Genomic DNA, 453829 nt, shown 5'->3' with positions numbered 1-453829 from the left:
GGCCCCCAGGCAGCGGCTCCAGCAAGCCATCGCCCACCAGCATGCCGATGCGGTTGCCGTTCAGAGGGCGGCCCTTCAGAGCGGCGTAGCGCGCCGGATCTATGCCCTCGGCGAGCCGCAGGCCCATCATCAGGAACTCGTCGGCCTGATCGGCGGGGGACAAGCTCTCGGTCTCCACGATGCCGTGGCCGTCGCGTTCGACCCGGGCGCGCCAGGCCTCCGGCGAGCGCTCCGTGACGGTGCCGATCCGGCCCTCGTTCGTGACGAGCCGTCCATGGGCGCCGGGGCCGATGCCGGCATATTCGCCGTAGCGCCAGTAGAGCAGGTTGTGGCGCGATTCCGCGCCCGGCCGGGCATGGTTGGAGATCTCGTAGGCCGGCAGCCCCGCGCGCGCGCAGAGATCCTGGGTCACGTCGTAGAGGGCCCGACCGGTCTCGTCGTCCGGCGTCACCAGCTTGCCGGAGGCGGCGAGGCCGTGGAACGGCGTCCCGGGCTCGATGGTGAGCTGGTAGAGGGAGAGGTGCTCGGCGGCCAGCGCCAGTGCCTCGCCCAGCTCGGCCCGCCACATCGCGGGGGTCTGGCCCGGCCGGGCATAGATCAGGTCGAAGGAGGTGCGCGCGTAGACGGATTGCGCGACACGGATCGCGTCCAGCGCCTGCGCGACGTCGTGGAGCCGGCCGAGCGTCCTCAGGGACGCGTCGTCGAGCGCCTGCACGCCCAGCGATACACGGTTGACCCCGGCGGCGCGGTAGCCGTGGAAGCGGCCGGCCTCAACGCTTGACGGGTTGGCCTCAAGGGTAATCTCCGCATCCGGTGCCACCGCCCAATGGGACGCCACGGCGTCGAGCAGGCCCGCGACCGTCGCGGGCTGCATCAGCGACGGCGTCCCGCCGCCGAGAAAGATGCTGGTGACCGTGCGGCCCGGGGTGCGCGCGGCGTTGTGGCCGATCTCGGCCCGGAAGGCATCGAGGAAGCGCGGCTCATCCACGCCCGCGTGCCGGACGTGGCTGTTGAAGTCGCAATAGGGGCACTTCGCCGCGCAGAAGGGCCAGTGCAGGTAGATCCCGAAACCCGCATCGCGGGTCGGATGGTCCGGGCCGTTCGAGGTCATGATGGCCGGGATGTGAGCGCGGGTGCCCGGTTTGGCAATCAGGAACGGGCCGCGAGGCAAGCGCGGCTGAGGTCCACGAAGGCCTGGGCGCGGTGCGACAATCCCTGCCCCCGCTGCCAGTCGACGCCGTGCTTCTCCTCGGCGGTCATCTCGCCGAAGGTGCGCTCGTGGCCGTCTGGCCGGAAGATCGGGTCGTAGCCGAAGCCGGCCGAGCCGCGCGGCTCCACGAGATCGCCGAAGACCCGGCCCTCGAACAGCTCCGTGTGTCCGTCCGGCCAGGCAAGCACCAGCGCCGAGACGAAATGCGCCCGGCGGCTCTCGGCGCCGCGCCGGTTCAGCTCGGAGAAGATCCGCGCCATGGCGCCGGAGAAATCCTTGTTGGGTCCCGCCCAGCGGGCCGAGAAGATGCCCGGCGCGCCGTCCAGCGCGTCCACGCACAAGCCGGAATCGTCGGCGAAGGCCGGAAGCCCGGTAGCCCCGGCGGCGGCCTTCGCCTTGAGGGCGGCATTCTCAGCGAACATGGTTCCGGTTTCCTCGGGCTCGGGCAGCCCGAGTTCGCCGGCCGAAACCGCCTCGACGCCGAAGGGTGCTAGCAGCTCGCGCATCTCCACGAGCTTGCCGGAATTGTGGGTGGCGATCACCACCTTGCCCATCAGCCTGCGGCTCACGCGATCGCCTCCTTCTGCAGGGCGACCAGCCGGTCCGTTCCGGCGCGGGCGAGCTGCAGCAATTCGAGGAGCTGCGCCTCCGAGAACGGCTCCATCTCGGCAGTGCCCTGCACCTCGACGATTCCGCCCCGGCCGGTGAGCACGAAGTTCGCGTCGGTTTCGGCCGCAGAATCCTCGGCGTAGTCGAGGTCGAGCACCGGGCTGCCCATGTATAGGCCGCAGGAGACCGCCGCGACGTGATCGCGCAGCGGGTCGACCGAGATGATCGAGCGCGCTCGCATCCAGGCGAAGCAATCGTGCAGCGCCACCCAGGCGCCGGTGATCGCGGCGGTCCGCGTGCCACCGTCGGCCTGGATCACGTCACAATCGACCGTGATCTGGCGCTCGCCCATGGCGGGCAGGTTAGTGACGGCCCGGAGAGACCGGCCAATCAGGCGCTGGATCTCCTGCGTACGCCCGGACGGCTTGCCGGAACCGACCTCGCGCCGGGTGCGTTCGTGCGTCGCACGCGGCAGCATGGCGTACTCGGCCGTGACCCAGCCCTTGCCCGAACCGCGTAGCCACGGAGGACCTCGCTCCTCCAGCGAGGCGGTGCAGAGCACGCGGGTGTTGCCGAAGCTGACGAGGCATGAGCCTTCGGCGTAGCGCGATACCGCGCGCTCCAGGCTGACGGGCCGCAACTCGTCGGCGGCACGCTTGGAAGGCCGCATCGCGGGCCCCTTCTGGTGAGAGAACAGAGGGCCGGGCTCTTAGGCCGCCGCGCCACCGCGGGCAAGCATCGCCGTACGGATTGATCCGGGCGGGGCGGGCGGACATGATCGGACGACAGGATGATCGCGTGACAGACCCGAACCCCCGATTTCTGAACGACCCACCGATGCAGGCTCTAGCCGCACTCAACGAGCGTGCTCGCGAGATCTTCCGGCAGATCGTCGAGAGCTATCTCACGACGGGCGAGCCGGTCGGATCACGCAACCTGGCGCGGATCCTCCCGATGACGCTGTCGCCTGCGTCGATCCGCAACGTGATGGCCGACCTGGAGCATTCCGGCCTGATCTTCGCGCCCCATACCTCGGCCGGCCGCCTGCCGACGGAGCTCGGCCTACGATTCTTCGTCGACGCGATGCTCGAACTCGGCGACGTCAGCCAAGACGAGCAGAACCGGATCGAGGCGCAGATGCGGGCCGCGGCCTCGGGTCACACGTTCGAATCGGCGCTGGCCGAAGCCTCGACCATGCTGTCGGGCGTCTCGCGCGGAGCCGGGGTGGTGCTGACTACCAAGGCCAATGTGAACCTCAAGCACATTGAGTTCGTTCGCCTCGACCCGGCTCGGGCCCTCGTCATCCTGGTCTCGGATGACGGCTCCGTGGAGAACCGGCTCGTAGAGCTGCCCCCGGGGCTGCCGGCGGGCGCGCTGCAGGAGGCCACGAACTTCCTCAACGCCCGGCTCCAGGGCCGCACCCTCGGATCGCTGCGCGCCGAGATCGAGGCCGGGCGCAAGGCGATGAAGCGCGAGCTCGATGCACTGACCGAGCGCCTGGTGGATGCCGGGCTCGCCACCTCGGTCGGTCCTACGGAGGCGCGTCAGCTGATCGTGCGCGGGCAGGCCAACCTGCTCGACGACCTGCGCGCCGCCGAGGATCTCGAACGCATCCGCCTGCTGTTCAACGACCTTGAGACGCAAAAGGACGTGATCGACCTGCTGGCTCGTGCCGAGGGCGGCGAGGGCGTGCGGATCTTCATCGGCTCGGAGAACAAGCTGTTCTCGCTCTCGGGCTCGTCGCTGATCGCGGCGCCGTTCCGGGATGGGTCTCAGAAGATCGTCGGCGTCGTCGGCGTCATCGGCCCGACCCGGCTGAACTACGCCCGCATCGTGCCGATGGTCGACTACACGGCCCGCGTCGTCTCCAAGCTCCTCGACGGTGGACGATGAGGCCGCGCCGGGCAGGAAAGACCCCGCCCGGTGCCCGTGACTCGAACCGCCGGACCGGTCAGGCCGGGATCACGTCCACGATTTCGTAGGTGTCGGGATCGACGATCACGATATCGTCGCGAACCAGGATGAACTCGTAGCCCTCGTAGGCCGGCACGAGCGTGATGATCGCCGGCGGTAGCCGGTGCAGGGTGACCGAGCGCGGGATCGCGGTACCCACCGTCACAGCGAAGGAAACATCGCGGACCGGCGAGACCCCCAGATGCGTGATCGAGCTGCGGAACTCGGTGCGCTGCCGGGTATCGAGTCGGCTCACCGCGCCGCGTGCCGAGCCGCCGTGGTGGGCACCTTCTCGCCCACCCCGTTCACCTGCCGCCCCCTTTTCACCGCCACGGCCTGGACCGGCTGCATCGTGGTTCCCGCGTTCACCGGCTGGACCGGCGTCGCGGCCGCCCTTTTCGGCTCCGCCCCGTTTCTCTTTCTCTCCTGCACCCGTCTTCTCTCCTGCACCCGTCCGATCGCCGGCGCCGTTGCGATCGCCGCTGGCACCCCCGGCTCGGCCGGGGCCTTCGGCTCCGCGCTGCGGGGCTCCGCCGGGCTCTGCGCCGCGCGCTCCACCCTCGGCGCCCCCTCCGGGTCCGCGCACGCCACCGCCTTCGGCTCCGCCTCGCGCGCCGCCTCCGGCCCCCCCCGAACCGGCGCCACCAGCGGCGGGACCGGCTCCACCGCCTGTAGCACTGCCGCCGGCGGCGCCCCCTGCTGCGCCGCCACCAGCTCCGCCGCCAGGACCGCCCTGGGCGAAGGCCGTCGCCGCGCCGGCGACGACGATCACGGCCGCAACCGTGTACCTCAGAATCCGCTTCATGGCCTCTCCTTCTGCCGATGTCGGAGCGCCCTCGACGCCCGCGTGGGCTCGCAACGGAGCCCCGGGCGAAACCGTTCCGCAGCGCCCACGGCGGAAGGTGCGCACCGGATGACACTTGCGGACGCTGTGCGCCTCTTGAGGCCGATCACGGACTTGCGATCACGGCCATCACCTGTAACGTCGCTTCACACGAAGAAGAGACCGGCTGTTGCCGGCCGATAGAGTGATCGACGGAGACGCCATGTCCGCCTCGAGAGACGATACGATCGGTATCGCACCGGGCGCCCACGATGCTGCCGACCGGAAGCGCCGTATCTGGGCCATCGTCGGGTCGTCCTCGGGCAACCTCGTCGAATGGTACGACTTCTACTGCTACGCCTTCTTTGCCCTCTACTTCGCGCCGGCCTTCTTCCCGAAGGGCGATTCCACGAGTCAGCTCCTTCAGACCGCCGGCATCTTCGCGGTGGGCTTCTTCATGCGGCCGATCGGCGGCTGGCTGTTCGGCCGCATCGCCGACCGGGTCGGGCGCCGGACCTCGATGGTCATCTCGGTCCTGATGATGTGCTTCGGCTCGCTGCTGATCGGCGTCTTGCCGACCTACGAGCATGTCGGAACCCTGGCGCCGGTGCTGCTGCTCCTCGCACGCATGCTGCAGGGGCTGTCGGTCGGCGGCGAATACGGCACCTCGGCGACCTACATGAGCGAGGTGGCGATCAAGGGTCGACGCGGCTTCTTCGCCTCATTCCAGTATGTCACGCTGATCGGCGGCCAGCTCCTCGCTTCGCTGGTCCTCGTCCTGCTCCAGACGGTAATGACCGGCCCGGAACTCACGGCGTGGGGCTGGCGCATTCCGTTCTTCATCGGCGCCGGCTTGGCCGTCGTGGCACTGTACCTCCGGCGCTCGCTCGCGGAGACCAAGGACAGCAGCGACAAGGAAACGGCCGGCACGTTCGCCGAGCTGTTCAAGCACTGGCGGGCATTCTGCGTCGTGGTGGCCTACACGGCCGGCGGCTCCCTGAGCTTCTACACCTTCACGACCTACATGCAGAAATACCTCGTCAACACCGCCGGGATGCCGAAGACCTCGGCCTCGCAGGTGATGACCGTGGTGCTGTTCGTCTACATGGCGATCCAGCCGATTTTCGGCGCGCTGTCCGATAAGATCGGCCGCAAGGCCAACATGCTGCTCTACAGCGGCCTCGGCACGCTCATGGTCGTGCCGCTGATGACCGCGCTCGGCACCAACAAGGACCCCTACCTTGCCTTCGCGCTGATCACGCTGGGGCTTGCTGTGGTGTCGTTCTACACAGGCATCAGCGGCATCGTGAAAGCGGAGCTCTTCCCCACCAACGTCCGCGCCCTCGGGGTCGGCCTGTCCTACGCGGTGGCCAACGCCACTTTCGGTGGCACCGCCGAGTTCGTGGCCCTGTGGTTCAAGGACAACGGCATGGAGAGCACGTTCTTCTGGTACGTGACCGTGCTGATGGCGATCGCCTTCGTGGCCTCACTGATCATGCCGAACCCCAAGGTGCACGGCTATCTGGACGGCGACGGCACCGTCGAGGAGGCACTCGGCAAGAAACCGCGCTTCGCCCACGCCTGATCGGGCAGGCCGGCTGGACCGGTGCGGGTTTTCCCGCTGATATGCCTCCCGCCGGACGCGCCAGACGTCCGCGGGAGGACACCATGCTCAAGATCGCTGCCGCGGGCGCCCTGACCGCGCTTTGTCTCGCGGCCGGGTCGCCGGCCCGAGCGGCCGACGCCGGGCCGTTCAAGCCGAGGCAGACCAACGGCTACTTCTTCGTCGGCGGCCACTATGAGACCGCCAAGGGGAAGACCACTGCCGCCGGGCAGATGTTCGTGGAATATCGCGCCCCCGAGCGGATCACGCAGCCTTATCCCATCGTCCTTGTGCACGGCACCGCACAGACGGGGACCAACTTCCTCGGGACGCCCGACGGACGGCCGGGCTGGGCGGATCGCTTCGCCGCGAAGGGCTTCGCCGTCTACGTCGTCGATCAGGTCGGGCGGGGGCGTTCGGGCGGGGACCCGGAAAGCTACGGCCCCTATGCCCGGCTCCCGGTCGAGGATCTCGAGACGGTGTTCACCGGGCAGGAGCGCTCCGCACTCTACCCGCAGGCCAAGCTGCACACGCAGTGGCCGGGCGGCCCGGGCGTGCGCGGTAACGCCGCCTTCGACCAGTTCTACCTCTCCCAGGTGCCCTACATCGCGAGCGCCCTGAAGAGCGAGGAGTTGGTCGATCCGGCGCTGATCGCGTTGCTCGAGAAGATCGGGCCCGCCATCCTTCTGACGCACTCGCAGGCCGGCGTGTTCGGCTGGGCGGTATCGGACCAGCGGCCCGACCTCGTGAAGGCGCATGTTGCCGTGGAGCCGAACGGGCCGACCTTCTATGATATCCGATTTAAGGGCGGCGCCGACTGGTACGAGCGCGTGGGCGAGGCGCGGGCGCGGCCCTACGGCATCACGCGGGTGCCACTCCATTTCGAGCCGCCAGTGAGCGGGCCAGCCGACCTCACGGTAGTCCAGGCGGAGAGTGCAGCCGGGCCGGAGCGGATCCGGTGCTGGCTGCAAGCAGAGCCTGCCCGCACTCTGCCGAACCTCGCCAAGGTACCGGCCGTGATCGTGACCGGCGAAGCCTCGTTCCGCGCCACGATGGACGACTGTACCGCTTCCTTTCTCGCGCAGGCGGGTGCCAAGCCGGACCGTCTGGCGCTGGCGGAGCACGACATTCACGGCAACGGTCACATGATGATGCTGGAATCGAACAGCAATCAGGTGGCCGATGCCATCATCGCGTGGATCGAGACCCGGACCCGCAAACAGCCCGAGAAAGCCAGTCCTTAACCTGCCGCTTACCCTACCCCGGCGAGGGTGCCCCCGTCATCCGACGAGGGAATGCATGACCGACATGACCGACACCGTGGGCGTCGCGGGCGACCGCATCCGCTCGATCATCGAGCGCATCGAGCGGCTTGAGGAGGAGATCAAGGACCTCATGGAGGCCAAAAAGGAGATCTTCGCCGAGGCCAAGGGCGAGGGTCTGGACGTGAAGGTGCTCAAGGAGATCCTGAAGATCCGCAAGCAGGATAAGGACGAGCGCGACGAGCAGGAGACGCTGCTCGACGTGTACCTGCGCGCCATGGAGGCGCCCTCTCCGGCCGCGATCGCCGAAGCCGCCTGAGACGGGATACGGGGCGGCGCTCTACGCGCCGCCCCTCCCCTCAGTGACGCGGATCGATCCCGAGATAGGCGGCGATGTTACGCCGGATGCGGGCGAGCGGATCCTCGGCCGGATCCGGGAGCACGAAGCGCGCGCCCGTGATCGTCTCGTAGGCACGGATGTAGACCGCGGCCGTCTCTAGAACGACCTCGGCAGGGATCTCGGGGATCGGGTCCTTGTACGGGTCGCAGCGGGCCACGACCCAGTTGCGCACGAAATCCTTGTCGAAGCTCTCCGGCGCCGACCCCGCGGCGAAGCGCTCGGGGTAGCTCTGGGCGAACCAGTAGCGGCTGCTATCCGGCGTGTGGATCTCGTCGGCCAGGACGATGCGGCCCTCCGGATCAGTGCCGAATTCGTACTTCGTATCCGCCAAGATGAGCCCTCGCTCGGCCGCCAGCGCCTGACCGCGGGCGAACAGCGCCAGCGCCGCCTCGGATACCGTCCGCCACTGCTCCGGCGTCAGGAGCTCCTTCTCCAGGATCTCGCTCTCGGTCAGAGGCTCATCGTGGCCGCCGTCGAAGGCCTTGGTGGTGGGTGTGATCACCGCCTCCGGCAGGCGTTCGTTGGGCCGCATCCCGTCGGGGAAGCGGTGCCCGTACATCTCCCGCTCGCCCGCCCGGTAGCGCGTCAGGATCGACGTCGACGTGGTGCCCGCGAGGTAGCCTCGGACCACGATCTCCACCGGCAAGATGTCCAGGCGGCGACCGACCACGACGTTCGGGTCCGGATAGGCGAGCACGTGGTTCGGGCAGATGTCGGCCGTGCGCTCGAACCAGTAGCGTGCGGTCTGCGTCAGGACCTGCCCCTTGAACGGGATCGCGGCGAGCGCCCGGTCGAAGGCGCTGATCCGGTCGGAGGTGATGAGGATGCGGCGCCCGTCCGGCAGGTCGTAATTGTCCCGGACCTTGCCGCGGTAATGATTCGGCAACTCGGGCAGGGTCGCGTCGCGCAGGACTTGGTGCGCGTGCGGGGCGAGGTCTGCCGTGTTCATCGAGGCCTTCCGTCAGGCTGCGCGGCGATTCCGCCGCCGTGCCTGTGTGCGCGGACGAGACGGAGATTTCCAGTCCCGCCGCGGGCGCGCCGCCCATGCGACCGGCTCGCCGCAACGGATGATCGGCCGCCGCGCCACGGCCCTTGGGCGGCCGGCAGCCAGGCCGGCAGCAGGCCGACTCCCGAACGTTAACGGAGCGCCGGATGCGATCGCGGCCGCCGCGCCCTGGCCGGGTCCGGTCATGGGCGCTATCCTGAGGCATTGGACAGGGAAGTGGGCGCTGGTGGCGGCGAGGCCAAGCGGTCCCGCCGGGCGACCGAGGCGCGATGACCGGATCATTCCACCAGGCGAGCAGGCATCCATTCCTGCGCAAGATCGACAGCATCGCGCTCTTCAGGCCCTCTCAGGAGGAGCGGGCCGCTCTCCTGGCCATGCCGATGCAGATGGCGCAGATCGAGGCCTATCAGGACATCGTGCGGGAAGGCGATCGGCCGTCGCGGAGCTTCGCCCTGCTGGAAGGCGTGGCCTGCACGTACAAGACGACCCGGGCCGGCAAGCGGCAGGTCATGGGCTACCATGTGCCGGGCGATATGCCCGACTTTCAGAGCCTCTACCTGGAGGTCCTCGATATCAGCATTGCGACGGTCAGTCCGTGTCGCGTCGGGTTCGTGCCGCACGAGGCAGTGCGAACGCTCCTGCGTGCACATCCGCGGCTCAACGAAATCTTCTGGCGCGCGACGCTGATCGACGCCGCCATCGTGCGGGAGTGGATGCTCAACGCCGGGCGACGCGATGCCTTCGCCCGCATGGCCCATCTGTTCTGCGAGCTCGTGACGCGGCTGGGCGCGGTCGGGCTGGCCCCGGATCAATCCTGCGAATTACCCATGACGCAGCCCGAACTGGCGGATGCGCTGGGCATCACGCCGGTCCACGTCAACCGGACGATCCGGGATCTGAAAAGCGCTGGTCTGATCTCCCTGCGCAGCCGTCGCCTTACGGTCCTCGACTGGGAGGGCCTGAAGACCGCGGCGGAATTCGATCCGACCTATCTGCACCTGCGCGAACACGACGCCGCCTGAAGCCGCCCGGGCAGGAGGCGCCGCCCGCTGAGAACCGCAGCTGTTCGCTGCTCGCGCCGGGGACTTGAGCCGTCGATCTGCAGCCTTGCCGGTGCGGCATGACCTCTTGGGCGCTCCGGGGTTGCCGTCGTGGAAGACGGACGCGCGGAGCCGATGATCAGCGATCCCCAATCCACCGACATCGAAGTCGAGGCCAACCAGGGCTTCGAGGTCGCCTGGAATCGGGCTCAGGTCGTGCTCCAAGTGCTGATCGACCTTGTGGTCTGCGCCGGGATCATCGGAGCCGTTCTCGCCGCCTGCACGCTGGCTGGCCTGCACACCCTGTTGTCCCATGCCGAGCGGGCCTGGCCGGTCGTCGGCATGATCACCGAGGGAACCCCGTCGTGGTCTTCGCGAACGGCGATCGGGACCGGGTCGCGATGCGGCTCATGCGCGTCGATCCGCGGGACGTGATGGCCGAGATGCGCCAGCAGGGCATCTCGCGCCTCGACGACGTTGAGTCGGCCAGCGTCGAGCACAGCGGCGTCATCACCCTGGTGCCGAAACACCGCGGCGGCTCGTGCGTGATGCGAAATATGGGAAACCGGCTTTCCGAAAAACATCATGCGATCACAATGACCTAGCGCACCCCGCCAAGGTGATGGCCGGCCACGTGCGAGCGGGGTGTCAGATCAGAGGGTCCTGCGCCCTGTCGGAGGCGGCCGGGATCCGGTCAAAGCGGCTGCCGGCGCCGCGAGGAGGATCGCATGGAAATCGGTGAAGCCGTATTTGGCGCAACGGGCCATCTGGCGTGGTGGCAGGAATGCCTGCGGGCCCTCCTCATCTTCGGCTACGGCCTCGCCCTCGTTCGCGTAGCGGGACGGCGGGTCTTCGGCAAATGGGCTGCCCTGGACATCATTGTCTCGATCATCGTCGGCTCCAATCTGAGCCGCGCGATTACCGGCGGCGCCCCACTGGCCGGCACCCTGCTGGCCACGGCGCTCCTCACGGGGCTGCACTGGATCCTGGCGCACGGGGCCGCGCGGTTCAGGCCGGTCTCGCGCATCCTCGAAGGCAAGCCGATCGCCCTCGCCGCGGGCGGGACCCTTGATGCGACCAAGCTGCGCCGCGACGGGATCAGCACGGCCGACCTGAATGAGGCGTTGCGGAAAGTCAGCATCGAACAGGTGGAGCAGACCCGGCTGATCATGCTCGAGCCGAGCGGGAAGATCACCGTTCTGAAGGTACAGTGACCACGCCGGATCTGTTGTTGCGCGCACGAACTCTGCCGATCCCAGACCGGGCAGAACCGACCCAGAGACGCGCGCAGGCAGACCTGGGGCCCGTGCCCGTCAGCGGTTCAGCGCCACTGATGATTGACGCCGCGGATAGGAGAGGGATGTGTTCGGGTCAGACGCTCAGCGAGCGGATGGTGCCCAGGGGCGGAATCGAACCACCGACACTGCGATTTTCAGTCGCATGCTCTACCAACTGAGCTACCTGGGCGTTGCCCGCGCCGCTGTGGGCCTCGGACGCCGCGGGGTATAGTCAGTGCTTGGCGGCCTGTCCAGCCTCGCCGTGACATCGGCGTGAGGGAAATGCTGGAAAAATTCAGGCCTCCGGATTCGGCTCGCGCGGCGGCTCGTCGGATTCGATCTCCTCGGGGATGGCGTAGCGCTCGTTGAGCCAGCGCCCCAGGTCCGCGTCGGCACAGCGCTGCGAGCAGAACGGCCGGTACTCCGGCGCGGACGGCAGTCGGCAGATCGGGCAGTGCGGGCGGCGTTCCCGGCTCACGCCAAGCTGCCCCAGGCGGCCCGGACGGGGAAGCCCTCGCCGTCGAGCAGACCCATCGTCTCATAGAGCGGCAGCCCGACCACCGCACTGTAAGAGCCGACGAGCTTCACCACGAAGGCGCCCGCCAACCCCTGTATGGCGTAACCGCCCGCCTTTCCGCGCCATTCCCCAGAGGCCACGTAGCCCTGGATGTCGCGACCCGAGAGCCGCTTGAACCGCACGCGAGTCTCCACGATCCGCTCCCGCCGTCCGCGCGGCGAGAGCACGCAGATCGCCGTGAACACCCGGTGCTGGCGCCCGGACAGGAGGCGCAGGCAATCCGCCGCCTCGTCTGGCACTTCGGCCTTGGGCAGGACGCGCCGGCCCACGGCGACAACCGTGTCTGCCGACAGCAGCCAAGTCGGAGTCTTGGTGTCCTCCAAGTGGAGCGCCGCCTCGGCGGTGGCGAGCTTGGTGCGGGCGAGGCGGCGGGCCAATTCCCGAGGCGGCTCGGCCTTGCGCGGAGTCTCGTCGATCTCGGCCGGCAACAACGCATCCGGCTCGATGCCGATCTGCTGCAAAAGCGCGAGACGACGTGGTGAGGCGGAGGCGAGCACGAGCCGCGCCGCCGGTCTCTGCGTCGTGCTGAGCGCTTCAGGTGTGGCGTCCATGGTGTTCCATTCGCACGTTCGGCCGAGAGCGACGCGGCTCCTGCGCACGGCATCCGCATCTTGCCGGGACAGCCTCGATCCGCCTGCCTGATAAGGGATGGGGTCGGGCTTGTGAACCGGATCAGACTTCGCCGGCGATGTCGACGGGCGGTCTCAAAATCGAAATTCTCCGAAAATCAGACGGGTAAATTTACGGGGTGCGGCATGTTGCTCGACGATGTTCAATCTCGATCGAGAACAAACTTGAGTCCCGATCGACCTGCACCGGAAGATAAACGAAAGATCTGCCGCCCCTTCGTAACCGAACGTTAACTACGATCGGCTAAGATGGACGGCATCGGAATGAGATCGAACCCGATGCTGAACGCTGACCCGCTCCTCCAGCGCCCGAAGCTCGTCAATGCGGCGCTGCTCGCCCGCACTCTCGACGGCCTGAGGCCGAAGGCGAGTTCGTCGGTGGAGATGTGGCAGATGCTCACCGACCAATATGTGGTCGATCTCGACGCGGTCGCGGCCCTTCTGCCGGTCGGCGAGCCCGAGACGCACTGGCTTCCGACGCGCGACTGAGTCGTCGAGCCCGAAGCGACCGGTCGGTTGCCGAACAACTGGCATGTCACGTGCTTTCGATCAAAAGCAACCGGAGGAAACACCCAGGCAACGACAACGCGGCGGCTCGCACGCCAGAGCACCCCGCCGACCTTCCGATCGCTCGAAGACGAGGTCCGTCATGTCGGAATTGCTCTCTGTTGCCCTGGTCTGTGCCGGTACGCTGCTGGCTCAGGATTGCTCCCGCGACACCGCGCTCGACGTGATCGTAGCGCCGGCGCACACGCCGATGGAATGCCTGATGCATGCCCAGACCATGGCGGCTCAGGCGGGCCTCCCCGGCGGTAGAGACCGATATCTCAAGATTGCCTGCGAGCACCGCCGCAGCGGCGGCGAACCCAGCCCCGTGATCCGGCGAGCCTCGTAAGGGCGGCAGAATCCTGTCGGGTCCCGAAGCGCCGGGCAAGCGATCCGAAGTCAGCGCTCAGGATCATAGCCATCGACCCGTGTATCGGCTCGTCTCACCAGTCAGACGATCACAGGTCGGTCGCGATCCCGGCCAACCAGCCGAATGGTGCATCAAAGCCACGTCAGTATAATTCTTAGTGGTCTTAGCCTTTCGGGCAGTTGCGGGTCCTGGTGACCGGACCCATCCTGCACGGCCACGCTGATGCAGTTCAGATCCGGCATCCGCTAACATTGCCGCCCCGAAGGCCCACGTGCCGGGCAGGGCTCCAGCGAGTGCCCGCCCGATGTTGTACGACGCATTCGACCTTCAAACCGATCTCGCTGCACAGACGAGAGCCTGGGGCCGGCTTCTGCACGACGTCTGGTCGCCCTGGACCGGCTTCGGCGAGCCGATCACGTGGATGTCGGCGAGCGCCCGGATGATGATGCGCGCCGGCCTGACCTTCGCGAGGCCGGCTTACGGCATCGAAACGGTGATGGTCGGGAACCGGAGCGTCCCGGTCGCCGAGGAGCCGGTCGAGGTGACGCCGTTTGGGACCCTGCTGCACTTCAGGAAGGACATCCACACCGAGCAGCCCAAGGTGCTGATGGTGGCGCCGATGTCCGGCCATTTCGCGACGCTGCTGCGCGCCACAGTGCGCACGATGTTGCCGGACCACGACGTCTACATCACCGACTGGCACAACGCCCGTGATGTTCCGCTCGCGGAGGGCCGATTCGGCTTCGACGACTATGTCGGCCATCTCGTTCACTTCTTGCGTACGATGGGCGAGGGCTCGCATATGGTTGCGGTCTGCCAGCCGGCGGTGCAGGCGCTGGTCGCCGCCGCGGTGATGGCGCAGGCGAAGGATCCGGCCGCCCCGCGCAGCATGACCCTGATGGCCGGACCGGTGGATTGCCGGATCAACCCCACCGGCGTGAACGAGCTCGCGACCTCGAAGCCGATCGGCTGGTTCGAGAAGAACCTGATCGCCACCGTCCCCACCCGGCACAAGGGCGCCGGCCGCAAGGTGTATCCGGGCTTCGTGCAAGTCTCGGCGTTCATGGCTATGAACGCCAAGCGGCACGTCCAGGGACATGCCGACCTGTTCTGGCACATGGCCAACGGCGAGGCCGAGAAGGCGGAGGCGATCGAGACCTTCTACGACGAATATTTCGCAGTGCTCGATCTCGCGGCCGAGTTCTACCTGGAAACGGTCAAGACCGTGTTCCAGGACTACGCTCTGGCCAAGAACGAGGCGACCTATCGCGGCGAGCCGATCGACCTGCGGTCGGTCCGCCGGACGGCCCTGATGACGGTCGAGGGCGAGCGGGACGATATCTGCGCGGTCGGCCAGACCATGGCGGCCCACGATCTCTGCACGAGCCTGCCACCCTACATGCGATCCCATCACCTCCAGGCCGGGGTGGGCCATTACGGCGTCTTCGCGGGACGGCGGTGGGAGTCGCAGATCTACCCGCAGGTCCGCAACTTCATCCAGGCTCATAATTGAGTGCGGCGCCGGGCGCCGTCGCGCCGATTTGACCCGCCGACCGCCGCGGCCCACCATGATACGCTTAAGCGATTGGGGCCGGGATTCCGTCCGGCTCCGTGGGTGTGAGGCGGAACGGTCGGCGTGATCGACAGGGACGGCTTCGGCAGCAATTCCGGCAAGACGAGCCTCGGACCGGGTCGGACGGCATCGGCCGTGCGGCTCGATCGGCTCGTCGCCCAGGCACGCGCGGCCGCTCTGTGGGAGCAGGCATGGCCGGTCCTCTGGCGCGGGCTCGGGGTCGGGCTCCTGTTCCTGGCCCTGTCGTGGTCCGGCCTCTGGCTCGACCTCCCGCCGCTCTGGCGACAAATCGGTGTCGGCCTTCTGACCGTCCTGCTGATCGCCGCGCTTCTCCCCCTCGCTCACCTCGCCCGCCCGGACCGGCGCCTGGCACTCGCCCGGATCGACCGCGAGGCCGCCTCGCGTGATCCGTCTCTGCGCCACGGCCCCGCTTCTGCGGCGCAGGATACCCTCGCGGTGGGCGCCGACGACGCAGGGAGCCGGGCGCTCTGGGACCTTCACCAGCGGCGAGCGGCGCGCGCCGTGGCGGCCCTTCGGGTCGGCCTGCCCTGCCCGGGTATGGTCCGGCGTGATCCCTTCGCCCTGCGCGCCGGATTGATTGTTGCCGCCGTCGCCAGCCTGTTCGCGGCGGGTCCGGAATGGCGCGAGCGAATCGGCGCGGCTTTCGACTGGCAGGAGCCCGCCGCGCCGGGGCCGAACTTCCGCGTGGACGGCTGGATCGACCCGCCGCTTTACACCCGCCTGCCGCCACTGCTGATCGCCATGGACGGAAGCGATCAGCACCTTCGTGCGCCGGTCAACGCGCAGCTCATCGTGCGCATCGCCGGTCAGGGCAAAGCGGCGGAGAATACCACTCTCACCCCTAATGCTGGGCTCGTCCCCGTGCCGGGCCAGGAGGCACGTCCGGACCTGTGCGAGGAACGTTACCGCATCGTCGGTGGCGCGGAATTGGTCATCGTCACGCCGGCCGGGCGGCAGCGCCTGACTGTGGATGCGATCCCGGACCGACCGCCGGAAGTGACCGCCGTCGGCGGTCCCGAGGTCAACGGGCGCGGCACCTTCAATCTCACCTATCGCGCCAAAGACGATTACGGGATCAGCTCCGCCGAGGCCGTGATCGAGCCGCTGAAATCCGGTCGCTCGCTCGTCCCCGTGCCGCGTATCAGCCTCGCGCTGCCGGGCGACGCCACCGGCGAGACCGACACCAAGACCCTTGTCGACCTCACCGAGAGCCCATGGTCGGGCGCGCGGGTGCGCTCCCACATCGTCGTGAAGGACGAGGCCGGCCAGGAGGGTCGCACGCCCGATACCGAGATTACGCTGCCGGCGCGCCCATTCCGCGATCCCCTGGCACGGGCGCTCGCCGAGGAGCGGCGTCGCCTCGTCACGGCGCCCGATACCGACCGCCGGTGGGTCCAGGGTGCGCTGGACGCGCTGCTCGTCGCCCCCGAGTCGTTCACGCCGCAGCCCGCAATCTTTCTCGGCCTTCGGACGGCGACGGAGCGTCTGCGCAGCGCCAAATCCGATCCCGATCTGGTCGATGTCGCCGACCTCCTCTGGGAGATGGCGCTGAAGATCGAGGACGGCGACCTCTCGGATGCCGAGAAGCAGTTGCGCCAGGCCCAGGACCGGCTGAAGGAGGCAATCGAGCGCAATGCGCCCGACGACGAGATCAAGCGCCTGACCCAGGACTTGAAGCAGGCCCTGGACAAGTTCCTCTCCGAGATGGCCCAGAAGCAGAGCCGCGAGCCCCGCGATCAGAGCGAGCGCAGCCAGGGCAACCAGCAGTCGAAGACCGTGACGCCCCAGGATCTCGACAAGATGATCCAGGACATGGCCGAGGCGATGAAACGCGGCGATACCGCCGAGGCGCAGCGCCTCATGGAGCAGTTGCGCAACATCCTGGAGAACCTCCAGACCGCCGAGCGCGGCGGCCGTTCGGATCAGGCGGCCCGCGAGATGCAGAAGCAGATGCGCGACCTCGACGCCATGGCGAAGGAGCAGCAGGGTCTGCGCGACGAGACCTTCAAGGACGGCCAAGAGCAGCGCGGCGGTCAGCGCCCGCAGAACCGCGGGCAGCAGCAGGGTCAGCGCGGACAGCAGGGCAGCCAGGGCCAGCAGGGACAGAAGCAGCAGGGCCAAGGCCAGCACGGCCAGCAAGGTCAGGGCCAACAGGGCAATGTCGGCGAGCGGCAGCAGGCCCTCCGCCAGCGGCTGGAGGAGCTTGAGCAGCGCATGAAGGAGAACGGCATGCGCGGCGAGCAGGGACTCTCCGATGCCGAGGACGCCATGCGCGAGGCCGAGAACGCTCTGAAGCAGGGCGATTCCGGCGAGGCGGTCGATGCCCAGGGGCGGGCACTCGATGGTCTCAAGCGTGGCGCCGAGGGTATGGCGCAGCAGATGCAGGAGATGGCCGAAGGCCAGGGCGAGGGACAGCAGGAGGGCGGCCAGCAACCAGGTCAGCAGGGTCAGGCCGGCGCCCGCGACGACGATCCGCTCGGTCGTCCAACGCGCGGTCGCGACATGAGCGACGGCCGGGTGCGCGTGCCCACGGCCGACGAATCGGCGGTTCAGCGCGCCCGCCGCATCATGGAGGAGCTGCGGCGCAAACTGGGTGACCCGACGCGGCCGCGTGAGGAACTCGACTATTTCGAGCGTCTGCTCCGCCGGAACTGAGTTACTCTGACCCCCCACACAGCGACGCGGTGCCCGCTCAACGCACCCGTCGAGCCCGGATCCTCGCCGACATGTCCTCCAACACCCTCGTCCTCATCGCCTGTCTGGCTGTCGCCCTGGTCCTGTTCCTCGGGTTGGCCAACATGATGCGGGGCGGAAGCGCCAATCTCTCGCAGAAACTGATGCGCCTCAGGGTCCTGCTTCAGTTCGTAGCAATTCTGATCATAATGGGTGTCGTCTGGTGGCGCTCGGCCTGAGCACAGCAACAGGTGTGACTGCGCCGCCGCACCCGATGCCTTTCGCCGCGGCGGCGGATGAATTGGCCGCATGAGCTCGCGGCCCTCATGCTACGCTCGGTAGAATCGAACTGCCAAGCCTTCCTGGCCGAGACCGCATGACCGCCCCCTACCATACCTGCCTCATCGGCCTCCTCACCGGTGCGGCGATCCTGCCCGTCTCGGCGGCGGACGCGCCGCCACTGCCGGCGGCCTACGCGGCTCCGGCCCAGCCGCTCAGCATCGTCTCGGAAGTCCGGATCGGCGGCGCGGTGCAGGATCCCGGCAGCGCCGAGGGCAAGCTCCCGGGCTTCAGCAAGGCCAACGTCAACGGCGAGGTCCTGTTCGCCAAGCCGTTGATCAGCGCTGACCCGTTCTGGCAAGCCTTCGTCCCGCGGCCAACGGTGGGCGGCAGCTACAACACCGGCGGCCGGACCAGTTACGCCTATCTCGGCGCCACTTGGACTCTCGAAGTCTTCCCCGAGACCTTCAACCGCCGGATCTTCATCGATGGATTCTTCGGAGGCGTGGCCCATAACGGCTATACTGGGCCGAAGGCGCTGACACCCTACGGGTTCAACACGCTCGGTTGCTCACCCATGTTCCGTGAGGCCGCTGCGTTGGGCTACCGCCTGACCGAGCACTGGAGCATCATGGCCACCGTCGAGCACATGTCGAATGCTGGCCTCTGCGCGAACAACCGCGGGCTGACGAATTTCGGCGGCAAGATCGGCTATACGTTCTGAGGCACCAAGTCCCTTGGTCAAGCTCAACCGCATCTACACCCGCACCGGCGACAAGGGCACCACTGCGCTCGCCGACGGGCAGCGCCGCTCGAAGGCGGACCTGCGGGTTGAGACCTACGGCACCGTCGACGAGACCAACGCCTGCATCGGAATGGCGCGCCTGCACACGCAGGGACGTCTCGACGCGATGCTGGGCGCGATCCAGAACGACTTGTTCGACCTTGGCGCGGACCTCGCGACCCCTCCGAGCCCAGAGCCCCTCCCCTACGAACCGCTGCGGATCGTCGCGAGTCAGGTGAAGCGTTTGGAGCGCGACATCGACACCCTGAACGAGGTCATCCCGCCGCTGAAATCCTTCGTCCTGCCGGGGGGCTCTGCTGCGGCAGCGGCGCTTCACCTCGCGCGCACGGTCTGCCGCCGTGCCGAGCGCCTGGCCGTCAGCCTCGCATCCCGAGAAGACGAGACCGTCTCGCCCGAGGCACTCCGCTACCTGAACCGTCTGTCAGATTTTCTGTTCGTCGCGAGCCGGGCGGCCAACGCCGACGGCGCCGACGACGTGCTCTGGGTGCCGGGCGCCAACCGCTGATCCGGCTTCCATTCTTTTCCCGCACCCTGCGAGGCGCCGCGTTGACAAGGCGGAAATGTGGCCGTTACGGTCCGCGCGCCTTGCGTGCCCCCGCCACGCTGCGCCTCGAGCGCCCGTGGGAGTGGGCTGCACGCCGACAAGAATCCTCCGGGGAAGGATCGTAACCGCCATGAAGGTGCTGGTGCCCGTCAAGCGGGTTGTAGACTACAACGTCAAGATCCGGGTGAAGGCGGACGGCTCCGGGGTCGAGCTGGCGAACGTCAAAATGTCGATGAACCCCTTCGACGAGATCGCCGTCGAGGAGGCGATCCGTCTCAAGGAGAAGGGCAAGGTCACCGAGATCGTCGCCGTCTCGATCGGCCCGCAGCAGGCGCAGGAGACTCTGCGCACTGCGCTGGCCATGGGCGCCGATCGCGCCATCCTGGTCAAGACGGACGTCAACTGCGAGCCGCTCGCGGTGGCCAAGCTCCTCAAGACCGTGGTCGAGAGGGAGGCGCCTCAGCTCGTCATCCTCGGCAAGCAGGCGATCGACGACGACTCGAACCAGACCGGCCAGATGCTCGGCGCGCTGCTGGGCTGGCCGCAGGGCACCTTCGCCTACAAGATCGAAGTCGGCGAGGACAGCCTCGACGTCACCCGCGAGGTCGACGGTGGCCTGCAGACGGTGGGCCTGAAGCTGCCGGCGATCGTCACCACGGACCTGCGCCTGAACGAGCCGCGCTACGCGTCGCTGCCGAACATCATGAAGGCCAAGAAGAAGCCGCTCGAGGAGCTGAATCCGGAGGGCCTCGGCGTCGACGTGACCCCCAAGCTCAAGGTGCTCAAGACCGCCGAGCCGCCGGGCCGCTCCGCCGGCGTCAAGGTCGGCTCCGCGGCCGAGCTGGTGCAGAAACTCAAGGTCGAAGCCGGCGTCATCTGATCCGCAAGCGAGGCTCCCGGCTCCGGTCGAGCCTCGCGCTCCCACCCTCAAGGGCTCTGAAAAGACCATGACGACACTCCTCTATGTCGAGCACGGCAACGGCCAAATCAAGGACGGAACGCTGAAGGCGCTCAGTGCGGCCAAGGAAATCGGCGCGCCGATCCACGCCCTCGTGCTCGGCAGCGGCGCTCGTCCGGCGGCTGAGGTGGCGGCCAAGCTCGACGGCGTCGAGAAGGTGCTGCTCGCGGAGGACGGCGTCTACGATCACGATCTTGCCGAGCCGGTCTCGGCACTGATCGCGTCGATCGCCGGGCCCTACGGTGTGATCATCGCGGCGGCCTCCACAACCGGCAAGAACATTCTGCCGCGGGTGGCGGCTCTGCTCGACGTCGCACAGGTCTCGGACATCATAAAGGTGATCTCGCCCGATACGTTCGAGCGGCCGATCTACGCCGGCAACGCGATCCAGACCGTCCAGGCTCCCGGGGGCAAGACGGTGATCACGGTGCGCACGGCGGCGTTCAAGGCCGCTTCCGAAAGCGGTTCGGCCGCTCCCGTCGAGGCTGTCCCAGCGGCCATGCCCAGCGCCGGCGGTTCGACATTCAAGGGCGAGGAGATCGCCAAGTCGGATCGGCCGGAGCTGGCCTCGGCCCGGATCATCGTGTCTGGCGGCCGGTCGCTCGGCTCGGCGGACAAGTTCCACGAGCTGATCGAGCCGCTGGCGGATTCCCTCGGCGCCGCGGTCGGCGCGTCCCGCGCCGCGGTGGACGCGGGCTACGCGCCGAACGACTGGCAGGTAGGCCAGACAGGCAAGGTGGTGGCGCCGGACCTCTACGTCGCCGTGGGCATTTCGGGGGCGATCCAGCACTTGGCCGGCATGAAGGACTCGAAGGTCATCGTCGCCATCAACAAGGACGAGGACGCGCCGATCTTCCAGGTCGCCGATTACGGTCTGGTCGGGGATCTGTTCCAGGTCGTGCCGGAGCTGCAATCTGAGATCGCGAAGGCGAAGGGTCAGTAGCGGTCAGGTCTTCGCATTGACCGCGCGCGGCGGCCATTGTTGCAGCGCGCGGCGTCGCGGGTTCCTTCCGCGACGGAGATTGGTCTAGAAGGCTTCGACGGCAGGGTTTTGCGCGAGCCGTCGCGTTGGCGCAGTCCGTCGAACCGGGCGGCCGTGCAGCAGCATCCGCATCGGGGGCACAGGTCGGCAGATGGACATGGAGATCAAGCGAGTCGGCATCATCGGCGCGGGCCAGATGGGAAGCGGCATCGCGCAGGTCTGCGCTACGGCCGGTCTGGACGTCCTGCTGAACGATCGCGACCCGGCCCGTCTGGAGAACGGCCTGAGCACGATCGAGAGCGGTCTCGCCCGGCTGGTCTCCAAAGGAAGCATGACCGAGGTTGACAGCCGGAACGCCCGGGCGCGCATCGTGCAGGCCCGGGATTTCACGGCGCTCGGCCCCTCCGATCTGGTGATTGAGGCTGCGACCGAGAATGAGGCGACAAAGCGCGAGATCTTCTCGACGCTCTGCGGGTCACTCCGTCCCGAAGCGCTGATCGCAACCAACACGTCGTCAATCTCGATCACCCGTCTGGCAGCGGCGACGGACCGGCCCGAGAAATTCATCGGGATTCATTTTATGAACCCGGTGCCGGTGATGCAGCTCGTCGAGCTGATCCGCGGTATCGCCACCGAGGATGCCACCTACGAATCGGCCAAGGCGTTCATCGCCAAGCTCGGCAAGACATCGACGATGTCGGAAGACTTCCCGGCCTTTATCGTCAACCGGATCCTGCTGCCGATGATCAACGAGGCGATCTACACGCTCTACGAGGGTGTGGGATCGGTCGAGTCCATCGACACCGCGATGAGGCTCGGGGCGAACCATCCGATGGGTCCGCTTCAGCTGGCGGACTTCATCGGCCTCGATACCTGCCTGTCGGTCATGCAGGTGCTCTACGAAGGGCTGGCGGATTCGAAGTACCGCCCCTGTCCGCTCCTGGTGAAGTACGTCGAGGCCGGATGGCTCGGCCGCAAAGCCAGGCGCGGTTTCTACGATTACCGCGGCCCGACCCCGATCCCGACACGCTGACGGATCAGCGTGATCAAAGACCGCCTAGGGCCGTCGAGACGGCGGGGGAGCGGGACGTTGCTATCCGCCGCCCCGCACGTGTGATCACTTCGCCGTGTTACCGTTGGCGTTCGGCTGAGCCGGCTGCGGATAGGACGGGTTGCCACCCGGAACCGCGGTGCTGTTCGAGTTGCTCGGTGTCGAGGATCCATTCACCGAGCCGGTGACCTCCCGGCGGGACGCGTCCTGGCTCTGGCTCGGATAATCCTTCGGCGAAGTCGCGCCGTTCCAGGTCAGAAGTCCCACGGTGGCGATCGCCAGAAGGACGAGGCTCGCCACCAACACCCAGAGCACGGGCTTGCCCCGCTCGCCCTGCCGGCTCTCCTGCTGGTTCAATTGTTCGGCCATCTGCAAAACCTCATCGGCAGGACGCAACACGCTCGAAGGCGGTCTGCGACACGATCTCGTTACCGGCCGCCAACGCAGCGCCGATGAGGCGGGTTCCTGCCTTTCGGTACCGTCAGCGTCCTGTCGTGAGCAGGATCTTGCCGAGATGGGCGCTCGATTCCATCAGCTCGTGCGCTTCCCGAGCCTGCTCGAGCGGGAAGGTGGCATGGGTGACGGACCGGATCCGCCCGGCGTCGAGTTCGGGCCAGATGTCCTTGCGCAGGCCATCGGCAATCTGGGCTTTGTCGGCCTTCGAACGCGGGCGGAGCGTCGAACCGGTGAAGGTCAGGCGGTTGCGCATGATCGGGGTGATATTCAGGCCGTCCACCTTGTAGCCACCCATCAGCGCGATCATGACCAACCGCCCATCCGGCGCGAGCGACTTGATGTTCCGGGCGAGGTAGCTCGCGCCGATCATGTCGAGGATCACGTCGACGCCCCGACCTTCGGTCAGGCGCTTTATCTCCTCGGCGAAGTCAGCCTGCTTGTAGTCGATCGCCGCATCTGCCCCGAGATTCTCACAGAAGCGGCACTTCTCGGCCGAACCCGCGGTCGCGAAGACCCGGGCGCCGACATGCTTGGCCATCTGGATCGCCGTCGCGCCGATGCCGCTCGAGCCGCCGTGTACCAGGAACGTCTCGCCGCGCGTCAGGCGGCCGCGCTGCACGACGTTGGAGTAGACCGTGAAGAAGGTCTCGGGCAGCCCCGCTGCATCGACCAGGGAGAGGGCCTTCGGCTTCGGCAGGCAATGGGCGGCCTCGGCCACCGCGAACTCGGCATAACCACCGCTGATGACCAGGGCGCAGATCTCGTCGCCCAGACCAAGGCCGGTTACGCCTTCGCCGAGCCGGACGACGCGACCCGCGACTTCAAGGCCCGGAACCTCGGTGGCGCCGGGCGGCGGCGGATACACGCCCGCGCGCTGCGCCACGTCGGGCCGGTTGACCCCTGCGGCGACCACTTCGATCAACACCTGACCCGGTCCCGGGCTCGGCAGAGGCGCGGTTTCGATGGTGATCACCTCCGGCCCGCCCGAGCCCGCAAAACGGATCTGGCGCATGGTGTCGGGCAGGTCGGCACTGGCCATCGAAAAATCCTCTCCACGCGCATGGTTTCAGCCGGGCCACGATTGCGCGGCCCGGCTCTACTTGCGGCAACGGATGCGCTTGGCAAGCCGCAGCGCCGTCAGGATCCATTCTCGCTCGGAAAGAGGCCTAGCGCCCGGCGGCCTTCACGGCTGCCGGCAGCACGATCTGTCCCTGCGCGAGGCTCTTCGGCCAGATCGCGACCTGCTTGCCGTCCTGCCATTGGGCCATCAGGCCCGTGACGTAGCCCGGCCCGTACTTGATCGAGTGCGTGAAGTCGTCGTCCTTGCCGTAGAATTGCGTCCGGCCGACCGTGCCCTCCCAGTCGGTCTTCTCCAGGGCGTCCACCAGCTTGTCGGAATCCGTGGAACCGGCGCGCTTCACGGCATCGGCCACGTAATAGACCTGATCATAGGCCATGTAGCCCGCGTAGGAGGGGTCGCTTGCGAACCGCTTCTTGAACGCGTCGGTGAAGGCGAGCGACTTGCCCGTGATCGCAGCGCCCGGCACCGCGATGCTCTGGAAGATCACGCCCTGCGTGGCCCCGTTGGTGTTCGCCCAGAAGGTCGAGGACGTCGCCTGCGAGTTCATGCCGGTCATGGCGAGCGGCACTTGCTGGTTCTGCCACTGCACGGTCGGCTGCACCCCGACATGCGAGATGCCGGTGACGATCAGGTCCGGCTTGGCCGCCTCGATCTTGTTGTAGATCGGCGTGAAGTCGCCCGTGTCCGGCGAGAAGCGGATGTGATCAACGACCTTCACGCCGATCTCGGGCAGGCATTTCTCGTAACCGACGTCGAGCGGGCGGGTCCAGGCCGCGTCCTCGCTCATGATCGCCGCGGTTTTCACCTTCATGAGATCGATGAGCATATCTTTTGTGGAGTCGCAGATTGACTGCGCCAGCGCCGCGGACGTCAGGTAGCCGTGGAAGGTGTACTTGTTGCGGGCGTAGTCCTTGTGGACGGCGAGGCTGATCTCGTTGGAGGCGGCGCCGGGCGTGATCATCGGCGTCTTGAGCCGGGCGGCCCAGGGCATCAGGGCCAGCACCACCTCGGAGATGTAGCTGGCGATGACGAGGTTGACCTTGTCCTCGGAGACCGCCCGCTGGAAGGCCCGGACCGCGTCGGAGGCCGAACTCTTGTCGTCGTAGGTGACGACCTGGATCTGTCGCCCGTCGACGCCACCCTTGGCGTTGATCTCATCGGCGGCGAGCTGCACCGCCTGCGGGATCGAGGCCCCGACCACCGACTGCGCCTCGGCGATCACCCCGATCTTGATCGGGTCGGCAGCTCGCGCCGGCCCCGTTCCCAACAGCCCCGCCACTGCGAGCAGGGCGACGGCCCGGCTCGAAACACTGCGATCCATCGCCATGGGTTTCCTCCTGCGGACCGTGCGGCTTTTGCCGCCGCATCGGCTCAACGGCAGGACTGTGTAGCATTCAGCCCCTTGAATACAATGTGCAAACGCCCCGATGGGCGACAAACGACCGTTCATCCCCCGACGCGCAGATAGATCAGGCTCAGATTGTTGGCCGGCATGGCGACCCGCCGGGAGAGCGCAAGACCATGCTTCGCCGCCTCCGCCGAAACGGATTCGAGATCCCGCACGCCCCATTGCGGGTCGCGGTCGCGCAGAGATTCGTCGAAAATGGCGTTGCTCGGCGCGGTATGCCGACCGCCCTCGCGAAACGGCCCATAGAGAAACAGCACGCCGCCTTCCGTGAGCGTCCGCTCGGCACCCGCCATCAGCCCCTGAGTGGCAGACCAGGGCGCGATGTGGATCATGTTGATGCAGACGATGGCCGCGGCACGTGTCACCGGCCATTGCGCGGCGGCCGCGTCGAGATCGAGGGGCGGCAGGATGTTCGTCGCTTTCGACCGGGCCGTGTGAGCCGCAACGCTGCGCCGCGCGGTCGGATCCGGGTCGCTCGGCAGCCAGGTCAGGCCGGGAAGCGCCGAAGCGACGTGCACCGCGTGCTCGCCGGACCCGCTGGCGATCTCCAGAACTGTGCCGCTGCGGGGCAGCACTCCGCGGAGAACATCAAGGATCGCGTCACGATTGCGGGCGACGGCGGGCGCAGTCAGGGCATCGCCGTCTATGTCCCAACCCAGCATCGCGCTCTCCCCGTAACCGCCCGGATGTCACGATTTCGTCGGTCCGCAACCTGTCGTCGGGTGCAGGTAGCCAACGCATATTGCGCTCGCGACGGCGTTGCCATACCGGGTCCCGGGGGACTGCCGCCTGCCCTGCGTGCCACTCGGCACCTCTGCGGGCTCAACACCGCGCAGGTCAACCCAACGGAGCGAAGGCTCCCGCGGGATCTCTTCGAGCCCCCGTTTCCATCGAGACGTCTAGGACATCGATCATCGTGCCTGCCCTGCAAGCCGTACAGACGTTGCCCAAGGCCCCGACGGGTATCGAAGGCTTCGATGACCTGACCTTCGGCGGACTCCCGGTCGGCCGACCGTCGCTGATCTGCGGCGCCGCGGGCTGCGGCAAGACCCTGTTCGCCACCACCTTCCTGGTCAACGGCGCGACCCGGTACGATGAGCCGGGCGTCTTCATGAGCTTCGAGGAACGCGCCGAGGACCTCGCGGCAAACGTCGCCTCCCTCGGCTACGACCTCGACGGGCTCGTGGCATCGGGCAAGCTCGCCATCGACCACGTGCGCGTCGAGCGCAGCGAGATCGAGGAGACCGGTGAGTACGACCTCGAAGGCCTGTTCATCCGCCTCGGCTTCGCGGTGGACAGCGTCGGCGCCAAGCGCGTGGTGCTCGACACGATCGAGACCCTGTTCGCCGGCTTCACCGACCCGTCGCTCCTTCGGGCGGAGCTGCGCCGCTTGTTCGGTTGGATCAAGGATCGCGGCCTGACGGCGATCATCACCGGCGAGCGCGGCGAGGGACAGCTCACCCGTCAGGGTCTGGAGGAGTACGTCTCCGACTGCGTGGTGCTGCTCGACAATCGGGTCGAGGACCAGATCACCACAAGGCGCCTGCGGGTGGTGAAGTACCGCGGCTCGGCGCACGGCACGAACGAGTACCCGTTCCTGATCGATCACGCCGGCATCAGCGTCCTGCCGGTGACCTCGGCCGACCTCGATTATGCGCTGCCCTCCGGCGTGATCTCGACGGGCATCGCAGGTCTGGACGCCATGCTGGGACCGGGCGGCTTCTACCGTGGTTCGAGCATCCTGATCTCCGGCGAGGCAGGTACTGGCAAGACCATGCTGGGCGCCTCCATCCTCGATGCGGCCTGCCGCCGCGGCGAGCGCTGCCTGGCCTTTGTATTCGAGGAGAGCGGCGCGCAGATTATCCGCAACGCCAGTTCCATCGGCCTCGACCTCGGCCGACACGTCGCGAGCGGGATGCTGCGCTTCGAGGCGGCTCGGCCCAGCCTGTTCGGCCTGGAGACGCATCTTGCGCGGATGCACCGCGATCTCGACCAATTCCGGCCGGACCTGGTGGTGATCGACCCGGTCTCAGCCCTGCGGGGGTCGACGAACGAATTGCAGGCGACGCTCCTGCGGATGATCGATCTGATCAAGACCCGCGGGATCACAGCCGTCTTCACCACCCTGCGCGGAGACGGCTCCCTCGTCCAAAACGACGATCTCGGCGTTTCCTCACTGATGGACGCCTGGATCAAGCTTCAGAACATGGAGGCGAATGGCGAACGGACCCGCACCCTCTACGTCATCAAGGCGCGGGGCATGAGCCACTCCAACCAGATTCGTGAGTTTCTCATGTCGTCCGGCGGTATCAGGCTGGTGGATGCCTATATCGGCCCCGCAGGCGTGCTGACCGGGACGGCCCGCTTGGTCCAAGAGGCCCAAGAGAAGGCGGCGACCCAGCTTCGCCTGCACGAGACCGAGCGGCGCCTCCGAGAGGTGGCACGACGGCGCTCGGCGCTGGAGCGCCAGATCGAGGAACTTCAGGCCGGTCTGGAAGCGGCCGAGGACGAAGAGGAACGTCTCCGCATCGAGGAGAGATTGCGGGAGGCGCAGCTTGAGAAAGAGCAGCGGGAGCTGATCGCGCGACGGAGTGCTGCGGAATGAGCGATACCACCTCCGAAGACCCGGCACCGGACACGGATCCCGACCGAGATTCAGGCCATTACCACCTGCGCCTCTACGTCGCCGGACAGACCGCGAAGTCCCTCGCCGCGATGTCTAACCTTAAGCGCTTCTGCGAGGAACACTTGGCGGGCCGCTACGACATCGAAGTCATCGACCTCCTGAAGAACCCGCAGCTCGCCGCTGGCGATCAAATCCTGGCCATCCCGACCCTCGTGCGCCGGCTCCCCTCTCCGCTGAAGCGGATCATCGGCGACCTGTCGAACACCGAGAAGGTTCTGGTCGGTCTCGACATCCGTCCGAAGGCAGACCAACCTTGAACGCGGCCCCGCAGCCCGCAGGCGTCGCGGATATCTATCGGCTCAGGCTGTTCGTGGCGGGAACAGCCCCGCGTTCTCTGCGCGCGGTCGAATCCCTGCGTCGGATCTGCGAGACCCATATTCCGGGTCGGTACGAGCTGGAGATCATCGACATCTATCAGCAGCCCGAACTGGCCGAGCGCGACGGGATCCTCGCCGCTCCGACCCTCCTGAAGGTCGCCCCGCAGCCGGAACGCCGGATCTCGGGCGACCTCCTGGACGCGCGCCGCATCCTGCGCGGCCTTGAGATCGAACCCGCGGCGGAGTCGCGGTGATGGGCGTCGATGCGCTGCTGCCGGATGACGAACCGGGGCTGGACGCCTACCGGGCGCATATCCGTGAACTCGAAGCGCGCCTGGAGGAAAGCGAGGAAACCCTCGCAGCGATCCGCCGGGGGGATTTCGACGCCGTTGTCGTCGAGGGGCCGAACCATGAACGCTTGGTCTACACCCTGGAGAATGCCGATCGGCCCTACCGGGTGCTGATCGAGCAGATCCAGGAAGGCGCGTTCACCCTCGGATTGGACGGCACGCTGCTCTACTGCAATCGGCGGCTGTCCGACATGTTGGGCGAGGCGCAAGAGCGGCTGATCGGCCGCTCCCTGGGCCATTTCCTGGGACCGGATACCGATCTCGCACGCCTCCTGCAGAAGGCGATGACGAGCCCGGTGCGCGAGGAGATCGAGCTCGCCACCCCGGGAGGTTCGGAGCGTGCGACCTTCCTGTCGCTCAGCCGCTTCGAGCGTCAGGACGATCATCCCCTTCTCTGCGGGATCCTGACCGATCTCACCGAGCAGAGGCGCAACATGCGCGCCCTCGCCGAGGCGAACGCACGCCTCCAAGCCGAGAGCGTCGAGCGCGAGCGCGTCGAGGAAGCGCTGCGCCAGTCGCAGAAGCTGGAGGCGGTGGGCCAGCTGACCGGCGGCGTGGCGCACGACTTCAACAACCTGCTGACGGTCATCAAGTCGTCCACCGACCTGCTGAAGCGACCCGACCTGCCCGACGAGCGGCGACGTCGCTATGTCGAAGCGATCTCCGACACGGTGGACCGGGCCGCCAAGCTCACCGGGCAGCTCCTCGCCTTCGCGCGCCGCCAAGCGCTGAGACCCGAGATCTTCGAAGTGGGCGCCTCCCTGCGCGCCGTGGCGGAGATGCTCGACTCGGTGACTGGTGCGCGTATCACCGTCGACGCCCAGATCCCGGATGAGCCCTGCTACATCCGGGCGGACCTCAGCCAGTTCGAGACGGCGCTTATCAATATGGCCGTCAACGCGCGCGACGCGATGGGCGGCGAAGGCACGCTGACCCTGCGGCTCCTGGGCGCCCGGCCGATGCCGGCGATCCGCGGCCATGCAGGCTCGCGGAGCACATTCGCGGCGGTGTCGCTGTCCGATACCGGCGCCGGCATCGCATCCGAGGTGTTGCCGCGCATCTTCGAGCCGTTCTTCACCACCAAGGAGATCGGCAAAGGCACCGGGCTCGGACTCTCCCAGGTCTTCGGGTTCGCCAAGCAGTCCGGCGGGGATGTGGATGTCTCAAGCACCCCCGGAGAGGGTACGACCTTCACCCTCTACCTGCCACAGGTGGAGGGTGGCCCGGAGAAGCAGGATGAGGAGCCGCGCGAAGAGCGCACCTCCGAGGGCGCGAGCCTGTGCGTTCTCGTGGTGGAGGATAATGTCGAGGTCGGCCGCTTCGCCACGCAGATCCTCGAGGATCTCGGCCATCGAACGGTCTGGGCGACCAATGCCGAGGAGGCGCTCGAAGTGATCGAGAAGGTCCCGCTCCGTTTCGACGCCGTGTTCTCCGATGTCGTGATGCCCGGAATGGGCGGGATCGCGCTCGCCCGCGAATTGCAGCGCCGCTTGCCCGAGCTGCCCGTCGTCCTCACCTCCGGATACAGCCACGTCCTTGCGCAGGAGGGCGTCCACGGCTTCGACCTGATCCAGAAGCCTTATTCGGTGGAGCAGCTCTCCCGGGTGCTTCGGAAAGTGGTCGGGAAGCGCACCGGCGGGACGCGGGCAACGCCGAGCTAGGGCATGAAGCGGAAAGGCGGAATTCGTTTCTCCGAAAGCATCACGCGGTAACGGAAGCTTCGAACGCACCCCGCCGGAGCGGACGCCGATTCGGCGCCGGTGCCGGCGTTGAATCCGGGATCGCGGGTCGCGCCGGCTACCGTGTCCCGTACATCCGGTCACCGGCATCACCGAGACCCGGAACGATGTAGCCATGGTCGTTCAGGTGGGAGTCGATGGCGGCGGTCCAGACCGGCACGTCGGGATGGGCCGCCTGAAACTTGGCGAGACCTTCCGGAGCCGCCAGAAGGCAGACGAAGCGCAGGTCCGAGGCGCCCCGCGCCTTCAATCGATCGAGGGCTGCGATGGCCGAGTTTGCGGTGGCGAGCATCGGGTCCAGGACCAAGACGGTCCGGTCGGCGAGATCCGAGGGTGCCTTGAAGTAATACTCCACGGCCTTCAACGTATCCGGGTCCCGGTAGAGCCCGACATGGGCGACCCGCGCCGAGGGGACCAACGACAGCATCCCGTCAAGGAAGCCCACACCCGCCCGGAGAATCGGCGCCAGGACCAGCTTCTTGCCCTGAATCTGACGCCCCTCCATCGGCTGGAGCGGCGTTTCGATGGTCACGGGCTCCAACGGAAGGTCCCGAGTCACCTCATAGGCCAAGAGCATGCCGATCTCGTTCAGGAGCTGACGGAAGCCCTTGGTCGAGCGATTCTTGTCGCGCAGGTGCGTCAGCTTGTGCTGCACCAGCGGGTGATCCACCACCGTGACCCGACCCGTCGGCATTGCCAGCCCCTCCCGCTCCGGACGCCCGAGCAATGCCGGAGGCTGAGCCCTGGCGCAATGTGCGACGCGCGACCGTTCAATCGCCGCTTCGAGAATCGACCCGACTTGGAGCGGCGCTCCACGTGTCTGACGAACCCAGTGTCCGGCGGCCGGTCCGCGGATGCGGATCCTGCGCGAGGCATATCCACCCACGAAGCCTCAGGGGGTCCGGCACCATGCCCAGCGTAGACACTGACAATGATGGCTCATGAAGAGGTCATTTGAGCCCATTCGGCCGCATTGAGGCAATGATTGCCTCCCTCCCAACGATCAGGATCACTACGCTACCCCGCACCCTGCTTCACCTCCATATTCATCGCCTATTTTTATATACATCCCGATATATATCAGATAATGTTTGATTAAATATGCATGCCTTACATTCTAGATAGGCAACAAAACTATATTTTCATCTGCATTTTGTCGTATTGCATCCCCAAAAATTACCTATGCGGCCCATAGCTCTGACTTGTCGATTGTGATTTTCAAATTAGTTAGGACAGGGTCCACCATCTTGCCTGAGGCAAGGTCCTGCCCCCCTGTTTTCAACCACGACGAGCCATGCGTCCAACACTTTCGCTCAAAGCAACATTGGCGACACTCTTCGGACTGCTCGCGCTGATCTCAGCGGTTCAGGGCAGCCTGTCCGTCCACGAAGCGGCCGGCATCCGAGAATCCGTGGCGGCTCTCGCGACGAACTGGATTCCTTCGGTCGAAAAGGTCAACGAGATCGAAGCGGCCGTCTCCGAGGTCCGGATCAAGCAATATCGCCTGATCTTATTGTCGGACACGCCGGAGCACCGCTCGGCGAACGAGGCCAATCTTGCGTCCACCCATGCGAAGCTGTCAGAGGCGAGACGTGTCTACGAGCCGTTCATCACCACCGTAGAAGAGCGAAACCTCTATGACGCGTTCGGGAGTTCGTGGAGCAAGTTCGAGCAGGCCGATGGCGACGTGCGGCGATTGATAAACGCCGGGCGGCAGCAGGAGGCCTTGGCAATGCTGAGCGAACCCGAGGTCGTCGCGCTTTACGATGGCGCACGCGCGACGCTGTCGCGCCTCGTCGCCTGGGACGAGCAGGCTGCGCGCAGCGACGCGGATGCCGCGATGGGTCGCGTGAACACGGCGGTCATCGCCGGCTATACGGGCGTCGGTCTCGCCATCGCCGCAGCGCTGGGTGCTGCGATCCTCGGCCTGTTCCGCGTCTCGCGCCCGATCCAGGCGATGACGAAGGCGATGTCCGTTCTCGCCGGTGGCGATACCGGACTGGAGGTGCCATTCCGGAGCCGACGCGACGAGATCGGCGCGATGGCGCGGGCCGTTCAGGTGTTCAAGGACAACATGATCCGCACCCGGCAACTCGAGGCCGAGGCAGAAGAGGCGCGGCAAGCCGCGGAAGCGGAGCGCAAGGCGGGCATGCGGCAGATGGCCGACCGGTTTGCAGAAGTTGTCGGGAGCATCGTCGGCCAGGTCTCGACCTCTGCGACCGAGCTGCAGGCCACCGCCCGGACCATGGCCGTCACGGCTGCGGAGACGGCCGGCCAGTCCACGACCGTGGCCGCCGCGGCCGAGCAGGCCGCCTCCAACGTCAACACCGTTGCGGTCGCCGCCGAGGAGCTCGGCTCGTCGGTCCAGGAGATCGGCCGCCAGGTCGACGGCTCGGCCGAACTCGCCAGGGTCGCCGCCGGAGAGGCGGATCAGACGGCTGCGCTGGTCCAGGAGCTGAGCGGGGCGGTGGCGCGCATCGGCGACGTCATCGGGCTGATCTCGTCGATCGCCAGTCAGACCAACCTGCTGGCGCTCAACGCCACGATCGAGGCGGCCCGCGCCGGTGTGGCCGGGCGCGGCTTCGCGGTTGTGGCCTCCGAGGTGAAGGCGCTCGCCGAGCAGACCGCCCGGGCCACCGACGAGATCTCCGGTCAGATCGCCCGGGTTCAGGGGGTGACGGCCGAGGCGGTCGGCGCCATCGGCACGATCACGGCGCGCATCCGCGAGATCAACGGGGTGGCGACCTCGATCGCCGCGGCGGTCGAGGAGCAGGGCGCGGCCACCCAGGAGATCGTGCGCAATGTCGGCCAAGCGGCGGAAGGCACCGGCGAAGTGACCAGCAATATCGTGAGTGTCGCCGGCGCGGCCGAAGAGACTGGAAAGGCCGCCGATCAGGTTTTGGCCGAGGCTTCGAGGCTTTCGGAGCAGTCTGAGTACCTCACCGCCGAGGTCGAGCGGTTTTTGGAGACGGTCCGGGCCGCCTGAGCCGCAACCGGCAGCAGGGCTGGGGGTCCCGGTCTCGAGCGCCGGAAAGTAGACCAAGTCCGGGCCGACCAGCCCGGACCCGGAAAGCGGCCTTTCTCACGCCGACTGAGTCTCGCCACCCTCAGCCCGGCGCCTCGCCATGAAGGCATCGAACTGCTCGCGGTCCTTTGCACGCTTCAGTTCCTCCAGGAATGCCGCGAAGGCGCGGCTCTCCTCCTCAAGGGCGCGGCGCTGGGCTTCAAGCCGGTCAAGCTCGGCCCGGCGGTACGCGTCGAAGGCCGCGTTGCCGCTGCCGTCGCGGCGATTGGCGGCTTCGAAGGCGCGCGCGAAACGAGAGACGGGCCGCGCACCGTCGAAATCGGCGAAGGTCCGGCGGAGATTTTCACGAAGCTCGGCGAAGGCTGGGTATCCTGCCAGTTTCCAGGCAACCAACGCGAGACCCACCGGCCACCAGTAGATGAAGCCGAGGACGATCGCGCCGATCTCCAAGGAACGGCGCGGGAACGGGCCGGACCGGCAGAGCCTGCCGGTCGCCCAGGGGGAGGAGGATTGAGAGTTCACGGCTGTGCTCCGCTGTTCATGTGAACGCGGTTAACATGCGGGCGGCGGAAACGCCTTTCAAGGCCGCCCCGAGCCGCCATCGCGCTCACCCGGCCGCGCCGCACCATGAACGAGGGCGAGGACGCCGGCGCGCAGGAGCTCGTATTTGTCGGGGAAGCCCGAGCCTCGCGGCAGGTGCCCGGCGGCCGACAGGGTCGCGAGGCCGTGCGCTAAGGCCCAAACCTCCAGGGCGATGAACCGGGGCGCCACGCCCCCGAACCCGTCCGCGAAGGTTGCCTGCAGTGCCTCCACCAAGAGATCGAAGGGGCTCGGCCGGCCGGCCGAGCCTTCTCCGGAGGGCGCGTCGAGGTCGGCGGCCCCGGTCTGCAGCCCACGGGTTTCGAAGATCGCCGCGTAGTAGGCGGGCTCCTCCTCGGCGAAGGCGAGGTAAGTCTCGCCCATGCGGGTGAACCGCTCCAGCGGCGTGCCGCGCGAGGTCAGCGCCCGCGCCAGGCGGCCAGCGAGTTCCGCGAAGCCGCGTCCGGCAAGTTCCTCCAAGAGGGCCTCGCGGCCGCGGAAGTGGCGGTACAGGGCCGCCGGCGTCACGCCGACGAGGCGTGCGGCATCGACCAGTGTGAAGCCGCCGATCCCGCGCTCGGCGATGAACCGTCGCGCGGCCTCGATGAGGGCTTCCTTCAGGTTGCCGTGGTGATAGCTCCGCCGGTCGCTCGGTCCGTCCCGCCAGGGTCGCAAGATCTCACATCCTCTGCGCGCTCAGATGCACCTCGCAAAACGCCGGCCGCGGTGTCGAGTCGGAATTGTCCCGCGATCGGCAATTTCGTGAGGTGCCCGCAGGCATTACCGTCGAGACGGGTGTTTGTTGCGGCCGCGATTTCAGACCCCCGCGCTTGACAGCCCGCTTGCGTGCAACACGATTACATCTTCGTGTGTAATGAGGGCCGGTCGGCATGGCACGGCCGGATCGGCGCGAGTTGCGCCCAGGGGAAAGTGCATCCGGCATGGCCTTCGTGAGTCTCAGGGCGTGGCGCGCCCGCTCGGCGGAACGCGCCGCGATCGCGGTGCAGCTGAAGCAAGAGTTGATCGCAGCCCTTGGACTCGGCACGTCCGATGCGCTGGCGTTGAACGAGGTCGCCTGCCCCGATCCCGGCTGCCCCGACGTGGAAACCGTCGTGCTGGTGATGCGCGCAGGCGCGCCGACGCGAGCGTTGAGGATCCGCCGTCCGATGGACGCGGTGGACGCGACGGATATCGCGGCGCTGGTCGAGGATGATCGGCGGGGCGCGGCATCCCGATGATCTGACCTGCCGGACCCGCGTTCGGGTGCCCTGCGGTTTTCGGTCCGACCCTCTTTCCCACCGGGTTGTGTAACATTCGTTCGGGCAGCGCTCCGACAGAGGGATGATGCGCCCCGGGGGAAACGTACCATGACAACCCGTCGCCACATCCTCACGCTGGCCGGTCTCGCCCTGGCTGCGGGCGTCTCACCCACATGTGCGGGTCAGACGATGCCGTTCTCGGATGCAGCCTTCGAGGCCGCGCAGAAGAGCGGCAAGCCGATCCTGGTCGCGGTCAGCGCACCGTGGTGTCCGATCTGCAAGACGCAGAAGCCGATCCTCGCCAACCTGGCCGCCGAGCCCCGCTTCAAGGATCTTCAGATCTTCGACATCGACTTCGACAGCCAGAAGGACCTGCTGAAGCGCCTGAACGTGCGCATGCAGAGCACGCTCATCGCCTATAAGGGTGCGACTGAGGTCGGTCGTTCCGTGGGCGAGACACAGCCGGAATGGATTGAGGGCCTGCTGGAGAAGACGCTCTGATCGACAGCATGATCCTTTCGGATCCGTTCAGGCAGACCCCGGCATATGCCGTGACGGTTCAAGCTGAACGGGCCCGACGGAGATTGTACCGGTGACGAGCGCCAGCCCATCAAACGCCAAGATCCCCGATGCGATCGTGGCGGTGCCCGTCCGCAACGAGGAGGAGCGCATCGCAGCCTGCCTTCGGGCCATCGATGGACAGGAAGGGCTTGCTCCCGGAAGTCTCGGCCTGGTGCTGTTCCTGAACAATTGCACGGATCGGACGGAGACCATCGTCGCCGGGCTGGTGCCGAGCCTGTCGATACCGGTGCAGGTCCTGACCGAATTATTCTCCGGCGCGCATGCCGGCTGGGCGCGGCGCCGGGCCATGGATGCCGCCGCCGCGTGGCTGGGCGATGCGGGGAATGCGGGGAATGCGGGGATTATCCTGTCCACCGACGCCGACAGTCGCGTGCCGCCGAATTGGGTCGCCCGCAACCGGGCGGGGATCCTGGCGGGCGCCGACGCGGTCGCCGGACGGGTCGAGCTCGATGCCGCGGAAGCGGCGTTGCTGCCGCCGTCGCTGCCGGCCCGCGGACGGCTGGAGGACATCTACGATGCCCTGATCACCGAGGCCGAGGCGCGCATCGACCCCGACCCGCACGATCCGTGGCCGTGCCACAGGACTGCCATCGGGGCGACCCTCGCCGTGACGCGTGAGGCGTATCTTCAGGTCGGCGGCATGCCTGAGATCCCTCTCGGCGAGGACGGCGCCTTCATCGCGCGACTCATGGAACACGGCTTACGGGTGCGGCACGCCACAGACGTGTGCGTGACCATCTCGGCGCGCCTTGCCGGCCGCGCACCAGGGGGCGTTGCGGATACGATCCGCTCGCGCTGCGAGGAACCGGATGCCCTCTGCGATGCCCGCATGGAGACATTCCCGAGGGCCGTTCTGCGCTACCTGTGGCGGCGCCGGTTCCGAAGGCTTCACGAGCGGGACCAACTGAGCCGCGATCTCGCCTGGGCTCGCAATACCGGCATCGACCCCGCCGAGGCGAGGCGGATCGCGGGTCTTCCCCTGGGGCAGGCTATCGCCGAAGCCGAACGTGCGAGTCCCCGCCTCGCCTATCATCCGATCGGCCCGCGTCAGCTTCCCGGCCAGATCCGGATCGCACGGATCGGCGTAGCGGCGATCCGCCTCGGCCTGGGACTTTCCAAGTTCGTCCGGACAATCGCGGGTGCGGCAACGCCCAGCGCGCGGCCCCTACCCGATCCGCGCGGCAGCCGGATCTGACCCGGGCCAGCGGCGATCGCGACGCGGCGGTGAGCCGTTCAGTGCTCCGTCGCGGCGGCGCGCGCATCGGCGAAGCGCAGCACGACGGCACGGCCCTCCGGCGGCGGCGCCGGCAGGCTCGCGCGGAAGCGGGCCGTTTCGGACGAGGCCAGCACCGCCCGCGGCGCCGGAACCGAGAAACTCCGCAGCGCACGCCCCGCGGCGTCGCGGATCTCGACCTTCAGCGGCGCAACCGGAACGTCGGACCGGGCGACCCCCACGAGGTCACCCTCGACGACGAGCTCCGCGGGGCGCCCCTCCTCGGCGGGGTTGCTGAACGCCACCACGTCGCGGATCTCGATGCCGCGCACGTTTACCGGAAGCCCGATCCGCGCGAACAGGGATGCGGTCTGGGGAACCGCGCGGACCACGTTCGTGCGGGCGAGACAGACCAACGGAATTGCCGCTAGGAGCGCCAGCCCGAAGGCCAGCGATGGCGAGAGGCCGGGGGGGACCGCGCGCCGGGCCCGTCCTGGGCCGGACGCGCGCCTGATTCGCCGGGAAACGGTCGGGGTCGCGGCATCGGCGGCTGCCCGGACCGAGGCGGACGCCTCCTGCCATGCCGCGTCCACGAGCGGATCGGCCACCGCTTCGGTCTTGGCTTCAAGCTCTGCCTCGTGCCCGGCGAGCACGTCGGCCGGTGTGATGAACCAGGTCTCGCGACAGGCCGCACACCGCACGGAGCGACCGTCCATGCCGACCTTGTCGGAATCGATCCGGTATTCGCTCGCGCAGCTCGGGCAGACGATCAGCATACGCACCATACTCGCCACGACCGGCCGCGCCGCGGCCGGAAAGTGAATTCGCTTGAGAAAGTGTGACTGAACAGGGTTAAGCGCGTGTGAAACCCCCGAGGCCTTGAAAACGCCCGCCCGTCCGGCGATTCCCGGGCGATGGATAGACGAGACCCGGCACGGCATTGAACCTACAGGCGAGCATGAAGAGCCTCCTGCCCGGTGCGGAGCGGCCGGTGGTGCAGTTTGAGAACGTCGGCATGCGCTACGGCCTCGGGCCGGAGGTGCTGTCCGACGTGAGCTTTCGCATCGCGCCGCGCTCCTTCCAGTTCCTCACCGGGCCCTCGGGCGCCGGCAAGACGACGCTGCTGCGCCTGATCCTGCTCTCGGTGCGGCCGACCCGCGGACTGGTCTCGATCTTCGGCGAGGAGGTGAGCGGCATCTCACCCAAGGCGCTCACCGGTCTGCGGCGACGCATGGGCGTGGTGTTCCAGGATTTCCGCCTGCTCGACCATCTCACCACCTACGAGAACGTGGCTCTGCCGCTGCGCGTGCAAGGCCGGGCCGAGGCGAGCTACCGGGCCGAGGTGGTGGAGTTGCTGCGCTGGGTCGGTCTCGGCGAGCGGATGCATGCGCTGCCGCCGCTCCTGTCGGGCGGAGAGAAGCAGCGCGCCGCCATCGCCCGGGCGCTGATCGCCCGGCCGGACCTGCTGCTTGCCGACGAGCCCACCGGCAACGTCGATCCCGGGCTCGGCCGGCGGCTGCTGCGGCTGTTCCTGGAGCTGAACAAGCTCGGAACCTCGGTCATCATCGCCACCCACGATTTCGGCATCATGGACGCCGTCGATGCCCGCCGGATGGTGCTGGGCGAAGGCCGGCTGCGGATCGAGGAATGAGCACACAGGCCATCCCGCGCGCCAAGCCGGAGCAGTCGGCCGGCGCCTCGGACCCGACAGCGCCGGCAAACCTGCGCCGCAACGCACCGCTGGTCCCCACCGACACGGCGGCCGGGCGCTCGCTGGCGGCCGTCATCGCGATCCTGACGTTTCTGGCGGGACTCTGCGCTGGCGCGGCCGAGATGGTCGCGGCCAACGCGGCCCAGTGGCAGGGCGACGTGGCGCAGGAAGTCACGATCCAGATCCGGCCGGGGCCCGGGCGCGACGTCGAGGCCGACGTCGCCCGCGCCGACGGCATCGCCAAGGCGGAGCCCGGGATCGCCGAGACGCGAGTCTTCTCCAAGGCCGAGGCCGAACGCCTGCTCGAGCCGTGGCTCGGCAGCGGCCTCGACCTCTCGGACCTGCCGGTGCCGCGCCTGATCGCCCTCAGACTGTCCAACAACTCCGGCACAGACCTGAAGCGCCTGCGGGTCCGGCTCCTCGAAGCGCTGCCAGGCGTCGCGAGTCTCGACGACCACGCTCTCTGGCTTCAGCGACTGTCCACCGCCGCCAATGCGTTCGTGGGGGTCGGTATCGGGCTGGTGCTGCTGGTTCTGATTGCCACCGGGCTCGCGGTGACCTTCGCCACCCGGGGGGCCATGGCGAGCAACCGCGAGGTGGTCGAAGTGCTTCATTTCGTGGGCGCCGACGACGATTACATCGCCCGCGCGTTCCAGCGGCGGTTCTTCGGTCTGGGCCTCCGCGGGGGCGCGATCGGGGCTGCGCTGGCGATCCTCGCCTTCGTGATTGCCGGGCTGCTCGCACGGGCGGCGCGGTCGGGGCCGGCGGGTCAGGAAGTCGAGGCGCTGTTCGGCGCCTTCCATGTCGGGCTGCGCGGCTATGCCAGCGTCATCCTGATCGGCGTGATCGCATCGCTCGTCACAGGTGTCGTCTCGCGCGTCACCGTGCGGCGCTTCCTGGCGTAAAAGACGTGTGATTTGTGAAGTTGAGGAAATAGTGACTCTTGGCAGGTCGTTTACGATCTGGAAACTTTATCCTTGCGGTGTGGAAGCGGCCGATCGCGCTGCCTCTGGGCCGCCGCATTCGGCGCCGATCCTCCGGAGGATGAGCACGCGTATGCTGCGCGCATCGGATCCGTACCCGCCCGACGTTCTCGGCTGGGCTTGGCACGAGTGGGCTCTCCCCCGCCGTACCGAAGCGATGCCGAACCCGAGCAGCCGGGGCCGGATCGCGCTCTGGACCTGCGGCCTCGGCGCTTGTCTCAGCACCCTTGCCCTGTTTGCCGGGTTCCTCGTCTTCGTCAGCACCCTGGCCCGTCATGAGCGGGCTCCCACCGATCGAGCGGACGGGATCGTCGCCCTCACGGGCGGCGCGCAGCGGATCGGCGACGCGATTGACCTCCTGGCCGGTGGCTACGGTCGGCGCCTGCTCATCACCGGCGTCAACGAGCGCACCAGCCGCGACGAGATCGCCCGACTGAACCCGACCCAGCGCGCGCTGATCGCCTGCTGCGTCGACCTCGATTATCGGGCGCGCAACACGATCGGCAACGCCATCGAGACCCGTCGCTGGATGCGGGCGCATCGGTTCAGCACCGTCGCGGTGGTCACCTCGAACTACCACATGCCGCGGACCCTGATCGAGCTGGACCACGCTCTCCAAGACAGCGACCGCGTCCTACCACACCCGGTGGTCACCGAATCCTTCGACGCTGGCCGGTGGTGGCAGAATCCACCCGCCGCGAAGCTCCTGGCCTCCGAGTACGTAAAGTTCCTGGCGAGTTGGGTGCGCACCCGCTTCGAGGCAGATCCGGAGCGCTCCCGGGCGGCGATCCTGATCAGCCGCGGCAAGCCGGTGAAGATGGTGGCAGAGCCGCTGATGCTGCGCGGGGTCGACTGAGGAGTCCTACAGTCCCCGGCAGCGCGCCTTGATGGCCGCCGAGAATTCGCGGTCGGAATCCTGGACCTGGGCGAGGCGCTCGCTGCGCTCGGAACCCGAGAGGCAGCGTCCGTAGACGCTCGCGACCCGGCGCATGGTCTCCACATGGCGGCGCCAGACCCGGCAATTCTTGGCGTCGTCGCCGTCCGCCTGCTCCAGCTGGTCGAGGGCCTGCCGCTGCATGGACTGCGCCACCAGCACATCGCGGGCACAGGTGGTCTCGCCTTGCGCCCGGGCAGCCCCGGCCACGCCAACGGCGAGTGCGAGAGAGGCGGCAAGTCGAACCATCGGCATCAGGCGGCCTGCGGCGCCGTCGAGCGAGTCAGGAGGGCATAGAGCGCGCCCGCATCCCGGGCCGCGCGAATATGGGCCAGCATGCCGGGCTCCCGCAGAATGCGGGCGACCTGTGCGAGGGCCTTCAGGTGGTCGGCCCCAGCCCCTTCGGGCGCGAGAAGCAGGAAGGCGATATCCACGGGCTGACCGTCGAGCGCCTCGAAATCCACCGGCCGGTCGAACCGGGCGAACAGCCCGAACAGCCTGTCGAGGCCTGGCAGTTTCCCGTGCGGGATCGCCACGCCCTCACCGATACCCGTCGACCCGAGCCGCTCCCGCTGGAGCAGCGTGTCGAAGACGGGCCGCTCACCGAGCGCCGGCAGGCGCCGCGCCGCATGTGCGGCGAGGTCCTGAAGCACCTGCTTCTTGGCTCTCGCGCGCAGGGACGGCACGACCGACTCGGGGTCGAGAAATTCCAGAACTGGCATCGAACGACCGTTGCCCCGTCGCCCGTCCACGAGGAAGCGGGCCTCGCCGCAGGGGCGTCGATGACCGGTCTGGTCACGCCCCTGCCTGTCAATCGGCCGGGAAACAAGCCGGTTCCGGCTCCGTTCCTCCCGACCCGCAGCGTCACTCGACGGCGTTCGGCGGGTCCACCCAGCCGATTGCGCCGTCGCTGCGCCGATATACGACGTTGACGCGGCCGGTGCCAGCATGGACGAAGACGACGACTGGGGATCCTGTCATGTCGAGAGCGGTGACGGCCTCGCCGATGGTCCGGCGCTGGAGGGTCTTGGTGCTCTCGGCGACGATCGGTGGATGGGCGTCGCCGGCGACCGCATCGTCGTCGTCCTCGTCCGGGGGAGCGAAGACCGCGTAGGCGGCCTCGATCGCCGCGTCGTCGCCGGGACCCGTCGCGTGCTGCTTCAGCCGGTGCTTGTAGCGGCGCAGACGCGTCTCCAGCCGCTCCGCGGTCTGCTCGAAGCTCGACCGCGCATCGTGCGAGAAGCCGTTCGCCTCGATGGTGAGGCCCGACACGAGATGCAGCACGCAATCCGTTCGGAAAGCTGTTCCGTCCCGCCGAAGCGTGACATGGCCGGAGCAGGAACCGTTCATGTGCGAGTCGAGGTATTTGGCCTGGATCGCCGACATCCGCTCCTCGACGCGGCTGCGCAGACTCTCTCCGAGATCTACGCCGTGGCCCGTCACTCGCAACGATCCCATGCTGCCTCCCCCGCTTCGATGCAGTCGGTCGAATTAGAGAGCCGGCTCGCGTTAAGTCAACAAAGACACTGAAGGTTCGGCCCGCCGCTTAACCCCGGGTTCAGCCGGGCTGTCCGTATACAGGCGCCCCCCGACATGTGAGACGAACCCCTGCATGACGACCGACGCCGCATTCCCCGCTGCCCCGACCCGCCGTGCCGTCCTGGCCGGGGCGCTGGGTGCTGCCGCGGGATGGCTACCGGCAGCCCCGCAAGCGGCCGAGCCGGGCAAGGTGCCGGCTCTCCCGGCTCCAGGCGACGCATTCGGGGCGGACACGCTCGCCGATCTTGCCCGGGCCCGGGCCGCCGCCCCCTATGTCGCTCCGAAGACCAGCGATGTGCCGGCGGCCCTGAAAAATTTGCCCCGGGAGGCGTACGAGGTGATCCGTCCTGCCGAGGGCCGGGCGATCTGGGCCGGGCGGGACATCGGCTACGAGTTGGAGCCGCTGCTGCGCGGCTCGATCTTCGATACGCCGGTGTCGCTGTACCTGGTGGAGAACGGGCTTGTGCAACCGGTCTCCTACGACAAAACAGCCTTCGTGGCCGCGGGGGTCGAGCTTCCGGACTTCGAGGCCGACGCAGCCTTCTCGGGCTTCCGTCTGCGCGCCCGCTTCGCCGACGGGACTGAGCCGACGAACTTCGCGCTGTTTCAGGGCGCCTCGTTCTTCCGCCTCGTGGCGCAGGGGCAGGATTTCGGCATCAACGCACGGGCGCTCGCCCTCCGGCCGGCCGATTCCCGCGGCGAGGAATTTCCGCTGTTCCGGGCCCTGTTCGTCGAGACACCCGCGCCGGGGCAGCCGATCGTGGTTCATGCCCTGGTCGAGTCCGAGTCGGCTACGGCAGCCTTCCGCCTGACCCTGATGCCTGGCCAAGAGGCCTCCACGGCCGGGATCGACGGCACTGTTTTCGCCCGGGCCGAGCTCGACCACATCGGAATGGGCGGCATGCAGGGCAGCTACCTGTTCGGACCGCTGGACCGGCAGCGCGTGGACGACCTGCGTTCCGCCGCCTTCTCGGTGGAGGGCCTTGCGATCCGCAACGGCTACGGCGAGCCGATCTGGCGCCCCGTGCACAATCCCGAGGCGCTGCAGGTCTCGGCCTTCGTAGACCGGGGCCCGAAGGGCTTCGGCCTGATGCAGCGCGCGCGCACCTACGACGATTTCGAGGACGACAAGCGGCACTGGGAGCAGCGCCCGTCGCTGTGGCTGGAGCCGCAGGACGATTGGAGCGAGGGTGCGGTGACGCTGCTCGAGATCCCGAGCGATTCCGAGCTGAACGAGAACGTGTTCGCCTATTGGCGCCCGAAGGCGAAGCTCGCCAAGGGCAAGGAGATGCGCTTCCTCTGTCGCCAGCACTGGTCGAAAGGCTGGCCCGATCCGCTGCCGCCTGAGATCGCGCGCGTGCGCGACAGCCGCTGCGGCCATGGCAGCACTGGCAATCGCCGCCTCTTCGCCGTCGATTTCCAGGGCGAGGCGCTGTTTCAGCCCGGAGAGATCGACGTCGACCTCAGTGCTTCGGCAGGAACCATTACCCGGCAGGATCGCTTCCGGTATCCCGAGCGCAAGACCCTGCGGATCCTGTTCGAACTTGATCCGGGCAGCGAGCGCGCGAGCGAGCTCCGCTTGGCACTCCGAAGGGGTCAAGCCCGGGCCAGTGAAACCTGGCTGTTCCGCTGGACGCCGTAATCCCGCCTGCCCTCCAACCCCGAGGATCAGCCTGCGCCGTGCGCCTGGACGAGACGATCACCCGACCCGAGACCTCCCCTGCCACGCCGCAGGTGGATCCCCGCCCGGCCCCGCCCGTCGCCGACTGCGGCATGCCGCCCGAAGCTCCGCTTGCGATGCCGGTTCAGGATCTGGCGCGCTGGGAGCGGGGATCCGCCCATTGGCCCTCGCATCCTGTACGGGGTCCTTGGCTCGCGCGTCTCCTCGTCTTCGGCGGCGCGCTGGCGCTGACCGCCTATGGCGGTTGGCAGATGGTGAAGACTGTGTCGGTCTCGGGCAGCCCGACCGCCCTTCAGACCGTCCTTGTCGTCCTGTTCTGCCTGACCTTCTCGTGGATCGCGCTGGCCTTCACCAGCGCGGTGCTCGGCTTCGCCGTTCTGCTGCGTCGCTCGCCACCGACAGCGATTCCGGCGACCCTTTCGACCCGCACTGCCGTGCTGATGCCGGTCTACAACGAGGCGACCGCCCGCACCTTCGCGGGCGTCGAGGCCATGCGCGAGGCCGTGGAGGCCACCGGCCTCGGCGGGCATTTCGACTGGTTCGTGCTCTCGGATTCGACGCAAGCTGACGCCTGGATCGCCGAGGAGCGCGCCTTCCTCGACCTGCGCGGCCGTCTCGGCCCGGGGGCCCGCCTCTATTATCGCCATCGGCCGAAGAACCATCACCGCAAGGCCGGCAACATCGGCGATTTCGTCACCCGCTGGGGTGGGCATTACGACCATATGCTCGTTCTCGATGCCGACAGCCTGATGAGCGGGCCCGCGGTGGTGGCGCTTGCCGCCGCCATGGAAGCCGATCCCGATGCCGGCATCATCCAGACGCTGCCGCTGATCATCAACCGGAACACGCTGTTTGCCCGGCTCCAGCAATTCGCCGCCCGGATCTACGGGCCAGTGATCGCCGCTGGCCTCGCCGCATGGTCGGGCCGGGACGGTAACTACTGGGGTCACAACGCCATCATTCGGACCCGCGCCTTCGCGCAATCCTGCGGCCTGCCGGACCTGCCGGGAAAGCCGCCCTTCGGGGGGCACATCCTGTCCCACGATTTCGTCGAAGCGGCGCTGATCCGCCGGGCCGGCTGGGCAGTCTACATGCTCCATCGCCTGCCGGGCTCCTACGAAGAGAGCCCTCCCTCGCTCATCGATGTCGCGGTCCGCGACCGGCGCTGGGCACAGGGCAACCTGCAGCACGCGCGGATCATCGGCGCGGCCGGGCTGCATCCGGCCACGCGCCAGCACTTCGCCACCGGGATCGCGGGTTACCTCGCCTCTCCGCTCTGGCTCCTCCAGCTGGTGGTCGGCATCCTGCTGGTGCTGCAGACCGCCACGGAGCGGCCGGACTATTTCGGCGGCGCCGGCTTCTCGCCAGTCTTCCCGCGCTTCGACCCGGTCCGCGCCCTCCAACTCTTCGGGCTGACCATGGCCGTCCTCCTAGCCCCCAAGTTCCTGGGCCTGATCCTGGCCCTTCTTGACGGGCCGGTCCGACGCGCCTGTGGGGGTGCCGGGCGGCTCGTCCTGTCGAGTCTGGTGGAGATCCTGCTGTCGGCCCTCGTGGCGCCGGTGGCGATGGTGATCCAGTCTGGGTCGGTCATGGGCATCCTGCTCGGACGCGACACGGGCTGGAACCCGCAGCGGCGGGACGACGGCTCGATCCCGCTCCGCGACATCGTCCGCCGGCATCGGTGGCACACGGCGCTCGGGCTCGTCGCGGGGATCGCGGCCTTCGCGATCGCGACCTCGCTGTTCCTCTGGATGAGCCCCACCATCCTGGGCTTGGTTCTGGCGATCCCGATCTCCTGGGCGAGCGGCCAGCTCGGTCTCGGTCTGGCGCTCAAGCGCCGTGGCCTGCTCGCCACACCGGAGGAGGCCGCGCCCCCCGAGATCGCGGTCCGCGCGGGCGCTCTGGCCGCCCGCAACGCCGACCGGGGCTTGGATGAGACCGATGCGCTGACGGCAATCCACGCTGATCCCGAACTCGCGCAGGCCCATGCCCGGATGCTGCCCACCGGGCGACCGAGACCGCGCGGCGTCATCGATCCGGACCAGACGCTCGCCACCGCCAAGATCTGCGAGGCCGAGACCGTCGCCGAGGCCCAGGCCTGGCTCTCGTCGCGCGAGCGGATGGCGCTGCTGCACGACCGGGCGCTCGTCGACCGGCTGGTCCGCCTCGATTGATCGCGGGTCTCCGGTGGATCGCGGATCCAGAGACGCAGGAACCGTGCGGCCAGCTTCCGTCGATGCTTGTGGTGGGAGAGAACGGGACCCGGCCCGCATTGAGGCGGTCATCCGGCGCCGCTGCGCGATGCAAAGGGATCCGTCAGAAGCGATTAACCATTCGGAACCTAGATTCGGCCAACCTCGATCGGAGTTGGCCATGACCTTGTTGCTCGCGTTGCTGCTCCCGCCCCTCGCGGTCGCCATCGTACTGGCCCGCGGCGAGCCGATCCGAACCATCAGCTGCCTCGGGGCAATGGGCGTCGGCTGCGTGATCGCCTGCTGGAGCTTGATGGGCCTGCTTCGCCAGCGGGCCTGAAAGGCGCTGCACCGCTGTCTGTGCCGGGCTTGGTTCGCTACAGGAATCCAACTTGGCGCGGACCGCCCGCGAGGCTGCGCCCTGCCCGCGCCACCAATTGCGAGAAGGCCAGCGCAGCCGCCGTCGCCTGTGCCCGCGACGGAAAGCTGCGGCGCGATTCGAGGATTGCTTCCGCACTCTCGTTGACAAGAATCCACGACCAGAGTGATCGGCTGCTCTCGCGTATCTCGAACTGCACGGGGCGCCTGCCTTTCCGGGCCATGCAGCATGCAGTCGTGCATGGACCCGTGACATCCCGATGACATCGTCGGATGCTCGTCAAGACGACGCCCCGACGATGAAATCCGAGCGGATATCTTCGATCCGCCGGTCACCGCCCAGGACAATTTCGGCTGATCTTGTTCCCACCGCCTTCGATGCCCGAGGAGGGGGGATTTGGCCCCCTCCAGCGAAGCTCAAAGCGGCATCGGCGAAGGCCTCTTTTCCCCAAGATCCAGATGCGGCGCCCCGGCGCGCGACCTGCCCCATGGGCCAACGGCGACGCCTTGTTTCCGGCGGCTTGACGGCTCAGGCAGGCTCTTACCCGCCCGCCGCTACGCCTCACCTGCCGGAGAGTCCATGAAAGCCGTGAACGCGCTCATCGCCGAAGAGCTCGGTGTCCAGGAGGCGCAAGTCGCCGCCGCGGTGTCGCTCCTCGATGGTGGGGCCACCGTTCCGTTCATCGCACGCTACCGGAAGGAGAACACCGGCGCGCTCGACGACACGCAGCTGCGCAGGCTCGAGGAGCGGCTGTCATACCTGCGCGACCTCAACGACCGGCGCGCCGCCATCGTCGAGAGCATCGAAGCCCAGGGGAAGATGACGCCGGCGCTGGCAGCGGCCCTCGGTGCCGCCGACACTAAGGCACGCCTCGAAGACCTCTATCTGCCCTTTCGACCCAAGCGGCGATCGAAAGCCCAGACCGCCCGGGAAGCCGGGCTCGAACCGCTGGCTCGGACTCTGTTGACGCGACCCGAACTCAGCCCTTCGAGCGCCGCCGCGGCATTCGTTTCGACCGAGCGGGGCGTGGCGGATGCGGAGGCGGCCCTGGAGGGAGCACGGGCGATCCTGATCGAACATTTTGCCGAGGATGCCGATCTCGTCGGCCGCCTGCGCGCGGATTACTGGCGCGGCGGCCAGCTCGTCTCGCAGGTGCGCAAGGGTAAGGCGAGCGAGGGCGCGAAGTTCGCGGATTATTTCGCCTGGAGCGAGCGGCTCGAACGGATGCCCTCGCACCGGATCCTGGCGATCTTCCGCGGCGAGCGCGAGGAGGTGCTCGACGTCGCCTTCGCGGCCGAAGGGGAAGAATCACAGCCCGGCGCCCCAGGCCCCTTCGAGATCGCGATCTGCCGCCGGTTCGGCATCGCCGCGAAAGGCCGTCCGGGCGATGCGTGGCTCCTCGATACCGTGCGCACCGCCTGGCGCACGAAGATCCGGACCGGGATCAAGCAGGATCTACGCACGCGGCTGTTCGAGCGCGCGGAGGACGAGGCCGTGAAGGTCTTCGCCGGAAACCTGAAGGATCTGCTGCTGGCCGCTCCCGCGGGCGGGCGTGCCACGATGGGGCTCGATCCGGGATACCGGAACGGCGTGAAGGTCGCGGTGGCGGATCGCACCGGGCGGATCGTTGCGGTGGAGACGACCTATCCGCATGAGCCGCAGCGCCGGTGGCGAGAGGCCGTCACGACGCTCGGGCGGCTCTGCCGCCTGCATGGCGTCGAACTGATCGCGATCGGCAACGGCACGGCCTCCCGCGAGACCGAGCGACTCGCCGCCGAGATCGTCGCCGCGAACCCTGATCTGAAACTCGCGAAGGTCACCGTCTCGGAGGCCGGGGCCTCCGTCTACTCGGCCTCGGAGATCGCCGCACGCGAGCTGCCCGACCTCGATGTCTCTCATCGCGGTGCCGCGTCGATCGCGCGTCGCCTCCAGGATCCCCTCGCCGAACTGGTGAAGATCGACCCGAAGTCGATCGGCGTCGGCCAGTACCAGCACGACGTGAGTGAAGCGAAGCTGTCGCGGTCGCTCTCGGCGGTGGTGGAAGACGCCGTGAACGCGGTCGGAGTGGACGTGAACACCGCCTCCCCTGCCCTGCTGGCGCAGGTCTCCGGCCTCGGCGGATCTCTGGCGACCCGGATCGTCACGCATCGGGATGCGAACGGCCCGTTCCGCACGCGTTCGGCGCTCAAGGCCGTGCCTGGGCTCGGCCCGAAGACTTTCGAGCTGGCGGCGGGCTTCCTGCGGATCCAGGGGGGCGACGATCCGCTGGACGCATCCGGCGTCCACCCGGAAGCCTATCCGGTGGTGCGCCGCATCCTGCAGGCGACGAAGAGCGATATCCGGGTGCTGCTCGGCAACACGGCGGCGTTGGGGCGATTGACGCCGGAGACCTTCGTCGATGCGCGCTTCGGTGTGCCAACCGTGCGCGACATCATCGCCGAGCTGGAGAAGCCCGGGCGTGACCCGCGCCCCGCGTTCAGGACGGCGAGCTTCCAGGAGGGTGTGGAGACGATCGGTGACCTGCGGCCCGGCATGCAGCTGGAAGGCGTCGTCACCAACGTGGCCGCCTTCGGCGCCTTCGTGGATATCGGGGTGCATCAGGACGGGCTGGTCCACATCTCGGCCATGGCGCGTCGGCGCATCGCGTCGCCGGCCGAGGTGGTGCGGATCGGCGAGGTGGTGCGGGTGCTGGTGCTCAGCGTCGATGTCCCGCGCAAACGGATCGCGCTGTCGATGCGGCTCGACGACCCGATCGAGCCGGCTGCGCCGGAGCGGCGCCCGCGGGATATTCCGCCCGAAGCCCGCCGAAGCCGGTCCGGTTCACCCTCGGACGCGGCGCCGACCGGCCCCCTCGCCGAAGCGCTCCGGCGCGCGACCGCGTCGCCGACGCGTCGCAGCTGAGCGGCGCCGGGCCGGAAGCCTGAAGGCCAAAAAGAAGACGGCCGGGGCGATGCCCCGGCCGTCTCCATTTCCGAAGATGCTGACCCTTAGCGGAGCAGCTGCAGGATGCCCTGCTGGGCCTGGTTGGCCAGCGACAGGGCCGAGATGCCCAGCGACTGCCGGGTCGACAGGGCCTGCGAGTTGGCCGCCTCCTGGTTGAGATCGGCCGCCGTAAGGTTGGACGAACCGGTGTCCAGGATGTTGATCAGGTTCTTGCTGAAATCCTGACGGTTCTGCACCACCGAGAGGTTCGAACCGAAGGTCGACGCATCGGTGCGCAGCTGGCTCGACGCGGTCGTCAGCTTGCCCAACGTCGAGTTGATGTCGGCGTTGAGCAGGAAGTTGCCCTGACCAGTCTTCGAGCTGCTCGTTGACTTGTCGGTGATCGCCGACAGACCGAGACCGTTTGAGGTCTCGTCCGTCGCAGTGACGGTGAGGTTCGAGTTGCCCTTCGGGTTGAAGTTGATCGTCAGGTTGTTGTTCGTGCCCTTGCCGGCGATCAGGTTCGTGCCGTTGAAGCTCGAGTCCTGAGCGAGCTGATCGATCTGGGTCAGCAGGCTGTTGTACTGCGTTGCCAGCGTGGCGCGGGCCGACACGCCCGAGACGGTCAGGTCCGAACTCTGGCTGGCCATGGTGGACAGGGTGCTCGACCCGTAGGTAGGACCAGAACCGTCCGTACCGGCGGCGAAGCCGAGCGCCGTTTGGTCAGCCCCAGTCGCAAACTCGACGTCGGCCTGGGCGTTCATGACAATCTTCTTGCCGTCGGTGCTCTTCGTGAAGCTACCGGCGCCGACTGCTTTATTGAGATTTTTGACAACGTCGTCGATTGTATCGGTTGCAGTGAGCGCGACACTGGTCGCCTCTCCATTCACGGAGAGGTTCACCGTGGTCGCGGATGCCGTGAAATCGGTCGAAGCGGTGCCGGTGGTGGTGATCTGGGTAGACAGCGCTTGGTTGGCGACGGACTTGGCCTGATCGACGAGCTTCTGGATCGAGGTGATGCCCTGGTTGGCCGCCTGGATCGCCTGGACGCCGTTGGAGATGCCGTCGAGCAGGTTCCCGAGATCGCCGGACCGCTGGCTGAGCGACTGGGAGGTGAAGAAGCTCACCGGGTTGTCGAGGGCCGAGGAGACCTTCAGGCCAGTGGCGAGGCGGTTCTGCGTGGTCGCAGTCAGCTGCGCCGTATCCTGCAGCGAGAGCAGGTTCTGGCGAGTGGCGGCGGTAAGGGTAACGCTGGAGGTCATCGGGTCGATCCTTTTGATCGCGAAGCCGTCTTATTGGCGGCCCTCGCGATGTACCCCTCAACGACTTGCCGGGTTCTTAATTCGATTGCCCAGAAATTGTTTCCGTCAAGGATCGTTAACAGGCGGTATTCAGGAAGCAGGCCCGACCGATCCGGGCGTGATCCGCTAGTCGACCGAGAGGGTTCGGTTCTTCGACCGCAAGAGGCATCGCCGAAGGCTGCATGCCTGGCATCAACGTTCGGTGCGCCGGTCGTCCTGAATATTCAGACTGCGCCGCCTACCGCGCTCGCGGCGGGCGCAGCGCCATCGAATCACGCCGACGCGCTTACAGGCCGATCCAAAAACCGCTCCATGGCCGCCGTGCGGCGAACCTCAGCCCTGGCCCTCAAGGATCCAACCTCGCCACATCGCCCGAAACGCATCGCCGACATCCGCGGCTAGGCTGGCGTGATCCATGAGCGAGCTGGCGTGCAGCCGTTCCCTCAGCCCCTCCCGGATTGCCCGCAGGCGGTCGCGATCACAGGCGAGATCCCGCGCGATTGTCACGTAGGCGTCCTGGCTGTCGGCGATCAGCTCCGGAAGGCCGACGGCAGTGAGCACCGAAACGCCCGTGCGCGCCGCCGCGTGGCCGCCCTGCAGGGTCACGAACGGGACTCCCATCGACAAGGTGTCGTAGCTCGTCGTGCCGCCGTTATACGGGTACGGGTCCAGGGCTATGTCTACGCGGTGGTAGAGCTCATGGTAGCCGGAATTGACGCGCGGCTGGAAGATCACCCGGTCGAGCGGCATGCCGCGGCCAGCCAGGCGTTGCTCGACGGCCGCGCGAACCTCCGGGTTGGTGATATCGCCGACCACCATGAACAGCCGCGCATTTGGGACGGCGGTCAAGATTCGTGCCCAGGTCTCAAGCACGGCATCGGAGACCTTGGTCAGGCGGTTGAAGCACCCGAAGGTTACGTAACCTGCGTCCTCGAAGGGCGCCCGTACCCGGACCGGGGGCAGGTCATCGATGCTCATGTACGTCGCCGAGACCCTCGGAAGACGCCAGAGCCGCTCCGCATGCAGGGGCTCGGCGCGCCCCGGCGGATCGGTGATCGGATCTGTGAGACGGTAGTCGATGGCGGTGAGACCGGTGGTGCCGGGATGCCCGATCCAGGTCACCTGGACTGGGGCAGGCTTACGGGCCAACATCAGCAGGCGGTTGCCGGCGCTGTGTCCCGACAGGTCGACAAGGATGTCAACGGCGTCGCGCTCGATCAGGTCCGCCGCTTCGTCGTCGTCATAGGATGCGATGTTGTGCCAGCCGTCGAACAAGGGGCGCAGCCGCTCGGACACGCTGTCCTCGCTCGCATGCGTCATGTAGGCGAGCACCGTGAAGCGCTCCCGATCGACGGCCCGTAAGTACGGTTCGAAGAATCGGACTAAAGCGTGGTTGCAGAAATCCCCCGATACGAAGCCCACGCGCAGGGGGCGATCGGGATCCCGATCATTGGCGAACGGCCGATTGCGCAGGAGTGGATCCGCGAACCGGCGGCCGTAGGCGAGTGCGTCGGCAGCATATTCCTCGGGTGGGACGTCGGCGGCGTAGAGTTTGGCGAACAGGCGGTTCGAGGCGACGAACAACTTCGACGGGTCAAGCGCGAGGGCTTGGTCATAAGCGGCCACCGCCTCGCCCAGACGCCCGAGGGCCAGCAGGGCACTGCCGCGGTTGCTATGAGCGCCGGCATTGGCCGGCTCGAGCGCGATCGCCCGCTCGGCGTGCCGCAGCGCGTCGCCGTATCTGAACCGGCGCTGGTAGACTCCGGCGATATTGGCGTGCGCCATCGGGAGGTCCGGATCGATCTCGAGCGCCTTTTCCAGGGCCGAGATGGCGCCGTCATGATCCCCACGGTTGGTGAGCACGGTGCTCAGGCCGCTGAAGAACAGCGGGTTCTTCGGCTCGCGGTAGATCGCGATGCTGATCAGGTCGAAGGCGAGTTCGGGCCGGTTCGTCCGGGAGGCGATCGCACCGGCCAGGTAGGTGGCGTGAGCATGCTGATCGTCAAGCAGGATGATCAGGTCGAGGAGCGCCTCCGCGTCCTTGAACCTGCCCATGTCGTAGCGGCCCTGTGCCGCCGTGAAGGTGCGGTCGATGAAGGCCTGCGTAAGGGCCCGCGCTTCGGGGCCGAAGCTCTGCGCCTTGAAGCGCTCGAGGATCGCGCGCGCGTCAGTCAGCCGCTCGGCGGCCAGCAGGGCGGAGGCCAGCGCGATCCAGTGTGCCGGCTTCTCGGGCGCGCCCCTGAGAGCCGTGACGAAGTGCGTGACGGCTTTCGCGGGCGCGGTGGCAGCCAGGAGTTGGCCCAGTTCGTAATGCGCCTCAGGGTGGTTCGGTTCTGCGCTGAGAACGCGGCTCAGGCTGTCGCAGGCGCGATCGTGGCGCCCGGCCGCCCGGTGGTCGCGCGCCTTCGCGAGAAAGCGGCCGGCCGCGCCGTCTTGTCCGGACCGACCTGCCCTCACACCGTACTGATCGAGCATGCCTGAGCCCTCCCGCCGCCGGGAGGGTCGCAAAGTGAGGGTTAAGGGCGGGTAAATTCAGCTCTTCCAGGGCGTTAACGCACTGATCTCCTGATAGGGCGAGCGAGCCACGGCGCGGCTCCCGGCGTCGCGTCGATGCATTCATCGCCCAGCCCACACGTCGTCATCGACGCGATGGAGCGCGCCGCCGAGGCACCGCCGTACCTACGGGGCCTTGATGCGTCGACCGCCGCCAGCAGACGCGCTCTCGCCTACCTCTTCCGGAAAAAGCGGCGTCCTGGCTGCTTAAGGCAGTCTCGGGTGAACCGACTCGCGCAGACGTGACGTCTGCTACGCCGGAGTCCCTTGGCGAGCAGCGCAACCGCTTCGGCTACCGGCTTTGCAAGCCTGCCTCATTTCGCGCCCAGCTATTGCACCCAGTCCGGCTGCAGGCCGGCGGAGGAGCGGCATCCGCCCGACGCGGCCAGTCCGGAGCATCGCTAACGGACGGGGACAATTAGCGGCCATCCGGGCAACGGGGTTGCAAAGCTTAACCATATGGGAGAGCCTGTACGTAAGTAATGCGTCCCGATCCGCACCATCCAGGAGCGCCAATGCTGGTTAATCACGAGCGCCGCCTTCTCAATAAAGCAGCCGAGGCCCGGGACTTCCGGATCTCGGTCCGGAGAAAGCCCGACGACTCCTGGCCCAGCGATCACAGCCGACTCACCGCTCTTGAGAGCACCGGGCATCTCGAGCGGATCGGACGCGACGACATGCCCGATGATGCGCTCGCGATCTGGCAGATCACGGCATCCGGCCTGACCCAGCTCCAGGCTCTCACCCTGGGAGCCGAGTGATGGCCTCGATCAAGATCCGTGCGACGGACGACGGCAATTTCGCAGTCTATCACAACGGCGCGGCCGTCGTATCCGGGTTGACCCGCGACCAAGCCGAGCGGTGTGCGACGGTTCTGGGCTGGATTGCGCGGGCGTCCTGACAGCGAACGGGTTTGTGCAGACGAAGCAAGAGCGCCGGGGAAGATACCTTCCGACCTGAGGCGCTATTCCGGATGGATGCGCGTCCGCCGCCTTACCTGTGGAGTCGCCCGGCCGCCCCCAGCTTAGGTGCGGTTGCTGACGGCAGGACGCACATGCGCACTGGCTTCGCCGAGACCGCGCGCATGCGACGAAAGCGTGGTCAGGACCTGCGCCGCCAAGCGATCCGTGCTGCCGAAAGGACGGCCTCAGTTACCCCGCCGCCTTCCTGACCGTATCCTGGCGACCGACCTCCAGCCGCACCCTGTCGAGGACCCGCTGACGTGCGTGCGGCTCTGTGAGGCCGTTCCACAAGCGAAAGAGCTCGACGGTCATGGCAGCCTCATGATCATTGTTCCGAGGCAGATAAAATGCTTCGATGGAACATCCCACGATCGCCGCAATCTCGCGCAAGCGCGCAGCCGCGCGATCCTCGGAGGCCATCTGAGATCCTCTTCCCGTTCCCGATGCAGGAAGGGTTAACACCCCAGCTCCGAGCCGGACAAGCGAACATTTTATACCAAGAACGGTGCCGTTATACTATGCGCTTTACGGTCCCCGAATTCGGCAAGCGGTGTTTGATGCTCCGGTCGTGGAGCAACTCCGCACGACGCACAGGCATGGAACCGCAGCTTTCTGGTCAAATCCGTTAGCCCTCATAAAGGACCGCAGCCCGGAACTGTCGGAATGGCCCTGACCCGACACCGGGTCCCCGACGTCGATCGCCTGCACCGTCCCTGCGGGATCCGCGCCAACCGCCCGATACGGCCGCGCCCAGACCGCGCCGCGCCCTATCGCAAACCAGACGTGCCACCAGCATCCTTGCCCAAGGTGAAAATGCGCTCCTGACCATCGCTCAGGAAGGCGCCACGTCCAGTCAAGTTCGGATAGCTCGATTCAAGACTGCTTTACCGTCAAAAGCTAATGCCTTTTCGGCGGCGAAAGCTGATCGTTAACCATTCGTTAAGGAATTCGGACTAGCGGTTGGTCAGCGGGCAGCTGGTGGGCTTCGCCGCGCAGATCGGGCGAGGCTCCGATGATCGTCTTGATAGCGGCAGCACTTGTCGGCGGTCTCTTGGCAGCCGTAATCCTTGTTCCCGTCAGCGCGCTGGCCGCACTGATCATCACACCTCTGGTTGCAAGCGCGTCCGCCATCCTCGCCTGCTGTCTTATCGCGTGGCGCGCTACGCGGATTGATCGGAAACCCTCGACGCTCGACACTCAAACCGACGCGATGGTGGCCGCGCTCCGCGAGGTGGCACAGCAGTCGGCGATTGCGTCTCCCGCACCCAAGGTCTCGGCAGGCCGCCATCGGGCCGCATAGCACGACGCCCTACGAAGTCGCGGCGCGCTCACGGGTCGTAAATGCTGATCTGAAATCCCGCACGCGGCAGTTCGGCGCTCAGGTGACATCCTTCTCCAGCGTGTCTTCCAGGCCTTCAGCCTGAGGCTGCCACATCTGCTCGAACAGGCCGTCCGCCTGGCGCAATGCTCGAATGGATACGTCTTCGACGATCCGACCCTGGTTGATGACCAAAATCCGATCGAAGGCCGTCAGCGTCGAGGGGCGGTGGTCCGCGGCGATGACCGTGTGGTCGCGCATCATCTGCACCACGGCGGCGCGGATCGCCATCTCGGTCTCAGTATCGAGGGCCGAGGTCGCCTCCTCGAGAAGGCGAATCGGCGCCCGCTACAGCAACGCCCGAGCGATACCGATGCGCTTGCGCTGCGCTCCCGAGAATCGAGTCCCGCGCTCGCCACGATCGTGTGGTAGCCGTCCGGCAGCCCGCGCACGAAGCCGCCGCAGGCCGCCGCCCGCGCCGCGGTGAAGGCAGCCTCGTCGGCCGCCTCGGAGCGCTCAAAGCAGATATTATCGATCACCGATCGGTGCAGGAGTCCGATCTCCTGCGGCACCACTGCTAGGGCATCCCGGAGCGAGTCCTGCCGCACGGCCGTGATCGACTGCCCGTCGACCCGGATCTCGCCGACGTCGACGTCGTGGAGTCTCTGGAGGAGATGCACGAGGGTCGACGTGCCGGCCCCGGACGGTCCGACGCTGCCGACCTTCTGCCCGGCGGGGATGGTCAGCGTGACATCTGCAAGGGCCGGCCGGCCCGGCCCGTACGCGAAGGTGACGTTGATCAGCTCGACCGATCCGCGCGGCGAGTGACGTCGCGCCGGGGGCGTCCCGCACCGTGGACGGGCCTGGCGATGCCCGCGAGCGTCTCGTCGATGAAGCCGAAATGCTGGGCGGCATCAACCAGGGAGAGCGCCATGTCCCGCGAGGAGTGCAGGATTCGGAGCCAGGCTCGCCACGAGCACGACGCTCCTGGCGCTGGCCGCTCCCAGGCTCCAGAGACGCAGCGTCCAGCACAGGATGACGGCGGCGAGTACCCAGACCGCAACATCGTGGATAAGGCGCGCCTTCTCGAGGGTACAGCCAGTTGCGCCGCTGAGCCGCCGCCTCGATGCGGAAGCCGTCGCCGAGCCGCTCGCGCGCCGCGAAGGCCCTCACGGTGCACAGGGACCGCCCTAACGCTGATGCACCATCTCGGCGCGGGCGGCGCGATGTGGGTCTATGCGGACCTGAACGCGCTCGCCTTCCTGTTCGCCTGGCGCTACCGCTCCGAACTCAAGGGTTGGAGCCTTGAGGAAGTCGAAAATGCGCTCCGGCAGGACCATTTCACGCCGCAGCATTTCGCGACCGAGCCGACCCGCTGCCAGGAGGTCCGCGCGACCGCCTGAAGCGGTTACCAACATCCTCGCGCCCGCTTCGGTGTCGGAGAGCGCGCAGAGATGGGCATTCCCTGCGCGTCATGACCGCTCGTCAGCTTACGGCTCTGACCGGCGGCGACCCTCTTTGAACTGCGTCTGCCGCTTCGTTTCGGAAGTCCGGCGAGGGACAGAAAACCGCGCGGAGAGCAGGGGCCAGGTCGGCGGCAGGGCTTCGGGTACAAGCTGCCGACTGGCTTCAGTCGTTCTCGTACGCGGCCATGCCCTTCTTCACGAGCTTGGCGGCCGCCTTCGCGTCGACCCGCGCGGCGACGCGAAACACCTTGCCATGCAATTTGTTGTAGCGCTCGAAGAAGTTCTCGATCTCGCTGAGCAGCCGCGGGTCGAGATCGCGCAAGTCCTTCACTGTCTCGAATGCGTGCCCCTGCGCCGGCACGGCGAGGAGACGGTCGTTGCGCTCCCACTCGCCATCCTCCTCTCGTTCCTCAGCCTCGATTGCACCGATGAGGCGAGACCTCACCTTCGTGCCGGCCGACAACGTCTCGTCAAGCAACACGATGGCGTCGAGCGGGTCTCCGTCGGCTCCGAGGGTTGAGGGCACGAAGCCGAAATCGACCGGAAAGGTCATATCCTCCGGAAGAACGAACTTGAGTTCGAACGTGCCGCTGTCGGGATCATACGCGTATTTGCTGCGGCTACCTTTAGGGGTCTCCGTGATGATCGTGAGGTTGTCCTTCTTGTCGTAAGTCTCCAGACGCTCGAGCGATGGACGGCTCTTGGACATACGGCGCTCCCCATGAAGCGTTGCGGCTTCAATCAACCCGTCCGAAGTCCATCAGTTCGGCTCGGGATTGCCGCCGCTTGGTGGTTCTCCCGCGTTTCGCGCGGGCCGGTCGCGGCGGAGCGCGCGGCCCGATACCAGGGCCGGTCGCCCTGTCCCCAACTCGCCTGAGGACCGGATCGCACGCCGGTCCGCCGCGTCCGGTATCCGTCAAGCGGCGCGGCTGTGCACGGCAACGGAGGTGCCGAGGTGCGCGTCGAAGGCCGCGGCGACGTTTCGCACGAAGGTCCTGGCGTCCGCTGGGATCGCCAAGAGGTCGCCGTTCCGTCGCACGAGGCCGTGGGCCGTAAGCGCCGGGAGCCGCGTCAGAGTCGCGAGGAACGCCTCCGGGTCGCGACCGTGGGCGCGGCACACCCGCCCGACATCGACGGCGAAGTCGCACATGATCCGCTCGATCAGGTGCGCCCGCAACCGGTCCTCCGGCGTCAAGGCGTACCCCCTCATCGTAGCGAGCTCACCCCGGCCGATACGCTCCGCATAGGCGCGCAGCCCCGTCGCGTTCTGGACGTAGCCCTGCGGGAGCCGTCCGATGGCCGAGGCGCCCAACCCGATCAGCGTGTCGCAGGAGTCCGTCGTATAGCCCTGGAAATTCCGTCGTAGGCGGCCTTCCACTTCGCCGATCTCCAATGAGTCGTCCGGCAGGGCATAGTGGTCGAGGCCGATCCGCCGGTATCCGGCCTCGACGAGGGTCCCCGCGACGGCCTCCGCCTGGGCGCGGCGCGCGCGCCCGTCCGGCAGCGTAGCCTCGTCGATGTGGCGCTGGTGCTTCTTGAAGGCGGGCACGTGGGCGTAGCCAAAGACCGCAAGGCGGTCGGGACGCAGCTCCAGGCACTGCCGCACCGTATCCACGCAAGAGGCCACCGTCTGATGCGGGAGGCCGTAGATCAGGTCGAGGTTGATCCCCCGGATTCCCGCAGCCCTGAGGCCGGCAACGGCCGAAGCGGTCACGTCGAGGCCCTGCCGACGGCGGATCGCGTCCTGGACCACGGGGTCGAAGCTCTGGACGCCGAGGCTCGCGCGGCGCACGCCGGCGCGACCGAGCGCGTCCGTCATTTCAGGGGTCAAGGTTCGCGGGTCGATCTCGACGGCGATCTCGGCCTCCGGGTCGAAGGGAAAGCGGGCGCGCAGGGCCGCGACGAGGCCGACGAACGCCTTCGGGCTCATGACGGTCGGTGTGCCGCCCCCGAAATGGACATGCCGCACCAGCGGCACGTGTTCGAGATGCGCGGCGACCAAGTCGATCTCCCTCCGGAGAAGCGCGACGTAGTCGGCTATCGGACCGTCGTGGCGAGTGATGCTGGTATGGCAGCCGCAATACCAGCACATCGCGCGGCAGAACGGGACGTGCAGGTAGATCGAGGCCGTCGCGAGCGGCGGGAGCGTGCATAACCAGCCGGAATAGGTTCCGGCGCCGGCTGCGGGAGTGAAATGGGGGCTGGTCGGGTAGCTCGTGTAGCGGGGCAGCCGCTCCTCCCCATAGAGCGTCTCCAGATCCTCCCGCATGCAAGCGTCTCCACCCGTCACGCCTGCCCGCCCAGGCGTTTCCCGCATCTCGATGCGCGGTAGGCTTCCATGGGGTGCTGCGCCTTGATGTGGCTCAATCACGTCTGTCACCGCGCTGTCCGTGTTGATCCAGCGCGAGGATCCGGACGCGCCCGCGTGAGGCCGTCCAGCAGAGACCGCCGACATCGCACCGGGCTCAGCCAGGGAGAACCGCGACGCCGAGGAGCATCCGCACCCGCGTCCTGTCGTCGGCGTCAGGCCGCTTGAAAACAGCGCTGCGGCTTCGCCGGCCCTCGCAACAGTGCGGCCGTCGGGCAAGTCACCGGTTGATTCAAATCAAGGCCCAGGCTCGGCGGTCCCAGTATCGCAGCCAGACGCGATTATGCGCGAAACGACGCGAACGAGCCATGACTATTATATCATCGTCCAAGTATATGACCGAGGGCGAAACTGGCCTGAGCCTGGCTCTCATCGCTGGCACGTTCCTTTGCGCCGTGGCCTCCTCACATGCGGTCGATGCGCCATTCTCCTTCCACATGGGCCTATTCGCCATCGCCGGGCTCGGCGGCGTCGCGGCCATCCTGAAGCGCTATGCGGGCCGGTCGGTCGAGGCCGCCCCGCAGGAGATCGACGGCAAGCCGAACTACAATCTCGGCCCGGTCAAGTTCGCGGCCGTCGCCGCGATGGGCTGGGGCATCGCCGGCTTCTTGGTCGGCTGCATCATCGCCTTCCAGCTCTGGGCGCCCTCACTGAACTTCGGCCTCGAATACACGAGCTTCGGCCGGCTGAGGCCGCTGCACACGTCGGCGGTGATCTTCGCCTTCGGCGGCAACGTCCTGATCGGCACCTCGCTCTACGTCGTCCAGCGCACCTGCAGGGCCCGACTCGCGGGCGACCTCGCACCGTGGTTCGTGGTGCTCGGCTACAACCTGTTCATCGTCGTCGCCGGGACCGGCTACCTGATGGGCGTGACCCAATCCAAGGAATACGCCGAACCAGAGTGGTACGCTGATCTCTGGCTGACCATCGTCTGGGTCACCTACCTCGTCGTGTTCCTCGCGACCCTCTGGAAGCGCAAAGAACCGCACATCTTCGTCGCGAACTGGTTTTATCTCGCCTTCATCGTGACCATCGCGATGTTGCACGTGGTCAACAACCTGGCACTCCCGGTGACGGTGCTGGGCTCCAAGTCCTACCCGATCTTCTCGGGCGTGCAGGATGCCCTGATCCAGTGGTGGTACGGACACAACGCAGTCGGCTTCTTCCTCACCGCCGGCTTTCTGGCAATCATGTACTACTTCGTCCCGAAGCGGGCCCAGCGGCCGATCTACTCCTACCGGCTGTCGATCATTCACTTCTGGGCGCTAATCTTCATGTACATCTGGGCCGGCCCGCACCACCTGCATTACACGGCGCTGCCGGACTGGGCGCAGACCCTCGGGATGACCTTCTCGATCATGCTGTGGATGCCCTCGTGGGGCGGCATGATCAACGGCCTCATGACGCTGTCGGGAGCCTGGGACAAGCTGCGGACCGATCCGATCCTGCGGTTCATGGTCGTCTCGCTGGCCTTCTACGGCATGGCGACATTCGAGGGCCCCATGATGTCGATCAAGGCCGTCAACTCCCTCTCGCACTACACTGACTGGACCATCGGCCACGTGCATTCGGGCGCGCTCGGATGGGTCGCCTACATCTCCTTCGGCGCGCTCTACTGCCTCGTGCCTTGGCTGTGGAACCGCCGGGACGTCTACTCCTTGAAACTGGTCGAGTGGCACTTCTGGGTCTCGACCCTCGGCATCGTCCTGTACATTACCTCGATGTGGGTGGCGGGCATCATGCAAGGCCTGATGTGGCGCGCCTATAACAGCCTCGGGTTCCTCGAATACTCTTTCGTCGAGACCGTCGAGGCGATGCAGCCTTACTACCTGGTCCGGGCGCTCGGCGGGGTCCTGTTCCTGATCGGCGGGCTGATCATGGCCTACAACCTGGCCATGACCATCGCGGGCAGGACCGCCGCCGAGGGCGGCTCCCAGCCGGCGGCCGAGGCGCTCCCCGGAAGCGTCGGTCTCGCCGCGGCGGAGTGAACCGAGCCTCGGGACCGCCCGGCTCGGCGGCCCCGAATACCTACTGCATCACGGAAACTGCTCGATGGCCACCGCCCAACCCGGCCTCTGGAAGAGGCACGAGATCTTCGAGAAGAACTCGATCGTCCTGCTCATTGGCGCGCTCATTGTCGTGGCCATCGGCGGCCTCGTCGAGATCACGCCCCTGTTCTACCTCAAGAGCACCGTCGAGAAGGTCGAGGGCGTCCGCCCTTACACGCCGCTCGAGCTCGCCGGCCGCAACATCTACATCCGCGAGGGCTGCTATCTCTGCCACAGCCAGATGATCCGGCCGATGCGCGACGAGATCGAGCGCTACGGCCACTTCTCGCTCGCCGCCGAGAGCATGTACGACCACCCCTTCCAGTGGGGCTCGAAGCGGACCGGCCCGGATCTCGCCCGCGTCGGCGGCAAGTATTCGGATCAGTGGCATCGCGAGCACCTGAAGGACCCGCGCGCCGTGGTGCCGGCCTCGATCATGCCGGCCTACGCCTTCCTCGACCGGCCGCTCGACGCCGACGCCGTCGCGGACGATCTCAGAGCCAACCGGGCGCTAGGCGTTCCCTACACCGACGAGATGATCGCCCTGGCTCGCAGCGACCTGAAGGCGCAGCTCGATCCAGACGGACCGGGAGCTGCCGACTTGCAGCGCCGCTATCCCGGCGTGAATGTCCGTGACTTCGGCGGCGACAAGGTTAAGGCCGCCGAGATCGACGCACTGGTCGCCTATCTGCAGGTGCTCGGCACCATGGTCGACTTCAAGATCTACGAAGACAAGAAAAACCTGAGGTGAGCGCCGTGACCTACGAAAGCGCGGCCGCCTTCGCGCAGACCAGCGGCCTCCTCTACTTCGTCGGCATCTTCGCCGTCGTCTGTTTGTACGCTTTTTGGCCGCGCAACCGTGCCCGGTTCGACGCGGCCGCCCACCTTCCCCTGAGCGAGGATTGAGCCGTGGCCGACACCGCGAATCTCAGCGAGACGCCCGCGGGCCCGCAGACCACCGGGCATGAATGGGACGGGATTGCCGAGTACAACAACCCGCTGCCCCGCTGGTGGCTCTACGGCCTCTACGCCACCATCGTCTGGGCATTCGGCTACTGGATCGCCTACCCGGCCTGGCCGCTGGTGAGCGGCTACACCGGCGGCCTGCTCGGCTACTCGCAGCGCGCGGCCGTACTTGGGGAGGTCGAGGCGGTGCGCCGGGAACGCGACGACCGCGGCCGGGCGCAGCTTGCCAGCGCGTCCGTGAGCGAGATCCGGGCTGACCCGGCCCTGCTGCGCCTCGCGCTCGCCACCGGGAAGGCGGCCTTTGGCGACAACTGCGCGGCCTGCCACGGCAGCGCCGCCACCGGCGGCCCCGGCTACCCGAACCTTCAGGACGACGACTGGCTCTGGGGCGGGAACCCCGAGGAGATCGAGCGCACGATCCGTTACGGCGCGCGCTCGGGCCATGGCGAGGCCCATCTCGGCGACATGCCGGCCTTCGGCCGAGACGGCACGCTCAAGCGCGACGAGGTCGCGGCGGTGGCCAGCTACGTGCTCGCGCTCTCCGGCAAGCCGGGCGTGGCCGGTGCGAGCGCGGAGAAGGGCGCCGAGGTGTTCGCCAACACCTGCGCCGGCTGCCACGGCGAGAACGCCACGGGCAATCCGGAGATGGGCGCGCCGAACCTGACCGACCCGATCTGGCTCTACGGATCGTCGCCCGAGCAGGTCGTCGCCACGGTTACGAACGGACGCAAGGGCGTGATGCCCGCCTGGGAGGGCCGGCTCGACCCCGCGACGATCAAGTCGCTCGCCGTCTACGTGCACGCATTGGGCGGCGGCAAGTAGTCGGGACGTCGGCCCGGGTCGATCCGGAGGGGGGCTGCCCTGTGCCGACGAACCGCGAACCCTGTCCGGTGCGAACAGCCCTGGACAGGGCTCAAATTCCGGCTTGAGCGAGATCAAGGCCGCCGTCGCAGGCGCCCCGTAGGACATCGAGGCCGGCCTGATCGCGCCGGACGGAACGCCGCACCGATGCCTCCCGCCGAACCGACCGAGACAGCCCTCGCACCGGGCAGCACCCGCCGCGCCAAGGAGTTCGGCCGGCGTGCGACCCGCACGGCCGTCCCGGCGGTGAACGGGTCCCTTTACGCCGCGCGGACGAAGATCCAGCCGCAGGCGGTCCGCGGCACCTTCCGGCGTATCAAGTGGGCGCTGCTCGCGATCACTCTCGGGATCTACTACGCCGTTCCCTTCATCCGCTGGGACCGGGGCCCGGGCGAGCCAACCCAGGCGGTCCTGCTGGACCTCGACAAGGGCCGGTTCCACTTCTTCTCGGTCGAGCTCTGGCCGCAGGACGTAACCTACATCATGGGTCTCCTGATCCTGGCGGCCCTGATCCTGTTCCTCATGAATGCCGTCGCGGGTCGCGTCTGGTGCGGCTACCTCTGCCCACAGACCGTCTGGACCGACCTGTTCCTCGCCGTGGAGCGTATGATCGAGGGCGACCGGCGCGAGCGGATGAAGCTCGACGCCGCGCCCTGGTCGATGGAGAAGCTCGCCCTGCGGACGATGAAGCATTCCATCTGGCTCCTCATCGCCTGGTGGACCGGAGGCGCCTGGGTCCTTTACTTCGCGGATGCACCGACCCTGGTGGTCCAGCTCGCCACATTCCAGGCGCCGGCGCCCGCCTACGTGGCCATCCTGACGCTGACGGCGACCACCTACGGGCTCGCGGGCCATATGCGTGAGCAGGTCTGCACGTACATGTGCCCGTGGCCGCGCATCCAGGCCTCACTCACCGACGAGCACGCCCTCAACATCCTCTACAGGGCCGACCGGGGCGAGCCCCGCAACTCCGCGAAGCGGGCGGCGGCGCTGCGCGCCGCGGGCCAGCCGGCCGGCGACTGCGTCGACTGCTTCGCCTGCGTCACCGCCTGCCCGGCCGGCATCGACATCCGCGACGGCCTGCAGATGGACTGCATCCAGTGCGGCCTCTGCGTCGACGCCTGCGACGCTGTGATGGACAGGTTGGGGCGGCCTGCGGGCCTGATCGGCTACGACACCGAGGCGAACTGCCGGAGCCGGGCCGCCGGCAAGGGCCCCGTCAGCCACATCGTCCGTCCGCGCACGATCCTGTACGCAGCTCTCGCCGCGGGCATCGGCAGCTTCATGCTCTACAGCCTCGTCACACGCAGCTTCACCGCGCTGAGCGTGCTGCACGACCGCAACCCGCTCTACGTGACCCTGTCGGACGGCTCGATCCGCAACGGCTACACCGTCCGGCTCAGCAACAAGCGGCCCGGGGAGCGGCGCTACACCCTTGCGGTTGAGGGCCTTCCCGGGGCGCGGGTCGAGGTCGTCGGCGGCACACCGGGTGACCTGCCGGTCCCGTCCGACTCCACGCAGGAATATCGCGTCCTCGTGTTCGCGGCCGCGGCCGCGCGGCCGGATGCGAACGTGCCCCTCGCGTTCCGCGTCACCGATCCAACGACGGGCGAGACCGCCCGGGCGCAGGATACCTTCAAGGCACCCGCCCCATGATCGCCCTCGCGCCACCGCCCTCGCCCGCCCCCGGCCGCCTGACCGGGCGCAAGGTCCTGGCGATCCTCCTCGCCTTCTTCGGCACCGTTGCGGCCGCCGACGCGGTCCTATTCGTCTCGGCGACGCGGACATGGTCCGGCCTGGAGGTCGCCTCCCCCTACAGGGCCGGCCAGCTCTACAACGAGGAACTGCGCCACGCGCGCGAGCAGGACGCCCTCGGCTGGCGTCTCGATCTCTCGGCGGTCCGCCTCCCGAGCGCGGCCGAGGCTGCGACGGTGACGGTGATTCTGGCCGATGACGGCGGGAAGCCGCTGCGGGGCAAGGCGCTGCACGCCCGCTTCGAGCGCCCGACCGACAAGAGGAGGGACGTGGATGTCGATCTTGTCGAGGTGAGCGCCGGAACCTACGCAGCCCGCGCCGAACCGGTCTCGCGCGGGCAATGGGATCTCGTCGTCGAGGTCGCCGGCTCGGACCGCACGACCCTGCGGCGCAAGCGCCGCGTCGTGCTGGACTGACCGGCTGGGACATCCGCGCATGTGCTGCACCGACATGGCCCTTGCCTACATCGAGGCTCACGCCTCCTGGAGCGAGGCGAACACCAAGCCCTCCCTCGCCCGGGACTATGGCGCCTTCCTGTCGCGTCGCGCGGACGGCACGACACGCGCGGAGTTCGCGGTCGAGGGCGTGCGCTGTGCCGCGTGCATGGACGCCATCGAGCGTGGGCTGGCCCCCTTGCCGGGCATCGCATCCGCCCACCTGAATTTCTCGGACCGTCGGCTCGCGGTGACTTGGAAGGCGGAGGCAGTGGCCGACGTTACCGCAGTGCTGGCGGCGCTCGACGCGCTGGGCTTCAGGGCCCAGCCCTTCGATCCCGGCCGCCTTGCCGACGCGGAGGCAGCCGAGTCACGGCGCCTGATCCGCGCCTTGGCGGTCGCGGCCTTCGCGTCGATGAACGTGATGCTGCTCGCCGTCTCGGTCTGGGCCGGCAACGTCTCGGACATGACGCCCGAGAACCGGGACCTCTTCCACTGGATCCAGGCGGTCATCGCGCTACCGGCCGCAGCCTATGCCGGGCGGCCGTTCTACGAGGGCGCGTTCCGAGGCCTGCGAGCGGGTCGGGTAACGATGGACTTCCCGATCACGCTCGGCGTCGTCCTCACTCTGGTGATGTCCGTGGCCGAGACGCTTCAGGGTGCCCAGCACGCCTATTTCGACGGCGCCGTAATGCTGCTGTTCTTCCTGCTCATCGGGCGCGCCCTGGACCAGACCATGCGCCGACGCACGCGCGCCTTCGCGGAGAATCTCGCCGCCCTGCGCAGCGAGCGTGCGACCCGCGTCGCCGCGGACGGGAGCCTGCACGACGTGCCGCTCGCCGAGCTGGCGCCGGGCGCGCGGATTCTCGTCCGGCCGGGTGAGCGGGTGCCGGCCGACGGCGTCGTCGAGCACGGCATCTCCGAACTAGACCAGAGCTTGGTGACTGGGGAAACCACCGCGATCGTCGTGCGCGGCGGCGACAGGGTCTTCGCGGGCGCGCTCAACGGCGACGGCGCCCTGACCGTCACGGTCACGGCCGCGGCCGGCGCCAGTCTGCTCGACGAGGTGGAGGCCCTGATGCGACGCGCGCTGGAGGCCCGCTCGCGCGCCCTGGTTCTCGCCGACAAGGCGACGCGCCTGTACGTGCCGCTGGTCCACGCCGCGGCCGCGCTGACGCTCGTCGGCTGGCTCGCCGGAGGGGCCGGCTGGCACGCCGCACTCCTCGACGCTGTCGCCGTCCTGATCGTCACCTGCCCTTGCGCGCTCGGCCTCGCCATCCCGGCCGTGCAGGTCGTGGCGACCGGTGCCCTGTTCCGAGAGGGCGTGCTGCTCAACGACGGCACCGCCCTGGAGCGCTTCGCCGAGGTCGACACGGTCGTCTTCGACAAGACGGGCACGCTGACCCTGCCGGAGCCGGCCTTGTCGGACGGAACCTTCGAGCCCGTGGCGTTGGAGGCCGCGGCGCGGCTGGCTCTGTCGAGCCGGCACCCCCTGGCGGCGGCCCTCGCGGCGGCCGCCGGAGGCGCGGAGCCGTTCCCGGGTGCGCAGGAGGTGGCGGGACTCGGCGTGCGCGCCGTCGTCGACGGGGTCGAGCTGCGCCTCGGCTCGGCCCGATTCTGCGGCGCCGAGGCTCAGGCCGAAGCGATGCTCGAATCCGACCCGGAGGCCTCCGTCATCTGCTTCCGGATGGGATCCGGGACCCCGGTAGCGTTTCCCGTACGCCAGGCCTTGCGGCCCGACGCCTGCGGCGTCGTCGCAGCGCTCGCGAGGACAGGCCACCGCGTCGTGATCCTGTCGGGGGACCGCGCTCCCGCCGTGGAGGCGGTCGCCCGCCGGCTCGGAGTCACCGCATGGGAGGCCGGCCTGACTCCCCAGGACAAGATCGCCCGCATCGAAACCCTACGGGCCGCCGGCCGCCGTGTGCTGATGGTCGGCGACGGCCTCAACGACGCGCCCGCGCTCGCCGCCGCGCACGCCTCACTCTCGCCGGTAACCGCCGCCCATGTCAGCCAGGCCGCAGCCGACGCGCTGTTCCTGGGCCGAGGTCTCGCTCCGGTGCTGGCGGTCCTCGCCACCGGACGGCGGGCGCGGCGTCTTATGCTGCAGAACCTCTGGTTCTCGGCAGCCTACAACGGGCTGGCGGTTCCGCTGGCGGCCGCCGGGCTCCTGACGCCGCTGATCGCGGCGCTCGCGATGTCAGGTTCGTCCGTCGTGGTCACGGCGAACGCCCTGCGCGCCCGCCTCGGGACGGCGGCCCCCGCGGCGCCGGTCGCGAGCCGACCGGCCGCGGCTGGCGCCGTCGCCAGAGCAGCGTGAGGCCGCGATGAACGTTCTCCTCCTCGTCATCCCGATCGCCCTCGGGCTCGGTACGCTCGGCCTGGCCGCTTTCCTCTGGGCGCTGCGCACCGGGCAGTACGACGACATCGAAGGCGCCGAGTACCGCGCGCTCCGCGATGACTGACAGCGCGTCCGTATCGGCGGGACGGATCATCAGCCCGAACCCGCACCAGGCCTGGGACGTGGCGGGGCCGGGCGGCCGCTGAGGCCTGCGATTGCCAGATCTTGCCTGAATATCGGAGATCTCCGGGCAAGTCTGGGAGCGCTTCATGAACATCGATCCGCTGATCGCGGCGGGTGTGGTCGCCGCCACCGCCATCACCGATGCCGCGTACGTCTTCTTCAACGCCGCCGTGGCTGCCCGTCGGCGGATCCCGGCCGCGAACTGGAGCGCGTGTTGGTACCTGCTGTCCGCCTTCGCGGTCATCAACTACACGGAAAACGCCGTGTACGTGGCCTTTGCGGCGCTCGGCTCCTGGCTGGGCGCCTACGCGTCCGTCACGTGGCTCGTGCGTCCCGCGGCTCCGCGATAACGTGCCCGCGGGTGCTAGTACGCCGTTTGGTGTGCGGTAGTGGCCTGTACGCAACTGCGCACGGCCTGCCACATTGTGTAAGCACAGCCGTTCGGCATCCTAAGGCTCCTCATGCTCCTGCTCACATCTGTGGTGGCGGGCACTTTCGTGCTCGCCGGATCGTTCTCGCTCATCGCTCTACTGGCCGATTAAGGCAGACAGCTTTCAACGACGTTCACGGTTCCCAGTCTTCGTTCACTCCCGGTGCAGCAGGTCGACCTGCCTGCTGCAACCGGCCTGTGCCGGCATTTTGGCTCGGCGGGCCATCCAGGAACGCGCGGAGCTGATCCGCCCAATGATCGGCGTCAAAGACGCCGACGTGCCCTCAGCCGCCCGGCAGCAGTGTGAACTTGTCTGAGGCGAGGTGCTCCACGGTCTCGCGGGTGATAGGCAGCTGCGCCGAGTTAGCTTGGTCATCCATGAAGTTGACCGACGGCATCGGCGCATTGATGCGGCTCACGTCAGGCCCGGGGTCGTAGTCGACCGAAATTCTGGAGTCGTACAGCGCGTTCCCGATACTGCGCCGTCAGTTCGTGCTCATAGGCCAGCGTTCTGGCCGGGTCCGCCCGGCGACCTAAGAGCAAGCCGGCGTGTTCGACCCGGGGGTGTCGGCCAAGGCGCTGGAAAGCGCCGTTCGACAGATCGGGCAGCGGCCCTGGCACCTGCAGTTCTACTCCCGGTTGTCGGTTATCACCCCCCCTGAAGCAGCAGTTGTCCGCCTTGGCGGTCCCGGTGGTGTTCGACCATGTCGCCGGCGCGCCGGCAGCTCTCGGGCCCAATCAGCCGGGCTTCGGCGATGTGCTCGACCGCGTGCGCAGCGGAAAGGCCTGGGTGAAGCCGCCGGGCGCCTATCGTGCCTCGAGCAAGGCGCTCGACTATCCCGACATGTTGCCGCTGGCAGGCGCACTCGTCGCTGCGAACCCGGAGCGGCTTGTCTGGGGCAGCGACTGGCCGCACCCGGACAGCACGCTGCGACCCGACCGCAAGCCGACGGATCTCACACCAGCCCAGAACGTCTACGACGTTCGCTTGCTGGATCTGCTCGCCGCGTGGGTGCCAGACCGTGCGACGCGGGATAGGATCCTCGTAGAGAATCCTAAACGGCTCTACGACTTCTGAGCAGATGGCGCGTCGCGTGGCCGCTCAGTCTGCCGCGCCCGCGACGTCTGCCGCGCCCGCGACGCGCGCGGGAGGGCGGGCACTGTTAATCCGGGAGGTCTGAACGGCTCGGTCGAGCTGCGCTCGAGCCATACCGCCGGCGAGCGCTATGAGACCGGCGAGTATGAGCCCAATCAAGGCTCGAGGGCGTTGAACGGCCGGTAGTCGATCCGGTCGTTGATCGCCGGCGTGTCGGCCAGGAAGATCGCGTCGAGCTTGCCCCGCTCGGCGACGCGGGCGACGCGCGAAATGGTCGGTATCGATGAACGCGTCCGGCCGGCTGTCCGGCAACCGCCACGCGGACGGGTAGACGCCGGAATGCAGCAGGTTGACGTTGAGATGCAGCGTGCGTCCGCGCATCGGGATCTCCCGGAGCGCTCCCCGCCGGAATGGACACCGGTTCGACGTCAGAGAGCGCGTTCAACAAGGCTGAGAGCCGCTCCGACCGCGAATCGGTCGGAACGGCGTGAAGATCAGCGGACGCGCGGCAGAACCTGCTCGGCGAAACGGCGCATCTCGGCCTCGAAGGGCTGGAACTGCAGCATGAACAGCTCGATACCGGCCGCGTGGAACGCGCGGATCCGCTCCGCCACGGTGGCGTAGCTGCCCACCAGCCCGGCCGCCGTGCCGCCGTTCGTGCCGACATGCCGGCTGGAGGCCGCGTCGGTCTTGGCGAACATCACGCTCGCCGCATCGGTGCGGGCGCGGGTGTCGGCGCGGAGCGCCGCGTCGCGCTGCGCCAGGGCGAGGAGCCGTGCGTGCTCGGCCTGCGCTTCCGCGTCGGTGGCCCGGGCGATCACGAAGGCCGAGAGGCCGTAGCGTAGCGGACCGTTGGCCGCCGGGCGCCGGGCGACGTCGGCGATCAGCGCCGCGACAGCGTCGAGCGGCTGGCCGTTGATGAACCAGACATCCGCATGGTCGGCGGCCAGCGCCCGGGCCGGCTCCGACTCGCCACCGAGGTAGATAGTCGGCCGCGGCCGGAACGTGTCGGCGGGGCGGAGCTGGTAATCCTCGACCCGAAAATGCGCCCCGCGAAGGTGACGCGCTCGCCGCGCATCAGTCGCTCCACGAGGCCGATCCACTCGCGGCCGTAGGCGTAGCGGTCGTCGTGAGCCGGGAACGGCAGGCCGGCCTGCTCGAACTCCGCCCTGTTCCAGGCATTCACGAGGTTAAGGGCGAAGCGGCCGCCGCTGATGTGCTCGATCTGGAGCGCCATCTTGGCGAGCACCACCGGATGGTAGAGCCCCGGCTTGATCGCCGCGATGATCTCGATGCGGCGGGTGAGCGCCGCGAGCGCCGACGCCCCCGTCCAGGCCTCGAGTTGGTCGCGCGCGGCGTCGTAGGGATTCATGGTGTGCTGGGCGACGAGCACCGAGTCGAAGCCCAGGGCCTCCGCCTCCAGCACTAGGGCGCGGTTGCGCTCCCAGCTGGCATCGTCCGGCTCGTCGGGATCGTGATGGGAGGCCCGGGAGCCGTGCACGGCGGCCCAGACACCGAAGCGTAGCGCGTTGATCGGTCCGGCCATGGCCTCAGCCCCGCCCCACGGGCGCCTGCCAGATCGACACGTCGGTGGCGTCGATCCGGCGGGGGATGAGCTTGGCCTCGTAGAACACGTCGGCGATGGCCTGCTGCTCGCCGAGCTGGGCGCGCTCCACGGGCTCCACCGCGTAGGTCCGGCGGCTGTTGGCAGCGGCCACGACCGCGGGGGGCAGGTCGCCCCAGATCGGGGCGAGGAGCGCCACCGCCGCCTCCGGGTTTGCCCGCATCCAGGCGCCCGCCTCGACCAGCGCCCGGTAGACCGCAGCGACGACCTCCGGCTGCGCGGCGACGAAGCTGTCGTTGACGAGGTAGTAGCGGTGGTAGCTCGTCAGCCCGGCGGCGTCGGCGATGACCCGCACGGGCCGCTTGGCCTCCGCGAAGGCGAGGAACGGGTCCCAGATCGACCAGGCGTCGAGACTGCCCTGCTCGAAAGCGGCCGCGCCTTCCGGCGCCTGAAGATAGGCGGGCTTGATGTCGGCGAAGCTGAGGCCCGCGCGCTTCAGCGCTGCGGCGAGCACGTAATGACTGCCCGAGCCCCGGGACACCCCGACCGTGCGGCCCTTGAGGTCGGCGACCGTGCGGATCGGCGAATCCGCGGGGACGATGATCGCCTCGGCGGCCGGCGCGCCGCGCTCGCGGGCGTAGAAGGTCAGCGGCGCCCTGGCGGCCTGCGTGAAGATCGGCACCGCGTCGGCGACGTCGGCGTGGATGTCCACGGCGCCCGCCGTCATGGGCTCGATCACGCTGGTAAAGAGGTGCCAGCTCGGCGTGAAGCCCAGGGGCGCCAAGCGCTCGGCGAGCGTTCCCTTCATCTTCAGGACGGTGAACAGCACCGAGGAACGCTGCATGCTGATCTTCACCTCGCGGGGGCCCGCGTGCACCGCCGGAGCGCCCAGGGCCACGGCGGCGGCCCCGCCGAGCCCGACGCGCAGGAGCGCGCGACGGGACGGGCTAAACCGGCACAGGGAGTCGTCAATCATCACGCGCTCGCGGATCGAATGGCCTGTTGGGAATGAGCGTCGGAGACGCGGAGGCCGCCAGATCCTTCGAGGATCCGCGCCGCATCTCGACCATTCCTATTGAAATCCAGCATTGATCGTCGGATCAATGGAACAGTTTCCCTATTTTGAAGATGAATGTGGAAGCACGTTTCCGAATAACCACAACGATAGAAAGTTTGCTACTCTATGCTGCAGCAATCCTGGGCGCGCATCCGCATCGCGCCTCCGACTTGCGGCGATGATGGTCGTAATAGCGTCGTTCCGGAACATCGATCACTCATACACGCGCACCGGGGTCGCAATGACCGACCTGTGGAACAGTCTTTCTACCCATGACACGTTTGAACAACGAAAGTTCTTGCCAACCGCGCGTAGCGAGACGAGGCTTCTAAAAGGTCAATGGCGATCGGATTCAGCTTGAGATTGGACGACAACTCATTGATTCCATGAACATACCCCTCGGGGCGATCATCTGAGTCGGGAATACGAAGCCATGTCGCACACGGATGCGGGCTGGGGCGCGGGCCCGAGCGGGCGTTACGAGACGCTGGCGGACCGGTTTCGCCCGGTCTTCGCCGAGATCCGCGCCACCGCGGTAGAGCGGGATCGCACGCGCGGCCTACCCCATGCCGAGATCGGCTGGCTGCGTGAGGCCAGATTCACCACCCTGCGGCTCGCCCCGGAGGATGGCGGCCACGGCGCCAGCCTGCCCGAGCTGTTCGCGCTCCTGATCGAGCTGTCACAGGCGGATTCGAACGTCACCAACGCGTTGCGGGCGCATTTCGGCTTCACCGAGGACGCGCTCTGCGCATCCTCCATCGACTGGCGTGCCTCCTGGATCGCTCGGATCGGCGCCGGCGAGACGGTCGGCAGCGGCGTCTCGGAGATCGGGCCAGCCAAGGTCGGCGCATTCGACACGGTGGTCCGGCGCCGGGACGGCGAGCTCGTTGTCGATGGCCAGAAATACTACACCACCGGCTCACTGTTCGCGGACTACATCCATCTCTCCGCCGAGGACGAAGCGGGCCGCGCGGTGACCGCGGCAGTGCCGGTCCGGGCGCCGGGCGTGACCATCGTCGACGATTGGGACGGGTTCGGGCAGGCGCTGACCGCCAGCGGCACCGCGACCTTCGACGGCGTAGCGCTCGACCCAGGCCTCATCAAGCCCGATCCGGCCCGCTTTCCCTACGCCATGGCGTTCTTCCAGCTCGTGCATCTGGCGACGCTCGCAGGCATCGGCCGGGCGGCGGCCGAGGACGTGGCGCGGCTGGTGGCCGAGCGCACCCGGGTCTACAGCCACGGCACTGCCGGGCGCGCGGCGGACGATCCGCAGGTCCAGGCTGTGGTGGGCCGGGTCCGGGGGAGCGCCTACGCGGCCGGCGCCGTGGTGCTGAAGAGCGCCGAAGCGCTTCAGCGGGCCTGCGCGGCGCATCTGGCCGGCGACGAGCCGGCGGCGGACCGGGCGACGACGCTCGCCGATGTCGAGGTCCACCAGGCGGTGAGTGTGGTGACGGACCTCGTGCTGCAGGCGACGACGACGTTGTTCGACGCGCTCGGAGCCTCAGCGGTGAAGGCGGACCTCGGCCTCGACCGCTACTGGCGCAACGCCCGAACGATCACGTCTCACAACCCGCGAATCTACCGGGACCGGATCGTCGGGGCCTTCGCCATCACAGGCGCGCCGCCGCCGCGGCAGTACCGCGTCGGGTCGTCGTGAGGCGACGATGCCGCGCCACGGCCGTATGCGCCTCGGCGCCTTCCTGTGTCCCGGCGGCCACCACGTCGCCGCCTGGCGGCAGCCCGGCCGCTTCTTCGAGCCGGACAGGCTTCGACTCCTCTCCCACGAGGGCGAGCATTGTTCGATCTGCGGCTCGCTCAAGATCCCGCGCCCGCCGTAGGAGCATCCGGCGGGTGGTGCAGGCCGGCTCGTCGGAGGCCGAAGGCGCTCGCCGCCCGCACCGCGGAGGTGATCTTCACGGTCCAGCAGACCCAGGACGACGCAGTGGCATTCTACGCTGACGTGAAAAGCCGGATGAGCCGCCACAACCTTGACCCGGGCCGCCTCAAGATCATGCCCTGCGCCTTGCCGGTGGTCGGCCGGAGCGAAGCGGAGGCGCCGGACAAGTTCGCCGTCCTGCGGGAGTTGATCCACCCCGTCGTCGGCCCCTCGCTCCTGGAACAGCTCACCGGCGCCGACCTGTCGGCCTATACGGATGATGCGCCCGTGCCCGAGCTGCCGGAGACCAACGGCGGCAAGGGCCGTCAGGAGCTCTTCCTCCGGGTCGCGCGGCGCTAGCGCCTGACCAGCCGCGAACTGTAACTGCGTGCGGCCAGCGCCCGCGGCCACTGGGTTGATCGTCGGGACGCCCGGGCAGATCGCCGACGCTCTGCAGGATCGCTTTGACGCCTCCGGCGCAGGCGGCTTCAACATCATGCCCCTGACGCTCCCCGGCGGGCTCGACGATCTCGCCGCGCCCGTGATCCCGGAATTGCAGCGCAGGGGGCTGTTCCGGCAGGACTACGAAGGGCGTACGCTGCGGGAGAATCTCGGCCTGCCCCGGCCCGCGGACCGCTTCTCCGCGCCGATTGGGGCTGGCTCCGGACGGTGCCTCGCATGATGCGGGGCTCGGTCAGGCTAGCGGGACGAGGCTGGAGGGCGATGCGATGAGCCACGATGATGAACCGCCGGCTCGCCGGCGCTTCCTCATGCAGGGCGCGGCGGCCGCAGCGGGCGTCCTGGCGGGGGGACGCGCGCGAGCGAAGGAAGCGGCGCCCCCGGGCATTCCAGAATGGATGAAGGTCCCGGGCGCGGATGTCGGCAGCCAGACCTACGGTCTGCCCTCGCGCTTCGAAGGCGGCGTGATCCGCAACGTGCCGAAGGGCCTTACGCAGTACACCTCCGCGTCGAGTCGCACGCCGCTGCAGGATCTCGACGGCATCCTCACGCCCAACGGCCTGTTCTACGAGCGCCACCACGGCGGCATCCCGGACATCGACCCCGCCCGGCATCGGCTGATGATCCACGGCCTCGTCGAGACGCCCCTGATCCTCACCCTGGACGACATCCGCCGCTTTCCGTCCGAATCCCACATCTACTTCCTCGAATGTTCGGGCAATCCGGGATTCGAGGCCATCAAGGGTCGGACTGCGTCGGATCTCGTCGGCTTGGTCAGCTGCGCGGAGTGGACCGGCGTCCGGCTCGCGACGATCCTTGCGGAGGCCGGGCTCAAACCGGAGGCGAAGTGGGTCGTGGCGGAGGGGGCGGATTCCGCCGCGATGACCCGCAGCATCCCGATTGCGAAGTGCCTCGACGACGCCCTGCTGGTCTATAGCCAGAACGGTGAGCGGCTACGCCCGCAGCAGGGCTATCCGCTTCGGGTGTTCCTACCCGGTTTCGAGGGCAACATGAGCGTGAAGTGGCTGCGCCGCCTCAACGTGACAGCGGAGCCGGCTTATTCCCGCGAGGAGACATCGAAGTACACCGACCTGATGCCCGACGGCACCGCGCGGCAATTCACCTTCGTCATGGAGGCGAAATCGATCATCACGCGGCCCTCCGGGACACAGCGGATCGAGCCCGGCTTCCACGAGATCACGGGCATCGCCTGGACCGGGCGCGGGCGGATTCACGGCGTGCAGGTCTCGACCGATGCGGGGCGGACTTGGCAGGACGCGGCTCTGCAGGAGCCGGTCCTGACCCGGGCGCTGACCCGTTTTCGCCTGCCCTGGACCTGGGATGGGACGCCGACAACCATCGCGAGCCGGGCGATCGACGAGACCGCCTACGTCCAGCCGAGCTTCGACGACCTGACGACGGTGCGTGGCCTCAAATCCTTCTACCACAACAACGCGGTAGTGCCCTGGCGCATCGCTGCGGACGGCGAGGTCATCAATGGCTACGCGTAACACCCGCGCGTTCGCTGCCGCGTTCCTCCTGCTCGGTCTCGCCGAGGCGGCGCAAGCCGCGGAGCGCTTCGGGATCGGCCGGCCGGCGACCGAGGCCGAGATCGCCGCCTGGAACATCGACATCGACCGCGACGGACGGAAGCTGCCGCCGGGTCGCGGCAGCGTCGCCCAGGGTCGCGCGGTGTTCGACGCGCAATGCGCGTCCTGTCACGGCGGCCGGGGGGAAGGCGGGACCGGGGAACGGCTCGTCGGCGGGCAGGGTACGCTCGCCTCGGCGAAGCCGGTCAAGACCGTCGGCAGCTTCTGGCCCTACGCGCCGACCCTGTTTGACTACATCCGGCGGGCGATGCCGATGAACGCCCCACAATCGCTCAGCGATGACGATGTCTACGCGGTCTCGGGCTACGTCCTTCACCTGAACGGGCTCGTCCCGGAGGGGGCCGTTCTCGATGCGGCCACTCTGGCGGCCGTCCGCATGCCGAACCGCGACGGGTTCGTCCCGGATCCCAGGCCGGATGTGAAACCCTGACGGGAGCGAAGGGGAACTCTCGGCGAGCGCGATGGGGTTGAACTCGGGGCTGTAGGGCGGGAGGAAGAGCAGCCGGGCTCCGGTTGCCTTGATGGCAGCGTGCACGGCTGCTCCCTTGTGGCTGTCCAGATTGCCCATGTCCACGATGGCTCCAGGGGCGAGTTCCGGCACCAGCACATGATCGACGTAGGCCTGGAAAGTCTTACGGTTGATTGGTCCGACCAGCACGAACGGCGCGGCCATCCCGGACAGGCGTAGACCCGCCACGAACGTCGTAATCTGCCAACGGCCCTGCGACACGGCGGAGCGTGGGCACTCGCCTCGGGCACAGCGCCCGCGCGTGCGGGTCATGTCGGTGGCCGTTCATGGCTCGTCGATGAACACCGGCCGCGCCGGGTCGAGATCGGGCTGCGCCTCGAAACACGCCTGGCGCGCCGCCCCCACATCCGGGCGGTCCTTTTTAGCGGTTGAGATCGCGCGCCTTGAGACAGCGCAAACACGTGCCAAACCCCACCGTCAGATCTGATCCTCGCGAAGGCCGGTGCGCATCTCTTCGAGGATAATGACCTCCCGTTCTGCGATCCACTCGCGCAGGAGAGCCTCATGCGGGTCGAGCTTCGGGCGGCGCGGTCGGCGCTGCGGGCGAGCCGCCCAATGCCCGGACGGACCATGCCGCGGACGAACAGGCGATAGTAGTTCCAGCGTCTGAGGTTTGGTAATTAATGCGGCCGCGGCATGGGGCACCAGAGATAGGAGAGGCCGATGCTTGGACTGTCACTCGTCACGGCCCTGTCGCTCAATCACATGGCTCACTCTTGGTATCCGCAGGAGTGTTGTTCCGATAGAGATTGCGCCCCGGTTGAGGACGTCGAAGTCGTCGAGGGCGGCTACCGAACACAGGGATTGTTCGTTCCGAGTGGCCGTGCTCGTCCCAGCCTCGATGCTCGCTACCACCTTTGCCGATACCACAACTACGTGATCTGCTTCTTTGTCCCTCTGAATGGTTGAAGCCGGCCGGTGCAAGACCAGGCTGCCGGGAGCAGAGCGGACTTTGCGCCTTTGCCGTGAGTGTCCCTCAAAGATGCACCTGTACCGCTGCGTATGAATTCGGGCACTCGCCGAAGCCGCTCGAAGCTTATTTAGAAGGCCTCCCCGGATTGAGGAAGAGGCAGGGAACTTCGTGTGCTGGCGCCTGCGGAACAGCGACGTCATCACTTCCTGTCGCATCCTCGCCGACCTGCTGAGTGAGCTGTCCGGTGAGTCGGACTCGATTGCAATGGACCTCTTCGTTGGCAACAGGTCTGCAATCGAGGACGCCGCGCGAGAGCGCTACGGCACCCCTGTTCCGAGTGCAGGACGGTAAGACGGCCGAGTTCATCAAGGCGTGGAACAAGCTGCCGATGTGGGAGCAGTGCGACTGGCCGGTCGAGAAGTGCCTGACGGGCACATAGGAGTCTGGCGCGCTGCTGACATGCCGCGGCAGACTGTCCGGCCCGACACGATTCCTGGACCGCCATGATGCCAGCGATGACGGCTACTTTGCCTACGCGGTCAAGACGATTACCTTCGTCTTGACCGGCGTTCGTGCGTATAGGTGGATCATGTCCTGACTGAGCAAACCGACACAGCCGCTCGTAATACCCGTGCCGATCGATTCGGGATCGCTGCTCGCGTAGATCGTATAGAGCGTATAGGCGCCGTTCTTGTAAAGATGAAGGGTCCGGGCGCCGAGCGGGTTGTCGAGGCCGCCCGGCATACCGTGGGCATATTTGGCGGCCTCGGGCTGACGCCGGATCATCTCCTTGGGCGGCGTCCAAGTCGCCCATTCGGACTTGCGGCCGACATAAGCGTCACCGTTCCATAAAAATCCGTCACGGCCAACATTGGCGCCGTAGCGGGTCGCCGACCCGTCGCCCTCGATACGGTAAACATAAAATTTGCTGGGATCGACGATGATCGTGCCCGGCGCTTCCTTGGACTCGTAACGAACCGTCCGGCGATAATACTTTGGATCGACCTTGCTGATGTCGACTGCCGGGATCGGAAATTTCTCGTCTGGCATCGGCCCATAGATCTTCGCCGCCTCGGCAAGGATCAAGCCGTCGGATGTCGCACAACCGCCAAGTCCGAGGGCGCCGACACCGAGAGCCGAGCCGACTAGAAACGACCTGCGGTCGAGAAGCCGTGCACGCTGGTTGAGCTTAGCGGTCTCGCCCACCGCACTGGTATCGGCATTCGCAACGTCGCTTATCATGGTTCTGGACTTCCCATGTCCTGCAGCGCGATGTGAGGACGCTCCGGTCTAGAACCGTTGCGCGTACTGCTAAGCTGGGATTGCCCGTACCCGGCGCGACTGGCAAGCTCGGCTTTGCCACATCGAGAGCAGGCGGATTGCGTCGAGAGTGTGACCGATACCGCTTTGTGTCCGAGATTGTTCTCGGGAAGCTTGTTTTGGGTGCTCCCGTAGAGGAGGACCATCCTCGAACCGCGCATCAACTTGTCCTTACGGAGCGATGCAGAGTTTCTTCGCCTCCGCGTCGGCCTTCGAGATTCAGTCGCGTTGGACTCCACCGCGGCAACAGGCGTGAGGCAATTGGCTCGGATCGGGCCGGGAGCTGCCGGTCCGCTTCGGGGCGGGCAAGGCGGTGGACGGGGAAAGGGCGAAGGTCGCCAGGGGGCTGGCCGTGGTCGCCGAGCATGTGCGGGATCTGCGCAGGATCGGCTGGGGGACCGCCTCGGCCGCGCTGCTGGTCTTCGGTAGAATCATCCTGGCGAATGTCGGGCTGTCGACGCGCTGAACGGGTATTTCGGACATCGGCCACCACTCAACGTGCGGGTCGACTCAAGCCGAGATCTTCGTCTCCATCGGACACGCAAGTGTAACGCCGTTGTGACCAGCGGGCGACGCGCGGCTGGCATTCTGTGCCACCCGTGCGGCCGTAGAGCGAAGCTGGCGAAGGGATCGCTCCTGCATTCCCCCGAAGCAGACCCACCTCAGCTCGCCCGGTTCGCTGCGGCGAGCCGTTTTGTTCGCCGGGACCGCTGGCAATGCGATCGAAGGGCTTAGTACCGGACGGCGCGGAAGGCACTGCCGCCGCGGCCCACGACACTCTGGATCACGTCCTTGGTCGACGGACTGAGACCACCATCGCCGCGCAGGCGGCGTCCATCCGCCCGTTCGAGGCGCGCAACGTCGTCGGAGCAGCGATCGAGCGCATCGTGGACTCGGGATGACAGGGGCAGGCCCCGTTGGGCCGCGGTGCCGCCCATCTCGAATCGCAGGCAGGACGCCAGGTAGCCTTTCAGGTCGTCGAAGGCGGCGGCTTGGGCGCTCGACGTGAGAAGGACGAGCAGCAACGCGGATCGGGCGAGCATCGGGCGCTCCAGGCAAGATCGGACCATGCAGCCAACGCGCCACGTCTGCGAGCAGTTCAGCGCCGACGCATTCCGGCACGGCTGGTCGGCAATCGAGCCGTTTGGCGGCTATCAAAACGGGGGACCCTGCGTTTGGATTATTGCGGCGCCCTGATAATCCACCGGACGCTGGCACGCGGCGTCGAGGGCACCGCGTGCTGTTCGATCAAACCTCCGTCTAGCGCAACCGACAAGGTCAGGAATGGGGCAGTCCGATCCGGGGCCTCGCTGCGACGGTCCGCCGACGCGCGCCGCTCACTGAGCATGCCCTTACGGCGTTGATTGAACTATCGGCGCCAGCCACGGGTCAGCCGTCTTGGCTCGCCGCAGGACTGAACGTTTTACCTCCGGGAGCTGTATTCTGGTCGTTCGCTCGCAAATTTGCGCAAGCGCTCAGCCTAATCTGGATGAGCAGTCCACATATCGGATCGGATATAAGAAAAAGATGCCTGCCTCGATGCAAACAGCTGCACATCATCGGCGCCCTCGATACGGTCTCTCCAACACGACAGCAGACGCTGCTCGATGCGAGCGAACTCCTGGATTTCGTAGTTGAGGCAAAATTCTCCTACAAAGCGGGACGATAATTCAGAGACCGCAAAGCGTATTAGATGAACGTCCGGCGATTGGATGACGCCAGCGCCCCAGAATCCATGCATATTCCAAAAGCGAATCAGCTCACAATCGATGTAATCGTAAGACCGTTTGGTAACACGCGCACTTTCGCTGGAGAGATCAAGGTCGAGCATGTCAGCCGCAAACTGGATCGTCACGTCTGGAATCTGATCAAATAAGAAAATCCGGATGGCCTCCCTACCGAAATACTTCGCCCAGGCACCGAGCAACACATCCGGAATGAGCAAATGCAAATGCTGCGGCATCAGGATGCAATCGAGTACGAACTCTAAGAACGACTGCGTGCTTCCATGTTTTATTTTCTCCTGCCACCAGGGATGCAGCAACGTCAGGACATTCCTCTGGTAGAAGACAATGGAAATATCGGCTTGCGGAAGAGCATCTCGAATGCTCGCCAAGGCCCCCTCACCCAGATAACAGAGCTCTTCGCTCGACAGTACGCACGTTTTGTCCGCCCGTTTCAAGTCTAAGAGCATCTCTTTGAAGGCCGGATGCCGCGGTTCGCCCGCCATCTGCGCAAACGTGTGCTGCCCGGTCTCATTGTGATTAGTGAATGGATAAATGAATTTTGCGTCTTCAACTCTAGACTCGCAGTACAACATTTTCTGAATAGACGTCGTTCCAGTTTTATGCGGGCCAATATGCAATATGAATTTTGCAGCCATCGTCGAACTGATATTTTTATGATTCGATCTGTTCTAGCAACGCAGACCAGGGATTGTGGCCTCAAGCGCGTTAGTGGGTAACACATCGACTGAGTGAGCGATCGGCATGCTGAGGCGCATCAACGCGTCGATCAGCGGCCGTGCGGTGGTCGCGACGGCCTGCCCTGCTGTCGCGAGTGTCAGATCCGGCTGAAGCGGCGCTTCGTCGGGAGCCGAGATGCCGGTGAAATTCGGGATCGCGCCCGACCGCGCGCGACCGTAGAGGCCCTTGGGGTCGCGTGCCTCACAGATCCTGAGCGGCGTGTCGACGAAGACCTCGAGAAACGGAATGTCGCCTGCGGTGGCCCGGGCCGCTTCCCGCTCTGCGCGGGATGGAGAGATGAGTGAGACGATCGTAACAAGACCGGCATCCGCCATGAGCTTGCCGGTTTCAGCTGCACGGCGGACATTCTCGGCCCGGTCACGGTCGGTGAAACGCAGATCGCTGTTGAGGCCGTAGCGCAGGTTGTCGCCGCCCAGGACCATGGTGGCGCGGCCGGCCCGGGTCAGCGCACGATCCACCTCGCTCGCAATGGTGGATTTTCCCGCTCCGGAAAGGCCAGTCAGCCATGCAATGACAGGCCGTTGGCCAAGCACGCGCCAGCGATGCTCGCGCGGTTGCAGTGACTGCCAAGTCAGATTGCGGTGTGCGAATGGGTTTGGCCGCCGGCCCAAGTCCCACCCTCCGGTTGTGTCCGGAAATGCAATGACACGAAACCGTGATCGTTTGTGTGGCTACAACGTCACGTTGAGCACCGCATGCTGCACGGGCGGCCCCATGAAGGGCGCGACCGAGTAGAACAGAGCATAAATGGGACCTGTCGAACTCGGAGTGCGCGGCGCGGGCCCGCTAAAACGGCCAAGCCTCTTCCGGCAACTCGGGCGCAATTCGCTCTCCCGGCGCCACAAGCTCCACGATTTCGTCGAGCGGCTGCGTCACCCGAATGGTGCGCCCCGCTGCCGTGATGAAGGTCTCGTTGCGCATCAGGTCCGTGTCGCTGAGCGCCTGAACGCTGGTCACACGTAGAAGGTGCCGACAGCCGTCGCCATCCTGCACCTGCAAGAAGTTCCCGACCCGCCGAACGGCAGACATCTCACCTCCTCCACGCGATGGTGAATTCTGGCCTACGCACCCTGCAGGCTCTCGACAAAGTCGTCCGGTCTCTCGCTCCAGCCGGCGAGGATCGTCGCGCCCTCGAGCACGCCGGCCTCATCGTCGGCCAATGCCTTCGACACGGCCGCGCCGGGCATCCGCTCCTCCAAGTTCTCGACCTTCTTGACCGCCCCCCGCTGTATCTGCGCCGGCTCCCACCGGGCCGGGAGCAGCTGCTTCCGGTGTACCTCGAACGGTTGCACCACGAATTCCATTTTCATCGTCACTGCCATGCCTCGTTCGACCCGGTTCGGCGGAAGGTTCTTCACCGTCCGCGCCTGCCTTCTAAGACCGCGCCGCGATTGGCGTTTTCGAGACCAGTTCACATGAGCCCTCCGACGCGGAAGTAGCACCTTGCCCGCGCATTGCATCGACCCGCGCATCGGCTTTGTTCCGCTTTTGTTCTAACATGGCGAAGCCGCGGGTGCATCTCAAGCGGATCAACGCACTGCTCGTTCGGAGGGCTGAACCGTCGGCGTGCCGGTGAGCGGGAAGGCCCGTACGCCGGCTGCCCCTCTCCGGTCGTCGACTTCCTAGAGGGCGCGCGGGAGCTGCCGCGCTGGCTCGTGCCGAACCCGCCCGTCACCGTCCTATGGCGCGTCGCCGGCCCATCTATGGAGGGCGCCAGCATCTACGGTTGCGACCCCGCCCGCGTCGACCGCAGCCTCAAGCTCGGCCGTCAGCATCGTGGCGGCGGTGCTCGACGGTCAGATAAGCCGCAAGCGCGTGATGCTCGAGGGCGACGTCGCGCGCCTCGCCTTCTGCAACCTAGACCTGCCGGCGTTTCGTTCGGCGTCGACGAGCCTGGTGAGGGCGTGATCTGGGGGCTAGCATGCACGGTCGGACGTCGTGGCGCGACCGAGCGCCGCTCCGTAGCGACCTCAACGCCATCTCTCATCCATGCAAGCCAGCACGTAGACCGTGCGCATGCAGCGCTCTCGGGCTGCCTGAGAGTTCGCGTTGCCCATACACGCCCTCATTCCGGAGGACAGCAGCAAGCGATCAACGTCTTGGGCGCGTGCGCAGGTGAAAACCGGCTGGAAGCCCTCGAACAGGCTCACCTGCCAGAAGATCGCAATGACCAGCAGGAGGCAGAAGCCGCCGACCAAGATCCGATTGTCGTAGAACCAGTGCTTGGGGTCGGCGGGTATGGTGGAGCGCCCGCTCATCTTTTCACCGGATGTGCCAGTAGGAGCGTGGTGCGAACCCTATTGCGCTGCGAAGCCGCCTTATCGGTCTCGAGCGCCTCAGCTGTGCGGGCGTTCGTGCGGATCGTCTCCAACAGGTCGCACATCCAACCTTTCGCGAGCAGACGCGATCCGGTGGCGCCGTCAGCGAGCACCGCTTGGATTGCAGCATCGATTTTCTGTTGATGGCCTCGGCAGCCTTGAGCAGCACGGAGACGGTCGGGTTGGTGGCCATCGGTTGCCATTCACCGGTGGCGTCAAGAGCCGCCCGATTCAGATTCCCCTTTCTAAACAAAGGGCGCTGGCGGAAGGGGTGGGATTCGAACCCACGGTGGAGTTGCCCCCACGGCGGTTTTCAAGACCGCTGCCTTAAACCACTCGGCCACCCTTCCCAGCCGTGCCGTGTCGCCACGGTTACGGCCGCAGCTGATGCCGCGTCAACCGTAGAAGGGCGGTTGACCTGTCGAAGCATTCCGCATATCTGACCGCCCACGCCCGGGCCGCCTGCTGCGGCGCGGAGAGAGATCGGCCTTCTGTGTTTCACATGGGCCGGAAGTCTCGCCTGATTGGGGGATAGTTTAACGGTAGAACGGTGGACTCTGACTCCTCTAGTCCTGGTTCGAATCCAGGTCCCCCAGCCACCGAATTTAGCCCGCTAGGTCAGTGACTTAACGGGTTTTTCGTTGCCGGAAACGTGTTCGCTAAGGATTGCGACGCGCTGCAACACGGGTAGTGTTTTTACAATGAGTTACGGCCCGGCCTAGGCTACTCCGCGCAACACGGGCGGAACGGAAGCCGCGTCTGCACATCACAATTTGAATTTCATAGTTCTGCCCGGCCGCGGATGGATAAGGACGAGACTGTGGGATGCGTCCCGCCTCCGCAGGCCCCGGGACACTGGCTAGGGGATTTTCGGTACCCACAAGCAGCGAGTATCCAACCCCTGCTGACACGGCCGCGGGAACCGCGAATCCTGGCACGTCGCCGTGCATCCGGCCCGTCGCCATTGCGCCGCAAGCTCTCGATGAGGGCGCTCAGCCGGGGATCAGCCGGTGTCACGCGTGCCCGTTGTCCGGCGTAGGCGAGCGCAATCGCGAAATCTCCAGCGTTACGGCTGACGTTGATCAAGTCCGACAGCGTGGCGCGATTGTTCGGGTGGCGTGACAGGGTGTCCTTCAGGACCGCTAACGCCTCACTGGCCTGCCCGGCGGAATGCAGGCCCACGGCATAGACATAGGCATAGCGGAGCTGGTCAGGGGCAAGCTCGGCAGCGCGGCGCAGATCACCGAGCGCGTCCTCGTGCTGCTTCCCAAAGTGCTCGAGGCGCGCGTCGTTGAAGTCGCCGAGCACGGTTCGGTCGCTTGCATGCTGCATGGCGCGCGCGTGCTGCGAGGTGCGCCACAGCTCCACCTCGTCCGCGCGGCAGCCAGCACAGGCCGCGCTGCCAACAAAGGTGCCAGCACGGCCGGCCTCCGGGCCTGCGCGCATCGCATGGGAAATGCCATGCAGAAGATGGGATACGGCTCCGCCCAAGATCGCAGTCAGGGCCGCAATCGGGGGGCAAGCCACAGCTTGAATTGCTCTGGACCACCGCGAATTGCCAGTTGCCCTGTCATGTGTGCCGCCGCAGCAGGCCTTCTTCGCGTGTGGCGTTTCGCGCGCAATCTCACTTGGTTCCCTGTTAAGGCGGCGCATCTCCGTACGGCGGATGATGCGACGAGCCGCAACGAGGTGGCCTGACGATGGGCCGCAAAGTGCTGCAGCTGATCTCAGGCTTGATGCACCGCACGCGCAGGCGAGGCGGGATCCCGCTTAGCTACCCGGGCACTGTGGCCATTATTGTGCACCTTCAATTTGAGATCTTCACCGCGGAGGCACAGAGATGGATGGTTCAAATGCCGTTCGCCGGTCTCGCGAGAAGCTGGTCCGGTAGTGCTTGGCAAGTCGGCAGATGGGACTGTCCTACGCGAGGCGCAGGACACTCTCGCACCGACGCTGACGGCGACAGGCCTGCCGTCCGCTGAGCAGGCAGCGTCGTCTAAGCGAGGACACCGCGGCGGGCGCGGATTGGCTTGGGCGCTGGCTCATCGATCGATTGGAGAAGATCGATCTCGATGGTACGTGTTATCGCGAGCATCGGCAGCGCGTGTGGGCTGTCTGCGAACGGATCCTCTAAATCCAACCCGATCTCGTCCAGGGCCAGGAACAGAAATCCGACTACGGTCGAGCCCAGCGGGGTGATCCAACCCAGTTCCTGCACCATGGACAGCGGCAGCAACAGGCAGAACGCCCGGACCAGGACGCCCGGCACGGCCGAGAACTGGATGGCCAGGGGGGTGTTGCGGATGCGCTCAAGCCCACCTTGCGCATTGGCAATGTCGGACAGGATGCGATCGACTGAAGCGAGCAGCGCAGGGTGAACCGCGCGCTTCTCGGCCAAGTATCGCAACCGGCCTTCGATTGCGTGCAGGATCGCGTTGGGTACATTTCGGCGCCCCTGGATGCTGGCGGCCAAGTCTGGTGTGAGAAGCCGCTCAAGCTCCGCCGTAACGTCATTCCCGCGCAGGGCACCGCGCAGCGCGTGGCCATAGGCCACCATGGCTCGGGTGAGGTCGGGTGCGCCGCCGAACAGCGTCTCCATCTCGCGCGAGAACGAGCGGGCGTTGTTGGTCACCGCTCCCCACAGGGTGCGCGCCTCCCACCACCGGGCATAAGCGGCGTTGTTGCGTACGCTGAGGAACAGCACGAGCGCGGAGCCGATCAGCGAGGTTGGCAGGCTGGGCTGGTCCATCCAGGGCCGGTGCGCCATCTGGAAGACGACGACGACAAGCACATCCCAGGCAAAGAGGAGGAGGAGCGCTCGCAGGCCCTCGCGGAGCAGCTGGATCAGCCCAGTACGTCGATCAATGATCATGGCCGTTGCGTGAGCCAGTCGACGGGAGACAGCCAAACTAGCAAATTTTGCCGCATCGACAGCGTCACCTAGAGAGATGGGTCGTCGGTTGTGTAAGATTGAAAGTGGATCATCAGCGCATCGCTAGGCCCGCTCCATGATCCGCCCGGATCCGAGAACGTACTGCACGGGATTTGGCCCGCCGCCCCTCGGCAGCCCTTCGACGGTTCCGTACCCAGAACCCGAGCGGCGCCGAGAACCATGAACGGCCAGGAATCGTCTCTCCTCGGCAATATTCAGCGGCTGTCTGACGGATCGTCTGGTGTATTCCCTAGTTGTAGCCAGGGGCGCCCTCTCAGATCGGAGTTGATCGTCATGACACGCCTTGCATTGGCATCGACTGCGCTGCTTGCCGCTCTGGCCTTCGCGCCGACTGGCGCAGATGCGCGCGGCTTCGGCGGCGGCGGCTTCGGTGGTGGGTTCCGTGGCGCTGGTTTCCACGGGGGCTATGGCGGCTTCCGAGGCGGATACGGCGGCTTTCGGGGCGGGCATGGCCGGTTCGGGTATGGCTACGGGCGCGGCTATTACGGGCGCGGCTGGGGTGGCTATGGCTACGGCGCCGGTCTCGGCCTGCTCACGGGCGCGGCGATCGGCTATGGTCTGGCGGGCGGGTATTACGGCTACGGGCCATACGGGTACGATTATGCGCCGGCAGCCTACGACTACTGTGACCCCTACGGTTACGGATACGGACCTTACGGCGGCTGTGGATATTACGGCTACTGAGGTCGCGTAACGAACGCCCGCTCGGACAGAAAGGAGCCTGCCCGATTTGCGCCGGGCATCGCTTTTTGCGCTTTTTGCTGAGGATCAAACTTCTCGGACTTGCAAGGCTCACCTGCTCCCGAGACCGAAGCTTCGATCCTTCCGATGGTGCACTCTCGCCGCCTCCGGGATGTCGGGTTGGAAACCGAGCCGCCGGCGACGCGCCCCGACACCGGAGGATTGCCGCGTTGAGGTCCGCCTCGACGACCGGCGCGCCTCATCAGGTCATCTGAATGCGGCTGAGGGAAGGACTACCCCGTGAGGCGCTTGAAGCTGCTTGGCCAACGCACGCTGGTGGCGGTCCTCGGTCTCGTGACGGTCTGGCTGATCCTGGTGCTGTTTTACGACGTCGCCGATCGCCGCCTTCCGCTCGTCCTGGCGCTGGCGTCCACCTACGCAGCCAGCGCCTACTTGATCCTGCCTCGCGCGATCCGGCTCGGTGCGCGCATCCTCAACCGAAACTCTATCCCCACCTACACGCTGACTGGCGATGGCCTGCCCGGCGATCCTGTGAACCTGGCCTTGATCGGCACCTCCAACGAGCTGCGCCGCGCCTTCGTTCAAGCCGGGTGGACGCAGGCCGATCCGCTCGGGATCAGCAGCTCGTGGAAAATGGCGTGCGCCTTCGTCCTGAACCGGCCTTATTCAAGCGCCCCGTTCAGCACGCTCTACCTGTTCGGCCGGGGACAGGACGTTGGCTTCCAGCGATCAATCGATAACAGCCCGCGCAAGCGCCATCACGTCCGCTTCTGGGGCATCTCGATCGAACGCGCGGAAGCGACTCTCGGCACCGTAGCCTTCTGGCTCGCCTCGAGCCGGCCGGCCGACACTGAGCGCGCCTTGTGGATTGGTGCTGCGACCAAGGACATTGGGTTATCCTTGACGCGCCTCAGCTTCCAGATCACCCACGCGACCGATGCTGACACCAACGCCGAGCGCGAGTTCCTTGTCCGAGAGCTGAGAGAGCACGGAGCGATCGGGCAGGTCCGCCACCACATGCCTGGCGAGCGGCTGTCAATTGGCACGGTCAATCGCTACCTCAGCGACGGCTTGGTGGCCGTGGCGGAGCTGAGCGCGCGGCCCCGCTGATGCGTTTGGTTTGGGCGGCTTTCTGTATCAATCGGAGAGCCCGGGCGGGCGCTGCAAAGAGCTGCATTGGAGCACTGAGGCCGTCACCTAAGCTGCACCAACTAATCCTGCGTCGTGACCTTCTCCGGCCCGCCGGATAGCTCAATCACGCTGTCGAGCGACTCGAAGTGGGAGCCGGTGATCTTACGCATCGGCAGAGCCTCCTCGGACCGCAGCTTCGATCCGGGCGATGTCGATCTTGCGCATGGTCATCATCGCCTCGAACGCGCGCCGGGCCGCGGCTCTGTCGGGATTGCTGTTGGCGCGCAGGAGCGCGCGCGGCGTGATCTGCCAGGAGAAGCCCCAGCGGTCCTTACACCAGCCGCACTCGCTTTCCTCACCGCCGTTGCCCACGATGGCCTCCCAGTAGCGGTCGGTTTCCGCCTGATCATCGGTCAGCACCATGAAGCTGACCGCCTGATTAGCCTTGAAGTTGGGTCCGCCATTCAAGCCGACGAACGGGCGGCCGAGTACGGTGAACTGGACGACGAGTTCCGCGCCCTCAGGTCCGCCGGGGAAATCGGACGGGGCATACATGGCCGCGGCGACACTGCTGTCTGGGAAGGTTTTGGCATAGAACTCCGCAGCCTTGCGGGCTTGACCGTGGTCGAACCACAGGCAAGTCGTCAACTTCTCGCTCGTCATCGCTCATCTCCCTTCACGCAGCTTGGCGCGGGCCGGCAAGGCCGAGCCTGTTGCCCGCCGGATCAGCAATGTTGGCCGAGTAGCTGCCACCAGGGATCGGATCGGGCCCCTGGAGCACCGTGCCGCCCCTCTCCCGGGCCGTGGCGAGCGCGGCATCGATATCGGCTACATGGACGTACCAATTCCAACGGGCCGGCGCGCCGGTGGCTGCACTCGACATCACCGCACCAGGGCGCAGGTCGCCCCGGCCGATGAAGGCGTACTCGCCCCGCCCGTTCATCGGCATGGCCCCGAGTTTCTCCCAGCCGAACAGCGCCCCGTAGAACGCGAAGGCAGCCTCGGGATCGGGGGTTGCGAGCTCGATCCATACGCCGTGGCCGAGGGTTTGCTCCGTCCCGAGGGGCACCGGCCCAAAGGCCCGGCTCTCGCTGGGGCTCGTCGCACCCATCAGGGCGAACACCACATCCTGCCGGTCGCTGACCATCGCGAAACGGCCCACATGGGGAATGTCGACAGGCCCGAACCGGATCCTGCCGCCGAGGTCCACCACTCGGGATGCCATGGCGTCGACGTCGCGGGTCGCGAGGTAGACGGCCCAGCCCGGAAGGCCGGGGGCTTCGGGCATCGACCGCCGGATTCCGGCCACGGGCGTCCCACTAGCCTCCGCGACTCGGTAGCCGCCGTGCTCGGGCATCGGCGATGGCGCGACGCGCCAGCCGGCGACAGCCTCGTAGAAGGCTTGCGCCGCGTCTTGGTCGGTCGCGTTCAGCTCGAACCAGATGGGTTTACCCTCGACAATTGGCATCGGGCGCATTCCTCCGTGACAACAGGCGTGTCGACCGCATCGCGGCGCCGCATACGGCCCCGCTTTGCCCAGGCTGCCATCATCAGTTATACAAAGCAACCATGCAGTCAGAAAAAATAACTAAAGCGGCATCGCTGACGCGAGAGCGTCGCTACGACGACGCGTGCGGCACTGCCCTCGCCCTGGAATTCATTGGCGAGCGTTGGTCGCTGCTGATCATGCGCGAACTGGTCTTCGGCCCCCGCCGCTTCGGCGAGATTCGGGCAAACCTTCCGGGCATCAGCGCCAACGTGCTGACACAGCGCCTGGAAAGCTTGGAAGATTCAGGCATCGTTTGCCGCTTCCGGCTGCCGTCGCCGGCCAACGTGCAGGTCTACGATCTGACGGAGTGGGGCCGTGAGGCCGCGCCGCTGATGCGCGACCTGGGTCGCTGGGCGGCGCGCTCGCCGCGGCACGATCCGAGCCTGTTCATGTCGGCGGCTTCAGCCATGATGTCGCTCCAGGCCCTTGTCGACCGAAAGCGCGCCGCGGAATTGCCTGTGTCAGTTGCGTTTCATTTCCCCGGCGAGGACTTTATCGCGACAGTGACTGGCGGCGAGATCTGCGTGAGCCGTGGTATCATGGAGGCGCCCGACCTCGCTTTCACCGGAAATACGATGGCGATGCGCCGCACGATCTATGGCAAGGCGCCTTTGGTCAGAGACGGTGCGGGCGGAACGCTCGCCTTCGCTGGCGAGGCCGATCTCGCGCAATCCTTTGTCGATCTCTTCTCTCTGCCCGCCAAAACCGCCTGAGGAGCGTCTTAGCGGTCAGGTCGGAATCTGGCGCTGCGCTGGATTGCGGAGCAACCTGAGCGATGGCAGTCCAGAACACACCTTCGCGGAAGCGGAGGTATTGCTGCCTGCCGCAAGGCCGAAGAGTGTCGGATGGTAAGATCCAGCCGGCTCAAAGACCGTCAGCTTTTCCGGCAAATCTTCTCCGAAGCGGATGGCTGACTGCGTTGATATTACCAGCCCGCGTTGAAGCGCCACCCGGTCGATTGCCGTATCTCGCCTCAGCCCTAACCTTCCCCGGCCGATTTATCACCGCATGTTGGCGGCGGTCCGGAGGAGCGACGCTCAATCAGCTCGATCGGCATCTCCGTGCGGCTGCCCCGGGGGTCGCCTCGCAGACGGGCAAGCAGATGCTCGGCGACCTCCCGCCCGAGCTCGGCCGTCGGCAGATGAACGGTCGTCAGAGACGGCGCGATATGGCTTGCGATCTCAAGGTTGTCGATGCCGACGACCGATAGATCGCGGGGGATGACAAGGCCACGTTGCTCGGCCTCGAGGAGGACGCCGACGGCAAGGAGATCGTTTCCGCACACCACGGCCGTCGGGGGCTCGGCAAGCCCCAGGAGTTGCAAGAGGCCGGCCCGACCGCCGGCGAGAGAGAATGGCTGCTGCGAAATCCGGGCATTCGGGAGATCGAGACCCTCTGCCGCGAGCGCCCGCCTCACACCTGCGATGCGAAGACGGGCGCGGTCGTTAGCCTGGGTGAAGCCCGAAACCATGCCGAACCGTCGATGACCCATTGCGAGCAGATGCCTGGCCGCGAGATAGCCCGCCTGAGCATTGTCGAAGCCGATCGAATCCAGCCGGTCGTCGAATGACCAGGTCAGCACCACCGGTATCGGCGCCTCGATCATAAGGGCCCATGTTTCAGGGAGATGATCCGCGCCGACCACAATCAGAGCGTCGACTCCACGTCCGAGCATGGATCGCACTTGGGCAGCCTCCTCTGCGGCCGCGTATTCATGGGCTGCGAGCAGGAGCTGGTAGCCGTTTCGGGCCAAGGTTGTCTGCAGGGCCTGGACCGCGCGCGCAAAAATCGAGTGGTCGAGCGTCGGGATGATGGCGCCAATCGTGTGCGTTCGGCCCGACGCCAGGGCCTGCGCGGGGCCGCCGGGCAGGTAGCCCAGGGACTCGGCAGCCGCGCGCACCCGCCGGATTGTATCAGGATGGACGATCGGCGCTCCGGCCATCGCGCGTGAAGCGGTTGCCGGCGAGACGCCCGCCTGAAGGGCAACCGCTCGCAAGGTTGCGCGCTGCTGACGTTTCACGGCCTGCACTCTCGATCGGCTCCCCAGTACACAGAGTGATGAATGCGCATTCAAAAAAACGCAACAGCTTCAGTGAAGTGACCCGCTCGCAGTCGGGTGTTCGATGATCCGGCCAAATTCTCGCCCGTGCACTTATTGACAAACCAGACGAGTGCGCGCTCAATGAAAGCGCATTCATTGAATGCACATGCAGCGAGGCGCGACAAGACGGCCGCTGCAGCGAGAGGAAATGCCGTGAAGTTCAGCCGCCGCATGCTCGTCGGCATGGCGACGCTCGTCGCCATTGCCGTCCTATGGTACGCCGCGACCACCGGGCTCGGCCTGATCTCAGCCGGGCGCTTCCCGGCACCGGCCGACGTTGAGACGGCGGCGATCCAGGCTCTCGTTCGCGGCTATCCGGACGCGACGCTCTTCACCCACATCCTGCATTCGCTGCGCTTGGTTGCTCTCGGGTTCGTCGTCTCGGTGGCTTTCGGCGTTCCCCTTGGCCTGCTGATGGGCTGGAGCCGGACGGCCGAAGCCCTGATCAATCCCGTCTTCCTGCTGCTGCGCCCAATCCCGCCGCTCGCCTGGATCCCGCTCGCCATTCTGTGGCTCGGTCTCGGCGACGAAGCGAAGGTGATGGTGATCGTCATCGCGGCGTTGCCGCCCGCGGTGATCAGTACCCATGCGGGCGTACGCTCCGTCTCGCCGCACCTCGTCGAGGCGGCACAGATGCTGGGCACGCCGCGGCTGCGCTTCGTTCTTGAGGTGCTCGCACCGGCAGCGGCGCCGATGATCTTCACCGGCCTCCGCCTCGCGCTGCAGGCGAGCTGGACCACCCTCGTCGCTGCCGAACTGGTCGGCTCGCTCGCGGGCCTCGGCTACGTCCTCAACGTTGCGCAGCAGGATCTCTATCCGGGGATGATCCTGGTCGGCATGGCGGCTGTCGGGATCCTAGGTGCCGGCAGCACCGCGCTCCTCGGGATAGCCGAGCGACGTGCCGTCGTGTGGGCAGAGATGCGCGGGGCGCCGGCATGATCGCGTATCGCCAGCCCCTGCCGCTTCGCCGCAGTCTCGCCCTCGGAGCGATCGGTACCGTGACGTTCCTGGGTCTCTGGGCCGCGCTATCCCGGTCCGGTCTGGTATCGTCCGTGTTCCTGCCGGGACCGGTCGCTGTCATCGAACGGTTCGCGACCCTGATGACGACGCCGTTCGCGGGCGGCACACTTCTCGCGCACGTCGCTTCGAGCCTCCAGCGCTTCCTGGCCGGTTACTTGCTCGCTGTCGCCGTCGGCGTCCCCCTCGGCCTGATGATGGGCTGGTCGCGGCTCCTCGACGACATCGTCACGCCGATCTTCGACGGGCTGCGCTTCATCGCCCCGATTGCGTGGGTGCCCTTCGCGGCCCTGTGGTTCGGCACCGGGGTCGGTGGCCCGATCCTCATCATCTTCGCCGGCGCGTTCCCACCCTGCCTGATCAACGCCTATCGCGGGGCCCGATACGTGGATCCGCGCCTCATGGAGGCGGCCGCGATGCTCGGCACGCCGGGCCACCGGACAATCACCGAGGTGCTGCTGCCGGCGGCACTACCTTCCATCGTCGCGGGCCTGCGCATCAGCGCAGGGCTCGGCTGGCAATCCCTTGTGGGCGCCGAGCTGATCGTGGCCTCGACGGGCGTCGGCTACATGATGGTGCAGGCGCAGGGTGCGGTGTCGACCACGACCGTAATGGTCGGGATGGTCGCCATCGGCTTGATCGGCGTGATCATCGACGTCTGCCTTCGGCTGCTCGAGATCCGCATCCGCTCGCATCTCGAACAGGCCTGAGGTGACGCGATGAGTTCCATCCGATTCGAGCAGGTTGACAAGAGCTTCGGTGGCGGCGCGGTGAAGGCCCTCGAGCGGGTCGATCTCACCGTAGCCGACCGCGAATTCGTCGCGATCGTCGGCGCCTCAGGCTGCGGCAAGACGACGTGCCTTCGCCTCGTTGCGGGTTTCGAGGCGCCGACCAGCGGCCGGATCGTGGTCGGCGGCAAGCCCGTCACCGAACCCGGGCCGGACCGCGCCGTGGTGTTCCAGCAATTCGCGCTGTTCCCTTGGAAGACGGTCGCGCAGAACATCGCCTTCGGCCTGCGCAACAAGGGCTTGCCGGCAGCCGAGCGCGACGCGCGAGTCGCGGCTGCGATCAGCATGATCGGCCTATCCACCCATGCCAACGCCTATCCGCACCAGCTCTCGGGTGGGATGCAGCAGCGCGTCGCCATCGCGCGCGCCTACGTCCTGGAACCCGAGGTGCTTCTCATGGACGAGCCTTTCGGCGCTCTCGATGCACAGACCCGCGTGGTGATGCAGGAGGAACTCGTCCGCCTCGCGCGCAGGAATCCGCGGACCGTCCTGTTCATCACCCATGGCGTCGAGGAGGCGGTCTACCTCGCCGACCGGGTCGCGGTCATGACCCGGCGCCCCGGGCGCATCAAGGAGATCATCGACGTCAAGGCGATCCGCGAGGCGGAGCGCTGGGAAGATCACGCCAGGATCGAGGACGTGATGGACCTCGAATCGTTCGTCCATCTGCGGACGCACATCTGGAAATCGTTGCGCGAAGAGAAGAGCGAGGCCGGCCACTGAGGGGCCGATCAGCAATCTGAGGGAGGACGAAACATGGTCGAGAACCGGATAAGCAGGAATCCCGCAGGCCGGGGGTTGGCATACCTGCTCGCGGGTGCCCTCGCGCTGATGCCACAGGCCCTATCGGCGCCTCAGGCCCAGGCTGCGGACCTTGAGCGGATCGGCGTCTCCTATCAGCCCTCGCTCTACTGGGCGCTCCCCTTCTACATCGCGACACAGAAGGGATGGTGGAAGGAGGTCGGCTTCGAGCCGAACTTCGCTGTGTTCCCAGCCGGCGCACCCCAGGTCGCCGCTGCCCAGGCGGGATCTTGGGATGTTGGCGGCGCCGGCTCCGTTCCAGCTATCCTCGGTGCGGCGCGCTTCGGATTGCTGACGATCGGCCTCACCAACGACGAGTCGAAGACCAACGTGCTGATGGTGCGCGGCGAGCGCTACGATGCGATCGTCAAGGATCCGAAGCAGCTCGCTGGCCAGAAACTTCTCGTCACCACCAACTCCACCGCAGACTTTGCCGCGCGAGCGTGTCTCAAGAAGTGGGGGCTCGGCCCGCGCGACATGCGCTTCGTCAATCTCGGGCAGGCGCAGATTATCTCGGCGATGATGGCCAACGCCGGTGAGGTGGTCGGCGTCTGGGCGCCCAATACCTACACGTTGGAGGAGAAGGCGGGCGCGCGGCTCCTGTGCAGCGGGGCAGATGCCGAAGCGATGGTGCCGGGCGCCCTGATTGCCCGTGCCGACTTCGCAAAGGCGCATCCGGATGAGGTCGCCAAGTTCCTAGCGGTCTACCTGCGTGGCTGGGGATGGGCGAAGGCCCATCCCGATGAGGCCCGGGCGATGGCCAAACGCTTCTACGCCGAAGGTGGCGTCGAGGTGTCCGACCGAGCGATCGACCAGGAATTCGCGTTGCGGCCGACCTATTCCCTCGATGCGCAGCTCAAGGCGATGGCGCGGACGAGCGGCCCCTCGCAGGTCGATGGCTGGTTCTCGCAGATCGGCGCGTTCATGGCCGATAGCGGCACCATCCCGCAGGCTCCCGACCCCAAGGGCTACATCGACGACAGCTTCATGAAGCGCGTCGCGGCGGATCCGAAGCTCAAGGCCTTCGCCACAGAGTTCGACGCGGCAGCCTCTCAACGCTGAGCGCGGCGGTTCGCAAGCGCACGGCAATCCTCCCAGGCACCGGGAAAAGGCAAGTCCCATGACGATCGAATATGTAAAGCGCGCGACCAAAACGCCGGAGACCGAGACCGACACGGCCCGCCAGGTCGTGACCGAGATGCTCGCCGCTATCGAGGCACGGGGCGAGGACGCGGTGCGGGACTACGCCCGATCGCTCGACAAGTGGACCGGCGAGATTATCGTGACGCCGGAGGAAATCGCCCGGCGCACGCGGGACATCCCCGAGAGCGTCAAGGAGGACATCGTCTTCGCCGCGGGACAGGTGCGCCGCTTTGCGGAGGCCCAGCGCGACAGCGTCCGCGACTTCGCCGTCGAGCTGGTTCCGGGGCTGACCACGGGGCAGAAACTCGTCCCCTGCAACGTCGCCGGCTGCTACGTGCCGACGGGACGTTACGCCCACATCGCCTCGGCATACATGTCGGTCGCGACCGCCAAGGCGGCCGGCGTGCCGACCGTGGTTGCCTGCTCGACCCCCTACCGCGGCGAGGGCATCCACCCTTACGTTCTCTATGCGATGCAGGTCGCGGGCGCCGACGTAGTCATGACCCTCGGTGGGGTGCAGGCGATCGCCGCGATGGCTTTCGGACTGTTCACCGGCAAGCCCGCCGACATCATCGTCGGGCCGGGCAACAAGTTCGTCGCCGAGGCCAAGCGCATGCTGTTCGGTCGCGTCGGCATCGACGTCTTCGCTGGCCCCTCCGAAGTAGGCATCATCGCCGACGAGACGGCCGACCCGGCGATCGTCGCGTCCGACCTCGTCGGCCAGGCTGAGCACGGACATGAGAGTCCGGCTTGGCTGTTCACGACCTCCCGGGCGCTCGCCGATGACGTGATGGCCCGGATGCCCGGCCTGATCGACGCGCTGCCCCCAACTGCGCGGGACGCGGCCGGCGCAGCCTGGCGCGACTACGGCGAGGTGATCGTCTGCGGCACCCGCGCGGAAGTCGTCACGGTCTCGGACCGCTACGCGAGCGAGCATCTGGAGGTCCACGCCGCCGACCTTGACTGGTGGCTCGGCGCACTCAGCAATTACGGCTCGCTGTTCCTCGGCGAGGAGACGACGGTCGCCTTCGGCGACAAGACCTCAGGTCCGAACCACATTCTCCCGACCAAGTACGCCGCCCGCTACTCGGCTGGCCTCTCCGTGCACAAGTTCCTGCGACCCCTGACCTGGCAGCGCATGGACCGGGAAGCATGCAAGACCATCGCCCAGGCTACTGCACGGATCTCCCGCCTGGAAGGCATGGAAGCACATGCCCGCACGGCCGACGACCGACTCGCAAAGTATTTCCCGGGTCACAACTTCGATCTCGGTGTCGCGGTGAGGGCATGAGCTCCCGCCTCGCACCGCTGTTCGACCTGACCGGCCGCACGGCGCTCGTCACCGGCGGGAATTCCGGGATCGGCCTCGCACTCGCGCGCGCCCTCGGACTCGCAGGGGCCGGCCTGATCCTGACCGCCCGCCGGGAGACCGACCTCGCGGCGGCGGCCGCGGGACTGCGCGCGGAAGCGATCGCCTGCGAGGGCTTTCCGGCCGACCTCGCGGACGCCGGGGCCGTCAGGAACCTCGTCGCGCGCCTCGGCAGCCAGCCCGTCGACATCATCGTCAATGCCGCCGGGGTGAACCTGCGCCAACCCTTCGAGGCGGTGACGGCGGAAGCGTTCGATCTGCACATGGCTCTGCATGTGCGTGCGCCCTTTCTCCTGACCCAGGCCCTGGCGCCGGCTATGGCCGCCCGCGGATTCGGGCGGATCGTCAACATCGCGTCATTGCAATCCTACCGGGCCTTCCCCAATTCCGCGCCCTACGGCGCCGCGAAGGGGGCAGTGGTGCAACTCACCCGCGCCATCGCGGAGGCGTGGTCGGCGCGCGGCGTGACGTGCAACGCGATCGCGCCCGGGTTCTTCCCGACCCCCCTGACCCGTGCGGTCTTCGACGATCCCGATCGAACGGCACGCTATGCCGCCCAGACCGCCTGCGGTCGCAACGGCGAACTCGCCGATCTCTACGGCGCGGTGATCTTTCTCGCGTCAGGAGCCTCCGCCTACGTCACCGGACAGACCCTGGCGGTCGACGGCGGCTTCACCGCCAAGTGAGAGCTCGCGCGCATCTTGAGGAACCTGCAATGAAAGCGCTCGTGTATAATGGCCCGCACGCGCTCGCCCTGCAGGAAGTGCCGATCCCTGTGCCCGAGGCCGGCGAGGTGCTGGTGCGTGTCGAGGCGGTGGGCATCTGTGGCTCGGACATGCATGCTTACCACGGCCACGACGCGCGCCGCCCGGCCCCCCTCATCCTCGGACACGAGGCGTCCGGCCGGATCGCAGACGGGCCACGAGCTGGCGAACGCGTGACCATCAACCCGCTGGTCACGTGCGGACGCTGCCCGGCCTGCGAGGCCGGACGCTCGCATCTCTGCCCGAACCGTCAGATCCTCTCGATGCCGCCGCGTCAGGGCGCCTTCGCCGAATTTGTCCGGGTCCCCGAGCGTAACCTCGTGCCGATCCCGGATACGCTCTCGGCCACCGGCGCCGCCCTCGCCGAACCGCTCGCCGTCGCCTACCACGCCGTCAATCAGGGGGCACGACTGCTAGCCCGTCCTCTCGCGGGTGTGCGTTGCGCGGTCCTCGGCGGCGGCGCGATCGGATTCGGGGCGGCACTGGTCCTCGCCATGCAGGGAGCAGCCGAGATCGTCCTCGTCGAGCCGAATGCCGAGCGGCGCGCGACCGCCGCACGCAGCATCCCGACCGTCCGGTGCCATGCGCCCGGCGATGCCGGAGGTCCGCATCCCGACAGCACCGACCTGATCCTCGACGCCGTCGGCAGTCGCGCGACGCGGGCGGAAGCGAGCCGGCTCGCCCGGCCGGGGGCGGTCATCGTGCATATCGGGCTCCTGCCCGGAGAGGAGGGGCTCGACATCCGCAAGATCACGCTGCAGGAGATCGTGGTGTCGGGCAGCTATTGCTACACGATGCAGGAGTTCCGCGACGTGGTCGACGCCCTCGTCGGTGGCCGGCTCGGCCCTCTCGACTGGGTCGAGGAGCGGTCATTGGCAGCGGGAGCAAGCGCCTTCGCCGATATTGACGGCAACCATGTTGCTGCGCCGAAGCTCATTCTCGTGCCGGAGCGGATGCTCTGATCGCCGCAAGTCGCAGTCATCCGAGGCAATAAGCGCGGCAGCGCTAATGAAAGCCGAAGCAAGCAGATATTGAAAGCGGTTTCGATTATACTTGAATCCCGCAGTTTTCTGCTGTTTCGTCAATCAATCTGTAGAATGCGCATTCGACATTTCCGGCATTGGCGGCGAGCTCGAGCGGGCTTGGTCGGGCTCGATCGCCAGAGGCCGCTTTCGCGCGGGCTGCACCTCGAAAGCGAGACACCGCTCTCGGCGACACATGGCCCCTCGATCCACGGTCGGATGTCTGCACTGGGCGGCGACTAACCGGCTGGCTCGGTCCAACTGCTCGGTCGTACTGCCGCGCAGGCATCAGAACCGAAGCCCGATCTGCGGGTTGAACGCATCCTATGCGCGTCCTGCTGATCTACTGCCATCCCCTCGCGGAGAGTTTTGCCGCTGCGTTGCGCGACGCGGCCATTCAGGGACTGCGCTCCGCTGGGCACGAGGTCGAGGTGCGCGACCTCTATGCGGAAGGGTTCAACCCGGTCCTCAGCGCACATGAGCGACGCAACTACTACGAACAGGAAACCGCTACCGGGGCGACAGCCCACCACGTCGCCGCCCTCCGCGACGCGGACGCTCTCGTTTTTGTCTATCCGACGTGGTGGTTCGGTATGCCGGCCATGCTGAAGGGCTGGATCGACCGGATCTGGCTGCCCGGTATCGCGTTCAAGCTCAATGGCCCGGGTGTGCTGCAGCCTCTGCTCACGAACATCGGCCGCATCACGGTGGTCACCACCTATGGCTCGCCACGCTGGCTGCTCTGGTTGGTCGGCTGGCCGGATTGGCGCCTGTTCCGACGTGGCATCCGAACCTTGTGCGCGCCGCGCTGCCGCCTGGACTGGTTGGTTCTGACCAACATGGACGCCTGTACGGCGGATGCGCGGCAGCGCTTCCTTGCCAGAGTGCGTCGGCGCCTGGCCTCGCACCGCTGAAGCGAGGTCGTCGTCGGCAAGGACCGCGCTTTCATGCTTTCAGTCGTTCGCGACGGTAAGGGCCTCCTCGATGCCGTCCGTCTTGGTAGGGCGCGATCCGGCGGGTCTTCTCGATGGAGAGCTGCGAGCCGTACCGGTAGGCGCTCTTCGTGCGGCCGTAGACCGGCACGCCGAGCTCGTCGATGCCGTCGACGATCTCGGTCTCGTCGAGGATGTGGTGCTGCGCCTGCACCGTGCCGGTCTTGCCGAACATCTCGTGGAGCGAGAGCACCGCGTCGTCAGCCGGGTGGTGGCAGTGATCGGCCGCAGACGAATGTTGAAGACTGATCGCGACCGGAGCTGATCGCGACCGGAGACGGACACTCTGAATTTCAAATCCGAAGTGAGAAGGCGGACGTCTGTGGTCAGCCGCGACGCTCGCGTGGCTTGTGCCCACCACATCCAGGTACGAGCCGGCTCCGACTCGGGAGGGGCTCGATCGCGCGCAAGGTGTGCCTCCGTTGCCAGCAGTCTTGTAAATGATATATGATGCCCTTGGATCCGTCGCGGCTTGCGAGAAGGCGCTTGGGCATCAGAGCGCATTCTGCCGAGATCTGCGCTTTTCGATGGAAGGGCGTGCTGTGAAATCGAGATTGGGCGCTGCTTCCGGTTTTCCCGACTTGGTTGGGCCGTACGTCGCAGAACTTGAACGCGGAGCAGCCGTCCAGGCCGGTGGAGTGGCAGCCAGAACGACGCTCCGGATTGCTGCGACATAGACCAAAGCACGACACGATCGTGAACGGCCGCGGCCTGATCCGCGGCGCCAGGGAGGATGGATGGACACGGGTCAGCCTCTGCTGGAGGTGGACGGCGTCACGCTTCGCTACAAGACGCCCGAGCACCTCGTCACGGCCACCTATCGGGTGAGCTTCCGGGTCTGGCCCGGGGACCGGTTCGTCCTGCTCGGCCCGTCGGGCTGCGGGAAGTCGACCCTGCTCAAGGCGGTGGGCGGCTACATGGCCGCCACCGAGGGCGAGATCCGGCTGAAAGGCCGGCCGGTCACCGAGCCCGGCCCCGACCGGATGATGGTGTTCCAGGAATTCGACCAGCTTTTGCCGTGGAAGACCGTCCGGCAGAACGTGGTCTTCGCCCTGGAAGCCTCGGGCCGGCTCAGGGGCCGGGAGGCGCTGGACCGGGCCAACCTGTACATCGACAAGGTCAACCTGACGAAGTTCGCCGACAGCTACCCGCACACCCTGTCGGGCGGGATGAAGCAGCGCGTGGCCATCGCCCGCGGCATGGCGATGGAGCCCGACATCCTGCTGATGGACGAGCCCTTCGCGGCGCTCGACGCGCTCACGCGCCGGCGCATGCAGGACGAGCTGCTGGCGCTGTGGGAGGGCACGCGCTTCACCGTGCTGTTTGTCACCCACTCGATCCCCGAGGCGATCAAGGTCGGCTCGCGCATCCTGCTGCTCTCGCCCCATCCCGGCGAGGTCAAGGCCGAACTCAACAGCGCCGAGACGCCCGAGGCGGCGCTGCGGCTGGAGAGCCGCATCCAGCAGATGCTGTTCTCGGAAGAGATCCAGGAGGCCGAGAATGTCTAGCGCCCAGGCCCTGACCGGTACGCCTCTGACCGGCACCCCGCCCCTGACCGGCCTCGCCCCGCCGCGCCCGGCCGCCGCGGCAGCGGCGCGCCCCGAGATCGTGCGCGACACGGGTCAGGCCCACGCCGCCCCGGTGGTTGAGAAGCCGCTCTCGGTCGCCGAGCGGCTCTACAACCAGGCCTGGCTGCGCAAGGCCGTGATCCTGCTCGTGCTGGCGGCGGTCTGGGAGGCCTACGGGCGCTACCTCGACAACGACCTGCTGTTCCCGACCTTCTCGGCCACCGTGACGGCGTTCGTGCACGGCCTGGCGGACGGCACGCTGCCGGCGCGCGCCTGGTCCTCGCTGAAGGTGCTGCTGATGGGCTACGCCGCCGGCGTGGCGCTGGCAGCCCTGCTCACCGGCATCGCGATCGCGTCGCGGATCGGCACCGACTTCCTCGAGACGCTGACCTCGATGTTCAACCCGCTGCCGGCGATCGCGCTGCTGCCGCTGGCGCTGATCTGGTTCGGCCTGGGCAACGGCAGCCTGATCTTCGTGCTGGTGCACTCGGTGACCTGGGCGATCGCGCTCAACACCCATTCGGGCTTCCTGTCGGTGAGCCGGACGCTGAAGATGGTCGGGCGCAATTACGGGCTGTCCGGGCCCGGGCTGATCGGCCGGATCCTGATCCCGGCGGCGTTTCCCGCGATCCTGACGGGCCTGAAGGTCGGCTGGGCGTTTGCGTGGCGCACCCTGATCGCGGCCGAGCTGGTCTTCGGCGTCTCCTCGGGCTCGGGCGGGCTGGGCTGGTTCATCTTCGAGAACAAGAACATGCTCGACATCCCGAACGTGTTCGCCGGCCTGCTCACCGTCATCCTGATCGGCCTCGTCGTCGAGAACCTGATCTTCCAGACCATCGAACGCCGCACCATCCGGCGCTGGGGCATGCAAACCTGACCCTCCCATCGGCAGGGGGATCGATTGGGGTGGATTCTCCCGCCATCTGCCTGAGTCCTGACCGTTGCGGCACGCATCCCGGGTCATCCCGATGCCGACCGTTCCGAGCAACGCGGCGGCGCCGCGTCCGCCGCTGCCCCGCCCGCGGGGAGTAAGTCATATATATGACATATGAGTGTTGACAGACTTTCGCCGGGGCGTATCCTTCGATTCGACGCTGACGCACTCGCGAGAGGCAAGATCGGCGCGGAAAAAGGGGAGGAACGCCATGACGGCACGGGGCATCATCCGGCTGGTCGGGACGGTCGCGGCCCTGTGGGGGGCTCTCGGCGCGGCGCACGCCGAGGTCTCGACCGTGCGGCTCGCCAAGCAGTTCGGGATCTCCTACCTGCCGCTGACCGTGATGGAGGAGGAGGGCCTGCTGGAGAAGCAGGCCAAGCAGCGCGGTCTCGACGTCAAGGCCGAGTGGCTGCGCTTCACCGGCGGCTCGGGGATGAACGAGGCCCTGCTTTCCGGAAACCTCGATCTCGCCTCCGGCGGCGTCGGCCCGTTCCTGACAATTTGGGGCCGGACGCAGGGCAACATCAAGGTCAAGGGCGTGGCGGCGCTGAACGCGATGCCGCTCTGGCTGGTGACCACCAACCCCGCAGTCAAGTCGATCAAGGATTTCGGGCCGCAGGACAAGATCGCCCTGCCGACCGCCAAGACCTCGATACAGGCGATCACGCTGCAGATGGCCGCCGAGAAGGCATTCGGGCCCGGCCAGCAGGCCAAGCTCGATCCGCTCACCGTCTCGATGGGGCACCCGGATGCGCAGACCGCCATGATGGGCGGCCGCTCGGAGATCACGGCGCATTTCGGCTCCCCGCCCTTTCAGGAGATGGAGCTGAAGGACCCGCGGGCCCACAAGGTGCTCGACAGCTACGACGTGATGGGCGGTCCCCATACCTTCAACCTCGTCTGGGCCTCGTCGCGCTTCGTCACGGCTAATCCCAAGGTTACCGCGTCCTTCCTGGCAGCCCTGGAGGAGAGCCTCAAGCTGATCCGGGACGATCCGGCGCGGGCCGCGGCGCTCTGGATCAAGGCGGAAGGCGCGAAGATCTCGCCTGAGGAGGCGGAAGCCCTCATCCGCGCGCCGCAGAACGCCTGGACCACCAAGCCCGAACGTATGCTCGACTATCTCAGCTATATGAACCGCGCCGGGCTGGTCTCCGCCACGGCCTCAAGCGACAGCGAACTGTTCTTCCCCGCGCCCCCGGCGGCCGGTGACGCCCCGAAGGAGGTCGCCCGGTGACAGCCCCCGTGGATCACACCGTTGTCGGACATGGCGCGACCGAGGCGCTGCAGGTGCGCATCCGACGAGGCGAGACCCTCGCGGATTTCGTGGTGCCGCGCCGCGCCAACCAGACGGTGCTCGATGTCGTCACCGAGATCCAGCGCGATCAGGATCCAACGCTCGCCTACCGCTTCGCCTGCCGGGTCGGCATGTGTGGCTCCTGCGGCATGACCGTGAACGGGCGCCCGCGCTGGACCTGCCGCACCCGGGTGGCCGCCGTCGCGCCGGACGGAGTGCTGACCCTGGAGCCCCTGCGCAATCTGCCGGTGGTGAAGGATCTCGCCGTCGACATGGAGCCCTTCTTCGAGAAATGGCGCGACGCCCACGGCTATTTCGAGCCCGGCGAGAATCCGCCCGAGGATTTCGCGGTCGTGCGGCCGGACTCTGCCGAGCGCCGGGAGGTTGATGCGGGCATCGAGTGCATCAATTGCGGCGTCTGCTACGCCGCCTGCGATGTCGTGACCTGGAACCCCGACTATCTCGGGCCGGCAGCCCTCAACCGGGCCTGGACGCTCATCAACGACGTGCGCGACCAAGACCGGGACGGCCGCCTCGCGGCGGTGGCGGGCGATGCCGGCTGCCATTCCTGCCACAGCCACATGAGCTGCACCGAGCACTGTCCGAAGGCGCTGAGCCCGACCTTCGCCATCGCCGGGCTGAAGCGCGAAACTGGCAAGGCGGCGCTCCGCCGGCTGTGGAGACGCGGATGAGCCCCCTCCTGTACCTCGCCCAGCGCGGCACCGCCGCGATCCTGGCGGTCGCCGTCGCGGTCCATCTCGCCACGATCCTCTACGCGGTGCGCGGCGGTCTCACGGCAGGCGAGATCCTCGGCCGAACGCAGGGCAATCTCGGCTTTCTGCTCTTCTACGCGGTCTTCGTCCTGGCCGCCGCAATCCACGCACCGATCGGCCTGCGCAGCGTCCTGCGCGAGTGGACCGGCTGGCGCGGCCGCTCCCTCGATGTCGCGATGCTCGTCTTCTCGGCCCTGCTGGCCGGGCTTGGTCTGCGCGCAGCATTCGCGGTCTATTGGGCATGAGCACGCTGGGACTCAGCATGACCCGCGATCTCCGCCGCCGGCCGGGTTTCGCCGCCGCCCTGATCCATCGCCTCTCGGGCATCGCCCTGGCGCTGTTCCTGCCGATGCACTTCATCGCGCTCGGCACTGCGCTCCAGGGCGCCGACCGGCTCGAGAGCTTCCTCGGCCTCACCCATAACGGCTTCGTCCGCACCGCCGAGTGGGGTCTCGTCTGCGCGCTCGCCGTCCACATGGCGCTCGGGCTGCGGGTGCTCGCCATCGAGTGGCTGCGCTACCGCGAGCGCACCGCCATCGTCGTCTCCGGCTGCCTCGCGACCTCCTTCGCGGTCGGCCTCCTGTTCCTCCTCAGCGGGGCCTAAGCCCTGCCTCTCGCCAGCGGAGACCCGCCATGGATCTCGACATCCGCGAATTCGAGGAGGTCTGCCGCGACCTCTATGTCCGCGCCCTGAAGATCCTGCCGCCCGACATCAAGGCGGGCTTCGCCGAGCTGCAGCGGTCCGAGACCAGCGCCACCGGGCGCGCCATCCTCGACACGATGGTGGAGAACGTCGCGGTTGCCGAGCGCACGAAGAACATTCTCTGCCAGGATACGGGCATCCCGATCTACAACGTCGTCATCGGCCGCGACGTCGGCTTCGACGGCGCAGCGCTGAAGGAGGCGATCCGGCGCGGCTGCGAGCGGGCGACGAAGGAATTCTCCCTGCGCTCCTCCGTGGTCCACCCGGTCACCCGCAAGAACGAGCAGACCTCCTGCGGCATCCGCGTGCCGATCATCCACGTCGATTTCGACGCCCGGCCCGAGACGGTCACGGTCGAGATGATCCCGAAGGGCTCGGGCTCGGAGAATGGCTCCTTCCTGCAGATGCTGCTGCCCTCGGATGGGATCGGGGCGGCCAAGCGCTTCGTCATCGATCGGGTGATCGAGCTCGGCGGCCGAGTCTGCCCACCGACCATCGTGGGCGTCGGGCTCGGGGGCACCTCGGACCTCTGCATGCACCTCGCCAAGGTGGCGGCGACCCGGCCGCTGCGCTCCGTCTGCGCCGATCCGGAGGGCGCCCGGATCGAGGCGGAGCTGTCGCGGGCGGTCAACGAGCTCGGCATCGGCCCGCAGGGGCTCGGCGGGCGATCCACGAGCTTCGCCGTCCACGTGGAGCTCGCCGCGACCCACATCACTCAGAACCCGGTCGCCGTGAACATCCAGTGCCACTCGGCCCGCCGCGCCCGCGCGACGATCACGCCGGGCGGCATCGCCTTCGATTGAGGAGCACCCCGTGGCCCACCACGTCCTCGACATGCCGGCCGGCGAGGCCGAGATCCGCGCCCTGCGGATCGGCGACACCGTCACCCTGCGACGCTGGCTGTTCGGCATCCGCGACGCGACCCTGATCCACATGTTCGACCGGGATCGCCGCACCCGGCTCGACCTCAACGGCCACGCGGTGATCCACACCGCGCCGAACGTCCACCGCGTCCCGGTCTCGAACGAGGCGCCGGTCGGCTACGCGCCGTTCTGCATCGGCACCACCACGTCAATGCGCATGGAGCGCTTCACCGACGACCTCATGGACCGCGAGGGCGTGCGCCTGATCGTCGGCAAGGGCGGCATGGGACCGGCGACCCTCGACGCCTTCGCGCGGCGCGGCGGCGCCTACCTGGCGATCGTCGGCGGCGCGGCGGCGCTGGAGACCACCTGGATCGAGCGGATCGTAGACGTCGATCTCGACGACCTCCACCCGGAGAGCCTGTGGCAGTTCGCGATCCGCGATTTCGGGCCGCTGCTGGTCGGCATGGATTCGCACGGCGGCTCACTCTTCGCCGACGTGCAGCGCGACGTGGCCGCCCGGCGCGACGCGGTGCTGGCCTCCCTGGAGGACGCCCGATGAGTCCCGAACAGATCGAGACCGACATCCTGATCCTCGGCTCCGGTGGGGCGGGCCTGTTCGCCGCGCTCCACGCCAAGAAGACCGCGCCCGAGCTCGACGTCACGGTCGCCGTGAAGGGGCTGCTCGGCAAATGCGGCTGCACCCGCATGGTCCAGGGCGGCTACAACGTGGCGCTGGCGCCGGGCGACTCGGTCGAGCGGCACTTCATGGACACGATCGAGGGCGGCAAGTGGCTGAACGACCAGGCGCTCGCCTGGACGCTCGTCACCGAGGCGCAGGTGCGGATCCGCGAGCTGGAGACCGAGCTCGGCTGCTTCTTCGACCGCAACCCGGACGGCAGTGTCCACCAGAAGGCGTTTGCCGGCCAGACCTTCGACCGGACGGTGCACAAGGGCGACCTCACCGGCATCGAGATCATCAACCGCCTGTCCGAGCAGGTCTGGCGCCGGGACGTGCGCCGCCTGGAGGACCACCGCGCCCTGGAGCTGATCCCGGCCCGGGACGGGTCGGGACTGGCCGGCGTGCTGATGCTCGACATGCGCACCGGCGAGCCGAAGCTGGTGCGGGCCAAGGCCGTGTTGCTCGCCACCGGCGGCGGCCCGACCATGTACAAATACCACACGCCCTCGGGCGACAAGTCCTGCGACGGGCTCGCCATGGCTCTGCGCGCCGGGCTCCCCTTGCGCGACATGGAGATGGTGCAGTTCCACCCGACAGGGCTGCTCGCCGGCGCGGGCACCCGCATGACCGGGACGGTGCTGGAGGAGGGCTTGCGCGGGGCGGGCGGCTGGCTCCTCGATTCCACCGGCCAGCGCTTCATGGAGGCCTACGATCCGCGCGGCGAGCGCGCGACCCGGGACGTCGTCAGCCGCTCGATCATGCGGCGCATCCGCGAGGGCTTCGCCACGCCGAGCGGGGGCGTCCATATCCAGATGAGCCATCTCGGGCCCGAGGACGTGCGCCGCCGGTTCAAAGGCATGGTCGAGCGCTGCGCCGATTGCGGTTTCGACCTCGCGGGCGGCCTCGTGGAGGTCATCCCCACCGCCCACTACATGATGGGTGGCGTCCAATTTGCGGTCGACTGCACCACCGCGCTGCCGCGCCTCTACGCGGCAGGCGAGGATACGGGCGGCGTTCACGGAGCGAATCGGCTGGGCGGGAACGGGGTGGCGAATTCGACGGTGTTCGGCGGTCTCGCCGGCCAGTCCATGGCCCGGGCCGTGCAGCGCGAGGCATCCCTCGCCGAGCCTGACGCGGCCGCCGTCGAGGCGGGCCTCGCCCGCGCCTACGGCCCCCTCGGCCGACCCACCACCGCGCTGCCGGAGATCCGCGAGGCGCTCTACGAGACGATGTGGGCCGATGTCGGCATCCTACGGGACGAGACTGGCCTGACCAGGGCGCTCGCCACCCTCGACGGGCTCTCCGACGCGGTCGCCCGGGCCGGCGCCCCGGACGGCGACCGCCGCTACGCGCTGACCTGGATGGACCGGCTGAACCTCGAGAACCTCGTGCTGGTCTCGCAGGCCATCGCCCGGGCGGCACTCGCCCGCACCGACAGCCGCGGCGCCCATTTCCGCGAGGATTTCCCGGACGCCTCGGATCTCGCGACCTCGCACTACACCGTGGTGCGCCAGCGCGGCGGGACGCTCGACCTCGCGATGGAGCCGGTCCACTTCACCCATGTCCGGCCGGGGGGCTCTCTCCTCGACGCCGCCGCCTGACGGAGACCGGCCGATGCAGACCCTGCGCGGCGCCGACATTGTCGCCCGGACCCTGGAGGCGCTCGGCGTCACCCGGATCTTCACCCTGTCGGGCAACCACATCATGCCGGTCTTCGACGCGCTGCTCGAGACCAGGATCGCCATCGTACACGCCCGCCACGAAGCCGCCTGCGTCCACATGGCCGATGCCTGGGGCCGGCTGACCGGGCAGGTCGGCGTCGCGCTGGTCACGGGCGGGCAGGGGCACACCAACGGCGCGGCGGCGCTCACCACCGCGCTGGCGGCGGAATCGCCGGTGCTGCTGCTCTCCGGCCATGCCGGTCTTTCCGAGCTCGGGCGCGGCGCCTTCCAGGAACTGGCCCAGGCCGACATCGCCCGCCCGATGACCAAGGCCGCCTGGACCGCCGGCTCGATCGCGGCCCTCGGCCCCGACCTTGCCCGGGCCTTCCGGATCGCCCGGGAGGGCCGGCCCGGCCCGGTCCATATCAGCCTGCCAGTTGACCTACTGGAGCGGGCAGTCCCCGCCGCCACCGTGCGGATTCTCGGCCCGGACAGCGCCGTACCCCACCCGGCCGCGCCCGCACCGGACCTGATCGCCGACCTGCTCGCCTGCCTCGAAGACGCGGAGCGCCCGCTCGTCGCCTGCGGCCCGGCCCTGTGCGACGCCTCCGGCCGGGCCGCGATGGCGGCGCTCGAGGAGACCCTCGGCCTGCCGGTCGTCGGTATGGAGAGCCCGCGCGGGATCAACGATCCGGCGCTGGGCGCCTTCGCGGAGATCCTGGCCCGGACCGACCTCCTCGTCCTCCTCGGCAAGCCTCTGGACTTCACACTGCGCTTCGGCGCCGCGCCCGTCCTCGCGCCCGACGCCCGCTTCGCGGTGATCGACCCGGACCCGGAGCTGCTGGCCCGGGCACCGGCGGAGCGCCTCGCCGTCTCGGGCCTGGCCGATCCGCGGTCGGTGCTGGAGGCGCTGACGGCTCGCGGGACCGCCCTCCCCCGCCGCGACGCCTGGCACCGGGAGGCACGGGCGGCCCTCGCCCACCGCCCCCCCGACTGGGCGGAGCTGCGCGGGCGCGAAGGACGCCTGCACCCAGTGGAGCTGTGCCAGGCAGTCGCCGCCTTCCTGGCCGACCACCCGGACGGCACCCTGATCTGCGACGGCGGCGAGATCGGGCAATGGCCGCAGGCCCTGGTCGGCGCCGGGCGCCGGCTGATCAACGGCGTCTCGGGCACGATCGGCGCATCGATCCCCTTCGCAATCGCGGCGGCGCTGGAGCGCCCTGGCGCCCCCGTGGTCGCGATCCTGGGCGACGGAACCTTCGGCTTCCACATGGCCGAGTTCGACACGGCCGTGCGCTACGGTGTCCCGTTCATCGCGGTGGTCGGCAACGATTCGCGTTGGAATGCCGAGCACCAGATCCAACTGCGCAGCTACGGCCCCGAGCGGACGCGCCACTGCGACCTGCTTCCGACGCGCTACGACGCGGTGGTCCAGGCGCTCGGCGGCTTCGGTGCGCTGGTGACCGAGGCCGCCGCTCTCCCGGCAGCGCTGGAGGCGGCCCGGGCCAGCGGCCTGCCCGCCTGCATCAACGTGATGATCGAGAGCGTGCCGGCGCCGGCGATCCGCCGGCCCGGCTGAGAAGTCCACACGCTTCGGGGGGAATGGTCATGCGCAGACGCGACGTTCTGGCAGGTGCCGCAGCAGTCCTGGCGAGCCCTGTCCCGCTGCGGGCCGAGGAGGTCGGCGCGGTGGCGATCGCTCGCCAGCCGAGCCTCGGCCACCTGCCGCTGATGCTGATGGAGGAACAGGGCCTGCTGCAGAAGGCTGCGGCCGCCCGCGGCGTGGCGGGTCTCCAGGCCCGCTACCTTACCCTAGCGGGCGGGGCCGCGATGAACGACGCCCTGCTCTCCGGGCAGATCCAGTTCGCGGCCGGCGGCGTGCCGCCCCTCGTGCTGCTCTGGTCGAAGACAGAGGGCACCGCGATGGCCGTGAAGGGCGTGGCGGCGATGAACAGCATGCCGCTCCTGATGAACACCAACAACCCGAAGGTGCGCACGCTCGCGGACTTCACCGACCAGGATAAGATCGCCCTGCCCGCCGTGAAGGTCTCGGTCCAGGCGATGTTCCTTCAGATGGCGGCCGAGAAGGAGCTCGGGGCGGCCCGCCGCAACGACCTCGACCGGCTCACCGTCACCCTGTCTCATCCCGACGGGATGGCGGCGCTCCTCGGGGGCAGCGCGGTGACGGCGCATTTCACCGCCGCGCCAATCCAGGAGCTGGAGCTGCGCCGGTCCGGCATCCGCACTGTGCTGAACAGCTTCGACGTGCTGGGCGAGCCCTCGACCTTCAACGTCGTCTGGGCCTCCGCGGCCTTCGCGAACGCGAACCCCCGGGTCTTCGAGGCGTTCGGCGCCGCCCTGGATGAGGCGCTCGCCGCGATCGCGGCCGACAGGGCGGAGGCCGCGCGCGCCTATGTGCGGCTCGCCCGCGACACGAGCGATGTCGGCCTCATCACCGAGATCCTGAACGATCCGCAGGTGTCCTTCACCGCGACGCCTCGGGCGGTCGGCAAGGTCGCGGATTTCATGGCCCGCACCGGCGCGATCCGCCACCGGCCGGAGAGCTGGAAGGACCTGTTTTTCGCGGGCGTCCACGCCAAGGCGGGGAGCTGACGCGCTGAAACCGGAATCCCACCTCTGCCCTCATCATGAGGCGCCGGAGCGCAGCAGAGGCCTCGAAGGAGGGCTCATCGAGGCCCGCTGGCGCGGGCACCTCACGATGAGGTCGAGATCGGGGCTTGCGACGGAAAGTGCCACCTGACCGGCCGGCTGCGCTCAGCCCTGCAGCAGGCCGGGCAGCGCCAGCGCCGTGGTGGTCAGGCCGATCGCAGCGAGCAGCGCGAGGACGAGGGCGCGGAAGCGGCGCTGGTCAATCCGGGTGAACAGCGCGAGCCCGCCGAGCACGGTCACCAGCACAACCGGCAGCGCCAGGGCAAGATCGCCGAGGAGCTCGGGCGGAAGCGGATCGAGATAGGCGAGGATCGACAGAGCCCAGACCTGCATCACCAGGGTGAACAACTGATAGACCGCCCGCTGGGTACGCGGATCCCAGCCGCGCACGAGGCTCCAGGCCGTCGGCAGCGCGCCGCTCAGCCCCGCGATCCCGCCCAGCACGCCGCCCAGGAACCCGATCACGCCGTCGCTCCAGGGATTGCCGAAGCCCACCCGGTAATCCGCGCGCAGCAGGGCAACGACGCCGCTGTACAGGATCAGGAACGTGCCGATCGCGACCTTGACGAATCTCGGATCGAGGTCGTGCAGCAGGTGGATGCCGATCGGCGCCCCGATGAGACCCGGTAGGATCATCGCGAAGGCGGTGCCGCGCGGTGGCCAGGTCCGCAGGCGCAGGATCGAGATCCCCTGCGAGAGGATGCTGCAGACGAGCACGAGGGCGGTCGCCTCGACGGGCGTGCGGATCGAGAGCAGCGTGCCGGAGGCGATCAGCGCGAAGGCGAACCCCGTAAGGCCCGAGATCAGGCCGGCGCAGCCGACGCAGAGGAGGAGGACGAACGTCTCGTTCACCGCGGGCACTCGGCCCGGCCGGCGGTTCTCATCGGCATCTTGCGTCCCCCGTTTGCGCCTGCACAATCCCGCAGGCCGCCCTTTGTATGTATCTTATATAAGACTCGGCTCAGTGCAAGGCGGCGACCGCCGCGCCAGGATGCTCGCCGAAGCCCGGCGACCCCGGTGTTGCTGGACGGCCGACCGCGTCCGCCCCAAGGAGAGGTCGGATGCGCGGACCGGTGCCGCACCTCGCATTCTTCCCGGCGCTGCTGCCCTCGTCGGGTCGGCTCGAGCAAGTCTTCAACCGCGCAGCACCGAAAACAGCCCCAATGGCCAATCAGGCATTGACGCCCGGTAAGTTATAGGTCTTATATAAGACCAGTCGCCGCCAAGAAGCCGACGACAGCCATCAGGAGGACCGCATGAGCAGCCACGCCGCGTCCGGCGAGAGGCGCCGCAAGCCGCATCTTCTCGCCCATTCCCCCCAGGACAACGTCGCCGTCGCGGTGATCGAGGGCCTGAGCGCCAACACGGACGCTTTCGGGGTGATCACCGAGAACGACACCACCTTCTCGGTGCATGTCCGCCACGACATCCCGATCGGCCATAAGGTCGCGCTCACCGATCTGAAGGCGGGCGACACGGCCATCAAGTACGGCCAGGACATCGGCAAGGTTATCAAGGACGTCGCCAAGGGCGAGCATGTCCACGTCCACAACGTCAAGACGAAGCGCTGGTGAGGTGACGATGTTCAAGGAAGCCGCTCAGCTCGAACACGAGATCGCCACGCCCTTCGTCGGCGGCGCGCCCGATCAATTCGCCACGAAGGCGCTCTCGACCGACCGCGCCTCGAAAGATTACAAGTCCGCCACCTTCATGGGCTGGCGCCGGGAGAACGGCCGGGTCGGCGTGCGCAACCACGTCGTGCTCCTGCCCCTCGACGATCTCTCCAATGCCGCCTGCGAGTCGGTCGCCAACAACGTGAAGGGCACGATGGCGCTGCCCCACGCCTACGGCCGGCTCCAGTTCGGCGAGGATCTGGACCTTCATTTCCGGACCCTCATCGGAATCGGCTCGAATCCGAATGTCGCGGCCGTCGTGGTGATCGGCATCGAAGACCAGTGGACCAATCGCGTGGTCGAGGGCATCGCCAAGACCGGCAAGCCCGTCATCGGCTTCGGCATCGAGGGCCACGGCGACATCGCCACCGTCGCGAAGGCGAGCTACCAAGCCAAGCGCTTCGTGCAGTGGGCCACCGAGCTCCAGCGCGAGGAATGCCCGATCGCCGAACTCTGGGTCTCGACGAAGTGCGGCGAGTCCGACACGACCACCGGCCTCGCCTCTTGCCCTACCGTCGGCAACATGTACGACAAGCTGATCCCGCACGGGATCTACGGCGTCTTCGGCGAGACTTCGGAGATTACTGGCGCCGAGCACCTCTGTCGCGAGCGGGCGGCCAGCCCCGAAATCGCCGACAAGTGGTACACTATGTGGAAGGCCTACCAGGACGACGTGATCGAGGCCCACAAGACCGACGATCTCTCGGACTCGCAGCCGACCAAGGGCAACATCGCGGGCGGCCTCACGACGATCGAGGAGAAGGCGCTCGGCAACCTCGAGAAGATCGGCCACGAGTGCCGGTTCATCGACGCGCTACAGCCCGCGGAGGCGCCCGCCAAAGGGCCCGGCCTCTACTTCATGGACACGTCCTCGGCGGCGGCCGAGTGCGTCACCCTGATGGCGGCGGCCGGCTACGTGGTCCACACCTTCCCGACCGGCCAGGGCAACGTGATCGGCAACCCGATCGTCCCGGTGATCAAGATCAGCGGCAACCCCCGGACCGTGCGCACCATGGGTGAGCATATCGACGTCGACGTGTCGGGCGTGCTCAGCCGCGAGATGACCATCCCGCAGGCTGGCGACGCGCTGATCGACATGGTGGTGCGCACCGCCAACGGCCGGCTCACGGCGGCCGAGTCCCTCGGCCACCGGGAATTCGTGATGACGAAGCTCTACCGCAGCGCCTGAGGCGCTTGTCCGGCGCCCGCGGATCGGTTTCCGCGGGCGCCGCCCCGACGCCACGGGGTCCGGACCACGAGGGGAGCACGACCGCGGGATACATCGCGGCGGCCTCCGTCCCGTCACAGTGGAGGAACGTATGAGGTTGCTGCGGTCGATCTACGGCCAGGTTCTGCTCGGCATCGCGCTCGGTGTCGCCGTCGGCGTGGTTGCCCCCGAATTCGCCGTCGGCTGCAAAGTCCTCGGCGATATGTTCATCAACCTGATCAAGATGATCGTGGCCCCCGTCATCTTCTGCACGGTCGTGGTCGGCATCGCGCATGTCGGCGACATGAAGACCGTCGGGCGGATGGGCTTGAAGACCATCGTGTATTTCGAGATCGCCACGACGGTTGCGCTCGGGGCGGGCCTTCTGTTCGTCAACCTGCTGCGGCCGGGCGACGGGGTGAATGCCACCGTCGACAGCCTCGACGCGAAGCTCGTGGCCGGCATCGCCGGCAAGGCGCACGCGCAGGGCCCGATGGAGATCATCGCCAACATCATCCCGCACAGCGCGGTCGACGCCTTCGCCAAGGGCGACCTGATCCAGGTGATGTTCTTCTCGGTGCTCGTCGGCATGGGTCTGGCGATGCTGGGCAAGAAGGGCGAGTTCCCGCTGAAGGTGGTCCATGCCTTCGGGGACGTGCTGATGAAGGTCGTCGGCCTGATCATGCACTTCGCGCCGTTCGGCGCCTTCGGGGCGATGGCCTTCACCATCGGCAAGTTCGGGCTCGGCATCCTGGCCCAGTACGGGCTTCTGATCGTCTCGCTCTACCTGACCTTCTTCGTGTTCATAGCGGTCTTCCTCGGTGGGGTGATGCGCTTCTACGTCGGCCTGAGCCTGTGGAAGCTGTTCCGCTACGCCCGCGAGGAGCTGTTCATCCTGCTGGGCACGACGAGCACGGAATCGGTCCTGCCGCGGATCATGGCCAAGCTGAACGGGCTCGGCGTCGACAAGAGCGTCACCGGCTTGGTGATGCCGGCCGGACTCTCCTTTAACATGGACGGTTCGTGCATCTACCTGACCATGGCGATCGGCTTCATCGCCCAGGCCCTTAATGTGCCGCTGACCTGGGAGCAGGAACTCGGCATCCTGGCCATCGCGCTCGTCACCTCGAAGGGCGTCGCGGGCGTGGCCGGCGCCATCCTGTTCGTGCTGGCCGCGACGCTGCAGGCCTCACAGCTCCTCCCGGTGGCGGGCATCGCCCTGATCATCGGCGTGGACCGCATCCTGAACGAGCTGCGCTGCGTCACGAACGCGATCGGCAACATGGTGGCGACCCTCGTGATCGCCCGCTGGGAGGGCAAGATCGATCTCGCCCATGCCCGCGCGGTGCTCGACGGCCGCATCACGCCGAACCTGGACACCCTGGACGACGAGGAGACCGCGGGCGAGATCCCGGCCCGCGAGCCCGCTGCGGCACTCCACCGTCCCCTGCCGGCCGCCGTGCCGGCGACCTGAAGAAGGACCTCCACCATGCCCAAGGTCGTCATCAGCGAGTTCATGGACGAGGCGGCGATCGCGGCCGAACTCGCCGGCTTCGACACGCTGTACGATCCCGGCCTCGTGGACCGGCCCGAGGCGCTGGCCGCCGCCGTGGCGGAGGCCGACGCCCTGATCGTGCGCAACCGGACTCAGGTGCGCGGCGGCCTGCTCGCCGCCGCCCGGGACCTCAAGGTGGTCGGACGCCTGGGCGTCGGCCTCGACAACATCGACGTCGCGGCCTGCGCCGCGCGCGGCATCGCGGTCTATCCGGCCACGGGCGCCAATGACTCTGCGGTCGCCGAGTATGTCGTGGCCACCGCGATGCTGCTGCTGCGCGGCGCCTACGGGGCGACCGCCAGCGTCGCCGCCGGCACGTGGCCGCGCAACGCGCTGATGGGCCGCGAGATCGGCGGCAAGCGCCTCGGCCTCGTGGGCTTCGGCGCGATCGCCCGCGAGACCGCCCGCCGGGCGGCCGCCCTCGGGATGACGATCGCCGCCCACGACCCCTTCGTGGCGCCCGCGGATCCCGCCTGGAACCCGCCCGAGGGCCCGGTCCGGAACCGAGACCTCGACGCGCTGATCGCCGAGAGCGACGTGCTCTCCCTGCACGTGCCGCTCACCGATCAGACCCGCGGCCTGATCGACGCGGCCGCCCTCGCCCGGATGCCCCGCGGGGCGATCCTGATCAACGCGGCCCGGGGCGGTGTCGTGGACGAGGCGGCGGTCGCGGCCGCCCTGCGCGCGGGCCATCTCGGCGGCGCGGCGCTCGACGTCTTCGACCGCGAGCCCCTCGACGCGGAAGCCGGCGCCCGGTTCGCGGACGCGCCGAACCTGATCCTGACGCCGCACATCGCCGGGGTGACCCAGGAATCGAACGTGCGCGTCTCGGCCGTCACGGCGCGGGCCGTGCGCCGTCACCTTACGGAGCGCTGATCCGATGCCGAACCTCACCCTCTCGGAAGCCGAAACCCTCGCCGAGGAAGCCCTCATCCGCTGCGGCACGGCTGAGACCGCCGCGCGCAGCGTCGCCCGCGCCCTGGTCGGGGCCGAGGCGGACGGCCTGAAGGGCCACGGCCTCTCGCGGGTGGCGCCCTACGGAGCGCAGGTGCGCGCCGGCAAGGTCCTGGGCGACGCGGTCCCGCGGGCGGAGCGCCCGCGGCCGGGCCTGCTCGCGATCGACGCCGCTCACGGCTTCGCCTACCCGGCGATCGATCTCGCCCTGGAGGCGCTGCCCGGGCTCACCCGCCAGCAGGGCGTGGCGGCGGCCGGCATCCGCCGCTCGCACCATTGCGGCGCGGCGGGACGGCCGGTCGAGGCCCTGGCCGAGCAGGGCTGCGTCGCGCTGCTCTTCGCCAACACGCCCGCCGCCATGGCGCCCTGGGGTGGTCACCGCGCGGTGTTCGGCACCAACCCGCTGGCCTTCGCCTGCCCGCTGCCGGGCCGGGCGCCGATCGTGGTCGACCTCGCCCTCTCGAAGGTGGCCCGCGCCAACATCGTCGGGGCCGCCAAGCGCGGCGAGTCGATCCCCGAGGGCTGGGCCCTCGACGCCGAGGGGCGCCCGACCACGGATGCCAAGGCCGCCCTCGACGGCACGATGGTGCCGCTGGGCGACGCCAAGGGCACGGCCCTCGCCCTGATGGTCGAGCTGCTCGCCGCCGGGCTCGTCGGCGCGCGCTTCGCCGGGGAGGCCTCCTCCTTCCTCGATGCCGCGGGCGACCCGCCGGGGACCGGGCAGCTGATCCTGGCCCTCGACGCCGCCGCGCTCAGCCCGGACGCGCCGGAGCGCTTCGCGGCCCTCGCCGCGGCGATCGAGTCGCAGGACGGCGCCCGGCTCCCGGGCAGCCGCCGGCTGGCACTCCGCCACCGGGCCGCCGAGGCCGGCCTCGCCCTGCCGGACGCCCTCGTCGCCGAGATCCGGGCGCTGTGACGCGGATCGCCTGTGCGGAGAAGAAACCTGTGATTGCCCCGGTCGGCCGGGCGACGTAAGCGAGAGGAGGGAGAGGTGCTGGACACATCCTTCGACGCTCTACCCACGGCTGGGACTCAGCGTCGTCAGACAATGGAACGGTCAGGGGACGGGCAGGCAGGTTCGGGACGCGTCGTCGGCGTCGGCTTCCGACCGCTCTATCGGCAGGTCTACGACACGCTGCTGAAGCGCCTCGCCGACGCGGTCTGGCAGCCCGGCCAGATGCTGCCGAGCGAGGGGCAGCTCGCCGTCGAGCTCGGGGTCAGCCAGGGGACGGTGCGCAAGGCGCTTGACGCGCTCACCGCCGACAGTCTGCTGGTGCGCCGCCAGGGCCGCGGCACCTTCGTGGCCGACCACGACGACAAGCAGAGCGTCTTCCGCTTCCTGAAGCTGCGTCCGGACAATGACGGGGTCGGCATGCCGACCAGTCAGGTGACGGCGATCGCGGAGGCCACCGCCAGCGCCGACGAGCGCGGGCGCCTCGACCTCGTGCGCGCCGCCCGGGTGGTGCGGATCGAGCGCGTGCGCGCCGTCGACGCGAAGCTGTGCGTGGCCGAGACGATCAGCGTGCCCGCCAGCCTGTTCCCCGGCATCGCCGGGATCGAGCTGCCCAACACCCTCTACAGCCTCTACGCCACCCGCTTCGGCATCACGATCGCCACCGCCAACGAGCGCCTGAAGGCCGTGGCGATCGGGACCCGCGAGGCGGAGCTGCTCCAGGTGCCTGTCGGGACCCCGGCCCTCGAGATCGACCGCGTCGCCATCGATCTGGAGGAGCGGCCGGTCGAGTGGCGCCTCTCGACCTGCCTGACGCAGGACATCCACTACCTCTCGGTCCTGCGCTGACCGGGACCTTCTCCGGCGAGACGCCAGCCCGGCGGGGCTGCGGCGCGCCGCAACGGAATTCGGCTGCGACAGCCAGGATGGGAGTGCTCGATGACCGATCGCGGAAAACGGGACTTCATGCGGTTGACCGCGCTCGGCGCCCTGGCCGCGCTCGGGGGCGTGCCGCGCGCCCGGGCGGGCGACGCCGCGACGCTTCCGTTTGGGAACGGCGAGCGGCCGCTGGTGGCCTATCCGGGCAAGCGGCCGCTGCTGCAGATGACCGCCCGCCCGCCGCAGCTGGAGACGCCGTTCTCGGTCTTCGACGAAGGCGCCCTCACCCCCAACGACGCCTTCTTCGTCCGCTACCACCTCGCCGACATCCCCACCCAGATCGACCCCGACACCTTCCGCCTCGCCGTCCAGGGCCAGGTCGAGCGCCCGCTCTCCCTGGCGCTCGCCGACCTCAAGGCCCTGCCCCAGACCGAGATCGTCGCCGTCAACCAGTGCTCGGGCAATTCCCGCGGCTTCTTCGAGCCGCGCATCGCCGGCGGCCAGCTCGCCAACGGCGCCATGGGCTGCGCCCGCTTCACCGGCGTGCCGCTCAAAAGCGTGCTCGACCGGGCCGGCGTGAAGGCCGGCGCCGTCCAGGTCGCCTTCGAGGGCCTCGACGGGCCGGTCCTGCCCGAGACCCCCGACTTCGCCAAGGCGCTGGCCCTCGACCACGCCCGCGACGGCCAGGTGATGCTCGCCCTGACCATGAACGGCGAGCCCCTGCCCTGGCTCAACGGCTTCCCGCTGCGCCTCGTCGTGCCCGGCTACTACGGCACCTACTGGGTCAAGCACCTCAACAGCATCACCGTCCTCGATCACCCCTTCGAGGGCTTCTGGATGAAGAGCGCCTACCGCATCCCCGACAACGCCTGCGCCTGCACCGAGCCCGGCAAGGCGCCCGACAAGACCGTGCCGATCGGCCGCTTCAACGTCCGCTCGTTCATCACCAACCTCGCCGACGGCGCGCAGGTGAAGGCCGGGCGCCTGCCCGTGCGCGGCATCGCCTTCGACGGCGGCTCGGGCATCAAGGCGGTGGAGGTCTCGGCCGATGACGGCCAGAGCTGGAGCCCGGCCCGGCTCGGCCAGGATCTCGGCCGGTTCGCCTTCCGGCCCTGGAGCGCGGAGCTCGAGCTGGCGCCGGGCGCGCACGCCCTGCGGGTGCGCGCCACCGGCAACGACGGCGGCACCCAGCCGATGGAGCCGCGCTGGAACCCGGCCGGGTACATGCGCAACGTCGTCGAGACCACCCGCGTGCAGGCGGCCTGAGGGAGATGGCCATGCTCAGGTCCACCGGACGGTCCGCCGCCCTCGCGCTCGTGGCCGCCGCCGCGCTCGTGGCCGCCCTGGCCGGGCCGGCCGCGCGGGCCGCGCCCGACACCTACGCGCTGCCCGAGCCGACGGCGCAGTTCAAGCCGCCGCCGGAGGCCGCCCAGGCGGCCGGCTTCCAGGCCGCGCAGGAGAACTGCCTGACCTGCCACTCGGCCGACTACGTCGCCATGCAGCCGCCGAAGAAGGGCCCGGCGTTCTGGGAGGCGGAGGTGACCAAGATGATCAAGGTCTACCGCGCGCCGATCGCGGCCGAGCAGGCCAAGGCCATCGCCGCCTATCTCGGCGCCACCTACTGAGCGCCCGACAGGAGGCCGCGCCATGAGCGCCAGGACCGCCGCCACGGCGACGACCGCCATGAGTGCCACGACGGCGACAAGCACGCCGCCGGCCCGGTCGGGGGCCGCCGGCCGGGGCCGGGCCGCCGCCTGGGCGGGGACGGCCGGCTCGCTGCTGCCGGGCCTGCTGCTCTGCGCGGCCCTCACCGCCGTGGCGCAGGCGCTGCAGGCGGGCGAGGAGCACCTGACTGGCCACCCTTACGTCGAGGCGCTGGTGCTCGCCATCCTGCTCGGCACGGCCCTGCGCACCGTGTGGGTGCCGGGCGCGCGCTTCAAGGCCGGGATCGCCTTCTCGGCCAAGCAGGTGCTGGAGGTGGCGGTCACGCTGCTCGGCGCCTCCGTGAGCCTGGGCGCCATCGTCGCCTCCGGCCCGGCGCTGCTGGCCGGCATCGTCGGGGCGGTGGCGCTCACGATCCTGGCGAGCTGCGCGATCTGCCGCGGCCTCGGGCTGCCGGTGCGCATGGCGCTGCTGATCGCCTGCGGCAACGCCATCTGCGGCAACTCGGCGATCGCCGCGGTGGCGCCGGTGATCGGGGCCGACGGCCGGGACGTGGCGGCGGCGATCGCGTTCACGGCCGTGCTGGGCGTGCTGATGGTGCTGGGCCTGCCCTTGTTCGTGCCGCTGGCCGGCTTCAGCGAGCACCAGTACGGGGTTCTGGCGGGGCTGACCGTCTACGCGGTGCCGCAGGTGCTGGCCGCGACCGTTCCGGTGAGCGCGCTGGCCACGCAGGTCGGCACGCTGGTCAAGCTGGTGCGGGTGCTGATGCTCGGGCCGGTGGTGCTGGCGCTGTCGCTGATCGCCCCGCGCCTGCCGGCAGCGGGAGCGACCGGCCAGGCGGCCCCGGGCCGGCTCGGGTTCTTCAAGCTGGTGCCGTGGTTCATCCTGGGCTTTCTGGCTCTGGCCACCCTGCGCTCACTCGGGCTGATCCCGGACGCCGGGATCGCGCCGGTCTCCCGGCTTGCCGGCTTCCTCACGATCGTGTCGATGGCCGCGCTGGGCCTCGGCGTGGACGTGCGCGTGCTGGCCCGGGTCGGCGGCCGGGTGACCCTGGCGGTCACCGCCTCCCTCCTCGTGCTCCTCGCCATCGCCGTCCTCCTCATCCGAGGCCTCGGAATCGGCTGAGCCCGCCGGTTGCCAGATGCTGCGGGGATCTCTCCCCCGCTGTCGTTCACGATGCCTCTGCTCGAGAAGGGACTTTGAGTCCCTCCTCGTGATGTTCGCTTCCAGTCTGCCGCCGCTTCGGCGCATGAACCGTCGCTGGGTTGCCGCGCGAAAGCCGACATTCAGCTTTGCGCCCTCTGCCGCTATTCGGCCGAAGCCGGCAGCATCTCGAAAGCGGAGGCTACTACGGAATCGATTTCGGGTCCGGACCGCATCAGTAGCAGGGCAGGCATCTGCGCCGCACGGACAGGTCCAGAAGCGGCGCTGTCCTGAAGTCTAGGCTTATGGACGAGAACAGCGCCCGCACCCCAAAGATCTGTCGCCAGCTTGATCGCTGTGCAGATCAATTTCGGCTACGAAGGCGAAGCGACCGGGCGCCAGCCGAGCCCAAGCGAGATCCATTGGGGACACGAACAGCGCCGTCCATACAGTGGCCTGCAAGGCACCTTGTCGGTCGGGAGAGCTAGCGAGGCGACCGAGTCCGTGGCTCCCGGAAGCGCCTGTTCGAGGCCGAGGAGATCCGACACTGCCGCGTCGAGCACCGCCCGGGCCTCGGGTCAGCAGCGCGTCCGCGGACCGGCCAGCCTCCACCTGCTGAAGAACGTGCTCGCCGGAAGGGACGCTCTCTCGAAAAGAGCGGCTGCCTGATTGAACAGGACCCCCAATTCTATTCGGAGTTCGGTCCCGGCACCGGTATGCCCCCCCGAAAAGCCTCGCCCCCCGGTAATGACCAAGAGGAGCGGAACGTGAGAGGCTCACGGAAGACGTCAACGATGGTCGAATCAATCTATTTCACGCCCCGATTGCCATTCTCTGAGAATTCGTCAACGGCGTTCCTGACCTTAATGCTGCGAGACGATACTACGACAAGGCGCTGAACTGCCGCGTCAGCGCCAGACATCGCCTAGACGCCGCGACCAGAGGACGTGTCCATTGGCGTCGGTCACGTAGATCACGTTCGCGTCCAGGCCGATCATGTCGACGTGTGTGCCTCTGGCGACCTCGATCGCCTCGGCCGCACTCGTGGCCGTGATCGTCTCCTCGCGCACTGGTGCATCGAGGACTCCGCCCGAGCGGCGCAGAGCTACACAGAAGCGAAAGTCCAGCATCGTACAGCCCACAGTACAGAGTGCTTATGCCCGCAGTAGTCAATTTGCCCGAATTCACGACGAGCACGCGCGGAACTAGTGAAGTTTGAGAACGTAACGATAAATAAATAGCTCAATCGAACCTGACGTATTTGACATTCGGAGGTCGCGATAGCGTTCGGTTGGCTTGCACGCGATCAGCGGTCACCTGTGGTATCGGGTGCGGACGGGCGTCTGCCAAGCGGCTGAAGACGGCGAGAATGTCCAGGAACGAGAAGAGGAGGAGGACGACACCGAGGATACCGGTGACACGTTCCGCGTGCCGTTCCAGCCTTTGGATCAGGACTCCGCCAGCTGTGAATATGGTTGCCAGAGCAAGCGGCACGATGAGAGATAAGGGCATCAGCCCTGTCCTCCGGTTCTCCTGTTTTCGTTTCTGGGAAACCGCGGCGGCTGCCGAAGCGCTGCGTTCATCAGACGTCAAGCAGTACGATCACGGACTACTTGTGCAGCGCTCTGCTTCGCATCTCACCCAGGCCGGTATCTTTCGGATGCGTCGTTGCACCTTTGGCTGCCGGATGCCGAGTGAATGTGGCGTCGTGAGCCTGCGGTATAAGACCGGTACGATGTCGTACCAACAAAAAATCAGAACTAGATCACTCTCCGATTTTTCTGCCTCAGGCACACGGGGTAATCAGGAACAGAAACGATATCGTGGCGATTTTAATTCTGAAATCTGTCGCGGATTGCCAGTTTTTACTATACGCGGTCGCCAATGCTTCGGCCAAACTTCATTGCCAAGCCGTTTCGCGTTAGAGCGTGGATAGCGCTCGACGCGCGCAACCAGCGACTGCCCACGTGCGCGCCGCCGTCGAGCTTCGCTTCGCGAGCGCGCGTTCGGCTGAGCCGAAGGCTGTCACACATGGCTGTACGACGGTGACGCATCAACCCAGGGATCGTTGGCCGGGTCCCTAGCACGGCATCGTCGGCTGGCTGCTTAGCATACAGATTAGTAAAATAAGTGTTGAGCAAACATCCCCCGGCAGGAGCAGTCCGCATTCCAGTGACCGATTGCTTCTGTGGGCCGCGTTGAACTAGAAAAAGGATCGCCCATGATTCACGAGAGCACCAACGATAGGCGGCCAACCGTCGTTGTAACCGGCGCGAGCGCCGGCGTCGGACGCGCCATTGCACACGAGTTCGCCCGGCACGGCTGGAACGTCTCGGTTCTCGCGCGCGGCGAAGCTGGGCTGAAGGGGACCGTGCAGGACATCGAGCGGGCGGGTGGGCGCGCTATGGCTCACCGAGTTGACGTGGCCGACGCCGACGCTGTCATGCGAGCCGCCGACGAGACCGAAAGAGAATTCGGAGCCATCGACGTCTGGATCAACGTCGCGATGGTCACAATCTACTCGCCGGTTCAGCAGACGAAACCCGAGGAGTACCAACGCGTGACCGAGGTCACGTATCTCGGTCAGGTCTACGGCACGCTCGCCGCACTCAAGCATATGACCGAACGCGACGCCGGCAGCATCATCTGCATCGGCTCAGCCCTGACCTACCGCTCGATTCCGCTGCAGTCGAGCTACTGCGCCGCCAAGGCCGCGGTGCGCGGCTTCCTCGATAGCTTGCGCAGCGAACTCCTGCACGACGGCAGCCGCGTGCGTTTGACGATGGTGCAGCTTCCCGCGGTCAACACGCCGCAATTCGACTGGGCGCGCTCGCGCATGCCGCGGCGCCTGGAGCCGGTGCCGCCAATCTACCAGCCGGAGGCGATCGCCCGCCACGTCTACCGCGTCGCGCACGACATGCCGCGAGAATTGTGGATCGGCTTCCCGACGTGGAAGGCGATACTGGGCAATATGATCATGCCGGGCTGGATCGACGGCTACCTTGCCCGGAACGGCTATCGCGGCGAGATGACGAGCCAAGCTGCGATAGAGAACCGCCCGGACAACCTCTACGACGCGGTCGATACGGACCCCGGCGCACATGGCCGCTTCGATCGCCGGGCACTTCCTACTGTCCCGGCAGTAGATCCACGCTGGCTGAAGCTCGGCATCGCCACGACGCTCGGCGCCCTCGCCGTCGGGGCTCTCGCCGCGGCACGGATGGCCGACACCCCCCGGCGCCTGCAGGGCCGCTGAAGCGGATGTGCGCCGGCCCATGACGCCCTCTGCGCGTCGGGGCCGGCTACATCATGCGCATGCGTTGGTTGAACAGAACGATGAGGCTGCCGCCCACCATCACGGCGATGATCAGCGTCGAGAACAGGATCAGTTGGAGGTCATCGCGAGCCGACTGCTTCAGATCGATGTGCAGGAAGCAGCGGAAATGCACGATCGCTTGGACCAGCGCCAAGGCGAAGATGATGCCCGGTGCGATCGTGCTGGTCGCCCAATGCCAGTGGACGAGGGCGAAGGCCGCACAGGTCAGCAGCAAGGCCAAGACATAGCCGACGCCGTATGTGATGAGATCGCCGCGCTTCGCGTTCGAACCGTCGTCGCTGGGCTCGCGGCTGCGGTGCGCGTCGCGCCGAGGCTGCCCGTCGGGCTCCCCATCGCCGCCGAACAGGAGCCTGGAGGTGCCGAGCACGGCGACGGCCCCCGCAGCCTTCAGCAGGACGCTCGCCCGCGAATGACCCTGCCCACGCATCAGAGTTTCCCCTGCAGGTAAACCACGGAGAAGATTGCGATCCAGACGATATCGAGGAAGTGCCAGAACAGACCGAGTTTCAGCAGGTTTAGCTTGACTCGGGCATCCGTACCGAAGACCGCGATTTGCACGAGCATCACGATGATCCAGATGCAGCCGGCCGTGACGTGAAGGCCGTGCGTCGGCACCAGGGCGAAGAAGACGGACAGGAAGCCACTACGGTCCGGCGATGCGTTATCGGACACCATGGTGGCGAAATCGTTGAACTCGAAGCCAAGGAAGGCCATCCCGAGGGCCAGCGTCAGGCAGAGCAGCACGACGAGCCTCATGCGGCCGCGGTCGTACTTCATCGCGATCGAGGCCAGCCCGAAGGTCAGGCTGCTCGTGAGCAGGACCAGTGTCTCGATGAAAGCGCTGCCAAGCTTGAACTCGGCCTGCGGCCCCGGCGCACCCGCGGTGGCCGAAACCTGCGTGCCGTAAACCGCGAACAGCAGCGCGAACAGCACTGCGTCGCTCATCAGGAAGATCCAGAACCCGTAGAGGCCCACCTCGGCCTCGCCCGGTTCGAGTTCGTCGCAACTCTGGAGGTTGAGGCCGATGTGCCGGAGCTGCGGTCCGGTCATGCCGCCACCTCCGCCGGGATGATCTTCGCGAGCCCGCGATTGGCCTGACTCTCTTCGAGTCGGCGGGGCACGGGTCGCGTGGCGTGAGCGAGGTCGAGCCAGCGGCGGTCCTCGGCCTCGACTTCTGACGCCGGAATCCACCGGTGGGTCTCGCGCACGAAGCTGCGCGCAATCACGGAGAGCCAGGTCGCCGCGAATCCGAAGAGCGCCATCCACCAGATGTGCCACACGAGGCCGAAGGTGCAGATCGCGCTTCCCAATCCGAAGAGTGGTCCAACCCAGCTATTCTTCGGCATCTCGATGCCGCGGTAATGGTCGGCCAGCTTGTAGGCGCCCTCGTGCGCCTTACGCAGATAAAATGTGTCGCGGCCGCTGACCTGTGGGATCGTCGCGAAGTTGTACTCCGGCGGCGGCGCCGCAACCGACCATTCGAGGCTGCGCGCATCCCAGGGATCGCCGACCGGAACACGACTGCTCTCACGGTCCCGCACGCTGACCCAAAGCTGCACGAATAGCGTCACGAGGCCGGCGAGCAGGATGAGGGCTCCGAACTCAGCGACGATGAGCCAGGGTCGGTAGTCAGGCTCGAACAGCTCTTGGCTGCGGCGCGGCATGCCGCCGAGACCGAGCACGTAGAGCGGCATGAAGGCGAGGTAGAATCCGACGACCCAGCAGACGAAGGAGATCTTGCCCCAGCCTTCCGACAGCCGGAACCCGAACGCCTTCGGGAACCAGTACTGGTAGCCGGCAATCAGGCCATAGAGCGTGCCGGGGATGAGCACGTTGTGGAAGTGTGCGACCAGGAAAACGGTGTTGTGGACCATGAAGTCCACGGGCGGGATCGCGAGCAGGATGCCGGAGAGGCCGCCGAGCACGAAGGTGATGATGAAGGCGACCGAGAATAGCATCGGCGTCGTGAACCGCAGCTCGCCACGAAACATCGTCCAAATCCAGTCATAGACCTTCACGCCGGTGGGCACGCCGATCGTCATCGTAGCGATCCCGAAGAAAGAATTTATATTCGCGTTCTGGCCCATTGTGAAGAAATGATGCAACCAAACCGTGAAAGATAGCACTCCGATCGCCATGGTTGCGATGACCAGAGACGTATAGCCATACAGCTCTTTAGACGAAAAGGCTGACACGACCTCCGAGTAGATGCCAAATGCCGGGAGTATGACGATGTAGACCTCTGGATGGCCGAAAAGCCAGAAGAGGTTCACATAGTTCATCATATTTCCGCCGAGATCGTTCGTGAAGAAGTGGTAGCCGAGGTAGCGATCAAGAGCGAGCAGGGCGGTCGCGACGGTCAGCGGGGGCATCGCGAAGATCATCAAGATCGCGGTGCACAGCGACGTCCAGCAAAAGAGCGGCATGCGCATGAGATGCATGCCGGGGCAACGCTTTTTATAGATCGTCGTCGCGAAGTTGAGGCCTGAAAGGGTCGTGCCAATCGACGACAGAGTGATAGCCCAGATCCAGTAATCGGGGCCGACGCCGGGCTGATACGCGAGTTCGGTGTAAGGCGGATAGCCCGACCAGCCGCCGGTGGAGAATTTACCAATTGCGAGTGAGATCATCACCAAGCCAGCCCCACCCCCCGTCAGCATCAAGCTGATCGAGTTCAGCAGCGGGAAAGCCACGTCGCGTGCGCCGATCTGGAGCGGCACCACATAGTTGATGAGACCCGTCAGGAACGGCATCGCCATGAAGAAGATCATGATGCTGCCGTGAGTGCTGAACAGCTGAGCGAAGTGCTCGGGCGCAACGATGCCAGGCGCATTCACGGCGAGCGACTGCTGCGTCCGCATCAGCACCGCCTCGATCAAGGCGCGCGAGAACATCACGCCGGCAAGCACGATGTACATGATGCCGATCTTCTTGTGATCGAGGCTGGTCAGCCAGTCGAGGAACAGCGGCCGCCACCAGCGTTTCCGAGTCAGCAGCACCACGAGGGCGACCGCACCGATCACGACCAGCGCACCCGCGAAGGCGCCGATGATCTCGCTCACGTTGGGGTCATCCCATGCGCGCACGAATGGGAATGACCTGGCGTCGAGCCGCCCGAACAGAGCGTGCCAGAGGGTGACGCCGCTCATCGAGGCTCCCCCTCCTGGGCGGAATGGATGCCAGGATGGTTCTGGGCGAGAATCGACTTGAAGAGGCCGGGCGTCACCGATCCAAACAGCATCGGAGTGGCCTGGGCCGAAGGCGTGGACAGCGCCTGGAAGGCGTTGTTGTCGAGAGTCTTTCCACTGGACCGCGCACGGGCCAGCCAAGCAGCGTAGTCGTCAGGGGATTGCGCCAGGACGAGGAATTTCTGGTTCTGGAACCCCGCCCCGTTGAATTGCGTGTTCTCGCCGCGAAAGCGGCCCGGCTCGCTTGCGGCAAAGTTCAGCTGCGTGGTCATGCCGGCCATCGCGTAGATCTGGCCGGCCAACTTGGGCACAAAAAACGACTGCATGACCGTATCGCTGGTCAAGCTGAGATGGACCGGCCGGTCCACCGGGAACGCAAGTTCGTTCACGCTCGCGACCCCCTGCCCGGGATAGATGAACAACCATTTCCAATCGAGCGCCACCACCTGCACCTCGATTGGTGGATCGGGAGAGGCCAGCGGCTTGTAGGGATCGAGCGCGTGCGTGTCGCGCCACAGAAATACTGCGAGCACGATCACGATGATGATGGGCGGGATCCAGATCAAGCCTTCGAGAGGCCAGTTGAAGCCCCATCGTGGCCTGTAGGCGCTTTCGGAGTTCGAGAGCCGGTAGTGCCACGCGACGATCGGCGTCAGTAGCAGGACTGGCCCGGCGACGAAGAGGAGGATGAAACAGACGAGGAAGAACAGACCGCGTGTGCGGTCGGCGACCGGCCCTGCGGCGCTCAGAAAACCGTGATTGAGCACACCACAGCCGCCGAGTTCGATCAGCGTCGCGCCAGCGAAGAGCCGAGCTAGATTGGCTGCGGCCATGCGGAGTAACCGGTCATGTCCGTCATGTCCGCGCATCCGGATTGGATCAGCCACATCGATCCCCGAGATTGCTGGCTGTTGTTGCAATGCGATCGGCCGCACGCTGTACGAGGGTTCAGACGGTGAGGGACCGATTCGCGTCCAGATCTAACAACCGATTGACCGACTTTACTAGTAAATAACTTTGTGCTTCATTTGAGTTATAATGATTTTGCTTGTTATCAGGGCTGTGAATCTCAAAATTAGAAATCGGCTTGCGATTGCCATGAAAATCACTTGAACTATATTGACATGCATATTCATTTATTAGCGACGCTATAGACGATTTTACCGGAAATTCGGGCTTTTGCGCCGAAAAACTGTCACTGCGTGTTCATGCCGGCGTATCGGCACTCGAAAGACCAACGGCGAAATTGGTGGAGACCGTCGGCCTTTCAAGGCGCACCCTCGCGCTGCATGTGCCTGTTTCGGTACTCTAGCGTACAGGTCGGTCCTGTTCTGCGGAGTGACTGTTTTCGGGATTCTTGAACGACTTGTGTCGGCGTTGCGGTTTGGCCAGTCGGAGTCAGCGCAGCTGATCGGGCAGCGAAGCTTCGCAGGGACATCTCTCCAGACCCGTGGCGATAACGCGAGCGCTGTGCGGTCGGATCGTGGTGCGTTGGCGCCTCCAGCTCTCGATGAAGATTTGCGAGAAGCTCTGGTGAAACGCCCGCTGTGCTGACGTGGGCAGCGGGCGTCTCACGAGGTGCTCTTTGCCGACGGAGTCGACAGCCGGGATGTGATCCCATCCGCGGCAGGTCTCGTCAATCTGGCCGCGGGACAGTGCTAGCGCAGATATCGGATCGACGCGGTAGACGCTCCGGTGGTCGAGTTCGGGCTCGGCGAGTGCACCCTGCTTGGGCAGCGTGAGCCCGTAGCTCGGGTCGGTGAACCAGAGCGCGCCGTCAGCGGCGCAGACGACGTCGTCCGGCGAATTGAAACGCCGTCCCCGGTAGGTCCCGACCAGAGGCTCGTAGTGTCCGTCAGGCGTCGTGCGCGACAGGCGCCGATTCCCGTGTTCGCAGTGCACGAGATTGCTCGCATGGTCGACCGTGTGGCCGCTGATGAACGGCGTGGCATCGACGACCACCTCGACGCACCTATCCTCGCGCCAGCCGAGCACGCGCGGGCCCTCGACATCCGACCAAACCAGCATGCGGCGGACAGGCCACCAGACCGGCCCCTCACTGAAGATCGCATCGTCGTAGAGCGAGACGAGTCGCGCGCCATGCGGCACGACCTCGGCAAAACGGGGATCCTGAGCCCGAGGTGGATCGACGTGGGGAACCGGATGCGGCGATCCCGCCCGGCGAACGATATCCGGCATTATGGACCTCCGAGCGCTCGGAGTCGCGCCAACCTGAGCACCCACCAACGGCGGGATTTGCTGTCTGCAATGCTCAGATAGATCGGCGTTCTGCGACCCCAGGTTACCAGGAGGAGCGGCACCGCTCAGCCGCCACCGAAGCAGAGCTAGGGGCTGATAAGCCAAGCGGAGCGGCACCAGCACAAACAGAATTCATGAAGCACACATGGTATACGGCACAGCTATCTCTTGCTGTCTGAGACTGATTTCTGCTCAAGAGCATGGTTTGCTTTGCTGACATGATCCAAACACGATTTTTCGTTATTCTTCATGTCTTCTTCCCGCGCGAGACGCAGTTCCGCAGACGCCATTTCGGCGGGGCCGGCGTTGACCTGTGACGGCATTCTCGTCTGCACCTTATCGATTTCCGGGCCGCAACGGGAGGTGCCGGCCCAAGCAGCCGTCTGGCCGAGCGATGTGCATAAAAGAGCAGCCATCGCCGCACAGGGCAGGAAAGCAGTTTTCAAAAGACGACGCATAGAACCTCCGATATTGTGCGTGGTTGCTGGGAAAACTATTTCGCCGCGGCGCCGTTTCACTCCGTAGGGCAAAGTGCGTTTGAATCAGTACGGATGCGTACCAATTGCTGCGTGGGACCGCCGCTGGGGCGCAGCTCATCCGATCGGTGGCCGTACGGAACGGTTGGATGTTGACGGGGCAACACGGCCGTGGCCACGCCCCTGTCCGTCGATCTGCGCCAGCGCGTGACGTCCGCGGTGTCAGCAGGAGCAAGCTGCCGGCGAGTCACCGGGCGCTTCGGTGCGAGCCGGGCCAGCGCTCCCGTCACAGCGAGCCTCGTGCCGACCTCATCCAGCCGACCTGCCGGGCTCGCCCGCAGATCCTCCGCGCACGTTGCGCGAAGCTCCGCTTTCAAGTTCAAGCTTGGAAGAGCGCAAACCACGGCGGCGAATTGTATGGGCTCACATTCCCGCCGTCTGCCGGTTGGCGCTCTACGCTGCCAAATCGATCGCGAGCAGAAAGGTGGTGGCAGCAATGAAAAGGCGGCGCATGCCAACCCCGCCGAAGGCGCAGTTCGAGGGCGTGGCGGGCGTGGGGAAGAAGCCAAGCCTGACGCCATCGGTTGCATAGACGTGAATACCGTCGCCGGCGGTGGTCCATATCCAGCCGCGCCGGTCAACAGCGAAGCCGTCCGGGTAACCATAGTCGGTCCGGCAGAACAGGCGCCTGTTCGTGAGCGCTCCATCTGTCCCGACATCGAATACCTGAATCTCGTGGGTGTCCCGCTGGTGACCGCCGATGATCTCGCCCAGCGAGCGCGCCGTGTCGGAGACGTAGAGCGTGCGACCGTCAGGAGAGAAGAACAGGCCGTTCGGTTGCTCGAAATCCGCCATGCGGTCGAGGGCTCCGCTGCGCGGATCGAACCGATAGACGCTGCGATGGTCGAGCGCCGGGTCAACGAGGCTGCCCTGGTTGGGCATCAGAATCCCGAAGGTCGGGTCCGTGAACCAGATCGCGCCGTCAGCCGCCACGGTGACGTCGTTTGGCGAGTTCAGGCGCTTGCCTTCGTAATGCGTGACGATCGGCTCAGGATCGCGGTCGTCGACGGAGCGGCTGATGCAACGTCGGCCATGCTCGCAGTGGACGAGGCAACTCTCGCCGTGCAGAGCATTGCCGTTTATGAACTGCGTGTTGTCGATGGCCACCTCGACACGGCCATCGGTGTACCAGGCGAGCAACCGTCGGTTGGGTACGTCGGACCAGACCAAGCGGTTGCGCGGCGTATCCCACACTGTGCCCTCACCATGCAGCGTGAACTGGTGCAGGATCAGCAACTCGGCGCCTGTCGACAGGACGCCTTCCATGCGCGCGTTATGCACCTCCACGCCGCTGAAGCCTCGGACCGGCTCGGGAGGACCCGGTCGCCGCAGAAGGCGCCCCGGAAGCAAGGATGGATCATCCGACATTCAGGCCTCCTTTCACGCACAACTCTTCAGACCAGTGGTACAAATCCGACGCTCGCAACCGCTCCGGTTGCAGAGACATCAATGCTTTGCCAGGCCGGCAAACGGGCCAACATGTTCGGTTTAGGCCGCCAGACCCGAAAGGCCGGCAGAAGTGCTCGGGCGCTTTGCTCGAAACGCCGCGGGACGGACGGATCAGTACCCCGGGGGTGCGATGGCTCATGGGTGGCCGCCGAACGGGTGAGTGGAGCCTAAGGGTTGGTGCACGAACGCTTCCAGGCCGGTGCCGTTCGGGCCCACGGCCAGCAGAAGGAAACCGGCGCCGAGCGAGAGGTTCTTGAGAAAATCCCAGAACAAGGTCCGCCCCTTCCCGTTCGGATCCGACCAGAAATCGCCGGCCGCCCAGAACCGCTTGAAGAGGATCGCGGTGGCAGCGCAGTAGCCCGCGATCACGACCGCGCAGGCCCTGTCGGCCACCCCGGTCACCACGCCGAATGAACAGAAGACCTCAACAGCCAACCCGGTCAGCAGAACCGCCGCTGCGAGGGCCCGGGCCCGGAACACGGTCTCGGCCTGCTTCAGCGCATTGCCGAAATTGACCACCTTATCGAGCGCGCTGAAGGGCAGGAACACGAGAACCATGCCACATCGCACTAGGAGGGCGATGAAAGCTGGCCCGCTCACAACCGTTCCTTCAAGATGTCGGCGACTCGTAACGCATTGGCGATGATGGTGAGTGTGGGATTGACCGCACCGATGGACGGAAAGAAGCTGGCATCCGTCACGTAGAGATTTTCGATCTCGTGGGCGCGGCAGTCTAGATTGAGCACGGAGGTCTTCGGATCGGTTCCGAACCGGCAAGTACCGGCCTGATGAGCCGTTCCGGACAAGGGAATGTTCTTGCCGAGGTAAAGGGATCGTTCGAGCAGAACAGCTGGCCAGCCGATCTTGGTGAGCACCTCCTCCAGCTTCGCCTTCAGGCGCCTCAACGCTTCCGGATTCGTTTCGACAAGATCGAGATGAACCTTGCCGTCCTTGTAGTAGACGCGATTGTCGGGGCTTGGCAGGTCCTCACTCTGGAGCCAGAAGTCCATCGAATGGCTCGCAAGCTTGTCGAAAGGCATGTCGGGCAACCATTCGAGCGAGGTCGACAGGGCCTCGCCCTTTATCTGGCTGGCATGGCTTGTCGCGCACATCTGGACCAGACCGAGCGGGTAATCCCAGTCATCGCTGCCGAAGTAGAAGTCGCTGAAGGCGAGCGTCTTCTGAAAGACGGTCTCGTTTGCTTCCTTCATTACGGCCATCACGACTGACATGTCGTGACGCATGTAGTTGCGGCCGACCTGATCCGAGCCGTTGGCAAGGCCGTTCGGGTGCTTCGCGTTGGCGGAGCGAAGCAGGAGCAGCGCCGAGGACAGCGATCCGCAAGCCACCACCACGGTCCCGGCCCTGTAGATCTCCTCTTGTCCGTGGCGCGTGACGTGAACCGCTTCTACCCGCCGTCCGCTGGCATCGGTCTCGAGGCGGGAAACATACGCCTCGGCCAGGAGAGTGACGTTGTCGTGCACGGCCAGCATCGGATCGATGCACATGACCTGCGCATCCGCCTTGCCGTTCAGCAGACAGGGAAAGCCGTCGAAGTAGGAGCACCTCATGCACACGCTGGTTGGCGTCGCGAAACCGTCTTCCTTCTGATCGAGACGGATACCGAGCGGCAGGTGAAAGGGATGAAGACCGATCCCGGTGAGCCGATCCGACAGCTCCTGGATCTTGGGCTCGTGCTTCACTGGCGCAAACGGATACGGTGAGGCCATCGGCGGCTCGAGCGGATCCTCACCACGACGGCCGTGGACGTGGAAGAGCGCCTCGGCTTGGTCGTAGTAGGGCGCGAACGCGTCGTATTTCAGCGGCCAGGCCGGCGAGATGCCGGCCTTGTGAACGACCTCGTCGAAGTCGCGTTCTCGCAGGCGGAACAGTGCGGCTCCGTAAACCTTCGAGTTGCCGCCGACGTAATAGTGGAGCGCTGGGCTGAAGGTTTGGCCGTTTCTGCTCGTCCATGTCTCGTGAGCCTGGTAGCGCCCGTCCACGAAGACGGCCTCGGCGCTCCAGTTTGCTTCTTCGCGCGGAAGGTAGCCGCCGCGTTCCAAGATCAGGATCTGCTTGCCGGTCGGGGCCAAGCGGTGTGCCAGCGAGGCTCCGCCGGGTCCGCTCCCGATCACGATCAGATCGTATGTTTCAGCCATCTCGCCATCCGGCATCACTACACGCACAGAAAGCGGAACCCTGCGGGCAAGTTCACGAGTGCAAGTCGAGGATCTGTACGCGAACGGACCATCCAAACGACCGTCCCGTGACCGCCGTGTCGGTGCCCGTCGAACGGCGCGAGCCGATGCCGCCCGGAGGCTCTGGCCCACCGTCAAGCCGGCTCGGCCCGCGTAGGGCCCACTCGCGCTGTGCGCCTTTTTCGGGCGCCCAGCGCACACGATCCTGTTAATGCTGCGGATTCAACGGTCGCACGGACCGTCGACTTCGGTTCCGCCGCGTCTCCACACCGATCCCGAAAGATGAAGGGCGGTCTGGACCAGGGCGAGATGGCTCAACGCCTGCGGGAAATTGCCCGAGAGATGGCGACCCGGGACGTTGTACTCCTCGGCCAGCAGACCGAGATCGTTCCGGACCGACAGCACGCGCTCGAACGTGTAGCGCGCCGCTTCACGTCTCCCTTGCATCAGTTGGCAGTCTGCAAGCCAGCAGCTACAGGCGAGAAACGTCCCCTCCGGGTCGGGCCCGCGGGCCTTCCAACGCCTGACCAGTCCCTCCTCGACGAGTTCCCGCTCGATCGCCGCGATGGTGCGGGCGATCCGCTCGTCGTCGACCGGCAGAAAGCCCACAAGCGGTAGAAGGAGAAGGCTCGCGTCGAGCTCCTGGCCGCCGAAGTAGTCGACGAAAGTCCCAAGACCGGCATCGTAGCCGGCGTGGCAGATCTCCGCGTGCATGCTGTCGCGCAAGTCTGCCATGCGCGCCAGCATCGTCGGATTGGCGTTGGCCATCTGGGTTCGGCTGTCGACAAAGCGGTCAACGGCGACCCAGCACATGACCTTCGAGTACACGTAGTGCCGGGGTTCACCGCGTGCCTCCCACAGACCCTGATCGGGATCACGCCAGGCAGCCGCGACATGGCGCACGATGGCGTCTTCGACTTTCAATCCGTGGTCCGGCCGCTCCATGCCGGCTTTGGCGGCGAGGTGGAGCGTGTCGAGCACCTCCCCGTAGATGTCGAGCTGGCGCTGACCGGCCGCCGCGTTCCCAACGCGAACAGGGGCGGCCCAGCGGTAGCCTGACAGCCACGGAACGGTCCATTCCTCCAGGCGGCGGCTGCCGTCGATGCGGTACATGATCCGCATCTTGTCCGGATCGCCCGCGACCGCGCGCAGAAGCCAGTCGCGCCAGGCCTCTGCCTCCTGCTCAAAGCCGGCGTTGAGCAGGGCCGACAAGGTGAAGGTGGAGTCCCGGAGCCAGCTGAAGCGGTAATCCCAGTTCAGCGCACCTGCGGGCGCCTCGGGAAGCGAGGTCGTCGGAGCAGCGACGATGCCGCCGGTCGGCTGATAGATCAGCGCCTTCAGCGTCAGGAGCGAGCGGCGCACCGCCTCCGACCAGGAGGTCGGCCTCTCGAACCGACCGATCCAGTCGCGCCAGTAGGTCTGTGTCCTGGTCAGCGCTGCGTGAACATCGATGTTGGCCGGAGCGGGCTCGGCGGAGGCGCCGTACATCAGCACGAACGGGAGTTCGTCGCCCGCGCTCACCTCGAACTCCGCCTCGATCACCGGATCGCTGCCACCGAGTGGCACCGGCGCGTGAAGGACGACGAGATCCGGCCCAACCCGGGCCAGCGCGCGCCTGCCCTGTCGTTCGAGCCAGGGGGAGAGCGAGCCGAAATCGAAGCGCAGGTTCAGGGTGGTCCGCAGCCGCACCGTTCCGCGCAGGCCGGTGACGAGCCGGACCAAGACGGATGCACCATCGCGAATCGGCATGAAATCTGTAACCCGGACAGCGCCGTCTTCCGTGTGGAAGTCAGTTTCCAGTACGAGGGTGTCAGTCTGGTACCGGCGCTGGACCTGCGCCGTTCCACAAGGGCCGAGCTTCCAGCAGCCATGCTCGCTTCTTCCGAGGAGAGCCGCAAAGCAGGCATCCGAGTCGAAGCGTGGCCAGCACAGCCAATCGACCGAGCCGTCCCGGGCGACGAGTGCTGCTGTCTCGCCATCGCCGATCAGGCCATAATCCTCAATGGGCTTACTCATGCGACGGCTCGCCTGGGCTGGGTGGTCGACAGGCCGGAGAGATCCCCACGATTGGCCATTGCGCGGATGCGATCCGCCGTTCGCAGGGCGATAATGGGATTTTGGTAAGAAGGCGGGTGGGCCGGCCTCCCCGCTCTTCCGAACTCGAAGAGGTTATTTCCGCCTGATGGCGTCACTTGCGGCCTCAAGTCGGGTGACCCGCTTAGAGCCGTTCCCGATCGCGTTGCCATCGCAAGCGGCTCTAAGGTGTTGATCTGACGCGCTCGCCTGCGCCGAACCGGCGTCCGCTTTGGCGACGTGCGCTCCAATGATCGGTACCTGACTGCGAACTGGAGCTGTTAGGCTTACCTGCGCCAGATCCCGTCGCCCCGGTCGTGTTGACATCGCCTGGCCAAACAGCCTCGATCATGTCGAAGCCGCCGGGCCCGATCGTCATGACGACGGGGTCACCGCTTTTCATCTTCGCCTTCACGAAGGCGTCGTTCAAGATTGCCACGTCGGTGAAGCCGGCGTTCTGGAGATCTTGCTTCAACTTCTGAACCGGCACAAGGGAATGCTGCCGGCCAGCCGAGCTGGCACTCGACTGCTGGCTCGGCGCCGCTGCCTGCGTCTGATCGTTGGGCGCAAAGGAAGGTCCTGAACAGATCAGGCCGAGTATTAAGTCAGGCAATATAGCGTACCGCATTTTGCTCTCCAGAGTTCTGACATTACAATCATTCCGGTTAAATGCGCGCGTTTTTCAACACAATTGTACACCATAGAGTCTACTAAGAACATGATTTTCAAACAGATCACGACGTCAGACACCATGTTATTGGACAAATTTATATGAAGGTATAGGCTTTCTAGAGGGAGCTGCTTGGGATGTGTACGTGCGCGTACCAAATACGGCCCTCTGCACGTCGTGACCCTTCGCCCCCGGGGTTTGTCCCGGCTAGTACTGCTGGGAGGTAGTCCCGGATCGGTGTTCGGTAGCTCAGATCCAGTCTGACGTGCAGTCAGCCACGCTCGCTCCGCCGTAGACGTGGTCGCGCGTCCACGGTCGAGGGGCGGGACTCGCGGCAACCGGCCTGTAAGCGACAGTCTGCGCAACCGAATACCAGCCGCGGTCGAACGCGTAGCCCATCCCCGCCATGTAGATTCTCCAGATCCGGTAGTTCTCCTCGCCGGCTGCAGCCTCCGCGGCCGCGGCCACTCGTTCAAGACGCTGGCCCCAGAGCCGCAGGGTCCGCGCATAGTGAGGGCGGAGGTCCTCGATGTCGGCCACCTCCAACCCGGCAGCCGCAATTTCCTGAATCGCCCGCGCAAGATGAGGCACCTCGCCCCCGGGAAAAACGTAGCGCTCGATGAAGTCTCCGCCGGCCAGCCCTCCGGCTCCGCCGACCGGGTCACCGTTGGTGATGCCGTGATTCAGGAACAATCCGCCGGGTTTCAGCAGCCGCTGAACCGTTCCGAAGTAGGTGCGCAACTGCCCCAGGCCCACATGCTCGTACATGCCGACCGAGACCACCTTGTCGAACCCCTCCGGCTCGTCGAGGTCGCGGTAGTCGATCTGCCGGATCTCGATGCTGTCGGACAGCCTCTCGGCCGCGATCCGCGCCCGCGCATAACCATATTGGCGGCGACTGAGCGTGATGCCGACGCCGCCGACGCCGTAGTGTTTGGCCGCGTGACGCAGGAGCCCACCCCAGCCGCAACCGATGTCGAGGAGGCGCTCACCCGGCTTGAGACGCAGCTTGCGGCAGATGTGGTCGAGCTTCTGCCTCTGCGCAGTGTCGATGTCCTCTCCGCCGTCGACGAAGTAGGCGCAAGAGTAGATCATCTCGCGATCGAGCCAGAGCGCGTAGAAGTCGTTCGAGACGTCATAGTGGTAACTGATCGCGACCGCGTCGCGTCGGCGCGTGTGCCGGCCGGGCAGACGCGCAAGCAGCGGGGCGAGTCGTGCCAGCGTCGAGGAACGCCCGATCCGATCAGCGAGCGCCACCCCGACGCTGATGATGTCGCGCGCCGTGCCATCGACGCGGATGCCGCCTCGCACGTAGGCATCTCCGAGACGGCTCATATTGCCCGTGGCGAGATGCCGGATCACCTGCGGCATCGCGATGGTCAGGGTGACGGCCGGGTTCTGGGCGAAATCAAAGCGGTCTCCATCCCAGAACACGAGGCGCAGGGATGGTGGCGCCTCTTGGAAGCGCTGACGCAAATGGAGCAGGATCCGGTGCCGCAGCCTCATGGCAGCCCCCCTTTCCAAGAGAAGGCGCGGAACCGCTTGGCTGCCATTTCGACACCCCTGAGCCACGCAAGCTCCGGCACAGACTTCGGGTCCCTCGGCTTCGAAGATGACGGCCTCGCAGCCTGCGGCCCGGCCCGCCCGGGCAGCGGATGGGCGCGTATCGGCGCGTGACTTGCACTGACACGGTGACGCAGGGCGAATAGGTAAACCAGCGTGAGACCCGAGAGCGAGGCGGGAAGCTCGAACCCGTGCGGCCAGGGTACCCTGCCCCCGACCCACTCGATCACCCTCCCGCCGACGACTATCACGGCGAGCAGAACGACTATTACGTGAGCGAGCGTGAGTGCGCGAACGGGCGGCATCGCTCGCCTGTTTGCCTGCCGGGATCGCGGTACCTCATGCGTCGAGCTACCCAGATCCGCTGAAGCTACACGGCCCTGTTCGCCATCCTGCGAGTCTTTACCTAACGTGCCCTTGACGTAGAGTTTGCGGACCGCCGTGAACAGCGCCACCACCATGGGTGCGGCCAGGATCACACCAAGAACCCCGAACAGAAGCCCGAACGCCGTCATACCGAGCAGCATCAGCGCCGGCGGCACGCTCACCAGCCAGCGCTGGAGCAGCGGCATCAATACATTGCCCTCAAACAGGTGAATGGCGAGATAACTGCCAAGTGTCCAAAGCACCAATCCTGGTCCCTGTGAGACGGCCGCAAGGAGTGCGGGAACGGCGGCTACGATCGGGCCGAGATAGGGCACGAACTCGGTGATGCCGGCGATCAGCCCGAGTGCGAGCGGCGTCGGAAGCCCGATCAGCCAAGTCGCGCCGGCTGTGAGGGCACCGATGATGGCCATCTCGATCAGCTGGCCGACGAGCCAAAGTCGAACAGCGTGGCCGACACATTCGAGAGTTTCGGCCGCCTGATGCCGGTGCCGGTGCGGGACCAGAAGGAGAGTGCCGTCGCGATACAGAGCTGGCTGTGCGGCGAGATAGGCGGCCGAGAACCCGATCACCACGATCGCCTCCAGTGCTGAGATACCGCTGGCGAGAGCTTCTTGGACCATGGCGCCCATCATGCTGGCGGCGTGATCGAACTGAGCGAGGAGCGCGCGGCCGATGCCGCTGCCGCTCAAGTGTTCCCGGATGGCCTCACTGCCCTGCTGGATACGGCTCAGAAGCGTGTCGAACTCGCTCCAGGCCTGGGTTCCAAACAGGAACACTGTCCAGGCCAGCAACGCGAGGATCAGCATCCCGGCGAGCGCGAGGCAGAGGCTGTAGGCCAGCGGCGTGAACCGGTCGAGCGGACGCGCCAAGAGGCGCAGCAGCATCGCCAGAAGCACCGCGGCAAAAGCCAAAAGCACCGCCACGTGCAAGCACCAGACGAGGTAAGCAGACGCGGCTATACCGAGTGTCGCGCCGATCCGGGCTGCGAGGACGGCCTGACGCGCCAATGGGCGTCGTTGCTTGGCTGAAGTCATGCTCCGCCCTCCTCGCTGTACCAAGCCGCAAGCACGATCTTGATCGCAGAGGCGACCGGCACGGCGAGCAGAACCCCCAACACGCCGAATAGAGTTGCCCCGGTCAGGAAGGCGAAGATGATCACAACCGGGTGCAGAGTGACGGCTTTGCCCAGAAGGAGCGGCCCGACGAGCTCGTCGATGGACACGCGCAGGGCGATCGCGAACAGGCCCAGCCCGATGATGTGCCAGAGCCCATGCCCGTGCAGGAGCGCCGCTCCCCCGAGGAGGCTCATCGATGCCGCGGGCCCGATGACAGGCACCAGTTCAAGCACACCGACGATGAAGGCGAGGATGAAGGCGTAAGGAATCGCGAAGACAAAGTTGAGGCAGAGCCAGGCGACCAGTGCGGTGTAGGCCACCACAAGGAGAACACCGACGACGTAGCGGCGCAGGACCGGGTCTACACGTCGGGCAAGATCGCGGATGTCGGGTCGGTAGCGCGGCGGCGCCAACCAGAGCACCCCTTCGGCAAGCTGGCGGCCCGATTTGAGGAAGTAGAACAGCACCACCAACGTCAGAACGAGGGTGGTCGGGACCGCAATGACGAGGCTCCCAGCGAGCACTGCGTGACTTGGTTCGGCCAGAATGCCGGCAAGGTTCTCGATCGCCCGCTGGCCAACCTCACGGGACGGGAAGGTCTCACCGAAGAGATGGATCGTGGGGCCGGCCCACAGCTCGACAAGGAGGCCGATCCGACCAGGAAGGGCCTGGGCCGCATGGATCAGCCGATCGGCGAGGGTCGTGACCATCCAGTAGCAGACGACAGCGACGAGCCCGAGGATGGTGATGTAGACCACCAGCACGGCCGCGAGCCGCGGCAGGTGCACATGGCGATTCAACAGAACAATTACCGGGCTGACGGCGTAGGCGACGACCGCGGCGGCCGCGAGCGGTAACAGCGCGTACCGCAGCTGATAGGTGAGCAGCAGGACCACCACGAGGATGGCCAGGACGTAGCGGTTGGTCAGGGTCTGCCTGCGACGCTCCGAGTTGGTGGCCCGCTCAGGCATGCGTGCGTTCCGCCGTGCTGCCGCGGGAAATCGGCTCCGACGACACCGCGTCGGATGCGCGGCTTGCCGGATAGCACCTGCCTTTCCACGAGGCGCCACCATACCGAACGACACGAGCGCCGTTCAGGGCGAGCAACAGGCATGCAGCATAGCCGGCAGGAAACGAGAACGCGTAGCCGAACGGGATGCCGAAGTGACGCGTGCCGGCCGCATGCAGTCCGAGAAGTGCCAGGAATCCCGCGACACTGGAGCCGCCCGCGAGGGCGCTCACGACCGATGCATGATTCAACCAGGCATAGAGCGCGAGTCCGGTGCAGACGGGAATTGCGGTTGTGAGTGCGAGCCCTGCCGCCGCAATGCCCACCGTGGTGGCTGCTCCCCCGCCAAGCTCGCTTACATTCTTCGACAGCCCCGACCACAGCGCACGCGCGTCGCGGTACATGCGCACGCGGATCAGGCGTTCGGCACCGAGCAGCGCAAACCGCAAGCCGTGATGCTTGGCGCGCCGGGCGAGTGCGGTGTCCTCGCAGATCTCGCCCCGCACAGCGGCGTGACCGCCGATTGCGCAATAGGCCCCCGTTCGGAACAGCAGGAACTGGCCGTTGGCTGAGGCCTCCGGACGCTCCGGTGTATTGAAACAGTCGATGTCCTGAGAGGCCGCGATCAGAAAGAAGCCGCACGGCATGACAAGCCGCTCGGCCCAGCTTCCGAGCACCTGCGCGGGTCCGAGTGAGAGCATATCGATCCGCTGCATCCGCGCGTGCGCGACCGCGGCCCGCAGGAGCTCTGGCTCAGCCGCGGTATCGGCATCAACGAAGCAGAGATAGTCGGGCCGGGCTCCCCACGCGGCCAGCTGGTCAAAGCCCGTGGCGAGGGCGTGCGCCTTTCCCGTCCAGCCCGCCGGCAGCGGCCCCGCTGAGACGATCCGAAAGCGCGGATCCTCGGCGGCTGCGGCCCGCGCGAGATCGGGCGTTCCGTCCTGGGAGCCGTCATCGACCACGACGAGGCGAAGCCGCTCGGCCGGATAGGTCTGGTCGAGCAGCCCGCGCACGCAGGCACCGACCGAAGCTGCTTCGTCGCGCGCGGGTACGATCACCGCGATGGTCGGCCAATCGCTCCAGTCAGGACCGACATTTGTCGGATCGAGTGAACGGTAGCGCTTGGCCTGGAGCAGCATTCGGGTGATCACGACGGCGAGAACGACGTCGAGCAGGCACGCGATCCCGAACAGCAGCATCCGCTTTAACTCGCCGGATAGCGCGTGAGTAGATCCTCGCGTGAGATCCAGACCGGCCGGCGGACCCGGCGAAATTTTCGGCGGCACAGGGCATGCGGGTTGTGCGCCCAGACAAGGGCCGCAATGAGCAGATTCTCGCAGGCGTCGTGAATTTGCATGCCGATCGTGGGCAGCCCCTCGTCGACATCGTGAAACCCGCAGCGCTCGATGAGGCGGGTGATGCTCTCCGTTGGGCAGCCTGGTCCGGCAAAGTTGGTCCGCGCCCGACAGGCGACCACGCCACGATAGTGCGGATCGCTCCGGACCGCGTCCGCGAGCAAGCTCATTGAGAGGTCGAGCCGGCCGCAGAGTTCACGACCCCAGACCAAGTTGGGGCCGGACGCGGGAAGTGGCGGGATGTGCTCATTCCAGAGGTGCAGTTCGATAATCTGACTTGCGCGGGCGGCCGAAATTCCGTCCGGCAGCAGCAAGGCGCAAGGAGCTCTCGCCAACGCAGCCCGGAACAAACACTGGGGATCTGTTGAAAATGATCGAATTCCAATACGATTACTAAGGTGTTCGTCCAGGCACACGATCAATGTTCTGGTCAAACCCAGAGCATAAGTCGGGTAAACACGTGCGATTAAGCCTTCCTCTGTGACAAATCTGCGCAAAATCCCGGAGCGGACCGCGCGCGCTCGGTCCAGAAATGCTCCCATCGCACGACATCTGAGCGCACGACTGCCGGAGAGATAGATTTGCACAGAAATCAACCAAGTTTATAGATCAAGAGCAACATATAGCTCAGCTATAGAAGCTCTAGAAACCAGCCACTAAGACCAGATATGGGTATCGATCATCGGCACCAGGAGCTGTTGGGCATTCTCAGTACGCTGACAGACCGGTTTCTGCCTGGGGCCGATTGTACTTTTCATCTTCGCTCGCGATCGACGAGAGCTTCGATACCGGACGATCGTTACACACAATTGTAGATTCCCGACCTTTGTAGAAGGCGAGGACAAGTGCGCGAACGGAAAATCTCTATCACTACCGAGTCGAGCGCCGGCGGGGAGCACTCAAGAGCAGGTATCTCGCCCTCCGCCCGCGTTGACATGGTACGACGCCCTGACGGTCGCGCCGGCACCGTTGTCGGAGTCATCGCTTTCGGCGAGGCTTATCAGATAGCTATCAGCGGTACGCCCGAGATCTGGGCCGCCGATGACCTAGACGATCTTGTGGACTGGCTTGGGTGAGAGGCGGTAAAATGGCGGCGGCGAGGATAGCCGGAAGGCCAAATACAGGAAGGTGGCTGGCGCCGGTGGCTGGTATTCTGGCGATCAGTGCGGGCGGACATGGTCGTCGATGATCTGCCGAAGGCCGTTCTCGGGTTGCGCCTCCTTCGGCGAGCAGAAATTTTCCTGTTTTGGGCGTTCGTCACGAATGCTTGCCGTCAATGCGCTCGAAGCTCGCGTTCTCGCATGGCGATCCCTTATCGGTGGAGCGGATCCGCGCGGAGATGGAAGCATCCACGCTTTGCGTGACAGGTTGGGATCGGCCGGGCGGCAGCCTGAACCGTCAGGGTGGGGCCGGCCTGCGGGCAGTTGGACCAGTCCCCGACGCAGCGCCTCATGCTGGGGCTTCCATCGCGGAGAGCATGACGCTGTCGCTACCAACTTCGTTACCGTCATAGCCCAGCATCCGCGCGAGTTGCGCGCGGGCGCGCCAGATCCTGCTTTTCACCGTACCCACCCGGCAGTTCATCCGAGCAGCGATCTCCTCGTAGCTTAGGTCCTCAATCGTCACGAGTATCAGCGCCTCGCGCATCGGCGCCGAGAGTTGCGCCAGCGCGGCCTGCAGGTCGGCCAGATCCAAGCGTCCGTTCTGCTCGGGCAAAGCGGGCAGGCGCGCAGCCTGTGCACCATCCTCGTCCAGAAATTCACGTAGCTTGCTCTGGGCTGTGTAGAAGCGGTTGCGCAGGATCGTGAAGGTCCACCCTTCGAAATTGGTGCCGATCTGGAAGCGCGAGCGTCCCCGCCAGGCCCGCATCAACGTATCCTGCACGAGGTCGTCAGCGGCGTCGCGATCATGGGTCAGCGAGAGGGCGTATCGGCGCAGAGCCGGGACCACGGCAAGCAGATTGGCCTGGAACTCTGCCGCATCGCGGCGTTCCGCCTCGTCCAACGTGTCTTCAAGCTTCCCTAGGAGATCAGCAAAGCGAACGAGCGCACTCGGCGCGGTGCTCGCTCGTTCGTAGGTTGAAGCAAGCAGGCGGCCGAGATGCTGACGAATGGCATCGGAAAGGGTGGGTTGCCCTTCCTCAAGCTCAGCGGCGGAACGCGGCGACCTTCGTGCTCCCATGCTCACGCTCGATCCTCAGAGTCTGTCGCGTCCGTTGTACCTTGTTCACCGGACGGGCGGTTTACTGGCGTTTCTGCCGGCATGTCTCTGCCAGGCAGCTAACGCGGTGACACGGCTCGGATCACCACCAAGATTAGTCCGCCAGCGAACAATTGATCTGGGAATCGGCTCAAACGTACATCCCAGAGGCGATTGCAACTCTGCACCGCAGCCATGGGCAGACCCGACATCGGACGAGGCGGCAGACGCAGGGAGTAGCCTGATGTCTTCGGCGGACGGCTAAGCCACCCCTGACATTATAGACCCGCTCATGAATCGGCAGGCTTGGTCGAGAGAGCCTGTGGTCACCAAATTCAGTTGCAAGCGCTGTACCGGCACGTTCGTGACCGGTCTCCGCGAATCCCGCCGAGCATTGCTCACGAAAACCCGATGCTATGGGAGTGGTGCTTGCGCGGATCGCAAGCCTCCTGAGCGTCGCGGAGGCGTCACCGCCCGCATCGAAGTGATCGCGGCCGCGATATCGAAGGCAGGCGTTCCGTTCTGATCGCTATTACCGCCATCGATGCCGTGACATGATGCAGACGGCGATGGAGTTGCTGCGTGCAGAATAGACGGCAGCGATGCGACGACCGCAACCACTGATTGAGCCTTCATCGCGAGACGCGGCAGGGCGTCCACTTCTAGATCTGCTGCAACCTGCGGTACTCCGCCCAGACCAGCCGGTGGCACTCACACGCACCCTGCTCTAACCCGGCGCGGTCCCGGACCGTGATGCAGGCAAACTTCTGGCTCACAAGGCCAGCCTGCTCCAGCTTCTTGACGTGCTCACTGACGCTGGGCCGCCGCATCCCGAGGTGACCGGCAATTGTGGCGTGGCTGACGCAAATCTCGTCTTCATCCAGCAGGTTCTGGGCCAGCAGCAACCAACGCCTGACCCGGTGCTCCACTGGGTGGTGGGCGTTGCACAGTCCCACATGCGCGGCATGGATCATACGCACCTGCACATAGCTCAGCGCTAGGCGCCGTATTGCGGTGTCCCTGCTGAAGAGTGCCTCAGCATCTACGGCCTTCAGCCGGTACGCCTCGCCCGCCGTTTGAACGATAACGCGCAAGGGTGATCGCTTGGGTCCGAGCACGAGCGGCAGGCCGGTCATTCCGAAGCGGCCGAGGAGCCCTATGCCGTGCGCACCGTCGGCTTGCGTTCGCGCCTGTACGGCCGCAAGGCCGCGCTCAACGAAATAGACGTGCTGGATGTCTGTGCGGGGCTCCTCCAGTACCTGTCGCCGTCGCAGAGGAACACGCTCCAGCAGAGGTTCAAGCTCGGCCCAGTCCTCGGAGGATAGGGAGGACAGAAGCAGATTGTGAGGAGGAACCAAATGACACGCCGATTCTGGTTGTTCATTTAACCAAGATTAGTCTTTTGCAACCTCAAGCGGCTACGGCACCAACATGGGTTGGCCGAACTCAGCAAAATTAGACCTTATTGTACTAAAGTAGCATAATAGACAGCTCCGTCCAGCGGCAGCACGCCGATGACCGGTCTGCCGCGTTGCTCTATCTCAGCGTCTTGAAGATCATGAACGTCAGGCGTGATGCGAAACCGGGACAGCTGGCAGGAACCGCGTGATTCACGGGATCCGGCCTCTGATGATCGCGGGGATGTCAGAAAGGCTGCCGCGTTTGCGGCGTTTCCTGCATCGGCCGTGTCGCTCGCTGGTCTTGTCGGAGTTCCCACGTCCTCGCGAGTCCCTCGCATCTGGATCGCTCCGCTTGTTCGCTTCTATGTCCCAAGCACGGCGGCCTCTGGCAGATCATCATGGTCTGCGCCCGCGGGGCCTCCGTCTCCTGGGCGCTGCGGCAGGTCGAGATCTGCCGCAAGCTCGGCATGGGCTACCACGTGCCCGTCGCGTTCTCGTTCGCGATCTTCGCCTACGCGTCGCTGAACGTGGTCCGGCCGATCCTGCTGGGCGCCTGGGGCTACAGCTTTCCCTACGGCATCATGAGCTACCTCGATTGGGTGTCGAACGTCGGCTACCAGCACCTCCACTTCCACTACAATCCCGCGCACATGATCGCGGTGACGTGCTTCTTCACCACCACGTTTGCGCTCGGCCTGCACGCGGGTGAGATCCTGGCGGCGGCCAATCCCGGCAAGGGCAAGCCGGTGAAGTTCGATGAGTACGAGAGCGCCTACTTCCGCGACACGATCCTGTACTCGATCGGCGAGATCGGCATCCACCGGCTCGGCTACTTCCTCGCCCTCAACGCAGGCCTCTGGAGCGCGGTCTGCATCCTCATCTCCGGGCCGTTCTGGACCCAGGGCTGGCCCTACTGGTGGGACTGGTACCTCAACCTGCCGATTTGGAGCACCGGCGGCAAACTCTAGCCGCGCCGGACCTCCCGTCGCGACCGACCGCACGACTTCCCCTCGGAGACCATCCGGATGCCGCAGTTCCACACCTTGTGGACGCATATCGAGCTACGCGGCCCCGATGAGGCCGGGCCCGAACTGCAGATCGGCTCGCCCGGCCGGATCGGGACGCCCTTCCACTCGCAATGGCTCGGGCGCATCGGCGAGATGCAGGTCCTGCCCACCCATCTCGGCCCGAGCGGTGTAGCGTCGCTGCTGTGCGGCTTCATCGCCATCGAGATCATCGGCCTGAACATGCTGGCCTCGGTGGACTGGAACCCGGTGCGCTTCATCCGCCTGCTACCGTTCCTGTCTCTCGATCCGCCCCCCGCCAAGTACGGCCTCGACCCGTTCCCGCCGCTGCGCGAGGGCGGCTGGTGGCTGATGGCCGGCTTCTTCCTTACCGCCTCGATCCTGCTGTGGTGGGTGAGGATGTACCGCCGGGCCCGGGCGCTCGGCATGGGCACGCATATCCCCTGGTGCTTCGCCAGCGCCATCTGGCTCTACCTGGTCCTCGGCTTCCTGCGCCCGATCGCCATGGGCTCCTGGTCGGAGGCGGTGCCGTTCGGAATCATCCCGCACCTCAATTGGACCGCGACCTTCTCGGTCCGATACGGCAACATCTTCTACAACCCGTTCCACATGCTCTCGATCACGTTCCTCTACGGATCGACGATGCTGTTCGCGATGCATGCCGGGACGATCCTGGCGGTGACGCCACTGGGCGGCGAGCGCGAGACCCACCAGATCACCGATCGCGGCACGGCGGCGGAGCGGGCGGCCCTGTTCTGGCGCTGGACCATGGGATTCAACGCGACTTACGAGTCGATCCATCGCTGGCTGTACTGGTTCGCCACCCTGGTCACGCTGACCGGCGGCATCGGGATCCTGGCCACCGGGACTCTCGTCGACAACTGGTACCTCTGGGGTCCTCCGCCTCCCGGTTGCTTGAGACACCCCGTTAGCGGACGGTCTCCGCGACAGGGGTGAGGACGATGAGCTCGGATACGAAGGCAGATGCAGGCGCAGTCGGTCCTGGTCGCGGCGGGCGCATGTCCCGGCAGCGCAAGCGGGATGCGGTGCTGCGGCTGCTGCGCGGCGAGGACCTGGAGAGCGTCTCGCGCAGCTTAGGCGTGACGGCCGCGACCTTGTCGGGCTGGCGCGACGCCTTCCTGACGGCGGGCGAGGCCAGTCTCTCCACCCGGTCCCTTGATGCGGACGCGCTGGAGAGCGGGCGACTGAAGGCCAAGCTCGGCGAGATGCTGATCGAGCGCGAGTTGCTGGAGGCCAAGATCGCTGCCCTGGAGGCGCGCGGCCCCGGCCCTTTGGCCCGCAGGAGGTCGCGGCTATGAGCCGGGCCGTCTCGCCTGCCAGCGGCAAAGCTTACGGACTGGCCCGGGTGTGCCGGATCTGGCGCGTGTCGCGCGCCACCGTCCACCGGCACCTCTCACCCGCCCGGCCCGAGCCGTCGCGCCGTCCCGGCCCGGTCGGGCCGATGCCGGATGCGGCGCTACTCACGCAGATCCGCGCCACCCTCACGGACAGCCCCTTTCACGGCGAGGGTCACCGCAAGGTCTGGGCGCGGCTGCGCCACAAGGGCGTGCGCACCTCCAAACGCCGCGTGCTGCGCCTGATGCGCGCCCATGATCTGCTCGCCCCCTCTCGCGTCGGCACACCGCGCGGCCCGCGCAACCACGACGGCACCATCGTCCCGGAGAGGGTGGACACGATGTGGGGCACTGATCTGACCACCACCTGGACGGCTGAGGGGCAGGTCGCGGTGTTCGTGGCCGTCGACCACTGCTCGGCCGAATGCGTGGGCCTCCATGCGGCGCGCCGGGCCACGCGCTTTGAGGCGCTGGAGCCGATCCGCCAGGGTGTGCGGCAGCGCTTCGGCGGCTTTACGGCCGAGATCGCCTCCGGCCTGAGTGTCCGGCACGATCACGGCAGCCAGTACATGTCGGACGATTTCCAGGCGGAGCTGGCGTTCCTGGGTATCGCAAGTTCGCCCGCCTTCGTGCGAGCGCCGGAAGGAAATGGCTGCGCCGAGCGCTTCATCCGCACGCTCAAGGAGAACCTGCTGTGGGTGAAGCACTTCGACACGGTCGAGGACCTGCGCCGCGCGCTGCTGGCGTTTCGCGACCTCTACAATAAGACGTGGCTGATCGAGCGGCACGGGTTCCGACCACCAGCCGCCATTCGCACCGCGCAGCTTCCACCCGCGGCCTTGGCCGCATAGGCTTCAGATCGGTGTCTCACAATCCGCGGGCGGTACAGGGGCATCAAGAACGGCCTCGCGCCCCAGTATCGGCCCGCTCCGGACCTGCCCGCCGCGCCGCCGCCCGAAGCCTTCAAGCGCATGCTTGACAAGGTGCAAGGCCGATGAGGATCGGCCCTCCCCTTCTCGCCGTCGGCCTCGTCTGCGCCGGCCTCTTCACCCTGTTCGTGCCCACCTGGAACTTGCCCGTGGCGGGCACGCAGGTCGGGCCGAACGGCCCGTCTCTGGTCCAGTACGCGCCGACTAGCAGCCCGCTGTTCCAGACTCGCAACGGTCCGCCACCCGCGAACCCGCCGCTCGTTGAGGATGCGCGCCCCGTCACGGACGCCTTCAAGAACGTCACCGTCCTCACCGACCTGAATGCCGGCCAGTTCATGCAGCTGCAGCAGGCGATCACAAACTGGGTTGCCCCGCAGCAGGGCTGCACCTTCTGCCATTCGGGCAGTGATTTCGCCTCGGACGAGAAGCCCACCAAGGCGGCCGCGCGCGACATGATGCGCATGGTCCGCCACGTCAACGCGGACTGGACAAAGCATGTCGGCCAAGCCGGCGTGACCTGCTGGTCCTGCCACCGTGGTCAGCCGGTCCCGGCCGAGATCTGGTTCACCCGTCCGCCCCATCCGCAGGGGGCCCAAATGGACAAGCCGGAGAACTGGAACGAGGCCGGCGACAGCGTGCGCCAGTTCTTTCCCAATGCCGGCTAGGAACTTTACATCCTGCAGGACACGCCCGGTCTCGCTCAATCCTACACGGCGCCTCCCAACGGCCCAGTCGCCGATCAGGTCGTGGTCAAGTGCCTCTACGAGTATATGATGCAGATGTCGGCTGGGCTCGGGGTTAACTGCACCTACTGCCACAACTCGCGCGCCTTCTACGATTGGGGCCAGAGCCTGCCCGCCCGCTGGACCGGTTATTCCGGCATCCAGATCTGTGCCTGCGAAGGCTGTTTGGTCGGAGGCGGACGGCGTGATGAGACCAGGACATCGTCGGGCCAGAGTGGATGGAACAGGCGAGCCGCGTCCCGTCGGCTTCCGCCTGGAGCCGGGCGAGCGGATGTTGTGGCAGGGCCATCCCGAGATGCCAGCCCTGCGCCGCCATCTCCTCAAGGTGCGCTGGCTCGCGGCCTATTTCGCCGGATTGCTGGCCTGGAAGCTGGTCCTGATCGCCTGTGTCAGGGGAGCGCAGCCGCCGGAGGTGTTCGACGCCGCAGCGCTGCTGGTGCAGGGCACCGTCCTGATGGGCATTGTCACCTATTTTGCGTGGGTGCTGGCGCGGAGCACCACCTATACGCTGACCGACCTGCGCCTCGTCATCTGCCACGGCATCGCGTTGCCGGCCACGGTCGACATTCCCCTGCGGGCCGTGCGCAGCGTCGCGGTGCGCATTCGGACCGACGGCACGGGCGGCGTGGCCCTGGCCGTGCAGGACGGTGCCGGGATCGGTTACAGCAAACTCTGGCCACACGTGCAGGGGCTGAGTCTGTCCTGCCCAGTGCCAATGCTCAGGGGCCTGCGGGACGCCGCAGTGCTGAGCACGCGCTTGGCGCGGCAACTCGACACAAAGCTGCCGCTGCCGATCCATCAGGATCCGGGCGCGGGCGACGGAAGCTTAGACACTGGCGGGCGGACACGGAACGACGGATCCATTCGAGGCTGCGCTGACCGCGCTGTTCCCAGCTCTGGTCGGGGCAGTCTTGATCGGCTTTGGTGAGCCGCCGCTGCTGCCCAGCCGCGGTCCGGCGAGCCTAAGGCAGGCCTAGCTTCACGACCTGGCGAGCGCTTGGCCTTGGAACATCGCAGTCGGCCGATTGTACGGGGCCGTCTGCGGGTTCGCTGCCGTCTCCGTGGTCGGCGCTGCGACGGATCCGAGCTTCGGCGGCGCCCATCCGCCGCTGACCAGCGGGATCGGTGCGAAGATACTCGCATCGATTGCGGCCCTGCTACCGCAGGCGCTGCTCCGCGCGATCAAACCTGTCGGCAGCGCTACAGCCCTGATCGTCCCGCCGGGTTCCGAAACCGCCGATACGAATTCATCCACCGAGCATCCTCGCCGGCGGTACGCCCACGGACAGCTTTGCTACCGTTCGCCTTTACGGCTCCAAGAACAACGTGCTTGGGTGTTTCAGAAGGATCTGACATCCTGTAACGGAGACGCCTCATGGCACAGCAAATGCCGCTTCCGGCCGAATTCTGGGCCGAACTTGAGCGCAACGTTTCCTCAAGGGTAGGCGCTGCTCTGAACGCGGATCATGTTCCCAGGGATCTAGTGATTTCTTACCTGCGCGACCTAGAGATAATGGCACGCACCGCATGTGATCGTCGCCAGACCATCCAGATCATCGCCTCGGCCCGAAGCGTTCTAGGAGATCGGACAACTCTGGGACCGGCCGATGGCCCATTTGCGCATGCGCTCGCGTGACGGGACCGGGTGTTAGGTAGGCACTCGCCGACGGGCGCCTTGCGCAATGAGATTCTGAACCTGGATACAGAACTCTCGCAAAGCTCAATGGCCTGGATCCGGAGGCCTACCTGCGCGACGTGCTCACCCGCCTCGCCGATCATCCGGCCAAACGCCTGGCCGAACTCCTGCCCTGGAACTGGTCGCCGGTCGCCGCTGGTGCTCAGGCCGCCTGATCAACCGGGCCGCTCGCCAAGCGCTTACGCCCGGACATCGACATGTGACGGAGCTCCCACTCCGCTCCGTATGTCGCCTTCACACCGCCTGCCGGAAAGTGCCGTCCAGACAGCGCTTACGATAAGTCAAAGACGTGCCGCATCTCAGTTTACGGCACGCTACTTGCCACATCCAGTCCTGCCGAGTCGAGAGCATCAAAATATGACAGGTTGCGTTGGGTCATGAAATCCATTTAAGAACTCTAATTACACCCATGTCAGCCGAACGGCGATGGGCGGATACGCCGTGCCGCACCGCGATCTCGGAACGGTTGGTTGCGTAATACCGGTAAGCGGACAAAAGCATATCCCGGTTTGTAAGAGTCGGACTCCAGCCCAGGGCGGCCTTTATCCGCCGGGTGTCAAAGACAAAATTGCTGCCGATCATCCGATAATGATAGGGGCCGAGAGGGGATATCCTGAGGGTATGGGCGACCCGCATCGCGAAGAGAGCTGGCCGCAGTGGCATGCAGGCAGTTCTTGCACCAGTCCCCGCACGAGCGATAACATGCTCGAACGTTTCACGCATTGTTCCGACGTCATCGGCCCCGATACCAAACGTCCCGGTAGCACCACGGCGCCAAGCCATTAGCATCGCCTCAATCAAGTCTTGCGCATAGACAAACTGGTAGCGGTTCGTTCCTTGCCCTACCATCCAGACGCGCCGACCCTCCGCGATAAACTCGAACAAAATAGCCAGGAGCCCAAGCCGACCCTCGTCGACGATCGTGGGCGAGCGCAATATCACAACCTCCAAGTCTTTGGCATAATCGGACAGTACTTTTTCGCACTCCCATTTGCTTGCACCGTAAATTTCGCACGGAGCAGGCGGATCATCCTCGCGGACGGGTCGATCAAAACCGTGTCCCCAAAGACAATTACTAGAGATATAGACCAGTTTAGGAACACCTGCCGCCACAGTTTCCTGGGCCAGCGCTCGTGTTCCGTCAACGTTGTTCGACCACAGCTCGGCAGGCTTGAGTGAGCCATGAGCAAGCAGCGCTGCGCAATGGAATACGGTATCGATCCCCGGCAATAGCAAGCTAAGTCTCGAACGATCACGGATGTCGCCCACCACAGCACGCAAATTTGGGTGCTCGGCGTTGCTTGGTAGCAGGTCGATGCTAGTGACAGTGTGTCCGTCACCTAATAGGCGACGCACTAGGAGTGAACCTAGGAACCCTGAGCCGCCGGTGACGAGGAAATGTGCCATCAAACGAAACCTTGGCTAAGAAGAAGTGCGCACGTAGGCAGCAAGAGGCCGTATAGCGGGGGTGCGGCCGAACGATTTCTGGCGATCTAGCATGCGTAACGACTGTGTGATCAGCGCCAATGGCACGATGACACATAAGATTGGAAGCTGGAGGACGAAGAGAACTGGCGCAAAAGGGGCTAGGATCCAAGTACCCACCGTAAACGGATCCGCTTGAACCTCGCCATCGAGAACAACCGTTGTCATCGCCGGCGCAATAAGGGCAAGATCATAGTGGGATGCATAAGGCTGCATCGCCAGAGCTCCAAGAAGTATCACGAGAAGCGTCTTAGATGTTTGCGGCTCGCAACGCGCTGCTTTTACGGCGGCAAAAAGCGCGATGGATGCCACGGCCGCCTGTATGCACCAGGCGAGCCAAGCAGGTAAATTGCAAAGACGCGCCCCGAAATAAGATGAAAATGATGTCGAAATCATCCCAGCCTTGAAATCCGTTATGAACGAACTCTGGAGCGGCATTGTGATCTCAACGAATTTCAACCAGATCTCTGAGCCGAACAAAAGAACCGATAAACCAAACAGCATCGCGGTGACGATTGCAGCCCAGCCCAGGCAGCGCCACTGGCCGGACAGGAGTAGAATTAAACCTAGAGCGCCCGCGTACTGCGGCTTGATCGTGAGACATGCAAGGCAGAAACCTGCGAGCCGCGGACGTGAATTCGCTGCCATGATCGTCACAGTCGAGCATAGCGCCAATAATCCTGCCATATGACCGTACATGATCATGGCTACCGAAGGCGGCGACAGACACACCGCCATCACAAGCACCGGACACAATCTTCCTTGGATTAACCGCAGCGTAACAATCAGGGCCGCCAAATTTATGGACGTCCACATCGAAACCGCAACGGCGAACGGAAGTTGCGCAATCGCTACGAGGAATAATAACGAGTGAGGCGGATAAACAAACAGCAATCCCGGATCGTGATTGAGGCTGAACAAAATTTTTATTAAGTTATTATATGCGGGGATATCCACCAACGTAGCAGCCGAACCCGTTATTGCGAGCCGAGGTGCCATCCAGAAATTTACGTAGTCTCGTCCGAAGGGAGCTCCGATCATGAAGCGGTGTATGTCCCACGGCCTGACTGCAAGCCACGAAGCCGCCGAAACAATTGCGCCGAGCGCGACGATGGCGAACTGCCTCCTCTGCAGGGTCAATGTCGGCATGCCGCTCGCTCCAGTGCCATAGCAACTCTGAGAAGGCTTAACTGAGAAGTGGTTAACCGAGATCACGTTGCCGCTCATGGTACGGGCTCGATTACCGTTCCTGCAGTTCACGAGAGTGCGGGATCAAACACCCCGAAGCAGCGGCAATCGCCGACCTCAATTGGCTAGCCGGAACTCTCTGCGGCCCGAGGAGGCGCGCGGCCTGGGCAAATAGCGCCCCAGGTACGATCAGGCCCAGGACGGGCAGATCAAGGAAGTAAAAGATGCGCACAAGTGGGACAAGGAGCCAAGCGGCTAAAAGCAACGGAGATGATGCGGTGGACAAGGCTATAAAAGTGAAGGCTGGCGCTGCGATTGCTAGATCGTAGTGGGCAACATACGGCTGCGCCACCAGCGCGGCGAGAAGCACAATGAGAAGCTGGGCGAGCCCGTCTGCAGCACGCCGCAGCACGAGCACCCCCGTAAGCAGAGCGAGGATGCTGACACTGCCCTGGATTGCCCAAACTAATCCCACGGGTATATCCAACAACCGCAGAGAGAAGTACGGCGAAACGGAGGGGTGGATCGCCCCTGCGCGAAATTCGGTAACGAAGGCGCTCTGCATCGGCATTGTCACGGCTACAAATTGTCTCCAAGCCTCAACACCAAAGACTGCAGCGGATACACAAACGAGGACTGCGGTGCCAAGCGCCGCAGCCGGAAGCCAGCGCCACCGCCCGGCGCAGATGAGGATCAGTCCTAAGGCGAGGGCGAACTGAGGTTTCACCGAAAGGAGCGCCAGGCACAGACCGGCGCACCAGGGACGACGGCGGCTCTCGACGACCGCGACCGTTGCCGCGATAGCTAGGAAGCCGCCGAAGTGGCCGTAAATTACCATTGCTGCGGCCGGCGGGCTCAAGCAGACGGCTGCGATTATCCACCCCCGCATGCCACAAAGACGCGCCACAAACCACAAAGATAGGATGTTTGCGATAGTCCATGCCACAATCGCGATGACGAATGGTAAACACGCGAACGGGATCAGCAATAATGCCGCATGCGGCGGGTATACGAATACGAATCCCGGGTCGTGCGACAGATGGAACGTGGCGCGGACCTCGCTTGCGTAAGCCGGCAGGTCGACCAGAATGTTCCCGCGGCCTGCGATTAGAAGCCGGGGCGCCATCCAAAAATTGATAAAATCGTGCCCAAATGGCGCTCCGACCAGCCAACCTTTTGTATCCCAAGGACGGCAAAACAGCCAAGACACCAGCGAGATTATCAAGCCGATGGCGAGCGGCAGGCGCGGGATACGTTGTGTCGTTGTGGTCATGCAAGGTGCTCCATGGCGAAAGCTTAGCTGAGTCACCCTCTCGGAAGTTTAATATGGCGTACTAACCCTGAGCAGGCTCAGGAGCGGCGCGGCAGCTGGCTGAGGCAGCCGCCGCCTCCCTTCTCAGCAGTTCGGAGACTGGATGACGGCCTTGCAGCGGATGACTGCGCCGGACTGTCATTACGACCGAAGATTTGGAACTAACGCGAAACCACATTGGCGAATGATTCTATAATTTAGGTTCTCGTCAACGCAGTTGTGGCACGAGGCAGCCGATTGCATACAGCAAAGTAGTCCGTGTTCATACAAATTAACGATGCCGAAGTGCCGCGAGCGACAGGGCGCTTCGACCTATTGGAAGGCACGCGCGGCATCGCCTCAGTTCTTGTCGTTTGGCTTGATGTTATTTACAGCTGAAGGACCTTCTATGTTCCGTCGAATGCTTTTTTCGCGGTGGATTTCTTCTTTTGTCGCTCCGGACTTATAATTGCTCATTCATATGCAGGACGAACGGGACAGGATCGCCACGTCTGGCGCTTCATGAGCCGGCGTGCAGTCCGGCTGATGCCTCTCGCGGTGTTCGGCGCCGTGCTTGGTGTTGTCCTACCTGTCCCGGCATTGACGATCGGCGACATAACTCTCAGCGCCGCGTTGCTGACCACCGTGCTCAATACTCGCTGCTACCCTCAGGGTCGCCGCTAACGGCCTATCCAGAAGCGTCTGGCGCCAATCCGCCGCTTTGGTCCCTAGTGCAGGAGATGCTCGTAAGCCTCGCTCTCGCTCTTGGCCTCGCGGCTGCGCACCCCCGGACTCATCGTCCTGATTGGCACTGCAGCTTACATCACGATCTGAGCTGGATTGACGACGCGCACTCTTGATGGCGGGTCGATGCAGATAGGAGTGCGGTTCGGTCCGATTCGTGCGTTTTATCCGTTCGCATGCGAAGTCCTGATTCAGCGTCTGCCGATCATCTCGAACCGCGACGGTGTTCTCGTCGCTCCGATCTTGGCTGTCAACGGGCACCGAAGTCTCCGCAATTATGGGCATCGAAAATTCCCTGATCGGCGGGTTTGGTGGTCGACGGTGATCAGCCGGCGCTGTGATCGAGGGTCGCGCTCTTTGGTGGCCGGCCACGGCGGCGTGGAGGGGGCGGTGGGGTGATGAGTGCCTTCGAGCGGACGTGCTCGGGCACAAGTTCGCCATGCTGGCGCAGCCGGTAGCTCGCTCCTTCGATCTGAACGACGACGGCGTGATGAAGCAGGCGGTCCAGCAGAGCCGTGGCCACCACGGGATCGCCAAATACCTCTCCCCATTCGGCAAAGCCGCGGTTCGAGGTCAGGATCATCGCGCCCTTCTCGTAGCGCGCGTTGACGAGCTGGAAGAACAGGTTGCCCCCACCCGGAACGACGGGAAGGTACCCGATCTCGTCCACCACCAAGAGGGAGGCCCGACTGAGGTAGCGGATCCGCTCGCGCAACGCGCCGTCGCGCTCAGCTTTGGCCAGCGAAGCGATCAGATCAGCCAGCGTCGAGAACACGACGCTGCGCCCGGCCTTTACCGCCTCGACGGCAAGCGCCGTGGCGAGATGGCTCTTGCCGGTGCCGGGCGGGCCGAGGAGATGGACGACCTCGGCCCGATCGATGAAGGTCAGTTCCGCCAGCGCCATGATCCGCTCCCGGTCGAGGGAGGGCTGGAAAGCGAAGTCGAAGCCCGACAGCGTCTTGATCGTGGTCAGGCGTGCCACGAGCAGGGCGGTCTTCACCCGGCGGTTCTCGCGCAACGTCAGTTCTTCGGTCAGGATCTCGTCGAGGGCAGAGATGCCGTCGATCTCACCCTGTTCGATGCGCCGGATCGCGGCGTCGAGGACTTCCAGGGCGCGCGGCATGCGCAGGCCGACCAAGCTGCGCTTGATGCTGTCCAGGGTCGTGGTGGCATGGGAGGGGGCGGCGCGGGTCATGACCGGCCCTCGATCCCGGCGGCGAGCCGCTCGCCGACGGCCTGGTAGACCGACAGCGAGCGCCGGGCGACGTGATCGCCCCGGCAACCGATCGTCAGGCTGTCGGGATGGCCGTGCCGCATGGCCCGAGCGGCCGCGCCTTGTCGATGGTCGGGATCGACGCGGTACTGTCGCCGGCCCTCCAGGATCGGGTGGCTCGCCACGAGCCGGCCGCCGTCGAGGATACGGATCGTGTCGGGCAGCTGGTGCACCTCGACGACCCGCCGCGTCCGGTCCGGCACGCTGTAGTAGTTGCCGCCGATCGAGACGAGGCCGTCATGGCTGACGCGCCGTTCCAGCTTGAGCAGGGCATTGAAGGGCACGGCCGGCAGCGGCTGCAACTCGGGCTTCTCGGCGGCGAAGGCCTCCGAGACGATCCGCTGCGTGGTGCCGTGCAGGCGAACGTTGGCGACGGTGTCGAGCCAGACCTTGAGCTGGAGGTTCAGGTCGTCAAGGTTGCGGAATGAGCGGGCCAGGAAGAAGTCCTGGCGGATGTAGGAGAACGGCCGCTCGACCTTACCCTTGGTTTTGGCCCTGTAGGGGCGGCAGGCACGCGGCAGGAAGCCGTAGTGTTTGGCCAGCGCCAGCAGGGATCGGTTGTAGACGATGTGGCCGTCCGCTTCCTCGCCGGTGACCGCGGTCTTCATGCGGTCGTAGAGGATCTCGATCGGCACGCCGCCCATCGCGGCAAACGCCTGGATGTGACAGCGCAGCAGGGTCTGCAGGTCCTGATGCAGGACAAAGCGTGCCTCGATATGCCGGGAATGGCCGAGCACGAGCGAGAACAGCCAGACGATGCAGGTCGCGCCCGGTGTGTCCGTGAAGGAGACCTCGAAGCGGGCGAAGTCGACCTGCGCCTGCTGGCCGGCGGGCGTCTCGAAGCGAACCTCGTAGGGCTGGGCCTCGGGCGGCCGGATCGCGGCCACGAACCGCTTTACGGCGGTGTAGTCCCCCGTATAGCCGCGCTCCCGCAGCTCGCGGGTCAGGCGCACGGCGCTGAGATCAGGAAAGGCGGCGACGCGCTCGCGCAGATAGACGAGGTAGGGGGCGAGCTTGCTCGGGCGTCCGGCTTGGCGTGGACCGTAGGCGGGCGGTTCGAGGCCGCGCGCGATGTACTTGCGGACGGTCTTTGGATCGCGCCCGGTCCGGCGGGCGATGGCGGTGATCGACAGACCCTGGCGGTGCAGGTCGAGGATCATGAGGAGTTCTCCCAGCAGGACCATCCTCGTCGCTCCCGGCCGATACGCATCGGCGGGCATGATGGCGGAGGATGGATAAGCCCGGGGACGCGGGGTGCCCGCCGCGCACTCAGGCCAGGGCACCAACCAGGGAATTTTCGGTCCCCACAATCAGGGAGTATTCAACGCCCACTGACACTTGGCTGCGCTGCTTGCGTGGTCGATCAGGAAGGTCGGCATTCAGCTCAAGGCGGCAATTTATCTATTGCCACTGATTGTCTATGTCGGGGCTGGCGCTCGGATCGGCCCACTTCTGATCCCTATGTGCCGCAAACCGGGAGCCATTAGCTATCCAATTTATATCGTAAACTATTCGACTAACAGGTGCACAGCCATAGCTACCTGCCACCTACGCCAGTGGACGCCAACATAGCGGCGGTTATTGCTTTTGTGGCTTCTTTGCTGGCTGGATCGATACCTTGCGAGTAGTCGAGCCTTTGCTCCGGCGGTGGTTAAGCGATAGGGTTGCTGGCATACAGGTTGGCACTATGCCTCGGAGCTTGCCGGACGACAGACAATTTATTGTGGAAGGGTAGGTACTGCGTCGCGATCCGAAGGCGGGTAGTCGCGCTTGGGACTGCCCACGCGCAGGGGTGGCGTTATGAAAGGCGGCGCGCGGCCGGAACTTGGCCGCGGACTGCGCCGGCGGCCTGTTCATGAGAAGCGCATCGTGCAGTTTGAGCGGCCCGGCCGCTCGTCCGCTCAGTCGCGAAACGCGTCCTCGTCGGCAATGAAAGATTAATGCGAGGTGGATAGTGTGGCGGCGCAATGGGCGCATAGGGTTGGCGCATGGAAGCTCATAACGCAGCTAACAAATTGCGAGGTGGGCACATTAATGCGACCGAGCTATTTTTCTTAGCTTCGGTAACCGCACTTTGCGTCCTTCCTAAGTTAGCGCCTCTGGAGCGACCTTGGGATGGTGATCGACCATATCGACCAGAGCCCGCTTTCGGTCGCGATGCGCGCTGATCGTTCAAGATCGAGTGGCGGCGCGTGGCCTCTGATCTTTGCCACCGCAATTGCGACCGCCTTGTGGATGAAAATTGCTGGGCTGAACTTCGCGTGGAAGGGCGCCGGCTTGACCTCCTGTGCGTGTGTAGGCCTTGAGACGCTAGCGTTCTTCTACCGGACGCGGCGACCCGAGCCGCGTATCGCTGCCACACTCCGCGCTTTGGCGCAGATCATTGCATACGGTGCCTGCGCAGCACCTTTGTCTTACGCGGTTGCCAGCACTGCCGGCCCCTTATGGGACACGACATTTTACGCTTGGGATCAGGCACTTGGACTCGATTGGCGGGCTTACCTAGTCTTCGTCAACGACCATCCGCAGCTAGGGTTCGCTTATACCCTCGCCTACAGGAGCCTGATGCTACAGATAATGCTAGTCGTTACGCTGCTCGGCTTCAGCGGACGACTAGTCGCGCTGCGAAAATTCGTGCTGGCTTTTGTCGTATCAGGCACAATCACAGTATTAATTTCCGCTCTGATGCCAGCTATGGACAATTTTGTTTATCTACATCTTACTCCAAAGGATTTTCAAAATCTGCAGCCAGCCGCTTCATACGTTCACGTTGCGCATTTGACGGGCTTGCGCGACGGCACTTTGAAAATCATTTCTTTGGATGAAATTGAGGGCATCATCACATTCCCAAGTTTCCACGGCACTTTAGGCGCTCTTTTTCTGTGGGCTTTCTGGAAAGTGAGCGTAGCTAGGGTGCCGGCTCTTGTCTTGAACACCCTTCTCGTAGCGTCTACGCCGATCGACGGCGGGCATTATTTCGTCGACGTTATCGCCGGATTAGCTATTGCGATTTTGTCGATATGTGTGGCGCATCGTCTTGCCGCGAGTTCAGCAGAGACTCAGACAGACAGACAGATGTTTGAACCAGGTCCGAATCCGCGGCAGGCGTGAAGCGCGATTCGCGAGCGCTATGCACCGTGTAGCATCGCAGAGATCCTAGCATCGTAAAGATCCGCGGCGCTCATTTTGCGGCACGATTGCAGTAAGTTTTGGCCGTAGTTCGGCACTCAGATCGGTTGGCTGCCCGGTCATGCGAGCGGATCCGTGCGACCTTCTCCCCGTCACCGGATGACTGTGAAGCGGCGTCTTGGGCTACGTCCTTACAAATTGGCGACTGATCTTGGTTCGTCCTATAACCGCTCAGCTTACAATGGCATGTCCCCTGTCTGTGTTCCAGGGGCGGCGATCCTCAAAGGCAGGATCGTGTTCTGACTGTCCCATCGCTTATCTCTCAACGGGCCCATGCCAGCAGGCCGATGAAGGGCGCGACGCGCGCCAAGTGTAGCGACTGGCCGATGATCGAGGATCCGCTCCATGCAGGCGGGTTCGGAAGGTAAGCATGCTCTTACCGCCCCTTGCCGGACGCTCGACGCGTCCGCCGCGCGTTGTCTCCAGCCACCCCCATGACGGCTTACGCCTCCTCCGCCTCCCGGTTGCTTGAGACACCCCGTTAGCGGACGGTCTCCGCGACAGGGGTGAGGACGATGAGCTCGGATACGAAGGCAGATGCAGGCGCAGTCGGTCCTGGTCGCGGCGGGCGCATGTCCCGGCAGCGCAAGCGGGATGCGGTGCTGCGGCTGCTGCGCGGCGAGGACCTGGAGAGCGTCTCGCGCAGCTTAGGCGTGACGGCCGCGACCTTGTCGGGCTGGCGCGACGCCTTCCTGACGGCGGGCGAGGCCAGTCTCTCCACCCGGTCCCTTGATGCGGACGCGCTGGAGAGCGGGCGACTGAAGGCCAAGCTCGGCGAGATGCTGATCGAGCGCGAGTTGCTGGAGGCCAAGATCGCTGCCCTGGAGGCGCGCGGCCCCGGCCCTTTGGCCCGCAGGAGGTCGCGGCTATGAGCCGGGCCGTCTCGCCTGCCAGCGGCAAAGCTTACGGACTGGCCCGGGTGTGCCGGATCTGGCGCGTGTCGCGCGCCACCGTCCACCGGCACCTCTCACCCGCCCGGCCCGAGCCGTCGCGCCGTCCCGGCCCGGTCGGGCCGATGCCGGATGCGGCGCTACTCACGCAGATCCGCGCCACCCTCACGGACAGCCCCTTTCACGGCGAGGGTCACCGCAAGGTCTGGGCGCGGCTGCGCCACAAGGGCGTGCGCACCTCCAAACGCCGCGTGCTGCGCCTGATGCGCGCCCATGATCTGCTCGCCCCCTCTCGCGTCGGCACACCGCGCGGCCCGCGCAACCACGACGGCACCATCGTCCCGGAGAGGGTGGACACGATGTGGGGCACTGATCTGACCACCACCTGGACGGCTGAGGGGCAGGTCGCGGTGTTCGTGGCCGTCGACCACTGCTCGGCCGAATGCGTGGGCCTCCATGCGGCGCGCCGGGCCACGCGCTTTGAGGCGCTGGAGCCGATCCGCCAGGGTGTGCGGCAGCGCTTCGGCGGCTTTACGGCCGAGATCGCCTCCGGCCTGAGTGTCCGGCACGATCACGGCAGCCAGTACATGTCGGACGATTTCCAGGCGGAGCTGGCGTTCCTGGGTATCGCAAGTTCGCCCGCCTTCGTGCGAGCGCCGGAAGGAAATGGCTGCGCCGAGCGCTTCATCCGCACGCTCAAGGAGAACCTGCTGTGGGTGAAGCACTTCGACACGGTCGAGGACCTGCGCCGCGCGCTGCTGGCGTTTCGCGACCTCTACAATAAGACGTGGCTGATCGAGCGGCACGGGTTCCGACCACCAGCCGCCATTCGCACCGCGCAGCTTCCACCCGCGGCCTTGGCCGCATAGGCTTCAGATCGGTGTCTCACAATCCGCGGGCGGTACACGCCCGATGTCGTGAGTTCCACGATCGAGCCCATAGCCTCTGCCCATAGCCTCTGAAAGCGCGCGATCATGGCTGACCACGAGGGCGCCGCCGCGCCAATCGGCGAGCAATTCCACCACCGCGTCCCGAGCCTCCCCCGTCGACGAAGCGGCCGAATCCCCAACCGCCGGTGTGACGACCGCAATCTCTTTTCCGGACTCTCGGGCCCGTGAGCAAACCGTCTTGCTGGTCCGCACGGCTTGCTGCGAGTACAACAAGCGCGGGCTGCCGAGTTCTCAACCATGCCTATCGCCGCGGGCCGCAATGGACATTTGGAGCGCGCACTGCTCGACAACATCCCCGACATGGCGTGGCTGAAGGATCGCGAATCGCGCTACCTTGCAGTGAGCGCCACCTATCTCGATGTTCTCGGCGTGAGCGAAGCCGAGGTGGTCGGACGACGTCCCGAGGAGATCTGGCCAGCGGATATCGCCGAAATCTATCTCAGGACCGACCGCGCCGTACTGCGCAGCGGCAAGCGCCGGCGCTACGAGGAAGCGCGGCGCGGCCCAGACGGAACGCTGCGCTGGTACGACACCATCAAGTCGCCGATCCGGGACGCGCGCAGCCACATCGTCGGCACTGTCGGAATTTCGCGTGACATCACGAAACGTAAGGCGGCAGAGGCCGAGTTGATCGCCTCACGCGAGCAGCTCCGGAAGCTTTCGGAATTCGAGCAGCGGGCGCGTGAGCAGGAGCGCGCCCGCATCGCCCGCGAACTCCACGATGAACTCGGCCAGACGCTGACCGCGATCAAGATGGACTTGGCTTGGATGAGGGACAGGCTGAACGAACCTGCCCTGGTATCGACCCGGATCGAGCGCCTCATCGCCATTGCCGATCGATCCGTAATCGATCTGCGTCGCATCGCCACCGAGTTGAGACCTCTGATCCTGGACGAACTCGGTTTGCGTGCGGCCATCGAATGGCTGACTCAGACCATGGCGGAGCGCAGTGGACTTCCGATCACGCTCCTGTTCGACGAGGAGACGATCTACCAGCCGGATGTCAGCACCGCCGCCTTTCGGATCGTTCAAGAGGCCCTGACCAACGTCCTGCGCCACGGCGCGGCCACAGCTATCGAGGTGCGTGCGCGCAACCACGGCAGTGCCTTGCTCATCGAAGTCTCGGATAATGGGCGTGGGATCGACCGGTCCGCCTCCACCAGCGGGCGGCTCGGTTTGGCTGGGATGCGGGAGCGAGCACGCCTCCTCGGCGGCAGACTCGCCATTGACAGCAAGGCCGGCGCGGGCACTACGATTCGCGTTCGCCTGCCGCTCGAACGCGAAAATCGACGGAAGGCCGCGCGATGATTCGTCTGTTCATTGCTGACGATCATGCGATCTTTCGCGAGGGGCTGAAGCAGATCCTCGCCGAGCAGGCCGATTTCGAGATCGTCGGCGAGGCCACGACGGGCGATGGCCTCGTCGAACGGCTCGGAGCTCTCAGCTGCGACGTCGTTCTACTCGACCTCTCGATGCCCGGTCGCAGCGGCATCGCACTCGTACGCGACGTCGCTGCTGCCGGATCCATGCGCGTCGTCGTGCTGAGCATGCACGATGAGCGACAATACGTGATCGAGGCCCTGAAGGCAGGAGCCGCAGGCTACGTCACCAAGGCCAGTGCCTCGGACCAACTGATCGAAACGATCCGCAAGGCAGCGGCCGGCGAACGCGTCGTCAGCCCCAGCGCCTCCCAGGCGCTAATCCGGCAGATGCTCGAACCGGAGCTGCCGCATACGGCCCTGACGCCGCGCGAGCGCCAAATCTTCGATCGACTCGTCGCCGGCCTTTCCGTCTCGACAATTGCGCGTGAGCTCGACCTGAGCATCAAGACCGTGAGCACGCACAAGAGCAATCTGCTGATCAAGCTTGATGCAGGGACCACGGCCGATCTTGTGCGCTATGCCCTGGCCCGCGGCCTCGCCTGATGCTGCGCTGCAGCTCGGATTAATCCGAGCCCGAACCCGGAAATCGCCGATTGTTCCCATGCTGCTCGGCAGTCATGGTGCAACTCGGAAGTGATCCGCACCGGTCAGCGAGGCGGATAAGCTACGGGGCGAGGCGCGCCATGGATATCGTCATACGCCGGGTCCGCATCGATGACGAAAGGCCCCTCGTCGACATCGGCATTGAGGCTGGCCGTATCGTCGAGATTGCGGAAAAGATCCCGGAGACGGCTGACCAGGAGATCGACGCCGCTGGCCGCGCCGCCTTACCCGGCTTTGTTGAGCCCCACCTGCATCTCGACAAGGCTTTCCTGCACCGGCGTCTGCCCGCCCGCACAGGCACTCTTGAGGAGGCGATCCGCGTCACGGGTATCCTGAAGGCAAAGCAGGAGCGCGACGATGTTTTGGAGCGCTCGCGCCGCGTGCTCGACATGGCGATCCGCAACGGCACGACCCTGATCCGAGCGCATCCCGACGTTGATCCGATCCAGGGCCTGATCGGTGTCGAAACCGCCCTGGAACTCCGCGAGGAATACCGTGATCTGATCGACCTGCAGATCGTCGCCTTTCCGCAGGAGGGCATTCTTAAGACGCCAGGAGTGGTCGAACTGATGGAGCAGGCGCTTGATGCTGGCGCCGATGTCGTCGGGGGGTGCCCCTATAACGAGCTCACGCCCGAAGATACGCGCAGTCATATCGACCGCGTCTTTGACATCGCGATGAAGCGCGACTTGCCTATCGATATGCACGTCGACTTTGCCGATGACACCCGCGACGCCCGGTTCGCCACCGCCCGCTACATCGCCGAGAAGACCATCGCCACGGGCTACCAGGGCCGCGTCGCCCTCGGCCATGTTACGAGCATGGGTGCGCTGGATCCGGAGGAGGCAAAGCCCGTCGTCGACGCCCTCCGGGAAGCCGATATTCATATCATCACCCTGCCGGCGACCGATGTCTATCTCGGCGGCCGCAAGGATGAGGCGAAACCGCGACGAGGGCTCACTCCGGTACGAACTCTCCATGCGGCGGGCGTCAACGTCGCCTATTCTTCAAATAATATCCGAAACGCCTTCACACCCTTCGGCAAGGCGGATCCTCTCCAGATCGGCAATTTGCTCGCCCATCTCGTTCAGTTCGGTACGCCTGAGCACCAGGCCGAGATCCTCAAGATGGGCACGGTCAACGCCGCGCGCGCCGTCGGCATCTCGGAAACTTACGGTCTCGCCGTCGGCAAGCGCGCCGACATCGTGGTCCTCGACACACTCAGTGTCGCCGACGCCTTGCTCGACCTACCGGCGCGATCCTGGGTGCTGAAGAATGGTCGCGTCACCCTGGTGACGACGGTCGAGAGCCGCATCTGCCGGAGCTGCGGACACTCCCACGCAATGGGGAGCAAATCACATCCATCCTGAACGGACGAGGCCCGGCAAACGGGTCCGATACTGGGAGACTACGCCATGAGAAAGCCACCAGCCGAAATCGTCGCCTCCGCGCTTGCCGTGACGACCCTGTTTCTTCCCTATCATCTGCCGCCGTGGGCGATCTTCATAGGCTGGGCCGGCACCTTCGCCGCTGGCGGCCCCAAACCCGCGGTCCTGAGGCGGATCTGGCCGACCATGGCGCTCGGCAATTGCGTCGCCTGCCTGATCGTGCTCGGCTTTGGCTTTGCCGCGCAGCATCTTTCCGGCGCGGCGCTGACCCTCGCGCAATGCGCCATCCTGTTTAGCCTCAACGGCACGATGATGGCGCTCGGCCGGTTCGAGCCGCTGAGCTTTGTGCCCGGCATGTTCTTCGGTTTTGCCTGTTACTTCGCGACATATTTCGGCGGCTTCGGCCCGGTTCCGAAGGACCCGCTGGTGGCATTGGCCGCAGTGCTGGCGATGAATGCGCTCGGACCTGTCTATGCCTGGCTCACCGCGACGCTCGGCACGCACCACCCGGGACGCCCTGAGACCAACCTGTCCGAACCTGCGACGCAGCACTAGCGCGCGTGCACTCGGCCTGACGCTGCGAGGCGTCAGGCCTTCTCAGACTTGGAAACCGTGATGACATTCCCTGCTCCTAAAACGGGCCTCCCAGCTGCGGGCACGCCCGGCTCGGTCCTGGCGCGTTCGAACCGTGGCATGGTCACGAGTCCCCACACGCTCGCAAGCCAAGCTGGCCTGAAGGTGCTGCGCGACGGTGGAGACGCCATCGAGGCTGCGATCGCCATGGGCGGCGTCATCGCGGTAGCCTACCCGCATTTTTGTGGCATCGGCGGCGATGCCATCTGGATCATTGCCGACCGGGAGGGCCGATCCACTACGCTCACCGGAATCGGGCAGGCCGCAGCGACTTCGCCCGACTATCATGGCACGATCCCGACGCGGGGCGCGCTCTCGACCCTCACCTCGGCGTGTGTCGTCGATACTTGGCGCCTCGCGCACGACTTCTCGCGCCGCCACTGGGGAGGTCGGCACAGCTTCGCCAGCCTTCTCGACCCAGCGATCGGCTATGCCGAAGACGGCTTCCCCCTCTCGGCCTCCCAGGCGTTCTGGACCGAGTTCCGTCGTACGGATCTGCCCGCTTGGCCCGGATTCGTCCGCACCTTCCTGCACGAGGGCCGCATCCCGCGCGTCGGCGAGCCTTTCCTGCAGAAGGCGCTCGCGCGGAGTCTCCGGCTGATCGCCGAGAACGGCCCTCGCGACTTCTACGAGGGCGAACTGGCTGCCTCGCTCGCGAAGGGCCTTGCCGCGGTCGGATCACCCCTCGCGGCAGAAGACCTCCGCAAGACGTATGCGCGGGAGGAGGCTCCCGTCACGCTCAACTACCGCGGGCTGACGCTGTTGGCCCCGCCGCCGCCGACACAGGGTGTGACGACGCTGGCCATCATGGGCGTCTTGGAACGCCTTGGTCTACCTTGCGTGGAGGAAGGCAGCGCAGACTACTTCCACCGTTGCATCGAAGCGGTGAAGCAGGCCTTTCTCGACCGCAACGCGATCGGGGACCCGGCCTTCGTCGCCCCGGCTTCTGACCTCTGGACCGGCGAAGATCGACTCGCCGCGAAGGCGGCCGCCGTCGATATGAACAGAGCTCTCGACTGGCCTCAGACGTTTCGAACCGGCGACACCGTCTTCTTCGGCGTAACCGATCCGCAGGGACACAGCGTCAGCGTCCTCCAGAGCACCTATTTCGATTGGGGCAGCGGCGTCGTCGTCGGCGACACCGGCGTGCTCTGGCATAACCGTGGTGCCGCTTTCAGCCTCGACCCGGAGAGCCCTAACAGGCTCGCGCCCGGCAAGCGGCCCTTCTATACGCTCAATCCGGGGATGGCCCTGAAGGATGGACGTCCGCACATTCTGTACGGAACGCAAGGCGCAGACGGGCAGCCTCAGACCTTGTCGGTCTTGCTGACGCGCCTGATTGATTACGCACTCAATCCAGCAGAAGCTTTGGCGCGACCACGTTTTCTTCTGGGTCGCACCTTCTCAGATGATCGTGACAGCGTGAAGCTAGAAAGCAGTGTCGATCCCGACGTCGTAATGTCATTGTGTGAGCGCGGGCACAAGATCAGCATGATCGACGCTCTAAGCCCACTGGCGGGGCAGGCCGGTGCCATCGTGATCGGTGGCGATGGGCACATCGAGGGTGCACATGACCCACGGAGCGATGGTGTAGCACTTGGACTTTGACTGCGGACCAAGGCTGCAATGGGCGATACCGCGCGCTTTTCTACGACGAGGTTAAGGGCCACCAAGTATGTCGTCCATAGGGCACGCGGAACGACCGATCTCTGACAACAACCCTGGTCCGGTGACGGCGCGACCCGGCCCGGAGATCTTGGGGGCCTAAGCGTCCACATCCGAGAGGCCATCGGGCACGTTTGAGCGCCAAGCGGACACGGCCGTTACCCGTTCCACGCCGGATTTCTGCCCGTCTGTCGCTGATCTCAGAAGCCTGCTGTTCGCAGTTCTACTCCGAACGGTATGGGCTTTAGATGCGTCCGAAAGGGTTCGAACCTCTGACCCTTCTCAGACTTGTGGGCTGTCGCACGAGCTGTGCTCTGTTCTGTAGCGTTGCCAGCTTCCAAGCGAGGCCGCGCTGAGCACGAAGGCGCGCGCAGGAATGGTCTGGCATCGCCGGCGTCTCCCACGAGCCAGCTTGCATCACCTTGAGCAACTCGAACCCGGCCGCGAGCATGTCTTGCGTCACCCCGACCCGAGTCGAGTGCCCAGAGGGTTAGACGCGCCACCGTCAGCCAGGGCGTTATCTGGGGGCGTGCGGCCATGCCCGTACCGGGCTGCGCGTGGCACCGAAGTCAAGCTTGCACTAAGCTCCGGCTGTCAATCGCCGGCTCAGGTCGCGTGCCGGCGGCTCGGCCAGCGCGGCAGTGGCCGAGGGCGGCAGGTCTGGCGCGGTGATCGGATGAGAAGGCGGACGATAATCGCTGGGTTCCCCTGTGCGCTGGCCGGGTGGTCCCTGGCTGCGCAGGCGCAGACCCAGGCTCACTTGGCGGCACTCTGGCCGTTCTCAGACGCCAGCGTCGAAGGTCATACCCTCTCGGCGGCCTTTCAGGCTGCGCTGCGCGAGCACGGGCACACGGACCTGCGTGTCGACGACCGCTGGGGCGGCGCAGATCGGGAGCGCACGGGCGCGCTGGCCGCAGACCTGGTCGGCGCAGCGCCGCAGGTGATCTTCGCCTACCTGAATGCCCAGCTCGCCGCCGTGTCCCGGCTGACCCACACGATCCCGATCGTCTTCGTCGGAGCATCCGATCCGGTCGGGTCGGGCTATGTCGCCAGCCTGCAGCAGCCGGGGGGTAACATAACGGGATTTACCCTGTACGAACCGTCCTTGGGCGGAAAGTGGCTCGCAGCCCTCAAGGAGGCGGCGCCCACGATCCGGCACGTCACCCTCCTGTCAAACCGGAGCACGGAGGTGAAGCGCGGCAACTTCTATTCCGAGCCCTTCGAGAGCACAGCGGCCGCCCTCGGCATCGAGCCCACCATCGTGATGGCGGAGGCGACCGGCGACATCGATCCCGTGATCGCGGGACTCGGCCGGCAGAGCCATGCCGGGCTGATCGTGGCACCGGGGACGTTCAGCGAGGCCAACGGGGACCGCATCGTCGCCCTCACCGCCGAGCACCGCGTTCCCACCGTCTTCGCCATCCGGCGGTTCGCCCATCGCGGCGGTCTGATGTCGTACGGCCCCGATCCGGTCGAAGCGATCCACCGGGCGGCAGCCTACGTGAACCGGATCCTCCACGGCGACAATCCCGCCACCCTGCCGATCCAGGCACCCACGAAGTTCGATTTCATCGTGAACCTCAAGACCGCGCGGGCCTTCGGGCTGGAGGTTCCGTCGGCACTGCTCGCTCAAGCCGACGAGATCGTCGAATGACGCGGCCCGGCGCATCCGCGGTCCCGGCCGAGCCGATCATCCCAGCGAGGCGGTTCCGCCTTCCGCTCTCGGCGAAGTTCGCGGTGGCCTTCGTCGGGCTCGTCACCCTGGTGCTGCTCATCAACGGTGTCGTCGACCTGACCCTGAACTATCAGGACGCGAAGCGGACGGCGATTGAGGTGCAGCGCGAGAAGGCGCGCGCGGCCGCAGAGCGCGTCGAGGCCTTTCTCTCGGAGATCGAGAGTCAGATCGGCTGGACGACACGCGCCGAGTGGCGGCGCGTCGCCCCGGAGCAGCAGCGCTACGACTTCATCCGGCTCCTGCGTCAGACGCCGGCCATCACCGAGGTCGCGTATCTCGATCCGAACGGCAAGGAGCAATTGCGGGTCTCGCGCCTGGAGCCGGACGTGGTCGGCAGCGGCAAAGACTTCTCCACGTCGCCCCGCTTCACCGAGGCGCTCAAGGAAAAGACCTGGTTCGGACCGGTCTATTTCCGGCGCGGTTCCGAACCGTACATGACCGTGTCGGTGGCGCATGCCGGGCGCGATCCGGGTGTGACCGTCGCGGAGGTCAACCTGAAGCTGATCTGGGATGTGGTCAGCGCGATCCGTATCGGGGAAAACGGCTATGCCTTCGTCACCACGTCGACGGGCCGCCTGATCGCGCACCCGGACCTCAGCCTCGTCCTGCGCGATACCGACCTGTCCAGCCTTCCGGAGGTGGCGGGGGCGCTGCCCGGCGCGAAGGCGAACGCGCAGGATTACGAGATCACCACCGGGCTGGACGGCGGTTGGGTTCTGGCGGCCCATGCCACCATACCGCGGGTCGACTGGATCGTGTTCGTGCAGCTTTCGCTGCGGGAAGCGATGGAACCGCTCACCGAATCCGTGCTTCAGACGATCTCGCTCATGGGGCTCGGCCTGCTGATGGCGACGGTCGCGGGGACATTCCTCGCCCGGCGCATGGTGGTGCCGATCCGCCAACTCGAGGACGGTGCAGAGCGGTTTGGCGCCGGGGACCTATCGGAACGCATCGTGCTTCAAACCGGCGATGAGATCGAAACGCTCGCGCAGCGGTTCAACCTCATGGCGAGCCGGGTGCAGGATTCCTACGAGACTCTGGAGGCCAAGGTCGAGGAGCGCACGCGCGATCTCAACCAGTCGCTCGATGACCTTCAGAAGGCGCAGAGCCGCTTGGTCCAGTCCGAGAAACTCGCCTCCTTGGGGCAGCTCACGGCGGGCATCGCCCACGAGATCAAAAATCCGCTGAACTTCGTGAACAACTTCGCGTCGCTCTCGAAGGAGCTGGTGGACGAGCTGAGAGACGTGCTCGAGCCCGCGCCGCTCGAGCCGGAAACCCGCCGGGAGGCCGACGAGATCGCCGACCTCCTGAAAGGCAACCTCGAGAAGGTCGTCCAGCACGGCAAGCGCGCCGACTCGATCGTCAAGAACATGCTGCTGCACTCGCGCACGGGATCCAGCGAGCACCGCCCTGTCGAGATCAACGCCCTCGTGGAGGAGAGCCTGAACCTCGCCTATCACGGCGCCCGCGCCGCCAAATCCACCTTCAACGTGACCCTTGTGCGCGACTTCGACCCGGCGGCCGGGGTCGCGGATATCTACCCGCAGGAGATCACGCGCGTCCTCCTGAACCTCATGTCGAACGGGTTCTACGCCACCGAGAAGAGGGCCGACGATGCTGGACCGGACTACGAGCCCACCCTCGCGGTTACGACCCGTGACCGCGGCGACAGCGTCGAGATCCGCGTGCGGGACAACGGCACCGGCATCCCGGACAGCGTGAAGGCCAAGATGTTCGATCCGTTCTTCACCACCAAGCCGGCGGGAGAGGGTACGGGGCTCGGATTGTCCCTGAGCCACGATATTCTGGTGAAACAGCACGGAGGCACGGTCGACGTCGCCACGGAACCGGGCCAGTTCACCGAATTCACGATCCTCCTGCCACGCCACGGCGCCGAGGTGGCCAATCCTGTGACCGCACCCGCGAGCCAGCCATGAACGTCCTTATCCTCGTCGTAGACGACGAACCCGACGTCACCGACCTGTTCCGCCAGCAGTTCCGCCGCGAGCTGCGCGCCGGCCGCTTCGAGATGGCCTTTGCGCACTCAGCCCCGGAGGCGCTGGCCTGCATCAACACCTCCAATGGTCCGAGCCTGATCCTGATGTTCTCCGACATCAACATGCCGGGCATGACCGGGCTGGAACTCCTGCCCCTGGTGCGCGCGGCGCGGCCCGACGTGCCGGTCATCATGATCACGGCCTACGGAGACGCGGAGACGCGCGACAGGGTCCTGGCCGCCGGCGCCGTGGGCCTGATCACCAAGCCCATCGACTTCACCCTGCTGAAGGCGGAGATCGACCGCCGGCTGGCCTCAATCGCGGGGACGGAATGATCCCCGGCATGGCCAGCGCCAAGATCCTCGTGGTCGACGACGAACCGGACCTCGAGGCGTTGATCACCCAGAAGTTTCGCCGGCAAATCCGCCAGGGCTTGGTGACGTTCCTGTTCGCGCATGACGGGCAGGAAGCGTTGGAGAGCCTGTCGGAGAACCGCGATGTCGACCTAGTGGTGTCCGACATCAACATGCCGCGCATGGACGGTCTGACCCTGCTCGCCAAGGTGCAGGAACTGACCGATCGACCCTCGACCATCATCGTCTCCGCTTACGGTGACATGGCGAACATCCGGACGGCGATGAACCGCGGCGCCTTCGACTTCCTGACGAAGCCGATCGACTTCGCGGATCTGGAGACCACGATCGAGCGGACGCTGCGGCATGTGGAGGCGCTGCGCGAGGGGCGTCGCCGGCAATCGCTGGCCGAGCGGGCGCACGCTTCGCTGGCGCGCTACTTCTCGCCGAACCTCGCCGAGCAGCTGGCCGGGGACGCGTCGGGTCTGGAGCTCGGCGGCCACCGTCGTGACGTGGCCTCCCTCTTCACCGACATCGCCGGCTTCACCAGCTTGGTGGAGAGTCTCGACCCCACCCAGCTCGCCGAAATCCTGAACGGCTACTTCGCCGAGATGACCGATGTGGTGTTCGCGCATGAGGGGACGGTCGCCAAGATCGTCGGTGACGCGCTCCACGTCCTGTTCGGTGCACCTGGGGACCAGCCGGACCACGCCGCCCGGGCGGTCGGCTGCGCGCTGGCCCTCGACCAGGCGGCGGAAGCCTTCCGGGCCCGCTGGCGTGAGCGGGGCATCGAGATCGGCGCAACCCGGATCGGCGTCCATGCCGGACCGGCGATCGTCGGGAATTTCGGCGGCGGCCGGTATTTCGACTACACGGCCTACGGCGACACCATCAACACCGCCGCCCGCTTGGAGAACGCCAACAAAGCATTCGGAACCAGGATCTGCGTGAGCGAGAGCGTGGTGATACGGGCGGGGCAGTTCCGCGGCCGGCCTCTCGGCGATCTCCTCCTACGCGGCAAGCAGGAATCGCTGCGCGCCTTCGAACCCCTGACCGAGACCTTCTACGACGCGGCGTCGCTGAGCCGTTATCAGGAGGCGTTCGCCAAGCTGGAAGCCGGTGAGGCCGGGGCGCTGGCGGCCTTCGCGGCCCTGGTAGGTTTGCGCCCCGACGATGGGGTCGCGGCGTTTCACTTGAAGCGCCTGCTCAACGGTGCGAATGGGACCCGCATCGAGGTCCGCTGAGACCGAAACTAGCGCCACCCTCGACCCGCCGCCCACGATAGCCGACACTTGAGCCTGGGAATGCAACCCTGGGCGAGCGCGGGTCGGGTCGTCCGTTCGCGGGCAGCCGACGCGCCGGCCGGGATTTCCGCGTGCGGGAGACCAGCGGATGAGACGGCGCGACGTCATCGCGGGCCTGGGCGGCGCAGCCGCGTGGCCGGCGACCGGCCGGGCTCAGGCCAGAGGGCAGCGCCGGCTTGGCATCCTGCTCGTCTACGGTGAGACGCATCCCGACATCCCCATCATCATCGATACCTTGAAGGAGAGTCTGCAGCGGGACGGCTGGATCTGGGGCCAGAACCTCGCGGTGGATCTGCATTTCGGCAGCGGCGATTCCGGTAAGATGCGCCGTCAGGCTGACGAGATCCTGGCGCGTAAGCCCGACGTGGTGCTGGCCCAGGGCATCGTCGGCACGACCGCCCTCCAGCAGGCGACGACCGCCACGCCGGTCGTGTTCATGATGCTCCAGGACCCTGTGGGCGGCGGGTTCGTGAAGAGCCTGTCGCGACCGGGCGGCAATCTCACCGGCTTCACGAATTTTGACTTCACCCTGGTCGGCAAGTGGCTGCAGCTCCTCAAGGAGCTCAGTCCCGGCGTCACCCGCGCGCTCGCTCTGATCAACCCCGACTACCCGGCGCGGCTCGCGGGCTATTCGGCCGAAATCGCCCGCATCGGTCCCGGGCTGGGTGTCGATGCACGGATCGCCGGCGTACACGACGCCGCGGAGATCGAGCAGGCGATCACGCTCTTCGACAAGGGTGGGCAAGGCGGCCTGATCGTGCTGCCGGACGCGGTCACGGGCGTTTACAGCCGGCAGATCATCGATCTGGCCGCTGCGTACCGGCTGCCGGCGGTGTACGCCTACGCGGCACAGGTGCGGCTCGGGGGTCTCGCCGCCTACACAACCAGCGTCACGCAGGACGTACAGCGCGCGGCCGGCTACATCGACCGCGTCCTGCGCGGCGCCGTGGTCGGCAATCTGCCTGTGCAGGCCAACGAGCGATTCCTCACGCTGATCAACCTCAAAACGGCTGCCACTCTCGGGCTTATGATCGCGCCGTCCCTGCTGGCATCGGCCGACGAGCTGATCGAATAGGAGCCTGTCGTCGCGGCGGCACGGTTCCGGTGCCGCCACGACGGTTCGTTGCAGGGCCACTCAACCGAAGGACGGAAGGCGTCCGTCCGGCGAGTACCGATCGACTGCCGAGGGCAGATCTCGCGACAGGCGCGCCAGCAGCTCGCTCTTGCTCAGCCCGGTCCGCTGCTCCAGGGCAGCCAGGGTTTCGGGGCCGATCGCGCGCTCCAGGTCGGAGGCCGGCATGTCGCGGTTCGGCCCATGATTGATCCAGGATTGCGCCGTGTCGGCATGGCCGCCCTTGGTGAAGTGCTCGACGAGTTCACCGAGGCCGCTCGCGATCAATCCGCCCACGCCGGCGGAGCCCACGCCGCCGAGCACGCGTTCCAGGTTCGCCGGGATCGACGCGCTGGATCCGGAGGGGGCGGTCGGAACCTGCGGCACGGGTGAGTGGGCCGTGTCCTTGGCGTGGCCGCCAAGCCACTCGGCGATCTTCTCGCGATTCTGGTAGCCGGCCACGGCCAAGAGACCCAGCAGGGCCGTCATGGAGGGGTATCCCTTGCTCATCGAATCGTCCTCTTCGTTGATCGGGCTTCCAGGCCCGGGTGACACGGCGGTTGGCCGCCGCAGCTCTCTCACTCCGCCGCAGAGGCGGTGTCCGTGGGGATGATCCTCCCGATCAGCGCCGAAGCGTCCTCGGCCTGTCGGTCGGCCGCGATCGCGCGCTTGACGGTCGAGCGGGCCGCGTCGATGGCGATGGAAGCGGCCGACATGGTCCGGGCCTGGGTGGGCCGTTCGAGGGCGTGCTTGGCGATGTCCCCGGCGAGGTCGTCGATCTCCCGCGCCAGGATCTCGAGGCGCCCCGGATCGCCCGTACGCTGCGCCTCCTGCCGGATCTCCAGGAGGCGGTCGGTAGCCTCCTCGACGCGCTCGCGCCGCAGCCGCGACAGGCGCTGGCCGATCCAGGCCACCGCCGAGCCGATGCCGCCACCCAGGAAGGCGACGAGGTAGATCCAGGTCTCGTAGCGTTCGACGAAGCTCTGCTGCTCGCGCTCGAAATAATCGACCGCGCCCGGATGGATCGGGAGCCGCGCACTCGTCGCGCCCACCGTGCTGTCATAGGCGGGGGCCTGGACGTAATCCGCGGCGGGCGTGACGTTCGCCATGCCGCTGCGGAGTTCGAACAGGTGCTGGGTCACGTCGGCGGCCACCGAACGCGACAGGCTCGACCGGGCCATGAGGCGGTACGAAGCTCCGACGGTTCGGACTTCCTCGCCGGGCACCTTCGGACTTCCCCCGAAGGTCTCGGCCGGCATGGTCACCACTTGAAGCCGCGGCATGCGGGCGACGAAGGCCTCGGCATTCTCGACGTCGACGAAGGAAACCTTTCGGTTTCGGCTCGCCGCCTGGACGATCCCGACGATGCGCTGCGCCGCCGGCGCGGTCGGTGCGATGACCGAGAGCACGGCATCGACACGCTTGCGCGCGAGCGCGACGGCGAGATCGGGCTCGGTCACTTCGACCAGGGCGACGTGGCGGGCCGGCACGGGGCCCTCCGGCTCGGCCGGAAGCAGCGTCAGCCCGTAATGGGCGAGCATCGCTCGGATGAGCGCCTCGTCGGCGTCACGGTGCGACAGGATGGCCAGGCGCTTGCGATCGAGATCCGGGAACCGGTCGATCCCGGACGCATCCGGCGCGGCGATGATCATCGCCTGATCCCGCAGGATGGCGAGCGTCAGGCCATTGTCGGGAAGGTCCACATCCGGGCGCACGACGGCGAGGTCGGCTTGGCCGTCGCGCAAGGCGGCGGCGCTGTCCCGCACGTCATCGAACGGCAGGATCCGGAGACGGATCTGCTTGTGCCGCCTCGCCAGCGCCTCCGCATAGGCCTGGATCAGGGCGGGCTCGGTGCCGTCGCGAGGGGCGACCGCGACCGTCAGTACCGTCGCCCGCGATGCCCAGTAGGCCACGGCCGCGCCCGCCCCCAGCAGAATGGCGAGCGCCAGGAACACGATCTCCGGTCGTAGGGATAGCTTGGCGCGTGGCTTCATCGGCCGGAGCCCCCGCTGGTCGCGGTCCAAGAACCTTCAGTAGGTCCGGTCGTTCCTGCCCCGGTTCCCGTATCGGCGGCCGAGATAGGCGACGAGCCTCGGAACGATGAACGCCGTCAGCAGCTTGCGGAGCATGGCTTGGATCCTTGGTCTCAGCGGGCGCGCCGGACCAGCCACCCGGCCGCGAAGGCGAGCGCGGCGATGCCGAGGACGGTGTTGGCGCGGTGGCCCTCGGCGTAGCGGAGCGCTTGGCGGCCGTAGGTCGCACCACGGCGGCGCGTCTCGTAGGCCAGATGACGACCGTCATCGGCGAGATCCTCGGCCCGCTGCCGGGCCCGGCCGTAGGCGTACTGCGCGCCGCCGGCCACTTGGTTCACGGCGCCGCGCACCTGTCGGGCCGGGTCACCGGTGATGCCGCCGAGGGCAGTCTGTGCCCTCCCCTTCAGGTGACGGGATGCGCCCTGGATGCGGTCGCGATTCATGATGTTCTCCTGTTTTCGGTTTGGCATCGAAGGCGGGGCCGGCCCGACCGGCCCCGCCTGCACGTCACTTCTTACCGATGACCTTGTCGGCGAGGTTCTTGGCGCCGTCCTTGACGTCGCCCGCCGTCTTCTGCGCCTCGCCTTTCAGTTCCTGCGCCTTACCCTCGGCCACGAGCTTGTCGTTGCCGGTGACCTTGCCGGCCGCCTGCTTGACGTTGCCGACCGCCTCGTTGGCGAGGCCCTTGATCTTGTCGGTGGTGCTGCTCATCGCATGCTCTCCTTGAGGTGGATTTGGCCGGCCCTTCGCCGGTGATCGGCAGCCCCCGCGGTTCAGCGGGGGCCGGTGGGGATCAGACGCGCCGGGTCTCGTAGGCGCCTAGCAGGGTCGCGGGCTTCGGGGCGCCCAGGCGGCCGCCGAAGAAGGCGGCGAGCGCACCGAGCGCCAGGGCGACGGCCGCGTAGAACGCGCCCTGCGTGGCCGCGGACTTGGCCGTCGCGGCCGCAGCCTCAGCCTTCTGCTTGGCGGTTGCGACAGCCTGGTCGTACTGCTTCTCGTAGTCCTGAACCTGCTGGCGCGCTTGATCGGCCGGGATGTTCTGCGCCTTGGCCAGAGCATCCGCGGCGCGGGCCTCGGCCTGCGCCTTCTGGGCCGGGTCGCCGGTGAACAGGGCCTTGATCGCGGCCACGGCGGCGTCGCGGGCAGCTTGGGGATCCTGGCCGGCCGCCTGCTGGCGGACCTTCTCCTCGATGCCGTCGAGCGGGTTCGAGATCTTCGAAAGCGAAGGCGCCGCGGCCTGCGCGGCCGTCTGCGCGGTGCCGCCGACGAGGTTACCGGCGCCGCCAAGCGCGCCCGAGACGGTGCTCAGCGTGCCGCCGACCAGGCCGGTCGCCGCGGAGGTCAGGAGGTAGAGGACGACCAGCGTCGTCACCGCCCAGGAGACGAGGCCGTGGAGCGCAGCCGCGCCCGGCAGGGTCTTGCCCGAGAGCCGGCCCGCTATGGCGCCGCCGGCGAGCGAGGCGAGGATGCCCGAGGCGACGAACCACACGCCGGCACCCATCGACACGGTGGACGCGGCCGGGTTGTCGCCGGCATTGCTTCCCACGGAAGCCAGCCCGACCCCGACGCCGACGAGGTTCAGAATGACCTGGGTGACCAGCGCGGTCGCGGCGCCGGCGAAGATGGCGCCCCAGGAGACTTGGTTGAGCAGGAGCGCGCGCGTGTCGGCGTGCGCCTCTGTGCCGAGCGGCGTTGAAACGGTCTGGATGGTGGTCACGCTGTCACTCCGGGTATTTGGTCGTCGAAGGTCGAAGGATGGCGGCTCAGTCGCGGCCAGCATTGACGAGCAGGCCGAGGCCGAAGCCGACGAGTCCCGCGATGACGAGAGAGGCGAGCGGGTACTCGGCCACTTGGTGCCGCACCTCGTGGGTGCCGCGGCGCAGGTAGTGACCTCCGCGCTCGTAGGCGTCCTCGGCGTAGTCGTAAGCCTCTTCGGCGACGTTCCGGACCGTGTCCTTTGTCTGACCGTAGAGGTTCTCGGCCTGACCGCTCGCCTCGCGGATGCGGCCTTCCACCGAGTCCCGCTTCGAGCCGGTGAGGTCGCCGACCGCGCTCTGCACCTTCCCGCCGAGTTCCTTGGCGGCACCGGTGATCCTGTCTGTATCGATCATGTTCCTCTCCTTCTTTGCATTTTCAGTCGAGCGGCTCACCGGAGCCGCCAGATGGCGTTTGGCGATCAGCCTTTGCGAGACCCAGCCCCTGACGGCCGCCAAGCCTCCTTCTGACGCCGGCCTTCGGCTTCGACCCGGGTGTCGCCGGTGAGCTTGCCGATGGCCTCCTTCACCGAACCTTTGAGGTGTTCGGCCGAAGTTCGTTGCGCATGTCCACTCATGAGCGGCCGTCTTTCCTGGACAGCTTCGACCTCATCTCAGATGTTGGCCGCCCGCTCGTGTTCAATAGTGCAAATGTACTAGTAGATTTAACTTTAAATAACTGGCGACTGGAGCGGGAAACCGTTCTCACGTCCCCAAACGACGGCCTCGGTCCGTCGATGAACGCCGAGCTTGCGATAGAGCGCCGCGCCGTGATTGCGCACCGTGTTGCGCGACAGGCCGAGCTTCCTGGCAATGGCATCGTCGCCGAGGCCGGAACAGATCAGGTTGAGGATCTGGCGCTCGCGCAACGTCAAGTTCGGTGCCGAGCCGTCCGTGTTCTCGCGGCCGGGCTTCCGGAGATTGGCGAGCTTCTCGATCAGCCCGCGGCTGAACCAGGAGGTATCGGCCATCACGGTCTCGATAGCGTCGAACAACTCGCGCTCGGTGTGCTTGCGCTCGGTGATGTCCTGCAGGACGAGAAGCACGAACTCGGCATCGTTGATCGTCACGCGCTCGGCCGAGATCATGCAGTCGAGATTCGTGCCGTTCTCGTGCCGCAGGCACGCTTCGACGCCCAGCACGTAGCCGCTCCGGGCGAGCGCCGCCTCGAAGGCTTCGCGCTGGGTATCGTTCACCCACAAGTCGGCCTCGACCAGGGTGCGTCCGACGATCCGGTCCTCGCCAAGGCCGAAGACGCGGCCGAAGGCCTCGTTGACACTGGTGACGTGAAAATCTTCGGCCCGGACCAGCACCGTCGGGATCGGCGTCGGCCGGAACGCCTTGGCAAAACGCTCCTCGCTCTGCCGCAGGGCGGCCTCGGCCTTCCGGCGCAGCTCCAGATCCGCGAAAGTGAAGAGCATGCAGGGCTCATCGCCCATCTCGATGGGCTGGCCGGCCACGATGACGAAGCGCCGGCCGCCGTCGGGCAGATCGAGGCAGGCCTCCATCTGCGGGATCGTGCCGCCCTCGTTGAGGCGCGAGATCGCCAGATCGCGATTGCGTGCGCCGGCCAGGACGTCGAGCTCGTAGACACTGCGCCCGATCACCGCGTCCCGGGTGTGGCCGGTCATCTCCAGGAAGCCGTGGTTCACCTTCACGTGGCGCAGGTCGGACAGCCGCGTGATCACCGCGGGCGCCGGGTTGGCATTGAAGGTCCGCTCGAAGCGCTCCTCGGCCTCGAACTGGTCCGAGACGTCCTTGAGGATGAGCGCCAGGCAGCTCGGGCAACCGTCGCGGTCGGTGGCGACGAGGCTCCGCAGCGAATGGACGAAATCGACGCCGGGCTGGTCGGTCCGCAAGACCTCGACCACGACATCGTGGAAGGTCTCACCGGCGACGACACGCTCGATCGGGTAATTCTCCGGCGTGCGATGGTTGCGATAGCGCAGCGAGAAGCGCTCGCGGTAGGCGTCGACGGTCGACCCGAGCTCGTCGAGGCTTTCGGCGCCGTGCATGGCCAGAGCCGCCTCGTTGGCATAGGCGATCGTCTGGTCAGGCTCGACCAGGATCACGCCCTCGCTGAGGCCGGCGATGATCTGCCGGAGTTCATGCCTGTCAACGCCCGTCGTCACGACCCGTCCGGTCCTCGTCTTCGCATCACTGCCCGTTCGGCAGCGCGGCACAAACGGGTTGCGCGCAAGCAGGTTCCGCCGCGTCCGCGATTTTCACTGGTATACTTGCATCAATGACGCCATCGTTATCGACCAGGGATAAATCACAGGCTCTCCAACCGGGCGCATCAACTCTCTGCCAGACGCCCGACCTCAATCGAGATGAGTTATCTCCCGTGCAGACCGCCAACAAACAGCGGGAACCGGCCGAAGCGTCGGGCCCAGCCACTTCCCACGTCCATGACCAGCTGGGTTTGCGGCAGCGGAAATACTATCCAGAAGTTGCAGCGATCGAAGCGGGCTCCCGCGTCGGTGCGGTGCTGGTACGCCTCTCCGCTGCCCTCGATGCCGCCGAGGCGGACCGGCACGTGCCGGGCGCCCTCCAAGACGACCTGATCACGATGGTGGCGCGTCTACGGCGCGACGCCTACGCGAGCCATGCGGCGAGCGAGCTGTTCGTCCTCCATCTCACGGCCGGCGCCGAGGCGCGGCCGGCGCGGAATGAAGTACGAACCCAGGAGGTCCATCCATGACGGGCCGATCCCGGCTGCCTCGGTTCATCATCCCGATATTCGTCCTCCGGTCGGCGACGGCGTGGAGACCCGAAGCGTCCGCTGCCGGGCGCTTCGATGGTGCTTGGTCGGTTACAGCTACGGCGAAAACCGGCACCTGCACGGGTGCTTTTTGATACCCGATCCTCATCCGCGACGGAGTCGTAGGGGATGGCGGCAACCGGGGCATCGATGCCTCAGGTCGCGCCGGCGCGGATGGCCTCATCAGAGGCGAGATCGGGACCGCCTCGTCCCGGATCTCCGTCACCGGAAAGCTCCGTGACGCCTCAACCCTGGGGCGACGGACGCTCGCCGGACTGGCAGCCTGCTCGGGCCGCTGGACTGCCCGGCGTATAAGCTGAGCCATCCGGCATGCGGTGCGAAGCCGGCCCGGAAAGAGCCGACCCCGCGCAAGACCGCCCGCCGTTGGACGTGGACAGAACCGAGAGGCCCGGCGATGCCGGGCGGGGCGCACGAGGTCCGCCCCGGCCAACGACGATCACGAATTTCGCGCCCGAATTGTGCCATGAACCCGCTGTCATCTGAACAGACATCGCCGCCTTGAAGAGCATACCGGTAGACGAGGACTGGACCCTTAGCCCGGCGCAGTATTGAGAGCACCAACACCTCGTCATCCTTTGCTGCGGCCTGACGGGATCCGGGCGTGACCGCTCCGGGCACCAGAACGAACCGTGCGACACAGGGAGTGACAGCGTGAACAGCGACGACATCCCCTTCTCGAAAGCGATCCTCACAAGCGCCGCTTCGGGTCTCCCATCAAGGCTGCGCACAGTTCAGGAGGCCTTGGCCGCCGTCGAGACAGCCCGTCTGCCGATGCGGCGTTCCGGGCCCGCCTGGCTGGAGGTTCACAAGCGCTTGGCCACCGCGCGGGCAGACGGGGCTTGCGAGCATGCGGAGCGCGCAAGGCGGGCGCTTGCCATCACTCTCGATGCTGAGGATGGCGGAACTCGCTGTATCCAGTGGCCATGAGGCTCCTTCCGGCGCGGCCGCCCCCTGCACGCTCATCGCTAATGCCTGGTCGGGACTCCTGGCCGGGCCGGTTCCGGGTCAGGGATGCGGTTTGACGAAGCCGAGCAGTGCATACAGGGCCCACGCCGCCAGCATTAAAGCGGATACCCCGAGCGAGATCAGGAGCCAGCGGTCGAACGTTCTCGCGTCACGGTCGGCCTGGGCTGCTGCGCACGGCACGCAATACACCGTTCCGCTGCGGATCGTACGGCCGCAGGAACGACACGTGCTGAGCGGGGCGGGCATAGGTTGCGTGCTCTGCGCCGGTAATTTGTGACGTTGCCGTTTCTCGGATCGAACTCTTAACGCACCGGTGTAAACCAGACCTCAAAACAACAACGCGCGGCGTCCGAACTCGCCCCCCTGCACGAGCAACGGGATGTTCGGACCAGTATTCCCCCCCACCCCGGTTCAGGTGTAGCGCCCGGTTTCGCGAGGCCGCTTCAGCCCCCCGATCCGACAAAGCCCGCGGGCGAAGCTGCGGGCGGGGCATCTCCGAGGCGGCAAGCCGGCTACCGGCGAAGCTAGCACCCGTCGGCGGCAGGGCGCGCTCCCAGCGACCGATGTGAACGCCGCGGGCCCCGGGGGAACTCGGGCTTTCTCTCAACGTCGCCAAAACCGCAGAGGCCGGAGCCCCCTGGAATGTTGGCGATGAATCACCGAGGCCCGTACAGGGTCCAGGTCGATCGAAAGCCCGTGCCGGTCTGCGAGCACGTCCAGGATGCGGTCGTGCCGATGACGCGCACCTGGATCTGCGGCTCCGACCTGCACCTCTACCACGGGCCCGTGCCGGACACCCGGGTCGGCATGACCTTCGGCCACGACTTCATTGGCGTCGTGGTTCCGGTCGATCGGCCATATTCGCGGAGCTGAGGCGGCGATAGCGGCCTGACTGCCTCGGAGTTGCTGTGCTACGGGCAGCCATGGCTCACGTTCGGTCCAGCTCAGGCCTCCCTCAGGTTGGCTCCCCTTCCGCAGCAGGCGCGTACGCGTTGCTGACGCTCACGAGCCTGATTTGGGCCGGCAATGCCGTCGCCGGCAAATGGGCTGTCGGTCAGGTCTCGCCCTTCGCGCTCACAAGCCTGCGTTGGCTGGTCGCCTGCGCGGCACTCGTCCCGCTCGCAGGCCGGCAAGTCGCGCGTGAATGGCGCCTGCTGCTGCCGGGCTGGCGCCGGATCCTGCTCATGGGCAGCTGCGGCTACACGGCGTTCAACGCTCTCTTCTACGTCGCAGGCACTCATACCACCGCGGCCAATCTCGCCCTGATCCAAGGCGCCATCCCGGTCATCGTTCTGGTTATGAGCTTTCTTGTGTACCGCGCGCCGGTCGGGCTGATGCAAGCCGTAGGCGTGCTGGTGACTCTCTTCGGAGTCGCCATAGCCGCCACCCATGGTGACCTGCAGGTTCTTCGTACGTTCGCCTTCAACAGGGGCGATGTCTTCATGCTCATCGCCAGCCTGCTGTATGCCGGCTACACCGTGGCCCTGCGTTCCCGACCGGCCGTGTCCGGACTGGCCTTCTTCGCCGCAATGGCGGCGGCCGCGCTTCTGAGTTCCTTACCGCTCCTGGCAATTGAGTGGGCGAACGGTGGGCTCGTCTGGCCCACTTGGGAGGGTTGGGCGATCGTGGTCTATGTTGGGCTGGGTCCATCACTCGTCTCTCAGCTCTTCTTTATGCGAGGCGTGGAGCTGATTGGCCCGAACCGAGCAGGCATGTTCGTGAACTTGCTTCCGGTGTTCGGCGCATTCTTGGCCGTGGCTTTAGTCGGCGAGCCATTCCGTTCAGATACGGCCGCCGCGCTCGCCCTTGTTCTTGGCGGGATCTTCGTCGCAGAGCGGCTGGGCAGACGCCGGCAGACGACCTGACCGGCCGGCGAAACCCTTGGCGCGCTCGCGACGCTGCGTCTGGGTCGAGGAACAGACATGCTGCTTTGCGTCAGGGGCCGGCACCGGCTCAGCGACCAGGGCCGAAACCTCGCAAGTGCAACCCTCCCGAACACACCTCAGCCGCTCTCGGAAGGCGGCATCGGCAACCAAGGTCGAACTGGTGACAGCTCCATCTCAGTTTTTATGGCCAGGACATCATATCCCGCCGCCCACATGCCTCGATCAGCCGGAAGAGTACGGCTGAAACACAGGCTCTAGCCCCACTAATCGCCGAATAACAATCAATCGGAAAAAGATAGCGTCATGGATCGTTCGGAAAAGCAAAGCAGATTCAGGTACGTCATATTCTCATCGATCGTCGTCATTGCGATGATCAACTACATCGACCGTGGCGCGATCTCCTACGCCGCAGCCGACATCACGGCTGAGTACAGCCTGGATCGCGCGGCCTGGGGCGCTGTCCTCGGCTATTTCGGATACGGCTATATGTTTGGCGCCCTGATTGGCGGCGCCCTGGGAGATCGCTTTGGCGCCAAGCTGGTCTGGCTGGTGGCCGGCGTTGCCTGGTCGCTGTTCGAGATCGCGACCGCCTATGCGGGCGATTTTGGGATTGCCGCGCTGGGCGGTTCGGCCCTGGCGGGCTTCGCTGTCGTGCGCGTCCTGTTCGGGTTCTCGGAGGGTCCCGCCTATTCCATCATCAACAAGACCGTCGGCAACTGGGCCACACCGCGTGAGCGCGGCTTCGCGGTGTCGATTGGGCTGCTCAGCACACCTTTAGGTGCACTCCTGACGGCACCGATGTCGGTCGGCCTGCTTCTGCTCACCGGCAGCTGGCGCGCCATGTTCTGGATCCTCGGCCTCTCCGGGCTGATCGCGCTTCTCGCGTTCATGCGTATTTTCACCAATCGCCCCGAGGAGAACCCGCGTGTAAGCGCGGCGGAACTCGCCGAAATCCGAAGTGGTGTCCTCGACCGCAACGCACCGTCGTCCGCGATCGTCAGGGACGAGCCCGACGTTCCGTGGTGGATGTTCTTCACCAGCCGCACCATGGTCTTCAACACGATCGGCTACTTTGCCTTCATCTACGTCAACTTCATGCTCCTAACCTGGACACCGAAATACCTACAGGATCAGTTCCACTTCAACCTGGCTTCGCTCTGGTATCTGGGCATGATTCCGTGGACCGGACCGTGTGTTACGGTTCTGCTGGGCGGCCGCTTCTCCGACTGGCTCCTCAGACGTACGGGGAGCCTGCGCATCGCTCGCAGCTGGTTTGCCGCGCTCACGCTGCTCTTGACGACAATCGTCTTTCTCGGCGTGTCACAGGCCACGAGCCCTGCGGCCGTGATCGCCCTGATGACCCTGGGCAACAGCCTGAATGCGCTCGTCAATACCGTGTACTGGACCGTGGTGATCGACACGGCTCCTCGGGAGCGCCTCGGGGCCTGGAGCGGCTTCATGCATTTCTTTGCCAATATCGGCTCGGTGCTGGCGCCGACGCTCGCCGGAATTTTGGCGACTGCCTACGGCTACCAAGCGATGTTCATCGCTACGGCTGTCGCCACCGGAGTGGGCATGGCCGCGATGCTGCTGGTCAGTCCTGGGGTGTTGCCGACGCGCCGCAGCCCAGTCCTGAGGAGAGCCGCAGACTGACCTCACGACTGCCGGCAAGGCAGAAGTTGAGGAATTAAGCAGCGCGGAGCGTCCGCTTCTGGCTTTCAGGCCGGAAGCGGACCGATTGGCATCGGCCGGTTCGCGAAGCGCCCGGCCGCAACCCTGAGCGGCTGGATTGAGTGGGCGCGGAAGTCCGAGCATCACGGGATGGACGTTCGGCTTGAGGGCCGAAGCAGCCGATTCCTCTGCTCGAATAATCCATTGAGATGGAAGGCTTCGAGACACCATTATCGGTTTCGCGGCCGCGCCCCTGACGAGGTGCTCAGGTGCTGTAGTGGATGAGCCCGGCAAACCCCTCGTCCATGTGGTCCTGATGATGGCAGTGGAAGAAGGTCGCGCCAGGGTCATCCGCTACGAAGTCGATCTCCGCCTTCGAGAAGCGTGGCATGCTGATCGTGTCCTTCATCAGCCCCGACATGGGCTGTTCGCCGACTTTGGTCACCTCGAACGTATGCCGGTGGATGTGCACCGGGTGCTCGTCGCCGCTATGATTGTCCATGATCAAGCGGTAGCGCTTGCCCCGCTGCACCGTGAACAGGGGATTGGTGTCAGGCCAGGACTTGCCGTTGATCGTCCAGCGGTTGTAGCCGCCGCGGCCCCCGGGGATCTTCTCGAATTTCAGGTTGATGGTCTGGTCCGGTTTCGGCGCGGCTTCGGTCCGGGCGAAGGCGGCATAGCGCCAATCGTCCCGCTGGGGCTTGACCCATTGCGGCTCGCCCTGATGGTTCGCGTATTCGACCACCACGCCCATGCCCATCTGGCGGTCGTCATCCTTGGTCGAGCCGAGCACCCACACGCCGGGATTGTTCATCTCCACGATGACGTCGGCCCGCTCCGCCACGTCGAGCTTCAGCACCTCGACGGCGGCTTGCACCGGCACCGGGTTGCCGTCGAGCGCGATGACTTGGAAGCGGTGACCCGGCAGGGACAGCGCGATGCCCATGCTGGCGTTGGCGTTGAGGAAGCGAAAGAGCACCCGCTCCCCCTCGCGGACGCGCACAGGCTCCCCGTGTCCCAGCATCCGGTCGCCCAGGGTCGCGGCGCGGAACATCGCCTCCAGACCGTTGTCCGGGGGTGGGCCCTTCTTGATGTCCTGCATGCTGACCCAATGGCCATCCCAGGTGTGGGAGGCCAGAAGCACCTCGCGGTCGTAGCGGCCCGGGTCGCCAGCCGCCGGCTCCACGATCAGGAAGCCGAACTCGCCCGAATAAGTGCTCCTGGTCAGGTCCTCCATGGCCATGGCGTGGCTATGGTACCAGCGCGTGCCCGCGGGCTTCGGCGTGAACGCATAGACCAGCGACTGGCCCGGCACGATGATGGGCGACCCCTCCTCGGTCGCGCCGTCCTGCTCGGGCGGGATATACAACCCGTGCCAGTGGATGAGGTTGGGATAGCCGCTGTCGTTGACGACGTTGATGCGGACGGGCTTGCCCTCCTGCAGGCGCAGGGCCGGACCCGGAACCGTGCCATTGTAGGCCGTCGTCTTGATGACCTTGCCGGGCGCGATCTCATGCGAGACCGGGGCGATCCGGACCGTGTGGTCCGCTTGCGACTCCGACGCGCGGGCCGGGACCGGTGGGAACGCGAGGCCGAGCGCGGCGGTGCCACCGGCACGCAGGAACTGACGACGGTCTGGGTGGGGCAGGCGGATGGGCATCGTGGCGTCCGGGTCGCGACAGGGGCGGGACCGACCTGCGAGCGGGCCTTGTTCCAACCCCTCGCTCCCGATATCGAAAGGCGATACCGTAGGATGGCGCTCCGATCCAGACCGGTGCGATCGTGTGCCGAAGCAGAGCTCCGCGGCGGCCCTGCGCCGAAAGGCCATCCTCTCAAGGATGTGACCGGATGAGTTTGTGGCGCGCCCTGCTGCGGACCAACGAGACCGAATGGGTCATCCTGGTGCGCCTGCCGGTGGGCCTCGTGGTGTTCTTTCCGGAAGGGCTGCAGAAGCTGCTCTTCCCCGAGGTGTCGGGAGCCGAACGCTGGTCTCCCGATGCCTTCCTGGCCGGCTCCCGTCCGACACGCCCAGATCGAGGTCGCCCATGACTTACGCGCCGTCGACCACCGAGCCAGGGCGGGCCGACACGGCTTCCACAGGCTCGTCCGGCTCCGTCGGCGAGGTGTTCCTCGCCTTCCTCAAGCTCGGATTAACCTCGTTCGGCGGCCCGATCGCGCATCTCGGCTATTTCCGCGATGAGTTGATCACGCGTCGCCGATGGCTGGACGAACGCGGCTATGCCGATCTGGTGGCGCTGTGCCAGTTCCTGCCTGGGCCGGCGTCTAGTCAGGTCGGCTTCTCACTCGGCGTACTGCGGGGCGGCGGTCTTCTCGGCGGGCTCGCCGCCTGGACCGCCTTCACGCTCCCATCGGCCCTGCTGCTGGTGGCCTTCGCCTACGGCGCCAGCACCCTTTCGGGCCCGGTGGCCGAGGGTGTGATCCACGGCCTGAAACTTGTGGCCGTCGCTGTGGTGGCTCAGGCGGTCTGGGGCATGGCCCGCTCTTTGGCACCGGACCGGCCGCGCGCCGGCATCGCGGTGGCGGCGCTGTTCCTCACCGTGTTCGTCGCAGGGTCAGTCGGGCAGCTCGGTTCCATCGTCCTCGGCGCCCTCGCCGGTCTCGTGCTCTGCCGGACGCCGCCGCAGGAGCAAGACGGGCAGCTTGTCTTCCCGGTCTCCCGGCGGGCCGGCGCGGCGGCCCTAGTCGCCTTCGCCCTGCTCCTCATCATCCCTCGACTGCTGGCCGCTGGCCTGCAATCCCAGGCCCTCGCGCTGTTTGATGCCTTCTACCGCTCCGGGGCCTTGGTCTTCGGAGGCGGTCACGTGGTGCTGCCGCTGCTGCAGGCGGAGGTGGTCGCCCCGGGCTGGGTCAATTCCGGCACCTTCCTAGCCGGCTATGGTGCCGCCCAGGCCGTCCCCGGACCGCTGTTCACGTTCGCGGCCTATCTCGGGGCCGTCGCTGGACCGGCACCCCATGGGTTGGCCGGGTCGGCCATCGCGCTGGTCGCGATCTTCCTGCCGGGGGTGCTGCTGGTCTACGGGATGCTGCCTTACTGGGACGCCTTCCGGACTCGTCCGCTTGCCCAGGCGGCCATGCGCGGAACCAACGCGGCCGTAGTCGGCATCCTCGGTTCCGCGCTCTACAATCCCGTCTGGGCCAGCGCGGTCGGCAACCCGCGCGATTTCGCGGTGGCCGTGCTGGCCTTCGTGCTCCTCACGGTTGGCCGGGTGCCGCCGTGGATCGTCGTGGCACTCACGGCCGTGGGCGGTGTCGTCCTGGCCCTGCTCTGACCGGACCCAACCGCCATGCGCCGGTCAGCCCTGCTCGATCCGGCCTCTCTCGACCCGTCCTGGCTGGTGCTCGATGCCCGCGGCGCGGGGGATTACGAACAAGGTCACTGGCCCAGGGCGGTGCGCGTGCCGGTCTCGGGCTGAGAGGCGGCCGCCAGGCAGGCGGACACGGATCTGGTGCAGGACCAGCACTGGCGCACGCTGATCGGCAATCCTGGGGCCGATGGTCGGCAGCCGGTGGCGGTCTACGACGACGGGCGTATGACCGAGGCCGCCCGCGCCTGGTTCATCCTGCAGCATTCCGGCGTCTCCGCCGTGGTGCTCGACGGGGGCTGCCCCATCGTGAGAGACGGCGACGATCACTGATCGGGAGGGCTGCCTCGGTCGGGCTCCTCGCGCGGCAGAACCTCGTGGAACAATTCGCGCATCCGCTCACGCGCCACAGCCAGGGCGTCGCAGCCCAACGGCGTCGCGCGATAGATCCTCCGCTGACTGCGGCCGGCCCGCTCTGTCCGTGAGGTCAGGTACCCGCGGCGTTCCATGGCGTGCAGCATCGGGTAGAGCGTCCCGGCGCTGAGCTTATAGCCGTGCCGGCCCAACTCCGCGATCATCCACTGGCCGTACAGGTCGCCATCGGCCGCGTGATGGAGGATGTGGAGCCTGACGAAGCCGGACAGAAGGTCTTGGTGTTCCATACGTCTTTGTTTTGGTGCATATCCGGGCGCCGCAAAAGCGAAAACCGCGCGCGGAACGGATCGAGGCTGAGGCCCCCGAACGACGCAGAAGTCTCGACCAGCAGCCACAGCGAAGGTCTTGCCTCTCATCGGCTCCGGTGGTCGAGAGGTTGAAGCTCAAAGGTCTGCGTGACGCCGGTTACTCCCTATTTGCATTTTCGTCTTGGTTGCCCGGAAGCAAGCCGGCGGCTTTTGGTCCACCTCGACCCTTGCTCCGGGCGGGCGTGAATGTCTCAGACGCACGGCAAGCTGCGGACAGTCGGAACCGCGAGCCTTGAGCGTGCCCTCGGTCACCGAACTCCCGGTCGAAATGGCCGGCCTCGAAGCCGCGCATGAGGCCACGGCTTGGCCCTGCGCCGCATGCATCGAGGCGAGCGGTGCCTCAAGGCGGCAGATCAGGCCGCTTGTCGCAAAGATGAGCTCGACCTCACCGCCGACCTCCGCGGCGAAGCTGCGCTCGATCAGCCGTGAGCCAAACCCCCGCCCCCGTGGCGGCGCCCCGATCGTGGTCCCGTTCTGGCTGCCGCGAGCCAAGCGGCCCGCGTCCGGTCCCGGTGCTCGAACTGGATGACGCTCATCCAATTCCGCGCGCCGGTCTCGCCGGGGGCAGGCCGGTATAGTCGGCCCAGTAAGCGTTGCAGCAGGTGATGTTCCCCTCCGCGTCGGCGAACCAGACGATTTGGGGCTGACCTCCACGAGGGAGCGGTAGCGCAACTCGCTGGCCTCAAGTGCAGCATCGGCCTCGCGCCGCTCGGTGCGGTCGCGCAGGATCTTGGGGAAGCCCACGAGCGCGCCATCCTCGGACTTCAGCGGCATCATCTCGCCGCTGGCCCAGAATTGGCTGCCGTCCTTGCACAGGTGCCAGCGCTCGTCAGGGGCACGCCCACCGTCACGGGTCAGCAAGGCACCGGCGTAGAAGCGTAGGCCAGGCTCTCCCGCGACAAAGGGGGTTCCCCGCGAAGCGCGGATCGTGGGTCGCGTCCCGCACGTAAAGGACATCATGCTGCAGGATCACTTGCCGCCAGAACGAGGTGTCGAGTGGCGTCTACCGGACACCGAGGTCGACCTCGGCTTTGAGGAATTGCCGCTCGTCTCCGTTCAGGTTGACCACAGCAATCGGCGCCTCGCACAGCTCGGCGGCGGCCTTCGCGATGTCGTCGAAGTCCTGCTTACGCGGCGTGTCGAGCAAGCGATACCAGTCGTGGAGGCGCAGGTGCGCGGCTTCATCCTCGCTTGTGCAGGGGAAGATCCATCGAGAAACAGGCTTGAGCGATCCGGATGGTGCTCTGAAATGAGGTGGCGGGCGGCGAAAAAGGCCAGCCCCGATGTTTGCCTCAACGGCGCCGGCTCCCTGCGCTCTGGGGATTCGGCTCGAAATCAAGCTTCGTCGGTTCACGTCGCCGCACGCGGGACGCAATCGGTCCGCAAGGCCCTAGCTGCCGTGGAGGAACATCCGGTCCCGCGACGGTTCATCGTACGATCGCGTCGGCACGACAGGTGATACGGCAGGCATGCCCGGCAGGACCTTACTTCGCTCGAATCACCCGCAGCATGCGAGGCGTGCCGATGTCGCCTTCGCACCCTCAATGGGATCGGCAGGCGCGGCCTGGGTCGGACCTTGCCTGGACGGGCTGTCGAGCCGCGACTGTCGTGGCTGACACATTCCAGTTTCTACCGCCTGGGGGGCGGACCGGCGAGGAGATCCGCGCCCACGACTGGTCGGCCACCCTCGGCCCGGCCGATACCTGGCCGCCGGCGCTGCGTAGCGCGCTGTCCCTGATGCTGTCCTGCCCGACCGCGATGTTCCTCGCCTGGGGCCCGGACCTGCTCTGCTTCTTCAACGATGCCTACCGGCCCGTCCTCGGCTATCGCCTCGACACCGCGCTGGGCCGTCCGTTCCGAGAGGTCTGGGCCAGTATCTGGGACGAGATCGCGCCGTTGGTGGAAGCCACCCTCTCCGGCGAGAGCCAGACGCTCACCGACGTCGTGCTCGACCTCTCGCGGGACGGGAGCCCTGAGCAGGGATGGTGGTCCTTCACCTATTCGCCCGTGCTGGACGACGCCGGCGCGGTCAACGGCCTGTTCTGTGTCACCGCGGAGACCACAGCGCGCGTCCTCGGCGAAGCACGCCTGCGGGAGAGCGAAGATCACTTCCGCAATACGGTCGAGCTCAACCCGCAGGTACCCTGGACCTGCGATCCGCAAGGCAACATCACCTCCTACTCGAATCGTTGGCTCGAACTGACTGGGCAGGCACCCGGCGAGCCGGACGGCACCGGCTGGGCCAAAGCCTTGCATCCGGACGACCTGCCCTGGACCATGACGGTGTTCACACGTTGCCTTGCCTCGGGCGAGCCGGTGGATGTGGACTACCGCATCCGCGTCGCGCGCACCGGCGCGTACCGCTGGATGCGCGCGCGCGCCTACCCGCGGCGCAACGCGGGCGGCGGTATCGTCCGCTGGTACGGCGTGGTCGAGGACATCCACGATCGCAAGCTCGCTGAGGAGCAACTGCGCGAGATGAACACGACGCTGGAGCGGCGCGTCGAGGAGGCGCTCGCCCAGCGCAAGCTCTGGGCGGACGTATTTGAGACCACTGACGCGCTCGTCGGCGCGCTGGACGCCGAATACTGCTTCCTCGCCGTGAATCGCGCTTACGCGGCCGAGTTCGAGATCATCTACGGCATGCGTCCCGAGGCGGGCGACAACCTCCTCGAGCTGCTATCGGCCCATCCGGAGCAGCGAGCCGCCGCGCAGGCCGTTTGGTCGCGCGCGCTCGCCGGAGAAGAGTTCACCGTCGTCGAGGAGTTTGGCGAACCTGGGCGCAGGCGGCCTTACTACGAACTGAAGTTCACGGCGCTGCGGGATGCGCGAGGCCGGCGGATCGGCGCCTTCCAATACGCCCAGGACGTCACCGAGCGCCTGCGAAACCAGGAGCAACTCGCACGGGCCGAGGAAGCGTTGCGCCACGCCCAGCGGATGGAGGCGGTCGGTCAGCTCACCGGTGGCGTGGCGCACGACTTCAACAACCTGCTCACCATCATCCGCTCGTCCGTTGAATTTCTGCGCCGGCCGAACCTCGCCGAGGAACGGCGTACCCGCTACCTGGAGGCGGTCTCCGACACGGTCGACCGCGCCGCCAAGTTGACGAGCCAGCTCCTCGCCTTCGCCCGCCGCCAGCCGCTCGCGCCGGAGGTGCTCGACGTCGGCGCGCGCCTGCGCGGCGTGGCCGATATGCTCAACGCCGTGACGGGGGCGCGCATCCGGGTCGTCACGGAGATTCGGGACACGCGCTGCCACGTGCGGGCCGACCCGAGTCAATTCGAGACGGCCCTGGTCAACCTGGCGGTGAACGCGCGCGACGCCATGAATGGCGAGGGTACGTTGACGCTCCGGCTCGCATGCGGCGCGGCCCTGCCGCCGATTCGCGGGCACGCGGGCGCGCCAGGCCCATTCGCGGCCGTCTCGGTCATGGACGAGGGCCCGGGCGTCGCGCCGGAACTCCTCGGACGCATCTTCGAGCCCTTCTTCACCACCAAGGAAGTCGGCAAGGGCACCGGGCTTGGCCTCTCGCAGGTCATTGGCTTCACGAAGCAGTCGGGCGGCGACGTGGACGTCGTGAGCGAAAGCGGCCGTGGGGCCACCTTCACGCTCTATCTGCCCGAGGTTCCTGCGCCCATTCTGGCAGAGGATGACGATGCCGGACGGGACGAGGCGCCGGCGGAGGAGCGCGCGCTCTGCGTCCTGGTGGTGGAAGACAACCCCGATGTCGGGCGCTTCTGCACGCAACTCTTGGAGGATCTCGGCCACTCCACCGTCTGGGCCCACAATGCGGAAGCGGCGCTGTCCGAGATGGAGAAGGTCCCCTTCCGGTTCGACGCCGTGTTCTCGGACGTGGTGATGCCGGGGATGGGCGGCGTCGAGTTCGCCCGCAGATTGCGGGTGAGCCATCCGGAGCTCCCGGTTATCCTGACGACCGGCTACAGCGACGCGCTGGCCCGCGACAACGCGCACGGGTTCGAGTTGGTGCGCAAACCCTATTCGGCCGAGCAGGTCGCGCGCGCTCTTCGCGAGGTCCTGGCCAGGCGGCGGTCGTCGGGGTAACCCGGCGTTCAAGCCGGGCGATCGAGCGTGGAGAGGCGGCGAGCGGCGTCCTCGTGCTGCTGCACCGGCACGCCCGCGCAGGGCGAGGCTGCCCGTCCTTCCCTACGCGTGTGGTCGAGGGAACGGCCATCAACCTGGGTCGCGATGAACGGCTCAACGAACGGGCGCACCTGCGCCAGTCGGTGAGCGCGGCGGATCTCGGCGCGGCTGTGCGGCAGACCGGTATCGGCAGACGCGATGACGGAGCCGCCGTGACCCTGGGGCCGAGCGGCAACATCACCGTTTGAAGGCCGGGTCGCTCACTTCACGCGCAGACCGAGTTGGGCCTTGTCGGTAAGCCGGTCGTTGCGGAACGTCAGTGTGATGTTGGCACCATAGGTGCCACGCCCGGGCCAGGAATACGTCGCGCGCCGGATTCGGCCGATCGTCAGATGTGAAACCGGCCGGCCGTCGCAGCCAAGAAGGGACCGCACCCGCCGGTACCTCATTCCCCGCTTGAGGGCGTCGTACTGCGCACGGTCAACACGGCAGCCTGTCTTCGACGTGGCCGGTGCGGACAAGACGGTCGGCGTGGAGATGAGCACCAGCACGAGGGCGATCGGGAAGGGCCGCATCGCACGGTCACCCCGGCTCGCCCACCTTGCGCCCGCCCGCATCCGCCGCCGGCGGCTTCGCCGGACCGTCGGCATCCGCAGACCGGATCTCCACCTTGAGATCCTGGCGCATATCCTGAAGATGGTCCGTCACTACCCGCTCGCCGGGTTTGAGCCCGGCCAGGATCGCGGTGTCCTCACCGAAGGTGTCACCCGTCGTCACCGGCTTCTGGCGCACGACGCCCTGCTCGTCGACGACGTAGACGATCTGCTGGGCGAGCTTCGCCGAGAGGGCGATCGTCGGGACGAGGAGTTTCTCCTCGGTGCCGGTTTTCACCCGGGCGCGAACGAACTGTCCGGGGAGGAACCGCTCATCGGAGTTCGGCAGCAGGGCGCGCACGAGACGCCGGGCGGTCCGGGGATCGAAGCGGTTGTCGAGCTGGTAGATCTTCGCTTCGCGGACGGGCTTCCCGGCCTCATCCAGCACCTCGACGGTCACAGGACCGTTCTGCATCGCCTCGCGCACGGCCTCGGAATCCTCTGAGGAGAGCGCCATCTGCACGTCGATTGGGTCGAGCTGGACTACCGACACGAGCTGCGTCTGGTTCTCGATGACGAGGTCGCCGGGATTGATGATCGACAGACTGGCCCGTCCGTCGAAGGGCGCGTTCACCACCGCATAGTCGAGATTGAGGTTCTGCCGCGCGATCGCGGCCTCGGCACTCTGGACCTGGGCGGCGGCGCCCGCCTCGTTCGACTGAAGCTGCTGAAGACGCTGCTCGGAGGCGTAGCCCTTGTCGGCCAGGGTGTCGGTGCGGCTGACCTCAGCTTGCGCGAACTGAAGCTGCGCCTTGGCCTGCGCCTCCTGAGCCTTGGCCTGCGCCAAGGCGACCTGAAAGGGCCGCGGATCGATGCGGAACAGCACCTGCCCCTTCCTCACGTGGCCGCCCGGCTCGAAGGGCCGCTCGGTCACGCTGCCGGTCACCCGCGCCCGCAGGGCGGCGTCTTGCTGGGCGATGATCGTGCCCGTGTAGGTGAAGCTGATCGGTACCGGCCGCCGCCGGACCGACGCGGTGGTCACGGCAATCGGCGGCTCGGCGGTAGTGGCTTCGGCTTCGGTCTCCGTCCACGGCAGCGAGGCCATGATGGCGGACGGCTCCGGCCGCCCCGCCACGAACCAACCGCCCGCTCCTAGAATCAGAACCGCACCGGCTGCGATCAGCCCGTATCTCACCCCCGCCCGCACGCCGACTGCCCCCCTGTTGCGGCGCCACCGCCCCGAACCGGACAGGGAACACGCAAAACGCGATCGCGTTGCATGCCGGGTCCTCGCGGCCACACCTGCTCGGCGAGGTTCCATGTTCGCCCGATTTGTCGACCGTCCCATCCTCGCCGGCGTGATTTCGGTGCTGATCACCCTCATCGGTGCCGTGGCGGGCCTGACCCTGCCGATCGCGCAGTTCCCGGAGATCGCGCCCCCGATCATCAACATCCAGGCGACCTACCCCGGCGCGAGCGCACAACAGGCCTACGACGCGGTCACGACTCCCCTGGAGCAGGAGATCAACGGCGCGCAGCACCTGCTCTACATCACCTCGACCAGCAATACCGACGGCAGCGTCAATCTCGACGCCACCTTTGAGATCGGCTCGGACCTCGACGCAGCCGCCGCCGAGGTGCTGACCCGTGCCAACCGCGCCGAGGCGAAGCTGCCGGCCTCCGTGCGCGCCCAGGGGCTGGAGATTCAGAAAAGCACCCGACAGCAGCTCGGAAACATCGTGCTCTATGCCGAACCGGGCTCGCCCTACGACGAGCTGTTCCTGGCCAACTGGGCCGAGACGCAGGTGATCAAACCCCTGCGCCGGGTCGACGGGATGGGTCGGATCCAGAATTTTTCCCAGAAGCGCTATGCCATGCGCCTGTGGCTGGATCCGGTGAAGATGGAGGCGCTGGCGATCAGCCCCGACGCGGTCACTCGCGCAGTGAGCCAGCAGAACGAGCAGATCACCACCGGGTCGCTCGGCAAGCCACCGACGGACGGCAGCCCGACGGCGTTCGAGTTGCAGATCGTGACGCAGGGTCGGCTGAGCCAGCCGCAGGAATTCGCCAACATCCTGCTGCGGGCCAATCCGGACGGCTCGGTGGTGCGGGTCCGCGACGTCGCGCGGGTCGAGCTCGGCTCCGAGCAGTACGGTGTGCGCTCCAGTTTCGATGGGCAGCCCTCGGCCACCCTCGGCCTCTATCAGACGCCCGGTGCCAACGCCGTCCACGTCATGGACGGCGTGAAGAGCACCATGGAAGAGCTCGCCAGGCGCTTTCCTCCAGGGCTCAAGTACAGGATCGCCCTCGATCGCACCGAGTTCGTCCGTGAGGCGATCCGCGAGGTCGTACACACGCTCTTCGAGGCGCTGATCCTCGTCGTGGTCGTCACCTACATTTTCCTGCAGAACTGGCGGGCGACGCTGATCCCCTCGATCGCCGTGCCGGTGGCGCTGGTCGGGACCTTCGGCCCGATGGCGCTGCTCGGCTTTTCCTTCAACACGCTCAGCCTGCTCGGCATGGTGCTGGCGGTCGGTCTCGTGGTGGACGACGCGATCATCGTCGTGGAGAACACCGAACGGCTGATGGATGAGGGGATGGAGCCGCGCCCCGCCGCCCAGGAGGCGGTGAACGAGGTCGCCGGCCCGGTGATCGCCACCACCTTGGTGCTCGCCGCCCTGTTCGTCCCGGTGGCCTTCATTCCCGGTCTGACCGGCCAGCTCTATAACCAGTTTGCCCTGACCATCGCGATCTCCGTGATGATCTCCGCCTTGGTCTCTCTGACCCTGACCCCGGCGCTGTGCGGACTGATCCTGAAGCACCGGCCAGAGGGGGCCGAGGCGCGGCAGAGCCGGTGGAAGGCGCCCCTGCGCTGGTTCAACCGCGTCCTGGAGCGGGCGGCCAACGTGCTTACCGCGATGATCGGCCGGCTGAGCCGTCACCTCGTCCTCGTCGGCCTCGCCTTCGCGGCCTTCGCCGCCCTGACCGTCTTCATGGTGATGCAGCGCCCAACCGGGTTCGTCCCGAATGAAGATCAGGGTTATTTCTTCGCGGACGTCGCCCTGCCCAAGGGCGCCTCGGTGGCGCGCACCGATCGGATGGTGGAACGTCTCGGCAGGACCCTGCGGGAGATGCCGGAGGTCGATCACACGATCGGCGTCGTCGGGCGCAGCATCCTCGCCGACGCGGTCGCGCCGTTCTACGGGTTTGAGGTCCCGGTCCTGAAACCCTGGGGTGAGCGGGCGGCCTCGGCCGACGACGTCATCGCGCGGGTGCAGAACAAGTTCCGGCACGATCCGGACGGGCAGGTTCGGGTCGTCAATCCGTCGCCGCTGCCAGGTCTCGGCACCCGCAGCGGCCTTACCCTGGAGATCCAGGACCGCAGCGGGACCGGGGGCATCAAGCTCGCTCAGGCGGCGCAGCGCTTCATCGAGGAGCTCACAAAGAGCCCCAACGTTGCCCAGGCTCTCCCGACCACGAGCTACGGCGTGCCGCAGATCCGTCTGGAGATCGACCGGGCCAAGGCCGAGCAGCTCGGGGTGCCGCTCCAGAACCTTTTCGACGCGCTGGGGACCTATGTCGGGTCAAGCTTCGTCAACCTCTTCAATCGCTTCGGCTTCGTCTACCAAGTCTACGTGCAAAGCGAGGCGGCGGGCCGGCGCACAATCCAGGATCTGGAAGCCCTGCCGGTACTGAACGGACGCGGAGAGCCGGTGCGCATCGGCTCCCTGGTGCGGGCGGAGTTTACCACCGGTCCCACCGCCGTCCTGTCCTACAATACCTACCCCGCCATCGAGGTCGCGATCGAGGTGGCGTCGAGCGCAAGCTCCGGCACGGTGCTCAAGGAGGTCGAATCGCTCGCCAAGAGCCGGCTGCCCACCGACTATGCCGTGGAATGGACCGACGTGGCCTATCAGGAGAAGGTTGCGGGCGGCTACGCCATGCTGATCTTCGGTCTGGGTGTCCTGATGATCTTCCTGCTGCTCGCCGGGCAGTACGAGTCGCTGCGGCTTCCTTTCGTGATCCTGCTCGCGACGCCGATCGCGATCTTCGGCGCGGTCGGGTTCCTGGCCGTGCGCGGACTGGAACTCGACATCTTCGGCCAGATCGGGCTCCTGCTCCTGGTCGGCTTGGCCGCCAAGAATTCGATCCTGCTCGTCGCCTTCGCGGAAGATTTGCGCCGCCAGGGCGAGGACGTCCTGAAGGCGGCCCAGGACGCGGCACGCCTGCGCATGCGCCCAATCCTCATGACCTCCTTCGCCTTTATCACCGGCTCGATCCCGCTCGCCATCGCCAGTGGCGCGGGGGCCCATGCCCGTGTCTCGATGGGAACCGTTGTGATCGGCGGCCTGGTCGTGGCGACCTTCGTCACCCTGTTCATCACGCCGACCTTCTATGTCGCCTTCGAGCGGCTGCTCGGGCGCCGCGACGCGGCTGCGGCCACGCAGTCCGAGGTCGGCGGCGCGGCTCAGCCGGCCGAATAGCACCTTGTGGTCTGTCGGAGGCCGTCGTGTCACCTGACTCTGGCCCCCAGGAGTCTCCGCGTTCTGAAACCAGGGTCCGTTCGGCGGCAAGGGGTTGTCGAACACGCGCCGGCTGAAGGCGACTGACGAGGAGAACGCAAGTTCAGGAAGCTCTCGGCGGAGGCGATGCTCGACGTCGCCATGCCACGTGAGGCTTTGGGGAGAAATCCTTGATGCCCGGCGAACGGCGGCCGGCCGGGTCAAAGGAGAAGGGCTACGCGCCGTGTCGCGCCTGTGCAGCCTAGCTGATGCGTGCCGCCGGCGAGTGATGCCTCCGCTCCTGGCAATGCAAACTGCAAACGCGGGCGTAATGAAGTCCGTCCTCGAATAGCTCGAGCGGGCGCTGAGGCAGATTGATCTCACCTTCGTCCGAACCCAATCGCTCACCCGTAAGGGCTGCCGAGCAGGTCGCCCAGTGCTGAGAGATTATCTTAATGGGTTATTAACCACGTTCGTTAACATCCCGCGAGGGCTTAAATTTCGACGGACCGACATGCTGGATACGATTTTCTCGCTCGCGGTAATCGTCGCAAGCCTTTGCGGTGTTTTCATCATTTGCCTTGGTCTTTATGATGAATGGGCCAGCGAGACTCTATGCTCCAAAATCGAAGCTGACGAAACACTGCCTGCGTAGCTAAGATCAGACCAGCGAATTAGTAAAGTCCCAGTGCACTCGGTCGGTATGGCGGGGGCAGTGCCGCGCACACGGTGAAGGAAGCGCAGCAGTGTGCTCTGAAGCCGCACCCGGGCACCAGAAATCGCCTGTTCGCGTTCTCGGCGATTTCGATGGCGCATCTGGTGAGGAGATGAGCGAGGGGTACGATCAGATCCTCGACGCGGCTACCACGCTTCGGGTCTGCGGCCACACCGTCGATCCGGATGATGCGTCTAAGCGCTGGCTGATCGACGGCGGCCTTTGGCTCACAGACGCGGAGTTGCTGGCAACGGCAGTGCGCGTCGGCTTGATGGAAGGCCCTAGACGGCCTCGTTAGCCATGGCGAACGGCAGGGAGCGCTTCAGCCGTCCCTGGCCGCGAGCTCCCAGACCGGAATGCCCCACTGCTGACCGGGCGGGTTCCGGTAGGCTGAGGCTCGATCAAACGGCACCCGGGTCGGCTCGCCCCCCGATGCTGGCGCAGCGGCAGCCATCGGCACGCCGCAGCAGTCGCCCCGAACCGTGCCGTGGACCGGATGCACGCCGAACAGCTGCGGCGCGGCCCGGCCCTGCCGGTACGCCTCGGCGCCAAACCGGTCGATGAAGGTGAGCGCGTTCTCGCGCATCGCCACCCACTTGATCGGCGGCCGATACCGGCAGGGCGAGGTGTGCGGGGACAGACGCTCGACTTGGTCACGCCAGGAAGTGACGGCGCGTGGGAGATCGGACATGCGGGCCGCGGTACGGCCGAACGGTTGCTGAAATGGGGAAAAACCGTCGGGCGGCATCGCGGCGCTGACCGGCCCCGTGTTCTTACGGTGGATTAGAGCGGCCGGCCCCACGCCGCTTTAAGGTCGGCGGCGCTTCAGGAGCGGAGTCGAGCCATGCGCACGTTCCTCGTCACCTTTCACAAGGTCGTTCCAGATGGTCGCGGCCACGACCGGCGCATCCTGCAGCGGCAGACCCTCGTTTCCGCCTGCTCCGGGGAGGCCGCTACTGAAGCCGCCAAAGCGCTGTTCTGCGAGGCCGCTGGCATCGTCGACTGGCGGCTACGAGCCGATACATGCGAGGTCGTCGGGCTGGCCGATCTGGCCGCCTGAGAGCGTAAAGAAGCCCTCCGCGGCGGATCGGGTGGTCTGATACCAACGGCGGCCGGGCGTGACTCCTTTTTGAATGACGGACTGGGTTTGGCGTGACTCTGTGCGTCCTGCTGAGTGGCGGGAGCGGTACGATGACACTTGCGATCACACGCCTGGATCTGACGGCCGAGGATCTTCGGCGTGCGGCGCGGTCGAGCCGGAGTGTTGCCCAAGCCCGTCGCTGTCTTGCGATTGCGTCCGTCCTGGATGGCCAATCGCGTACGGCGGCAGCGGAGAGCGCCGGGATGCAGAGACAAACCCTGCGGGACTGGGTGCACCGCTACAATGTGGACGGCGTTGCAGGGCTGATGGATCGGCCGCGTCCAGCACGTCCCGGCCTGCTGAGTGCGGCGCAACGGGCGGAGTTCGACCGGATCGTCGAGGCGGGTCCAGACGTGGCGGCGGACGGGGTGGTGCGCTGGCGCCGCCGCGATCTCAAGCGGGTGGTAGAGGCTCGCTTCGGCGTGGTCATGGCCGAGCGCACGATCGGGGATCTGCTGCACGCCCGCGGCTTCCGCCACGTTTCGGTGCGGCCGCGTCACCCGAACTGTGACGCGGCGGCCCAGGCGGATATTAAAAAACCTTCGCCGCGCGGGTCGCGCAGGTGATCCCCGAGGAAGCCCGCGGCCAGCCGCTTGAGATCTGGTTCCAGGACGAGGCCCGGATCGGCCAGAAGGGCACGCTGGCCTACGTCTGGGCGCGCCGAGGCACGCGCCCGCGCGCCGTGCAGGACACGCGCTACGCCTCGGCCTACCTGTTCGGTGCCGTCTGTCCGCAGCGCGGCGTCGGCGCGGGCCTGGTGATGCCGCGCGCCGACACCGAAGGTCTCAACGCGCACTTGGCCGAACTCGCTCGAACCGTGGCGCCGGGGGCCCACGCCGTTCTCGTCCTGGACGGTGCTGGCTGGCACAAGAGCACTGATCTCGTCGTTCCCAGCAACATCTCGCTCCTGATGCTGCCGCCATACGCACCTGAACTCAATCCGGTCGAAAACATCTGGCAATACTTACGCCGCAACAAACTCGCCCATCGCCTCTACGACAGCTACGAGGCCATTGTCGAAGCGTGCTGCGACGCCTGGAACTGGCTCATTGCCGCGCCAGACACCATCACCGCCATCGCAAACCGGACATGGGCAAACGTGTCAGCATAACCCGCCGCTGGTATGAGATCTACCGGGGCTCGCAGCCGATGCAGATCCCCTGCAGGATGGCGGCGTCTCTTCGGTTCTGATCCGCGAGCTTGCCCCCAAAGTGTCGTCGGACGCGGTGATGGTGCCTATGGGAAGCCGGACTGAGCCTATGGGCAGAAGGCCTGTGGGCGGCTTGGACGCCTGACGCGTTGGGCAACCCGAAGGTGAGCAGGGCAACGGTGAGCATCACGGTGCGCACTGGGGTCATAGGGGCCTTTCCGTTTCGGGCGACCCTAGGAATTCACGAACGCGCCGGACGGTGCCCGCGGCGTATTGGCCGATGCGGCTCGCCGTGCGCATGAGACTGGCCGAGGGGGCGCTCCGGGCGCGCCTCATCCGGGATGGGCGGCCGTTTCGGCGAGACCCTATCGGGCGGCGGTACGCACGCCCGCCACAATGATCGTCATCAGCTTTCCGCTGATCGGGTCAAAACCGCTTACGGTCGCGGTATCAACTCGTGCGGCGGGCTCTTGTAAGTAGAACGCAGCCAATGTCGTTCCAAGGAGGCTAAGCGCCCAGTAAATAAAGGTAATGTCAGCTGTGGGTTAAACGGCTAGTTTGCTATGAGCATCCAATCGATTTCGTCCAGGGTATCGCGCCGAGCCTGATCAAGGCGCGTTCGCAGAGCCCCAACCTGACAACCCGTCCGGCACGCCTCCTCGATCTCGCGACAGACACGAGCCAACTCTCCGAAACCGAAAAGTCCGGCAGACGAGGTCATCGCGTGCGCGTCGAAGGCAAGGTCCTCCGGCGCCTCCGATCGGAAGCGCTGCCCAAGATCTCGGGCGAAGTCGGACAGGAGGCCGAACGTTCGTTCCGTGCCGATTAGGGCGCGGACCTCGTTGAAGACGGAGTAGTTCACGAGCTCGCGGGTAGACGCCACCGGTTAACGGTTCGTTAACTCACCTAGTTGCCGATCGTGTCTCTCAGCGCGCATCCGCTCCGGCACGAAACGGTCGCCCGGATCAAGCACGCCCACCGCGACTAACATCTCCCTACTGCAATCAGTGCGAGAACAAAGTAAGTGGCTCAGAGCAGGGCTTCTGTGGTGAAGCAGGAGTGGTGACGGCTCAGCCGCTCCTTGTAGCCGCCAACCACGGGCAGGCGGGAACCAGCACTCTGCTCAAGGGGGCGGTCGGGGCGCTTTGGACGCCCCAGCTTCGCCCTCAGTAACCTTCGTAGCAGGGCCGGCGAGCGTGATGGCCGTAAGGCCATGGTACGCTGGATAGGGATAGTAGTAGCGCAGTAGCGCGGCGCAGCAGAGGCCGCGACGGCGCCGCCGATAACCTGAGGGCGGCACCCGCCGCCAGAGCGCCACCGATGCCAGGATGACGACGGTAAACGTAGTAGCGGCCGGAGTATCCGCGTTAGCTGGGACGCGCCTCGGCAGCTGGCGCGACAGGCACCGAGCCGACGAAGGCGGCCGCGAGTGTCGACAGGATGGTCTTCTTCATGAGGCCTCCTGGCGCCCGCGTTGTGAGTGCGCAGGCTGGCCGATGATCGACCGAGTATTCGATCGAACAATGGCCAAGCTTGGAAGGCGCAGGCTCACTGGCTGTTGAAATACCCGTGAGGCTGCACGCACCCTTCCCGGTAGCAGACATAGGTGCCGGCGCTGGTGAGCATCCAACACGGCCGCTTCGGCGGATTGTTGAGAGCGGCTTCCCTGTCAAGGAACCACTTGGCCACAAAGGCCCTCGTGCCGTCTTTAATCGGCACGGCCTAACCGTCAGCCGAGATCGCTGCCGAGCCGACGGCGATGAGCAACGCAGAAGCGGCGGCGCGGCGCATCCCGACAGGATAACCGCCGGGATCATGGTGTCGAGTTACGAGCGGCCTGTTCTGGCCTCAGTAAAACTTCGGCTCCGCGGCAGGACGGGTTGCTCGGCCCCGCGCTGGCTCCCGCCACTGGTGAACCGGATGGACAGCCTCCGAGCGATGGGACGGGGGCGTGAAGCGAAGGCTACGGTGTTGATCAAGGTGCCGGCCGTGCCGGCGGTGACGCCAGTGATGCCGGTGGTGATGATGCCGGTGCCAGTGATGATGCCGATGACGATGGTGCCAGTGGCGATGGTGCCGATGATGCCAGCGCCGATGGTGGCGGTGATGCCGCCTATGATAGCGCACCTCGACGATACCGGCGTCAAGCTGCCCGGTCAGTCCAACGGCCGTGCCGAAGTTGGCAGCCGCCGCGGGCTCCGGGCTCCGCACGAACAGCCCGAGGCATAATGCCAGCCCGACCATGACTCGCTTGAGCACATCAACCTCCCAGGCCATTGGGTCTTCACCCCATGAACCCAGAACACCCGGCCAGGATCTTCGTTTCCCTGCGCCTTCGAGCAGCTCGGTGCAGGGTAAACCTGATCGGGCAGAGCGGTTTGCTGGGTCGAGGTCAGCCCACCCGATCCTTGCCACGCACGTCCGTCGGCAGGACCGGCTTGATCGCTACCCTACCCCGCATCTGCCAGGTCAACCCACGCCATCCAGAACCCTCCGTTTCCAGAAGGCCAACGATGCCGCCGCTCACCTGTGCCAAACCGTAACGGTGCGCGACCTCGGTCGTGCTTAACGCAGATGAACCCTCCCGCGTGGCCCGATGGCGATCAGCTCGCGCGGGGATGGGAACCGAACGATCTGCGTCGCTATCCCGCACCTTCGTTATACTGGCTGCCCGGCCATTCCGCGGCCGTGATGCTGCGGCGCAGTATCGGGAACGTCGCGTGGGTCGAAACGCAAAACCCCGCCGACCATGAGGCGGCGGGGTCATGTCAGCACGAGATCCGAGCATCGGGTGCGGAGATTCGATCAGGCGGCGTCGAGGCCGTCCGAAGCGTTAGCAGCCAGAGCGCCTGGGCGGCCGAGGCCGATCGCCTTGGCGAGGGCGGAGCGCTGTGCTGCGTAGCTCGGGGCGACCATCGGGTAGTCGGCTGGCAGGCCGTAGCGCTCGCGGTAGCTGCGCGGGTCGAGCCCGTTGCTGGTCAGGTGGCGCTTGAGGGTCTTGTAGCTCTTGCCGTCGATGAAGCTCACAATCCCGTCGGGCCGGACCGATTTGCGGATCTCAGCGGGCGTCGGCCTGTCGATCTCGGGAGCGGATTCGCCCGGGACGCTACCTGAGGCCAGCCCAGAGATCGCGCTGTGAACGCTTTGGATCAGGCTCGGAAGCTCGGAGGCCGGTATGGAGTTGTTCGAGACATAGGCAGCGACGATCTCGCCGGCCTGCTTGATCACGTTCGGGCTCAGCCCGATGCTTTCTTCTGACACTTTATATGTTCCTGATGCGCACCCTCATGCATAATTGAAGTATGATTTCCGTGCGCTTTCCGCAAGTTACATTCTCGTGCGCGAGGCTCGTCGACGCAATTCCGTTCTCCGACTATGCTCCTAATCCGAAACCTACCTCATATCTGCGGCCGAAAGCTGCTAGGCATTGATTCCATCCTGCCATGCGGCAGCCGAATATGAGGGCAGCAGGAGCAGCAAGATGAAACACCTCGCCGATCCATTGGCGACAGCAGGATTGTTGAAGACCTTGAGAAGGGTGTCTGGCACCACGTGCGACCAAAGCTACCGATCGCCTGGTCGCACGTTCGCGCTCAGACCGCGATATCGGACGCCGGTCGTTTGTTGGGTCGATCGTTGAGAGGTGGTGCCGAAGCCGGCGCCCAGAGTTTGCTCATCGCCATCCCGGCAGCACGACGATGTCGGATCCGGGGTGTTCTCTCCATGGTTGCTCGCATGCGGGAGAGGGCGAGATGGAGAGTGGTCATGCCCTATGTCCGAGCCAGCGACCTCGCGCGCGAGGCAGAGGCGATGTTACGGGCCGATCTGCAGACCTGCACGGCCAGTACCCTTGAGGGCTTGAGGGTCACGGCAGTCGCGGCACTGGAGAGCGTCTACCCAGTAACACAGGTGGTCACCGCACGTCGGGCAGACCCCGACAGCGATTGCGTGTCGATCCGCATCGAGGGCCCGGACTTTCTGGGTGAGATCTCGGTGTCGGCGCCCGGGTGTCACTGACTCATGAACGCCCACCAGCGGGACGAGAAGGCGGGAGCGCGCCATCCGTCCATCGCGAGCGTGCCTATGCCTGCTCGGCACCTAGCGACCCAAAGCTCGGCCATAATGTGTTCGGCTGCTGTGGCGTGGTGGCTGCCCACAAACGCACACAGGCCCCCGATCACCTGAGCGACCGGGGGCTCCGTGACCGCACGATGCAACGCGGCGGCCGCAGCCTTCTTCGGATTGCGAGCCTTGGTCGGCTTCGCAGTCTTCCCGACCGTGGGCCTTGAGCGCCTCGGTCACGGCTTCCGCGACCTGTGCAGTCTGCGCAGCCGCCTTGCCACGCTGCTTGCCGAACCCATTGCTCCGGGCGAACTCGGCGCGCATCGCCGAATAGCTGGTGGCCGTGGATGGGTAGTCCCGCGCCAGCTTGTAGCGGGCGCGGACGTCGCACAGCTGCGATCCTCGGGAAAACTCCTGCAGGAGCGGGCGCGGATCAAGCGCCAGACCCTCATAGATCGCCGCTTGCGCCAGCACGCGCAGGCTGCCTAACCGAGCAGCCCAGGTCGACCAGAGCCTCCGTTCCTGAGCGTCCCAACCCATCTCAAATCATCTGACGACGGACGCCTCACCCGTCCGCCCCAGCATTGGCAAAGCGGATGCCAATCAGGCGGCAGGGCGTCCCGAGCAGGACGGCGAGCACAGGCGCGCCCGGCGGGCACTGGTCGCTCAGGCCTTAAGCGCACTACCAAGCATCGCGCCAGCCAGCGCGCCGCACAGGAACACGGCAGTCCAGTTGAGGCACATCAAGTCGAGGCTTCAAGATCCGGCCTAAGCGGAGGAGATCAGGCATCAGGTGCTGTCATGGCAAAGCAAACAAGGCCGGTACTGGCCGCCGACGACCATGAAGCCGTCCGCCATTCTTTGCAGTTCGCGTTTGAGCTCGAAGGCCTCAATATACGTCCCTACCAGCGCCGGGCGACCTCATCAGCGACGCGGCGCTGCCCCAGACGGGATGCCTCGTCGTGGATAACTGGATGCCCGACATGAGCGGATTTCAGCTCGTCGGCCGGCCGCGGAAACGCAACATCGGCCTGCCGGCCATCCTGATCACCGGGCGCCGCTCGGACGATCTGCACCACCGCGCCGAGGCGGCCGGCTTTCGCTGCGTCGTCGCGAAGCCGTTCGAGGAAAGCTCACTTCTGGAGAGCATCCAAGGCGCGCTGACCGCCGGTGCCCGCGTGAGGCTCGGAGGCCTCCGTAAATTCAATCAAGAACACATTCCGGAGCCCCGAGCGACCATCGGTGAACTGTGGATATGGACCCACGATGCACCCCCCGCCCGCTCCCCTGCACACCGCTCTCGCCCCGAGGGACAGCGCATCCGGACCGGCGCGAACCGATAGGGAGGCTACGGATGACAACCCTGCACCTCACGCACGTGGCCGCACTCGCCCACTTGGGGCCGCCCTGGCATCCCGAGCGCGCCGACCGCATCAGAGCCGTCGAGCGCTGCCTGGAACAGGAACGCTTCGCCGGCCTCGTGCGCGAGCAAGCACACGTCGCCTCCGAGATCGCGCTGGGTCGCGCGCACGAGGAGGCTTACGTGAAGGCCACGATAGAGGGCCTGAGGAACGGAACCCTGGCGCTGGAGGACGAGGATACTCACGTCGCGGCCGGCACGTTCGAGGCCGTGTTGCGCAGCGCCGGTGCCGCGGTGCAGGCCGTCGACGAGGTGATGACGGGAGCGGTCCGCAACGCTTTCTCGGCCATGCGGCCACCCGGACACCATGCCGGCCGGGCGCGAGCTGCAGGCTTCTGCTTCTTCAACAACATCGCCGTCGCGGCTCGCCATGCTCAAGCGGTGCACGGCGCGGAGCGCGTCGCGATACTGGATTGGGACGCCCACCACGGAGATGGAACTCAGGAGATATTCTGGAGCGATCCGAGCGTGCTCTTCTGCTCGACCCATCAGTGGCCGTTCTATCCCGGCACCGGCGCGGCCTCCGAGCGTGGCGAGTACGATACGGTCGTGAACATGCCGCTCCCCGCCGGCGCCGACGGGGCCATATTCCGCGAGGCTCTCCGCACGACGGCACTCCCCCGCATCGCGGATTTCCGGCCCGATCTCATCTTGATCTCGGCCGGCTTCGACGCACATTGGCGCGACCCGATGAGCAACCTCGCGCTCACGGAATCGGATTTCCGGTGGGCGACGGAGCGTGTCGTGGATCTCGCTGATCGGGAGTGCGGCGGGCGTATCGTCTCGCTGCTGGAGGGCGGCTACGACCTGATCGGGCTGGCACGCTCGGTGGAAGCACACGTCACGGCCCTGCTCGAATCGGTCAACTGCCGCATACAAGGCGCGGCCGGCCGCGCTCCGGAGTTCCTTGCTGCGGCCTGCACGCCTCAAATTCCTAGTGCCGGACCCATTCTCGCTTCAGACGAAGCTTCAGCGCCTCCGGCTTTCGTGCCTGAAACGACCTAACGCACATGACAAGCGCTGGCCGAGTGCAAGAACCGGCAGCTCATCCCTCAGCCTACCCGCTCCCATAGTGCACAAATTAGTTGTGCAATAGAATATAATATCAAATCTAATCGGTTTCGAAGCGCAAACTGAAGTCCCAACTTCGGGAACCAGGCTTTCTTCCGCTACGTTTCAGAGCTGAGCAAAAAGAGCCGGAGAGCGGTCTTGCACCTGATCCGTGGCGTTGCTGTTGCGTCCGTGCTCGCGGCCTCGGTTCTTGAGCCGGCGCACGGTGAATCTCCGGCATCTCCCCCGGATACGATGGCCGAGCGCGTGCTGGCCTGTGCTCCCTGCCACGGTGCGCAAGGCGAGGGAACGCGCGACCCTTATTTTCCGCGTCTCGCAGGCAAGCCCGCAGGCTACCTCTTCAATCAGCTCGTGGCATTCCGGAACGGCCGTCGGCACTACCCGCCCATGAACTACCTTCTGGCGTACCTGCCAGAGGCCTACCTCCAGGATATGGCCGAGTACTTGGCCAGCTTGAACCCACCCCTCCCGCCTCCGGCCGTACCAGCCGTCGGGGAAGAGGTGCTGGCAACAGGAAGGAAGCTGGTCACCCAGGGTGACGCCGCGCGTAACATCCCGGCCTGCACCAGCTGTCACGGTCCCAATCTGACCGGTATGGAGCCGGGTATTCCCGGTCTCCTCGGGCTCAAGCCAAGCTACATCAGCGCGCAGCTCGGCGCTTGGCGATACGGCACGCGGACCGCCCTGTCGCCGGATTGCATGCAGGTCGTCGCGGGACACCTCACCGAGGCGGATGTCGCGGCCGTCACCGCATGGCTCTCCTCGCGACCCGCGCCGGAGGAGCGCCGGTCCGTTCCGAAGGGGACCTACGCGCTTCCCTTCGCGTGCGGGAGTCAGCCCCAGTGAGGAGGAACGCCGTGGCCAGCCTCGTCCGCAGGGCTCTCCCGGCCCTGCTCGCCTCGTTCCTGGGCACCGCCGCCGAAGCCCAAACGGCACCGGCCGCCCGTCCCGACGCCGGCGTGCTTGCACAGGGCGAGTATCTGGCGCGGGCCGGCGATTGCATCGCCTGTCACACTGCGCCCGAAGGCAAGCCCTTCGCCGGCGGCAGGTCCATGGCGACCCCCTTCGGTACGCTCTTCACCTCCAACATCACACCCGATCCGGAGACGGGCATCGGCAAGTGGACGGCCGATCAGTTCTACCAGATGATGCATACGGGCCGCTCGCCCGACGGCGGGCTGCTCTACCCGGCTATGCCCTTTGGCTCGTACACGAAGGTGACCCGGGCCGACAGCGACGCGATCTACGCCTACCTGATGTCGGTCGCACCGGTGAAGCAGCCGAACCGACCGCACGACCTCAGGTTTCCATACAACAATCGCCAGCTCATCCTGGGCTGGCGCACGCTGTTCTTCCGCGAAGGCGAGTTCAAGCCCGACCCGAAGCAGTCGGCGGAGTGGAACAGGGGCGCCTACTTGGTCGAGGGTCTGGGGCATTGCGGGATGTGCCACACGCCGATCAATGCGCTGGGTGGCAATTCGGAGTCCCAGGCCTTCCAGGGCGGGCTCATCCCGATGCAGAACTGGTACGCGCCCTCGCTCACCTCCAACCGCGAGGCCGGGGTCGGCGACTGGAGCATCGAGGAGATCTCCGACCTGCTGCGCACCGGCGTCTCGCGGCGCGGTGCCGTCTACGGGCCGATGGCGGAGGTCACCTACAACAGTCTCCAGTACCTCACGCCCGAGGATACCCGGGCCATGGCGGTCTACCTCAAGAGCCTCGGCCAGGAGGTGCCACCGCCAGTCACGTCGACCGTGCCAACCGCTGAGAGCAGCCTGCTGCTCTCGCTCGGCAAGACCGTCTACGACGCCCATTGTGCGAGCTGCCACGGTGCGCAGGGACAGGGCAAGCCACCGGCATACCCGCCGCTGGCCGACAACCAATCCATCCAGATGTCGTCGGCCGTGAACGCGATCCGCATGGTGCTGAACGGCGGCTATCCTCCAGGCACACAGGGCAATCCGCGCCCCTTCGGCATGCCGCCCTTCGCCCAGTCGCTCTCGGACAACGAGGTCGCGGCCGTGGTCACCTACATCCGGACCACCTGGGGCAACCGCGGCGCGGCCGTCACCGCCCAGGAGGCCAATCAGCTCCGCTCCGCCCCCCTGGACTGAGGCCATGCTGAATTCGCCCCCGCCGCAGCACCGCGATGAGGAGACCGAGCACCACGAGGTGGCCGCCGCCGTGCGGGCCGGCCCATCGGGCGCCGTGACGCTTGCGGCCATCGCCACGGCCATCGTGGTGGCGTGCTGGTTCGCCTTCTACCTGTTCGTCTTCCTGCCGCGCGGGAGCTGACCCGGAGCGCCCATGGCAACTTACGACCACGTCGACGAAGGCGCTCGCGTTGCCGAGCGGGTCGAGCGCCGATGGGCAATCTTGTCCATCGCCATCATCGTCCTTCTGGCGGGGCTGGCGGCCTTCGCCGGCATCCATCAGGCGACGATGCCCCAGGCCCGCGTCGAGACGATCAAGCCCCAGACCCTCCACCTGGACGGCGAGTTCGTCGAGAGCAACCTGGGCAGCGCGGTCGAGCCGGACGGCTCGGTGACGGTGCGGGCCGTCGGTCAGCAATACAGCTTCACGCCCCAATGCATGGTGGTGCCCACCGACACGCCTGTGGTGTTCCGCGCAACGAGCCCGGACGTCGTGCACGGCTTCCTGATCCAGAACACCAACGTCAACACCATGCTGGTGCCTGGCTACGTCTCGGAGATTCCGGCCAAGTTCAGCAAGCCGGGCGAGTACCTGATGCCGTGCCAGGAGTTCTGCGGCGTGGGGCACGAGGGCATGTGGGCCAAGGTCAAGGTGGTCGACAAGCCCGCGTTCCTGAACATGACCTCGGCCAAAGGGAGGGTCACCTGTGTTGAGTAACAGGAGGCTCGTCCTCGCACACTTCTGGCTAGCCTTCGCGCTCTTCGGTCTCGCCCTGCTGCTCGGGGCCTGGCAGATGTTCATCCGCAGCCCGCTGCATACCTGGATCAGCAACCCCGAGTGGTACTACCGCTCGTTGACGGCACACGGCACCGTCATGGGCTACGTGTTTCCGACGCTGGTGGCCATGGGATTCGGCTACGCCATCAGCGAAGTCTCGCTGAAGCAGCGCCTCGTCGGACTGCGCTGGGCCTGGGCGGGGTACTGGCTGGTGGTGGTCGGTGCGGTCACCGCGATGATCCCGGTCTCGCTCGGCCGGGCCTCCGTGCTCTACACCTTCTACCCGCCCCTGATCGGCAGCCCCTTCTACTACCTCGGCGTGGTGCTCGTGGTTGTTGGCTCCTGGATCTGGGTTGCCCTGATGTCGGTGAACCTTCACACGTGGAAGAGGGCGAACCCTGACACGCCGGTGCCGCTGCCGATGTTCGCCAACGTGGCCGGCTCCTACCTGTGGGGCTGGACGGCGGTGGGTGCCGCGCTCGAACTGCTCCTGCAGATCCTGCCGGTCGCCTTTGGCCTGAAATCGACCATCGACGCGGGATTGGCGCGGGTTTTCTTCTCTTGGACGCTGCACGCCATCGTCTACTTCTGGCTGATGCCGACCTACATCGCCTACTACACCATCGTGCCGCGGGCGATCGGCGGCCGGATCTACAGCGACACCATGGCCAGGATCTCGTTCATCCTGTTCCTGGTGGTGGCGATGCCCATCGGCATGCATCATACCTTCACCGACCCGCAAGTCGGTGCGGGCTTCAAGTTCATCCACTCGGCCTTCACGGCGCTCGTAGCCTTGCCGACCCTGCTGACGGTCTTCACCATCTGCGCCTCGGTGGAGATTGCCGCCCGGCTGCGCGGCGGTCGTGGGCCGTTCGGCTGGATCAGGGTCCTGCCGTGGTCGAACCCGATCATGCTCGCGGTGGCGTTCTCGTTCGTGATGCTCGGCTTCGGCGGTGCCGGCGGCCTCATCAACATGAGCTACCAGCTGGATACGTCGATCCACAACACGCAGTGGATCACCGGTCACTTCCACCTCATCTTCGGTGGCGCGATCGTCATCATGTACTTCGCAATCGCCTACGACCTGTGGCCACACCTCACCGGCCGCGCGCTCACAGACCTGCGCCTGATGCGCACGCAGCTCTGGCTGTGGTTTATCGGCATGATCGTGACCACGTTCCCCTGGCACTGGGTGGGGATCCTCGGCATGCCCCGTCGCATGGCCTACTTCGATTACAGTGATCCAGCCGTCGCCACGCAGGCCTTTTCGGTGACACTCTCGGCCATCGGCGGCTTCATCCTGGTCGCGTCGGGCGCCCTGTTCATCCTCGTGCTGATCCGAGGTCAGCGCGCGCCGCGCGAGGAGGCCGGGGTTTACCGGTTCGCCGTCGCCCTCCACCCGCCGCTGTCCGTGCCCGCGCTCAACAGCTACGCCTTGTGGCTCGCGCTCATGGTCGGCCTCACGGTCACCAACTACGGCTACCCCATCGCGCAACTCGCGTTGCGCAAGGATACGTCGGTACCGGCTGTATACGTGGGGGCAAACCCATGAGCGACGATGGCCTCCTCTCCCCGAGGAATCCTTGGTTCACCGGTCCGGTCGCCATCACCGTTGCCCTGCTTGCCGGGACAGCGCTCGGTGGCTTCGTGCTGCTCCCTTATGCCCAGCCGGACCTCAAGCTCGCCGGCGTCTGGGACGCGATCTGCAGCGCTGCGGGCGTGCCGCAGGCGCCCTCGTCGACGTCTCCGGTTCAGCCAGACGCCAAGCTCACGAAGGTGGTGGTCACCTCGGCGCTGCCGAGTGCTGCGGACCCGGAGGCGGTCGGACGCGGCGCGACACTCGCCCAGCAATGCGCGATCTGCCATGGGCCGACCGGGGTGAGCCGGGCCGACTCGCCCAACCTCGCCGGCCAGTACGCGTCCGTGGTCTACAAGCAGTTGGCCGACTTCAAAGCGGGCGTACGGGTCAACGCGACGATGACGCCGTTCGCGGTGAACTTGTCCAATCAGGACATGGCTGATCTCGCAGCGTACTACGCGTACCTGCCCCGGCTGCCCGGGTACCACCCAGACAGCGATAAGCCTGCCCCGCGTATCGTCATCAACGGCGCACCGTTGCGGAATATCGCGCCGTGCGGCTCCTGCCACGGCGTTCTCGACAATAAGACGGGGAGTCCGTGGCTGGAGGGGCAGCCTGCAGCCTACGTGAAGTCTCAGCTTCAGGCGTTTGCCTCAGGTGCGCGTCGCAACGACATCAGCCAGCAGATGCGCAACATCGCCCGAAAGATGACCCCGGAGGAGATCGACCAAGCGGCGGAGTGGTACGCATCTCAGCCATCGACGACTATCCACACTCAATGATGTTCGCGGGTTAGCACGTTTGACTGCGATGAACGCGGACCCATTCTGAGCTGCACCTCTTCTGCCCGGTTCGCCCGCCGCTTCTTGCGCAGCCGCGCATCTCCACGGGCGACCGTGCGCCGACCTCATCCAACGCTTCGCGGGGGACTCGCTCAAGCCGGACGCGAACGCCCGTTATTGTCACGGTTCAGACGCCGCGGCAGATCAACGGTGCAAGGGGATACGATGCAGGAAGCGCTGCGAGACGACGATCCCGAGATCCCGAGTCCCGTCATAGGTCCCTCCAAGCCGCGCCTCCTGCGCGTCCTCGGCCCCGGGCTGATCACCGGGGCCTCGGACGATGATCCGAGCGGCATTGCCACCTACGCGCAGGCCGGCGCCGCCTTCGGCTACCGTCTCGGCTGGACGCTTCTCTACAGCTTTCCGCTGATGGTGGCGGTGCAGATGATCTCGGCCCGGATCGGCCGCACCACCGGGCACGGCATCGCCGGAGTGCTGCAACGCCACGCTCCGAACGGACTCTTGCAGCTCGTTGTCGTGCTGCTGCTGATCGCCAACACGGTCAATCTGGGGGCGGATCTGGGCGCCATGGCGGACGCTGTGACGTTGCTCCTGCCCGGGTCACCGCGCTGGCTGCTGGTGCTGCTCTTTGCAGGCATCTGCGTGTTCCTGCAGGTTCTCCTCGCCTACGCGCGCTATGTCGCCGTGCTGAAGTGGCTGACGCTCGCGCTCTTCGCCTACTTCGCCGCACTGGCGATGATGCAGGTGGACTGGCCTGCCTTCGCGTTCGGCATCTTTGTGCCGCAGGTTAGCTTCAGCCAGGAGGAGATCACCACGGTCGTAGCGATCTTCGGCACCACGATCAGCCCCTACCTGTTCTTCTGGCAATCCTCGGAAGAGGCTGAGGACCTGCACGTCCATCCGCAGCGGCGCGATCTCCTCCATGCGCCTGAACAGGGCCCTCCGGCCTTGCGCCGGATCGAGATCGACACCCTGACCGGGATGGGGATGTCGAACCTTGTGGCGCTCGCGATCCTGGGCACTGGGGCGGCAGCGCTCCATGCGCACGGCACTCTGAACATCCATACCTCCGCAGAGGCAGCTGCGGCCCTGCGGCCGGTGGCGGGGCGGTGCGCCGAGGCGGTCTTCGCGCTGGGCGTGATCGGCGTCGGGTTGCTTGCCGTGCCAGTGCTCGCCGGCTCATCCGCCTATGCAGTCGGCGAGGCGCGGCGTTGGCCGGTCGGCTTCTCGCGCCGGGTGCAGGAGGCCAAGGCCTTCTACGGCGTGGTGGGGCTCGCGACCCTTGTCGGTATGCTGATCAGTCTCATGCCGAACGTCGATCCGGTTCAGGCGCTCTTCTGGAGCGCGGTTCTGAACGGCGTCGTGGCGGTGCCGGTGATGGCCGTGATGATGCGTCTCGCCGCGCGGACCGATGTGATGGGCCCCTTCGCGGTGACGGGCTGGCTGAAGGGGCTGGGCTGGCTTGCCACCTTGGTCATGGCGCTCGCCGCCGTCGGGATGATCATCACCCTGGTCGGCTGAGGCTTGTCCCTCCGTGAGGATTCAGAGAACTTGGCCGCATCCTATCAATCTGCAGGAGGCCTGTATGCGCGTTTCCACCTCCGCCCTGGCTGGAGCGGGACTCTTCACAATCCTGACCCTGTGCACAGGGACTGCCGAGGCGGCCGAGGATCCCCATGTCCAGCGAGGGCGCATCTTCGTGCAGACCCATTGTGCCCGCTGCCACGCGGTCGGCCGCACGGGCGAGAGCCCGCTGGCAGAAGCGCCCCGCTTCCGTGATCTGCACACGCGCTATCCCGTCACCGACCTCGCCGAGGCGCTGGCCGAGGGTATTCGGACGGGCCATCCGAGCATGCCAGAGTTCCAGCTTGACCCGGACCAAGTAGAGGATGTGATCCGCTATCTTTCCAGCTTGGAGCGGTGAGCTCCTGCCGTAGCCACTCACGGACCTGCTGGTTCGCTGTGCTGACAAGCGTTCTGGCAGCGGCGACTGAGCCCTGGCTATCCCCGAGCATGCCCGTGCCCCCGGGTGAGTCCGCCTCGCCGCGGTGGCAGTGGGAGCCCTACTCGGCCACCGGTTGTAGTTGGGAACCGTCTCTCGGCTTGCTTCCCATGATCGCAACGGATGTGGAAACGCTCGGCGTCCCGATGAGCGGCCTGGTAATCGAGCCCATGAGGTGGCTCATGGCCAGCCCAGCCGTGCGGCTGTGATCGGTGCGGGCCTCGCAGCCCTGCGCGGGACAGAAGCGATGCGCCAGACAGGCTTCTCGAGCTCGCTCACGATCGTCGGCGCCGAGCCTTATCGTCCCTACGACTGGCCGCCACTCTGGAAGCACGTCCCGGCCGGCGAGATCGCTCCAGTCGCCGCCACCCTGCCGAGCAGCCTCGATGAAAACGTCGTTTGGCACCTCGGCAGCCCGGCTGTGCGCCTCGATCGCGCAGCCCGGGTGGTTCACCGCGCGGACGGCACGGCGCTGCCCTACGACCGCCTGCAGATCGCCACCGGCACCCGCGCCCGGCCCTGGCCGACTTTCTGGTCGCCAATTGTGGGCGCTGGCTGCCGGCCTACGCCGAGGGAAATTCAGCAGCCAGGCCCTTCCCGCACGAGGATCCGGCTACCGACCGATCGAGGGCAACCGCCATCCTCGCTCCCAGCTTACCCTGACGCTTAGGCAGCAGATCCACCATGCCCGATGCAACCCTCCTCAGCCAGATCAAGGATTTCTCCAACCGCTCCGACCCGTACCCGCTGTACGCCCGCCTGCGGCAGACCCCAGTCTCGCGCCAGGACGACGTGGGTCAGGAGGATGGGTCTCCGGGCGGCGAACAACACGGCGTGTGGGTGGCAGCGAGCCACGACGCCATCATGCGCCTGCAGAACGACTCCCGCCTCAGCGTTGAGACCCAGCCGCCGACGAAGCGCCCGTCCACCGGAAACCCGATCAGCGACTACCTCGTCAACCCGATCAAGAACCGGATCACCGACCGTCATCAGCCATTCCTGTTCCGCGACCCGCCCGCGCACGACCTCCTGCGTGCCGCCACCGTTCACCAGTTCACCCCTGAGCGCGTGCACGCGCTGCGCGCTCGTTCAGAACGGCTGGTTGGGGAGATGCTCGACCGCAAGATAGGCTCGCGGGAGATCGATGTCGTGGCCGACCTCGCCTATCCTCTGCCGGTGGCAGTGATCTGCGAGTTGTTCGGCGTGCCGGAGGGGGACGAGGCCAGGTTTCACGACTGGTCAAGCCAGCTCGCCACGGCGGTCGAGCCCGGTGTTGCAGTTAGCGAAGAGACGCGCATCGAGAACGCTCGGTCCTTCGATGCCATCTCGGACTACCTCGTCGATCTTGTGGCTGAGAAGCGTCGCCAGCCGCGTGACGACCTACTCTCAGGGCTAGCCAACCAAGCCACTCCCGACGGCTACCGGATGGGCGACCTCGACTTGATCTCGACGGCGATCCTGATCCTCGTTGCCGGCCATGAGACCGCGGTCAACCTGATCGGCAACGCTTGGCTGGCCCTTCTGCGCCACCCGGACGAGTTGGAGTGCCTGCGCGCCGACCCGGGCCGTGCCCCGCGCGTCGTCGAGGAGGTGATGCGGTACGATCCCCCTGTGCAACTCGTCACCCGCAAGACGCTGAGCGCCATCGACATCGCCGGCACCACAATCCCCGAGGGCGAAGCTCTCGTCCTGATGCTCGCCGCCGGCAATCGCGACCCGGTCGCTTTCCCGGATCCGGACAGGTTTGATCCGGATCGCATCGGCACCCGCCACCTCGGCTTCGGCGGGGGGGTGCACTACTGCGTCGGCGCTCCCTTGGGCCGGTTTGAGGCGGAAGCCGCGCTCACTGCGCTCGCCCGCCGCCTGAAGGCTCCGCGGTTGATCGAGGATCCTCCGCCCTACCGGCGCCCGGCGACTCTGCGCGGCCCAGAGCGTCTGCGGGTGGCGATAGACGCGGTCCTTTAGCCCGCGACAATGTGTGAGATTGGCCGACACTTAGCAGGCGTCCTGCCCAAACTGAACGTCCGCTCCCAGGCGTCGAGACAAACTTCTGCTCAACGCCAAACTCAATCGGCAGCTTTGCGCCCCTCACTGTCGTTCCGCCGATTCTACCGTTAACTCCGAAGCGGATATGAAGCACGAAGCTCTTCACAGCCATGGCGCAGGTCGCTCATCAGGGAAGTGCTAATATCCCGAGCCGACGATCGAGATCTCCGGCACCTCAACGCAAACGACACGCACAGCGTTATTTTCCACTCAGCTCTTTCAAGCCGATGCGGATTAGACATCCAGGGTCTTGCGAGCGAAGCTCTCGATGTAATCGACGAGCTTGTCCGATGCGGCACCGGCGGCCTCGACGTCGCGTCGAGCGACCGCCTCGCAAACGTCAGCGTGGAGATTGGCGGTCAGCGGGAGATCGGCCGCTTGCTTGTAATGCTGATACCAGAATCGCCGCGACAAGCCCGCCATGCTCTCCAGCGAGCGCACAGCGAACTCGTTGCGCGAGGCCGTTGCGATTAGCTCGTTAAACTGACGATCCAGACGCATGAACGCCAGGTCGTCCGACGCTGCGGCCGCGTCGCGCATGTCCTGCGCGAGGCCCGCGAAGACCTCGCGCTCCTCCTTCGTGGACCGCTCCGCGGCGAGGCGCGCGATCAGGCGCTCCAAGACACGTCGGGTCTCTAGGAGGCGCAGCTGAGTGCGCACATTGATGTCGGAGACGAGAATGCCACGCCTCGGCATGACCACGACGAGACCGTCGCGGGCGAGGCGCTGCAGAGCCTCTCGGATGGGGGTACGGCCGATCCCCAGACGCTGAACCAGGTTCTGCTCGCCCAGCACCATGCCGGGCGGGAGCACAAGTGTCGTGATCATCTCCTCCAACTGTTGGTAGGCTCTGTCCGTGAGCGTCAGGTCGGGTAGGTCATCGTCGCCAGCCGGCCCGTCGAGCGCCCCTTTTACGGCCTCCCTCGCCCTTTTCCCACCACGCTCCGCGGCACGGACGGACGTCGTCTTTCCGGTCACGAAGTTCATGGACGACACCCCCTTGTCCTGATCGGTCCGCTCACCAGCCGCTGCAAGGCTGCATGGTGCCGCGCGGCTCCCTGCGCAAGGGGCATACGGCTGATATATCTTGCGCTGATTAGAAATATCCTGCAAGAACACCCGGCGCATACTAAAGACGCAGGGAGGCAAGGAATGGTAGGGCAAATTGCGATACCCGTCGGCGATGTGCTGCCGGAACGGGGCACGACCGAGATCCCCGTCCGCGTCGCGGCCGGGTCGAGCGCAGCGATCGCGGCTCGGCTTGAGCGGCTGCCGATGACACGGTTCCAGCGCAATATCTTTCTCATCATCGCGACGGCCTGGTTCTTCGACTCAATCGACCTCGGCTCGCTCACCTTCCTTCTCGGTTCGATCAAGACAGAGTTTGGCCTGTCAACGGCCCAGGCCGGGCTCCTGTCGAGCATGAGCTTCATCGGCATGTTCGCCGGCGCCGCGATCTCCGGGATGCTCGCCGACCGCTTCGGCCGGAAGCTCGTCTTCCAGATCAGCATGGTGTTCTGGGGCCTTGGCAGCGCGTGGTGCGCCTACGCGCCGGACGCGACAATGCTCGGCTACGCCCGCCTGCTCCTCGGCTTCGGCATGGGCATGGAGTTTCCCGTCGCCCTGGCCATCGTCTCCGAGTTTCTGCCGACAGCCAAGCGCGGCCGCTACCTCGCGATCATGGAAGGCTTCTGGCCTCTCGGCTTCATCGCGGCGGGCTGCCTCAGCTACGTCCTGCTGAGCTACTTCGACTGGCGAGCGGTGTTCCTGGCCCAGGCGTTGCCGGCCCTGTTCCTGTTCGTGATCCGCTTCCTTGTGCCGGAGTCACCGCGCTGGCTCGCGGACCGCGGCCGGTACGATGAGGCCGACCGCGTAATGGCGACCATAGAGACGAAGGTGACCGCGCGCCTCGACGGCCGCTCGCTGTCCGAGCCGAAAATCCTGCCCGAGCAGGTCCAGGGCGAGCGTCGCTTCTCCTTTCTTGAACTCTGGAGTGCGGGCTACGCCAGCCGCACCGTCATGATCTGGCTGACGTGGTTCTTCGCCCTCCTCGGCTTTTACGGGCTCACCACCTGGCTCGGAGCCCTGCTGCAGGATGCGGGCTACAGCGTCGCCAAGTCCGTGACCTACACAATCCTGATCTCGCTCGCGGGTGTGCCGGGCTTCATAGCCTCGGCCATCCTTGTCGAGCGCTGGGGTCGCAAACCGACGGCCGTGCTGATGCTGCTGGGCAGCGCCGTGGCGGCTTACCTCTATGGCCACTCGCCCTCGTTCGCCTGGCTGATCGCGTATGGGCTGATGATGCAGTTCTTCCTGTTCGGGATGTGGTCGGTGCTCTACGCCTACACCCCCGAGCTCTATCCCACCCGTGCACGCGCAACGGGAGCCGGCTGCGCCTCGGCCGTCGGCCGAGTGGGCTCGCTGATCGGCCCCTACGTTATCGGGCTCATCCTGCCGACGCTCGGCCACGGCGGCGTGTTCGCCCTGGGTGCCGGGTCGTTCGTCATCGCCGCCGCGAGCGTCGGCATCCTCGGCATCGAGACCAAGGGCAAGTCGCTCGAAGCGATCTCACACTGACCATACCGGCGGGGGCGCAAGCCGCTTGTCTCCCCGCCCGTTCAACAAAGACCGCACAGTACTGTTGACAGCTGATATATCACTGATATTTTGCTGCGAACCAACAAGGGAGGGCGCGATGTGCCAGACGGCTCGCCGCGCGGATGACAGTCAGCGTCGCTCTGCCTGCCGGGGATGCGGTGGATGTAGTGCGAGCAAGCTCTCGGTCCCCGTCCGACCCGTGGCCATGGTGCGGTCGCGCCCTGAACAGGCGCTCGCCACCAGGTCGGCCCTTCCGTCGAACACTATCCTGGCGACGGCCTCTTACTGAAAACCTTCGCGGAATCAGTCACTTCGGCCATCCCAGGAATCATGGAACAGAGGAGATGCGCAATGGAACTCGCGATCACCAAGATGAGCGAGCGACAGAGAAACTATCGAGCCAACTATCGGCAGCGCGTCGCAGGCTGGTATAACGGCTTTCTGCACATCGCGATCATCTACACCATCGGTCTGACGGCGCTGTACATCTACATCTCCAACATCAAGACTCCGACATGGGCGGAACTCGCCACGGTGCCGGTCGTGTTCTTGTTCTGCAACTTCTTCGAGTGGTGGCTGCATCGCTACGTAATGCATCGGCCGCAGAGCAATCCGATCGGCCGCGCCGTCTACAATCGGCACACGCTCCAGCACCACCAGTTCTTCACCGATCACGAGATGCGCTTCGCCGACCATCGCGATTACCGGGTGACGTTCTTTCCGCCCTACGCCCTGGCAACCTTCACGCTGATGTCGATCCCGGGCGCCATCGTGCTCGGCAATGTGTTCACGCCGAACGTCGGTTGGCTGTTCATCACCACGACGACCAGCATCTACATGATCTACGAATTCATGCACTTCTGCTGCCACGTCGAGGACAACTGGTTTGTCCGAAACATGCCGTTCATCAACACGAACCGCCGGCACCACACGGCCCATCACGACCAGTCGATCATGATGGAGCGCAACATGAACCTTACCTTCCCGATTATGGACTGGCTGTTCGGTACCTCGGACCTCAACCGTGGCCTGCTCGGCACGCTCTTCAACGGTTACGACACGCGCCACGTGAAGACCGACATGCGCAAGACCTCGCGCACGCCCGGAGCCGCCGAGCCCGGCGCAATGCAGCCGGCCGAGTAAGCCCCCGCCACACGCGACGTGCGGCGCCGACGAGGCGCCGCCCCAAAACGCGGAAAGGTTTTCCATGAACATGATCGAACCGAACGTAGCCGCTCTCTCGTGGTTCGCCCTCTTTTCCGGCGTCGCCAGCGTCGGCTTCTATGTCCTCACAGGCATGTTTCCGCTTGAAACCCGACCCGACCTGAAAGGCCGGCCACTTGGCCTGCTGCTGCTGACGGCCAACGTCGTGCTTCTGCTGGCACTGGTCGGCGGTGGCTTGGCCTACGGTGCCGCCAACCTGCGTTGGACGAGCCTCGTCATCGTGAGCGGGCTGGCCGTCCTGTTCGCCCCGGGACTGTTCAACGTCTGGCCCCAGCGCTGGCGTGACGGGCTGGCCGGGCTCGCCATCGTGCTGGCCGGGCTCGGCGGCTCGCTCGGCCTGCTCCAGCAGGTCAGCTCCGTCTTCACCCTGTAAGAACAACCACCGATCCGGGAGGAATCCGATGCCGTTTCCCATCAAGTTCGGCTTGTCCGTCGCTGTCGCCTTGGCCGCGCTCGCGGGGTGGTTCTACATGGGCTACATCGGTCAGGTCGGCCCGCAATGGGCCGTGGCCTTCCTCGGCCCGTTCATGGTCGTCAGCCTCTGGATCTTCCCCGAGGTGATGCGTTCCCGCTCCGACGGCCGCACGCCGCGCCATCAGGTGAGGGAGGCGCGGTCGTGAACAAGGTCTATGCAGGAGACCGGACCATCGACGGGATCGTCGTCACGGTCGATGGCAAGCCGCTTCCGGAAAGGACGGACGCCAAGCGCTACTCGCGCAACGGCTTCGAGTGGAGCTACGAAGGGCCCGAGCCCTCGCAGCTCGCCTACGCGATGCTGGTCGACCACCTCGGCGACACGGCCGAGGCGGAACGCCTTCAACCGCAATTCATGCGTCGCGTCGTTGCCAACTTTCAGAACGAATGGGAGATGACGACGGCCGACATCGACCGCGTCCTGCAGCGCTTGCGCTAGGCGAGCACGAATAAAGTCGGCGGCCGGGCTCAGCCGCCTCGACCAATGAACAATCCTGGAGGGGCGGACATGAGTGCGACAACGGAGACATCTCCGAATGAGCCGTCCAAAAAGGCTGGCAAACGGACAATCCTCGATATCCGCGCCGCCAAGCAGACGGGCGAAAAGTTCGTCTACATGTCCGTACCGGACTACACCTCCGCTCGGTGGGCGGAGATGGCGGGAGTCGACGTTGCCGTCGTCGGCGACAGTCTCGCCATGGTCGCCCACGGTCATGCCAGCACCATACCTGCGACGATGGACATGATGATCCTCCATGCAGGCGCAGTGCGGCGGGGTGCGCCGGACACCTTTGTGCTCGGCTGCATGCCCTACCAGAGCTACAACACCGTCGACCGGGCCCTCACGAACGCCACGCGATTCATGCAGGACGCGCTCTGCGATGCGGTGAAGCCGCAGGGCGGCAAGAGCCAGGCTCACGTCCTCAAGGCGCTCGTCGACGCCGGTATCCCAACAGCCTCGCACATTGGGCTGACGCCCCATACCATTGCCAACTTCGGCGGCTTCAAGATCCAGGGCCGCACCGCCGAGGCTGCGATGAAGATCTTGGAGGACGCCCTCGCTATCGAGGACGCCGGCTGCTTCATGCTGGAGTTCGAGGCCGTCCCGGCGCCGATTGCCAAACTGATCTCCGAGCAGCTGACGATCCCAACCATCGGCATCGGCGCCGGTGCGGGTTGCGATGGCCAAATTCTGCTCGCCTACGATCTGCTTGGCGTGTTCACGGACTTCAAGCCAAAGTTCACCAAGCGCTACGCAAACCTCACCGAAGTCGCCGTCACGGGCATTCGCAAGTATGTTGAAGAGGTGAAAGCAGCGGCCTTCCCCGACGACGACCACTCATACCGTGTCGATCCAGCAGAGTACGAAAAGTTCCAGACCCTGATCGAGAGGCGAAAGCACGTCTGAGTCCCCAGCAGGCTGGTGGAGCCTACGTCCGGGATGAAGCCGATACCGACCTCCGGCATCGAAACGGCGTACGGCCCCAAGGCTACGCGGTAGGGCCCTTGTACCAAAATGCCGACGCCGCATCCCATTCGGCCGGCGCGGCTCAATAGAGATTTCTCCTCCGCGATGCCGGCCCCGCAGGTTCACCGCATTTTCGCTCACCTCATGAGCTCGACTTCATGCTTGGCTTGCGGGGTCAGCCCATAGAACGTGAACATCCTATTCAGGCGCCGAATGCGCATAGAGTTCTTTGTACCGCTCGATGGCGGCCCGCGCGTTGAATAGCATGCGGTCCCGACCGAGTTCCTGATCCAGGCCGGCGCGCCGCACCATGTCGAGGACGCCAGGATTGAGGCCCACGAGCCAGACCGTCACGTCGGTCCGCCGCGCGCCGTTCTGCAGCATCTGAAGCGCCGAATACTCGATATCAGGCACACGGCTGAGGTCCAGGGCCACGATGCGCGGCTCACATTCGGCGATCAGCGCGCGGATGCGGTCGGCCACGTTCTGCGCGTTGGCGAAATAAAGGCGGCCCTCGGGTCGCAGGATCAGAAGGCCCTCGAACGTTTCATCGTCGGGGTGCTCCGGCGATAGAGGACGCAGGACGTCGGCCCCGCGCTTGCGGACGATGATCGAGACCCGCGGATGGGCAGTCTGGAGGGCGAGCCCGCCGAGCGAGAGGACGATGGCCACGACGATGCCTTGGAGCGTTCCGAAGACGAGTACGCCGAGGGCCGCCACAACCGCCCAGCGGAACTCCATGCGCCGCACCTTGTAAATGGCCCGGAACTCCGCCGGCTGGATGAGGCTGGCTGAGTAGACGATGACGACTGCCGCCAAGGTCGCCTGCGGCAAGAGGCCGAGGATCGGGGCCAGAAACAGCATCGTGGAGAGGGCGGCGGCGGCCGTCACGAACGAGGCCGCCTGGGTCCGGCCGCCCGCGGCTCGCACGACCCCGGTTTGTGAGGTTCCGCCGCCAGCCGGCATGGCCCCGAGCAAGGCTCCCCCCAGGTTCGCCAATCCCGTCGCGACCAGATCGCGATTGGCATTGAGCGGCGGATCGTCCGGGCCCACGAAGGCCCGCCCCGCCGCGATGCTTTCCGTGAAGCTCATCAGGGCGATGCCCATCGCGCCCGGAAGAAGTGCTTGGGCGAGCGCTGGGTCGGGCAGGGTCAGGGAGGGGAGGCCCTGCGGGATCATTCCGACGGTGGATACCCCCGCGGCGCTCAAGCCCAGCAACCACGAGGCAGCGATGGCGGCCGCCACGGTGACCAGAGGGGCCGGCGAGTGCGGCTTGAGCCATTCCATCCCGACGAGCACGGCCAGTGTGGCTCCCGCGACAGCCAGCGTCGGCAAGGAGGTTTCAGGCATGTGCTGAATGAGGCTCGCCAAGTCTGCGAGAAAGGATTGTTTCGCGACATGAAGCCCGAGAAGTTTAGGTGCTTGGTCCAGCAGGATGACGGCTCCAATGCCGGCCTTGAAGCCCGTCAACACCGGCGCGGAGATGAAGCTGGCGACGAAGCCGAGCTTCAGCAGCCTGGCCGCGAGGAGCAGAACCCCGATGAGGGCCGTCAGCGTCGCCGTTGCGACGGCCAGCTTCGCCGGATCACCGTCAGGTGCCACGCTGCCGAGTTCTGCCCCCGTCAGGATGGCCAGTGTTGTCGTCGAGCTGACGCTGAGGACGCGGGACGAGCCCAAAAGTCCGTAGATAATCGAGGGAATGAAGGCGGTATAGAGGCCAACCGCCACCGGCAGGCCAGCTACGGTGGCGAAGGCCATCGCCTTGGGCAGGACGACGGCCGCGGCTGTGAGCCCTGCCACGACGTCGAGCCGAAACTCCGTTGGCGCGCCTCTCCAGGAGGCACTCGTCGTCGAACTGAAGGCCTTCATGTGCGCTCCTCCGCGTTCCGCGTGGGCACGGGGAAGGATTCTACCAGTGCTTCGACGATTCCCACACAAGGCGCCGCCCAGCTTCGGTCGGCACCTAGTCTTGGCCACCTTCCTTGAGTGAGTAACGGATCGAGTTTAGGCCGGCTCGCAGGCGGCGGTCTTAATGCGCTACTTCGTCCATGCGGATCAGGGTTCGCCGGAGGATCTCGAAGATGACGGCTGTCGATCAGCCGAACAGCAGGATGCCATTCATGGCGGCGACCAGATCAAGGAGACGCCACGGCTCCGCCGGGATGATATCGCCGTAGCCTAGCGCCGTATAATTCACGAAGGCAAAGTATAGGAAGTCGGATTCGGCGGGGGCGACGCCGACAGTCCTGTATATGGCAGCCCAGATCATGACCTCCAGAGTGTGTGCCGCCATCAGGACACACGCCGTTGACGACATGGTCCTCGCCAGCGAAACGCTGCTTTACCCGCGAAGGTCGGTCGGCGAGCGGGCCACCTTCAGGACCACGGCCATCATGAACGAGTGGGTCGTGATGCAGCAGACGCTCGCACCTGCACCGACAACCAATTGAACCAGCATCTCCAGCCCCCGCCCAATCATGATCGAACACCGGCTAAAGCGCGGCAATCAATTCTGCCTCGGCGCACCTATGCACGCACCTTTTTCCCTGCTGAAGCATAGTCCGAAGGTTCTGACGAGCGTGCGCCGTCTTGCACGACGGGCGGGAACGCGCCTGCGGTGACGGACAGATCCATCAACGCGGCCGCTCGGAAGCTTGGATAATCACGAAGATGGCGCTGCCGCCCCCTCTCCGCGAACAAGGGGCGACGCATGGCGGGAACGCGCACTCAAGTGAGCTGAAGAGCTACGTGGACGGCTCCGGCTTCGCGCCGCATGTTCACGGGCAGTCCGCACCGCTCGAACAGCGTCAGCATGGGCGCGTTGTCCGGCAGCACCTCTGCGGTCAGCTCGGTCAGTCCGCTCTTCCGGGCGATGCCAACGAGGTGCCGCATCAGAGCGGCGCCGATGCCTTGGCCCTGGTACCGGTCGATCACGGTGAACGCCACCTCGGCTTGGCCGGGCTGGGCCACGACGTAACGAGCGCCGCCGACGATCACGCGCTCGCCGGCTTCTTCTGCTACGGCGACCAAAGCCACGTGGCTCGTGAAGTCGACGTTGAGGAAGAACGCGATCTCCTTATCGGTGAAATGGCGCTTGGCGCCGAAAAAGCGGCGGTAGAGCGACTGCGGACTCGTGTGCTCGACGGCAGCCAACACCCCGTCCCGATCATCCGGTAGCAGCGCGCGGATTTCCAGTGTCCGGCCATCGCGCAGACGCTCGACGGCCGAGTAGTGTGACGGGTTATCCATGGCAGCCACGCTCCTCGAAATTGCCGTCGGCTCGCGAGAACCCGCAGCGCGCATTGCGCATCGTGGGAGCCGTTCGTCGCAGACACGCAGCCCCGGACAGCGACTTGTTTCGCCGGAACGAGGACGCGATCCTGGCCGCGACCGACTTGGTGGTATTCGTCTTCACGATGACGGGCATCGTCTACGCCACGCAGCACAACACCAATCCGGCCATTCAGTCGCCCATTGACGCTCTATATACTTCACCGTCACGTCGCTGACGACCACGGGCTACGGCGACTCACCCTCCCGGGACCGACGGGCCGGCTGCTCTCGGTCGTCGTGATGATCTGCGGCGTGACGCTGTTCTTCCGCCTCGCGCAGGTGGTGTTCCGGCCGTACAAGGTGCGCTTGCCCTGCACCGCCTGCGGGCTGCAACGCGACGAGCCGGACGCGGTGCACTGCAAGGCCTGCGGCAACCTCCTGAACATCCCCGACGAGGGAGCCGGCTGACGACGATGCGGTGGGCGCGGTCAGCTTTCCAGCGCGGATGCCCGCCCCCAACGCCGTCACAAGGCGACGGCCTCTGGAACCGCGACACGCTGCTCCAGGGCGGCGATGATCGTCGAAGACAGCAACTCGGCAGCCGGCGAGACATGGCCAGGAGCTCGGTAGAGGACGATCTCCGTATCGGGCAGCTTCGGAAGCTGAAGCCGGGCAGACACCGAGATCATGTCCGCTGGGATCATCTCCGTCGGCAGAACCGTCACCCCGAGCCCAGCTTGGACGGCGGCCTGAAGTCCGGCCAAACTGGGGCTGGTATAGACGACGCGCCAGTCGCGTCCGGCAGCGTCGAGAGCTGACAGCGCGCGCTTGCGATACACATCGGGGGCCGGCGCGAGGATGAGGAGGATCGGGCTCCCGGTTTCCGTGACGAGGCGCGGTGACGCGACCCAATCGAGCACCTCCCGCCAGACCTTGGTCCCGCCGCTCGGCCCCTGTGGCTCGCGCTTGAACAAGATCAGGTCGTAGCGGCCCTTCGCGAAATCATCGAGGAGGTTGACGGTAAAGTCGCAATGCACCTGAAGCGCGACCTGCGGATGGGTCCTTGCAAAACACGCCAGCACCTCCGACAGGTGCGTAGTCGCAAAATCCTCGGGCGTTCCAAGCCTGACGACGCCCGACAGATCCGACTCGCCCAGGCGCGAGAGCGCCGCGGCTCCGAGCCGTAGGATCTGCCGCGCATAGGTGAGCAGGATGTCGCCCTCAGGCGTCAGCTTCAACTCCCGCCCGTCCCGGTCGAACAAGCGGCGAGTGAGGCCGTCTTCCAGGCGCTTGATCTGCAGCGATACGGTCGACTGCGTCAGACCCAGTCGTTGCGCGGCACGCGTGAAGCTGCCGTTGTCGACGATCGCGACGAACGTGCGCAGCAGATCGAGGTCGAACGGAAGCGGCGGACCCGGCATGGCCTTGACATCAAATCTCTCAGGGCGCCGCGCAAGTACCCATGCAGCATTCCTGCTGACTCATTGTCCGCGTCGACGTTGCCGCGTGATGAAACGCACACTCCTGCAGAACCGCACTGTGGGTCAACGGGATTAAGATGCGTCCCGTCGGACGCGAACTCTATGTCCATTTATTTTTGCAATGATCATCATTGGCTCTCTGGCGTTGTTCGGCAGCCGGCTTGCCTCCAGATCATCTGCGTGGATGAGGCGAGAACGTCGGCCAATTGTTGACGTACAGGCCCGTCTCATCCGCGAACAGGTCGATATGACCGTGATCCTGAGTGGAGACGAACCATGAAGACTTTGCTGAAGACAGCCCGTGTGGCGCTTGCGACTGCCCTCTGCGCGATCGCACCGATCTCCGCTGCCGTCGCCGACTACAGGGTTGGATCTCAAATGTGGCCCTTGCCCCAGACGACCTGGGATGGGCTTTCGACCGGCGCGATCGATTTGCCGGAAGCCCCGAGGCTTTCCGTCGGTGGCTGCCGGAGAAGCTCGGCCCAGGAGGGCAATGCTGATCAGCAGCACTTTCCGGTGCAACAATACGGACAGACGGCGGGCGGCTACCGCTGCTGAACAGGGCGAGTTTCCTCGACCCGATAGCCAGCCGCTCTCATGTGAGGGCTGGCAACATATCGGTCCGCCGCGCCATCGGGTCATGGCGGACCGCTCGCCCGGTCCTCGCCCCGGAGGGCGCCTCGGGGGCTCCGATCCGCGGCGCGATCCTGAGGGCCGGAATGCGACAATCGACCCGTGTCTTGCGGGCGACGCACCGCATCCGGTCGACGCAGTGACGCCGCACGCACAAGTCTGACCTGCTTTGGAAACTGACCTGCTTTGGAAAGTTCTTGATCGATGGATGCGATCAGACATACGCCCTTGACTGTCGTGGAAGCCTGCAGGCTCATCGCGCGTCTCCTGAAGCCCGAGGCGGGTTTTGTCTGGCTGGCGATCGTCTATGGAGGTGCCGTCGCGCTCCTGGGTCTCGCCGCGCCGGTTTCAGTTCAGCTCCTGATCAATTCGGTGGCGAATACAGCCCTGCCAGCGCCCTTGTTCGTCCTGTCAGGGCTATTGCTCGGGCTGCTGCTTGTCGTAGCCGCCCTCAGCGCGGCCCGCATCTACGTGATGGCCCCATTCGAACGGCGCGTGTTCGCCAGGTTCGTCGCGGACATCTCCGTGCGCGCCGTCCACGCGAAGGATCCGCAGTTCGACGATGCCGAGCGCAACGCTCTGTTCAACCGCTTCTTCGATCTCGTGACGGTTCAGAAGGCCGTCCCGCATCTCCTGATTGGCGGATTTGCAATCCTTCTGCAATCCGGGATCGGCCTTGTTCTGACGAGCTTGTATCACCCCTTCTTTCTCGCCTTCAATCTCGTGGTCGCCTCTCTGCTGCTCGGGATCTGGCTCCTCTGGGCAGGACCGGCGCTCCGGTCGGCCGCGGCGCTGAGCCAAGCGAAGCACGAGACGGCACGCTGGCTCGAGAGCGTCGGCCGCTCGAACGGCTTTTACAAGAGCGGCCCTCACCTCGCCTTTGCGATGGGCCGTTCCGAGACGATGACAACGGCCTATGTGCGGGCGCATCGCCGCCACTTCCGCCAGACCTTCGCGCAGGCCATCGGGTTTCTCCTGGTTTACGCCGTTGCCAGCGCCGCCCTGCTCGCGTTGGGCGGATGGCTGATCCTGCAGGGCCAGCTGTCGCTCGGGCAGCTCGTGGCGGCCGAACTCGTCCTGTCCGGATCGCTCTACGGCATCTCGCAACTGGGCTCGCAGGCGGCGAGCTTCTATGGGCTGGTCGCGGCGCTCCACGAGTTGGCGCTCTTTGACGAGATCGAACAGGAGGACCGGGAGGGACAGACTGGCACAGTCTTGGCTGATGGATCTCTGCACCTGCGTGACGTCGAGGCCGAAGGCTGCCGGTTCGACTTTGCAATTCAGAGCGGTGAGCTGCTGGCTGCGACCGCAGACGGGGAGATCGAGCGGACGATCGCCGCTCTGCTCAGACAGGACCATCGGCCGCGGCAGGGATTGGTGATGATCGGCGGAGCCGACATCGCCGCGTTCGATCCGGACAGCCTGCGCTCCGAGATCCTCGTTCTGGACCGGCCGACGCTCCCCGAGATGACGATCCGCGCCTACCTGTCGATGGCCGCTGGCCGGAACGCGGCGGCGATCCACGATAGTCTTGAGCGCGTCGGACTGTCCGAGCGTGTCCTGCACCTGCGCCTCGGGCTCGACACGCTGCTGTCGCCGTCCGGCTGGCCGCTCACGACGGGCGAGTCCATGGCTCTCAAGCTCGCCGCCGCCCTTTTGAATCCGCCGAAGCTCGTCGTCCTGTCGACGCTCTACGATCTGCTGCCCCCGGATCGAGTCGCGGCGGCGCTGGCGCGGTTGCGGGAGGCGGGCACGACGGTGCTGCATCTCACGCAGCATCCCACACAGTCGATCCATGATGGACGCCTCAGGCCCGGCCCGGATGAGCAAGTGCGCGCCACTGGTCACGAGGGCCGGCTTGACCAAGCCACGCTGCGGGAAACGGCGCATGCTGTCGCGGCCTGAACACCTGCATCACTTCCCGACGCTAACGTTGATCCGCCCCCCTCGGGCAGCTGTTGCCCTCGCCTGGATGCTCGGCATCGGGACCTGCCTCGCGGTCCTGATCCTCCTCTACGTGCCCTGGGTGCAGACCTCGGCCGGCACGGGCCGCGTCATGGCCCCGAACCCCGCCGATCGCGTGCAGGCGGTCACGGCCCTGGTGCAGGGCCGGGTGGAGCAATGGTATGTCGAAGATGGCCAACGGGTCCGCGCTTCAGATCCGATCGCGCGCCTCGTCGACAACGACCCGTTCCTGCTGCAGCGGCTCGCCGCCGAGCGCGAGCAGATCGAGGCCGAAATCGCGGCGGCCGAGCAGGCCGTGAGGGTTGCGGAAGGTCAGGTCAGCCAGATCCGTGAGGCCGCCGAGAAGGGCTTCGTGACGCGGCGTAACTTCGAGGCGGCGCAGATCCGCGTGGCGGAGCGGGGTGCGCGGTTGGCCGAGGCCAAGGCCAAACTCAGCCGGCTCGAAGTGACCGTAAATCGCCAATCGGCGCAGCTGGTACGCGCCCCGCGAGACGGCCGGATCCTGCACATCAATGCGGCGGCCGGCGGCACACTGGTGAACGCGGGGGTTACCCTGGCCACCCTGGCGCCACACGCACCGGCCCGCGTGGTGGAACTCATGGTCGACGGACGCGACGTCGCCTTGATCCGGCCCGGCCAGCCCGTGCGCCTTGCCTTCGAAGGCTGGCCAGCCATTCAGTTCAGCGGATGGCCCTCGGTGGCCCACGGCATGTTCGATGGGCGCGTGCGCGCGGTCGACCCCTCCGCGCAACCGAGCGGCCTGTTCCGAGTGCTGATCGAGCAGGATCCCGGCAAGCCTGCATGGCCCGACGCCGAATTCATCCCGCTGGGCGCCAAAGTGCGCGGCTGGATCAGGATGGAGACAGTTTCGGTCGGCTACGAACTCTGGCGGATACTCAACAATTTTCCACTGGGATTTCGCAGGCCAAGTCGGGACATGAATTAGAAAGCTGTTTCACACGTCGTCACTTCGAGCTCGTCCTCGACCTGCGGGCTCATCTGAACCCGACCCGCATGCAAAGTTTGGGCGTGCTTGCTGAACGCCTGGCGCGCCGCTTGGCGAGCCCTTGTCCGAAGTGCGCCGCGCCTAGCTGGCCAAACGGGGGCGCGAAGTGGTCTGATCTGCAAGGCGTGTGGCGAAGCAACGGACATGGTCGCTGTCGAGGTGTTCGGATGCACCGCCTGTGCTCATCAGGAAGTACAACCACGCAGCGACGGGTTGAGCCGGGCACCGGTCATCTCCTGTCGTATGTGCAATCCATGACGGCGCATTCGTCTCCACCGTCCGCGATCAGCACGCCGCGCGCAGGAGCCGGCTGGTCCTGAGCCCTGCACGGTCCGATCCCGTTCGGCCAAGCACATCATACATTTCATAGAACGTTTTGTAACAAACAATATATTTTCCTAAATTAATCGGCCTGAGTACGAGTCTTCGCAGCCACAGCAGCTTCCGAGGAGGACCTCGTGCTTGTCTTCGATCTGCCGCTGCTCGCGCCTGCAGCGCTGCTCGCAGGCGCGGTCGCCTGTTTCTCAAAACCAGGGCACCGCCCCCGAGCCGTACTCTCGCTCGCCGAGATATCGGCCCTCGCCGCGCTCGCGATCGCTGTCGTCTGCGCCGCCACGTTAGCGGCGTCCGGATCCGGCACTGGATCCCTGGTCGGGCTTTTCGGTGCAGGTCTCTCCACACGCGTGGACGCGGTCAGCATCACCATGCTCGTCCTCGTCACGTTCATTGGCTGGATCGTGCTGCGCTACGCGTCGACCTACCTCGACGGCGAGGATCGGCAGGGTGCCTTCACCGGCTGGCTTTGCCTGACACTCGCCTCAGTGCTGCTCCTCGTCACAGCCGGAAACCTCGTCCAGCTCGTCGCCTCGTGGATCGCGACCAGCCTGTTCCTCCATCGGTTGCTGGTCTTCTACCGCGAGCGTCCCGGCGCACGGCGCGCCGCGCGCAAGAAGTTCATTATCGCGCGGCTCGGTGACATCACTTTGGTCACCGCCGCCGTGCTGCTGAGCATGGCTTACGGCACGAGTGATATCAGTCAGATTTTGGGTGCTGCCCGGTCCGGCGAAGGCGGAAGCCTCGCCGTCACGGCAGCCGGTCTGCTCGCGGTCTCCGCGCTGCTCAAGTCCGCGCAGTTCCCGACGCATGGCTGGCTCACCGAGGTCATGGAAACCCCGACCCCGGTCTCCGCACTGCTCCACGCAGGCGTGATCAACGCGGGTGGGTTCCTGCTGATCCGGTTCGCGGACGTCCTTCTCCTCGCCCCTGGCGTGCTCGCGGTTCTCGTCGGCATCGGCGGTTTCACGGCCGTGTTCGGTAGCATGGTGATGCTCACCCAGTCCTCCGTGAAAACCTCGCTGGCGTGGTCGACGGTGGCTCAGATGGGCTTCATGACCTTCGAGTGTGGGCTGGCCCTGTTCCCGCTCGCGCTGCTGCACATCGTGGCGCACTCGCTCTACAAGGCCCACGCGTTCCTTGCCTCGGGCGGCGCCGTCGAGGCGGTCACAGCGATTCGCCGCCCGGGGCCGGTCGCCATAGCCGGCGCGGGGGCCGTCGCGCGCGCATTTCTCTCCGCGCTCGTCATCTTCGTGTTGGTCGGCTTCGGTTTCGGGCTGCCACACGAGTCGCCCCAGGCTCTCGCTCTCGGCGCCATCCTGATTTTCGGCGTCGCCTACATGCTGGCACAGGGCTTCGCCGACACGGCACCCCGAGCGCTGACCCGGCGCACCGCTGCCTACGCGGTCGCAACCTCGATCGGCTATTTTGCCCTGCAAGCGATCGCGATCCGTCTCACGGCAGGCGTGCTGCCGGCCACACCCGCGCCGGGGCCGCTGGAATGGGCCTTGATCATGCTGGCCCTCCTCAGCTTCGGCCTCGTTGCAGTCCTGCAGGCGATGTTCCCGCTCTGGGCCTATCACCCTGCCGCAAGCGGGTTGCGGGTCCACCTCGCCAACGGCCTCTACGCCAACGCGGCCTTTGACCGGCTGATCGGCGGCTGGTCCGCGCGCAACGCTTCCTGACCGGTCCGGAGATCTTACGATGATTGAGATCGTCCATTCTCTTCCAACGTCTCACGAGCGTGTGAAGGCCGCGGCGGACGCCGCGGGCCGGCAAATCCCCCCTCTTTGGCCGCTGTCCTCCAGCGTCGCGGTCAATCCCTTCCTGGGGCACACCGACGGGCCGCTCTGGGTCGCCGGGGCGCAGCTGGCCCGGGCGAGTGGCACAGCGGTGACGATGCCGCGGGGCTGGTATCGCGACAGGATCGCGTCCGGGTCCATCAAGGACGAAGACCTCTCGGCGGCTCTGGCGGACGCACCCGCCGCACTGCGACCCGCCGACCTCGCCATGCTCAAAGCGGCGTGCTGGTCAGACGCACACCCGATCAGAGCTGTTCCGACAGTGGCCTCCCTCTGCGCAGATGCCTCCGGCGTCGATTGGCCGGGCCTGATCGCCGACCGGTTCACCGCCTGGGCGGCCGGCTACTTCGATGAGGGGCAAGCTCTCTGGGCGGCACCGTCCGGCGGGAGCGCCCTCGCGCTCTGGCGGTCCTGGGCCGTCCACGACCTGACGCCGGAGATCGTCGGTTTGAGCGGGTTCGCGCGCCACGTCTCGGACGTGCCCGATGGAACGCTGCCCGCGCTAGCCCGCGCAACGGCTCGGCTTGGTCTCAGCCCGGACGCGCTCGAGAGTTACTTCTACCAGATGCTGCTGTCTCTCGGCGGGTGGGCCCAGTACGCCCGCTACCGATTGTGGCAATCGGAGCTCGACGGCGGATCTGACGGGACGCTGAGAGACCTACTGGCCATCCGGTTGATCTGGGAGGAGGCGCTGTTCGTCCGCTATGAGGAGCGGATCGGCGGCGCCTGGGCGTCCGCCGCGGCCGAGCATGCGACACCCGCTCGGCCGACGCGAGACCAAGTCATCGATAGCATTCTCCAGGACGCCGCGGAGCGCGCCGCGCAACGCGCGCTCGCCGCGACACTCGCCGATGCCCCACCGGCAGCCGTGAGCGGACGACCGTCCCTGCAGGCGGCGTTCTGCATCGACGTGCGGTCGGAGGTCTTCCGACGTGCCCTGGAGGGCCTGGATCCCAGTATCCGCACGCTGGGCTTCGCAGGCTTTTTCGGCTTGCCGACCGCGCACCGCCGGTTCGCGTCTGACATCGAGGAGCGGCGGCTGCCGGTTCTCCTGAACCCGAGCCTGCATACCTGCGCCGGCGGTCCCGACGTCGCGAGCGCGGATCAGTCTGCCCGGGTCGCCGCGCGTTCGCGCCGCGCCTGGGGCCGTTTCCGGCAAGCGGCGGTGTCCTCCTTCGCCTTCGTCGAAGCAGCCGGGCTCCTCTATCTCGGCAAGCTCATGAAGGATTCGCTGGGCCTGACTCGAACGCCGATTCCGGGCGAGCCCGTGCCGCGTCTCGATCCCGCGCTCGACCTGACCTCCAGGGTCGGGATCGCGTCGAGCGTTCTGCGCGCGATGTCGCTGACAACGGATTTCGCCCGCATCGTGCTGCTCGTCGGACACGGGGCGAACGTCGTCAACAATCCTCACGCGAGCGCGCTGCATTGCGGGGCGTGCGGGGGATATTCGGGCGAGGTGAACGCCCGGCTGCTAGCGCGGCTTCTCAACGACGCGGAGGTGCGGATCGTGCTCCAAGACCGCGGCCTGGAGGTGCCACCGGATACAGTCTTCGTTGCAGCACTCCACGACACGACAACGGACGAGGTCACGCTCTACGCGGACGATCTCCCGCGCACGGTCGAGCTGCAGGACCTGGAGCGTGTGAGGACCTGGCTTGCAGCGGCAAGCACCATCGCGCGCGGGGAACGTGCCCTGCGCCTGCCGCGCACCGCGGGCGGCAGTTCTGTCGCGCGGCGGAGCCGCGACTGGGCTGAGACGCGCCCTGAATGGGGGCTGGCCGGCTGCAGCGCGTTCATCGCCGCACCGCGCCACCGCACGGCGGGCAGGCCGCTCGGCGGCCGCGCCTTCCTGCACGAGTACGATTGGCGGCAGGACACCGGCTTCGGCGCGCTTGAGCTGATCCTCACCGCGCCCGTGGTTGTGGCGAGCTGGATCAGCCTCCAGTACTACGGCTCGACCGTCGCGCCCGAGATGTTCGGCTGCGGCAACAAGCTTTTGCACAACGTCACGGGTGGCATCGGAGTCTTGGAGGGGAACAGCGGCCCACTGCGCGGCGGGCTCGCCCAACAATCCGTGCACGATGGCGAGCGGTACGCCCACGACCCCCTTCGGCTGTCGGTGTGCATCGAGGCGCCGCGCGAGGCGATCACGGATATTCTGGACCGACACGCGGAAGTGCGCGCCCTGTTCGACAATCGCTGGCTGCACCTGTTCGCGCTCGACCAGGATGGCCGTATGGCGTGGCGCTACTCCGGTGACCTGCAATGGACTGGCTCGGGCGGGACACCGACTGTCGCGTCGGGCTCACCACTGAGAGCCGCCGTATGAGGCACGCTGCGGGCGTCGCCGAGCCGGTTCCGGATCGGCGCCACCTCACCCAGCGTCGGACGCCGCAGGCAGCCGTCCATTCACGGTGACCAACTCGCGGAGGAGCGGGTTGGGGAAGCGTCTGGTCTGGAGGATCGCGTAGAAGCGCTCCGTCACGTCCGGAATGCGGCAGTGCTCGATCAGCAGGCCAGCGTGCAGCTCATCCTGCACGACGATGGGGGGCACGACCGCGACGCCCTCGCCCTCACGCGCCAGCAGCCGGAGCATGGCCATGTCGTCGACCTCGGCCTGGATGATTGGATGGATGCCCGCCAGGGACAGCACGCGGTCGAGCGCCACCCGGATCTCGCTGTCGAGGCTGGGAAGCATGACGGGAACGGTGCGGAGCGCGTCCGGAAAGCGGAGCGCCTCCCCGTCCGGCCTCGGCCGTCCCACCAAGCTGACCGGCTGCTCGGCGATGAGATAGCTGTGCAGGTCCGTGGCCGCATCCCGCCGAACCGCCGTGGTCGCGAGGACGACATCGAGGCTGTGCATCTCGATCTGTGTCAGAAGCTCGTGCATCGTGCCCGAGCGGAGCACGAGCTCGACATCGGGCCGCCCGATCATGGGTCGGAGGAACTCGAGCTGGAAGTTGCGCGACAGCGTCGTCAGAGCGCCGACGCGCAGCACGTGCTGGGCCGTGCGGGGCCGTCCCTGCAGGACCTTGATCAGCTCGCTCCCTGTCTCGAAAACCGTATCGGCATAGTCGAGGGCGATCCGGCCGGCCTCGGTCAGGATCAGCTTCTTGCCGCGGCGCTCGAACAGGTCGTGTCCGAGCTGCTGCTCGAGCTTCTGCAACTGAACGGAAAGGGCGGACTGCGAGAGGTTCAGGGCCTCGGCGGCGCGGGTGAGGCCACCCTCGTGCGCGATGCAGTGGAACAGGCGCAGATGATGATAGTTCAGGATCGTCATGCCTTGCATTTACAGAAGCGAACGATTCGCCGCAATATTTGAATTTGCTGTCCGGGGTGACATTAGATAGGATAATCAGACGAATACGGGTCGTCGATCACGTTCTCTTGAAGAACGTATCGGCACATGAACGCTTTCCGGAATAGAATATTCGTTCATGGACTTGAGATCGGCAAATTATAATGATGGAATTCATTGATGGGCATCCCCAGAAATCCCTGAAAATGGGCCTGCTGAGAACATGCCGGGATATGGGGAAATGATGGCTCACTGCGCAACAGGGCCTTAGTCGCCGCCCGGCTGCGCACGGTCCGGGACGCGGGCGAGGCCGGCTCGCTGAAGCGCTTAGGAGGCCGATGTGGCCTTACCTTATGACGAGCTTGGTGGACCGAAGCGCCTCAGGTTGACAGTGCGTTTCCTCGTCGGTGATGCCGAGGTTCACACTTGTGCTGGTAACCCTCGTCAAATTTGTATCCTTGCTGAGCAACTTCTCCGGCACATGCACGCACGAGGCTTTCGGCCCCGGATGCTTGTTGAGTGTCAGGACATTTTGATACGACTGAAGATTGAGCGCTATCTCCACGGGGTCTCACGCGAACTCGACACGATCCTTTGATGCGTTCCCATAGCCGCCCGTCTGATCGGCCGTGATCGCAACGTGAGGCGCGAACTTATCGGCTCGAACCAACTCCTCAAAATGCGAGCGATGAGGCATGCGAGAGCGACCCTGAGAAGATCGCGGCCCGCACGGGCGAGTACGAGGACCGCTTCCTGTCGCCCTTCGTGGCGGCCGAGCGGGGCTACATCGACGAGGTGATCATGCCGCACTCCACCCGGCGCCGGATCGCCCGGGCGCTGGGCATGCTCCGGACCAAGACGATGGAGCAGCCCTGGAAGAAGCACGACAACATCCCGCTCTGAGGCGATCGTCGTCGCCTGGCCAGACTGCGAAGCGGAGCTCAGATGCCGTGAGCCGGTGGCAACAGGAATATCGTGGCTGGCGCATCTGGCAGGACCAGTCAGCCTTCTACGCCCGCGAGCCGGCTTGCCGGTATCCGGCTTGCACCCTGACATCCAGCAGTCTCCGACGTCTATGGAGCGGCGTCGATGCGGTCGAGCGCTCGTATGCCGGGGCGCCGGCACCGATCTGGTATTTGTTCGCGCGGACCTTTCCCGAGTCCGGCCTAGTTGACCTCCGCATTGTCGACGATCTCGATCTTAGAAAATTTGCTGCTCACAAATTATCCCATCAGATTCAGTCTGAAAACACGGATTACTGACAACTGAGAGCCTGCTCCATCGAACGCTCGCGGTCAGCGAGCAGGAACGCCTGGGAGCCGTGCACGACGTGATGCGACTTCCGGCGGCCTTGGCGATCGCTGCAGCACTCCCTTCCTCTCTGGCGGACCGGAAGACATCGACTGGACCGATCACCAGAGCGATTTCGCCACTTCGGCAGTGACGCGGACTGTCGGGTAGTTTGATGTTCCACCCATTCCGTTCCGTCCTGTCCGCGCGTTAAGTTTTACGAAGCGCCTGCCCTGAAGCTGGGACCCGGCCGGGCGGCTCAGAGCGCGGTGCTCATGCTGCGTGTGTCCGGCGGCAGAGCTCAAGAGCCGTTCAGTGTAGCATCCTTCGGCGAGCAGGCGTGGCACTCAGCGATCCGGAGAGAGCCGAGTCGTACGTGTGACCGTCAGTTGGGTACCGCTGCCGTTTGTCCCTCGCTGCGGCCGAGGTGAGCCTGGATGCCCCGGGCGAGCTCGGCCATGTCGAACGGCTTCATATAGAGAGGGTAGCCAAGCTCGGTCGCCCGCGCCGCCGACGCGCTGTAGCCCGACACCAGGATTACCGGCATGTCCGGCCAGCGCCTGCGCGCCTCGTTGGCGAAGGCCAGCCCATCCATGCCACCCGGCATGATGAGGTCGCTGACCAGGATATCGGCACCGCCGCGGCGCTCAATCAGATCAAGCCCGGCTTGCGCATTATTGGCCTGCTCCACCCGGAAGCCGGCATCTTCCAGGAAGGCTGCCGTCACGGTGCGCACCTCGTCGTTGTCGTCCACCAGCACGACGCGGGCCGGAGCAGCCCCATCCGCAGCCGTGTCCGCGCCCGCAGGCTTCCTGGCTGCCTCTGGCACCTCCTCGTGTGCCAGAGGCAGGTACAGGGTGACGGTGGTGCCCTGGCCGGCACGGCTCTCGATGTCGGCCGCGCCGCTGGCCGCTTTGGCAAAACCGTAAACTTGGCTCAGGCCAAGCCCCGTCCCCTTGCCGACCTCCTTGGTCGTGAAGAACGGCTCGAACACGTGCGGCAGAGCCTCGGCCGGGATGCCGCTGCCAGTGTCGCTGATCGTGAGCGCGATACCCTCACGCCCGGATCGGTCGGGGAGTGGAGCCCTGCGGGTCGTGATCCGCAGGCTGCCGCCATCCGGCATGGCATCACGGGCGTTCGCGGCGATGTTCAGCAGGGCAAGGTCGAACTGAAGCGGGTCGAGCCGAACGGCGTGGCGGCCGGGGACGAGCTCGGTTTGAACGTGAATGTGCCCGCTGACGAACTGTCGGATCATGGTGAGCGTGCTGACCAGCCGCTCGTTGAGATCCACCACCTCGGACTGGTTGCCCTGGCCTCGCGAGAAGGCGAGCAACTCGCGGGTGAGGTGGGTGCCACGTTCCGCCGCCTTCCGGATGGCCGCCACGTAGCGTTCCAGACGTGGCTCGTGGCTGCGACGGCTCAGCATCTCGAGGTTGCCCAGGATGACCATCAGCAGGTTGTTGAAGTCGTGCGCCACCCCGCCCGTCATGCGCCCGAGCGCTTCCATGCGCACGGTTCTCTCCCGGGCGAGCGACTCCCGCCGCTGCGCGTGGAGCTCGCGCCGCAGCAGGAGGACGAGGGTCGCGGTCAGCAGGACTGTCGCCACGCCGGCAACGGCCAGGATCCAGGCGGCGTCTGTCAGCGGCCGGTTATAGGCAGTCAGCGGGATGGCGACGTGGACAGACCAACCGGTCCTGTCGGACTTTCGGAAGGCCGTCACCAGCGGCTGCCCGTCAGGCGAGACGCCGTCGTAGACACCTGCGGATCCGTTCTCGCGGGCCCGGATAGTCGGCAGCATCGCTTGCATACCGACCGAAGCCGGGGTGCGCAGGCTCGCGGCGATCCGGGCCGAGCCGTCGACGAGGTAGGGCCGCCAAGCAGGGTCAAGGCCGGATGTCGCGAGCAGTCTAGTCAAGCGCTCGATGGAGACGACACCTGTCAGCACGAAGCGGATCTTTCCATCGCGCATGACAGGCACGCGGAAACTCGCCCGCGGCGGGCCCTTGCCCGACGGTCCGGGTCCGGCGACATCGCCGATGGTGGGCTTGCCGGTGTCCAGCACCCGCCTGTAGCTCTGCTCATCGACGAGGTGAGGGAGCGGAGTCCCGAAGGGATAACCTGTCCGCACCAGCATGTGGCTTTGTGTGTCGGCCAGGATTATGCGGTGCCAGAGCGGGAGCTGGCTTTGGAAGCGCTCGGCCAAGTCGTGGAAGGCAGCTAGGTTCGGCTGCTCGCTGTCGAGCATGGGCGACTGGGCCAGAACCTTGAGGAGCTCGAGCTGAGTGAAGAGCTCGCGGTCCACGCTGCCGAGCATCTGATCGACTTGATGCACCGCCTCGGAGCGCATCGCGGTCTGCTCCTGGCGCAGGAGCAGGAACGACAGACCGCCAGAGAGCAACACCAGCGGAAGCAGGGCCGAGAGGGCGAGCAGTACGAGACCTCGGCGCACCCTCGGTGATCCTTACGGTTAGGCTTGACCGTATCTAGAGCAGCGAGCCTCGGTATTCCATTCACGAAGATGCGGGGCGATGCTTGGAGTCCTGCCGGCGGTGATGCCTGCCTCAGCAAAGGCGATTTATGACGAGCTCGGATTCGCCCTTCTGAGCGGACCTATGTCCGAGCGGCTCCTGGTACTGCCTGGGCACTATTGTCGGGCTGAGGCGCTGCGACCTGACCGGCTGGTTATGAACCGCTGATGGAGAGGATCAGGCCGGACCAGAGGAGCTGGAGATGAAGCGAGGACAGAGGCCGAGCGCGGATCAGGCGGTGCTGATGCTGCGCCAGATCGAGGTGCAGACGGCACAAGGGAAGAGTAATCGCGGTCGCCCGCAGGGAGGCGGCAATCTCCGAGCAGAGTTGCGCAATGAGTGCCTACGACAGGAAATCTGCCACTCGCTGGAGGCGCAAACCGTGTCCGGTCTTTGGCAAAATACCTACAATTGTGTGAGGCCGCGCTCGTCCTTGGGTGACCTCCCATCCGCGCCCGGCACCGTCCCGGTTCTGGCCTTACGGCTGCCCATGGCGGCCCAGGGCTGCCACCACTCAGTAGCCTCGAATTGACCCGGTTCAAATCCCGATCAGATCAGGCGGCCCCGCGTGCCCGATGGCCGCGGGGCCAAGCCGAGTGAGAATAGACCTCGGCGAAACCGCCTCGATCGTGTCGGGATCTCGATCCGACGAGACGACCCTAGCCGCTCCGTGAAGACATAACTTGATCGAGGTCATCGACGGGTTTGGCGGCGATCCGGGCCAAAGATCCTTGCGTCAGCCAGTACTCGGGCGCCGAGGCGGCCAATCCTGAGCGCGGGGGCGCCGCACAGCCGCTCCGGGCGCCGCCAGCCTCGGACAGGACCAACCGGATGGTCCGTACGCACCGGCCGCAGCGAGCGCGGCATCCGAGTTGCCGATAGACGGCGGCGGGGGTGCAAGGGCAGCCGGCCTTGCCCGCCGCGCAGGAGCGGATCTCGTCCGCGGACAGGACGTTGCAGGAACAGACGATCACGGCGGTATCGGCCGGCGCGCGGATTCAGGCGTCGAGGCGGCGGAGCGTCGCCTTGTCCCGCAGTACGATGGTGCGCCTGTGGACCGGCAACTCGATGATGCCGGACCGCTCCAGTTGGGTAAGCGCGCGCGAGACGCTTTCCACGGTCAGGCCCAGGTGGTCGGCGATGTCGGTTCGCGACATCGGGAGTTCCAGCACGCCCCTGGCTTCCGAGCGCTCCGCAAGCCCGAGCAGGAAACTCGCGACCCGCTCCTTCGCCGACTTCCGGCCCAGGAGCATCATGTGGTCCTGGGCTCGCTCCAGAGCGCGCATCATGGAGGCAACGACGTCGCGCGCCAGGGCGCCTGCGTCCTGCGCGAGCGCGTCGCGGTCGCTCCGGCGATGGACTGCCACGATGGCTTCAGTCACCGCCTCGGCGCCGAGGCGATGCTCGTCGCCGGCCTCGATGCCGAAGATGTCACCCGGGAAGTGAAAGCCGTCGATCTGGCGGCGGCCGTCGCTCAGGAGCCGGTAGGTCCGGACGGCACCGGAGACGACCCGGTAGAAGTGCGCGGCGCGGTCTCCCTCGGCGTAGATCTCCGCGTCGGCCTCGAAGGTCCGGCGCGACGCCGTGCGCGGCTCCGGCCGGGACAGGGCTGCCGGCACAAGGCCGGGGTTCAGCACGGGAGCGAGACCGGCGGTGGCGAGCGCGAGTTGCATGGGACCCTCGTCGTGTGTGACGTGGAGCATGGCTACGCCACCCTTGCCCACCGAGAAATTCCGGCACACCGCTAAGGGATTCTACGTATCGCTAAGGTGTAGACGCCGCGAGGGCGTCCTGGATCCCCGCGAGGAGCGACCCGTCCTCGAAGGGCTTCTCCACCACCCTTAGGAAGCCTGCCCGGCGAGCTCTCTGCTGCAGGTCCTCCGAGGGCCGTGCCGTGACCAGGATGGCGGGCAGGCCGACCTCCCGCCCGCGCAACTGCCCGACGAGCTCGATCCCGTCCATGCCCGGCATGTGCTGGTCCACGACAAGGCACCCCGTCCCCGGCAGGCTCGTTTCCCCAAGGAGGTGCGCGGCATCCGTGTAGAGGCGGACGTCGAGACCTTCGAGCTCCAGCGCGAATTTGAGCGAGCGGCGGACGGCCTCGTCATCGTCGACGACGAGGACCGGGCCGGAGGGGACTGACATGGCACATCCGGAACGAGGAACGGTCCCACTTTGGGCCGCGTGCGGCGAGAGCGCCTTGACTTGGCGCAAGCGAACGACGTCGGAGCCCGCGGGATCACCCGCCGGTCCCGCGATCGGCGATGAGGGCCATGCGGACGAGCTCGGACAGGCTGCTCGCCTGAAGCTTCGACATGACGTTGGCGCGGTAGATCTCGACCGTGCGCGGGCTGATGCCGAGGTCGAGGCCAATGACCTTGTTGGCCTTGCCCGCGACCAGACCGTTCAGCACCTGACGCTCGCGCTCGGAAAGCGCGGCCATGCGCGTCCGCATCGCTTCCTTCTCGGCCGCATGGCTGGCGCCGCGCTCGGCCTGCGCCAGGGCAGAGCGGACGCTGGAGAGCAGCACCTCGTCGTCGAACGGCTTCTCGATGAAATCGCGGGCGCCTTCCTTCATGGCCTCGACGGCCAGGGGCACGTCCGCGTGCCCTGTCATCACGATCACGGGCGGCGGGCTGCCCCGGCGCTTGAGCCGCCGCAGCAACTCGATTCCGTCGAGATCGGGCATGCGCACGTCAGTCAGGACGCAGCCCGAGACTTCGGCGACACTCTCCAGGAAGGCGACGGCCGATTCGTGCACGCGGACGGCCAGCCCGTCCGTGGCGAGCAGGAAGGCGAGCGACCGACGCACCGCGGCGTCATCATCCACGACGTGCACGACCGCCTCAACCGACATGGTCCAGCTCCTTCCGGTCGACCGCCCGCAGTGTGAACCGGAAGGTCGTTCCGCCTCCTGGGCCGGCCATCGCCGAGATCCTACCACCATGCGCCTCGACGATCGTCCGGCAGATCGAGAGGCCGACGCCCATCCCGTGCGGCTTCGTCGTCACGAAAGGTTGGAAGAGCTGTGCGGCCACTTCGGGCGCGAGGCCGGTCCCGGTATCCGACACATGCACCTCGACGAGGCCCTCCGCGGGAAGCGCTCGGGTCGCGATGACCAGCTCGCGCCGCGGCACGTCCTGCATGGCCTCGATGGCGTTGCGGATGAGGTTCAGCAGAACCTGCTGGACCTGGATCCGGTCGGCGAGCACCAAGGGTGCGGCCGGGTCGAGCGCGAAGGTGACGTGCACGCCCTTCTCCCTGGCTCCTACCAGCGCGAGCGCGCTCGCCTCCTCGACCAGCTTGGGTAGGCCCTCGATGTGCCGCTCGCCCTCGCCGCGGGTCACGAACTCGCGCAGATGCCGGATGACCTGCCCGGCCCGCAACGCCTGATCGGCCGCCTCGTTCACGGCGTCCGAGAGCATGGCCACCTCGGGACCCTCCATGCGGCCGAGGAGCCGGCGGCAGCCCTTCAGGTAGCTGGCGATGGCGGTGAGCGGCTGGTTGATTTCATGGGCGAGCGTCGAGGCCATCTCGCCGAGCGCAGTGAAGCGGGACATGTGGACGAGCTCGGACTGGAGCTCCTGCAGACGCGTCTCGGTCTGGTTGCGCTCGGTCAGGTCGCGAATGAAGCCGGTGAAGTAGCGCTCGCCCCCGGAGCGCATCTCGCCGACCGAGAGCTCCATCGGGAAGGTCGAGCCGTCCTTGCGCTGGCCTACGACAACGCGGCCGATGCCGATGATGCGCCGCTCGCCTGTGGCGAGATAGCGGGCCATATAGGAGTCGTGCCGGGTCCGGTACGGCTCGGGCATCAGCAGACTGACGTTGCGGCCCGCGACTTCCGCTTCCGCGTAGCCGAACTGGCGTACGGCGGCCGCGCTGAAGGACTTGATCAGGGCCTGCTCGTCGATGACGACCATGGCGTCCGGCACGGTCTCCAGGATCGAGCGCAGGTGCGCCTCGCGCGCGCGCAGTTCCTCGTCGGCTTGCCTCTGCGCGTGGATGCTGATGACCACGCCCCGGTGGCGACAGGGCCGGCCGTCCGGGCCGACCTGCACGCTGCCGCGCGAGCGCAGCCAATGGATCTCTCCGTCCGGGCGCAGGACGCGGTAGTCGACCTCGTAGCTCCCCCCGCATTCCAGCGCGCGCCGGATGGCTTCCGCTCTGGTCTGGCGGTCGTCCGGATGCACGAGCGCCTGGGTGTCGGCGAAGGTGGTCAGGCGTTCGACCGGGACACCGAACAACCGCGCGCCGGTCGAAGAGACTGTGACGTGGCCGGTCGGGAGGTCCAGCACCCAGGTGCAGATGCCCGCCTCATCGAGAGTCTGTCGAAGCTCCGCGGTGCTGAGCGGACCGTCAGCGCCCCCGTGTGGACTGGATGGGTGTTCAAGCTTGGTCATGCTGACCGTAGGGTCGACATCCGCCCCGTGCGGCATCGCGTCTGCCTCAAGCCAAGGTAACGGACGGATGCGTCAACTTCCAGGCGGTTGCTCGTCAACATGGATGCCCGAGGATCGCCAAGCGCGAGAGCGAAGCCGAATGGCGCTATGTTAGTGCGTATCCGACGCGGAATTCCCTGCAGCCCTGTCCGGATCCGAGGCTGGCCGCCCCTGAGACAAAGTCGACCGCTATGGTCCGGTTGAGCCCACGGCTCAACGAAGCGTGGGATCCGGATCGAGAGGGCGACGCGCCGGATGTCGACGCTGCGGATGCCCGGCGGCTGGTCGCTGCGTCCCGTCAAAGGTCAGTCGAGCGCGCGAAGTCCCGCTAGCGGGTCCGGTCCGATCAGGAGCGCGTGGCCCTGCGCCAGGAACCAAGCGTAAAGGGAGAGCGCCAAGGCCGTCGCGAGGAGAGATCGGCGGGATGGCGCGAAGGTCGCGCGCCCCGCGAGCAGCGCGACGAAGGGAACTACCGAGGTCGTCCGGCTGATCGCCCGCCACCGCTTCGGGCCGAGCCTGCGCCGCGCCTTCGCGTCAAGGAGAGCGACGCCCACGAGCGAGAACGCTGCCATCGTCCCGAAAAGGACGACCGAGATGAGGTCGCCGTTCGGTGGAACGTGGGAAGCGGCCCAGAGCAGAAAGCCCCAGAGCACCGGGTGCCGGGTGATGGCGGCGATCGGACCCGGCTTGTCGCCCATGCGCAGCGTGATGGAGAGGGGATTTGGGTCGAGGAGGCCGGCGACGATGAGGAACAGGGCGAACGGCATCACGGCAAGCGGGACGTACCACTGCCAGCGGGCTGGCTGCCAAAGCGGAACGGTGTCGGCGCGGTGCGTGGCCGCGGCTAGCCAGGCGAGCAGGGCAAGCGACACGGCTGAGTAGGCCGCAAGATACGCGTGACGCCCGAAGCGCCCGATCAGTCGGGAGCGAAGCCTCGGGGCGGCGGGAACCGAGTGCGCGGCGAGGAAGACCGCTAGGGCCAGGCCGAACTCGCTCATGACGCCCCCTGCCGCGCCGGCGGCCGCCGGCGTAGGCCCGGCAGCTTCGACGCGGCGCCGCACATGGGATACGCCAGCAGCGCCGCGGCCGTCATCATCCCGCTCCAGCGCCGGCCAGGGTACCAGCTGGCGAGGTCCGAACACACCCGGAGCGCGACCGAAGCGTGGAGCAGGATCAAGGGTCCGTACAGGACGGGCCCGTAGCGCATTGGGATCCGCGCGACCGCCGGGAGAATGGTGGGGGCGTGCCCGAACACCATCGATAGCACGAAACCGATCAGGATCGCGTGAAGCACAAGGTCGTACCCGAAGGCGGTCTCAAGCGGAGGAAACGCGAGGAACGCCACGCCGGCGAGGCCGAGCCAGGCGTAGCCCGCGAGCATGCAGGCGGCCATGAAGCGCGCCTGTCCGACGCAACGGATAGTGCGTGCCGCTATGTCGTGTCGGACGAGCCAGCCCGTGAGCACCAAGAGGCCGCAGCCCATCAGCGCCGTGCCTGTCGGTTGGGTCAAGCGGGCCGCGGCGCCGGCGAGGATCAGGCCGCAGGCCGCGGTGTAAAGCGGGAGGCCACCGCGCCGCGGCCGCATCAGGCGGCTGAGTTCGAGTCGTTCCCCCGCAACGGTCAGGACCAGGAAGGCAAGCCACCATCCGACCAGGTCAGGGACCGGCGCGCCCAGTGCCCAGAGGATGCTGCCGAACAACCAGGCCAGCGCCCCGACCGCCAGCGAGACGGTGAAGGGCGCCGGTTGTAATTGGACGGTCCGAGCGGAAGCGGCGCAGAGCGTGGTGGCCGCGAGGACGAAGCTCCAGCCGGGGGCCTGAGGCGGTAGGCCTGCGAGCAGCGCGACCGCCCCGGACGCGGAGGCGAGAGGCCCAAGGAAGGCCCATGGCCTGGCGAGCGCAACCGCCCGCTCCAGCGAGATCAGGGTGCCGAAGACGCCGGAAATGAGCAATGGGCCGTGAAGGGCCGCGAGCGAGGCGCCCTGGGGCATATCCCAGCCGAGGCGCGCGAGACCGGCGCCGAGTCCGGCGGCCAGAGCGGAGCCGGCGCAGGCGAGGAGGGCCAATCGAGGGATGGCGATCATGGCGCGGGCCGACGTCGTGGCGGGGGTGTCAGCCGGTCAGGCGTGCCGGGTCTCGGCTGCCACCTTTCGGCCGCCGAGTTGAGACCAACCGCTTTCGGTGATCCGCTCCGGGGTCCAAACCGGGCTCCAGACGAGGCGGACCAGGATGGTCGGGCAGTCGTTGAAGCGGCGCCTGAGGCAGTCTCGGACATCCTCGACCAGCATCTCGCCGAGCGGGCAGGCGCGCGTCGTGAGCGTGAGGTCCACGTCGATGCGCTCCGCCGTTCGGACGGCCCGGTAGACGAGGCCGAGATGGACCGCGCTGACGCCGATCTCCGGATCAAGCACGGCCAGCAGGCAGTCCATGATCTCCGGGTCGAGCAACGTGCCCGGTCCCCGCTCCTCGTCGTCGAGCGCGTGCTGCGTCGCGCGGGCTCTTAGCCAGGAAAACACCGCCTTGACCCTCCTCGAGCCTTGATGCGCCCATTGGCGTGATCAGCGCCAACGGGCACCTTGATCTGGGTCAAAACCGGCCGTCGAGACAGCTGCTAGCAGGCTTCTGGCCGCCACGGTCGCGGCTGGCTTGCGTCGGCGAAGGCACCACCATGGCCTCGGTCCAGCGGCTGCGTCACTATGGTGGCCCGCCGATCCTCTCCTATGGCTTCCGCCCCTTCTTCCTACTGGGCACCTTGTACGCCGGCTTGGCCGTCCCGGTCTGGATGGCTGTGTTCGGCGGTGAATTCGCACTGCCGACGGCCTTCGCCCCGCGCGACTGGCATGTTCATGAGATGCTCTACGGCTATATCGCGGCGGCGGTGGCCGGCTTCCTGTTGACGGCGGTCCCGAACTGGACTGGCCGGCTGCCGCTGCAGGGCAGGCCCCTGCTGGCGTTGGTCCTGGCTTGGGCTGCGGGGCGGGCCGCCGTCTGGACCTCGGCCTGGACCGGGTGGCTTCCGGCCGCGCTCGCAGACTTGGCCTTCCTCCTGCTCCTGTGCGCCGCAGTGACGCGCGAGGTCGTGGCCGGACGCAACTGGCGGAACCTGAAGGTCCTCGCGCTGCTCGGCCTTCTGCTAGCCGGCAATGCGCTCTTCCACGTGGAGGCGCATCTCCGCGGCCTCGCGGAATACGGCATCCGGGTCGGTATCGCCGCGTCCCTGGTCCTCGTCATGCTGATCGGTGGACGCATCGTCCCGAGCTTCACCCGGAACTGGCTCGCCCGCGAGAAAGCGGGGCGCATGCCAGCGCCGGCTGGGGCGTTCGACACTGCCGCGATCGGATTTTCGATCGCGGCGCTGATAGCCTGGACGGCCGCGCCGGCATGCACCGGAACCGGGACTTTGCTGATGCTGGCGGGCGCACTTCAAGTCGCGCGCCTGGCACGCTGGGCCGGGGACCGCACCGTGCACGACCGCCTCGTCCTGATCCTGCACGTCGCCTACGCGTTCGTGCCCCTCGGCTTCACGTTGGCCGGGCTCGCCGCATTCGGCTACATCGCGCCGGGAGCCGGCATACACGCCTGGACCGGAGGCGCGCTCGGCGTCATGACGCTGGCCGTGATGTCGCGGGCGAGCCTCGGGCATACGGGCCGTCCCCTCATCGCATCGGCACCCGTCCAAGTCGTCTATACCTGTGTGGTGCTGTCCGTCTTGCTGCGCATTTGCGCCTCTGCCCACCCGGCTTGGTTCGGGTTACTCATGCCGGCGGCCGGTATCCTATGGACCGCCGCTTTCCTTGGCTTCGGCCTAGCCTACTGGACCGTGCTGACTGGGCCCCGGGTCGCTGCTTGACCCTCCGGGACACGGCGCTTAACCGCTCGGTGAGCAGCTTTGTCCACTATATGCGCCGCTACTTGCAGTATTCGGCCAGGCAGCTCAGGCATCCACCTCACTTGAGCCGCCTAGTTTATTGCACCTATGCAGTTCTCGCCTCCGTCATGCGCGAGTACGTCACTCCCGGAAACGGTATGACGTTGTCGAGTGATGTTGGATGGGATTCGTCCGCGTGGTGCGTACGACTCTTCATCACAAGAACGCGGATGGCGGCTTCGATGTCCTTGCCCTTCGCCATGCGTCGTTGAATCCGACGTTTGATCCAGATCGGCGTTTCTTCCCTGATCATTCTGGTCCCCTCAAAACCGAGCGACAGCTTGCTTTACGCACCGGCCCGCCTTGCCGCCTCTGAATCCGACGGGCTCGGGGCTGATGAGTTGACCGAAACGACTGCATTCTCGGAACCCACATATGTAACAATTACTCTTTGAATGTTGCCGATCTCGAAATTAAATGTGGCAAGATACAATTATGTAATTGGTTGATTGCGCCGCACGTGTCATTAATGAAATTTGGAGTGGTACTCGCGGCGGCCCCTCGTCCACACCAACTCGCATCAAGCTCCGATCAACGTCCGAATAGGCTTCAAGTCCGCTTGGCGCCGCTCTGAGGCATTTACTAAGGCCGCACGCGACGTCCGCTTATCCGGAGCCTGGGCGCGGAAGCGGACCGGCCACTTCCGGCACGCTTCGGTTCTTCAGGGCCAACCAAGCTGCCGGCAAGCGGACCTCCCGAAGGCCTGAGGAGGATCGAGAGCAGCTACCTCACGGTCAAGCTGATTGGGCTCAGGCTCCAACGCGCGGTCCTGCTTTCGTCAAACAGGCAAACGCTCCCGCAGCTCGCGCGTGGCTTCAGTGCGATCCATCCAAGCTCCCAGCCGCGTCCGGATGAAATCTGACCCGCGCTCGGCTGCCATACGCGCGATCACCTCGGCGCATAGGGCTCGGAAGTTGGCATCGTGCAGGGCCCAAGAGCGTCGGAAGACAACCTCTCGGCGCCCGAGCCTGCCGGGCCAGCGTCCGAAAGCTCGCGGCGGCCAACCCCACGATGGTCCCGGTGCCGCCAGAGCCGGTCCCCGAGTCCGAGCGCCGGGCGGCCTTCGACCGTCTGATGGAAAGCTTGAAGAAGAAGGTCGCCGCGGTCAGCCTCGGGCGACCCGTGCTGGACGACTTGGAGCGCCCGGACATGCAACCGTGGATGCCGAGCTACCGGCGGGCGCTCGTCGCCCGGTACCGCCCGTTCCTGCACCTCGAACCCTCGCTGTGGCCGCGGATCTACAACGACTGGGGGGACGGAGATCCACCCTGAGATCCTGCAATGGTGCCGGGACCGCAACGGGGCGTTCGGGATTGGCTATGTCTGTGCAACCCGGGCAAGACCGGCCCCTACCGCCAGCCCTTGCTCTGGGTCGGGCTCTCCAAGCCCGAGAACTGTTTCGAGTTCCAGATGAACTGGCGGGGGCCGGGCGTGTGATCGAGGGAGTGCTCTCGCTCTCGCGACCCGCGTTTTTAGTGCTTGTTCTTACAGACAAAAATGCGCCGGTGGCGCTCCCAAGGGGACTCGAACCCCTGTTTTCGCCGTGAGCCAACGCCGTGTAAACCGCTAGAATTTTGAGGTTTTTTGACCTGAGGCATTTGACCGGCGGTCTCCGGGAGGTTCAGCTTTGTATCACCAGAGTGGGTCCGCTGTGTACCCCCTCAAGGGTGTCAGGATCTGATGGTGCTCGCGGTCTCGCCAAGAATGCTCAGGGCGGCCCGGCGCTCCTCCGTGGCCGTGCGACCCCGCCAAACTTCCGGCACCACGACCTGAGGCATGAGGCGGTCAGCAGGTTTTTCGAGATAGGCCTGAGCATTCCAGAAGTGGCGCTTATTGGTGGGGACCGGGACACCGGAACGCTGATGCGGTACACACATCTAAGGCTTGAGGCCGTGATTATGAGGCTTCCTTAGTTGGTGCGTATGGGAACTAGTAGCCGTTGCCTTCTGTGCGCTCATAAGACCGCCGCTTGTTCAAGCTGCCGCCTTCATAGACTATGACCGGATGCTGGCCTGCAAAACTGACGTCTAAGTGGAACTTTGCTGATCCACTCTTGTGAATCCCCCGGCCGGGATTAGAAACGGTGAAATCAATAATAGAGTGTGCTGCGCATTTTTTATCGGCAGCGTTGCAGATTACCCGCATAGTACCAGGGCGATGGACGTAATTTCTGACAGGCCACCGTGAGATAGCACGTCGCTTTTCTGCCTGTAAGTCGGAATGCGTGTACGGCTTGCCATAGAACAGAACGGTTCGCCCGTACATATAGGGTACGCCGGTGACAGGGCTTACATTGCTTGATGACCAAATGTGTAGATAGCGGCCAGCAAACAAGGCCGTCAGGTCCTTCATCTCCTGAGGGCTAACGGCGTATGCAGGCGAAGCTGACATGATGGCAACTGCGCCAATCAACAGTGTCTTGAAATCCGCCATAGCGGTCACCGCCTTGTGTAGGTTGGCGAGCTTCAACGTTCCGTGAGCCACCGCATGACACCGCTGGGCCGACTGGAGGTCGTTTCCCTCTGGTACTGTCTCGGCTCGTCCTCTACATCGCTCTCGTAAGGATCAGAAAGTTCGACATAGCGACGTGCATGAGGCTGTTCTACCGTATAGCCGTAGTTACGAACCGGAGCATAGACATGGTGAACCTGCCGCTCGACCGTGGGGCTGTCGTCGCCCTCAAGGTCATCTCTTGCGGCAACGCGCACTGGTTCAGATTTGTGGCTCAGCTTCGCCGTAAGCCGGTGAGATTGCAGCTTGTTGGCTGCTAGATCGTCCGAAGGCTTTGGTGTTGGAGTATGGCCAGCCCGCTTGTTGGCAACTGTGCGACCACTCTCTTTGAGGCTATCGTTTGAGGCAACACGGGCAGTCGCAGATTTACGGGCTGGCTCCGCCGTGAGCCGGTGAGCCTGTATCTTTCGGGCTGATAGATCCTCAGAGGGCTTTGGCGCAGGAGTATGGACTGCCGTACTAACAGCAACGATGGGACGAGTGGCCACTGCCGGCTTCACCTCAAGTTCCGGTCTTGCTGGTCGGCGCGGTGGAAGAACCTGAGAGACAATCGAACTCATTGTCTGCCCTGCTTCGTCCTGCTCGCTATCCCGTGATGCACCGCCCTTCGCGTGCTCGGCCTTCTCATCCAGGTGGAACACAAGCGGCGGGAGAGATGAGTGAGCGGTTGGTGCTGGAGTGCTTTGCTTGATGGGATCAACCCACCTGTCTGTCCCGGACGAGGGCCGGGCGTCTGCCGCAGGAGTACCGTTAGAAGCACGCGGCGAGGCTTCAAGCGAGGCTGCTTTTGTAGGCTTCGATGCTGGGGCTGATGCCGGCGCCCTGTCTTGGTGGCCAACAACGGCTACGGTTACAGCAACTCCCCCCGCAAAGGCAGCTACTAGGCCAAGGAATGGCTTTACAGGCGCGCTCATAGGCACTCTGTCCAAGAGGTGGTCCGGCTCGGGCGTATCGGCACAAACGTCGAGGGACGGAAGCCGGTTCCGGCAGCTCGCTGCTCAATGCTGCCTTCTGGACGTCCCCTCAGGGGTGTCAGGCTTCTAAAGTGCCCGCGGTTTCGCCAAGAGGCTCAGGTTGAATCCTGGGTTTCCGGTGGTCTCGGGGAGGCTCGCAGGGGTCTCAGCGATTCGGCCTATCCCTATGCGGCCCAGGAGCCTCATCCCGGCTATCGACCTTGCAGCATCATCCGACCCTACAGGCCAGCGCGAAGCCCTTGAGCGTCAGGTGGTACATGATCTTTCTGCGGCTCTCGGGATGTGGCCGGGACTCCACCAGATGCAACGAGGTCGCGCGAGTCCTGGATGCCCCACCCCGAATTCCATCAGGGTCCGCGAGGCAACCGGCTGTATCGTCCCCAACATCGCGGCGTAGTCCGTAGGCCCCTGACCGGGCCTCAAGGCTACAGCCAAGAATGTATCGATGTAAGAGGCTGGCAGGGCCGGCTCCAGGCTCCTGACGACTGCAGACGCTGCTACCAGACGCGCTCAGTCACGAGATGCCCGCTCTGATCAAACGTGCCCTGCCATCCGCCGTCGTGCAGATGCACGGTGACATGCGAGCTATCCGCGTTCACCCAGCTTCCGCGAACAAGCAGAACCCTGGCGGTCCCTTCGATGACGGAGCGCTCCAGAGCCCTCGTACTCACACCGAGCCGCTGTGCCAGATCCTTGGGATCAACGATCCAGCCGCTGTCCAATTCCAGACCGATATCGAGCCTCATCGCGAAGGCCTCCGTCGTCGGGACACCCATGCGCCTTCTACCGCAAGGGACCACCCTTTTCTTCATCCGAATGGCGTAGAGTCCTGAATGATGCGCATTACGCCCGTGTTGCATCCGGGTTTCCGGGAGATTTCATGCCGATCACCTGCAAGCTTACAGTCAAGCCCGGCTCCGGCGCAGGAGCTCCAGCGAGAACACTGCACGGTAAGGCCCAACAACAACGAGAGGCTTTACCGGAAATCTGAAAGTGGGGCCTCGGGGGCTCACCCAAAATCGGATACTCGGAGAGGACCCATCGCGAAGAGGACCCTCGAATGACCGCAGGCAAGACTGCCCGGCCTCTCAGCGTCACCAGCGGACAGGAGAGACCAGGAGAGACCTAAGGTGGACCGCAAGCGCCCAAGTCCCAACACAGTCCGGGGCTGGCTTCAGGGACATTGGCTCTCGGCGTCGTAGATTCAGGATGTCCCTCCCCGCCCTAATCCAGATAGAAGCCCGCGCCGATCACTCCTGGCACACCGTCGAACCTAACCGCCTTCACATAACTCCACTTCGGCGAGGCATTCTGCCTTCCAGGCCTAGCAATCAGGTAATCGACCCAGCCAGACCCGTTCGCCTTCCCCATGTCAATCAGAGCTTGATGGAAGGCCTTTCCATTCGCATCCTTCTCCTCGTGCGGATTGGTGCCAACTCGCTTCGGAACCGCAGGATTGAGAAGCACATTGCCGTTCATGTCATAGGCAAACAGGTACGTATCACCATACCACCATTCGCTCCCGCGGTTCGCGAACTTGGAGAACGCAGCCTGCTTTCCTTCGCTCTCGATTAGAGCAGCGGCTTTCGTGACCAAGGCCTCGATGCGGTTGATCTCTTCAGGGGTTGGCGATGACTGACCTGCATGAACCGGTACCGTCACCATTACGGCTGTGGCCATGGCGCAAAACATGAAGTGTCTGAGCATTGCTGGATCTCCAGCCAGTGACAGTCGTCGAAAACGTATCAACACAGTGGCTTAGGCGCCAGTCTGCTCATTGCCTGCTTAGACGGACTCGGAGATCACACTGCACGGTAATGTCTAACAACAACGAGAGGCTTTAGCGGGAACTTGAAACGGGGGTCCGGGTGGTCATTTCTAAAACGATGAACGCAGAAGGGACCCTAACGAAACTCTCAGCCCGCTAGATCTCCCCCGGCTACTCGGCGAGCGAGCAAGGGCAGGCAGCCAGGCTGAGGGAGGCACGCCAGGTGTAGGCCATGCGGTCCTTAGGATGATGCAGGGCACCGGACGACATTCGGTTGGGATCAGGGGAGGCTTAGGGCCTTCATGACGACACCAGCCAGCAGCCAGAAGCTGAGGCCAACGGGAATCAGCCCGAAGATGGTCAGCGGGTTGGACCAGAGCTTGTCACTGATGGACATAAGCAGGGCCAGAAGGGCCAGGGCGAAGAACCAGAGCATGATGGTGGGCCTTTGCTCAGTGCTGTCGGTCGTTGATGGGTAGACGCGACGTCAGGCTGTCTTGGGATTCAGCACGCGGTGTACGCTCATGCGAGAGATGCCCAGAGCCTTGGCAATGGCTGACGGGCCTAGGCCTTGCTCCTGAAGCTCCTTGACCTTGGTGGCAGGTACAGAGGCAGGGCGGCCCTTCCCAGCGTACACACCAGCAGCCTTGGCCTTGGCGATGCCCTCAAGCTGCCTCTCGCGCCTCAGGTTGGTCTCGAACTCAGCGAACACCCCCAGCATGTCGAGGAAGGCCTTACCGGCTGCCGTTCCCGTATCGATGGGCTGCTCCGTGGCCTTCAGGGTTGCACCCTTGGCCTTCAGGGTCCGCACGATGTCTTGAAGATCCCCGATGGATCGCGCCAGGCGGTCAATGCGAGTGACCACAATGGTGTCTCCTTTACGGACGAACTCAAGGAGGTTCTGGAGCTCTGTGCGGCCCTGGACCGTGGTGCCTGACTTCTTCTCGGCTCGGATCACATCGCACCCTGCGGCCTTCAGGGCAGCCTCTTGAATGCTTAGGTCCTGGTCTGTGGTGGAAACACGAGCGTAACCGTAGAGGGCCATGAGGAGCAGTCCTGTATCAGAACCATCTAGACCTTTTGACCATGGTGTATCAAAAATCCCAAGTCAACCGTTTTGTGGCAGGCAGGAAGCGTAACAGGCGGCTGTATCGTAGCCGTACACCGTTCGGTGACAGGAAGAGGCTGCGCGAGACGGCGTGCCTCACCTCAACACGAGCGCTCTTTGCGTGGCGGGGACCCTCGATAAGCGACATCAAGCTGTTCCGGCTTGGCGAGGTTGCAAGTGAACTCCAGAGTGAAGCAGTCCAGGTCGAGAAGTCGTTCTAGAAGCTCTGCGAAGGCAATGGAGCGCCCGGCACTATCGCCAGCCCGGGTCCTTGCAGTTATTTTCTTCTTTAAAAACAGCCTCAACGCGTTCGCCCCCCCAGATTTTGTTGCCGGCCCGTCTGGGATGGTCCGCAAACGCCCTATTTCGCTCGGAGAAGTAACGGTCTATAGCCTCTTTGCATTCGTCGACCGACTGATAGTCACTATTGTGGATAACGGCTCTCGCCAGCCCGCTGAAAACAGATTCAATAACATTCAAAAACTGAGCGCTAACCGGAAGCGGCATGAACTCAACCAACGGAGTGTTGTTTCTGGCCCTGAACCAGTCACTATTAGCTTTCTCAACCTCGCTATAGAGTCTTTTGGACATGTGCCACGATGCAGAATCCCAGGAAAGAAAAAGACGGCTTTCGTTTTTATACTGCTCAATCAGCATCCACAGCAACCTGGTCATTTCGCCAGTATTCTTTTTCGACGAGTAGAAGTGAGTGACTTGGTTCGTGGAAAGCTCGAGAGCAGCGGTGCATATGAGGGAGCCCTTACTTTTCTGGCGTTGGGGGATCGTCCGTGTATAGTCTCCAGGAACAAGCGCGCGCCCCCCCTGGATTTTGACTGAAAACGGTCCGAACTCATCAACTGAAAAAAACTTCTCGTTTGGGGCAAGATGGGACAGGGTATAAGTTATTTTTGTTAATTTATCGCGGTAGGTTGGATCGTTGCTCGTAGGAACCTTTCTGGCCTTCTTAAATTTGTATCCGGCAGAACGGAAGTAATCTGAAACTAAACTAGTCGAGATGTATTCTCCATATGTCCTCTGATAAACGTCACATAGTGCGTGCAAACTCCACGAAGCTCGGTTAACCCCCTGGGCGCGCGGCGATTCGTGTATCAATTTTATTAGACGGTTCCTCTTTTCCTCGATAGCCATATGAATTATTTCGGACCGCCGTTTTCTCCTGGGTAAAATAATTCCGCAGATGCCGCTTGCTTCATATAGTCTGCACCAGGATTCTACCGTTTTTTGAGATCTCTCAATCTTTCGGCAAATCTGCGAAATGCTGGCACCATTCGCGAGTTCGAGAAGGGCTACGGCTATTTCCCATTTCCGTCGATCGTTTGAGCGCCTCCATCGCCTAAGCGCGGCGGTGTCTTCTGGCTTAACGGGTACAATGTTTTGCTTTCGGTGCGAAATCTTAGCTAATTCCCGCTCTCTTCGCCACGACGAATAAAGTTCAGCAAATCGGGAATATTTGTATGACGACGCATCTATGGCGGCATCCTCTCTCCAGATGTCGATCAAAGATGACCGCTCGGTCAACATTCTCGAGTGTATTTGTTCAAAACGTTCGTGGAGAGCTTTGGATCTCTCGGATCGCGCTGGGACGCGACCGTGCTTGAACAGATGCCGCTCCAGATCGCGCTCGCTTAAGGGTTCGATGAGTGCGAAGCTGCCAATCCCGGCGGTTTTAGCTCGCTCGCAGTAAGCGCGCACCGTCGTGCCCGACATCCGACAAGCCACGCCAATTCCCTTATAGCTCAATCCGAATACTAGGCGGAGGCGGAGAGCCTCCTTGACCCGTCCCATACCCGACCGTTCCTGCGCCATTCCGTCCTCCCAGGGTACAACCAGGGTCTCAGCAGCGGGGGGCCGCATTTGACTGACCTTTCCCAGATAGACGGTCCATTCGCGTACATTGGTGGATAGGATAGCTGCGGCCAGGCACCTTGAGTCCGCCTGTTCGACTGCAAGGTCCATTCGCTCTGAGGGTGCCACGCCTCTCCGGGAGATTGCCGCTGGGCTGAATGGGCGGGGCATCACAACAGCCAAGGGAGGGGCGTGGAGCGCGATGCAGGTATCCCGAGTCCTCGCCATGCTCGATACCGGCAACGTGGCTGTACGGGCTTCCTAAGCAAACCTACGGCCTATTCTCGGCGCACTGAGGGCCACCCGCCAAATCCGCTGGTTGGTCAAGAGTGATTTTTTTAGAATTTTTTGCCGGGGTGCAAGGACTGTAGGTCCTCTGCGGAAGTCTCCATCACGGCCTTTCAATCAATGACTTATCAGATGCCCCAATTTGAGAGGAGTAGAATTGAGGAGTAAAGCTGGTGGATTGATTAACGTCTGGCCCCATGGGATCGTTTTGTCGCCGCGAGTTGCTCGGATGAGCCGATGTACACTGATGCGGTTTGACACAACGTAATTTCCATCACATGCCACCACCATCATCACCATTCGACTTCGCTGCGGCGCTCTCCAAGCTTCGACAGAGTGGCTTTGGGGCGGTTCTCGATGCCTTCGGGTTAGGCCAGAACGGTTCGCAGGGCTCATCTCAATCGACCTCACCACCAGCGGCACAGACGGCCATCACGGGAGCACCAGCAGCACCAGCGGCTCCGGTTCGGCTTCCGGGTTATCCCGACTTCATGGGGCGCTCCCCGGGTATGCATGGCCACGTAGAGCCTTCGGGACAGCCACAGGTTCAGGCAGCCGACGAAGGAGGCCTTCTCTCATTCCGTTCAAATAGGGGCTCCGTGCCTCCGGCCATGGTCACCAATGAGGATGGCCTCTTGGTTGAGAGCCCGATTGCGAAGGCCTTCAAGGCCCAGAAGCAAGCAGTTGCTGAGGCTGAGAGGGACCAGGAATATCAGGCTCTTAGTGACAGCATTTCCGAGGGAGTTGCCAGGATGAAGGCTCGGGACGCCGCTGAGGCTCAAGCTAGTGCCGAGAGGCGGGCTGCATGGGACGCGCAGTCTGAAGCAGAGACACAAGCCTTGATGGCACAGAGGAGTGCTCCGAGGAATCAGAAGCGTGGGGGTTTCCTGCGGATCGGTCGAGGTGGTCGAGGGCCGGGACGCTAAGCAGTCCAAGGGCCAGCCTCAGAGCTTCTGAGCGATCTACCCATGAAGTTTTTGGGTAGGCGAAACCTTCGTTCCAGCATCGGAGGGTAGCTCCAGGCTCATTCCCGGGAGCCGTGTGTTCTCGGGATCCTCTTACGTGTGGGCCTTATGGAGTTCTTGTAGATCCTGAAGGACACACCTCATACCTAGGACCTAAGAGATCACTCTGGTTATGATTATAGTAGATATACCTCCACTGAAGGACTGTAGGGACTCCGAGAGCACCCTAGATGCCGAGAGTCCTGAGAACATCAAGCCCAAGAGAACAAAGAAGGACGATCCTTGGTTGGACGAATTCATGTGTTCCTTACCAGGCGCCCTTCAATACACCATCAATGACGTCATCGAAGAGGTTAGTAGGGTCGAACAGCGAGACAGGAGGCGAAGGGCTGATGACGATAGACGATACCGGCTCCTAGTCGATGTTGTGGTATCGAACTTGGTCAATTCCTACCTAATTCATCACAAGTCAAAGCCTATCGTGGCCTGTAGAGACTACAAATTTCCACTCACCATCTACAACAACACCGATCTTCCTCGTCGGACCGTAGGCAGGACACTGGACCTTCTTCAGAGAGCCGGGTTCCTCATCCAGACTGAAGGCTCATGTACCAAGGGTCTAAGGTCCACTATCCGGATCGCACCGGGCCTAGTGCAGCTTGTGGAACACCATGGGGTAGACCTGTCGTGCTTCGGTAGGCTGGACGGTGAACCACTCATTATTGTGTCCACCAAGGAGGACCGTGGGTACCACCTGGAGCCCAAGCACCCCCTCAAGAACTACAAGCCAACCCCCGAGACCCAAGCCCTGTCTGACCAGGTGGCACGCATCAACGACTATCTCGCACGAGCCGACATTCAGTTCCTCCCGGATGACCTCGGACCTGTGAATCCCCTAGATCGAAGGCTGACACGCCGCTTCAAGGTGCTTCCCGGGCAGAAGCTCCGGTTTGATCAAGTGGGCAGACTATACGGGGGCTTTTGGATGAACCTGAAGAAGCACCGTAAGCGCTGTCTGGGCGGCACCTTCCGGCAAGCGGTGTGAAGGCGACATACGGAGCGGAATGGGAGCTCCGTCACATGTCGATGCCAGGGCGTATGGCTATGTCGGAGCCGATCCGGCGCCTGGAGCTGTTTACCGGGGCCGGCCGGCGGCGGACGTGGTCGGATGAGGAAAAGGCCGCCATCGTCGCCGAGAGTGATGGGCCGGGCACCTCGATCAGCGCGGTGGCACGCCGACACGGACTGAGCGCCTCGCAGCTGTTCACGTGGCGGCGCTTGGCGCGTCAGGCTGGGAGGCACGACGACCGCACAGTACGGTTCGTGCCGGCCGTCCTGAGTGTGGGCCCGCAGGAGCCGGTGTCTGCGCAGACGGGCTCCGGGCTGCGTGAGCAACGCGGCTGTCACGGCATCGAAGTTGAGATCGCAGGCGCCACGGTCCGCATCGCTCAGGGCGCGAGCGCGGCTCAGATCGCCGCGGTGATCCGGGCGCTGAAGGCTCCCCTATGATCGGGCCCTCCGGCGCGGTGCGCGTGATGCTGGCCACACGGCCGGTGGACTTCCGCAAGGGCATGGACGGGCTGGCCGCTCTGGTGCGCGACGCGATGGGCGCGGATCCGTTCTCCGGCACGGTCTACGTGTTCCGGTCAAAACGCGCCGACCGGGTGAAGCTCCTGGTCTGGGATGGAAGCGGGCTGGTCCTCGCGACCAAGCGTTTGGAGGCTGGCCAGTTCTGTTGGCCGAAGATCGAGGACGGCGTGGTTCGGCTGAGCGCGGCGCAGCTCGCGGCGCTCGTCGAAGGCTTGGACTGGAAGCGCGTCCATGCGGCTCGTGCCGTGGGCGTGCCGGCGGTTGCCGGCTGAGCAAAAAGACTGGCGGACAGGCTTAATCGCGGTAGTAAGTCACTGGCGGATCTGCTCTCATCCGCTTCGTGGCCGCGCCTGCTTCGCCCTCGTCCGACGATCCCGAGACGCTCAAGGCGCTGCTCGCCGAGGAGCGCGCCGAGAACGAGCGGCTGCGCCAGATCATCCTGGCCATGCAGCGCCACCGCTTCGGCCGCCGCGCCGAGAGCCTGCCGGAGGATCAGCTCCTGCTCGGGCTGGAGGAGGCCGAGCAGGTCGAGGCCGCGGGCTTTGCCGCCGAGGAAACGGAGCCCGCCAAGGAGGCCCAGAGGGTCAAGCGGCGCACGAACCGTGGGGCACTGCCCGCCCACCTGCCGCGGGTCGAGTGCGTGGTCGACGTCGACAGCCTCGCCTGCCCGTGCTGCGCGGGTGCCCTGCACCGGATCGGTGAGGATGTATCCGAGCGCCTCGACGTGGTGCCGACGCAGTTCCGGGTGCTGGTGATCCGCCGCCCGCGCTACGCCTGCCGCGCCTGCGGGGACGCGGTCGTGCAGGCCCCGGCACCGGCGCGGCTGATCGAGGGCGGCCTGCCGACCGACGCTCTCGTCGCGCAGGTGCTCGTCTCCAAATACGCCGACCACCTGCCGCTGTATCGACAGGCGCAGATCTTCGCCCGCCAGGGCGTCAGCCTCGACCGCTCGACGCTGGCCGACTGGGTCGGGCGCGCCGCCTTCCTGCTCCGGCCCGTGCACGAGCGGCTCCTGGAGACGCTCAAGCGCTCGGGCAAGCTGTTTGCCGACGAGACCACGGCACCGGTGCTCGATCCGGGCCGCGGCCGCACCAAGACCGGCCAGCTCTGGGCGTATGCGCGCGACGACCGGCCCTGGGGCGGGACCGATCCGCCCGGCGTCGCCTACGTCTACGCCCCCGACCGCAAGGCTGGACGACCGATCGCGCATCTCTGCGGGTTTGCAGGCGTGCTCCAGGTCGACGGCTACGCGGCCTACGAGAGCTTGGCCAAGGGCGGCGCGGTGCGGCTGGCCTACTGCTGGAGCCATGTGCGTCGGCAATTCTATGATCTCGCCGCCGCCTCACCGATCGCGACGGAGGCGCTGTCGCGCATCGCCGCGCTCTACCGGATCGAGGCCGAGATCCGCGGGCGCTCGGCCGAGGAGCGACGGGCGGCCCGGCAGGAACGAAGCCGGCCCGTGGTCGAGGCGCTGGAGGCGTGGCTGCGGGAGAAGCTCGGCCTCCTGAGCCGCAAGAGCAACTTGGCGGATGCGATCCGCTACGCCCTGAGCCGCTGGGCGGGGCTGAGCCTGTTCCTCGACGACGGGCGTGTGGAGATCGACTCCAACACCGTCGAGCGCGCAATCCGGCCTCTGACCTTGAATCGGAAGAATGCCCTATTTGCTGGTTCGGACGGCGGGGGCGAGCACTGGGCGGTGATCGCCTCGTTGGTCGAGACCTGCAAGCTCATCGAAGTCGAGCCGCAGGCCTACCTGGCCGACGTCATCACCCGCATCGTCGACGGCCATCCGCAGCGGCGCCTCGACGAGCTTCTGCCCTGGGCCTACCCGAGCACACCCACGCTCCAAGCGGTCGCCTGAGAACGCTGCAGCCCAGGCGCGTCAGTCGGGCCGCGTGAACAGGGTCCGAAACAGCGCCTCGGATTGGCGCAGTCCCTCGTCGGTCAGCACCACCGACTTGGCGCGTCCGACCGGATCGGCGATGAGCCCCTTGGCGTGGAGACGGCCAAGCACGGCCCAGTCGAAGCCCTTCCAGGCCCGACGCCCGTCGTGGAGCGTCAGCCACAGAAGGGCGAGCACCGCCTCGTCGATGCGCTCCTCGTCGACCGCCATCCGAGCAGATTAGCACGCCGCGCTCAGACCGGGCGTGGTCCCAGCCGATCGGTTACGAAGCACCGCCGGGGCAACATCAGGATTGAGGGGGAGCCGATAGCGGATCTGGATTTCGTGTCGCTGCATCCAAGGCTGGCTTATCGCCGCTTAGGCCAGGAGTGGCCCGAAGGCGACCTTTATGATCTCACCGGGCTCTTGGAGGGGTACAACCGGAACAATGAGAGCCATCGAGACGCCGTGAAGCAGGGTTTGTGTTCCATACTCAATGGTGGTCGAGGTGGAGCCGCCCCAGGCCAGCCCAGCCATCTGAATGACCTTCCGAAGGGGAGCACCGCTAAGAAGCTCCGGGAAGCACTGATAGCAAAGCATCCCGGTCTAGCTTCGATTATCGAGCCTGAGGAGCCATCCAAGGAGATCCTCGGATACAGCCTCATGTTCACCGAAAGCCAAATCCTCCTTGGTACCCTGGAGATCCTGATGACATCCAATGTCGTGGCCTTGCCGAGTCACGATGGGCTCTTTGTTGCTCAGAGCAAGGCCTGGATCGCTCAGGAGGTCATGGAGACGGTCTCGCAGGCCATCGTAGGTGTCATACTGCCGGTGAAGTGCAAGGCGGTTCCTAGTGCCTCTCAGGCGACTGAAGCCCCTACCAGGCACGCAGCACCTTTCGAGATGGAAGCGGCCTAAAGGCTCTTAGTTGTATTGGAGGTTGGTGTCGGAGGTGCTCCTTGGACGTAGCGCCGCTCAACTCACGGAGTTCCCTCCCGACACCCTGCCAGCCTGATCCGAGGCAAGTCTCACGTTGCTATAGTGCAACACTGAAGTGGAGCACGGATTAATGTCTACCAGTATACTTTATTTGTGTGCTGTTGCTTCAACCGCAGAAGGTGGTCCGGAAGCAACCACCAGCCCCTAGGAACACCAAGAACTTTCCCCGCCTCAAAGAGAGCCCGAGAATAGCCTCTAGAATGCGCTAGGAAGCCTCAGGACGGCCGTGAGCACTTTCAGAGCACCGAGGAGCGGCTTGAGCCCGACAGGCGCCCTGGAGTCTCCTAGCGTGGCTGTTCGGAATCTGACGCGGTTGCATTGGTGAGGGCAGACCAAGCATCCGGACGGAACCACTTGCCTGCTCGCAGGATTCAAAGGGCAACTCCGGGAGCGTCTCGGAGCGTGTGGGAGCATTGAAATGGCCCTGCGAGGGCTTTCAGATAGGTGGTATCAGCCGAATGCCCTTGTACAGACTTCGAGCCGTGATGTGTCCTACAGATGATCTTGGAAGGACGGTGTTCCAAAGCACAAAGATAGAGGCCAGCAATGGTAATGAAGCGGTACGTTTTGCGCGCAATTGGAGCCCTGAAGACACCGGAGAAACCCTTCAAGCCTTGATGCTGCTTGATGAGCACGACACGGCTTTATGGACCCTGAGGCCTTCCAGCGTCAGCTAACCGCCCAGATGGTGTCCTAAGGCCTCCCTCGCATGAGGCCCCAAAGGCCGTCCATATTGGTCTGTAGCTTCATGTCCCCGGATTGCTGAGCCGATAGCTTGCGGACCTCCCCAGGCCCCGCTTACTGTCAAGCTATGCGTATCGCCCTGGCCGCCCTAACCTCCGTACTAACTTTGGTGTCCACACCTACCTTTTCGCAGACGTGCAATCGGACTGGTAACTACGTCTGGTGTGATAACGGCTATGATGGGTGGCTGACGGACTCCGGTAGTCTCTACCTGTCCAACAAGTACGGCCGGTCCATGACTCTTGATGCTGACGTGTTCCGGCCGCAGCCTCGCAGGAAGTCCAAGTTCTGTGTGATCGATTCCGAGGGTAATCGTCTGGGAGACTGCTAGAAGCATAGCTTTGATGACATCATAAACACTGATGGCCTAAGGGATTACCATTGGTTGACAATCGGCTTTAATATTAATCTGGCGATTTATCCTGGGACTTGAGAAGCCAATCCCGCATCGTTTGTAGCGCAACACCAAGCCCATAGTTCTCCGCGATGTTGGGCGCGCTGTGACCCTGCATGAAGTCCCGCACATCCTTGGGGCACCCACAGTCCCTTAGCTGCTGCTTGACCGCATGACGGATGCTGTGAACCGTTTTCTTCTTATCCTCGATACCAGCCGCTCTCAGGGCCTTCATGAGCGCCGCAGAGGCCGCATCACGGCCATTCTCTCTGCCGTACCTAGGGAACACCGGACCTGTCATAGAGGGTTGTCCTGAGCCTTCCTGGAGCCTCTGACGTTGCTCTTTGAGCGCCACCACAGCGGAAGGCAGCAAGGGGACCACTCGGACACTCGCTTGGGTCTTCAGCCCCCGGACCTCATTGGACCGGATCTCCAGGAACGGCAGACTCCCGTCCAGGTCGCGAACGTCAGGCCAAGCAAGGCCAGTTATCTCCTGGAGCCGTGCCCCGGTGTCCACCAGAAGCCTAGCAATGGCGCCAAGCTCCGGGTTCACTGACAGGGTGGTTACCTTCGCAAGCTCCTCTTTGGTCAGCGGTAGGCGCTTCTCACGGTCGGGCGTCGGGTCACTGATGGTGTGGCGGTCAAAGGGATTCCGCCTTTGGATATCGAACTCCTGAAGCGACTTCTCGATGATGGCCCTGGAGAGCTTGAAGGCCTTCCTGATGCTGCCTGGGGTGAGTCCCTTGGCGCTCAGGTGCTTCTCGTAGGTCCGCACGTCTTCTCTGGTGAGGGATGAGACGGTGTGGTCCGAACCCACTGCCTCATTAAGGTACGCGATGACGCGGCGCTTTTCGTGCTCCCACTTACGCCTTGCCACCAAGCCCATACTCGCGGTCTCGCTCTCCTTGAGTCGGAGGTAGACCGCTAGTGCCTCATCAAGGGTGGGATCGGGCTTCTTCAGGACCCCGAGGAGCGCACGGGCCTCAGGGCTCCTCTCAAGCTCATGGTCGCGGGTTTCGTGATTCCCCGGGTCGATCCCGAGGTGCTTCATGCAGAGATTCTCGCGGAAATCGAACTCGTGTTCAGCCATGCCCTGTTTGTAGGGACGATAGGGCAGCCCGTGAGCCTCCAGGAACCCTAGGCCACGATACCAGTCATCCACAGCGGAGTGGTCCTGGGTGACCACAGAGGCGAGCGAGAGGGCTGTAGGTCCCCTGCCCTGCCCTGCGGCTATCTGGGACAGCTTGTCGTGCTCTAGGAGTCTCCAGGCCTTCAGGTGGGCCTCAGCGTCCGCATGAACCCGCAGGCTCCGAAGCTCGGCTTCCTGTTCGTCCTTGGTCCCGAGGCTAACAACGATCTCCCGCTTCCCCGCACGGCCTCTCAGCGGCTCAGGGATGACCCGGCGGTACTTCCACACGCCATGTCGGGATTGGGTGATGTAGGGCATGCGGCGGAACAGGAGACTCACTTGAGGCCCCCGTTTGTATCCCCTTTTTGGGACACCACAGGAGCTAAGTGCCTGTTCTTACAATGCGCAGAGGACCTTAGAGAAGACCGGTGGCGCTCCCAAGGGGACTCGAACCCCTGTTTTCGCCGTGAGAGGGCGACGTCCTGGACCGCTAGACGATGGGAGCTTTCCGGCGGCGCGGGGCTGCTATAGCCATGACCCGCCGGAGGGGCAAGGGCCTTGGCCGGGAAATCCGCATCTGCGGGTCGAATCAGGTGCGGATAGGAATCGTGGTGGGTACGGACGTCGAGGAGCGGATCGGGATCGTCACAGAAGGGGGCGTGCGGCTCGACAGGGCGCTGGTGACCCTGTTTCCGGACCTGTCCCGTGCCCGGCTGCAGGATCTCGTCCGCGCGGGCCATGTGCAGCGCGACGGAACCCCGGTGCGTGACCCGGCCCTGAAAGTCGCCGCCGGCGCGCGGATCCGCCTGGCGGTTCCACCACCGGCGCCCGCAGGGCCGCTGGCCGAGGAAACGGATCTGCCGATCGTCTACGAGGACGACGATCTGATCGTCATCGACAAGCCAGCCGGCCTCGTCGTCCATCCGGCGCCCGGTCACGAGAGCGGGACCCTGGTCAACGCTCTGATCGCCCATTGCGGGGCGAGCCTGTCGGGGATCGGCGGCGTGCGCCGCCCCGGCATCGTCCACCGCCTCGACAAGGATACGAGCGGCCTGATTGTCGTGGCCAAGAACGATGCCGCACATCAGGGGCTTACGGCCCAGTTCGCCGATCATGGCCGCACAGGACCGCTGGAGCGGGCCTACGCGGCCGTGGTGTGGGGCCTGCCGCAGCCGCGCGCCGGCACCATTCGCGCCAGCCTCGCCCGTTCCCGCTTTCATCGCGAGAAGATCGCGGTGGTCTCCGACGAGGCCGGCCGCCACGCGGTCACGCACTACGCCGTCGCCGAGGCCTATCGAGAGGCCGCCCTCGTGCGCTGTCAGCTGGAGACGGGACGGACACACCAGATCCGGGTCCATCTCGCCCATCGCGGCCATCCGCTCCTCGGCGACGCGGTCTATGGGGGAGCCTTCCGGACCAAGGCCGCACGGCTGGAGCCGGATGCGCGCGCCGCGCTCACGGCCCTCGGCCGGCAAGCGCTCCACGCGGAACTGTTGGGCTTCCGCCATCCGCGCACCGGCGAGACGCTCCGGTTCGAGAGCCCGATGCCTCCCGACATGACGGCGCTGGTGAGCGCTCTCAGAGGGCAGCCGCAAGGCGGCACACACCCGTAACCGGCCCGCCGCAGCGTGCGAAAGATCACCCCGTACCGCGTCACTTCGTGACATGGTACGACCCATTCGGTCGGTGGCGCGTTGATGACGACGTGGGTGTCCTCAATCGCTACCGGCTCGACCGGCCAACCTGTATGACATGGGTGGCCGGCAGGGTCGGCTCAAGAGCGGCCCGAGTGGACGGCACTGTTGCCCGTCGCGTCCGCCCGACAGGGGGACATAGGTCCAGGAGAATGCCATGGCCGGTACGCTGCCCGTGCTCGCCAACGAAGGTGGCCTGTCGCGCTACCTTGATGAGATCCGCAAGTTCCCGATGCTGGAGCCGTCGGAGGAGTTCACGCTGGCCAAGAGCTGGCGCGACGCCGGCGATCGTGAGGCCGCGCATCGGCTCGTGACGTCGCACCTGCGCCTCGTGGCCAAGATCGCCATGGGCTATCGGGGCTATGGCCTGCCAATCGGCGAGGTCGTGTCCGAGGGCAATGTCGGCCTGATGCAGGCCGTCAAGCGCTTCGACCCCGACAAGGGGTTCCGGCTGGCCACCTATGCGATGTGGTGGATCAAGGCTGCGATCCAGGAATACATCCTGCGCTCCTGGTCGCTGGTGAAGATGGGCACCACGGCGAACCAGAAGAAGCTGTTCTTCAACCTGCGTAAGGCGAAAGGCCGTATCTCGGCTCTCGACGAGGGCGACCTCAAGCCCGATCAGGTGAAGCAGATCGCCACCCGCCTCGGTGTGCCGGAGCAGGACGTGATCGACATGAACCGGCGCCTGTCCGGCGACACCTCGCTCAACGCGCCCCTGCGCGAGGAGGGCGAAGGCGAGTGGCAGGACTGGCTCGTCGACAATTCCCCGAGCCAGGAGACCGTTCTGGCCCGCGAGCAGGAGGGGCAGAACCGCCTCTCGGCTCTGAAGGATGCGTTAAGCGTGCTCAACCCGCGCGAGCGCCGCATCTTCGAGGCCCGGCGCCTCGCCGAGGATCCGATCACATTGGAGGATCTCTCAGGCGAGTTCGGCGTCTCGCGGGAGCGCGTCCGGCAGATCGAGGTGCGCGCCTTCGAGAAGGTGCAGGAAGCGGTCAAGCGCAACATCGCCAACCGCGAGCTGCCCAGGGCCGGCATTGAGGCTCACTAACCAGCCCTCGGGCGCGCACTCGGCGCGCCGGGGCTCGTCACCACAGGCGGATCACTGCCACGCGTCGAAGGCGCTCTGCATGACCTGAGCGCCCGCGGCGCCCTTCTCGAACGTCAGCACCGCACGCTTGCCCGACGTGTAGCGCAGGGCGAGATCGAACCAGTTGCGGTGGAGCAAGAGATCGGTGTTGCGCTCCACGTCGTTCTGCAGCGACGACAGCCCGATCAGGAACAGGTTGTCGCGGACCCGGACCGGCAGGCCCGAGACCGGCGACCCGCGGGCGTTCTGCTCGTCCTTGGCCTGAAGCAAGCCGACATCCTGCACAGTACGGGCACCACCGTTTCCGCTCTGGCTGAAGGCGAGACTGACCGTGTGCGAGGCCGGCAGGGTCGTGTCGAGGTTGCGCTGAATGGTCATCACCAGGGTCAGCCCCGCATCGGGGATCGTCACGGTCGCGACGACCGCATTCTGCAGCGGCTGTCCCTGCTCGCCATTCACGGTGTCGAGCCGCCAAGTCACCCGGCCCGGAGTCGTCATCGGCTGCGCGTTCTCGGCGGCCGAGGCCTCCTCGATCAGTTCCGCGCGCTGAGCCACGGAGACGTTCGGCTCAGCCGGCGACGCTGCAGCGCGTGGGGGTGCGTTGCTCTCCTGACGGGGTGCGGGACGCGGGGCCGAAGCTGCGTCGCCACCGACGCGGTCGCCGAACTTGGTCTCGCCTTCGGGCTGCTGTGTATCCGCTGTCTCGGTGCCGCTCGACGGCAGGGTCTGGGGACGGTCGCGGAGCAGGAAGGCCGCCACGGCGATCAGGCCGATCACCACCGCCAGCACGGTCCCGACGAACACGTTGCGCAGAACCCGCGACCGGCCGGTCCGTGGCGGCACGACTTCGATCCGCGGACGCTGGCGGCCGTTCCCGGCCTCCGCGGAGGCCGCAGCGAGTTCGGGGTCTTCGCCAGGTGGCGGGGCGGCGGGCGCTTCCGGCGTTTCGGGGGCGGCCGGTGGTTGGCTCTGGCCCGGGCGCGGCGGCGTGATCGGGATCGGCGCCTCGCGCGGCTCGGGCTCAGGGGCGCGTGCCACTAGCGCCTCGAAGGGCGGCTTCGCGGCCGGCAGGGACGGCTTGAGCGACGGTGCCGCCGGCGGCTCGGGCGGTGACGGCTCCGGGAGCTCCGGCTCAGAGACCGGCGGCACGATCGGTTCAGGCACCACCGCATCGTTGGCCGGAGCCGGGAGGCCGCCGTGATCCACCTCGAGCCGCTCGATCGCGGCGTCGAGCGCTCGGCGCTCGAGATCGATATCGGCCTCCGAGAGCGGCGGATCGAGGGAGCGGAGCTGGCTGATCAGGGCATTGCGCGCGCGATCGTAGACCGCCTTGCGCAGAGCCGGCGTTCGGTCGGGCAGCGCATCGAGCGCGCGTGCCAGAAGCGGGTAGTAATCGGCCATATACCCTGGTCCGCCCCTTCGGCTGCCGTCCGGCAGCACCGGTCGACGGCCGGGGGCCGAGGGCCGCTCCCGCCCGACGGGGTCGGTCACGGCCGTCGGCCGGTGATAACGCCTCCCGCCGCGCGGATCCGCGCCCGCACGTCGGTTGCCGTGATGATGGCGGGGCGGCCATGGAGGCAGCCGCCCTGCCGCGCGCCCGTTCTAGATCAAGCCGGCACGGGCTGGATACGGGCGGAGCGTTCAAAAAGACGCGCCGTCAACGGGATAGCGCGCGGGGCGTCAATCCTCGAACGGGTTGTGCATCAGGATGGTGTCGTCGCGCTCAGGTGAGGTCGACAGCAGCGCCACCGGCGCCCCGATCAGCTCCTCGATCCGGCGGACATATTTGATCGCCTGCGCCGGCAGATCCGCCCAGGACCGGGCGCCCGCCGTGGTCTCGGACCAGCCCGGGATCACCTCGTAGACCGGCTCGACCCGGGCCTGCGCGGCCTGGCTCGCCGGCAGATGGTCGATCGGCTTGCCGTCCAGCATGTAGCCGGTGCAGACGCGGATCTCCTCGAACCCGTCGAGGATGTCGAGCTTGGTGAGCGCGATGCCGTGGATGCCGGAGGTGCGCACGGTCTGGCGCACCAGCACGGCGTCGAACCAGCCGCAACGGCGCTTGCGGCCGGTGTTGACGCCGAACTCGCGCCCGCGGCTGCCGATGGTCTCGCCGATCTCGTCGAACAGTTCGGTGGGGAACGGCCCCTCGCCCACTCGTGTGGTGTAGGCCTTGGCGATGCCCAGCACATAGCCGATCGCCCCTGGGCCGAGGCCCGAGCCGGTCGCCGCCTGCGCGGCCACGATGTTGGACGAGGTCACGAACGGGTAGGTGCCATGATCGACGTCGAGCAGCGCGCCCTGCGCGCCCTCGAACAGGATCCGCTTGCCGGCCCGGCGCTCCTCGTCGAGCAGCGCCCAGACGGTGTCGGCGAAGGGCAGGATCTTCGGCGCGATGGCCTTCAGCTCGGCGAGCAGCGCCTCGGCATTCACCTCGTCGATCCCGAGGCCGCGTCGCAGGGCGTTGTGATGGGTCAGCACCCGTTCGATCTTGGCCGGCAGCGCCTCCGGATCGGCGAGGTCGACGACGCGGATCGCTCGGCGCCCGACCTTGTCTTCGTAGGCTGGCCCGATGCCGCGCTTCGTGGTGCCGATCTTGAGACCGGCATTGGCGGTCTCGCGGAAATGGTCGAGCTCGCGGTGGAGGGGCAGGATCAGCGTGGCATTGTCGGCGATGCGCAGCGACGCGGGCGAGACCTCGACGCCCTGAGCCTTGATCCGCTCGATCTCGTCGACGAGATGCCAGGGATCGACCACGACGCCGTTGCCGATCACGGAGAGCTTGCCGCCGCGCACCACGCCGGATGGCAGCAGGGCCAGCTTGTAGGTCACGCCATCGATGACCAGCGTATGGCCGGCATTGTGCCCGCCCTGGAAGCGGACAACGATGTCGGCCTGCTCAGAGAGCCAGTCGACGATCTTGCCCTTGCCCTCGTCGCCCCACTGGGCGCCTACAACGACGACGTTGGCCATGCCTGCCTGCTTACCCGCGACGGAAACCGGGACGGCGCCGCCCACGAGTGCGGGCTGCGTACGTCGTGAGCCGTTTCCGCGATCCGGGCAGCGAAATCAAGCAACTCCCTGCATGGCGGCCCGTATAACGGCCGCAGGGCGCTTACTTCGCCTCCGTTCCGGGCGCGCGGCCGGGCAGTTCCCGGGGCTTGATCACCGGCATCGAGCCGCTGTCGTTGGGCTTGACCACGGTGCCGGTCGTACCGGTGTCCGGCGGCTTGATGACGCCGTCGTTCCGCTGGAGCTTGTCGCTGAGCGACTGGTCCTTCGGCGGGGCGTCCGCGCTCGGACGCACGCGGTCGGGCGGCGTCTGGGTCGCCGGCGGCAGGGCCGGATCGATGTCGCGCCCTTTCAGCGGCGCGTCGGGATTCTGTGCATAGGCGGGCACCGCCATGACGGTCGCCGCGAGTGCGGCGAGCAGGAGCTTCTTCGGCAAGATAGGCCTCCCCTCTCGGGACACGAATTCGGGGAGGAACAGCCGGGGGCGGCATCCGTTCCTGCGCACCGGTCGCCGGGGTGCATCGTCCTGTGGACCGGATCCGGGACGATGCGCTCTCGAGGGGGGCTTCGACCTCAGCCCTGACGGGCGGCCTCGATGTACAGTTCGCGCAGGCGCCGGGTCAGGGCACCCGGGCGGCCTTCACCGATCCGCTTCCCATCGATCTCCACCACCGGCATCACGAAGGCAGAGGCGCTGGTGTAGAACGCCTCCTCAGCCTCGTAGGCCTCGGCGACCGGGATCAGACGCTCCTCGATCCGCAGGTCGGCCTCCTGGGCGAGCCGCAGCACCGAAGCCCGGGTGATGCCGGGCAGCAGCGCCGTGGAGAGCGGCCGGGTGACGAGCACGCGGTCGCGGCTGACGATGAACGCGGTCGAGGACGAGCCTTCGGTCACCGCGCCATCCTCGACCATCCACGCCTCGGCGACGCCGGCCTCGGCCGCCTGCTGCTTGGCGAGCACCTGGGCGAGCAGGGCCACCGACTTGATGTCCCGGCGCTTCCAGCGCAGGTCCTCCACGGTGATTACCCGGGCGCCGGTCTCGGCCAGTGGGTTGGCCAGCACGGTCTTCGCCTGCGTGAACATCATCACGGTGGGCTCGACACCACCTTTCGGAAAGGCGAAGTCGCGCTCGGCGACACCGCGCGTCACCTGCATGTAGACGAGGCCCTCGGTGACGCCGTTCCGGGCAACGAGCTCGGTCTGCAGGCGCTCCCAGCCGGCTGCGTCGTGCGGGTTGCGGATGCCGATCTCGCCGAGCGAGCGATCGAGCCGGGCGAGGTGCGCCGCGTTGTCGACGAGCTTGCCGTCGAGGATCGCGGATACCTCGTAGATTCCATCCGCGAACAGGAAGCCGCGATCCATGATCGGCACGCGCGCCTCCGCGAAGGGGAGGAACTGGCCGTTGAGATAGACGGTGCGGGAAGCGGTCACGGTTTGCCTTCCTGTGTTCGTCACGGGCCCAAGCAGGAATCGTGCGGCGCGCTCAGGCCGCGCCGAACACCCGCGAGAAGATCGTGTCCACGTGCTTGAAGTGGTAGCCGAGGTCGAAGCATTCCTCGATCTGCTCCGGCGAGAGCGCCGCGGTCACCTCGGGATCCGCCTTCAGGAGCGCGAGGAAATCCCCCTCCCCGCGCCAGACCGGCATCGCATTGCGCTGGACCAGACGGTAGGCGTCCTCGCGCGACACGCCGGCCTGGGTGAGCGCCAGCAGGACCCGCTGCGAGTGGACGAGGCCACCGAGCCGGTCGAGGTTCTTCTGCATGTTGGCCGGGTAGACCAGCAGCTTCTCGACGACACCGGTCATCCGCGCGAGCGCGAAGTCGAGGGTCACGGTGGCGTCGGGGCCGATCATCCGCTCCACAGAGGAATGGGAGATGTCGCGCTCGTGCCAGAGCGCCACGTTCTCGAGAGCCGGGGTCACGTAGCCGCGCACCATCCGGGCAAGCCCGGTGATGTTCTCGGTGAGCACCGGGTTGCGCTTGTGCGGCATGGCCGACGAACCCTTCTGGCCCTCGGAGAAGAACTCCTCCGCCTCCAGCACCTCGGTGCGCTGGAGGTGGCGGATCTCGATGGCGAGCCGCTCCAGGGACGAGGCGACGACGCCGAGGGTGGCGAAGAACATCGCATGGCGGTCGCGCGGGATGACCTGGGTGGAGACCGGCTCGGCGGTCAGGCCCATCTTCTCGGCGACGTATTGCTCCACCCGCGGGTCGATATTGGCGAAGGTGCCGACGGCCCCGGAGATCGCGCAGGTGGCGACCTCCTCGCGGGCCGCGATGAGGCGGCGACGGTTGCGCTCGAACTCGGCATAGGCCTGGGCGAGCTTCAGCCCGAAGGTCACGGGCTCGGCATGGATCCCGTGCGAGCGGCCGATCGTGGGCGTCAGCTTGTGCTCGAAAGCCCGAGCCTTCAGCGCGACGAGGAGCGCGTCCACGTCGGCGATGAGGATATCGGCGGCACGCACGAGCTGCACGTTGAGGCAGGTGTCGAGCACGTCCGACGAGGTCATTCCCTGGTGGACGAAGCGCGCCTCGGGACCGACGATCTCAGCGAGGTGGGTGAGGAACGCGATCACGTCGTGTTTCGTCACCGCCTCGATCGCGTCGATGCGGGCGACATCGAAGACGGCGTCCTTGCCCTTGGCCCAGACCGTTTCGGCGGCCTCCTTCGGCACGACGCCGATCTCGGCAAGCGCAGTGGTGGCGTGCGCCTCGATCTCGAACCAGATCCGGAAGCGGCTCTCGGGCGACCAGATCGCCGTCATCGCGGGGCGGCTGTAGCGGGGGATCATGGGGGCCTCGGCACGGTCCGGATTGCGTGCGAGGCCGGTAGCATGCGCCGGGCCGGCCGCTCAATGCATACGGCTCATGCCGGGGCGACACGGGATGTGGAGCACTCAGCCTGCACGCACCCAGCCCTGGCCCATGAGCCGCTCCTGCGGGCGGAAGCGGGACTTGTAATCCATCTTGCGCGAGCCCTCGACCCAGTAGCCGAGATAGAGATACGGCAGGCCGAGCCGGCGGGCGCGGCGGATATGGTCGAGGATCATGAAGGTGCCCGGCGAGCGCCCGGCCTCCTCAGGATCATAGAACGAGTAGACCATCGACAGACCGTCCGCGAGGACATCGGTCAGGCAGAAGGCGAGCGGCGGACCCGAACCGCGTCCGGTGATCGCCGTGTCCGGCCCGTGCCGCCGGTAGGCCACGAGGTGCGTGTCCACGTGACTGTCCTCGACCATCATGGCGTAGTCGAGCACTGTCATGTCGACCATACCGCCGTCGCCGTGGCGGGCGTCGAGATAGCGGCGGAACAGGGCGTATTGCTCGGAGGCGGGCCGGTTCGGCTCGGGCGTGCCGACCCAATCCGCGTTGCGGGCCAGGATCCGCCGCTGGCTGGCGCTCGGCACGAACTCATCGACCACGACACGGACCGAGATGCAGGCCCGGCAGGTCTCGCAGGCCGGGCGGTACGCGATGGTCTGCGAGCGGCGGAAGCCGCCCTGCGTCAAGATCTCGTTGAGGTCACGGGCACGCCGACCCACGAGGTGGGTGAAGACCTTCCGCTCCTCCTGGCCCGGGAGATACGGGCATGGCGAGGGCGCGGTGAGGTAGAATTGCGGCGTATCGCGCGGATGGCTGGTCACGCTTCTTCTTGACCCTGCGCCGGGTTCATCCTCTCGGCGCCGGCATACCAGTGTACAGGCGGAGCGGCCGGGCTCAATGCCCCCGGACACCGGTCGCGCGAGATTTTCACCGCGTGTCGGGCCGCTCAGCGGGCGTGGACGACCGCGAGCCCGAGCAGCAGGTCGTGGCCGAGTCGCCGGTCCGAACGCACAAGCCCGAAGGCGATATCGATGCACCACAGCAGGAACGTCGAAATCGCCACGTAGAACAGCAGGGCGTGGACGGCCGCCGTGATGATGTCGACCCGCGCGCCGCTCTCGGGGGCGATGGTCCGCAGGCCCATCAGCCGTTGTCCGATCGTGCTCTGCTTCGGCCCGCCGACCGTGATCGCGCTGTAGATGATGCCACTCGCCGGCAGGATCGCGAACAGGGTCCAGCCCAGCCCGAACGTCACCACGCCGATGACGGTGATCAGCAGCGTCAGCAGGACGGTGAAGCCGAAGATGAACAGGATGTCGAGGAGGTAGGCGACCGTGCGGCCGCCGAGACTCGCGCGCACGAACGGGACCGGCAGCGAGGCCGCGTAGCCGGGTGCGTCGAAGCGCTGCGCGTAACCGGATTGGGGGTTCTGCATGGTGTCGCGTCCTGCAAGCGAGGCTGCGCCGGGAGAGGTGGGGGCATGCCGCGAGGGCCGCAAGGGGAGCCTGCCGAACCGGCCGGTTCAGCGCTCAGCCGGATCGTCGGCCTCGGCATCCGGCGTGTCGAGATAGAAGCGCTTCAACATGTAGAGGGACGGGCCGGACAGGCTGGTGCCCTCGGTGGCGAGGGCGACGATCGTCGAGCCGGCATCGAAGCGGCACGTCAGCCAGCGCTGCCGGTTGCCCTCGGCGTAGTCGACCCGGACCGTGTTCGCCGCCGCCCCCGGCGCCGCCCGCAGGAGCCGGATCCCGGCCTGGGGCGCGACCGCCGGCAGGGCTCGGCGGCAGGTGGCTACCCGCTCCCGCCGCAGGGTGTCCTGGCAGGCGACGAGCCCTCCGAGAAAGCCTACGGCGACCGCGCTCCCGAGGAGCCAGCGGTGCGCGCGTCTCACGGACGGGTGCGCAGGCGCTCGGCGACCCGGGGGGCGTGGTACGTGAGGACGCCGTCGGCCCCGGCCCGCTTGAAGGCGAGAAGCGCCTCGACCATCGCGCGGTCGCCGTCGAGCCAGCCGTTGCGGGCGGCCGCCTCGATCATCGCGTACTCGCCGGACACCTGATAGGCGAAGGTGGGGACCTGGAACTCGTCCCGGACGCGTCGGATGATGTCGAGATAGGGCAGGCCCGGTTTGACCATGACCGAGTCTGCGCCCTCATCCAGGTCGAGGCGGACCTCGCGCAGGGCCTCGGCCGAGTTGCCTGGATCCATCTGATAGGTGCGCTTGTCGCCCACCAGCGCCGCCTTGGTGCCGATCGCGTCGCGGAACGGCCCGTAGAAGGCGCTGGCATACTTGGCCGCGTAGGCCATGATCTGCACGTCGAGGAAGCCGGCCTTGTCGAGCCCGGCGCGGATCGCGCCGACGCGCCCGTCCATCATGTCAGAGGGCGCGATGATGTCGGTCCCGGCCTCGGCCTGGATCAGGCTCTGCTCCACGAGGACGGCCACGGTCTCGTCATTGAGGATCGCGCCGTCCTTCATCAGGCCGTCATGGCCGTGGCTCGTATAGGGGTCGAGCGCGACGTCGGTCATGATCCCGACCTCCGGGACCGCCCGCTTCACCGCGCGCACGGCCCGGCAGACGAGGTTGTTGGCGTTGAGCGCCTCCGAGCCCGTCGGGTCGCGCAGCGCTACTTCGGTGAAGGGGAAGAAGGCCACCGCCGGGATGCCGAGCTGCGCCGCGCGCTCCGCGTCCCGCACGATCTCGTCCACCGAGAGCCGCTCGACGCCTGGCATCGAGGCGATCGGCTCGCGGCGTCCCTCGCCCTCGATGACGAACATCGGCCAGATCAGATCATCGACCGTGAGCGTATGCTCGCGCACCAGCCGGCGCGACCATTCCGCCTTGCGGTTCCGGCGGGGACGCTGTGTGATCTTCAAACCCTCCACGCGGGCGCCCTCTCGGGCGGCCTCTACGGCGAGGGGGCGCGGCTCTGGCAAGGTCTCTGACATGCGGATTCGCCACCGTTCGCGCGGACCACGCCGCGGATCGCGCGGCGCCTCGGCGCCGGAGGTGCCGGACTAGCACACCGGGCCGGGGCGACGAAACCCGACCATTGACGCAGGACGGCGGAACGGCTTCAACCCGGCGATCCCTAGCCCACCGACCAGGATCCCGGCCCTCCGATCATGAACCGGCCCCTCCCCTCCGCGAGTGCGGCGTAGTGCCCGGCTCCTTCCCGATCCGGAGGAAGGCTCCCCGGCCCGGCGAGATCCCGACCGACCGGATCGAGCGTGCCCAGGGCCCGGCGCCCGGTACATGGGATACGGTGCTCGTCTGGTTCATGAGGCTCACCGCGCTCGTTTGGCTGCTCAAGAGCGTCCTGGCCTGGGCCAGCATCCTCGACGTGCTGCCCGGATCCCGGCCATTCGAGGCTGAGCCGTTCGGGCGGCAGGCGGCAATCGTCTATTTCGCGGTCATCGATGCCGCCGCGGCGATCGGGCTGTGGCTGACCAGTGCCTGGGGCGGCGTGATCTGGCTGCTTGCCGTGACCTCCGCCATGACGCTCGCGGTGTTGACCCCGCAACTTCTACCGATGCCGGTGCCGCTGCTCGTATTCGGCGCCAGTGTCGTGACGTTGTACTTCCTGCTCTCCTGGCTCGCCGCGCAGGAAGCACGGTGAACGAACCGTTCTTATCTTCGCTTCAGTTTGTCTTTACCGCGAAGAGTAAATCGGGAATTCATCCTGTCGCTTAAATCGCCTTTCATCCCCGAGCCCTAGCTTAGCCATCATCAGCCGCCCCGCATTGTACGGAGGTGGCACCATCAGATGGCGAGGCAGAGATGAAGACCCAGAGCGCTCGTGTCGTGAAGCCCGAAGCTCCCGAGGAGGCCTCGGCCGCGAAGGGCTCCTACCTGGAGGCGCTGCACCTCGTGGAGCGGCTGCACCGTCGGCTGCTCGACGTGATCAAGGACGAGTTCGAGCGCCGCGGCCGCGAGGACGTCAACAGCGTCCAGGCGCTGCTCCTGTACAACATCGGCGACAAAGAGCTCACCGCCAGCGAACTGCGGACCAAGGGCTACTATCTCGGCTCCAACGTCTCCTACAACGTCAAGAAGCTCGTGGAGGCCGGCTACCTGCACCACGCCCGCTCGAAGACTGACCGCCGGTCGGTCCGGATCAGCCTGACCGACAAGGGCCGTCAGGTGCACGAGATCATCCAGGGGCTGTACGACAAGCATGCCCGCACGATCGCGCCGATCGGCGGCATCTCGGACGACGACTTCAACCGGCTCAACCAGGCGCTGGGCCGCCTTGAGCGCTTCTGGACGGACCAGATCCGCTACCGCCTCTGACGGCTCCCGTCAGAGATTCAGGAGACCCAGGATCCCGGCGATGACCGCGTAGGCGAAGCCGGCATTGATGGCGACGCCGAACAGGCCGATCACAAGGCCGCCCATCACGACGATGCCGTCGCGCTCGACGAGGCCGAGGCCCACGAGGCAAACGGCGAGGCCGAGGGGAATCTGCCCCACGATGGGCGCGGCCACGATCAGGGCCAGCGCCAGCGCCAGCAGGACGATGCCCATGCCGCGCATGCCCAGCGCGGTCTCGAACACACTGACACGGGGGCGCGACCAGCGCTCCAGGCGCCGCAGGACCGGCACGGCCCGGGTCACGGCGCGCCGCACATCCGTCAGGGCGATCGAGCGGCCGAGCAGGATCCGCGGCAGCCAGGGCGCCGACATGCCCGCCGCGATCTGGATGGCTACGAGCAGCAGGAGCAGGCCGCAGATCAACGGGATCGGCGGTGGCATCGGCAGGCAGTTCGGCAGCCCGAGCAGCACCACGAGCAGCGCGAACGCGCGATCCCGCAGCACCGCAACGATATCGCCCACGGTGAGGCGCTCGCCCTCCTGGCTTGCCAGCACCGTGAGGACGTCCGACGTTCGTGCACCGGAGGTCAAGGATCCGCCAACCTTCGCTGTCCCGCGGGGGGCTCTAACCGAGAACACCTGGCACGCCAAGCACGGCAGATTGGCGACAGGGGGTAGGGCGGCCGGCGGCACGGCACGCAGCCACCTGAGGTCTGCAGATCGCAACAAAGCAAATCTCAAATCAAGCTTTGTCGTTCACGCCCTTCATCCAGTCACATTCTGGCGATCGAGCCCGGCACAGAAATGTTTCGGTGGATCCAAAGATGGCGCATCTGTCCACCTCGATACGGACACCTAAACTTCTGCCTCCCAGCCCGGAGGCCGAATCGTGCGATGCTGGCACACTTCTTTCAGGAACTTTCGATTGTTCGGCTACGCGGTCGTTACAATGGTCGCAGGCAGGGCGAATTCGGCCGGGGCCGATGCCACCGAGATCAACACGCTGCTGTTCGGCAGCCTCGATGCGGGTGCCGCGACCTTCATGACGCTCGGTGCGAAATTCGGGCTCGCCTCGCTCGACAGAGACGGTTTCGTCGCACTGGCGAGCCTCGGCGGCGGGCATCGAGATGAGCGCAGCCTTGAAGGCCGGCGCCAGCGCTACACGCTCAGCACCGCCGTGGTCGTCGGTTATCAATGGTTCTTCGACTGGGGCGTCGTCGCGGCTTTCGCTGGTCCCGAGGGCATGATGGAGACGCTCGTCGACGGTCACGGGTTGGCAGCCCTGCCGGCACAGCTCGGCCTGCGCCTGCACGGCGAGGTCTGGGCGCGTCCAACTGACGCGACGCTCCTGCAGGCGACCGCGGTAGCCGGCTCAACACACGACAGTCTGTGGGCGCGCGCGGCTTGGGGGTACCGCCTTTGGAGTGCCTATATCGGCCCGGAGGCGGCTGTCTACACGCACGCGACGGGCTACGCGAAGTGGAATCTCGGTTTGCACGGCACCGACTTCGCCCTGGGCCGCTACAGCATCCGGACGTCGGCCGGAATCCAGTTTGAGGCCGGACGGCGCGCAGCCTGCCCCTATTTCGCCATGGCGGTCTGGTCGCCCTGGTGAGCAGGCTCAGGTTCGCTGCTGAGCTCGGCGAAGAAGGCGGCTGCGTCCCGGCGGATCTCCGCCCGGCGCTTGTCCCCCAAGCCACGCAGGGTGCGGTACGGCATGGTCATCCGGGGATTCCCGGCGAGCGTGTCCTCGTTCTCGATCAGGAAGTTCCAATACAGATAGTTGAACGGGCAGGCGTCCGGGCCGGCCTTCACCGCCACGTCATAGGTGCAGGACGCGCAATAGTCCGACATCCGATCGATATAGGCGCCTGAGGCCGCGTAGGGCTTCGAGCCCATGACGTCCCCGTCCGCCCACAGCACCATCCCGTGCACGTTGGGCAGCTCGACCCACTCGTAGGCGTCGGCGAAGACAATCAGGTACCATTCCTCAACCTGGGCCGGGTCCAGACCCGCGATCAGCGCGAAATTGCCGGTGACCATCAGGCGCTGGATATGGTGGGCATAGGCGTGGGCGCGGATCTCCGAGACCACCTGCGCGATGCAGTTCAGTTTCGTCTCGCCCGACCAGTAGAACCACGGCAGGTCACGGCCCGCGCCGAGCGCGTTACTCTCGCGGTACTCCGGCATCCGCGCCCAGTAGAGGCCGCGCACATATTCCCGCCAGCCGAGGATCTGGCGGATGAAGCCCTCGACGGCATTGATCGGCGCCGCGCCCTCGCCGTAGGCCCGCTCGGCGGCCCGGCAGACTTCCTCGGCCGTGAGGAGGCCGGCATTGAGGGCCGGCGACAGGAGCGCGTGGTAGAGGAACGGGGCGCCGGTCTTCATGGCGTCCTGATAATCGCCGAAGGTCGGCAGGCACGATGCAATGAAGTGCCGGAGGGCGGCCAGCGCGTCGGCCCGGGTGACCGGCCAGGAGAAGGTGGCGAGGTCACCGAAATGCGCGCCGAACTCCCGCTCCACGAGGGCGATGACCTCGCGGGTCACCGCATCCGGCTGAAAACCGATCCGGTCGGGGGCACGATGGCCCCTGGGCAGGCGCTTGCGGTTCTCGGCGTCGAAGTTCCAGCGGCCCCCGACCGGTTCGTCGCCCTCCATGAGCAGGCCCGTCCGGCGGCGCATACCCCGATAGAAAGTCTCCATCCGCAGGTGGTGCCGGCCTTCGGCCCAGCGCGCGAAATCCTCGCGGGGGCAGAGAAAGCGGTTGTCGGCGCGGATCTCCACCGGTGCCGACAGCGTCTCACGCCAATCCTGCATCATCTGCCAGACCCGCCACTCACCGGGCTCGGTGACCACGACGCGCTCGGGACGATACCGCGCGACCGCCCGTTCCAGCTCGCCGGTGAAGCTGCCGGTGTTGCCCGGATCCGTCAGGCGCACGTAGGCGACGGTGACCCCTTCCGCCTCCAGCTCGGCCGCGAAATGGCGCATGGCGGCGAAGAGGAACGCGATCTTCTGCTTGTGATGCCGGACATAGGTGGCCTCGTCCCGCACCTCGGCCATCAGGACCACGTCGTGCTCGGGATCGAGATCCACGAGGCTGGACACGCGACGGCTCAGCTGGTCGCCGAGGACGAACCGCAGCGTTCCCCGAGAGCCGATTTCGCGACCGCGTCTCCTCAGCATCACCTCAGCCCTTGGTGCGCAGGGCGGAGCGGCCGCCGTCCACGCCGATCACCTGCCCGGTGATCCAGGCCGCCTCGTCGGAGACCAGAAACGCCGCGAGCGCGCCGACATCCTCCGGCCGGCCGAGGCGCTGGAGGGCGTGCATCGCGGCAATCCCCTGGGCGAGGGTCTCGTTGCCGGTGATCGCGGCGGCGAGCGGCGTGCGAGTCAGCGAGGGCGCCGCCACGTTGACGCGGATCTGCGGCGCGAGTTCGGCGGCCAGCGCGAGCGCGAGCCCCTCGACGGCGCCCTTGGCCATCGCAACCGAGGCATGCGCCGCGAAGCCCTGCGCGGCGGCAACCGTCGAGAACAGCACGATCCCGGCCCCCGCCTCACCGGCCCCGGCCTTCAGCGCGCCCGCGGCGGCCTGCACGGCCGAGAAGGCACCCAGTGCGTTAATCCGGAAGTCGCTCTCTGCATCGGCCCGCGTAAGCCGGCTCAGCGGGCGGAGGTTGATCGTTCCGACCGCGTAGACGAGACCTGCAGGTCCCGGCCCCGCCGCTTCCGTCACCGCGGGAAAGAAATCAGGATCGGCGATGTCGCCGGCACTGAATGTGGTCTCGCCGAGTTCGTCCGCAGCGCGGGTCAGGCGATCGGTATCGCGGGCGGCCAGGTGGAGGGCGAAGCCGCGGGACCGCAAGGCCCGGGCCGTCGCGAGACCGATTCCTCCAGTCCCGCCGTAGATGATCACCCGTCGCACGTGGAACTCCCCTTGCTACCCTTCCAGGCTCGATCAAGGTAAGGCCGGTGGTGCTCCCGGGCAGACGGGAGGCCCATGTGCTCCACGTCCACAAGGTCGCAGGCGGCAAGCATGAAGTTCGCGTTCGCCGGTATCGACTTCCTGGGCGGTGTGTTCGAGGGCCTGCTGGATGCCGGTTGGACACCGGTGAAGCTGTTCACCCGCCCTTGCGACGGCATCTACGACCACAACGAGGTGATCGTCGCCCGCGCCCGCGCGCTTCGCGTGCCGATCCAGCTCTCGCGCATCCGCGAGCGCGACATCGAGGCGCTCCAGGCCGAGCACGGCCGGGACTGGGCGCTCGTGGTGGCGGGCTATCCATGGCTGGTGCGGGGCTGGCGCGGCCGCGCGGCCTACGGGCTCAATGTCCACCCCTCCCCGCTTCCGACCGGGCGCGGCCCCTACCCGCTCTTCCGGGCGGTGCTCGACCGCTACGAGACCTGGGGCGTCACCGCCCACGTCCTTGCGGATGGCTTCGATACCGGCGACATCCTGGCCCAGGACATCTTCGCCTTGAGCCCGTTGGAGTCGCACGAGACGCTGCTCGCCAAGTGCCAGATGGCGGCCCGAAGGCTTGCCGCGGGCCCGCTCGGCCACGAATTGCCCAACCGGTGGCGCAGGCCCGAGCCGCAGGGCGACGGCTCGTACTGGCCCCGCGCCACCGATGGCGACCGCACCCTCGATTTCCGGCAGGAGGTGGACGCGATCCTGCGCCGGGTGCGGGCCTTCGGCACCGTCGAGACGATCGCGCGTCTCGGCGAAGCGCGGGTCTTCGTGGCGGAAGCCCATGGCTGGCGCGAGCGCCACCCGCACACCCCCGGCGCGGTCGTGCATCGCCACCGCCGGCACGTCGTGGTCGCGGCGTTCGACGGTTATGTGCAGATCACCCGCTGGTCTCCGGTGCCGCTCACGGAGGCCGGCCAGATCGGACGCTGACGGGAACCGACGTGGGGCGGCTGGTGTTTCCGGCGGCCCTGACCGTCACGGAGCCCGACATGTCGACACGCGCAAGCCTCGCCGCAGCCCTCGGGTTCGCGGCGCTGTTCACGGGCTCAGCCCTCGCCCAGGCCGTCGTGGTCGCCCCGGACGATTTCGGCCCGGAGGACGAGGTGGTGGTGCGCGACTACATCGTGCGCCGGCCGGTCGGGCCGGGACCGATCGTCGGTTCGATTCCGCTGCGGCCCGGCAGCATCGTTCCGCCGGACGTGCGGCTCGCACCGTTCACCGACGCGCCGAACCCGCGCCTGCGCCGCTTCGGCTATTTCGTGGCGCCCGGCGACAAGATCGTGGTGGTCGATCCCGAGACCCGCGCGGTCGTTCGCATCTTCGATCGCTGAGGCCACGGCGCGCGGCGCTCACCAATCGCTCAGCGCCGCCCGCTTCCATCGGTTCGGGGCGACGCAGCGGTACTCGTAGGCCTCGTCCCAGGCATGGTCGCCGGGGGTGCAGAGATCGGTGCTGTTCCGGGGCGGGCGCGGCAGCATCTCGCGGAGAGAGGCTGCCTCGACTTGGCCGGTATCGCTGACCCGGAACACCGGCCCGCCGGGGGTGCCGTAGATCAGGTCATGCCCGTCGAAACCGAGGCTGCGCGAGAAGCCGCCGTCGCGATTGCCATCAAGCCCGATCGCCTGCCCCGGCCCGAGAAGGATCGGCACCCCTGTGAAGCGGGCCGCGGCGGCGTCGATCCCGATGCCGTAAGTGCCTTCCCCCTGGAACGAGATTCCCCGGTCCGTCACTGAGCCGGTGAGATTGCCCATCAGGATGCCATATCCGGTGTGAGCGCCCGGCACGCCGCCAGTGGAGATCTGCAGGCCCACCCGCTGACGGTTGCGGTCGGTGGTGGGCGACTGCGCCGAGACATCGATCTCCGTGCCGATGCAGGAGGCCACCGGGTCGGCCTCGTCGGTCGTATCGACGCAGTTGAAGTTGCCGGCCCAGGATGGTCCCACCGGGCCGAGCCGGTTCGCCTCCTTAAAGATGGTGCCGTTGACCGCAACATTCTGGGCGCCCGTGCTGGCCAAGCTGCGATTGTGCAGTTCGCCCGTGATCGTCCATTCGTAGCCGGCGTTGTGCGGACCGGTGGAGCCGAGCGCCCAGATCGCCTTGTAGGTGTGGCCGGGCTCTCCCGAACCCGCAGGCACGTGCCGGTCGACCCGAAGGGTGGAGACCGGATCGAAGCCTGCGGGCTGGTTCCACAGGAAGGCATGACCGCCGTCGATGCCTGGGAGACCGCTGCCCTGGACATCGCGGGAGAAGTTCGGCGGCCAAGCCGGAGCCGGCACCGGTGCCGGCGCGGGGGCCTCGGCCGCGGCGGTCACCGGCAGACCGGCCAGCAGGCTCAGCCAGAGCCCCAGGGGTAAACCTGGCGAGCAATTCGGAAAGCGCGCGAGACCGGGGCGGATGCGCATGATCGTCTCCGGATGTTCGTGCCGGCTCCGCCCTGTCCGGGGCCGGTCGGGCGAAGAGTGGTCGCGCAGCCAGATAGGCCGGGGTCCGCCGCGGGCGACACCCAGCTTGGTCGGCGCGACGGCGCCGAGGGCGTATTTGGGTCCGGGGCAGCAATGTGCTCTGATGCGTGCCCGATCAGGCAGCCGGAGAGCGGCCCATGGTGAAGGCCCTGCGATTCCTCCGGACATGGTTCCTGATGTCGATCCCGTTCGGGCTGTTCGTCGGCAAGTTCATCAAGGCGGGAAAGGGGCCCCCCAGCCGCGACGAACGCCGTCCGTAGAAGCGGACTGGCGCTGAGGCACTGCCGAAGCGCGGCGGCAGGCGAAATTTCGCAGCAGGTACTTTAAAGCTTGCCAAAACAACGGCGCCATAAATCTCGCGTTAGCGATTCTGGCGCAATTTTATTGAAATCGCGCCATGTCGGCCGACATCGCCAGGACTATCGGCCGTGTCACGCAACGCCAGGCCCACCGTCGGATTCGTGGAAAGACGCGCGGCCGAGCGGAAGGTCACCGCCATGCTGGCCTATGCGCAGCATCCGGATGGCTCGCGGTTTCCCTGCCAGGTCAAGAACATCTCCGACCGCGGCGCGATGCTCGAATTTCTCGGCTCGCACGTGGTGATGTTGGAGGACGCGTTCGATCTCGTCTTGGCCAATTCCGACGTGCGCTATTCCGTCGAGCTGATCTGGCGGAAGGAGCGGACAGCGGGGGTTCTGTTCTGTCTGGCGGCGGACTGACCCAGTCCGCAGCGGTGTCAAGCCGACAGCGTCGCCATCAGCACCAAGCCGACGGCCGGCAGTGCCAGGGCCAGGACCGCGAAGGTATCGAGGGGGGCCGGGTGGCCGGCATCGAGCCAGCGATGCTCGGCGAATTTTTCTGCCGCGAAGCCCGCCAGTACGAGGCCGCAGCCGATGAAGGTCATGAGCGCGGACATCGACCGCCGCCTCTCCAAAACGCCGCGCAGAAGATTGCGCCTGACCGAAGTACCCCCGGGACCGCGATAAGGTTTCACGCGCGGACGGCACGGCAGGCGAAAAACGTGGTCCCGGCGTCGCGGAATGGCCGACCCAACCCTTGCAATCCCGCCCGGATCCGTCGAGGCGGGAGGACGCGCGTGCAGGGATGGATGATCGCCCAGGCGACGGGAGACGCGGACTTTTCATGAGCATCGGCAAGGGTGTGGCCGTCGGCCAGGAGGGCTGGCTGTACTGGGTCGGGCGGGCCCGTGAGGTCGAGGCCTTCTACGGCGATACCGCGACGTCGCGGCGGATCCTGAAGCGCTGGGCGCGGCTGATCGGCCGGCGCGCGCGCCGGCTGGACGACCTCGGGATCCGGCACGTGCACGCCGTCGTGCCCGACAAGCTCGCCGTCTATCCTGACCTGCTCGGCCGCCCCTTCCCCGGACTCGACGATCCGCCCGGCAGGCGCCTCGCCCGGCTGGTCGCCCACGACAGCGCGGCCCCGACAGTCGACCTGCTGACGCCGCTCCTGCGGGCACGGGCCGACGAGCCCGTCTACCTGCGCACCGACACGCACTGGACGTATCGCGGCTACCTTATCGCCTATCGCGCCCTCTGCGAGGCCCTGGCCGCGCCGGTGGCCGAGCACGTCTTCGCCGGCACGAGCGTGCCGGAGCGCTTCACCTTCGATCTCGGCGAGAAGCTCACGCCCCCGATCGACGAGGAATATGTCGCCTACGACTTCACCCGGCACGCGGAGCGCGTCGACGCGAACGCGCTGGTCCAGGTGCGCGAGTCGGGCCAAGCGGTGCGGCCGCGCGGATTGTTCGTCGGTTCGCGGGTCGTGCTGAAGAACCCCGATGCCCCCGACGCGCGTCGGGTCGTGCTGTTCGGGGATTCGTATATCTACAGCCCGGGCGCCCGCCTCACCGCCATGCTGGCGGAGACCTTCAGTGAGGTGCATGCGATCTGGTCGGCCAATATCGATTGGGCGTATGTCGAGGCCGTCCGGCCGGATGTGCTGATCTTCGAGATCGCTGAGCGATTCCTGCGTCAGGTCCCCACCGACCGGATCCGGATCGATGCCTTCGCGCAAGCGCGGGCGCGGCGCGCGATCCGACCGAACCTGCGCGAACGCCTCAAACGGTGGCTGCGATAGGCGTCCGCTCTGAGGCGACCGCCGGTCCCGGAAACGTCAGCACGAAGCGGCAGCCTCCTGCCTCGGACGTATCGACGGAGACGGTGGCGTTGTGGAGCTTGGCGATCGCCGCCACGAGGCTCAAGCCCAGGCCGTTGCCCGCGGTGTGCCGGGCCGCCTCGGCGCGATAGAAGCGGCGGAACACCTGGGTGTGCTCGCCCGGCGGCAATCCGGGGCCGGAATCCTCGATCGTCGCGACGGTGGCATCACCGTCACGACGCACCGTGATGCAGACGGCTCCTCCGGTCGGGGTGAATTTCAAGGCGTTGTCGAGGAGGTTCGACAGGGCCTCGAAGCACAGGTCCCGGTCGCCGTAGATGGTGTGATCCGCGCCGGAGACCGCGATGTCGAGGCGGATATCCCTCTCCTCGGCCATGGGCGCGAAGTACTCGGCCACGACGGTCGCCACCTCGCCGAGATCGACCCGCGCGAAACCACGGCGCCGGCGCCCATCCTCCATCTCGCCGATCCGCAGCACCGCGGTCACCATGGCGAGCGTCTGATCGATCCACAGGAGACCCTGATCGATCGCCTCGTGGAACTCCGCCACGGTTTTCGCCTGTGACCGGCTTCGCTCCAGCCGAGCACGCAGGCGCGTGAGGGGCGTGCGCAGATCGTGGGCGACCGCATCGCCGACGCTGCGGACCTCACCCATCAGGTGCTCGATCTCGTCGAGCATACGGTTCACGTTACCGGCCAGCCGGTCGAACTCATCGTCGTGGTTTCCGACAGGCAGGCGCGTGCGCAGGTCGCCGCGCATCACTTGGGCCATGGCCGCCTCGGTGGCGGCCAGCCGTCGGCGTGCGCGGCTCGTCAGCAGCAGGCCACCGAAGGCCGAAAGGGCGAGAGTCGGCACAAGCCCGAGGCCCAGCGCCCTGAGCGTCGTCGCCCGCACCCGATCGATCTCGTCGGTATCGTGGGCGATCACGATGGTGGTGCCGTCGGCAAGAGTCAGCGAGGCCGCCCAGATCTCGTCGGCGATGGTGCGCCCGGCGATATCGACCGTCGCACTGACGCGGTCCGCGTCCCCGTCGCGCGCGAGATGATGCGGTATGGCCCCGAGATTCCCCGCCCGGCGCGCGCCGTCCGGTCGGAACAGGCCCCCGTAATGCGTGGCGTGGGGATCCGTCGCGATCCAGGTTTCCACGCGGGAACCCGCCGCCGTCGGATCGGCCGCCGCGGCCCGGACTTCCACCCGGAGGGTCTCGGCGAGTTCCTCACGCAGGTAATCGGCCGTCTGCCAATAGACGAAGCCGAACATCGCCAAAGCGAGCAGAATCGACCACAAGGCGATCCCGCATGCCCATCGGACCGCCGTGGAGTGCAGGAGGTCAACCATCGGGTGCGAGGGTGAAGCCGATACCGCGGACATTCTGAATCACGGGCGGCTCGCCGGCCGCCTCAAGCTTCCGACGGAGACGTCCGAGATGCACGTCGATGAGGTTGGATTTCGGCGTGAACCGGTAGTTCCAGACCTCCTCGAACAGCATGGCCCGCGTGACGATCTGTCCTGGGCGCCGCATCAGAAATTCGAGAAGCTTGAGTTCGCGCGGCAGCAACTCGAGATCGCGCCCACCGCGCCGGCCGGTGCCTGCAATGAGGTCGATCTCCAGGCTGCCGACCCGCAGGACCGTCTCGCGGCTGTCCACGGGGCGCCGGAGCAGCGCCTCGATGCGGGCGGCGAGTTCTCCCAGGGCGAAAGGCTTGGCCAGGTAGTCGTCCCCACCCGCGCGCAGTCCTCGGATGCGCTCGTCGACATCGCCCAGCGCGCTGAGGACCAAGGCCGGGGTCCGGTCTCCGTCCCGACGGAGATCTTGGAGCACGCCGAGCCCGTCCTGGCCGGGCAGCATCCGGTCTAAGATGATCGCGCCCCAGGCGCCGTCCCGGGCTGCCCGGGCCCCGTCCGGGCCGGTCGCGGCCCAAGCGACATCGTGGCCGCGCCCGCGCAGGTCGTCGAGCACGTCCTCGGCCGTCTCCGCATCGTCCTCGATCAGCAGCAGCCTCGCCACGCCCGCCCAAGCCCCCGGCCCGCACCTCTCATGCCGGACTTCCCGGCGCAAATCGCCGTGCGGCGACCTCTATGAACCCGAATTTAATGGCACCGCATCGGCTTGGCACCCTTTATTGGAATGACTCTAGCACATTCCGATGCCCCTGGCGCGACCCGGACAGCGCGTTTCGGGACATCAACGATGCGGACTCGACCTCGCCCCACCAGCCCGATCCGGGCCGTCCCGAACGGCTGGAGGATGATGGGACATGCCTAGGAAGCGGCGCCCGCGACGCCTCATCAACCGGTACGCGCAACGTCGCCTTTACGACGTTGAGACAGCGACCTACGTCACCCTCGATCGTCTCAAGGAACTGCGCTGCGAGGGATACGAAGTCGTGGTCCGTGAGGTCGAGACCGGGCGCTACGTGACCGAGGATGTGCTCCGTCCGGGCCTCGACGCATGAGGACGCGAGACCCGTGGGCGCCGGCCATAGACGCCGTGCTCAGCCGGCCGCGCGGCCGCGCATGTCGCTGATCGCCGAGGCGCCATCCCACGCCCGCGACGCCGATACGACCGATCAGGCCGTGTCGCCTGTGCCAGGGCGTCGCGAGGATTCCGCCCCCATGCAGGCGCCGAACCGGCGCCGCGGGTTCGTGGTCCCGTTGCTCGTCCTAATCCTCGCCGCCCTCGCCGCCGCGGGCTGGCTCTACAGGAACACGATCCTCGACAGGCTCGGCCTGGCCCCGGCCACTCCGACGACGGGGGCGACCGAGACGAAGGCCGAAGATGCGCCGGGCAATCCCGATATCGTCACCCTCGACGAGGCCGGACAGAAGCGGATCGGCCTCGCCTTCAGCACCGCCGAGACGCGCCGGATCGTGCTCCCGGTGCGCGCCCCCGGGACCGTCGCCTTCGATGAGCGCCGGGTGACGCATCTCAAGCCGCGCACGCCGGGACGGGTGCTGAGCCTTGCGGTCCAGCCCGGGGACCGCGTCGAGGCCGGACAGACCCTGGCGACCCTCGACGCCGCGGGCATCCTGGACGCGCGGAACGGCTTCCTCGCCGCCCAGGCGGCTCTGGGCGAAGCGCAGGCCTCCGAGAAGGTCGCCGAGCTTCAGCTCAGGCGCGGCCAGGAACAGCTCAAGTTCGGCGGCGTGGCCCAGGCCGAGGTGGAGCGGCGGCAGGTCGATCTCGCCAAGGCGCGCGCGGCAGTCCAGTCGGCCCAGGCCAATGCCGAGATGTACCGCGCCCAGTACCAGCGCCTCGCTCCCGCGGAAGGGGCCGCGCCCGGAACCAGCGCCGTCGTCACCCCGATCGCCGGGGTCGTGACGAGCGTCGGCGTGACCCTCGGCGAGGTGGTCGATACCACCCGGGATGCATTCACGGTCGCGGACCCGACCCGGGTCCTGGTGCTGGCGAACCTCTATGGCCCGGACATCGCGCGAGTGAAGGCCGGCGACACGACCTCGGTGGAGAGCCCGATCGCGGGCCACCCACCTTTCGAGGGGCGGGTGCGCTCCGTCAATGCCGCCCTGGACCCGGCGACCAACACGGCCCCGGCCCGGATCGAGCTCGACAATCCGGCGGACCTGCTGCGCGCGAACATGTTCGTCTCCGTCACGGTCGCGGCGGATCTCGGCCGCGACGGCGTAACGATCCCGGCAGCGGCGGTGCAGCAGACCGAAGCCGGGCCGATCGCCTTCGCGCGCATCGCTCCCGACCGGTTCGAACGGCGCGCCCTGAAACTCGGGATCCAGCGCTCGGACTGGGTCGAGGCGCAGAGCGGGGTGGCGGCCGGCGAGACGGTCGCGACCGCGGGGAGCTTCGGCCTCAAGGCGATCCTACTGCGCAGCCTGCTCGGCTCCACGGATTGAGGCCGTGCCATGAGAACCTGGTTCGCCCTGCTGGTGCGCCGCCGCTTCCTGGTCCTGGTTGTGGCGCTCGCGGCCGCGGCGGGCGGCATCGCCAACCTCGAAGGCCTCTCCATCGACGCGGTGCCAGACATCTCGCCCAAGCAGGTGATGATCCTCACCCTGTCTCCGGGCCTGGGTCCGCTTGAGGTCGAGCGGCTCGTCACCTTCCCGGTGGAGACCGCCATGGCGGGGGCGCCGGGGCTGACCAATGTCCGCTCGACCTCCCGGGCCGGGGTCTCGGCCGTCTACGTCACTTTCGACGAATCCATGTCGGTCACCGCGGCGCGCGCCGAGGTGTTCCAGCGGCTGCCGCAAGCCAAGAGCCTGATGCCGGCCGGGGTCGGAGACCCACAGATGGGCCCGATGGCGACGGGCCTGGGCGAGATCTACCAGTTCGAGCTGCGCGGGCCGGCCTACACCCCGATGCAGCTCAAGCGCATCCTGCAATGGACGATTGCCCCGAAGCTGAAGCTCACGCCCGGCATCGCCGACGTGAACATCTACGGCGGCCAGTTGCCGACCTACGAGGTCCGCGTCTCCGCCGATGCCCTGCGCCGTCACGGCGTGACGCTGGCCCAGGTCTACACCGCGCTTGCCGACAACAACGCTGCCCGCGGCGGTGCCTATATCGAGCACAACGACCAGCAGGAGGTGATCCGCGGCCTCGGCCTCGCCAAGGGGCCGGGGGACATCGCCAACATCGTGGTCGCCACAGGCCCCGGCGGCGTTCCGGTGACGATGGCGACCCTCGGCACCGTGCAGGAGGCGCCCAAGGTCCGGCTCGGGGCCGTCACGCACGACGCGGCCGGCGAGACCGTCGTGGGCATCGCCCTGATGCGCTACGGCGAGAACGCCAGCGCGGTCGTCGAGCGGGTCAAGAAGACCATCGACGGTTTGCGCCCGCAGCTGCCGCCCGGCGTCGAGATTGTCCCCTATTACGACCGCAGCAAGCTCGTGGACCGGACCATCCACACTGTGGCGCACAATCTCCTCGAGGGCGCGGTACTGGTGATCGTGGTCCTGCTGCTGCTGCTCGGGAACCTGCGCGCCGGCCTGATCGTGGCGGCCGCGATCCCGCTCTCGATGCTGATGGCCTTCGCGGGCATGCGGCTGCTCGGCCTGTCGGGCAACCTGATGAGCCTCGGGGCCATCGACTTCGGGCTGATCGTCGACGGCGCCGTGGTGATGATCGAGAACGTGCTGCGCGCCCGCGGCGAGCATCCGGAGCGCCCCGCGGCCGAGGTGGTGCGGGACGCCGCCGCCGAGGTGGCGCGGCCGGTGATGTTCGCCGTGGCGATCATCATCCTGGTCTACGTGCCGATCCTGGCCCTCGAGGGAGTGGCCGGGAAGATGTTCGTCCCGATGGCGCTCACGGTGATCCTGGCGCTCGGCAGCTCGCTGATCGTCACCATGACCCTGATGCCGGCACTGGCGGCGGTCTTCCTCTCGGGCCGCGGGATCGGCGAGCGTGAGACGCGCCTCGTCCACTGGGTGCGGGGCGCCTATACACCGATGCTGCGGGCCGCCGAACGGCACGTGGTCATGACGGTCCTGGCGGCGCTCACCCTCTTCGCCGGATTCTGCGTCCTGGCCACCCGGCTCGGCGGCGAGTTCCTGCCGAAGCTGTCCGAGGGATCGATCGTCATCACCTCCGAGAAGCTGCCCGGCATCAATCTCGACGCCTCGCTTGCCACGATGAACCGCATCGAGCGGGTGCTGAAATCCTTCCCCGAGGTGAAGCGGGTCGTGTCGCTCACCGGGAGCGCCGAGATCCCTACCGACCCGATGGGCGTCGAGTCCACCGACAGCTTCATCACCCTGGCCGATCCTTCCACCTGGAAGACTGCCGAGACCCAGGACGGCCTCGTGGCGGCCTTCGACAAGCGCCTCAAGGAGGAGGTGCCGGGCGTCGCCTACGCGTTCTCGCAGCCGATCCAGATGCGCATGGACGACCTGCTGGAGGGCGTGCGCGGCGACGTGGCGATCAGCCTCTACGGCGACGACCTGAAGGTTCTGAAGGATACGGCCGACGCAATCGTGCGCGCGGTCTCCGGCGTCGACGGCGCCGCCGACGTGAAGGCCGAAGCCCAGGCCGGGATGCCCGCGCTCTCGATTCAGATCGACCGCGCCAAGGCCGCGCGCTACGGCATCAACGTCTCCGACGTGCTCGATGTGGTCGAGAGCATCGGCGGCCGCACCAGCGGCATGGTGTACGGGGACGACAACTCGATCACCGACATCGTGGTGCGCCTCGACCCGACGGACCGCAGCGACATCGAGCGCATCCGTGCCCTGCCGGTGGGCCGCCCCGGTAAGGAGGCGGGATCATCGATGACGGTGCCCCTGTCGATGGTCGCCACGGTGGACGTGGCTTCCGGCCCGGCCCAGATCAGCCGGGAGCGCCTGCAGCGGCGCATCTCCGTCCAGGCGAATGTCCGGGGCCGCGACGTCCAGAGCTTCGTGGACGCCGCCCGCAAGGCGGTGGCCGATCAGGTGAAGCTGCCGCCGCGCTACTCGCTGGTCTGGAGCGGCCAGTTCCAGAACCTCCAAGAGGCGACGGCGCGGCTCGCCATGGTCGTGCCGGCGGCGCTGGCGGCGATCCTCGTGCTGCTGGTGGTGATGTTCGGCGACATCCGGCTGGCCGGGCTGATCTTTCTCAACGTACCGGTCGCCGCCACCGGCGGCATCCTGGCCCTCACCCTGCGGGACATGCCGTTCTCGATCTCGGCGGCGATCGGCTTCATCGCGACCTTCGGGATCGCGATCCTGAACGGCGTGGTGCTCACGAGCTACATCGGCGATCTGGAGCGCACCGGGCTCGACCCGCAGGAGGCGGCTACCCGCGCGGCCGAGATGCGGTTGCGACCGGTGATGATGACGGCGCTGGTGGCGGCCCTGGGATTCCTGCCCATGGCCCTCTCGACCAGCGCCGGCGCGGAGGTGCAGCGGCCGCTGGCCACCGTGGTGATCGGCGGCCTGATCTCAGCGACCTTCCTGACCCTGGTGGTACTCCCGGCCGTCTACCCGGTGGTGACGCGGCTGCGCTGGCCGTTCGGTGGCGGGCGCGAGGACACGCGGCGGGCTGTCCACTCCGCGGTCGAGCGCAGCGCTCCGCGCAGGGCGCGGGACCGGGTGCGGTGACCGTTCGAGACATCACGCTGCGCCGCGGCGCGTCCGCTGCAGCTTACCGTCAGGGCCGTGCTGCAAGTCGGGAGCACATTGTCCCGGGCCGCGCAAAGATCGCTTGGCCATCCATCGGGCGGACCGAACTTGTGTCGGCCGCACTCATTGTAAAACTCAAAACCTACAGATTAAAGACCTGCTATTTTATTACCTCGAACGATCCATGCTCGCCGCTCTATTCCCAAGACATACGGGCACAGCAATTCATAATTGCTTCGGAACTCACCGGTCATCGCGCTACCGGATTGGCCAAATCGAACCACGGCTATTGGCCAAGCCGGACGCCAAGCGCATCGTCTGATACACTGTCCTCCCGGCATGGGCGGAAGCGACCGAGGCTCTGGCCCGCGTTTGGAAGGCGGTGCGCCAGACCAACTCGCTCTTTAGCGTCTTGAAGAACGTCTCGACCATCGCATTATCGTAGCAATTACCATTTCCCGACATCGAGATCACGACGCCATGCCGTCGTAGTTCAGCCTGGTATTCATTTGAACAGTACTGACTGCCACGGTCCAAATGATGGAGCAGGCCCACCGCTGGTCTTCGCATGACCAGCGCACGGCGCAACGCGGTCAGCGCGAGTTCCTTGTGCAGCCGGTCACCGGCCGCCCAGCCGACGACCCGCCGCGCGTAGAGGTCGATCACCACCGCCAGGTACAGCCAGCCCTCCCGCATCCAGATGTATGAGAGGTCAGCAGCCCACTTCTCGTCGGGCGCGGTGGCGGTGAAATCCTGGTCGAGCCGGTTGGGCGCGACCGGGAAGGCGTGGCCGCTGTCCGTCGTGCGCCTGAAGCGCCGGGGCTGACAAGCCTTGAGCCCGTTCTCCCGCATCAGCCGCGCTATGCGCCGCCGCCCCGCCGCCAGACCCTGCTCGCGCAGTTCGTGCGTCAAGCGCGGGCTGCCATACGTCTCGTGTGAGAGCGCAAAAGCCGAGCGGACATGGGCGAGCAGGACCAGGTCCTCACGCTGACGGCGCGACGCGGGCCGGTTCTTCCAGGCGAAGTAGCCGCTCGGGCTCACCTTGAGGACCTTGCACAGACGCTGGACGGGGAACTCTCTCTTCGCCGCATCGATGAGCTGGAACCTCATCGACGTCCCTCGTTGACGAAAAAAGCCGTGGCCCGCTTCAGGATCTCGCGTTCCTGGCGCAGCACCTCGTTCTCGCGCCGCAGGCGCTTGAGCTCGACGGCCATGTCCTCCTGCCGGTCGGCTGGCGGCGCGTCCATCTCGCGATCACGCTGCCCGTCGATCCAGTGGCGTAAGGTCGAGAGCCCGACGCCGAGATCGGCGGCGATCGCGCGGCGCGAACGATCGCTCGTCTGGGCGAGCTGGACCGCCTCAGCACGAAACTCAGGTGTGAACTGCTTCTTGGGTTCTGCCATCGGAGGCCTCCTCCACGGAAAGAGCTCTCCACTTCTCCGAGGCAAGTCCAGCCGGATTCAAGTCACGTCTGGTGGATGATCAGGCCGTCGGCGAAGTACGCGACGCTGGAATTGCGAGCGCCCGATTGCTGCCCGCGGCTGGACGACGCCATCGCCCTCACGGCTCTGTACCGCGCGCTCGCCCGGCACCTCTTCCTGAATCCGGACTGCAACGGCGACCTGAGCCCGGTCGAACGGGCGATCGCGCAGGAGAACAAGCGGCGGGCCCAGCGTTTCGGCGTTCGCGGGACCATCGCGACCATGGACGGCCCTGTCACGGTCGCCGAGGTTCTCGACCAAGTGTTGGAGATGGTCAGGGAGGATGCCGAGGTTCTCGGCTGCGCGCAGGAACTCGCGCGGTGCCGGGTGATCGCCACGGAAGGCACCTCCGCGGATGCGTAACTCACGCTCTTCGCAGACCGGGAGCGAGACGAAGGACGCGAAGCTGCGCTGGCGGCCGTCGCTCAATGGATTGCACGGACGACGGTGGGAAGCTGACGCGGCGCCGCCAGGGCTGGAGTGGTGGGCAGCCATCTCGGCTGCCGAGCGGTCGAGCGCGGCAGGGACACGCGCCGTCTCAGTTCTGCTTGGGAGCGGCAGCGAGCGCGGCGAGGGCACAGGAGGCGATGCGCGCCTGGACCGAGTCGGCACGGCTCGTGAGGATGATCGGCACCTTCGCGCCGAGCACCAGGCCGGCGCAGGCAGCGCCTCCGAGATAGACGAGGGACTTGTACAGGCTGTTGCCGGCGTCGAGGTTCGGCACGACCAAGATGTCGGGCTCGCCGGCCACGAGGGAGACGATCCCCTTCGTGTGGGCCGAGGTGAGCGAGACGGCATTGTCGAAGCCGAGCGGCCCATCGAGGACGGCACCCGAGATCTGGCCGCGGTCGGCCATCTTGCACAAGGCCGCCGCGTCGATGGTCGAGGGCAGAGCCGGGTTCACGGTCTCGACGGCGGCGAGGATCGCGACCTTGGGGGTCGGATTGCCGAGTTCGTGCGCGAGGTCGATCGCATTGCGGATGATGTCGGCCTTCTCCATGAGGCCAGGAGCGATGTTGACCACCGCGTCGGTCAGCATCAGCGGCTTGTGATAGGCGGGACAATCAAACCAGAAGACATGGCTGGTGCGCCGGCCCATCCGAAGAGGGCTGTCCCGTGCGACGACGGCGCCCAGCAGTTCGTCGGTATGGAGCGATCCCTTCATCAGGGCGCCGAGCTCACCGTCCCCGGCCATGGCGACGCCCCGTCGGGCGGCTGACAGCGGATCGCTCGCCTCGACGATCTCCCGACCGCCGAGGTTGAGCCCAGCCTCCGACGCCACCCGGCGGATCAGCGCAGCGGGGCCAACCAGGACCGGATCGATATAGCCGAGATCGGCCGCTTCGAGGGCCGCCGCAAGAGCTCCCGTGTCGCAGGGATAGACCACGCCGACCCGGACTGCCCCGGAGGCCCTTGCACGCTGCGCGAGGTCGTCCATTCGCGGATACGAAGTTGCCACGCGCAGCATGTTCATAGGAGTCTCCCAGGGCTTCAGGTTAGCGTCGCGGCCAGCGCCGACGCGGCGTTGCGCAGGACAGGCAGGCGATCGGGGGCGTTCTCCCGCCAGAGGCGGACCACCGGAGCCTGGAGCGCCAGGGCCGCCACGCAATCGCGGCCATCCCGATCGAGGATCGGCACGGCAATGCAGAACAGGCCGGTCAGGAACTCCTCGTCGTCGAGGGCATAGCCCTGGCGCTTGATCTGCTGCAGTTCGGCCTCAAGGGCGCCGGGTTCCGTGAGCGTGTTCGCGGTGTACCGGTCCAGGGGCAGGCTCGCGAGCAGGCGCTCGCGCCGGCCGCGGGGCATGAGGGCGAGGAAGAGCTTTCCGCTCGCCGAGCAATGGGCCGGCACGCGGGAGCCCTTCTGGAAAGCCACCCGCAGGGGCAACGACGCCTCGACACGGTCGAGGTACATCACCTCGCCGCCCTGAAGGACGGTGAGGTTGCAGGATTCCCCGAGGTCGCGTGCAATCCCCTGAAGGATCTGGTGCCGGCGGATCGAGCCGGGATTGTTCGACAGGATCGCGAAGGCCAGCGACGTAGCGCGCGAGGCGAGTTCATAACGCCGTCCGTCCGGCAGCCGCCGCAGAAGATCCGCCCCCTCCAGCATCGACAGCCACCGATGGAGCGTCGGCTTCGGCAGGTTCGCGACCTCCGTCAACTCCGCAAGCGTCGGGGCATGATCCATGGCGGCGATCGCCTCCAGAAGGCCGAAGGCCTTGAGGGCCGGGGAGGACTCGACGGTGTCGTCCATTTGATTTCCACCTGTATTCCATAAATTAGAACGGCAAAAGCAAAAAAACGAGATTTTTGTTGCAGCGACTCGATTGTGCGTCCATGAATGGCCTGCAAGCGCCCTCCGGGTCGAGACAGGGCCGGGGTGCGTGCGTCGATCAGGAACGGAAGCGGCCGGTCGGCGGGCCAAAGCCTCACACGCGACGGCGTCCGGGCGTCACGGACCAGCCGGCGGATATCCGGAATACGGGAATCGCGGGGACGCGGCTCAGACTAATGCGACTAGATCCCAGGAGGGTGCGCCATGAGGATGTCCACGGAAGAAGCCTTCGTTAAGGTCCTGCAGATGCACGGCATCGAGCATGCCTTCGGCATCATCGGATCGGCCATGATGCCGGTCTCGGACCTCTTCCCCAAGGCCGGCATCTCCTTCTGGGACTGCGCCCACGAGACGAATGCCGGGCTCATCTGCGACGGCTACACCCGCACGACCGGCAAGATGGCGCTGGCCATCGCCCAGAACGGACCCGGGGTCACCGGCTTCGTGACGGCGATGAAGACCGCCTACTGGAATCACACGCCGATGCTGCTGGTGACGCCGCAGGCCGCCAACAAGACGATCGGCCAGGGCGGGTTCCAGGAAGTGGAACAGATGGCCCTGTTCGAGGACATGGTCTGCTACCAGGAGGAGGTTCGTGATCCCTCCCGCGTCGCCGAGGTGCTGAACCGGGTGATCGAGAAGGCGTGGCGTGGCTGCGCCCCGGCGCAGATCAACATCCCGCGGGATTTCTGGACGCAGGTCATCGACATCGAACTGCCGCAGATCGTGCGCCTCGAACGTCCGGCGGGCGGGCGGCAAGCCATCGCGGACGCAGCCGAGCTGCTCTCGGCAGCGAAGTTTCCGGTGATCCTTGCTGGCGCGGGCGTGGTGATCGGCGACGCCGTGCGCGAGACGGCGGCCCTGGCCGAGCGGCTCGATGCACCGGTCTGCTCCGGCTATCAGCACAACGACTCGTTCCCCGGCAGCCATCCGCTCGCCGTCGGTCCGCTGGGCTACAACGGCTCGAAGGCCGCTATGGAGCTGATCGCCAAAGCCGACGTGGTGCTTGCGCTCGGCACGCGCCTCAACCCGTTCTCGACTCTTCCCGGTTACGGCATCGTTTACTGGCCGAAGCAGGCCAAGATCATCCAAGTCGACATCAACCCTGACCGGATCGGGCTGACGAAGCCGATCACCGTCGGCATCTGCGGCGACGCGAGGCAGGTCGCCCGGCAGCTTCTGGAGCAACTCTCGTCGGAGGCCGGCAATGCCGGCCGCGAGGAGCGCAAGGGTCTGATCCACCAGACGAAGTCCGCCTGGGCTCAGACCCTCACGTCCATGGACCACGAGGACGACGATCCGGGCACGACCTGGAACCGGGAAGCGCAGGAGCGGGACAGCGAGCGGATGTCGCCGCGCCAGGCGTGGCGGGCGATCCAGGCCGGCATGCCGCGGGACGCGATCATGTCCACGGACATCGGCAACAACTGCGCCATCGGAAACGCCTATCCGAGCTTCGAGCGTAGCCGGAAGTATCTCGCGCCGGGCATGTTCGGTCCCTGCGGCTACGCCTTCCCGTCGATCATCGGCGCCAAGATCGGCCAGCCGGACACCCCCGTCTTCGGTTTCGCGGGCGATGGAGCCTTCGGCATCTCCATGAACGAGATGACCTCCATCGGCCGGGACGAGTGGCCGGCGATCACCATGGTGATCTTTCGCAATTACCAATGGGGAGCCGAGAAGAGGAATACCGTGCTCTGGTACGACAATAACTTCGTCGGCACTGAGCTCGACCCGAAGCTGAGCTACGCCAAGATCGCCGAAGGCTGCGGCTTCAAGGGCGTACGGGTGGAGACCACCCGCGACCTGACCCAGGCCATCCAGCAGGCCGGTGAGGCGCAGGCCCAGGGCGTCACCACCTTCATCGAGGTGATCCTCAACCAGGAGCTCGGGGAGCCCTTCCGCCGCGACGCGATGAAGAAGCCGGTGCCGATCGCCGGCATCGAGAAGTCGGACATGCGCCCGCAGCGCCCGCCGGTCTGACGATCTCAGGGGCCAGCGTCGCGCGGAGCCTGGCTTCCGCGCGGCGCACGCTCATTGACGGCCAGCCACCCCGACATCGCTTGACGCCCGACGACGTCTGAAGCGGGCGGTGATCGATCAATTGCCCGGGAAGAGAATCGCCTCGTTCTGCTCGTTCCGGGCAATCTGGAGCATGTGCCACTTCAGCCCGGAGACCATCCGCTCCGCCGCGATGCCGCTGCCGCTCGAGAGCGCCGGACGGGGCGCGGCCTGCATGTTGGCGACCATCACGAGGGCGTAGAGCGCGGCGAGGACCGGCAGGATGTCGCGCACGCGTTCGAGATGGTTCATGGCAGCCGCACAGGTCGTCACTTGTCTCACGTGCGCTAGCACCTAGTCTGCTGCACTGCAAAAACAATCGCGTCGCACTGCCGCATCGCCGGGTTGCTTGGGATGCAGGGGACGGCCGTCAGCCCGTGATGTTGCCGATTTCCGAGAGGATATACTGCGCCAGATGCTCGACGGCGGAGGAGACCTCGCCGGACTTGCGCTGCAACACGATCTTCAGGGCTGGCAGATCCGGCATTCCGCTCGCCGCCGCCAGGCGCCGGATTCCCCCATCCACCGCGCAGAGAGGGAAGATCGACACGGCGAGTCCCGCGTGGACCGCTGCCTGGAGCCCGGCGATGCTGTCGCTGACCGCCGTGATCGTCCAACTTCGCCCGGCCTGCCCCAACGCATCGAGGGCGCACTGGCGGTAGAGGCTGCCGGGCGGCAGGAGCGCGAGCGGCAGCGGCGAGCGCGACTCAAGGTCGGAATCGCAGGAGGCGACCCAGACCAGAGGCTCCTCCCGCACGATGACGCCGCCCTCCTGATCCGGCTGCCGGGTCATGAGCGCGAGGTCGATTTCCTCGCGGGTCAGGGCCGTTCGCAACTGGATACTGCGCGAGCAGCGCAGCTCGATCTCCACCTGCGGATAGACGCGGGCGAAGCCGGCCAGCACCGCCGGCAGCAGGAAGGCGGCGTAGAGGTCCGGCACACCGAGGCGGACCCGCCCGGCGATGTCGGGGGCCTCGAATCGGTCGCGGATCTCGTCGTTCAGGGTCAGCAGCTTTCGCGCGTAGGCGAGGAGCATCTCCCCGTCGCGGGTCAGCGCTCCATGGCGCCGTTCGCCGTCGAAGAGCGGCCGGCCGAGCGCCCGCTCCAGCCGATGCATCTGGTGCGTGATCGCCGGCTGGGTGCGCCCGACCTGTTTCCCAGCAAGCGTGATGCTCCCGGTATCGTGAACCGCAACGAAGGTTCGAAGCAGCGGTATTTCGAGATCCGGAATCATATCGATCAATTTCCTGAATGATCGGTATCAAGAGAATATATTTCTCCCATCCGGGCGCAATGGTTAGCGTGCATCCATCGAGCCGTGAGGTACCGGAAGTCGGGCACAGACCTGACGCCCCTCGCGCCGATCACGGTGGAAACGCAGGAAGGACGCCGGGTTCTCGCGACCCGCACGCCGTCGCATGCGGTCGGGTCGAAGGTGCCGAGGCGTCCCCTTTCAGGAGGGCGGAATGCTACGGCTCGCACGCTTCAAGGCGACGGACAGGGTCCTGTTCGTCATCTGCCTGATGTACCTGATCACCTACATCGATCGGGTGAATATTGGCACGGCCGCGCCGGCCATGCAGAAAGACCTGGGCCTGACCAATGTCGAGCTCGGACTCGCCTTCTCGGCCTTCGCCTATCCATACGCCTTCTTCCAGATCGCCGGCGGCTGGCTCGGCGACCGGCTCGGACCGCGCAAGACTCTTCTGATCTGCGGCGCCATCTGGTCGGCAGCGACGGTGATGATCGGCTTCGTGGAAGGGGCGATCTCCCTCGTCGCGGCGCGCTTCCTGCTGGGCATCGGCGAGGGCTCCGCCTTCCCCACGGCCACCCGGGCCCTGGCGAACTGGATGGCCGCCGACCGGCGGGGCTTCGCGCAGGGCATCACCCATGCCGCTGCCCGGCTCGGCAACGCCCTGACCCCGCCGCTGATCGCCCTCCTGATCGTAGCGCTCTCCTGGCGGGACAGCTTCATCATCATCGGCCTGATCAGCTTCGCCTGGGTGGGGCTGTGGTGGTTCTACTTCCGCGACGATCCCCGCGAGCACCGGGGTGTCACGAAGGAGGAACTCGCCGTCCTGCCGCCGACGAAGATCGCGGGCGAGCGCAAGGCGGTGCCGTGGGGCCGACTGCTCCGCCGGATGCTGCCGGTGACGCTCACCGACTTCTGCTACGGCTGGACCCTGTGGCTGTTCCTGAACTGGATCCCCTCGTACTTCCTCCACCAGCACCATCTCGACATCAAGAAATCCGCGATCTTCGCCTCGGGCGTGTTCTTCGCTGGCGTCGTCGGGGACACGGTGGGCGGGATGGTCAGCGACCGGATCCTGCGGCGGACAGGTGACGTGGCCAAGGCCCGGGTCAGCGTCATCGTCGTCGGCTTCCTCGGGGCCTTCGCCTTCATGCTGCCGGTGCTGTTCACCACCGATCTCCTGACGATCACCCTCTGCCTTTCGGGCGCGTTCTTCTTCGCCGAACTCATCGTCGCGCCGATCTGGGCGGTGCCGATGGACATCGCGCCCCAGTATTCGGGCACGGCCTCCGGCTTCATGAACTTCGGCTTCGGCCTCGCGGGCATGATCTCCCCCGTGGTGTTCGGCCTGATCATCGATCTGACCGGCCGGTGGGACCTGCCGTTCATGGCCTCGCTGGGCCTTCTGCTCGCCGGCGCCGGTCTCGCCCTGCGGATGCGGCCGAACGAGCCCTTCGTGGACGCGCCCCAAGACGAGTTCGTCCTCAGCCGTCCCGTCCCGGTCAGGCCCACTGCCTGACCGGATCCGGCCCCCCGGCCGGCCCGCCTCGATCCGAAACGCCCTCGACACCTCTAGGAGCGCGCCATGTCGCCTGCCGCCGTCATGCCTCTCACCCTCCCGGACGACCCGGCCGTCCCGGACCCCGTCACCGCGGTGATGGACAGGGCCCGTGCCGCCCAGCGCCTCTTCGCGGAGGTCGACCAATCCCAAGCCGATGCCGCCGTGCGGGCCCTCGCGTGGTCCCTCTACAAGCCCGAACATGCTCGCGAGATCGCGGAACTCGCAGTGGCCGATACCGGCCTCGGCAACGTGCCGGACAAGATCGTCAAGAAGCAGCGCAAGACGTTCGGAACCCTGCGGGACCTGCTCCGCGGCCGGTCGGTGGGTGTCATCGAGCACGATGTCGCCCGCGGCCTCGTGAAATACGCCAAGCCCATGGGGGTGATCGGGGCGGTGACGCCCTCGACCAATCCCGGCGCCACGCCGGTCAACAAGGCGATGATGGCGATCAAGGGCCGCAACGCCATCGTCATCGCGCCCTCGCCGCTGGGCTACCGCACCACCGCCCGCGTGGTGGAGTTGATGCGGTCGGAGTTGGCGGCGATCGGCCTGCCCGCCGACCTCGTGCAGATCCTGCCCGCCCCGGTCACGAAGGAGTCCACGGACGCCATGATGCGCGCCTGCGACCTCGTCGTGGTCACGGGCTCGCAGGACAATGTCCGCCGGGCCTATTCCAGCGGGACGCCCGCTATCGGCGTCGGCGCCGGCAACGTGCCGGTGATGATCGATGAGACCGCCGACCTCGACGCCGCCGCGGCCCGGATCCGCGACTCGAAGATCTTCGACAACGCCACCTCCTGCTCCTCCGAGAACGCGGTGGTCATCGTGGACGCGGTTTACGATCAGGCCATCGCCGCCCTGGAGCGGGCCGGCGCCTATCTTTGCAAGGGCGAGGAGAAGCAGCGCATCGCCGAGCGGCTCTGGGTCAAGGGCAAGCTCAACCGCGATCTGATCGCCCGGGATGCCGACGTGCTGGCCCGCGCCTTCGAGCTGCCGCGGGCGGCAGAGGGCGCGAAGTTCTTTCTCGTCGAGGAGGAGGGGATCGGGCGCGGTGCGCCGTTCTCCGGCGAGAAGCTCGCGCTCGTGCTCACCGTCTACCGGGCGAAAGATTTCGCGGAGGCCAAGGCGAAGGTCGCCGCGATCCTCGACCACCAGGGTAAGGGCCATTCCTGCGGCATCCACACCACCGACATGGCCCGCGCCCGCGAGCTCGCCGAAGACCTCGACGTGGTCCGGGTGCTGGTGAACTTCGCCCACACCTTCGGCAACGGCGGCGGGTTCAATTCCGGTCTCGGCTTCACCCTGAGCATGGGCTGCGGCTCCTGGCAGAAGAACAGCATCTCCGAGAACCTGAGCTACCGCCACTTCCTCAACATCACTCACCTCGTCACCCCGATCCCCGAGGACCGCCCGAGCGAGCAGGAGCTGTTCGGACCGCACTGGGATCGGATCGGCCACGTCGCCGACCATCTGGAGGACGCGCGATGAACTTCCTCGAACACGTCGCCAAGGCGCGGGTGCTGGCGCCCGCCGGCATTCCGGTCCCGCGGGCGATCCACTGCCTGACTGCGGAGGATGCGGCGGTCGCGGCGGCCGAGCTCGGCCCCTGCATGGTCAAGGCGCAGGTGCCGACCGGCAAGCGCGGCAAGGCCGGCGGCATCCGGGCCGCCATGAATCCTGACCAGGCCCGCACGGTCGCCCAGGCGATCCTCGGCATGACGATCGACGGCCACCGCGTCGAGTCGGTGCTCCTGGAGGAGCGCGCGGCTATCGCGCGGGAATTCTACGCCGCGATCCTCACCGACACGGCGAGCCGCACACCCCTCGTGCTGTTCTCCACCGAGGGCGGCATGGACATCGAGGAGGTCGCCGCCACGCGGCCGGAGGCCCTGCGCCGCCACCGGGTCGACCTCGACCGCGGGTTCGACCGGGAGGCGGCCCGAGCCCTCCTCGGAGGGCTGGACCTCGGCCCGGCGCGGGAGCGGATCGAGGAGATCCTGCCCGCCCTCTACCGGGCCAGCGGCAGCATCGATGCGGAGCTGATCGAGATCAACCCGCTGGCCCTGCTGGAGGACGGGCGCGTCGTTGCCCTCGACTGCAAGCTCACCCTCGACGATTCGGCGGCGTTCCGGAACGCGGACCTCGCCGCCGCCGCCTCGCCGGAGCCGATGACGGAGCTCGAGCGGGAGGGGGCGGCACAGGGGCTGAAGTTCATCCAGCTCGACGGCAATGTCGGCGTGCTGGCGAACGGTGCCGGCCTGACCATGACGACCATGGACGTCATCAGCCATTCTGGCGGCCGCCCGGCCAACTTCCTGGAGATCGGCGGCGAGGCCTACACCAAGTCGGAGGCGGCCCTGCGGCTCGTCCTCGCCAATCCGGGCGTGAAGAGCCTCGTCGTCAACTTCTGCGGCGCGTTCGCCCGCACCGATGTGATGGCCGAGGGCGTCGTGACCGCCTGGAAGCGCCTCGCCCCGGAGGTGCCGGTGTTCTTCTCGATCCACGGGACCGGCGAGGACGAGGCCGTGCGCCTCGTGCGCGAGGGGCTCGGGGTCGAGCCCTACGACCTGATGGAGGATGCGGTGCAGGCCGCGGTGGAGGCAGCCCGATGATCATCTATCGCAAGAATGCCCGCGTCCTCGTCCAGGGCCTGACCGGCAAACAGGGGAGTTTCTGGACCGAGAAGATGATGGCCTGCGGCACGCAGGTGGTGGCCGGCGTCAATCCGAAGCGCGCCGGGGAGCAGCATCTCGGTGTCCCGGTCTACGCCACCGCGCGGGAGGCCATGGACGGCACCCCGTTCGACTGGGCGGTGATGTTCATTCCGCCGGCCGCGGCCAAGGCGGCGGCGGTGGATGCCATCGAGGCGGGGACGAAGACCCTCGTGGTGCTCACCGAGCACATCCCGACCCGGGACGTGCTCGCCATCCACCATGCGGCGCGGGCCCACGGTACGCGGATCGTCGGCCCGAACACGGCCGGGCTCGTCACGCCGGGCGAAGGCTTCGTCGGGATTATGCCGGGGCACAACCCGAACATCTTCCGGCCGGGCGAGATCGGCGTGATCTCCCGCAGTGGGAGCCTCGGGACGCTCGTCTGCCTCAACCTCACGCGGGCGGGGTTAGGCCAGTCGGCCTTCCTCGGCATCGGCGGCGACCCGATGATCGGCACGACGACGCGCGACGCCTTGATGGCGCTCGACCGGGACGAGCGCACCCGCGCCGTGGTCCTCGTCGGCGAGATCGGCGGAGCCATGGAGGAGGCGGCGGCCGAATACGCCGCCGGGATGAGCAAGCCGGTGGTGTCGTTCATCGCCGGACGGGCCTCGCCGCCCGGCAAGAAGATGGGGCATGCCGGCGCCATCGTCTCCGGCGACCGGGGCAGCTACGCCGGCAAGCGGGCGGCCCTGGAGGCGGCGGGCGTCGCCGTCGCGGACACGCCGGGCGAGATCCCGGACTTGGTCCGATATGCCATGGGCCATCCGGCGCGGGCGGCAGCGGGTCTCGCGCTCCACGCGGTGGGGTAAGACCCGCGGGCCCACCTCAATCCCCACTCCCCGCGCGGGGAGTGGGGATGCCAAGCCTCATCCCCGCGCCGCGTCGAACCCCTCGAGAAACGCGGCGAGGTTGCGTGGCAGGGCGGGACACAGGTAGCCGCCCTCCTGCACGATGGCGGTCGGCAGCCCCGCGGCGGCGATCGTCGCGGCGGCTTGGCGGAAGCCGGGCGTCGTCACTTTGAGGGCGCCGATCGGATCGTCCTCGGAGGCGTCGAGGCCCAGCGCCACGACGAGGGCCGACGGCCGGTAGCGGGCGATGGCGGCAAGCCCCTCGCCGATCGCCGCGAGCCAGGACGCGTCGCCGGATCCGTGCGGCAGGGGCAGATTGCGGTTGAACCCCTCCCCCGCCCCGATGCCGGTCTCGTCGGCATAACCCGCAAAATACGGAAAGTAATTCGCCGGGTCGGCATGGACCGAGACTGTGAGCACGTCGGGCCGGGCATAGAAGATGCCCTGCGTGCCGTTGCCGTGGTGGACGTCGATGTCGAGGATCGCGATACGGTCGCCGGTCGTGGCGCGCAGGCGCTCGGCGGCGATGGCGCTGTTGTTGAAGTAGCAGAAGCCCCCGGCCGAGTCGGTATAGGCATGGTGGCCCGGCGGCCGGCACAGACCGTAGGCGCAGCCCCCCGTCAGGGCGGCGTCGGCGGCCGAGATCGCCGCCTGGGCTGAGCCGTAGATCGCCGCCCAGGTCCCTGCCCGGACCGGCGTCGAGGTGTCGGCGGTGTAGAGGCCGATCAGCCCGAGCAGCCCCTCCGGCCGGCGATGCATGTGCGGCCGGGCGAAATGGCCGGTGAGGATCTCGTCCGCGCGGCCGGGCAATTCGCCCCGGCGGTCCCAGGCGTCCCGCAGGAAAGCGACGTAGTCCGCGTCGTGCACGGCGAGGATCGGCTGAAGGCCCGAATCGCCGGAGTCGCGCACCGCGTGCCCCTCGACCCGCACCGCCTCCAGCAGGAGGCGATAGCGCTCCGCCTGCTCGGGATGCCCCACGATCTCTCCGCGCCGGAAGTACCGGTCGGGATCGTGGCGGGGACAGTCGCCATGGTGGAAGACCTGCATCGCATCGCTCCTCGCCGCACGGTTCTGCGGCCTCGGGGTTCAACAGCCGATCCTGTTGCACGGATTTCACCGCGTCCATATTGACACATACGCATTCCTCTCATCAAATAGAACGTAACGTACCGTTTTTCGAGATAGACACTCGGGACGGAGACAATCTTGAGGAAACGCCAGCATCCTGATGACGCGCCCGAGCGCGTCGAATGCGATTACGTCGTGGTTGGCGGGGGCACCGCGGGCTGCGTGCTCGCGAACCGGCTCTCCGCGGATGGGCGCCACCGGGTCGTGCTGCTGGAGGCCGGTCCCCGCGACAGATCTCCCTGGATCCATCTCCCGATCGGCTACGGGAAGACGATGGTTCACAAGACCCTCAATTGGGGTTTCTACACCGAGCCGGAGCCGGCCATGAACGGCCGGCCGATCTATTGGCCCCGCGGCCGGACGCTCGGCGGATCGAGTTCCATCAACGGGCTGATCTTCGTCCGTGGGCAGGCCGAGGATTACGATCACTGGGCCGACCTCGGGAATGACGGGTGGGGCTGGCGCGACGTGCTGCCCTACTTCATCCGCAGCGAGCACAATTCCCGCGGGGCGAGCGCCACCCATGGGGGCGACGGCCCGCTCTGGTGCTCCGACATCCGCCACAAGCACGAGCTGATTGAGCGGATCATCGCCGGGGGGGCGGAAATCGGCGTCCGCCGCACGGACGACTTCAACGGCGGTGATCAGGAGGGCGTCGGCTACTACCAGCTCTTCACCCGCAACGGCCTGCGGTGCAGCACGGCGGTCGCCTATCTGCGCCCGGCAGAGGGACGCCCGAACCTGCGCGTCGAGACCAATGCCCATGCCACAGGCCTGATCCTCGGCGGCAAGCGCGCGGTGGGCGTGCGGGTCCGGCAGCACGGCCGAGCAATGGAGATCCGGGCCGCACGGGAGGTGATCCTCGCCGCGGGCGCCCTGCAGAGCCCGCAGCTCCTGCTGCTCTCCGGGATCGGCCCTTCCGGGGCGATCTGTCCGCACGGCATCCCCGTGCAGCATGAACTGGCCGGCGTCGGCGAGAACCTTCAGGATCACCTGCAGATCCGACTGATCTATCGCCTCACCAAGCCGATCACAACGAACGACGACCTGCGCACCCTTATCGGCAAGGCGCGGATCGGCTTGCGCTGGCTCCTGACGCGCAGCGGGCCGCTGGCGGTGGGGATCAATCAGGGCGGCCTGTTCACCCGCGTCATGCCGGGGCCGGGCACCCCGGACATCCAGTTCCACTTCGCCACCCTCTCGGCCGACATGGCGGGCGGCCAGCCGCATCCCTGGTCCGGCTGCACGTTCTCCGTCTGCCAGCTGCGGCCGGAATCCCGCGGCACCGTCTCTCTGCGCAGCGCCGATCCGTTCGCGGCGCCGGTCATGCGCGCCAACTACCTCGCCACGGAGACCGACCGACGCTGCACCGTCGAGGGCATCAAGTTCGCCCGTCGCCTCGCCGGGACGCAGGCCCTGCACCCGCTCATCCTCTCGGAGGAGAAGCCCGGACCCGGGGTCACGGACGATGCCGGCCTCCTCGACTTCGCCCGCGCCTCTGGCGCCACGATCTTCCACCCCTCCGGCACCTGCAAGATGGGCACCGACCCCCTCGCGGTGGTCGATCCCGCCCTGCGGGTCCACGGCATGGAGGGTCTGCGCGTGGTCGACTGCTCGATCATGCCGACGCTGGTCTCCGGCAATACCAATGCTCCCGTGGTCATGATCGCCGAGAAGGCCTCCGACATGATCCTCGCCGACGCCAAGGCTGCCACACAGCAGCGCAGACCGGCCCGAGGGGCGGCGCCCGCGCCGGTGCCGGCCCATCACGCCTGAGAGGCAAAGGATCGCGAGACTTCGCCCACCGCCCCCTCATCCTGAGGTGAACGTGCGGAACAGGTCGCGAAGAGGCGTCCGGTGGAAGCACCCTTGATGTGAGGATGCCGCCTTAACAGCCGAACAGAAGACGATCGGGAGGAGGTGCAGATGCCGTATCCGGAGCGGGGACCAGCACAATCGGGCAGAGGCGGGATCGGTCAGGTCGTGACCGCCTCCCTCATCGGCGCGACGATCGAGTGGTACGACTTCTTCCTCTACGGAGTGGTGGCCGGCATCGTCTTCAACAAGCTCTATTTTCCCGTGAGCGACCCGCTCGTCTCGACGCTCCTGGCCTACGCGACCTTCGCGGTCGGCTTCGTCGCGCGGCCGCTGGGCGGAGTGATCTTCGGGCATTTCGGCGACCGCATCGGCCGCAAGAGCATGCTCGTGATCACCCTGATGCTGATGGGGGTGGCGACCTTCCTCATCGGCTTGGTGCCGACTTACGCTCAGATCGGCCTGGCGGCGCCGATCCTGCTCCTGCTTCTGCGGGTGGTGCAGGGAATCGGGCTCGGCGGCGAATGGGGCGGCGCCGTGCTGATGGCTTTCGAATACGCGCCGAAGGAGAAGCGCGGGCTCTATGCCAGCATCCCGCAGATCGGCCTGTCGCTCGGGCTCTGCCTCGCCTCGGGCGTGGTCGCACTGTTGTCCTACAGCCTGAGCGAGGAACAATTCCTGGCTTATGGCTGGCGGGTCGCCTTCCTTCTCAGCGTCATCCTTGTGGCGGTTGGCGCCTACATCCGGCTGAACGTGATGGAGACACCCGAATTCGCCAAGGTCAAACAGGCCAACCGAGAGGCTGATATCCCATTCGTGTCGATGATCCGCGGCTATCCGGCCGAGGTCATGGCCGGCATGGGCGCACGCATGGTCGATGGCGTGGTGTTCAACATCTTCGCCGTCTTCGCTATCGGCTACCTGACGCAGACCTTGAAAGTGCCGCGCACGGAAGCGCTCCTCGGCGTGACCGCCGCGGCGGTTGTCATGTGCGCGACGATCCCCTTCTTCGGCTGGCTGTCCGACCGCCTCGGCCGTACGCAGGTCTATGCCTGGGGTTCCGTGATCTCGGGGCTCGCAGCCTTCCCGGCCTTCTGGATCTTCGTCACCTATCCCGACAGCCTTCGCGCGATCTGGTTCGCGATCATCGTGCCGTTCGGAATCCTCTACGCGGCGGTCTACGGCCCGGAGGCGGCGCTGTTCTCGGAACTGTTCCCGGCGCGGGTGCGCTATACAGGAATATCTTTCGTCTATCAGTTCTCGGGAATCTTCGCGAGCGGGTTGACGCCGATCATCGCGACGGCGCTGCTGCAATACTCCGGCGCAAACAATCCGTGGCTCGTCTGCGGATACTGCGCCCTCTCCGGCCTCGTCAGCGCCGCCTCCGCGGTCTGGATCGGCCGGATCCACCACCGGCGCCTGATCGAGGAAGCGCCGGGCCGCCCTGCCGGATATCCGCAGGTCGCCTGACCAAGCGAGATGCCGGACTCGTAGCGGCGGCCGGGACTTCCCGGCCGCCAAGTTGAGAAGGAGAGCGTGATGGCTCCTGCACTGACGCGTCGTGGCATCCTGGCGGTCGGCGGTGTCACCCTGACGACGGCGAGCCTCGGCCTGCGGGCGGCCGCCGCCTCGGGGACGGCGACGCTTCCGTTTGGCAACGGCGAGCGGCCGCTGGTGGCCTATCCGGGCAAGCGGCCGCTGCTGCAGATGACCGCCCGCCCGCCGCAGCTGGAGACGCCGTTCTCGGTCTTCGACGAAGGCGCCCTCACCCCCAACGACGCCTTCTTCGTCCGCTACCACCTCGCCGACATCCCCACCCAGATCGACCCCGACACCTTCCGCCTCGCCGTCCAGGGCCAGGTCGAGCGCCCGCTCTCCCTGGCGCTCGCCGACCTCAAGGCCCTGCCCCAGACCGAGATCGTCGCCGTCAACCAGTGCTCGGGCAATTCCCGCGGCTTCTTCGAGCCGCGCATCGCCGGCGGCCAGCTCGCCAACGGCGCCATGGGCTGCGCCCGCTTCACCGGCGTGCCGCTCAAAAGCGTGCTCGACCGGGCCGGCGTGAAGGCCGGCGCCGTCCAGGTCGCCTTCGAGGGCCTCGACGGGCCGGTCCTGCCCGAGACCCCCGACTTCGCCAAGGCGCTGGCCCTCGACCACGCCCGCGACGGCCAGGTGATGCTCGCCCTGACCATGAACGGCGAGCCCCTGCCCTGGCTCAACGGCTTCCCGCTGCGCCTCGTCGTGCCCGGCTACTACGGCACCTACTGGGTCAAGCACCTCAACAGCATCACCGTCCTCGATCACCCCTTCGAGGGCTTCTGGATGAAGAGCGCCTACCGCATCCCCGACAACGCCTGCGCCTGCACCGAGCCCGGCAAGGCGCCCGACAAGACCGTGCCGATCGGCCGCTTCAACGTCCGCTCGTTCATCACCAACCTCGCCGACGGCGCGCAGGTGAAGGCCGGGCGCCTGCCCGTGCGCGGCATCGCCTTCGACGGCGGCTCGGGCATCAAGGCGGTGGAGGTCTCGGCCGATGACGGCCAGAGCTGGAGCCCGGCCCGGCTCGGCCAGGATCTCGGCCGGTTCGCCTTCCGGCCCTGGAGCGCGGAGCTCGAGCTGGCGCCGGGCGCGCACGCCCTGCGGGTGCGCGCCACCGGCAACGACGGCGGCACCCAGCCGATGGAGCCGCGCTGGAACCCGGCCGGGTACATGCGCAACGTCGTCGAGACCACCCGCGTGCAGGCGGCCTGAGGGAGATGGCCATGCTCAGGTCCACCGGACGGTCCGCCGCCCTCGCGCTCGTGGCCGCCGCCGCGCTCGTGGCCGCCCTGGCCGGGCCGGCCGCGCGGGCCGCGCCCGACACCTACGCGCTGCCCGAGCCGACGGCGCAGTTCAAGCCGCCGCCGGAGGCCGCCCAGGCGGCCGGCTTCCAGGCCGCGCAGGAGAACTGCCTGACCTGCCACTCGGCCGACTACGTCGCCATGCAGCCGCCGAAGAAGGGCCCGGCGTTCTGGGAGGCGGAGGTGACCAAGATGATCAAGGTCTACCGCGCGCCGATCGCGGCCGAGCAGGCCAAGGCCATCGCCGCCTATCTCGGCACGACCTACTGAGCGCCGCGACCGGGAAACAGGGGGCCATGCGATGACTGCCAGGACCGCCGGCCGCATCGAAGCGCAGGCTGAGGCCTCAGGCCGGGCCTGCGGTCCCGCCTGGGCCGGAGCGGCCGGCTCGCTGCTGCCGGGCCTGCTGCTCTGCGCGGCCCTCACCGCCGTGGCGCAGGCGCTGCAGGCGGGCGAGGAGCACCTGACTGGCCACCCTTACGTCGAGGCGCTGGTGCTCGCCATCCTGCTCGGCACGGCCCTGCGCACCGTGTGGGTGCCGGGCGCGCGCTTCAAGGCCGGGATCGCCTTCTCGGCCAAGCAGGTGCTGGAGGTGGCGGTCACGCTGCTCGGCGCCTCCGTGAGCCTGGGCGCCATCGTCGCCTCCGGCCCGGCGCTGCTGGCCGGCATCGTCGGGGCGGTGGCGCTCACGATCCTGGCGAGCTGCGCGATCTGCCGCGGCCTTGGGCTGCCGGTGCGCATGGCGCTGCTGATCGCCTGCGGCAACGCCATCTGCGGCAACTCGGCGATCGCCGCGGTGGCGCCGGTGATCGGGGCCGACGGCCGGGACGTGGCGGCGGCGATCGCGTTCACGGCCGTGCTGGGCGTGCTGATGGTGCTGGGCCTACCCTTGTTCGTGCCGCTGGCCGGCTTCAGCGAGCACCAGTACGGGGTTCTGGCGGGGCTGACCGTCTACGCGGTGCCGCAGGTGCTGGCCGCGACCGTTCCGGTGAGCGCGCTGGCCACGCAGGTCGGCACGCTGGTCAAGCTGGTGCGGGTGCTGATGCTCGGGCCGGTGGTGCTGGCGCTGTCGCTGATCGCCCCGCGCCTGCCGGCGGCGGGGGCGAGCGGCCAGGCTGGCCCGGGCCGGCTCGGGTTCTTCAAGCTGGTGCCGTGGTTCATCCTGGGCTTTCTGGCTCTGGCCACCCTGCGCTCGCTCGGGCTGATCCCGGACGCCGGGATCGCGCCGGTCTCCCGGCTTGCCGGCTTCCTCACGATCGTGTCGATGGCCGCGCTGGGCCTCGGCGTGGACGTGCGCGTGCTGGCCCGGGTCGGCGGCCGGGTGACCCTGGCGGTCACCGCCTCCCTCCTCGTGCTCCTCGCCATCGCCGTCCTCCTCATCCGAAGCCTCGGAATCGGCTGAGGTTCGGACACATGACCATCGCCCGTCTTCCGCTTGCGAGGAGCCGCCATCCGTCCAGGCCGTCGTGCTGGTCTGGAGCACAACGACGGTCGATTTCGGCTCCTTTCGCCTGAAGGCGGGCGAAATCCACGGCCGGCTTTCCCGCCGCACGCCCATTCCGGTTTCCAGCCGCGCTCGACCTCCGGAGAGTCTGCTTGCCGGCGGCTGGATCGGCTCCGCACGATCGAGCCGATTGGAGGCGGCCCACGGGCTCGCGGGCACCCGATCCGCTCCCATCTCGAACCAGGACCCCGTACATCAGCGCCGGGCCCAAGGGCGCCCGCCCGATTGACATGAGTTAGTGCGCGACGGGTCCACGGCGGATAGGCCGAGACGCGCACTGACCGCCGGAAGGCATCGTCGCCAGTCGCGTTCGCGCCACGGGCTGTTTGGGGCGAACTGATCCGGGCCCGCCGAAGCTGGCCACGAGAGCTCAATGGAAAGTTCCGGTACCTACGACGCGGCGCAGACCATGGCCGGCCGCTACAAGCTGCTCGTCGAGGCGATCACGGATTATGCGATCTACATGCTGGATCGCGACGGTCACGTGACGAGCTGGAACCCCGGTGCGCGGCGCTTCAAGGGTTATGAGGCCGATGAGATCATCGGCCGTCACTTCTCCGCCTTCTACACGGAGACCGAGCGCGCCGAGAACGTGCCCACCCAAGCGCTGGAGGAAGCGGCCCGGACGGGGAGGTTCGAGCGCGAGGGCTGGCGCGTGCGCAAGGACGGCACGCAGTTCTGGGCTCACGTGATCATCGACGCGATCCGCGCGCCGGATGGCGGGCTTGTCGGGTTCGCCAAGATCACGCGTGACCTGAGCGAGCGGAGGGCTGCCGAGGCCAAGCTGCGCGCGAGCGAGCAGCAGTTCCGCCTGCTCGTGCAAGGCGTAACCGACTACGCCATCTACATGCTGAACGCGCGTGGCGAGGTCGCGAGTTGGAATGCGGGCGCCCAGCGGATCAAGGGTTACACGCCCGATGAAATTATCGGGCGCCACTTCTCCAACTTCTACACGCAGGCTGATTGCGAAGCGGGCGTCCCACAGCACGGATTGCAGACCGCTGCACGCGAAGGCCGCTGGGAGAACGAGGGCCTGCGGGTCCGCAAGGATGGGACCACCTTCTGGGCCCATGTCGTCATCGACGCCATTCGCGACGAGGCCGGCCAGCTCATCGGATTTGCGAAGGTCACGCGCGACATCACCGAACGCCGGCAGGCGGAACTGGCGCTCCAGCAAGCGCAAGCGACGCTGCTGCGATCGCAGAAGCTCGAGGCCGTGGGTCAGCTCACCGGTGGGGTCGCGCACGACTTCAACAACTTGCTCCAGGTGATCAGCGGCAACCTGCAGCTGCTCAGCAAGGACGTCGCCGGAAATCCCCGCGCCGAGATGCGGGTCCAGAGTGCCCTGGCCGGCGTGGCGCGCGGCGCGAAGCTCGCGTCGCAACTGCTCGCCTTCGCCAGACGGCAGCCCCTGGAACCGAAGGTCGTCAGCATCGGTCGACTCGTCACAAGGATGGACTACATGCTGCGCCGGGCGCTCGGTGGAGAGATCGAGGTCGAGACCGTTGTGGCGGGTGGACTGTGGAACAGCCTGGTCGACCCCGACCAGATCGAGAACGCCATCCTGAACCTGGCGATCAACGCCCGGGACGCCATGGATGGTCAGGGACGCCTCACCATCGAGGCGAGCAACGCCTTCCTCGATGATGAGTACGCTCGGGCGCACGACGACGTCACACCCGGTCAGTACGTGCTGCTCGCCGTCACCGACACGGGCGCGGGCATCCCCCGCGAGGCGCTCGACCGGGTGTTCGAGCCCTTCTTCACGACCAAGCCCGAGGGAAAGGGCACGGGTCTCGGGCTCGCGATGGTCTACGGCCTGATGAAGCAGTCGGGCGGCCACGTTAAGCTCTACAGCGAGGTTGGCGCGGGCACGACCGTCAAGCTCTACCTCCCCCGCGCCCTGGAGAGCGAGGACGTTCTGGTCACGATGTCACCCGGCGAGGTGACCGGCGGAGACGAGACGATCCTGGTGGTCGAGGATGACGACGAGGTCCGTGAGGTCGCCGTCACGATGCTGGGCGAACTCGGCTACCGTGTGCTCAAGGCGCGGGATGCCGCGAGCGCGCTCGCCATCGTCGAGAGCGGCCTGCCCATCGACCTGATTTTCACGGACGTGATGATGCCGGGTGCGATGCGCAGCCCCGAGTTGGCCCGCAAGGCCAAGCAACGGCTCCCCCAGGTCGCGGTGCTCTTCACCTCGGGGTACACCCGCAACGCCATCGTGCATGGCGGGCGGCTCGATCCCGGCGTGGAGCTGCTAGGCAAGCCCTACACGCGCGAGGCGCTGGCGCGGAAGATCCGGCACGTCCTTGCCAATCAGGCGCAGCGCCAAGCCACCGCTCAGGTCGAGCGCAGGTTGCCCACGCGGGACGCGTTGAAGGGCGCAACCGTGTTGCTGGTCGAAGACGACGACCTGATCCGGCGCACGACGGCCGAGATGCTGCGGGAGGCCGGGTGCGAGCTGCGGGAGGCGAGAAGCGCGGAGGAGGCTGTCAAGCTGCTGGCGCTCGACGGAGTGGACGTCCTTCTGACGGATGTCGGGCTTCCGGGCCTCTCGGGTCTGGAACTGGCACAAGCCGCGCGGGCGCGCCGCCCGGACGTATGCGTGGTCCTGGCCTCGGGCGATAACGCGGTCTCGGCCGACGCCGCGTTCCTGCGCGCCTCGCTCGTCGTGAAGCCCTACACGGCCGACATCCTGAGGCAGACGATCGAGAAGGCACTGCACGCCCGCACGCCCGCTCTCCGCCCGTTTTAGCGGCGCGTGCCCGGAGAGGTCACACGGGCCTGCACGCGACATCTGGAACAGTATTCGATCAGCTCGGCCCATATGCATCGCAGCCGGCGGCTGCGAGATAGTTGCGGCACTCATCTGGAGTAAAGCGCTCCAAGGCACGTCGGATTGCGCTCCAGAGGTCCGTGACAGGGCGGGTTGCCTCGGCGCGCAGGAAGGCCTTGAGCTTGGCGAACGCCAGTCTGATCGGGTTGAAGTCGGGCGAGTAGGCCGGCCGATGAAGAAGCCGCGCGCCAGCGGCCTCGATGTGCTCGCGGATGCCGCTGAACTCATGGGCCGGTAGGTAGTCGACCACGACTGTGTAGCCGCGCATTAGAGCCGGTACCAAGGTCTTCCCGACATAGGCGCGGAAGCGAGTGCCCGTCACGGCCAGCCGAAGAGCGCGGTGGCCGTTAGGCCGCTGGCGCGCAGGCAGGCGGTGACGGTGGTGGTCTCCCTATGCCCGAACGGAACGACCACTCCGCAGCGCTCGCCGCGTGGAGCTCGCCCGTAGCAGCGAGCCTGATCCCGATCCCCAACGGCCAGGCTGGGCACCAACCTTGAGCGACGTCGGTGGCTCAAGTGAGGCAGAGCAGGTCTTAGAGAACTACGATCCGTGGCGCCTTCCACCTCGGAACGGGTCCCGAAGGTTCGGCAAGCTGCAGAGGCCTCGGGCAGATTCTTTCATGGACCTGCCTTGCTCCTAAAGCTCGTCAATGGCTTCGTTCTGCCAAAATCTCGGGACCGCCGATCGCTCGGCGCAAGACACAATCTTGGGCGTTCGATGTGCGCCTATTGTTGGTGGATTAGGCTATTCCTTACGGCTTCCGGCCGGCTGCGGCGTAAGATCAGGGCCGCGAGACCTATGGCTAAGACAATTGCAAAGCCGAGCCCGGCAGCAAATCCAATCCCGAGCCACGCTACAACCTTTTGTGCCGAAGTTGTCGCCACGACTGTCGCTCGATTAAGAAAGTCGTTTGCGCTCCGCTCAACAACAGTATGCGGGTGAGACAGAAACTTCGATGTCTCAACGAAGGGACCTTCTACGGCATCCTCAACGTCGGTTGCGGTTACGCCGATGCTCTCCGCAAACGAGCTGTCGAACGGCTTTTCGATGCTTAGGCTGCCGCCTTTATCGAGCGGCTTGTCGATGCCCAGGGAATGGGAGCTATTTCCGAAAGTTGCGTTGCAGTCATTAGAGCATTTTATTTCGTCCCTCTCTCCGCCCTTGATGCAGAAATTATACTGAGACTCGTTCTTGACATCAGAGCATGAATACGCTCCGCGTTGATTTCCGCCAGTGAACGTACAGCAGAATGACTTGACGTGGAGGCGAGTATCAACACAGGCTTTCCTGCATTCAGCGCGCTGCTGGCTAAAATCTTGAGCAGCCAGCGCTACAGAGTGAAGAGCGCCAAATAATATCAGGCACAATCCTACATTTACCCGGATCATCTTGGCACCCGTTCATTGCGAAATCTAAGTCAGGTGGCTGCCGACGCATTCGTCCTCAGCAGACAGATGCCCGATTAGGCAGCGGCTAGCTGCAAATAAGAGATCATTTCTAAGCAGAGACCATGCAGTCAACCAGCAGTTCATGGCGGACAGGCCCCTGACAACCAGCAGGCCGGCCGAATCGCAATCACGTCGGCGACGAAATTGCGCAAATCGGGTTTGGCGTTTGAGTCAGCCAGCGACACACCAGCAACCGTTCCAACTAGGATTGCCCATATTGCCGGATTTCTCATTTCCGCCTCCATATCGGAAAGGCTTATTCGCGTCTGGAACATTGAATTTATGAGAGGCAAAGACAATACGAATTAGATGAATCAGGATTACTAACGATGAGAACTGATGATTGAGGAGTTCGTACGCACAGTACTCCTGTGTCCTAGATCAGAATCCTTTTGGAGCTGACTGGATCGCGGATCAGATGGCACCGCTGACGAACGGCCGCGAGGTTGGCGTCCGCATTGTTGGACGCGTCGTGATCGCGACGCGCGGCAGCTAGGACAACATGAGTCCGGCGGGCATGGCCGAGGACGTCTGCTGCCCCGGTCTTGAGCCGGATCCGTCTGCGCCGGCCATCACGCCAGGAACCGGCCTCTGCGTCTTACCAGCGGCCATCGCCGAGATAACAGACCACGCGCCCGTGCGGCTGGCTGCAGCCTACACAGCCCTGATGCCGCCGGCCATGTTTGAGACGCGCTGTTGGGCGTCCAAATGGTCGCGGTCGGCCGAGCTCCGCGACGTGTGGCCCGCGACTGCCCACCTGATCCGGTAGCGCTGATGTGATTTATTGTGTCCTTCCTGACCTGAGGCTCCGGCGGTGCCGAAATCATAAGCTGCGACGCTGATCTCGATCTGAAATTTGTGACTCGAAATAACTTCAACTCCGACCGGCGGCGATTATCGTCGGACAGCCCCGAATTGATGAAGGGCGCTCTGCCGATCGTTCATCGATATTCAGCGAGACTCACCAGCGCTCAGAAATGACAGCCTGCTCCCGTGGCATCCTGAGAACGGATGCTTGCGCTACGCACGAGATTGAAAATGAGCATGGACCGCACGAACACGGTGGCAGACCGTGGCATTAGCGAAGATCGAGTTGACCAGCCCGCTCCCGGCTTCATAACGATCTGTGAGGGGGAAGAACTGGGTGCCTCGGACACGATGAGCATGCGGCGTGTACTCCTGGTCGAGGATGACGATGTCCTCCGCGCGAATTATCAGGCTCTCCTGAACGCGCACCGGCTCTCAGTGTACGCTTGCGCCACTAAGGTTGAGGCTATGGCGGCGTTCGCGGCTGAGACGTTCGACGTCGTGATCCTCGATGTCAGCCTCGGCCACGACTACGAGGCAGGCTTCGACCTCTGCCAAGCGTTTCGCGAGAAGCAGAAGATCACGCCTATCATTTTCCTCACCGAGCGCGACGAGGATGCAGACCGGATCAGCGGGCTGCGGCTCGGGGCGGACGACTACCTGAGTAAGACGATCTCCGGCAGCTACCTTGTCGCGCGCATCAACGCGCTGGTCCGGCGTATCGAAGCCATCACGCAGATTGAGACGAGCGAGTCCAAGCCTACGTCGCAGCTCGGCAACCAAAGCCTGCGGATCGATGAGCGTCTCTCGCGCGCGTTCTGGAAAGACAGGCCTCTCGACCTGTCGCTGACCCAGTTCTGGATCCTCAAGCTCGACTTTGGCCATTCATGCGGCGTGGCAGAGGGCATAGGCCCAGGGCGCGGGCAAACGGAAGCGGGGTTTTGTTCGGGCGCGTCGGCGCGGTGATGTTGCCAAAGTCCGCTCGCGCCAGATCGCGCAGCGCACGGCGGCCAGAGCATCGGCGAAGGTCGGGCGCGGTTTGGGGTACCACGCGGCGGCCGCGATCCGTCGCCGTTGGCGGGCCGGGAGCCGTGCGGCCAGCAGCGTGACGATCGAGAACAGGGCGAGCAGGCAGGGTGTGGTGCGGGCAATCGCCGTGTCGGACCACTGCCGCTGCGTCTCGACGCCGAGATGAGCGCGCACTTCCTGGAAGGTGACCTCGACGGTCCAGCGCCGCACGAACCACCCCACGATCTGCGTGGGCTCGCGCGTCGGATCAGTGCAGAGCAGGGCCTGGGGCGGGAAGCGTGCCTTGGGATCGCGGATGAGTACCCAGCGGATCGGCACGACCGGCAGACCGCCGTGCCGCCACACCGCGGTGTCCGAGGCGATCTCGATCGTGCGCTCGCCCGCCCCGTACCAGCCCGGCACCACGACCGCGTGCCAGCGCGTGTCCTTGGCCGCGAGGGTCGCGGCGAGCGTCGGCCGCCGAGCGCCTTTGGTCCGCGGGCGCCCGATCGTGCCGGGTGGCCGCGGCGGGGCGGGATCGTAGAGAGCAGCATCCAGCCGCAGGCGGGTGATTGCCGTGATGCGGGCGCGGCGCATCGCGTCGAGGAACAGCAAGGCCGAGAAGCCGCTGTCGCCCACCACCACGAGGTCGCGTGCGCGCAGCCAGCGGCGGGCCTGGAGGGCAAGTTGGCGTCCGACGTCGAGCAACGGCTTGTGCCGACGGCCCCGGTCGCGACAGGCGCGCTCTGATGGCACCAGCGCGGTCAGGAACGGCAGCGCCCAGACGCGCCCCGCCCAGGGGATCGGGGCGAGCAACATCAGGCTCATCCAGCGCAGCCCGCTCGCCTTGACGAAGTGGCTGTCGGAGGAGCGAACCGGATCACGGTAGATGCCCTTGGCGGCGATCCGCTTGCCGCGGCGGCGCTCAATCGTGTCGTCCAGTCCCAGGACCACGGGGCCGCGTTGCGCGAACGCGTCGACGAGGAACCCGAGCAAAATGCGGCTGCCGCTGCGCGGGCACCACGCCGCCCGGTTGAGGATGCGGTGGGCGTTCACGAACCGCCGCTCCTGCGCGCGGCCCATGATGCGCAGGACACTCGCCACCGTGCGGCGGCCCGGCGTCAGGATCGCGCCGATCAGCAGAAGCTGAGCATGGCGCCACGAGCGGTGGACGAACAGCGGCGCGAACGCCAGGATGATCCCGGCGAAGCGGGTGGGCAGGTCCAGCATGGCGGTGTCTCTTGGCGGGGACGCCACCAGCCTATCCGTCACACCCGCTTCGTCACCTCACATCCTCGACGACCCGTCCGATTGGCCAAAGTCGAGCTCAAGGACCTGTTCGAAAATGTTGGCGAGGTCCGCTCAATCACGCAGTTGATGCGGGCAGCCAACATCACGGTTCAGCCGAATACGATCGTGGTGCACATCAAAGCGATCCGTGAGGAGATCCAGAAGACCACCCCAGAGTTCGCCTGCATCAAGTCCGAACGCGCGCGCGGTTATCGCTGGGTCGATGAGCCCTGAGGCCGGGTGTCAGGTCGACAGCTTGATTAGGCTCTTCGCACAACGCCCATTGGAAGAGTATGCAAGGGTAGCTTGGTGATGCAGATATTACTCCGTCAGGCAGCCCGCAGCACATTGTGGACCCAAATCGCTCTCCCACCGCTGGGAGCTGAAGAGCGGCAAGGCTTTGCCGATTACTTTGCCGAGCAGACGATCCTGTCGCTGCTGATCGGCATGCCGGTCACGGCCTTCCTGCACCTGTTCATGATCACGCTTGGAGTCAATCTGTTCCCAGAGCAGAAGCTGACGATCATCGCCTACCACCTGCTCCTCGCTTTGGGCAGCACCTCCGTTTTTCTGCTTGCCCGCAACCGAGTGACGGCCGCTTACCTGCCGGCTGGCGGCGTTCTCGTATGGCTCCTCGCGGCAGTCTGTGTTGCGATTACGATCGTTGTGTTGGAGCAGGGCGTCTTTCTCTACATTGGCGCTGTCATCTTCACACTGCTGTACATCTGCGGGATCATACGGGCCACCTTCTTGCGAGCGCTCGGCTCTTGTGTAGCAGGGTTCCTGCTCGTCAACTTGGCGATGTACACAGCGGGAAAGCGCAACGGCCTTGAGTACCTGTACGCTAATTCGTTCATGGTCTACGCCGCCGTCATTGGCCTGACGCTGAGCTACACGATTGAACGGCTGGAGCGGAGCAAGTACCTGCTGCAAAGGCGATTGGAGCAGGAAAAGAAGAAGTCAGACGATTACACCGTGTGGCTGCGCCAGCTCGCGGTATTTCTGCGCCACGAGGTGCGGCAGCCGATCGCGCAGATCAACTCCAGCATTGAGCTCGTCGCCCTGAAGCGAACTGAGGATCCGAGCTCTGACATACACCTGCGTAACGCGATGAGCGCTGCGCAACAGGTCTGGCACCTGATCGAACGAGCGAGTCGCGCAACCGATGCCGAGGCTTTCGTACGGCGAGCCCAGCCGGAACGCATTGAACTTCACAGCTATCTGCAGGACCTGCTGCAGATTTTTAGCCAGACCTACTCGGGGGTTACCTTCTCCTTCAGTTCCTCACCGCATGTGCACGCCCGCGTCGATCCAGTCCTGTTCAAGGAGGCGGTCAGCAACCTACTGAGCAATGCCGCCTCGTTTGCGCATGATCAAACGGATGTCGTGGTTTCGCTGGAGGTTCACGAGAGTAAAGCAGAGATCAAGGTCTACAATCAGGGTCCAAGCATCGTGGGTGACGCCGAGGTGCTCTTCCAACCGTTCAAGACGAGCCGATCCGGCGCGGCCAGCGAGCACCACGGTCTCGGTTTGTACCTAGTCCGCCTCATAGCCCAGCAGCACGGTGGAACAGCAACAATCAAGAACGCTGCAGATGGTAGGGGTGTAGAGGCGTCCTTATACTTTCCCGCCGAAAACTGAGGGATGGCCGCCCTTAACCTGCTATCATCGAACGCAAATCCGGCCCCTCTTAATGTGCTCGAAGACGTTCGACCGGAACGTGGGCGTCGCCGCAGATCAGGTCTGAGGTAAGGCCGCCGCAGGCGGCGCAGCCGGCTTCTATGTTCGTGACAGCGATCTCCGGCTATCATCATCTGCATGCCCCATCCAGGAACGGATGGCTGTCCCCGGGCCCGCATGCCTTGCCAGTTGCGAACCCTGAAAACTTCCCCACAGGCCTCCTACACCCGGTTAACTTGGACCTGCGCCGTGTGGTCGCTTAGATTGAGGTAAGTGCGGATCCAGCTCGGCGGAAGAATTTCGCCCTCTTCGGTCACGATCCAGGGCTGTGCTGCAGAGGCAACAAGGGCCAGAGCGGCCGAGCCGATGGCTTCTTCTAGGGTAGTAAAATGTTGAAGCGCAGCGTGCGCCTCCGAACAAGACGCACGCCAGATGGCAAGCCCAGCAGGGCGTTTGAGCAGTTCGATTTCCATGGCTAGTCACTCCTTCTGGGCGGGCTCACGTTTGCGCGACGTTGGGCGAGCAGGCGATCGAGTTCGCGAAAGACATGGCACTTGGCCTCGAGTTCGCTTGAGCGTTTCATGACGGGTTCCTACGTGCGAGAGGAGCTAGGATGGCGAATAACGATCGCCGGCTCGCATTGAGGTGATGAGGGTTTATCAGGAACCCATATTCTCACCTGAGTTCCGGTTCGCGGGTCGAACACTGTGAGGGTCATCGAAACCTCCCTGAGCGCGTTGGTGTTGCGCGAATCGATGTTTAAGGATGACGTCTTCTGGGGTATTACGCTCTCAAGCATGGAAGATTCGCATGTGAGGACTGTGCGCTCGCATTTGAGCATCATCAATGCTTGGTCAGTGATGCCTGATGAAGTCTAGTGAGCGTAAGCAGCCAGCAGCGCCGGCGGGAGGACAGCGACCCACGCCATCCGTCGTCGCAAGGATCGTTCGCTTGAGCAGTCGCGGCGAGCACACTCGACGCGCGGATTAGACGCCGAGAAACGGTGCCGAGCTCTCGCTCGGCCGGGCGTGCAGGTAGCGGCCGGTCGTGGCAACCGAGGCGTGGCCGAGCGTCGCCTGGACGAGGTGGATCGGGGCGCCGCGGTCGAGCGCGTGGCTGGCATGGGCGTGGCGCAGCCAGTGCGCAGACACCTCCGGCGGCAGGCCGGCGCGCGCCGCGGCCGCCTTCACGGCCCGGTGCACCGCGCTCGGGTCGAGCGCCCCGCCTTTTCGCGAGCGAAACACCGTCTCCTCCGGCCCCGCCTGGTCTCTCAGGGCGCCGAGCACCTTCCAGGTCGCGGCCGAGAGCAGCACCGCGCGGGTCTTGCCGCCCTTGCCGAACACCGTGGCCTGTCCCGCTGTGTCCCGAATCGCGAGATCGCGCCAGCGCAGGCCGCAGGCTTCCGAGATGCGCAGGCCCCCACTGTAGAGCACGGTCAGCAGCACCCGGTTTCGCATCCTGGACGAATGAACCCATCTCGTTTCGCCCAGATTGATGCTTCGCCAGGAGCACGGTCCCTGGCGCGATCAGGCGGTTCTTACAGGGTATCGGACGGTGATGGGCGCAATTGATTCTGAGCGGTTGAGGAAGCGGTCTACTGCCCGGCCGCCGCTATCGCTTGTCGTAGCATCGGTCGTTTTTGCGATCGTGATCTGGGCGCCGATCTATCTGTATGCAGGGCGCGTGATCTGGTTCTGGTGATCTCGGCCAAAAGACAAAAAGGCCCGCCGCGGCGAACCGGGCGGGCTCAGCGCGACCGCGATGGCGAGGCCGCACCGGTGTACCGGGACGGTGCTGCTCTGCCGTCGCTCGACCTGTCGGCCGATCGCTGACGGCAAGCTGATGCAGCACGGTTGACGGATCGTTAACCCTGGCCGCACAGAGCGCGATCATATGTTGGCAGGCGATCTGCAAGATCATCCTCAAGCCGGCCAGTGGCGACCCTGCCGCCCGTGAAATGGCGAGCCACCGAGTAGGGCGCGCTCAACCACCCTTCACGGCGGCGACCTGACCGAGTGTCACCAGCGTGATGGGCAGTGTCGGCCTCACCCGTCCGCGCTCAGGTCACTGATGCTCACTGCGATGCAGCAGACGACCCTCTCTGTCTCGTCCGACACCTCCAAGCGCCAAGTCTCGCCATGCCTCTGCCAGTGCGCCTCGTCCTTCAGGATCTCGCCGGCCATCTGAAGGGCCGCAACGCGTGCAGCTTCACGGCTGATCAGCTTCGTGCCGTCGGCGTCGAGCTCGCTGCGACCACCGTGGACGTTGAAGTAAAAGCGGGGCACGCGCGCCTCCATCCCGCCCCCATGGTGGGCAAACCCAGAGGTGTGCCGGTGTTTCTCCGTTTCCGGAGAATTCGCTTTAGCGGGCTGGCGTGAGGGCGGCCCCGTAGCCCTGGGTCGCGAGGGCAAGCTGCCTAATCCCGAAGCGTGGCGGCAACCTTGGCAGGCCTTGAGGCGAATTCGCCAACAGTATCCGACCGTTTTCCCGGCGATGAGGTGGAGCCGGTCGCGAGCCGTCGAAAACGCCCCGTCTTTGTCGGATAAGCCTGTCGGCTTTTCTATTGCTGGATAAACGGCATTTTGGCACGATTCCGACATGCTCGTCGGATGTGCCCGCGTCTCCACCCTCGACCAGAACCTCGACCTGCAGCGCGACGCGCTGACCAAGGCCGGGTGCGAGCGCGTCTTCGAGGAGAAGAAGTCTGGCAAGGCCGGGGCTAAGCGGCCGGAGTTCGAGGCGGCGCTGGCCTACCTGGGCTCAAGCGCGGCTGGTGTGGCCTCGCTGTGCTGCCTGCGCCGGCGCTCCGTCTATAATGATGGGTCACACACGCCTCCGCGCGTGGGTGGCTTCCGGTCATTCTATACGGTGCGGCGGACGATCTGCGGCTTGGAAGCCATGCTGCGGCTGCGCAAGGGCTTCGGATTCGCAAGCGACTGGACGGTGCGCGAGCAGAACCAGCTGCTCGCCTCCTGCTTCGGACTTCCCGTCTCTAACAAAGCATGAACGCGGGACGGTAGAGGCTCTTCTGCGCCCTATATCCGGGTTTGCGACGGGCCCGTCCAAACCGCATTCAGGATCACAGTCGGAGCCTTCTATGGACCGCGGGAGCGGCACAAGTTCTTCGCGAGTTCGGGGAAGGCTTCGGCAAAAGGGCGCGCCTGAGCAGACTGCGCGTCGGTGACCTCGGGGTTGTCCGGGTGGCCGCGATCCCAGCCTGGATGCGCGCCTCCTCCTCGTCGGTGATCGGCGGCAGTTGGAGCTTAGGCATCCTCGTAGATCCTCCGTTCCCTGCGGCTTGCCGGAGGCAGACTGATGAGGGACAGCGCTTTCGGATCCGAGCGGCAGGATCACCGCCGCGACGAGGCCCGGTCCGCCGTTCGGCTTCATCTCTCGACCTGTCATGTACACACAGCCGAACGGCGCGTCCCGTGCGCCCTAAGGCGAGCTCGGGTCAGAGCCTTAAGGATCGCCCGAGGGTAACCCCCTGCCCTCTTCCTCTCCCCATGTACGCGCAATGTAGGGCGAGCCACGCCGGACCCGCGGACATCCGGACTTGCTGTCGAGCGTCGGCACCGCCGCCTCGACCGTCGCCAGGGTCATGGGCTGCCAGCGGATCGCGCTGTCCCGCCCGATAATCGCTGCTTTGATCACGCATCAGTAGGAAGGCGATTGTTCCGCACGATATTGCTCGGTTCCGTATTGTCGCCCTTCTCTACAAAGATAATGTTGTGATGAAAATGAATTCCTGTAATCATCTTGTCAGTATCGCGCGGCATATAACCCGGCCGGTCGTACTCGACCCAATTCAAACCATCCGCGAGGCGTTTGAAGTAGCCCATCGTGGTCAGCGTGCTGTTAAAGTCGGCGCTGGTGCCGCCGTATTTGGGCCAGTAAGAAGTCTGAACATCTTCTATGACGTAGATGCCCGGTGATTTTAGGTGAGGAAAAAGCATCTCAAATGTGAGAATGACGTGGTTGTTCTCGTGGCTGCCGTCGTCGATGATGATGTCATATTGTGCGTTCCCAGGAGCATCCAGAACTCTCGCCAGATCTCGCACGTCGACCTGCGACCCCTGCAGAATGTGGACGCGCTCTTCTTCGAGGCCGTTCTTCGGAAAAACATCGAGCCCGTAGATTTGCCCTTGCGGGAAATAATCACGCCATATCTTAAGGCTTGATCCGCCGGCGTTAGGTTCTCCATATCCGCCGATGCCGATTTCGAGCACGTGCACAGGCTGCCTTCGGAACCTCTCAAAATACCTCGCGTAGTGCTGCATGTAATAATGCGAGCCGTGCTTGTCTGATCCGTATTTGGTGGCTAAGTGTTCGAGTTTTCTGCGGCCCAACACGGTATATCTCCCTTGCGTCAGTTTTCGACCACGATGTTCACCGGGGTTGGCCGCGTCTATTTTGAGATATAAATGTAGAGCAGGCAATGGCGACGGACTGGGAGATGCTGTGTTCAGCGCTTTCTAATTCTCAGCTTAACGGTGAATGGGTCCTACACGGCACCCACTTTCCCAAACGCGGCACACAGTAGCGTGGATGGAGTGCACGATCACTTGCGTGTGATCAGCGTCCAAAAGGGGGTCTGGCGCACTCTCGATGCCGTCAGCCTCACTTGAGGCCGATCAGCCGCGCTTCGAGCAGATCGAACTTGGCCCGACCGAACATCTGTCGCTTCACGAGCTTGAGACGGGTGATCTGCCCCTCGGTCTGACCATTCGACCAGGGCTCGGCCGGCGCCGCGGCGACAGCCGCCCTGTCTCGCGACAGGCCGTTCGCGAAGGACGCAAGTAGGCTGCGAGCGGCCAGGTCGATCCAGGCGTCGAGGTCCGGCGGCCTCCGCTCGCGGATCATGACTTGGAAGCCGGACAGGAGAGAACGGGCCTCGTCGGGCGCCGGTACCGCCGCCTCGATCGTCGTCACCGTCAAAGCCTCAGCCCTGATCAAGCTGTCCCGCCCGGTCGTCATCAGCCGTGCAAGGAGACGCGAAGAGGGCACCTTGCCGGGCGTCCCCTCGGGAGCCTGCTCACTGCGCTGGCGGCGCGTGGTCCATTCCCCAACGACGCGAAGGCTGCCGGTAAACCCGCCCGCGCGCAGGCGTCGCCAGAGTTCGGCACCGTTGCGGCAGCCGGCCGCCCACTCGGCATCAAGCTGGGGCAGGTACGCCTCCAAGCTGCTCTGGCGCGCCCGGAACACGTCGCCGGTCAGACCGCGCAGCGCGTTGCGCACGAGTTTGCGGCTGTGGCCGGTCGTGCGGACGATCTGCCTGATCGGCATGCCTTGTCGCGACAGCGGCAGGATCGCCTCTGCGGTTGCCGCTCGCCGACGGTAGCCCTCGTACTGCAGGCGCTCGGCGCAGGTCACCCGGCCAGGATCGATCGTGGCGGCGCCCACCGCGATGCGGATGGCGGCCATCGACTTGCGCACGGCATCGAGGAAGGCGGCGCTGGCGTTCTCCATCAAGTGCCAGCGGTCGGCGACCTGGATTGCTTTGGGCAACGCCCGCGTCGCGGCCTCGCCGTAGCAGCCGCCGCGGTCACGGGCGAGGATGGTGATCTCGGGATGGGCGGAGAGCCACGCCTCGACGGTGCCGCTCTCGCGATCCGACAGGAGGGCCACGACGCGCCGCCGCTCCAGGTCGCAGATCAGCGTGCCGTAGCGTTGCCCGCGGCGGAACGCCCAGTCGTCGATGCCGACCACGTTCAGGGGCTCTGCTGGCCTCTGGGCCCGGCGCCGCTCGGTCCGCAGTATCGTGTCCCGGCTCGCCGGCACCATCAGCCGGCGGGCGAAGCTCTCCGCCGGCCTACCACCGAGGGCGAGGCCGAGATGATGAACGATGCAGTCCAACCGTCCTGTGCGCCGGGCGTAGGTGGCGGCGAGATCCTGTCCGAGCCGCTCGGCAAAGACCTTCGTCCGGCACCCTGTTCCGACGCGCCGGAACCGGCGGACGCCAATCGTGATGACGACGCGCCTGCCGGCGACCGGCAGATCCGACAGGGTGCGGGTGTACCGGCTGTGCACCCGAAACGAGACCCCATCACAGCGCGGGCACCGGGCCGAGGCGGCGATTGGCCGAGCGGTGATGGTCAGGTCCGCCCCCAACTCGATGTGATCGACGACAAGGCCGGGCGGGACGACCGAACCGAGATGAAGGCTGCGGGACATGGCAGGATCTCCGACGGCCGAAGCCGAGATCCATCAACCCGCCTGCACCAGAAGTGAGTCAGAGCCCAAAAGGGACCCTTCCGCTCCCTTTTCAGATCAAGCTGTCAGCGCCCCAATCGGCGTCCGAACCGCACTCTGGATCACAGGCAGACGCGGACCGGCACGTCAGCCAAGGCGGCCCTCCCGAAGCCGCACTCCGGGGCCGCCGCCGTTTGCTGGAATGAACTCGATGCCTGCTGATTCGAGTGCGGCGATCACCGCTCGGACGTTGTTCGCCATACCAGCGGCTGGTCCCTCACTCGCTTCCATGCGCTTGAGAGTTGGCACGGAAATCGAGGCCGATGCGGCTAGCTCAGCTTGACCGATTGCTAGAAGAGCGCGCGCCGCGGCGATCTGCCTGCCCGCCACCAATGATTGATCTTTTTGGCTCATTCCGATCCTAAAGTGTTGTCGTATGGCGCTCTATGATCCATAAGTATCGGACCGACTCACCCGGTTCAACGCCATGCCTCTCCAGCGTCGCATCTCCTGGAACGCCGCTCTCCGTGGCATCAAAAGCGATCGAACTCATGCCACCCCTGGCGTCGTCTCGGCTCGCTCCCTCATCCAGGGACTGACCCGCATCCGCCAGACTCGCCTGGTCACCCCCGCCGGCGCGTTCGACCGCGCCGCTATCATGTCTTTGGCCATCGAGGCGGCGAAAGCCCACCAGCTCCGCAGTGGTGCCGCTTGGTCCGTCAGCATCTCGGTCGGCCTTACCGCCGCCTGGCAGGCCGCCAAGGCTGCCCGCCTCACGGCAACGACACGAGCGCAGCCGCCTATCGAGCATAACCGCGAAGCGTCGCACTGCGGCAGTCCCCAGCCCCGGAGGATAGGTGGGGAGGGAAGTGCCGTAGCATGTGGTGATGCACCATCAGCGGCCTCTCTGGCGCGCTCGCCGCGTATCCTCTTAGCCAACGGCCTCCAAGGCACAGCTGGAAGCCTGATCCTGGCGATAGCCTGAACCGGCAGACGGGGGCATTTCGCCACTAACTCGCCCCCAACAAGCTTCTGACCACCCCAAGCAAAGCGAGGAGGCACACAATGCCCCAGAGGGGACCGCGCAGGCGCGCGGCCGATCCCGCACGCCCGACTGTGGCGTCACTGAGCCTGCCGGTGAAGCTCGTTGCGCTGGAGGACGACGCGGAGCTCAGAGCGCTGATTGAGCGCTACGAGCAATTGCTGTGTGATTGGGAGGATCTGTCCCACCGGGCGCTCAAGGCGCTTGCCGGACGCCGCTCCCCTGCAGGTGAGCGCCGCGATGCCGTACGTCGCTCTTGAGGACGTCGGCACGACACGGCGCGGTCCCTTGTCAGGACACCGCCGGCTTCAAGCCTGGGAGCGGACATGCGGCACCTGTGTTGTCTGTGGCCGGCGCATCGACGGCGTGCGCGAACGCTGGATCGTTGAGCACATCCGGGCCCTGGAACTCGGTGGCGCTGACGACCTCGAGAATATGGGGCCAGCGCACGAAGCGTGCGGTCGTGAAAAGACGCGAGACGATCACGTCCGTACGGCGCGGGCGAAGCGGCAGAAGATCCGGCACCTTGGGGCTTCTGTCATCACGCGACCGCTGCCGGGTTCGCGCGTCTGTGCGCTCAAGCGCAAGATCAACGGCACGGTCGTCTCGCGCGACGGTTCCGTCAGCGGTCGCGTCGATCGGGGATCGACGTCAGAGCAGCGCGAGGCTCCGGCGGGCGAGCCAAGCACACGATCAGTGGAAATCCGGGTTGGCCCGATCAATCCACTTTGCGCCCACCCTGCGCGTTCCGCTAAGAAGAACGAGGCAAGAACGGCAGCCCCGATGACGAATGAAGCACCACCAGTGAGAACGCAGGAGAGAATCCGTCCTCGCCAAGATGCCCCCTCCTCTGGGGATATTCGGCCGGCTATCCCGGCGCATCTCGATTTCCTGTTCGACGATCGTCCGCTTCTGCCGGGCGAGGGCGCGGAGCAGTACGACGCTCTTCTTCGCAGCATCGTCCAACAGGTCAAACCAGATGACGTGATCGAGGCTCTTTGGGTCAAAGACGTCGTTGATCTCATCTGGGAGGCGAAACGGTTGCGCCGCTGGCGCAGACAGATTCTGGTGCAAGCTCAGCTGAATGCTGCCGAGGCGCTGATTGAACCGGGACTCCGCAACGCCGATCCCATGGGTTTGTCCAGTTTCGGAGGCCCCTCTGCCGACGCCCTTGCGGCGGGCTGGATGGCCGGCAGCAAGAGCGAGAAGGGCCGGGTCGACAGGATCCTCCAGGAGCGGGGTTTGACGGCCGAGGACGTCAAGGCGCACGGGTTCCTGATGAACCTGCCATCGATCGAGCGGATCGACCGACTCGCATTAACGGCGGATCAGCGGCGGGACGCCCTTCTCCGCGAGATTGAGCGCAAGCGGGCGAGCTTGGCCCAGCAGGTGCGGTCTGCGACCGCGGACATCCTTGATGTCGATCACGCGGAGACGCGGTGAGTTGCAGTTTCGAAGTTTGAGGCTGGAATGACCTCCGAGCGCGCCACGCAGGCCAATCGCCGCAATGCTCAGGCCAGCACCGGCCCACGGAGCGCCGTAGGCAATGCCCGGTCGGGACAAAATGCCCGTAAGCACGGCCTATCAGCGGTGGACCCAAGTCCTGAGGTGGAGGCGGAGATCGAGGCACTGGCCGTGCTCATCGCGGGCGGGCACGTCAGTAGTGCGGGCGTCCTAGAAGCTGCTCGGGCCGTTGCCGAGGCGCAGTTCCAGCTCCAGAGAGTGAAGGCGTTCAAGGTCGCACTGCTAAGGAGCGGGACATCAGCCCAAGGACGGGAAGCGGAACCGAATGGCCAGCCACTTACCGAAATCCCTGTGGCGCTCTTCCGGCAGCTCGAGGGTCTAGAGCGGTACGAACGTCGATCCTTATCGCGCCGGAAGTTTGCGGTGCGACGATTTGATGAGCTCGTCAGACGATCCCCGAACTTGTGGCCGCGCACGGTGGGTGAGCAGATCAACACGCCATCGGCCGATCGATGAGATATGCCCGACTGGCGTCTTGGCGCGACGGGCCACTCTTATTTGTTAGCCGCAGGTGGAAGTCTAATAAGGTTAAAACTTGAAAACATTACGACTGCGAAACACTAGTAGCGCAAGTCATAGATGAGTCATTTACTTGAATTTAATTTGCCTGGTTTAGAAGGGCAGGATCGAATTAGAAGAGCAGAAAAATCGGGTCATGTTGCGTTGCGCTGCAGCTGGTCGGCCTGTCCGCCGCAAGTCAATCAAGGCATCGATGCTCGTCCTGACGCTTGCCGCGCAGCCGCTTTCACACGCTGCAGCTGCGGGCAGTCAGAACAGCGTCAACCTCAACGAGGCGTACCACCGCTCCGCAGCTACGACGGCAGCAGCAAGTTACAACGATCTAATCATCGCTCCACCCGGTAAGGACAACGCCGTTGGCGCGAGAAATCAGCTATTCGCCACTTCACCAGATGCCAGCAATGCATCCGATCTATCACAATCCGGAAAGCAGAATACCCTGAACGTGGATCAAAACGGAAAAAAATCCGTGCTCAGGGCCGATCAGTCAGGCACAGGCAACCGTATTGCCACCGTACAGGGCGATCTCGCTATGCTCCTCGCCAGCCAGCACGGTGATCACAACGAGATCCAAATGCTGCAAGCCGGGCGCGGTAACACAGCCACGATCGATCAGAGTGGCTCGTACAACTCCGTCTCCGGCACTCAGACGGGGACAGGTGACAGGGCCATGATCGCACAGGCCGGCACGCATCAAATCGCGGTCTATTCACAGAGCGGCACAGGTGCTGTTCTGACCGTCCGGCAGCATTGACGAACGCGCGCAGCAGCACGACAGCGGCGCTTGACGCCGGCTAGACGAGGACCTCACGCGGCACTTGTGTGTCCGTCAACCGAGGCGAGACCTCGGTCGCGGTCGCGAACGATGAGGCGCGAGCCTGTCACTCGTCGAGCTGGATGGCGTTCGAATCCGATCGATCCGGTTCAGCCGTCGCTTTCCCGCCATGCAGCCAGTCGTCCGAGCGGGTATTCGCTGGAGGAGCCGGCGCAGCCCGCGCGGCCGGATCAGGTTGCGCCGCTTGCGCGGCTTCCGGTGCCGCAGAGGGCAACGGTAGCGGCGTGGCAGACCTCAGGCTCTGCGGTCCGAAGCCGTCGACACACCGCTTGAGCGCGACTGGGTCCGGGAGCAGCGTGCAATCGTTCACGTTGGTTGGCACCTGCGCATACGCTTGCGTGCTCGCCAGGCACAGGACGATCGGGACGATGCCTCTCGGTATCATGTCTACCTCCCGGACGGATTGACCTGAAGGATCTCGATACTGCTCGGCTCGCCGGGTTTCGGCTTGCGCTTGACGGGCGCGGCCGCCGGGCCCGCCTGCGGAGCAGCGGCGGCTGTGCGCGCCGCGCTAGCGGTCGGTGCGGGTGGCAGGCCTCGTCCGTTCAGCCGGCCAAGGCGCACGGTCACACCGTCGACGTGCTGTGTTGCGGCGTTGTAGGCGCACTCGTAAGTGATGCGGACCCACTCGCGCTGCGGGTTCATGAACCGGATCGAGTCGCCCTTGTAGCGCACGACTGTGCCTCCCGGAGCGGGCGGATCGGCCTGCTGGAAGATGCCGCCGTAGGGCCGGGTCAGCCATTCGAAGTCAAACGGCGCCTCGTTCTCGATCCGCGGAGCGCAGGCTTGCGAAGCACGTTCGGCACTGGCGCGCACGCAGCTGGCGTCGCATGTGGCGGTCCTGGTCTCACCTTGCGTCGAACCGGCTGTCGGGCCTGATGTTGAGCTAGGTGTCGGGCTCGGTGTCACACTAGTAGCTGGGGCATCAGTCTTGGGCGCCGGCGCGGCACCGTCTGCGGCTTCGACCGGAACCGAGCCGAGCGCCGATAGAACGACCACGACGGCCGAGGCGGTCCATCGACGCGGGCGGGATTTTGGACCCAGACGGTGCGCGAGCTCCATCGGCATCGCTCCGCAGTCCCGCTTCGGCTCGACCCTACACACGTGCTTACCCTCGATGATCATCTAATCAGTTTCGGACGACGCAGCAGCGCAGAGCGGCCGGAGCGGCTTAAGGAACTTCTGCCCGAACTTAGAAGTTGGAACAGCCAAGTCGCGGACACGACCGACCACGCGCGGCCGTTTCGGCAACATGACGGGCACGGCATCATGCAACACAGGCTTATACTGACCCTGCTCCTGGGTCTTACCTGCGCGTCCGCCGCCCAGGCTCAGACGGACCTGAAACAAAGGCCGCCAGTCAATATCAACGATTGCACGTTCGTGCGCGATCCAACCGTGTTGCGGGACTGCCTCGATCTCATAGAAGGACAGCGGCTCGGTCCTGTCATCACCCGCAGCCCTTCGGATCCGATCGTCAGCCCCTCTCTCCTGCGCCAGGCGGGGGCCGAGCCGCCGCACCGGCCACGCAGCCATGATCGGGCGGTTCGTCGCCCGCCTCTTCGGGCAGTCACCTTCGACCCGGTTCACGTCGAGCAGGTCAGGCCGCAGCGCAGGACCATATCCGGTCAATAGGTTCTCCTGACCACGCAGGCATTTCCATCTCTGCCGAGCAGGGTGCACAGGTCGTCCTCAGAGCGTGCGACGAGTTCATGACGTCGCGACCCGGTGCGCCCCTTCGCAGGACTGCCGATCTTGATCCGCCCCGCCCGTCCAACGGCCGGAATGTCCGCAAACAGGGGGCGGGACGCGGGGGCCGGCACTGTGATGGCAGCGTCACGCGGCGCAGATTCGAGCGCAGCCCATCGTCCCGCCGGCACCCAGGCCTCCACGGCTCGTCCCGTCACGATCAGCACGTAATCGCGCGTCTCCTGCGGCATGCCCGAGGTCCCAGCCAGCCACTTCTCGACGCGGCCGGGGCCGGCGTTGTAGGCCGCGGCCGCGAGCCCGAGATTGCCGAAACGCGCCTTGTGATCGCGCAGCAATTCCGCCGCCTTGATGACGGCCTGGCTGGGATCGAACGGGTTGATCAGACCGCGCTCCAGCGCCGTCGCCGGCATGAACTGCGCGATGCCCAGCGCTCCCTTGGGACTAACCGCGTCGGCGCGCAGGCCGCTCTCCTGCCGCAGCAGACGATACAGGAAGTCATAGGGCAAGCCGGTGCGCGACGCGGCATCGGAGATCAACGGACTGAAACTAACGTTGACGTTCCCGGTCTGCCAATCCGCCCACAGACGCGTGACGGGCTGATCCGATCCCCCGTCGGTCGCGAGGAGAGGTCCGGCACGCGGGGATGCCGTCTGCACCAGGTCACGAAGGTCGATGACAGGCGCATAGCCGGACAGGTCGGGCGCGGCCTCTATCGCGGCCATGCGGATCCGCGACGAGGGTGTGCCTTCAGCGCCACTGAGCGGCAGCGGCGCGCCCAGGACCGCCACGAGAGCGGCGAGCGCAGCGAGGGATCGGGCGCGCATCATCCGTCAGCCCTTCGCCGCGACGACCTTCTCAGGCGAGGCCTGAGCCGCTGCCTCGGCTGGAGGAGCGACCGTGTCGCGGAGCAGGTACTCCTCGACCAGGTGCCGCCCGACCCCGGGATCCCGGAACCGCCAGAGCCCCCTCTTCACGCCCTCCATGATCGTCGAGTAGACGGCCAGTTCGATTGCCTCGCGCACGGCCATCTGGGTCGGCTCGTTGCGGGTGATCCCCGCATCGACGGCGAGAAGCTTGTTGAGGGCGGTGTACCGGTAGGTGCTGCTGTCCAGGGCGACGGAGTAGATCGTCTTGGTCACCGTGACGCTGTCGAGCACCTCGCCGGTCTGGACCGAGACGATCCGCATGCCGACCGTGACCTCGTCGCGGCGGTACTTCACGTCGCCGCCGATCCCGAGATAGCGCGCGCCCAACCCGCCGGTGATCGTGTTGGCGTCGTAGGCGAGGATGCCGCCCTCGACGATAAGGCCCGCGAAGCGCACCGGCGGAAGCGGCTTGGCGTTCTCGGGCGAGAATTCCGTGCGCGTCGCCCGGATCAGCTGCCGCTCCTGGAGGACGTCGGCGAGGCCGCTGCGCTCGACGACGCGGAACCAGGTCCCGTTGCCCGCCCGGCGCAGGGCGTCGACCACGAAGGCGGCGCCGCCCTGCGTGACCGCGCGCGAGTACTCGGCGATGTTGTCGTTCGGCTTGTTCTGTCCGGTCAGGTCGGGGAAATTGTAGACCGCGATATCGATGCTGCGCGCGGGCGGAGGCAGGCTCCCGAGGTTGAGCCCGGTGGCCGACGGCGGCGTTACGGTCGGCGCGCCGGCAAGCGGGTCATTCAACCATGACCCGGGCGCGCAGGCAGCCACGGAGAGGAGGGCCGCGGCTGTGACAGCGCGGCTCAGCAACCGGTAAAGCAAGATCGGCGTTCCTCAGTCCGAAGTCTTATAAGGATCCGCCCCTGACACGGGGCGCGTCAACGCGTTGTTAACGCTACGGCCCGGACGGAACGGTGACTTGCGTGACGGTTTGACCATCGTTGATCGTGACTTGGACGTTGGCTCCGACACGATTGAACGAGATCGTGGTGCCTTCGAAGCTGAAATTCCCGCTCTGCTGGGCGTTCTCACCAAAGATGGCCTGCGTGATCTTGTTGGCCAGCGAGCTGTACAACTGAGACTGCAGCTGCTGCGCGAAGATCTGGCCGGGGCTCTTCTGGCCGTTCGTCGACTGAAGCGCGCTCTGGATCGACTGCCGGTGCTGTTCCTCCCGCTGGTAGAAGTTCTGCGCGGTCGCCTCCGACTGCAGCCACGAGCCGTTCAGCGGGTTGCCACCGAAGGCCGGGTTGACGGGTTGGTAGATCAGGCTGCTCGCCTGCGCCCCGAACGCGGAGAGCCCCAGAAGCACCGGAAAGATAACGTCGCGGAACCGCATCCCCGCCCCCCCTATCGCACCTGTCGCACGGTGATCGTCTTACCGGAACCGATCTCGGTGATCGTGTTCGACAAGTTCGAGCCAATCTGCTGACTGTTCACCGTGTTGTTTTGACCGACGATATTTACGTCGGAACTGTTACCGTTTCCTATTTGCTGAATTCCGACCGTGTTGGAATTCCCCACGACGCCCGCGACCGTAGCCGAGTTGCCCACGCCGGACTGGACGAGGGAGAGGGTGTTCTGATTGCCCTTCATGGCTGCGCTCGCGCTGTTGAAGGACCCTACCTGCGACTGCGAGGTCGTGTTGGCATTGCCCTGAACGTCAAGGGTGCTTCTGTTGGACTGGCCTGTCTGGCTGACGAAGGATCGGTCGCCGCCGTCCGACAGCACCGGGATCGGGATCGTCTCGCCGCCGATCACCGCATAACCCTGTGCCGGCGCCCCGATCTGGCCCCCGGCGGCGGGGACCGACTGCGCCGCGGCCGGCGAGACCGACACGACCGCCATCAAAACCAACAGCGCCGGAGGTCCGAAGAACAGATCCTTACAGCCGCTCATGGCCGCCCTCGCACTCCGCGCTGATATCGCCCGACGTCACACGCAGGTGCGCCTTGTAATTCGCTCCCGCCTCGATGGTGAAAGCCATATGGCCGACCGCGCTTGCGCCCGGCGGGCTCGTCGTAAATGCGCCCCCTTGGTTGAGGACGGAGGTGCCCGCCGGTCCTGTCTTCATGATGCGCAGCTGGTACGTGCCCGTCCTTGGATCAGAGGTAGTGACTAAACCTGAGATCGAGACGGTGCCGCCCCTGACCTGCTGAGTCAATTCACAGTGCAGTGCTGGCGGGTTGGATGGGACTGAAACCGGCATGCTGTGACCTCACGGAGACAGTAACGGATGAGGGCCGCGCTGTTCGGCGCGGCCCTCTTTGATTTTACATCGCGCGCTCTGTCTAGAACACGACGATCAGCGCTGGCGCACGGTCAGGGTGTTGTTCGAGCCGCTCTGGTTGTAGGCGACCGTATTGGTGTTGCCGGCCTGGGTCACGGTGGCGGTGTTGCCGGTGCCGGTCTGGACGCCGTTGATCATGTTCCCATTGCCGATCTGGGTCAGGGTCGCGGTGTTGCTGCCATCCTGGCTCGAGGTGATGGTGTTGTTGTTGCCGGTCTGGTTGACCAGCAGCATGGCCAGGTCACCCGTCTGGGTGCTGGTCAGGCTGTTGGAGTTACCCGACTGGGTCGCGGTCATCTTGCCGTTGGTGCCGGTCTGGTAGTTGTTCAGGTAGTTGTAGCTGCCCACCTGCGACACGGACGCGGTGTTGTTCGAGCCCGTCTGAGTGTTGAACAGGCGGTTGCCCGTGCCACTCTGCAGAGCCGCAGCCTGACCGTAGTAGTAGGAACCGCCGTACACCGTGCCCGGTCCGGCCAGCTGGTTACCGCTGCCGTTCTGGTACGAGGAGGCGAGGTTACCCGTGCCAGTCTGCTCCAGGAACGCCTTCTCACCCGAGCTAGCCGAGGCTTGGGTCAGGTAGGCCTGATTGCCATCGCCGTCGTGCTGGAACACGCCGATTGTGCTGCCGGCGCCGGACTGGCTCACGTTCAGGTAGTTGTTGTTGCCGTTGATCTGGAGGCCGGAGGCGTAGTTACCGGTACCGCTCTGGGTGCTGTCGATGCCGTTGCCTGAGCCGCCTCCACCGTTGTTATAGCCGTAGTAGCCATTGTTGTAGGTGAAGTAGTACCCACCCTGCTGGAAGTTGGCTTGGTTTCCGGACGAGTTCTGGGTGGCGTTGATGTAGCTGTTCGTCTGGCCGGCCTGGTAAGCATTGAGGTAGCTGTAGTAGCCGGAGCCGTCAGCGTTCTGCGTCAGATTGATAGAGCTTCCGCTGGTGCTGTAGCCCTGGAAGGCGCCGGCGCTGTTGTAATTGCCGGTCTGGTTGATAGCGATCGAGCTGTTGCTGACGTTGAGGTACTGCTCGCCATAGGCGCCGCTGCTGTTGCCGGTCTGGTTAATGCCGATCGAGCTACCGCTGATGCCGTAGTACTGGTATCCGCTGGCGCCGTTGTTGTTGCCGTTCTGATTCAGGCCGATCGAGCTGCTGTCAACACCGCTGTACTGGTACCCGTAGGCGTAGTTGCTGTTGCCGGTCTGGTTGACGCCCAGCGAGCTGCCGGTGGTGCCGTACTGGCTGCCATAGGCAGTGTTGCTGTTGCCGGTCTGGTTGATGGCGAGCTGGCTGCCGGTGGTGCCGGTCTGGTAGCCGGTGGCGTAGTTGCTGTCCCCGCCGCTCTGGCTGATGCTGAGCGAGCTGCTGTTTACGCTGCCGGACTGGGTAGCGTAGGCCGTATCGTTGTTGCCACTCTGGAACAGCGAGATGCTGCTACCGTTGTGCGCGTCCGTCTGCGAGCCTGAGGCCGTGTTGTTGTTGCCGCTCTGCGAGGTGTAGATCGAGCTGTAGCCGTCCACGCCGCTCTGGCTGAGCGCGGCCGTGTTGCCAACGCCCGACTGCGTGGCCGTCTCGTAGCCGTTCTGGGTGCCGGCCTGCGTGGCGGTCACCAGGTTCGGATTGCCGCCGCCGACCTGGGACTGCGTGACCGAGATGCTGCTGGAGGAGGTGGCCGCGTCCTGGCCGGTCACCACCTGGTTGCCGGTGCCGTACTGGTAGATGCTCTGGCTGTTGTTGCTGCCCGACTGCTGCAGGTTGAACTCGTTGTTCGAGCCGCTCTGCACCAGGCCGATGCTGCCGCCGATCGAGCTCGCGTCCTGGGTGATCAGGTTGCTGCCCGTGCCCGCACCGTTCCGGCCGGCCAGACCTGCGCCGGAAGCCACGCCGTTGCTGGAGCCGATCTGCTGGACGTTGACCTGACCGGTCTGGCCGGCCTGGAGAACCTGGAGGGTGTTGGCATCGCCGCCGGTCTGGATGCCGTTGAGCTGATTGCCCGAGCCGGTCTGGTCGGCGCGCAGCTTGTTGTTCGAGCCCTCCTGCCGGAACGCGCCGTTGGAGCCGACCGCGTTGCCACCGGAGCCGGCCGTGGCCACGGCGGTGCCGGTGCCGTCGTCGTTCTGGTTGATCGTGATGCTGTTGCCGGAGCCGCCGGCCTGGCTGGTGTTGGCGCTGTTGTTGTCGGCGTAGGCGCTGGCCGCGAAGGCGCAGGCAGCCACGCCCATCGACAGCCCAAGCAGGTGCTTCTTCATCGGACTCATCGAGCGCAGTTCCCTTCGGTGGCGAGAATTGACTAGACGCGCCGTCTCGTGCCGCGCGTCAGGTCTCGTTTCGGGACATTTGTCCTGAACGAACCTTAGCTATTGGGTAACCTGTCTTTTCGGGGAACTCCAGCGGCAATCTGCAATCTAAGCAGTTTTCATGTCTGAAATTGCAGATTTAACACAATAAGCATACGCCATACCCCATATTAGGTACCTAATACGGCAGTTAAACAGACGCACTGCAATATGAAATACTCGCGGCCGGCGGATCACGCTGATGATCGCCGGCTAAATCATTCCTAGCAGAGCCGGTCCCATAAATGGACGCAGCCCCGTTGCGAGCCTTAGAGGTTTGGTAACTGCTCGCGTCCTGCTTGTCCACTGCCCATCATGATAATTTTACAGCTTTTAGACGCTATCTGGCCGCTAGCATTCTGCCGATTTCAGTCTCCATCTCGACAACTAGACTAAACAAAATCCTTATCGACAGATATCGCTTCTAGTGTGCCCAGCACGGACACGGGCGGTATTCTCTGGAAATTCCAATATTCGATTACAGCAATTATCCGCGTCATCAAGGTTTATAGCAGGAAAAACAAACCAATGTGAAGTATGCCAATGAGATAAACTCGAACGCCGCGCGATGACCGACTAAACATATAGCAATTCCATGCCCAAAAGGTGGAACTTAATGCAGCATGTTCTCAGATAAACGAACAACGTGAGCTGATGTATATAGAGTATGTCTATTCTGACTATGGACTTCCGTCAAACAGATACAATTTCCATCGAGTTTATCGATCGTCGGCGTAACAGCTTTCGGCAGCACAACAGTTCGGTATACTAATATACATATTGAGATCCGGCCCGGTTACAAGCCGAGCCGCGGCCAGATTGAGCCGGCCGCACTGGAGCATCAAGGCGAGCACGACACGCCGTACAGAGCGATCCGCTCGATTGCCGCCAAGATCGGCTGTTTGGGTGAGACGCTGCGGAACTCTCGTGCGCCAAACCGAGCAGAATCGGGGCGTGCGGGCCGAACCGACGACGGACGAGCGCGAGCGGATCAAGGCGCTGGGGCGGGAGAACCGCGAGCTCCGGCAGACCAACGAGATCCTGAGGAAGGCAAGCGCGTACTTTGCCCAGGCGGAGCTCGACCGCCAGCTTCGGTCATGATCGCCTTCATCGAAGAGCACCGCGCCCTCTACAGGGTCGAGCCAATCTGCAGGGCGCTGCCGTACCCACGTCGACGTACCACGCCCATGCCGCGCGGCGGCCCGATCCTGGCAGACTGCCGACCCGGGTCTGCGCGACGCGCGGCTCATGGCCGAGATCCGGCGCGTGCACGCGGCCAACTTCAGCGCCTACGGCGTGCGCAAGGTCTGGCGGCAACTCGCCCGTGAAGGGAGCCAGGCAGCCAGAGATGCAAAGCGACTGATGCAGTGCAGTGCTGGCGGGTTGGATGGGACTGAAACCGGCATGCTGTGACCTCACGGAGACAGTAACGGATGAGGGCCGCGCTGTTCGGCGCGGCCCTCTTTGATTTTACATCGCGCGCTCTGTCTAGAACACGACGATCAGCGCTGGCGCACGGTCAGGGTGTTGTTCGAGCCGCTCTGGTTGTAGGCGACCGTATTGGTGTTGCCGGCCTGGGTCACGGTGGCGGTGTTGCCGGTGCCGGTCTGGACGCCGTTGATCATGTTCCCATTGCCGATCTGGGTCAGGGTCGCGGTGTTGCTGCCATCCTGGCTCGAGGTGATGGTGTTGTTGTTGCCGGTCTGGTTGACCAGCAGCATGGCCAAGTCACCGGTCTGGGTGCTGGTCAGGCTGTTGGAGTTACCCGACTGGGTCGCGGTCATCTTGCCGTTGGTGCCGGTCTGGCTGTTGCTCAGGTAGTTGTAGTTGCCCACCTGCGACACGGACGCAGTGTTGTTCGTGCCCGTCTGGGTGTTCCACAGCTGGTTGCCCGTGCCACTCTGCAGAGCAGCCTGCTTGGGATAGTCCTTTGAGGTCGTGCCCGGCCCGGTCAGCTGATTACCGGTCCCATTCTGGTAGGAGGAGGCAAAATTATTCGTGCCGGCCTGCTCCAACCGCGCGCGCTCACCCGAGCTCGCAGTATCTTGCCTCATGTATGCCTGGTTGCTGTCGCCGTCGCGCTGCAAGACCTCGACAGTTCCTTTCGTGCCGGACTGGGTGTTTCCGAAATAATTAGCCTTGCCGTTAGACTGCGCGCCACCGACTGAATTGTTCGGTCCCCCGTCCTGCAAGCTGTCGATGCGGTTACTGGAGCCATTGCTCTGGCTCAGGCCCGCAATATTCCCGGAGGCAGTTTGCGTGGAGTTGATCGCGCTTCCGTCCTGGCCGTACTGTCCGGCAGTATTATAGTTAGACGAACGCGGGCCTACATTTTGCTTCAGAGCGATGGAGCTATTCCGGGTAGTATAGCCCTGAGTGGCAACGGCATTATTACCGCCACCAGTCTGACTTATGTCGATCCAGCTGTTGCTGATGTTGGACGTCTGGTATCCGTTGGCGTAGTTGCCGTTGCCGGTCTGGCTGATGCTGAGCGAGGTGTTGCTGATCTTGCCGTCCTGCTGGGCGTAGGCCTGGTTGCTGTCACCGCCCTGGATCAGGCTGATGCGGCTGCCGTTGTGAGCATCGCGCTGCGTGCCGAGTGCGATGTTGTTGTTGCCGTTCTGCGAGGTGTAGATCGAGCTGTACCCGTCCACATTCGTCTGTCCCAGCGTCGCCGTGTTGCCCGCGCCCGACTGGATGGCCGTCTCAGAGCTGTCCTTCGTGGCAGCCTGCGTGGCAGTCACAAGGTTCGCCTTGCCGTTGCCGACCTGCGACTGCGTGACCGAGATGCTGCTGTTAGAGGTCGAGGCATCCTGGCCGGTCACCACTAGGTTGCCGTTGCCGTACTGGCGCACCGTCTGGCTGTTACCCTTACCCGACTGCTGCAGGTTGAACTCGTTCTTGTCGCCCTGCTGCAGCAGGTCGATGACGCCGCCGGTCGACTGGGCATCCTGGGTGATCAGGTTGCTACCCGCGGCCGCCTGGTTCTGGCCGGCCAAGCCCGTGCCGGAAGCCACGCCGTTGCTGTTGCCGAGCTGCTGCAGCTCGACCCGGCTCGACTGGCCAGCCTGCGTCACGGTGGCGGTGTTGTTGTCGCCGCGCTGCGTACCCTGCGACGCAATGCCGAGCTGGTTGCCGGTGCCGGTCTGGTTGACGGTCAGGATGTCGCTCGCACCCGTCTGCAGAAAGGAATTCCCGTTGTAGCCGACGCTGTTGCCGCCGCCGGTGCCGGTGCCGGTTACCGAGCCCTTGCCGGTGCCGTCGTCGTTCTGGTTAATCGTGATCTTGCCGCCCGAGCCCGTTTGGCTGGTGTAGGCGTTGTTGCTGTCGGCAGCGTAGGCCGTGGCCGCGAGGGCGCAGGCGGCTACGCCCATCGACAGCCCAAGCAGGTGCTTTTTCATCGGATTCATCGGGAGTAGGTCCCCTCGGTCGTGCAAATTGGCAAGGCCGCGCCGCCTGGTGCGGCGCGTCAGGTCTCGCTTTGGGACATCAACCCCAAGCGGTCCTTAGCTTTTAAGTAACCGAGCTGCTCTTTCAGCGTCCAGCCCAGAACCACTGTCTAAGCAGTTTTCGTAGTAATTATGGTAAATTTGCTACAGTACAACCAAGTCTTACCACATAAATGGCATGCCACATTGTGGTGCAATCTATCACTGAAATTGGGAATACGGAGCGCGCATCAGCGTGCATCGCGCCATGACACAGCGCTGACTGCTGAAGCACCCGGTTTGCGGCGCCCGTCCTCCTTAGGGAGGCTCCGGACTGAACCTTAGCGATCTGATAACCACTCCAGCCTGCCTTGTCCAGCATGCCATGGGGCGACTAGACAGACTTCGTAGACGTCATACCGGGTCAAATACTAACCAACTAGCGATCCCCGTCCAATTATTAACACGCAATATAATATGGACCACCGATTACCCGCCGAAAGTAAATCGATAGGCAGTCTACCCGAATTCTGCGACGATCACCTTTCCCACCTCGAGTGTGCACCGAAGGAGCCGAGTAGGCTATGCCGAGAATAACCGTGCCGTGAACCGCTTTGGGTGTCCCGGAGGCCCCTGATCTTGCGAAGATAGAGTCGTTACGAAGTGAACCAGACTCTAATTTCCTGGAGTCCGTGAGCCGGCAGACCGGATGGTGCTGGAGTACCAGGGCGAGCCTGACACGAGGTACGGGGCGATCGGCTCAAGCGCGGCCAAAGTCGGCCGCTCGGGCGCCTCGCACGACAATGCTCTCGCCGAGAGAACTAATGGGACCGTTCCAGGCCGAGGTGATCCACCGACGCGGTCAGTGACATCACTTCGAGGTGACCGCGTTCGCTGCGCCTGGACTGGTCGATTGGTTCATGTCTGGATGCCCCCTGTCGCGCAAGAGGGCGTCGAGCGGCTCTGACGGGGGATCGGGTGCGGTCATGTCTCAGGCCTCATGAAGCGGCCTTGTCCATGCCGCGGGCCAGTATGGAGATGCGCGGATCAGGTGCAGATCAACACACGCGAGCTCGTGGCTCGTCAACCAGTCTTGCTTTTCCTGATCCCGATCTGACCGATCGTTCCGTCCTTACCTCTCTTCGACCTTCCTGCCCGCCACACCGGTGCGACGGCGGCTTGATGTCCTGATCAAGCCGCCGGCACCGGAGCCTTGTAATTTTCGTTCTTCATCAGCATCGCCCAGGCTGCACGGGCCATCTTGTTCGCCAAAGCGATGGCCAAGACCAGGCGCGGCTTGCGTGGCAGCATCCGCGCCAGCCAGGAGCCTGCCGGCGCTCCCTTACGGATCGACCAGCGGATGACCGTCATGGCGCCGATGATCAGGAGACGCCGGATGTCGCGCTGACCCATCTTGGACACGCGACCCAGGACCTGCTTTCCGCCTGAAGAGAACTGCCGCGGCACGAGGCCGAGCCAGGCTGCAAAATCGCGTCCGCGCTTGAACGTCGCCATTGGCGGCGCGAACGTCTCGATCGCCATCGCGGTGATCGGCCCGATCCCCGGCATCGTCATGAGGCGGGACGGCGTGCCAAATCGCTTGGCTTCCCGCGCGACCCGCTTCTCCAACTCCGAGATCCGAGCGTCGAGATCCTTGATCTGGTCGAGGTAGAGACGGCTCAGATCAGCGACGAGCGGATCGAGCGAAGTCGTGACGTCGCCAAGCGCCTGGGCGAGCTGGGGCACGTTGGTCGCTCCCTGCGGCGCCACGATGCCGTGCTCGGCGAGATGGCCGCGCAACGCATTGATGAGCTGGGTGCGCTGCCGGACCAGAAGGTCGCGCGTCCGAAAGATCATGGCTCGCGCCTGCTGAGCCTCGCTCTTGATCGCAACGAAGCGCATCGTCGGGCGCGAGGCGGCCTCGGCGATCGCCTGCGCGTCGGCGGCATCGTTCTTCTGCCGCTTGATGAACGGCTCACATGAGGAGTCGATGTGCAAGGGATCTCATCCGGTCATGAGTGATCTCCTGGCGTGTTCCAGATCGCAGGTCCGAGCCCGATGGGTGAAGCGGCCGCAGCGGACGCGCTCAAGCTCACATGCGGTCGCCGATCGATCTCGGCTGCACCATGATCCCGCATCCGGCGGGCCGAGCTCAGGAGGACGAGACCATTCTTAACTGCGGCGGCTGAGGCCATACCGTTCGTCGGTTCGTCCACCTGGATCCGCCAAGGCTTCTCGTGCCTCGGTGGATTGAGAGGGATTGCAGTCGCTCTCGGTCAGACGCTCTTCATCGCAGCGCCCTCGATGACCACACCTGCCGTCACATACTTCCAGAGCGCGACGAGAAGCTTGCGGGCGAGAGCCACGATGGCGATCTTTTTCATGCGCCCGCCGGTGCGCTTGACCCGGTCGTGGTACCAGCGCGACAGGGCCGAACCTGGCTGATGGCGGAGCCAGAGCCAGGCCAGTTCGACAAGTGTCGCGCGCAGGCGTGGATTGCCGGCCTTCGACACGCCTTGCTCGTGATCAATCGAGCCACTCTGCCAAGGCGTTGGCGCCAAGCCCGCGTAGGCGGCAAGCTGGCGACGATTCTCAAAGCGCCGGAACAACCCTTCAGACCAGAGCACACCGGCAAAGCCGGGACCGACACCTTTCAAGTCGAGAAGCATGGCCGCTGCCGCACGCTGTGGTGTGGCCGCACGCTCGGCCGCCACGAGTGCGTCGCGCGCGGCGCGCACGTCATCGATCTGCTCGATCAGCAGCTCGATAAGACCGAGTTCGCGTTCGATCATCGCCTTGAGGTACCGCGGGAGCGGCCGGCCATCGCCGGTCCGCAACGCCTCAAGCCGTTCGCGCCTGTCCGACCGACGGGGATCGTAGTCGGTGATACCCTGCGCAAACAGCACGCCTCGGAGCCGGTTGACGTGCCGGACACGCTCGCTGATGAGCGTTCGAAGTTCGCGGCACAGCCGGCGGCGATCCTCCTCCTCAGGCGTGGGCGCCCGGACCATCGCGCACACGCGCGGCTCTCCGCGCTTGTAGGCCAGCAGCGTACGGACCAGGGCTTCGCCATCGATCCGGTCGGTCTTGGCCCGTCGCCTGCGCCTTGAGGTGGCGACGGAGGCGGCGTCAACAACGTGGCTCTCGATGCCCTTGCCCTCGAGCACGCGGTGCAGCCAGAAGCCGTCGAGCCCGGCCTCCTGGATCACCACGACGGGGAACAGCTTGCCGGTGCGCGCCCGAGCTCGCGCCCGTAGGTCAGCCAGTCGGCTGAGCAGGCCCGCGGCATCACCACCGCGCACCACGTGCCGGGACATCTTCTGGCCGGCTCCAGGAGAGAGCGACGTCACCAACCACGTTGCGCGGCTGAGTTCGAGCGAGACGAAGATCGCCGCGAGATCGACCCGGATAGGCTCGGGCGCACCGCCAACATCAGGAGAAAGGCTCACGTTCACCTCCATGAAGAGCGTCAGGCCGTCCATCCTGCTGAAGCGCCGCCTGATCGCCACCTCCTCATGGGATCTTGACGTAGATCGGTGGGATCAGTCGGACCTCGTGCCCCAGTTCACGGATCGCACGTCCCCACTCGTGTGCCGAAGCGCAGGCCTCCATGGCGACGATGCAGGCCGGCAGCTTGACGTAGATCGGTGGGATCAGTCGGACCTCGTGCCCCAGTTCACGGATCGCACGTCCCCACTCGTGTGCCGAAGCGCAGGCCTCCATGGCGACGATGCAGGCCGGCAGCTGGGCGAAAAACGTGAGGACCTGCGGTCGCGACAGCTTTTTGCGTAGCGCGACGCTGCCATCGGCGCGTGCGCCGTGAACTTGGAAGATGCGCTTGGCCAGATCGAGGCCGACGATGGCGATCGGATCCATGGACTGCTCCGGCAGATGTGAAAGCTCCGGGCCCAGAGTACCGGCTTCCGCCGGAGTGGGGGCATCCAGTCCATCAGCACTCGCTAGATGCTCGAACCGGTCGGCCACGCCTCTCTCGCCGAGGCGAAGACGCGCTATCATGTCCAGGTCGAGGCGCACCCCTTGGCCGCCTAAGCCAAACCAAACGGCTACAGGGATACCCGGAACGGTTCACCTAAAGAAAGGAGCCGCGCTGGATGGCGCGGCCCTCAGTGGTGGCTGATCTTTCAGCGCTGGTCCGGATCGCGGACGTGACGGTCAGTGCTGACGCACAGTCAGAGTGTTGTTCGAGCTGCTCTGGTTGTAGGCCACCGCGTTGTAGTTGCCGGTCTGGGTCACGGTGGCGGCGTTGCCGGTGCCGATCTGCTGACCGTTGATGGTGTTGTAGTTGCCGGTCTGGGTCAGGGTTGCCTGGTGGCCCGTGCCGGCCTGGAACGAGGTAACGGTGTTGTTGTTGCCCTTCTGCGTTACCAGCAGCATAGCGAGGTCACCGATCTGGTTGCTTGTCAGGCTGTTGTAGTCACCCGTTTGCGTCGCCGTCATGGTGCTTCCGGTTCCGCTTTGGGCGTTGCTCAGGAGGTTGTGGTTGCCGGCCTGCGAAGCCGAGGCGGTGTTGTTCGTGCCTGACTGCACGTTGAACAGCTGGTTATAGGAACCACTCTGCAGGGCCGCAGACTGGCTGTATTCGGGGTAGCCGTAGAAGCGGCTGTACGCGGTGCCTGGCCCGGTCAGGGAGTTACCGGTGCCATTCTGGTAGGAGGAGGCGTAGTTACCTGCGCCGGCCTGCTCCAGGAACGCCGTCTCACCCGAGCTGGCGGAGGCTTGGGTCATGTAGGCTTGACTACCGTTCCCGTCGTGCTGGAACACGCCGATGGTGCCGTTGGTGCCGGTTTGGCTGACGTTCAGGTAGTTGTTGTTTCCGTTGACCTGGAAGCCTGAAGCTAAGTTGCCGGTGCCGCTCTGGCTATTGTCGATACCGTTGCCTGAGCCACCAGCACCGTAGGCGTAAGTGCCCTGATTGAACCAAGCTTGGTTGCCCGATGCATACTGAGTAATGTTGATGAAGCTATCTATTTGATCAGATTGGCCAGCGTTGATGTAGTTGACATAATCGGAATTTTCGCCGTACTGCGTCAGGTTGATCGAGCTGTTGCTGGTGCCACGGCCCTGGAAACCGTCGGCCCTATTGTTGTTACCATTCTGCGTGATGATGATCGAGCCGTTGCCGACGCTTGCAAACTGCTGACCGTGGACATAATTGCCGTTGCCATTTTGCTTGATGGCAATCGAGCTACTGCTGACATTGAACTGTTGGTACCCCTCACCGTCATTGCCGTTGCCATTCTGGTTGATGCCGAGCGAGCTGTCGGTGGTGTCGTACTGATAGCCGTAGGCGTAGTTGCCGTTGCCGGTCTGGTTGACGCCCAGCGAGCTGCCGGTGGTGCCGTACTGGCTGCCATAGGCAGTGTTGCTGTTGCCGGTCTGGTTGATGGCGAGCTGGCTGCCGGTGGTGCCGGTCTGGTAGCCGGTGGCGTAGTTGCTGTCCCCGCCGCTCTGGCTGATGCTGAGCGAGCTGCTGTTTACGCTGCCGGACTGGGTAGCGTAGGCCGTATCGTTGTTGCCACTCTGGAACAGCGAGATGCTGCTACCGTTGTGCGCGTCCGTCTGCGAGCCTGAGGCCGTGTTGTTGTTGCCGCTCTGCGAGGTGTAGATCGAGCTGTAGCCGTCCACGCCGCTCTGGCTGAGCGTGGCCGTGTTGCCAACGCCCGACTGCGTGGCCGTCTCGTAGCCGTTCTGGGTGCCGGCCTGCGTGGCGGTCACCAGGTTCGGATTGCCGCCGCCGACCTGGGACTGCGTGACCGAGATGCTGCTGGAGGAGGTGGCCGCGTCCTGACCGGTCACCACCTGGTTGCCGGTGCCGTACTGGTAGATGCTCTGGCTGTTGTTGCTGCCCGACTGCTGCAGGTTGAACTCGTTGTTCGAGCCGCTCTGCACCAGGCCGATGCTGCCGCCGATCGAGCTCGCGTCCTGGGTGATCAGGTTGCTGCCCGTGCCCGCACCGTTCCGGCCGGCCAGACCTGCGCCGGAAGCCACGCCGTTGCTGGAGCCGATCTGCTGGACGTTGACCTGACCGGTCTGGCCGGCCTGGAGAACCTGGAGGGTGTTGGCATCGCCGCCGGTCTGGATGCCGTTGAGCTGATTGCCCGAGCCGGTCTGGTCGGCGCGCAGCTTGTTGTTCGAGCCCTCCTGCCGGAACGCGCCGTTGGAGCCGACCGCGTTGCCACCGGAGCCGGCCGTGGCCACGGCGGTGCCGGTGCCGTCGTCGTTCTGGTTGATCGTGATGCTGTTGCCGGAGCCGCCGGCCTGGCTGGTGTTGGCGCTGTTGTTGTCGGCGTAGGCGCTGGCCGCGAAGGCGCAGGCAGCCACGCCCATCGACAGCCCAAGCAGGTGCTTCTTCATCGAACTCATCGGGCAGACGTCCCCTCGGTGGTGGAGATTGGCAGGGCCACGCCGTCTGATGCGGCGCGTCAGGTCTCGCAGCGGGATACGAGTGAGGGCCGCACTGATCGGCGCGGCCTTCGTTCGTCATTCAGCGCTCGTCCGCTGAGGCTCAGCGCTGGCGCACGGTTAGAGTGCTGTTCGAGCCGCTCTGGTTATAGGCGACGGCGTTCTGAGTGCCGGTCTGGGTCACGGTAGCGGTGTTGCCGGTGCCGCCGCCCTGGTAGCCGACGATGGTGTTGTAGGAGCCCGTCTGCGTCAGGGTCGCGGTGTTGCTGCCGTCCTGGCTCGAGGTGATCGCGTTGCCGGTCCCGGACTGGTTGACCATCAGCATGGCCAGATCACCGCTCTGGGTGCTGGTCAGCCTGTTGTAGTCACCCGACTGGGTCGCGGTCATCTTGCCGTTGGTGCCGGTCTGGCCGTTGTTCAGGTAGTTGTAGCTGCCCACCTGCGACACGGACGCGGTGTTGTTCGAGCCCGTCTGAGTGTTGAACAGCTGGTTGCCCGTGCCACTCTGCAAAGCTGTGGATCTATAATGCGAGTAGTAGTAGTATCCATTCACCGAGCCCGGTCCGGTCAACTGGTTACCGTTGCCGTTCTGGTAGGAGGAGGCGAGGTTACCCGTGCCGGTCTGCTCCAGAAGCGCCTTCTCACCCGAGCTAGCGGAGGCTTGGGTCAGGTAGGCCTGGTTGCCATCACCGTCGTGCTGGTACACGGCGAGTGCGCCGTTGGTCCCGGACTGGCTGACGTTCAGGTAGTTGTTGTTGCCGTTGCTCTGGTAACCAAAGGCAAAATTGCCGGTGCCGCTCTGGGTGCCGTCGATGCCGTTGCCTGAGTTGGCGAAGTAACTATAATAATCTCCATCCTGACGGAAAACCGCTTGGTTGCCGGCCGAGTCCTGAGTGGCGTTGATAAAGCTGCCCGTCTGGCTGTACTGGTCAGCATACAGGTAATTGTAAGCGCCGGAGTTGTCGGCGTTCTGTGTTAGGTTGATCGAGCTCACACTTGTGGAAAGCCCTTGCATTCCACTGGCAATACTATAGTTGCCCGACTGAGAGATGTTTATCGAGCTGCTGTCGGCGCCGGCAAACTGCTGCCCATCGGCATGGTTGTAGTTTCCAGCTTGACTGATGCTGATTGAGCTACGATTGATATTAGAATATTGACCCGCATTAGCAAAGTTATAATTTCCGATTTGATTGGAGGCGATCGAGCTGGCATCGGCGCTGCTCTGGTACGTGCCTCCGTAGTTATTGTCACCAGTCTGGCTGATGCTGCTCGAACTGTTGCTGACGTTGCTGCCGTAAAAGGCGTTCTGCCCGCCACGGGCGGAGTTGCTGTTACCATTCTGACTGATGGAGAGCGAGCTGCCGGTCACGCCGCTCTGGTAACCGTCAGCGGAGTTGCTGTCGCCGCGCTGGCTGATGGTGAGCGAGCTGTTGCTGACGTTACCGTATTCGATGACTTGATACCCGGAGGCGGAGTTGCTGTTGCCGATCTGCTGGACGGTGACCTGGTCGATCTGACCGGCCTGGAGAACGTCGGCGGTATTGCCTGTGCCGCTCTGGCCGCCGTTGAGCTGGTTACCGGAGCCGGTCTGGTTGGCGATCAGCGCGTTGTTCGAGCCAGTCTGGGCGAAAGGGGTGCCGCTCGTGCCGACCGCGTTGCCGCCGGAGCCGGCCGTGGCCACGGCGGTGCCGGCGCCATCGTCGTTCTGGTTGATCGTGATGCTGTTGCCGGACCCGCCGGCCTGGCTGGTGTTGGCGCTGTTGTTGTCGGCGTAGGCGCTGGCCGCGAAGGCACAGGCGGCCACGCCCATCGACAGTCCAAGCAGGTGCTTCTTCACCGGGCTCATCGGGCGCAGTTCCCTTCGGTGGCGAGAATTGACAAGACGCACCGTCTCGTGCGGCGCGTCAGGTCTCGCTGTGAAACATCATCCCCAAGCAGACCTTAGCCATTGAGTAACCGTGACGGTTTCCTCTCGTCTAGCACGAAATCGCTGCTTAAGTGGTTTTACGCACAATTATAGCCAATCCGTAACAATATAGGTGGAAAATACGCCAATTGAGGTATGACGCAAAGCAGACAGTCCGATCTGAAATACAGAAAGTACAGCGTGGGTCTTGCAATTTGTCCCATCGCACACTGCCGACCGATATGGCGCTCGTTGGTCCGCGCAATCCGACAGAAAGCCGCGGGCGAATCTTAGCGGTTTGATAACCACTCTAGCTCGCGCTGGCCAGCGGCACAGGACCATTCCGTGAAGGCTTCGTAAATGTTGCGTCGGCACATATCTGGAACTAATTTCAGCTTCACGCATTTACCATCGCGATTTCTATTGCCCAGCTACGCGCTGCGACTGCAAGCAAACTAATTATTATACTCGATATACCAACACTGATCGACTTCACTGCTTTGCGCGTCGGCCGATCGAGCTGCCCGATCGTGAACATGCAATGTGTAGCCGGACGAGCGTCAGACGCATTCAGTACATCGTCTCGGCGCGAATTGCGTTCGGTACTCAAGCTTGGCTGCACCGCCGGAAGCTCTGCGGCAGGTTCCGACGAGGTACTGTGGATGTGGAGGGGGCTCCCTCAGGCTATGGCCGGCGGTTGACCAGCCCCTCGTCTTGATCCTCATATTCGTTAATCGCGCTGGTAAATCGGACTCCTGGCGCGTGTGAGGCCGCCCGGCCCGGACCCCGGTTGTGCACACGGCCGAGGGTGTTGCCCTTCGCGTCTCCAAGTCACAGCCGATGTCACAGCCGATCAGAGCCGAACCCGATCTCGCGCAGCTCGGCATTCTCCCGGGCAAGAGCGATGAGCAGCGGGGCACGTCATCGCTTATCCCTGCCGTTGTGCGTCCCGTGCCCGGCTGATGCCGACTGCGCGATTCTGGACGACCGGCGCGGCTCGGGCAAACTGCTGCCTCCGGGCAGCATTTCCCCGGCTCCGCTGGCGCCGCCGGCCGCAGAATTGAGGTTTACTCCCCTAGCCTAGGGTGTTTGATCCCGCGGTGTGGTGGTGCGGTTGACCACCATGCTGCGAGGGATTCGCTATGGGCCAAGTTCTTCACGGCAGCGCCGGCACGACTGGAGTTCACCGGTCCAAGCTAGTAAGGTATAAAATCACATCTTTCACTTGGCTCGGATCAAGCTGGAACTCTGGCATGCTCGGGGACCCGCCCGAATATCTTGGGCCAGCGCCTCGGCAAGGTCGATGACTAAATACCGCGTGTGCAGATCACGGAAGCGGTGCGCTTCTATCAGCGGCCTCTTCTTGGCGAGTTCTTAGGCGCACGTTTCCATGCGCAGTCCTCTGCGAATGGCTTGGCCGTAAAGCAGAGCTTGAATCCGCCTAACCGATACGGGGCAGATCAAGCCTCTCGGATAGCAAAGAAGGCCGAGCTGTGCTCAACCTCTCAGGAGCATCCATATTTTCGGCCGACCGGACCGACGCTGGCAATTGACAGTCTGTCCGATTGGGCGAAGCATGACCATGCTCAGGTCGCACCAATGCCGCGGCAGGTGCCGGGTGACTGTGAACGGTGATGGTCCGGCCGGAAGATCATGGGCTGTAACAAGTATTACGGGCATAGGGAGATGCCTATGGCAAGGATCCGCGCAACGCCGTTTGGTCGATGGGCGCTCACTTTTTGCGCCGCCTCAACGCTCTTGATCGTGACGGAGCCGGCGCGCGCCGACGAGACCTGCCAATCGCCCTACATGGCGAAGATCACCGGCATCGAGGATTTCGTCTACGTCTGGACACTTGGGGTTGATGGGCTCGGCGACGGTTCGGACAAGCTCGTCACAGTCGACGCGCGCGAGACCTCTCCCACCTTCGGCAAGCCGATCCATGCCGCGTCGGTCGGAGGGCGGCACGAGGCGCATCACGGTGGTTTCACCGACGACCGGCGCCAGTTCTGGGCCGCCGGCCTGTCGGACAGCAAGATTTTCATCTTCGACGTGGCGACCGAGCCGGCGAGGCCCCGGCTCGTCAAGGTGATCGACAACTTCGTCGAGCAAAGCGGCGGCGCGGCCGGCCCGCACGGCGCCTACGCGCTGCCCGGCCGCATGCTCATCCCGAGCCTATCGAACAGCCAGGGCACTGGCCGGGCGGCGCTCGTCGAGTACTCGAACGAGGGCGACTACGTCACGACGCATTGGCTGCCCACCGATGCTGAACCGAACGGCGCGCGGATCGAGGGCAGAGCGGACGGCTACGGCTACGACGCCCGCGTGCTGCCGCGCCGCAACGCGATGCTGACCTCGTCTTTCACAGGGTTCGAGAACTACATGCGCCCCCTCGGTGACCTTATGAAGGACAGCGAGGCGATGAAGCGGTTCGGGCAGACGATGGTGCTGTGGGACTTCCACGCCCGCCAGCCCCGCACCGTGCTGAGCGTGCCCGGCGCGCCGCTTGAGATCCGCTGGGCCTGGGGGCCGCAGCACAATTACGCCTTCACCTCGACCGCGCTCACCGCGAAGCTCTGGCTCGTGCGCGAAGACGATCGTGGCGCCTGGAGCGCCAAGCCCGTGGCCGATATCGGCGACCCGTCCACCCTGCCAGTGCCCGTCGACATCAGCCTCTCGGCCGACGACCGCACGCTGTTCGTCGACACCTTTATGGACGGCACCACCCGCGTCTTCGACGTCTCCGACGCCGACGCGCCGCGGCAGATCTACGAGAAGAAGATCGGCGCACAGCTCAACATGGTCTCGCAAAGCTGGGACGGCAAACGAATCTACTACACCAGCTCACTCCTGGCGAACTGGGACAAGGCCGGAGCGGAGAACGAGCAGTTCCTCAAGGCCTTTACCTGGAACGGCAAGGAGCTGGCGCCGCGCTTCGCCATCGACTTCACGGCCGAGCGGCTCGGGCGCCCGCACATGATGGCGTTCGGCGCGGCCTCACTCTACGCCCAGTGATGCCGATGCGATCCGCGGTGCTCCTCGGCCTCGCGGCGCTGGCCTTCAGCGCCGCTTCCCTCGCTCATGACGGCCACCCGCCGGCGCGGCCCGAGGCGCCCGCCATCTTTCCCATCCCACCGCCGGGGAGCTACCGCCTGCCTCCGATCAAGCCCGCGGTGGACGGCACCGTCCTTGACGAGACCGGCCATCGCCGGGACCTCCTGGGCGATGCGAGCGGCATCACCGTGCTGGCGCTGATCTACACGCGTTGCAACGATATCTGCCCGCTCGCCAGCGCCGACATGGCCCGGCTGCAGGATCTCGCCGCGAAGGATCCGGCCGTGGCGCGCCGGACGCGTCTGGTCAGCTTGAGCTTCGATCCCGAGCACGACACGCCGGAGGTGATGCGCAGCTTCGCCGCCGCGTGGCGCTCCGCCGATCCGGCTGCGCCCGCCTGGGCCTTCCTCACGGCTCCCGGCCGGGCCGAGCTCGCGCCGATCCTCGCGGCCTATGGGCAGCGCGTCGATACCGGTCCGGGCGGGGCGCTGAACCATGTCTTCCGCGCCTACCTGATCGATCCTCGGGGCCGCGTGCGCAACATCTACAGCCTCGACTTCTTCGAGCCCGCTCTGGTTCTCACCGATATCCGCACGCTGCTCCTCGAAGAATCCGGCTCCGGGCGCGTGCAGGGCCGCTGAGCGGGGGCGCCCAGGGCGAGAGGCGCGCAGGTCATGGTCAAGCTCGCGGCCGATCCTCGCCGCTCGCTCTTCGCGAAGTACTGCGTCGTCCTCTTCGCGGCGGTGGCGCTGCCCCTGTTCGCGAATGCCGGCCTGGAGGCCTGGTTCGGCTACCGCGATCGGCGCGACCAGTTGCACGCCCTGCTCGGCCTGGAGGCGCGCGACGCCGCCTTCCGCATCCAGGGCTTCATCGACACCATACGCGAGCAGCTCGGCTGGATGGTGCAGCTGCCCTGGACGCCGGCCGCGGAGGATCGCCAGCGGCTCGACGCCCTGCGCCTGCTGCGGCAGGTGCCGGCGATCGCGCAGCTCACCCTCGTCGACGGGGACGGCCGCGAGCGGCTGCAGGTCTCGCGCGTCAGCCTCAACCGCGCCGGGAGCGGCGCGGACCGTTCGAACGATCCTGCGGTGGCGGGCGCCCGGGCCGCCCGGGCCTGGTACGGGCCTGTGACCTACCACCGGGGCTCCGAACCCTTCATGACGATGGCGGTGGCGGGCAACCGCGCCTCCGTCGGCGTGGCGGTCGCGGAGATCAATCTCAAGCTGATCCGGGACGTGATCTCGGCGATCCGCGTGGGCGAGACGGGGCAGGCCTTCGTGCTCGACGGCCCAGGCCGGCTTATCGCGCATCCCGACATCAGCCTCGTGCTGCGTGGGGCCGACGACCCGGCGGCGCGTCCCCTCACGACCTTGGGCGAGGTCGTGCGCGCCGCCGGGGGCACCGCAACGGGCGTGGACGCCGCCGGCCGCAGCGTGGTCGCGGCGACGGCCGCCGTTCCCGGCGTCGACTGGACGGTGGTGGTGATGCAGCCGGCCGCGGAAGCGTTCGAGCCGATCGTGCGGGCGCTCCTGCGCACCGGCGCGCTGATCCTGCTCGGCATCCTCTTCGCCGCCTTCCTCGCCTACGGACTGGCGCGGCGCATGACCGGCCCGATCCGGTTGCTCGAACACGGCACGCAGCGGATCGGAGCAGGGGATTTCGCGCACCGTATCGCCATCGCCTCGGCGGACGAACTCGGCCGGCTCGCCGAACGGTTCAACGCGATGGCGGGCGAGCTCGCGCTGTCGCAGGAGCGGCAGGAGCGCATCGCACGGCTGCGGCGCTTCCTCGCCCCGCAGGTCGCTGAACTTGTCGATCGCTGCGGCGACGACGGCGTGCTCGACGGGCGGCGCGTCGATGTCGCGGTGATCTTCGGCGACCTGCGCGGCTTCACCGCCTTCTCGGCCGGCTCGCCGCCCGAGGTGGTGATCGAAGTTCTGAGCGAGTACTTCGCCGTCTTGGGCAGCGTGATCACGGCGCACGGCGCCACCCTGGTGACCTTCACGGGCGACGGGCTGATGGCCCTGGTGAACGCCCCCGTGCCCACCCCGGATCCCGGCCTGACCGCCGTGCGGCTCGCCATCGCGATGCAGGAGGCGGTCCGACCGCTCGCCCAGGCCTGGGACGCCAAGGGCTACGGCATCGGGTTCGGCGTCGGCGCCGCGATGGGACCCGCGACCGTCGGACGGATCGGCTGCGAGGGTCGCTCCGACTACACGGCGATCGGGCCGGTGGTGAACCTCGCCGCCCGCCTCTGTGCCGCTGCGACTGACGCGCAGATCCTGATCGACGCAGCACTGGCCGAGGCCGTGCGCGGGCGGTGCGCCGTCACGGCTCTCGGCGCGCAGCCGCTGAAGGGGCTTGCGGGACACGTGCCGATCTTCGGTGTCGCGCGCACGCCGTGAGACCGGCCCGGTTCACTCAAGGACCGTGTCGGCGGCGCTGAGGAGGGCGGGCGGGACGGTCACGCCGAGAGCGTTGGCGGCCTTGAGGTTCACGAACAGCTCGACCTTCGTGACGAGTTGCACCGGCAGGTCGGAGGGCCGCTCGCCCTTGAGGACCCGGCCGACATAGAGGCCGGCCAGTCGGTGCGTCTGCGTGAAATCGCCGCCATAGCTCATCAGGCCGCCCGCAAGGGGAAAGTCCCGCGTCTGCGTGATCGCCGGCAGGGTGTGGCGGAGCGCAAGGGTGGCCAGGAGCCGGCTGCGCAGGGCGAAGTAGGGGTCGGAGGTGAAGACGAGCCCACCGGGCCGCCGCGCGGCCGCGCCTTCGAAGATCGGCTCGAAATCCGCCTCGCTGCCGACTGGCGACGCCCGGAGTTGCACGCCCAGAGTCTCGGCGGCCTCGTGCAGGGATCGCACCTGCGAGGGCGCAGTCGGACTCGTCGGATTGAACGCCACCGCGAAGCTGGTGGCGCCCGGCACGGCCTCGTGAAGAAATTCAAGCCGCTTGCGCGACACCTCCACGCTCAGGCTCGACACGCCCGTGACCTTGCCGCGCGGGCGCGCCAGGTCCTGCACGATCCCGAGCGCGACAGGATCCCCACCCATCTCGAAGATGATCGGGATCGTCGCGGTGGCGGCCTTCGCGGCGAGCGCGACGGGCGCACCGCCGGGCGCGGCCAGGACCGCGATCCGGCGCTCGACCAAGTCCCGCGCGAGTTCGGGCAGCCGCTCGTAGCGCCCCTCGGCCCAGCGGAACGCGATCGCGACGTCGCGCCCCTCGACGAAGCCCGCCTCGGCCAGGCCTTCGCGGAAGGCGGCGAGTCGGCTGGCATAGGGCTCGGGCGATTCGAGGCCGAGATAACCGATGACAGGCAAGGCCGGCTTTGGCTGCGCGCTGGCCACGCGCGGGACGGTGACCGCTCCTGCGAGCCAGGCGAGCACATCCCGGCGTCTTGCCCGCGGGGCGAGGAGGCCTACCCTGTCGAACTGCCATCGCGTCGTCATCGCAGGGCATCCAGTCGACATAGGAACGGACATCTACCTAAACTTGCGCCAGTGCTCCAGCCAGACCGCGCCAGCTTTTGGCTGGGGGTGAAGGTGCAATGCGCGTGGGCGCTGATTGACCCGACATCCGTTCACGATAAGTTCTGCGCGATGGCCCCCGTCCACCGCCGCGTGACATACAAGCTCTATCCCGACGCCGCCCAGGCGGCGGCGCTGGAGCGCGCCTGCGATCTGCACCGGGCGCTGTACAATGCCGCGCTGGAGGAGCGGATCGCGGCGTGGCGCAAGGCCAAGCGCTCAATCTCGTTTGCCGACCAGTGCAAGTCCGTCACCGCGATCCGGCTCGACGACCCGGCCTATCGCGGGCTCAACGCCCAGTCGTTGCAGGTCACGCTCAGGCGCCTCGACCGGACGTTCCAGAACTTCTTCCGGCGCGTGAAGGCCGGGCAGATACCGGGCTTCCCCCGCTTCAAGGGCCGCGACCGCTTCCCCGGTTTCGGGTTCAAGCACCACGGCGATGGCTTCCGGTTCACGCCCGGCGCTGGGTGGCGGCACGGCGTGCTGCGCGTGTCGGGCATCGGCGCGATGGACGCGCGCGGCCTCGCTCGCACGCCCGGCGAAGTCATCGGCTGCGACGTGCAGCGCAAGGCGGACGGGTGGTGGCTCTCGCTCGTGGTCGCGTGCGAGCCGCACCGCGAGGCGGGGATCGGCGTGGTCGGGATCGACTGGGGCGTGGAGACCTACGCCACGACCTGCACCGGGCCGATGCAGTTCGGCGAAGTCGCGAACGCGCGGTTCGAGCAGGCGGAGCGGGACGGGCTGCGCGCGGTGCAACGCTCGTTGGCGCGGGCGCTGCGCGGCAGGCGCTCGCAGCGGGCGCTCAAGGCCAAGCGGCTGCTGGCCAAGCGCTCGCGCCGCCTCGCCAACCGGCGCAGGGACCGGACGCATCAGGTCACGGCGCAGCTCGTGCACAAGCACGCGATTATCGTCACGGAGGACCTCGCGATCCGCACCATGACCCGCTCCGCCCGCGGCACGGCGGAGGAGCCGGGCAGGCAGGTCCGTCAGAAGGCCGGTCTGAACCGGGCAATCCTTGATACCGCACCGGGTGGTTTTCTCTCAGCGCTGCACAGCAAAGCGGAAGAGGCTGGCGTGCAGTTGATTCTCGTGGATCCGCGCAAGCGCAAGCCTAGCCAGACGTGTCCCGTGTCGGGCGCAGTCCAGAAGAAAAGCTTGAGCGAGCGCACTCACACCTTGCCGGATGGGCGGGTCATCACCCGTGATCAGGCCAGCGCGTGGGTGCTGTGGAATATCGGTCAGGAACTGGCCGTGGGTGCGAGCCCAGAAACCTCATCGAGAGACGCGTAAGCGGCTTGCTTGGGGTCGTTCATTTCCGCGTCGCCGACAATGCGGCCGAACTGCCCCACCTGCGCGATGCCATCCTGCGGCCGATACCGAGCATCTGGGGCCACCGCGCCGGCAATCCTTCGATGAATTCGGCCGATGCCGCCTTTCTCCGCGACACCGTGCGGGCATTCCTTGCATCGCCCGAAGAGCGCGCGCCCTGATGGCCGGGACCGGCCCGAGTCACGCGTGTGGACCGGCACGCGATTGTGCACGCCGATTGCGAGCCGCAGCCGTGCGCGACAAGGCAGGTCGGTGTTGAACCCAACGACGTGACAAACAGGCATCCGAGCCGAGACGGTGCTTCGCCCGTCGCCCGTGCACGGCAGTCCTGCCATCGCGGGGAAAGCTGAACTGGGCGGCCGTGTTAGACTGTGAGTTGCGCCCTTCGCGGCGCGCGCGATGGCTCAGAGGACCTCATGGAATACAGGCAGTTCGGACGCTCCGGCCTCACCGTGCCGGTGCTCAGCTTCGGCACCGGCACCTTCGGCGGGACGAACGAGTTCTTCCAGCGCTGGGGACAGACGGATGTCGCCGAAGCGACCCGCATGATCGATCTCTGTCTCGATTCCGGCGTCAATTTCTTCGACACGGCCGACATCTACTCGGCTGGCGCCTCGGAGGAGATCCTGGGCCAAGCTCTCAAGGGAAAACGCGAGCGGGCTCTGATCTCCACCAAGGCCACCTTCCGATTCAATGACGACCTGAACCAGGTGGGCTCGTCGCGCTACCACCTGATCCGGGCCTGCGAGGCCAGCCTGAAGCGGCTCGGGACCGACCATATCGACATCTATTTCATGCACGGCTTCGACGCGCTCACGCCGGTGGACGAGACGCTGCGGGCGCTCGACGACCTCACGCGCTCAGGCAAGATCGGGTATATCGGCGCCTCCAACTTCTCGGGCTGGCAGTTGATGAAGGCGCTCGCCACCTCGGAGCGCTACGGCCTCGCCCGCTACGTGGCCTATCAGGGCTACTACTCGCTGATCGGCCGGCACTATGAGTGGGAGTTGATGCCCCTCGGCATCGATCAGGGGGTCGGCCTGATGGTGTGGAGCCCACTCGGCTGGGGCCGCCTCACGGGCAAGATCCGCCGGGGGCAGCCCAACCAGAGTGGCCGCATCGCTGCGGGGGGTGCCGAAGGCGGTCCGCCGGTCTCGGAGGCGTACCTGTTCGGCGTGGTGGATGTGCTCGACGCCGTGGCGGCCGAGACCGGCAAGACGGTGGCGCAGGTGGCGCTCAACTGGCTGCTGAGCCGGCCGACCGTGTGCAACATCGTGGTCGGCGCGCGCACGGAGGAGCAGCTGAATCAGAACCTCGGCGCGCTCGGCTGGAGCCTGACGGCCGAGCAGGTTGCCCGTCTCGACGCGGCAAGCCAGGAAACGCCGATCTATCCCTACTGGCACCAGAAGGGCTTCGACGAGCGCAACCCGAAGCCGACGGCCTGGTAGGGTCAGCCTTGATGGCACCGGCGCGCGAGGCGCATCGCTCTGACGGCTCGCGCGCCCAAAGCAACTGGGGCCGGCGAGCCCGCCGGGGGCGCGAATGGGGGCGTTCCGTGTTGGCCGCGGTGAGCGGCCGCGCACTCAGCAGGCTCCCCCGTGCCGCTTCAGGTGTCCGAGAGCGGCTCGGCCCAGGCTCGCGTTCGCCGCAAGCTTCGCCTGAGTAATCCCTGCGCCATCCGCACCTGAGCCGGTCTCACCCTGAAAAGATGCGGTTCCGCTACGCTTGACCGCTGCCACCCTCCCCTACCAAGCTCTCCTGAGCCAAGCACCGACAAGCCCCAATTCAAATCTGGTGCAAAGTCGGTGTCGTATTCGGCGAATAGGGAGGGGCGCCTGATGGTCGAGCAACCGCGCTGCATTGCCCTCGTGGGCCCGGCCCAGAGCGGCAAAACTCTTCTGCTTGAGGCGCTGCAGCGGCGGTGCCAGCCGGAAGAGGCACACTCCGACAACGGAAGCCGCTCGGCGCAGACGGCTGCATCCCGCACTCATGCGATGAGCATGGAGCTGAACCTCGCAACCCTGCACTACCGTGACGACACGTTCACCCTCATCGACTGTCCAGGGTCTCTGGAATTTGCACACGCAAGCCGCGCCGCCCTCGCAGCCTGCGACGTGGCCGTGGTCGTCTGCGAGGCTGACGAACGTAGATTGCCCGCTCTACAAGTGGTGCTGCGGGAACTTGAAGAGCAAGGCGTGCCGCGCCTGCTGTTCGTCAACAAGATCGACACGGCATCGCAGGGCCTGCGCGATACCCTCGCGGCGCTTCAGACTGTCTCCCGACTGCCGCTGCTCATGCGGCAAATTCCGATCTGGGAAGGCGGGGAGGCAACCGGTTTCATCGATCTCGCTCTTGAGCGAGCCTTCGTCTACCGCAACCATGCTCCGAGCACGATCATCGCGCTGCCCGATGGTGAGTTGCCGCGAGAAAAGGAGGGCCGCTTCACGCTTCTGGAGCGCCTTGCCGACCATGACGACGTCCTCATGGAGCAGCTTATCACTGACGCTGAGCCCGCACGCGACCGCGTCATGGCCGACCTCGCGCGCGAGCTTCGATCGGGCCAAGCAGTCTCGGTGCTGATCGGCTCAGCCCTGCGAGGCAACGGCCTCACCCGCTTGCTCAAAGCCCTCCGTCACGAATCGCCTCGCCTGGCCGAAACGCGGGCACGGCTCGGTCTGCCGGATGATGGTCCCGCCGTCGCCCAGGTTCTTCTCACACAGCATTCCGACTTCGGCGGCAAAGTCTCGATTGCCCGCGTCTTGAGCGGCACCTTCCATGAGGGGGATACCGTCGCGGGCGCGGATGGTGTGACGGCACGGATCGGGGGAATCCTCACAGGAGCGAATGCCCAAGCTGAGCGCGTCCCTGTCGCGACGGAGGGTACAACCGCCGCCTTCGCTCGGTTGGAGGGTATCGGCACCGGCTCCCGCTTCGCGTCGGATGCGGCGCTCGCCGCCGCCGCGCCGCCTTCGCCGCCGCCGGTCTTTGCTACGACGATATGGGTCCGGGACCGCAAGGACGACGTGCGTCTGACCGCCGCTTTGACCAAACTCGTCGAGGAAGATCCTTCGCTGAGCGTGCAGCGCCGTTCGGATCCCGATGAGGTCTGTCTCCTTGGTCAGGGCGAGATGCACCTCAGAGTCGCGACGGAGCGGCTTGCCAAACGCTTCGGCGTGAGCGTGGAACGCGCCCGTCCGAAGGTGGCCTACCGTGAGACGATCCGGAAGACGGCAGAAGGGCACGGGCGGCTCAAGAAGCAGACCGGCGGCCATGGCCAGTTCGCGGACGTGCGGCTGTCGGTCAGGCCCATTCCGCGCGGACAAGGCTTCGTGTTCGAGGATGCGGTCGTCGGCGGTGCGGTGCCGCGCAAATTCATCCCTTCTGTCGAAGCGGGCGCCCGCGCCTACATCCGCCGCGGGCCCCTGGGCTTCCCGGTCGAGGATATCGCGGTGTCCTTGATGGATGGGACCGCGCACGCGGTCGATTCTTCCGATGCCGCCTTTCAAGGCGCGACACGACTTGCCCTCGACGAGGCCCTTCCCGCGGCGGAGCCGGTGCTGCTCGAACCAGTGCTGATCGTAAACATCCTGACCCCCTCAACCGCGACCGCGAAGGTGACAGGCCTCGTCACGGGACGGCGCGGACAGATCGTGGGCTACGATGCCCGACCGGACTGGCCCGGCTGGGACGTGGTGGATGCCTTGATCCCGGAGGCGGAGACGTCGGACCTCATCGTGGAGCTACGCTCGCTGACCGCGGGTGTCGGCAGCTTCTGCGCGCGCTTCGGCCATATGGCCGAGCTGACCGGCCCTTCCGCGGAGGCCGTCTTGGCTGGACACTGAAGATTTAAGGGCCGAATACCAGGGTCGCTGATGAGCCATCCATCGGCATTCAAAAGCGTCCGCGGCCCTTAATCGACGGTCGAGCGTCGGCTTCGGCGCGCCGCGGCTCACGGTTCTGGCGGGTGGCCGATTTCGCAGCATGAGAGCACCTGCTCCCCTCTCAACCCGTTCCACCGTCTCTTCGCATGTCCGCTCCGGATGGTGAGCGGGCTTCTGCGTTGCGGCCGGCACCGGTCATTCAAGCCGGCAGCCTTGTCTGGTTTGCGTGCACCTCTAGCAGAGTGCCGTCCTTGGCAGGTGGCGGCCAGGCCGAGAACCCAGAACGTGGGCCTGGCCGCTGCATCTCAGTCGCAGACACGTCCTACGTCACCCCCACCAACGCGCATCAGACACGCCAGCGCGGAGGCTCCTCGTAGGTCAGGGACTGGACGATCTGGCGATAGGCGGCTTCCGGGAAGGCCTTCAGGGTCTGTGCGCGGATGTTGCCAAGCATCCCGAGCTGCAAGCTGAAGCGGGCCGCAACAGCATCGTCCGGGGCTTCATAGACTGCTATGATGTCGTAGGTTCCCAACGTCAGGAAGAAGTCTTTGAAGCTCCCGCCCATCTGCGCGAGCAGCCGCTTGGCCGCATCGAGGCGAGCGGGTGAGTCGGACGCCGCGCGTGCGCCCTGATCCGTCCAGTTGGCCAGCATGATGTAGGTGGTCATCGCATACCTCCGCGTTCGAGCGTGACCGGAGCGTTATTCTACAACAAGTTTCGCGCGTGCGGACTACGAGTCATTGTTCGGAGCCGGTCCGGGTTCAGTAGATCCCAAGCGCGTTGTAGCCATCGATCTGGTCTGGATAGGGATTAGCACCAGCCGGCGCCGTCAGAGTTCAGCCTGCCGAACAGGCCGCCGTGGCGCGCTGCCCGCATCTCGATATGGGCACCCCGGACGTTGAGCACGGGGGTATCCTCGGCAAGGGGGGCGAGGTCGAAGCGGCAAGGTGCCGAGCCAGGAAGCTTGCAGCGAAGGCGATGCGGGGATCAATACTCTGTCCTGCCGGACGTAGTTCGCCGATGTGAGAGGCGTTACGCGTCGCCTGAATGGCTCGGGGCATTGCGCAGCCAATGCATACAAATCATGATTATAACGATCTATCGAATCGATATGATCCCCATGCATATCATGCACCCACGCTGTCTCTTGTGCGTCAGGATCAGGAATGAGAGTGTAAACCCGTTCTCGATGGTACAGGCAGGCCGTCGCACCAGAAGAGTAGATACCATGAGCGCAAGCACACATGGCACAAAAACGCGAATAACACGTCGTGTTCTGGTGTAGGCCGATGTCACGCGATCCAGCGAATTGCACGGTCATGGCCTCAGGAGATCCCAAACCTGAATCCGTGCCGCGCCGCAGGCCAACTGGGGCCGCGCCCTACCCTTCAGGCCGGAGCTCCGTCCAAGACCGTAGTCCCGCGACGGTCCGCAAAATCAGCGCCGCCGCCCGTCTCCTCGGGCGCGGCATCCCATCCTGCCGGTTTCAACTGCGCAGATCGCCCAGGAGGCCAGCGAGTCGATTGGGGCGCTCTTCCGCTTCCTTCCCGACACGGAGACGCGGGTCCCCGCACTGCCCGCGGAGCGCTTCGAAGAAGCGCTTCAGCGCGAGATCGCACCCGTGGTTCTTACGGCAAACGGGCCGGCCTTGATCGCGCGCCTCGCGAACGCTGCCGCGGACCTGTTCGTCGCCTATCTGCGGTGAGGCCCGGACGGCTTCGCACCCGAGCATTGTGAGGAATGATCATGTCAGGCGACCGGATCGGACACGCAGCACTCCGCGCCAAGCAAACGAGCGCCGAGCATGCCGCCAGCCTCATTGCGCCTGGAAGCACCGTCGGTATGAGCGGGTTTACGGGATCCGGATATCCGAAGGCGGTGCCCCTCGCCCTCGCGCAGCGCATTCAGGCGGCACACCAAGCCGGCGACCCCTTCCGTGTCCGCGTCTGGACAGGCGCCTCGACAGGACCGGAGCTCGACGGCGCGCTCGCCGGTGCTGACGGGATCGAGTTTCGCCTGCCCTACAACTCCGATCCGGTCGCCCGCGAGAAGATCAATCGCGGCGAGATGGCCTATGCCGACATGCATCTGAGCCAAGTCGCCCCGATGGCTTGGCAGGGTTTCCTCGGGTCCCTCGACACGGCCGTTGTCGAGGTCTCGGGCATTCGGCCGGATGGTTCGCTCATCCCGTCTTCCTCGGTCGGTAACAACAAGACTTGGCTCGATCGAGCGCGTCAGGTGATCCTGGAGGTGAACCGCTGGCAGAGTACAGCCCTGGAGGGCATGCACGACATCTACTACGGCACCGCGCTTCCACCCCATCGGCTGCCGATCCCGCTCGTCCGCCCCGACGATCGCATCGGCGAGCCGACCTTCCGCTGCGATCCCGACAAGATCGTCGCCATCGTCGAGACAGAGGCGCCCGACCGCAATCTGGCCTTTGCGGTTCCGGACGCGGCGGCCTGCGGGATCGCAGGGCACCTGATGGAGTTCCTCCGCCACGAAGTGGCACGCGGCCGCTTGCCGTCCTCGCTACTCCCGATCCAGTCGGGTGTCGGCAATGTCGCGAACGCTGTTCTGTCCGGTCTGCTTCATGAGCCGTTCGAGGATATGACAGCCTACACCGAGGTCATCCAGGACGGCATGCTCGACCTCCTTGCGGCCGGCAAACTCAGAATGGCCTCGGCCACGGCTTTCTCGCTCAGTCCGGAGGCGGCGGCGCGGCTCAACGCGGACATGGCGCAGTTTCGCGACCGCATGATCCTTCGCCCCCAGGAGATCAGCAATCATCCTGAGCTGGTTCGACGTCTCGGCTGCATCGCGATGAACGGCCTGATTGAGGCGGATATCTATGGAAACGTGAATTCGACGCATGTCATGGGTTCGCGCATCCAGAACGGCATCGGCGGCTCAGGCGATTTTGCGCGAAACGCCTTCCTGTCGATTTTCATGACGCCCTCGACTGCGAAAGGCGGCCGGATCTCGGCCATCGTCCCGCAGGCATCTCATGTCGACCATATCGCCCAAGACGTGCAGGTGCTCGTGACAGAACAGGGCTTGGCGGATCTCAGGGGCCTGTCACCGACCGAGCGCGCAAAGGTCATCGTCGAGAACTGCGCACATCCTGACTACCGGGCCGCCCTGCAAGACTACCGCGATCGTGCGCAGCGGGGCTCCTACGGCGGGCATGCGCCGACGCTGCTCGGAGAGGCACTCTCCTGGCACCAGCACTTCGTCGAGACGGGATCGATGCTCCGCTAGTCCCTATCCGCAGGTTGACAGGTCGGATTAAGCGCCCGGAATGATTATAAGTCCGAGAGAATGCTGGGTCCTCACCTGAGCCTGTCATGCTTACTCCGTCGCCCATCGAGGCCTGGGCTGCACGTTGACATCCTCCTCGCCCTGAAGGGCGCGGATTCCTGCGGCTCACGCCGCAAGTTCCTGTTTCACTGGGGCCGCGCGCCGGGCAGAGCTCGGCGCGTCTGACGTCCCCTCCACAGGCCATCGCCGGGGGTCGGACCCGGCCCTGACCACGAGTCCCGCGGCCAGGATGTTCAGCGACGCGTTCGCGTCGCGGTCGTGCGTGACGCCGCAGGCGTCACAGGTCCACGTCCGTACGTGCAGCGCCCGCTTCCGACCGACCGTGCCGCAACACGAGCACGCCCGCGTGCTCGGGAAGAAGCGGTCGATCGTGACGAGGTCGCGCCCGTACCACGCGGCCTTGTACCGGAGCATCGCGAGGAGCGCACCCCAACCGGCGTCGTAGAGCGAGCGCGCGAGCCGCGTGCGGGCGAGCCCGCACAGGCTGAGCGTCTCGACGTGGATCGCTTGGTTCTCGCGAATCCACCGCGTCGAGAGCTTGTGGTGGTGATCACGCCGCGCGTCGGCGACGCGCGCGTGCAGGTGCGCCACCGCGCGCCGGGCCTTCTCCCGATTCGTGGATCCCTTTTTCTTCCGTGCGAGCGCCTTCTGCGCCCGGCGGAGTGCGTGTTGGCGCTGGCGCAGCCAGCGCGGGTTGGCGACCGACGCGCCGTCCGAGGAGACCGCGAGCGTCATCAGCCCGAGATCTACGCCGATCGCCGGCCGCAGCGGCTCAGGCGCGGGCGGCGGCTCGACCTCGATCCGGAACGCGACGTGCCAGCGTCCGGCCGCGTCGAGCGAGATCGTCACCGACGACGGCGCGCTCGGCAGAGCGCGCGACCAGCGGATCGCCAGCGGCTGCTTCATCAGCGCGAGCGTCAACTGACCGTCGCGCCAGCGGAACGCCGTCTTCATGAATGTCGCGGATTGCGGGTCGCGGCGTGACTTGAACCGAGGCTTCCGTCCGAGCCGCTGGAAGAACCGGGCGTAGCCGGATTCGAGATGCCGAAGGGCCTGCTGCACCGGCACGGAAGAGACTTCGGCTAGCCACGGCCACTCGGCCTTCCAGGCCGGCAGCCGACGGGACAGGATCTTGAACGGGATGCGTTCGCGACGCTCGCGCCACGCTATCTCGCGCTCATAGAGCGCGCGGTTGTACACGGCGCGCACGCACCCGAAGGTGCGCCGGAGCAGGTCCGCCTGCTCCGGCGTCGGGTCAAACCGGTACCGGTAGCCCGCCGCGAACGCCATCGGTGCAGCTTAGATGTTCGTGTTCTGTTCGGCAACGGCGCTGGTGCGCTTACATCCCCGGCCTAAACGCTGGGGCCTTTCGCGCACATCAGGTAATCTGGAACCCCGTGTCTCTCCCGTCCTCGTCGCCCCTCGCCAAGCTCCATAGCATCCTCGTCGACGTCGCCGAGGAGGGCCGCAGCGACGAGCTCGCGACGGCGCTCGGCTATGACCTCTCGATCCTTTCGCGCTCGCCGCGAGCATCCCGCTTGCCCAGGCGCACCTCTACTGAGGAGGTGCAGTCAAGCGGGCTGGATGTGCGGCGAGCACGGCGCAGTGTGAAAGAGACGCGTCGTTCAGAAGCACAAAATTTTGCGTCGCGCTCCGATATTTTGAGCCGACCACTTGACTCTGGAAACAAAATAGATCGTCCGTGTGTTCACTCCCATACAGGAGCGGCATATGGACGAGAACACAGCAACCCCACCGAATAATCACATCGGCCTGGCTGCCAATGTCGTGGCAGCTTACGTGGCCAACAACAGCATTCCGAGCACTGAGTTACCGGCCTTGATTTCCGGCGTTCACTCCGCCCTGGCCGGCCTCGGCCAGGGTGGCGCCTCTGAAGCACCGGCGGTCGCGAAACTCACACCGGCTCAGATCCGGAAGTCGATCACGCCAGATGCATTGATCAGCTTCATCGACGGCAAGCCTTATAAGACCCTAAAGCGCCATCTGAACCGACACGGCATGACGATCGAGGAATACCGGACGCACTATGGCCTGCCGCGGGACTATCCCTCGACGGCCGCCAGCTATTCGGCACAGCGCTCTGCGCTCGCCAAGAGCCTCGGCCTAGGCAATCAGCGGCGTAGTGCGCCTCCGAAGGCCGTAGAGATCGTCGAGACCATCGCCGAGGCTCCGAAGACCAGAGGCCGTAAGAAGGCTGCCGAACCCGCTGCGAAGCCCGCCAAGGCTCGCAAGCCGAGAAAGGCGATTCCAGCAGCTGCCGAGTGAGCTGATCGGCGTGAGAACGCGGAGGTCCGGACCTCCGCGTTGCGCAACTGGCGGCCTTCGTGGATTGCCGACCGGGCTAGGCTGCTCCGGTGATCCGCACGATGGCGCTACCGAGGCCGCCGTCTAGTCCGCGGGCAACCTCTAAGCAGAATCCGAGCAGCAACGCCGCGGCAGGACGCCCGAAAATGCGGCTCAGAGGGAAGAGGATAACATTTTCGTCTGCAGACTGCTCCTCAGGCAAAGGCAATTCCGGCGCCTCATCCTCGGCATTTCGCCCCTGAGAAAGCATCATAGCTATGTGTTGCTTCAGACGAGGCCGGTACCCACGACGTGAAATCCATGGTGGAAGCTTCTTAGCCCTGGACATCATGAGCCCTCCTCCGAACTGTTTACACATCGTGTCATTCCGATTGCTCGCGCGCGCCGACACGAGGAATGTGCCGAGCCGCATATCGGCGTGATCTGCTCCTTCACCATTGTCCAAACGAACGCGCATGCGCATAGCGGAATTTTTTATTCGAAAGTTTAGTTCCGTCCGACTGAATAACTTATGCTAGAATTTGTAACGCGCGTCAAAACATAGTATGTTGCAGACTGATAAAGCGGGCATCCGTAACTACTTAAGCTTGAGTATTAAGCATCAACCTATCGTCAGTTCTCAACTGGACCTGCCGGCAAAACGCGAACGGGATCCCCGCCGATTGCGCAGACCGATCGAAATAGATCACGGTATCTCTTACCAGGAGCGGTCTATGGAAGACGATCTTGATGCGAAGCATCCTAGCTCCGTGCGGTTGACGGTTCATGTCGTCGGCTCTTATGTGACGAACAACCACGTACAGCCTACTGAAATCCCTCGATTGCTGAACGCCGTGCATGCCGCTATACAAGCAGAGGCGCGGGGCTGCACTTCGTCGGCCGTGGCCCCACCTGCCGCGAAGCCTTCCAGAGCGGAGGTCAAACGCTCCGTCAGCCGTGATGCGCTGATCAGCTTCGAAGACGGGAAACGCTACAAGACCCTGAAGCGACATCTGGCGACGCGCGGACTGACGCCTGAGCGCTACCGCGAGAAGTGGGGTCTGCCGAAGGACTACCCGATGGTGGCACCGGACTACGCCGAGCGGAGGTCTGCCTTAGCAAAAGCCATGGGCCTCGGACGGCCGGCGCATCGTGTTTCTCACAGGGCTGCCCCGGTAATGCGTAAAGGGCCGAGGCGCGGTGGCCCCAAGAGGGCAGCCTGACGCCACTCAGCGCAGCGGCTGCCGATCTCGGGTTGCGGGTCGGCCGGGATGCAGGCCCCGTCGCGCCACCGCCTGCTCCGGCACCTTAAGCGAAGCCACCAGCGCCTGAAGGCGCGGGCCGAGCATTGAGGGGCACGAGCTCGGCCCGCCTGTCGTTCGGCTTCAGGTTCCCGAAGCCGTAGCGACGCCGCTGTATACCGCCGCGCTGCGGGCAGCCACTATCCGTAGTGGCCGCCAAGCCTGTAACCATCACATCTGTAACCATCACATCGCCTCACCGCCCCAGGCGGGTCGCCCGGCGGTCCCGTAGCCATACATCGAAAATGAGGGCCCCCGTGCCGGTTGCTTGCGCCCAGCTCCGTCGTCCGCGATAGCGGAGCCTCCGCTCCGAGGCCGACCTGAGCCGGCGGCGCGATGCACGGGAATTGACCTTGGCAGCGATGTGGGTGACAGCCCTGATCCGGGCGCTGACCTCGGGAACCGTGGTCGTGCTCGCCTCTGTGCTGGCGGAACTGCTCGGACCGGTTTGGGGCGCGCTCATCGTCAGCCTGCCGGTCTCTGCCGGGCCGGCCTACGTGTTCATGGCTTTGGAACACGATGCCGCCTTCGTCGCTGGCGCGGCCCTCAACGGCTTCGCGGCAAACGCGGCGACGGGCCTGTTCCTGATCGCATATGCGAAACGGGCAGCTGGTCGGGATCTGGCCCCGGCCCTCGGTCCCGCGATGCTGGCCTGGCTTGCGGCGGCCGTTCCAATAGCTGCCGTTTCATGGACGCCGCCGACGGCCTTGCTGCTCAATGCGGTCGTCTACGGTGCAGGCGCCCTGTTGACCCGGGAGGCGGTGCGAACAACTCTCGTCCGGAGCGCTGTCGTTGCGCGGCCGCGCCCGCTGGACCTCCTCGCTCGAGCGGCCGCCGTAGCCTTGTTCGTGGCTGCTGTCCTAGCGCTCAGCTCGGCCTTGGGGCCGGCGCGAACCGGGGTGGTGGCCGCTTATCCAGTCACCCTCACAAGCACCTTCGTCATCCTGCATCGCCGTATCGGCGGGGTCGCGATGGCACGATTGGCGAGCATCGCGATCCGTGGCGTGTTCGGGTTTGGCCTGACTTTGCTCACGCTCCATCTGATGGTCCGGCCCTTCGGTGCAGCTCCTGCCCTTGCGACAGCTCTCCTCGTCTCGTTGATCTACTCGGCCGGGCTTCTCGCCCTTCAGCCCCGTCCAAGTCCGCAAGGGCGAAGCATCATCACGCGTTAGAGCGGGTAGACCGTCAGCCAAGCTGAGCCCCCCGCCCCGTCGTTCGCGATACGTCCGAGTCAGGATGGATGGACGTCCGCTTCGGCATCTTCGCCCTCGGAAGCGGACTGTCGCAGATCAACCCGACACAGAACGCCGAGCGCATGGATCAGCGCTCCGCAAAAGGTCGAAAGCCGCGCGCCAGCTTCCGGTGATCGGAGCAGCGAATCGGACACGCGATGCGGATCGGCCAGCCGACTGGGCGTGGCCCTTCTCGGGCCTTCGGCAGGTCTGCGTGCAGGCCTTTGTGGGGGAAGCCCGGGTGTCATCCACCAAGCAAGATCTGAAATTTGAGTATGTGGTCTATCTTTGCGTCGTGCAAAAATCGGCCTGCCCGCAAGTCGTCATTTTGCGAGGGCGTGCAAGCGATGACCGATTTTCACAGGCATCGGCCTTCAGGCCGAGGTCGTCTCCGTGCTAGAACGGAAACGGAACGCCGATGCAGATCACGCTCAAACTTCGCCTGAGGGACAAGCATGGTCCCGGCCTGCGCAGGCAGGCGCGGGCGGTGAACGTCGTGTTCAATTTCTGCAACGAGACGCAGAAGAAGGCCGCGCAAGCCCGGCGCAAGTGGCTCTCCGTCTACGACCTGATGAAGCTCACGGCCGGCGCAGGCAAGGAACTCGATCTCCACGCCCACACAATCCAGCGAGTGTGCCGCGCCTACGACGAGGGGCGGAAGGCGCAGAAGAAGCCCTGGTTGCGCTGGCGCGGGCGCAAGTCCCTCGGCTGGGTGCCGTTCAACACCGGCCACGTCGTATTCGACGGCGAGGCCTTCGTCTTTCGTGGCGTGCGCTACGAAGCCATGCACCTGCGGGACGTACTGAGGCCGGGGATGCGGTTCGGCGCGGGCAGCTTCAACGCCGACGCCAAGGGCTGCTGGTACATCAATCTGCCCGTCGAGGTGAAGTGCCGCGATCCGCAGCCTGAGAACGCGGTCGGGATCGATCTTGGCCTGAAGACGCTCGCGACCCTCTCGACCGGCAGGAAGATCGAGATGCCGCGCTTCTACCGCGAGAGCGAGCAGGCGCTGGCCACGGCGCAGCAGGCGCGCAAGACGAAGCGGGCGCGGGCGATCCAGGCCAAGGCGCGCAACCGCCGCAGAGATTTCCTGCACAAGGCCAGCACGGCCCTGTGCGCGGAATACGGGACCATCGTCGTCGGCGATGTCAGCCCGTCGAAGTTGGCCAAGACCACGATGGCGACGTCGGTGTACGATGCCGGGTGGGCGGGCTTCCGGGAGCAGCTTCGGTACAAGTCCATGAGGAATGGCCGAAGGTATCTGGAAGTCTCGGAGGCCATGAGTTCGCAGACCTGTTCGACATGCGGATCGCGAGATGCGCCGTCGCGGCCGAGAGGTATCGCGGGTCTGGGTCAGAGGAGCTGGCGCTGCGACGAGTGCGGAACCCTGCACGACCGGGACCACAACGCCGCGCTCAACATCCTCCGTGTCGGTCTGGACACGCTGGCAGCAGGAGCCCCCGATGCAGGATGAGGCAAAGAAGCCCAGTCCTTCTGGGCGGGGAGCAGTCACCAATGTCCCGCCTTTGACGCTCCACGTTCCGGAGCCAGCTGTGCGCCCGGGCGGGGTCCCGGACTTTTCCAGCGTCAAGATTCCCAAGGCCGGGGCGGTGCCGCGTCCGGACGTCGAGACCGGTTCGGAAGCCATCCGGGATCTGGCATTCTCGATTATTCGCGTTCTGAATAGGGATGGCGAGGCCGTGGGACCGTGGTCCGGCTTGCTCAGCGACGATGAGCTCCGAGAGGGCCTACGGCATATGATGACCTTGCGCACCTTCGACGCGCGGATGCTGCTCAGCCAGAGGCAGGGAAAAACGTCCTTCTACATGCAGCATCTTGGCGAGGAGGCCATAAGCTGTGCCTTCCAGAAGGCACTCTCGCCCGGTGACATGAACTTCCCGACTTACCGGCAAGCCGGACTCCTGATCGCAAGCGGCTATCCGCTGGTAACCATGATGTGTCAGATCTACTCGAATGCAAGAGATCCGTTGAAGGGACGTCAGCTGCCCGTCCTGTATTCCGCGAAGACGCATGGGTTCTTTACGGTGTCGGGCAACCTTGCGACGCAATATGTGCAGGCTGTCGGCTGGGCGATGGCCTCCGCAATCAGGAGAGACACGAAGATTGCGGCGGCATGGATCGGGGACGGCTCGACCGCGGAATCGGACTTTCACGCCGCACTCGTCTTCGCGTCGACCTATAAGGCGCCGGTCGTGCTCAACATCGTCAACAATCAGTGGGCGATCTCGACCTTCCAGGGCATCGCCCGGGGTGGAGCAGGAACCTTCGCGGCGCGAGGCTTAGGGTTCGGCATCCCCGCACTCCGGGTGGACGGCAACGATTACCTTGCCGTCCACGCGGTGGCCCGATGGGCGATCGAGCGGGCTCGGCGCAATCTCGGGCCGACGCTCGTCGAGTATGTGACCTACCGGGTCGGGGCTCACTCGACCTCGGACGATCCTTCAGCCTACCGTCCTAAAACCGAATCCGACGCCTGGCCGCTCGGTGATCCGGTCATCCGGTTGAAGAACCACCTGATCCGGCGAGGCGTATGGTCCGAGGAGCGGCACACGCAGGCGAAAGCCGAGATCCTCGATACGGTGATCGCCGCGCAGAAGGAGGCGGAGAGCTTCGGGACGCTCCATTCCGGGCAGAGGCCGTCGGCACGGGAGATGTTCGAGGGCGTCTACGCCGAGATGCCGCCGCACTTGCTCCGGCAACGTCAGCAGGCCGGAGTGTAGGTCATGCCGCGCATGTCGATGGTCGAAGCCATCCGGGACGCGCTGGACGTGATGATGGCGCGCGACGACACCGTCGTGGTCTTCGGCGAGGATGTCGGCTACTTCGGCGGCGTCTTCCGTTGCACCTACGGCCTTCAGCAGAAATACGGGACGTCGCGCTGCTTCGACGCGCCCGTCAGCGAGTCCGGGATCGTGGGAACGGCCGTCGGCATGGCCGCCTTCGGTCTTCGACCCTGCGTCGAGATCCAATTCGCCGATTACGTGTACCCGGCCTACGACCAGATCGTATCGGAAGCCGCGCGGCTGCGGTATCGCTCGAACGGGGAATTCACCTGCCCGCTGGTCATCCGGATGCCAACGGGCGGCGGCATCTTCGGCGGACAGACCCACAGCCAGAGTCCGGAGGCGCTCTTTACGCACGTCTCAGGGCTCAAGACGGTCGTGCCCTCAAACCCGTACGACGCCAAGGGGCTGCTGATTGCGGCCATCGAGGATCCGGATCCCGTGGTCTTCCTCGAACCGAAGCGGCTCTACAACGGCCCTTTCGACGGGCATCACGAGCGCCCCGTCACGCCCTGGTCGAAGCACGCGGCCAGCGACGTGCCGGCCGGCCACTTCGCGCTCCCGCTCGGGAAGGCCTCGGTTGTCCGTGCGGGAACTGCCGTCACGGTGCTGGCCTACGGGACGATGGTGCATGTCGCGCAGGCGGCCGCCGCGGAGACGGGCATCGATGCCGAGATCATCGATCTGCGTACGCTGGTTCCCCTCGATCTGGACACGCTGGTGGACTCTGTCGCCAAGACCGGTCGCTGCGTGATCGTCCACGAGGCCACGCTGACATCGGGGTTCGGCGCGGAACTGGCGGCCCTTATCCAGGAGACCTGCTTCTTCCACCTTGAGGCGCCGATCGCGCGGGTCGCCGGATGGGATACACCCTATCCGCACGCGCAGGAATGGGACTACTTCCCCGGGCCGAGCCGAGTGGCGCGCGCGCTGGCCGAGACGGTGGAGGCCTGACATGGGCGAGCACCTGATCACGATGCCCGATGTCGGCGAAGGCATCGCCGAAGCCGAGTTGGCCGAGTGGTTCGTGAAGGTGGGCGAGTTCGTCCACGAGGACGCCGTACTGGCCGCCGTCACCACCGACAAGGCGACCGCGGAAATCCCCTCGCCGGTGACGGGACAGGTCGTGTGGCTCGGAGCCGAGACCGGCGACGTCGTCGCTGTCGGCGCGCCCCTGATCCGTTTGGCGGTCGAGACGGAGCGCGACGCCGGCCGGCGCGACGGTGACCTGGTCGCGCACGGACACGCCGCCGCCAGCGCGGAACCGTCCGCCGTGCCGAGCGCAGATCAGCCCTCCACGACGCCCGGCCGCGATCCTGCCGCCGCCCGCAGCGAGGGCGAGAAGGCGACGGCCTCGCCGGCGGTGAGGCTTCGCGCGCGCAAGGCCGGGGTCGATCTCGCGCGTGTGCCCGGCTCAGGGCCTTCCGGCCGCGTGACCCACGAGGATCTGGACGCCTATCTGACCCGTGACGCGCGGGAGACCGGAACATCGGGCCCGATCCCGAACACATCGGTCGAGCAGATCAAAGTCACGGGTGTCCGCCGCAAGATCGCGGAGAAGATGACTCTCGCGGCCTCGCGCATTCCCCACATCACCTATGTCGAGGAGGTCGACGTCACGGCGCTCGAGGATCTCAGGGCCACGCTGAACGCGAACAGGCGCGCGGATCGACCGAAGCTGACGCTGCTCCCGTTCCTGATGCGGGCTCTGGTGAGAGCCATCGCCGACCAGCCGCACCTGAATGCGCTCTACGACGATGAAGCCGGCATTCTCCACCAGCACGGCAGCGTGCATGTCGGCGTCGCAACCCAGACTTCCGCGGGTCTCGTCGTTCCCGTCGTCCGGCATGTGGAGGCGCGGGATCTCTGGGATTGCGCCGCCGAACTAAACCGCCTCTCGGAGGCGGCCAGGGCGGGCGCAGCCACGCGACAGGAGTTGGGCGGTTCGACGATCACCGTCACCTCGCTCGGTGCCCTGGGCGGCATCGCCTCGACCCCGATCATCAACCATCCGGAGGTCGCCATCATCGGCGTCAACAGGATCGCGACGCGGCCGGTCTGGAGCGGGGCGGCGTTCATCCCGCGCAAGATGATGAACCTGTCGTCGAGCTTCGACCATCGCGTCGTCGACGGCTGGGATGCGGCTGTGTTCGTCCAGCGCATCAAGTCGCTCTTGGAAACGCCGGCTCTGATCTTCGTGGATACGTGAATCGGCACCGCATCGGGCCGTATCTCAGCCCTCACGCCCCCTCCCCGCGTGATCCCTGCTTCATGACTCGCGCCCGGGGGCTCCGCGGTCGAAGCGCGCCAGCAGTCTCTCGGCGCGGCGAAGGTGGGGAAGATCGAGCATGGCACCGGCTTGCCCGATCACGCCCGCTCCCGGCGCTCCCGCGAAGGCCGCGACAACGGCCCGTGCTTCGGCCAGGGCTGCCTCGGACGGCGAGAAGGTCGCGTTGATGATGGGGACCTGGGCCGGGTGGATGGCCAGCTTTCCGACGAAACCGTCCCGGCGCGCCGCGCGGCATTCCCGTTCAAGCGCCGCGAGGTCGCGATAGGCGAGATGAACCGTGTCGATCGCGTCTGTCTCCGCTGCGGCCGCCGCGAGCAGGGTGAGGTCGCGCGCCAGGCGATACGGACCGGTCCAGTCCCCGGTCCCGTCGCGGTTCGTCTCGGCCCCCAGATCGGCGGAGAGATCCTCCGCCCCCCAGGTGATCCCGCAGAGACGCGGATGCCCCCCGGACAGGCTCGTCAGCGCGAGGACGGCGCGGGCCGTCTCGGTGGCGATGGGCAGGACCCGCGTCGTGCCGGCAGCGATGCCGCAAGCGGCCTCGAGCCAGTGGAGTTGCGCATCGAGAGCGCGGATGTCCGCGCTCATGACGGCTTTGGGCAGAACGACGCCGTGCGGTCGCGCCGGCATCACCGCCGCGAGGTCGTCGTCCGCCAAGCCCGTTCCCAGAGCGTTCACGCGCACGAACAGCAACGGGCGCACGGCGGTGCTCCCGACCTTCTCGAGGAATGCGGCGGCATGCCGTCGCGCCGCCGGCTTCCCGCTCGCGGCGACCGAATCCTCGAGGTCGACGATGAGGGCGTCGGCGCCGGAGTCCAGCGCCTTGGCGAGCTTGTGCGGCGCGTCGCCCGGAACGAACAGCAGCGAGCGCATCGTCGTCACGCTCCGCTCACCGCGGGCCGACGCCGCATGAAGGCCTGCCTGCGGCACTCGGCAACCAGAACCTCGTCCTGCCGGTAGGCTCGGTGGATGAGATCGACGATCCCCGCATCGGGGCGGGAGCGCGAGACGCGTTTGGCCGCCACTTCGGTCGTCGCGTGGACGGTGTCGCCCTCGAAGAGCGGGGCCGGGAAACGCACCTCGGTCATGCCGAGATTGCCGATCGTGGTGCCCAGCGTCAGGTCATTGACCGAGATGCCGATCATCAGCCCGAGCGTGAACAGCGAGTTCATCAGCGGCCGGCCCCACTCGGTCTCGGTCGCGCAGAAATGCGCGTCGATATGGAGGGGCTGCGGATTGAGAGTCATGCTCGAGAACAGGATGTTGTCGGCCTGCGTCACCGTGCGGGTGAGGCGATGGGACAGCACCGCGCCCACCTCGAAATCCTCGTAATAGAGGCCGCCGCGCGGATGGGGCGTGTGGGAGAAGGAGGGACTCATTCGGATTCCTCCTGCGTCAGGGTGAACAGGCTGGCGCCCTCCGCCACCTGCTGGCCGGGCTCGGCCGTCACCGCCACGACCGCGCCGTCTGCCGGTGCGGTGAGCGCGTGCTCCATCTTCATCGCCTCGATGATGCCGAGGCGTTGGCCGCGCGCGACACGATCGCCGGGGGCGACATGGACGGCGACGATACGGCCGTGCATCGGTGCGGTGATGTCACCCGCCTGCTCCGCCTGCGCGCAGGCGGCATCCGCCGGATCGGGCGGCTGAAGGCTGATCTGGTGCCCTTCGTGCAGGACGAGAATGCCGTCCCCGGTGGGTATCGCCTCGATCGCCCGGTCTACGGTCGCGCGGGTGGGGCAGGCTTGCCCGCGGTAACGGACCTCCGGCGGGCCGCTCGCGCCGGGATCCGGCCAGATCAGGGTGACCTCGTCGCGCCGACCGTCGATCCGGAGCGGCCATGGCTGCCGGCGCGGCGCGGCGAGCTGAAAGCCGTCGGCGATATCCCACGGTGAAACCGTCCTGCCCACCGGTGACTGCTGGTCGAACCCCAGCATCGCCAGCACCCCGAGGCCGATGCAGGCCGGCTCGACGTCCGAGGGGCGTTCCGCGAGCGTGTCCCGCTGGCGCTCGATCAAAGCGGTATCATACTGACCGGTCTGGACGGCCTCGGAAGCGGTCAGGCGCCGCAGGAAGGCGAGGTTCGTCCGCGGCCCGGCGACGAGCGTTGCGTCGAGCGCCTGACGCAGGCGTGCAATGGCCACAGCGCGCGTTGGACCGTGGGCGATCAGTTTGGCGATCAGCGGGTCGTAGTGAAGGCCGACGACGTCGCCGGCACGCAGGCCCGTATCGACGCGCACGGCCTCGGGCAGGCGCAGTGCGTGAAGCCGGCCCGTCGAGGGCAGAAAGCCCGCCGCCGGATCCTCGGCATAGAGCCTCGCCTCAATCGCGTGTCCATCGATCCGCACCTCGTCCTGGCTTGCGGGAAGCGGCTCGCCGGCCGCGACCCGGAACTGCCACGCGACGAGGTCGACGCCGGTAATCGCCTCGGTGACCGGATGCTCCACTTGGAGACGGGTGTTCATCTCCATGAACCAGAAGCTCTCGGGCGTAAGCGCCTGGTCCCCGGCGGCGATGAACTCGACCGTTCCGGCGCCGACATAACCGACCGCCCGGGCGGCATTGAGCGCGGCCTGCCCCATCGCCGCGCGCACCGCCGAGGTCATGCCCGGTGCAGGCGCTTCCTCGATGACCTTCTGGTGGCGGCGCTGCAGGGAACAGTCGCGCTCGAACAGGTGGACCGCGCCGCCCTGCGCGTCGCAGAAGACCTGAACCTCGATATGGCGCGGGTTCGGCACGTACCGCTCGAGCAGGACCTGCGCATCGCCGAAGGCGCTCTCGGCCTCGCGTCGCGCACTCTCGAGCGCTTCGGTGAACGCCGCCGGCGCCGCGACGCGCCGGATCCCCTTCCCGCCCCCGCCGGCGACCGCCTTGATGAGCAATGGGTAGCCAACAGAGTCCGCCTCGGCGCGCAGGCGGTCGCTCCCTTGTTCCTCGCCCAGATAGCCGGGGACGACGGGCACGCCGGCTGCCGCCACGAGCGCCTTGGCGCGATGCTTCAGGCCCATGGCCCGGATCGCGGCAGCGGGCGGTCCGACGAAGACGATGCCGGCCTTCGCGCAGGCCTCCGCAAGGCCCGGATGCTCGGACAGGAAGCCGTATCCCGGATGGATACAATCGGCCCCGGCCCGCAATGCGGTCTCGACGATGCGGTCGATCCGCAGGTAGGAATCCGTGGCCGGCGCCGGTCCGATCGGGTAGGCTTCGTCGGCCAGAGCCACGTGCAGGGCCGTGCGGTCGGCCTCCGAGTAGACCGCGACCGTCCGCATTCCGAGGCGCCGCGCCGTGCGCAGGATTCGGCAAGCGATCTCGCCGCGATTGGCGATGAGGACGGAGGTGAGGGTCCGGGTCATCGGAGGGCACCTCACATCCGGAACAGGCCGAAGCGCGTCTCGTCGACCGGTGCGTTGAGGCAAGCCGACAGAGCCAGCCCGAGCACCCGCCGGGTCTCCTCGGGCAGGATGATGCCGTCGTCCCAGAGCCGGGCCGTGGCGTAGTAGGGCGAGCCTTCCGCCTCGAACGCCGCGCGGATCGGTTGCTTGAACACCTCCTCGTCAAGGGTGCTCCAGGTTTCGCCCGCAGCCTCGATGTTGTCGCGCCGGACGCTGGCGAGAACGCTCGCCGCCTGCTCGGCGCCCATGACGGAGATGCGCGCGTTCGGCCACGAGAACAGGAATCGGGGCGCGTAGGCGCGCCCGCACATGCCATAATTGCCGGCGCCGTAGGATCCGCCGACGAGGAGCGTCAACTTGGGGACGGCGGCGGTGGCGACCGCGGTGACGAGCTTGGCGCCGTTGCGCGCGATCCCTCCGGCCTCGGCTTCGCGCCCGACCATGAAGCCGACGATGTTCTGAAGGAAAAGTAGAGGAATGCGTCGCTGGCAGCACAGCTCTATGAAATGCGCGCCCTTCAATGCGCTCTCAGAGTAGAGGATGCCGTTATTGGCCAGGACCCCCACCGGCATCCCCCAGAGCCGCGCGAAGCCGGTGACCAGGGTCGTACCGTAGAGCCGCTTGAACTCATCGAAGTCCGACCCGTCGACGATCCGGGCGATCAGCTCTCTGGCATCGTATTGCTTGCGCAGATCGACCGGCACGATCGCGTCAAGTTCGCCCGGATCGAGGCTGGGTTCGACGGGCGGCAGGATGTCCAAGTCCGGCTGCTTGCGCGTGTTCAGGGTGCCGACGATGCGGCGCAGGATGGCAAGCGCGTGCGCGTCGTCGGCGGCCTCGTGATCGGCGACCCCGGACAGCCGGGTATGGACCTCCGCGCCGCCGAGTTCTTCGGCCGTCACGATCTCGCCGGTCGCTGCTCTCACGAGGGGTGGACCTCCGAGGAAGATCGTGCCCTGGCCGCGCACGATCACGCTCTCGTCCGACATGGCCGGCACGTAGGCGCCCCCGGCCGTGCACGAGCCCATGACGCAGCTGATCTGCGGAATGCCGGCCGCCGAGAGCCGGGCTTGGTTGTAGAAGATGCGGCCGAAATGGTCGCGGTCGGGAAAGACTTCAGCCTGCTGTGGCAGGTTAGCGCCTCCCGAATCGACGAGGTACAGGCAGGGCAGACGGTTCTCCCCCGCGATCTCCTGGGCGCGCAGATGCTTCTTCACCGTCAAGGGATAGTAGGTGCCGCCCTTGATCGTCGCGTCATTGCAGACGATCATGACCTCGCGGCCGCACACCCGGCCGATGCCGGCGATGAGGCCGGCCCCGTGGATTTCGCCGTCATAGAGTCCGTAGGCGGCCAATGTTCCGATCTCGAGGAATGGCGAGCCCGGATCGAGCAGTTGCACCACGCGGTCGCGCGGCAGCAACTTGCCGCGCGCGAGGTGCCGGCTGCGAGCCTTTTCGGAGCCACCCGCGGCGGCCGTCGCGCGGCGCGTCTTGAGAGTGCTGCGCAGATCGGCCCAGGCAGCGCGGTTCTCGGCCGCAGCCTCGGAGGTCAGGTCGGCGTTGGTGCTCAGGACCACCACGCTTCACCTCAGCCCGGGGCCCGGGCGAACAGCTGGCGCCCGATCAACATGCGACGAATCTCGCTGGTGCCCGCCCCGATCTCGTAGAGTTTGGCGTCGCGCAGCAGCCGGCCGGCCGCGTAGTCGTTGGTGTAGCCGTTGCCTCCGAGGAGCTGGATGGCATCGAGGGCGCACTGGGTCGCCCGTTCGGCCGCGAACAGGATCGCGCCTGCTGCGTCCTCGCGCGTGGTCTCACCCCGATCGCAGGCCCGCGCCACGGCGTAGACATAGGCGCGCGCCGCGTTGGCCTGCACGTAGATGTCGGCGAGCTTTCCCTGAACCAGCTGGAACGAACCGATCGGCTGGTCAAACTGGCGCCTCTGGCGGACGTAGGGCGTCACCACGTCGAGGCAGGCCCGCAGGATGCCGAGCGGACCGGCCGCCAGCACGACGCGCTCGTAGTCGAGGCCGGACATCAGCACGCCGATGCCGCCACCGACCGCCCCGAGCACGTTCTCCTCCGGTACTTCGCAATCCTCGAAGATCAGCGCCGAGGTGTCGGAACCGCGCATGCCGAGCTTGTCGAGCTTCGGCCCCGTCGAGAAACCAGGGAAGCCCCGCTCCACCAAGAAGGCGGTTATTCCGCGCGGGCCGGCCTTCAGATCAGTCTTTGCATAGACCACGAACGTCTCCGCGACGGGCCCGTTCGTGATCCACATCTTGGAGCCGTTGAGTCGAAAGCGATCACCGCGCTTCTCGGCGCGCAGGCGCATGCCCACCACGTCCGATCCCGCCTCGGCCTCGGACATGGCGAGCGCCCCAACCCGCGTTCCCGCGATCAGGGCCGGGAGATAGCGGCGCTTCTGCGCATCGGTACCGTTGCGTCGAATCTGGTTGATGCAGAGGTTCGCGTGCGCGCCGTAGGAGAGACCGACGGAGCCGGAGGCCCGCGACACCTCCTCCATGGCGACGCAATGCTCCAGATAGCCGAGGCCAAGCCCGCCGAATTCCTCCTCCACCGTTACCCCGTGCAGGCCCATGGCGCCCATCTCCGGCCAGAGGTCGCGTGGGAAGGCATTGCTGCGGTCGATCTCGTCCGCGCGCGGCGCGATCTTACCCTGGGCGAACGTGCACACGCTTTCGCGGACCGCATCGGCGACATCGCCGAGACCGAAATTGAAGTCGCGCGCGGCATCCCGGAGCATCGGCGGCCTCCCCACGGTGCAGTCCGGAACTATACGCCCAAGTTCCGCGAAAGGAGCTATCATCCTTGCACAATCGTGCGCCGACGCACCGGAATCGGCGCGTCCGCAAGGTGCCGAGGTCGACGGCCATGATCGCTGACGATGGGCTCAGTTACGTGCACGGGGCGGACACGACGCCCCTGATCGGCCGCACGATCGGGCAGATGCTCACGCGAGCCGCCGCGTTGTGGCCCGATCGGGATGCCCTGATCGCGGACGGGCGGCGGCTGAGCTGGGCCGAACTCGATGATCGCGCCACGCGTCTTGCCGCCGGCCTCCTCGCTCTCGGGCTGAATGTGGGCGATCGCATCGGGATCTGGTCGCTCAACAACGTCGCCTGGACGCTCACCCAGTTCGCCGCCGCCAAGGCGGGACTGATCCTCGTGACGATCAATCCGGCCTACCGGCTGACCGAGCTTGAGTTCGCCCTCAACAAGGTCGGATGCGCGGCGCTTGTGACCGCGACGCGTTTCAAGAGCAGCGACTTTGTGGGCATGCTGAATGCCCTGGCGCCGGAACTCGCCTCCGCGGCTCCGGGCGCTCTGCACGCTGCACGCCTGCCCGCGCTTCGGCTCGTGCTCCGGATCGGAAGCGAGGCGTCGCCTGGCATGCTTGCCCTCGACGACGTGGCGGATCTGGCGGGCACCGGGCACGGGGCGATCGCCGGGCTCGGCGAGAACCTGCACTGCGACGATCTCGCGAATATCCAGTTCACCAGCGGCACCACCGGCACGCCGAAGGGCGTGGTGCTGTCGCACCACAATATCCTCAACAACGGCTACTTCGTCGGGCGGGCGATGCGCCTGGTGCCCGACGACCGTATCTGCATCCCGGTGCCGCTCTACCACTGCTTTGGCTCGGTCATGGGCAACCTCGCGGCCCTGACATCCGGTGCGACCATGGTCTACCCGGGCGAGGGCTTCGACCCGCTCGCGACGCTGCGCTCCGTCGCCGAGACGCGCTGCACGGCGATTTACGGGGTGCCGACCATGTTCCTCGCGGAACTCGATCACCCGGATTTCGACACGTTCGACCTATCGAGCCTGCGAACCGGCATCATGGCCGGTGCACCGTGCCCCGTGCCGCTGATGCGGCGTGCCATCGAGCGGATGCACCTTTCTGAGATGACGATCTGCTATGGAATGACAGAGACCAGCCCGGTCAGCTTCCAGAGCGCCGTCGACGATCCCTTTGAGCGCCGCGTCTCCACGGTCGGACGCGTGCACCCGCATGTGGAGGTGAAGATCGTCGACGTCTCGGGGCACATCGTCCCGCGCGGAGTGACGGGCGACCTCTGCACCCGCGGCTACAGCGTCATGCGCGGCTACTGGGAGGAGGCCGAGCAAACCGCCGAAGTGCGGGACGAGGCTGGCTGGCTGCACACGGGCGACCTTGCCATCCTGGATGAAGAAGGATTCTGCCGCATCGTGGGGCGGATCAAGGACATGGTGATCCGCGGCGGCGAGAACATCTATCCACGCGAGGTCGAGGAATTCCTCTACCGTCATCCGGCTGTCCAGGATGTTCAGGTCTTCGGCGTGCCAGATCCTCGATACGGCGAGGAGGTCTGCGCCTGGATTCGGCTTCGGCCCGGCGCAAGTGCGACGGCGGAGGATCTGAAAGGCTTCTGCGAGGGCCAGATCGCTCACCAGAAGGTGCCGCGCTACATCGAGTTCGTAGATTCTTTCCCGATGACGGTCACGGGCAAAGTGCAAAAATACCTGATGCGCGAGGCGATGGTCAGAAAGATTTCCGGCGGGATGGTCGCATCAGGCGAACGAAGCGCCAACCCAGGGAAGGATGGTCCGTTGGACTGATGTTCAAGGCCGATTGTTCATGCGCGGGCAGACGGCTGTCAGAGCAAACAAGAGCCGAACCGCGGTGCGGGTCGGATCCCCATCCTGAATTGTCGAACACCCACGTCGCCGATGTCGTTCAGGTGGCATTAGCGGCGGCAACTGACGCATAGCCGAAGGTCCGCTCTTCGGGAGTGAGCTGGTACCGGCTCGTGGCGCGATCCAGCCGCACAGGCTTCGCTACCGCCTCCCGTGTGGATCGCTCCCGCATCGCACGTGGCGCATTCAGGCTCTGACGTGTTCGGAACGGAGGCGCTTCGTGCATCGGGCTCGCACCGTGCGCGAATACCTGGCCGTCCGCCGCCGAGGCATCCTGCGCCGCGAAGGGCCCGGCGAGCAGGTGCCGTGCGGCGGTTGCGCCGGGAAGGACGCGTCTATCGCCCATCAGTGGCACATCAGACTGCAGAGAGGGGAACGATCCAGGACGTCGCGCGTGACGCCGCCGAACATCCATTCGCGCAACCTGGAATGGCCGTAGGCACCCAGGACGATCAGGTCGGCATCCTGCATCAGGGCGAAGCGGAGGATCTCCGAGCCGTCGTCGTCCGCCGTGTGCAGGAGGTGGGTGGTGGCATTTGCGCCGTGGCGCTTAAGATGGTTGGCCACGTCTTCCGCGCGGGCGTGCCCGGCGTCCGCGCCAACTGTCGCGACAAAGACCTGGTCCGCATCGTGGATGAAGGGGAGCGCGGCCGATACCGCCCATCGCGCCTCCGGACCGTCCTTCCAAGCGACCACGACGCGCGCCGCCTTCAGGTTCACGGCTCTCGGCGGCACCACCAGGACGGGCCTCCCGGCCTCCATCAGGACAGGCCCAGGCAGCACGCCGAGCGGCCCCGGATCCTCGTCGCCCGGTCCCCGCCGGCTCATCACGACGAGATCCGCCGCGCAAGCCTGCTCGACGAGGTGCATGGCAGGATCGCCGAAGCATGGGCACCAGTCGGTGCGCACCTGATCGCCTGCGCTGCGCTCGAACAGCGCACGCGCCTGTTCCAGGATGCCTTGCACCTGCGCCTTGTTGCGTCCTTCCTGCTCGATGACGTCGGAGACGTCCCGCACCAAGAGGGGCGCCGGGATCTTGTGGGCGGCTGCGCCCGTGAGGGTCGCGTCGAATCGCCGAGCGAGGCCGGCGGCGAGCCGTATTCGGTCCGGCGCCGCCTCGCCGAGGTCGACGGCCACAAGGATGTTCGCGTAGCCCATAACGACCTCCCTCGTGCACCACTTGCAACCGACGGAGCCTGACCTCGGTGGAATTGTCCGCCTTGATCCGCCGCAAGCCGCCGGTGGGCTGCCCGCGGTCTAGCGTCTCCCGCCGGGTTGGCTTCGGCTTGAGATGGATCAAGGCCCCGCGCCCGTAGCGACGACAGTGTGGAACGGTTCACCGTTCCACGTCGGGAGGAGGCCCCATGTCGTATGCCAGCATCATGGTTGCGGTCGATGACGGGCTGCACGCCACGGAGCGGGTGCGCCTCGCTGCGGAACTCGCGCACCGGCTCGGCGCGCGCCTCGTCGGCGTGGCCGCCTGCACGCCGGAATATCCGCAGGGCTTCGGGGAGACCGTCGTCCCCGCCGGCTACGGCATCGAGGAAATCCGCCAGGCCGCCCTCACCAAGCTTGCGGACGTCGAGCAGGCGTTCCGCAACACCTCGTGCCTGAACGACCGCATCGAGTGGCGATCCGACCTCGACCATCCGGTGCGATTTCTGGAGCGGCAGGCGCGGGCGGCGGACCTCGTCGTGGTCGGACGTTACGCGAAACACGAGGGCGCGTCGCCGGGCATGGCGGTCGAACTCGGGGACGCGCTGATGGGACTCGGCCGCCCGGTTCTGGTGGTCCCGCCCGGCGTCGAGCACTTGGAGGCGAAACGCATCGTCATCGGTTGGAAGAACACCCCGCAAACCCGCCGGGCCATTTCGGACGCCCTGCCGCTGCTTGAGCGCGCGGAAGCGGTCCAAGTGCTGCGGGTGGCCGATGATGGCGATCGGTCCGAGATCGAGGATGTCGCCCGGTATCTCTCGCTACACGGGGTGAACGCGAGCGCGCGCCAAGTGGTGCCCTCGGGCCGGACCGCCGCCGAGGAACTGCAGAAGGCTGCTATCGAGGCCGATGCGGACTTGGTTGTGGCCGGCGCCTACGGCTACAGCCGCCTGCGCGAGTGGTTCTTCGGCGGGGTCACGCGCGATCTGTTGGCCAGCTCGTCCGCCTGCTGCCTGATGAGCCACTGACCCAAGCGCGGGTTGATGGCCGCCCCCGGCGCTCCCGTCGACCCTGCGCCAGACTTCCCGCCCCCCTCACCCGCGCGCCCGCCGGAGCCGCGGCGGGACCCGCCTCCCGAGCCCTTGGGAATGCCAGCCTCGGGACTGGACGACGTGCCCCTGGGGAACGAGCCGCTCGGCATCCCGGGCGCGATGCCGCACCGAATCGTGCCCTGACGGGCCGCGCACTCATCTGGCGCTGGACTGAACCTTCTGGTTCGTGAACGGCATGTTGGACGGGGTCTGGATACGTATGAACGAGACGCCGCCGGCCGTGTGGCAGGCGTTGCACGCGGCCGTCAGATCGGAGAAGGCGGACTGAAAACCGGATTCGTCCTTCTGCCTGACCGCATCTTTCATGCGGACGATGACTCGGCCGGCGCTCGTCACGAGTTCGACCGGAATCTCCCTGTACAGCATGGCCGCGGCGGTCAGGTCGTCCGCGATGTGATTGAGTTCGAAATCGGCCAGGGCCCAGTCCTGCGCCCGTCCCGCAAACCAGATCTTGGCGTGCCGGGCCTGTACCAGCAGCATGATGTTCCCGAGGCTCAACTGGGACCAGTTGGGCGACGATGCCGAGGGCGGCTGCGCGAACGGAGATGGCTGGCTCTCGGCGACAGTGCAGAGGACGACGCTACAGAGAAAAGCGGCGGTGGCTCGCTTCATGACGACCGTTCTCCGTGGGCAAGGAAGAGGCAGGGCTGGCGGTGCGGATTGGATTGCGAGCATCGAGGTGGAGGTAGTTCGGGCTGAACTGCGAGGCGCGCTGCAGGGTGGGCAGGTCCAGGAGGGTCAGCCAGCGGCTCCTCAAGGCGATCAGGTCCCGGGCGCGCAGCGCCTTCAGGCAGCGGCTGACGTGCACGTCCGTCAATCCCATCGCGTCGGCCAGATCGGACTGGCGCAGCGGCAACCCGAAGCCATGGTTTCGCGTCAGCCCGACGGCCTGCAGCCGGTAGAACAGCTCGCAGAACAGATGGCCGAGCCGCGCAACCGCCCCGCGCCGAGCGATGTTGACCGTCCATTCGCGCTGGACGGAGGCGGCGGCCAGCATCTCCCACCACAGCGCCTGACCGACATGGGGATAGTAGCCGACAAGAATGTCCAAGCGGTCACGGGGAATTGCCGCGAAGGTGACCGGCGTGAACGTGCCGATGGAGTGGTCCATCTCACGCAGCACGTTCACGTGGGTGTCGCACAAGTCGCCGGGCAGGAGGATGGCGGTGATCTGCCGGCTGCCGTCCGCGAACTGTTTGTAGCGGCAGGCCCAACCATCGAGGATGACCCGCAAAGGGCCGTGTGGCTCACCTTCGTGCACGATGTCCTCGTGCGCGCCAACCTGCCACCGCCGCGCCGTAACCTCATGCAGCGCCACGCAGTCGGCGCCCGACAGCGACGTGAACTGTTGCAGCTTGGCGATGAGGGAGTGTGGCAGCGCGGCCTCGGCGTCTATGGGCCTTTCCGTCAACGTCACTCTACCGAGTGAGGGAGTTGGAAAGCTCATCGTCGGGCTGACCCAGCGCTGATGAATGCAGTGTGGCCTTCTTAATCTCAGTTAAGATATCGGAACATTGAGGTGGATCAAAAAACCGTCGGCCACGCTCGCATGACCTGACAGCATTTTGGACCGGCCCGCGTGAAAGACGGCCGCACGGCCGCTGTCATGAGTGGCCGGGCAGGCCGGATCCGGAAAGGTGACGGGCGCGGGCGGCCGATCGCCCAGCGGCGAATGCGGTCGGACGCGGGCTGCGGCTACTGAGACGAGCAGGACGGGAGCCTCGGCCGCAGCCCGGGCTCCCGCTCATCGGAACGGTCCCGGTGAGCATGCGGCGATCTTCGCGCCACGGCCACGCCATGGGCGGGCGCGACGTGCTGATCGATCCCGCGACGACCGTCCTTCACCGAGCCGAAGGATCGTTCGACGCCATGGTTGACTCCGACAAGGACACAATCAAGGACGCGCCCACATTCAAGTACGACACATTGGGCACGTGATTATCCCGCGGCGGGGACTGGCGCATCGAACCACGGATCCTCGCCGCGCTCCGACCGCCCCTCCGTGACGGGTTCAGGCGGGTGCCGCAGCAACAGTCAAGCTCCGGCCCGCGTTCAGAGTGTCGGGGTGTGCCTGACATGCGTCAGTGAAAACCGCATGCTGTTGCAAACCACTTGCCCGACGATAAGACTTGAGCCCTACTCAGCATGGTTGAACAGAAGATTCAAGCTAGCTGAAAGATTAGCGCTTATGCTCATGGACATCATCAAGCTCGGTGCCCGCGCCAGGGCCGTCGGTCGTCCGCGGGATGCTTGTCCGTACCCGGGTGACTCCCGCGAACGCCGGGCCTGGTTCGAGGGGTACGATGGTTCCTCTTGGGAGATGGCGTCCCGGATGCCTCATCCGGCGCGTCTGTTGCCGGGCATGGCAGCGATCGACACGGGCGACGGCGCTGCGGTTTCATCCGCGCCCCAGGCTTCCGCCTGAGCGCAGCGTCCGCATACGGCCAGAGCAGATCCGGCGATAGCGACCTCTTGCAGCGGACCTTGGTTTCGACGCGTCTGACCGTCGTCGGTGCTTTCCCCGACGGGCCCGAGGCAGCCGTGGTGGCATTCCCTCTCCCCGACGTTCCGGTCGCCGCGATGCCGTGGTCCGGCTGCGCGTCGGCCATACTCCTCGAGGCCAGGGGGGTTCGGGAGGCCGGCACCATGCGACGGAGATCCCTGGGCTACACTGATGGACCGATCCCTCGGCCGCCTCGAGCGGGTCGTGCCCCGTCCGGTGAAGGCGCAGCCGGCGCACGGCGCAGCGGCCCTGCCTGACCTGATCGGCCGGCCGCGGCGCCTCGAGCGGAGCGTGAGGACCGCGGCGACAAGGCTCCTCGAGTGATCGAATCCGGTCGTCTTCTGTCTGATACAGGCGAACGCGTCGCATCCGGGGGGATAGACCGATGGTTCCCGGAGACTTATCGGGGGATTGGTCGGCAATCATGATGCCCCGACCTTAAATGTCGACCCTTCGCCACTGGTCTCGGGTGGGGGACACACATGTGGACCGCACACCATTCCAAACCGCGACTCGTCTCCCCCTAGACCCCAGGCTCGTACAAGCGGCGCATATGTCCGAACGGAGTTCAGGGGACCGGGATCAGACACGCGCAGGCCAGCTGAATCGCGGCAGCGGCCGCACCTTCACGGCTCTGGCGTTCGCGGCCGCCATCCCGGTCCTGCTGCTCAGCGGCTGGGTCGCGACGCTGATGGCGCAGCAGCAGCGCGATCTGAACCGAAACGCCGCCGTCATCAGCGCGACCCGCGTGGCCGAGCGGGTGGCTTCCGACATCGCCGCCCAAGTGGCCGTCCTGGGCGCGGAGGCTGCCTCGGCCAGCCTCGACCAGCCGGACCTCGCCGCGTTCTACGCCGAGGCCGAGCGGCTCAGGCAGGCGCATCCCCTGTGGGAGACCGTCGAGCTCTCCAATCCCGACGGCGTGCAGGTCGTCAACCTGCTCCGCTCCCTCGACAAGGAACTCGGCCCGACCGCGGATCGCAAGAGTTTCGACGCGGTCGTGCGGACCCTGCGGCCCGTGGTGGGCGGCATCGGACCGGTCGGATCGATTTCCGGCAAGCGGCTCGTGGCCTTGCGGGTACCGGTCATCCGGGACGGGACACTCCGCTACGTCCTCTCGGTCGGGCTCGCCACCAACGCGGTCAGCTCGATCCTGCGCGACGCCGGCGCGCCGGAAGGCTGGGTCGGCACCATCGTCGACGCGGACGGGAATACGATCGCCCGCACCCGCGCCGAGGTGGAGGAGCTCGGCCACCCGGCCAACGCGGCCCTGCAGGCGGCTATCCGACGCGCTCCGCAAGGCTTCTACACCGGGTCGACGCTGGAGGGCTCGAACGTCGAGGTCGTGTACCGCACGCTCAAGGCTACGGGCGGCTGGTCGGTGCATTTCGGGATGCCGGTCGATACGCTGAATGCGCCCGTCTCGCGCTCCTACTTCGTGCTAGCTGGCGGAAGCGTCGTCAGCATCGGCCTCGGCCTGGCGCTGGTCGGTCTTGTGGGGCGCGATATGGCGCAGCGCCGAGCCGGCGAGCAGGCGCGGTTCGACCTCGCGCTCCGGTCGAGCGAGGAGCAGGGCGCCGTCGCCGCCGAGGCCGCAGAACTCGGCACGCTCCGGTGGGACGTTGCGCGGAACAGGGTGACCGGCTCCGCCCGTGCGGCCCAACTCCTCGGATGGAGCACCGCGACCCCCGATCATAAGGAAAGCGAGGCGAAGGCCCGGGATGTCCTAAACGCGGTCCATGCCGATGACCGGGAACGGCTGGCCGAGGCCCTGCGGCAGAGCCTTGCGGACGGCACGCCGCTCGATCTCGAGTTCCGCATCGTCGATCCGAAGCTTGGCCCGCGCTGGATCCGCATGACCGGTCGCGTGCCGCAACTGCACAAGGACGAACCCGCCAGGCTGATCTACGGCGTCGTGGCCGACATCGAGCCGCGCAAACGCACCGAGGCCGAGCGCGCCGAGTTGCTCCGCCGGCTCGGTGAGGCGCAGGAGAACGAGCAGCGCCGCATCGCGCGCGAATTGCACGATCAGGTCGGGCAGACGGTCACCGGCCTGTCCCTCGGCCTGAAGAGCCTGGAGCGGCTGCTCGAGGACAGGGCGCCGGATGAGGTGGGCCATCACGTGCAATGGCTGCAGTCGCTCGCCAGCGAGATCGGACGCGACATCCACCGTGCCGCCGTCGACCTGCGCCCGACCGCCCTCGACGACCTCGGTCTGCGTGAAGCGCTCGCCACCCTGCTGCGCCAGTGGACATTGCGTCACGATATCCGGTCGGATTTCCAGGTCATCGGCGAGAGTGTCCGCCTTCCGGCGGCGGTCGAGACCGCCATCTACCGGATCGTGCAGGAGGCGCTCACCAATGTCCTCAAACACGCGCGGGCCTCCACGGTCAGCGTGTCCGTGGAGCATCGCCCGGCGGAGGTGCGCGTGATCATCGAGGATGACGGCGTCGGCTTCGACGCCGAGGCGGATACCGCGCCGCCCGCGGGCGAGCCGCCGGCCAAGCCGCGGCTGGGCCTTTCCGGCATCCGCGAGCGCTTGTCCCTGCTGCGGGGCAGCCTCACGCTCGAGACGTCGCCGAGGTCGGGGACCACGCTGTTCGTCCGGATACCGTACCCACAGCAGCTCGCCTGATGTCGCGGGAGGAACCTATGACGGATCGCATTCGCGTCGTCCTCGCCGACGATCACCCGATCGTCCTCGCGGGCATCCGGGCGCTCCTGAACGCCGATCCGGAGATCGAGCTGGTCGGTGAGGCGACCAGCGGCAGCGACGCGCTTCCGATGATCTGTTCGTCCGGACCCGACGTGGCTGTCGTCGACGTGTCGATGCCCGGCCTGAACGGCCTCGAATTGGCCGAGCGGCTGGCTGGTGAATGCCCGCAGACCCGGGTGCTCGTGCTCACGGTTCATGAGGACGCAGCCTATGTCCAACCGCTGCTCAAGGCCGGCGCACGCGGCTACCTCTTGAAGCGCTCGGCGGCGGACGACCTGCTCCGCGCAGTCCGTGCCGTCGCGGCAGGCGGGGTCTACCTCGACCCGTCCATCGCGGGCCATGCCTTGATGGACCCGTCCGCACCGGCAAGGGGAACCGGCCTCGACGAAGTCGGGGAGGCGCTGAGCCCACGGGAAACGGAGGTTCTGCGTCTGATCGCGCAGGGCTTCAGCAACAAGGAGATCGCGCGCCGCATCGACGTCAGCGTGAAGTCCGTCGAGACGTACAAGGCGCGGGCCGCGGAGAAGCTCGGATTGCGGACGCGGGCCGAGATCATCCGCTACGGCGCCGCGCATGGCTGGCTGGACGCGCTCACCCTTCGGTAGCGCACCCGGATGCCGCCCTGCTCCTGGACTGAGGTTCTGGGCAGGGCTCCGGTCGGCACGAGGTGAGTCGTGCAGGCCGTTGCGGCACCCGTGTCGGTGAGGACGGGCTTCCGGGTGTGGGCCAGACGGTCGGTCTCGGGAGGCTGAATGCGCCCGCAGCGGATGCGAAAAACGGCATGAATCGCAAGGCGAGGCGAGGGTTGGGCGATGTCCCAACCCTTCCTTCGGTCGTCAGCGACGTCGCGGATCAGTGATTGCCGCTTCCGCCGCTCCCCTGCGGGACGCGTCGCGAGGGATGTCCCGCGTTTCCGGCGGCTGCCGAGTCGGTCTGGACCGTCGAGGCGCCGGTCGGTCCGTGCGAAATGGCGACATTCCGGTCGTTCCCGGTGGTGCCAGGCGTGGTCTGAACGACGGTTCCAGTCGCTCCTGGCGCGCCGGCTCCGGCGGGCGCCTGAGCGTATGCGGCACCGGCAAGCGTCAAGGTGAATGCGGCCGCGAGCGAAAAGGTTTTCAGATGCATGTGGTTGTTCCATCAAAGGGTGGGCCTTCGTGGAACGCCCGTGCCCCGGAAAGGTTCGGCGGCGCCAATCCGATCGTGCCTTTTACATTTTCGGCCGCCCATCAATCCTGGCCTCATTGTTCCGAGACAAACCTCAGTCCGCGTGTTCCAGTGCCTTCAACCACGACGAGCTAAATTCGTCGGTGTTCTTCAAGGCCGTGTGCGGTGCGGATCCATCGCGACCGGCCACGGCACGCCGATCTCGTTTCCGGTCCGACGAACTGCGGGCTCTGCACCGGACCGAAGTTTGGGACCCGCGCTGGGCTTGAGGCTTTGACTGGTTCTTGCCTGGCGTCTGCTGCCCCTGCAGATCAACCGGCCTGTTATCGTTGCGGTCCCAGCCGGTGTTCGGATCGGTCCGGGTGCGTTGGGGCTCGGCCCGCAGGCTGAACCGGCACGACCCTGAGCAGACCTGTGAAAAGCTCATGTCGGAAGAACGCAGCCTTTGGAACCGGGAGCTTAGCCGTTGGTTGGAGTGGCATGAGATTCCTCAGCACACTCCTGATTGCGATGGCCGTCTGCGCTGCGCTGTTGGCAGGCGTTTCCTATCGCATCGGTGACCTGCCCGAGGTGAGTGCGCGGACGGGGCTCACCGCAGCCACGGTCCTGGGCATCAACCCTGTTCCGGCAATTGGCGAGCGTGGTGTGCCGGAAGAACTCGACCACGCTGCATCGAGCGAGCTTGTTGGCGACAATGCACGCACGTCGAAAACCTCGACGGCTTCGGGCAGGTCGCAGGGCTGACCCGTGCACGAAGGGGCCACCCGGCCGGGCGGCCCTCTTGACAGCGTGGTCGGTTCTCCCGGCGGGCCGGCGGCTGGGGGGCGGGCAGAAGCGAACGAGGCCCTGGCCCGCTGGAGCGACGGCTTCCACGATCGCCGCCGGCGCCATTCTGCGCTCGGCTTCGTCAGTCCGTTCAGTTCGAGACGCGCCGAACCAACCAAGCCCCTCTCCACCAAATCGAAGGCAGTCCACTCCGTTCAGGTCGGCGAAGATCGACAGCAAAAAAGCCCGGCCGCGAGGCCGGGCAGTTTTGGGTCCCGTTGCACGGGGACATCAAGACCGGAAGCTTTGGAGTAGATCCGATCCTGATCTGGGAATCAGAAGTCGCGCTGGACGCGGAAGCGGACCTGCGAGACCGAGTCCCGCGTCGCGGTGCGCGGCACGAAGGTGCCGTTGTTGATGCCGGCGATGTTGGCGTAGGCGGTCGGGCTCTTGTCGAGATCGATCGCCCGGCCGTTCTTCAGGCCGATCTGCGTGTAGAAGGCCTCCACGCCGATATCGAGGTCCTTGACCGGCGACCAGATGATGCTGCCGCCTGCCACGAACTGGTAGGTGTCGCGCAGCGCCTGGCTGAGCTGGTAGAACCGGGTGCCCGGCACGCCCACGGCGTTGGAGCCGAAGCGGTTGGTGCCAGCCGGGTTGATCAGGTCGAAGATCGCGCCCTGAGCGAGGCGGGCGCTCTGCGAGAAGCTCTGCTCGCCATAGGAGCCGAAGAAGGCCGAGCGCCATTCCGGCGTCCAGTAGTGCAGGTACGATGCCGTCGCGGTGAAGCTGGTCGAGGTCTGCAGCTGGCCGGTGAACGGATTGACCGTCGCGTCCGAGAAGTACTGCTGGAACTTCTGGCCCTGGATGGTGGCCGTGTTCTGCGTGTAGCAGCCGGAGAACGCACAGTAGCCGGTGTACATCTGCGCGCCGTTGCCGTAGGCGCCCTGCAGGTACAGCGCGTCACCCGGCGCGATGAACGGCATGTTGACCTTCAGGCCGCCCTGAACTGCCCAGCCGTAGGTGTTGTTCGCGTGCGGGATGCTGATGTTCGAGCCGGTGCCGGTGCCGGCGCCGTTCTGGACGTTGCCGACGTTCAGCTCGTGCACGGCAGCCGAGAGCTGGGCCGAACCCCAGGCCTGGTCGAGGCGCAGCACGCCGACGAAGTCGGGCATCCGCGTGCGCTCGATGGCGTCGATGAAGCTGTAGCGGGTCGGGACCGCGCCGGTGTAGCCGATGAACACCGGAACCGGCGAGTTGCCGAGCAGAAGGCCGCTGTTCGCCACTGACGAGATGTTCGCCGCGCCGGTCGGGTTGATGGTCGGCGAGAAGATCGGGCTGCGACGGGCGACCGGATCTTCGATCGAGACCGTCGCCGAGAGGCCGTTGCCCATGGTCGCCGTGTAGGCGAGCAGGTTGGTCGAGAACAGGTCCGAGCCGAGCGTGGCACCGGCGAACTCGAAGTCGTGGGCGTAGAAGTCGAAGAACGAGGAGGCGCGACCGGCGGTCAGGCCGGCGAACTGGATGAACGCCTTGTCGACGTTCATGTATTGCTGGGCACGGCCATAGGCATCAACGCCTGTGGCAGCGTAAGCCCGCCCGATGCGCTGCTGGGTGCCGGAGGTGCCGATGCCGGAGTAGCCGGTGCGCGATCCGGCATCGAGGCGCACGAAGGCGCGCAGGGTGCCGTAGGCGGTCTGGGTGCGGGCATCGAGGTTGATGCGCATCCGGCCCTGATAGCCCGACGTGTCGCCGCTCTGGCCGAACTGGCGCGAGTAGCTGGTCATGTAGCCGCCCTCGAACCGGGCGCGGCCCGAGATGCGCAGGCAAGTGTCGGTGCCGGGGATGTAGAAGAAGCCGGCGCCGTAGGCGGTGCAGACGCGGACGTACTCGATCGGAACCGCCTTCCTGACCGGCAGGTCGGCGGCGTGTGCCGAGCCCATTGAAGCGCATACAGCTGCCGAGCTCAGAAGTGAGCTTTTCAAGAGTTTCATAGATGTCCCCAGAACTTCGAGACCCATAGCTGTGACGATGTCCGTTTTCCGGATCACGCCGATCGTTTTTTCTGGCCCGCGTCTTGGCGGCGAGCTCCTACGACGGCCCGAAAACGTGCGTCGCCCTGTCAGGAAGGGGCTACGGCGAAGCTTCGAGCAAGCGATTTCAAGCCGGATCGCCGTTCTCCCCGACGCCTGTCAGGATCATCCCGACAGGTTTTGCGCGCGATGACGGGTTGACCGTTGCGCGAAATTGGCACCGTCCGCTCCTGAGCCCGTGTCCTGATGCGCGGCCCACCCGCTCGCCGCTTTGGCGCCTTGCGCCAGCAAGCGCGTCGGGTCCCATGGACCGTCGGGGCAGGACAATCCGTGCCACCACGGCTCGGCAGGCCAACCGGACTGTCACGTTGTCAGATGCTTGGCCGGCCGACTACGGCTCCAGATTCGTGGGTCGCCAGTTCGCAGGCGCAGCGCGGCCGGCGCGATCCCACTTGAGGCGGTGATCGGCCGCGAGGGAGCGCGCGCTGGCAAACGCCTGACGCGGGTCGCGGCATGGGACGCTGAGCATAGCCTTGCAGCGACCGTTTAGGATCTGCTCACCGAACCTGATCGACCGTCGAGGCTCGAAAACCGCCTGTCCGCGTTGGAGGCGGTGAGACAATGAAGCGGACACGCCGCTTCCAAACCCCTGCTCCCCCTTTGATGGTCGGGTCGGCCCACCTATAGTCGGACCTGGCGTTCCTCGCTGATCGGAACCGGCCATGAGCACTCTCACGCGCCGCAGCTTCGGCCTCTGCTGTGCCGGTCTCGCCGCGGCCTCGCTGCCCGCATCAAGCACGACGTCTCCGACAATCTCGCTCCCGGACGGCACGACGGTCCCCTCGCTCGGACAAGGATCGTGGCACCTCGGCCAAGGCCGGCATCCGCCGGCTGCGGAAGAGGAAGCGCTGCGCCTCGGCCTTTCCCTCGGGATGACGCTCATCGACACGGCGGAGGTCTACGGCGATGGCAAGGCCGAGCAACTCGTCGGACGCGTGATCGCCGGGCAGCGCGAACGCGTCTTCCTCGTCTCGAAAGTTCATCCAGCGCACGCCACGGCAGCAGGCATCCGCAGCGCCTGCACCGCGAGCCTGTCGCGACTCGGCACGGATCACCTCGACCTCTACCTGCTCCATTGGCGCGACGGGGTGAGAGACCTGACAGAGGTCGTTAACACGTTCGAACAGTTATGCGCCGATGGCCACATCCGCCGCTGGGGCGTCTCGAACTTCAGCGTCACCGACATGGATGACCTGTTCCATGTCGCGTCCGGAGAGCGCTGCGCGACCAACCAAGTGGCCTACAGTCTGGTCGATCGGAGAGTCGAGCGCGCGCTGCTTCCCTGGTGCGCACAGCACCGCATGCCCATCATGGCCTATTCTCCCCTGGGCGGTCAGGGCTCCGAAGTCCTGCGGCACCCGGCCGTGCTGCGGGTCGCCTCGGCGCATGGGCAGGCGCCAGCGGCGGTCGCCTTGGCCTGGGTGCTACGCCGGGGACAAGCCATCGCGATTCCTGAATCGGGTTCGCCCGCTCACGTGCGAGAAAACGCGGCCGCCATGGATCTGAAGCTGACCTCCGACGAGTTGCAGTATCTGGATGCGGCTTTCCCAGCCTGAGCCTGCCTTGAATTCCGCGCCGCCACGGCAATCATGAGGTGGTCGAACGTGGAGCGCTCGGACGCGCGGCCCGCACGGACCCGCCCGATCTCGGCAGGTCGGCCGCGTGGCAGGGGCGTCATGCGGGAAGCCATCGAGAGGTGGGGCCACGTCGTTCTTGAGCGGAGAAGCCGTTTACCGGGGTGCTGCAACCTGAACAGAGGAATCGCTATGGCACTCGTGACGTACCGGATCGTCGAGCACGATGGAGGTTGGGCCTACAGGGTTGGCGATGTGTTCTCTGAGACCTTCCCGACCCGGAGCGACGCTCATGCGGCCGCCGAACGTGCCGCGGCGGAGCAACGAGCTCCGGATGACGATACGGTGATCAGCTACGAGGATGACAAATACAAATGGCACGACGAGACCGTCCGAGGCAGTGATCGGCCGCAGACGAATGTTGAAGACTGATCGCGAGAGTTCGCAGTTCATAGCATCGTCCCTGGGGTGCCGGCGATCGGCTTGACCAGCATGCGCATCTTGGAGGTCAGCGCGGTTTCCGACGCGATCGCCGCGGCAATGCAGCAGCGGGGCGCGGCCACTCAGGGCTTGAGCAGGCGCCAAGCGACCGGCTGGATCCGGTCGAGGGCCGCCCGACCGCTCTGGAGCGACTGGGACGGCGAAGCGGACACGCCGCAACCGCCGCGCAGATCGGCGCGGGCACAGCGCCCGGGCCGGGGGCGGATGCGGGTCCGCCCTGGGACCGGGCGCCTCCTCACCGCTCGAGTGCCCGTTCGACGAAGCGGGCCGCCGCGAGCGCGCGTCCGTCATCGCCGAAAGCCGTCACCACCTGCACGCCGAGCGGCGCCTCATTGCCGGGCACCGGCACCGTCACACAGGGCACGCCGAGAAGCGTCCAGAGGCGGTTGAAGCGGGAGTCTCCGGTCGTGGCGTAGCCCTCTGGCGCGGCGCCGGGCGCGGGCGGCGTGAGGATCACGTCGACGCCCCGCTCGGCCAGCACCTCCCGGAAGCCGCGTCGGGCCCGGCGCACGAGGCGGCGCGCGGCGTCGTAAGCCTCGGCTGAGATGCCGCCGGCCGCATCAAGTTGCGCGCGCAGCATCGGTGTCAGCGCATCACGGCGATGCGTGTACTCCCAGGCGAGAGCGCGGATGCCCTCGAAATCCTGGATCGTGCCATGCAGGGCGAAGGCTTCGGTGTAGAGGCTCGGCAGCGTCATGGGGACGACCTGCGCGCCCGCCCCCTCGGCCGCCCGAGCCGCTGCCTGGAGGGCCGCCGCACCCTCGGGCTCGGGCGCGGCGCAGAAATCCGGCACGACGACGCCGATGCGCGGGGCGGCCCCGTCGAACCGCTCGATCTCCGGACGATCCGCCAGGAGCGCCAGCGCGTGCGCCGCGTCGGCGACGCCCGCGGCGAACAGCCCGAGCGTGTCGAGGCTCCACGAGAAGCATTTCATGCCCACCGTGGGCAGCAGCCGGAACGAGGGCTTGACCCCCACGACGCCGCAGAAAGCGGCCGGGCGGATCACCGAGCCGCCGGTCTGAGTGCCGAGGGCGAGCGGCAGGATCCCGGCCGCGACTGCGGCAGCCGACCCGGCGGAGGATCCGCCCGGCGTGCGGCCCGGCGCGTTCGGATTGCGCGTCCGAGTCGGGTCCATGAAGGCGAAGGCGGTCGTGGTGGTCTTGGCGAGCGCGACGCCGCCGAGCGCCCGGAGTTGAGCCACCGCCGGCGCATCCGCTTTCGGGCGCCACCCTTCGTAGATCGCGGAGCCCATCTGGGTCGGCAGATCGGCGGTGTCGATGACATCCTTCACGCCGAAGGGGATGCCGGCGAGCGGGCCGGAGGCCGGCACCGCGGGAGCCTCGTCAAGGCTGACGAGGGCACCGATCTCGGGCTCGCGCGCCGCGATCGCCTCGCGGCAGAGGCGGATCGACGCGTCCGGCGTCAAAGTGCCCGCGTCGATGCGGGCGCGGAGGGACAGCAGAGACAGCATGGGAACCTGAAAAGCCTGGGGCGGCCGCGCCGGCGCGGCCGCGTTGCCTGGGAGGACCGTCAGAGGGCCGGAAAGCGGATCGGCCGGGCGAGCACCCTCTCGCACCAGCGCGCGATCCGCAGGAGGCGCAGATCGTTGCGGTAGGGCGCGACGAGTTGGACGCCCAGTGGCAGGCCGGAGGTTTCGCCGGCCGGCAGCGTGAGGCAGGGAACCCCGAGAAGGGTGAAGGGCACGCAGAAGGACGGGTCGCCCGTATAGGCCAGTCCCTCTGGGGCGGGTCCTGGCGCCGGCAGGGTCAGCACCGCGTCGAACCCGTCGAGCGCCACCGCAAAGGCAGGGCGCAGCTCCGCCTGAAGCCGCAGCGCCGCGATATACGTGGGCGCCGCGATCGCCGTCCCCTCGCGCACGAGGTCGCGCAGGTGTTCGCTGATCTTGTCCGGATGGGCCGCGATCAGGGGTCCAAAGATCGCCGCGGCCTCGCAGGCGAGGATGGTGCGTGCCGCCTCCGCCATGCCGGCGAAGCGCTCCGGGAGGGTCAGAAGCTCGACACGCCCGCCCGCATCGCGGAACTGGGTCGCGGCGGCCTCAAGGCAGGCGAGCGCCGCCGGGTCCGCCGAATCCCAGAGACCGATCCGCAGGAGGCCGAGGCGCGGCGCGGGGACGGGTTCGAGGCCGGCCTCCGGATCAAGGACGAAGGGCGGCAGCGGCCGGCCGTGCGGATCGGTGTCGCTGGCGCCCGCGAGGAGCGCCAGGGCGTAAGCCGCGTCCGCGACCGAGCGCGTGAAGACGCCGACATGGTCGAGGGCCGGGGCCAGCGGGTGCACGCCGGTGCGCGGCATGGCGCCGTAGCTCGGCTTGAACCCCACCACGCCGCAGAAGGCGGCGGGACGGATCACCGAGCCGAAGGTCTGGCTCCCCAGCGCCAGGGGCGTCAGCCCGGCCGCGACCGCGGCGGCCGAGCCGCTCGACGAGCCGCCCGGCGTGTGGCCGAGCCGCCAGGGATTATGCGTCGGGCCCGGCTGCCGCCAGGCGAATTCCGTGGTCACCGTCTTGCCGAGCACCGAGGCGCCGAGATCGCGCAGGCGCGCCACCACCCAGGCGTCGGAGGCGGGCACGTGGCCTTCGTAGATCGGCGATCCATTCGTGGTCGGCAGGTCGCGGGTCGCAATGATGTCCTTCACTGCCACCGGGATGCCGCCGAGGGGACCGCCGGCGGGTGCCTCCGGCTCGGCCAGCACCGTGAAGGCGCGGAGCGCCGGGTTCAGTTCGCGCGCCCGGGCGTGCAGCGCGGCGGCGTAGGCGAAGGGGTCGATCCGCCCGGCCCGGATCGCCCGGACGGCCTCGATGAGCCCGAGTTCATGCATCGTCATCGTGTCCCGCGCCTGTTCTCAGTTCCCGGCGAGCGCCTTCGTGATGAAGTCGCGGGCCGAAGGTGGCGTAATCGGGCTGCACCGCGAGATTGCCAAGCGCGATCTGCGTGTCGAGGCCGAGTGTCATCGCCTCCTGGGTGATGTCGACGCTGTCCGGATACACCTTTTCCACCAACATGCGCTTGATCGCCGCCTCGACCACGGCGGGATCGAGGGTCGGAGATTTGCGCTTGGCGGCCGCCACGGCCTTGGCGGGCTCCGCATGCATCGGCCGGATCGCCGCCTGCATCCTGACCACGAAGGCCTGGGCGACGGCCGGATCCACGTCTTTGGGGGCGCCGACGGCCGAGAAGGCATAAGGACCGTTCAACTGCTTGTTGATCGTGCGCGGCCAGGCGTAGTCCGAGCCGATCATGAAGAAGCGCTTCGCGCCGGCCTCGTCCGAGCCCATCAGGTAATCGACCGCCGGCAGCACCGAACTCGCGGGCGGCGAGCTCATGTAGGCGGCGTTCTTGGAATTCTCGTCGCCCCTCGAAATGGATTGGGTAAAACGGGAACCCGTCATCCTGCTCGACGACCGGCAGCACCGACTTGCGCGACACGGACGTCCAGCAGGCGAACTGGGCCGCGACCTTCTCCTGCTGGAGCATCTGCCGGCCGACCTGTGCGTAGAGCGGCCGATCCGTGGCGGGATCAGAGGTCAGCACCTCGATCGGGCGACCGTTGACGCCGCCGCTTCCGTTGATCTCGTCGGCGGCCATGCGGACCACGTGGTTCAACCAGCCCTCGATATTGGCCATCGTGCCGGACGACGAGAACAGGCAGCCGAGCTTGACGGTGTCGGCGGCGAAGGCTGGCCGGATGATGGCCGGCGCCGCGAGCAGCGCCGCAGTGCCGACGAAGCTGCGCCGCGTGAGATGCGTCATCGACCCCGAAGCTCCCGTGGATGGACCGCCCGATTGTCGGCCGAGGTTTGGGAGACGGGAAGGTCAAAGAGGCTGCAGGGCGGCGCGGGCCATGCGCATATTGGCGGCACTTTTGCGCGTGACGGGCGGTCCGCCGCCGAGACCGTCAAAATTATCGTTTCTGGCGCAGGGCTATCCTCCGCCGGGGGGCTCCTGCGACTTGCTGGATGCGATCTGGGCAAGAGTGTCCAGGGCGTTCCCGATAGCCGCAAACTCCGCGGTGTTGTCGAAGATGCACCACGCGCGACGTCCGAGAGCTCTCTGCCGGTGCAGGCGCTCTGCGATCCGGGTGAGAACGGGCGGTGCATAGGCTGAGCGGTAGATCCGCGGCGAGCCATGGAGTCGATGATAGGCGAGATCCAGCCAACCGCCCGGCCTGTCGGCACCCCGGACCGGCGGAGGATCGGCAGCGACGCGAGCGATCTCAAATTCGCGAACGAACTGATCGACGTCCGGTGCAAACCAGGTCGCGTGCCGCGGTTCACAGACGATATCGCCTCGAAAGCTTCGCCTGAAGGTCGCCAGGAACGGCCCAGCGGACGTTCTGTCGAACGGTAGACTCGGTGGCAGCTGAACGAGCAATGGCCCGAGCTTCGGGCCGAGGCCCGCCACCTCCGCCAGGAACCGAGCCAGGAGTTCGTCCACATCGATCAGGCGCCGCTCATGTGTAATCGTCCGAGGCACCTTCACGGCGAAACGGAACCCGTCCGGCACCGCGGCGGCCCACTTCTCGTAGGTCGAGATGCGGTGTGGCCGATAGAAGGACGTGTTGATCTCGACCGCAGAGAAGCGCTGCCCGTACCGCTCCAAGTGGCTGCCGGGTTCCGGGAACAGAGGCGCATAGGCTTTCGGGAGGCTCCAGCCCGCCGTTCCGATCGCAATAGGGTCTGGTGTACGCATCAGATCCAGGAATGGGCCAAGATCCCTGCCGGCGGGACCGGCAGGTGCTCGGGTAGGTGTGGCATGCGGGCACTTGAAGAAGTTTTCGAACGGCTCCCGCGCTCCGCGTTCCGTCAGCGATTCCGGCTTGCGGCGGCCGATCGGACCTATCTGCGGGAGAAGGGCCTCGCAACGGTCCTGGAACATGCACGGGATTTCGTGAACCGGCGCCTTGCTCCGGCAGAGCCGAGGAACGACGGCAAGCAGACGCCTTTCCGCGGCCATCCGGTCTTCACGGCGCAGCATGCGACGGCGACCTGCTGCCGTGGCTGCCTGGCGAAGTGGCACGCCATACCGCCTGGACGGGAATTAACCCCTGCCGAACAGGCGCACGTCGTCGCGGCGATCGGGCGGTGGCTCAGCTTGCAGTCCGTCGATGGCGCAGGCCCGTGACCCAAGCTGCGCTCGGACGCGCGGCGAAGGCACAAGCGGCGCGAGGTGGTGCGAAGAGCCGCGACGGAGAACCGGGCTTCGGAGGTCCGCAGCCGGTCTGTTCAGGCTCGGCGTCGTACGGTGGCCTTTCGCGGCACACCGGCTACCCTGCTCTGCCGGTACCCGCGTTCGGCCGGCTCTCTGCCCTTCCCTGCCCCAAGACTTGCAGTTCCCGACCGCTGCTGCGGCCGAGAGGCGTGCGCATCGAGGAAGCGCCGGCATGCCTCGAAGCTCGTCTCGATTTCCGGCGGGCAGGCGATGCCTCGCTGCTTCGCCAGATTGCGAGCGTAGCTCAACATCGCCGCGCTCGGGGAGCGCGGTGTACCGGCTCGGTCGGTGCTGCCCTCCTGTAGCTCACGCGGTCGGGCATGGGTGTCCAGGAAGGTTCGGCAGATGCTGATGCTGCTCTTGCAGCCGCGGGGCAGCTTCAACCCCTTGCGCTCGGCCAAGCTCACCGCGAACGACATCATGGCCGGCGTCGGTGGCCGATTGTCGGCCTGACTGGACGGGATCAGGCTGGCATCGAGGCTGACCACCGACGAGTTCGAGATCGCAGCGATCAGTTCGTCGAGGCGCGCGCGCGTGCGCTGCCGGAAGGCGTTCGCGCGCTGGACGGCCTCGGCGCGCGTGGCCGCACGCCCGATCTCTGCCAGCTCTGCCTCGAACACGGCTCGACCCACCGGATCGCCATAGGCCGGGAACACGCGTCGCACCGCCGTGATAAAGGCCAGCCCCACCTCGGTGACCGCGATGGCCGGATCCTTGCCATTCGAAAGCGTGATGTAGCGGCTCTTCAGGAGCTTGGGCAGGATCGTGTCGCGGGTCGCGGCCGTGCCGAGGCCCTTGGGCTCGTTCGGGTTGACGGGGTTCTCCAGGGCGCGCTTGACCGCGGGGTCATCGACTTGGTCGATGAGCCGGCCCATCACCACGGGCAACTCGCCGCGGGTGATCCGCCGCGGCGGCTCAGTCTTCGCGGTGGCGACGACCGCCGACCCGGCCGACGCGCCTTCGCCGTCGCTCACGGCCGGCAGGCGCGCGGAGGTTGCTTCGGCCTCGCGCTTCACCTTGCCGGGCACGATGTCCGCTTCCAGCTCAGCCTCGCCGCCGTAGACTGCACGCCAGCCCGGCGCACGCACGACGCTGCCCGACACTCCGAACCGCTTCGGACCCAGCGGCGTCGCTACCTCGGCGCCGACGCTCGTGCGGGCATCGACGCCGTCGGGGAGGTGCGCGGCGAGGTAAGCTTTCGCGACAAGCTCCCACAGGCGGAACTGATCGGCTGAGAGGCGGCTGCGCTCAGGCACTTTGCGCAAGGGTACGATGGCGTGGTGCTCGCCCGGGTCCTTGACATAATGCCCCTTGGCGCCGTGCCGGATCAGAGGCGCCTCGTCCAGTGCCATGAGGCTGCGCAGGTCGGTGAGCACGGAGGCCACGGCCGCGATCACCGCGGCGGCGTCACCGGCCTGCCCGTCCGGCAGGTACTCGGACTCGGTTCGCGGGTAGCTGAGGTAGCCCTGATCGTAGAGGTCCTGGGCGAGACCGGCCGTGTGCTGCGGGTCCCAGCCGAAGCGCTTGGCGCAGCGCCGCGCCAGCGTGTCCTTCGAGAACAGCCGAGGCGGTGCGCGCCGCACGTCCTTGTTCTCGACCGCCAGGGGCCCCGACCACGTCGCGGCGGCTGTTCGGATCGTCTCTGCAATCGCCGCATCGAGGATCCGCTCCTTGGGGGCGTGCCACAGGGTCAGTTCGGCACCGGAGTCGGTGCTCAGGTGTAAAGCAACCTTGAAGAAGTCCTGCGGCACGAATGTGCGAATGCGCTCCTCGAGGTCCGCCAGGATGGCGAGGGTGGGCGTCTGCACGCCGCCAAAGCGCCAGGGCTCACGGAAGGCAGGCGGCCGCAGGCGCAGCGAGATGGCCCGTGTGCCGTTCAGACCGAGGTGGTAATCCTCGTACTGCCGGCAGAGCGCTTCAAGGTAGGCAGCATAGTCGCGCTCACCCGAACCGGGTTCCTGCGCCAGCGCGGCGAAGGCGCGGCGGATCGAGACGTCGTCGAGTGCACCGAGCTTGAGCCGGTCAACCCGGCCACGCCACCCGAGGTGCTCCAGCACCTCCCAGGCGATCATCGAACCCTCACGCCCGGGATCCGTGGCGATGATCACGCGCTCGACGCCGCTCAGCGCCTGCCTGATCGCAGCGATCTTCGGCTCGTGCGACTGGCCGGACCGATTTGTGCCACAGCTGACCGGGATGGTGGCAAGCACGATGGGTAGTGCGTCGAAACGCCAAGGCTTCCACTCCGGCCGGATGCTGCCCGGTTCCTCGGCCGACAGCAGGTGTCCCTCGGCGGCCACGCAGACGGTGTTCGGGGAGCGAAAGAAGCGCTGCAGCTGACGCATTGCCGAGGGCTTCTCGAAGAAGAACAGCGTGCGGCCGGAACTCGGATTAGGCATGTTACTGACCGCGGAGGCTCTCGCTGCGCCGAGTCGTTGGTTCACATTTTGTTCTAAAATGGGCCCGCAGGCAACTGCCGCTCGGGTCGAGGAAGGCGGGACTGGCGCCGAGTGCCGGCAGTTGCCGTCCGCGGGTGCGGGCGCTGGAGCCGCAGGGTCGCAACGTCCACTGCCGACATGGCTGGGAGATCTCTGCACGAAGGACCTCCATGCAAAATGGACAGCGGGCATCGTGGATGCCTGAGAGCCTTGCCTTCGGGGAACGTGTCGATGGCAGCCTCGCACATATCTCGGAAGTCCGCTCCGGTCTGGCATGCGGCTGTCGCTGCCCGGGCTGTGGAACGCCGCTGGTGGCCCGCAAAGGTGACCAGGTGGAGCACCACTTCGGGCATCATGGCGCGGCCGGAGAGCGCCCCTGTCACAGCGGCGCGGAATCGGCCCTGCACCGGTTTGCAAAGGAGCTGCTCGCCTCCAGGCTGGCGTTCGCCCTCCCTCCCCTGCTCCGCGATGGTGAGCAGCGGCCCCTCTACACGGGCGGGATCTATCAGTTCGACGCTGCGGTCCTGGAACATCGGCTCGGACCCGTCGTGCCGGACGTGATCGTACGCCGCGCGAACCGAGATCTGCTGGTCGAACTTCACGTCACGCACGCCTGTGGCCCCGACAAGATCGCCCGGATCGCCGATCTGGGCCTTGCTGCAGTCGAGATTGACCTGTCCCGTCTGCCGCATAGCGTTCCGCGACGAGAGCTGGAGGACGCGATCGTCCTCCACGCTCCGCGGCAGTGGCTGCACAATCCGAAGCTGGGGCTTGCGCCTACCACAGGACCAGACATTGCCGTCCAACCGACCCGACCGCCCGGGCGGCCCACAATCGCCCTCGGGCGGGCCTATGCGATGGCCTGCCGGGAGGTATCGGTGATGAGCGTCAAGAGCTTGGCGCCGCGCCAGATCCAGGCTGATGGTCTGTCGCGAGCTATCGGGCTCGAGGTTGCGGGTATTGGCTGCTTCAGCGTCCCACCCCAGGATTGGCAGGCCCTGATCCTCATGACCGCGCTCGATCGTGCGCTCATCGGCAGCTCCTGCGCGGTGAACGTGGAAGCGGCCCTGCGTCAGGTGCGGGAGCGGGCTTGGCTGCGAAGTCAATTCCGCCAGCTCTCAGGCGCTGAAGAGGCAGCCTTGCGCGCCGCCCTCCCCGCCTTCGCTCCACCGGGTTCGGCCATCACGGCGTGGGCTATGGCGCTGTCGCGGCAAGGCATTCTGGTGCCGAGCGGTGTACGTGGGCAGTGGATGATCAGGCGCGAGACGCTGCAGTCGGTGCGCGATGCTCGTCGGCCCAGAACGGCGCCCGCGCGATGATCCGCACGCCTTGACCTGAGACACGCGGCGCTCCGCACGCCATCATAGCTCCAGACAAGATCGCGTCTTCACACAGCCTCTACCCAACACTGCCGCAGGAACGCACGTGCCGGTGACCACACATGGCCGAAAGTCGCCGTTCCGGTTCCGAACGAGCGGGCAGGGATAACCAATACCCCGGTTCGGATGGAACCCGTGCGTATCATCACAGGCATAAACGATGCGGCGGAACTGCGCCCGAGTACGCACCGCGATGATCGCGTGGAACCGAAATCCGCGCTCCTGCGTATTGGCGGAAACGCAAGCACTGGCCTTCCTCAATTCGAAAGGCTTCCCACGAGACGGCCTCGCGTCGTCCGATGAGATCTTGCGCGCCACACATTGAAACGGAGCAAAACCGTGAACAGCTCGACCAAGATCGGCGCCTTAGCCGTTGCAGCCCTGCTCGGGCTCGGGACCATCGGAAGCGCGCCCGCGCAGGCCAGGGGCGAGGGAGCCATCGCTGCCGGTGTCGTGGGCGGCCTCGCGGCTGGAGCCCTGGCCTCTCACGCCTACCGTCACCGCCATTACGGTTACGGATACGGCCCGCGGCACGGTTACGCCTATCGCCCGAGCCGGTTCGGATACGGCCGCGGCTATGGCTACGGCCGCCCCTACGGCTACGGCTACTGATCTGTATCGAGGGGATTTGTCCCCTGGCTGTGGTACCCGCCGCGACACATCCTGCGGGTACCAAAGCCGTCCGCCGAGCCACGGTACTCCGCCGCAGAACCAAGCTTGGCCCTCATGCGTTTGGGAGGCGGTTCAACCAGGAGACCGTTCATGCTGAAGTCGCTGACCGCCCTTGTTCCCGCCCTGGCCCTTGCCGCCGCCATGAGCGCCACGCCCGCCTCGGCCAAGACGGTGATCATCAAGAAGCACGGCCATCACCACGGCATGTTCCACCACCATCATCACCACCACGGCAAGACGGTCATCATCAAGCGTCACTGACCCGAATGCGCGCCCCGGGCCTGCCCCGGGGCATCCCCCTCGCGTTGCCGGGGCGTGTCGACCCGCTCGGCAAGTCGGGTGGCGAGGCGCTTCAACTCCTCGGGCAGGGTGCCCTTCAGCAGACTGGCGTAGGCATCTTCGAGACCGTCGCTCACCCCATGCAGGCAGGGGTCCTGCGTGGCTGAGGAGGGGTTAGGATGCCGAATCTGGTACTGACGCATGGCTTTCTGATCCCGTCGGCGCCTCGTCCGCCGACCCAGTTCCCAGTGATATGTGAAAGGCTACCGTCACTAATCGACCCCGGCGCCTTTGGTTTCAGCTTGGCTGTCGCGGCGACGAAGCAGTAGTTACGGGAGGCCGAGCCTCGGAGATCAGAATCCGAGTGGGAAAAGAGAAGAAGAGGGGTACCCGACTTGGCACCCCAGGCTCATTCGGACTGGATGGCCGCCCAACCGCTCCGGTCGTGGCGCCGGTAGTAGCCAAAATCGCGACGCTCGATGACGCGCACCCCCGCTTGGTGGTCGTCACGGTGGCGGGCGCGAACACCGCGATGGCCGTCGCGATCGCCCTCACCGACGATGGCGCAGGAATGCTCGTAGCAAGGGCCTAGGCTGACCATCGGTCGCAGATCGGCTGCTTGTGGGGCGATGAGGCGACACGAACGCGGGCGGTGGTCTCCCACCGCTCGCGTTGAAGGTCGACGTTACTGCAGCTTTACTCCAAGCCACGCTGCGAGGCTCGGCCGCCAAAGCGGCTACCCTGCATCCCGCGGCCCAGCTCGCCGTCGCGCGCCATACCGGTACCGCGCTGGACGCTCGCACCCCGATCCAGCGTATCGCTGCCTCGGGCCGACACGTTACGGTAGCCGCGCTCAGTGCTGCGCATGTTGGTGCGCGCCCCAGTCGCCTCGATGCCGTTCCGAGCTCTGAAGCCGTGGTTCAGTCCCTCGGTTCTAAACGAAGCGCTGCGGAAGCCCTCACGCCCGCGATGGCCATGCTCGTAGGCAAAGGTGCGGTCCGCAGCCGAGCGCGTCCGGATGCTTTGCCGATACCCTACGTCGTAGCCGCGGTTCGACACAGTCCGGTAGCCGTAGGTCTCGCCGTAGGCACGTCTCGCGACCGGCCGCTCGTAGCCGCGGCGGATCGTACGAGACTCGTAGCCGTAACCGGCGCGGTATGCCGGGGCGTAGCCCGCGTTCACGACTGTCCGGCTGACAGTGCGCGGCTGCGTCACAATCGTAGTGTCGACCTCCTCGGTCGCCGGGTAGGCGTAACCCGCGGGCTCCCAGGCATAGCCAGCGAAGGTCGGGCCACCCCAGCTATAACCACTGTAAGCCGGATAGCCCACGTCATAGCCGTAACCACCGTAGCCATACCCATAATCACCGACATAGCCATCGGTCGCTGCTGCGCCCAGCGCAGTGCCGGCCGCGAAACCCGCGACGCCAGCCCCCACTGCGGCAGCTTCACCGAGCGGCCGCGCTTGTGCACCCGGTGCGGCGATGGCGAGGGCGGTCAGAGCGGTGGCGGAAACGAGAGCGATCTTGTTCATCGGAGCTCCTTCATCTGCGAGCAATGGCAGCAAAAACGGCACTGCCGCGCGAAGGGTTCCGAACGATATGCGGGATGTAGCGCCGGCACGCTTTGGTCAATGGCAAAGCTTGTTGGCGGCACTTCTATGCGAAGCTGAGCGTTTTGCTTGATAGGCCCGGAGCTTCACCTACGTGCACGAGGAACGTGACTCCAGGACTGCTCATCTTCAGAAGAGCGACATCGCAGCTTCCAGTTCGAGGCCGGCTTATGTCGCCGGAACGTGATCTCGCCTGCGCCCGCCTCCACGTCATGCACGGATCCTCAACCTCGCAAGGTCCAAGGTCCGGAAGCAGCATCATCCAGATCTGGAACCACCGCCGAGGCCGTGTCCGCCTTTGAGATCATGGCGACCATGCCTGAACGGCGGCAGCGGACGCGAAGCTGAATAGCGGATTTCGGACCGCGATCCAATGACGGCTCGCCGGCCAATCCGGTCATCCGGGGCGCAAACGAGATTAGCCGCAAGCGGCTATGCCTGCTCCCGACTGCTTGCAGTCTCGCCAGGTTCACCCTGCGGTCGCGCACTTGGTCTCGAGAAGCGCAGACCGGGTCTTGCACTCCTGCTCGGCCAGAATCCAGACGTCCGTTGCCTGAACTCGCCCCCTGACGGTTACGGGTGCGTGCCGGTGCAGACCTCGGACGGAGGCCTCGCCGATCTCGGCGCGAGCCTGTTCGATCAGAGCATGGCTGCTCACAAGCGACGTCTGTAGATCGCGGCTCAGCGCCTCGAGACGACTTGCAGTGTTCACGGTATCACCGAGAACCGCGTATTCGAGCCGCCGCTCGTGCCCGATTGTGCCCAGCACAACCGGCCCGAAATGCAGGCCGATTCCGATTTGAAGAACCGGCTCGCCGTTGGCGCGACGCTCGGTGTTCCAAGCGTCGAGGCAAGCCAGCATCTTGCGCGCACAGGCGAGCGCGTTGGCGGCGTCTCGGTGGCCTGACTTCGGGGTTCCGAAGGTGGCCATAACGCTGTCGCCCACGAATTTGTCGAGCGTTCCTCCGGTCTCGAAGACGCAATCAGCCATGCGTTCGTGGAAGCCGCGCAGCATCGCCATAACGGCCTGTGGCGAGCGTCCCTCGCATAGGCTCGTGAAACCGATCACGTCGGCGAAGAGGACCGCCGCGTTCTGGATCCGAGCAGGGCCGAACGGCTCGTCGAGTTCAGCCAGTTCGTCAATGAGGTTGGCAGAGACGTGGCGTGCGAGGTTATCGCGGGCTCGCTCGACACGAGCCTGTGCCTCGACCAATTTCTGCGTGTGGCACACGACAACGACGTGGATCCCCGTGATCAGACAGGCTGTGAATACGCTTGTCGCCCAAGCGGCGGCATCGACGAAGGCGGGATCGAGGTAGTGCGCCAGAGCGGCGGGCCCCGTGCCTGGCAAGCCGAAACCGAGTTGGGTTTCAGGCTGGAGCGCCACAATGCCGACCCCGACGCTCCAGGCCGCGACGACGATCAGCCCTGAGCCGAGCACGAGCTGCGGTGACAGCGTGAACGTCGACCAAGCGACCAGCATCAGAAAAAACGGGAAGGCGGGCAGCCGCAGTTTCATCTGTATGGGCCAGGGTGGTGGATCGAGCGGGTTCGGCACGAGCAACGCAACTGTCAGCAACGCGGCGTTCGCCAGGACGAATCCAAGGATCATGAACGACGGTGGAGGTCGCAGCGAGAGGCGCCGCCACGCGAGCGCCAATGCAATGAAGGCAGCCACGAGGCCGAGGTAGAAGACAGCCCCAGGCCAGGGATGGACCAGAGCACACCAGATCGCGATGACGACGTAGGCCAGCGTGAGCGCGAGCGCGCCAAGCCGCCCGCTGCGCTGGCGCTCTTCGGCAAGCGCCGCCGCAACACGCCGACTGAGTGCACGCGCGCCTGGACTTCGAGCCCGGACCTTGCCGAGCGACGGTGACCAGATCGGCCACCTGGCCATTCCCAATTCCATGCTGCTACCGGGTTGCCGCCCGAGGCTATTCGTGCCCGGCGCGCGCAACATGGACGAGATGCCCGTCTCGCCTGTGACATCGCGCGATGATGTGACCGGCAGTTCCTATGCCGACGGGCTCGAGTAGACTGTGCCCGACCGGACGGACACCCTTCGCGAGCGGATGTCACAAGACTGTTCGCTGCCTCGTCAGAGCATGAGCCGGCTTCGATACCGGTGTGAACAGACGAGAGACACCATGAAGATCGTCGTCATCGGCGGGACTGGGCCGATCGGCCGTCAGGTCGTCGCAAATCTGCGCCGTCTGGGCCACGATGCCGTACCGGCCTCGCCCGCCTCGGGTGTGAACACGTTGACCGGCGAGGGGCTCGCCGGGGCGCTGCACGGCGCGCAGGCCGTCATCGACGTCGCCAACTCGCCAACCTTCGAGGATACTGCCGTGCTGGCCTTCTTCCAGACCTCGGGGCGCAACCTACTCCAGGCCGAGACAGAAGCTGGGGTTCGCCACCACGTCGCTCTGTCGGTGGTCGGCACGGACAGACCGCACGCTCCAGCGTACCTGAAGGCCAAGCTGGCGCAGGAGCGACTGATCGCGACGGCGACCATCCCCTATACAATCATTCGCGCGACGCAGTTCTTCGAGTTCATGGGCGCCATCGCAGACGAGGGAACGCGGGGCGACCTCGTCCGCCTCTCTCCGGCGGCGATGCAGCCGATCGCCTCGCGTGACGTCGCGCAGGCGCTTGCAGAAGCCGTGCTTGCCGAGCCGGTCAACGGCATCGTCGAGATCGCCGGGCCGGAACGCGCGCCTTTCGCCGAGTTCGTCGGCACTTGGCTCGGTCACCGCGGCGATCCGCGCCGGATCGTCGTCGATCCGGGGGCGCCCTACTTCGGCGTTCCGATCACGGACACCACGCTCACGCCGGGAGCGAACGCGCGCATCATGCCCGCGGCCTTCGGTGACTGGCTGACCGCCTCGGCCGGCAATGGAAGGAGCGCCTGATGCGCGCCTCATCTTCCTGCCTTGCCGCCGCGGCTTTGTACGGGCTCATTCTCGCGTCGAACGGCTTCTTCATGCTCATCGCGCCGATGACTTGGTACGATACGGTGCCCGGCGTACCCACCACCGGCCCGTTCAACCAACATTTCCTGCACGACATCGGCCTCATCTTCGTGCTGCTCGGCGGCGCCGTGTTGGTGGGGGTCTTGAGGCCGGCCATGCGGATCGTTCTCTGGAGCGCCGTGGCGCTCTGGCTCTCCGGCCACGCTCTCTTCCATGTCTGGGAGGTGCTGGTCGGGATCTGCGCGCCGTCTGCGCCGGCCCGCGACTTTCCAGCCGTGTCGCTGCCGGCGATCATCGCCGCCGCGCTGGTCGTCTGGGCAGAGCGCAGGCCGGCGTCCGCCGAAAGGCGTCCGGTCCTGACGTAACAACCCGCGTGCGAGGAATCTCGCGACGGCATCAAGGAGCGCCGGTATGCTCTCCGGATCCTCAGGTAAACCGGCAGCGCGAGACGCCGCGCGAATTGAGGCGTTCGAGGCGCAGCGGCCGAGATTGCTGCGCCTCGGCTATCGCATGCTCGGTTCGTTGAGCGAGGCCGAACACATCGTCCAGGAAGCTTGGCTGCGCTGGTCAGGCGTTCAGGGCAGCGTCGCGACGCCTGCCGCTTACCTGACGCGCATCGTGACGCGGCTATGCCTCGACCACATGAAATCGGCACGCGCTCGGCGCGAAACCTATGTCGGTGCTTGGCTTCCCGAGCCGCTGATGGGCGCAATCGAGCCGGATGAGACAGGCGCCGACGACGTAACGATGACGCTGATGCTGGCGCTGGAACGGCTGTCACCGCTCGAGCGGGCGGCTTTCCTCTTGCACGACGTGTTCGAGGTTGCGTTGCCCGAAGTGGCCGCAACGCTGGACCGCGCGCCAGCTGCCGTGCGCCAGCTCGCGGTGCGCGCCCGCAAGCACGTGGAATCCGGACGTCAAAGATTTCGCGTGGACGCGGCGGAGGCCGATCGGATCGCGCGCGCCTTCTTCACCGCGTCGCGCGACGGCGACACGGCGGCGCTCGCATCGTTGCTCGCCACCGATGTCGAACTCCGGTCGGACGGGGGTGGGCGCGTTCTCGCCTATCCCAACGTGATTCACGGCAGCGATCGACTTCTTCGGCTTTTCGCAGGGCTTTCAGGCAAGACGTACTTTCAGCCTGTCCTTATTCGCACTGCGATCATCGACGGACTGCCGGGCTACATCAGCGCCGATCGAGGCGGTGTGCTTCAGACAACGGCGCTTGAGGTTCGCGACAGACGCATCACTGCGATCTATATGGTTCGCAATCCCGATAAGCTTCGGCATGTGGCCGCTGCGCTCGGGAAATGATCCAGCGATGGGTCTGCGGCCTGCCGGTCGTATGAGACGTGGCCAGGCAGGCAGAGAGAGCCTGGGTGCCCGCGCGAAGCTCAAGCCGCCCGGCCGACCTTGCCGGATGCCTTCGACGCGGCCGTCAGGCATGCCTCGACAGCCTGCCTGAGCGAGGACACGTACACATCCGCGCCAACCTGTCGGCCGAGGGTGGCATCGGTGAGCACCTTCTCACCCACCGGCCAGAGCCCCACCAGGACCGGCAGGTGCGGCGCCCGTCGCTTGAGGCGCTCCAGCAGGTAGCGCAGATGCGCCGGGCTGCCGCTGATGTCGAGGTAGGAGATGCAGATCATCGCCACGCCGGTCAGGTCGAGATCGCGGATGCGGTCGCGCGAGACGGCCTGATGGCCGATCACGCGCGCACCCAGCCCATGCTTACGCAGCAGCTGCGCCAGCATTGCCGAGGAGGCCTCGTCGAGGGGCCCTCGCCCAGCCACGCACAGAACGGGCGCTTCGCCGCGCCACGATTCTGGAAGATTGTCGCGCGGCGGAGCCTGCCCGGGCACGGCCTCGGTCCGGGTGTGGGTCCGCTCGGCCAGCGTCGGGATCTCGTTCGGGTTGACAGCCTTGGGGTCGCGCGCGGGCTCTGCGTCGGGGTGGTCCTCAAAATCCTCCACCAGGGCCTGGGCGGAGTTGCGGATGTTCTCAAGTTGCGCCGGCGTCACGACCCCGCGCGCGAAGTCGTTGGCGGCGAGCTGCAGCCCTTTGAGCGCCACCTCATCGTAATAGGAGGACAGCGAGCGGTCCTTCAGCATGGCCTCGCCGAGGTCGCGCGCCTCGTCCGGATCGCCGGCCAGCATACGCTGGTAGAAGTTCTCCACCGGCGTCAGCGGCGGCCGATCGCCAAGCAGGATATCGAGGAACTCCAGACTATCCACGTGCCGGCCGAGCACCACGAGGCAGACGGTGAACGGGGTTGCCAGGATCAGGCCGATCGGCCCCCACAGGAAGCCCCAGAACAGGGTCGAGACGATCACCGCGAAGGGCGAGAGGCCGGTGGAGTGGCCGTAGAGCAGCGGCTCGATCACCTGCCCGAAGATCGGCTCGGCAATCAGGAACAGCGCCGCGGTCTCGATGACCATCGACCAGCCCGGGTCGACGGCTGCAGAGAGCGCCACCGGGACGATGCCGGAGATGAAGGCGCCGATGTAGGGCACGAAGCGCATCAATGCCGAGAACACCCCCCACAGGAGCGGGTTAGGAACACCGATGATCCAGAGGCCGGCGCCCACGACGACGCCGAAGGCGGCGTTCATGCCGAGCTGGGCCAGAAAATAGGTGCCGAGCCGGCCCGCGGCGTCGTCCATCGCGACCGTGGTCCGGTGCAGGTCGCTCGACCCGAACAGGCGGATCATGCGGTTGCGCAGGTCCTCACGCTGGAGAAGCAGGAACACGACGACGACGAGCACGATGCCCACCGTGGTCAGCGGCTCGATGATCGGTCCGAGCACCTTCTCAGCCAGAGCCAGGGGTGAGATCTCGGGTTCCTGCACCCGGACGAGCTGGGCTTTCGGGGCATCGCCCGTCGGCCCGGTCGCGGCGGCGGTATTGGCGGCGTCGGCCTTCTGCGTGACGTTGTGCACTTGGTGGCTCAACTTCGCGATCATCCGGTTGGCCTCGCCGAGCCAACCCTGCTGCAGGCCGGAAAACTTCTTCTGCACGGTGGCTTGGTACTGCGGTAGGTTGCCGGCCAGCCCGGCGACCTGCGTGCCGATGACGAAGCCGATGCCGCCAATGATCGTCAGGGCGAGGAGCACGGCGACGATGACGGAGGGCACCCGTCCGAGCCTCATCCGCCGCAGCAGGTTGACGATGGGCGCTAAGACGAAGCTGAGGAGCACCGCGAGCACGAGCGGAATGAACACCTCGCGGCCGAAGTACAGCGCAGCTACGAGCACGACCCCGATCGCGAGTGTGAGGAGACCGCGAAGCCCAGGCACGAGGGGGGGCGGGACCTGAGCGGGCGTGCGGGCAACCACGGGTTCCTCGGTCGGCATACGGCGTGAACTCCTCGTCGCTGCGCCGACGATACGCGGCACACGGCATTCCAACGCCGATGCACGCGTTTCGGCCCCGCGTGATCTGTCAGCCCCATCCTTCCCCATGCGGCCGCCGCGCGCCGGAACGGCCGCCTTGCCACATCACGAGTCCCAAGCGCCGATAAGCCGCATGCGACCAAGTTCGGCCGCTCGGGGCCGATCAGATCCCGGGCAGGCAGACTTCCGAAGCATCGAAGCGGGCGTGAGGGCGAGGTCCGCTCCGATGCTCCCGCTGCTCAGAGGCCAATCGTCGCAAAACGCCTCCCGCCAATCGTCCAGGCGTGCAGTGCGGCGCTCCCGAAAATGGCCTGACGCGGCCTGACCGCTTCAGGCCTTCAAACCGGAAAGGCGGACTTCGTCGCGGCTCGAGGACCAAGCCCGAAATCGCCTTCAGCGGTCCTTCTACCCCCATGAACGTCCGCCTCGACCGAACGCGGGACGCCAGGCGGGCTCCGCGGAAACATGCTTGCGGTGCAGCCGCCGTGAGGTCTGCTCGCCTGCAAACCACACGAGGCCAGTTCTGCTGCCTCAGCATCAACTCTCAGGTTCGCCCATTCCGGCACTTCCTGAGCGCCCGTTCCGACACGGGGAACGTGCCGGGCGTGGATGCAGACGGCCATGGGCTTGCCGTCCACCGCAGGATTGCAGGCTTCAAACGAAATGCGCCGGCAGCGCCAAGGCTTGCGCGTACTGGACCAGAGCCAGTGCCAGTCCCGCGATCATAGCCCAAGCCACGATGCGGTCTGCGCCGGTCACGCCGGTCGTCATCATCTGAGTGGCCATGTTTCGTCTCCCCATCACCGCAACCGTAACTCGGCTGCTCTGAGTAGGCGTTATGGCCAAGCTCATTTGCGTGATGATTGCGTCGAATATTGCGTCGATCGAGCGCGATAAGGGGAAACGGCGCCGCGCAAGGTCTGCGCGGCGCCCGGCCGAGGCCTTCAACCTCCGATCGAAGCAGCATCGTAGATCAGCTTTGGTGTTCTGTTGCCGATCAGGTGAGGACTTCGCAGCGGGAAGTCAGATCAGCCCGACGGTCTCTTCCGGAAAGCGGATCGAGAACACTGCCCCTAGTCCAGGTCCTGCACTCTCGGCCGTCGCTCGCCCCCCGTGCAGCTCGGCGATCCGTCGGACGATCGAGAGCCCGAGGCCCGTGGAACCTTCCCCTCCGGTGGGCTTCGCGGAGAGACGCTGGAAGCGTCCGAAGACGCGGGTCGAATCCTCCGGCGACAGGCCCGGCCCATGGTCGGTGACGGCGCAGACCAGTTCCGCTCCCCGGGGGCCGGGCTCGCGGCTGACACGAACGGTGATGCCACCGCCCGCCGGACTATACTTGATGGCGTTGGAGACGAGGTTGTCGAGGGCCTCCCGCAGCCGCTCGGCATCGCCGCAGAGAAACAGCTCATCCGGTCCTTCGCAGACCAATGCCTGGCCTTTCGCATCGGCGAGCGGCCGATCGGCCTCGCAGACCTCCCGGGCGAGGCTCGCGAGGTCGACGGGCTCGCGGCGCAGGCTGATATCGAGAGCATCGTTCATCGCATCCGCCATGAGGCTGTCGATCATGGCCGTGAGCCCTTTGGCGCTGGCGCGCACGTGCTCCACCTGCACGCGCATCTGCGCCGGGTCGCCCTGCAGATCGATCAGGTCGGACAGCATCTCGGCGCGGCCCAGGATCACCGCCAGCGGGTTCTTAAGATCGTGGGCGATGGTACCGAGGATCTCGGTCTTGAGACTGTTGGCCCGCCGCAGATCGGAGCGCTGAAGGTCCAGCCGGCGGTTCGCCCGGATCAGTTCGGCGGTGCGCTCGACGACGCGCCGCTCCAGATCGGCGTTGCTCTGCTGCAGCCGCTCGTAGAGGATGACATTGTCAAAGGCGATCGACAGCCGGCTCGTGAACAGGGCGATGAGGGAACGATCCGTCTCGGAGAGCGGACGGTCGGCCTCGATCAGCGCGACGATCTCGCTGCCGCTCGTGGTGTGCAGGTACAGGGTCGACCAGTGCTCGCCGAAGCTGTGACGGCGCTCGGCGAAGGCCCGCTCGACGAGGGGCTGCACGCGCTCATCGAGAGGCCAGGCCGGCTCACGCCCGGCATAGTGCCCGTAGCAGCCGGACCCAGCCAGCACGCAGAAGCGCTCCTGCGGGGCCGCGGTCTCGCGCAGCACCAGGATGCCGGCGCAGGCGACGTTGAGGAGCGAGGCGACTTGGGTGAGGACCCCCTCGGCCAGCCGCTGCATCGACTTATGGTCGAGGAGCATGGGGGCCGCGTCGATGATGATCTCCAGCCCGCGCCGGGTCTCGTCGAGACGCTTGAGCTGCTGGTAGGCGCGCAGGGCCGCGGTGAGGCTCGTGAACAGCTTGTCGGCGGTGAGCTCGGTCTTCGCCTTGTAATCGTTGATGTCGTAATCGACGATGATCCGTCGCTCCGGCGCCTGCCCGGGCTGGCCAGTCCGCAGGATGATCCGCACGGTCTCCTGCCGGAGGTCACGCCGGATGTAGTCGACGAGTTCCAGGCCGGCGTTGTCGGTCTCCATCACGACGTCGAGCAGCACCACCGCCACGTCGCGGCGTTCGGCCAGCAGCACCCGCGCCTCCGCGGCTGAGCGGGCGGTGAGGATCTCCAGGCCGCGCCCGTCGAGGGTGTAGCTCGCCAGGGCATAGCGGGTGCCGTCATGGACCGCCGGATCGTCGTCGATCACGGCAATCACCCATGCTCCTGCGGTCGGCTGCACCTCGTCGAGATCATCCGGAATCAGCGTGAGGGTATCGTCATCCATGGCCGTGACCTGAAATGCTGCTCGTAACCTGACGAGTACGCTAGCAATCGTGTTGAAAACTTGTCACGCTATCGTAAACCGATACGATTCTTGCATTCGCTTTGAACGAAATTGGACAGTGCGCGCAGCAGCGATGAGCATTCCAGAAAGGCCCACGCCCGGCACCGCCCGTGTCGCCACGGCGGTCCCTTCGATTGCCGTGGTCGACGATGAGGCGGCAACCCGCGAGATGGTCGGAGATTACCTGAAGCTCCACGGCTTCACGGTGATCCTCTGCGATGGGGGCCGATCATTGAGGGACCACCTCGCTCATCAAAGCCCAGATCTGATCGTGCTCGACCTGAACATGCCGGAGGAGGACGGGCTCTCCATCGTGCGTGACCTCAAGGCCCACACGACGATCCCGATCATCATGCTCACTGCCACGGCGAGCGCGATCGACCGGGTGGTGGGGCTGGAGCTCGGGGCCGACGATTACCTGCCAAAACCCTGCGAGCTGCGGGAACTCGTCGCCCGGGTGCGGTCGGTGCTGCGGCGGGTGCAGGCGCCAAGCCCTGCGGCTGCCCCGGTGGCCGCGAGCCAGAATGAGGGGCGCCGGATCCGATTCGGGACCAAGTGGCTGGAACTCGATGCCCTGCGCCTGAGCGACGATACCGGCCTCGAGCAGGCACTGACCCGCTCGGAATTCGATCTGTTGAAAGCCTTCGCCGACAACCCGAGGCGGGCCCTGTCCCGCGAGCGCCTGCTCGACCTCGCCGATGCCCGCGATCCGGACGCGTTCGACCGCGCCATCGACGTGCGGATCAACCGCATCCGGAAGAAGATCGAGCCGGATCCCGGCAATCCGCGCTACATCCGCACGGTCAGGGGCCTCGGATACGTATTCCGGCCCGAAGGAGACTGACGCCGGTGGACGAAATGTTGCGTCCCGGTGTGGGGACGCAACATTTCGCCCCGCAGATCGGGCGCGAAGCAATAACCGCGGCACAGGCCGTCCGTATCAGCGTGGCAGGACCGAGGGCGGAGAGCGCCGGGAGGACAGGCCATGCGATACGTGATCGGACCCTCGTCGGCTACGGCGGCCGGCACGCTCTGCGTCCTGGCGCTCGTCGCTTTGAGCGCGCCGATCGCGGCCCGTGGCGGCGCGCAGACCTCTGCCGCCGCGACGGCGCCCCGTGAAGGCGCCCCTTGTGGCGGAGCGGCCTGGCCGTATCCGCCGGGCGCCTGCACGGGGCTCGGCGAAGCGGGCACCCGGGCACCCCGCCTCGTGCGGCTCATCGCGGTCGGCGCCGCGCCCCTCCCGCGGTGAGGTCCAACCGCCATGCCGCACTTCAGCGACGATCCCGGTGCCGACGAAGATCCCGCCTTTTTGTCCCGGCTGCGCATCATGCTGCACGGCCGGAACCCCGCGCCGCAGCGCCCGCCGACCCGGGAGGAACGCTTCGGCGTGCCGTCGCCGCGCGTGGGCGCGCGTGATCCGCAGGATGCGGCGCTGGCCGGCCCTGACCCGCTACCAGCCGCGCCCCGGCGCCCTCTCCGCTGAGCCGGCTTCAGCTTGAGTGTCCGCGACGCCGAGACCCACCGAAGCCGCACCAGATTGCATCGAGCGCAAGCACGGCTTTAAGTTGTCCGGGGACCCCAATGTCGGGACGCGGATGCGGGTTGGACCCAAGATCGCACTGGTCGGCGGCGTTCCGATCTTCGCCGCCGGCGCGATTGCCATGGCCGGCTGGCTCCTCCTGGCCCAGGAGGAGCGTGCCCGGGGCGGGGCGATTCTGGTCGCCGACGTGTATCACGACCTCGCCACCGCACGCCTGGTCCGCGATCAGTACGCCGCCGCCGATGCGCAGGAGCGGCCCGCCTACGCCGAGCGCTTCGCGAGCCTGACCGCGCAGGCCGAAGCCGGCCTCGGCCGGCTCACGGGCTTCGCCCGCAGCGACGCGCAGAGATCGCGCATTGCCTCGGTGGAGGCCGCCCTGTCCGGCTACCGGGACCAGATGGCGGCGTTTGTGCGGCGCACCCAGGAGAATGACGGCCTGATCCGCGAGATGACACAGCGGGCCGACACCCTGATCGACCTCACCGACCGGGCGCGCTTGCGCCAGCAGGCGTCCAACGCCGATCTCGCCCGCTCTCTCACGGAGAAGGTCGAGGCCCTCCGGGTCGCCCGCGGGCTGGTCTCCCGTCTCGGCACGCTGCGGACCCGGACCGCGGAGAACGCGGTGCTCGCCGCCCAGCGCGCAGCTCAGAACGACGCCCGGCTGATCGACCAAGCCGGACCCACCGCATCCGAGACGGAGGCGCAGCGCGTGCAGGCCCGCTTCCGCGCCGCCAGCCGGGACCTTTCGGCGGCGCTGCGGGCCGACGGCCGGGAGGCGGATGCCGAGGCCCTCGACGCGATGACCGCCGACGCCGCGGAGCAGAACCTGACCCTCGGCGGCAAGCTCGACAGCTGGATCGAGCGCAACTTGAAGATCGAAACCTCCGGCCAGGAGAGCCTGCACGATGAGGTGGCGCAGCTGCTGACCTATTCCGTCGAGGCCAACGAGATCGAGCAGGCCACGCAGAACGTCGCCATTGGCACGCTCAAGCTCGGGCCGCGCACCGCCGGGGCCCTGCTGCATCGCGATGCCGCCCTCGCGGAGCGGATGCTCGCCGAGGGCGAGCGCTTGGCCCGAAGCGCCGCAGCCCTTCCGATCTCGCCACTGATCCAGGCCGAGATGCTCCAGGCCCTCGACGGATGGCGGGAGCGCCTCACCACGACCATCGGGGGGCTCCGGCGCCAGAACGCGATGATCGTCACGATGGACGGGCTCGCCGCAACGATGATCGAGAGCGCCAAGGCCCTCAACGACGCCTTCGTGGGGGACGCCGACCGGTTCGGCATCTTCATCCAGCGCATCCTGCTCGTCGGCGCGGCCGGGCTCCTGCTGTTCGGCGCACTGGTGGTGATCTTCGTGGCTCGCTCGATCCTGGTGCCGCTGCGCGCCCTCCAGGGGGACATGGTGATGCTGACCGGCAACCCGGCGAGCGCCGCCGTGCGGGGCACGGGCCGCCGTGACGAGCTCGGCGACATCGCCCGCGCCACCGCGGTCTTCGTCTCCGAGATCGCGCGCCGGGAGGGTGCCCTGCGCCGGGCTAAGGATCAGGCCGACGTCGCCCTGGTCGAGTTGCGGCGGACCCAGGACAACCTCGTCCGGGCCGAGAAGCTGGCCTCGCTCGGACAACTCGTCGCCGGGGTCGCCCACGAGATCAACACGCCGCTGGGCATCGCCCTGACCACCGGGACGCTCATGAGCGACGAGGCGCGGACCTTCCGGGCAGGCCTCGCCGCGGGCACGCTGTCACGCTCTCGGCTGAACCATTTCGTCGACCGCGTCGAGGAGGGCGCCACCCTGCTCTGCACGAATCTGACCCGGGCCGCCGATCTGGTTCAGGGCTTCAAGCAGGTCGCGGTGGACCGCGTCAGCGACGAGAGCCGCAGCGTCGACCTGGCGACTTGGCTCGACGACCTGCTGGCGAGCCTGCGGCCGATGCTGCGCAAGGGCGGTCACACGGTCGAGCGCGCCTGCCCCGCCGGCCTCGTCATCGACACCAATCCCGGCGTGCTGGCGCAGATCGTGACCAACCTGATCGCCAACGCGGTCGTGCACGGCTTCCACGCGGGCGAGCCGGGCCGGATCGTCGTGCACGTGTCCGAACTCGCCGACGATCTCGTGCGGATGGAGGTCCGCGACACCGGACAGGGCATCCCTCCGGAGCACCTCGATCGGATCTTCGACCCCTTCTTCACGACGGCACGCAGCGCCGGCAGCACGGGGCTCGGCATGCACATCGTCCACAATCTGGTGACCGCCAAGCTCGGCGGCCGCATCACGCTCACGAGCGAACTCGGCCAGGGGACCGTCGTGCAGGTTGATTTCCCCGCGCGCCGCATGGGGGTGCCGGCAAGGCCGCTCCCGACCGCGGGGGCGACGCCGTGAGATCGGCCGCGAAACATCGGTTCGGGCTCGTCGCCCTGGCGGCCGGCGTGCTCATCGCCTCGGGTCCGGCAGCGGCCCGCACCTTCGTCTTCTGCTCGGAGGGCAGCCCGGAAACCTTCGATCCCGCCCGTGCCACGACCACCACCACGATGAACGCGGCGTGGCAGATCTACAACACGCTGGTGGAGTTCGCGCCGGGGACCACGACCATCCGCCCGGCGCTCGCCGAATCCTGGACGGTCTCGGAGGACGGCCGGACCTACGTCTTCGCCCTGCGGGACGGCGTGCGCTTCCACGCCAACGCGCGCTTCACCCCGACCCGCGCCCTGAACGCCGAGGATGTGGTGTTCTCCTTCGACCGGCAGCGGCGGCCCGGTTCCGGCCCCAGCGGCGCCGCCCAGAGCTTCACCTACTTCCACGATCTCGGTCTCGCCGACCTGATCGAGACCGTCGACGCCCCGGATCCACGCCACGTCCGCTTCCGGCTGCGCGAGGCCGACACCACCTTCCTCGCCAATATCGCGCAGGCCTTCGGCGCCATCCTGTCGTCCGAGTACGCGGCGGCTCTCGCGGCCGCGGGAGCCCCGGACGAGCTCGCGCGCGCACCGATCGGGACAGGTCCGTTCGTGTTCGAGGGCTACCGCCCCGATCAGACCCTGCGCTATCGCGCCTTCCGGGATTACTGGCGCCGGGCGGCCGAGGGGGCCGAGACCGGCGAGCGCCCCGACGGGCTCGTGTTCTCGATCACGCCGAACGCGGCGGTCCGGCTGACCAAGCTGCGGGCCGGGGAGTGCCACGCGATGGCGTTTCCGGCGATCGGCGACCTCGACGCGATTCGGGCGGATCCGGACCTGACGCTGCTCGCGCTCGCCGAGCTGAACGTCGCCTATCTCGCGCTCAATACGACGCATGCGCCCTTCGACGACGTCCGGGTGCGGCGTGCGGTCAACCTTGCGATCGACCGGCAGGCGATCGTGGCGGGCGTCTACGGCGACGCCGGAATCCTGGCGCAGGGTCCGCTGCCGCCGGGGATCTGGGCCTTCGACGCGGATCTGCCGGACACGCCCTTCGATCGGGCCGAGGCCCTGCGCCTGCTGGCGGCAGCGGGGCTCGCCGACGGCTTCGACACCGAACTCTGGTATCCGCCGGTCAGCCGGCCCTATAACCCGGACGGCCGGCGCGTCGCCGACATGATCCAGGCCGACCTCGCGCAGGTCGGCATCCGCGCGCGTCTGGTCACGCGCCCCTGGAATGCCTATCGCGCCGCGCTCTACAGCGGCCTGCCCAGCCTGATGCTCTACGGCTGGACGAGCGACAACGGCGACCCCGACAACTTCCTGAACGTCCTGCTCGGCTGCAAGGCGGCCCAGCCCGGCGGGGCCAACCTCGCCCGCTGGTGCGACCCGGCCTACGAGCGGCTCGTCGAGGCCGCCCGCCGCACCGGCGACCGAGACACGCGTCAGGCCCTGTACCGCCAAGCCCAGGTCGCCGTCCGGGGCGCGATGCCGTGGGTGCCTCTGGCCCACACCAAGGTGCATCTGGCGATCCGCAAGGACGTGCTCGGTCTGACGATGGATCCGCTGGGCCGCCACCTGTTCGAGTCGGTGCGGTTCCGCGTTCCGCAGTGACGCCGGATCGCGTCGCCCGGCTGCCGGCTCACTTCTTGGTTCGCTGCTGGAAGACCCGCAGCACCTGGTTGCCGCGTGCCACGGCGTCGTCGAGAGCCTGCTGCGGCGACTTCGCGCCGTTCAGGGCCGCCTCGAGCTCCTCCGCCCACAGGTCGCGGATCTGCAGCATGTTGCCCAGCCGCAGGCCGGCGGTGTTGCGCGTGGGCCGCCGCCGGGTGAGTTCCTGGACTGCGACGTGGAGTTGCGGGTGCCGCACGAAGAAGCCCTCCGCCAGCGCGTCGCCATAGGCGCCGTAGGTGGTGGGGATGTAGCCGGTGTTCCGGTACAGGACAGCCTGCTGCCGCCCCTCCATGAGGAAGGCCAGGAACAGGGCGACGCCGCGGTACTCGTCCGGCGTCTTGCCCTGCATCACGTACAGGGAGCCGCCGCCCAAGATCGCATTCTGGGGCTCGGCCACGATATCGGGGTAGTAGGGCATCGGCGCCACGGTCCAGTCGAACCGGGCGGCGGCGGAGACCTTGCCGTACAGGCTGGACGAGGTGAGGAAGATCGCGCAGTCGCCCGAGATGAACCGGCTCTCCCCGCGATTGATCCGGTCATTGTACTCGAAGACGCCGGCGCGCTGCAGATCGACGAGGTTCTGCAGGTGGCGGACTTGGAGCGGGCCGTTGAACACGAGTTCGGTGTCGTAGCCGTCCAGGCCGTTGGACCGGGTCGCGATCGGCCGGTCGTGCCAGGCGGAGAGCTGCTCGATATGCACCCACGTCGGCCAGGCTGACGACAGCGCGCACCGCGTCCCGTCCGCCGCCTTGAGCCGTCGCGCGGCGTCGAAGACCTCCGGCCAGGTCGCCGGCAGGCGGCTGGCATCGAGCCCGGCCTGTCGGAACCGGTCCCGGTTGATCCACATCACCGTCGAGGAGATGTTGAACGGGAGCGACAGCATCTCGTCCTCGGCATCCAGGTAGTTGGTCGCGATGACCGGCAGGAAGTCCTCCGGCTTCACCGCGAGCCCCGCCTCTCGCATCACGGTGGCCACGGGCCTGACGGCGCCGACGGCGGCCGCCATGGTGCCGTTGCCGACCTCGAAGACCTGCAGCAGGTGCGGCGCCGCCCCGGTGCGGTAAGCCGTGATGCCGCTGCTGATCGTCTCGGCATAGGTGCCCTTGTAGACCGGGACGACCCGGTAGGCCGTCTGGGAGGCGTTGAAGGTCTCGGCGATGCGGGTCACCAGCTCGCCGTTGGGCCCGTCGAGCGCGTGCCAGAACTGGAGTTCGGTGACGGCGGCGGCCGGGAGCGTCTGCAGCGCGCCGAGCAGGCCGACGAGCGCGCCGGCGATGAGCCGTTTCAGGCGAGCGATGCCGGCGCGCGGGAAAATCAGCGTTGCTCCGCTCATGCCAGGCGCTCCGGAAGCCACAGCCGCAGCACCGTGCCGGCGCCGGCGCTGCTCTGCAATTCGACCCGCCCCTGGAGGCGGTTCACCACGAGGTTGTGGACGATGTGCAGACCAAGGCCGGTGCCGCCGCGGGCGCGGGCCGTGGTGAAGAACGGGTCGAAGGCGCGGCCGAGGTCGGCCGCGTCGATGCCGCGCCCGTCATCCGCGATGGACAGGCCGATCCCGCCCCCGGTCCGCAGCCCGGAAATGGTGATGCAGCCGCCCTCCCGATCGTGGAATCCGTGCTCGATCGCGTTCTTGACGGCGTTCGTCACGACCTGCGCCAGGATGCCCGGGAGCGTGTCGACGACGATGTCGGGCGGGCACGTGACCGCGAAGACGTGCCGACCCGGCCGCGCCAGCGCCCGTAGACTCTTCAGCAGCTCGTCGAGCCAGTCCGCGAGGTTCAGCGCGCGCCGGTCCTCGATGGCTTGGTCCGCCGCCACCTGTTTGAAACTGTACAGGAGGTCGGCCGCGCGCATGAGATTGCTGGTCAGGAGGTGCGCGCCCTCCTGCATGCGTCCGGCATACTGGGTCAGCCGCGAGCGGGAGAGCTGGTTCGATCCGACCATGCGCTCAAACGCGGCCGAGTCGGACTGGACCTGCGTCGCCGTGGTCAGGGCGATGCCGAGCGGGGTGCTGATCTCGTGCGAGACCCCGGCGACGAGCTGGCCGAGCGAGGCGAGCCGCTCGGCTCGGATCAGGTCTTCCTGGGCCTGGCGCAGAGTCACCAGCGCGTCGTCGGCGCGCTGGGACGCGTTGCGCCGATCCGCCTCCCGGCGGCGGATCTGTTCCAGGAAGGCGTTGGTCGCGCGAGCGATGTCGCCGAGTTCGTCGCGCCGGGTCAGCAGATGGTCATCCCGGCCGATATCTTCAGGGGTGGGCGCGTTGACGGCAGTGACGATGCTGTGCTGCAGGGCGTGCAGCGGCCGGGTGATCGAGCGCGCCACCGCGGCGGCAGCTCCGATCCCGAGGCACAGTGCCCCGACCGCCCCGACGATCAGGAGCTGCCGGATGACGCTGCCGAACTGGTCGGCGTCGTCGATGAACGCCCGGCTCAGGGTCTGGGCATTGGCGCTCATGGTGGCGGCCCGCCGGTCCATGTCGGCGATGGTCTCGTTCTGCTCGCCGATCTTGTCGATCGTCGCGGCGAGCTGCGTGCGCCAGCCGTCGATCGCCCCGGCCATCTCGTCCCGGATGCTCACCGGGATGAGCAGCGTCCGGGACGTGCCGGACAGCTCCGTGCCCGCCTCGAGGATCCGCGACGCCTCGGCGGTGTCCCGGCGCGCCAGAGCCGCATCGGTCCGCCGGGCGAGGCGCAGGGCCGTGAGCGCGATGTCCTGGGCCGAGAGTTCGGCCTCGTTCGAGAGGACCGAATGGCGGATGAGGAGCGCGACCTCCTCGTACAGCCGGTTCTGGCGCGCGACATTCACTTGGACGAGCTGGTCGCACCACTCGATCAGGACACGACCGGTCTGGGTCGCCCGGGTCAGCTCGAAACCCTCTGAGAGCACCCGGTTGAGGTCGTCCTCGGTCCGGCTCCTGTCGCGGTAGGCCTTGAGGAGCTCCGTCGCCCGGTCCGCCGCCCCGGCCTCGCCATCGACGCGCAGGACCCGGCGCAGCCGGTCGCCCACCGCATCGAGCTGCCGCAGATCCGCGGCGAGTTCGTCGAACTCGACCGGGAAGACGGGGCGGCCGATCCGCACCCGGTTCAGCTCCGCCGTGCTGATCGCCTCGCGCAGTTCTCGCAGGGCGGTGACGACGCCCTGGTTCCGCTCGAGCTCGGCGTCCTTGGTGGCCAGCACCGCGATCAGCTGGGCGTTGTCCTGCTGCTGGCGACGGCGCGCGACGTCGGTCAGCGCCACCAGGGCGTCCGCTCTCCGCGCCATGTCGGCAATCGTCGCGTTCGCCGTCCGCTCCGAGAGAACGAGCGAGCGCATCCGGGTCACCTGCGACGTCAGATCGCCCCTGACGGTCGCCACGAGCGCGGACTGGCCGCTCGTCCGTGCGAGCCGCTCCAGCCGGTCGAGCTGCGCCGCCGCGCTCGCGGCGCGCTCGTCGAAGCGGCCCTCGGCCTCGTCCCGCCGCTGGAAGCTGCCGCTGACGGCGTCCGCCCGCGCGCGGTTCATCGAGGTGAGGGTCTGTGCCGTCTCCGTCGCCACCACGGCGCCGGTCCGGGCGCGCTCGGCCTCGTAGAGCAGGATCCAGGCGCCCAGCGCGATCGCGGCGGCGACCAGGATCGGGATCGCACCCACAACGAGAACGCGGCGCGCGATGCCGGAATTGCTGAACCCACGCATCAACGCGCCCCAGACCCTGTCCCGCGCCCAACCACCGCTGCAGCCTCCAGCTTCGTCGCCGACCCGCGACGACACATTCGGTTATTGTGGCATCCGTCCGATGACTTCCCGAGAGCGCTGAAGCAACACGGGACGCAATATTCCCGCAGCACGAAGCCCGTAGACACCGCCCCGCACAACGGTCCTCGAAGGCCGAAAGAGGGGAAACACCATGCTCGACGTCATCACCCGCCTGCTGCTCTCGGCCGGCATCCTGATCGGCACCACCTACCTGCCGATGCTCGCCCAGGCCGTCACCGCCCAGCCGGCCGGTGCCAAGACCTCCCTGGCGCTCCCCCGATCCTGCCTGACCAAGGCCGCTCCGGCATCCGGTGCCCGTGCGCTGGCCTGCCTGGGCTGACCGGCCATGGACGCGTGGCCCATGGTCCTGCTCGTGGGCGGGAATATCCTGCTCGCGATCCTGCTCCCGCTCCTCGTCTGACCGCCCGGCGGTCATGAACCACGGGGCGCCCGAAAGGCCTCTCCGGAGCGACAAGTTCCGGATAGCCGCACCAACCGGCGGTTGCCCGGGCGCGCGGCAACGGTTAGCCGGAACGTGCGGTCGGCTCGCGCCGCGCTCTGCGTCAAGGTCTGCCTCCGGCCGCTCATGCCCGAGACTCCACGCCTCGACTGGGATCAGTGTCGCGTCGCCGCGGTCGCCGCGGCGATCCTGCTCGGCCTCGCAGATCCGCGGCCGGGCTGGTCCTTCTTTGCGCCGGACAGCGCCCGGACCGCGCGTCCGGCCCGGCCGATCCCGCCGGAGCTGTCCGCCGCCCTGGCCGCCTACAAGACCTACATCGTCGCCCAGGCCGACGCCTTCGTGCGCGAGACCGCGCGCTTCGTGGCGGCGGTCCAGGCCGGGCGCCTCACGGAGGCACGGCGCCTCTACGCTCCGGCGCGGGCGCCCTACGAACGCATAGAGCCGGTGGCGGCCCTGTTCCCCGACTTGATCAAGCGCCTCGACGTGCGCAGCGACGAGTTCGAGCTGCGCGAGCGCGATCCTGCCTTCGTCGGCTTCCACCGCCTGGAGATGGCCCTCTTCACGCTCGGCACCACGGAGGGGCTCGGCGAGATGGCGGAGCGGCTCGCCGCCGAGACCGTGATCCTGCGCGACCGCATCGCCGCGCTGTCTGTTCCGGCCGCCAAGGCTGTCGGGGCGGCCTCGGCCCTGATCGAGGGAATCGCCGCCACCAAGATCAGCGGCGAGGAAGAGCGCTACAGCCGGACCGACCTCTGGGACTTCCAAGCCAATATCGAAGGTTCGAAAGAGGTCTTCACGCTTCTGCGCCCGCTGCTGACCGACCAGGACTTCGTCGCGCGAGTCGAGCGCAGCTACAAGCGTGTCGAGGACCTGCTCGCCCGCTACCGCAGTCCGGATGGCGGCTTCCAGAACTACGACAACCTCACGGCCCGGGACCGCAATGCCCTGAAGGGGCCGATCACCCTGCTTGCCGAGGATCTGTCGACTTTGCGTGGTCGGCTGGGGTTAGACTGATCGGGCCGCCAAGGCGCCGCCCTCTGGCCTTTGTTCACGGTAACAAGCAGCGGAACAAATAGATTTCGTCGAGCGATGACGCAGCTTCCCTCTCCGGGCTCAACCCGCCGCACTGTCCTCCGCGGCCTCGGCGCGGCCGCGATCCTCGGGCCGGCCCGGGCCGAGGACGCGACGCCCACTCCGGCGACCGAGGGAACGCTCGTCGCCCAGCCCTTTTACGGTCCCCACCAGGCCGGGATCGTGACGCCCCAGCCGGCGGCGGCCCTCTACGTCGCCTTCGACGTGCTGGCGGAGCGTCGCGCCGAACTCCCCCACCTGTTGCGGACGCTCACCGAGCGCCTCGCCTTCCTGACGCGGGGCGGCGCCGTACCCGACGCGCACCCGCAACTGCCCCCGCGTGATTCCGGTATCCTCGGACCGACGGTTCTCCCCGACAATCTCACGGCCACGGTGTCGGTCGGTGCCAGCCTGTTCGACTATCGCTTCGGCTTGGCGCGCGCCCGCCCGCGCCATCTCGGGCTGATGGAGCGCTTCTCCAACGACGCCCTCGACCCGGCCCAGTGCCACGGCGACCTGCTGATCCAGTTCTGCTCGAATACCGCCGAGACCAACATTCACGCCCTGCGCGACGTCATCAAGGCGACCCCAGGCCTGCTCGCGCCGCGCTGGAAGATGGAGGGGTTCCTGCCGCCCCATGTCGTGAAGACCATGGGGGCCGACACTGTGCGCAACATGCTCGGCTTCAAGGACGGCACCGCCAACCTCGATGCGCGGGATGCCCGGCTGATGGACCGCTATGTCTGGGTCGAGCCGGGACAGGGCGAGCCGGCCTGGACGGCCGGCGGGAGCTACCAGGTGGTGCGGATCATCCGCACCCTCGTGGAGCGGTGGGACCGCACGCCGCTCGGGGAGCAGGAGGCGATCATCGGCCGGCACAAAGGCAGCGGCGCACCGCTCAGGCAGGGCCACGAGCGCGACGCTCCCGACTACGCCGCCGATCCGGACGGAGAGACCATCTCGCTCGCCGCCCATATCCGCCTCGCCAATCCGCGCCTCCCGGGCACCGAGGGCAACCTCATCCTGCGCCGCAGCTACAACTATTCCCGCGGCCTCACCGCGGCCGGCCAGCTCGACATGGGTCTGCTGTTCGTCTGCTATCAGGCCGACCTCACCGCCGGCTTCATCACCGTGCAGAACCGCCTGTCGGGCGAAGGCCTCGAGGAGTACATCCGCCCGATCGGCGGCGGCTACTTCTTCGCCCTGCCCGGGGTCGCGGGGCCCGAGCGCTTCCTCGGGGAAGGCCTGCTGGCCGCGGCGTAGGCCGATTGAGCGGCACTCCTCGTGCGATCCGGAGCCCGCCGAGCACCGCTCCCGGAAGTCCCAAACGTCGCGCGTCACAAACCGGCGGGCGGCGGATCGACGAAGCCTGTCAGCGCGCCTCATCCCTCAAGGCGCCCGGCGCCCGCGGCCTTGCACGACCCGGAAGCCCACGCTTACAAGTTTGCCAACTAAAGCTCGGCCCGGATCGGGCGAGGGCAGGACGGAGCCGGCGGCAGGCCTCGCTCCGCAGGGAGGGAAACCGCGTGACAATCGCCCGATGCGGTGCAGCCCTGGCGCTGCTCTGGGGACTGGGTTCGGTGTCGCCCGCAAAGGCCGACGACTGCCCCAATCGCGGCCAGCTCGACGATGCGTATTGCGACGCCAACAAGGACCTCGTCGCGGATATTCCGGCGAAGACGCGCGATCCGAGCGTCATCGTGTTCGCCTACACGCCGGTCGAAGACCCGGCGGTCTACGAGAACGCGTTCAAGCCGTTCACCACCTATCTGAGCCAGTGCACCGGCAAGCGGGTCGTCTACTATCCGGTCCAGTCGAACTCGGCCGAGATCGAGGCGATGCGCTCGGGCCGTTTGACCGTTGCGGGCTTCTCGACCGGTCCGCTCGGCTTCGCCGTCAACATGGCCGGCGCGGTCCCGTTCGCCGCCAAGGGCACCGAGAAGGGACCCGAGGGCTACAACCTCATCGTCGTGGTGAAGGCGAATAGCCCGTACAAGACGCTGGCCGACCTCAAGGGCAAGCGCGTCGCCCACACCGCCCCGTCGTCGAATTCCGGCAATCTCGCCCCCAAGGCGCTGTTCCCCGAGCAGGGCCTGAAGCCGGGCGAGGATTACAAGCTCATCTACTCGGGCGGCCACGACAAGTCGGCGCTCGGCGTCGGCACCGGCGACTACGACGCGGCGCCGGTGGCCTCCGACGTGTTCTACCGGATGGTCGCCCGCGGCACGATCAAGGGCGACGATTACCGGGTGATCTACACGAGCGAGAAATTCCCGACCTCGGGCTTCGCCTACGCCCACGACCTCAAGCCGGACCTCGCCGAGAAGCTGAAGCAGTGCTTCTACGATTTCCGCTTCCCGCCCGACATGGTGAAGGACTTCGAGGGCGACGACCGCTTCGCGCCGATCACCTACCAGAAGGACTGGGCGATCGTGCGCAAGGTCGCGGAGGAGTCGGGCACGCCCTACAACAAGACCGCCTATGAGCGGGAAGCCGCCCGAGAGGCCGCGGCGGCGCGCAAGAAGGCCGACGGCGCGGGCAAGCCGTGACGGCGGGCTCCGCGCTGCGCGAGAGCGTCCAACCCGTCGCGGGTGTCCGGGCGGATGACCCGCGCGCCCTGGTGATCCGCGGGCTCACCAAGGAGTACCGGCCCGGCCAGCCGGTCCTGAGGGGCATCGACCTCGTAGTGCCCGGCACCGGCCTCACCGCCATCATCGGGCCGTCGGGGACCGGCAAGAGCACCCTGATCCGCTGCATCAACCGGCTCGTGCAGCCGACATCGGGGGAGATCCTGTTCCGCGGCGAGGACCTCGCCCAGCTCTCCGGCCGGTCCTTGCGCCGGGCGCGTCGCCGGATCGGGATGGTGTTTCAGGAATACAACCTCGTCGAACGCCTGACCGTGATGGAGAACCTGCTCTGCGGGCGCCTCGGCTACGTGCCGGTCTGGCGCGCGTGGCTGCGGCGGTTCCCCGAGGCCGACATCGCCCGAGCCTTCGATCTCCTCGACGCGGTCGGCCTCTCGGGCTTCGCCACGCGGCGGGCCGACGCCCTCTCCGGGGGGCAGCGCCAGCGCGTCGGCATCGCCCGGGCGATTATGCAGGAACCCGAGATCGTGCTCGCCGACGAGCCGACCTCGTCCCTCGACCCGAAGAGCTCCGTCGAGATCATGGAGATCCTGTCGCGGCTCGCGGCCGAGCGCGCCGTGCCGGTGGTCGTCAACATCCACAACGTGGCCCTCGCCCAGCGGTTTGCCGCGCGCATCGTCGGCATGTCCGGGGGGCACGTGGTCTACGACGGTCCGCCCGACCGCCTGAGCGAGCGGAACCTGCGCGGCATCTACGGCGGCGAGAACTGGCTCGAATGAGCGCCACCGCCGGACCAACCACCGCGCGGGCGACCCGCGCCGTCGCGTTCCGTCCGAACTGGACGGCGCGGATCGGCTGGGCGCTCCTCGCCCTCTACGCGATCTACGCCGCCAGCCAGCTCGGCTTCGTGCCCGAGCGCTTCGCCGGCGGACTCGCCCACGGGCGGCAGTTCCTGGCCCGGATGTTCCCGCCGAACTTCTCGCGCTGGGAGCTGATCCAGTCCGGCATCGTCGAGAGCCTGCAGATCGCCGTGATCGCCACGGTGATCGGCATCGCGGTCGCCCTGCCGATCGGCTTCCTCGCCGCGCGCAACCTGATGCCGCCCTGGGTCACGTGGCCGACGCGGGCGCTCATCGCCCTGTGCCGCTCGTTCCACCCGATCATCGTGGCGATCCTGTTCGTGAAGGCGATCGGCTTCGGGGCGCTGGCGGGGGTGATGGCGCTGATCGTCGCCTCCGTGGGCTTCATCGCCAAGCTGTTCGCCGAGGCGATCGAGGAGATCTCCCTGAAGCAGGTGGAGGCGGTGCGGGCGACCGGCGCGGGCTTCCTGTCGACGCTGATCATGGGCGTGCAGCCGCAGGTGCTTCCGCGATTCATCGGCTTTGCCACCTACCAGCTCGATTCCAACCTCCGGAACTCCACCATGGTGGGGATCGTCGGCGGCGGCGGCATCGGCGCGACCCTGTTCACCGCCTATCAGCGCTTCGACTACGACGTGGTGCTGGCGATCCTGACCGTCATCGTGGCGCTGATCATGGTGGCCGAGATCGTGTCGGGCTGGGCGCGCAAGGTGTTCCAGTGAGCACCGCCGCCACTGTCGCCTCCTCCGCCCTGCCCCCCCGCCGCTGGCAGCGCTTCTCGCCGCTGAAGCGCCTCGCGCGGCTCGCCTTCACGCTGTTCGCGGTGGCCGCCTTCGTGGCGAGCCTGCGCACGATCGAGGTGATCCCGGAATTCCTCTACGACGCCCCAGACCAGCTCGCCGACCTGTTCGGCCGGATGTGGCCGATGGATGCCGGCTACCTCGCCCCGACGCTGCGGGCCCTGGCGGAGACGCTGCACATCGCGACGCTGGGCACGCTGATCGCGATCGGCATCGCGGTCCCGATCGGGCTGCTGGCGGCGCGGAACGTGACGTCCAGCCTCCCCCTGAACCTGCTGGCGAAGTTCGTCTTCGTGACCTCGCGCTCGGTGAATTCCCTGGTCTGGGCGCTGCTGTTCGTGGCGGTGTTCGGCCCGGGGCCGCTGGCGGGCACGCTGGCGATCGCGCTGCGCTCCGTCGGCTTCACCGGCAAGCTCTTCGCCGAGGCGCTGGAGGAGGCGAACCGCGGCTCGATCGAGGCGCTGCAGGCCGCCGGGGCCGGGCGGCTCTCGACCCTGCTGCTCGGCTACTGGCCGCAGGTGAAGCCGGCCTTCTGGTCGATCGCGCTGTTCCGCTGGGACATCAACATCCGGGAATCGGCCGTGCTCGGTCTGGTCGGCGCGGGTGGCATCGGCGTCGCGCTCGATACCGCGCTCAACCTCCTCTACTGGGATCAGGTGGCGGTGGTGCTGGCAGCCATCTTCGTGACCGTGATCGCGGCCGAGATCGTTGTCACGCAAATCAGAACGCGGATGCTCTGACGTTTCACGGTGTGTGAGCGCTGGGCAGGAGCAACGTCCACAAGCACGCTTTGGGCGCCGCTGCCGCCGTTCAGGCGATACCGGACGCGTGGCGACAGCGAACGTGCGCCCCGCCAGCGGGGCGGCCCATCCACTGTGCGGCCGCGGGCATGACGCCGCTCGACTTCGAGACTGGCCTGCCAGGTGCATCAAGCTGCGCTTGCCCGCATCCATCTGCAATAGCGGACAGCCGCGCTCATACCTGTGCCCCGGGCTGCTGGCTCTGCTGACGGTGCTCCAGAACACGCCGAGCCTGAAAGCTTGGGCTTACATCGGGGCAAGCCGCGAACACAGTTGCGCGTCCGATGGAGGCGACGCTGGCCTGGACGAGCCGCATCACCATAGCCGCCACGCTGATCGGCGGCGCGATCGCGCTGATGACTCACGCGCAGGCGCTGAGCCTGCCCGCACATTTCGCCTGACCGGCAAAGGGCCGGGAGGCGGCGTGGCGTAGCTCCCATGGCCTGCGCGACGATCACGACCGGAATTGTCCGAACCGTTCGCCTTCCAACACGGTTCGCCCCTCAGGAGGAGCGAGCATGACGGAAGTCACGAAGGGGACGAAACCCGAAGACCTCACTCCCGATCGCCCTCGCCTCACGCCGCAGGGGCACGGCAGCGGTTCCGTGACGGGCGAGGACAGCACGGACCCGAATGGCGGGGCCAAGCAGGGCCAGGGCGACAAGGCGGAGGGTTGAAAGCCTTGCGAGTCGGATGGTGGCCGAAGCGTCAAGTTGATCCTACCGGCGAAAGTAATCGATCATCGCGCCCGTGCTCTGATCCTCCGAGGAGGTCCGAGCCATGACCATCACCACCTCGATCGACCGCATTGGATCGTTGAAGGCGACCGAGATGATCCAGTCGGCACGCACCAAGGCCGCAATCGAGCATAAAAAGGGCCTCCATACCGTTACGATGGAGGTGCCCGGGCTTGAGGATGCACACCTTCAAGCAACGGGGGACGGTCGTATCCTCCCTGCTCCCCAGAAGCGCGTGGTCGACATCAGCGTCTGAGGCGGATGCGGTCATGCCGCGACTCCGCGGCTTTGATGGCGCATTCATGCCGCCGCCTCGGATTGAGCTGGTCCATTGTCGCGCGGCCGATCAACGCTGCGACGGCGATCGAAGACGCCTCGGCTCGAAAGCGGATCGGTCCGGCCGTTCAGTCGGGTGGCGTTTTACGACGGCGGCCCCCGTTACTCTGAGTGTCGCTGCGGCCACATTCGCTCTCGTGTGCTCCCTCATCGTGCGCACTGAGTACGGACGCACCGGGGCGAACTGGGATCTGCTCAATGTTCTGCTTCGTATCGCCGCCATTCTCATCGTAATCGCCCTCGCGTGGAGGACAATCGATCACATCATTGCGCATAGAAATCTGGACACAATAAATGTCCGCACGCATAGATTCCGGCGCGATTTTGGCGCAACGCTGGAGCACGAGGGCGTGAAGTGGCGGATTCATAGTGCCGCTTCCGCGCCACTCGTCGGGAAGGTTCGCTCTGTGTCGTGGCCGATCCCGGCAGTAGGCTTGGCAGCAGGCCCTCCTGACGATCGTCCTATGCGGGAATCTTCAGCCTCAAGCGACTAAACATCGGCAGGCGGAGTCTTATCGCCACCTGTATTTACAATCCTATCAGCGCAGTATATAGACTTCGCCGTCTGGGGAGCGTGTTTGACCAGGAACACGCTATGACTGATATGACACCGATCGCGGATGGAGCCGCGACACGCTTGGCCTTCAGCCTCATGCGGAGTGCCTATATCGACCTGGCGCACATGCTGCGCAGTATCGAAGAGGGTGCGGCACTTGAGGTGCTGGAAGCCGTAGAGTATCGAACCAACTATCGGCTTGGCAGCTCGGGAGAGGACAACTCGGACCGCGCCCCGCGCCAGACTGCACTCAGCCTCGCTGCCGGACGTGTCCGCGCGGTGCTCCGCGAAGCCCGAGAGAACTGAAGCTGGTGCCACGGCGCGCGGGCGGCTCACCGCCTCGCACCGGAACCGCCTGCGCGCCGGGGCCGGCAGCGCTCCGGCCGCTCGATGCCGTCGTAATTCGCCAGGCAGTCTGGGCGCACCCCAACGGCATTCGGACGTCGATCGGGGTCGCCCACGCACGCCCGCAGGCGAGCATATGAGACGGTCATCCCATCGCCGTCACGATGACCGTCCCGGTATGAGCGCGCGAGCCGGGCCGGTGACTCGTACAGCTTGTTCGCCTGGCTCGATGGCACGAACTTCCGTACCGCTCGCGGGCCGGCGTGGTCGGCCGAACTGATCCACAGCTACGGCGATCAGCGCCTCGGCAGCCGCTCGGTCCGACACGTCGCCAGTCTGAATTGCGGAGCGGCGGCCCTCACGGGAGGCCGCGACAGCTCTGCGCGGCTCGCACGTGCGGTCGTTCCGAACGATGCGCGCGCCCGGGCTCGCGAACCGCTTCGCCGTGGCTGCGCCGATTACGCCAGGGTCACCGCCCCGCGACCTCGGCCGCTCCAGCCAACAGCCCGCGGAACAAGATCCCACCGAGCGATCCCGTGCGCGGATGGTATCTGAAGCGATCTGACCCGGCTCTCGCTCCGGCCAAGGGACGGGCCCGCACGCGGCTGGCGAGTACGGCGGTGCTAACCTGCCGGTCCTCGACCGCTTCTCGATGGGATTCGGCCGAGCTGGATGTTTGATCTGGTCCACAGGTTGGTTCAGGCGGCCGACGGGCGGCGCGTACATAGATCCGGTCCGATGGAGCGAGCGAACTAACTTGGACCAACCGGGACGATAAAGTCGCTTTCCAGAGCGCGAGAAGCGGACATTCGCTTCCAGGTACTCAAGGTTTATTAAACCACACGGGCTTGGCATCGTTGCCGAAGCAGCGCTGAAACTGTCCAACCGACATGCTGCATGGACAATTGCCGCATGGGCGCATCCTCAGGAAACGAAGACATAGTCAAGCTTTTGGAAATATAAACAACTGCCATATTGCAGAAATCTTCGCCATGTTAGATACATAATTTGCCCCACGACAGACCCGGGACACCGAAATCTATCAAACATGAACAGATCCGTCATCCGCATCCCGCTCACCTGAGCGCAGAACAACGACCAGCAACCATCCGTAGAAAAGTCCTACACCGCATAGGATCAGCCAGCCGGGAAGTGGGCCAAGGCTGGCATTGCCGACGATCTCGCCAGCCGTGTGGATAAACTCGCCGCGTCCGGCCTCTTGGAGGCGTGCTGACGAGATCTTCAGCAGCCAGGCAAGCAGCAATATGAGGAACATCCAGCTATAGTTGCGTCGTAGGCGGCGCGCGAAGGCTGTGGCCAGCGTGATGTGAAAGACTGGATGGCGCAGATCCGCTGCGAGCAGCTCAGCCCAGGCCTCAACCGGATCAGGTCGTGCGTCAAAGACATCAGCATAGTAGTGACGCTCGAGCTGCCGCACCCGCCGCCGGAACACATCGAAGAATCGGTATCGCCGCGCCTCGATGCCGAGCAAGAGTAGCACCAGCAGCATGGCGAAGAGTAGTACGCCGTGGTGCGCGGTCGGTGTCGACAGTGAGACGGACAGCATGGCCGCAATCACCGTAATCGCCCAGTTCGTGGTCCGGTCGATCCGATCGCGCCAGCCTGCCATGCGACTGATCTCAGCGCGATGGAAGTGAGCCAGGACGGTGAGCGTCTCAGAAGGCGTCCTTGGAAGGGGAACCGACACAGGAAAATCCCTCCTACTTTGTCCTTGTGAACGCGCCGTAAGACAAACCTGCTTCGCAGAACTGGACGTTGAGGGCTGTGTAGCGGCAGCCGCCCATCGATACGAAGGGCCGCATAGAGGAATGTGCAGACAGATCGCACATCTCGGAAAGCCGCTTCCCGACGCGCGTGCGTAAGGCAGCCCGAGTCCCCATCCCCGAACCAGCGGGGCCGGCGCCGGTTGCAACTTCAGCGGCCCTGGTCGGGAGGTATGGGTGAAACGGATGGCAGGCGTCCTACAGTCGACCCGCGAGGTCGGATCATATGACTCTGCCGCTGAGGAGCGCCGTCCCCTCGTTGGTCCACACCAGGTTGGCCCAAGGGCGGGTCTGGCGGCCAGCGTCGGCGGACGCCCTCAGCAGTGTCGCGCTTCGAGCCATCTGCTTGCGCGATCCGAGGGCCATGCCGGGAAGGGCACACCAGCTTGAGGTGGTCTATCCCGCTCGCGCCTGCCGTCCTCATCCTGACACTGGGACCTGCTGCTGCTCTTGCGGCCGGGCCGGGCTCGAAGAGCCCGTCCGAGGTCACCTTTCTCGTGCAGATCGTCCTCCTGCTCACCGTAGGGCGCCTGCTCGGCGAATTGATGCAGCGCCTGGGCCAGCCCGGCGTGATGGGCCAACTCATAGCCGGCCTGATGCTCGGGCCCTCTGTCTTCGGGGCAATCTGGCCTGAAGGTCAGCGCCTCGTCTTCCCGGCCGCCCACGAGCAGAAGGCGATGCTCGATGCCGTTTCGCAGCTCGGTATCCTGCTCCTGCTGCTGATGACCGGCATGGAAACCGATCTCGGCTTGGTCAAGAAGGTGCGGCGGGCGGCACTCAGCGTCTCGGTGGCGGGTGTTGCCGTGCCGTTTGCCTGCGGCTTTGCCCTCGGTGAGTTCCTGCCCGAGACGATGCTGCCAAAGCCTGAGCTACGCCTGATCACCTCGCTCTTCCTCGGCACCGCCCTCTCGATCTCGTCGGTCAAGATCGTCGCCATGGTCGTACGGGAGATGGGCTTTCTCCGCCGCAATGTCGGCCAAGTCATCGTCGCTTCGGCCATCATTGACGACACCATCGGCTGGGTGATCATCGCCATCACCTTCAGCCTCGCACTTCACGGGACCATCGACCCCTGGGCGGTCGGCCAGAGCCTCATCGGCACAGCGCTGTTCCTCGGGCTGAGCTTTACACTGGGTCGTCGGGTCGTGTTCCTGCTCATCCGCTGGGCGAACGACGAACTGGAGAGCGAGGCAGCGGTCATCACCGCCATATTGGTGGTGATGGGCCTGATGGCTCTGGCGACCCAGGCCATAGGCGTCCACACCGTGCTGGGCGCCTTCGTGGCAGGCATTCTCGTTGGCCAATCGCCGATCCTCACCCGCCAGATCGACGAACAGCTGCGCGGCCTCATCACCGCCCTGTTCGCGCCCGTGTTCTTCGGCCTGGCTGGCCTGAGCGCCGACCTGACGATCCTGAAGGATCCGACACTCCTGATGTTGACCCTCGGGCTGATCGCCATTGCGAGCCTCGGCAAATTCGCCGGTGCCTTTCTCGGAGGCAGCCTTGGGGGTTTGCGGCCGCCCGAGTCCTTGGCACTCGCCTGCGGCATGAACGCCCGAGGTTCGACGGAAGTCATCGTCGCCTCCATCGGCCTTTCCATCGGCGCGCTGAGTCAGAACCTGTTCACCATGATCGTGGCGATGGCTGTCCTGACCACGCTCGCCATGCCGCCGATGTTGCGCTGGGCCCTCGCCCGCCTGCCGTTTGACGAAGCCGAACGGGCTCGACTGGAGCGTGAGGAGCTTGAGGAGCGCGGCTTCGTTCCGAACCTGGAGCGACTGCTCGTTGCGGCTGACGAAAGCCCAAAAGGCCGGTTTGCGGCCCGGGTCGCTGGTCTACTCGCAGGCCGCTACGGGATGCCGGTGACGCTGCTTCAACCTGCCTGCAATGAAGAAGCGGGCCGTTTTCCGCGGAAGCCACCCTCCGCCAAGCTTTCCGCATCGGTTCAGGGTGCCGCCGATTTAGCCAGAACGCGGGCTGCGGGCGAGCGCACCGACGTCCCGACGTCGGATGTGACGGAACGAGAAGCAGATGTCCCGCTCGATCAGGCCGTTGCGGCAGAGGCGGAGAAGGGGTTCGATCTCCTCGTCATCGGCATCGAGCCAACGGTTGGTCCAGAAGGCGGCCTCAACGCAGATGTGACGCAGGCGGCAAACAGCTTCGACGGCCCGCTGGCCATCGTTGCCGCTCGCGGGGGCCACTTGGCTGAGCCGGAGAGCGCGCGGCTGGACATCCTGGTTCCCGTCAATGGAACGGACGTATCCCGTCGCGGAGCCGAGGTGGCCCTGACCCTTGCGCGTGCTGCGGACGCGTCGGTGACCGCTCTGTTCGTGGCCAACGCGAACGCGAGCACAACCCGGAAACGCCGTATCCGCCGGTCAGGGCGCACTGACGAGGCCGTCCTGAAGGAGGTGGCAGGATTAGCTGATCAGCACGGCGTCAGGCTTCATCTCGTGGAGCGGGCGAACCTCGCTGCCGAAGACGCCATCCTGCGGCAAGCGCGACGGAAGGATCACACCCTCATCGTGATGGGCGCGTCCCGGCGCCCCGGCGAAGATCTCGCCTTCGGCAACATCGCCGACGCGGTGCTGGAAGCGTCGGACCGCTCGGTTCTGCTCGTGGTCACCTGATCGAGAAGGAGACTCCGCTATCCTCTCGCGGTTTGGGCTAGGACAACCCGCCAACGAAGCGACTGTGTCGATGAGGTGAGAGTGGATCGGCCAGACGGGCGGGACATAGAGCCATGGCGGCCACGAAGAGTGCTACCGAACAGACAAAGCAGGTGGCGCAACACGTCGCAGCCGTGGCTCAGGTCACAAGGGACGGCGCTGACCGGCGCACCGAGTTGGCTGCCGACCGAGCCCGCAACGTCCGGCCAGGTAGGCCTGGGCGAGCAATGCTGGCGCAAAAGCAGGCCGGCTGCTGCGGAGGAATTCCGCTGAGAAAGCGGACAGGTTCCTATCAATCCGTTGCGGCCGGTCGGGCGGCTCTGGCGCCTTCCCGGACCGGACCTTGCAGTGTTCGCGGCGGAGGTTCGGGTCGTAACAATTCAGGAACCGGAGGAACGCAGCCTCGAATGCCCGGATTGCGTAGACTCACGGCAATCCAACGAACGCCGAGCACCGCCCTCGTGTGTCCGCGCAGCGTCTTGCCCCGCCTGCGGATTAATTTTCTGGTCGACAAATTGACTTTGTTAAATCTTGTCGATCGTTTCAAATACGAAAAATTGACGATTTCCGCGCAAGATTTGCTGCTTATAAGGACAATTATTCTTCTATCGAATATGCATCTGTCGCGCGATAAATATTTACTTTTGTGCATCAGCCCAGATTGATGATCGCCGCCCTGAACGATGACAAACAAGGATTGGAGTTATCTTGGCGCCATGCCAGTAAAAGGCTTGGCCGAGCTGCTTCCGATATCGTGATGGGGCGTAGGATCACGTCTTTCATGCCGATACCGAGGGCGCTGTCAGGCACGACCGCAATACCGATACCGGCTCCGACAAGTGCCAGCATCGCGTGGAGCTGGTTCACGCGCTGCACGACCTGCAGCCTCACTCCGGCTGTGTTGAACAAGTTATCCAACAGATCGATAAAGTAGCGTCCGCCGCGGGGCGACCAGGTTACCAAAGCCTCGCCGTCGAGATCCTTGAGCGTCGGCGTGCGGTTGCCTGCCAAGCGATGGTTGCGCGGCAAGGCGAGTAATAACCGTTCGTGCGCGATGGTCGCGGTCACGATCGGCGTTCTCGGATCCAGAAGTGCCGGGGCCGGCCTCAGGATCCCGATATCGACACGATTTTCTTCAAGAGCCTGGATCTGCTCGTCGGAGACCATCTCTTCGAGAACAAGGTCGATCTCCGGCAGTGCCGTGCGGATATGGGATACAATGCGAGGAAGCGTTCTGTAGGCGGATGCTGCGGTGAAGCTCAGCCGGATCGTGCCGCTCTCCCCACGGGCGGCGCGTTGCGTGAGGCGGGCGGCGCTTTCGGCTGCAGCGATCACCCGGTAGGCCTCAGCCAGGAAAGTCCGGCCCGCCGGTGTCAGGCGCACGGCCCGTGTGGTGCGCTCCAAGAGCGTTACGCCGAGTGTCTGCTCCAGCATCTGGATCTGCCGGGAGAGTGGCGACTGCGTGAGGTTCAGCCGCGCGGCCGCCCGGCCGAAATGCATCTCCTCGGCAACGGCGACGAAGCTGCGGGCATGTCCCAGATCGAACATTAATGCAGGATCGGGGATAATCGAGCCAAAATCAACGTTGGACGCATCGAAGGGGCGCGCCTATCCCAGACCCGACGCCGAAACGGCGCGGATCAGGGAGTGAAACAGATGTCGCGGATGACTCCTCGGGAGGTGGCGCGGTCCCTGGGCTCTGGCCTGCTCTCCTTCCCCGTCACGCATTTCAACGCAGATTACAGCGTCAACGAAGCCGCCTACCGCGACAACCTCGGACGCCTCGCGGACTACAAGGTCTCCGGCTTGTTCGCCGCCGGCGGCACCGGCGAGTTCTTCTCGCTCACTCCGGCCGAGATCGACCGTGTCGTGCGCGCATGCGTCGAGGAGACCCGCGGCCGCGCGCCGGTGATCGCTCCGGCCGGCCAGGGCACGGCGCTCGCCATCGAGCTCGCAAGGTCGGCCGAGGCAGCGGGCGCAGACGGCATTCTTCTGCTGCCGCCCTACCTCGTCGGCTCCGAGCAGGCGGGTCTGGCAGCCCATGTCGAGGCGGTGTGCAAGGCGACCTCGCTCGGCGTCATCGTCTACAACCGCGCCAACGCGCAGCTCAACGAGCAGACGCTCGCGGATCTCTGCGAGCGCAACCCGAACCTCGTCGGCTTCAAGGACGGCGTCGGCGACGTGGAGCTGATGACGCGGATCTATGCCGGCCTCGGCGATCGCCTGACCTATGTCGGCGGCCTGCCGACCGCCGAGACCTTCGCCCTGCCGTACCTCGAGATGGGCGTCACCACCTACTCCTCGGCAATCTTCAACTTCCTGCCCGAATGGGCACTCTCCTTCTACGACTCGGTCCGCCGCCGCGACCGCGACGCAGTCTACAGGGAACTGCGCGACTTCGTTCTGCCCTACATCGCGATCCGCAACCGCAAGCGCGGCTATGCGGTCTCGATCGTCAAGGCGGGTATGACCGCCGTCGGCCGCCATGCCGGGCCCGTCCGCCCGCCGCTCACCGACTTCGATGCCGCCGAGCTCGCCGAGCTGAAGGCGCTGATCGGCAACCGCCGCTGACGCCTCGTCCATCCCGCGAACGACAGACCGCCGAGCCAACGGCGGCACGATCGACCGCCCGGACCCAAACGGGCGGCGCTCATCCAGGGAGAACGTCCATGAGTGCCATTTCGAGCGGCACGACGAGCGCGACGCTCGCCGGTGCCGACGCGGCGCGCCGCACCCGCGTCCGCTTTCTGATCGTGCTGATGCTGTTCGCCGCCACCACGATCAACTACGCCGACCGCGCCACGATCTCGATCGCCGGGCCGGACATGGCCAAGGAACTCGGCCTCACGCCAGTCCAGATGGGGTACGTCTTCTCGGCCTTCGCGTGGTCCTACGTCCTGGCCCAGATCCCCGGCGGCTGGCTCCTCGACCGTTTCGGCGTGAAGTGGGTCTACGCGGCGGCCGTCGCGCTGTGGTCGGCCTTCACGCTCGTGCAGGGAGGCGTCGGCTTCTTCACCGGCCTCACCGCCGTGGTGATGCTGTTCGCCCTACGCCTCGCGGTCGGCCTCACCGAGGCGCCGGTCTTTCCGGCCAATGCCCGCATCGTCGCCGCGTGGTTCCCCACCCGCGAGCGGGGCATGGCCTCAGCCTTCTTCAACTCGGCGCAGTACTTCGCCACCGTGCTGTTCACGCCGCTGATGGCCTGGATCGTCCACAGTTTCGGCTGGCACCACGTCTTCACCAGCATGGGCGTGCTCGGCATCGCCTTCGCCGTGCTCTGGCTCCAGGTGATCGACAGTCCGCGGCAGCACGTGCTGATGAACAAAGCCGAGCGCGACTACATCGAGGCCGGCGGCGCACTGCTCGACATGGACGGGCAAGGAACCAGGAAACAGGCTAATGCCGGCAAGACCTTGCGCGAGCTACTCGCGAACCGGATGCTGCTCGGCATCTATATCGGCCAGTACTGCATCACGGTGCTGACGTACTTCTTCCTGACTTGGTTCCCGGTCTACCTCGTCAAGGAGCGCGGCCTGTCGATCCTGCAGGCGGGCTTCGCGGCGGTCCTGCCGGCGCTCTGCGGTTTCGTCGGCGGCATCCTCGGCGGCGTTATCTCCGACATGCTCCTGCGCCGCGGCTACTCGCTGACCGCAGCCCGCAAGATCCCGATCGTGGGCGGCATGCTGCTCTCGATGAGCATCATCGGCTGCAACTACGTCCAGGCGGATGCCCTGGTTGTCGGCCTGATGGCACTCGCCTTCTTCGGCAAGGGCATCGGTGCGCTCGGCTGGGCCGTCGTCTCCGACACCTCGCCGCGGGAGAGCGGCGGCCTCTCGGGCGGCCTGTTCAACACCTTCGGCAACACCGCCGGCATTACCACGCCGATCGCCATCGGCTACATCGTGCAGACGACCGGCTCGTTCAACGGCGCCTTGGTCTTCGTGGGCCTGAACGCCCTGTTGGCCTGCTTCTGCTACCTTGTGGTGGTCGGCGAGATCCGACGCGTCGAGCTGAAAGGCGTCTGATGCCCCGGCCCGGGCCAGCTCTCAGGGGCTGGCCCTCCCTTTCCGATGACCCTGCCCAGCGAATCCGGCCAAGCCCGGCCGCGCGGCCCGCCATCGAACATTCGCAGGAGGACGCCATGCCGCCGATCACGCCGACCGAGTCCCGTCACGCCGCCCGCAACACGCCGATCGTCACCGAGATGAAGGTCGTGCCAGTTGCCGGCCACGACAGCATGCTCCTCAATCTCTCGGGGGCGCACGGTCCCTTCTTCACCCGCAACCTCGTGATCCTCACCGACTCGACCGGCGCGACCGGTCTCGGCGAGGTCCCCGGCGGCGAGGGCATCCGCAAGACGCTGGAAGATGCTCGCGACCTCGTTGTCGGCCGGCCACTCGGCGCTTGGAACGCGGTGCTCAACGCCATGCGCATCCGCTTCGCCGACCGCGATGCCGGCGGGCGCGGCCTGCAGACCTTCGACCTGCGCATCACCATCCACGCGGTGACGGCGGTCGAATCGGCCTTCCTCGATCTGCTCGGCCAGTTCCTCGCCGTGCCGGTGGCCGCCCTCCTCGGCGAAGGCCAGCAGCGCGACGCGGTCGAGATGCTGGGCTATCTGTTCTACGTCGGCGACCGTCGCAGGACCGATCTCGGCTACCGTGAGCCGACGGCCCGCGACGGCTGGTTTCGTCTGCGCGACGAGGAAGCCCTGACCCCCGAGACCGTGGTGCGGCTCGCGGAGGCGGCCTACGAGCAGTACGGCTTCAACGACTTCAAGCTGAAGGGTGGCGTCCTCCGCGGCGAGGAGGAGATCGCCGCTGTCACTGCGATCCACGATCGCTTCCCCAAGGCGCGCGTCACCCTAGACCCGAACGGCGCTTGGTCGCTCGCCGAGGCGATCCGCCTGTGCAAGGGACAGGGCCACGTGCTCGCCTATGCCGAGGATCCGTGCGGGGCGGAAGGCGGCTTCTCCGGTCGCGAGATCATGGCCGAGTTCCGCCGCGCCACCGGCCTGCCCACCGCCACCAACATGATCGCCACCGACTGGCGGCAGATGAACCACGCGATCCAGCTCGGCGCCGTCGACATCCCGCTCGCCGATCCGCACTTCTGGACGCTGGCCGGCTCAGTGCGCGTGGCCCAGCTCTGCCGCGATCATGGGCTCACCTGGGGCTCGCATTCGAACAACCACTTCGACGTGTCGCTCGCCATGTTCACCCACGTGGCCGCGGCCGCGCCGGGCAGCGTCACGGCCATCGACACCCACTGGATCTGGCAGGACGGCGAGCGCCTGACCAAAGAGCCCCTCGCGATCCGCGGCGGCCTCGTGCGGGTGCCGGAGCGGCCGGGCCTCGGGATCGAACTCGACTGGTCGGCGGTCGAGGAGGCGCACGCGCTCTACCGCGACCACGGCCTCGGTGCCCGCGATGATGCCGCGGCGATGCAGTTCCTGATCCCGAACTGGACCTTCGATACCAAGAGGCCCTGCCTGGTCCGTTGAAGCGCGAGCCCCTGCCGGCCGTTCGATCAGGAGCGACAGCATGACCTTCAGCAGCGACAACCTGATCGGTGGCGAGCGCGTGCCGGGTACCGGCACGCCGTGGCGCGCGGTCGAGGCTGCCACTGGCGCCGCCCTTGAGCCGGCCTTCGCCTGCGCGACGGCCGGGCAGGCCGAGTGCGCCTGCGCGCTCGCGGCGGAGGCCTTCGACGCCTACCGCGAGTTGCCGCTCCAGGCCCGGGCCGAATTCCTGGAGGCGATCGCCCGCAACATCCTCGATCTCGGGGACAACCTCGTAACCCGCTGCATGGCCGAGACTGGCCTGCCGCGCCCGAGGATCGAGGGCGAGCGCGGCCGCACGGTCGGCCAGCTCCGGATGTTCGCCGAGGTCGTCCGCCGCGGCGCCTTCCTCGGTGCGCGCATCGACACAGCTCAACCCGAGCGCACGCCGCTGCCGCGGCCGGACCTGCGCCTGTGGCGGATCGCGGTCGGCCCCGTGCTGGTGTTCGGGGCCAGCAACTTCCCGCTCGCCTTCTCGGTAGCGGGTGGGGACACCGCCTCGGCGCTGGCAGCCGGCTGCCCGGTGATCGTGAAGGCGCATCCGGCCCATCCCGGCACCTCGGCGCTCGTCGGCGACGCGATCCGACGTGCGGTGACCGAATGCGCCCTGCCGGCCGGTGTGTTCGCGCTCTTGTTCGAAGGCGGCATCGCGATCGGCCAGCATCTCGCCTCTGACCCCCGCGTCGCCGCGATCGGCTTCACCGGCTCGCGCCGCGGCGGCACAGCCTTGATGCAGATCGCCGCCGCGCGTTCGGTGCCGATCCCGGTCTATGCGGAGATGAGCAGCGTCAATCCGGTGATCCTGATGCCGGCGGCACTCGAAGCGCGCGGAGCCGAGATCGGGCATGCCTTCGTGGCCTCACTCACCCTCGGCTCGGGCCAGTTCTGCACGAATCCTGGCCTCGTCCTCGCGGTCGAGAGCCCCAGCCTCGACACCTTCCTGGCGGCGGCCACCGACGCCCTGACAGGCGTGGCCGCGGCGACTATGCTGACGCCCGGTATCCACAGGGCCTATTGCGAGAGCGTTGCCGCCCTGGAGAGCAATCCCGGAGTCGTGCGGGTGGCACAGGGCAAGCCCGGCACCGCGCAGCAGGGCCAGCCGGCCCTGTTCGCTACGACCGGAGCCACCTTCCGCGCCGATCATCGGCTCGCCGAGGAAGTCTTCGGCGCGGCCTCCCTGGTGGTGCGCTGCCGGGACACAGCCGAGCTGCGCACGGTCATCACCGCGCTCGAAGGCCAGCTCACCGCCGCCCTGCACATCGACGCTGCCGACCACGCGGAAGCGCGCGGCATCATGCCTGTCCTGGAGCGGAAGGTCGGCCGCATCCTGGTGAACGGCTTCGGCACCGGCGTCGAAGTCGGCCACGCCATGGTCCACGGCGGCCCCTTCCCCGCGACCTCGGACGGGCGCACAACCTCGGTCGGAAGCCTCGCCATCGACCGCTTCCTGCGCCCGGTCTGCTATCAGGACGTGCCGGAGGCGCTGCTGCCGGAGGCGCTGACGGACGCGAACCCCCTGAAGCTGCCGAGAAGCCTCGACGGTGCCGAGGCCGGCGCCTGAGGGCACCTCGTGAGCCCGACGCGAGGTGGCCTTGCTTCCGGAGTCGGGGCGCGTCCCCTCCGCTCCGCCCGGACGGAGGCTATCCCGTCGAGGGTCGATCAGAACGTCGAGACGATAGCCGGTTTCGCTGCAACCAGCGGCTTCCATTCGCGAGAATGCTCATGAGCGCAGGTCCATATCCCACACAGGCGAGTTCCTCTGCTTCGCCCGTTCCTGCCCATGTCGATGCTGTTCGGGTGCCGCAAGGCGACGAGCCGCGCACGATCCGCCTGAGCGCGCGCGACAACGTCGCGATCGTGGTCAACGCCTTCGGGCTGCCGGCCGGCACGGTCTTCCCGGACGGGCTGGAACTCGTCGAGTTCGTGCCGCAGGGCCACAAGGTCGCGCTCACCGACATCCCGGAGGGCGGCGAGGTCCGCCGCTACGGCGAGGTGGTGGGCATCGCCACCCAGGCGATCCGGCGGGGCGCCTGGGTGGAGGAATCCCGCGTCGCGACCCCGCTCGCCCCCGCCCTCGACGCCCTGGAGCTCGCCACCCGCGTGCCGGCCCCCCTGCCCCCGCTGGACGGCTACACCTTCGAGGGCTACCGCAACCCGGACGGGTCGGTGGGCACCAAGAACATCCTGGCGATCTCGATCAGCGTGCAATGCGTCGCCGGCACCCTCGACGTGGCGATCCGGCGGATCAAGCAGGAGCTGCTGCCGCGCTATCCCAACGTCGACGACGTGGTCGGCCTGACCCACGCCTACGGCTGCGGCGTCGCCATCAACGCCCCCGAGGCGGTGGTGCCGATCCGCACCCTCCAGAGCCTCGCGCAGAACCCGAATTTCGGCGGCGCGGTCATGGTCGTCGGGCTGGGCTGCGAGAAGCTCGTCTCGGAGCGGCTCCTGCCCGACAGCGGCGCGGCCGGCGACGGCGTGGTGCGGCTGCAGGACGAGCGCCACCGCGGTTTCTCGGCGATGATCGACAGCATCCTGGCGATGGCGGAGGCGCGCCTGGCGGTGCTGAACCGCCGCCGCCGCGAGACCTGCCCGGCCTCCGCGCTGGTGGTCGGCCTGCAATGCGGCGGCAGCGACGCCTTCTCGGGGGTGACCGCCAACCCGGCGCTCGGCTTCGCGGCCGATCTCCTCGTGCGCTGCGGCGCCACGGTGCTGTTCTCGGAGGTGACGGAGGTGCGCGACGCGATCCACCTCCTGACCCCGCGGGCGAAGACCCCCGAGGTCGCCCGGGCGCTGATCCGCGAGATGGCGTGGTACGACGCCTATCTCGCCAAGGGCGAGGCCGACCGCCGCGCCAACCCCTCGCCGGGCAACAAGAAGGGCGGGCTCAACAACATCGTCGAGAAGGCGCTGGGCTCGGTGGCCAAGTCCGGCACGAGCGCGATCTCCGGGGTTCTGGCCCCGGGCGAGCGCGTGCGCGAGACGGGGCTGATCTTCGCCGCGACCCCGGCCAGCGACTTCGTCTGCGGCACCCTGCAGCTCGCCTCCGGCATCACCCTGCAGGTGTTCTCCACCGGCCGCGGCACGCCCTACGGGCTTGCCCAGGCCCCGGTGATCAAGGTCGCCACCCGCACGGAGCTGGCCGAGCGCTGGTCGGACCTGATCGACCTCGATGCCGGCCGCATCGCCACCGGCGCGGCCACGATCGAGGACGTGGGCTGGGAGCTGTTCCACCTGATCCTCGACGTGGCGAGCGGGCGCAAGCGCCCCTGGTCCGACCAGTGGGGGCTGTTCAACGACCTGACCCTCTTCAACCCCGCCCCGATCACCTGAGGCGGGGACACTCCCCGGTCATCCACGGGATTTCACCCCGCGCCGAAGACCACGCGCGGCAACGACGTGCTCTGCCTCGAAGGTAGCGCGATGCACGACACCGCGTTTCCCAGGACGGCACGCAGTGCGTTGCGTGGTTCGCCCTCCGAGGCCGGAGCGATGAGGGGCCAGGTGCGATAGCCGTCCGCAACCGTGACACCATAGACCGGTGCGGTCGGCGTTCCGAGGTCCTGGGCGGTACCGGCTACCCCAAGGGCGAGACCGGCGGTGAGGAAGGCTGCCGCCGCCAGCGGTCGCCGCTGCATGCAGGGATCAGAGGCCATCGACGTCGATCACCGCATGCGCGAAGGCCTGCGGCGCTTCCTGCGGGAGATTGTGACCGCTGCCGCCGGTAATCAGGCGGAGCGCATAGCGGCCGCTAAACTTCTTGGCGTCGATCTCGGGCCTCGGATGCGGGGCGCCATTCGCGTCCCTTTCCAGGGTGATGGGCGGAATTGCCGCCCTGAAACGAATTCGCGCTTTGGATGAAATGGCAGCTTTGTGAGCCGCTGGTTTTACTCTCGCGCCGAACAACGACGGCGGACATTTGCCGCACATCAAACCAGTGATTCGAGCGGACTCGGAATCGGATCGAGGCAGCTCGCATCCCGGTAGGACAACCCCGCTCCTTGAGAAGTCGATTTGGCCGGACGCCGCCGGTCCGCTTCGGAGCACCATGAAGAGTAAGACTGACCAGCCGCTTGCGGCCCTCAACGCCGATCGCAAGATCCTGCGTGGACCCAGGACGGGCGGCCCGGCGGTGGCAGAGTGGTCAGGGACCGTTAAGCCGATCTCTGGCTTCCGGGCAGGGTGGCGCAGCGCGCCACAGCCACAGCGCCGTTAGGACCAGCAGCAGCGTGGCGATCGCGCCGGTCCAGCCCAGCGCATCCCAGCCGGCCCAGCGGCCGGCTCCGATAGCGCGCACCATAAGCGGGCCGGCGATCTGTCCAGCGGCAAACGCGGCGGTCATCTGAGCGAGCAGCGGCGTCGGATTGTCTGGCCGCGCTTCACGCGCCAACTGCAAGCCGGCCATGGTGGCAACCATGAACGTGCCGCCTACGAAGACCGCCGATGCAGCGATGGCCGAGAGGGTCTGAACGAATAGAGGGAGGGCGGTGCCGAGCGCCATGATGCCTTGTGCCAGAGCCCAGATGCGCTGGCGGGACCCGCGAGGCAACCAAAGCGCTACGGCTGCCACCGACATGGCAGCGGCCAAGCCGAATAGCGGCCAGGTCAATCCGAACACCAGAGGATCAGGGGCAAGCTCGCGCGCCATGGCCGGAAGGAATGTCGCCGGGACGATGTAACCGAAGCCGAAGGTCCCGTAGCAGAACACCAGGGCCAGCTGCCTGCTCAGGCGGATCGGTGCGACCGCGGCGGCCTCACGCTCCATGATCCCTGGCGGGGTCATACTCTGCCCGTGTGACTGCGCCCACGCGAGCAGCGCTCCGGCGCCGGCGACCAGTCCCAGCTCGAGCCATAGCGCGTCTGCCAGTTGACGTCCGCCGAGCCAAGTCAGCACGCCAGCCAGCGCGATGCCGAGGCCAACGCCGGTGTAGATCCAGGCGCCCAGATGGCCGGCCCGATGCCGAGCAAGTTCAGCCAAGCACCAGCCGCTCGTGCAGACCAGCGCCCAGGCACTGAATACGCCTGCTGCCGCGCGCAGCCCAGCGCCGACAAGGGCGAGCGCGCCGGCATCGATCGCTGCCATCGCCAGCGTTGTCAGCGCGATGCCAAGCAGGCTCAGCAACAGACCGCAACGCGGGTTGCCGGCGAACCATGAGGCCGTCAGGGCGCCGACGAAGTAGCCGACATAGTTGGCGGTCGCCCACTCCGCACCGGCTGCTGCGCTCAGGGTGCCGTCCCGAATCATCAGCGGCATGAGCGGCGTGAAGGCGAACCGGCCGATCCCCATGGCGATGGCGAGAGCAACGGTGCCGCTGCTGACAATCGGCCAAGTCGCGCGGTTGGATAGGGTGAGGGTGTGCTGGCTTGTGCTCATCGGCAACCGATTGAACACCGACCGATCGATCTTGGAAAATGAATTATTGTGACCTATCGTTCTTCAGATGAGAACGATGGATCTCGACGACCTTCACATCTTTCGCTGCGTCGTGCGGGAAGGCGGAATCACGCGGGCGGCAGCGCAGCTGCACCGGGTGCCCTCCAATGTCACCACTCGGATCAAGCAGCTTGAGGAGCGGCTGGGGGTAGCCTTGTTTCACCGTCAGGGCCGCAGTCTGACCCTGACGGAAACCGGACGCACCCTCCTCGGTCATGCTGAGAAGTTGCTGCAAATGGCTGACTTAGCCGAGCAGGAGTTGCGCAGCGGTATCGTGCGCGGTGTGCTGCGGCTCGGCGCGCTGGAAAGCACGGCCGGCGCACGGCTGCCGCCAATCCTTTCCGCCTTCCATGCGCAGCATCCCAACGTCACGATCGAGCTGCAAACCGGCACAACCCGCGCGTTGCTGCGCCGGTTGGAACGCTTCGAAGTCGAGGCCGCCTTCGTATCCGAGCCCTTTGAAAGAGGCGGTCTCTCATCAATTCCAGCCTTCAGCGAGGAGCTGGTGTTGATCACCGCTCAGCACGGCCCTGCCATCCCTGACGCTATGGCGTTGAGTGGGCGGACGCTGGTGGCGTTCCCGCATGGCTGTTCCTATCGCCAGCGCCTTTCCGAGTGGCTGGCCGAAAGCGGCACATCGCCTGACCGGATCTTGGAGATGAGTTCGTACCACGCCATCGTGGCTTGTGTTGCGGCTGGCACGGGTGTGGCGATTGTACCAGCGGAGGTCCTCGAACACGCTGTCCTGAGTACGGCGGTTGAGCGCCACTCGTTGCCGCCGCACCTCCGCGTCAACCGAACCCATCTCGTGTGGTCAGGCGAGGCTAGTGCC

General features: G+C 66.4%; 417 protein-coding genes, 4 tRNA genes, 18 pseudogenes and 1 other annotated feature (2 of these 440 cut by a window edge). Of the genes and pseudogenes, 250 read left to right on the top strand and 189 right to left on the bottom strand.

Annotation, left to right across the window (positions count from 1 at the left end; all coding sequences use genetic code 11):
• The 3 genes in view from hemW to rph are tightly spaced (at most 38 nt apart) and all read right to left on the bottom strand, a layout consistent with a single transcriptional unit that may run on beyond the window.
• Window positions 1-1111 carry the 5' portion of a radical SAM family heme chaperone HemW gene (gene hemW / locus ACYCO6_RS05225; RefSeq protein ID WP_459773443.1) on the bottom strand. The gene continues 65 nt to the left of window position 1, outside the view, so the window shows 1111 of its 1176 coding nt (coding positions 1-1111); it begins with the start codon at window positions 1109-1111; the stop codon falls past the left edge of the window.
• 38 nt (window positions 1112-1149) lie between these two features.
• Window positions 1150-1764 carry an RdgB/HAM1 family non-canonical purine NTP pyrophosphatase gene (gene rdgB / locus ACYCO6_RS05220; protein ID WP_459773442.1) on the bottom strand — a complete coding sequence of 205 codons (615 nt, stop codon included), beginning with the start codon at window positions 1762-1764 and terminating at the stop codon, window positions 1150-1152.
• 11 nt (window positions 1765-1775) lie between these two features.
• A complete protein-coding gene (rph, locus tag ACYCO6_RS05215; RefSeq protein ID WP_459769955.1) occupies window positions 1776-2489 on the bottom strand; it encodes a ribonuclease PH in 714 nt (237 codons plus the stop codon).
• Window positions 2490-2656: 167 nt separating this feature from the next.
• On the opposite strand from rph, the gene hrcA reads away from it, so the two are divergent.
• Window positions 2657-3712, top strand: a complete 1056-nt coding sequence (gene hrcA, locus ACYCO6_RS05210; RefSeq protein ID WP_459773440.1) for a heat-inducible transcriptional repressor HrcA — start codon at window positions 2657-2659, stop codon at window positions 3710-3712.
• A gap of 58 nt (window positions 3713-3770) precedes the next feature.
• Here hrcA and ACYCO6_RS05205 read toward each other — a convergent pair whose 3' ends face one another.
• Both ACYCO6_RS05205 and ACYCO6_RS05200 read right to left on the bottom strand, forming a co-directional pair.
• Window positions 3771-4028 carry a DUF1236 domain-containing protein gene (locus ACYCO6_RS05205; RefSeq protein WP_459769952.1) on the bottom strand — a complete coding sequence of 86 codons (258 nt, stop codon included), beginning with the start codon at window positions 4026-4028 and terminating at the stop codon, window positions 3771-3773.
• Window positions 4025-4483 (bottom strand): hypothetical protein, encoded by a 459-nt coding sequence (locus ACYCO6_RS05200; RefSeq protein WP_459769950.1) that lies wholly within the window; start codon window positions 4481-4483, stop codon window positions 4025-4027. Before ACYCO6_RS05200 ends, ACYCO6_RS05205 begins: the two co-directional genes overlap by 4 nt.
• A 335-nt stretch (window positions 4484-4818) precedes the next feature.
• On the opposite strand from ACYCO6_RS05200, the gene ACYCO6_RS05195 reads away from it, so the two are divergent.
• The 3 genes from ACYCO6_RS05195 to ACYCO6_RS05185 all read left to right on the top strand — a co-directional run bounded on the left by ACYCO6_RS05195 (window position 4819) and on the right by ACYCO6_RS05185 (window position 7779).
• Window positions 4819-6180, top strand: coding sequence for an MFS family transporter (locus ACYCO6_RS05195; protein WP_459769948.1), 1362 nt, complete (start codon window positions 4819-4821; stop codon window positions 6178-6180).
• A gap of 83 nt (window positions 6181-6263) precedes the next feature.
• On the top strand, window positions 6264-7442 hold the full coding sequence (locus ACYCO6_RS05190; RefSeq protein WP_459769945.1) for an alpha/beta hydrolase: 1179 nt from the start codon (window positions 6264-6266) through the stop codon (window positions 7440-7442).
• 55 nt (window positions 7443-7497) lie between these two features.
• Window positions 7498-7779 (top strand): DUF2312 domain-containing protein, encoded by a 282-nt coding sequence (locus ACYCO6_RS05185; RefSeq protein WP_459769943.1) that lies wholly within the window; start codon window positions 7498-7500, stop codon window positions 7777-7779.
• 40 nt (window positions 7780-7819) lie between these two features.
• Here ACYCO6_RS05185 and ACYCO6_RS05180 read toward each other — a convergent pair whose 3' ends face one another.
• A complete protein-coding gene (locus tag ACYCO6_RS05180) occupies window positions 7820-8809 on the bottom strand; it encodes a phosphoribosylaminoimidazolesuccinocarboxamide synthase (RefSeq protein ID WP_459769941.1) in 990 nt (329 codons plus the stop codon).
• A 326-nt stretch (window positions 8810-9135) separates the two neighbouring features.
• On the opposite strand from ACYCO6_RS05180, the gene ACYCO6_RS05175 reads away from it, so the two are divergent.
• From ACYCO6_RS05175 to ACYCO6_RS05160, 4 genes are all read left to right on the top strand, one after another.
• Entirely contained in the window at window positions 9136-9888 is a 753-nt protein-coding gene (locus ACYCO6_RS05175; RefSeq protein ID WP_459769939.1) for a Crp/Fnr family transcriptional regulator, read from the top strand.
• Between the two features lie 153 nt (window positions 9889-10041).
• On the top strand, window positions 10042-10341 hold the full coding sequence (locus ACYCO6_RS05170; protein ID WP_459769938.1) for a hypothetical protein: 300 nt from the start codon (window positions 10042-10044) through the stop codon (window positions 10339-10341).
• Window positions 10317-10511 (top strand): YetF domain-containing protein, encoded by a 195-nt coding sequence (locus tag ACYCO6_RS05165; RefSeq protein ID WP_459769936.1) that lies wholly within the window; start codon window positions 10317-10319, stop codon window positions 10509-10511. Before ACYCO6_RS05170 ends, ACYCO6_RS05165 begins: the two co-directional genes overlap by 25 nt.
• A gap of 123 nt (window positions 10512-10634) precedes the next feature.
• Window positions 10635-11120, top strand: a complete 486-nt coding sequence (locus tag ACYCO6_RS05160; RefSeq protein WP_459769934.1) for a DUF421 domain-containing protein — start codon at window positions 10635-10637, stop codon at window positions 11118-11120.
• A gap of 177 nt (window positions 11121-11297) precedes the next feature.
• Here the strand turns inward: ACYCO6_RS05160 and ACYCO6_RS05155 are convergent.
• The 3 genes from ACYCO6_RS05155 to ACYCO6_RS05145 form a co-directional block, all read right to left on the bottom strand.
• Window positions 11298-11373, bottom strand: a tRNA-Phe gene (locus ACYCO6_RS05155).
• 105 nt (window positions 11374-11478) lie between these two features.
• The gene (locus tag ACYCO6_RS05150) at window positions 11479-11661 is read right to left on the bottom strand and encodes a DNA gyrase inhibitor YacG (RefSeq protein WP_459769932.1); all 183 of its coding nucleotides are present in this window, start codon (window positions 11659-11661) and stop codon (window positions 11479-11481) included.
• Window positions 11658-12311, bottom strand: a complete 654-nt coding sequence (locus ACYCO6_RS05145; protein WP_459769930.1) for a Maf-like protein — start codon at window positions 12309-12311, stop codon at window positions 11658-11660. Before ACYCO6_RS05145 ends, ACYCO6_RS05150 begins: the two co-directional genes overlap by 4 nt.
• A 357-nt stretch (window positions 12312-12668) precedes the next feature.
• On the opposite strand from ACYCO6_RS05145, the gene ACYCO6_RS05140 reads away from it, so the two are divergent.
• The 10 genes from ACYCO6_RS05140 to ACYCO6_RS05095 all read left to right on the top strand — a co-directional run bounded on the left by ACYCO6_RS05140 (window position 12669) and on the right by ACYCO6_RS05095 (window position 22173).
• On the top strand, window positions 12669-12878 hold the full coding sequence (locus tag ACYCO6_RS05140) for a hypothetical protein (protein ID WP_459769927.1): 210 nt from the start codon (window positions 12669-12671) through the stop codon (window positions 12876-12878).
• 160 nt (window positions 12879-13038) lie between these two features.
• Window positions 13039-13284 (top strand): hypothetical protein, encoded by a 246-nt coding sequence (locus ACYCO6_RS05135; protein WP_459769925.1) that lies wholly within the window; start codon window positions 13039-13041, stop codon window positions 13282-13284.
• 325 nt (window positions 13285-13609) lie between these two features.
• The gene (locus tag ACYCO6_RS05130) at window positions 13610-14818 is read left to right on the top strand and encodes a polyhydroxyalkanoate depolymerase (RefSeq protein ID WP_459769923.1); all 1209 of its coding nucleotides are present in this window, start codon (window positions 13610-13612) and stop codon (window positions 14816-14818) included.
• 123 nt (window positions 14819-14941) lie between these two features.
• Window positions 14942-17554, top strand: a complete 2613-nt coding sequence (locus ACYCO6_RS05125; protein ID WP_459769921.1) for a TIGR02302 family protein — start codon at window positions 14942-14944, stop codon at window positions 17552-17554.
• A gap of 71 nt (window positions 17555-17625) precedes the next feature.
• Window positions 17626-17811 (top strand): twin transmembrane helix small protein, encoded by a 186-nt coding sequence (locus ACYCO6_RS05120; RefSeq protein ID WP_459769919.1) that lies wholly within the window; start codon window positions 17626-17628, stop codon window positions 17809-17811.
• 137 nt (window positions 17812-17948) lie between these two features.
• Window positions 17949-18575: an acyloxyacyl hydrolase gene (locus ACYCO6_RS05115; RefSeq protein WP_459769917.1), complete on the top strand. Its 627-nt coding sequence runs from the start codon at window positions 17949-17951 to the stop codon at window positions 18573-18575.
• 13 nt (window positions 18576-18588) lie between these two features.
• Window positions 18589-19161, top strand: a complete 573-nt coding sequence (locus ACYCO6_RS05110; protein ID WP_459769915.1) for a cob(I)yrinic acid a,c-diamide adenosyltransferase — start codon at window positions 18589-18591, stop codon at window positions 19159-19161.
• Window positions 19162-19330: 169 nt separating this feature from the next.
• Complete coding sequence (locus ACYCO6_RS05105; protein WP_459769913.1) at window positions 19331-20080, top strand: electron transfer flavoprotein subunit beta/FixA family protein; 750 nt, start codon at window positions 19331-19333, stop codon at window positions 20078-20080.
• Between the two features lie 67 nt (window positions 20081-20147).
• Window positions 20148-21101 carry an electron transfer flavoprotein subunit alpha/FixB family protein gene (locus ACYCO6_RS05100; RefSeq protein WP_459769912.1) on the top strand — a complete coding sequence of 318 codons (954 nt, stop codon included), beginning with the start codon at window positions 20148-20150 and terminating at the stop codon, window positions 21099-21101.
• A 190-nt stretch (window positions 21102-21291) separates the two neighbouring features.
• Complete coding sequence (locus tag ACYCO6_RS05095; RefSeq protein ID WP_459769910.1) at window positions 21292-22173, top strand: 3-hydroxybutyryl-CoA dehydrogenase; 882 nt, start codon at window positions 21292-21294, stop codon at window positions 22171-22173.
• An 84-nt stretch (window positions 22174-22257) separates the two neighbouring features.
• On the opposite strand, the gene ACYCO6_RS05090 is transcribed toward ACYCO6_RS05095, so the two are convergent.
• The 4 genes from ACYCO6_RS05090 to ACYCO6_RS05075 form a co-directional block, all read right to left on the bottom strand.
• Window positions 22258-22560, bottom strand: a complete 303-nt coding sequence (locus ACYCO6_RS05090; RefSeq protein WP_459769908.1) for a hypothetical protein — start codon at window positions 22558-22560, stop codon at window positions 22258-22260.
• Between the two features lie 112 nt (window positions 22561-22672).
• On the bottom strand, window positions 22673-23686 hold the full coding sequence (locus ACYCO6_RS05085; protein ID WP_459769906.1) for an NAD(P)H-quinone oxidoreductase: 1014 nt from the start codon (window positions 23684-23686) through the stop codon (window positions 22673-22675).
• A 127-nt stretch (window positions 23687-23813) separates the two neighbouring features.
• A complete protein-coding gene (locus tag ACYCO6_RS05080) occupies window positions 23814-25055 on the bottom strand; it encodes an ABC transporter substrate-binding protein (protein ID WP_459769904.1) in 1242 nt (413 codons plus the stop codon).
• A gap of 119 nt (window positions 25056-25174) precedes the next feature.
• Window positions 25175-25798 (bottom strand): DUF938 domain-containing protein, encoded by a 624-nt coding sequence (locus ACYCO6_RS05075; RefSeq protein WP_459769902.1) that lies wholly within the window; start codon window positions 25796-25798, stop codon window positions 25175-25177.
• A 254-nt stretch (window positions 25799-26052) separates the two neighbouring features.
• Here ACYCO6_RS05075 and kaiC point away from each other — a divergent pair, with 254 nt between their 5' ends.
• Genes kaiC through ACYCO6_RS05055 form a run of 4 tightly spaced genes read left to right on the top strand, consistent with a single transcriptional unit; the run spans window position 26053 to window position 30150 of the window.
• A complete protein-coding gene (gene kaiC, locus ACYCO6_RS05070; protein WP_459769900.1) occupies window positions 26053-27741 on the top strand; it encodes a circadian clock protein KaiC in 1689 nt (562 codons plus the stop codon).
• Complete coding sequence (locus ACYCO6_RS05065) at window positions 27738-28079, top strand: circadian clock KaiB family protein (protein ID WP_459769898.1); 342 nt, start codon at window positions 27738-27740, stop codon at window positions 28077-28079. Before kaiC ends, ACYCO6_RS05065 begins: the two co-directional genes overlap by 4 nt.
• Window positions 28076-28393 (top strand): circadian clock KaiB family protein, encoded by a 318-nt coding sequence (locus ACYCO6_RS05060; RefSeq protein WP_459769896.1) that lies wholly within the window; start codon window positions 28076-28078, stop codon window positions 28391-28393. Before ACYCO6_RS05065 ends, ACYCO6_RS05060 begins: the two co-directional genes overlap by 4 nt.
• The gene (locus ACYCO6_RS05055; RefSeq protein ID WP_459769895.1) at window positions 28393-30150 is read left to right on the top strand and encodes an ATP-binding protein; all 1758 of its coding nucleotides are present in this window, start codon (window positions 28393-28395) and stop codon (window positions 30148-30150) included. The genes ACYCO6_RS05060 and ACYCO6_RS05055 overlap by 1 nt, the downstream gene beginning before the upstream one ends.
• Window positions 30151-30286: 136 nt before the next feature.
• Here the strand turns inward: ACYCO6_RS05055 and upp are convergent, their stop codons facing one another.
• The gene (gene upp, locus ACYCO6_RS05050) at window positions 30287-30922 is read right to left on the bottom strand and encodes a uracil phosphoribosyltransferase (protein ID WP_459769893.1); all 636 of its coding nucleotides are present in this window, start codon (window positions 30920-30922) and stop codon (window positions 30287-30289) included.
• A gap of 600 nt (window positions 30923-31522) precedes the next feature.
• On the opposite strand from upp, the gene ACYCO6_RS05045 reads away from it, so the two are divergent.
• Window positions 31523-33214 (top strand): methyl-accepting chemotaxis protein, encoded by a 1692-nt coding sequence (locus ACYCO6_RS05045; RefSeq protein ID WP_459769891.1) that lies wholly within the window; start codon window positions 31523-31525, stop codon window positions 33212-33214.
• Between the two features lie 96 nt (window positions 33215-33310).
• Here ACYCO6_RS05045 and ACYCO6_RS05040 read toward each other — a convergent pair whose 3' ends face one another.
• On the bottom strand, window positions 33311-33775 hold the full coding sequence (locus tag ACYCO6_RS05040) for a DUF2852 domain-containing protein (protein ID WP_459769889.1): 465 nt from the start codon (window positions 33773-33775) through the stop codon (window positions 33311-33313).
• Between the two features lie 57 nt (window positions 33776-33832).
• On the bottom strand, window positions 33833-34507 hold the full coding sequence (locus tag ACYCO6_RS05035) for a TetR/AcrR family transcriptional regulator (protein ID WP_459769887.1): 675 nt from the start codon (window positions 34505-34507) through the stop codon (window positions 33833-33835).
• Window positions 34508-34773: 266 nt separating this feature from the next.
• Between ACYCO6_RS05035 and ACYCO6_RS05030 the strand changes: the two genes are divergently transcribed.
• The 3 genes from ACYCO6_RS05030 to ACYCO6_RS05020 all read left to right on the top strand — a co-directional run bounded on the left by ACYCO6_RS05030 (window position 34774) and on the right by ACYCO6_RS05020 (window position 36868).
• Entirely contained in the window at window positions 34774-35070 is a 297-nt protein-coding gene (locus ACYCO6_RS05030) for a hypothetical protein (protein WP_459769885.1), read from the top strand.
• A 129-nt stretch (window positions 35071-35199) separates the two neighbouring features.
• Window positions 35200-35592 carry a thioredoxin family protein gene (locus ACYCO6_RS05025; protein WP_459769882.1) on the top strand — a complete coding sequence of 131 codons (393 nt, stop codon included), beginning with the start codon at window positions 35200-35202 and terminating at the stop codon, window positions 35590-35592.
• Between the two features lie 82 nt (window positions 35593-35674).
• The gene (locus ACYCO6_RS05020) at window positions 35675-36868 is read left to right on the top strand and encodes a glycosyltransferase family 2 protein (RefSeq protein ID WP_459773439.1); all 1194 of its coding nucleotides are present in this window, start codon (window positions 35675-35677) and stop codon (window positions 36866-36868) included.
• A gap of 38 nt (window positions 36869-36906) precedes the next feature.
• Here ACYCO6_RS05020 and ACYCO6_RS05015 read toward each other — a convergent pair whose 3' ends face one another.
• Window positions 36907-37827 (bottom strand): zinc-ribbon domain-containing protein, encoded by a 921-nt coding sequence (locus ACYCO6_RS05015; protein WP_459769880.1) that lies wholly within the window; start codon window positions 37825-37827, stop codon window positions 36907-36909.
• 17 nt (window positions 37828-37844) lie between these two features.
• On the opposite strand from ACYCO6_RS05015, the gene ftsE reads away from it, so the two are divergent.
• The 3 genes from ftsE (at window position 37845) to ACYCO6_RS05000 (ending at window position 40436) form a co-directional block, all read left to right on the top strand.
• The gene (gene ftsE, locus ACYCO6_RS05010) at window positions 37845-38537 is read left to right on the top strand and encodes a cell division ATP-binding protein FtsE (RefSeq protein ID WP_459769878.1); all 693 of its coding nucleotides are present in this window, start codon (window positions 37845-37847) and stop codon (window positions 38535-38537) included.
• Complete coding sequence (locus tag ACYCO6_RS05005) at window positions 38534-39502, top strand: cell division protein FtsX (RefSeq protein ID WP_459769876.1); 969 nt, start codon at window positions 38534-38536, stop codon at window positions 39500-39502. The genes ftsE and ACYCO6_RS05005 overlap by 4 nt, the downstream gene beginning before the upstream one ends.
• A gap of 151 nt (window positions 39503-39653) precedes the next feature.
• Window positions 39654-40436, top strand: a complete 783-nt coding sequence (locus tag ACYCO6_RS05000; RefSeq protein WP_459773437.1) for a YdcF family protein — start codon at window positions 39654-39656, stop codon at window positions 40434-40436.
• Window positions 40437-40442: 6 nt separating this feature from the next.
• Here the strand turns inward: ACYCO6_RS05000 and ACYCO6_RS04995 are convergent, their stop codons facing one another.
• The 3 genes from ACYCO6_RS04995 to ACYCO6_RS04985 all read right to left on the bottom strand — a co-directional run bounded on the left by ACYCO6_RS04995 (window position 40443) and on the right by ACYCO6_RS04985 (window position 41972).
• Window positions 40443-40769, bottom strand: coding sequence for a hypothetical protein (locus tag ACYCO6_RS04995; protein ID WP_459769874.1), 327 nt, complete (start codon window positions 40767-40769; stop codon window positions 40443-40445).
• Window positions 40769-41236: a PTS IIA-like nitrogen regulatory protein PtsN gene (gene ptsN, locus ACYCO6_RS04990; protein WP_459769872.1), complete on the bottom strand. Its 468-nt coding sequence runs from the start codon at window positions 41234-41236 to the stop codon at window positions 40769-40771. Before ptsN ends, ACYCO6_RS04995 begins: the two co-directional genes overlap by 1 nt.
• A 142-nt stretch (window positions 41237-41378) precedes the next feature.
• Complete coding sequence (locus ACYCO6_RS04985) at window positions 41379-41972, bottom strand: ribosome hibernation promotion factor (protein WP_459769871.1); 594 nt, start codon at window positions 41970-41972, stop codon at window positions 41379-41381.
• A 154-nt stretch (window positions 41973-42126) separates the two neighbouring features.
• Here ACYCO6_RS04985 and ACYCO6_RS04980 point away from each other — a divergent pair, with 154 nt between their 5' ends.
• The 3 genes from ACYCO6_RS04980 (at window position 42127) to ACYCO6_RS04970 (ending at window position 46266) form a co-directional block, all read left to right on the top strand.
• The gene (locus ACYCO6_RS04980) at window positions 42127-43695 is read left to right on the top strand and encodes a glucan biosynthesis protein D (RefSeq protein WP_459769869.1); all 1569 of its coding nucleotides are present in this window, start codon (window positions 42127-42129) and stop codon (window positions 43693-43695) included.
• A gap of 131 nt (window positions 43696-43826) precedes the next feature.
• Window positions 43827-45908 (top strand): glucans biosynthesis glucosyltransferase MdoH, encoded by a 2082-nt coding sequence (gene mdoH, locus ACYCO6_RS04975; protein ID WP_459773435.1) that lies wholly within the window; start codon window positions 43827-43829, stop codon window positions 45906-45908.
• Between the two features lie 199 nt (window positions 45909-46107).
• Window positions 46108-46266, top strand: coding sequence for a hypothetical protein (locus ACYCO6_RS04970; protein ID WP_459769867.1), 159 nt, complete (start codon window positions 46108-46110; stop codon window positions 46264-46266).
• A gap of 37 nt (window positions 46267-46303) precedes the next feature.
• Here the strand turns inward: ACYCO6_RS04970 and ACYCO6_RS04965 are convergent, their stop codons facing one another.
• On the bottom strand, window positions 46304-46504 hold the full coding sequence (locus tag ACYCO6_RS04965) for a hypothetical protein (RefSeq protein ID WP_459773434.1): 201 nt from the start codon (window positions 46502-46504) through the stop codon (window positions 46304-46306).
• 380 nt (window positions 46505-46884) lie between these two features.
• Here ACYCO6_RS04965 and ACYCO6_RS04960 point away from each other — a divergent pair, with 380 nt between their 5' ends.
• On the top strand, window positions 46885-49206 hold the full coding sequence (locus ACYCO6_RS04960; RefSeq protein ID WP_459769865.1) for a Tex family protein: 2322 nt from the start codon (window positions 46885-46887) through the stop codon (window positions 49204-49206).
• A gap of 86 nt (window positions 49207-49292) precedes the next feature.
• Here the strand turns inward: ACYCO6_RS04960 and ACYCO6_RS04955 are convergent, their stop codons facing one another.
• Together ACYCO6_RS04955 and ACYCO6_RS04950 are read right to left on the bottom strand one after the other, a co-directional pair.
• A complete protein-coding gene (locus tag ACYCO6_RS04955; protein ID WP_459769863.1) occupies window positions 49293-50489 on the bottom strand; it encodes a flagellin N-terminal helical domain-containing protein in 1197 nt (398 codons plus the stop codon).
• Between the two features lie 372 nt (window positions 50490-50861).
• Window positions 50862-53003 (bottom strand): tetratricopeptide repeat protein, encoded by a 2142-nt coding sequence (locus ACYCO6_RS04950; protein WP_459769861.1) that lies wholly within the window; start codon window positions 53001-53003, stop codon window positions 50862-50864.
• A 593-nt stretch (window positions 53004-53596) separates the two neighbouring features.
• Between ACYCO6_RS04950 and ACYCO6_RS04945 the strand changes: the two genes are divergently transcribed.
• Window positions 53597-53842 carry a hypothetical protein gene (locus ACYCO6_RS04945; RefSeq protein WP_459769859.1) on the top strand — a complete coding sequence of 82 codons (246 nt, stop codon included), beginning with the start codon at window positions 53597-53599 and terminating at the stop codon, window positions 53840-53842.
• Window positions 53842-53982 (top strand): hypothetical protein, encoded by a 141-nt coding sequence (locus ACYCO6_RS04940; protein ID WP_459769858.1) that lies wholly within the window; start codon window positions 53842-53844, stop codon window positions 53980-53982. Before ACYCO6_RS04945 ends, ACYCO6_RS04940 begins: the two co-directional genes overlap by 1 nt.
• Before the next feature lie 250 nt (window positions 53983-54232).
• On the opposite strand, the gene ACYCO6_RS04935 is transcribed toward ACYCO6_RS04940, so the two are convergent.
• Window positions 54233-54463, bottom strand: a complete 231-nt coding sequence (locus ACYCO6_RS04935) for a hypothetical protein (RefSeq protein ID WP_459769856.1) — start codon at window positions 54461-54463, stop codon at window positions 54233-54235.
• 592 nt (window positions 54464-55055) lie between these two features.
• On the opposite strand from ACYCO6_RS04935, the gene ACYCO6_RS04930 reads away from it, so the two are divergent.
• Window positions 55056-55343 carry a hypothetical protein gene (locus ACYCO6_RS04930; RefSeq protein ID WP_459769853.1) on the top strand — a complete coding sequence of 96 codons (288 nt, stop codon included), beginning with the start codon at window positions 55056-55058 and terminating at the stop codon, window positions 55341-55343.
• A gap of 78 nt (window positions 55344-55421) precedes the next feature.
• Here the strand turns inward: ACYCO6_RS04930 and ACYCO6_RS04925 are convergent, their stop codons facing one another.
• Genes ACYCO6_RS04925 through ACYCO6_RS04915 form a run of 3 tightly spaced genes read right to left on the bottom strand, consistent with a single transcriptional unit; the run spans window position 55422 to window position 56295 of the window.
• The gene (locus ACYCO6_RS04925; RefSeq protein WP_459769851.1) at window positions 55422-55652 is read right to left on the bottom strand and encodes a hypothetical protein; all 231 of its coding nucleotides are present in this window, start codon (window positions 55650-55652) and stop codon (window positions 55422-55424) included.
• Entirely contained in the window at window positions 55622-56101 is a 480-nt protein-coding gene (locus tag ACYCO6_RS04920; RefSeq protein ID WP_459773432.1) for an ATP-binding cassette domain-containing protein, read from the bottom strand. Before ACYCO6_RS04920 ends, ACYCO6_RS04925 begins: the two co-directional genes overlap by 31 nt.
• 59 nt (window positions 56102-56160) lie before the next feature.
• Window positions 56161-56295 (bottom strand): hypothetical protein, encoded by a 135-nt coding sequence (locus ACYCO6_RS04915; protein WP_459769849.1) that lies wholly within the window; start codon window positions 56293-56295, stop codon window positions 56161-56163.
• Between the two features lie 265 nt (window positions 56296-56560).
• Between ACYCO6_RS04915 and ACYCO6_RS04910 the strand changes: the two genes are divergently transcribed.
• Entirely contained in the window at window positions 56561-56764 is a 204-nt protein-coding gene (locus ACYCO6_RS04910) for a hypothetical protein (RefSeq protein ID WP_459769847.1), read from the top strand.
• A 226-nt stretch (window positions 56765-56990) separates the two neighbouring features.
• Here ACYCO6_RS04910 and ACYCO6_RS04905 read toward each other — a convergent pair whose 3' ends face one another.
• Both ACYCO6_RS04905 and hemN read right to left on the bottom strand, forming a co-directional pair.
• Entirely contained in the window at window positions 56991-57572 is a 582-nt protein-coding gene (locus ACYCO6_RS04905; protein WP_459769845.1) for an inorganic diphosphatase, read from the bottom strand.
• Window positions 57573-57743: 171 nt separating this feature from the next.
• Window positions 57744-59096 carry an oxygen-independent coproporphyrinogen III oxidase gene (gene hemN, locus ACYCO6_RS04900; protein WP_459769842.1) on the bottom strand — a complete coding sequence of 451 codons (1353 nt, stop codon included), beginning with the start codon at window positions 59094-59096 and terminating at the stop codon, window positions 57744-57746.
• Window positions 59097-59503: 407 nt separating this feature from the next.
• Between hemN and ccoN the strand changes: the two genes are divergently transcribed.
• The 9 genes from ccoN to ACYCO6_RS04855 all read left to right on the top strand — a co-directional run bounded on the left by ccoN (window position 59504) and on the right by ACYCO6_RS04855 (window position 68130).
• A complete protein-coding gene (gene ccoN / locus ACYCO6_RS04895) occupies window positions 59504-61183 on the top strand; it encodes a cytochrome-c oxidase, cbb3-type subunit I (protein WP_459769840.1) in 1680 nt (559 codons plus the stop codon).
• A 64-nt stretch (window positions 61184-61247) separates the two neighbouring features.
• Window positions 61248-61994, top strand: a complete 747-nt coding sequence (ccoO, locus tag ACYCO6_RS04890) for a cytochrome-c oxidase, cbb3-type subunit II (RefSeq protein ID WP_459769838.1) — start codon at window positions 61248-61250, stop codon at window positions 61992-61994.
• Between the two features lie 5 nt (window positions 61995-61999).
• Entirely contained in the window at window positions 62000-62149 is a 150-nt protein-coding gene (locus ACYCO6_RS04885; RefSeq protein ID WP_459769835.1) for a cbb3-type cytochrome c oxidase subunit 3, read from the top strand.
• A 3-nt stretch (window positions 62150-62152) separates the two neighbouring features.
• Entirely contained in the window at window positions 62153-63031 is an 879-nt protein-coding gene (gene ccoP / locus ACYCO6_RS04880) for a cytochrome-c oxidase, cbb3-type subunit III (RefSeq protein WP_459769833.1), read from the top strand.
• A 186-nt stretch (window positions 63032-63217) separates the two neighbouring features.
• On the top strand, window positions 63218-64726 hold the full coding sequence (ccoG, locus tag ACYCO6_RS04875) for a cytochrome c oxidase accessory protein CcoG (RefSeq protein WP_459769831.1): 1509 nt from the start codon (window positions 63218-63220) through the stop codon (window positions 64724-64726).
• Entirely contained in the window at window positions 64723-65241 is a 519-nt protein-coding gene (locus tag ACYCO6_RS04870; protein WP_459769829.1) for a FixH family protein, read from the top strand. The genes ccoG and ACYCO6_RS04870 overlap by 4 nt, the downstream gene beginning before the upstream one ends.
• Before the next feature lie 19 nt (window positions 65242-65260).
• A complete protein-coding gene (locus ACYCO6_RS04865) occupies window positions 65261-67576 on the top strand; it encodes a heavy metal translocating P-type ATPase (RefSeq protein ID WP_459769827.1) in 2316 nt (771 codons plus the stop codon).
• Window positions 67577-67583: 7 nt separating this feature from the next.
• Window positions 67584-67721, top strand: a complete 138-nt coding sequence (gene ccoS, locus ACYCO6_RS04860) for a cbb3-type cytochrome oxidase assembly protein CcoS (protein WP_459769825.1) — start codon at window positions 67584-67586, stop codon at window positions 67719-67721.
• A 145-nt stretch (window positions 67722-67866) separates the two neighbouring features.
• Window positions 67867-68130, top strand: a complete 264-nt coding sequence (locus ACYCO6_RS04855; protein ID WP_459769823.1) for a hypothetical protein — start codon at window positions 67867-67869, stop codon at window positions 68128-68130.
• 364 nt (window positions 68131-68494) lie between these two features.
• On the opposite strand, the gene ACYCO6_RS04850 is transcribed toward ACYCO6_RS04855, so the two are convergent.
• Window positions 68495-68629 (bottom strand): hypothetical protein, encoded by a 135-nt coding sequence (locus ACYCO6_RS04850; RefSeq protein WP_459769822.1) that lies wholly within the window; start codon window positions 68627-68629, stop codon window positions 68495-68497.
• Window positions 68630-68880: 251 nt separating this feature from the next.
• Here ACYCO6_RS04850 and ACYCO6_RS04845 point away from each other — a divergent pair, with 251 nt between their 5' ends.
• On the top strand, window positions 68881-69288 hold the full coding sequence (locus ACYCO6_RS04845) for an amidohydrolase family protein (protein WP_459769820.1): 408 nt from the start codon (window positions 68881-68883) through the stop codon (window positions 69286-69288).
• A gap of 512 nt (window positions 69289-69800) precedes the next feature.
• Here the strand turns inward: ACYCO6_RS04845 and ACYCO6_RS04840 are convergent.
• Both ACYCO6_RS04840 and ACYCO6_RS04835 read right to left on the bottom strand, forming a co-directional pair.
• Window positions 69801-70852, bottom strand: a pseudogene (locus ACYCO6_RS04840) (LLM class flavin-dependent oxidoreductase).
• 4 nt (window positions 70853-70856) lie between these two features.
• Window positions 70857-71846: an aliphatic sulfonate ABC transporter substrate-binding protein gene (locus tag ACYCO6_RS04835; protein WP_459769818.1), complete on the bottom strand. Its 990-nt coding sequence runs from the start codon at window positions 71844-71846 to the stop codon at window positions 70857-70859.
• Window positions 71847-72360: 514 nt separating this feature from the next.
• On the opposite strand from ACYCO6_RS04835, the gene ACYCO6_RS04830 reads away from it, so the two are divergent.
• From ACYCO6_RS04830 to ACYCO6_RS04805, 6 genes are all read left to right on the top strand, one after another.
• Window positions 72361-73584 carry an acyl-CoA dehydrogenase family protein gene (locus ACYCO6_RS04830; protein ID WP_459769816.1) on the top strand — a complete coding sequence of 408 codons (1224 nt, stop codon included), beginning with the start codon at window positions 72361-72363 and terminating at the stop codon, window positions 73582-73584.
• 7 nt (window positions 73585-73591) lie between these two features.
• On the top strand, window positions 73592-73765 hold the full coding sequence (locus ACYCO6_RS04825) for a hypothetical protein (RefSeq protein ID WP_459769814.1): 174 nt from the start codon (window positions 73592-73594) through the stop codon (window positions 73763-73765).
• A 104-nt stretch (window positions 73766-73869) separates the two neighbouring features.
• Window positions 73870-74163, top strand: coding sequence for a hypothetical protein (locus tag ACYCO6_RS04820; RefSeq protein ID WP_459769812.1), 294 nt, complete (start codon window positions 73870-73872; stop codon window positions 74161-74163).
• A 28-nt stretch (window positions 74164-74191) separates the two neighbouring features.
• A complete protein-coding gene (locus ACYCO6_RS04815; protein WP_459769810.1) occupies window positions 74192-74485 on the top strand; it encodes a hypothetical protein in 294 nt (97 codons plus the stop codon).
• Window positions 74486-74531: 46 nt separating this feature from the next.
• A complete protein-coding gene (gene soxC / locus ACYCO6_RS04810) occupies window positions 74532-75773 on the top strand; it encodes a sulfite dehydrogenase (RefSeq protein WP_459769808.1) in 1242 nt (413 codons plus the stop codon).
• Entirely contained in the window at window positions 75760-76302 is a 543-nt protein-coding gene (locus ACYCO6_RS04805) for a c-type cytochrome (protein ID WP_459769806.1), read from the top strand. Before soxC ends, ACYCO6_RS04805 begins: the two co-directional genes overlap by 14 nt.
• A 15-nt stretch (window positions 76303-76317) precedes the next feature.
• Here the strand turns inward: ACYCO6_RS04805 and ACYCO6_RS04800 are convergent.
• Window positions 76318-76965: pseudogene (locus ACYCO6_RS04800) on the bottom strand (transposase); the annotation flags it as partial.
• An 880-nt stretch (window positions 76966-77845) separates the two neighbouring features.
• A complete protein-coding gene (locus ACYCO6_RS04795) occupies window positions 77846-78556 on the bottom strand; it encodes a L,D-transpeptidase (RefSeq protein ID WP_459769804.1) in 711 nt (236 codons plus the stop codon).
• Between the two features lie 391 nt (window positions 78557-78947).
• Between ACYCO6_RS04795 and ACYCO6_RS04790 the strand changes: the two genes are divergently transcribed.
• Entirely contained in the window at window positions 78948-79100 is a 153-nt protein-coding gene (locus ACYCO6_RS04790; RefSeq protein ID WP_459769801.1) for a hypothetical protein, read from the top strand.
• A gap of 265 nt (window positions 79101-79365) precedes the next feature.
• On the opposite strand, the gene ACYCO6_RS04785 is transcribed toward ACYCO6_RS04790, so the two are convergent.
• The 5 genes from ACYCO6_RS04785 to ACYCO6_RS04765 all read right to left on the bottom strand — a co-directional run bounded on the left by ACYCO6_RS04785 (window position 79366) and on the right by ACYCO6_RS04765 (window position 82442).
• Window positions 79366-79677, bottom strand: a complete 312-nt coding sequence (locus ACYCO6_RS04785; RefSeq protein ID WP_459769799.1) for a hypothetical protein — start codon at window positions 79675-79677, stop codon at window positions 79366-79368.
• Window positions 79678-80114: 437 nt separating this feature from the next.
• Window positions 80115-81017 (bottom strand): hypothetical protein, encoded by a 903-nt coding sequence (locus tag ACYCO6_RS04780; protein ID WP_459769797.1) that lies wholly within the window; start codon window positions 81015-81017, stop codon window positions 80115-80117.
• Window positions 81018-81050: 33 nt separating this feature from the next.
• The gene (gene cysC / locus ACYCO6_RS04775; RefSeq protein ID WP_459769796.1) at window positions 81051-81731 is read right to left on the bottom strand and encodes an adenylyl-sulfate kinase; all 681 of its coding nucleotides are present in this window, start codon (window positions 81729-81731) and stop codon (window positions 81051-81053) included.
• 175 nt (window positions 81732-81906) lie between these two features.
• Window positions 81907-82149 carry a hypothetical protein gene (locus ACYCO6_RS04770; protein ID WP_459769794.1) on the bottom strand — a complete coding sequence of 81 codons (243 nt, stop codon included), beginning with the start codon at window positions 82147-82149 and terminating at the stop codon, window positions 81907-81909.
• Window positions 82150-82181: 32 nt separating this feature from the next.
• Window positions 82182-82442, bottom strand: coding sequence for a hypothetical protein (locus ACYCO6_RS04765; RefSeq protein ID WP_459769792.1), 261 nt, complete (start codon window positions 82440-82442; stop codon window positions 82182-82184).
• Window positions 82443-82896: 454 nt separating this feature from the next.
• On the opposite strand from ACYCO6_RS04765, the gene ACYCO6_RS04760 reads away from it, so the two are divergent.
• Window positions 82897-83028 (top strand): hypothetical protein, encoded by a 132-nt coding sequence (locus tag ACYCO6_RS04760; RefSeq protein ID WP_459769791.1) that lies wholly within the window; start codon window positions 82897-82899, stop codon window positions 83026-83028.
• Between the two features lie 62 nt (window positions 83029-83090).
• Here ACYCO6_RS04760 and ACYCO6_RS04755 read toward each other — a convergent pair whose 3' ends face one another.
• Both ACYCO6_RS04755 and ACYCO6_RS04750 read right to left on the bottom strand, forming a co-directional pair.
• Window positions 83091-83378 carry a hypothetical protein gene (locus ACYCO6_RS04755; protein ID WP_459769789.1) on the bottom strand — a complete coding sequence of 96 codons (288 nt, stop codon included), beginning with the start codon at window positions 83376-83378 and terminating at the stop codon, window positions 83091-83093.
• Between the two features lie 320 nt (window positions 83379-83698).
• A tRNA-Ser gene (locus ACYCO6_RS04750) sits at window positions 83699-83788 on the bottom strand.
• A 175-nt stretch (window positions 83789-83963) separates the two neighbouring features.
• On the opposite strand from ACYCO6_RS04750, the gene ACYCO6_RS04745 reads away from it, so the two are divergent.
• Window positions 83964-84037 (top strand) — tRNA-Gln (locus ACYCO6_RS04745).
• Window positions 84038-84218: 181 nt separating this feature from the next.
• Here the strand turns inward: ACYCO6_RS04745 and ACYCO6_RS04740 are convergent.
• Window positions 84219-84929, bottom strand: a complete 711-nt coding sequence (locus ACYCO6_RS04740; protein WP_459769787.1) for a hypothetical protein — start codon at window positions 84927-84929, stop codon at window positions 84219-84221.
• Window positions 84930-85434: 505 nt separating this feature from the next.
• Entirely contained in the window at window positions 85435-86310 is an 876-nt protein-coding gene (locus ACYCO6_RS04735; RefSeq protein WP_459769785.1) for a bestrophin family protein, read from the bottom strand.
• 354 nt (window positions 86311-86664) lie between these two features.
• On the opposite strand from ACYCO6_RS04735, the gene ACYCO6_RS04730 reads away from it, so the two are divergent.
• The gene (locus ACYCO6_RS04730) at window positions 86665-87075 is read left to right on the top strand and encodes a hypothetical protein (RefSeq protein WP_459769783.1); all 411 of its coding nucleotides are present in this window, start codon (window positions 86665-86667) and stop codon (window positions 87073-87075) included.
• Between the two features lie 297 nt (window positions 87076-87372).
• Window positions 87373-88203, top strand: a complete 831-nt coding sequence (locus tag ACYCO6_RS04725; RefSeq protein ID WP_459769781.1) for an LssY C-terminal domain-containing protein — start codon at window positions 87373-87375, stop codon at window positions 88201-88203.
• A gap of 183 nt (window positions 88204-88386) precedes the next feature.
• Here the strand turns inward: ACYCO6_RS04725 and ACYCO6_RS04720 are convergent, their stop codons facing one another.
• Entirely contained in the window at window positions 88387-88887 is a 501-nt protein-coding gene (locus ACYCO6_RS04720) for a VOC family protein (protein ID WP_459769779.1), read from the bottom strand.
• A gap of 13 nt (window positions 88888-88900) precedes the next feature.
• Window positions 88901-89692, bottom strand: a complete 792-nt coding sequence (locus ACYCO6_RS04715; protein ID WP_459769777.1) for a VOC family protein — start codon at window positions 89690-89692, stop codon at window positions 88901-88903.
• 101 nt (window positions 89693-89793) lie between these two features.
• Here ACYCO6_RS04715 and ACYCO6_RS04710 point away from each other — a divergent pair, with 101 nt between their 5' ends.
• Window positions 89794-90486 carry a winged helix-turn-helix transcriptional regulator gene (locus tag ACYCO6_RS04710; RefSeq protein ID WP_459769775.1) on the top strand — a complete coding sequence of 231 codons (693 nt, stop codon included), beginning with the start codon at window positions 89794-89796 and terminating at the stop codon, window positions 90484-90486.
• A gap of 266 nt (window positions 90487-90752) precedes the next feature.
• Here the strand turns inward: ACYCO6_RS04710 and ACYCO6_RS04705 are convergent, their stop codons facing one another.
• Window positions 90753-91802 carry a LacI family DNA-binding transcriptional regulator gene (locus ACYCO6_RS04705; RefSeq protein ID WP_459769773.1) on the bottom strand — a complete coding sequence of 350 codons (1050 nt, stop codon included), beginning with the start codon at window positions 91800-91802 and terminating at the stop codon, window positions 90753-90755.
• Between the two features lie 87 nt (window positions 91803-91889).
• Between ACYCO6_RS04705 and ACYCO6_RS04700 the strand changes: the two genes are divergently transcribed.
• The 8 genes from ACYCO6_RS04700 to ACYCO6_RS04665 all read left to right on the top strand — a co-directional run bounded on the left by ACYCO6_RS04700 (window position 91890) and on the right by ACYCO6_RS04665 (window position 99692).
• Window positions 91890-92813, top strand: coding sequence for an ABC transporter permease (locus ACYCO6_RS04700; protein ID WP_459769771.1), 924 nt, complete (start codon window positions 91890-91892; stop codon window positions 92811-92813).
• Window positions 92810-93601: an ABC transporter permease gene (locus tag ACYCO6_RS04695; protein WP_459769769.1), complete on the top strand. Its 792-nt coding sequence runs from the start codon at window positions 92810-92812 to the stop codon at window positions 93599-93601. The genes ACYCO6_RS04700 and ACYCO6_RS04695 overlap by 4 nt, the downstream gene beginning before the upstream one ends.
• A gap of 9 nt (window positions 93602-93610) precedes the next feature.
• Window positions 93611-94402: an ABC transporter ATP-binding protein gene (locus tag ACYCO6_RS04690; protein ID WP_459769766.1), complete on the top strand. Its 792-nt coding sequence runs from the start codon at window positions 93611-93613 to the stop codon at window positions 94400-94402.
• 75 nt (window positions 94403-94477) lie between these two features.
• The gene (locus ACYCO6_RS04685; RefSeq protein WP_459769764.1) at window positions 94478-95542 is read left to right on the top strand and encodes an ABC transporter substrate-binding protein; all 1065 of its coding nucleotides are present in this window, start codon (window positions 94478-94480) and stop codon (window positions 95540-95542) included.
• 58 nt (window positions 95543-95600) lie between these two features.
• Complete coding sequence (gene hpsN, locus ACYCO6_RS04680) at window positions 95601-96914, top strand: sulfopropanediol 3-dehydrogenase (RefSeq protein ID WP_459769762.1); 1314 nt, start codon at window positions 95601-95603, stop codon at window positions 96912-96914.
• Window positions 96911-97678 carry an SDR family NAD(P)-dependent oxidoreductase gene (locus tag ACYCO6_RS04675; RefSeq protein ID WP_459769760.1) on the top strand — a complete coding sequence of 256 codons (768 nt, stop codon included), beginning with the start codon at window positions 96911-96913 and terminating at the stop codon, window positions 97676-97678. Before hpsN ends, ACYCO6_RS04675 begins: the two co-directional genes overlap by 4 nt.
• 29 nt (window positions 97679-97707) lie before the next feature.
• Complete coding sequence (locus tag ACYCO6_RS04670; RefSeq protein ID WP_459769758.1) at window positions 97708-98718, top strand: alcohol dehydrogenase catalytic domain-containing protein; 1011 nt, start codon at window positions 97708-97710, stop codon at window positions 98716-98718.
• A gap of 386 nt (window positions 98719-99104) precedes the next feature.
• The gene (locus ACYCO6_RS04665) at window positions 99105-99692 is read left to right on the top strand and encodes an NAD(P)H-dependent oxidoreductase (protein WP_459769756.1); all 588 of its coding nucleotides are present in this window, start codon (window positions 99105-99107) and stop codon (window positions 99690-99692) included.
• 79 nt (window positions 99693-99771) lie between these two features.
• On the opposite strand, the pseudogene ACYCO6_RS04660 reads toward ACYCO6_RS04665, so the two are convergent.
• Window positions 99772-99990, bottom strand: a pseudogene (locus ACYCO6_RS04660) (homospermidine synthase); the annotation flags it as partial.
• A gap of 517 nt (window positions 99991-100507) precedes the next feature.
• Here ACYCO6_RS04660 and ACYCO6_RS04655 point away from each other — a divergent pair.
• The 11 genes from ACYCO6_RS04655 to ACYCO6_RS04605 all read left to right on the top strand — a co-directional run bounded on the left by ACYCO6_RS04655 (window position 100508) and on the right by ACYCO6_RS04605 (window position 110864).
• Entirely contained in the window at window positions 100508-101278 is a 771-nt protein-coding gene (locus ACYCO6_RS04655) for an ABC transporter ATP-binding protein (RefSeq protein WP_459767013.1), read from the top strand.
• Window positions 101271-102215 (top strand): ABC transporter permease, encoded by a 945-nt coding sequence (locus tag ACYCO6_RS04650; RefSeq protein WP_459767016.1) that lies wholly within the window; start codon window positions 101271-101273, stop codon window positions 102213-102215. The genes ACYCO6_RS04655 and ACYCO6_RS04650 overlap by 8 nt, the downstream gene beginning before the upstream one ends.
• Window positions 102216-102483: 268 nt before the next feature.
• Entirely contained in the window at window positions 102484-103509 is a 1026-nt protein-coding gene (locus tag ACYCO6_RS04645) for an ABC transporter substrate-binding protein (protein ID WP_459769754.1), read from the top strand.
• Entirely contained in the window at window positions 103506-104261 is a 756-nt protein-coding gene (locus ACYCO6_RS04640) for a succinate dehydrogenase/fumarate reductase iron-sulfur subunit (protein ID WP_459769752.1), read from the top strand. Before ACYCO6_RS04645 ends, ACYCO6_RS04640 begins: the two co-directional genes overlap by 4 nt.
• Window positions 104258-104587: a succinate dehydrogenase gene (locus ACYCO6_RS04635; RefSeq protein WP_459769750.1), complete on the top strand. Its 330-nt coding sequence runs from the start codon at window positions 104258-104260 to the stop codon at window positions 104585-104587. The genes ACYCO6_RS04640 and ACYCO6_RS04635 overlap by 4 nt, the downstream gene beginning before the upstream one ends.
• Before the next feature lie 17 nt (window positions 104588-104604).
• Window positions 104605-104946 carry a succinate dehydrogenase, cytochrome b556 subunit gene (locus tag ACYCO6_RS04630; protein WP_459769748.1) on the top strand — a complete coding sequence of 114 codons (342 nt, stop codon included), beginning with the start codon at window positions 104605-104607 and terminating at the stop codon, window positions 104944-104946.
• A 29-nt stretch (window positions 104947-104975) separates the two neighbouring features.
• Window positions 104976-105848 carry a fumarate hydratase gene (locus tag ACYCO6_RS04625; protein WP_459769746.1) on the top strand — a complete coding sequence of 291 codons (873 nt, stop codon included), beginning with the start codon at window positions 104976-104978 and terminating at the stop codon, window positions 105846-105848.
• Window positions 105849-105858: 10 nt separating this feature from the next.
• Window positions 105859-106470 carry a fumarate hydratase C-terminal domain-containing protein gene (locus ACYCO6_RS04620; RefSeq protein ID WP_459769744.1) on the top strand — a complete coding sequence of 204 codons (612 nt, stop codon included), beginning with the start codon at window positions 105859-105861 and terminating at the stop codon, window positions 106468-106470.
• Window positions 106467-108191 (top strand): L-aspartate oxidase, encoded by a 1725-nt coding sequence (locus ACYCO6_RS04615; protein WP_459769742.1) that lies wholly within the window; start codon window positions 106467-106469, stop codon window positions 108189-108191. The genes ACYCO6_RS04620 and ACYCO6_RS04615 overlap by 4 nt, the downstream gene beginning before the upstream one ends.
• Window positions 108192-108204: 13 nt before the next feature.
• Window positions 108205-109830 (top strand): thiamine pyrophosphate-binding protein, encoded by a 1626-nt coding sequence (locus ACYCO6_RS04610; RefSeq protein WP_459769740.1) that lies wholly within the window; start codon window positions 108205-108207, stop codon window positions 109828-109830.
• 29 nt (window positions 109831-109859) lie between these two features.
• Entirely contained in the window at window positions 109860-110864 is a 1005-nt protein-coding gene (locus ACYCO6_RS04605; protein ID WP_459769738.1) for an ABC transporter substrate-binding protein, read from the top strand.
• A 162-nt stretch (window positions 110865-111026) separates the two neighbouring features.
• Here the strand turns inward: ACYCO6_RS04605 and ACYCO6_RS04600 are convergent, their stop codons facing one another.
• Complete coding sequence (locus ACYCO6_RS04600) at window positions 111027-111773, bottom strand: sulfite exporter TauE/SafE family protein (protein WP_459769735.1); 747 nt, start codon at window positions 111771-111773, stop codon at window positions 111027-111029.
• Between the two features lie 404 nt (window positions 111774-112177).
• On the opposite strand from ACYCO6_RS04600, the gene ACYCO6_RS04595 reads away from it, so the two are divergent.
• From ACYCO6_RS04595 to ACYCO6_RS04555, 9 genes are all read left to right on the top strand, one after another.
• Window positions 112178-112495, top strand: a complete 318-nt coding sequence (locus ACYCO6_RS04595) for a UxaA family hydrolase (protein ID WP_459769733.1) — start codon at window positions 112178-112180, stop codon at window positions 112493-112495.
• A gap of 7 nt (window positions 112496-112502) precedes the next feature.
• Complete coding sequence (locus ACYCO6_RS04590) at window positions 112503-113783, top strand: UxaA family hydrolase (RefSeq protein ID WP_459769730.1); 1281 nt, start codon at window positions 112503-112505, stop codon at window positions 113781-113783.
• A 130-nt stretch (window positions 113784-113913) separates the two neighbouring features.
• A complete protein-coding gene (locus tag ACYCO6_RS04585; RefSeq protein WP_459769727.1) occupies window positions 113914-115275 on the top strand; it encodes a cation:dicarboxylate symporter family transporter in 1362 nt (453 codons plus the stop codon).
• Window positions 115276-115290: 15 nt separating this feature from the next.
• The gene (locus ACYCO6_RS04580) at window positions 115291-116232 is read left to right on the top strand and encodes an NAD(P)-dependent oxidoreductase (protein ID WP_459769726.1); all 942 of its coding nucleotides are present in this window, start codon (window positions 115291-115293) and stop codon (window positions 116230-116232) included.
• Window positions 116233-116236: 4 nt separating this feature from the next.
• Complete coding sequence (locus tag ACYCO6_RS04575) at window positions 116237-117226, top strand: Ldh family oxidoreductase (RefSeq protein ID WP_459769724.1); 990 nt, start codon at window positions 116237-116239, stop codon at window positions 117224-117226.
• 75 nt (window positions 117227-117301) lie between these two features.
• Window positions 117302-118111: a GntR family transcriptional regulator gene (locus ACYCO6_RS04570; protein ID WP_459769722.1), complete on the top strand. Its 810-nt coding sequence runs from the start codon at window positions 117302-117304 to the stop codon at window positions 118109-118111.
• A gap of 90 nt (window positions 118112-118201) precedes the next feature.
• On the top strand, window positions 118202-119407 hold the full coding sequence (sorA, locus tag ACYCO6_RS04565) for a SorA family sulfite dehydrogenase catalytic subunit (RefSeq protein WP_459769720.1): 1206 nt from the start codon (window positions 118202-118204) through the stop codon (window positions 119405-119407).
• Window positions 119408-119418: 11 nt separating this feature from the next.
• Entirely contained in the window at window positions 119419-119766 is a 348-nt protein-coding gene (gene sorB, locus ACYCO6_RS04560) for a SorB family sulfite dehydrogenase c-type cytochrome subunit (RefSeq protein ID WP_459769718.1), read from the top strand.
• Window positions 119767-119788: 22 nt separating this feature from the next.
• Window positions 119789-120928, top strand: coding sequence for a YeiH family protein (locus ACYCO6_RS04555; protein ID WP_459769716.1), 1140 nt, complete (start codon window positions 119789-119791; stop codon window positions 120926-120928).
• Window positions 120929-121854: 926 nt separating this feature from the next.
• Here ACYCO6_RS04555 and ACYCO6_RS04550 read toward each other — a convergent pair.
• Window positions 121855-122076: a hypothetical protein gene (locus tag ACYCO6_RS04550; protein WP_459769714.1), complete on the bottom strand. Its 222-nt coding sequence runs from the start codon at window positions 122074-122076 to the stop codon at window positions 121855-121857.
• Window positions 122077-123167: 1091 nt separating this feature from the next.
• Here ACYCO6_RS04550 and ACYCO6_RS04545 point away from each other — a divergent pair.
• Window positions 123168-124202 (top strand): SDR family oxidoreductase, encoded by a 1035-nt coding sequence (locus tag ACYCO6_RS04545; protein WP_459769712.1) that lies wholly within the window; start codon window positions 123168-123170, stop codon window positions 124200-124202.
• A gap of 46 nt (window positions 124203-124248) precedes the next feature.
• Here the strand turns inward: ACYCO6_RS04545 and ACYCO6_RS04540 are convergent, their stop codons facing one another.
• The 6 genes from ACYCO6_RS04540 to ACYCO6_RS04515 form a co-directional block, all read right to left on the bottom strand.
• Entirely contained in the window at window positions 124249-124710 is a 462-nt protein-coding gene (locus tag ACYCO6_RS04540; RefSeq protein WP_459769710.1) for a cytochrome o ubiquinol oxidase subunit IV, read from the bottom strand.
• Window positions 124710-125333 (bottom strand): cytochrome c oxidase subunit 3, encoded by a 624-nt coding sequence (locus tag ACYCO6_RS04535; RefSeq protein WP_459769707.1) that lies wholly within the window; start codon window positions 125331-125333, stop codon window positions 124710-124712. The genes ACYCO6_RS04540 and ACYCO6_RS04535 overlap by 1 nt, the downstream gene beginning before the upstream one ends.
• The gene (locus tag ACYCO6_RS04530; RefSeq protein WP_459769704.1) at window positions 125330-127432 is read right to left on the bottom strand and encodes a cbb3-type cytochrome c oxidase subunit I; all 2103 of its coding nucleotides are present in this window, start codon (window positions 127430-127432) and stop codon (window positions 125330-125332) included. The genes ACYCO6_RS04535 and ACYCO6_RS04530 overlap by 4 nt, the downstream gene beginning before the upstream one ends.
• Entirely contained in the window at window positions 127429-128304 is an 876-nt protein-coding gene (locus ACYCO6_RS04525; RefSeq protein WP_459769702.1) for a COX aromatic rich motif-containing protein, read from the bottom strand. The genes ACYCO6_RS04530 and ACYCO6_RS04525 overlap by 4 nt, the downstream gene beginning before the upstream one ends.
• A 565-nt stretch (window positions 128305-128869) precedes the next feature.
• Entirely contained in the window at window positions 128870-129670 is an 801-nt protein-coding gene (locus tag ACYCO6_RS04520; protein WP_459769700.1) for an SMP-30/gluconolactonase/LRE family protein, read from the bottom strand.
• A gap of 221 nt (window positions 129671-129891) precedes the next feature.
• Window positions 129892-130188 carry a hypothetical protein gene (locus ACYCO6_RS04515; RefSeq protein WP_459769697.1) on the bottom strand — a complete coding sequence of 99 codons (297 nt, stop codon included), beginning with the start codon at window positions 130186-130188 and terminating at the stop codon, window positions 129892-129894.
• Between the two features lie 189 nt (window positions 130189-130377).
• Here ACYCO6_RS04515 and ACYCO6_RS04510 point away from each other — a divergent pair.
• Window positions 130378-130485, top strand: a pseudogene (locus ACYCO6_RS04510) (IS630 family transposase); the annotation flags it as partial.
• Between the two features lie 174 nt (window positions 130486-130659).
• On the opposite strand, the gene ACYCO6_RS04505 reads toward ACYCO6_RS04510, so the two are convergent.
• The 12 genes from ACYCO6_RS04505 to ACYCO6_RS04450 all read right to left on the bottom strand — a co-directional run bounded on the left by ACYCO6_RS04505 (window position 130660) and on the right by ACYCO6_RS04450 (window position 145420).
• The gene (locus ACYCO6_RS04505; RefSeq protein WP_459769695.1) at window positions 130660-131532 is read right to left on the bottom strand and encodes an SMP-30/gluconolactonase/LRE family protein; all 873 of its coding nucleotides are present in this window, start codon (window positions 131530-131532) and stop codon (window positions 130660-130662) included.
• 318 nt (window positions 131533-131850) lie between these two features.
• Window positions 131851-132273 (bottom strand): DoxX family protein, encoded by a 423-nt coding sequence (locus ACYCO6_RS04500; protein ID WP_459769693.1) that lies wholly within the window; start codon window positions 132271-132273, stop codon window positions 131851-131853.
• A gap of 38 nt (window positions 132274-132311) precedes the next feature.
• Entirely contained in the window at window positions 132312-133874 is a 1563-nt protein-coding gene (locus ACYCO6_RS04495; protein WP_459769691.1) for a GMC oxidoreductase, read from the bottom strand.
• Between the two features lie 261 nt (window positions 133875-134135).
• The gene (locus ACYCO6_RS04490) at window positions 134136-135929 is read right to left on the bottom strand and encodes a glycoside hydrolase family 15 protein (RefSeq protein ID WP_459769689.1); all 1794 of its coding nucleotides are present in this window, start codon (window positions 135927-135929) and stop codon (window positions 134136-134138) included.
• Window positions 135930-136170: 241 nt separating this feature from the next.
• Window positions 136171-136614 carry a hypothetical protein gene (locus ACYCO6_RS04485; protein WP_459769686.1) on the bottom strand — a complete coding sequence of 148 codons (444 nt, stop codon included), beginning with the start codon at window positions 136612-136614 and terminating at the stop codon, window positions 136171-136173.
• A 291-nt stretch (window positions 136615-136905) separates the two neighbouring features.
• Window positions 136906-138162, bottom strand: coding sequence for a class I SAM-dependent methyltransferase (locus ACYCO6_RS04480; protein ID WP_459769684.1), 1257 nt, complete (start codon window positions 138160-138162; stop codon window positions 136906-136908).
• The gene (locus ACYCO6_RS04475) at window positions 138159-139640 is read right to left on the bottom strand and encodes an AI-2E family transporter (protein WP_459769682.1); all 1482 of its coding nucleotides are present in this window, start codon (window positions 139638-139640) and stop codon (window positions 138159-138161) included. The genes ACYCO6_RS04480 and ACYCO6_RS04475 overlap by 4 nt, the downstream gene beginning before the upstream one ends.
• The gene (locus ACYCO6_RS04470) at window positions 139637-140692 is read right to left on the bottom strand and encodes an AI-2E family transporter (RefSeq protein WP_459769680.1); all 1056 of its coding nucleotides are present in this window, start codon (window positions 140690-140692) and stop codon (window positions 139637-139639) included. Before ACYCO6_RS04470 ends, ACYCO6_RS04475 begins: the two co-directional genes overlap by 4 nt.
• Window positions 140685-141929 (bottom strand): glycosyltransferase family 2 protein, encoded by a 1245-nt coding sequence (locus tag ACYCO6_RS04465; RefSeq protein ID WP_459769678.1) that lies wholly within the window; start codon window positions 141927-141929, stop codon window positions 140685-140687. Before ACYCO6_RS04465 ends, ACYCO6_RS04470 begins: the two co-directional genes overlap by 8 nt.
• Before the next feature lie 5 nt (window positions 141930-141934).
• The gene (locus ACYCO6_RS04460) at window positions 141935-142399 is read right to left on the bottom strand and encodes a hypothetical protein (RefSeq protein WP_459769675.1); all 465 of its coding nucleotides are present in this window, start codon (window positions 142397-142399) and stop codon (window positions 141935-141937) included.
• Window positions 142400-143534: 1135 nt separating this feature from the next.
• Entirely contained in the window at window positions 143535-144266 is a 732-nt protein-coding gene (locus ACYCO6_RS04455) for a sigma-70 family RNA polymerase sigma factor (RefSeq protein WP_459773430.1), read from the bottom strand.
• A gap of 680 nt (window positions 144267-144946) precedes the next feature.
• Window positions 144947-145420 carry a Crp/Fnr family transcriptional regulator gene (locus tag ACYCO6_RS04450; protein WP_459769674.1) on the bottom strand — a complete coding sequence of 158 codons (474 nt, stop codon included), beginning with the start codon at window positions 145418-145420 and terminating at the stop codon, window positions 144947-144949.
• Window positions 145421-146022: 602 nt separating this feature from the next.
• Between ACYCO6_RS04450 and pufL the strand changes: the two genes are divergently transcribed.
• From pufL to ACYCO6_RS04415, 7 genes and pseudogenes are all read left to right on the top strand, one after another.
• Window positions 146023-146652 carry a photosynthetic reaction center subunit L gene (gene pufL / locus ACYCO6_RS04445; RefSeq protein WP_459773428.1) on the top strand — a complete coding sequence of 210 codons (630 nt, stop codon included), beginning with the start codon at window positions 146023-146025 and terminating at the stop codon, window positions 146650-146652.
• A gap of 57 nt (window positions 146653-146709) precedes the next feature.
• Window positions 146710-147666 (top strand): photosynthetic reaction center subunit M, encoded by a 957-nt coding sequence (gene pufM / locus ACYCO6_RS04440; RefSeq protein ID WP_459769671.1) that lies wholly within the window; start codon window positions 146710-146712, stop codon window positions 147664-147666.
• Between the two features lie 5 nt (window positions 147667-147671).
• Window positions 147672-148915, top strand: a protein-coding gene (locus ACYCO6_RS04435; protein WP_459761871.1) for an IS3 family transposase whose coding sequence is annotated in 2 segments (ribosomal slippage) — window positions 147672-147996 and window positions 147996-148915 — 1245 coding nt in all. Because the reading frame shifts where the segments join, the coding sequence is not laid out codon by codon here.
• A 143-nt stretch (window positions 148916-149058) separates the two neighbouring features.
• A pseudogene (gene pufC / locus ACYCO6_RS04430) lies at window positions 149059-149871 on the top strand (photosynthetic reaction center cytochrome PufC); the annotation flags it as partial.
• A 52-nt stretch (window positions 149872-149923) separates the two neighbouring features.
• Window positions 149924-150664, top strand: a complete 741-nt coding sequence (puhB, locus tag ACYCO6_RS04425) for a photosynthetic complex putative assembly protein PuhB (RefSeq protein ID WP_459769669.1) — start codon at window positions 149924-149926, stop codon at window positions 150662-150664.
• Window positions 150665-151111: 447 nt separating this feature from the next.
• Window positions 151112-151372, top strand: a complete 261-nt coding sequence (locus tag ACYCO6_RS04420; protein ID WP_459769666.1) for a hypothetical protein — start codon at window positions 151112-151114, stop codon at window positions 151370-151372.
• Window positions 151373-151449: 77 nt separating this feature from the next.
• Window positions 151450-151587 (top strand): annotated as a pseudogene (locus ACYCO6_RS04415) (transposase domain-containing protein); the annotation flags it as partial.
• 220 nt (window positions 151588-151807) lie between these two features.
• Here ACYCO6_RS04415 and ACYCO6_RS04410 read toward each other — a convergent pair.
• From ACYCO6_RS04410 to istA, 5 genes are all read right to left on the bottom strand, one after another.
• Window positions 151808-152839, bottom strand: a complete 1032-nt coding sequence (locus ACYCO6_RS04410; protein WP_459769663.1) for an NAD-dependent epimerase/dehydratase family protein — start codon at window positions 152837-152839, stop codon at window positions 151808-151810.
• A gap of 15 nt (window positions 152840-152854) precedes the next feature.
• Window positions 152855-154144, bottom strand: a complete 1290-nt coding sequence (locus ACYCO6_RS04405; RefSeq protein ID WP_459769662.1) for a glycosyltransferase family 87 protein — start codon at window positions 154142-154144, stop codon at window positions 152855-152857.
• Window positions 154145-154157: 13 nt separating this feature from the next.
• Window positions 154158-155378 (bottom strand): glycosyltransferase family 87 protein, encoded by a 1221-nt coding sequence (locus ACYCO6_RS04400; RefSeq protein WP_459769659.1) that lies wholly within the window; start codon window positions 155376-155378, stop codon window positions 154158-154160.
• A 1087-nt stretch (window positions 155379-156465) separates the two neighbouring features.
• A complete protein-coding gene (gene istB / locus ACYCO6_RS04395) occupies window positions 156466-157335 on the bottom strand; it encodes an IS21-like element helper ATPase IstB (protein WP_459761956.1) in 870 nt (289 codons plus the stop codon).
• Complete coding sequence (istA, locus tag ACYCO6_RS04390) at window positions 157332-158597, bottom strand: IS21 family transposase (RefSeq protein WP_459761958.1); 1266 nt, start codon at window positions 158595-158597, stop codon at window positions 157332-157334. Before istA ends, istB begins: the two co-directional genes overlap by 4 nt.
• Before the next feature lie 931 nt (window positions 158598-159528).
• On the opposite strand from istA, the gene ACYCO6_RS04385 reads away from it, so the two are divergent.
• The 12 genes from ACYCO6_RS04385 to ACYCO6_RS04330 all read left to right on the top strand — a co-directional run bounded on the left by ACYCO6_RS04385 (window position 159529) and on the right by ACYCO6_RS04330 (window position 174577).
• Complete coding sequence (locus ACYCO6_RS04385) at window positions 159529-160524, top strand: phosphatase PAP2 family protein (RefSeq protein WP_459769657.1); 996 nt, start codon at window positions 159529-159531, stop codon at window positions 160522-160524.
• 593 nt (window positions 160525-161117) lie between these two features.
• Window positions 161118-162361 (top strand): IS3 family transposase gene (locus tag ACYCO6_RS04380; protein WP_459761871.1). Its coding sequence is split into 2 segments (ribosomal slippage): window positions 161118-161442 and window positions 161442-162361, totalling 1245 coding nucleotides; the frame shifts between segments, so codons are not numbered across the junction.
• Between the two features lie 318 nt (window positions 162362-162679).
• Window positions 162680-163750, top strand: coding sequence for a PAS domain-containing sensor histidine kinase (locus tag ACYCO6_RS04375; RefSeq protein ID WP_459769654.1), 1071 nt, complete (start codon window positions 162680-162682; stop codon window positions 163748-163750).
• Window positions 163747-164367 carry a response regulator transcription factor gene (locus ACYCO6_RS04370; RefSeq protein ID WP_459769651.1) on the top strand — a complete coding sequence of 207 codons (621 nt, stop codon included), beginning with the start codon at window positions 163747-163749 and terminating at the stop codon, window positions 164365-164367. Before ACYCO6_RS04375 ends, ACYCO6_RS04370 begins: the two co-directional genes overlap by 4 nt.
• Before the next feature lie 140 nt (window positions 164368-164507).
• Window positions 164508-165797, top strand: coding sequence for an amidohydrolase family protein (locus tag ACYCO6_RS04365; protein ID WP_459769648.1), 1290 nt, complete (start codon window positions 164508-164510; stop codon window positions 165795-165797).
• Between the two features lie 45 nt (window positions 165798-165842).
• Window positions 165843-166370 carry a DUF1097 domain-containing protein gene (locus tag ACYCO6_RS04360; protein ID WP_459769646.1) on the top strand — a complete coding sequence of 176 codons (528 nt, stop codon included), beginning with the start codon at window positions 165843-165845 and terminating at the stop codon, window positions 166368-166370.
• A 138-nt stretch (window positions 166371-166508) separates the two neighbouring features.
• Complete coding sequence (locus tag ACYCO6_RS04355) at window positions 166509-168056, top strand: gamma-glutamyltransferase family protein (protein WP_459769644.1); 1548 nt, start codon at window positions 166509-166511, stop codon at window positions 168054-168056.
• Between the two features lie 817 nt (window positions 168057-168873).
• Window positions 168874-169767: an ABC transporter substrate-binding protein gene (locus ACYCO6_RS04350; protein WP_459769642.1), complete on the top strand. Its 894-nt coding sequence runs from the start codon at window positions 168874-168876 to the stop codon at window positions 169765-169767.
• Window positions 169764-171785, top strand: coding sequence for a sensor histidine kinase (locus ACYCO6_RS04345; RefSeq protein WP_459769639.1), 2022 nt, complete (start codon window positions 169764-169766; stop codon window positions 171783-171785). Before ACYCO6_RS04350 ends, ACYCO6_RS04345 begins: the two co-directional genes overlap by 4 nt.
• Entirely contained in the window at window positions 171782-172180 is a 399-nt protein-coding gene (locus ACYCO6_RS04340) for a response regulator (protein ID WP_459769637.1), read from the top strand. Before ACYCO6_RS04345 ends, ACYCO6_RS04340 begins: the two co-directional genes overlap by 4 nt.
• On the top strand, window positions 172177-173442 hold the full coding sequence (locus ACYCO6_RS04335) for an adenylate/guanylate cyclase domain-containing protein (RefSeq protein ID WP_459769635.1): 1266 nt from the start codon (window positions 172177-172179) through the stop codon (window positions 173440-173442). The genes ACYCO6_RS04340 and ACYCO6_RS04335 overlap by 4 nt, the downstream gene beginning before the upstream one ends.
• A gap of 148 nt (window positions 173443-173590) precedes the next feature.
• A complete protein-coding gene (locus tag ACYCO6_RS04330) occupies window positions 173591-174577 on the top strand; it encodes an ABC transporter substrate-binding protein (RefSeq protein ID WP_459769633.1) in 987 nt (328 codons plus the stop codon).
• 60 nt (window positions 174578-174637) lie between these two features.
• On the opposite strand, the gene ACYCO6_RS04325 is transcribed toward ACYCO6_RS04330, so the two are convergent.
• The 8 genes from ACYCO6_RS04325 to ACYCO6_RS04290 form a co-directional block, all read right to left on the bottom strand.
• On the bottom strand, window positions 174638-175123 hold the full coding sequence (locus ACYCO6_RS04325) for a YidB family protein (protein WP_459769631.1): 486 nt from the start codon (window positions 175121-175123) through the stop codon (window positions 174638-174640).
• Window positions 175124-175191: 68 nt separating this feature from the next.
• A complete protein-coding gene (locus tag ACYCO6_RS04320) occupies window positions 175192-176607 on the bottom strand; it encodes a TAXI family TRAP transporter solute-binding subunit (protein ID WP_459769629.1) in 1416 nt (471 codons plus the stop codon).
• A gap of 152 nt (window positions 176608-176759) precedes the next feature.
• Window positions 176760-177089 (bottom strand): CsbD family protein, encoded by a 330-nt coding sequence (locus ACYCO6_RS04315; protein WP_459769627.1) that lies wholly within the window; start codon window positions 177087-177089, stop codon window positions 176760-176762.
• A 64-nt stretch (window positions 177090-177153) separates the two neighbouring features.
• Window positions 177154-177357 (bottom strand): CsbD family protein, encoded by a 204-nt coding sequence (locus ACYCO6_RS04310; RefSeq protein ID WP_459769625.1) that lies wholly within the window; start codon window positions 177355-177357, stop codon window positions 177154-177156.
• 82 nt (window positions 177358-177439) lie between these two features.
• Window positions 177440-178363, bottom strand: a complete 924-nt coding sequence (locus ACYCO6_RS04305) for a PhnA-like protein (RefSeq protein ID WP_459769624.1) — start codon at window positions 178361-178363, stop codon at window positions 177440-177442.
• Window positions 178364-178409: 46 nt separating this feature from the next.
• Window positions 178410-178757: a CsbD family protein gene (locus ACYCO6_RS04300; RefSeq protein WP_459769623.1), complete on the bottom strand. Its 348-nt coding sequence runs from the start codon at window positions 178755-178757 to the stop codon at window positions 178410-178412.
• Between the two features lie 65 nt (window positions 178758-178822).
• A complete protein-coding gene (locus ACYCO6_RS04295; protein ID WP_459769621.1) occupies window positions 178823-178978 on the bottom strand; it encodes a CsbD family protein in 156 nt (51 codons plus the stop codon).
• Window positions 178979-179071: 93 nt separating this feature from the next.
• Window positions 179072-180532 carry a PAS domain S-box protein gene (locus ACYCO6_RS04290; protein ID WP_459769619.1) on the bottom strand — a complete coding sequence of 487 codons (1461 nt, stop codon included), beginning with the start codon at window positions 180530-180532 and terminating at the stop codon, window positions 179072-179074.
• A gap of 293 nt (window positions 180533-180825) precedes the next feature.
• Here ACYCO6_RS04290 and ACYCO6_RS04285 point away from each other — a divergent pair, with 293 nt between their 5' ends.
• The 4 genes from ACYCO6_RS04285 to ACYCO6_RS04270 all read left to right on the top strand — a co-directional run bounded on the left by ACYCO6_RS04285 (window position 180826) and on the right by ACYCO6_RS04270 (window position 185690).
• Window positions 180826-181104, top strand: a complete 279-nt coding sequence (locus ACYCO6_RS04285; RefSeq protein ID WP_459769617.1) for a hypothetical protein — start codon at window positions 180826-180828, stop codon at window positions 181102-181104.
• Window positions 181105-182793: 1689 nt separating this feature from the next.
• Complete coding sequence (locus ACYCO6_RS04280) at window positions 182794-183024, top strand: alcohol dehydrogenase catalytic domain-containing protein (RefSeq protein ID WP_459769615.1); 231 nt, start codon at window positions 182794-182796, stop codon at window positions 183022-183024.
• 50 nt (window positions 183025-183074) lie between these two features.
• Window positions 183075-184016 (top strand): DMT family transporter, encoded by a 942-nt coding sequence (locus ACYCO6_RS04275; RefSeq protein ID WP_459769614.1) that lies wholly within the window; start codon window positions 183075-183077, stop codon window positions 184014-184016.
• 324 nt (window positions 184017-184340) lie between these two features.
• Window positions 184341-185690 (top strand): MFS transporter, encoded by a 1350-nt coding sequence (locus ACYCO6_RS04270; RefSeq protein WP_459769610.1) that lies wholly within the window; start codon window positions 184341-184343, stop codon window positions 185688-185690.
• Between the two features lie 283 nt (window positions 185691-185973).
• Here ACYCO6_RS04270 and ACYCO6_RS04265 read toward each other — a convergent pair whose 3' ends face one another.
• Window positions 185974-187368, bottom strand: coding sequence for a multicopper oxidase family protein (locus tag ACYCO6_RS04265; RefSeq protein ID WP_459769607.1), 1395 nt, complete (start codon window positions 187366-187368; stop codon window positions 185974-185976).
• Between the two features lie 188 nt (window positions 187369-187556).
• Between ACYCO6_RS04265 and ACYCO6_RS04260 the strand changes: the two genes are divergently transcribed.
• From ACYCO6_RS04260 to ACYCO6_RS04245, 4 genes are read left to right on the top strand one after another with little or no spacing between them, the layout of a single operon-like run.
• The gene (locus ACYCO6_RS04260) at window positions 187557-187757 is read left to right on the top strand and encodes a hypothetical protein (protein WP_459769604.1); all 201 of its coding nucleotides are present in this window, start codon (window positions 187557-187559) and stop codon (window positions 187755-187757) included.
• Entirely contained in the window at window positions 187754-188998 is a 1245-nt protein-coding gene (gene chrA / locus ACYCO6_RS04255) for a chromate efflux transporter (protein WP_459769602.1), read from the top strand. The genes ACYCO6_RS04260 and chrA overlap by 4 nt, the downstream gene beginning before the upstream one ends.
• A gap of 15 nt (window positions 188999-189013) precedes the next feature.
• Window positions 189014-189142 carry a hypothetical protein gene (locus ACYCO6_RS04250; RefSeq protein ID WP_459769600.1) on the top strand — a complete coding sequence of 43 codons (129 nt, stop codon included), beginning with the start codon at window positions 189014-189016 and terminating at the stop codon, window positions 189140-189142.
• Between the two features lie 33 nt (window positions 189143-189175).
• Window positions 189176-189364, top strand: coding sequence for a rhodanese-like domain-containing protein (locus tag ACYCO6_RS04245; protein ID WP_459769597.1), 189 nt, complete (start codon window positions 189176-189178; stop codon window positions 189362-189364).
• On the opposite strand, the gene ACYCO6_RS04240 is transcribed toward ACYCO6_RS04245, so the two are convergent.
• Both ACYCO6_RS04240 and ACYCO6_RS04235 read right to left on the bottom strand, forming a co-directional pair.
• The gene (locus ACYCO6_RS04240) at window positions 189358-189693 is read right to left on the bottom strand and encodes a PadR family transcriptional regulator (RefSeq protein WP_459769595.1); all 336 of its coding nucleotides are present in this window, start codon (window positions 189691-189693) and stop codon (window positions 189358-189360) included. The two genes, ACYCO6_RS04245 and ACYCO6_RS04240, sit on opposite strands and share 7 nt — an antisense overlap.
• Before the next feature lie 551 nt (window positions 189694-190244).
• A pseudogene (locus ACYCO6_RS04235) lies at window positions 190245-190981 on the bottom strand (PAS domain-containing protein); the annotation flags it as partial.
• 401 nt (window positions 190982-191382) lie between these two features.
• On the opposite strand from ACYCO6_RS04235, the gene ACYCO6_RS04230 reads away from it, so the two are divergent.
• A complete protein-coding gene (locus ACYCO6_RS04230) occupies window positions 191383-193836 on the top strand; it encodes a PAS domain-containing protein (RefSeq protein ID WP_459769593.1) in 2454 nt (817 codons plus the stop codon).
• Window positions 193837-193889: 53 nt separating this feature from the next.
• The gene (locus tag ACYCO6_RS04225) at window positions 193890-194123 is read left to right on the top strand and encodes a hypothetical protein (protein WP_459769590.1); all 234 of its coding nucleotides are present in this window, start codon (window positions 193890-193892) and stop codon (window positions 194121-194123) included.
• 12 nt (window positions 194124-194135) lie between these two features.
• On the opposite strand, the gene ACYCO6_RS04220 is transcribed toward ACYCO6_RS04225, so the two are convergent.
• Window positions 194136-194450: a DUF3862 domain-containing protein gene (locus ACYCO6_RS04220; protein ID WP_459769589.1), complete on the bottom strand. Its 315-nt coding sequence runs from the start codon at window positions 194448-194450 to the stop codon at window positions 194136-194138.
• A 7-nt stretch (window positions 194451-194457) separates the two neighbouring features.
• Window positions 194458-195675, bottom strand: coding sequence for an efflux RND transporter periplasmic adaptor subunit (locus tag ACYCO6_RS04215; protein ID WP_459769586.1), 1218 nt, complete (start codon window positions 195673-195675; stop codon window positions 194458-194460).
• A 112-nt stretch (window positions 195676-195787) separates the two neighbouring features.
• On the opposite strand from ACYCO6_RS04215, the gene ACYCO6_RS04210 reads away from it, so the two are divergent.
• A complete protein-coding gene (locus tag ACYCO6_RS04210) occupies window positions 195788-198952 on the top strand; it encodes an efflux RND transporter permease subunit (RefSeq protein WP_459769584.1) in 3165 nt (1054 codons plus the stop codon).
• 1055 nt (window positions 198953-200007) lie between these two features.
• Here the strand turns inward: ACYCO6_RS04210 and ACYCO6_RS04205 are convergent.
• Window positions 200008-200376 carry a hypothetical protein gene (locus ACYCO6_RS04205; protein ID WP_459769582.1) on the bottom strand — a complete coding sequence of 123 codons (369 nt, stop codon included), beginning with the start codon at window positions 200374-200376 and terminating at the stop codon, window positions 200008-200010.
• 153 nt (window positions 200377-200529) lie between these two features.
• Between ACYCO6_RS04205 and ACYCO6_RS04200 the strand changes: the two genes are divergently transcribed.
• Both ACYCO6_RS04200 and ACYCO6_RS04195 read left to right on the top strand, forming a co-directional pair.
• The gene (locus ACYCO6_RS04200; protein WP_459769580.1) at window positions 200530-200745 is read left to right on the top strand and encodes a hypothetical protein; all 216 of its coding nucleotides are present in this window, start codon (window positions 200530-200532) and stop codon (window positions 200743-200745) included.
• A gap of 131 nt (window positions 200746-200876) precedes the next feature.
• Window positions 200877-201937 (top strand): IS630 family transposase gene (locus ACYCO6_RS04195; protein WP_459769578.1). Its coding sequence is split into 2 segments (ribosomal slippage): window positions 200877-201378 and window positions 201378-201937, totalling 1062 coding nucleotides; the frame shifts between segments, so codons are not numbered across the junction.
• A gap of 592 nt (window positions 201938-202529) precedes the next feature.
• Here the strand turns inward: ACYCO6_RS04195 and ACYCO6_RS04190 are convergent.
• Window positions 202530-202838 (bottom strand): Hpt domain-containing protein, encoded by a 309-nt coding sequence (locus tag ACYCO6_RS04190; protein ID WP_459773427.1) that lies wholly within the window; start codon window positions 202836-202838, stop codon window positions 202530-202532.
• A 1058-nt stretch (window positions 202839-203896) separates the two neighbouring features.
• Between ACYCO6_RS04190 and ACYCO6_RS04185 the strand changes: the two genes are divergently transcribed.
• A complete protein-coding gene (locus ACYCO6_RS04185) occupies window positions 203897-204205 on the top strand; it encodes a hypothetical protein (RefSeq protein WP_459769576.1) in 309 nt (102 codons plus the stop codon).
• A gap of 576 nt (window positions 204206-204781) precedes the next feature.
• Here ACYCO6_RS04185 and ACYCO6_RS04180 read toward each other — a convergent pair.
• Window positions 204782-205237, bottom strand: a complete 456-nt coding sequence (locus ACYCO6_RS04180) for a Ros/MucR family transcriptional regulator (protein ID WP_459769574.1) — start codon at window positions 205235-205237, stop codon at window positions 204782-204784.
• Between the two features lie 504 nt (window positions 205238-205741).
• On the opposite strand from ACYCO6_RS04180, the gene ACYCO6_RS04175 reads away from it, so the two are divergent.
• The 13 genes from ACYCO6_RS04175 (at window position 205742) to ACYCO6_RS04115 (ending at window position 217809) form a co-directional block, all read left to right on the top strand.
• Window positions 205742-205993: a hypothetical protein gene (locus tag ACYCO6_RS04175; protein WP_459769572.1), complete on the top strand. Its 252-nt coding sequence runs from the start codon at window positions 205742-205744 to the stop codon at window positions 205991-205993.
• A 1019-nt stretch (window positions 205994-207012) separates the two neighbouring features.
• Window positions 207013-207381, top strand: coding sequence for a response regulator (locus tag ACYCO6_RS04170; RefSeq protein ID WP_459769569.1), 369 nt, complete (start codon window positions 207013-207015; stop codon window positions 207379-207381).
• An 11-nt stretch (window positions 207382-207392) separates the two neighbouring features.
• Window positions 207393-208463: a histone deacetylase family protein gene (locus ACYCO6_RS04165; RefSeq protein ID WP_459769566.1), complete on the top strand. Its 1071-nt coding sequence runs from the start codon at window positions 207393-207395 to the stop codon at window positions 208461-208463.
• Between the two features lie 237 nt (window positions 208464-208700).
• A complete protein-coding gene (locus tag ACYCO6_RS04160) occupies window positions 208701-209375 on the top strand; it encodes a c-type cytochrome (RefSeq protein WP_459773425.1) in 675 nt (224 codons plus the stop codon).
• Between the two features lie 11 nt (window positions 209376-209386).
• A complete protein-coding gene (locus ACYCO6_RS04155) occupies window positions 209387-210643 on the top strand; it encodes a c-type cytochrome (RefSeq protein WP_459769563.1) in 1257 nt (418 codons plus the stop codon).
• A gap of 4 nt (window positions 210644-210647) precedes the next feature.
• On the top strand, window positions 210648-210824 hold the full coding sequence (locus ACYCO6_RS04150; protein WP_459769561.1) for a hypothetical protein: 177 nt from the start codon (window positions 210648-210650) through the stop codon (window positions 210822-210824).
• Window positions 210825-210836: 12 nt separating this feature from the next.
• On the top strand, window positions 210837-211400 hold the full coding sequence (locus ACYCO6_RS04145; RefSeq protein WP_459769559.1) for a cupredoxin domain-containing protein: 564 nt from the start codon (window positions 210837-210839) through the stop codon (window positions 211398-211400).
• Window positions 211390-213012 (top strand): b(o/a)3-type cytochrome-c oxidase subunit 1, encoded by a 1623-nt coding sequence (locus ACYCO6_RS04140; RefSeq protein ID WP_459769556.1) that lies wholly within the window; start codon window positions 211390-211392, stop codon window positions 213010-213012. The genes ACYCO6_RS04145 and ACYCO6_RS04140 overlap by 11 nt, the downstream gene beginning before the upstream one ends.
• A complete protein-coding gene (locus ACYCO6_RS04135) occupies window positions 213009-213821 on the top strand; it encodes a c-type cytochrome (RefSeq protein ID WP_459769553.1) in 813 nt (270 codons plus the stop codon). The genes ACYCO6_RS04140 and ACYCO6_RS04135 overlap by 4 nt, the downstream gene beginning before the upstream one ends.
• 225 nt (window positions 213822-214046) lie before the next feature.
• A complete protein-coding gene (locus ACYCO6_RS04130; protein ID WP_459769551.1) occupies window positions 214047-215363 on the top strand; it encodes an NRAMP family divalent metal transporter in 1317 nt (438 codons plus the stop codon).
• Between the two features lie 64 nt (window positions 215364-215427).
• Entirely contained in the window at window positions 215428-215766 is a 339-nt protein-coding gene (locus tag ACYCO6_RS04125) for a c-type cytochrome (protein ID WP_459769549.1), read from the top strand.
• Window positions 215767-216019: 253 nt separating this feature from the next.
• The gene (locus ACYCO6_RS04120; RefSeq protein WP_459769547.1) at window positions 216020-216514 is read left to right on the top strand and encodes an FAD-dependent oxidoreductase; all 495 of its coding nucleotides are present in this window, start codon (window positions 216020-216022) and stop codon (window positions 216512-216514) included.
• A gap of 14 nt (window positions 216515-216528) precedes the next feature.
• The gene (locus ACYCO6_RS04115; RefSeq protein WP_459769545.1) at window positions 216529-217809 is read left to right on the top strand and encodes a cytochrome P450; all 1281 of its coding nucleotides are present in this window, start codon (window positions 216529-216531) and stop codon (window positions 217807-217809) included.
• Window positions 217810-218124: 315 nt separating this feature from the next.
• Here ACYCO6_RS04115 and ACYCO6_RS04110 read toward each other — a convergent pair whose 3' ends face one another.
• Window positions 218125-218877 (bottom strand): GntR family transcriptional regulator, encoded by a 753-nt coding sequence (locus ACYCO6_RS04110; RefSeq protein ID WP_459769544.1) that lies wholly within the window; start codon window positions 218875-218877, stop codon window positions 218125-218127.
• A 165-nt stretch (window positions 218878-219042) separates the two neighbouring features.
• Here ACYCO6_RS04110 and ACYCO6_RS04105 point away from each other — a divergent pair, with 165 nt between their 5' ends.
• The 6 genes from ACYCO6_RS04105 (at window position 219043) to panB (ending at window position 223594) form a co-directional block, all read left to right on the top strand.
• On the top strand, window positions 219043-220467 hold the full coding sequence (locus ACYCO6_RS04105; RefSeq protein ID WP_459769542.1) for an MFS transporter: 1425 nt from the start codon (window positions 219043-219045) through the stop codon (window positions 220465-220467).
• 372 nt (window positions 220468-220839) lie between these two features.
• Entirely contained in the window at window positions 220840-221631 is a 792-nt protein-coding gene (locus tag ACYCO6_RS04100; RefSeq protein ID WP_459769540.1) for a sterol desaturase family protein, read from the top strand.
• Window positions 221632-221695: 64 nt separating this feature from the next.
• A complete protein-coding gene (locus tag ACYCO6_RS04095; RefSeq protein WP_459769538.1) occupies window positions 221696-222085 on the top strand; it encodes a hypothetical protein in 390 nt (129 codons plus the stop codon).
• A 28-nt stretch (window positions 222086-222113) separates the two neighbouring features.
• On the top strand, window positions 222114-222332 hold the full coding sequence (locus ACYCO6_RS04090) for a hypothetical protein (RefSeq protein ID WP_459769536.1): 219 nt from the start codon (window positions 222114-222116) through the stop codon (window positions 222330-222332).
• The gene (locus ACYCO6_RS04085; protein ID WP_459769534.1) at window positions 222329-222625 is read left to right on the top strand and encodes a DUF6166 domain-containing protein; all 297 of its coding nucleotides are present in this window, start codon (window positions 222329-222331) and stop codon (window positions 222623-222625) included. The genes ACYCO6_RS04090 and ACYCO6_RS04085 overlap by 4 nt, the downstream gene beginning before the upstream one ends.
• Before the next feature lie 69 nt (window positions 222626-222694).
• Window positions 222695-223594 (top strand): 3-methyl-2-oxobutanoate hydroxymethyltransferase, encoded by a 900-nt coding sequence (panB, locus tag ACYCO6_RS04080; protein WP_459769532.1) that lies wholly within the window; start codon window positions 222695-222697, stop codon window positions 223592-223594.
• Between the two features lie 17 nt (window positions 223595-223611).
• Here the strand turns inward: panB and ACYCO6_RS04075 are convergent.
• The 4 genes and pseudogenes from ACYCO6_RS04075 to ACYCO6_RS04060 form a co-directional block, all read right to left on the bottom strand.
• Window positions 223612-223722: pseudogene (locus tag ACYCO6_RS04075) on the bottom strand (enoyl-CoA hydratase/isomerase family protein); the annotation flags it as partial.
• A 130-nt stretch (window positions 223723-223852) separates the two neighbouring features.
• The gene (locus tag ACYCO6_RS04070; protein WP_459769531.1) at window positions 223853-225523 is read right to left on the bottom strand and encodes a SulP family inorganic anion transporter; all 1671 of its coding nucleotides are present in this window, start codon (window positions 225521-225523) and stop codon (window positions 223853-223855) included.
• Between the two features lie 226 nt (window positions 225524-225749).
• Window positions 225750-225947: an ion channel gene (locus ACYCO6_RS04065; protein WP_459769529.1), complete on the bottom strand. Its 198-nt coding sequence runs from the start codon at window positions 225945-225947 to the stop codon at window positions 225750-225752.
• 434 nt (window positions 225948-226381) lie between these two features.
• Complete coding sequence (locus ACYCO6_RS04060; RefSeq protein WP_459769527.1) at window positions 226382-226903, bottom strand: N-acetyltransferase family protein; 522 nt, start codon at window positions 226901-226903, stop codon at window positions 226382-226384.
• Window positions 226904-226998: 95 nt separating this feature from the next.
• On the opposite strand from ACYCO6_RS04060, the pseudogene ACYCO6_RS04055 reads away from it, so the two are divergent.
• A pseudogene (locus ACYCO6_RS04055) lies at window positions 226999-227395 on the top strand (potassium channel family protein); the annotation flags it as partial.
• 56 nt (window positions 227396-227451) lie between these two features.
• Here the strand turns inward: ACYCO6_RS04055 and ACYCO6_RS04050 are convergent.
• The gene (locus tag ACYCO6_RS04050) at window positions 227452-228348 is read right to left on the bottom strand and encodes a LysR substrate-binding domain-containing protein (RefSeq protein ID WP_459769525.1); all 897 of its coding nucleotides are present in this window, start codon (window positions 228346-228348) and stop codon (window positions 227452-227454) included.
• Between the two features lie 336 nt (window positions 228349-228684).
• On the opposite strand from ACYCO6_RS04050, the gene ACYCO6_RS04045 reads away from it, so the two are divergent.
• The 6 genes from ACYCO6_RS04045 to ACYCO6_RS04020 all read left to right on the top strand — a co-directional run bounded on the left by ACYCO6_RS04045 (window position 228685) and on the right by ACYCO6_RS04020 (window position 236476).
• Window positions 228685-228966 carry a hypothetical protein gene (locus ACYCO6_RS04045; protein ID WP_459769523.1) on the top strand — a complete coding sequence of 94 codons (282 nt, stop codon included), beginning with the start codon at window positions 228685-228687 and terminating at the stop codon, window positions 228964-228966.
• A 279-nt stretch (window positions 228967-229245) separates the two neighbouring features.
• Window positions 229246-230946, top strand: a complete 1701-nt coding sequence (locus tag ACYCO6_RS04040) for an ATP-binding cassette domain-containing protein (RefSeq protein WP_459769521.1) — start codon at window positions 229246-229248, stop codon at window positions 230944-230946.
• Between the two features lie 121 nt (window positions 230947-231067).
• Entirely contained in the window at window positions 231068-231952 is an 885-nt protein-coding gene (locus ACYCO6_RS04035; protein ID WP_459769519.1) for an efflux RND transporter periplasmic adaptor subunit, read from the top strand.
• 68 nt (window positions 231953-232020) lie between these two features.
• Window positions 232021-232332, top strand: a complete 312-nt coding sequence (locus ACYCO6_RS04030) for a hypothetical protein (protein WP_459769517.1) — start codon at window positions 232021-232023, stop codon at window positions 232330-232332.
• A 138-nt stretch (window positions 232333-232470) separates the two neighbouring features.
• Window positions 232471-234030: an NADH-quinone oxidoreductase subunit L gene (locus ACYCO6_RS04025; RefSeq protein ID WP_459769515.1), complete on the top strand. Its 1560-nt coding sequence runs from the start codon at window positions 232471-232473 to the stop codon at window positions 234028-234030.
• Window positions 234031-234049: 19 nt separating this feature from the next.
• A complete protein-coding gene (locus tag ACYCO6_RS04020; protein ID WP_459769513.1) occupies window positions 234050-236476 on the top strand; it encodes a YbcC family protein in 2427 nt (808 codons plus the stop codon).
• Between the two features lie 45 nt (window positions 236477-236521).
• Here the strand turns inward: ACYCO6_RS04020 and ACYCO6_RS04015 are convergent, their stop codons facing one another.
• Entirely contained in the window at window positions 236522-237427 is a 906-nt protein-coding gene (locus ACYCO6_RS04015) for a LysR family transcriptional regulator (protein WP_459769511.1), read from the bottom strand.
• A 723-nt stretch (window positions 237428-238150) separates the two neighbouring features.
• Here ACYCO6_RS04015 and ACYCO6_RS04010 point away from each other — a divergent pair.
• Both ACYCO6_RS04010 and ACYCO6_RS04005 read left to right on the top strand, forming a co-directional pair.
• A pseudogene (locus tag ACYCO6_RS04010) lies at window positions 238151-238348 on the top strand (carboxyl transferase domain-containing protein); the annotation flags it as partial.
• A 47-nt stretch (window positions 238349-238395) separates the two neighbouring features.
• The gene (locus ACYCO6_RS04005; protein ID WP_459769509.1) at window positions 238396-238707 is read left to right on the top strand and encodes a hypothetical protein; all 312 of its coding nucleotides are present in this window, start codon (window positions 238396-238398) and stop codon (window positions 238705-238707) included.
• Window positions 238708-239120: 413 nt separating this feature from the next.
• Here ACYCO6_RS04005 and ACYCO6_RS04000 read toward each other — a convergent pair whose 3' ends face one another.
• Complete coding sequence (locus tag ACYCO6_RS04000; RefSeq protein ID WP_459769507.1) at window positions 239121-241184, bottom strand: ATP-binding protein; 2064 nt, start codon at window positions 241182-241184, stop codon at window positions 239121-239123.
• 281 nt (window positions 241185-241465) lie between these two features.
• Here ACYCO6_RS04000 and ACYCO6_RS03995 point away from each other — a divergent pair.
• Window positions 241466-241592, top strand: a pseudogene (locus ACYCO6_RS03995) (IS3 family transposase); the annotation flags it as partial.
• A gap of 669 nt (window positions 241593-242261) precedes the next feature.
• Here the strand turns inward: ACYCO6_RS03995 and ACYCO6_RS03990 are convergent.
• The 7 genes from ACYCO6_RS03990 to ACYCO6_RS03960 all read right to left on the bottom strand — a co-directional run bounded on the left by ACYCO6_RS03990 (window position 242262) and on the right by ACYCO6_RS03960 (window position 248217).
• Window positions 242262-242966 carry a helix-turn-helix domain-containing protein gene (locus tag ACYCO6_RS03990; RefSeq protein WP_459769505.1) on the bottom strand — a complete coding sequence of 235 codons (705 nt, stop codon included), beginning with the start codon at window positions 242964-242966 and terminating at the stop codon, window positions 242262-242264.
• Window positions 242967-243027: 61 nt separating this feature from the next.
• A complete protein-coding gene (locus ACYCO6_RS03985) occupies window positions 243028-243408 on the bottom strand; it encodes a response regulator transcription factor (RefSeq protein ID WP_459769503.1) in 381 nt (126 codons plus the stop codon).
• A gap of 94 nt (window positions 243409-243502) precedes the next feature.
• Window positions 243503-244120: a response regulator FixJ gene (gene fixJ / locus ACYCO6_RS03980; RefSeq protein WP_459769501.1), complete on the bottom strand. Its 618-nt coding sequence runs from the start codon at window positions 244118-244120 to the stop codon at window positions 243503-243505.
• Entirely contained in the window at window positions 244110-245663 is a 1554-nt protein-coding gene (locus ACYCO6_RS03975; protein WP_459769499.1) for a PAS domain S-box protein, read from the bottom strand. Before ACYCO6_RS03975 ends, fixJ begins: the two co-directional genes overlap by 11 nt.
• Window positions 245664-246007: 344 nt before the next feature.
• Window positions 246008-246700 (bottom strand): NnrU family protein, encoded by a 693-nt coding sequence (locus ACYCO6_RS03970; RefSeq protein WP_459769498.1) that lies wholly within the window; start codon window positions 246698-246700, stop codon window positions 246008-246010.
• The gene (locus ACYCO6_RS03965; protein WP_459769496.1) at window positions 246697-247785 is read right to left on the bottom strand and encodes a hypothetical protein; all 1089 of its coding nucleotides are present in this window, start codon (window positions 247783-247785) and stop codon (window positions 246697-246699) included. The genes ACYCO6_RS03970 and ACYCO6_RS03965 overlap by 4 nt, the downstream gene beginning before the upstream one ends.
• 36 nt (window positions 247786-247821) lie before the next feature.
• The gene (locus ACYCO6_RS03960) at window positions 247822-248217 is read right to left on the bottom strand and encodes a metal-sulfur cluster assembly factor (RefSeq protein WP_459769494.1); all 396 of its coding nucleotides are present in this window, start codon (window positions 248215-248217) and stop codon (window positions 247822-247824) included.
• A 152-nt stretch (window positions 248218-248369) separates the two neighbouring features.
• On the opposite strand from ACYCO6_RS03960, the gene ACYCO6_RS03955 reads away from it, so the two are divergent.
• The 3 genes from ACYCO6_RS03955 (at window position 248370) to ACYCO6_RS03945 (ending at window position 251066) form a co-directional block, all read left to right on the top strand.
• Window positions 248370-249551 carry an NnrS family protein gene (locus ACYCO6_RS03955; protein WP_459769492.1) on the top strand — a complete coding sequence of 394 codons (1182 nt, stop codon included), beginning with the start codon at window positions 248370-248372 and terminating at the stop codon, window positions 249549-249551.
• A gap of 1098 nt (window positions 249552-250649) precedes the next feature.
• Window positions 250650-250901, top strand: coding sequence for a hypothetical protein (locus ACYCO6_RS03950; RefSeq protein ID WP_459769490.1), 252 nt, complete (start codon window positions 250650-250652; stop codon window positions 250899-250901).
• Between the two features lie 9 nt (window positions 250902-250910).
• Complete coding sequence (locus ACYCO6_RS03945) at window positions 250911-251066, top strand: hypothetical protein (protein WP_459769488.1); 156 nt, start codon at window positions 250911-250913, stop codon at window positions 251064-251066.
• A 492-nt stretch (window positions 251067-251558) separates the two neighbouring features.
• Here the strand turns inward: ACYCO6_RS03945 and ACYCO6_RS03940 are convergent, their stop codons facing one another.
• From ACYCO6_RS03940 to ACYCO6_RS03915, 6 genes are all read right to left on the bottom strand, one after another.
• On the bottom strand, window positions 251559-252062 hold the full coding sequence (locus tag ACYCO6_RS03940; RefSeq protein ID WP_459769486.1) for a hypothetical protein: 504 nt from the start codon (window positions 252060-252062) through the stop codon (window positions 251559-251561).
• Window positions 252063-253611: 1549 nt separating this feature from the next.
• Window positions 253612-253860 (bottom strand): hypothetical protein, encoded by a 249-nt coding sequence (locus ACYCO6_RS03935; protein ID WP_459769484.1) that lies wholly within the window; start codon window positions 253858-253860, stop codon window positions 253612-253614.
• Window positions 253861-254338: 478 nt separating this feature from the next.
• On the bottom strand, window positions 254339-254821 hold the full coding sequence (locus ACYCO6_RS03930) for a cache domain-containing protein (protein WP_459769482.1): 483 nt from the start codon (window positions 254819-254821) through the stop codon (window positions 254339-254341).
• Between the two features lie 341 nt (window positions 254822-255162).
• Window positions 255163-255318, bottom strand: coding sequence for a hypothetical protein (locus tag ACYCO6_RS03925; protein WP_459769480.1), 156 nt, complete (start codon window positions 255316-255318; stop codon window positions 255163-255165).
• A gap of 51 nt (window positions 255319-255369) precedes the next feature.
• A complete protein-coding gene (locus tag ACYCO6_RS03920) occupies window positions 255370-255927 on the bottom strand; it encodes a recombinase family protein (RefSeq protein ID WP_459769478.1) in 558 nt (185 codons plus the stop codon).
• Between the two features lie 315 nt (window positions 255928-256242).
• Window positions 256243-257817, bottom strand: a complete 1575-nt coding sequence (locus tag ACYCO6_RS03915) for an IS630 family transposase (protein ID WP_459769476.1) — start codon at window positions 257815-257817, stop codon at window positions 256243-256245.
• A 1464-nt stretch (window positions 257818-259281) separates the two neighbouring features.
• On the opposite strand from ACYCO6_RS03915, the gene ACYCO6_RS03910 reads away from it, so the two are divergent.
• The 4 genes from ACYCO6_RS03910 to tnpC all read left to right on the top strand — a co-directional run bounded on the left by ACYCO6_RS03910 (window position 259282) and on the right by tnpC (window position 262560).
• A complete protein-coding gene (locus tag ACYCO6_RS03910) occupies window positions 259282-260154 on the top strand; it encodes a hypothetical protein (protein WP_459769474.1) in 873 nt (290 codons plus the stop codon).
• Between the two features lie 59 nt (window positions 260155-260213).
• Complete coding sequence (tnpA, locus tag ACYCO6_RS03905) at window positions 260214-260618, top strand: IS66-like element accessory protein TnpA (RefSeq protein ID WP_459764273.1); 405 nt, start codon at window positions 260214-260216, stop codon at window positions 260616-260618.
• Window positions 260615-260971: an IS66 family insertion sequence element accessory protein TnpB gene (gene tnpB / locus ACYCO6_RS03900; protein ID WP_042671684.1), complete on the top strand. Its 357-nt coding sequence runs from the start codon at window positions 260615-260617 to the stop codon at window positions 260969-260971. The genes tnpA and tnpB overlap by 4 nt, the downstream gene beginning before the upstream one ends.
• Window positions 260972-261039: 68 nt before the next feature.
• On the top strand, window positions 261040-262560 hold the full coding sequence (tnpC, locus tag ACYCO6_RS03895) for an IS66 family transposase (protein WP_459764270.1): 1521 nt from the start codon (window positions 261040-261042) through the stop codon (window positions 262558-262560).
• A 21-nt stretch (window positions 262561-262581) separates the two neighbouring features.
• On the opposite strand, the gene ACYCO6_RS03890 is transcribed toward tnpC, so the two are convergent.
• Window positions 262582-262812, bottom strand: coding sequence for a DUF6429 family protein (locus ACYCO6_RS03890; RefSeq protein ID WP_331327277.1), 231 nt, complete (start codon window positions 262810-262812; stop codon window positions 262582-262584).
• A 114-nt stretch (window positions 262813-262926) separates the two neighbouring features.
• Here ACYCO6_RS03890 and ACYCO6_RS03885 point away from each other — a divergent pair, with 114 nt between their 5' ends.
• A complete protein-coding gene (locus ACYCO6_RS03885) occupies window positions 262927-263499 on the top strand; it encodes a hypothetical protein (protein WP_459769472.1) in 573 nt (190 codons plus the stop codon).
• Window positions 263500-264728: 1229 nt separating this feature from the next.
• Here ACYCO6_RS03885 and ACYCO6_RS03880 read toward each other — a convergent pair.
• On the bottom strand, window positions 264729-266165 hold the full coding sequence (locus ACYCO6_RS03880) for a DUF6538 domain-containing protein (protein WP_459769470.1): 1437 nt from the start codon (window positions 266163-266165) through the stop codon (window positions 264729-264731).
• 111 nt (window positions 266166-266276) lie between these two features.
• Window positions 266277-266352, bottom strand: a tRNA-Glu gene (locus tag ACYCO6_RS03875).
• Between the two features lie 100 nt (window positions 266353-266452).
• On the opposite strand from ACYCO6_RS03875, the gene ACYCO6_RS03870 reads away from it, so the two are divergent.
• Both ACYCO6_RS03870 and rpoH read left to right on the top strand, forming a co-directional pair.
• On the top strand, window positions 266453-267460 hold the full coding sequence (locus ACYCO6_RS03870) for an RluA family pseudouridine synthase (RefSeq protein ID WP_459773423.1): 1008 nt from the start codon (window positions 266453-266455) through the stop codon (window positions 267458-267460).
• A 238-nt stretch (window positions 267461-267698) separates the two neighbouring features.
• Window positions 267699-268592 (top strand): RNA polymerase sigma factor RpoH, encoded by an 894-nt coding sequence (gene rpoH, locus ACYCO6_RS03865; RefSeq protein ID WP_459769468.1) that lies wholly within the window; start codon window positions 267699-267701, stop codon window positions 268590-268592.
• A 51-nt stretch (window positions 268593-268643) separates the two neighbouring features.
• Here rpoH and ACYCO6_RS03860 read toward each other — a convergent pair whose 3' ends face one another.
• The 9 genes from ACYCO6_RS03860 to hemB form a co-directional block, all read right to left on the bottom strand.
• Complete coding sequence (locus ACYCO6_RS03860; RefSeq protein WP_459769466.1) at window positions 268644-270032, bottom strand: histidine kinase; 1389 nt, start codon at window positions 270030-270032, stop codon at window positions 268644-268646.
• Window positions 270033-270311: 279 nt separating this feature from the next.
• On the bottom strand, window positions 270312-271604 hold the full coding sequence (locus tag ACYCO6_RS03855; RefSeq protein WP_459769464.1) for an adenylosuccinate synthase: 1293 nt from the start codon (window positions 271602-271604) through the stop codon (window positions 270312-270314).
• A gap of 142 nt (window positions 271605-271746) precedes the next feature.
• Window positions 271747-272079 (bottom strand): hypothetical protein, encoded by a 333-nt coding sequence (locus ACYCO6_RS03850; RefSeq protein WP_459769462.1) that lies wholly within the window; start codon window positions 272077-272079, stop codon window positions 271747-271749.
• Window positions 272080-272216: 137 nt separating this feature from the next.
• On the bottom strand, window positions 272217-273074 hold the full coding sequence (locus ACYCO6_RS03845) for a D-amino-acid transaminase (protein ID WP_459769460.1): 858 nt from the start codon (window positions 273072-273074) through the stop codon (window positions 272217-272219).
• Window positions 273075-273126: 52 nt separating this feature from the next.
• Window positions 273127-274434 (bottom strand): adenylosuccinate lyase, encoded by a 1308-nt coding sequence (purB, locus tag ACYCO6_RS03840; RefSeq protein ID WP_459769458.1) that lies wholly within the window; start codon window positions 274432-274434, stop codon window positions 273127-273129.
• Window positions 274435-274539: 105 nt separating this feature from the next.
• Window positions 274540-275286, bottom strand: a complete 747-nt coding sequence (locus tag ACYCO6_RS03835) for an arginyltransferase (RefSeq protein ID WP_459769456.1) — start codon at window positions 275284-275286, stop codon at window positions 274540-274542.
• Between the two features lie 125 nt (window positions 275287-275411).
• Window positions 275412-275900, bottom strand: coding sequence for an RDD family protein (locus ACYCO6_RS03830; RefSeq protein ID WP_459769453.1), 489 nt, complete (start codon window positions 275898-275900; stop codon window positions 275412-275414).
• An 87-nt stretch (window positions 275901-275987) separates the two neighbouring features.
• Window positions 275988-276356 carry a hypothetical protein gene (locus tag ACYCO6_RS03825; RefSeq protein WP_459769451.1) on the bottom strand — a complete coding sequence of 123 codons (369 nt, stop codon included), beginning with the start codon at window positions 276354-276356 and terminating at the stop codon, window positions 275988-275990.
• Window positions 276353-277411, bottom strand: a complete 1059-nt coding sequence (gene hemB / locus ACYCO6_RS03820) for a porphobilinogen synthase (RefSeq protein WP_459769449.1) — start codon at window positions 277409-277411, stop codon at window positions 276353-276355. The genes ACYCO6_RS03825 and hemB overlap by 4 nt, the downstream gene beginning before the upstream one ends.
• A gap of 212 nt (window positions 277412-277623) precedes the next feature.
• Between hemB and ACYCO6_RS03815 the strand changes: the two genes are divergently transcribed.
• Together ACYCO6_RS03815 and ldtR are read left to right on the top strand one after the other, a co-directional pair.
• Complete coding sequence (locus ACYCO6_RS03815; protein WP_459769447.1) at window positions 277624-278082, top strand: DUF6163 family protein; 459 nt, start codon at window positions 277624-277626, stop codon at window positions 278080-278082.
• 161 nt (window positions 278083-278243) lie between these two features.
• Entirely contained in the window at window positions 278244-278756 is a 513-nt protein-coding gene (ldtR, locus tag ACYCO6_RS03810) for a transcriptional regulator LdtR (RefSeq protein WP_459769445.1), read from the top strand.
• 9 nt (window positions 278757-278765) lie between these two features.
• Here the strand turns inward: ldtR and ACYCO6_RS03805 are convergent, their stop codons facing one another.
• Window positions 278766-279368: an exopolysaccharide biosynthesis protein gene (locus ACYCO6_RS03805; RefSeq protein ID WP_459769443.1), complete on the bottom strand. Its 603-nt coding sequence runs from the start codon at window positions 279366-279368 to the stop codon at window positions 278766-278768.
• A gap of 358 nt (window positions 279369-279726) precedes the next feature.
• On the opposite strand from ACYCO6_RS03805, the gene bcsS reads away from it, so the two are divergent.
• Window positions 279727-280392, top strand: a complete 666-nt coding sequence (bcsS, locus tag ACYCO6_RS03800) for a cellulose biosynthesis protein BcsS (RefSeq protein WP_459769441.1) — start codon at window positions 279727-279729, stop codon at window positions 280390-280392.
• On the opposite strand, the gene ACYCO6_RS03795 is transcribed toward bcsS, so the two are convergent.
• Together ACYCO6_RS03795 and ACYCO6_RS03790 are read right to left on the bottom strand one after the other, a co-directional pair.
• Window positions 280359-281963 carry a cryptochrome/photolyase family protein gene (locus ACYCO6_RS03795; protein WP_459769439.1) on the bottom strand — a complete coding sequence of 535 codons (1605 nt, stop codon included), beginning with the start codon at window positions 281961-281963 and terminating at the stop codon, window positions 280359-280361. The two genes, bcsS and ACYCO6_RS03795, sit on opposite strands and share 34 nt — an antisense overlap.
• A gap of 4 nt (window positions 281964-281967) precedes the next feature.
• Window positions 281968-282702 carry an SDR family NAD(P)-dependent oxidoreductase gene (locus ACYCO6_RS03790; RefSeq protein WP_459769437.1) on the bottom strand — a complete coding sequence of 245 codons (735 nt, stop codon included), beginning with the start codon at window positions 282700-282702 and terminating at the stop codon, window positions 281968-281970.
• Between the two features lie 111 nt (window positions 282703-282813).
• Between ACYCO6_RS03790 and ACYCO6_RS03785 the strand changes: the two genes are divergently transcribed.
• Window positions 282814-283677 carry a formyltransferase family protein gene (locus ACYCO6_RS03785; RefSeq protein ID WP_459769435.1) on the top strand — a complete coding sequence of 288 codons (864 nt, stop codon included), beginning with the start codon at window positions 282814-282816 and terminating at the stop codon, window positions 283675-283677.
• 59 nt (window positions 283678-283736) lie between these two features.
• Complete coding sequence (locus tag ACYCO6_RS03780) at window positions 283737-284078, top strand: hypothetical protein (RefSeq protein ID WP_459769433.1); 342 nt, start codon at window positions 283737-283739, stop codon at window positions 284076-284078.
• Window positions 284079-284096: 18 nt separating this feature from the next.
• Here ACYCO6_RS03780 and ACYCO6_RS03775 read toward each other — a convergent pair whose 3' ends face one another.
• On the bottom strand, window positions 284097-285149 hold the full coding sequence (locus tag ACYCO6_RS03775) for a hypothetical protein (protein ID WP_459769431.1): 1053 nt from the start codon (window positions 285147-285149) through the stop codon (window positions 284097-284099).
• A 197-nt stretch (window positions 285150-285346) separates the two neighbouring features.
• Between ACYCO6_RS03775 and ACYCO6_RS03770 the strand changes: the two genes are divergently transcribed.
• Window positions 285347-285469: a hypothetical protein gene (locus ACYCO6_RS03770; RefSeq protein ID WP_459769428.1), complete on the top strand. Its 123-nt coding sequence runs from the start codon at window positions 285347-285349 to the stop codon at window positions 285467-285469.
• Between the two features lie 168 nt (window positions 285470-285637).
• Window positions 285638-285928 carry a PilZ domain-containing protein gene (locus ACYCO6_RS03765; protein WP_459769426.1) on the top strand — a complete coding sequence of 97 codons (291 nt, stop codon included), beginning with the start codon at window positions 285638-285640 and terminating at the stop codon, window positions 285926-285928.
• A 17-nt stretch (window positions 285929-285945) separates the two neighbouring features.
• Here the strand turns inward: ACYCO6_RS03765 and ACYCO6_RS03760 are convergent, their stop codons facing one another.
• A complete protein-coding gene (locus ACYCO6_RS03760; protein WP_459769424.1) occupies window positions 285946-286125 on the bottom strand; it encodes a hypothetical protein in 180 nt (59 codons plus the stop codon).
• Window positions 286126-286352: 227 nt separating this feature from the next.
• Here ACYCO6_RS03760 and ACYCO6_RS03755 point away from each other — a divergent pair, with 227 nt between their 5' ends.
• Window positions 286353-287309, top strand: coding sequence for an alginate O-acetyltransferase AlgX-related protein (locus tag ACYCO6_RS03755; RefSeq protein WP_459769422.1), 957 nt, complete (start codon window positions 286353-286355; stop codon window positions 287307-287309).
• Here the strand turns inward: ACYCO6_RS03755 and ACYCO6_RS03750 are convergent.
• Complete coding sequence (locus ACYCO6_RS03750) at window positions 287290-288636, bottom strand: sensor histidine kinase (protein WP_459769419.1); 1347 nt, start codon at window positions 288634-288636, stop codon at window positions 287290-287292. The genes ACYCO6_RS03755 and ACYCO6_RS03750 overlap by 20 nt on opposite strands.
• Before the next feature lie 43 nt (window positions 288637-288679).
• Complete coding sequence (locus ACYCO6_RS03745) at window positions 288680-289357, bottom strand: response regulator transcription factor (RefSeq protein WP_459769417.1); 678 nt, start codon at window positions 289355-289357, stop codon at window positions 288680-288682.
• A gap of 250 nt (window positions 289358-289607) precedes the next feature.
• Between ACYCO6_RS03745 and ACYCO6_RS03740 the strand changes: the two genes are divergently transcribed.
• The 3 genes from ACYCO6_RS03740 to ACYCO6_RS03730 all read left to right on the top strand — a co-directional run bounded on the left by ACYCO6_RS03740 (window position 289608) and on the right by ACYCO6_RS03730 (window position 294396).
• The gene (locus tag ACYCO6_RS03740; RefSeq protein WP_459769415.1) at window positions 289608-289805 is read left to right on the top strand and encodes a polyhydroxyalkanoate synthesis regulator DNA-binding domain-containing protein; all 198 of its coding nucleotides are present in this window, start codon (window positions 289608-289610) and stop codon (window positions 289803-289805) included.
• A 61-nt stretch (window positions 289806-289866) separates the two neighbouring features.
• The gene (locus ACYCO6_RS03735; RefSeq protein WP_459769413.1) at window positions 289867-291216 is read left to right on the top strand and encodes an efflux RND transporter periplasmic adaptor subunit; all 1350 of its coding nucleotides are present in this window, start codon (window positions 289867-289869) and stop codon (window positions 291214-291216) included.
• 9 nt (window positions 291217-291225) lie between these two features.
• Complete coding sequence (locus tag ACYCO6_RS03730) at window positions 291226-294396, top strand: efflux RND transporter permease subunit (protein ID WP_459769411.1); 3171 nt, start codon at window positions 291226-291228, stop codon at window positions 294394-294396.
• A gap of 279 nt (window positions 294397-294675) precedes the next feature.
• Here ACYCO6_RS03730 and ACYCO6_RS03725 read toward each other — a convergent pair.
• A protein-coding gene (locus tag ACYCO6_RS03725; RefSeq protein WP_459769408.1) for an IS3 family transposase occupies window positions 294676-295820 on the bottom strand; the annotation gives its coding sequence in 2 pieces (ribosomal slippage) (window positions 294676-295553 and window positions 295553-295820; 1146 coding nt in all).
• A 75-nt stretch (window positions 295821-295895) separates the two neighbouring features.
• On the opposite strand from ACYCO6_RS03725, the gene ACYCO6_RS03720 reads away from it, so the two are divergent.
• The gene (locus tag ACYCO6_RS03720) at window positions 295896-296261 is read left to right on the top strand and encodes a hypothetical protein (protein WP_459769406.1); all 366 of its coding nucleotides are present in this window, start codon (window positions 295896-295898) and stop codon (window positions 296259-296261) included.
• 175 nt (window positions 296262-296436) lie between these two features.
• On the opposite strand, the gene ACYCO6_RS03715 is transcribed toward ACYCO6_RS03720, so the two are convergent.
• Together ACYCO6_RS03715 and ACYCO6_RS03710 are read right to left on the bottom strand one after the other, a co-directional pair.
• On the bottom strand, window positions 296437-297372 hold the full coding sequence (locus ACYCO6_RS03715) for a bifunctional enoyl-CoA hydratase/phosphate acetyltransferase (RefSeq protein WP_459769403.1): 936 nt from the start codon (window positions 297370-297372) through the stop codon (window positions 296437-296439).
• 17 nt (window positions 297373-297389) lie between these two features.
• Window positions 297390-298151 (bottom strand): IclR family transcriptional regulator, encoded by a 762-nt coding sequence (locus tag ACYCO6_RS03710; protein WP_459769400.1) that lies wholly within the window; start codon window positions 298149-298151, stop codon window positions 297390-297392.
• Between the two features lie 285 nt (window positions 298152-298436).
• Here ACYCO6_RS03710 and xsc point away from each other — a divergent pair, with 285 nt between their 5' ends.
• On the top strand, window positions 298437-300215 hold the full coding sequence (xsc, locus tag ACYCO6_RS03705) for a sulfoacetaldehyde acetyltransferase (protein ID WP_459769397.1): 1779 nt from the start codon (window positions 298437-298439) through the stop codon (window positions 300213-300215).
• A 117-nt stretch (window positions 300216-300332) separates the two neighbouring features.
• Here the strand turns inward: xsc and ACYCO6_RS03700 are convergent, their stop codons facing one another.
• Together ACYCO6_RS03700 and ACYCO6_RS03695 are read right to left on the bottom strand one after the other, a co-directional pair.
• The gene (locus ACYCO6_RS03700; RefSeq protein ID WP_459769395.1) at window positions 300333-300545 is read right to left on the bottom strand and encodes a hypothetical protein; all 213 of its coding nucleotides are present in this window, start codon (window positions 300543-300545) and stop codon (window positions 300333-300335) included.
• A 118-nt stretch (window positions 300546-300663) separates the two neighbouring features.
• Window positions 300664-301527, bottom strand: a complete 864-nt coding sequence (locus ACYCO6_RS03695) for a LysR substrate-binding domain-containing protein (RefSeq protein ID WP_459769392.1) — start codon at window positions 301525-301527, stop codon at window positions 300664-300666.
• Window positions 301528-301759: 232 nt separating this feature from the next.
• Between ACYCO6_RS03695 and ACYCO6_RS03690 the strand changes: the two genes are divergently transcribed.
• The 4 genes from ACYCO6_RS03690 (at window position 301760) to sucD (ending at window position 306632) form a co-directional block, all read left to right on the top strand.
• On the top strand, window positions 301760-303064 hold the full coding sequence (locus ACYCO6_RS03690) for an MFS transporter (protein ID WP_459769390.1): 1305 nt from the start codon (window positions 301760-301762) through the stop codon (window positions 303062-303064).
• A gap of 84 nt (window positions 303065-303148) precedes the next feature.
• Window positions 303149-304594 carry an acylating sulfoacetaldehyde dehydrogenase gene (gene sauS, locus ACYCO6_RS03685; protein ID WP_459773422.1) on the top strand — a complete coding sequence of 482 codons (1446 nt, stop codon included), beginning with the start codon at window positions 303149-303151 and terminating at the stop codon, window positions 304592-304594.
• Window positions 304591-305718, top strand: a complete 1128-nt coding sequence (locus ACYCO6_RS03680; protein ID WP_459769388.1) for a succinate--CoA ligase subunit beta — start codon at window positions 304591-304593, stop codon at window positions 305716-305718. Before sauS ends, ACYCO6_RS03680 begins: the two co-directional genes overlap by 4 nt.
• Window positions 305715-306632, top strand: coding sequence for a succinate--CoA ligase subunit alpha (gene sucD / locus ACYCO6_RS03675; protein WP_459769385.1), 918 nt, complete (start codon window positions 305715-305717; stop codon window positions 306630-306632). The genes ACYCO6_RS03680 and sucD overlap by 4 nt, the downstream gene beginning before the upstream one ends.
• Before the next feature lie 57 nt (window positions 306633-306689).
• On the opposite strand, the gene ACYCO6_RS03670 is transcribed toward sucD, so the two are convergent.
• Entirely contained in the window at window positions 306690-307718 is a 1029-nt protein-coding gene (locus ACYCO6_RS03670; RefSeq protein WP_459769383.1) for a histone deacetylase family protein, read from the bottom strand.
• 159 nt (window positions 307719-307877) lie between these two features.
• Here ACYCO6_RS03670 and ACYCO6_RS03665 point away from each other — a divergent pair, with 159 nt between their 5' ends.
• From ACYCO6_RS03665 to ACYCO6_RS03640, 6 genes are all read left to right on the top strand, one after another.
• A complete protein-coding gene (locus ACYCO6_RS03665) occupies window positions 307878-309575 on the top strand; it encodes a GMC family oxidoreductase (RefSeq protein WP_459769380.1) in 1698 nt (565 codons plus the stop codon).
• A gap of 150 nt (window positions 309576-309725) precedes the next feature.
• The gene (locus tag ACYCO6_RS03660) at window positions 309726-311084 is read left to right on the top strand and encodes an MFS transporter (protein ID WP_459769379.1); all 1359 of its coding nucleotides are present in this window, start codon (window positions 309726-309728) and stop codon (window positions 311082-311084) included.
• A 69-nt stretch (window positions 311085-311153) separates the two neighbouring features.
• Window positions 311154-312362, top strand: coding sequence for a SorA family sulfite dehydrogenase catalytic subunit (sorA, locus tag ACYCO6_RS03655; RefSeq protein ID WP_459769376.1), 1209 nt, complete (start codon window positions 311154-311156; stop codon window positions 312360-312362).
• A gap of 11 nt (window positions 312363-312373) precedes the next feature.
• A complete protein-coding gene (sorB, locus tag ACYCO6_RS03650; RefSeq protein WP_459769374.1) occupies window positions 312374-312721 on the top strand; it encodes a SorB family sulfite dehydrogenase c-type cytochrome subunit in 348 nt (115 codons plus the stop codon).
• A 31-nt stretch (window positions 312722-312752) separates the two neighbouring features.
• Window positions 312753-313853 carry a YeiH family protein gene (locus ACYCO6_RS03645; protein WP_459769372.1) on the top strand — a complete coding sequence of 367 codons (1101 nt, stop codon included), beginning with the start codon at window positions 312753-312755 and terminating at the stop codon, window positions 313851-313853.
• A gap of 475 nt (window positions 313854-314328) precedes the next feature.
• Window positions 314329-316713 carry a hybrid sensor histidine kinase/response regulator gene (locus ACYCO6_RS03640; RefSeq protein ID WP_459769370.1) on the top strand — a complete coding sequence of 795 codons (2385 nt, stop codon included), beginning with the start codon at window positions 314329-314331 and terminating at the stop codon, window positions 316711-316713.
• Between the two features lie 58 nt (window positions 316714-316771).
• Here ACYCO6_RS03640 and ACYCO6_RS03635 read toward each other — a convergent pair.
• A pseudogene (locus ACYCO6_RS03635) lies at window positions 316772-317250 on the bottom strand (transposase); the annotation flags it as partial.
• A gap of 270 nt (window positions 317251-317520) precedes the next feature.
• Window positions 317521-318183 (bottom strand): hypothetical protein, encoded by a 663-nt coding sequence (locus tag ACYCO6_RS03630; protein WP_459769369.1) that lies wholly within the window; start codon window positions 318181-318183, stop codon window positions 317521-317523.
• A 1098-nt stretch (window positions 318184-319281) separates the two neighbouring features.
• Between ACYCO6_RS03630 and ACYCO6_RS03625 the strand changes: the two genes are divergently transcribed.
• A complete protein-coding gene (locus ACYCO6_RS03625; protein ID WP_459769368.1) occupies window positions 319282-320016 on the top strand; it encodes a response regulator in 735 nt (244 codons plus the stop codon).
• On the opposite strand, the gene ACYCO6_RS03620 is transcribed toward ACYCO6_RS03625, so the two are convergent.
• Window positions 319936-321288, bottom strand: a complete 1353-nt coding sequence (locus ACYCO6_RS03620; RefSeq protein ID WP_459763495.1) for an IS701 family transposase — start codon at window positions 321286-321288, stop codon at window positions 319936-319938. The genes ACYCO6_RS03625 and ACYCO6_RS03620 overlap by 81 nt on opposite strands.
• A gap of 81 nt (window positions 321289-321369) precedes the next feature.
• Here ACYCO6_RS03620 and ACYCO6_RS03615 point away from each other — a divergent pair, with 81 nt between their 5' ends.
• Together ACYCO6_RS03615 and ACYCO6_RS03610 are read left to right on the top strand one after the other, a co-directional pair.
• Entirely contained in the window at window positions 321370-321582 is a 213-nt protein-coding gene (locus tag ACYCO6_RS03615; RefSeq protein ID WP_459769367.1) for a winged helix-turn-helix domain-containing protein, read from the top strand.
• 78 nt (window positions 321583-321660) lie between these two features.
• Window positions 321661-322989, top strand: a complete 1329-nt coding sequence (locus ACYCO6_RS03610; RefSeq protein WP_459773420.1) for a sensor histidine kinase — start codon at window positions 321661-321663, stop codon at window positions 322987-322989.
• A 260-nt stretch (window positions 322990-323249) separates the two neighbouring features.
• Here the strand turns inward: ACYCO6_RS03610 and ACYCO6_RS03605 are convergent, their stop codons facing one another.
• The 3 genes from ACYCO6_RS03605 to ACYCO6_RS03595 all read right to left on the bottom strand — a co-directional run bounded on the left by ACYCO6_RS03605 (window position 323250) and on the right by ACYCO6_RS03595 (window position 325313).
• On the bottom strand, window positions 323250-323501 hold the full coding sequence (locus ACYCO6_RS03605; protein WP_459769365.1) for a hypothetical protein: 252 nt from the start codon (window positions 323499-323501) through the stop codon (window positions 323250-323252).
• 513 nt (window positions 323502-324014) lie between these two features.
• The gene (locus ACYCO6_RS03600) at window positions 324015-324485 is read right to left on the bottom strand and encodes a tyrosine-type recombinase/integrase (protein ID WP_459769364.1); all 471 of its coding nucleotides are present in this window, start codon (window positions 324483-324485) and stop codon (window positions 324015-324017) included.
• Window positions 324486-325073: 588 nt separating this feature from the next.
• On the bottom strand, window positions 325074-325313 hold the full coding sequence (locus ACYCO6_RS03595; RefSeq protein ID WP_459769362.1) for a DUF6894 family protein: 240 nt from the start codon (window positions 325311-325313) through the stop codon (window positions 325074-325076).
• A gap of 313 nt (window positions 325314-325626) precedes the next feature.
• Here ACYCO6_RS03595 and ACYCO6_RS03590 point away from each other — a divergent pair.
• Window positions 325627-325785: pseudogene (locus ACYCO6_RS03590) on the top strand (recombinase family protein); the annotation flags it as partial.
• A 78-nt stretch (window positions 325786-325863) separates the two neighbouring features.
• Window positions 325864-326034 (top strand): annotated as a pseudogene (locus tag ACYCO6_RS03585) (IS6 family transposase); the annotation flags it as partial.
• Window positions 326035-326678: 644 nt separating this feature from the next.
• Here the strand turns inward: ACYCO6_RS03585 and ACYCO6_RS03580 are convergent.
• The 3 genes from ACYCO6_RS03580 to ACYCO6_RS03570 form a co-directional block, all read right to left on the bottom strand.
• Window positions 326679-327380 (bottom strand): class I SAM-dependent methyltransferase, encoded by a 702-nt coding sequence (locus ACYCO6_RS03580; RefSeq protein WP_459769361.1) that lies wholly within the window; start codon window positions 327378-327380, stop codon window positions 326679-326681.
• A gap of 268 nt (window positions 327381-327648) precedes the next feature.
• On the bottom strand, window positions 327649-329202 hold the full coding sequence (locus ACYCO6_RS03575) for an ISL3 family transposase (RefSeq protein ID WP_459769359.1): 1554 nt from the start codon (window positions 329200-329202) through the stop codon (window positions 327649-327651).
• Window positions 329203-329367: 165 nt separating this feature from the next.
• Window positions 329368-329634, bottom strand: coding sequence for a transcriptional regulator (locus ACYCO6_RS03570; RefSeq protein ID WP_459769357.1), 267 nt, complete (start codon window positions 329632-329634; stop codon window positions 329368-329370).
• Between the two features lie 651 nt (window positions 329635-330285).
• On the opposite strand from ACYCO6_RS03570, the gene ACYCO6_RS03565 reads away from it, so the two are divergent.
• The 4 genes from ACYCO6_RS03565 to ACYCO6_RS03550 all read left to right on the top strand — a co-directional run bounded on the left by ACYCO6_RS03565 (window position 330286) and on the right by ACYCO6_RS03550 (window position 333059).
• Window positions 330286-330522, top strand: coding sequence for a hypothetical protein (locus ACYCO6_RS03565; protein WP_459769354.1), 237 nt, complete (start codon window positions 330286-330288; stop codon window positions 330520-330522).
• Window positions 330503-331705 (top strand): HNH endonuclease, encoded by a 1203-nt coding sequence (locus ACYCO6_RS03560; RefSeq protein WP_459769351.1) that lies wholly within the window; start codon window positions 330503-330505, stop codon window positions 331703-331705. Before ACYCO6_RS03565 ends, ACYCO6_RS03560 begins: the two co-directional genes overlap by 20 nt.
• A gap of 27 nt (window positions 331706-331732) precedes the next feature.
• Window positions 331733-332242, top strand: a complete 510-nt coding sequence (locus ACYCO6_RS03555; RefSeq protein WP_459769348.1) for a hypothetical protein — start codon at window positions 331733-331735, stop codon at window positions 332240-332242.
• A gap of 256 nt (window positions 332243-332498) precedes the next feature.
• The gene (locus tag ACYCO6_RS03550; protein WP_459769346.1) at window positions 332499-333059 is read left to right on the top strand and encodes a hypothetical protein; all 561 of its coding nucleotides are present in this window, start codon (window positions 332499-332501) and stop codon (window positions 333057-333059) included.
• Window positions 333060-333527: 468 nt separating this feature from the next.
• Here ACYCO6_RS03550 and ACYCO6_RS03545 read toward each other — a convergent pair whose 3' ends face one another.
• From ACYCO6_RS03545 to ACYCO6_RS03510, 8 genes are all read right to left on the bottom strand, one after another.
• The gene (locus ACYCO6_RS03545; RefSeq protein WP_459769343.1) at window positions 333528-333956 is read right to left on the bottom strand and encodes a hypothetical protein; all 429 of its coding nucleotides are present in this window, start codon (window positions 333954-333956) and stop codon (window positions 333528-333530) included.
• 309 nt (window positions 333957-334265) lie between these two features.
• Window positions 334266-334772 carry a hypothetical protein gene (locus tag ACYCO6_RS03540; protein ID WP_459769340.1) on the bottom strand — a complete coding sequence of 169 codons (507 nt, stop codon included), beginning with the start codon at window positions 334770-334772 and terminating at the stop codon, window positions 334266-334268.
• Window positions 334769-335677 (bottom strand): lytic transglycosylase domain-containing protein, encoded by a 909-nt coding sequence (locus ACYCO6_RS03535; RefSeq protein ID WP_459769338.1) that lies wholly within the window; start codon window positions 335675-335677, stop codon window positions 334769-334771. Before ACYCO6_RS03535 ends, ACYCO6_RS03540 begins: the two co-directional genes overlap by 4 nt.
• Window positions 335678-335680: 3 nt before the next feature.
• Window positions 335681-336580: a CsgG/HfaB family protein gene (locus ACYCO6_RS03530; protein WP_459773418.1), complete on the bottom strand. Its 900-nt coding sequence runs from the start codon at window positions 336578-336580 to the stop codon at window positions 335681-335683.
• Window positions 336581-336665: 85 nt separating this feature from the next.
• On the bottom strand, window positions 336666-337106 hold the full coding sequence (locus ACYCO6_RS03525; protein WP_459769336.1) for a curli production assembly/transport component CsgF: 441 nt from the start codon (window positions 337104-337106) through the stop codon (window positions 336666-336668).
• 11 nt (window positions 337107-337117) lie between these two features.
• Complete coding sequence (locus tag ACYCO6_RS03520; RefSeq protein WP_459769334.1) at window positions 337118-337666, bottom strand: hypothetical protein; 549 nt, start codon at window positions 337664-337666, stop codon at window positions 337118-337120.
• Entirely contained in the window at window positions 337653-337976 is a 324-nt protein-coding gene (csgH, locus tag ACYCO6_RS03515; RefSeq protein WP_459769331.1) for a curli-like amyloid fiber formation chaperone CsgH, read from the bottom strand. Before csgH ends, ACYCO6_RS03520 begins: the two co-directional genes overlap by 14 nt.
• Window positions 337977-338072: 96 nt before the next feature.
• A complete protein-coding gene (locus ACYCO6_RS03510) occupies window positions 338073-340298 on the bottom strand; it encodes a beta strand repeat-containing protein (RefSeq protein WP_459769329.1) in 2226 nt (741 codons plus the stop codon).
• Between the two features lie 1014 nt (window positions 340299-341312).
• Here ACYCO6_RS03510 and ACYCO6_RS03505 point away from each other — a divergent pair.
• Both ACYCO6_RS03505 and ACYCO6_RS03500 read left to right on the top strand, forming a co-directional pair.
• The gene (locus ACYCO6_RS03505; RefSeq protein WP_459773898.1) at window positions 341313-341486 is read left to right on the top strand and encodes a transposase; all 174 of its coding nucleotides are present in this window, start codon (window positions 341313-341315) and stop codon (window positions 341484-341486) included.
• Window positions 341441-341555, top strand: a sequence feature (AL1L pseudoknot). Its footprint overlaps the gene before it by 46 nt.
• 78 nt (window positions 341556-341633) lie before the next feature.
• Window positions 341634-341798 (top strand): IS3 family transposase, encoded by a 165-nt coding sequence (locus ACYCO6_RS03500; RefSeq protein ID WP_459769327.1) that lies wholly within the window; start codon window positions 341634-341636, stop codon window positions 341796-341798.
• An 89-nt stretch (window positions 341799-341887) separates the two neighbouring features.
• Here the strand turns inward: ACYCO6_RS03500 and ACYCO6_RS03495 are convergent, their stop codons facing one another.
• The 6 genes and pseudogenes from ACYCO6_RS03495 to ACYCO6_RS03470 form a co-directional block, all read right to left on the bottom strand.
• On the bottom strand, window positions 341888-343786 hold the full coding sequence (locus tag ACYCO6_RS03495; protein ID WP_459769325.1) for a beta strand repeat-containing protein: 1899 nt from the start codon (window positions 343784-343786) through the stop codon (window positions 341888-341890).
• A 1218-nt stretch (window positions 343787-345004) separates the two neighbouring features.
• Window positions 345005-345790, bottom strand: a pseudogene (locus ACYCO6_RS03490) (IS110 family RNA-guided transposase); the annotation flags it as partial.
• 299 nt (window positions 345791-346089) lie between these two features.
• A complete protein-coding gene (locus ACYCO6_RS03485; RefSeq protein ID WP_459773400.1) occupies window positions 346090-347274 on the bottom strand; it encodes an IS110 family RNA-guided transposase in 1185 nt (394 codons plus the stop codon).
• 172 nt (window positions 347275-347446) lie between these two features.
• A pseudogene (locus ACYCO6_RS03480) lies at window positions 347447-347689 on the bottom strand (IS110 family transposase); the annotation flags it as partial.
• 297 nt (window positions 347690-347986) lie between these two features.
• On the bottom strand, window positions 347987-350188 hold the full coding sequence (locus tag ACYCO6_RS03475) for a beta strand repeat-containing protein (RefSeq protein WP_459769323.1): 2202 nt from the start codon (window positions 350186-350188) through the stop codon (window positions 347987-347989).
• Window positions 350189-350339: 151 nt separating this feature from the next.
• Entirely contained in the window at window positions 350340-352082 is a 1743-nt protein-coding gene (locus ACYCO6_RS03470) for a beta strand repeat-containing protein (RefSeq protein WP_459769321.1), read from the bottom strand.
• Window positions 352083-353834: 1752 nt separating this feature from the next.
• Between ACYCO6_RS03470 and mtoX the strand changes: the two genes are divergently transcribed.
• The 3 genes from mtoX to ACYCO6_RS03455 are packed head-to-tail and all read left to right on the top strand — an operon-like array spanning window position 353835 to window position 357601.
• Window positions 353835-355157: a methanethiol oxidase gene (mtoX, locus tag ACYCO6_RS03465; protein WP_459769319.1), complete on the top strand. Its 1323-nt coding sequence runs from the start codon at window positions 353835-353837 to the stop codon at window positions 355155-355157.
• A complete protein-coding gene (locus ACYCO6_RS03460) occupies window positions 355157-355837 on the top strand; it encodes an SCO family protein (RefSeq protein WP_459769317.1) in 681 nt (226 codons plus the stop codon). Before mtoX ends, ACYCO6_RS03460 begins: the two co-directional genes overlap by 1 nt.
• Before the next feature lie 33 nt (window positions 355838-355870).
• Entirely contained in the window at window positions 355871-357601 is a 1731-nt protein-coding gene (locus tag ACYCO6_RS03455; RefSeq protein WP_459769315.1) for a cache domain-containing protein, read from the top strand.
• A gap of 12 nt (window positions 357602-357613) precedes the next feature.
• Here ACYCO6_RS03455 and ACYCO6_RS03450 read toward each other — a convergent pair whose 3' ends face one another.
• Complete coding sequence (locus ACYCO6_RS03450; RefSeq protein ID WP_459769314.1) at window positions 357614-358645, bottom strand: ABC transporter substrate-binding protein; 1032 nt, start codon at window positions 358643-358645, stop codon at window positions 357614-357616.
• Window positions 358646-358795: 150 nt separating this feature from the next.
• On the opposite strand from ACYCO6_RS03450, the gene ACYCO6_RS03445 reads away from it, so the two are divergent.
• The 4 genes from ACYCO6_RS03445 to ACYCO6_RS03430 all read left to right on the top strand — a co-directional run bounded on the left by ACYCO6_RS03445 (window position 358796) and on the right by ACYCO6_RS03430 (window position 363894).
• Complete coding sequence (locus tag ACYCO6_RS03445; protein ID WP_459769313.1) at window positions 358796-360013, top strand: RNA-guided endonuclease InsQ/TnpB family protein; 1218 nt, start codon at window positions 358796-358798, stop codon at window positions 360011-360013.
• Window positions 360014-360018: 5 nt separating this feature from the next.
• Window positions 360019-360213, top strand: a complete 195-nt coding sequence (locus tag ACYCO6_RS03440) for a hypothetical protein (RefSeq protein WP_459769311.1) — start codon at window positions 360019-360021, stop codon at window positions 360211-360213.
• Window positions 360214-360468: 255 nt separating this feature from the next.
• Window positions 360469-361500 carry an aldo/keto reductase gene (locus ACYCO6_RS03435; RefSeq protein ID WP_459769310.1) on the top strand — a complete coding sequence of 344 codons (1032 nt, stop codon included), beginning with the start codon at window positions 360469-360471 and terminating at the stop codon, window positions 361498-361500.
• 390 nt (window positions 361501-361890) lie between these two features.
• Window positions 361891-363894 carry an elongation factor G gene (locus ACYCO6_RS03430; protein ID WP_459769308.1) on the top strand — a complete coding sequence of 668 codons (2004 nt, stop codon included), beginning with the start codon at window positions 361891-361893 and terminating at the stop codon, window positions 363892-363894.
• Between the two features lie 385 nt (window positions 363895-364279).
• On the opposite strand, the gene ACYCO6_RS03425 is transcribed toward ACYCO6_RS03430, so the two are convergent.
• Complete coding sequence (locus ACYCO6_RS03425; RefSeq protein ID WP_459769305.1) at window positions 364280-364600, bottom strand: GYD domain-containing protein; 321 nt, start codon at window positions 364598-364600, stop codon at window positions 364280-364282.
• A 1079-nt stretch (window positions 364601-365679) separates the two neighbouring features.
• Here ACYCO6_RS03425 and ACYCO6_RS03420 point away from each other — a divergent pair.
• Window positions 365680-367194 (top strand): acetyl-CoA hydrolase/transferase family protein, encoded by a 1515-nt coding sequence (locus ACYCO6_RS03420; RefSeq protein ID WP_459769303.1) that lies wholly within the window; start codon window positions 365680-365682, stop codon window positions 367192-367194.
• 165 nt (window positions 367195-367359) lie between these two features.
• On the opposite strand, the gene ACYCO6_RS03415 is transcribed toward ACYCO6_RS03420, so the two are convergent.
• The gene (locus ACYCO6_RS03415; protein ID WP_459769301.1) at window positions 367360-368544 is read right to left on the bottom strand and encodes an RNA-guided endonuclease InsQ/TnpB family protein; all 1185 of its coding nucleotides are present in this window, start codon (window positions 368542-368544) and stop codon (window positions 367360-367362) included.
• A gap of 441 nt (window positions 368545-368985) precedes the next feature.
• On the opposite strand from ACYCO6_RS03415, the gene ACYCO6_RS03410 reads away from it, so the two are divergent.
• The 8 genes from ACYCO6_RS03410 (at window position 368986) to ACYCO6_RS03375 (ending at window position 377104) form a co-directional block, all read left to right on the top strand.
• Complete coding sequence (locus tag ACYCO6_RS03410; RefSeq protein WP_459769299.1) at window positions 368986-369540, top strand: Ros/MucR family transcriptional regulator; 555 nt, start codon at window positions 368986-368988, stop codon at window positions 369538-369540.
• Between the two features lie 752 nt (window positions 369541-370292).
• Entirely contained in the window at window positions 370293-370781 is a 489-nt protein-coding gene (locus tag ACYCO6_RS03405; RefSeq protein WP_459769298.1) for a Ros/MucR family transcriptional regulator, read from the top strand.
• 440 nt (window positions 370782-371221) lie between these two features.
• The gene (locus ACYCO6_RS03400) at window positions 371222-372031 is read left to right on the top strand and encodes a hypothetical protein (protein WP_459773416.1); all 810 of its coding nucleotides are present in this window, start codon (window positions 371222-371224) and stop codon (window positions 372029-372031) included.
• Window positions 372032-372099: 68 nt separating this feature from the next.
• Window positions 372100-372225 (top strand): hypothetical protein, encoded by a 126-nt coding sequence (locus ACYCO6_RS03395; RefSeq protein WP_459769296.1) that lies wholly within the window; start codon window positions 372100-372102, stop codon window positions 372223-372225.
• 284 nt (window positions 372226-372509) lie between these two features.
• A complete protein-coding gene (locus ACYCO6_RS03390; RefSeq protein WP_459769294.1) occupies window positions 372510-373565 on the top strand; it encodes an RNA-guided endonuclease InsQ/TnpB family protein in 1056 nt (351 codons plus the stop codon).
• Window positions 373555-374832 (top strand): thiamine pyrophosphate-dependent enzyme, encoded by a 1278-nt coding sequence (locus tag ACYCO6_RS03385; RefSeq protein WP_459769289.1) that lies wholly within the window; start codon window positions 373555-373557, stop codon window positions 374830-374832. Before ACYCO6_RS03390 ends, ACYCO6_RS03385 begins: the two co-directional genes overlap by 11 nt.
• A gap of 3 nt (window positions 374833-374835) precedes the next feature.
• Complete coding sequence (locus ACYCO6_RS03380) at window positions 374836-375849, top strand: alpha-ketoacid dehydrogenase subunit beta (RefSeq protein ID WP_459769288.1); 1014 nt, start codon at window positions 374836-374838, stop codon at window positions 375847-375849.
• A 1-nt stretch (window position 375850) separates the two neighbouring features.
• On the top strand, window positions 375851-377104 hold the full coding sequence (locus ACYCO6_RS03375) for a dihydrolipoamide acetyltransferase family protein (protein WP_459769286.1): 1254 nt from the start codon (window positions 375851-375853) through the stop codon (window positions 377102-377104).
• 60 nt (window positions 377105-377164) lie between these two features.
• On the opposite strand, the gene ACYCO6_RS03370 is transcribed toward ACYCO6_RS03375, so the two are convergent.
• From ACYCO6_RS03370 to ACYCO6_RS03350, 5 genes are read right to left on the bottom strand one after another with little or no spacing between them, the layout of a single operon-like run.
• Window positions 377165-378055, bottom strand: coding sequence for an HpcH/HpaI aldolase/citrate lyase family protein (locus ACYCO6_RS03370; protein ID WP_459773414.1), 891 nt, complete (start codon window positions 378053-378055; stop codon window positions 377165-377167).
• Between the two features lie 5 nt (window positions 378056-378060).
• A complete protein-coding gene (locus ACYCO6_RS03365; protein ID WP_459769284.1) occupies window positions 378061-378561 on the bottom strand; it encodes a MaoC family dehydratase in 501 nt (166 codons plus the stop codon).
• Window positions 378558-380534, bottom strand: a complete 1977-nt coding sequence (locus ACYCO6_RS03360; protein WP_459769282.1) for an acetyl/propionyl/methylcrotonyl-CoA carboxylase subunit alpha — start codon at window positions 380532-380534, stop codon at window positions 378558-378560. The genes ACYCO6_RS03365 and ACYCO6_RS03360 overlap by 4 nt, the downstream gene beginning before the upstream one ends.
• An 11-nt stretch (window positions 380535-380545) precedes the next feature.
• The gene (locus ACYCO6_RS03355) at window positions 380546-382153 is read right to left on the bottom strand and encodes a carboxyl transferase domain-containing protein (protein ID WP_459769281.1); all 1608 of its coding nucleotides are present in this window, start codon (window positions 382151-382153) and stop codon (window positions 380546-380548) included.
• An 8-nt stretch (window positions 382154-382161) separates the two neighbouring features.
• Entirely contained in the window at window positions 382162-383337 is a 1176-nt protein-coding gene (locus tag ACYCO6_RS03350; RefSeq protein ID WP_459769279.1) for an isovaleryl-CoA dehydrogenase, read from the bottom strand.
• Between the two features lie 128 nt (window positions 383338-383465).
• Between ACYCO6_RS03350 and ACYCO6_RS03345 the strand changes: the two genes are divergently transcribed.
• The gene (locus ACYCO6_RS03345) at window positions 383466-385193 is read left to right on the top strand and encodes an AMP-binding protein (RefSeq protein ID WP_459769277.1); all 1728 of its coding nucleotides are present in this window, start codon (window positions 383466-383468) and stop codon (window positions 385191-385193) included.
• A 423-nt stretch (window positions 385194-385616) separates the two neighbouring features.
• Here ACYCO6_RS03345 and ACYCO6_RS03340 read toward each other — a convergent pair whose 3' ends face one another.
• Entirely contained in the window at window positions 385617-386429 is an 813-nt protein-coding gene (locus ACYCO6_RS03340; protein WP_459769275.1) for a universal stress protein, read from the bottom strand.
• Between the two features lie 206 nt (window positions 386430-386635).
• Here ACYCO6_RS03340 and ACYCO6_RS03335 point away from each other — a divergent pair, with 206 nt between their 5' ends.
• Complete coding sequence (locus tag ACYCO6_RS03335) at window positions 386636-387454, top strand: universal stress protein (RefSeq protein WP_459769274.1); 819 nt, start codon at window positions 386636-386638, stop codon at window positions 387452-387454.
• Between the two features lie 219 nt (window positions 387455-387673).
• Here the strand turns inward: ACYCO6_RS03335 and ACYCO6_RS03330 are convergent, their stop codons facing one another.
• Window positions 387674-388150: a hypothetical protein gene (locus ACYCO6_RS03330; protein ID WP_459769272.1), complete on the bottom strand. Its 477-nt coding sequence runs from the start codon at window positions 388148-388150 to the stop codon at window positions 387674-387676.
• Window positions 388119-388949, bottom strand: coding sequence for a Crp/Fnr family transcriptional regulator (locus ACYCO6_RS03325; protein ID WP_459769270.1), 831 nt, complete (start codon window positions 388947-388949; stop codon window positions 388119-388121). The genes ACYCO6_RS03330 and ACYCO6_RS03325 overlap by 32 nt, the downstream gene beginning before the upstream one ends.
• A 350-nt stretch (window positions 388950-389299) precedes the next feature.
• Here ACYCO6_RS03325 and ACYCO6_RS03320 point away from each other — a divergent pair, with 350 nt between their 5' ends.
• The 5 genes from ACYCO6_RS03320 (at window position 389300) to ACYCO6_RS03300 (ending at window position 394662) form a co-directional block, all read left to right on the top strand.
• Window positions 389300-389476 carry a hypothetical protein gene (locus tag ACYCO6_RS03320; RefSeq protein ID WP_459769268.1) on the top strand — a complete coding sequence of 59 codons (177 nt, stop codon included), beginning with the start codon at window positions 389300-389302 and terminating at the stop codon, window positions 389474-389476.
• A gap of 157 nt (window positions 389477-389633) precedes the next feature.
• Entirely contained in the window at window positions 389634-389963 is a 330-nt protein-coding gene (locus ACYCO6_RS03315; RefSeq protein WP_459769267.1) for a ribosome modulation factor, read from the top strand.
• A 631-nt stretch (window positions 389964-390594) separates the two neighbouring features.
• Window positions 390595-392673 carry an ATP-binding protein gene (locus tag ACYCO6_RS03310; RefSeq protein WP_459769266.1) on the top strand — a complete coding sequence of 693 codons (2079 nt, stop codon included), beginning with the start codon at window positions 390595-390597 and terminating at the stop codon, window positions 392671-392673.
• Between the two features lie 17 nt (window positions 392674-392690).
• Window positions 392691-393359, top strand: a complete 669-nt coding sequence (locus ACYCO6_RS03305) for a response regulator transcription factor (RefSeq protein ID WP_459769264.1) — start codon at window positions 392691-392693, stop codon at window positions 393357-393359.
• A gap of 1039 nt (window positions 393360-394398) precedes the next feature.
• A complete protein-coding gene (locus tag ACYCO6_RS03300; RefSeq protein WP_459769263.1) occupies window positions 394399-394662 on the top strand; it encodes a hypothetical protein in 264 nt (87 codons plus the stop codon).
• A 356-nt stretch (window positions 394663-395018) separates the two neighbouring features.
• Here ACYCO6_RS03300 and ACYCO6_RS03295 read toward each other — a convergent pair whose 3' ends face one another.
• A complete protein-coding gene (locus ACYCO6_RS03295) occupies window positions 395019-396677 on the bottom strand; it encodes a porin (protein WP_459769261.1) in 1659 nt (552 codons plus the stop codon).
• Window positions 396678-397498: 821 nt separating this feature from the next.
• On the opposite strand from ACYCO6_RS03295, the gene ACYCO6_RS03290 reads away from it, so the two are divergent.
• Together ACYCO6_RS03290 and ACYCO6_RS03285 are read left to right on the top strand one after the other, a co-directional pair.
• Window positions 397499-398332, top strand: a complete 834-nt coding sequence (locus tag ACYCO6_RS03290) for an aldo/keto reductase (RefSeq protein WP_459773413.1) — start codon at window positions 397499-397501, stop codon at window positions 398330-398332.
• Window positions 398333-398542: 210 nt separating this feature from the next.
• Window positions 398543-398782, top strand: coding sequence for a DUF2188 domain-containing protein (locus tag ACYCO6_RS03285; RefSeq protein ID WP_459769259.1), 240 nt, complete (start codon window positions 398543-398545; stop codon window positions 398780-398782).
• Between the two features lie 304 nt (window positions 398783-399086).
• Here the strand turns inward: ACYCO6_RS03285 and ACYCO6_RS03280 are convergent, their stop codons facing one another.
• The 5 genes and pseudogenes from ACYCO6_RS03280 to ACYCO6_RS03260 form a co-directional block, all read right to left on the bottom strand.
• On the bottom strand, window positions 399087-400322 hold the full coding sequence (locus ACYCO6_RS03280) for an amidase (protein WP_459769256.1): 1236 nt from the start codon (window positions 400320-400322) through the stop codon (window positions 399087-399089).
• Window positions 400323-400381: 59 nt separating this feature from the next.
• Complete coding sequence (locus ACYCO6_RS03275) at window positions 400382-401692, bottom strand: amidase (RefSeq protein WP_459769254.1); 1311 nt, start codon at window positions 401690-401692, stop codon at window positions 400382-400384.
• Window positions 401679-402191 (bottom strand): hypothetical protein, encoded by a 513-nt coding sequence (locus ACYCO6_RS03270; RefSeq protein ID WP_459769252.1) that lies wholly within the window; start codon window positions 402189-402191, stop codon window positions 401679-401681. Before ACYCO6_RS03270 ends, ACYCO6_RS03275 begins: the two co-directional genes overlap by 14 nt.
• An 88-nt stretch (window positions 402192-402279) precedes the next feature.
• Window positions 402280-402492 (bottom strand): annotated as a pseudogene (locus tag ACYCO6_RS03265) (transporter substrate-binding protein); the annotation flags it as partial.
• Between the two features lie 297 nt (window positions 402493-402789).
• The gene (locus ACYCO6_RS03260; protein ID WP_459769250.1) at window positions 402790-403557 is read right to left on the bottom strand and encodes a DUF72 domain-containing protein; all 768 of its coding nucleotides are present in this window, start codon (window positions 403555-403557) and stop codon (window positions 402790-402792) included.
• Window positions 403558-403620: 63 nt separating this feature from the next.
• On the opposite strand from ACYCO6_RS03260, the gene ACYCO6_RS03255 reads away from it, so the two are divergent.
• Window positions 403621-403989 (top strand): DUF4186 domain-containing protein, encoded by a 369-nt coding sequence (locus ACYCO6_RS03255; protein WP_459769247.1) that lies wholly within the window; start codon window positions 403621-403623, stop codon window positions 403987-403989.
• Window positions 403990-404090: 101 nt separating this feature from the next.
• On the opposite strand, the gene ACYCO6_RS03250 is transcribed toward ACYCO6_RS03255, so the two are convergent.
• The gene (locus tag ACYCO6_RS03250; protein ID WP_459769245.1) at window positions 404091-406475 is read right to left on the bottom strand and encodes a type IA DNA topoisomerase; all 2385 of its coding nucleotides are present in this window, start codon (window positions 406473-406475) and stop codon (window positions 404091-404093) included.
• Window positions 406476-406825: 350 nt separating this feature from the next.
• On the opposite strand from ACYCO6_RS03250, the gene ACYCO6_RS03245 reads away from it, so the two are divergent.
• The 3 genes from ACYCO6_RS03245 to ACYCO6_RS03235 all read left to right on the top strand — a co-directional run bounded on the left by ACYCO6_RS03245 (window position 406826) and on the right by ACYCO6_RS03235 (window position 408826).
• Window positions 406826-407833: a hypothetical protein gene (locus ACYCO6_RS03245; protein WP_459769243.1), complete on the top strand. Its 1008-nt coding sequence runs from the start codon at window positions 406826-406828 to the stop codon at window positions 407831-407833.
• Window positions 407834-408232: 399 nt separating this feature from the next.
• Window positions 408233-408505 (top strand): hypothetical protein, encoded by a 273-nt coding sequence (locus ACYCO6_RS03240; protein ID WP_459769241.1) that lies wholly within the window; start codon window positions 408233-408235, stop codon window positions 408503-408505.
• Between the two features lie 150 nt (window positions 408506-408655).
• Window positions 408656-408826, top strand: coding sequence for a hypothetical protein (locus tag ACYCO6_RS03235; RefSeq protein ID WP_459769239.1), 171 nt, complete (start codon window positions 408656-408658; stop codon window positions 408824-408826).
• On the opposite strand, the gene ACYCO6_RS03230 is transcribed toward ACYCO6_RS03235, so the two are convergent.
• The 4 genes from ACYCO6_RS03230 to ACYCO6_RS03215 form a co-directional block, all read right to left on the bottom strand.
• On the bottom strand, window positions 408820-408981 hold the full coding sequence (locus ACYCO6_RS03230) for a hypothetical protein (RefSeq protein WP_459769237.1): 162 nt from the start codon (window positions 408979-408981) through the stop codon (window positions 408820-408822). The genes ACYCO6_RS03235 and ACYCO6_RS03230 overlap by 7 nt on opposite strands.
• Before the next feature lie 272 nt (window positions 408982-409253).
• Window positions 409254-409445: a hypothetical protein gene (locus ACYCO6_RS03225; RefSeq protein WP_459769235.1), complete on the bottom strand. Its 192-nt coding sequence runs from the start codon at window positions 409443-409445 to the stop codon at window positions 409254-409256.
• Between the two features lie 95 nt (window positions 409446-409540).
• Window positions 409541-410377 (bottom strand): hypothetical protein, encoded by an 837-nt coding sequence (locus ACYCO6_RS03220; protein WP_459769232.1) that lies wholly within the window; start codon window positions 410375-410377, stop codon window positions 409541-409543.
• Between the two features lie 547 nt (window positions 410378-410924).
• The gene (locus ACYCO6_RS03215) at window positions 410925-412415 is read right to left on the bottom strand and encodes an adenylate/guanylate cyclase domain-containing protein (protein ID WP_459769230.1); all 1491 of its coding nucleotides are present in this window, start codon (window positions 412413-412415) and stop codon (window positions 410925-410927) included.
• A 187-nt stretch (window positions 412416-412602) separates the two neighbouring features.
• On the opposite strand from ACYCO6_RS03215, the gene ACYCO6_RS03210 reads away from it, so the two are divergent.
• From ACYCO6_RS03210 to ACYCO6_RS03200, 3 genes are read left to right on the top strand one after another with little or no spacing between them, the layout of a single operon-like run.
• On the top strand, window positions 412603-413367 hold the full coding sequence (locus tag ACYCO6_RS03210) for an SDR family oxidoreductase (RefSeq protein ID WP_459769228.1): 765 nt from the start codon (window positions 412603-412605) through the stop codon (window positions 413365-413367).
• Window positions 413367-413792: a hypothetical protein gene (locus ACYCO6_RS03205; RefSeq protein ID WP_459769226.1), complete on the top strand. Its 426-nt coding sequence runs from the start codon at window positions 413367-413369 to the stop codon at window positions 413790-413792. The genes ACYCO6_RS03210 and ACYCO6_RS03205 overlap by 1 nt, the downstream gene beginning before the upstream one ends.
• Window positions 413793-413838: 46 nt before the next feature.
• Entirely contained in the window at window positions 413839-414741 is a 903-nt protein-coding gene (locus ACYCO6_RS03200; RefSeq protein WP_459769224.1) for a sigma-70 family RNA polymerase sigma factor, read from the top strand.
• 80 nt (window positions 414742-414821) lie between these two features.
• Here the strand turns inward: ACYCO6_RS03200 and ACYCO6_RS03195 are convergent, their stop codons facing one another.
• From ACYCO6_RS03195 to ACYCO6_RS03185, 3 genes are all read right to left on the bottom strand, one after another.
• Window positions 414822-416780 carry an AI-2E family transporter gene (locus ACYCO6_RS03195; protein WP_459769222.1) on the bottom strand — a complete coding sequence of 653 codons (1959 nt, stop codon included), beginning with the start codon at window positions 416778-416780 and terminating at the stop codon, window positions 414822-414824.
• A 693-nt stretch (window positions 416781-417473) separates the two neighbouring features.
• Complete coding sequence (locus ACYCO6_RS03190) at window positions 417474-417605, bottom strand: hypothetical protein (RefSeq protein WP_459769220.1); 132 nt, start codon at window positions 417603-417605, stop codon at window positions 417474-417476.
• Window positions 417606-417842: 237 nt separating this feature from the next.
• The gene (locus ACYCO6_RS03185; RefSeq protein ID WP_459769219.1) at window positions 417843-419597 is read right to left on the bottom strand and encodes a DUF3369 domain-containing protein; all 1755 of its coding nucleotides are present in this window, start codon (window positions 419595-419597) and stop codon (window positions 417843-417845) included.
• 133 nt (window positions 419598-419730) lie between these two features.
• On the opposite strand from ACYCO6_RS03185, the gene ACYCO6_RS03180 reads away from it, so the two are divergent.
• From ACYCO6_RS03180 to ACYCO6_RS03160, 5 genes are all read left to right on the top strand, one after another.
• Window positions 419731-420501, top strand: a complete 771-nt coding sequence (locus tag ACYCO6_RS03180) for a response regulator (RefSeq protein WP_459769216.1) — start codon at window positions 419731-419733, stop codon at window positions 420499-420501.
• Between the two features lie 141 nt (window positions 420502-420642).
• On the top strand, window positions 420643-420906 hold the full coding sequence (locus ACYCO6_RS03175) for a hypothetical protein (RefSeq protein WP_459769214.1): 264 nt from the start codon (window positions 420643-420645) through the stop codon (window positions 420904-420906).
• A gap of 12 nt (window positions 420907-420918) precedes the next feature.
• Window positions 420919-421140, top strand: coding sequence for a hypothetical protein (locus ACYCO6_RS03170; protein WP_459769212.1), 222 nt, complete (start codon window positions 420919-420921; stop codon window positions 421138-421140).
• Between the two features lie 112 nt (window positions 421141-421252).
• Entirely contained in the window at window positions 421253-423580 is a 2328-nt protein-coding gene (locus ACYCO6_RS03165; RefSeq protein ID WP_459769210.1) for an ATP-binding protein, read from the top strand.
• On the top strand, window positions 423577-425208 hold the full coding sequence (locus ACYCO6_RS03160) for an ABC transporter substrate-binding protein (protein WP_459769207.1): 1632 nt from the start codon (window positions 423577-423579) through the stop codon (window positions 425206-425208). The genes ACYCO6_RS03165 and ACYCO6_RS03160 overlap by 4 nt, the downstream gene beginning before the upstream one ends.
• A gap of 28 nt (window positions 425209-425236) precedes the next feature.
• Here the strand turns inward: ACYCO6_RS03160 and ugpB are convergent, their stop codons facing one another.
• Both ugpB and ACYCO6_RS03150 read right to left on the bottom strand, forming a co-directional pair.
• A complete protein-coding gene (ugpB, locus tag ACYCO6_RS03155; RefSeq protein WP_459769205.1) occupies window positions 425237-426601 on the bottom strand; it encodes a sn-glycerol-3-phosphate ABC transporter substrate-binding protein UgpB in 1365 nt (454 codons plus the stop codon).
• Window positions 426598-428940 carry an ATP-binding protein gene (locus ACYCO6_RS03150; RefSeq protein ID WP_459769203.1) on the bottom strand — a complete coding sequence of 781 codons (2343 nt, stop codon included), beginning with the start codon at window positions 428938-428940 and terminating at the stop codon, window positions 426598-426600. The genes ugpB and ACYCO6_RS03150 overlap by 4 nt, the downstream gene beginning before the upstream one ends.
• 211 nt (window positions 428941-429151) lie before the next feature.
• Between ACYCO6_RS03150 and ACYCO6_RS03145 the strand changes: the two genes are divergently transcribed.
• From ACYCO6_RS03145 to ACYCO6_RS03100, 10 genes are all read left to right on the top strand, one after another.
• Complete coding sequence (locus ACYCO6_RS03145) at window positions 429152-429340, top strand: hypothetical protein (protein ID WP_459769201.1); 189 nt, start codon at window positions 429152-429154, stop codon at window positions 429338-429340.
• Window positions 429341-429535: 195 nt separating this feature from the next.
• Window positions 429536-430474: an iron uptake system protein EfeO gene (gene efeO / locus ACYCO6_RS03140; RefSeq protein WP_459769199.1), complete on the top strand. Its 939-nt coding sequence runs from the start codon at window positions 429536-429538 to the stop codon at window positions 430472-430474.
• A 75-nt stretch (window positions 430475-430549) separates the two neighbouring features.
• Window positions 430550-431794 carry an iron uptake transporter deferrochelatase/peroxidase subunit gene (efeB, locus tag ACYCO6_RS03135; RefSeq protein WP_459769196.1) on the top strand — a complete coding sequence of 415 codons (1245 nt, stop codon included), beginning with the start codon at window positions 430550-430552 and terminating at the stop codon, window positions 431792-431794.
• A 263-nt stretch (window positions 431795-432057) separates the two neighbouring features.
• Window positions 432058-433080 (top strand): phosphate/phosphite/phosphonate ABC transporter substrate-binding protein, encoded by a 1023-nt coding sequence (gene phnD / locus ACYCO6_RS03130; RefSeq protein ID WP_459769194.1) that lies wholly within the window; start codon window positions 432058-432060, stop codon window positions 433078-433080.
• Window positions 433077-433895 (top strand): phosphonate ABC transporter ATP-binding protein, encoded by an 819-nt coding sequence (gene phnC / locus ACYCO6_RS03125; protein ID WP_459769192.1) that lies wholly within the window; start codon window positions 433077-433079, stop codon window positions 433893-433895. Before phnD ends, phnC begins: the two co-directional genes overlap by 4 nt.
• The gene (phnE, locus tag ACYCO6_RS03120; protein WP_459769190.1) at window positions 433892-434698 is read left to right on the top strand and encodes a phosphonate ABC transporter, permease protein PhnE; all 807 of its coding nucleotides are present in this window, start codon (window positions 433892-433894) and stop codon (window positions 434696-434698) included. The genes phnC and phnE (ACYCO6_RS03120) overlap by 4 nt, the downstream gene beginning before the upstream one ends.
• Entirely contained in the window at window positions 434695-435516 is an 822-nt protein-coding gene (phnE, locus tag ACYCO6_RS03115; RefSeq protein ID WP_459769188.1) for a phosphonate ABC transporter, permease protein PhnE, read from the top strand. The genes phnE (ACYCO6_RS03120) and phnE (ACYCO6_RS03115) overlap by 4 nt, the downstream gene beginning before the upstream one ends.
• 578 nt (window positions 435517-436094) lie before the next feature.
• Complete coding sequence (locus ACYCO6_RS03110) at window positions 436095-436253, top strand: hypothetical protein (protein WP_459769186.1); 159 nt, start codon at window positions 436095-436097, stop codon at window positions 436251-436253.
• Between the two features lie 103 nt (window positions 436254-436356).
• A complete protein-coding gene (locus ACYCO6_RS03105; RefSeq protein WP_459769183.1) occupies window positions 436357-436569 on the top strand; it encodes a hypothetical protein in 213 nt (70 codons plus the stop codon).
• A gap of 675 nt (window positions 436570-437244) precedes the next feature.
• Window positions 437245-437511 carry a hypothetical protein gene (locus ACYCO6_RS03100; RefSeq protein WP_459769181.1) on the top strand — a complete coding sequence of 89 codons (267 nt, stop codon included), beginning with the start codon at window positions 437245-437247 and terminating at the stop codon, window positions 437509-437511.
• 198 nt (window positions 437512-437709) lie between these two features.
• On the opposite strand, the gene ACYCO6_RS03095 is transcribed toward ACYCO6_RS03100, so the two are convergent.
• Both ACYCO6_RS03095 and ACYCO6_RS03090 read right to left on the bottom strand, forming a co-directional pair.
• Window positions 437710-438276: an SDR family NAD(P)-dependent oxidoreductase gene (locus ACYCO6_RS03095; protein WP_459769179.1), complete on the bottom strand. Its 567-nt coding sequence runs from the start codon at window positions 438274-438276 to the stop codon at window positions 437710-437712.
• A 316-nt stretch (window positions 438277-438592) separates the two neighbouring features.
• The gene (locus ACYCO6_RS03090) at window positions 438593-439258 is read right to left on the bottom strand and encodes a DUF2270 domain-containing protein (protein ID WP_459769178.1); all 666 of its coding nucleotides are present in this window, start codon (window positions 439256-439258) and stop codon (window positions 438593-438595) included.
• A gap of 462 nt (window positions 439259-439720) precedes the next feature.
• On the opposite strand from ACYCO6_RS03090, the gene ACYCO6_RS03085 reads away from it, so the two are divergent.
• Both ACYCO6_RS03085 and ACYCO6_RS03080 read left to right on the top strand, forming a co-directional pair.
• Entirely contained in the window at window positions 439721-441964 is a 2244-nt protein-coding gene (locus ACYCO6_RS03085; RefSeq protein WP_459769176.1) for a cation:proton antiporter domain-containing protein, read from the top strand.
• A 113-nt stretch (window positions 441965-442077) separates the two neighbouring features.
• Window positions 442078-442668, top strand: coding sequence for a hypothetical protein (locus tag ACYCO6_RS03080; RefSeq protein WP_459769174.1), 591 nt, complete (start codon window positions 442078-442080; stop codon window positions 442666-442668).
• Here ACYCO6_RS03080 and ACYCO6_RS03075 read toward each other — a convergent pair.
• Entirely contained in the window at window positions 442655-443551 is an 897-nt protein-coding gene (locus ACYCO6_RS03075) for a LysR family transcriptional regulator (RefSeq protein WP_459769172.1), read from the bottom strand. The two genes, ACYCO6_RS03080 and ACYCO6_RS03075, sit on opposite strands and share 14 nt — an antisense overlap.
• Before the next feature lie 108 nt (window positions 443552-443659).
• Between ACYCO6_RS03075 and kdgD the strand changes: the two genes are divergently transcribed.
• The 5 genes from kdgD to garD all read left to right on the top strand — a co-directional run bounded on the left by kdgD (window position 443660) and on the right by garD (window position 450896).
• The gene (gene kdgD, locus ACYCO6_RS03070) at window positions 443660-444574 is read left to right on the top strand and encodes a 5-dehydro-4-deoxyglucarate dehydratase (RefSeq protein WP_459769170.1); all 915 of its coding nucleotides are present in this window, start codon (window positions 443660-443662) and stop codon (window positions 444572-444574) included.
• Between the two features lie 98 nt (window positions 444575-444672).
• The gene (locus ACYCO6_RS03065) at window positions 444673-446028 is read left to right on the top strand and encodes an MFS transporter (protein WP_459769168.1); all 1356 of its coding nucleotides are present in this window, start codon (window positions 444673-444675) and stop codon (window positions 446026-446028) included.
• Window positions 446029-446144: 116 nt separating this feature from the next.
• Complete coding sequence (gene gudD / locus ACYCO6_RS03060; RefSeq protein WP_459769166.1) at window positions 446145-447506, top strand: glucarate dehydratase; 1362 nt, start codon at window positions 446145-446147, stop codon at window positions 447504-447506.
• 40 nt (window positions 447507-447546) lie between these two features.
• On the top strand, window positions 447547-449124 hold the full coding sequence (locus ACYCO6_RS03055; protein ID WP_459769165.1) for an aldehyde dehydrogenase (NADP(+)): 1578 nt from the start codon (window positions 447547-447549) through the stop codon (window positions 449122-449124).
• 161 nt (window positions 449125-449285) lie between these two features.
• Window positions 449286-450896, top strand: coding sequence for a galactarate dehydratase (garD, locus tag ACYCO6_RS03050; protein WP_459769163.1), 1611 nt, complete (start codon window positions 449286-449288; stop codon window positions 450894-450896).
• A 312-nt stretch (window positions 450897-451208) separates the two neighbouring features.
• Here garD and ACYCO6_RS03045 read toward each other — a convergent pair.
• Both ACYCO6_RS03045 and ACYCO6_RS03040 read right to left on the bottom strand, forming a co-directional pair.
• Window positions 451209-451394 (bottom strand): annotated as a pseudogene (locus ACYCO6_RS03045) (alpha/beta hydrolase); the annotation flags it as partial.
• A 313-nt stretch (window positions 451395-451707) separates the two neighbouring features.
• Window positions 451708-452955: a YbfB/YjiJ family MFS transporter gene (locus tag ACYCO6_RS03040; protein ID WP_459769161.1), complete on the bottom strand. Its 1248-nt coding sequence runs from the start codon at window positions 452953-452955 to the stop codon at window positions 451708-451710.
• 58 nt (window positions 452956-453013) lie between these two features.
• On the opposite strand from ACYCO6_RS03040, the gene ACYCO6_RS03035 reads away from it, so the two are divergent.
• Window positions 453014-453829 carry the 5' portion of a LysR family transcriptional regulator gene (locus tag ACYCO6_RS03035; RefSeq protein WP_459769159.1) on the top strand. It continues 51 nt past the right edge of the window, so the window shows 816 of its 867 coding nt (coding positions 1-816); its start codon is at window positions 453014-453016; its stop codon lies beyond the right edge, outside the window.

It is taken from the genome of Methylobacterium sp. CM6257, assembly GCF_054611515.1.
This window is presented reverse-complemented; position numbering and strand designations above follow the sequence as displayed.

Coding starts and splice junctions, on each gene's coding strand:
- chrA (WP_459769602.1), top strand. CDS start 187,754: ATGACTTACGCGCCGTCGACCACCGAGCCAGGGCGGGCCGACACGGCT.
- ACYCO6_RS04130 (WP_459769551.1), top strand. CDS start 214,047: ATGCAGGAAGCGCTGCGAGACGACGATCCCGAGATCCCGAGTCCCGTC.
- ACYCO6_RS05170 (WP_459769938.1), top strand. CDS start 10,042: ATGATCAGCGATCCCCAATCCACCGACATCGAAGTCGAGGCCAACCAG.
- ACYCO6_RS03620 (WP_459763495.1), bottom strand. CDS start 321,288: ATGCTGGACCTGCCCACCCGCTTCGCCGGGATCATCCTGGCGTTCGCG.
- ACYCO6_RS03495 (WP_459769325.1), bottom strand. CDS start 343,786: ATGAAAAAGCACCTGCTTGGGCTGTCGATGGGCGTAGCCGCCTGCGCC.
- ACYCO6_RS04580 (WP_459769726.1), top strand. CDS start 115,291: ATGCCCAAGGTCGTCATCAGCGAGTTCATGGACGAGGCGGCGATCGCG.
- ACYCO6_RS03780 (WP_459769433.1), top strand. CDS start 283,737: ATGTCGACACGCGCAAGCCTCGCCGCAGCCCTCGGGTTCGCGGCGCTG.
- ACYCO6_RS03300 (WP_459769263.1), top strand. CDS start 394,399: ATGAGATTCCTCAGCACACTCCTGATTGCGATGGCCGTCTGCGCTGCG.
- ACYCO6_RS03520 (WP_459769334.1), bottom strand. CDS start 337,666: ATGAGCGGCTGTAAGGATCTGTTCTTCGGACCTCCGGCGCTGTTGGTT.
- ACYCO6_RS03235 (WP_459769239.1), top strand. CDS start 408,656: ATGCTGAAGTCGCTGACCGCCCTTGTTCCCGCCCTGGCCCTTGCCGCC.
- ACYCO6_RS03395 (WP_459769296.1), top strand. CDS start 372,100: ATGGACGTCCGCTTCGGCATCTTCGCCCTCGGAAGCGGACTGTCGCAG.
- csgH (WP_459769331.1), bottom strand. CDS start 337,976: ATGCCGGTTTCAGTCCCATCCAACCCGCCAGCACTGCACTGTGAATTG.
- ACYCO6_RS03095 (WP_459769179.1), bottom strand. CDS start 438,276: ATGTACGCGCCGCCCGTCGGCCGCCTGAACCAACCTGTGGACCAGATC.
- ACYCO6_RS03350 (WP_459769279.1), bottom strand. CDS start 383,337: ATGCTCCGGGATGCCGCGCGCGACTTCAATTTCGGTCTCGGCGATGTC.
- ACYCO6_RS03255 (WP_459769247.1), top strand. CDS start 403,621: ATGCGGGCACTTGAAGAAGTTTTCGAACGGCTCCCGCGCTCCGCGTTC.
- ACYCO6_RS03880 (WP_459769470.1), bottom strand. CDS start 266,165: ATGCCCTACATCACCCAATCCCGACATGGCGTGTGGAAGTACCGCCGG.
- ACYCO6_RS03860 (WP_459769466.1), bottom strand. CDS start 270,032: ATGGCCGATTACTACCCGCTTCTGGCACGCGCGCTCGATGCGCTGCCC.
- ACYCO6_RS03370 (WP_459773414.1), bottom strand. CDS start 378,055: ATGCGCTCGCTGCTGTTCGTTCCGGGCGACGCGCCGCACAAGCTCGCC.
- ACYCO6_RS04480 (WP_459769684.1), bottom strand. CDS start 138,162: ATGAGGCTGCGGCACCGGATCCTGCTCCATTTGCGTCAGCGCTTCCAA.
- ACYCO6_RS03730 (WP_459769411.1), top strand. CDS start 291,226: ATGAGAACCTGGTTCGCCCTGCTGGTGCGCCGCCGCTTCCTGGTCCTG.
- ACYCO6_RS04360 (WP_459769646.1), top strand. CDS start 165,843: ATGAGAAAGCCACCAGCCGAAATCGTCGCCTCCGCGCTTGCCGTGACG.
- ACYCO6_RS04945 (WP_459769859.1), top strand. CDS start 53,597: ATGCTGGTTAATCACGAGCGCCGCCTTCTCAATAAAGCAGCCGAGGCC.
- ACYCO6_RS04735 (WP_459769785.1), bottom strand. CDS start 86,310: ATGATCATTGATCGACGTACTGGGCTGATCCAGCTGCTCCGCGAGGGC.
- ACYCO6_RS04045 (WP_459769523.1), top strand. CDS start 228,685: ATGAAGACTTTGCTGAAGACAGCCCGTGTGGCGCTTGCGACTGCCCTC.
- ACYCO6_RS04830 (WP_459769816.1), top strand. CDS start 72,361: ATGTCGCACACGGATGCGGGCTGGGGCGCGGGCCCGAGCGGGCGTTAC.
- hrcA (WP_459773440.1), top strand. CDS start 2,657: ATGCAGGCTCTAGCCGCACTCAACGAGCGTGCTCGCGAGATCTTCCGG.
- ACYCO6_RS04545 (WP_459769712.1), top strand. CDS start 123,168: ATGATTCACGAGAGCACCAACGATAGGCGGCCAACCGTCGTTGTAACC.
- ACYCO6_RS04090 (WP_459769536.1), top strand. CDS start 222,114: ATGCCGTTTCCCATCAAGTTCGGCTTGTCCGTCGCTGTCGCCTTGGCC.
- ACYCO6_RS03600 (WP_459769364.1), bottom strand. CDS start 324,485: ATGCGAAACCGGGTGCTGCTGACCGTGCTCTACAGTGGGGGCCTGCGC.
- ACYCO6_RS05145 (WP_459769930.1), bottom strand. CDS start 12,311: ATGGACGCCACACCTGAAGCGCTCAGCACGACGCAGAGACCGGCGGCG.
- ACYCO6_RS03795 (WP_459769439.1), bottom strand. CDS start 281,963: ATGCTGAGGAGACGCGGTCGCGAAATCGGCTCTCGGGGAACGCTGCGG.
- ACYCO6_RS03215 (WP_459769230.1), bottom strand. CDS start 412,415: ATGTTGCGCGCGCCGGGCACGAATAGCCTCGGGCGGCAACCCGGTAGC.
- ACYCO6_RS04635 (WP_459769750.1), top strand. CDS start 104,258: ATGAGCCCCCTCCTGTACCTCGCCCAGCGCGGCACCGCCGCGATCCTG.
- ACYCO6_RS03915 (WP_459769476.1), bottom strand. CDS start 257,817: ATGGCGCAGGAACGGTCGGGTATGGGACGGGTCAAGGAGGCTCTCCGC.
- ACYCO6_RS04630 (WP_459769748.1), top strand. CDS start 104,605: ATGACCCGCGATCTCCGCCGCCGGCCGGGTTTCGCCGCCGCCCTGATC.
- ACYCO6_RS03310 (WP_459769266.1), top strand. CDS start 390,595: ATGTCCGAACGGAGTTCAGGGGACCGGGATCAGACACGCGCAGGCCAG.
- ACYCO6_RS03550 (WP_459769346.1), top strand. CDS start 332,499: ATGCTCGTCCTGACGCTTGCCGCGCAGCCGCTTTCACACGCTGCAGCT.
- ACYCO6_RS03740 (WP_459769415.1), top strand. CDS start 289,608: ATGCCTAGGAAGCGGCGCCCGCGACGCCTCATCAACCGGTACGCGCAA.
- ACYCO6_RS03280 (WP_459769256.1), bottom strand. CDS start 400,322: ATGCTGTCTCTGCTGTCCCTCCGCGCCCGCATCGACGCGGGCACTTTG.
- ACYCO6_RS04175 (WP_459769572.1), top strand. CDS start 205,742: ATGCCCTATGTCCGAGCCAGCGACCTCGCGCGCGAGGCAGAGGCGATG.
- hpsN (WP_459769762.1), top strand. CDS start 95,601: ATGACGATCGAATATGTAAAGCGCGCGACCAAAACGCCGGAGACCGAG.
- ACYCO6_RS03260 (WP_459769250.1), bottom strand. CDS start 403,557: ATGCGTACACCAGACCCTATTGCGATCGGAACGGCGGGCTGGAGCCTC.
- ACYCO6_RS04715 (WP_459769777.1), bottom strand. CDS start 89,692: ATGCCAATTGTCGAGGGTAAACCCATCTGGTTCGAGCTGAACGCGACC.
- ACYCO6_RS05185 (WP_459769943.1), top strand. CDS start 7,498: ATGACCGACATGACCGACACCGTGGGCGTCGCGGGCGACCGCATCCGC.
- ACYCO6_RS03510 (WP_459769329.1), bottom strand. CDS start 340,298: ATGAAGAAGCACCTGCTTGGGCTGTCGATGGGCGTGGCTGCCTGCGCC.
- ACYCO6_RS04770 (WP_459769794.1), bottom strand. CDS start 82,149: ATGTCTGCCGTTCGGCGGGTCGGGAACTTCTTGCAGGTGCAGGATGGC.
- ACYCO6_RS03225 (WP_459769235.1), bottom strand. CDS start 409,445: ATGGTCAGCCTAGGCCCTTGCTACGAGCATTCCTGCGCCATCGTCGGT.
- ACYCO6_RS04275 (WP_459769614.1), top strand. CDS start 183,075: ATGGCTCACGTTCGGTCCAGCTCAGGCCTCCCTCAGGTTGGCTCCCCT.
- ACYCO6_RS03975 (WP_459769499.1), bottom strand. CDS start 245,663: ATGACCAAGCTTGAACACCCATCCAGTCCACACGGGGGCGCTGACGGT.
- ACYCO6_RS04310 (WP_459769625.1), bottom strand. CDS start 177,357: ATGAGCAGCACCACCGACAAGATCAAGGGCCTCGCCAACGAGGCGGTC.
- ACYCO6_RS03710 (WP_459769400.1), bottom strand. CDS start 298,151: ATGGACGACACCGTCGAGTCCTCCCCGGCCCTCAAGGCCTTCGGCCTT.
- ACYCO6_RS05015 (WP_459769880.1), bottom strand. CDS start 37,827: ATGCCGTGCCGGGTCTCGTCTATCCATCGCCCGGGAATCGCCGGACGG.
- ACYCO6_RS03735 (WP_459769413.1), top strand. CDS start 289,867: ATGTCGCTGATCGCCGAGGCGCCATCCCACGCCCGCGACGCCGATACG.
- ACYCO6_RS03165 (WP_459769210.1), top strand. CDS start 421,253: ATGCGGGTTGGACCCAAGATCGCACTGGTCGGCGGCGTTCCGATCTTC.
- ACYCO6_RS04020 (WP_459769513.1), top strand. CDS start 234,050: ATGATTGAGATCGTCCATTCTCTTCCAACGTCTCACGAGCGTGTGAAG.
- ACYCO6_RS04940 (WP_459769858.1), top strand. CDS start 53,842: ATGGCCTCGATCAAGATCCGTGCGACGGACGACGGCAATTTCGCAGTC.
- ACYCO6_RS04595 (WP_459769733.1), top strand. CDS start 112,178: ATGAGCAGCCACGCCGCGTCCGGCGAGAGGCGCCGCAAGCCGCATCTT.
- ACYCO6_RS03055 (WP_459769165.1), top strand. CDS start 447,547: ATGACCTTCAGCAGCGACAACCTGATCGGTGGCGAGCGCGTGCCGGGT.
- ACYCO6_RS04210 (WP_459769584.1), top strand. CDS start 195,788: ATGTTCGCCCGATTTGTCGACCGTCCCATCCTCGCCGGCGTGATTTCG.
- ACYCO6_RS03180 (WP_459769216.1), top strand. CDS start 419,731: ATGAGCATTCCAGAAAGGCCCACGCCCGGCACCGCCCGTGTCGCCACG.
- ACYCO6_RS04105 (WP_459769542.1), top strand. CDS start 219,043: ATGGTAGGGCAAATTGCGATACCCGTCGGCGATGTGCTGCCGGAACGG.
- ACYCO6_RS03190 (WP_459769220.1), bottom strand. CDS start 417,605: ATGGCCACTCAGATGATGACGACCGGCGTGACCGGCGCAGACCGCATC.
- istA (WP_459761958.1), bottom strand. CDS start 158,597: ATGGTCCTGCTGGGAGAACTCCTCATGATCCTCGACCTGCACCGCCAG.
- rpoH (WP_459769468.1), top strand. CDS start 267,699: ATGGCCGGTACGCTGCCCGTGCTCGCCAACGAAGGTGGCCTGTCGCGC.
- ACYCO6_RS03220 (WP_459769232.1), bottom strand. CDS start 410,377: ATGAACAAGATCGCTCTCGTTTCCGCCACCGCTCTGACCGCCCTCGCC.
- ACYCO6_RS03420 (WP_459769303.1), top strand. CDS start 365,680: ATGTCAGGCGACCGGATCGGACACGCAGCACTCCGCGCCAAGCAAACG.
- ACYCO6_RS03100 (WP_459769181.1), top strand. CDS start 437,245: ATGACTGATATGACACCGATCGCGGATGGAGCCGCGACACGCTTGGCC.
- ACYCO6_RS03690 (WP_459769390.1), top strand. CDS start 301,760: ATGCTACGGCTCGCACGCTTCAAGGCGACGGACAGGGTCCTGTTCGTC.
- ACYCO6_RS04205 (WP_459769582.1), bottom strand. CDS start 200,376: ATGTCCGATCTCCCACGCGCCGTCACTTCCTGGCGTGACCAAGTCGAG.
- ACYCO6_RS05095 (WP_459769910.1), top strand. CDS start 21,292: ATGGACATGGAGATCAAGCGAGTCGGCATCATCGGCGCGGGCCAGATG.
- ACYCO6_RS04485 (WP_459769686.1), bottom strand. CDS start 136,614: ATGCGGTACGCTATATTGCCTGACTTAATACTCGGCCTGATCTGTTCA.
- sorB (WP_459769718.1), top strand. CDS start 119,419: ATGCTCAGGTCCACCGGACGGTCCGCCGCCCTCGCGCTCGTGGCCGCC.
- bcsS (WP_459769441.1), top strand. CDS start 279,727: ATGGTCGCAGGCAGGGCGAATTCGGCCGGGGCCGATGCCACCGAGATC.
- ACYCO6_RS03175 (WP_459769214.1), top strand. CDS start 420,643: ATGCGATACGTGATCGGACCCTCGTCGGCTACGGCGGCCGGCACGCTC.
- ACYCO6_RS03205 (WP_459769226.1), top strand. CDS start 413,367: ATGCGCGCCTCATCTTCCTGCCTTGCCGCCGCGGCTTTGTACGGGCTC.
- ACYCO6_RS04625 (WP_459769746.1), top strand. CDS start 104,976: ATGGATCTCGACATCCGCGAATTCGAGGAGGTCTGCCGCGACCTCTAT.
- ACYCO6_RS04455 (WP_459773430.1), bottom strand. CDS start 144,266: ATGGGAGCACGAAGGTCGCCGCGTTCCGCCGCTGAGCTTGAGGAAGGG.
- ccoG (WP_459769831.1), top strand. CDS start 63,218: ATGCCTCCCGCCGAACCGACCGAGACAGCCCTCGCACCGGGCAGCACC.
- sauS (WP_459773422.1), top strand. CDS start 303,149: ATGCCTCTCACCCTCCCGGACGACCCGGCCGTCCCGGACCCCGTCACC.
- mtoX (WP_459769319.1), top strand. CDS start 353,835: ATGGCAAGGATCCGCGCAACGCCGTTTGGTCGATGGGCGCTCACTTTT.
- ACYCO6_RS04170 (WP_459769569.1), top strand. CDS start 207,013: ATGCCCGACATGAGCGGATTTCAGCTCGTCGGCCGGCCGCGGAAACGC.
- ccoS (WP_459769825.1), top strand. CDS start 67,584: ATGAACGTTCTCCTCCTCGTCATCCCGATCGCCCTCGGGCTCGGTACG.
- ACYCO6_RS03065 (WP_459769168.1), top strand. CDS start 444,673: ATGAGTGCCATTTCGAGCGGCACGACGAGCGCGACGCTCGCCGGTGCC.
- ACYCO6_RS03145 (WP_459769201.1), top strand. CDS start 429,152: ATGCTCGACGTCATCACCCGCCTGCTGCTCTCGGCCGGCATCCTGATC.
- ACYCO6_RS04365 (WP_459769648.1), top strand. CDS start 164,508: ATGGATATCGTCATACGCCGGGTCCGCATCGATGACGAAAGGCCCCTC.
- ACYCO6_RS04015 (WP_459769511.1), bottom strand. CDS start 237,427: ATGACGATCCTGAACTATCATCATCTGCGCCTGTTCCACTGCATCGCG.
- ACYCO6_RS03475 (WP_459769323.1), bottom strand. CDS start 350,188: ATGAAGAAGCACCTGCTTGGGCTGTCGATGGGCGTGGCTGCCTGCGCC.
- xsc (WP_459769397.1), top strand. CDS start 298,437: ATGAGGATGTCCACGGAAGAAGCCTTCGTTAAGGTCCTGCAGATGCAC.
- ACYCO6_RS03455 (WP_459769315.1), top strand. CDS start 355,871: ATGGTCAAGCTCGCGGCCGATCCTCGCCGCTCGCTCTTCGCGAAGTAC.
- ACYCO6_RS04555 (WP_459769716.1), top strand. CDS start 119,789: ATGAGCGCCAGGACCGCCGCCACGGCGACGACCGCCATGAGTGCCACG.
- ACYCO6_RS04925 (WP_459769851.1), bottom strand. CDS start 55,652: ATGGCGATCCGCGCCGCCGTGGTGCAGATGATGCGCGACCACACGGTC.
- sorB (WP_459769374.1), top strand. CDS start 312,374: ATGCTCAGGTCCACCGGACGGTCCGCCGCCCTCGCGCTCGTGGCCGCC.
- ACYCO6_RS03770 (WP_459769428.1), top strand. CDS start 285,347: ATGGTGAAGGCCCTGCGATTCCTCCGGACATGGTTCCTGATGTCGATC.
- ACYCO6_RS04915 (WP_459769849.1), bottom strand. CDS start 56,295: ATGGCGCTCTCCCTGGTTGATGCCGCCCAGCATTTCGGCTTCATCGAC.
- ACYCO6_RS04995 (WP_459769874.1), bottom strand. CDS start 40,769: ATGCCGATGGTTCGACTTGCCGCCTCTCTCGCACTCGCCGTTGGCGTG.
- ACYCO6_RS04405 (WP_459769662.1), bottom strand. CDS start 154,144: ATGAGCGGCAACGTGATCTCGGTTAACCACTTCTCAGTTAAGCCTTCT.
- ACYCO6_RS04040 (WP_459769521.1), top strand. CDS start 229,246: ATGGATGCGATCAGACATACGCCCTTGACTGTCGTGGAAGCCTGCAGG.
- ACYCO6_RS04375 (WP_459769654.1), top strand. CDS start 162,680: ATGCCTATCGCCGCGGGCCGCAATGGACATTTGGAGCGCGCACTGCTC.
- ACYCO6_RS03385 (WP_459769289.1), top strand. CDS start 373,555: ATGCAGGATGAGGCAAAGAAGCCCAGTCCTTCTGGGCGGGGAGCAGTC.
- ACYCO6_RS03625 (WP_459769368.1), top strand. CDS start 319,282: ATGAGCATGGACCGCACGAACACGGTGGCAGACCGTGGCATTAGCGAA.
- ACYCO6_RS04670 (WP_459769758.1), top strand. CDS start 97,708: ATGAAAGCGCTCGTGTATAATGGCCCGCACGCGCTCGCCCTGCAGGAA.
- ACYCO6_RS03660 (WP_459769379.1), top strand. CDS start 309,726: ATGCCGTATCCGGAGCGGGGACCAGCACAATCGGGCAGAGGCGGGATC.
- ACYCO6_RS04295 (WP_459769621.1), bottom strand. CDS start 178,978: ATGAGTGGACATGCGCAACGAACTTCGGCCGAACACCTCAAAGGTTCG.
- ACYCO6_RS04795 (WP_459769804.1), bottom strand. CDS start 78,556: ATGATAAGCGACGTTGCGAATGCCGATACCAGTGCGGTGGGCGAGACC.
- ACYCO6_RS03565 (WP_459769354.1), top strand. CDS start 330,286: ATGCCCCAGAGGGGACCGCGCAGGCGCGCGGCCGATCCCGCACGCCCG.
- ACYCO6_RS03610 (WP_459773420.1), top strand. CDS start 321,661: ATGCAGATATTACTCCGTCAGGCAGCCCGCAGCACATTGTGGACCCAA.
- ACYCO6_RS03210 (WP_459769228.1), top strand. CDS start 412,603: ATGAAGATCGTCGTCATCGGCGGGACTGGGCCGATCGGCCGTCAGGTC.
- ACYCO6_RS03470 (WP_459769321.1), bottom strand. CDS start 352,082: ATGAGCCCGGTGAAGAAGCACCTGCTTGGACTGTCGATGGGCGTGGCC.
- ACYCO6_RS05045 (WP_459769891.1), top strand. CDS start 31,523: ATGCGTCCAACACTTTCGCTCAAAGCAACATTGGCGACACTCTTCGGA.
- ACYCO6_RS04540 (WP_459769710.1), bottom strand. CDS start 124,710: ATGCGTGGGCAGGGTCATTCGCGGGCGAGCGTCCTGCTGAAGGCTGCG.
- ACYCO6_RS04330 (WP_459769633.1), top strand. CDS start 173,591: ATGAGACGGCGCGACGTCATCGCGGGCCTGGGCGGCGCAGCCGCGTGG.
- ACYCO6_RS04980 (WP_459769869.1), top strand. CDS start 42,127: ATGACGACCGACGCCGCATTCCCCGCTGCCCCGACCCGCCGTGCCGTC.
- ACYCO6_RS04110 (WP_459769544.1), bottom strand. CDS start 218,877: ATGAACTTCGTGACCGGAAAGACGACGTCCGTCCGTGCCGCGGAGCGT.
- ACYCO6_RS04530 (WP_459769704.1), bottom strand. CDS start 127,432: ATGAGCGGCGTCACCCTCTGGCACGCTCTGTTCGGGCGGCTCGACGCC.
- ACYCO6_RS05195 (WP_459769948.1), top strand. CDS start 4,819: ATGTCCGCCTCGAGAGACGATACGATCGGTATCGCACCGGGCGCCCAC.
- hemB (WP_459769449.1), bottom strand. CDS start 277,411: ATGTCAGAGACCTTGCCAGAGCCGCGCCCCCTCGCCGTAGAGGCCGCC.
- ACYCO6_RS04165 (WP_459769566.1), top strand. CDS start 207,393: ATGACAACCCTGCACCTCACGCACGTGGCCGCACTCGCCCACTTGGGG.
- ACYCO6_RS03360 (WP_459769282.1), bottom strand. CDS start 380,534: ATGACCCGGACCCTCACCTCCGTCCTCATCGCCAATCGCGGCGAGATC.
- ACYCO6_RS03345 (WP_459769277.1), top strand. CDS start 383,466: ATGATCGCTGACGATGGGCTCAGTTACGTGCACGGGGCGGACACGACG.
- ACYCO6_RS04515 (WP_459769697.1), bottom strand. CDS start 130,188: ATGCGTCGTCTTTTGAAAACTGCTTTCCTGCCCTGTGCGGCGATGGCT.
- ACYCO6_RS05175 (WP_459769939.1), top strand. CDS start 9,136: ATGACCGGATCATTCCACCAGGCGAGCAGGCATCCATTCCTGCGCAAG.
- ACYCO6_RS03200 (WP_459769224.1), top strand. CDS start 413,839: ATGCTCTCCGGATCCTCAGGTAAACCGGCAGCGCGAGACGCCGCGCGA.
- ACYCO6_RS04535 (WP_459769707.1), bottom strand. CDS start 125,333: ATGACCGGACCGCAGCTCCGGCACATCGGCCTCAACCTCCAGAGTTGC.
- ACYCO6_RS04490 (WP_459769689.1), bottom strand. CDS start 135,929: ATGAGTAAGCCCATTGAGGATTATGGCCTGATCGGCGATGGCGAGACA.
- ACYCO6_RS03415 (WP_459769301.1), bottom strand. CDS start 368,544: ATGGCGTTCGCGGCGGGCTACCGGTACCGGTTTGACCCGACGCCGGAG.
- ACYCO6_RS03830 (WP_459769453.1), bottom strand. CDS start 275,900: ATGCAGAACCCCCAATCCGGTTACGCGCAGCGCTTCGACGCACCCGGC.
- ACYCO6_RS04960 (WP_459769865.1), top strand. CDS start 46,885: ATGAAAGCCGTGAACGCGCTCATCGCCGAAGAGCTCGGTGTCCAGGAG.
- ACYCO6_RS04765 (WP_459769792.1), bottom strand. CDS start 82,442: ATGGCAGTGACGATGAAAATGGAATTCGTGGTGCAACCGTTCGAGGTA.
- ACYCO6_RS04835 (WP_459769818.1), bottom strand. CDS start 71,846: ATGATTGACGACTCCCTGTGCCGGTTTAGCCCGTCCCGTCGCGCGCTC.
- ACYCO6_RS03575 (WP_459769359.1), bottom strand. CDS start 329,202: ATGTCCCGCAGCCTTCATCTCGGTTCGGTCGTCCCGCCCGGCCTTGTC.
- ACYCO6_RS03630 (WP_459769369.1), bottom strand. CDS start 318,183: ATGATCCGGGTAAATGTAGGATTGTGCCTGATATTATTTGGCGCTCTT.
- ACYCO6_RS03990 (WP_459769505.1), bottom strand. CDS start 242,966: ATGCTCCACGTCACACACGACGAGGGTCCCATGCAACTCGCGCTCGCC.
- ACYCO6_RS03670 (WP_459769383.1), bottom strand. CDS start 307,718: ATGCAGGTCTTCCACCATGGCGACTGTCCCCGCCACGATCCCGACCGG.
- ACYCO6_RS05005 (WP_459769876.1), top strand. CDS start 38,534: ATGAGCACACAGGCCATCCCGCGCGCCAAGCCGGAGCAGTCGGCCGGC.
- ACYCO6_RS04100 (WP_459769540.1), top strand. CDS start 220,840: ATGGAACTCGCGATCACCAAGATGAGCGAGCGACAGAGAAACTATCGA.
- ACYCO6_RS03425 (WP_459769305.1), bottom strand. CDS start 364,600: ATGACCACCTACATCATGCTGGCCAACTGGACGGATCAGGGCGCACGC.
- rdgB (WP_459773442.1), bottom strand. CDS start 1,764: ATGGGCAAGGTGGTGATCGCCACCCACAATTCCGGCAAGCTCGTGGAG.
- ACYCO6_RS03940 (WP_459769486.1), bottom strand. CDS start 252,062: ATGGCGGATTTCAAGACACTGTTGATTGGCGCAGTTGCCATCATGTCA.
- ACYCO6_RS04665 (WP_459769756.1), top strand. CDS start 99,105: ATGCGCGTCCTGCTGATCTACTGCCATCCCCTCGCGGAGAGTTTTGCC.
- ACYCO6_RS04145 (WP_459769559.1), top strand. CDS start 210,837: ATGGCAACTTACGACCACGTCGACGAAGGCGCTCGCGTTGCCGAGCGG.
- ACYCO6_RS04240 (WP_459769595.1), bottom strand. CDS start 189,693: ATGGAACACCAAGACCTTCTGTCCGGCTTCGTCAGGCTCCACATCCTC.
- ACYCO6_RS05135 (WP_459769925.1), top strand. CDS start 13,039: ATGTCGGAATTGCTCTCTGTTGCCCTGGTCTGTGCCGGTACGCTGCTG.
- ACYCO6_RS03305 (WP_459769264.1), top strand. CDS start 392,691: ATGACGGATCGCATTCGCGTCGTCCTCGCCGACGATCACCCGATCGTC.
- ACYCO6_RS05120 (WP_459769919.1), top strand. CDS start 17,626: ATGTCCTCCAACACCCTCGTCCTCATCGCCTGTCTGGCTGTCGCCCTG.
- ACYCO6_RS03945 (WP_459769488.1), top strand. CDS start 250,911: ATGGTGCCGGGACCGCAACGGGGCGTTCGGGATTGGCTATGTCTGTGC.
- pufM (WP_459769671.1), top strand. CDS start 146,710: ATGCCGCAGTTCCACACCTTGTGGACGCATATCGAGCTACGCGGCCCC.
- ACYCO6_RS05090 (WP_459769908.1), bottom strand. CDS start 22,560: ATGGCCGAACAATTGAACCAGCAGGAGAGCCGGCAGGGCGAGCGGGGC.
- ACYCO6_RS05100 (WP_459769912.1), top strand. CDS start 20,148: ATGACGACACTCCTCTATGTCGAGCACGGCAACGGCCAAATCAAGGAC.
- ACYCO6_RS03720 (WP_459769406.1), top strand. CDS start 295,896: ATGATCAGGCCGTCGGCGAAGTACGCGACGCTGGAATTGCGAGCGCCC.
- ACYCO6_RS03755 (WP_459769422.1), top strand. CDS start 286,353: ATGAGCATCGGCAAGGGTGTGGCCGTCGGCCAGGAGGGCTGGCTGTAC.
- ACYCO6_RS03315 (WP_459769267.1), top strand. CDS start 389,634: ATGCTGTTGCAAACCACTTGCCCGACGATAAGACTTGAGCCCTACTCA.
- ACYCO6_RS04420 (WP_459769666.1), top strand. CDS start 151,112: ATGGCACAGCAAATGCCGCTTCCGGCCGAATTCTGGGCCGAACTTGAG.
- ACYCO6_RS05140 (WP_459769927.1), top strand. CDS start 12,669: ATGCTGAACGCTGACCCGCTCCTCCAGCGCCCGAAGCTCGTCAATGCG.
- ACYCO6_RS03185 (WP_459769219.1), bottom strand. CDS start 419,597: ATGGATGACGATACCCTCACGCTGATTCCGGATGATCTCGACGAGGTG.
- ACYCO6_RS03925 (WP_459769480.1), bottom strand. CDS start 255,318: ATGCTCTGGTTCTTCGCCCTGGCCCTTCTGGCCCTGCTTATGTCCATC.
- ACYCO6_RS03700 (WP_459769395.1), bottom strand. CDS start 300,545: ATGAACCATCTCGAACGCGTGCGCGACATCCTGCCGGTCCTCGCCGCG.
- ACYCO6_RS03380 (WP_459769288.1), top strand. CDS start 374,836: ATGCCGCGCATGTCGATGGTCGAAGCCATCCGGGACGCGCTGGACGTG.
- ACYCO6_RS04655 (WP_459767013.1), top strand. CDS start 100,508: ATGGACACGGGTCAGCCTCTGCTGGAGGTGGACGGCGTCACGCTTCGC.
- ACYCO6_RS05115 (WP_459769917.1), top strand. CDS start 17,949: ATGACCGCCCCCTACCATACCTGCCTCATCGGCCTCCTCACCGGTGCG.
- ACYCO6_RS03985 (WP_459769503.1), bottom strand. CDS start 243,408: ATGTCAGTCCCCTCCGGCCCGGTCCTCGTCGTCGACGATGACGAGGCC.
- ACYCO6_RS03330 (WP_459769272.1), bottom strand. CDS start 388,150: ATGAAGCGAGCCACCGCCGCTTTTCTCTGTAGCGTCGTCCTCTGCACT.
- ACYCO6_RS03365 (WP_459769284.1), bottom strand. CDS start 378,561: ATGAGTCCCTCCTTCTCCCACACGCCCCATCCGCGCGGCGGCCTCTAT.
- ACYCO6_RS05165 (WP_459769936.1), top strand. CDS start 10,317: ATGCGCGTCGATCCGCGGGACGTGATGGCCGAGATGCGCCAGCAGGGC.
- ACYCO6_RS04585 (WP_459769727.1), top strand. CDS start 113,914: ATGAGGTTGCTGCGGTCGATCTACGGCCAGGTTCTGCTCGGCATCGCG.
- ACYCO6_RS05000 (WP_459773437.1), top strand. CDS start 39,654: ATGCTGCGCGCATCGGATCCGTACCCGCCCGACGTTCTCGGCTGGGCT.
- ACYCO6_RS04675 (WP_459769760.1), top strand. CDS start 96,911: ATGAGCTCCCGCCTCGCACCGCTGTTCGACCTGACCGGCCGCACGGCG.
- ACYCO6_RS04970 (WP_459769867.1), top strand. CDS start 46,108: ATGACCTTGTTGCTCGCGTTGCTGCTCCCGCCCCTCGCGGTCGCCATC.
- ACYCO6_RS03195 (WP_459769222.1), bottom strand. CDS start 416,780: ATGCCGACCGAGGAACCCGTGGTTGCCCGCACGCCCGCTCAGGTCCCG.
- ACYCO6_RS04060 (WP_459769527.1), bottom strand. CDS start 226,903: ATGGATAACCCGTCACACTACTCGGCCGTCGAGCGTCTGCGCGATGGC.
- ACYCO6_RS04935 (WP_459769856.1), bottom strand. CDS start 54,463: ATGGCCTCCGAGGATCGCGCGGCTGCGCGCTTGCGCGAGATTGCGGCG.
- upp (WP_459769893.1), bottom strand. CDS start 30,922: ATGCCGACGGGTCGGGTCACGGTGGTGGATCACCCGCTGGTGCAGCAC.
- ACYCO6_RS03570 (WP_459769357.1), bottom strand. CDS start 329,634: ATGAGCCAAAAAGATCAATCATTGGTGGCGGGCAGGCAGATCGCCGCG.
- ACYCO6_RS04785 (WP_459769799.1), bottom strand. CDS start 79,677: ATGCTCGCCCGATCCGCGTTGCTGCTCGTCCTTCTCACGTCGAGCGCC.
- ugpB (WP_459769205.1), bottom strand. CDS start 426,601: ATGAGCGGAGCAACGCTGATTTTCCCGCGCGCCGGCATCGCTCGCCTG.
- ACYCO6_RS03970 (WP_459769498.1), bottom strand. CDS start 246,700: ATGAGCGAGTTCGGCCTGGCCCTAGCGGTCTTCCTCGCCGCGCACTCG.
- tnpA (WP_459764273.1), top strand. CDS start 260,214: ATGTCGGAGCCGATCCGGCGCCTGGAGCTGTTTACCGGGGCCGGCCGG.
- purB (WP_459769458.1), bottom strand. CDS start 274,434: ATGATCCCCCGCTACAGCCGCCCCGCGATGACGGCGATCTGGTCGCCC.
- ACYCO6_RS04615 (WP_459769742.1), top strand. CDS start 106,467: ATGAGTCCCGAACAGATCGAGACCGACATCCTGATCCTCGGCTCCGGT.
- ftsE (WP_459769878.1), top strand. CDS start 37,845: ATGAAGAGCCTCCTGCCCGGTGCGGAGCGGCCGGTGGTGCAGTTTGAG.
- ACYCO6_RS04260 (WP_459769604.1), top strand. CDS start 187,557: ATGAGTTTGTGGCGCGCCCTGCTGCGGACCAACGAGACCGAATGGGTC.
- ACYCO6_RS04340 (WP_459769637.1), top strand. CDS start 171,782: ATGAACGTCCTTATCCTCGTCGTAGACGACGAACCCGACGTCACCGAC.
- ACYCO6_RS04520 (WP_459769700.1), bottom strand. CDS start 129,670: ATGCCGGATATCGTTCGCCGGGCGGGATCGCCGCATCCGGTTCCCCAC.
- ACYCO6_RS03500 (WP_459769327.1), top strand. CDS start 341,634: ATGGCCGAGATCCGGCGCGTGCACGCGGCCAACTTCAGCGCCTACGGC.
- ACYCO6_RS04470 (WP_459769680.1), bottom strand. CDS start 140,692: ATGCCTGAGCGGGCCACCAACTCGGAGCGTCGCAGGCAGACCCTGACC.
- ccoN (WP_459769840.1), top strand. CDS start 59,504: ATGACTATTATATCATCGTCCAAGTATATGACCGAGGGCGAAACTGGC.
- tnpB (WP_042671684.1), top strand. CDS start 260,615: ATGATCGGGCCCTCCGGCGCGGTGCGCGTGATGCTGGCCACACGGCCG.
- ACYCO6_RS05030 (WP_459769885.1), top strand. CDS start 34,774: ATGGCCTTCGTGAGTCTCAGGGCGTGGCGCGCCCGCTCGGCGGAACGC.
- ACYCO6_RS04465 (WP_459769678.1), bottom strand. CDS start 141,929: ATGCTGCTGTTCGGGATCGCGTGCCTGCTCGACGTCGTTCTCGCCGTC.
- ACYCO6_RS05190 (WP_459769945.1), top strand. CDS start 6,264: ATGCTCAAGATCGCTGCCGCGGGCGCCCTGACCGCGCTTTGTCTCGCG.
- ACYCO6_RS03450 (WP_459769314.1), bottom strand. CDS start 358,645: ATGACGACGCGATGGCAGTTCGACAGGGTAGGCCTCCTCGCCCCGCGG.
- ACYCO6_RS04695 (WP_459769769.1), top strand. CDS start 92,810: ATGATCGCGTATCGCCAGCCCCTGCCGCTTCGCCGCAGTCTCGCCCTC.
- ACYCO6_RS04135 (WP_459769553.1), top strand. CDS start 213,009: ATGAGCGACGATGGCCTCCTCTCCCCGAGGAATCCTTGGTTCACCGGT.
- ACYCO6_RS04605 (WP_459769738.1), top strand. CDS start 109,860: ATGCGCAGACGCGACGTTCTGGCAGGTGCCGCAGCAGTCCTGGCGAGC.
- soxC (WP_459769808.1), top strand. CDS start 74,532: ATGAGCCACGATGATGAACCGCCGGCTCGCCGGCGCTTCCTCATGCAG.
- efeB (WP_459769196.1), top strand. CDS start 430,550: ATGACGCAGCTTCCCTCTCCGGGCTCAACCCGCCGCACTGTCCTCCGC.
- ACYCO6_RS04125 (WP_459769549.1), top strand. CDS start 215,428: ATGCGCGTTTCCACCTCCGCCCTGGCTGGAGCGGGACTCTTCACAATC.
- ACYCO6_RS04050 (WP_459769525.1), bottom strand. CDS start 228,348: ATGCCGGGTCCGCCGCTTCCGTTCGACCTCGATCTGCTGCGCACGTTC.
- ACYCO6_RS04650 (WP_459767016.1), top strand. CDS start 101,271: ATGTCTAGCGCCCAGGCCCTGACCGGTACGCCTCTGACCGGCACCCCG.
- ACYCO6_RS04065 (WP_459769529.1), bottom strand. CDS start 225,947: ATGGCGGCACACACTCTGGAGGTCATGATCTGGGCTGCCATATACAGG.
- ACYCO6_RS04250 (WP_459769600.1), top strand. CDS start 189,014: ATGCGCCGGTCAGCCCTGCTCGATCCGGCCTCTCTCGACCCGTCCTGG.
- ACYCO6_RS03080 (WP_459769174.1), top strand. CDS start 442,078: ATGGCGGCCACGAAGAGTGCTACCGAACAGACAAAGCAGGTGGCGCAA.
- rph (WP_459769955.1), bottom strand. CDS start 2,489: ATGCGGCCTTCCAAGCGTGCCGCCGACGAGTTGCGGCCCGTCAGCCTG.
- ACYCO6_RS04495 (WP_459769691.1), bottom strand. CDS start 133,874: ATGGCTGAAACATACGATCTGATCGTGATCGGGAGCGGACCCGGCGGA.
- ACYCO6_RS04200 (WP_459769580.1), top strand. CDS start 200,530: ATGCGCACGTTCCTCGTCACCTTTCACAAGGTCGTTCCAGATGGTCGC.
- ACYCO6_RS04720 (WP_459769779.1), bottom strand. CDS start 88,887: ATGACGAGCGAGAAGTTGACGACTTGCCTGTGGTTCGACCACGGTCAA.
- ACYCO6_RS03390 (WP_459769294.1), top strand. CDS start 372,510: ATGCAGATCACGCTCAAACTTCGCCTGAGGGACAAGCATGGTCCCGGC.
- ACYCO6_RS03460 (WP_459769317.1), top strand. CDS start 355,157: ATGCCGATGCGATCCGCGGTGCTCCTCGGCCTCGCGGCGCTGGCCTTC.
- ACYCO6_RS03335 (WP_459769274.1), top strand. CDS start 386,636: ATGTCGTATGCCAGCATCATGGTTGCGGTCGATGACGGGCTGCACGCC.
- ACYCO6_RS03560 (WP_459769351.1), top strand. CDS start 330,503: ATGCCGTACGTCGCTCTTGAGGACGTCGGCACGACACGGCGCGGTCCC.
- ACYCO6_RS03930 (WP_459769482.1), bottom strand. CDS start 254,821: ATGCTCAGACACTTCATGTTTTGCGCCATGGCCACAGCCGTAATGGTG.
- ACYCO6_RS05180 (WP_459769941.1), bottom strand. CDS start 8,809: ATGAACACGGCAGACCTCGCCCCGCACGCGCACCAAGTCCTGCGCGAC.
- ccoO (WP_459769838.1), top strand. CDS start 61,248: ATGGCCACCGCCCAACCCGGCCTCTGGAAGAGGCACGAGATCTTCGAG.
- ACYCO6_RS04865 (WP_459769827.1), top strand. CDS start 65,261: ATGTGCTGCACCGACATGGCCCTTGCCTACATCGAGGCTCACGCCTCC.
- ACYCO6_RS03375 (WP_459769286.1), top strand. CDS start 375,851: ATGGGCGAGCACCTGATCACGATGCCCGATGTCGGCGAAGGCATCGCC.
- istB (WP_459761956.1), bottom strand. CDS start 157,335: ATGACCCGCGCCGCCCCCTCCCATGCCACCACGACCCTGGACAGCATC.
- ACYCO6_RS03640 (WP_459769370.1), top strand. CDS start 314,329: ATGGAAAGTTCCGGTACCTACGACGCGGCGCAGACCATGGCCGGCCGC.
- ACYCO6_RS04400 (WP_459769659.1), bottom strand. CDS start 155,378: ATGACCACAACGACACAACGTATCCCGCGCCTGCCGCTCGCCATCGGC.
- ACYCO6_RS03955 (WP_459769492.1), top strand. CDS start 248,370: ATGGCCTCGGTCCAGCGGCTGCGTCACTATGGTGGCCCGCCGATCCTC.
- ACYCO6_RS04265 (WP_459769607.1), bottom strand. CDS start 187,368: ATGCCCATCCGCCTGCCCCACCCAGACCGTCGTCAGTTCCTGCGTGCC.
- ACYCO6_RS04410 (WP_459769663.1), bottom strand. CDS start 152,839: ATGGCACATTTCCTCGTCACCGGCGGCTCAGGGTTCCTAGGTTCACTC.
- ACYCO6_RS04370 (WP_459769651.1), top strand. CDS start 163,747: ATGATTCGTCTGTTCATTGCTGACGATCATGCGATCTTTCGCGAGGGG.
- ACYCO6_RS03105 (WP_459769183.1), top strand. CDS start 436,357: ATGACCATCACCACCTCGATCGACCGCATTGGATCGTTGAAGGCGACC.
- ACYCO6_RS03275 (WP_459769254.1), bottom strand. CDS start 401,692: ATGACGATGCATGAACTCGGGCTCATCGAGGCCGTCCGGGCGATCCGG.
- ACYCO6_RS05075 (WP_459769902.1), bottom strand. CDS start 25,798: ATGCTGGGTTGGGACATAGACGGCGATGCCCTGACTGCGCCCGCCGTC.
- ACYCO6_RS04320 (WP_459769629.1), bottom strand. CDS start 176,607: ATGAAGCCACGCGCCAAGCTATCCCTACGACCGGAGATCGTGTTCCTG.
- phnE (WP_459769190.1), top strand. CDS start 433,892: ATGAGCGCCACCGCCGGACCAACCACCGCGCGGGCGACCCGCGCCGTC.
- sucD (WP_459769385.1), top strand. CDS start 305,715: ATGATCATCTATCGCAAGAATGCCCGCGTCCTCGTCCAGGGCCTGACC.
- ACYCO6_RS04710 (WP_459769775.1), top strand. CDS start 89,794: ATGCAGTCAGAAAAAATAACTAAAGCGGCATCGCTGACGCGAGAGCGT.
- ACYCO6_RS04095 (WP_459769538.1), top strand. CDS start 221,696: ATGAACATGATCGAACCGAACGTAGCCGCTCTCTCGTGGTTCGCCCTC.
- ACYCO6_RS03430 (WP_459769308.1), top strand. CDS start 361,891: ATGGTCGAGCAACCGCGCTGCATTGCCCTCGTGGGCCCGGCCCAGAGC.
- ACYCO6_RS04270 (WP_459769610.1), top strand. CDS start 184,341: ATGGATCGTTCGGAAAAGCAAAGCAGATTCAGGTACGTCATATTCTCA.
- ACYCO6_RS03285 (WP_459769259.1), top strand. CDS start 398,543: ATGGCACTCGTGACGTACCGGATCGTCGAGCACGATGGAGGTTGGGCC.
- ACYCO6_RS03695 (WP_459769392.1), bottom strand. CDS start 301,527: ATGATTCCGGATCTCGAAATACCGCTGCTTCGAACCTTCGTTGCGGTT.
- ACYCO6_RS03110 (WP_459769186.1), top strand. CDS start 436,095: ATGACGGAAGTCACGAAGGGGACGAAACCCGAAGACCTCACTCCCGAT.
- ACYCO6_RS04780 (WP_459769797.1), bottom strand. CDS start 81,017: ATGGCTGCAAAATTCATATTGCATATTGGCCCGCATAAAACTGGAACG.
- ACYCO6_RS03785 (WP_459769435.1), top strand. CDS start 282,814: ATGAAGTTCGCGTTCGCCGGTATCGACTTCCTGGGCGGTGTGTTCGAG.
- ACYCO6_RS03890 (WP_331327277.1), bottom strand. CDS start 262,812: ATGGCGGTCGACGAGGAGCGCATCGACGAGGCGGTGCTCGCCCTTCTG.
- ACYCO6_RS05065 (WP_459769898.1), top strand. CDS start 27,738: ATGAGCGATACCACCTCCGAAGACCCGGCACCGGACACGGATCCCGAC.
- ACYCO6_RS03170 (WP_459769212.1), top strand. CDS start 420,919: ATGCCGCACTTCAGCGACGATCCCGGTGCCGACGAAGATCCCGCCTTT.
- ACYCO6_RS04590 (WP_459769730.1), top strand. CDS start 112,503: ATGTTCAAGGAAGCCGCTCAGCTCGAACACGAGATCGCCACGCCCTTC.
- ACYCO6_RS03775 (WP_459769431.1), bottom strand. CDS start 285,149: ATGCGCATCCGCCCCGGTCTCGCGCGCTTTCCGAATTGCTCGCCAGGT.
- ACYCO6_RS03910 (WP_459769474.1), top strand. CDS start 259,282: ATGATTATAGTAGATATACCTCCACTGAAGGACTGTAGGGACTCCGAG.
- ACYCO6_RS03525 (WP_459769336.1), bottom strand. CDS start 337,106: ATGCGGTTCCGCGACGTTATCTTTCCGGTGCTTCTGGGGCTCTCCGCG.
- ACYCO6_RS04645 (WP_459769754.1), top strand. CDS start 102,484: ATGACGGCACGGGGCATCATCCGGCTGGTCGGGACGGTCGCGGCCCTG.
- ACYCO6_RS03295 (WP_459769261.1), bottom strand. CDS start 396,677: ATGAAACTCTTGAAAAGCTCACTTCTGAGCTCGGCAGCTGTATGCGCT.
- ACYCO6_RS04450 (WP_459769674.1), bottom strand. CDS start 145,420: ATGACCGGCCTGCCGCTCGTGCTCGGACCCAAGCGATCACCCTTGCGC.
- sorA (WP_459769376.1), top strand. CDS start 311,154: ATGGCTCCTGCACTGACGCGTCGTGGCATCCTGGCGGTCGGCGGTGTC.
- panB (WP_459769532.1), top strand. CDS start 222,695: ATGAGTGCGACAACGGAGACATCTCCGAATGAGCCGTCCAAAAAGGCT.
- ACYCO6_RS04345 (WP_459769639.1), top strand. CDS start 169,764: ATGACGCGGCCCGGCGCATCCGCGGTCCCGGCCGAGCCGATCATCCCA.
- ACYCO6_RS04930 (WP_459769853.1), top strand. CDS start 55,056: ATGATCGTCTTGATAGCGGCAGCACTTGTCGGCGGTCTCTTGGCAGCC.
- ACYCO6_RS05130 (WP_459769923.1), top strand. CDS start 13,610: ATGTTGTACGACGCATTCGACCTTCAAACCGATCTCGCTGCACAGACG.
- ACYCO6_RS03935 (WP_459769484.1), bottom strand. CDS start 253,860: ATGAGGCTCGATATCGGTCTGGAATTGGACAGCGGCTGGATCGTTGAT.
- ACYCO6_RS03400 (WP_459773416.1), top strand. CDS start 371,222: ATGTGGGTGACAGCCCTGATCCGGGCGCTGACCTCGGGAACCGTGGTC.
- ACYCO6_RS04280 (WP_459769615.1), top strand. CDS start 182,794: ATGTTGGCGATGAATCACCGAGGCCCGTACAGGGTCCAGGTCGATCGA.
- mdoH (WP_459773435.1), top strand. CDS start 43,827: ATGCCGCCCGAAGCTCCGCTTGCGATGCCGGTTCAGGATCTGGCGCGC.
- ACYCO6_RS03920 (WP_459769478.1), bottom strand. CDS start 255,927: ATGGCCCTCTACGGTTACGCTCGTGTTTCCACCACAGACCAGGACCTA.
- ACYCO6_RS05105 (WP_459769913.1), top strand. CDS start 19,331: ATGAAGGTGCTGGTGCCCGTCAAGCGGGTTGTAGACTACAACGTCAAG.
- puhB (WP_459769669.1), top strand. CDS start 149,924: ATGAGACCAGGACATCGTCGGGCCAGAGTGGATGGAACAGGCGAGCCG.
- ACYCO6_RS03250 (WP_459769245.1), bottom strand. CDS start 406,475: ATGCCTAATCCGAGTTCCGGCCGCACGCTGTTCTTCTTCGAGAAGCCC.
- ACYCO6_RS04385 (WP_459769657.1), top strand. CDS start 159,529: ATGGTGATCGACCATATCGACCAGAGCCCGCTTTCGGTCGCGATGCGC.
- gudD (WP_459769166.1), top strand. CDS start 446,145: ATGCCGCCGATCACGCCGACCGAGTCCCGTCACGCCGCCCGCAACACG.
- ACYCO6_RS04325 (WP_459769631.1), bottom strand. CDS start 175,123: ATGAGCAAGGGATACCCCTCCATGACGGCCCTGCTGGGTCTCTTGGCC.
- ACYCO6_RS04955 (WP_459769863.1), bottom strand. CDS start 50,489: ATGACCTCCAGCGTTACCCTTACCGCCGCCACTCGCCAGAACCTGCTC.
- hemN (WP_459769842.1), bottom strand. CDS start 59,096: ATGCGGGAGGATCTGGAGACGCTCTATGGGGAGGAGCGGCTGCCCCGC.
- ACYCO6_RS04805 (WP_459769806.1), top strand. CDS start 75,760: ATGGCTACGCGTAACACCCGCGCGTTCGCTGCCGCGTTCCTCCTGCTC.
- ACYCO6_RS04475 (WP_459769682.1), bottom strand. CDS start 139,640: ATGACTTCAGCCAAGCAACGACGCCCATTGGCGCGTCAGGCCGTCCTC.
- ACYCO6_RS04950 (WP_459769861.1), bottom strand. CDS start 53,003: ATGCTCGATCAGTACGGTGTGAGGGCAGGTCGGTCCGGACAAGACGGC.
- ACYCO6_RS04300 (WP_459769623.1), bottom strand. CDS start 178,757: ATGATCGATACAGACAGGATCACCGGTGCCGCCAAGGAACTCGGCGGG.
- ACYCO6_RS04610 (WP_459769740.1), top strand. CDS start 108,205: ATGCAGACCCTGCGCGGCGCCGACATTGTCGCCCGGACCCTGGAGGCG.
- ACYCO6_RS03645 (WP_459769372.1), top strand. CDS start 312,753: ATGACTGCCAGGACCGCCGGCCGCATCGAAGCGCAGGCTGAGGCCTCA.
- ACYCO6_RS04505 (WP_459769695.1), bottom strand. CDS start 131,532: ATGGAAGGCGTCCTGTCGACAGGCGCCGAGTTGCTGATCCTGCACCAG.
- ACYCO6_RS03340 (WP_459769275.1), bottom strand. CDS start 386,429: ATGGGCTACGCGAACATCCTTGTGGCCGTCGACCTCGGCGAGGCGGCG.
- garD (WP_459769163.1), top strand. CDS start 449,286: ATGAGCGCAGGTCCATATCCCACACAGGCGAGTTCCTCTGCTTCGCCC.
- ACYCO6_RS03760 (WP_459769424.1), bottom strand. CDS start 286,125: ATGTCCGCGCTCATGACCTTCATCGGCTGCGGCCTCGTACTGGCGGGC.
- ACYCO6_RS04185 (WP_459769576.1), top strand. CDS start 203,897: ATGGACAGCCTCCGAGCGATGGGACGGGGGCGTGAAGCGAAGGCTACG.
- ACYCO6_RS04315 (WP_459769627.1), bottom strand. CDS start 177,089: ATGAATCGCGACCGCATCCAGGGCGCATCCCGTCACCTGAAGGGGAGG.
- ACYCO6_RS04500 (WP_459769693.1), bottom strand. CDS start 132,273: ATGGTTCTCGTGTTCCTGCCCTTCAGCGCGCTCGATAAGGTGGTCAAT.
- ACYCO6_RS04220 (WP_459769589.1), bottom strand. CDS start 194,450: ATGCGGCCCTTCCCGATCGCCCTCGTGCTGGTGCTCATCTCCACGCCG.
- ACYCO6_RS04525 (WP_459769702.1), bottom strand. CDS start 128,304: ATGGCCGCAGCCAATCTAGCTCGGCTCTTCGCTGGCGCGACGCTGATC.
- ACYCO6_RS03555 (WP_459769348.1), top strand. CDS start 331,733: ATGACCTCCGAGCGCGCCACGCAGGCCAATCGCCGCAATGCTCAGGCC.
- ACYCO6_RS05025 (WP_459769882.1), top strand. CDS start 35,200: ATGACAACCCGTCGCCACATCCTCACGCTGGCCGGTCTCGCCCTGGCT.
- ACYCO6_RS03270 (WP_459769252.1), bottom strand. CDS start 402,191: ATGAGCTCGCCGCCCGCGAGTTCGGTGCTGCCGGCGGTCGATTACCTG.
- ACYCO6_RS04335 (WP_459769635.1), top strand. CDS start 172,177: ATGATCCCCGGCATGGCCAGCGCCAAGATCCTCGTGGTCGACGACGAA.
- ACYCO6_RS04070 (WP_459769531.1), bottom strand. CDS start 225,523: ATGAAGGCCTTCAGTTCGACGACGAGTGCCTCCTGGAGAGGCGCGCCA.
- ACYCO6_RS04910 (WP_459769847.1), top strand. CDS start 56,561: ATGCACCATCTCGGCGCGGGCGGCGCGATGTGGGTCTATGCGGACCTG.
- ACYCO6_RS03680 (WP_459769388.1), top strand. CDS start 304,591: ATGAACTTCCTCGAACACGTCGCCAAGGCGCGGGTGCTGGCGCCCGCC.
- ACYCO6_RS05085 (WP_459769906.1), bottom strand. CDS start 23,686: ATGGCCAGTGCCGACCTGCCCGACACCATGCGCCAGATCCGTTTTGCG.
- ACYCO6_RS04985 (WP_459769871.1), bottom strand. CDS start 41,972: ATGGGATCGTTGCGAGTGACGGGCCACGGCGTAGATCTCGGAGAGAGT.
- ACYCO6_RS03435 (WP_459769310.1), top strand. CDS start 360,469: ATGGAATACAGGCAGTTCGGACGCTCCGGCCTCACCGTGCCGGTGCTC.
- ACYCO6_RS03485 (WP_459773400.1), bottom strand. CDS start 347,274: ATGGAGGTGAACGTGAGCCTTTCTCCTGATGTTGGCGGTGCGCCCGAG.
- ACYCO6_RS03405 (WP_459769298.1), top strand. CDS start 370,293: ATGGAAGACGATCTTGATGCGAAGCATCCTAGCTCCGTGCGGTTGACG.
- ACYCO6_RS04355 (WP_459769644.1), top strand. CDS start 166,509: ATGGTCACGAGTCCCCACACGCTCGCAAGCCAAGCTGGCCTGAAGGTG.
- ACYCO6_RS03855 (WP_459769464.1), bottom strand. CDS start 271,604: ATGGCCAACGTCGTCGTTGTAGGCGCCCAGTGGGGCGACGAGGGCAAG.
- ACYCO6_RS03150 (WP_459769203.1), bottom strand. CDS start 428,940: ATGCGTGGGTTCAGCAATTCCGGCATCGCGCGCCGCGTTCTCGTTGTG.
- ACYCO6_RS04030 (WP_459769517.1), top strand. CDS start 232,021: ATGCAAAGTTTGGGCGTGCTTGCTGAACGCCTGGCGCGCCGCTTGGCG.
- ACYCO6_RS03965 (WP_459769496.1), bottom strand. CDS start 247,785: ATGATCGCCATCCCTCGATTGGCCCTCCTCGCCTGCGCCGGCTCCGCT.
- ACYCO6_RS04115 (WP_459769545.1), top strand. CDS start 216,529: ATGCCCGATGCAACCCTCCTCAGCCAGATCAAGGATTTCTCCAACCGC.
- ACYCO6_RS03535 (WP_459769338.1), bottom strand. CDS start 335,677: ATGATGCGCGCCCGATCCCTCGCTGCGCTCGCCGCTCTCGTGGCGGTC.
- ACYCO6_RS04690 (WP_459769766.1), top strand. CDS start 93,611: ATGAGTTCCATCCGATTCGAGCAGGTTGACAAGAGCTTCGGTGGCGGC.
- sorA (WP_459769720.1), top strand. CDS start 118,202: ATGACCGATCGCGGAAAACGGGACTTCATGCGGTTGACCGCGCTCGGC.
- fixJ (WP_459769501.1), bottom strand. CDS start 244,120: ATGTCGGTTGAGGCGGTCGTGCACGTCGTGGATGATGACGCCGCGGTG.
- ACYCO6_RS03715 (WP_459769403.1), bottom strand. CDS start 297,372: ATGAACATGCTGCGCGTGGCAACTTCGTATCCGCGAATGGACGACCTC.
- ptsN (WP_459769872.1), bottom strand. CDS start 41,236: ATGCCAGTTCTGGAATTTCTCGACCCCGAGTCGGTCGTGCCGTCCCTG.
- ACYCO6_RS04855 (WP_459769823.1), top strand. CDS start 67,867: ATGAACATCGATCCGCTGATCGCGGCGGGTGTGGTCGCCGCCACCGCC.
- ACYCO6_RS04730 (WP_459769783.1), top strand. CDS start 86,665: ATGACACGCCTTGCATTGGCATCGACTGCGCTGCTTGCCGCTCTGGCC.
- ACYCO6_RS04150 (WP_459769561.1), top strand. CDS start 210,648: ATGCTGAATTCGCCCCCGCCGCAGCACCGCGATGAGGAGACCGAGCAC.
- ACYCO6_RS03445 (WP_459769313.1), top strand. CDS start 358,796: ATGGCCCCCGTCCACCGCCGCGTGACATACAAGCTCTATCCCGACGCC.
- ACYCO6_RS03075 (WP_459769172.1), bottom strand. CDS start 443,551: ATGTTCGATCTGGGACATGCCCGCAGCTTCGTCGCCGTTGCCGAGGAG.
- ACYCO6_RS04550 (WP_459769714.1), bottom strand. CDS start 122,076: ATGCTGGACTTTCGCTTCTGTGTAGCTCTGCGCCGCTCGGGCGGAGTC.
- ACYCO6_RS04825 (WP_459769814.1), top strand. CDS start 73,592: ATGCCGCGCCACGGCCGTATGCGCCTCGGCGCCTTCCTGTGTCCCGGC.
- ACYCO6_RS04575 (WP_459769724.1), top strand. CDS start 116,237: ATGCCGAACCTCACCCTCTCGGAAGCCGAAACCCTCGCCGAGGAAGCC.
- ACYCO6_RS04755 (WP_459769789.1), bottom strand. CDS start 83,378: ATGAGCGGGCGCTCCACCATACCCGCCGACCCCAAGCACTGGTTCTAC.
- ACYCO6_RS05160 (WP_459769934.1), top strand. CDS start 10,635: ATGGAAATCGGTGAAGCCGTATTTGGCGCAACGGGCCATCTGGCGTGG.
- ACYCO6_RS03605 (WP_459769365.1), bottom strand. CDS start 323,501: ATGGAAATCGAACTGCTCAAACGCCCTGCTGGGCTTGCCATCTGGCGT.
- ldtR (WP_459769445.1), top strand. CDS start 278,244: ATGAAGACCCAGAGCGCTCGTGTCGTGAAGCCCGAAGCTCCCGAGGAG.
- ACYCO6_RS04870 (WP_459769829.1), top strand. CDS start 64,723: ATGATCGCCCTCGCGCCACCGCCCTCGCCCGCCCCCGGCCGCCTGACC.
- ACYCO6_RS05055 (WP_459769895.1), top strand. CDS start 28,393: ATGGGCGTCGATGCGCTGCTGCCGGATGACGAACCGGGGCTGGACGCC.
- kdgD (WP_459769170.1), top strand. CDS start 443,660: ATGTCGCGGATGACTCCTCGGGAGGTGGCGCGGTCCCTGGGCTCTGGC.
- ACYCO6_RS03410 (WP_459769299.1), top strand. CDS start 368,986: ATGGACGAGAACACAGCAACCCCACCGAATAATCACATCGGCCTGGCT.
- ACYCO6_RS05080 (WP_459769904.1), bottom strand. CDS start 25,055: ATGGCGATGGATCGCAGTGTTTCGAGCCGGGCCGTCGCCCTGCTCGCA.